This is a genomic window from Methylobacterium brachythecii, assembly GCF_014196345.1.
In the GTDB taxonomy this organism is placed as follows: Bacteria; Pseudomonadota; Alphaproteobacteria; order Rhizobiales; family Beijerinckiaceae; genus Methylobacterium; species Methylobacterium brachythecii.
Window position 1 is genome coordinate 49,848 of record NZ_JACIDN010000007.1, and the last position, 325,556, is coordinate 375,403.

Here is a 325,556-nt window from a genome sequence, read left to right on the forward strand (position 1 = left end):
GGAACCGACAACTCCGGAAGCAAGCAGTTCCAGCCCTTGAGCACTTGGAGCACGTCCTTGCCGAGTGGTCCGATGTACCTGCCCCTTGAGAGCGAAAGCATTGAATGCAGCTTTTGCCCCGACCTATTCGGGGCTCGATTCCAATGAAGTCGCGGCTATGATCGCTGACCCAAGCAACGAGGTCGGTGATGGACGAGCAAACCCACACCTTCGCAGTCGAGACGTCGGCGCAGATCGAAGTCTTGCACAGTGCAATGGTAGCGCTGATGGCAGAGGCGCTGCGCCGATTGGATCCGGAAGATCGCGAGGATGTCCTCGTGCGATTCGTCTCTACGGTCTCGGATGTTCCGCCTGGGGCGCCGTCACCATCGGCAACGCGCTTTCTGGAAAGCGTCGTCGAAGCGATCCCTCGACATGCCAACAGGTTCGCGGACGAGGTCCGAACGGCGCTGGAATAGGCGAAAGCGCTCATGCCGAAGCCCTCGCGGGTTCGGCTGTGACAGCGAGCGCTGCTGATGGATACAGATCGGGGCGAAGATCATGGCGTGAAACGCCGCTTGCGCGCTCCACCTCAAGAACCCGGAGCGGAGGGCAGACCTGCCACTGGCTGATCGCCTGCGAAGATATGCCGATCGCGACTCCTAAGGCCTTCGGGCCTCCGGCCGCTTCGATCGCGCGTTCAAGGGGTGTCTGTCCCATAGGTAAGCAAGGTAAGTTGCTCTTACCCATGCGTCAAGCGACATGGTAAGCAATTCTTCCGTAGCGGCTAGAAAGGCCAGCTTACATGTTGCGCCTATGTCCAAGGCCTTCGGCGCCGTTCTCAGACAGGCGCGCAATCTTAAAGACCTGTCCCAGAAGGAGGTCGCTGATCATTTCGGAATTCAGCGGCCGGCGGTCGGGCAGTGGGAAGCCGGGTCGACCTTTCCGGGCACGGAGAAGCTCGGCCAGTTAGGTGACATGCTCGGGATCGATATGGACGCCGCCCTTAAAGGGCGCCTCGTAATGATCGAGCATCGGGAAGCAGGAAATGGGCCGGCCGAAGGTGAGATCGGTGCGGAAGCCGCGTCAGTTGAAGCGATCGAAGCGCGCGCGCCAATCGACGTTTCGCGATTTATGGGGCCACGCGACATTCCTATTTTTGGAACTAGCGAAGGCGGCGATGGCGAGGGCGACTTCAGCTTGAACCGTAATGCCATCGACTATGCACCAAGACCACCTGGCATTGCCCGGCGGACCGGCGTCTATGCGCTTTATGTGCGTGGAGACAGCGTCTCGCCCGCCTATGAAGACGGCGCGCGAATATACGTTGATTCGAACCGTGCGCCCCGTCCGCGCGACTATGTCGTGATCGAACTGAAAGCCGATGATGATCAACCTGGAAAAGGATACATCAAACGCCTAGTTCGCTCATCGGCGAAGTTATTAGTAGTTGAGCAATTTAACCCGGCAAAAGAAATAGAGTTCGAGCAACGGTCAATAAGACTTATGCATCGCGTCATTCCTTGGGATGAGCTTTTGGGCCTCTAAACTTCACCCCTCCAGATCTTGATGCTGCGAGGCTTGTCTCGTTCTCCATCCATATCATGCACCGTCTGCCATGCATCTGGCGCAAACGCCATCGTGACAGCCGCCTCTTCCTCGTCGTCGTAGACGACAAGAGAGCCGTTAGGCAAAACTAATGCGGCGCTGCCATCGAGGTAGATCTCGCCGTCCACCGACATTGATGTCTTCACGCACCAAAGCTTTTTCACTCGCATGGGGATGTAGCCTCGTATCGGCGCGCCAAGTTCGTTGGGCGATTAAGGGCCGCGCGCGGGCTGGTCGTCTGCGACTCGGGGCTTGTGTCGATTGCAGTGGCGGCGCTCGCGAAATGAGCCGGATCGCGACCGGCGTGCCGAGCCAACTCAAGCAGCCTCAGCTCATCACTCGCGGCGTACTCCAGTATAGCTTGGTTGAAGCCGGGATCGGTCGCCGCTTGACGGATCAATGATGCCGACAGCCCGGTTGCCTCAAAGAACTGGATTAATCGCTCGACGTCTCCAGCCAGAAAACTCAGGACTTCTGCGACTAACACCTCTGCATCTGTAAATGCCTTACTCATGATCGGCTCCTCCGTAGCTGAGGAATGATGCTGACGTTTTTGCCACTCGCGCCGCGTTCCTTACAAAGGCGACAAAAGAGCCGACTTCCTAGGTCTGGAACCGTTCGGATGCCTTTGCCAATGGCAACCGAAATCTGATCACCCGTCCAGCGGCGACCGCACCCGCAGTCGTCACAGACGATTTGCAGCGAGCGAATTCCGGCGAGCTCATTTCTGTCCTGTGCTGCTCCCACCCCAAGGGACATCGGCTGCCTCGTGTTCGTGGTTTGTTCTCAAATAGCTGCCCGAGCGCGCTGCCTGAGTCGAGTCTCATTCTGCCGCGCTGTGGATAAATCAGGAAAGCTGAACTTACCTTTCTGCTTGCTCTGTTAGGAAAGTTGTGCTTACCTGTGACTGTTGCTTTCCTGGCGGAGCTTTCCAGTGTCCCTCTCTCCCGACCAAGCCATCGCCTTCGCCGGCCTCGCCGGCATCATGCTCTGCTGCTCGGTCTACGAGACCCTGCGTCGGATCGGCCGCTCCTACTTCGGGGAGCTCTGATCCATGTTCGAGCGCCCCCTCACCGTCACAGAACTGGTGAACGCCCAGATCTACGAGCAGGACCGCAAGGCCAGCCGCGGCCGCGTCGGCCGTCAGAACGGGGCCGCCAAGCGTCAGCGCCTCACCGGGACGCAAGCCTGCTTTCTGCCGATCGCCGAGCGTGACGTGCTCGCCATGCGCCTTCGGGCACTGGTAGCGCAGTCGCCTCTCGACCTGAACGCGGATCGGGCGCTCCGGCTGATCGTAGGGGCCGAACCTTCCTATCGCTTGCCGGGGTGCGCGGCTCTTCTGCTCACGCACCGTGACGCTGTTCTGCTGGGCAACGTGATGCGTCGGATGGGCGGCGAGCTTCCGAGTCTCGCCCGCATCGACGCCATCGCCTGCCGTGATGAGCGGAAGGCTTCGTGATGCCCTTCGAGATCATCAAATCCCCTGATAGCCGCAACATCTTGTTGGACGGCGCCCAGGCTGCAGAGGCCGTCTACGACCCGCACTACCGGGCTTGGACCATCGAAGCCGACCGTGCGCGCTACCCGGCGCCGGCAGACCTGCCGGGCGTGTTCCGAGGCTGCCACAGCCATGAGGTGAAGGCGTTCGGGGATGTCTTCCGGTTCTTCGGTGTCCCGCTGCCGGGCGTCGCCGAGGCCGAGCAATCCCTCATCGAGATCGGGCGCGACCGCGTGCTTGAGGTCTTCGATCGTCTTGAGAGGGATGCCGCCTGATGCGCACCCACGTCTTCAAGATGTCCCTCTCGGTCACCATTGGCGAAGGCGCATCGAGCTCCCTGACTGTGCTCCTCAGCTACCGGGTTCGCTTCGGCGACGAGGTCGAGATCCTGACCGCTCGGGTATTGGGTGAAGACGCACCGATCTGGCTTCTGCGCCGGATCGAGAATGACCGGACGCTGATCCGCAAGCTCCTGGCCCACGCTGCCGAGGACGTAGCGTTCGATCGCCGTCGCGCCGAGCCCGTCGAGATCCGGAGAGCGGCATGAACGGCACCGCCCTCGCCCTCGCCAGCTTCGTCTTCGCCGGTCTTTCGGTCGGCGCGATGATCGCCGTACCCCTGCTCATTCGTTCAAGCGACCAGCGCGAGCGCCGCCGCGGAGGCTGGCATGGCTAAGGCTGCTGTCTACCTCCCGAAGCCGGTCGAGTTCGGCCGCAGCCAGAACGACAGCGTCTGGATCCAATTCGAGACCGCAGCTGGTCAGCGCTGCTCACTCACATGGCCTGGAGACATCAAGGAGGCTGCGAGCTTTGCTCAGGCGGTCAACGCGATTCCCGGGCTTGTCGAGGCTCTGAAGGCCATCCGGTCCGATGTCCGAGACCCCGACACTGACACGGCGATTTCCGGCGCGTCTGGCGAGAAGCTGGATGAGGCTCTGGCGGCCGTGGGGGTGCGCCCATGAGCCGGACGAACTTCTCCAAAGCCACGAAGCGCGCCGCCCTCGCCCGGTCTGGCGGATGCTGTGAGGGCAACCTCGAGACCGGCATGCGTTGCGATGCCCCGATCGGCAGCGGGCGTCCTGTCGAATTCGACCACGTCCTTCAGGACTGGATGGGCGGCGACGCGACCCTGGGGAACTGCGAGGCGCTCTGCCCGCCCTGCCACAAGGCCAAGACGGCCGCGGATGCCGCCCGCCGCGCGAAGGCCAAGCGCCAGTTCGACCACCACAACGGCATCAAGGATCCACACCGGCGGAAGCTCCAGGGTCGAGGTTTCGACAAGGCGCCCAAGCAGCACCCGACCCGAGCGCCGGCCAAGTGGTTCGGCCCAGGGATGGAGCGCCGCCCGTGAGTGCCGAGCAACCCGTCCGGCACGTCTCAGCAGCCGCGGCAGATCTTCGCCACACGAGATGCCTTGGACGGTTTAACGCCACTGTCGAAGGAGATCGGGAGAGAAGCCGTGATCTCGTCTTCGGCATCGCCTGGAATGCTGCTCGGCAGTTCCGGCACCGGGCTCGCGGCGCGAACGGCCTCCAGCGCGATCGCGTCGAGGTCCGGCTTCCCGGAGCTCCGTTCAACGACCGGGTTCGTCACGCGGCCAATACGGTCGATCGTCATCTTGACGATCGCCGTGTGGTGCCCCTTCGGCATCTCGTCCGGCTTCCTGGCGTCCACGAAGGGTCGGATGTGCTTCGACACCCTCGCCGGCCAAGGGATTTCGTCCGCCGAGACTGGGGAGAGGCTGCCAAAGACCAGCGCGCTCGCGGCAACCAGCCCGGCAATGCGCGTCATGTCGGCTCTCCTGCGATTCCCTTCGGGTCAGCCTATCCGGCAGGTAAGCACCGCGCCATTGGCGGCGCGGTGAGGCTTGCCTGCGCGATCCTGGCCTCGCTCCCGTCGCTCCCATCCCATCCTGAGGCCAAGGGTCCGGCATGGGGCGGCACGATCGACGGCCTCACTGAATCTGGCCGCGCTCGTCTCCAAGAGGCCAACAACGCAGTCCGTGTAGGCGGGCGGGGTGGTGGGGAATGAAGGCGCGGAAATCGGCCCCCGCACGGTTCCCGCCGCACGGCGCATGGCCCGGAATCATGCGCGCCGATCTGGCGGCTGCTTTCTTCGATTGCCGCGACACGACGGAATTGACCCGCCGCATCACGGCTGGAGACGCGCCGGCGCCCACTGCCATGCGCGGCACCGGCAGCACGCGAGAACCAATCTGGGCCCTCGAAGCCTGCCGTCAGTTCATCACTCGACGCCACGACATCGCCGAGCGAGAATCCTCCGTCGAGAGCGTGGCGGATCTGATTTGATGCCGAAGCCGGTCCGCCTTCCCCTGCCGCGATACGTTCGAAGGAAGTGGCTCGCTGGCTCGAAAGCCTGGGGGCACTTCTTCGAGGTTCCGACCTGGGCGAAGAAAGCCGGCTGCAAGATCGGGAACGAAGCGCTGGGCATCGACCCTGATGCCGCCCGCCATCGAGCGGAGACAGTACTGCTCAAGCAGTTCGACTCTTGGCGCACGGCGGGACGCTCAGACCTCGTCCCGGATCGCGTCGCCGTCGGTAGTTTCGACTGGATGGTGAAGACCTTCAAGGCCTCGAAGTACTACACCAAGGTCAGCGTCAGCCAGCGCAAGAACCATGACAATGGGCTCGGGCTCGTTGCAGATCATGCGCTCAAGGATGGCCGCCGATTTGGCGTGCTATCGGTGAAGTCCGTCGAGACCGACGTCGTCGACAAGCTGTTCGACAAGCTGGTCTTCGTGCGGGAGCCGGTTCTAGATGCGAAGAAGAAGCCCGTGCTCGATGCGGCCGGGAAACCCGTGACCGTGGAGCGCGAGCGGCGCACGACCGTCAATCACGCGATGAAGTCGTGCCGGCGTGCATGGAACGTGGTTCAGCGCGCGAATCCGTCGATCGTGCCTCCAATGAACCCGTTCAGCAGGATGGGTCTGAAAGACGCCTCGCGCCCAACGCCTACAGGCGAGTACGGCCACCTTCTGGCGTTCGTAGCGGCTTGCGACAAGGCAGGCGTCGCATCGCTGGGTACAGCCGCGATGATTGCCTGGGAGTGGCTCCAAAGGTCGGAGCACATCTTCGGCGTTCTAAGCGCGGAGCACTACCGTCCTCGCGAGCGGCCGGACGAGGTGCTGATCATGCACCCGAAGACCGGAGAGGAAGTCTGGATTCCGCTTCTCGACCGCGGCGAGCCTCTGTTCCCCGAACTGGTGGCGCGGTTGGATGAAGTGAAGCGCAGTCGGATCGGCGGCCTGCTGATCGTGCGCGACTGGACGGATCGAGGCGCCGGGCTGCCACTGCCGTGGATCACCGAGAATGGCGATCTCACCTACATGCGCCAGACCACCAAGGAGGTGATCGCTTCTGCGGGGCTCCCCTCCGACCTGTCCTTTAGGTCCTGGCGGCATGGCGGAATGACGGAGCTTGGGGACGCCGACCTGACCGACTCGCAAATCCGAGCGATCAGCCGACACAAAGACGTCCGCACCCTGCCTCGCTACGTGAAAAAGACGCAGCGGCAGATCGTGGCCGGGACTCGGAAACGCCGGGCGGAGCGAACGGAACGAGGAGGTTTGTCGGAATGAGCCGACGCATTCTTGTCGGAATGCGTGATCTGGATAGGAGCTAACACCATGAAAAATATGGCGACCCCGGAAGGGCTCGAACCTTCGACCTGCCGCTTAGAAGGCGGCTGCTCTATCCAGCTGAGCTACGGAGTCAGACATGCCCGAGGGGCAGAAGCCATGCCGCAGAGCCTCGGTCAACCCTCTGAGCGGTCGGTCTTGCGGACGATATCGCCTAGCTCATTTGGGTCGGATGCGCGCTCGCAGCGTCTGGGTCCGACAGAGCCAACACGATTTCTTTCACTCGGGACGTGGCTGACGTCCGGGCCATCCGAAGCTCATGCGTGGAACGGGAAAAGCGTTCGCGTCCGCACCGACAGGATTGCGCCGCTTGGTGAAGACCGTGCGACGCGCCGATGACCAGTCACGCGATCTCCGGATCGCGGCCGGCCGCCTCGATCACTTCCAGCGTCCGCAGGATCGCGAGACCGACCACGTCGGCATCCGCTTCGCCCTCCGGCAAGGCCGGCAGGATCGCGACGGCCTCGACTTCGTTGCCCGTCGTCGGGCCGACCACGACCTTGAGCGCGGGGCCGGTCCGGTCGTCCTCATCCTGGATGAGCGCGACCGTGTAGCCCGCAGCTTGCCCGAAGATGCGGAGCGCACGGTGCTCAGGCGCCGCCGGCGGCGGCGGGGCGTCGGGCTTCGGGCGTGCACCGAAGGTCGGTCGGATCACGTTGCTCATGACGCCTTATAACGGCGCCCACCGGTGATGGCAGCCGGTCTCCGGCAGGTTCGGGCTTACTTTCATGTCCCGGGCCGACGCGATGCGTCGGAGGCATGCCGTCGACGTGGCGAAGCACGAGCTCGGCGAGCGTGGGCCCGTCGGGTGGACCGATGGAGCGCCGGACCTGAACAGACACCTGATCAGGAATACGCCCTATGCCACCTGTGGTATGCCGGCATGAACAACCCGCAAGGCCTCAATCGCGCAGTCCCATCACCGTGAAGGCCGTCCTGAGTTCCTCGGACATCGGAATGTCGAGGCGCTCCCCGTTCGGGAGACGCTTGATGAACCATTTCTCGTAGGTCCATCGCAACTCGCGCGAGTCGGCCAGGCGCTCGAAGGTGCCGGTGACGAGCGCCGCCAATGCCGGATCGTCCTTGCGGAACATGATCGCGTAGGGTTCGAAGGAGATCTTTTCGGGCAGGACCGTGTAGCTCGCTCCGTCTGCCCCGGCAGCAGCCTTGAGCCCGTAGAGCAGCACGTCGTCGGTCGCGAAGGCGTCGGCGCGGCTGTCCTTGACCATGGCGAAGGAGTCCGCGTGATCCTTGCCGATCAGGATCTCGGCCTGGATCTTGGACCTCGCGAGGATGTTGCGCAAAGCCGCCTCGTTGGTGGTGCCCGCCGTGACGACGACCTTCTTGCCACCGAGGTCGCGGTAGGACGCGATGCCGGAATCGCGTTTCACCAGCAGCTTGGTCGCGCTGATGAACGTAACCGGCGAAAAGCCCACGCTCTTGCGCCGCTCCGCGTTGGTGGTGGTGGATCCGCATTCGAGGTCCACCTTGCCCGACGTCACCGCCGGGATGCGCGACTCCGAGGTGACCGGCTCGTAGCGGATCTTGAGCCCTTCGCGGCCGCTCGCCTTGCCGATGTCGTCAACGATCTCCTGGCAGATGTCGACGGCGTAGCCGATCGGATGCTCGCTTTGCCCGACTTTCTCCTGGAAGGAGAACGGCACCGAGCTGGCGCGGACGCCGACCACGACCTCGCCGGTCTCGGCAGCCTTCTTGATGGTGCCGGTAAGAACCTCCACGGCCCGGCTCGGCGTCGCGGCCGCGACCATCAGAAGGGCGGCAACCCCGCCCGCGATCCAGGGCGAAGCGCGTCTTTCGGCGACCGTCATGGCGCAGCTCCCGACCTTACCCACTACTCTGCCGGCGACGGCACGGGCGACGCGTCGCGATCGAGGCTTTGATCGGTCGTCGTGAGCTGGCCCTCCCACTTGGCGACGGCCACGGTGGCCACGCTATTGCCGAGGACGTTGGTCGCCGAGCGGCCCATGTCCAGGAACTGGTCGATGCCGATGATCAGTAGCAGGCCGGCCTCTGGGATGTTGAACTGCGACAGCGTCGCCGAGATCACCACGAGCGAGGCGCGCGGCACGCCGGCCATGCCCTTCGAGGTCACCATCAGCAGGAACAGCATCGTGAGCTGCTGCCCCCAGCTCAGGGGAATGTTGTAGGCCTGCGCGATGAACATCACCGCGAAGGTGCAGTACATCATCGAGCCGTCGAGGTTGAACGAGTAGCCCATCGGCAGCACGAACGAGGTGATGCGATTGGGCACGCCGAATTTTTCGAGGTTCGACAAGGTCTTCGGATAGGCGGCCTCGCTCGATGCCGTCGAGAAGGCAAGAACGAACGGCTCCTTGATCAGGTTCAAGAGGCGCATCAGGCTGGGGCCGCCGAGGAGCAGGAAGCCGGCGAGGGCCAGCGCGCACCAGAGCACACCGAGGCTCAGGTAGAACTCCACCAGGAATTTGCCGTAGGTCACGAGCACGCCGATGCCCTGCGTGGTGATCGTCGCGGCGATGGCGGCGAAGACGGCGACCGGCGCGAACATCATCACGTAGCCGGTGACCTTGAGCATCACCTCGGCGAGCTGCTCGACGCCCTCGGCCAGGGCGTGCCCCTTCTCGCCGATGGCAGCGAGGCCGACGCCGAAGAAGATCGAGAAGACCACGATCTGCAGGATCTCGTTATTCGCCATCGCTTCGACGGCGCTCTTCGGCACCAGGTGCGTCACGAATTCCTTCAGGGATAGCGAGGCCGCCTTCAGGCCGGTGCCGGCGCCCACGTCGGGGAGCGGCAGGTTCAGGTTGTGGCCGGGCTGGAGCAGGTTGACGAGGATCAGTCCCAGCATCAGCGAGCAGAACGAGGCGCCGACGAACCAAAGAAGAGCCTTGCCGCCGACACGGCCGACGGAAGCCGTATCGCCCATATGGGCAATGCCGACGACGAGGGTCGAAAACACCAGCGGTGCGATGATCATTTTGATCAGGCGCAGAAAGACGTCACTGATCAGCGCAATATAACCTGAGATCTCCTTGGCGGTCTGTGGATCCGGCCAAGTGATACTGCAAAGGTAGCCGACGGCTATGCCGAGCAGCATGCCGATGAAGATCATCGTCGTCAGCCGGCTGCCGCTCATGATTGCTCCTTAGCGCGTCAGGTTGTTTTTTATTACAGGCCGATTTGAAGCACGAAATAAGCCAAGCGCAAGTGGCAGATCACGAAATCTCCATAAATCGACGTGTGGAGATCGGATCACGGGTTCGTGAGCATTGTCGTGGGACATCGCTCTCTCGTGTCGCAGAGTCCCGGCGGGGCGCCTCCTGCGGCATTGTGCGCAAAAGGACACACACGCCGGGCTCGTGCACTTAATCCTGCCAGTGATGCCGAAATGGACTTGTGCTGCCGCCTCAACAGCGATGGAATTCATTTCGGGTCGCATGAACAGTCGTTGCTCACGAATAGAACATCGGAGCACAAGAACTGAGCATTGACCTTCGAGATGCGTCGAACGCGAGAGCGGTTGCCGCGTCGGGGGCACTGGACGTTTCGATGATGGATCCGAACGGACCCGAGACGTCACATCCTCAGAACAAATAAGATTACGTCGTGTGGCTCATCGTGTTCGATCGATGGGCCACAGGAATGGGGCTGGGGGTTTTTGGGATGTACGGAATTCGATCGGCGCTGCTTTGTGGAGCTGCGACCTTCGCTGCAATTGGAGCGGCCAACGCAGCGGATCTGCCTGTAAAGAAAGCTACTCCGATCGAATACGTCCGCGTCTGCGGCGCGTATGGAGCGGGTTTCTTCTACATCCCGGGCACCGATACGTGCCTTCGTATCTCGGGCCGGGCACGGTTCGAGGCCGGCACCATCCCCAATCCCGACCGCAGCCGGGGCTCGGGTGACGCATCCCAGTTCCGCGGGCTCCTGCGCATCTCGCTCGATGCGCGGACACAGACCGATTACGGCACGCTGCGCGCCTTCGTTCGCGAGGAGATGGCGAGCCGTACGGGGACGCTGCTATCGTCTGCGACGCAGCTCCGCATCGCGAACTCGTTCTTCGCCACCGGCCAGGATGGTTACAGCCGCGTACAGAACTTCGCCGTAACGGAGAAGGCCTTCATTCAGTTCGCCGGCCTCACAGCGGGCCGCGCCTCCTCGTTCTTCGACTTCTATGCCCACGACTACGAGCTGATCGGCACCACCGGCGGCTCCGACATCGCCTCCACCAACCTGCTCGCCTACACCAAGGCCTTCGAAGGCGGCTTCTCGGCCACCATCTCGATGGAAGACCCGGCTTTCCGCCGGCAACCGGTCTACTCGCCCACCTTCTCCACGACGGGGGCCACCGTCGGCGCCTCGACTTTCTTGGGGATCGGATCGAACGCGCCTGCGCCGATCATTCTGACCATGAACGGCTTCGCCGCGACGAGCGTCGCCTATCTGGATGCCGTCCAGCGCAGCCGCCTTCCCGATTTCGTCGGCGTGATGCGCTACGATGCTCCCTGGGGCTCGGCACAGCTCTCGGGCGCTTTGCACGAAACCAATGTCGGCGGCTTCCTGTCCACGGCCGGATCTGGCGCCGTGTTGGCGCCGGGAGCCGCAGCGGCTCAGGCGCTCCTGGCCGCGCGCGGCGTGACCTCCGGCGCGCAGACCGCGGACGGCTGGGCCGTCCAGGGTGGCGTGAAGGTGAACCTGCCGATGATCGCACCGGGCGACGGTTTCTACCTGCAGGGTGCCTACGCCGAAGGCGCCATGAGCTACACCGGCTACACCTACCTGACTGGCAGTTATTCCACGAACCTGACGCCCGTCCAGGGCGCTTCGTTCAACCAGTACGTACCCGACGCAGTCGTCAATCCGATCACTGGTAAGCTCGACTTGACGAAGGCTTTCACCGTCTCAGCTGCGTACCTGCACTATTGGACGCCGCAATGGCGCTCGGCCTTCTTCGGCAGCTACGGCCAAGTCAATTTCAACAAGGGCACGCGCCTGGCCTACAGCCTGCTCGGCACCAACTTCGCGACTGGCGCCCCGCCGAGCGCCTTCACCAACCCAGCGGCCTTCGCCGTCAGCCCGGTCCTCAGGGATAACGGCCAGGTCACTGCCGGCGCGAGCATCATCTGGTCGCCGGTCAAGGATCTCGATATCGGCGTCGAGGGCACGTATATCGGCACCAGCGTTCTCGAAGGCCGGGTTGCCGATGCGACGAGGCCTGGCAACGATGCCAACGGCGTGCCGATCCATACGGTCAAGCGCTACGACGCGACCCAGATCCGCATGCGCGTGCAGCGCGACTTTTAGAGTCGGCACGCCCTTTGCGCAGGTCCGGATGACAAGTCCGGCCTGCGCGCACACAATGCTCGCACATTTCCGGTTGCCGGCCCCTGTAGGGCCGGACGTGGAGCCGGATGTTTTCGCGAGAAGGATGCGGAATGCGCCTCGGACACCTGTTTTTGTTGACGTCTTTCGCTGCGATGACGTTTGCGGCGCCCGCACGCTCCGAGGAGCTCACGGGCACGCTTAAGAAGATCAAGGATTCCGGAGCGATCACGATCGGCTACCGCGATTCGTCCGTGCCCTTCTCCTATCTCGACGGCGACCAGAAGCCGGTGGGCTACGCCTACGAGATCTGCCGGAAGGTGGCGGATGCGGTGAAGACCCATCTCAAGCTCGACAAGCTGGAGGTGAAGCTCAACCCGGTCACCTCGGCGACGCGCATCCCTCTGATCGCCAACGGCACGATCGACCTCGAATGCGGCTCGACCACCAACAATGCCGATCGCCAGAAGCAGGCGAGCTTCACCAACACCCACTTCCTGACTGCGACCCGCTACGTCGCCAAGAAGGACAAGAAGCTCGACAAGATCGAGGATCTGAAGGGCCGCACTGTAGTCTCCACCTCGGGCACCACCAACATCAAGATGATCAACGAGGCCAACACCGCCCGTTCGCTCGGTCTCACCATCCTGCCGGCGAAGGATCACGCCGAGGCCTTCCTGATGGTCGAGACCGGCCGCGCCGATGCCTTCGTGATGGACGACGTGCTGCTCGCCTCGCTGGCCGCGAGCTCCAAGACGCCCGACGCCTACGCGATCTCCAGCGAGGCGCTCTCCAAGCCCGAGCCCTACGGCATCATGCTCCGCAAGGACGATGCGCCGTTCAAGGCCGTGGTCGATGCCGCCACCAGCGCGCTCTACAAGAGCCCCGAGGGCAAGGCGCTCTACGACAAGTGGTTCACGCAGCCGATCCCGCCGCGCGGCATCAATCTCAAGCTCCCGATGAGCGAGGCCATGGTGAAGCAGTTCGCCTCGCCGAGCGACAGCGCCGATCCGGCCGCGTACTGACCGCGCATCGATGAACTACAACTGGAACTGGAGCATCTTCTTCGAGGCATCGCCCGAAGGAGTCGGCACCTACGCGGACATGCTCCTGTCCGGTCTCGTCTGGACGATCGCGACCGCCCTCTCTTCCTGGGCGATCGCCTTCTGCCTCGGCTCGGTGATCGGCGTGATGCGCACGCTGCCGTCGAAGGCGGCGCAGGCCGTCGGCACGGCCTATGTCGAGCTGTTCCGCAACATCCCGCTGCTCGTCCAGATGTTCCTCTGGTACTTCGTCGTGCCGGAGCTTCTTCCCGAGAAGCTCGGCACGGCGATCAAGCAATTGCCGAACGCGCCGTTCTACACGGCGCTCGTCTGCCTCGGCCTGTTCACCGCCGCCCGCGTCGCCGAGCAGGTCCGGGCCGGAATCCTGGCCCTTCCACGGGGACAGAGGATGGCAGCGACGGCGCTCGGGCTGACGGTCGCCCAGAGCTACCGGCACGTGCTGCTGCCGAACGCCTATCGCATCATCCTGCCGCCGCTGACCTCCGAGTTCCTGAACAACCTCAAAAACACCTCCGTCGGCTTGACGATCGGTCTGCTCGAGCTGACGGCGCGGGCCCGCGCCATGCAGGAATTCTCGTTCCAGGTCTTCGAGGCCTTCACCGCGGCGACGGTCCTCTACATTGTGATCAATCTCGTGGTGATCGTGCTGGCGACCTGGCTCGAACGCTCCGTCGCGGTGCCGGGGACGCGCTGATGTTCTCGAATTTCGACATCGGGGTCATCGCATCCTCCCTCCCCTACCTATTCGGGCAGGGCATGGTCTTCACCGTCACGCTGACCGCATTGGCGGCGACGATGGGCGTAGCCTTCGGCACGCTGATCGCCATGATGCGGCTGTCCGGCATCCCGGGCGTGACGCATCTCGCCAAGGGCTATGTCGAGCTGATGCGCTCGCTGCCGCTCGTGCTGGTGATCTTCTGGTTCTACTTCCTGGTGCCGTATATCGGCGCGTGGCTGACCCGCTCGCCGACCCCGATCCAGGTTGGCGCCTTCTCCTCCGCCCTGATCACCTTCACGCTGTTCGAGGCGGCGTTCTTCTCCGAGATCATGCGCGCGGGCATCCAGTCGATCCCGAAGGGGCAGACCGCGGCGGCCCAGGCGCTCGGCATGACCTATTGGCAGAGCATGGCGACGGTGATCCTGCCGCAGGCCTTCCGCAACATGATGCCCCTGCTGCTGACCCAGACCATCGTGCTCTTCCAGGACACCTCGCTGGTCTACGTGCTGTCGCTGACCGATTTCCTCGGCGCGGCCTCCAAGGTGGCGCAGCGCGACGGGAGGCTGGTCGAAATGTATCTGTTCGCGGCCGTCGTCTATTTCGCGGTTTGCTTCACCGCGTCCTTCCTCGTGCGGCGACTTCACAGCCGCGTGGCGATCATTCGATGAGAGCATGGTCGAGCGAAATGTCCGCCGGTTCGCGTGACAACAATGCGGCAAAGGATTTCGGCCGATGACCTCGACACCGATGCCGGCTCCAGGCGGCACAGAGCCCGTCGCGGCGGCTGCCGAGGCGCCCGGAGACGAGGGTCTGCAGAAGGGACCGCTGGTCACCCCGCCGCCTGCCACCGCGACGGGCGTGCCGATGATCGCCATCGACGGGATCAGCAAGTGGTACGGCAGCTTCCAGGTGCTGACGAACTGCACGACGCAGGTCGAGAAGGGCGAGGTCGTCGTGGTCTGCGGTCCGTCCGGCTCGGGCAAGTCTACGCTCATCAAATGCGTGAATGCGCTGGAGCCGTTTCAGACCGGCCAGATCACGGTCGACGGCACGAAGGTCAAGGATAAGGGCACCAACCTGCCGAAGCTGCGCTCGCGCGTCGGCATGGTCTTCCAGCATTTCGAGCTGTTTCCGCATCTGTCGATCATCGCCAACCTCACCCTGGCGCAGCGCAAGGTGCTCGGACGTGGCGCGGACGATGCGGGCAAGCGCGGCCGGGACCTCCTGGCGCGCGTTGGCCTCTCCGCGCATGCGGACAAGTTTCCGGGCCAGCTCTCCGGCGGCCAGCAGCAGCGCGTGGCGATCGCCCGGGCACTCGCCATGAACCCCGTCGTCATGCTGTTCGACGAGCCGACCTCGGCCCTCGATCCGGAAATGGTCGGCGAAGTGCTCGACGTGATGGTCGAGCTCGCCCGCGACGGCATGACCATGATGGTCGTGACCCACGAGATGGGCTTCGCCCGCAAGGTCGCCGACCGGGTGATCTTCATGGACAAGGGCGAGATCGTCGAGGACGCGAAGAAGGACGACTTCTTCGGCAAGCCGCGCAGCGAGCGTGCCCAGCACTTCCTCTCGAAGATCCTACAGCATTAGCCTCGGCACCGCTCGTGCAGACGGGGAGTAATCCCGGACGATCCAAGGCGAGACGGCCGCCGACTTCGGCAGCGCAGCCGCGATCGAACCGGGACGTCGTGAAGGAAATCGCCTGATGTCGGCTCAGACTGCCTCGCCCGCCCTGCATCCGGTGCCCCCCGCGAAGGCGGCCGTGCCGCTCTACAAATCGCTGTTCTTCCAGGTCGTGGTCGCGCTGGTGCTCGGCGTCGTGATCGGCATGACGCTGCCCGATTTCGCGATCGGGCTGAAGGTGCTCAGCGATGCCTTCCTCAAGCTGATCTCGATGATCGTCGCGCCGATCGTGTTCTGCGTCGTCGTGCATGGCATCGCCGGCGCGGGTGATCTCAAGAAGGTCGGGCGCGTCGGGGTGAAGGCGCTGATCTACTTCGAGGCCATGACCACGGTGGCGCTCGCGCTCGGTCTCGTCATCGCCTACCTCGTCGGCCCCGGCCACGGCATGAACATCGACACCGCGACGCTCGATGGCAAAGCCATGGGCAACTTCGCGGACAACGCCCACAAGCTCCAGGGCGGCGGCCTGTCGGCATTCCTGCTCAACATCATCCCGACCACCTCGTTCGACGCCTTGGCGCGCAACGACGTGCTGCAGGTGCTGTTCTTCGCGGTGCTGTTCGGCGTCAGCCTTTCGCTCTACGGCGGCGAGAAGGGGCGCCAAGTCTCCAGCCTGATCGACGCGATCGCAGGCGTCCTGTTCAAGGCGATGGGCCTGATCGTGCGCGTGGCGCCCCTCGGCGTGCTCGGTGCCGTCGCCTATACGGTCGGCAAATACGGTGTCGGCTCGCTGAAGCAGCTGCTCTCGCTCGTCGTGCTCTACTACGTCACGGTGGCGATCTTCGTGCTCGTGATCCTCGGCGCGGTCATGCGGCTCGCCGGGATCAATCTCCTGAAGTTCCTGGCCTATTTCCGCGAGGAACTGACCATCGTTCTCGGCACCGCCTCGTCGGATGCGGTGCTCCCCCAAATCATGGCCAAGCTCAGGTATCTGGGCATCAAGCCGTCGACGGTCGGCCTCGTGGTTCCCACCGGCTATTCCTTCAATCTCGACGCCTTCTCGATCTATCTGACGCTGGCCGTGGTGTTCATCGCCCAGGCGACCGGGACGCCGCTCTCCTTCGGCGATCTCCTGATCGTGCTCGGCGTTTCGCTGGTCACCTCGAAGGGCGCGCATGGCGTGCCGGGTTCGGCAATCGTGATCCTCGCCGCGACGCTGAACGCGGTGCCGACGATCCCCGCCATCGGCCTCGTGCTGGTGCTCTCGGTCGACTGGTTCATCGGTATGGCCCGCGCCGTGGGCAACCTCATCGGCAATTGCGTCGCCACGGTCGTGGTCGCGGCCTGGGAGGGCGATCTCGACAAGGCGCGCGCCAAGACCGTACTCGACAGCCCGCCACCGGACATGGCCACCATCGTCGCGGCCGAACCGCAGGCCTAATCCCGGCGCGTCGAGATCGCGTCAGGACACCCTGACGAACCAGGGCGCCTCGAAGACATGCTCCTCGAGGTTCACGCCCGGCCCATCCCTGTCGACGATCAGGTAGCTCTGCTGCCGCTCGATGGGGGCCAGGACGCCGTGCCAGACGTTGGCCCGATAGTTCACGCCCTGCCCCCATATTGCGATGAAGGCTTCGGGCCTGCCCGGGCGTCCACCCTCGTCGGGGCACACCACCACGAGGAGGCCGCCGTCATCGAGCGGCATGAAGACCTGCGATCCCAGCGGATGGCGCTCGACCATCGCGATTTCGACGAGCCCCGAGACCGGCTTCGACACGGCGATGCTGACGATCACCCGGGCATCGCTGCCCGACACCTGTGCCTCGGCCAGGGCATGGTAGCGCAGCGCCCGGTCGCCGTTCATGGGCTTCGGCGGATCGCCACCGATGTCCAGGACGTCACCGAACGGCGCGAAGGCCTCGCGGGTCAGCGGCCGTGCCGTCAGGGTTTTCGACTCGGCCGGCGCCATCACACGCCGACCCTGCCGAAGCCGACATGGCGGTTGACGTCCTTGTAGAGAAGGTACCGGAACCGCCCCGGGCCGCCCGCGTAGCAGGCCTGGGGGCAGAAGGCGCGCAGCCACATGAAGTCGCCGGCCGCGACCTCGATCCAGTCGCGGTTCAGCCGGTAGACCGCCTTCCCCTCGAGCACGAAGAGCCCGTGCTCCATCACGTGCGTTTCCTCGAACGGGATCACGCCACCCGGCTGAAAGGTGACGATGTTGACGTGCATGTCATGGCGCAGATCGGCCGGTTCGACGAACCGCGTCGTTGCCCAACGGCCTTCCGTGCCCGGCATCGCGATCGGCTCGACGGCCGCGTCCGAGGTGAAGAACGGCTCGGGCCGCTCCAAGCCGTCGACGGCGACGTAGGGCTTCCTGATCCAGTGGTAGCGCGCAGGTGCGGTGCCGCTGTTCCGGAGGGTCCAGTCTGTCCCAGCCGGCAGATAGGCGTAGCCGCCCGTCTCCAGCCGATGCGTGGTACCGGCGAGCGAGAGGGTCAGCTCGCCCTCCACGACGAAGAGCACGCTCTGGATGCCGGCATGTGTGTCGGGCCGGTCGCTGCCGCCGCCGGGCTCGGTCTCCATCAGATATTGGGAGAAGGTCTCCGAGAAGCCGCTCATCGGCCGTGCCAGAATCCAGGCACGGGTTCTGTCCCAGAACGGCAGAAAGCTCGTGACGATGTCCGTCATCACGCCCTTGGGGATGAAGGCATAGGCATCGGTGAAGACGGCCCGGCCGGTATGCAGCGCGGACTGCTCCGGCAGGCCGCCGGCTGCCCCGTGATAGGGACTGCTCGTCATCGAACGACGGCTCCGTTCCAGGGTGAGGTGCCAAGCCTCACTCGTTTAGGGGCGAAAGGTCGACGCATGAGGGACTGATCTCGGCGGATACGATCCGGGTCTGCGTAGCCCGAACGTGCGAAACGCGTAAGCGGGCCGGCCCGCTTTTGGCCGATCCTCGCCCCCAAAGTTCGCGACTTCCGGATCGAATCAGAGCGTAGGCGAGTGTCCGATCTGGTGCGGATCACGCTGTTCTCGTCGGGTTTTGCAGCCGAACGATGATGGAAACCGCCGCGCCGAATGAGCGCTTGCACAGTTTCCGACTGCGGATCGGCCTCCTTCGTACGAATGCTTAGCGGAAACACCCGATCGAGCGCACGGTCGTGCAAGGCCGCGCTCAATCTCCGAAACGGTGCTCGCGAAGGTCGGCACTACTCGCAGCCGCTCCGCGACTCGAAGCCGTCAGAACGATCCAACTATCTGTTCGGAAAGAGAGTTCTGGTGCTGCGAGGGGGGATCGAACCCACGACCTCCTCATTACCAATGAGGTGCTCTACCACTGAGCTACCGCAGCATGCTGGGACGAGCGAAACGGCTCCGTCCGGCAGGTGGCGGCTCTAACGGATCGGATCGGGCTTGGCAACGGCCTCTGCGGCAGGTTTGCATCCATCCGTTGACGCAATCCGAACCCGTGGCTATAGAGCCGGCTCTGCCTCCGGACGCGCTTCGCGGACCGGCTGCGTCGCTTTTGCCTGATCACACCTGACGCGTCGACCGGATGCTCGCCTGTCACCAGGCCGCGGCGGTGTCGCCCATAGAGACGAGGATGCCCCATGGCCAACACCGTGTCGGCCAAGAAAATGACCCGCAAGATCGCCAAGCGCACGGCGATCAACCGCTCGCGCCGCTCGCGTATGCGCACCTTCGTCCGCAAGGTCGAGGAAGCCATCGCCTCCGGTGACCAGACGCAGGCTGCCGCCGCGCTCCGCGCTGCCGAGCCCGAGTTGATGAAGGCTGCCCAGAACGGCATCGTTCATAAGAACAATGCCTCGCGGAAGGTCTCGCGCCTCGCTGCCCGCGTGAAGGCGCTGGCTGCCTGATCCGCCGCACCCGGCATCGCTGACGAAAAGAGCCCGGCCCTCGCGCCGGGCTTTTTCGTGCGTGCGATCCGAGTGAGCATACTCGGATCGTGACGGCGGTCCGGTCGAACGCGGATACCGCCCTGAAAGCCTACCCTGATCTGTGACGCCGGATCGGACGCGTCTGGTGGCCGCTGCGAGGGGGCATGACTTGGACTCGGCAGCCTTTTCGAATGTCCTGAAGCGCAAGTTTCGCCGTTCGCCCGCCGCCCGAGTCGCCAACCGCTTGACCTCTGGTTTTCCCCGAGGGCCCAGGAGTTGTGCACAGATTCGTAGGACTTGTCCCAGCGGACCTCTTGCAACGCCGCTCAAGCACTCCGTTCAGACCGCGTTAACGCTAATCTGAATCGATTCAGTTGCGCTGAATGCACCGGACCCTGTAGCTTAACAAAACCTTGCTACGGCCGATCAGGTCCGAAGTGTCAACGGCTTGCGCCCGAGTCGTCCCCAAGATCCGCACCTCTGCTTCGACTCCAAAAGGCTGCATGAAGTGCCTGCCGGGGGCGCAGAAGCTATCCCCGCACTTCCCGGTGTTAGGAGAACGATAGAGGATTGTTGATAGACCGGTTCTGCCGGTCGCTGGTCCTGTTCGAGGGCTTGACACGGCAAGTGGATCAGGAGGCCTCGCGACTCGCTGAGGTCTCCTTCAAGTAGCGTGAGCGTACGTGTCCCCGGCGGGCTCCGCCGCCCCGGATGCGAGGAGAGTCAGGTTATGCAGCTCGACGGCAGCAGGACGGACGGCAACGGCGACGGGAACGGCAGGGGCGGCAACGGCGCCGGCGACGTTCAGGCTGCCTGGACGCGCGTGAAGCGGCGGCTGCGGGCCGAGCTCGGCGAAGACGTATTCGCGAGCTGGTTCGCCCGTCTGGAACTCGAGGACGTAGTCGGCGGCGTCGCGCGCCTGAGCGTTCCGACGCGCTTCCTCAAGAGCTGGATCGAGTCGCATTACATCGACCGAGTGCTCAACACCTTCAAATCCGAGCTCGACGACGTCGTGCGCCTCGACGTCGGCGTGCGCGGACCGTCTTCGACGCCGCGCCCGGCCGTCACTGCCGCCAAGCCGGCCGTCCCTGCCAGCCCACTCGCACATTACCCCGCCAATAGACCGTCGGCCCCATTTCAGGGTGCTGCCGCCGGAGCGCCGTCCGATGCCGGGGCCGCCCGTGCGGCGACCGGCGACGCCTCCGGGGGCGACCTCAGCAGCGCGCCGCTCGACCCGCGCCTGACCTTCGCGAGCTTCGTGGTTGGCCGCTCCAACGCCCTGGCGCATGCAGCCGGCGAGCGGGTCTCGCGCCATGACGGGGAAGGCGCCCTCTACAATCCGCTCTACGTCCATGCCGGCGTCGGCCTCGGCAAGACCCATCTGTTGCACGGCATCGGCCACGCCGCCCGTGAAGCCGGCCGCCGGGTGATCTACCTCACCGCCGACCGCTTCATGTACGGCTTCGTCAACGCCCTGAAGACGCAGAACGCACTGGCCTTCAAGGAGCGCCTGCGGACCATCGACCTGCTCATCCTCGACGACGTGCAGTTCATCCAGGGCAAGTCGATCCAGGCCGAGTTCGGTCACACGCTCAACGCCCTGATCGATGCGGGCAAGCAGGTCGTGGTCGCCTCCGACCGGCCGCCGACCGAGCTGGAAGCCCTGGACGAGCGCGTCCGCTCGCGCCTCGCCGGCGGCCTCGTCGTTGAGATCGGCTCGCTCGACGAAGGCCTGCGTGCCTCTATCCTGCAGGCTCGCCTCGCCGCGGTTCGCGTCACCCATCCGGGCTTCGACGTCGCCCCCGCCGTCGCCGCCTACGTTGCGAAGGCGATCACCGCCAACGGCCGCGATCTGGAAGGCGCGGTGAACCGCCTGCTCGCACATTCCACCCTCACCGGCGCCCCGGTGACGGTGGAGACGGCAGAAGCCGCGATCCGCGATCTCGTCAAGAACCGCGAGCCCAAGCGGATCAAGATCGAGGACATCCAGAAGCTCGTCGCCAGCCGCTACAACGTCTCGCGCTCCGACATCCTCTCCGAGCGCCGCACCGCCGCCGTGGTGAAGCCGCGCCAGATCGCGATGTACCTCTCGAAGGTACTGACCCTGCGCTCGCTGCCGGAGATCGGCCGGCGCTTCGGCGGTCGCGACCACACCACGGTGCTCCACGCCGTGCGCAAGATCGAGAAGCTGATCGGCGACGATCCGGTGCTCGGCGACGAGGTCGAGCTGCTGAAGCGGATGCTTCAGGACTAGCTGCGGCCGAGCCCTTCATCGTTCGAGATCATGATCAGGCGCAGCGCACCACGCTGCGCCTGATGCGCATCCGCGCCAATACACGCGGGAAGGCGGGCTCGTCTCTCTTGCCTTGAGCGTGCGGCTTCGCCAAGTTCGCAGCCCCGAGACTGCGTCTGCGGTGGCGGCTGGCGTTCTTCCGAAGTTCAGAGTTTGTTGCGATGAGAGTCACTGTCGAGCGCGCGGCCCTCCTTCGGTCGCTCGGCCACGTGCACCGCGTCGTCGAGCGGCGCAACACGATCCCGATCCTGTCCAACGTGCTGCTGCGCGGCTCGGCCGAAGGCCTGCAGCTCAAGGCCACCGACCTCGATATCGAGGTGACCGAGACGATCGCCGCCGACGTCGCCACGGCCGGCGCGACGACGGTGCCGGCGCACGTGATCTACGACATCGTCCGCAAGCTGCCCGACGGCTCCCAGGTCTCGCTTGAGACCAGCGAGGAGACCGGGCAGATGACGATCCGCTCGGGCCGCTCGCGCTTTGCTCTCGGCGCCCTGCCCGAGGCCGACTTCCCCGATCTCGCCGCGGGCGAGCTGCCGCATTCCTTCTCGATCGCCTCGCTCGACCTCAAGCGCCTGATCGACAAGACGCAATTCGCGATCTCCACCGAGGAGACCCGCTACTATCTCAACGGCATCTACCTGCACACGATCGAGGTCGATGGCGCCCTCAAGCTCCGCGCCGTGGCGACCGACGGCCACCGCCTCGCTCGCGTCGAGATGGATGCCCCCGAGGGCAGCCGCGGCATGCCGGGCATCATCGTGCCCCGCAAGGCGGTGGCCGAGATCCAGAAGCTCGTCGACGATGGCGGCGACGGCGTCTCCATCGAGATCTCGCCGGCCAAGATCCGACTCTCCTTCGAGAGCGGAGTCATCCTGATCTCGAAGCTGATCGACGGCACCTTCCCCGACTACCAGCGCGTGATCCCGACCGGGAACGACAAGCGCCTCACTGTCCAGCGCGACGAGTTCGCGCGTGCGGTCGACCGCGTCTCGACGATCTCGTCCGAGCGCGGCCGCGCCGTGAAGCTCGCCATGACGGATGGGCGCCTCGCCCTCTCGGTGAACAACCCGGATTCCGGCTCGGCCACGGAAGAACTCGACGTCGACTACGAGGCGGCCGGGCTCGATATCGGCTTCAACGCTCGCTACCTGCTGGACATCACCGGCCAACTCGAGGGCGACACCGCCCTGTTCCGACTCGCCGATCCGGGCTCTCCCACGGTGATCCAGGACCGCGAGGGCGCGCCCGCCCTCTACGTGCTGATGCCGATGCGCGTCTGAGCCGGGCTATCCAGGGCACGCCCGACATCCTACATCGCGGGGCATGGATACGATGCCGGGCGGGGGCGCTCGCCCCACCCGCCTGATCGCTCGCGATTTCCGCAATCACACCGAACTCGACCTGTCGATCGGCCGCCGTTTCGTGGCGCTCGTCGGCGAGAATGGCGCGGGCAAGACCAACCTGCTCGAAGCCCTCTCGCTGTTCTCGCCCGGCCGCGGATTGCGGCGGGCGGACCTCTCCGGCATGGCGCGGAGCGGCGGCCCGGGCGGCTTCGCGGTGTCCTTGACGCTGGGCGAGCGCGAGGACGGCTATCGCCTCGGCACCGGCTGCGAGCCGCCGGGCTTCGACGGCCGTGCCAGCCGCCTTTGCCGCATCGACGGAGCCGGGGTCGGCTCACCAGTGGCCTTCGCCGAATTCCTGCGCATCGTCTGGCTGACGCCGGATCTCGACGGCCTGTTTCGCGGCCCGGCGGCCGACCGCCGCCGCTTTCTCGACCGACTCGTCCTCGCCGTGGACGCAACCCATGGCGGCCGAGTCAGCGCGATGGAGCGCGCCTTGCGCTCGCGCAACCGGCTGCTGGAGGAGCGCCCGGACGATGGGCGCTGGCTCGACGCGGTCGAGCGCGAGGTGGCCGAACTCGGCGTCGCCGTCGCGCTGGCCCGCCGCGAGACGGTCGAGCGCCTCGATCGGCTGATCGGCGAGAGCCGCGACGATGCCCAGCCCTTCCCATGGGCGGCCGTGCGCCTGGAGGGCGAACTCGATGACCTCGTCGCCGTCTGGTCGGCGCTGGAGGCCGAGGACCGCTTCCGCTCGGCGCTCCGCCAGGGCCGCAATCGTGATCGCGCCGCTGGGCGCACCCTGATCGGGGCGCAGAGTACGGATCTCGTCGTCCGCCACGGCCCCAAGGACGTGCCGGCGGCGACCGCCTCCACCGGCGAGCAGAAGGCGCTTTTGATCGGGCTGGTGCTCGCTCATGCCCGGCTCGTCCAGGCGATGAGCGGCCTCGCCCCGCTTATCCTGCTCGACGAGGTTGCCGCCCATCTCGATCCACGCCGCCGCGCCGGTCTCTACGACGCGCTCGATGCGCTCTCGGGGCAGGTCTGGATGACGGGGGCCGATCCGGCGCTGTTCTCGGAGCTGGGCGAGCGCGCCGACATCGTCAGGGTCGCCGATGGGCGGATCGTGCCGCCGGAAGGAGCCTGAGCGCCGTCAGCTCATCGCCGACTGGATATCAGTCTGCGAGAAATCGTTGCCGACGAAGAGCAGCGGGACATCATGTGCTCGGGCGCAGGCATAGGCAAAACAATCGCCCATGTTGAGCTGAGCGGGATGATCCTGGCCCTTGCCATAACGGCCGTATGCGGCGAACGCCCCGCGGGTTTCCAGATCGGTGATCGCCACGACCACGATGTCAGCCTCATCGAGAAAACGTCGGACGATCGCCTCTGCCCCCGGAACGCCGACATCCCCGATCCGACGCAAGGCCATGACCGCTTCGAGGATCGCGATCCCCGAGGTCGTCCGCGGCGACGTGGCCCCTTCCAAGGCCTTGGCCAGTTCGGCATGACCGGGCTCGTGGGCGATCATCGCAACGATGGCCGAGGCATCGACGAACATTACGGTTCCCCGTTCATCTCGTCGAAAATTGCCTTATCAGCCTGCAGGCCCGTCCGCGGGTAGGCCGCGAACGCTTCTTGCATTGGCTTGAGCCGCTCCTGCAACGAGGGCCGCTTGTCGCGCAGTGTGAGTTCGTTGGTCAGCGCGATGCGGACCGCTTCGGTCTTGCTGACCTTCAGGAGCGATGCCAGCTTGTCGGCGAGTCGGTTCACCTCTTCGCTGCGGATGTTCAGCGGCATCGGAGCCTCCGTGTAGACGCGGTCACGCTAGTGTCTACACACCCTGCGTTCAAGCATACCCGAATCTTCGCGAAAGACCCCGGATGACCCGCCTCGACGAGGCCCGCGCCGCACTTCGAAAAACCTTCGGCTACGACGATTTCCGGCCCGGCCAAGACGAGGTGATCGGCGCCGTCCTCGACGGCTCGGACGTGTTCGCGGTGATGCCGACGGGCTCGGGCAAGTCGATGACCTACCAGTTGCCGGCGCTGGTCGATGACGGGCTCACCGTGGTGATCTCGCCGCTCATCGCGCTGATGCACGACCAGGTGCAGCAGATGGTCGGCTTCGGTGTCGAGGCGGCGACGCTGAACTCGACGATTGCCGAGACCGCGTCGCGCGAGACTTGGCGCAAGATCCGCTCGCGCGATCTGCGCCTGCTCTTCGTCTCGCCCGAGCGACTGTTGATGGATGGCTGCATGGAGGCGCTGCGCAGCGCCGGTGTGCAGCGGCTGGCCGTCGACGAAGCCCACTGCGTCTCCCAATGGGGCCACGACTTCCGGCCGGAATACCGCGAGATCGCCCGTGCTCGCGAGGCGCTCGGCAACGTGCAGACCCTGGCGCTCACGGCAACCGCCGATGCGGCGACGCGCACCGACATCGCCGAGCGGCTGTTCCCGGCCGGACGCGGGGTCAGGACGTTCGTCCATTCCTTCGATCGGCCGAACATCCGGCTGACCTTCGCGGCCAAGGACAATCCGACCCGGCAGTTGGAGCGCTTCCTGCGCAACCGGCGCGCCGAGAGTGGCATCATCTACTGCTCGTCGCGCAAGCGCGTGGAGCAACTCGCCGACACCCTCAAGGCTGACGGCTTCAACGCCCTGCCCTACCATGCCGGGCTCGACCAGGGCACGCGCATGCGGAACCAGGACACCTTCCTGCAGGAGGACGGTGTCGTGATGACCGCGACGGTCGCCTTCGGCATGGGGATCAACAAGCCGGACGTGCGCTTCGTCTGCCACGCGGACATGCCGACCAACGTCGAAGGCTACTATCAGGAGATCGGCCGCGCCGGCCGCGACGGACTGCCGGCCGATACGCTGACGCTCTACGGCCTCGACGACATGTCGCTACGCCGCCGCCAGATCGACGAGAAGGAGGTGCCGGACGAGCGCCGCCGGGTCGAGCGGCGCAAGCTTGAGGCGATGATCTCGCTTTGCGAGGGCGCCGCCTGCCGCCGCCAGTCGCTACTCTCGTATTTCGGCGAGGCCAGCGAGCCCTGCGGTCGTTGCGACCTCTGCCGCGGGGGTGTCTCGCTGATCGATGGCACCGTGGAGGCGCAGAAGCTGCTCTCGGCCATCGTCCGCACCGGGCAGCGCTTTGGCGCCGCCTACGTTTGCGACGTGGTGCACGGCAAGGATTCCGAGCAGGTCCGCCGCAACGGACATGGCCAGCTCAAGACGTTCGGCGTTGGCGCCGACAAGCCCGTGGCCGCATGGCGGGCCATCCTGCGCCAGCTCTTCGCCGCGGGTGCGGTGGCCGAGAATGCTGACGGCTTTGGCGGCCTCACCATGACAGAGAAGGGCGAGGCGATCCTGTTCGGCCGCGAAGCAATCCAGGTCCGGCCCGATCCCGAGCCACGCAAGGCCGAGCCGCGTGGCCGACGCACGGCAGCGCGCGATGACGACGCGCTGCAACTCGGCGAGGCGGACGAAGCGTTGTTCCAGCACCTGCGCGGCCTGCGCGCTTCGATTGCACGCGCCGAGAACGTGGCCGCCTTCATCGTGTTTCCGGACCGCACGCTGATCGAGATGGCCCGCGCCAAGCCAGTCGACCTCTGGGCGCTGCGCAGCGTCCACGGCGTCGGCGAGCGTAAGCGCGAGGCCTATGGCCAGCGCTTCGTCGAGGCCATCGCAGAGTTCCTGGCAGATGACGGTCGGCGCGGCCGGGTCGCAGCGGATTGAGAGCCGCAGCTAGGCCGCCCTCTTGGATCACGCCCAAAACGGCTTAGCTCATTGGTCGCGCAGCCTCACGCGACTTTGCTATTCAAGCGGCCCTTCCGATCCGGCTGATTCCCGCCCTCTCACCGAGTACCGGCATCATTTCCGAAGAGCGCGATACGACGAAGCTGCGCCAGGTTTTCTACCTGCCAGGCTTCGATCCACGCGAGCCCGAGGCCTATTGGGGCCTGCTGCGCCGTGAGGGCCGGCTGACCGCGAGCCGGCGCGGCCTGACGATCGACGTGGGTGAACCGGTCCGGTCCGCCGACGGCTTCAGCCTCGACTGGATGGTCGAAAGCCTCGAGCACGGGGTCGCCACCCGCTCGCGCTACGGCCTGCTGCGCTGGGACGACATCGTGCGTTCGCGCTTTCCGCGCTCGAACCTGAGACGGCTCATCGACATCCCCCGCCTGTGGTGGCGCCTCTGGCGCTGCGGCTACCTCGAAGCCTTCCGCCGAGAGGCCTGGCAATTCTCGGCGGTGATCCTCGTCGTCCACCTGCTCTATGTCGGCCTGGTCATCGCGAGTCTCGGCCTCGCGGCCGCGCTTGTGGCGATGATGCCGCTTGGGGAAGGCTCCGCGTTCCTGCGATGGACGCTGCTGCTGCCGGCCGCCTATGGCATCCTCAGTATCGTCTCGCGGATCACGAAGGGACGGCCCTTCTTCATCACGCATCTCGTCGACGACACCGCCTTCACGCATGAGCACGCGTCGGGCGACGACCACGACATGCGCGCGCGACTCGACGCCTGGGCCGAGCGCATTCATGCCGCTGAATCTGAGGCTGCCGAAATCGTCGTCATCGGGCATTCCTCGTCGAGCTTTCTCGCCCTCGAAGCGCTCGATCGGGTCCTGATGCGCGATCCGAGATTCGGCGAGCGCGGCGTCCCGGTGACGTTGGTGACGCTCGGGAGCGTGATCCCTTGGATCACGCTCGATCCCCTCGCCGAGGGGACACGCGCGTCTCTGCGCCGGCTTGCCGATGCCGAGGCCATCGCGTGGCTCGACCTGCGCGCGCCATGGGACTGGCTCTCGATCCATCTGCGCAGTCCGGTCGCCGCAGTCGATCCGGCCATGGCAAAACCCGACCGGCCGATGATCCGCAGCATCAGCATCGCCGATCTCATCGAGCCGAGCACCGTCGCTACCCTGCGCTGGAATTTCTTCCGCATGCACTTTCAGCTGCTCATGTCGAGCCGCGACCGGACAGCCTTCGACTACATCGCGCTGATCTCGGGAGCCGAGCCGGTCCATCGCGCCGTCGAGGCGATCGAGGATTCGCCGTTCTATGGGGCAACCGCGCCGCCGCCCGCCGCCTGAGTTCCGCGCGGGAAGCAGGGATCGTTGCGGAAAGCCCGACCTGCGGGTTTGCAGTGGAGACGCTGCCGATCTAATCCGTGTCCCAATGCAGGGACGCCCGAGGCCGGCGTCTCCCCATGGCGGCCGAATGCGACGCCAGCCCAGGCGAGAGACCGAATGTTTCGCAACGACGTCCCGATCACGCCGGAGCTCGTGCGTCAGCACGGCCTGACGACCGACGAATACGAGCGCTTTCGCGGCTTGATCGGTCGCGACCCGACGCTGACCGAGCTCGGCATCGTTTCGGCCATGTGGAATGAGCATTGTTCCTACAAGTCGTCCCGCAAGCATCTGCGCGGGCTGCCGACCAAGGCGCCTTGGGTCATCCAGGGTCCGGGTGAGAATGCCGGCGTCATCGACATCGGCGACGGACTGGCCTGCGTCTTCAAGATGGAGAGCCACAACCATCCGAGCTTCATCGAACCCTACCAGGGCGCGGCGACTGGCGTCGGCGGCATTTTGCGGGACGTCTTCACGATGGGCGCGCGGCCGATCGCAGCGCTGAACGCGCTCCGCTTCGGCTCGCCCGATCATCCCCGTACCCGGCACCTTGTTTCGGGCGTCGTCGCGGGCGTCGGTGGTTACGGCAATTCCTTCGGCGTGCCGACGGTGGGCGGCCTCGTCGGCTTCCACAAGCGCTACGACGGCAACATCCTCGTCAACGCCATGGCGGTCGGCCTCGCGAAGACCGATGGCATTTTCTATGCGGCGGCCACCGGCATCGGGAACCCGATCGTCTATCTCGGCTCGAAGACTGGCCGCGACGGCATCCACGGCGCCACCATGGCCTCGGCGGAGTTCGACGAGGAGACCGAGGCCAAGCGCCCGACGGTGCAGGTTGGCGACCCCTTCGCGGAGAAGCTCCTGCTCGAGGCCTGCCTGGAGCTGATGGCCTCCGGCGCCGTCATCGCGATCCAGGACATGGGCGCTGCCGGCCTGACCTGCTCGGCCGTCGAGATGGGCGCTAAGGGCGACCTCGGCGTCGAGCTGAACCTCAACGCCGTGCCGGTGCGCGAAGCCGGCATGACCCCCTACGAGATGATGCTCTCGGAGAGCCAGGAGCGCATGCTCATGGTGCTTAAGCCCGGCATGGAGGCCGAGGCCGAGGCGATCTTCGTGAAGTGGGGTCTCGACTTCGCGGTGATCGGGCACACCACCGACACCCTGCGCTTCGTCATCAAGTGGAACGGCGAGACCGTCGCCGACCTGCCGATCAAGGAGCTCGGCGACGAGGCCCCGCTCTACGACCGGCCGCATATTGCGAACACGCATCAGCCCGTGATCAAGGCCGCGGACGTTGCCGCCCCCATCTCGAACGGCGAGGCCCTGCGCAAGCTCATCGGCTCGCCAGAACTCGCCTCCAAGCGCTGGGTCTACGAGCAATACGACCACTTCATCCTGGGCAACACCGTCCAGAAGCCCGGCGGCGATGCGGCCATCGTGCGCGTCGAGGATGGCCCGAAGGGTCTCGCCATCGCCACCGACGTGACCCCGCGCTATTGCGAGGCGGATCCGGTCGAAGGCGGCCGGCAGGCCGTCGCCGAGGTCTGGCGCAACATCACCGCCGTCGGTGGGAAGCCGCTCGCGATCACCGACAACCTCAATTTCGGCAACCCCGAGAAGCCCGAGGTGATGGGCCAGCTCGTCGGCTGCCTGAAGGGCATCGGCGAGGCCTGCCTCGCCCTCGACTTCCCCGTCGTGTCCGGCAACGTCTCGCTCTACAACGAGACCAACGGCGTCGGCATCCTGCCCACCCCGACCATCGGCGGCGTCGGCGTGCTCGACGACGTGGCCGTGCACGCCAACCTCGCGCTAAAGCGCGACGGCGATGCCTTGATCCTGCTCGGTGAGACGAAGGGCTGGCTCGGTCAGTCCCTCTACCTCTCCGAGATCGCCGGCCGCGAGGAAGGCGCCCCTCCCCCGGTCGATCTGGTGACCGAGCGCAAGATCGGCGACTTCGTGCGCAGCCTGATCCTCGGCCGCATCGCCGACACGGTCCACGACCTCTCCGATGGCGGCCTCGCCGTGGCGCTCACCGAGATGGCGATGGCCGGCGATCGCGGGGCAACGCTCGCCGGAGCCGATGCTGGCCCGGTACCGCATGCCTGGCTCTTCGGCGAGGATCAGGGCCGCTACCTGCTCTCGGTCCGACCGGAAGCGGCCGACGACCTCCTCCACAGCACGCAAGCGCAGGGCATCGCCGCGATCCGCATCGGCACGACGGGCGGAACGAGTTTGACGCTGCCCGACGGCGAGACCATATCCATCGCGGAGCTTCGCGCCGCCAACGAGGGCTGGTTCCCGGCCTACATGGCCAGCCAGCCGGCCGCCCCTGCCGCCTGATCCGATTTCACCGCTGCCCTGGAGAGACCCCGATGCCGATGGATGCGCGCGAGATCGAGACGATGATCCGCGAGGCGCTGCCCGACGCGCATGTGGAGATCAAGGATCTCGCCGGCGACGGCGACCACTACGCCGCTACGGTCATCTCGTCGGCCTTCAAGGGCAAGACGCGGGTCGCGCAGCACCAGATGGTGTACGGCGCACTGCAGGGCCGCATGGGCGGCGTACTTCACGCCCTTGCGCTCACCACGGGCGTACCCCAGGATTAGGTCAGAAACCGAGCTGCACACGAGGATAAGACGATGAGCGACGTCAACACCGCGATCGAGAACGAGATCAAGTCGCAGGACGTGGTCGTGTTCATGAAGGGCACCGCGCAATTCCCGATGTGCGGCTTCTCCGGCCAGGTCGTGCAAATCCTCAACTACCTCGAAGTGCCGTTCAAGAGCGTGAACGTGCTCGACGACATGGCGATCCGCGACGGCATCAAAGCCTATTCCAACTGGCCGACGATCCCGCAGATCTACGTGAAGGGCGAGTTCGTCGGCGGCTGCGACATCGCCCGCGAGATGTTCCAATCCGGCGAGCTGCAGACCTTCCTGTCCGAGAAGGGCATCTCGGTGAAGAACACCGCCGCCGCCTGATCGGAGCGCCGTGGCAAGACCGACAAGGGCGCTTCGGCGCCCTTTTTCGTGCGCGGATTGCGACGGCCACGCAACAAAAACGAATCCTGCTGCGTCCTCCGAGCGAGGGAGGACCGAGCGATGCGCGACGTCATCATAGTGGGCGGAGGCCCGGCCGGACTCAATGCGGCGCTGATCCTCGGGCGCTGCCGGCGCGACGTGCTGCTCTGTGATGCCGGCCGCCCGCGCAACGCGGCGACGCCGCTGACCTGGGGTGTCTTCACCCGTGACGGGACATCGCCCTTTACCCTGCGCGAGCAGGCGCATGCCGATCTCGACCGCTACGGCACGGTCGAGCGCCGCGAGATCGAGGTGGTGGAGGCGCGCTCCGCCGAGGAAGGTTTCGAGATCCGGCTCGCCGATGGCAACCGCGAGACCGCGAGACGGCTGATCCTCGCCACCGGGCTCCGGCAGGATCTGCCGGCGGTCGAGGGCTTCGAGACGTACTGGGGCACCGGCGTCCATTCCTGCCCCTATTGCGACGGCTACGAGACCCGCGATCGGCCCATCATCGCCTATGGAAACGGCCATGGCGGCTGCGGGCTGGCGCTGGAGCTGCTTTGTTGGAGCCGCGACGTCACGCTCTGCACGGACGGCCCCGACGCGTCTCTCGGCAAGAAGGACCGCGACCGGCTCGTCCGCAACGGCATCCGGATCATCGAGACACCGATCGCCCAGCTCTCGGGCAACGGGCGGCAGGCGGAGACGCTGACGTTCCGCGACGGGCGAACGATCCCCTGCACAGGCGTCTTCCTCATGCCGACGGATTGCGAGCCCTCGCATCTCCTCGAGCAGCTCGGCTGCGACATCGGCAAGACCGGCGTGGTGCTGACGAAGAACGATTACGAGAAGACCAACGTGCCCGGCCTGTTCGTGGCCGGGGATGCCTCGCGCCGGGTCCAGTTCGCGATCGTCGCGGCAGCCGAGGGTGCCATGGCGGCATTCGCCATCAACATGGAGCTGATCGCCGAGGATACGGCGTGAGGGCCGGACGGGCGCCTCACACCGCCCGCAGCGGCTTCTCCAGTACGGCGATCACCCTGGCGAGATCGTGGCCTCGCTTCAGCACCAGCCCGCTCGCCGCAATCACGGCATAGGCGCCCTGGCGGCGTGCCAGCTTCGGATCCTTCTCGATCCGATACAGAGGCATCTCGGAGCTTCGCCGGTAGATCGAGAAAACGGCCCTGTCCCTGCGGAAGTCGAGGGCGTAGTCGCGCCACTCGCCTTCGGCCACGCGCCGGCCGTAAAGATTGAAGATGGTTCGAAGCTCCGTGCGGTCGAAGGCGATCTGTGGAGTGGACGCACCGGACGGGAACGGGATGACGCGAGATCTCGGGTCGTCGCCCTGCGTGTCGACGCTGTGCCGCTCGCTCATCGTCTCTCCCGTGCGAGGCCGCCGCGGCGGCCGGACCGGGATGATGGGGCCACCTTTGCCAGCTCGCAAGCCCGTCGGGCGTCGGCAATGAGGCGAAACGTTCGGCCATGGTGTCGCCGTGTTCCCGCCCTCGGAGCGCCTTGCTGAAACGATTGACTGTCACTTGGAACCTCGTCGGCCTCGGGCCCCGAGACGGCCCCACACCCCAGCTCCCCAGCCAGTGGTGGTCGTCGAGGATGATGGCCCGCGTCCGGCACTCCGAGGTTTCGAGACCCAAGGACTTCAGGCGGCCTCTCCGGAGCGCCGCCCCTTTTTTTGTCCGGCGCAGGCCGCGCCGATCCGCTAGACAAGTCCGGTCGGGCATCCCGCCCGTCGGAACAGCAGACCGTGCCGCCCGATTTCGACGCCGCCTTTCGCGATCGTCTCGCCGACCTGTTCGCGTGGCGCCGGGATGTGCGCCGCTTCCGCGACGACCCCGTCGACGAGGGCACGCTCTCGGCTTGCCTCGCCCTGGCAAGCCTCGCACCCTCTGTCGGCAACAGCCAGCCCTGGCGCTTCGTGCGGGTCGCCGATCGGGACCGCCGTTCGGCCGTGATCGAGACCTTCGCCCGCTGCAACGAGGCGGCCTGCGCCTCCTATGCGGATGCGCGCCGCGATCTCTATGCCAGTCTCAAGCTCGAAGGCCTCCGCGAGGCGCCGATCCATCTCGCGGTGTTCTGCGACGAGGCAACGGAGACGGGCCATCGCCTCGGCCGCGAGACCATGCCGGAAATGCTGCGCTACTCGGTGGTGACTGCAGTCCATTCGTTCTGGCTCGCGGCCCGGGCGCATGGCCTCGGTGTCGGCTGGGTCTCCATCCTGGAGCCCGACACGGTGACAAGGCTGCTCGACGTGCCGGCCTCGTGGCGGCTCGTCGCCTATCTCTGCGTCGGCCGTCCGGTGGAAGAACACCGCGACCCCGAACTCGTCCGGCATGGTTGGCAAGAGCGTCTGCCGGCCTCTGCGCGACTGACCGAACGCTGAGTCTTACGAGTCTTCGACTCGTGCTCGACCAGACTCGACTGAGTTCGACTACGGCTCGTTAGCCCTCCAGCTCGAATTACGTAATTCGCCGCCGCGTAACCATGCTGAGTAACAGGAACGACAAGCTTGGCTGCGAATTGTCCCGACGCGTAAGCTCACGCTTGAAGGACGAAATCCGATGTTCGGTACAGGGAGAGTGGCCGTTGGTGTCGCCGCCGCGTTGACGGCCGGTGTGTTCGCAGCGCCCGTCGAGGCGCGCGAGATCGTTCCGTTCAACGAGCCGGGACTTGCCGGCTCGCTCGTCGTGCGCACGTCGGAGCGCCGGCTCTACCTCGTGAACTGGGACGGCACGGCGATCCGCTATCCCGTCGCCGTCGGCAAGCCGGGCAAGCAGTGGGCCGGGCGCACCGAGATCGACGGCAAGTATTTCCAGCCCGATTGGTCGCCGCCCGCCGACGTGAAGCGCGACCATCCGAGCCTGCCGAACCTCATCCGCGGCGGAACGCGCGGCAACCCGATGGGCGTCGCCGCCATGACGCTGCGCGGCGGCGAATACGCGATCCACGGCACGAACCGGCCGAACTCGATCGGCACCTTCGCGTCCTACGGCTGCATCCGCATGTATAACCAGGACATCACCGATTTGTATCAGCGGGTTTCGGTGGGCACGCAGGTCTACGTGACCCGCTGAGCTTCACGACCCCCAGTTTTGCGCCGCGGTTGAGGTCATCACCTCTTCCGTGGCGTTTTCATTTACGAAACGTCGATCGTCGACCATCTGATCATCATTAAACAAATCTTGATTCTATAGACATCGTTTAATCAAAAAAATCTGCGCGACTTTAGCGCTGAGAACAAATTCGTTCGATTTTGCTACCGAGTAAAATAAAAGCAACTAAGTATCAAACTTGATCCAGCACAAACCTCCGATTGCCGTTGTATTCGGAGGGTCGAGTTCGATGTTCGGGAAATTTGTGATGGGCGCGGGCGTGGCTGTCGCGCTTTGGTCAGGGATCGTCGTGGCTGCCCCGGCGCAGGCGCGCGAAGTGGTGCCGTTCACGGGCGGCGGCATGGCCGGCACGCTGGTGGTGCGGACCTCCGAGCGCCGGCTCTACCTTGTCAACGGTGACGGCACGGCGATCCGCTATCCGGTAGCCGTCGGCAAGCCGGGTAAGCAATGGGCCGGGCAGACCATGATCGACGGCAAGTATTACCAGCCCGACTGGTCGCCGCCGGCCGTGGTGAAGCGCGACCATCCGCGTATTCCCAACCTCATCCGCGGCGGAACGGCCGCCAATCCGATGGGCGTCGCCGCCATGACACTGCGCGGTGGCCAATACGCGATCCACGGCACCAACCGGCCGGAATCGATCGGCCACTTCGCCTCCTACGGCTGCATCCGCATGCTGAACCAGGACATCTCGGACCTGTTCGAGCGCGTCTCGGTGGGCACGCAGGTCACCGTGATGCGCTGAAGGAGATTGCCGTCAGAAGTCGACGGCGATGCCTTTGACCTCCCAATCGTCGTAGCGGACCGGTTCGAGTCCGCCGCGACCGCTCGTCTCGCGCTGGGCGGCGATCTCGGCCGCGCGGGCATCGATCGCCGCGCGCCGCTCGGCCGCTTCGGCCAGGGCGCGCTGCGCGGCCGGCGTGAGCGCGCGCGACGCGGTTTGCTCGGCTGGCCTCGCCTGGTCGCCGGTCTCGTCCTGCATCGCGGCCCTCATCGATCCCTTGCATCGCGCGTCTGCGGATGGGAGTGCGTCCGGCAGGACATCGCAGTACAGCCTGAAAGTGGCATTCATGACCCCACGCCGCAACGCGGCTTCGTCGAACGACGCGTCGGACGGCGCGGTTGCCGGGCTCGCGGCCAGGCGGACCGCTCACGAAGCCGTCGCGGCACTTCTCGGCAAAGGACGCGCCTTCGCTCTCGAGGACGCGCTGGCGCAGGCCGGCGGCCGGCTCGACCCGGGTGAGGCGGCGCTGGCGCGCGCCATCGCGACGGCGACCTTCAGGCGCTTCGGATTGCTCCGCACGGTGCTCGCCGAACGCATGAGCCAGGGCTTGCCCGAGGACCAGCCGCGGCTCCTGGCCCTGCTCGCCACCGGCGCCGCACAGATCCTCGACCTCGCTGTAGCCGACCACGCAGCGGTCGACCTCTCCGTGCGGCTTGCCAAGGCCGACCCCGATCTCGGCCATCTGGCCGGTCTCGTGAACGCGGTGCTCCGGCGCGTGACGCGCGAGCGCGACGCAATCCTGGCGGCTGGCGGCGACCCACTCGACGCGAACACGCCGGATTGGCTCGTCGCCCGCTGGCGCGCAGCCTACGGCGAGGACGCCGCCCGCCGGATCGCGGTCGCCCATCTCGAAGGTGCCGCGGTCGACCTCACCATCCGCTCCGATTCTGCCGCTTGGGCCGACCGGCTCGGCGGCATCGCGCTCGGCCTCGGCAGCGTCCGCCTCGCCGACGTGGATGCTCCGATCGCTACGCTCCCTGGATACGAGGAGGGCGCCTGGTGGGTTCAGGATGCCGCCGCCGCCCTCCCCGCTCGTCTGCTCGCCGCCGCACCGGGCGAGCGGGTCGCCGATCTCTGCGCCGCGCCGGGCGGAAAGACCGCTCAGCTCGCAGCGACCGGGGCCACGGTAATCGCAGTCGACCGCTCGGGTGCACGCCTCGAGCGTCTTCGCAAAAACCTCGAACGCCTCGACCTGAGCGCGGAGGTCCGCGTCGCCGATGCCCTCGCGCTCGATGAGGATGCCACGTTCGACGCCGTTTTGCTGGATGCGCCCTGCTCGGCCACCGGCACGATCCGCCGCCATCCCGACGTCGCCTGGACCAAGACCGAGGCCGACATCGCCCGCCTCACCGGCCTTCAGCGCCGCCTCCTGGACAAGGCGGCCGCCCTGGTCAAGCCGGGCGGTCGGCTGGTCTACTGCACCTGCTCGCTGGAACCTGAGGAGGGCGAGGCGCAGGTCGCCGCCTTCCTCGGCCGCCGTCCCGATTTCGAGCGCGTACCGGTGACGGCGGACGAGGTTGCCGGGCAGCTCGAGATCATCGACCTGCAAGGCGACCTGCGGACGCTGCCCTGCCACCTCCCTCTCTCGTCCAGCGGCGAGGCGGTCGGGCGTCGGGGCGGCCTCGACGGGTTCTTCGCGAGCCGCCTCAGGCGAGTCGCCTGATCGCATGGTCGCAGGAGCGCTTCGGCGGGACGACACAGCGTTAGCAGATGGTTAAGAGGCACGCGCTAGTCTGACCGAAGGCCGCGAGGCCGGTCGTCTGCGTCCCGACGGGGCATCCCCGACACACCAACGAGAGGGTACGGCGTGGCGCGCGGCCATGAGCGCTGGGTGTTGTATCGGCTCGCCGTGCGCGAGGCGGTGCGCACGATGCGCAGCGCCGTTGCGCGCATCACGGCACCACCAGACTTGCTCGCGGGCGCCCGCGTCACGGCGCTCGTGATCGCGCCGCACGACCTGCGCACGAGCGACGCGACCTTCGCTGACGACATCTATTCCGGGCTCTTCGTCTTCGCGGGCCGCGCGCTCTCGGTCAGCGGCCGCTCGCCCTTCGACTATGAGCCGCCCTCACCCGAATGGGCCGAGGTGCTCTACGGCTTCGGCTGGCTGCGCCACCTGCGCGCCGCCGACACTGCGCTGGCCCGCGCGAATGCCCGCGCCTTCGTATCCGACTTTCTCGCCAACCGCGGCGATGCGGCATTGGCCCGTCCCGTGCCGATCGCCGCGCGGCGGCTGATCTCGTTCCTGTGCCAGTCGCCGCTGGTACTGGAGGGGGCAGACCACACCTTCTACCAAGCTTTCCTCAAGTCGATCGGGCGCAGCGCGCGCGATCTGGAACGCGCCCTGCGGCGCGGCACCGAACGCCCCTCGCGCCTGTTGGCGGCGGTCGCCCTCTGCTATGCCGGCCTGTGCTGCGAGGGACTCCAACCGATCCTGCGGCGGGCGACGCGGGTGCTGTCGCGGGAGCTCGACCGCCAGATCCTGCCCGATGGCGGACATCGCAGCCGTAACGCCCGCTTCGCCGTCGAACTGCTGCTCGACCTGCTGCCGCTCCGCCAGAGCTTCCTCAGCCGCAGTCTGGAGCCGCCCGAGGCGCTGCTGCGCGCCATCGACCGAATGCTGCCGATGCTGCGCCTGATGCGGCATCCCGATGCTTCGCTCAGCCATTTCAACGGCATGGGCACCACCGAGGCCGACCATCTCACCACGCTGCTCATCTATGACGGCGCCCTGGTCGAGACGATGCGGCATGCGCCCTTCTCTGGCTACGAGCGCTTGGAGGGTGGCCGGGTTGTTCTCGTGGTCGACGTCGGTGCCCCGCCGCGGCAATCCTATTCGAAGTTGGCCTGCGCCGGCTGCCTCTCCTTCGAGCTGTCGAGCGGTCTGCAGCGGCTCGTCGTAAATTGCGGCGCGCCGGCCAGCGGCACCGATCAGCGCAGCATCTCGCGCAGCACGGCGGCCCATTCGACCGCGACCATCGCCGACGCCTCCTCCTGCCGCTTCCTCACCGGCGAGGACGGCTGGTGGGGGCGGCGCCTGATCGGCCGCTGGCTGCTGAGACGGTGGGGGCCGATCATCCTGCGCGGACCGAGCCCCGTGGCGATCGACCGGCGCAACGAGCCTGGCCGCGCCATCCTGGCTGGCCGCCACGACGGATATCAGTACCCGTTCGGCGTGACCCACGAACGGCGCTGGGAGCTCTCCACCGACGGCAACCGGCTCGACGGGGAAGATGCCTTCTTTCGCGAGGGGCGTGGGCGGGGTCGTGCGCGCGACGTCGCCATCCGGTTCCATCTGCATCCGACGGTCAACGTCCAGGGCGGCGATGACGGCCGCCTGGTCCTGATGACGCCGCTCGGTGGAACCTGGACGTTCTCGTCGGAGGGCGCCGAGGTCGCGATCGAGAACAGCGTCTTCTTCGCCGGCGTTGCCGGCCCTCGCCGTTCCAGTCAGATCGTCCTGCACCTGACCGTGACCGAAGGCGCGCATGTGCGCTGGCAGTTCGACCACCAGGAACCGGCTGCGGCTTGATCATCCGCGGCTCCAATCATGCTGCGTCGCACGCGCTGGTTCCGCCGGTGGGTTTCGTGCTACCCGCGCGCATCCCTGATTGACCGACGACCGGACACGCCCGATGCCGCGCGACACAACTCCCGTCACCCGCGCCCTCCTCTCGGTCTCAGACAAGACCGGCCTCGTCGATTTCGCGCGGGCGCTGTCCGAACGCGGCATCGCCCTCGTCTCGACCGGCGGCACGCACAAGGCGTTGACCGAGGCCGGCCTGCCCGTGACCGAAGTCTCCGAGCTGACGCGCTTTCCCGAGATGATGGATGGGCGCGTCAAGACGCTGCATCCGGCCGTGCATGGCGGCCTGCTCGCCATCCGCGACAATCCCGAGCACCAGGCCGCGCTCGCCGCCCACGGCCTGCAGGCGATCGACCTCCTCGTGGTGAACCTCTACCCGTTCGAGGCGACGCTGGAGGCCGGGCGCCCCTTCGGCGACTGCATCGAGAACATCGATGTCGGTGGCCCCGCGATGATCCGCGCCGCCGCCAAGAACCACGCCGACGTCGCCGTGGTGGTCGACGTGGCCGACTACGCCGCCGTTCTGGGTGAATTGCAGGCGCATGACGGCAGCATCGGCTCAGGGATGCGCCGCCGTCTCGCACAGAAGGCGTTCTCGCGCACCGCTTCCTATGACGCCGCGATTTCCAACTGGTTCGCCGGCGAGATCGGCAACGACGAGGCGCCAACCTTCCGCGCGTTTGGCGGCACGCTCGGCCAGAGCCTGCGCTATGGCGAGAACCCACATCAAGCGGCGGCCTTCTACCGCTCTCCCGGCATCGCGCGGCCCGGCATCGCCACGGCGCGGCAGGTCCAGGGCAAGGAGCTGTCCTACAACAACCTCAACGACACCGACGCGGCTTATGAATGCGTCGCCGAGTTCGATCCGGCACGCTCGGCCGCCGTGGCGATCATCAAGCATGCCAATCCGTGCGGTGTCGCCGAAGCCTTGAGCCTGCTGGAGGCCTACGAGCAGGCGCTCGCGTGCGATCCGACCTCGGCCTTCGGCGGCATCGTCGCACTCAACCGTCCCCTCGATGCCGAGGCTGCGCGAAAGATCGTCGAGATCTTCACCGAGGTAATCATCGCGCCCGAAGCCTCGGAAGAGGCGATGGCGATCGTGGCGGCGAAGAAGAACCTGCGCCTGCTGCTGGCCGGCGCCCTCCCCGATCCGCGCGCAGCCGGTGAGACCGTGCGCACGCTCGCGGGCGGCCTCCTCGTCCAGGGCCGCGACAAAGCCGTCGTCGACGACATGCCGCTTCGCGTGGTGACGGCTCGCCAGCCCAGCGAGGCCGAGTTCGCGGACCTTCGCTTTGCCTACCGGGTGGCAAAGCACGTCAAGTCGAACGCCATCGTCTACGCCCGCGCCGGTGCGACGGTCGGTATCGGCGCCGGGCAGATGTCACGCGTCGATTCCTCACGCATCGCCGCCTGGAAGGCGGCTGAGGGCGCCAAGCGCATCGGTGCACCGGACAGCCTCGCCAAGGGCTCCGTCGTGGCGTCCGACGCCTTCTTCCCCTTTGCCGACGGCCTGATCGCGGCAGCCGAGGCCGGCGCAACCGCTGTGATCCAGCCCGGCGGTTCGATGCGCGACGACGAGGTGATCCGTGCCGCCGACGCGGCTGGGCTGGCGATGGTGTTCACGGGCACGCGCCACTTCCGGCACTGAACCGACAGACTTTCCGACCGCTAAGACCGGCGGCTGGATCGCTGGTTGCGGACAACAATTCAGGCAGCAAAAGAAAAGGCGCCCCGAAGGGCGCCTTTCCTGTCTCGCATCCTCGAAGGGCTAGTCTTCGGCGAAGATGTCCCGGTCCTTCGTCTCCGGCACGAAGATCAGGCCGATAACGAAGGTCATCACCGCGATCACGATCGGGTACCAGAGGCCGTAGTAGATGTCGCCGGTCGCGGCCACCATCGCGAAGGCGGTCGCGGGCAGCAGGCCGCCGAACCAGCCGTTGCCGATGTGATAGGGCAATGACATCGCCGTGTAGCGGATCCGGGTCGGGAACAGCTCCACGAGGGCAGCGGCGATCGGGCCGTAGACCATGGTCACGAACAGCACGAGCACGAAGAGCAGCCCGATGACCTTGGCGACCTGGGGCCGGAAGATGTCGAACGGGTTCGACATCTTCACGATCGCCGGGTCACCCGCCTTCGGATAGCCGGCACCCTGCAGGGCGGCCGACGCAGCCTTGGCGAAGTCGGCTGCCGGCATGCCGGCGGTGTACGGCACCTCGGTGTCGTTGACCTTGACCTTGGTCGGCTGTCCGGCAGGGCCAGCCTCAGTGGAGTACTTCACCGAAGACTTGGCGAGGTAGTCGCGGGCGAGGTCACACGGTGTCTCGAACTTGCGCGTGCCGACCGGATTGAACAGGCTGCCGCATTCCTTCGGGTCGGCGATCACGCTGACCTTCACGGTCTCGACGGCCTTCTCCAGGTTTGGGTTGGCCATCGAGGTGATCTGCTGGAACACCGTGAAGTAGGAGACCGCCGCGATCAGGCAGCCGGCCAGGATGATCGGCTTTCGGCCGATCTTGTCCGAGAGCCAGCCGAAGAACACGAAGAACCCGGTGCCGAGGAGCAGCGACCACGCGACCAGTAGGTTCGAGGTGTAGCCGTCGACCTTCAGGATCGATTGCAGGAAGAACAGCGCGTAGAACTGGCCAGTGTACCAGACCACGCCCTGGCCGGCGGTGAGGCCGAGCAGTGCGATCAACGCGAACTTGGCGTTCTTCCACTGGCCGAAGGCTTCCGTGAGCGGAGCCTTCGAGGTGGTGCCCTCCTCCTTCATCTTCTGGAAGGCCGGCGACTCGTTGAGCTTGGTCCGGATCCAGACCGACACGGCGAGCAGTAGGACCGAGACCAGGAACGGAATGCGCCAGCCCCAGGCTTTGAACGCGTCCTCGCCCGTGAAGGTGCGGGTCGCCAGGATCACGATGAGCGACAGGAACAGGCCCATCGTCGCCGTGGTCTGGATCCAGCTGGTGTAGAAGCCGCGGCGGCCATTCGGCGCGTGCTCGGCAACGTAGGTGGCGGCGCCACCGTACTCGCCGCCGAGGGCGAGGCCCTGGAGCAGGCGCAGCGTGATCAGGATGATCGGGGCCGCGATGCCGATGCTGTCGGCGTTGGGCAGGATGCCGACGATGAAGGTCGACAGACCCATGATCAGGATGGTGACGAGGAAGGTGTATTTGCGGCCGACGATGTCACCGACCCGGCCGAAGACCAGCGCGCCAAAGGGGCGGACCAGGAAGCCTGCCGCGAAGGCGAGCAGGGCGAAGATGTTGCGCGTCGATTCCGGGTAGGCGGAGAAGAACTGCGCCCCGATGATCGCGGCGAGCGATCCGTAGAGATAGAAGTCGTACCACTCGAACACCGTGCCGAGTGACGAGGCCAAGATGACCTTCTTCTCGGATGCCGTCATCGGTCGCGCGGCATCTCCCGCATGCGACGCTGCTGCTGCCACAGCCATTACACGTTCCTCCACCCGGCGGTGCGTCTTGCGCGAACCCGCTCGTTTTTTTGGTTTCCAGCGCCCGGATCGTTGAAACGACCTGCGAACGCACAAGCCATTGTTACGTCAGTGCTGTGCCGTGCCAAGGAGGAAAGAGCATCAACAAGCGTGCGAAAGCGCTTAGACACATGTTTGAAATAGAAAAGGCGCGGCTCACGCCGCGCCTTCTTCCTTAATCCCCCCGAAGAGAAATTCTTTTTAGTGAGCGTGGGCGCCGCTCGCGCCGATGCCGGTCTCCGAGCGCACGAACTGTGCGTCGAAGGCCGCGCGTTCCCGCTGAGCCCGCCGCGTGTTGTCGAGCTTCGACACCACGAAGATGGTCAGGAAGGCCAGAGGCATCGAGAACAGCGTCGGATTGTCGAAGGGGAACAGCGCCGCAGGATGCCCGAAGGTCGTCACCCAGACTGCCTTCGAGAGCACCACCATGGTCACCGCCGTGACGAGACCCACGAGGCCGCCGAGCAGCGCGCCCCATGTGGTCGTTCCCCGCCAGAGGATCGACATGGACAGGACCGGGAAGTTGCAGCTCGCCGCCACCGAGAAGGCGAGCCCGACCATGAACGCGACGTTTTGGTTCTCGAAGACGTAGCCGAGATAGATCGCGACGATGCCGATCACCACCGCGGCGATCTTCGAGAGCCGTACCTCTGCATTTTCGGTCGTGCGCCCGCGGGCGATGACCTGGGCGTAGAGATCGTGGCTCACGGCCGAGGCGCCGGCCAGCGTCAGACCCGCCACCACGGCGAGGATGGTCGCGAAGGCCACCGCCGAGATGAAGCCCAGGAAGTACGGGCCGCCCACGGCGTTGGCGAGGTTCACGGCGACCATGTTGGTGCCGCCGACCATGTCCTTGAGCTTGTCGAAGGTGCCGGCCGCGCCGAGCTTGAAGTAGCTCGGATCGGACATCAGCAGGGCGATGCCGCCAAAGCCGATGATGAAGGTCAGGATGTAGAAGTAGCCGATCAGGCCGGTGGCATAGAACACCGACTTGCGAGCCGCCTGGGCGTCCGAGACCGTGAAGAACCGCATCAGGATGTGCGGCAGGCCGGCCGTGCCGAACATCAGGCCGACGCCGAGCGAGATCGCCTCGATCGGGTTCGAGACCAAGCCGCCGGGCGCCATGATGGCATCGCCCTTCGGATGGGTCGCGACGGCCGCGGCGAAGAGCGACTCGGGATGGAAGCCGTATTTGTAGAGTACGGCGACGGCCATGAAGCTCGCGCCGCCGAGCAGCAGGCACGCCTTGATGACCTGAACCCAGGTCGTCGCCTTCATGCCGCCGAAGGCCACGTAGATGATCATCAGCGCGCCGACGATGACCACCGCGTAGAGATACGGCAGACCGAACAGCAGCTGGATCAGCTTACCGGCGCCGACCATCTGCGCGATCAGGTAGAAGGCCACCACCACGAGGGTGCCGACCGCCGAGATGATGCGGATCGACGTCTGGTCGAGGCGGAACGAGGCCACGTCGGCGAAGGTGTACTTGCCGAGGTTACGCAGGCGCTCGGCGATCAGGAAGAGCACGATCGGCCAGCCAACGAGGAAGCCGGTGGAGTAGATCAGCCCGTCGAAGCCCGAGGTGTAGACGAGGCCCGAGATGCCGAGGAACGAGGCGGCGGACATGTAGTCGCCCGCGATGGCCAGCGAGTTGGTGCCCGCGGAGATGCCGCCGCCGGCCGCGTAGAAGTCGGAGGCCGATTTCGTGCCCTGGGCCGCCTTGTAGGTGATGCCGAGCGTGAACAGCACGAAGAACAGGAACATGCCGATGGCCGGCCAGTTCGTCGCCTGTTGCGAGACGGCTCCGAGGTCGGGGCCGGCGGCCCAGGCCGTCGTCACGGCGAGTCCGAGGATACCGGCGGCCCCGAGGCCTCCCAGAATATGAGCGCGGCTCATCGGGCCAGGCTCCGTGCGAGTTCGGCGGAGAGGCGGTCGAAGCGGGTGTTGGCGCGCGCGACGTAGATGCCGGTCAGGATGAAGGCGAAGACGATGACACCGACGCCCATGAACAGGCCGAGCGAGGCCGTGCCGGAGACCTTGGTGGCGAGCAGCTGCTTGTCGAAGGCGATCAGGCCGATGAAGCCGAAATAGACGACCAGCATCAGGATCGTCAGGATCCAGCCGAAGCTCGTGCGCTCGCGGACGAGGGTCTGGAATGTCGGATTGGTGATGACGCGGTCGAGTCGGGGATCGGGTGTGTCGACGCCTGCGGCATGTGGAGATGCCGCGGCGGTGCCTGCCGCCTGTGTTGCGCTCATGATGTCCTCCCGCCGACCCGGATGCTCTTCATGGCATTCGGCGGCTTCAGCCTCTTCGAACGTGGCGGACGATTTCTCGCGTTCCGCCTTGCCACGTCGAAGAGACTTGGGCGCGAGGACCGGGCGCCCGTCAAGCCGATTTGTGCTTAGTTCGCGCGGTTTTGACGGTTCTCGATGAGGTCCTCGACGACGGCGGGCTCAGCCAGCGTCGAGGTGTCGCCGAGCGAGCCGAAATCGTCCTCGGCGATCTTGCGCAGGATGCGGCGCATGATCTTGCCGGAGCGGGTCTTGGGCAGGCCCGGCGCGAACTGGATCAGGTCCGGCGAGGCGATCGGGCCGATATCCTTGCGGACCCAGGCAACGAGTTCCTTGCGCAGAGCGTCGTCGCCCTCCTCGCCCTGGTTCAGGGTGACGTAGGCGTAGATGCCCTGGCCCTTGACGGTGTGCGGGTAGCCGACGACTGCCGCCTCGGCGACCTTCGTATGCGCGACGAGCGAGGATTCCACCTCGGCCGTGCCCATGCGGTGGCCGGAGACATTGATGACGTCGTCGACCCGGCCGGTGATCCAGTAATAGCCGTCCTCGTCGCGGCGCGCGCCGTCGCCGGTGAAGTAGAGGTCCTTGTAGGTCGAGAAGTAGGTCTGCTCGAAGCGCTCGTGGTCGCCGTAGACCGTGCGCATCTGGCCGGGCCAGGAATCGGCAATGCAGAGGTTGCCCTCGCACTTGCCCTCGAGCTGCTTGCCCTCGGCATCGACCATCACCGGCTGCACGCCGAAGAACGGACGGGTGGCCGAGCCCGGCTTGAGCTTCGTGGCGCCGGGCAGCGGCGTGATCAGGATGCCGCCGGTCTCGGTCTGCCACCAGGTGTCGACGATCGAGCAGCGCTCGTCGCCCACGACCCGGTAATACCACTCCCAGGCTTCCGGATTGATCGGCTCGCCGACCGAGCCGAGCACGCGCAGGGACTTGCGCGAGGTCTTCTTCACCGGCTCCTCGCCGCCGCCCATCAGTGAGCGGATCGCGGTCGGCGCGGTGTAGAAGATGTTGACCTTGTGCTTGTCGACCACCTCCCAGAAGCGGCCGTTGGTCGGGTAGGTCGGGATGCCCTCGAACATCAGCGTGGTCGCGCCGTTCGCGAGCGGGCCGTAGACGATGTAGCTGTGGCCGGTGACCCAGCCCACATCGGCCGTGCACCAGTAGACGTCGCCCTCGTGGTAGTCGAAGACGTATTCGTGCGTCATCGAGGCGTAGACGAGATAGCCGCCGGTGGTGTGCACCACGCCCTTGGGCTGGCCGGTCGAACCGGAGGTGTAGAGGATGAAGAGCGGGTGCTCAGCCTCGACGGCCACGGCCGGGCAATCGTCCGTCACCTGCTTGGCGGCTTCGTCGTAATAGACGTCGCGGCCGGCCTCCATGGCGACGTTGCCGCCAGTGCGGCGCACGACGATAACGTGGTCGACGGTCGCGTCGTCGAGACGCTTGATGGCCTCGTCGACATTGGCCTTGAGCGGCACCTTGCGGCCGCCGCGCAGGCCCTCGTCGGCCGTGATCACGACCTTGGCCTCACAGCCCTTGATGCGCTGGGCAAGTGAATCCGGCGAGAATCCGCCGAAGACGATGGCGTGGATGGCGCCGAGACGCGCGCAGGCCAGCATCGCGTAGGCCGCCTCAGGCACCATCGGCAGATAGAGGATGACCCGCGAGCCTTTCTCGACGCCGCGGTTCTTCAGCACGTTCGCCCAGCGGCAGACCTCGCCGTGCAACTCCTTGTAGGTGATGTGCTTCTGCTCGTTCGGGTCGTCGCCTTCCCAGATGATCGCGACTTGGTCGCCGCGCTTCTCGAGGTGACGGTCGATGCAGTTATGGGCGACGTTGGTCTTGCCGTCCTCGAACCATTTGATCGAGATGTTGCCGGGGGCGAAGCTGGTGTCCTTGACCTTCGTGAAGGGGGTCGACCAGTCGATGCGCTTGCCGTGCTCGGCCCAGAACGTGTCGGGGTCGGCAACGGAGGCCTTGTACATCTCCTGGTACTTTGCGTCGTCCACGAGCCCATGCTCACGCCACGCGTCCTGGACGTCGACAACCCGCTCAGTCATGCCGTTTCTTCCCTTCGAGGCGCCCGATCGTATCGCGAAGGTTCGCGCAGCCGGGACTTCCAGTCACTAACTAGTTGCACCGCCTAAACGGCGGGACAAGCACCAAAAAGTCTAGAATGCCGGGTGTCTTTCAGGCGCTCAGAGCGCGCTGCAGCGGAAACAGCATCTCCACGAGCGTGCCCTCGTTCTTGCGGCTGGAGATGCGGAATCGGCCGCGATTGGCCTCGACCAGCGCCTTGGTCACCGTCAGGCCGAGACCGATGCCGGCGCGTGCGCCCGCGACGTCGCCGTCGCCCTTCGCCATCAGCGCCCGCTCGATCTCCTCCTGCGTCAGGCCGATTCCGGTGTCGCGGACCCGGAAGGCGATCTCGCCGCGCTCGTCGGTCGTCGAGACGATCACCTGGCCGCCGGCCTCTGTGAGACGGATGGCGTTGGCGATGACGTTGAGGGTGACCTGACGCATGGAACGCTCGTCGGCGACGAGAGGCCTGAGATCGGGCGAGAGGCTGGTCCGCACGACGATGCGGTCGCGCGCCGCCTGCGGCTGCATCAGCGCGATGCATCCCGACACCACGTCGTTGAGAGCGATGTCGGTGAAGGTCAGCCCGCCCAAACCCGCTTCGATGCGCGCGAGATCGAGAAGGTCGTCGATCACGCCGACGACATGCTGGCTGGATTGGTAAATCTCTTGAAGATAGTCGTTTCCGCGCCCGCTCGCCAGCGGTCCGAGGCGCTCGGAGAGCAGGATTTCCGTGCGGTCGGCGATCTGCACGATCGGCGCGCGAACCTGATGAGACACGATCGCGGCGAAGTCTGCCCGGAAACGCGACTCCGGCTCGACGTGCGGCACGCCGGCCAACGGCGGGAGCGGCTCACTCAGGGTCACGCAGAACTTGGCCCTGCTCTCCGTTGGAAGCTGCGCGACGCGAAGTCGAAGCGCGCCGCTCTGTGGGCTTGTTCGCGCGATGGCTTCGCAAGTCGCGCCAGTGGCCGCCCCGCGCGCCTCGTCGAGGCAAGCGGCAATGGCAGGCTCGCTTTCGCCTATGAACAAATCAGCTAGCCTGCCGCCGACGACCTCGCGCGACTCGCTCGACAGCATGGCCTGCGCACTGGCGTTCAGCCTGAGAATGCGGCCGCCCTCGTCGAGCGAAGCCACGCCCAGCTCGATCTTGTCGAGGAGGTCCTGGGCGTCACGCTCGCGCGCTGCATCCCGCGTCTCCAGCAAGCCGCGCGCGATCTGTTCGCGGGCGCTGTCGACCTGAGTCGCCACGCGGGCCAGAAGCAGTTCGGCCGAGCTGCCATCCCAATCGACCCGCGAGCGCTCGACCAGCAGCGACAGCGACTGCCCTCCCGCCCGCGTCATGGAGACCGGCGTATCGGGAAGCATGCCGTCTTTCAGCGGAGGCAACTCGCCGAGCAGTGTCCCGACGCCCTCGGCTGCCTGCAACGCGGCGCGGTCCGGATGTCCGGTGAGATCGAGGAACCTGCCATTCGCGTAGAGGATCGCGGTGCCGCGATGGACGAGAACGCCCACCGGCAACCGGTCGAGCGCCGCGACGATCGCCTCGTCGATGGACGACACCGCACTCGGCGGCACAGCGACCGGGAAGGCCATGACCGAGCCGCCGCGCTCCGTACCCAGAGGCGGCTCCGGCGGCACGGTGTCGTCGTCGCCCGCAAAGCGTGCGCCGAGAGCGCGCGCGATCTCGCGAAAAGCAGCGTGCTCGTTCGTCGACAAGTCCGAATTCTGCTGCGCTGGCGCGTGCGCGTCGCCCGCGTCTTCGCCCACCATGGCCGGCGCGCCTTCTTCGACGTGCGTATCCAGCGCGCTGACGGCAAGCACCGCGCCGGGCACGGGAGCCTCCCCGGCCAGCGGCGCTGCCGATCCCGCTCGCGCTTCGTCCGCAGCCGGCAGCACCGGAGCGTCGTCGTCGCCTTGGACGGCAGATGACGGCGACGGGTCGGCTGCGGCGGCCTCCGCCGAGATCTCATCCTGCAGCGAAGCCGCGCTGGGCAGCGAGGCTCGTGGCTCGCGCACCACGCCGAACCCCGAGAAACCGGAAAACGGCTGCGAGGCGCGTCCGGATGGCGTTCCGGACAGTTCGAGCTCGATCTCCCGATCCGCCCCGGGCGATCGAAGGACGACGGGAAGTGCACGAAAGGTCCGATGCGCCGTCAGCGCTTCGAGCAGGCTCCCTCCCTGGATGGCCCCGGCCTCGCCGAGCGCCGTCCACGAGTGGCCGAGAAGATGTGCGGCGATCTTGGGAGATGCGCCCGATAGGTTGGCGACGACGTGGTTGTCGTCGCTCCGCCAGACGAAGCGCCGCGAGACCGAGGATGGAACATCCGGCTCCCGAGGGGGCTCCAGAACGGCCGCCGTCTCGATCGGCGGCCGCTCGGCGGAGTTGCGACGTGCTGGTAGTGCCTCTGTGGACGCGAGCAGCCGGAAGGTCTCGCCCGTTGCGCTCATCGCCGACGCGATCAGGCAAGTGACCGGGCGCCCGAGGCCGCGCGTGTCGAGGCGAAGCCGAACGAGGCGTGGGCCGGTGCCCGGCTCGCCGACGGACCGGATCTGATGCGGAAGCCTGAGTCCGGGGTCGACGCGGTCATCGTCGCGCGAGACCGCTGCGCGTAGAGCCACGGCGTCCCCATGGGAGCCCACCAAGCTCTCGGCGGCACGATCGAGAACGAGGACGGCGCGGCCGGGTACTGCGAAGAGCGGTGCGAGACGGGCGTCGGCGGACCAGCGCGCGAAGTCGGCAGCGAGCGTCGCGTCGCCGCCATCGGCCTGCTTTGCGCGGTCGGACATCGAATGCCTAGCTGTGGGCCACGTGGTGGGAAATCGGCAGGCAGTCTGAAACTTCTGCCAGTGCCGTCATAGACATGAAGGCGATCTGACACACGTTAATCAACGCTTAACCCTAATACGCGGCCTGCCGCCGCACCGGGGGCTAGCGTCGCATGAAATATATGTTATTGTGCGCTGCACAATGATGAATTCATGGGCATTTGGAAAGGAAACGAACATGAGCAGCGGCCAGAATCCCAATTACGAAGTTCCTGCCGAGATGCGCGACTTCGCTGAGAAGAGCGTCGACCAGGCCCGCAAGGCGTTCGATTCGTTCCTTGGCGCAGCGCGCCGCACGGCCGATACCGTTCAGGGCTCCGCCGAACTCGCCCGCACCAACACCACCACGCTGTCCTCGCGCTCGTTCGAGTTCGCCGAGCAGAACGTGAACGCCGCGTTCGACCTCGCGCAGAAGCTCGTGCGTGCCAAGGACGTGCAGGAGGCGATGCAGCATCAGGCCGAGTTCGTTCGCTCACAGTTCGCCAACATCCAGGCCCAGGCCAAGGAGTTCGGTGGTCTCGCGCAGAGCGCTCTCCAGCAGGGTGCCGAGAACGCCAAGAGCGCCGTCCAGCAGGGCCAGAACGAGGCCCGCCAGGCCTTCGACCAGGGCACTGCCGCCGCGAAGGCCACCACCAAGAAGCCCACCGCCTGATTTTCCAAATCAGTCGGGACACGGTCGCCGCGAGAACGCTGGACCGTGATTTCTGAGAGATCGGCTCGCCCAACAGGCGGGCCGTTTTCTTTTTTGGCCGGGGCTACCCTAAGCCTTGGAGATCGGGCCGCCTTTTTTCGGCCGATCGGGGCTCTTAGCGAGGCGCGTCACGTGTCGGCGTTCGGCACGACCCAACGCCATCGAGAGAGCGACCTCCATGCGTCTTGCTTATCGTCTCAGCATCGCGGCCGCGATCGTTCTCGGCGCGCTCGGCTCCCAGGGCGCCCGCGCGCAATACGACGACGAAGGCTATTACGATGCGCCGCCGCCCCGCCGCGGCGGCTATGAGTCTCGCTACGAGGGTCGCCGTCCTCCTCCGCCCCGGCGCGACGTGGGTCTGAATTGCGACGCGATCCAACCCGGCATGTTCGGCCCGAAGCCGTTCTCGTGCCCGCTCCCCGGTCCGCGCCCCCTCGGCGCCCGCTGCTTCTGCGAGACGCCGACGGCCCCGCTGAGCGGCGGAGATACCGTCGCCGGCCGCGTCGTTCCCTGATCGACCGGCACGAATCGAAAAGCCCGCGCCGGTTCGACCGGCGCGGGCTTCGATTTCGCTCAGATCGAGTCGATCAGTTCAGCACGACGACCTTGGCGCCGACGCGGACGCGCTCGTACAGGTCGGTGACGTCGTCGTTCGTCATGCGGATGCAACCCGAGGAGACGGCCTGACCGATCGTGTCGGGCTCGTTGGAGCCGTGGATGCGGTACTCGGTGCCGCCGATATACATGGCACGCGCGCCGAGCGGATTCTCGACGCCGCCGGCCATGTAGCGCGGCAGGTCGGGGCGGCGGGCGAGCATCGCCTTCGGCGGAACCCACGACGGCCATTCCTTCTTGGCGACCACCGTCTTCACGCCCGACCACTCGAACCCTGGACGACCGACGCCGACGCCGTAGCGCAAGGCCTCGCCGGGCGAGGTCACGTAGTACAGCCGGCGCTCGGAGGTCGAGACCACGATGGTACCGACCTTGTAGCGCGGGTCGAACTGAACCATCTCGCGCGGGATCGGCGCGACCTGCGCCTGCGGCGCAGCCTGGGCACCCTGGCCGTAGCCTGACGCGCCGTATTGACCGCCGTAGGGATCGTATTGCTGCGCACCCGAGCGGCCGTAGGCCTGGCCCGAGTAGTAATCATCGGCGTCGTTCGTCCCGAACGGGTCGAAGGGGGCAGATATCGCGGGAGCGGTTGCAAGAACACAGACGCCGATGACGCCGGCGAGGGCGGTGGCCAGGGTCTTCATGAGGAGATGCCTACCTGTGCATTTATCTTGACTACACAAGCGTGACCGTGGCCACGCGGTTCCACGCTTGTTCAATGATTTTGTGCATAAGCGTCGTGCGCCTCCACACGAGACTCAACGGGTCGTTTCCTCGATCACTTCATCCGTATGCACGTCGAAGCGAACGAGCTGCTGCGGCCCGAAATTCGTCGAGATGGCGCAGTCGGCCGCGTCTCGGCCGCGGGCCATGAGGATGCGTCCGACCCGCGGTGTGTTGTGGCGGGCATCGAACGTGTACCAGCGGCCGTCGAGATAGACTTCGAACCACGCGGAAAAATCCATCGGGTCCGGCACCGGGGGAATACAGATGTCGCCGAGATATCCGGTGCAGTAGCGCGCCGGGATGTTCATGCAGCGGCAGAGCGCGACGGCGAGATGCGCGAAGTCGCGGCAGACCCCCTCGCCGCCCTCATGTCCTTCGAAAGCGGTGCGGGTCGCGTCCGCGCGCAAATAGTCGAAGCGGATGCGCCGATGGGCGTAGTCGACGATCGCCTGGACGCGTCGCCAGCCCAGCGGGGTGTTCCCGAAGAGCGACCAGGCCGTCGCGGCCAACTTGTCGGTGTCGCAGTAGCGGCTGCCGAGAAGGTAGATGAGGATGTCGTCGGGCAGGTCCTGGACGTCGAGTTGCGGCGCATCCGGCACGACCGGGTCCGGCTCGCCGGAATCCCGGATCAGGAAGTCGGCCGAGATGCTCACCCTGCCAGCCGGAGCGACGATCCGGGTGCAGACATTGTCGAAATCGTCCCGATAGGTCCTGACCGGGATGTCCGGCTCGAAGCGCAGGATCTCGGGCGTGAGAAGATCGGCTTTCCGGGACGGATGCACGTTGAGCATCAGGATCATCGGCGTCGGCTGCGTCGACTCGAACGCGATGTCGAACCCGGTCCGAATCTTCATCGGAGCAACGCTTTCCACATGGGAGCCGGACAGGCGGGAGGCCGCGCCGGACTTTGGGTCGGCTCATCCGGACGACGGCGAGGCTTTGCGCTGAAGGCGTCTGCAGCACTCGACCTGCATCCGAAACGAGTTCGCTTCGGCCTTGCAAAGGATGCGCCGAATCCCGGGCGCGTCAGGCCACCGGCGGAGGCGCCTCTTTCGCGGCTCGCCCGGCCTCGACGAGCACGTCGAGCGCGCGCCAGGGCTTGGGAATGAAGACCGCCCGGTCGGGGATCTCGTCGCGGCGCTCCGGGGCCACGCCCGAGGTGATGACGAGCCGGGCTTTCGGCCACAGAGTGGCGACGGCGTTGGCGAGCTGGATCCCGTCCATCTGGCCGGCCAGGCTGATATCCGCGAAGACCAGCGCGACGTCGCCGCCAGACTTGCGCAGGACCGTGAGGGCCTTCTCCGCGCTGTCGCAGCCGACAACCGACAGTTCGGTCTCGTCGAGGAGCGTCTCCGCGAGGCCTCGCACGTCTGGATCGTCCTCGACGACGAGGGCCAGCCGGCCGCTCTTGGGCGGAACGTCGAGATCGGTGTGCTTCACCTGCCGGACGAGCGCGGCAAGGTGCTCGGGCACGCCTTCGGAGACGAGGGCGTCGTAGGCCGAGGCGAGCGCCTGCCCGATCTGGTCGAGCGGCATGCCGGGCAGCAGCGGGTCGAGCACATGCCTGATGCCGGCCTTCGGGCTCGATCCATCGAGCATCGTTGGGTTCGGCTTCTGCACGCGCTTTCCTCTCATCTCGCAACCGCTGAGTGAGCGGCGACGTAGATGGGAATGCCCCCAACTGCTCGTCAGTTGCGTCCGCGGGAGCTTTTCATTGTATCAAAGCAAATGGAACTATTGGCCCGCGGCGTCGGCATAGGCCATCACGCCGGCCATCGAGGTCACGTCGCGGTAACGGTCGCCGCGGGTGCTCATCATCGCCTCGAACTTCTCGTGGACCTGGGCGACGGACAGGCTCGATGCCTTCTTGGCGTGTCGTCCACGACCGCCGCGGCCGGCATTGGCGGCGAAGAAAATCGAGCGGTTGGCGCGGGCCGGACCGGGCAGGAGCGCGGCGGCGGCGGCACCCGGTTTGTCGACGACCTTCGAGAGGAAGCTCTCGGCGTCGTTCGGGCCGAGGAAGTGCGCGAGATAGACCTCGCCGAGCGAAAGGTCGCGGCCGATGGTCTGGGCGATGCGCCCGGCATCGCGCTTGAGCATCTCGCCAGCCATCAGGGCCGACAGGTAGGGATCGCGGCGCAGTTCGAGCACGCGGTTGCGATCGGCCTGATTGGTGATGACCGGCTTGTCGTTGGCGTCGTTGGTGACGAGGGCGGCTTCCTGGGCGAGCCCGTATTTGGGGCCGAAATCGCGAACCACGCCGAGCCAGGTGCGCTCGATGAACTGGTACAGGCCGGTGGCCGACGAGGTCTTGGCCTGCACGGCCGTGATGAAGCTCGATTCCTTGTCCGCGATCGCCATCAGCAGGACCGGATCGGTCTCGACCGCCTGGGCCGCCTTGACGATCGTCTGCACGATGTGGCGGCGGATCTTCATCGGCCCGAATTCGAGGATGTCGTTCGGGTCGCCGGTGGCGGTCTGCGAGAGCAGGAAGTCGTAGGAGACCCGGTCAACGCTGTTGCCGCCGAGCTCCGTATCGAGGTCGTGGATCGGGGCGAAGCTCGACGCGGCGGTCAGCGTAATCTGCGGCTGGGGCGCTTCGGGGGCCAGAGCCTGCACGCGGGGCTTCGGCATCGCGATTTCGTGGACGGCCTTGGTCGAAGCTTCGGCGCGGCCGAAATCGGTGCCGGCATTGAGCAGGACGGCGCCGAGGCCGCCCGCGACGAGCGTCATGGAGAGGACCGAGCGGACCAGCGCCGTGCGGCTGCCGTGGTCGCGGCCGACCTTGTTCGAAAGAGCGATGACATCCTGCCGGGCGCCAGCACCGAAGCGGCGCGCGGGGGTCGTCGTCTGCGAACGGTTGGTGCGGCCCTGCATGTCGGTCGCTTATCCCCTGGATCGCCGCTGTTCACGGCCTGATTCGATGGCCCAAACTTTTCTTGACCGGTGTGGCGACAACACGGCCGCGCTTGTGGCGGACCGAAGGCAGTGCAGGGCAATTTCGCGGGCGAGGCCAGCCATACGGCCGCGCTTTGCGCGGGATGGTCGGGCCACGGGGCGAGCTTTGCGAGCGAGCGTTGCCCAACGGCCACGCTTTATGGCCATTTCGGGAGCCGGTTCGCTCAAAGTCTGCGCAGCGCGACGCTCTCGATTCGGTGGCTGGCACCCTTGGCGAGAATCAGGCTCGCACGCTGGCGCGTCGGCAGGATGTTGTCTCGCAGGTTTGGCAGGTTGATCGTCGCCCAGAGGCCGTCGGCGATGGCCAGCGCCTCGGCCTCGCTCGCCTCGGCATACTTCCGGAAATACGAGAGCGGGTTTCGGAAGGCCGTCTGGCGCAGGCGCAGGAAGCGGTTGACGTACCAGCGGTGCAGGTCGTCCTCGTGGCCGTCGAGATAGATCGAGAAGTCGAAGAAGTCCGAGACGAAGGGGATCGCCGTGCCGTCGCGCGGCAAGCGCGCCGGCTGCAGCACGTTCAGTCCCTCGACGATCAGGATGTCCGGCTGCTCGATGACCTGCTCCTCGCCCGGAACTACGTCGTAGACGAGGTGGGAATAGACGGGAGCGGCGACGCGCTGCTTTCCGGCCTTGATGTCGGTGAGGAAGCGCAGCAGCGCCGCCGTGTCGTAGCTCTCCGGGAAGCCCTTGCGCTCCATCGCGCCCATGCGCGTCAGCTCGGCATTGGGGTGCAGGAAGCCGTCCGTGGTGATGAGGTCGACCTTCGGCGTGTTCGGCCAGCGCGCCAGCAGGGCCTTCAGAACCCGCGCCGTCGTCGACTTGCCGACCGCCACCGAGCCGGCGAGGCCGATGATGTAGGGCGCCTTCGCCTCGCCCTCGGCCATCAGGAAGCGTTGCGTTGCCTTGAACAGCCCCTGCGTCGCCGCGACGTAGAGGGACAGCAGACGCGACAGCGGCAGGTAGATCTCGACGACCTCTTCGATCGAGATCGGGTCGTTGAGCGATTGCAGCCGGGTGACGTCCTCGACGTCGAGCGTCAGCGGCGTGTCGGCGCGCAGTTGCGCCCACTCCGCACGGGTGAACAGGCGGTAGGGCGAGAGCCGAGCGGGCCCCACGCCCGTCACCGGATTCTGGCGATCGGCATCCTCGATGCCGCTGGAGGGGATCGGCGCCCCTTTCACGTATGCCTCCGTGAGGCCTTCTCGGCGATCCCGCTCTGCGCGGTTCGGCGTTCGAGCTCCGCCATCACCTCATGGAGGGGGACACCCCCGGCCTTCAGCAGGACGACGAGGTGGTACAGCACGTCGGCCGCCTCGCCGACCAGGCCGGCCCGGTCTCCCTGAACGGCGGCGATCGCGGCCTCGACGGCCTCCTCCCCCAGCTTCTTGGCCGGTTTCGCAGGACCGCCGGACAAGAGCTTGGCCGTGTAGGACGTTTCTGCCGACGCAGCGGCGCGCGCGTCGACCAGGTCGGCCAGATCCTGAAGGGAGAAGGAGGTCATCACGTCCGTGGAGCGGCGTTGTCGGAAAAGCGTGCCGGCTTCGGACCCTGATCTAGGGCAAGGTTTTCGGTCAAGGGAGCCGACTTGGACGAAAGTTCAGGGGATGTCTCAGCGATCGAGACGCATGTCGAGGCCGGCCGCCGCCATGTGGGCTTTGGCTTCGCCGACCGTGTGCTGCCCGAAATGGAAGATCGAGGCGGCGAGGACTGCACTCGCGCCGCCGTCGCGGACGCCGGCAACGAGATCGTCGAGGCCGCCGACACCGCCCGAGGCGATGACGGGGACCCTCACGGCATCGGTGATCGCGCGCGTCAGCGCGATGTCGTAGCCGGACCGGGTACCGTCCTTGTCCATCGAGGTCACGAGCAACTCGCCCGCACCGCGCTTGGCCACGGCCTGCGCGAATTCGATGGCGTCGATCCCGGTCGGGGTGCGGCCGCCATGGGTGAAGATCTCCCAGCGCAGCTCTTCGCCGGGGCCGGAGACGCGCTTGGCGTCTATCGCCACGACGATGCATTGGTCGCCGAACTTTTCCGCCGCCGCGGCCACGACATCGGGGTTCTTCACCGCGGCCGTGTTGATCCCGACCTTGTCGGCGCCGGCCAGCAAGAGCGTGCGCACATCCGCCACCGTGCGCACCCCGCCTCCGACGGTCAGCGGCATGAAGCAGGCCTCGGCCGTACGGCTGACCACGTCGAGCAGCGTGCCGCGGTTCTCGTGGCTCGCGGCAATGTCGAGGAAGCAAAGTTCGTCGGCGCCGGCCGCGTCGTAGACCTTGGCGGATTCCACCGGATCGCCGGCATCGCGCAGTTCCAGGAACTGCACGCCCTTGACGACGCGGCCGTCCTTGACGTCGAGGCAGGGGATGATGCGGGTCTTGAGCACGGCGCGCTTTCGGGTCTCGGTCAGGCCTTGCGAGCCTGCCGGATGGCGTCGAGCGCCTCCTGCGGGTCGATGCGCCCGTCATAGAGCGCTCGGCCGGTGATGGCACCGGCCAGCATTGCGCAATCCGGCTGCAGGATCCGGTGGATGTCCTCGATCGAGGCGAGGCCGCCGGAGGCGATGACCGGGATCGTCACGGCCTCGGCGAGGGCGAGGGTCATCTCGATGTTGAGGCCCTTCAGGATGCCGTCGCGGGCGATGTCCGTGTAGATGATCGCGGCGACGCCGGCATCCTCGAAGCGGCGGCCGAGCTCCTCGGCCGTCATGCTCGAGGTCTGCGCCCAGCCCTCGACGGCGACACGGCCGTCCTTCGCGTCGATCCCAACGGCGATCTTGCCCGGATGCCGCCTCGCGGCCTCACGAACGAAGGTCGGATCGCGCACGGCAGCGGTGCCGATGATGACCCGGCTCACGCCCTTGTCGAGCCAGCCTTCCAGCGTGCGCATCTCGCGGATGCCGCCACCGAGCTGAACCGGCACCTTCACCCGCGCCAGGATCGCCTCGACGGCGGAAGCATTCTTGGGAGCGCCGGCGAAGGCCCCGTCCAGATCCACCACGTGGATCCAGGAGAAACCCTGCCGCTCGAACTCGAACGCCTGTGCCGCCGGGTCGTCGTTGAACACCTTGGCCTGCGCCATGTCGCCCTGAACCAGGCGGACGCAGCGTCCCTCCTTGAGGTCGATTGCCGGAAAGAGGATCAAGAAACGGCTCGTCGTTCGATTGCAGGGATGAAGGTCATGATGCCCATCGACCGGGCATCACGGCCGCCACCGTAGGAAATTCGCGATCAGCGCCAGGCCGAGGCTTTGGCTCTTCTCGGGATGGAACTGGGTGCCGGCGACGTTGTCACGCGCCACCATTGCAGTGACCGTGCCGCCGTAATCGCTGTGCGCCACGACATCCGCCGGGTCGAGCGGCTTCAGAGCATAGCTGTGCACGAAATAGGCATGCAGGCCGGTCTCACCCGTCGGGATGCCGTCGAGCAGGGGCGAGGGCCGATCCACGCTCAGCGTGTTCCAGCCCATATGCGGGATCTTGAGAGACGGGTCGCTCGGCGCGATCGGCGCGACATCGCCCGCGATCCAGTCGAGGCCCTGCGTGGTCTCGTATTCGAGCCCGCGGGTCGCCATCAGCTGCATGCCGACGCAGATGCCGAGGAAAGGCCGCCCACGCTCGCGCACGGCCAGGGTCATCGCCTCGACCATCCCGGGCACGGCATCGAGCCCGCGCCGGCAATCGGCATAGGCGCCCACGCCCGGCAGCACGATTCGCTCGGCGACGGCCACGTCGTCCGGCTTGTCGGTGACGAGGATGCGGGCGTCGTCGAGGCCAGCCTCGCGCGCGGCGCGCTCGAAGGCCTTCGCCGCCGAGTGCAGGTTGCCGGATCCGTAATCGATGATGGCGACGGTCACGAGCGCTACCGGTGCCCTTCGCTAAAGGGAAACAGGCCGATCACCGACTCGTCGAAGCGCCGGCCCGTCGTCGGCACCGTCGTCGTGCGGGGCGCGATGGACGGGTCGAGCCACCGGGTGATGGCCTTGGCCTCGGCCTCGTCGGAGGACGCGGCGACGACGGCGTCACGGGCCGGGCGGCCGTTGCGGGCGTAGGTCCAGCGCCGCAGGCTCGATGCTTCGAGCCCGATCAGCAGCGAGGCCAGCAGCGTGATGACGGTAGCGGCGATCGGCGACATGCCGACCAGACGGCCGCCGAGGATCAACCCGCCCAGCAGAGTGAGGACGAGCAGAGCCGCCAGCCAGAGCCGGTGGTACAGGAACCAGACGACGGAGAAGGCAAAGGCCGGCCAGGAAAACCCGTCCGGCACCAGCACGGCGTCGTCGAAGGCGCGGGCATCGCCGCGCAGCGCGCCGTCGGGCAGGTGGAGTGTGTAGGTCCGCAGCCGCATCCTGATCTCCCGCAGCCCCTAGAGCGAGCCCTTGGTCGACGGCACGCGGCCATCCTCGCGCGGGTCGACCGCGACCGCCTCGCGCAAGGCCCGGGCCAGACCCTTGAAGCAGCTCTCGGCGATATGGTGCGCGTTGTCGCCGTACAGCGTCTCGACGTGCAGCGTGATGCCGGCATTCATGGCGAAGGCCTGGAACCACTCGCGCACCAGTTCGGTGTCGAATTGTCCGATCTTCTCGACGCGGAACTCGGTCTTGAAGACCAGGAAGGGCCGGCCGGAAATGTCGACGGCGACGCGGGTCAGCGCCTCGTCCATGGGCAGGTGCAGGTCGGCATAGCGGCGGATGCCGCGCTTGTCGCCGAGCGCCTTCAGGAAGGCCTGACCCAGAGCGATGCCGGCATCCTCGGTGGTGTGGTGCTGGTCGACATGCAGGTCGCCCGTGACCTTCACTTCGAGGTCGAACAGGCCGTGCCGGGCAAACAGCTCCAGCATGTGGTCGAGGAAGCCCACGCCGGTGGCGATGGTCGCCTTTCCGGTCCCGTCGAGGGCGATCGAGACGCTGACGTCGGTCTCCGCCGTCCGGCGGCTGATGCTCTCGGCGCGCATCGCTGGTGTAGGCCTTCCAGGAGGCCGCATCCGCGGCCGGGGCTGCCTTTTAGAGCGGTTCCGGCTGCGGGGGGAAGGGTTTCGAGCGCCGGTGCCCTGCGAAAACGCGGAAGGGCTTAAGGAATTCGGGTCATGCCGGCGTCACACCACGGTCGGCGCGTTCGCCTAAGCTCCACGGATCGTGCAATCTCTGCCCGATCGAGGAGTCAGCCATGCCGTCTCGACGGACCGTACTCGCCGGAGGTGCCGCCGTGCTCGCCGCCCCGCTCGCCTCCCATGCCGAGACCCGCCCCCTGCGCTTCGGCGTCGTCGCCGACCCGCAATATGCCGATGCCGAGCCGCATCTCGGCATGGGACGCTACTTCCGGAACAGCCTGGACAAGCTGCGCACGGCCGTCGCCGCCTTCAACGCGGAGGATCTGGACTTCGTGGTCACGCTCGGGGACGTGATCGACCGGGACGTCGCGAGCTATGCCGCCATCTTGGCCGTCTACGCGACTTTGCGGCACCGCCACATCGTGCTGCTCGGCAACCACGACTATTCGATCGCGCCCGATCGCCTGAGCGCGCAGCCGGGCCTGCTTGGCCTCTCCGCGACGCATTACGAGTACACGCATGGCGGCATCCGCTTCGTGGTGCTCGACGGCAACGACGTCTCGCTGTTTGCGCCGCCGCAGGGCGATCCGCGCTGGCAGATCGCACAGGACAGGCTCGGCCACCTGGCGGCGCAGGGCGCGGAGAACGCCAAGCCGTGGAATGGTTCGCTCGGCGACGCGCAATTCGCCTGGCTCGGCGGCGTGCTCGGCGATGCCAAGGCCAAGGGCCAGCGGGTCATCGTCATGAACCACTACCCGGTCTTCCCGGCCAACCCGCACAACATGTGGGACTCGGATCGGATCACCGCGCTGCTCGACGGGCAGCCGCATGTCGTCGCGTATTTCTGCGGGCACAACCATGCCGGCAATTACGGCGAGGCCGCCGGTCTCCACTACGTCAACTTCCACGGCATGGTCGATACGCCGGCCGAGAACGCCTACGCCATCGTGGAGATCGAGCGCGACCGGCTCGACATCCGCGGCTTCGGCCGCGAGCCGAGCCGATCGCTTCGGCTTCGGACGGCTTAGGCCTTCAGCACGCGGCCGGCGACGGCATCGAGCTTGGCGACCAGCTCCGGGTCACGGTGGCTCGGAGCGGTCATGATCGCTCCCTCGAGCGCCCGGTGCGAGCCGGCCGGGCATTCCTCACGCTCGGCGGGGAAGTCGCGGGCGAGCCGCGCCACGAGGCGAGCCGCCTTGTCGGCATTGGCGCGGGCGACGGCCACGACCGAGGCGACGTCGACGTCGTCGTGGTTCGGGTGCCAGCAATCGAAATCGGTGACCATGGCGATGGTGGCGAAGGTGATCTCGGCCTCGCGGGCGAGCTTGGCCTCCGGCAGGTTCGTCATGCCGATCACGTCGTAGCCGGCGGCCTTGTAGCCCTTCGACTCGGCGAGGGAGGAGAATTGAGGCCCCTCCATGCAGACGTAGGTGCCACCCTTGTGGACCGCGATCTCCTCGGCCGCGGCGGCGTCGACGATGCGCCGCTGCAGGATCGGGCCGACCGGATGGGCGAAGGCCACGTGCGCGACGCAGCCATTGCCGAAGAAGGACGAGGCGCGGCCGTGCGTGCGATCGACGAACTGATCGACCAGGACGAACAGGCCCGGATGCAGCTCGTTGCGGAACGAGCCGCAGGCCGAGATCGCCACGAGGTCGGTCACGCCGGCCCGCTTCAGCACGTCGATGTTGGCGCGGTAGTTGATGCCCGACGGCGAGAGCCGGTGGCCGCGCCCGTGCCGGGCCAGGAAGACGACCTGGGTTTTGCCGATCCTGCCGAATCTCAACGCATCGGAGGGCTCGCCCCAGGGCGAGGCGATTGCCTCCTCGCGGATGTCTTCGAGTCCGGGCAAGTCGTAGACGCCCGAGCCGCCGATCACACCGAGAACCGCTGCGGTCATGGCAGAATTCCATTCGCTAGGGGAGTGAGCGGCAGCCGTTCTGCCGCCGCGGCAGGCTTCGCGCAAGCAAACGGGCCCACGAAGGGCCCGTTCTGTCACGCAGATCGATAGATGAGACGCCGTCTCACGAAGTCCTGTGAAGCTCGGGCTGCAGGCCGTGCACCTCGCCACCGAGCGGCTTCCAGACGCGCTTCTTCACGTAGTAGAGCAGGCCCGACAGGATGATCAGGAACAGGATCACGCGGAAGCCGAGGGCCTTGCGGGCCATCATGTGCGGCTCGGCCGCCCAGGCCATGAAGGCCGCGACGTCCTTGGCATACTGGTCCACCGTCTCCGGCACGACCGGCTCGCCCTTGGCGTTCTTCGCGTAGGTCACGGCGCCATCGCTCAGGGGCGGCGGCATCGCGATGACCTGACCCTGCGGATAGTACTTGTTGTAGAAGGTCCCGTCCGGGACTTCCGTACCCTTCGGCGCATCCTCGTAGCCGGTCATCAGCGCGTGGATGTAGTCCACGCCCTGCTCCGAGTAGCCCGTCAGCGGCAGCGCATCGAACACGAAGGCCGGGAAGCCGCGCTCGTAGGTGCGGGCCTTAGCAAGCACCGAGAAGTCCGGCGGCGCCTTGCCGCCATGGGCCGCGGCGGCGGCCTTCTCGTTCGGGTGCAGGAGCGGGAAGGCGTCGGCCGGGCGGCCGGGCCGCTCGATGCTTTCGCCCTTATCGTTCTCGTCCTTGATCTGGTAGGTCTCGGCCAGCGCCTTGACCTGCGCATCGCTGAAGCCGGGCCCGCCCTCCTCCGAGAGATTGCGGAACTTGACGAGCTTCATCGAGTGACAGTTCGAGCAGACTTCCTTGTAGACCTGGAAGCCGCGCTGGAGCTGCGCCTCGTCGAACTTGCCGAACACGCCGGCGAAGCTCCAGCTCTGGCGCGGCGGGTTGTGGCCGTGCTCCTCGGCAACAGCCGGGGCGAGACCGAGGGTGGCGGCGAACAGACCTGCCGCGAGAAGGCTCGGGTAACGCATCATCTCGTGTCCCCGCCGCTCAGTGACTCTTGACCGCATCGGGCTTGGCCCAGTCCGGGATGTTCTTGTTGGCGTTCTCGACGGGCGCGCCCGGCGTCGGGCCTTCGCTCGACCCGTAGCGCGGGCCGGTGACCGTCTCGAGGATCGAACCCGGCAGCGGCTTCGGCGTCTCGAACAGGCCGACGAGTGGCATCACCAGCAGGAAGTGAGCGAAGTAGTAGATTGTGCAGATGCGGCTCACGAGGACGTAGCCGCCCTCCGGAGGCTTTGCGCCGAGCCAGCCGAGCAGGATGGCGTTGAAGACGAAGACCCAGAAGAAGACCTTGTAGACCGGGCGGTAGTTCGTCGACCGGACGCGCGAGGTGTCGAGCCAGGGCGCGAAGGCCAGGATCGCCACGGCGCCGAACATCATGATCACGCCGCCGAGCTTGTCCGGCACTGCACGCAGGATCGCGTAGAACGGCAGGAAGTACCATTCCGGCACGATGTGCGCGGGCGTCACCGAGGCGTTGGCCGGCACGTAGTTGTCGGCATGGCCGAGATAGTTCGGCTGATAGAAGATGAACCAGGCGAAGATGATCATGAACGCCACGGTGGCGAACACGTCCTTGATCGTCGCGTAAGGCGTGAACGGAACCGCGTCCTTGCTCGACTTGATCGGGATGCCGGCCGGGTTGTTCTGGCCGACGACGTGCAGCGCCCAGACGTGCAGCACGACGACGCCGGCGATCATCCACGGCAGCAGGTAGTGCAGCGAGAAGAAGCGGTTGATGGTCGGGTTGCCGACGGAATAGCCGCCCCAGAGCAGGCTCTGGATCGAGTCGCCGACGATCGGGATCGCCGCCAGGATGTTGGTGATGACGGTGGCGCCCCAGAAGCTCATCTGGCCCCACGGAAGGGTGTAGCCGAGGAAGGCGGTGGCCATCATCAGCAGGTAGATGATGACGCCGAGCAGGTAGAGCACCTCGCGCGGGGCTTTGTATGACCCGTAATAGAGCGCGCGGAAGATGTGCACGTAGACCGCCAGGAAGAACATCGAGGCGCCGTTGGCGTGCGCGTAGCGCAGCAGCCAGCCGTAGTTCACGTCGCGCATGATGTGCTCGACGCTCTCGAAGGCGTTGCCGGCGCTCGGGTCGTAGTGCATCGCCAGCCAGACGCCGGTGATGATCTGGATGCCGAGGAAGGCCGACAGGATCGCGCCGAAGGTCCAGAAGTAGTTCAGGTTCCGCGGCACCGGGTAGGCGATGAACGAGCCGTGGACCAGGCCGACGAGCGGCAGGCGCGACTCGAACCACTTCGCGATGCGGCTCTTGGGAACGTAGGTCGATGTGGCGTGCGCGCTCATGAGGTGACCCGCTCGGCTCCGCTTATCGTTGGTTCAGGCTGCGGCCTTGCCGCCCTCTTCGCCGATCCGGACCTTGGTGTCCGAGGCGAAGGTGTAGGGCGGGATCGGCAGGTTGATCGGCGCGGGTCCGCGGCGGACGCGACCGACTGCGTCGAACTGCGAGCCGTGGCAGGGGCAGGCCCAGCCCTCGAAGTTGCCGGAATGACCGATCGGCACGCAGCCGAGATGGGTGCAGTTGCCGTAGACCACGAGCCAGTTGTCGTGGCCCGGCTTCACGCGCGAGTCGAAGGTCGCCTTGTCGGAGAGGTCGGTCTGGGGAATCGCCTTCATGTCCTTGACCTCCTTCTCCGTGAGCTTCCGGATGAAGATCAGCTTGCCGCGCCAGAACACGTTGACGATCTGGCCGTCGGTGATCGGCGAGAGGTCGACATCGAGCGGCGCACCGGCCGCCACGGTCGCCGCATCGGGCTTCATCGAGGAGACGAAGGGCCAGGCCGTGAGCCCGGCGCCGACGGCGAGACCGGCTCCGGTGGCGAGGAACAGAAAGTCGCGGCGGCTGCCGTGTTGATCCTGTGCGCCAGCGGTGGGGGCCGGGATGTTCGCCAAGACTCGAGCTCCGAACGGAGAAGGCGCAACCGTCTCGGCGAGATCCTCCTCCGGCCTCTTGCCGGGGCGGCGCCTAGCGAAACCCTGCGCATGATGATCAGCGCGACGCGATGGCAACCGCCATCCCGTCATGGCCGGTGGACGTTTGGCCATGGCCGCACCGCACACCTGTCGCGGCGCTCTGTGACATGACAGATGCGAACGTGTCTAGACTGGCAAAGCGCCGCTTCCCGCAGTTTGGTGGGAGTGTCGCCTCGCTGCGCGCTCACGCCTCCGCGAGAACGACGCTGCGCAGCGGCGGCAGGTTCGCGCGCAGCTCCCGGCTGACCGCCGACGAAGCAGCGACCGTGCCGAGATTGGCGTAGGTCTCGTGGTTCTTCTCGATAGCCGAGAGGTCGTAGAGGTAGTTCACCATCAGGCCGTAGGATTGCCCGACGCCCTTGCGCGAGACGTCGCCGAGAAAGTTCATGCGCTCCAGCCTCGCGCCGTTGCCGAGGTGGAACCGCGCCACCGGATCGAGCGGCCTCCCCTTGGGGTTCTTGGCGCGCAGGAAATAGGCGGCCGCCGCCGGCAGCATCGCCCGGCGCACCGCCTCGCACTTGGCCTTGTCGGATTGCCAATCCTCCGCGTCGAGCATTCGCAGCGTCTCGACATCGTCCCGGGTCAGACCCTGCGGCGCGTCAGAGCCGCGCTCGCGGTCGAGCCATGAGCGGAATCCGGGCACCGGCGAGAGCGTCACGAAGGTCTTCAGGGTCGGGATCTCGCGGGCGAGGTCCTCGACCACCTGCTTGATCAGGAAGTTGCCGAACGTGACCCCGGCGAGCCCGGCCTGGCAATTCGAGATCGAGTAGAAGATCGCGCTGGTGGCCGCACGAGCCGGCAGCGGCTCGCGCTCGTCGGCAAGGATCGGCTGGATCGAGGACGCAATCTCCGAGGTCAGCGCTACCTCGACGAAGATCAGGGGCTCGTCGAGCAGGGCCGGATGGAAGAAGGCGAAGCAGCGGCGGTCCTTCGGCTCGATCCGCCGGCGCAGGTCGTCCCAGTCACGGATCTCGTGGACGGCCTCGTAGCGGATGATCTTTTCCAGGATGTCGGCCGGCGAACTCCAGTCGATGTGGCGCAACACCAGGAAGCCTCGGTTGAACCACGAGGCGAACAGGTGCTGGAAATCGGCGTCGAGGCTGCCGGCGGCATCGATCAGATCGGGATCGGCCCCCTCCTTCTTGAGCCGCTTGCGCAACTCGAACAGATCCTCGCGCATGCGTACTAGCGCCAGGGTACCGCCGCGTGCGAGGTTCAGTCGCCGGATGAGTTCCTGGGAGCGCGGCTCGGCGGATTCGTGCAGGAGGCCGAGCTGCGCGCGGGTCGGGTTGGCGCGGTAGGCCGCGATCGCCTCGTCGACGGCCTCGTGGTCCGCATCGAACTCGGCAGCGACCAGCCTGAGAAAGGCGAGGCGCTCCTCGCGCGGCAGAGCCGCATAGCGCTCGAGGATCAGCCGCGCCAAGGCGACGCCCGAGGCCTCGCCGCGCCGGGAGATCAAGTCCTCGCAGAGCTTCAGCAGATCGTTGGCGGTCGCGGTCCGGGTGAGATCGCCCCGGCCAAAGCTGATCAGTTCGCGCCCGCGATCCCCGATCGATTGCAGGAGATCGCCTAGAAATGAGATCGTCGCCATGAAACGCCCGACTCTCCGGCACTGACCGCCACGACACCGAGCAGGGCGCCGGCGAGAGCGCGCTGCCCAGCTTGAGACCTAGCGCCGAGCAAGGCCCGAGGCCAGCACCCCGGTCGCCTGGGGATCGTCAGCCCTGCCCCCCAGCCCCCGAGGCGGCGATGTCGGCCGTATCCGCGCGCTCACGCCAATCGAGCAATCCATGCTGACGCGCGAAGCGGATCTCCGCGGCGCGTAACGCCCGGCCCGGATCGCGCGCCCTGGCGATCTCGACGGAACCGACCGTGAAGGGAACTCCCAAGATCTCCTTGGCGAAGTGTATGCGGTAATTGGCCACGCACGACTCCATTCCTCGAAACAGACCGTTTGCTGCGGTGATGGCGACTTCGCATTCTGGACATGAACGATGCCAGTATGGGTAGTCTCCTCTTCCCACAGACCCCACGATATGGGGATGAAAGCCTGATTCGACAGTGCTTTTGCGGAGATGTCCCTCCCCATAGGAGGGGGCGATGCTCCCGCCGGAGCTAGATCGAAAGGCGACGGCGTCTTGCGGAGGCTCTTCCGCACGACTAGCCGGGACGCATGCCCAAGCTCGTCTTCGCCGGCTATGCCGGATCGCAGCCCCGGCCACCCAAGGCTGCACGCTCGTGACGGGCTCAAATGATGCGGCCTCGCACGGCTTCACGGCGAAGACCCGACTCGGCCTCACCCTGATCGCCGGCGGTGCGGTCGCGAACATCTACTACAACCAGCCGCTGCTCGGGCTGATGGTGGCCGAGTTCGGTGATCGTGCCGCCCTGGTCGTGCCCACCGCGAGCCTCGTCGGATACGGCCTCGGCATCCTCGGCCTCGTCCCGCTCGGCGATGCGCTGTCGCGACGGAGCCTGATCGTCGGCCAGTTGCTCGGTCTCTGCATCGCGCTCCTCGCGGCGGCCGCGAGCCCGAACCTCGCCGTGCTCGGCCTCGCCAGCCTCGCGATCGGCGTGCTCGCCTCCGCAGCCCAGCAGGCGGTGCCCTTCGCCGCCGAGCTCGCTCCCGACGCCACGCGCGGACGCATGGTCGGCCAAGTGATGACCGGGCTGCTCACCGGCATCCTGCTGGCCAGAACCGCGAGCGGGTTCGTCGGCGCGCAGTTCGGCTGGCGCGCCATGTTCCTCGCGGCGGCGGCCCTCGCCGTCGTCATGGCCGGGATCGCGGCGGCCACCCTGCCCAGAGGCAAGGCCGTGAAGCGGATCCGCTATCGCGCCTTGATGCTGTCGCTGCTGCATCTCCTGCGTTCGCAGCCGATCCTGCGGAATGCCGGCCTCTCGCAGGGGCTGCTCTTCGCAAGCTTCAACGCGTTCTGGGCGACGCTGGCCCTGCTCGTCGAAGCACCGCCCTTTGGGCTGTCTCCGGCCGGTGCAGGATTGTTCGGGATCATCGGCGTGGCGGGCGCGTTCGCCGCGCCGCTGTCGGGCCGCTACAGCGACCAGCGTGGAGCGCGCCCGGTGGTGATTGCCGGCAGCATCTGCATGCTCGCGGCCTTCGTCGTCCTCGCGGCCGGCGGGACCTGGTCGCTCACCGCCATCGTCGCCGGCGTGCTGCTGATCGATCTCGGCATCAATACCGCGCTCATCGCCAACCAGACGCGGGCCTATGCGCTGGTTCCCGGCGCCAGGGGGCGCATCAACACGGTGCTGTTCACCTCTGTTTTCATCGGCGGGGCGTTCGGGGCGCTCGCCGGATCGCGCGCCTTCCTGATGGCCGGGTGGCTTGGCGTCTGCGCCGTCGGCGGCACCTGTGCGCTCGGCGCGCTTGCCGTCTCGTGGCTCGGTGGCCGCGTCAAACCGGCTTGAGCACACGCGAGAGCCGGCACCAGGCGCCCTTGTCTGGCGGCAGCCCGAAGCGGAGCTGATTCGGCCTCTCCGGGAACCGGCGCACGTAGAGGCCGGCCTCGCCGAGGCGCCGAAACAGGGTCGGCCCGTCGGCGAAGACCGCGGTTCGGAACAGCGACGTGCCGCCGACGATCCGGCCCCCGCCCCGCTCGATCATCCGGTCGAGCCGCGCCGCATCCTGCGCCCGCGCCAGAGCAGCCTCTTGGCGCCATGCCCGATCGGGAAAAGCCGCGAGCCCAGCCGCGATCGCCGGCCCCGACACCGCCCAGGGACCGAGCGCGGCCTCGATCCGCCTCGCGAGCCCAGGCTCGGCCAGAGCGAAGCCGAGGCGCAGGCCAGCCAGGCCGTAACTCTTGCCAAAGGAGCGCAGCCGCACCACCGCCGGGCCGAGATCGCCCGGCTCGTCAAAGCCCGGCTCGAAATCGGCGAAGGCCTCGTCGACGACGAGCAGGCCGCCGCGGGCGCCAAGATCCCGCGCCACCTCCGCGAGCCTTCCGGCATCGTGGACGCGTCCGTCGGGATTATTCGGGTTGACGACGACGACGGCCTCGAAGCGGCCGGCGGCCGGCAGGTCGGGCACCATCTCGATCGCGTGTCCGCCCCTGGCCCAAGCCGCGGCATGCTCGGCATAGGTCGGCCCGACCACGGCGACGTTGGACCGCGCCCGCAGGCGCGGCAGGGTCTCGATCAGGATCTGCGAACCGGGAGCGGCGGCGACGCCCTCCGACCCCGGCGCGCCGTAGGCCTCGGCCGCCAGGCGCTTCAGGGCGAGCAGGTCGACGGCGGACGGCAGGCGCTGAAGCGCGCTGGCCTCGAAGGGCGGTAGCGGATAGGGGACCGGATTGATCCCGGTGGACAGGTCGATCCAGGGTTCCGGCGCATCCGGAAACGCCCTCCGGGCCGCGTCGAGATCGCCACCGTGAAACACCGGGGGCGGATGTCCCTCATCCGTCTCGTTTGCGGGAATCGCAGACACGTCTATGCCTTGGACCAGCCTCACGCACCCGCCCGACGCCCTCGCGATCCTGTGCCTCGCGCTGGCGATCGAGGCGGCGGCCGGCTATCCGGACCGGCTCTACAGGGCGCTCGGCCACCCTGTCACCTGGATCGGCCGGCTGATCGCGGCCCTCGACCGCGCCCTCAACCGCGGCAGCGAGGCTCGGCGGCGGGTCGCCGGGATCATCGCCCTGATCGTCCTCCTGGCGGTTTGCGCCATCTTCGCGACCATGTTCACCGTGCTCGCCGCGCTGGCGGGTCGGGCGGGCTCGATCCTGTCGCTCGCCATCATCGCCGCGAGCCTGCCGGCCCAGCGCAGCCTCCACGATCATGTGGCCCGCGTCGCCCGCGACCTGCGATCCGGCGGCTTGGCCGCTGGCCGGACGGCGGTCTCGATGATCGTGGGCCGCAATCCGGAGACCTTGGATGAGGCCGCGATCTGCCGGGCGGCCATCGAGAGCCTGTCCGAGAATTTTTCGGACGGCGTCGTCGCACCCGCCTTCTGGCTCGGAGCCGGCGGTCTAACGGGCGGTGTGCTCTACAAGGCGATCAACACGGCCGACAGCATGATCGGCCACCGCACACCGCGCCACGAAGCCTTCGGCTGGGCGGCTGCGCGCCTCGACGACCTCGTCAACCTGCCCGCCTCGCGGCTGACGGCCCTCCTGCTGATCGCGGCGGCGGCGCTGCATCGCGATGGCTCGGCAGCCGGCGCATGGCACGCCGTGCGTCGCGACGCCGGCCACCATCGCTCACCCAATGCCGGCTGGCCCGAGGCCGCCATGGCCGGAGCGCTCGGACTCCGGCTCGCCGGACCGCGGGTCTATGGCCACACGCGGGTCGAGGATGCCTGGATGGGCGATGGACGGGCCGAGGCCGGCCCGGAGGACATCGAGAGGGCGCTCAGGCTCTACCGGACCGCCTGCCTGCTGCTGTTCGGGCTCGCCTGCCTCGGCCTCGCCGTCACGCGGCTTTGAAGCTCTCCGCCAGCGTCAGCAGCGCATTGCAGTCGAGATGCGCTTCGAGGTGGTCCGCGAAAGCATCGAGCACCGTCTCGATCCCGGCCTCATAGGAAGCGTCGCCGGGCGGCGCGCCGAGCCGTGTCAGCCAGGCCGCGCGCTGGGCATCATCCGCGAAGAGCCCGTGGACATAGGTGCCGCAGACGAGGCCGTCGGCGGAGACCGCTCCGTCCGGCTGGCCGTCGACGAAGCGCAGCAGCGGACGCGCCGCGTCCGGGCCGGTCGTGTCGCCGACATGCATCTCGTACCCCACGAAGCTCACGTCGTCGGCGACGCTCACGCCGCTCACCGCGACGAGACGCTTGGCCGCCGTCATCACCGTCTCGACATCGAGCAAGCCGAGGCCCTCGACCGCACGCGGATCGCCCTCGATCCCGTCTGGGTCGGCGATGCTCCGGCCCAGCATCTGGAAGCCGCCGCAGAGGCCGAGCACCTGGCCGCCCCGGCGGACATGCGCCCGGATGTCGATGTCCCAGCCCTGCGCCCGGACGAACAGGAAATCGTCGATCGTAGTCTTCGAGCCGGGCAGCAGGATGAGGTCGGCGTTGCCCGGAAAGGCTTCGCCGGGCCGCACCCAGACCAGCTCGATCCCCGGCTCCTGCCGGAGCGGGTCGAGATCGTCGAAATTCGCGATATGCGGCAGCATCGGCACCGCAATGACGGCGCCCTGTCCCGTCCGCGCGACCAGCGGCGCCAGCGCCATCGCATCTTCGGCCGGGAGCCGCGCCGCCGCGTGGAAATGGGGGACGAGCCCGAACGGCGTCCAGCCGGTGGCCTCTGCGATCATCGCCATGCCGTCGGCGAACAGCGTCGGATCGCCGCGAAACCGGTTGACGACGAAGCCGCCGATCATCGCCGCGTCCTCCGGATCGATCACCGCCTTCGTGCCCACAAGGCTGGCGATGACGCCGCCGCGATCGATGTCGCCGACGAGCACCACCGGCGTCCCCGTGGCACGGGCGAAGCCCATATTGGCGATGTCGCCCTTGCGCAGGTTGATCTCGGCCGGCGAGCCCGCGCCCTCGACCAGTACGATGTCGGCCTCGCCCTTGAGATGCTCGAAGCTCTCGATCACGGAGGCGAGGAGCCGCGGCTTCCAGGACTGGTACTCCCGCGCCTTCGCAGTGCCGACCATGCGCCCCTGCACGATGACCTGCGCGCCGACATCGCTCTGCGGCTTCAGCAGCACCGGGTTCATGTGCACCGAAGGCGCGACCCGCGCCGCCCGCGCCTGCAGCGCCTGGGCCCGGCCGATCTCGCCGCCATCGGCCGTGACGGCGGCGTTGTTCGACATGTTCTGCGGCTTGAAGGGCCGCACCCGCAGGCCCCGCCGCGTGAAGACGCGCGCCAACCCGGCTACGATCAGCGACTTGCCGACGTCGGACCCGGTGCCCTGGATCATGAGGGAGCGGGTCATGGGCGACGGACACCACCGGGGCCAACAAACTCCGCCGTCATCCCGGGGCCGCGGAGCGGAACCCGTGATCCATGACTGGTCGCGACGACACGAGCGAGCGTCTGCATCACGAGTGGATTCCAGGTTCCGCTGCGCGGCACCGGAATGACAGCTTGCCGGCTGGAGCCGTCAAAACTCGATCCCCTCCTGTGCCTTCACCCCGGCCGAGAAATGATGCTTCACGTTGCCCATTTCGGTGACGAGGTCCGCCGCCTCGATCAGCACCGGCTTCGCGTTGCGACCAGTCACGACGACGTGGAGATCGGGCCGGCGCGCCTGCAACGCCGCGACGACCGCATCGACGTTCAGATAATCGTAGCGCAACGCGATGTTGAGCTCGTCGAGGATGACGAGCCGGATGCTCTCGTCGGCGAGCAGACGCTCCGCCTCCGCCCAAGCCGCCTGTGCCGCCGCGATGTCGCGGGCCTTGTCCTGGGTTTCCCAAGTGAAGCCCTCGCCGAGCGTATGCCAATCGATCTGGTCGCCGAAGGCCTTGAGGGCGTGCTTCTCGCCAGTATCCCAGGCGCCTTTGATGAATTGCACCACGCCGACCCGCCAGCCGCGGCCGAGCGCGCGCAGCATCAGACCCCAGGCCGCCGTCGATTTGCCCTTTCCGGGACCCGTGTGAACGATGAGGAGGCCCTTCTCGATGGTCTTTTGCGCGACCTCGGCATCCTGCACGGCCTTGCGCTTGGCCATTTTTTCGCGGTGGCGGTCGTCGTCACTCATGACGGATTTCCCGGATTTTCAGACGATGGCTTCACGATCATCGGCAACCCGGCGACCATGAAGACGACGCGATCGGCCTGGGCGGCCAGCCGCTGGTGAAGGCGCCCCGCCTCGTCGCGAAAACGGCGGCCGAGCGCATTGTCGGGCACGATGCCGAGACCGACCTCGTTGCCGACGAGTACCAGCGGGCCGCGCGCAGCGGTGCAGGCCTCGATCAGCGCGGCCGATGCAGCGGACAGATCTGCCTCGGCCAGCATCACGTTGGTCAGCCATAGCGTCAGGCAATCGACGAGAACGGGCTCGCGCGCCTCCGTGATCGCTCGCGGCAGATCCATCGGCACGTCTCGCGCGATCCAGTCGCCAGAGCGGCGCGAGCGATGCAGGGTAATCCGCTCGCGCATCTCGTCGTCCCAGGCCTGCGCGGTGGCGAGATAGGTCCAGGGCGCGGGACAGGCTTCGATCAGCCGCTCGGCATAGCTGCTCTTGCCCGAGCGGGCGCCTCCGAGGACCAACGTCATGCGAGCGGGCTGCATGCGCCGATCCTGTGCCAGAACCCGTCGCCATGGCGCAATGCCACTTTGCAACCCTCCCGTGAGCAGGCTAGAAGCGATCTCGACGGTGCCCTGGCAACGGGGTGAAAAGGGAATGCGGTGAGAGATCCGAGAGGATGTCGATCCCGCTGCTGCCCCCGCAACTGTAAGCGGCGAGTTTCTGCCATTGGCCACCGGAGCCATCCGGGAAGGCGGCAGGCGCATCGACCCGCGAGCCAGGAGACCTGCCGTCCCCCGTGTTCTCGATGCCGCCGGCGGGGCGGCCGGAGTGAATTGTGATGTCGACCAGCGCTACCCTCCAGACCACCACGACCGCCGGCTCCAGCGAGCGCACCCGTGCGATCGTCGTGGCGGCCCTGCTCGGCCTTGGTCTGGTATTCATGACGGGCTTCGCCCCGGCCATGGCCCTGCACAACGCCGCGCACGACTTCCGGCACACGCAGAATTTCCCCTGCCACTAACGGCGCTAGGGCCGGCTGCGAAAAAGTGGATACGGTTTTTCGCGGGACGCCTGCCCTTACTCTCTGATTCGCCGGGCACAGCATCATGATCATTCGATTGGTGTCGGCGGCTCTCGTCGCCGGCTTCCTCGCGGCCGTCGTCGCGACGGGCCTGCAATTCGCGCTGACTTCACCGCTGATCCTGAAAGCAGAGGTCTACGAGGAGCAGGACGCCAAGCACACGGCTCTCGAAGCCTTGCCATTCGCCGGGCTGATCGTTCACGCCCATGGCGGCGAGAATCACGAGCATGGCGCAGCGGCGGAGTGGCAACCGGCCCCCGGCTTCGAGCGCATGGCCTATACCGGCCTCGCGACACTGGTCGGCGGTGTCGGCTATGCGCTGCTGCTCGGCGCGGTGATGCTCGCCCTGCGGCGAGAGCCGACACCCGAAGCGGGACTCGCAGTCGGTATCGCCGGCTTCCTCACCGTGGCGCTCGCGCCGGCCATGGGACTGCCCCCGGAACTGCCGGGCATGGGCTCGGCCGCGCTGGGCGTGCGTCAGGCCTGGTGGGTGATGACGGCGCTCGCCACCGGCATCGGCATCTACCTCATCGCCGTGCGACGCGTCGCGCTGAGCATCGCCGGCGGTCTCGTGCTGATCGTCGCACCGCAGCTCGTCGGCGCGCCCATCGTCATCGAGGAATCGCGGCTGCCAGCCGCGCTGGCAGCCCAGTTCGCCGCGCGCTCGCTCGGGATCAGCCTGGTGTTCTGGGCGGTGATCGGGCTCGCCTACGGCTGGGCTTGGCACCTGTTTGGCGAGCGCGCCGAAGCGAGGCGCTCCCATGCATGACGAGACTGTCCTCTACGTCTGCATGACCTGCCGGGCCGAAGGCGATAGCTCAGAGATCCGCGCCGGCGCTCGTTTGCTCGCAGCGTTGAAGGAACAGGCCGCCGGAACGCAGGCGCTGCGCATTGAGGGGGTCGAATGCCTCTCGGTCTGCAAGCGACCCTGCACCGTCGCCGTCGCCTCGCCGGGCCGCTGGACCTACGTCTACGGCGATCTCGATGCCGAGGCCTCCGCCGCGACGATCCTCGCCGGCATTGGCCTCTATGCCGGCACGACGGACGGTATCGTGCCCTGGCGCGAGCGCCCGGAAGCGTTTCGCAAGGGCGTCGTCGCCCGCATCCCGCCCTTCACGACATCCACGGACACACCATGAGCATCGTCGAGAAGATTCCCTGCACCATTGTCACGGGCTTCCTCGGCGCGGGAAAGACCACGCTGGTGCGCCACGTCATGGAGCGCACCGCTGGCAAGCGGCTCGCGATCATCGTCAACGAGTTCGGTGACCTCGGCTTCGACGGCTCCTTCCTCGCCTCCTGCGGCGTCGAGGGCTGCAACGAGGATTCGGTGGTCGAGCTGCCGAACGGCTGCATCTGCTGCACCGTCGCTGACGACTTCGTGCCGGCGCTGAACACGCTGCTCGACCGGGCCGATCCGCCCGATCACATCCTGATTGAGACCTCCGGCCTCGCCCTTCCGAAGCCTCTCGTCCAGGCCTTCCAATGGCCCGCCATCCGCTCGCGTGTCACCGTCGATGGGGTGATCGCGGTGGTCGACGCGCCGGCCGTGGCGAGCGGCTTCTTCGCCGACGATCCGAACGCGCTCGCCAACCAGCGCGCCGCCGACCAGGCCGTCGACCACGACAATCCGCTGGAAGAGGTGTTCGAGGACCAGATTCTCTGCGCCGACCTCGTTGTGCTCAACAAGGCCGACCTCATCGACGGCAACGCCCGCGACAAGGTCCGCGCCCAGATCGAGGAGCACTTGCCCCGCGCCGTCGAGATCGTCGAGACCGAGCACGGCCGCATCGATCCGCGCGTGCTGCTCGGTATCCAGGCTGCCGCGGAGGACGACCTCGACGCCCGCCCCTCGCACCATGGCGAGGGCGAGGATCACGATCACGACGATTTCGACTCGGTCGCCATACCGGTCGGCACGTCAACGACGGCCGAAGACCTCGCCGCCCGCGTCGCCAAAGCCGCCGAGATCCCCGGCGTGCTTCGCATCAAGGGCTTTGCCGAAGTGACCGGCAAGCCGATGCGCCTCGTCGTCCAGGGCGTCGGCCGCCGCATCGCCCATCACTACGACCGCCCGTGGAAGTCGGACGAGCACCGCGACGGCCGCCTGGTCGTGATCGGCCTCAAGGACTTCGACCAGGGAGCCGTCGCCGCCGCCCTGGCGGGATGATATAGAGGCCCATGCACCTCCTGCGTGTCGACACGGTCTCGCTCGACGAGGGCGAAGCGGCGGTCGATCTCGGGCAGAGCCCGGGCGACATCGTCGTGCTGTCCTTCACCGACAGCGACCTGTCCTCGATCGCGGATGCCTATGCGGCCGAGCCCGAGCTGCCCTCGCTGCGGCTCGCGAAACTCGCCCAGCTGCGCCACCCAATGTCGGTGGATCTCTACGTCGATGCGGTGATCGCGCGGGCGAAGGTCTGCCTGATCCGCTGCCTCGGCGGCCTCGATTACTGGCGCTATGGCATCGAGCGCGCCGCGGCAGCCGCGCGCGCGCATGGCGTGCTGCTCGCGGTGTTGCCCGGCGACGATCGGCCGGATTCGCGGCTCGATGCCTTCTCGACGGTGTCCGCCGGCCTCTCTCAGACCCTCGACGCGTATTTCCGCGCCGGCGGCATCGACAACCTGCGCAACCTCCTGCGCCGCCTCGCGGCGGAGGCCGGGACGGCGCTGTCATACGCGCCACCACAGGCGCTGCCCCGCGGCTTCGCCTGGTGCCCAGGCTGCGGACCGTGTTCCGTGGAGGACGCACGAGGCGCCGCCGGGCCCGGGCCGCTGGCACTGCTCCTCGTCTACCGCTCGGCCGTGCTGTCCGGCGAGACCGGCCCAGCGCTGGCGATCGTCGCCGCCCTGCGGGAACGCGGCATCGGCTCCATCACGCTCGCCGTGTCGAGCCTGAAGGACCCGGACGCTGTCGCGCCGGTCCGAGCGGCGATCGCGGCGCGGCGGCCGGACATCGTCATCGCGGCCACCGCCTTCTCGGCGCGCGAGGATGCCGGTTTCGTCCTCGACGAGGCGGATTGCCCCGTGCTCCAGGCCTACACGATCGGTGCCTCTCACGAGGCCTGGGCCGCTTCCGCACGCGGCATGAATGCAGCCGACCTCGCCATGCAGGTGGCGCTTCCGGAATTCGACGGCCGCCTCTCCGGCTTCCCGATCTCGTTCAAGGAGGAGATCGACGTCGTGGACGGCTTCATCGGCCGCCGCGCCGTGGCCGACGCGCAGGGCATCGCCGCCCTCGCCGACCGCGCGGCCGCCTGGGTCCGGCTCGCCGCGACGCCACGCGAGGGTCGCCGGATCGCGCTGGTGATGTCCGACTATCCGGCCCGGGGCGGACGCGCCGGCTATGCGGTCGGCCTCGATACGCCCGAGAGCGCCCGCGCCATCGCCGAGGATCTGGCAAAGGCGGGCTATGCGGCCGGCGATCTGCCCGACGAGAGCGGTCTCATGCGCGCGCTGATCGAGGGCGAGACGCGCTTTTCGGTGCCGCTCGATGCCTATCGCGCGTGGTTCGACGGGCTCCCCGATGACTTACGGGACGAACTGTCCGAGCGCTGGGGAGAGCCCGAGGCCGACCCGGTCTGCACGGATGGCGCATTCCGTTTTCGCGCCGTCTCACCCGCACCGTCATTGCGAGCGCAGCGAAGCAATCCAGGCGACGTTTCCGCGTCTGAAGCGTCTGGATTGCTTCGCTGCGCTCGCAATGACGGTGAAGGCCATCTCACCGTCTTCCTCCAGCCCGATCGCGGCCGCGCCGCCGACCGGAAGGCCGGCTATCACGACCCGGACGAGCCGCCGACGCACGCCTATCTCGCCTTCTATCTCGGCCTTCGCAGCCGCTGCGATGCCCTGATCCATCTCGGCACCCACGGCACTACGGAGTGGCTGCCGGGCAAGGCCGTGGCGCTCTCGCCCGATTGCTGGCCGGCCCGCGCCATCGGCGCGCTGCCCGTGATCTACCCGTTCATCGTCGACGATCCCGGCGAGGCGGCGCCTGCCAAAAGACGCCTCGGCGGTGTGGCGCTGGGGCATCTCACGCCGAGCGTCGAGGCCTCCGGTCTCACGCCCGAGGCGGCGGCGCTGCGCGAACTCGTGGAGGAATATTCCTCGGCCAGCGTGCTCGATCCGCGCCGCGCCGGCCTGATCGCCACCGCCATCCTCGACGAGGCGGGGCGTGCCGGCCTGCTCGCGGGGGCCGGCATCGCCGCCGATACGCCGATGGCCGATGCGCTGACCACGCTCGACGCGCATCTCTGCGACCTCGGTGAGACCCCGATCCGCGACGGCCTGCACGTCTTCGGCCGCGCCGGGCCGGGTGCGTCCGAGGCGATTCGCGCCTGCGCCGAGGCCGAGCGCATCGGCCTGCTCGCCGCGCTCGATGGCCGCTTCGTGCCGCCCGGCCCGGCCGGCTCGCCCTCTCGCGGGCGCAGCGACGTGATGCCCACGGGGCGCAACCTCACCACCCTCGATCCGCGCAGCCTGCCGACCCGCGCCGCGACCATGCTCGGCGCCAAGGCGGCCGATGCCGTCGTGCGGCGATACCTTCAGGACGAGGGCGAGTATCCGGCCCGCATCGTCATGGACCTCTGGGCGTCGCCGACTTTGCGCACCGGCGGCGAGGACGTGGCGCATGCCCTCTCGCTGATGGGCGTGCGGCCGACCTGGGACAACGCTACCACCCGCGTCACCGGATTCGAGGTGCTGCCGCTGGCCGTGCTCGACCGCCCGCGCATCGACGTCACCTGCCGCGTCTCCGGCGCCTTTCGCGACACGTTTCCCGATACGCTGGCATTGCTCGACCGCGCCGCCCGCGCCGTCGCAGCGCGTGACGAGGAAGACGTCGAAAACCCCCTCGCCGCCTCCCGCCGCCGCGGTGAATCCGTCGCGCGTGTCTATGGCGCGGCACCGGGGCGCTACGGCGCGGGCGCGGCCGAACTGGCCCTCGACGGAGCCTGGAAGGACCGCGCCGATCTCGGCAGCGCCTATATCGCGGCCACCTCGCACGCCTTCGGCGATGCCGAGGCCGGCGATAGCGGCTTCGCCGCACGCGTGGCCGCCGCCGACGCCTATGTGCACGCCTTCGACGTCGCCGAGCGCGACCTGCTCGATGGCGATGCGGCCGCCGACGCCATGGGCGGTTTCTTCGCGGCAGCCGGTCGCGAGGACGCGCCACCCGCGCTCTACAGCCTCGACGTTTCCGACCCCGAAAAGCCGCGTGCTCGCACGGCGCGCGAGGACGTCACCCGGCTGATCCATGGCCGCCTCTCGCATCGCCGCTGGATCGACGGGCAACTGCGCCATAATTGGCGCGGCGCCCAGGAGCTGGCGCAGGGGATCGACGCGATCTTCGTACTGGCCGCGACGACGGATGCCGTGTCGAGCGCCGACCTCGACGTGCTTCATGCCGCCTGGATCGGCGATCTCGACGTCTTCGAACGCCTACGTGCGGCCAACCCCGACGCGACCCGCGCCATTCTCGATCGCTTTGACGAGTTGCGCGAGCGCGGCCTCTGGCAGAGCCGCCGCAACGCCGCCCCGGCGGACGCGCTGATGCGGGACGCCGCCGAGTGAGCACCGCGCGACGGCTCCCGCCGAACGACGCGAGCCGCCGCGGCTGGTGCCCGAGCCTCGCCCGGCCGATGCCCACCGGCGACGGCCTGCTCGCGCGTGTACATCCACCGCTGGGAATTCTGACTGCCGCCCAGTTGCGCGCCGTTGCCGAGGCCGCCCGGCTCTACGGCAACGGCCACATCGACATCACCGCGCGGGGCAACCTGCAGATCCGTGGCGTGAGCGAAGGGACGGCCTGCGCGCTCGCCGCCCATCTCACCGAGGCTGGTCTCGGCGACGTTCGATCCGATGGCGGCCCGCAGCGGCTGACTCTGACGAGCCCGCTCGCCGGCCATGATCCCGACGCCCTGATCGACGCGATCGCCCTGGCACGCGCCGTCGAGGCGATGGGACTGACGATCGCGGGGCTGTCGGCGAAAATGCTGGTGGCAGTCGAGAGCGGTGGGCGTTGGGGGCTCGGTGAGGCGGAGGCCGATCTGCTGATCCGGCCTATCGCGCCAAGCTGCGTTGCAATTGGGTTGGCTTCGGAAACGGCGCACCATTGGTGCCCCGAGGTCGATGTCGCCAACGCACCGCAAGCCATAGGCCGCGTGCTGGTGGCTTTCGTCGCGAGCGAGCATCGCCGCATGCGCGATCTCGACGACACTCGACGCTCCAGCATTGCAGCCATTGCCTCGGGTCACGTGGATGGTCGGGCGGATCGGCAGGCGCCATTCCCTCCCCCTTGCGGGGAGGGACAAAGGGTGGGGGTGGTTCCGCTTGCCGCTATCGGAACAAGCGGAACCACCCCCAGCTCCAACTCCTCCCCGCAAGGGGGAGGAGAGCCGCGCAGCGCCATGCCTCCCGGCTTCGTCCGTCTCGGCGCCGATCTGGCAGCCATCGTCGCCGAAGCGCCGTTCGGCCGCTGCACCGCCGACGGCTTAGATGCAGCCGCCGCCATCGCTGGCGACAAGGGTGTCCGGTGTACGCCCGAGCGTGGTTTGGTCCTTTTGGCTTCGCCGCCGCGTGCCGAAGCGATCCTGCGCAGCCTCAACGCGGCCGGCTTCATCACAGATCCCGCCGATCCCCGCCGCGCCATCGCCGCCTGCCCCGGCGCGCCCGCCTGTGCCTCCGGCAGCACACCGGTTCCCGAGCACGCCGCCCATCTCGCCGAAGCTTTCGCGCCTTTCGCCGCGCGCGGTCTCACCGCTCATGTCTCCGGCTGCGCCAAGGGCTGCGCCCATCCGCGTCCAGCCGATCTCACGCTGGTAGCTGAGGATGGCCTCTATCGCGTCGTCATCGATGGTGCGCCGGGGGAGACGGGACAGCCGCCTTCCCTGACTTTCGAGGCGGCGCTCGACCGCGTAAGGAGGGCCGATCCGGCCCGATCCTTAGCCGGTGCCTTCTCTTCATGACCGCCAGGATTTCCAGGACGATGCGGCCCCGGCACGACTACATCCGCGACGGCAGCGCGATCTACGCGCGCTCCTTCGCCATGATCCGCGCAGAGGCCGATCTCGCCCGATTCACGGGCGCGGCCGAGCGCGTCGTCGTGCGGATGATTCATGCATGCGGCATGACCGACCTGCCGAAGGACGTGGAGGCCTCCGCCGATTTCGCCGAGGCCGGCGAGCGCGCGCTGAAGGTTGGCGCGCCGATCCTGTGCGACGTCCGCATGGTCGCCGACGGCGTCACCCGCAGCCGCCTGCCGGCCCGCAACGAGGTGATCTGCACCCTCGGCGATTCCCGAGTGCCGGACCTCGCCACGCAGATGCAGACGACACGCTCGGCCGCCGCGATGGAATTGTGGCGCGAGCACCTGCCGGGCAGCATCGTCGCCGTCGGCAATGCGCCGACCTCGCTGTTCCGCCTGCTCGAACTGCTCGACGAAGGCATCGCGCCGCCCGCCGCCGTGATCGGCATCCCCGTCGGCTTCGTCGGCGCGGCCGAGTCGAAGGAGGCGCTCGCCCGCGATGGCCGCGTGCCCTTCATCGTCGTCCACGGCCGCCGCGGCGGCAGCGCCATGACGGCCGCCGCCGTCAATGCGCTCGCCTGCGAGGTCGAGTGATGGAGGCGAGCGAGCGGATCGAGGCCGACCGGCTCGACATGCCGGAGACGCCGCGCGTGGCCAAGACCGGCACGCTCTACGGCGTCGGCATGGGCCCGGGCGATCCCGAACTGCTGACGCTCAAGGCCCTGCGCGTGCTCGAGAGCGCGCCTATACTCGTCCATTTCTGCAAGAAGGGCCGGCGCGGCAATTCGCGGACGATCGCGGACGCCGTCGTGAACGACCCGAGCCGCGAGTTTCCACTGGTCTATCCCTACACGACGGAGCTGGCGCCCGACGATGCGGAGTACGTCTCGGCGCTCGCCGCCTTCTACGACGATGCGGCTTCGCGGCTCTCCGACCATCTCGGCGCCGGCCGCGACGTGGCGATCCTCTCGGAGGGCGACCCCTTCTTCTACGGCTCGTTCATGCATCTCTGGCGGCGCCTGAAGGGGCGCTTTCCGATCGAGGTCATTCCCGGCGTCACCGGTATGTCCGGCTGCTGGACGCGGGCCGGCACGCCGATCACCTGGGGCGACGACGTGCTCACCGTGCTCCCGGCGACGCTGCCCGAGGACAAGCTGCTCGCGCGCCTGCGCGATGCCGACGCCGCCGTGATCATGAAGCTCGGCCGGCACCTGCCGAAGGTGCGCACGGCGCTCGCGGCGACCGGCCTGCTGGCGCGAGCGGTCTATGTCGAGCGCGGCACCATGGCGGGCGAGAGCATCGTGCCGCTTGCCGAGAAGGCCGACGACAAGGCGCCGTACTTCTCCATGGTCTTGGTGCCCGGCGAGGGCCGCCGGCCGTGAACCGCGGATCGGTGACGGTCATCGGCCTCGGCCCCGGCGATCCGCGCCTGCTGACGCAAGCCGCGAGCGAGGCCCTGGCCCAGGCCGAGGATCTGATCGGCTACTTTCCCTACGTCGCCCGCGTGCCGGAGCGAGAGGGACTCGTGCGCCACGCCAGCGACAACCGCGTCGAGGTCGACCGAGCGCGCCATGCACTTCAGCTCGCGGCCTCCGGGCGGCGTGTGGCCGTAGTGTCCGGGGGCGACCCTGGCGTGTTTGCCATGGCGGCCGCGGTCTTCGAGGCAGTGGAGCATGGCGAGCCGGGCTGGCGCGAGCTCGACATCACGGTCGAGCCCGGCATCACCGCGATGCTCGCCGCGGCGGCGCGGCTCGGGGCTCCGCTGGGCGGGGATTTCTGCTCGCTCTCGCTCTCGGACAACCTGAAGCCCTGGGAGATCATCACCGCCCGGCTGAAGGCGGTCTTCCAGGCCGATTTCGTGGTGGCGCTCTACAACCCGATTTCCTCGGCGCGGCCCTGGCAGCTCGGGCATGCGCTCGGACTCGCGGCCGAATTTCGCACCGGCAGCACGCCCGTCATCTTCGCCCGTTCCGTGTCACGCCCGGACGAGGCGATCCGCGTCCTGACCCTCGACGAGGCGCGGGAAGCCACGGCCGATATGGCGACGGTGGTGATCATCGGCGCCTCCGGCACGCGGCTGATCGCGCGAGAGGCAGGGGCGCCCTTCGTCTACACGCCGCGCAGCGTGCCGGGCTGAAGCCCGCACCGTCATTGCGAGGTGAAGCGGAAGCAATCCAGGGCCACACCCAGAAACGTCAGTGCGTTGGCTCTGGATTGCTTCGCTGCGCCTGCAATGACGACGGCGGGTCGATCGCTTCCTCAAGCCACCGTAACGCCTGCTCGACATCAGGCACCGAGGGCACGTCCGGGACATCCGGTCGCCGTACGACGATGACCGGAAGGCCGAGTTCGCGGGCGGCCGCGATCTTGGCGTAGGTCGCCGAGCCTCCCGAATTCTTGGTGACGAGCACGTCGGTGCGCGCCTCCTGCAGAAACACGATCTCGTCGGCCACGGCGAATGGGCCGCGGGCCGAGATCTCCGTCAGCCGCGGTAGGGAAACGGCGTCTCCGACCGGCTCGATCGTCCGCGCGAGATAATCGTGCTGCGGGGCGGCGGCGAAGGCGGCGAGCTCCTGGCGGCCGATGGTGAGACAGACCCGGCGCGGCGCGGAGCCGATCGCGGCGGCCGCCTGATCCATGGTCTCGATCTCGATCCAGTTATCGCCCTCGACGCGCTCCCAAGCCGGGCGGCGGATGGCCAGCAGCGAAACACCGGCTCGGGCGCAAGCCGCTGCGGCGTTCCGCGAGATCCGGGCAGCGAACGGATGTGTTGCGTCGATCACGCGCGCGATGCAGTGCTCGGCCATCCAGGCCGCAAGCCCTTCCACCCCGCCGAAGCCACCGATCCGCGTCGGGACACCAGCAGGCGCCGGCCGTGCCGTACGCCCTGCGAGCGACAGGGTGACCGCGAAACGGGCGGACGAGGCCAAGGCTCGCACCAGCGCGGAGGCCTCCGTCGTCCCACCTAAGATGAGGACAGGCAGGCCGCCTGCCTTGTCCGCCCTCGCATCCATTCGTACACCTTGCCTCTGCCGAGACCGGCGAGCCCCGAGCGGCCCCCGTGACCCCGTTCTGCCGCGACTGCCTGACCGACCAGCCGTCCGGCGCCGCGCGATGCCGGTCCTGCGGCTCGCCGCGGCTGCTGATGCATCCGGCGCGCGATCGGCTCGCCATTGCCCATGTCGATTGCGACGCTTTCTACGCCACCATCGAGAAGCGCGATAATCCCGAGCTGCGCGATCGACCAGTAATCATCGGCGGGGGCAAGCGCGGCGTGGTCTCGACGGCCTGCTACCTCGCCCGGATCTCTGGCGTGCATTCGGCCATGCCAATGTTCAAGGCGCTCAAGCTCTGCCCGGACGCCACGGTGATCAAGCCGAACATGGAGAAATACGTCGGCGTCGGCCGGCAGGTCAGGGCGATGATGTTCGACCTGACCCCGATGGTCGAGCCGGTCTCGATCGACGAGGCTTTTCTGGATCTCTCCGGCACCGAGCGTCTGCACGGCGCGAGCCCGGCTCTTTCATTGGCCCGCTTTGCCAAGCGCGTGGAGGACGAGGTCGGCATCACCATCTCGGTCGGGCTCTCGGCCAACAAGTTCCTGGCGAAGATCGCGAGCGATCTCGACAAGCCGCGCGGCTTCTCGATCATCTCCGCCGAGGAGGCCGTCGAGTTTCTCGGCCCGCGCTCGGTCGGCATCCTTCCCGGTATCGGCGCCTCTGCGCGGGAGCGGCTGGCAGGGGCCGGTGTGCGCGTCGTCTCCGACTTGCTCCGCGCCGATCCGAAGCGCCTGCATGCGGCGCTCGGCCGTGACGCCGACCGGCTGGTGGCACTCGCCCGTGGTGAGGATCGCCGCGTCGTGAAGACGACCCGCGAGGCCAAGAGCGTGTCGTCCGAGACCACCTTTTCGGCAGACCTCTCCCGGTTCGAGGAGTTGCGGCCGATCCTATGGCGGCTCTGCGAGCGCGTATCATCGCGCCTGAAGAAGGCCGAACTTGCAGCCGGCAGCGTCACCCTCAAGCTGAAGGATCGCAGCTTTCGCCTGCGCACGCGCACCCGCGGCTGCCTCGGCCCGACGCAGCTCGCGGACCAGCTCTTCCGACAGGGAGAGGCGATGCTGCGCGAGGCCTGCGACGGCACCGCCTTCCGCCTCATCGGCATCGGCGGCGGTGATCTCTGCGCCGCGATCCATGCCGATCGTGGAGACCTCGCCGACGGTAGCGTGGCGGCGACCGCCAAGCGTGAGGCCGCGCTCGACCGGGTGCGCGAAAAATTCGGGGCGGCGGCGATCCAGCGCGGCCTGACGTTCCAGCCGACCGAGGCCGCGCCGAAGCCCGAGGCCGCGCGCTTCAGGCGGCCGTGAAGCGTCGGCCGCGTTCCGAGAGGCGACGATGACCGCCGCCTTCAGCAGCTCGATCAAGTTGACTGATCTCGCAGCTCACAACCGCAGATTATATATCGCGACAACTGCGTTAACCGCAGTCAATCACAATCATTAACCCAGCGATGCGATGATGATGATTGCAACGCTGGGGAGCGATAGCTGTGATCGAAGAACGCCGAGAGTTTCCGAGACAAGATCTGTTCAAGTTCGGATTTGCAGTCGTTCAGGAATCCTCGACGACATATACCTGCATGACGCTCAACATCACGGAGCGCGGCGCGAAGATAGAGGTCGAGGACTCTACGAAACTACCAGACCACTTTTTGTTGGCTGCGAGAGAAGATGAGACGCCGAGACCATGCCGTGTTCTTTGGCGGATCGGGCCGAAGATGGGTGTCGTCTTCACGGATTGAGTTGACGTCCACGAAGTCTCGGAGACGGAGACGAACCGGGAGCGCATCGAAGCCCCATCCAGATCGGGAGGGCCGCCGAGGCTGCTGCCGGAAGACACATGGCGAGCGCTCAGGCGTAGGCGGCTACGGCCTCCGCTTCCCCGACCGCGAAACACCAGAGCCGCCTAGCTCTCCTAACCCGCGACGGACATCCCGGATTCAATGGCGCGGCGTCCCAGTTCTTCGACGAAGCCCGTCACGCGCGAGGCTGGCAGCGGCTTGCTGAAGAGGTAGCCCTGGACCTGGGTGCAGCCTTCCCGGCAGACGCTCTCGAACTGCTCTTCGGTCTCGACACCCTCCGCCGTGATCGTCGCTCCGGTGCGCTCGCCGAGGCCGACGATCGCCCGCACGATCGCCGCCGTCTCCTCGTTGCCGATGTCGCGGATGAAGCTGCGATCGATCTTGATCTTGTCGAAGGGGAACCGGCGCAGGTAGCTCAGGCTGGAATATCCGGTTCCGAAGTCGTCGAGGGCGATGCGCACGCCCAGGTCGCGCAGCCGGTGCAGGCTGGCGACGACGCTCTCGGCATCGCTCATCAGCACGCTCTCGGTGATTTCGAGTTCGAGCCGGTCCGCTGGCAGTCCCGACGCGGAGAGAGCGTCCCGAACGACCTGCTCGAGGCCGGGCTGAGTGAACTGGACCGCCGAAACGTTGACGGCAACCCGCAGATCGCCTGGCCAAGAGGCGGCCTCACGGCAGGCCTCGTGCAGGGCCCAGGTACCGAGCGCCACGATCAGCCCGGTCTCCTCGGCCAACGGAATGAATTCGGCCGGCGGAATGGCGCCGCGCAGGGGGTGTGTCCAGCGCATCAGCGCCTCGAACGCACTCACCGTCCGGCTCGCCGCATCGACGATCGGCTGGTAATGCAGCAGGAACCCGCTGCGCAGGACCGCCTCGCGCAGGTCGAGTTCGAGCAACGTTCGCTCCGAGGCCTCGGAGCCCATGCCGTCGTCGTAGAAGAAGAACGTGTTCCGCCCGGCTTTCTTGGCCCGGTAGAGCGCGATGTCGGCATGCCGGAAGAGCTGATCGCCACTGGCCGAGGCTCCCGGTCCGAGCGCGACGCCCAAGCTGACGCCGATACTCGCGGAATGCCCGCACAGGTCGACCGGCTCACCCACGACCTCGATGATGCGATGGGCAGCGGCCCTGACGGATCGCGGATCGTCCGTCTGACTGAGGATGATCGCAAACTCGTCGCCGCCGAGCCTGGCGACCGTGTCGACGTCGCGCAGCACGGAGGTCAGCCGTCGCGCGATGACGCGGAGCAGCTCGTCGCCGGCCGGATGGCCGAGGCTGTCGTTGACCGTCTTGAAGCGATCGAGGTCGCAGGCGAGGATGGCGAAGCCGCCGCCCTGCTGGCGCACGGTGGCCAACTCCTCGTCGAGACGCTCCCGGAACAGGGCGCGGTTCGGCAAGCCGGTCAGCGCGTCGTGCGTCGCCATGTGGGCGATCTTCAGCTCGGCTTCCTTGCGGCGCGTGATGTCGATGTGGGTGCCGACGACGCGCAGCGCCTGGCCGTTCTGGTCGCGGGAGACGACCTTGCCGCGCGCCAGCGTCCAGGCGTAGTCGCCGTTCTTTCGCCTCAGGCGATACTCGCACTCGTAAGCCGGTGTGGATCCGTTTAGGTGATCGAGGAAGAGCCGGCGTGAGCGCTCGGCATCGTCGCGATGAACGAGGTCGTGCCAAGTGTTGATGTGCGGGACGATCTCGCTCGCCCGGTAGCCGAGCATGTCGAACCAGTGGCTCGACAGTTCGATCTCTCCCGTCGTGAGATCGAGATCCCAGAGGCCGTCGCTGCCGCTGTCGAGCGCCAGCGACAGGCGTTCCTCGCTCAGGCGGAGCGCGTCCTCGGTCGCCTTTCGCGCGGACACGTCCCGGAGCGCCGCGACGTAGCCGGTCGGTTGCCCGCGGGGATCACGGGTGAGTTTGAACGAGGCTTCGACCCAGACCCAGTGGCCCTTCTTATGCCGATAGCGCTGCACCGCCAGCGCATCCTCGATCCTGCCTTGCGCGAGGTCGTCGAGAATGAGCTGGAACGCCTTCGTCTCGCTCGGATGCACGGTCGCGAGTGGATGCGTGCCGATGAGTTCGTCGACCTCGTAGCCGAGGACCGTCTTGATGGCGGGCGAGATGTAGCGGCGCCGGACGGACAGGTCCAACCAGATGACGACATCCGTCGTGTTGTCGGCCAACAGTTTGTAGAGCTGTTCGGTCGCCCGACCGGCGGGAGCCCGCCCCGGGTCGGTTGAATGTCTTTTGGCAAGAGCCGCACGCATCATGATGGCGTCGTCGATGTCCCCTTCGACGCGCCTGGAGACACGTCTCGCCGCTCAACCTGGAAGCAACGAGGCGAACAACTGGTTCCTCACCGAGGGCCAGACACAGTGAATCTTGGAAATTAGATTTTCGCGATCACTTTCAGCGCTCCGATCAATGCTTGGCATCGCAGTCGAGACATTGGCGTACGACCAAGGTTGCGCACGATCATCCTTGGACCGAGGCGGAACGCTCCAGCGATCTGCCTTCGCCGTCGTCAGCCGGCCGCCGCCCTCTCCAGGGCGGCCACGTCGAGCTTGACCATCGTCGTCATCGCCGTGAAGGCGCGGTTGGCGACGGCGGGGTCAGGATCGGCCAGCAGACGCACCATAATCTCGGGAACGATCTGCCACGGCACACCCCAGCGGTCGCGCAGCCAGCCGCAAGCGATCTCCGATCCGCCATTCGCGGTGAGCGCGCCCCAGAGCCGGTCGACCTCCGCCTGATCCTTGCAGGTGACGGAGATCGAGGCGGCCGTGCCGTAATCGGCACGGTTGCCGCCGTTCAGCCCCTGGTAGCTCTGCCCGGCGAGATTGAAGAGGACGAGGATGACGTCGCCGGCCTCGCCGGCAGGCCACTGCGCCGGCGAGCGCTGCACGTGGTCGACGGCCGAGCCCGGGATCAGCGAGGTGTAGAAGCGGGCGGCCTCCTCTGCGTCGCGCTCGAACCAGAGGCAGGTACTGACCTTCGACATTGCGGGCGTCTCCCTCGAATCGTTTCTTGGCGTGCCGAAACGATGCCTGCTTCTGCCAGGGGACGACAGCCGAAGGCCGCACACTTGTTCAGCGCGCGGCCTTCAAAGGGTCAGACGTTACAGGGAGGAGGCAGGGCCGCTCAGGCGGCCTGCATCATCGGGTTGAGCACGGCGATCAGCTCGTTCTTTACGCGCTCGGCCTGGTCGTTGGCGATCTGGCAGGTACCGGCCGCCTTGTGACCACCGCCGCCATAACCGAGGCAGACCGAGCCGACATCGACGGCCGAGCCGCGGTCGAGGATCGACTTGCCGATGGCGAAGACGGTGTTCTGCTGCTTCATGCCCCACATGACGTGGGCCGAGATATCGCACTCGGGGAACAGCGCGTAGATCATGAAGCGGTTGCCGGCATAGATCACGTCCTCGTCGCGCAGATCGAGAACGACGAGCTTGCCGTGCGTCCGGGCGCAGCGCTGAAGCTGGGCGCGGAACAGGTCGCGGTGCGCCATGTACATCTCGACGCGCTCCTGGACGTCGGGGAGCGCGAGAACCTGCTCGACGGTGAGGTCGCGGCAATTCTCGATGAGTTGCATCATCAGCTCGTAGTTCGAGATGCGGAAGCTACGGAAGCGGCCGAGCCCGGTGCGCGAATCCATCAGGAAGTTCATGAGGACCCAGCCCTTGGGGTCGAGGATCTCCTCGCGGCTGAACTGCGCGGAATCCGCCTTGTCGACGGCGGCCATCAGGTCCGCGCCGATCTTCGGGAAGGCGGCCGCGCCGCCGTAATAGTCATAGACCACGCGGGCAGCCGAGGGGGCGTTCGGGTCGATGACGTGGTTGGCGCGCATTTCGCCGCCGGCGCGCTTGGCCTCGCTCGAATGGTGATCGAAGGCCATGTGGCAACCTGCGACGTAGGGCAGGTTCGTGATGATGTCGCGATCGGTGATCGGGACGATGCCGTCCTGCATGTCCTTGGGATGGACGAACTTGATGTCGTCGATCAGGCCGGCCTCGCGCAGCAGCATGCCGCACACGAGCCCGTCGAAATCACTGCGCGTCACCAGTCGGTAGGTCTGCTCGGACATAGAAGATCGGTCCTTTCCTGCTCTCGGAAAAGACTTTCTCGGCTCCACCTTAAAACGAAGTAAGAAGATCGGCCTGGTTCGAAAATTGGAAAACAAAACCACACCGGCGTTCCCGGCATCCGCGCGATCCGGGCGCCGCTTCTTCGATATCGCGCCGGGCGGGGCAGTCTCGGCTCTTCGCCGCCGCCCGTCAGTGACCCATGCACTTGTCGAAGAAGAGACGTTCCTGGCCGGGATCGGCGTGCTTGTCGTAGGCATAGTCGCGTGCCCGCGAGCGGCAGACCGCTTCGCCAGCATTGGCCGGCGTCGCGTTCGCCGCACTGGTCTGCGTCCCGTGGGAGCGGCGCGCGAGAGACGGCGAGGCCGTCGCCAGCGCGACGGCGGATGCCAGCGCGACCATCACCAGCAGCCGGAGGCAGCACAGGCGACCGCTCGTCATCCCGCGCGGTGTCGACTTCGCCCAACCGAGCATCGCGATGGTAAAAGCCACGGCGAGGGCCAGCGTCCCGGAACCAAGCAGCGTCATGTCGGTGAACGTCCAGAGAAGATCGAGCGGCTCTGTCTCTGGCGGGCTTTCGTTTCTGGCCGATGTCCGAGACCGGCGTGCGACGATAGCCTGCGCTGGGACCTCTGCATCGAGCGCCTCGCGGCGGCCCGGCCGATGGGAAGAGGCCGCCGCAGCGCAGAACGAGCGCGCGCTATTTCCCGCACTCGCCTTCCGCCTTCGGATCGGCCTTGGCCATGTCGAAGCGGCTGACGGTGCCGTCGATGGCGAAGTCGCCGTAATCGAGATGGATCGCGCCGCTGACGCCATTCTCGTAGAGATCGAAGCTCAGGGTATAGACAGGCGTGCGCTCGCCCTCCCCTTGCGTGAAATAGCTGAGCGTCACCGGCCAGCGACGCATCGTGGCCATCTCGCCCTCGCGCAGAGGCTTGTCGCGGTCGGTGTTGGCGGATGCTGGCGTGGCGGCGGAGGGTCGGCCGATCACGGCCAGCGTGTCGTAGACCTTGCGTCCGTCGTCTGAGCCATCGAACACCTTCACCGCGACCGTGGTCTCGCCCTTCCGGGCCGCCTCGATCAACCTCAGCATGTGATGGCTCGGAAACAGCACCGTGCCGTCCACCTTGAACTGGTCGCGCTTGGGCTCCTTCAGCTTGACCTTCACGCCCTCGGCGGAGGTCTCCGCTGTGCCGTCGACGTCAGGGGACGGCTGGTTGTTGAGGACAGCTCCGGTCTTGAAGCGCAGGCTCTTGCCGTCCCCGGTCTCGTAGGTGGTGTTGCGTAGATCCGAGGTGCGCTCGCCGGACTCGCCGGAGGAAAGGATCGTCACCTGCCGGGTCTGGATCGTGTAGCCCTTGCAGGCATCGCCCGCGAAATCGATGACGATCCGCCCCTGCACCGCCTCGACCGCGCGGGTTCCCTCGCTCTTGGCCAGCGACAGGTCGTAGACGGCGCGATGGTTGGCGAGCCGGATCGGCGCCTCGGCGGGCGTGGCTGGTGCGCCTTGCGCCGGCGCGGCACCGGCGGGTATCGCGGACGCGAGAAAGGCGAAGGCGGTCGCGTAGCGAAGGCGCATGACATCTCCCGAAGGACCAGATTTCGTGGCACCAGAGAAACCCCGATCATGGGATTTCTGGGGCCGGATCGCGGACCAGTCCGGCCCTCACATAGGTGCTTGATCGCTAACGACAAACCTGCGTTGCGCCCTGTCGAGAATACTATCCGATCGCGATTGCAAGCCCAAATTTGCGTTCACGAGCAACAAAACCCGAAAATTTCACCTTGACGCGACGCTCATTCAAACTGTCCGCAATTTCTGGAACGTCTCGAAATCTTCATTGCATCCGATGTGGATCGTCGTATCGGCTGCCTTGACGGGCGAAAGCGTATCGAAGGCTTCGTCTGCGGGCGGTTTTCGGTTGCGCATCAAGCTTTGCTGGTGGAAACCATCATCGTCCCAAACGGGGCGCTTGCGCCGGGAAGGAGCCCTCCTGTAGGGTCCATCCGTCCACCGGGAGAGGGCTCGGCGGACATCATCGACAGGTCGCCGGAACGCGCGTGGCGGGCTTGTTGCGTATCGCCAACCAACACGACTGCGCGGAGCACCGGGCCATCGATGAGCGCGACTGAATCGGAGGGGGCCATGGTGGAAGCGATCCCGAGCTGGACGGACGAGCGCGTCGAGCTGCTCCGCCGTCTATGGGAGGACGGCCTGAGCGCGAGCCAGATTGCGGCGCAGCTCGGCGGCGTGACCCGCAACGCGGTCATCGGCAAGGTGCACCGCCTCGGCCTCGCCGGCCGTGTGAAGCCGAACGGCGCCGGCCAAGTCACCGGCCGCAAGAAGGTGGAAACGGAGTCCGAGGCTGCCGACGCGCTCGCGAGCGAGCAGACCATTTCGGAGCCCCCTGCGGTGATCTCGCATCGTCCCGCTCCTTCATTCCCGATCACGCCGCCGGCCGCGGCCAAGGAGCCGAACGGACTCGCCGTCTCGGAGCGGGTCACCATCATGGATCTGCGGGAGTCGATGTGCCGTTGGCCGCTCGGCGACCCGACGTCGCCGGACTTTCGCTTCTGCGGCGGCCGGGCCATCACCGGCCTGCCCTATTGCACCCAGCACGCCCAGATCGCCTACCAGCCTGCCGCCGAGCGCAAGCGCGATCGCCGCGTCGCCGGCATCCGCTGATTTTTTGAACTGCCCGGCGCTGCGGCGCCGGCTCGAAGCCGTGGGGTCACGATCCGACGGCTTTTTCTTAGGCTCCGCCGTCATTGCGAGCATAGCGAAGCGATGACGGCGAAGAGAAGCCTCAGACTTCCGTGAACATCTCGTCGAAAGAGTAGCCGGAGCCGCGAACGGTGCGGATCGGATCGCTCTGCTTCGGCCGGTTGATCGCCTTGCGCAGACGGCCGACATGCACGTCGACGGTGCGCTCGTCGATGTAGACGTCGTGCCCCCAGACGCCGTCGAGGAGCTGCTCGCGGGAGAAGACGCGGCCGGGGCTTCGCATCAAGAATTCGAGCAGCTTGAACTCGGTCGGGCCGAGATGGATCTCGCGGCCGGAGCGGCGGATGCGGTGGCTGACGCGATCGAGCTCGATGTCACCGGCCAGGAGCGTGCCGGATACGTGGGCCGGCTTGGTCCGGCGCAGCAACGCCCTCACCCGAGCGAGCAGCTCGGGCACCGAGAAGGGCTTGACGATGTAGTCGTCGGCACCGGTGGCGAGACCGCGGACACGGTCACCCTCCTCGCCGCGCGCCGTCAGCATGATGACGGGCAGTTGCTCGGTCTCGCGGCGGGCACGGATGCGCCGGCACAGCTCGATCCCCGACAGGCCCGGCACCATCCAGTCGAGCAGGATGAGGTCGGGAAGCTGCTCGCGCAGCAGCAGGTCGGCCTCGTCACCGCGCGCCGCGCAGGTCACCTCGAAGCCTTCAGCTTCGAGGTTGTAGCGCAGCAGCGTCGTGAGAGATTCCTCGTCCTCGACGATCAGGATACGGGCTTGCATCGGCCGGCCGGCAAACTAGGGGTTGTGCCCGATCCTACGCGCCCGGCTGCACGGTCGCATAGTTCGAAGCATCGTTCTTGGGGCGCTCTCCCGCCAGAGTTTCGCCGGTGACGAGGTAGTGGATCGTCTCGGCGACATTGGTGGTGTGGTCGCCGATGCGCTCGACGTTTTTGGCGCAGAACAGGAGATGCGTGCAGAACGAAATGTTGCGCGGATCTTCCATCATGTAGGTCAGCAGCTCGCGGAACAGCGAGTTGTAGAGCGCGTCGATGGCGCCATCGCGCTCCCAGACGTCGTGGGCGGCGTCGAGGTTACGGCTCGCATAGGCGTCGAGCACGTCCTTGAGCTGCTCCTGCACCAGGTCGCTCATATGCTCCACGCCGAGCACGATCTTCTGCGGCTGGGTCTGATCGGCAATCGCCAGGACGCGCTTGGCGATATTCTTTGCGAGATCGCCGATCCGCTCCAGGTCGCCCGAGACGCGGATACCGGAGATGGTCTCGCGCAGGTCGATGGCGAGCGGCTGGCGGCGCGCGATGAGCAGCACCGAGCGCTCCTCGATCTCACGCTGGAGCACGTCGAGGCGCTTGTCGGAGACGATGACCGCCTGGGCCAGGGCCGTGTCGCGACGAACCAGCGCCACGGTGGCGTCGGCCATCATCTTCTCGGCCACGCCGCCCATCTCGGCGATCTGGCGGCGGAGGTCTTCGAGATCCTGGTCGTAGGAAGAGACGATGTGTTCGGACATGTACGGGCTCCGGCGCGGGCCAGTTCAGGATAGGGGCGACAGGCTCAGCCGAAGCGGCCGGTGATGTAGTCCTGGGTCTGGCGCTTGTCGGGGTTCATGAAGATCTTCGTCGTCGGCGCGAACTCGATGAGCTCGCCGAGATACATGAAGGCCGTGAACTGCGAGATACGCGCAGCCTGCTGCATGTTGTGCGTGACGATGACGATCGTGAACTCGGTGCGCAGCTGCTCGATCAGTTCCTCGATGCGACCCGTCGAGATCGGGTCGAGGGCCGAGGTCGGCTCGTCGAACAGGATGACTTCGGGGCGCTGGGCCACGGAGCGGGCGATGCAGAGGCGCTGCTGCTGACCGCCGGACAGGCCGGTGCCGGCCTGCTTCATCTTGTCCTTAACCTCGTCCCAGAGCGCGGCCTTGCGCAGCGCGTCCTCGACGCGACCGTCGAGTTCGGACTTCGGCAGGCGCTCGTAGAGGCGCAGGCCGAAGGCGACGTTGTCGTAGATCGACATCGGGAAGGGCGTGGGCTTCTGGAAGACCATGCCGACGCGGGCGCGCAGCTCGTTGAGGTCGACCTTGGCGTCGAGCACGTTTTGGCCGTCGAGCAGGATCTGGCCGGTGGCGCGCTGCTCCGGATAGAGCGAGTAGATCCGGTTGAAGGTGCGCAGCAGGGTGGACTTGCCGCAACCCGACGGGCCGATCAGCGCCGTGACCTGACGGTCGTGGAAGTTCAGGTTGACGTTCTTCAGGCCGTGGAACTGGCCGTAATAGAAATTCAGATCCTTGACGGCGATGCGGACCGGCGCGGATTCGTCGGCCGGGTTTCGGCCTGAGAGCGCGCTGCTCATCGAGTTGGTCGGGCTCATGATCGGAGAGTCCTCAGCGGGTTGCGGGGCGGGGCGCGATCAGCGCGCCCGCTGGTCCTTGATGACGAGGCGCGCGATGACCGACAGCGCCAGGATGGTGATCGTGATGAGCAGCGCGCCGGCCCAGGCGAGCCCCTGCCAGTTCGGGTAGGGCGAGAGGGCGAACTGGTAGATCATCACCGGCAGGTTCGGGATGCCGCCGAGCAGGTTGGCGTTGAACCAGTTGTTGTTGTTCAGCGCCGTAAAGAGCAGCGGCGCGGTCTCACCGGCGATGCGGGCGAGTGCCAGGATGATGCCGGTGACGATACCCGCCGACGCGGCGCGCCAGGTGATCGTCTTGATGACGTGGGACGGCGGAGCGCCGAGCGCCGCGCCGGCTTCGCGCATCTGGCTCGGGACGAGACGCAGCATGTCCTCTGTGGTGCGCACGATCACGGGGGTCGCGATGATGGCGAGCGCCACGCCGCCGGCCCAGCCGGAATAGGTCCCCATCGGCCGCACCATCAGGGTGTAGACGAACAGGCCGATCAGGATCGACGGCGCCGAGAGGAGGATGTCGTTGAGGAAGCGGATCAGGTCCGCCAGCTTCGAGCCGCGGCCATATTCGGCAAGAAAGGTGCCGGCCATCAGGCCGACCGGCGTGGCGATCACGATGCCGAGGAAGGTCAGCACCAGGCTGCCGACGATGGCGTTGGCGATGCCGCCGCCTTCCGAGCCGGGACCGGGTGTCGGCTGCGTGAACAGCAAGGGCGAGAAGCCCTTCAGTCCCTCGACGATGAGCATGAGCAGGATCGAGCCGAGAACCAAGATGCCAAGCATCGTGAAGGCAGTGCTCGCCGTGATCAGGATCTTGTCCGCGACGCGCCGGCTGGGGCGGACGCGGTTGGCGCGGAGCGAGGGTGCGCCGGCCGGGGCCGGAGCGAGGATGGGGTTCTGGGCGTCCATCGGTCGAGACTCCTGTCTGTCGCTCAGGCGACCTTCGCGCGGCGCGTCAGCAGCCGGGCGATGATCAGGACGATGAAAGTGATGACGAAGAGCAGGCAGCCGAGCGCCATCAGCGCGTTGAGCTGCATGCCGTCCGCCTCGTTGAACTCGTTGGCGATGCGCGAGGCGATGGTCGAGCTCGGATCGAAGATCGAGGCCGAGAGGCGGTTGGCGTTACCGACCACGAAGGTCACCGCCATGGTCTCGCCAAGCGCGCGGCCGAGGCCGAGCATGATCGCTCCGATGATCGAGACGGAGGCCTGCGGCACGAGGACGTGACGCACGACCTCCCAGGTAGTGCAGCCGATACCGTAGGCGCTCTCGCGTAGGACGGTCGGGATCTGGTCGAGCATGTCGCGGGTGATCGAGGCCACGAAGGGCACGATCATGATGGCGAGGATGATGCCGGCGGTGAGCACGCCGACGCCCGAGGGGACGCGAGCGTAGAGGATGGTGCCGACGATCGGCAGGCCCTCGACCACGTTGGAAACGGGGATCTGGATGTAGCGGGCGAAGAGGGGCGCGAAGATGAAGAGGCCCCACATGCCGTAGATGATGCTCGGCACCGAGGCGAGCAGCTCAATGGTCATCGCGACGGGCTTGCGCGCCCAGCCGGGGCAGAGCTGCGTCAGGTAGATCGCGATGCCGATCGAGATCGGCACGCCGATCAGCAGGGCGAGGAAGGCCGAGGCGAGCGTCCCGAGCACGGCGACGAGCGCACCGTATTGTTCGGATCCAACGTTCCAGGCGCTGGAGGTAATGAAGCCGAAGCCGAATTCGCGGAAGGCGGGCCAGCCGCCGTAGATGATCGACCCGAGAATGCCTGCGAGCACCAGCAGCACCAGCAGCGCGGAGCCGAGGGCAGCCAATTGAAAGACGCGGTCGAGCCCCTTGCTCGGAGCGGTTCGGCTCGAGCGGGTGTCGCTGGCCAGGGCGATCTGTTCGGTCAAAGCGGTCATCCGCTGATGCTCTTGGGTGCGGGGCGTTTAACGCGGGCGGAAATACAAGGCGATCGTAGGGTCTGCGTTCATCGCCCCTTCCCTCTTGGGAGCGGGGCGAGATGGCTCCTCCCCGAGCGGGGAGGAGCCGGGTCGGGTCGAGTTAGAGAACGGGCTTGCCGTCCTTGCTCTTGATGGTCTTCCACTCTTCGTGGATCAGGCCGACGACGTTGGCCGGGAGCGGCACGTAGTCGAGATCGGCGGCGAGCTTGCCGCCGTTCTTGTAGGACCAGTCGAAGAATTTGAGCACGTCGGCGGTCTTGGCGGCGTCGGCAGCTTCCTTGTGGACCAGGATGAAGGTCGCGGCGGTGATCGGCCAAGCGTCGTCACCGGCCTGGTTGGTCAGCGAGATGCCGAAGCCGGGAGCGGCCTTCCAATCGGCGCTGGCGGCAGCGGCCTGGAAGGCCTTGTCGTCAGGCGTCGGGTACTTGCCGGCCTTGTTCTGGATCAGGGCGTAGGCGAGCTTGTTCTGCTTGGCATAGGCGGACTCGACGTAGCCGATCGAGTTCGGGACCTGCTTGACGTTGGCGGTGACGCCCTCGTTGCCCTTGCCGCCCTGACCGGCCGGCCAGGAGATCGTCGTCGCGGCGCCGAACTCCTTCTTCCAGCCCTCGGAGACCGACGACAGGTAGGTGGTGAAGATGTTCGTCGTGCCCGAGGCGTCCGAACGGTAGACCGGGGTGATGTTCGCCTCGGGGAGCTTCAGCCCCTCGTTGAGCTTGGCGATCTTCGGGTCAGACCACTTGGAGATCTTGCCGGCGTAGATGTCGGCGATGATGTCGCCGGTCAGCTTCAGCTTGCCCGGCTCGAGACCGGCGATGTTCACGACGGTGACGACACCGCCCATGACGGTCGGGAACTGGACGAGGCCGTCCTTGGTCAGCTGCTCACCCTTGAGCGGGGCGTCGGTCGCACCGAAATCGACGGTCTTGGCCTGGATCTGCTTGATGCCGCCGCCGGAACCGATCGACTGGTAGTTCAGGCCGTTGCCGCTCTCCTTGCGGTAGGCTTCCGCCCACTTCGAGTAGACCGGGAAGGGGAAGGTGGCGCCAGCGCCGGTGATGTCGGCGGCCAGAGCGGAGGAGGCGAGCTGGACGGTCGCGAGACCGAGGGCCAGCGCGAAAGCGAAGGGTTTCAATTGCATCTCCGTGTCGTGTCGGCGAACGGCCGCGGCGCTTTCGCCAAGCTCTCGCTGACGGACGCCCGTGTCCTGTTTCGCAGGCCGGCCTTAGGCTCCCGACGCTGCCGGCCATATGACGGTGACATGACAGGTGGATGACATCAGGGGACGAGGCTCACGATCCCGTGAAGAACGCGCTAGAAAACTGCGGACGTGCGCAGCGTTACCGAAGATCCGAACCCGTCTGCATACCCATGCGTTGAGAACGGTCAGGCTCGTATGGCGAGAATGATCGACTCGTCCCGGCGAGCAGGTAACGGTGCATCGGATGCTGGAAGTGGAGAAGGCAGACGTGGCGGACACCCCGCCCCCAGAAGGCGAGCCCACCGTACCGCTCGACCCACAGGATGCGGCGTTTTTCGCGCTGCACGGGGAGCGGGAGCTGATTGAGCGCGACCTGACCCTGGCGCAGCAGCGCCAGCGCTACGGCACCGACGATGCCGATATTCAACAAGCGCGCCTGCTCGAAAAATCGCTGCTCAAGGATCTCGACAGGGTGATGACCCTGATCCGTGCCGCCGAGTACAAGCGGCAGCCCGGCGCTCGGCGCTGGTAGACGGACCGATCAGGCGGCGGAGCGCTGCCGATCCCGTTCTTTGTGACGCAGCCGAAGCAGCAGGTCGACTTGGGCATCCGGGATTGGCTGGGTCTCGATGGCGCCCTCATAGACGGCCCGCAGGGCGACGCCGAGGCGCTCCCGCGCCTCTCCGCAAAGCGCGGGATGCTTGTGCTCGCTAAAGCCGGCGTCAGTCTTCAGGGCAACTTGTGCCATCAACGCGTGACCTTGTTTCCACCCGACGGCGCGGCAACGGCCCGCGCGACTGATTTCGTGCCGGACCAACCTCGCGCAACGTGGTTAACAAAGTTTTATGGTTAAGGTTAAGTTTCCGTTTCTGATCGGGTCAGGCCTCGGATGTCTGCAGTAACCGGGCGGCGGCCGCGCGCGCTTCGTCGGTGACCGTCGCGCCCGCCAGCATGCGGGCAATCTCCTCGCGCCGCGCCTCGCTTGCCAGCGCGGCCACGCTGGTGGCGACGCGGTTCGCCCCTCGCACCGCGTCCTTGGCGATCAGGAAATGAGTGCCGGCACGCGCGGCGACTTGCGGCGCATGGGTAACTGACACGACCTGGACCCGGTCCGAGAGGCGTGCAAGGCGCTGTCCGATGGCATCGGCCACGGCGCCGCCGACGCCCGTGTCGATCTCGTCGAAGATCAGGGTCGGAGCCGAGCCCTTGTCGGCGAGCACGACCTTCAGCGCCAGCATGAAGCGCGAGAGCTCGCCGCCCGACGCCACCTTCATCATCGGCCCGGGCTTGGTGCCGGGATTTGTCTGCGCGTGGAATTCGACCCGGTCGATGCCCGCGCTATCCCGCGCGTCCGGATCAGTGACGATCTGAGTGATGAAGCGAGCCCGCTCCAGCTTCAGCGGGGGCAATTCGGCTTTCACGGCACCGTCGAGGGATTTCGCCGCACGGATGCGGCCGTCGCTCAGGGTCTTGGCGGCCTTGACGTAGGCCGCCTCAGCCTCATCGAGGTCACGCTCCAGACCTCCGAGCGCCTCCTCGCCGGCATCGATCGTGGCAACGTCGGCAACGTAGCGCTCGCGCAGATGCGCCAGCTGGTCGGCCGGGACGTCGTATTTTCGGGATGAGGCACGGAGCGCGAACAGCCGCTCCTCGACCTGCTCCAGCTCGCGCGGATCGAATTCCGCCTCCAGGATCGCCGCATCGAGGGCGCTGCGGGCATCATCGAGGGCGAGCAACGCGGCGTCGAGGGCAGCGACGCAAGGCTCGACGAGCGCGGGGGCTTGCGCAGCCCGGCGTTCGAGCTTGCGCACGGCCGCGGAGAGATGAGGGACGGCGGAATTCGGGCCCCCGACCGCATCGAGGGCTTCGTTCAGCTCGCGGGCGACCTTCTCGCCCTGCTGCATCACGGTGCGGCGCTCGGCGAGCGAGGCTTCCTCACCGTCCTGCGGATCGAGGGCCGCCAGTTCCTCGACGGCGTGCCGCAGGAAATCGGCCTCCTTCCGCGCGGCATCGATGCGGGCGCGGTGCTCGGCGAGCTGTTCCCGCGCGGTGCGGACGCGCTTGGCGGCCTGCGCCGTGGCAGCGAGAGGCTTCTGCAGGCCGCCGAAGGCATCGAGGATGGCGCGGTGGCTCGCCGGATCGGCGAGCGCGCGGTCGTCGTGCTGGCCGTGGATCTCGACGAGGGCGGAGCCGATGGCGCGCAAGACCTGAACGCCGACGGGCTGGTCGTTGACGAAGGCGCGGGTGCGACCGTCCGCGAATTGCGTGCGGCGCAGGATCAAGTCGCCCTCGGTATCGATCTCGGCCTCCTGCGCGATCCTTCGCGCGGGATGATCCATGGGGGCGTCGAAGACCGCGGTGACCGCGCCCTGGGTCTCGCCATGGCGCACGAGGCCGCCATCGCCGCGGCCGCCCAGAGCAAGGGCGAAGGCGTCGAGCAGGATCGACTTGCCCGCGCCCGTCTCGCCCGTGAGGACACTCAGCCCCTCGGCGAAATTCAGCGCGAGCTTGTCGATGAGAACGATGTCGCGGATCGCGAGCTGGACCAGCATGCCGCGCGGCGCGCCTTGGCTGTTAGGGACGGTTCCTGCTGTTTAGGCGGAACCAACACAGAACTCACGCCCAAAAATGCGAAAGGGTCGAAGCGTCTCCGCCTCCACCCTTCCCGATCTCGCGAGGCAGCCCGCTTATTCGGCGGCGGCCGTGCGGCCGATGACGCCGCGATAGATCTTGGACAGCCACGAGGACTTCTCCTCGCGCGGCTCCAGGCCGCCATTCTGCAGGAGCGCGAAGGCGTCCTTGTACCATTGGCTGTCGGGATAGTTGTGGCCGAGCACGGCGGCGGCGGTCTGTGCCTCGCCGGTGATGCCGAGCGCCATGTAGGCCTCGGTCAGGCGCTCCAGGGCCTCCTCGGCGTGGCGGGTCGTCTGGTAGCGCGAGACCACGTCGCGGAAGCGGTTGATCGCGGCCGGGAAGTTGCGACGTTCCAGGTAGAAACGGCCGACTTCCATCTCCTTGCCGGCGAGCTGATCGCGGGTGATCTGGATCTTGGCCTTGGCGTCCGCAGCGTATTCCGACGTCGGATACTTCTGGACCAGCTCGGTCAGGGCGACGAGCGCCTTCTCGGAGCGATCCTGATCGCGGGTGACGTCCGGGATCTGCTTGTACTGCGACATCGCCATCAGATACTGCGCGTAGGCCGCATCCTTGGTCGCCGGGTGGCGCTGCAGGTAGCGCTTCGAGGCGTTGATCGCGTCGTCGTACTTCTGGCCCTCGTAATTCGAGTAGGCGGTCATTAGGAGCGCCTTGCGGGACCAATCCGACGAAGAATAGCGCTTGTCGAGATCCTCGAACTTCTGCGTCGCGATCTCGAAGTTGCGGTCCTCGAGGTTGGCGAGGCCGTCGCTGTAGAGCTTGTCGGCCGGGATGTCCGGCTGGACCTCCGGCTTGTACTTCTCGGCGAACCACTGGGTCGGGTCCAGCGAGTCGTACCAGGCACAGAAGCCCGGAGACGCGCTGAGCGACACGAGCACGGCCGCGAGGGCGGCGGTGCCGGCGGCTTTCCTGGCGAAGGTCAGAGGCATCCCTGTCACGTCCTTATGCGGGCGCAGCCTCTGCGGCGGGCAGCGTCCCTCGAACCGTCTCGTTGCGAAGAGCGGCGAAAACCGCATCTCCTAACGTTCGGTGAACCGTGGCTTCAGATTCGGGCGCGAAAACGGCGGTGATGCGGCGCCGGGGGACAACTTCCCCGGACGCAAGACGGTGTGTCGCCGAGGTTACAGATCGGCCGCGAAGGCGGCGATGCCGAGGCCAGCGCCGAGTTCCACCAGGGAGGACTCGCGGCGCGTGTTCTGGGCCTCGATGATGCGGTAGTTGGCGCGGTCCGCGAACAGCGCCGAGAGGACACCGACATTCATGCGGTGACCACCGCAATAGGAGCGATAGGCGCCCTGGATCGGCAGGCCGGCGAGGGCGAGGTCGCCGACGGCGTCGAGGATCTTGTGGCGGACGAACTCGTCGGCGAAGCGCAGGCCCTCGGGGTTCACCACGTCGGTCTCGCCGACGGCAACGGTGTTCTCAAGGGAGGCGCCGAGCGCGAAGCCGGCCTTCCAGTAGCGCTCGACGTCCTTCATCATGCCGAAGGTGCGGGCGCCGGCGATCTCGTGGCGGTAGCTCGCCGGGCTGAGATCCATCGCCTTGCGGCTGCGGCCGATGACCGGGCTCTCGAAATCGATCTCGACGTCGAGGCGGAAGCCGCGGTCGATCGGGCGAAGCTCGGCGAAGGCGCGATCGACCTCGATGCGAACGGGGCGGAGAACCTTGATCCAGCGCTTCGGGGCGGCGCAGGTAGCGATGCCGGCAGTGTCGATGGCGCGTACGAAGGGAAGTGCGCTTCCGTCGAGGATCGGCATCTCGGGGCCGTCGATCTCGACGAGGCAATTGTCGATGCCGAGGCCGAAGAGCGCCGACATCAGGTGCTCGATGGTGGCGACCGCGCCACTCTCGACGTCGCCGATCACGGTGCAGAGCTCGGTGGCCGACACGCAGGCGTGGTGGGCCTTGATGAGCCGGTCGTTGCCGCTGGGCATGCCGGTCCGAAGGAAGCAGATCCCGTCATTGGCGGGAGCTGGATGGAGCGTGATCTCGACCGGATTGCCCGAATGGACGCCGATACCGCTCAAGGTGATGGACGCTTTGAGCGTCGTTTGTTGGTTCGTCCGCATTCCCTTAGCCCTCGGCCAGGACCCGACACGCATGCCCTCGAAAGAGAGCACGGCGTCTACTCAGTCCGTCCGCTGCTTGAAGCCCCTGCGAGCGCTGACCGTCCGAAAACCGTCGCGCCTTTTCGTTCCGGGGAAATTTATAGCTGCGCTGCACAGGCCGGCCAAATCACGGTTTCTTACGTTCTGTTACAGCCACGGTTCTGCCACAAAGTGCCGAAAACCGAGCCAGTTCAAGCCTTTAATAAATAGTTAAGCCCAGGACCTTTCGGTCCCGGGCCTGTGGCAGAAAGGCTTCAGACGATCGACCGAGTACGGCTCAGTTCGCTTGGCGGCGAAGGAAAGCCGGGATTTCGAGGTGGTCGTCATCCATCAGCCGCGACTGCGGGGCGACTCGTCCCTGCGCGTCGAGATTGCCCTGGGCAGGGCGATATTGCGGCGCCTGCACGGCAGGTGCACGGGCCGGTGCCGGCGGAGCGACGGGAGCGGCCGGAGCGCGCATCTGCGGAAGCGGGGCGGCCTCGGCCTCTTCGCGACGACCCCCGAAGCCGACCGTGGCGAGGCGGCGCAGCAGCGACATACGCTTGGAATCCTGCTCGGGCTCGGCCGGAGCCTCACCGCGGGTTTGGCGGATCTGAGCCTGCGTGTGGAGCGGCAGGTCGGAGATCTGCGGCATCCGCGGAGCGCGGGCGACCTGCGGACGCGGCGGCACGAACGGGCCGGCCTGGGCGGGAGCCGGTTCGGCGACCGCCATCTGGGCCTGCGGCGGCTCGTAGGCGACCGGAGCGCGCGGCGGCGCCTGGGTCAGGACGACGTCGTCGCGCATCACGGGGGCGGCGACCGGAGCCGGCTCGGCGGAGGCGAATTGCGGGGCGGCCGGCATCGTGGCCGGTGCCTGGAACTCGGCGACCGGGCGCGGAGCGGGAGCGGCCAGCGGAGCGGGCTGCGCAGCACGGGCGCGGGCCTCGGCGCGCAGCTTCTCGGCGACTTCGGCGATGCGCTGCTCGGTTTCCGCGACGACGGTGCTGTTCGGAGAGGTCGCCGAGATCAGGGCCGGCTCGATGCCGGTGGCGACCACCGACACGCGGATGATGCCTTCGAGGCTCTCGTCGAAGGTGGCGCCAAGGATGATGTTGGCCTCGGCATCGACCTCCTCGCGGATGCGGGTGGCGGCTTCGTCGAGCTCGTAGAGGGTCAGGTCGGCGCCGCCGGTGATCGAGATCAGCAGGCCGCGGGCGCCCTTCATCGAGACTTCGTCGAGGAGCGGGTTGGCAATGGCGGCCTCGGCGGCGCGGTGGGCGCGGTTCTCGCCGGAGGCTTCGCCGGTGCCCATCATCGCCTTGCCCATGCCGCGCATGATCGCGCGCACGTCGGCGAAGTCGAGGTTGATCAGGCCTTCCTTGACCATCAGGTCGGTGATGCAGGCGACGCCCGAATAGAGCACCTGGTCGGCCATCGCGAAGGCGTCGGCGAAGGTGGTCTTCTCGTTGGCGACCCGGAAGAGGTTCTGGTTCGGGATCACGATCAGCGTGTCGACGGCGGCCTGAAGCTCGGCGATGCCGGCATCGGCGGTGCGCATGCGGCGCGTGCCTTCGAACTGGAACGGCTTCGTGACGACGCCGACGGTGAGGATGCCCATGTCGCGCGCGGCGCGGGCGATGACGGGAGCCGCACCGGTGCCGGTGCCGCCGCCCATGCCGGCGGTGATGAAGCACATGTGAGCGCCCGAGAGCTGGTCACGGATCTCGTCCATGACCTCTTCGGCGGCGGCCGAACCGACTTCCGGGTGCGAGCCGGCGCCGAGGCCCTGGGTCACGCCGAGGCCCATCTGGATCACGCGCTCGGCCTTCGAGGAGGTCAGCGCCTGGGCGTCGGTGTTGGCGACGACGAACTCACAGCCGAGCAGGCCGGATTCGATCATGTTGTTGACGGCATTGCCGCCGGCTCCGCCGACACCGAACACGGTGATGCGGGGCTTGAGTTCGCGGATATCCGGCGCCTGCAGGGAGATGGCCATGGTGTGAAGCCCCTTCAAACTCTTGAGCGTTGTGTGCGACGCCGGAGCGCCTGTTTCTCGTCGATAGGGCTCCCGTTTCCGGGCGCCCGTTAAGTCCGTCTCAGAAGCTTTCGCCGATCCACTGCGTGAGGCGGCCGAAATATCCGTTGGTTCCCGTCGCCGCTAAAGCACGCTGCCGGCGCGGCTCGAAATGTTCCGCATGGGCGACCTGCGGGTAGACCAGCAGCCCGACCGCGGCCGAGAAGCTCGGCCCCTTGGCCGCCTCGGGCAGGCCTCGGATGCCGAGCGGGCGCCCGATCCGAACCTGTCCCTGCATCAGCCGCCGCGCCGTCTCCGGCAGGCCGACGAGCTGGCTGGCGCCGCCCGTGAGCACGAGCCGGTTGCCGGCCTGCGCCGCGTAGCCGGCCTTGCGCAGCCGGTCGCGGACGAGTTCGAGGATCTCCTCGACCCGCGGCTTGATGATGCGCACGAGGTGGGAGCGCGGCACGTGGCTCGGCGTCTCGGCCTCGTCCTCGCCGACACCGTGGACCGCGATCATGTCGCGCTCGTCCGAGGTCGTGGAGATGGCGGAGCCATAGAGGGTCTTCAGTCGCTCGGCCGCCGCGACGCGTGTCGAGAGGCCTCGGGCAATGTCCATAGTGACGTGATGGCCGCCGACCGCGATGGCATCGGTGTGGACGAGATGGCCGCCCGAAAAGACGCCGACGCTGGTGGTGCCGCCGCCCATGTCGACCACGGCGCAGCCGATCTCGGCCTCGTCGTCGACCAGCACCGAAAGGCCGGAGGCGTAAGGCGTGGCGACCACGCCCTCGACGCCGAGATGGCAGTGCTCGACGGCGAGCATCAGGTTGCGCGCGGCAGCGGCCTCGCTGGTGACGACGTGGAGGTCGACGCCGAGCATCTCGCCGATCATGCCCGAGGGATCGATCACGGCACCCTGGCCGTCGAGGGCGTAGCCGGTCGGCAGGGCGTGGAGCACGGTACGGCCTGGGCCGACGCCGTGGGCGCTGGCGGTTTCGAGCACGCGCTCGACATCCGAGCCCGTGACGGTGCCGGAGCGGACGTTCACCCGCGCCTCGAAACGCTGCGAGGCGATGCGGCCGCCGGACATATTCACGATGACCGACTGCACCTCGACCTTCGCCATACGCTCGGCGGCGTGCACCGCCTGGCGGATCGCGTTCTCGGCGGCTTCGAGGTCGACGATGGCGCCCCCCTTGAGGCCGACCGAACGCTGGTGGCCGATGCCGATGATGCGAGCGATGTGGGTGCGGCCGCGCAGCGTCGAGAGCTGCTCGATCGGCTGTAGCTCGGCGATGAGGCAGACGACCTTGCTCGTGCCGATGTCGAGGATCGACAGCGTCGCGCTCCGCCGGGCGGAGAGGGGTTTCATACGCGGCGTGAGGCCGTGGTGGGATGACATGTGACGCTTACCGGAGAGAGGGTGCTGCAGCAGGGTCGGCGAAGGCGAGCGCGGGGATCATGTCGCGGCTCCCTTCTTCGTCTTCTTCCGCGCCTCCGCGCGGGCGGCAGCAGCCTCCTCCGTCAAACGCACCACCACGCGGTCGTCCATGCGAAGGTCGACCGCGATGATATCCTTCTCCAGGAGCCGGTTCTTGCGCTCCAGGTCGACGAGGCGGGCGAGCGCCTCGTTCGCGCCGGTCTCGGGCAGCCTGATGTCGACGCCGTCGAGCTTCAGCGTCCAACGACGGCCGGAGACGTAGCTGCCGGCCTTGACGCGCTCGCCGAGCGGACCGGCCGCGTCGATCAGCTTGAGATATTCCTGCAGGTGGACGTTGGCGTTCTCGCCGACCACCAGCGGCAGGTTGGCGTAGCGCTCGTCGCGCATCTCGTCGATCACGGTGCCGTCGGCGGCGATCACCCGGATCTCGCCGTTCTTCTGCCAGAGGGCGGCCGGCTCGCGCTCGACCTGCGTGATCACGATCTCGTTCGGATAGAGCTTGCGCACCGAAGCCGAGGCGATCAGCGGCACGGCCATGAGCTTCTCACGGACCTGCGCGACGTCGAGGAAGGGCACGGAGGTTCGCCAGTCGATCCCGGCGGCCTGCATGACCTCGCGCTCGTACATCCGAGAGATGCCGGAAATCGTCACGCGCTCGACGCCGAAGCCGGCGATGCGCGCCATGATGTCGAGGGGGCGACCGTTCTCGGTCACGAAGGCGTCGTAGCGACCGCTCGCGATGAAGCCGAAGAGGGAAACGGTAGCAAGCGTGCCGGCGACGAGGGCAGCACCCAGCCCGCGGGGGATGCGCGCTTCGATCGGCAGCGAAACACGGTAGCGGCGCGTCCGCAGCACCGGCTTCAGGAAACCCTGGAGCCGACCTGCCATCGCCGCGGAGAAGCCGGCGCCCTCCGGATTCCCGGCGGGGTTCAGCGTCCCAGAGAGGCGTCCTCCACCATCCATCGAACGAGCTCACCGAAACTCAAGCCCGCATGGGCCGCCATCTCCGGCACAAGGCTCGTCGGGGTCATTCCGGGTTGCGTGTTGACCTCCAGGACGACGAGCGCCCCGGTTCCCCCTGGCGTATCGTCGTAGCGAAGGTCGGCACGGCTTACGCCCCGGCACCCGAGTGCTTGATGCGCCGTTAACGACAACTCTTGGACACGCTGGTAAACATTCGGTTTAATTTCTGCCGGGAGCACGTGGATCGACCCCCCCTCGGCGTACTTCGCATCGAAGTCGTACCACTCCCCCGAGGCCGGCTTGATCTCGATGACTCCGAGGGCCTTATCGCCCATCACCGCGCAGGTCAGCTCGCGGCCCGCAATGTAAGTCTCAGCAAGGACTTCCTCGCCGTAGGTCCACTCGTCCGAGGCCAGGATCTGGGGCGGATGCGAGCGCTCCTCACGCACGATGATTACCCCCATCGAGGAGCCCTCGGCGATGGGCTTAACCACATATGGCGGGGGCAGCGGATGTGACTTCGCTGCAACAAAACGGTTAACGACGCAGCCCTGGGGTACGGCGACGCCGGCGGCATGCATTACCGTCTTGGCGCGCTCCTTGTGCATCGCCAGCGCCGAGGCGAGGACGCCGGAATGGGTGTAGGGGATCTTCAGGATTTCCAGCAGGCCCTGGATGGTGCCGTCCTCGCCGGCCGGCCCGTGCAGGGCGTTCAGCGCCACGTCGGGCTTGAGCTGCGTCATCGCGGTGGCGACGTCCGGTCCTACATCCACCGGGGTCACCCTGTAGCCCTCGCCTTCGAGCGCCTTCACGCAGGCATTGCCCGAGCTGAGGGAGATCGGCCGCTCGGAAGACCAGCCACCCATCAGGACGGCGACGTGCTTGGGCATGTGTGGGCTCCGGGTCAGGCCCCGCAGGGCGCGGAGAAATCGTTCGGGGTCAGGCTGGCTCGGCGGCGACGCCGATCCGCTTGATCTCCCAATGTAGCTCGTAACCGGAGGTCTCGCGGACCCGCCGCCGCACCTCCTCGCCGAGCCCCTCGATATCGGCCGCGGTGGCGCCGTCGCGGTTGATCAGGAAGTTGCAGTGCATCTCCGAGACCTGCGCGCCACCGCGTATCAGGCCGCGGCAGCCGGCCGCATCGATGAGCTGCCAGGCCTTGCCGCCATCCGGGTTCTTGAAGGTCGAGCCGCCGGTGCGCTCGCGGATCGGCTGGGCCGCCTCGCGTGCCGCCGTGACGCGGTCCATCTCGGCTTCGATCGCTTCGCGGTTTCCCGGACGCCCCCGATAGAGCGCGCTCGTGAAGATGATGTCGTCCGGCGCCGAGCAGTGCCGGTAGGAAAAGCCCATCTCGGCATGCTTGAGCGTGCGAAGATTTCCGGCCCGATCGACGCCGCGCGCCTCGATCAACACGTCGGTGGTCTCGCCGCCATGGGCGCCAGCATTCATGCGAAGCGCGCCGCCAACTGAGCCGGGGATGCCGCGATAGAAGGCGAGCCCATCGAGCGAGGCTTCCGCCGCGCTCTTGGCGAGCCGCATGTCGGGAACGGCGGTGCCAGCACGGATGCTGTCGCCGTCGATCTCCACCGAGCCAAAGGGCTTGCCACCCAGCCGGATGGTGACGCCGGGAATGCCGCCGTCACGCACGATCAGGTTCGAGCCGAGGCCGATCACCGTCACCGGCACGGCCGGATCGAGCGCGCCGAGCAGCAACGCAAGGTCTTCCTCGTCGGCCGGGCTGAACAGCACTTCGGCTGGGCCGCCGACGCGGAACCAGGTGAGGTCGGCCAGGGATTGGTTCGCGATGAGCCGGCCGCGTAGAGCGGGCGCGGAACCGCGGATGTCGTCGATGAGCGTCGTGGAGGCCATGGAGGCTCGCCTAGCCCTTCAACGCCGCCAACTCACCCGGCAGCGCGTAGGCCCACTGCGTGATCGTCCCAGCCCCGAGACAGACGACGTAGTCGCCCTGCCCAGCATGGCACGCGACGATGCCGGCGAGATCCTCTGGCTTCTGCATAGCGAGTGCGTCGCGGTGGCCGCGCGAGCGCAGGCCGTCGACGAGAGAGTCGCGGTCGAAGCCCGGGATCGGCGCCTCGCCGGCCGCGTAGACCGGGGCGACGATGACCGTGTCGGCATCGTTGAAGCAGGTGCAGAAATCGTCGAAAAGCGATTGCAGCCGAGTGTAGCGGTGCGGCTGGACGATCGCGATGACCCGGCCGTCGGTAGAGGCACGCGCCGCCTTCAGCACGGCGGCGATCTCCACCGGGTGGTGGCCGTAATCGTCGAAAATGGCAGCGCCGTTCCACTCGCCGGTGCGGGTGAAGCGCCGCTTGACGCCTCCGAAGCCGGAGAGCGCCTTGCGGATTGCGTCGGCCGGCACGCCAAGTTCGTGAGCCACCGCGAGCGCCGCAGTGGCGTTCAACGCGTTGTGCTTGCCCGGCATCGGCAGAACGAGGTCTTCCATCTCGAGGCGCAAGCCTGGGCGGCGATCGCGGATCATGACCCGGAAGCGGCTCTGGCCCCCCTTCAGGTCGACGTCGATCAGACGCACGTCCGCCTGCGGGTTCTCGCCGTAGGTGATGATGCGACGGTCCTCGATATGGCCGACGAGGTCCTGCACGATCGGGTGATCGATGCACATCACCGCGAAGCCGTAAAACGGGATGTTGTCGATGAAGCGCCGGAAGGCGTCCTTGATCGCGTCGAACGAGCCGAAATGGTCGAGATGCTCGGGATCGATGTTGGTGACGATCGCCACATCGGCCGGCAGCTTGAGAAAGGTGCCGTCGGATTCGTCGGCCTCGACCACCATCCAGTCGCCGGCGCCCATGCGGGCATTGGTGCCGTAGGCGTTGATAATGCCACCGTTGATCACGGTCGGATCCATATTGCCGGCATCGAGCAGGGTCGCGACGAGCGAGGTGGTGGTGGTCTTTCCATGCGTACCGGCGACGGCGACGCAGGACTTGAAGCGCATCAGCTCGGCGAGCATCTCCGCGCGGCGCACGACAGGGAGCCGGCGCTCGCGAGCGGCGAGCAATTCGGGATTGTCGCGCCGGATCGCGGTGGAGACCACGATGATCGCGGCGTTCTCGACGTTCTCCGCCTTGTGGCCGACGAAGGTGGTGATGCCCTTCTCGGCGAGGCGCCGCACATTCGCGTTGTCGTTCGCGTCAGAGCCCTGCACCGTGTAGCCGAGATTGGCCATGACTTCGGCGATGCCGGACATGCCGATGCCGCCGATGCCGATGAAGTGAACGGGGCCGAGCTTTTCCGGCAGCTTCATGGGATGTGGTCCGTTTCGGGCGCCGAAGCGAAAAATACGAAATGAATCAGGTACGGGCGGCCGTCTCGACGACGAGTGCCGCCAGACGCTCCGCCGCGTCGAGGATGCCCGCGGTTTTGGCGGCCTTGGCCGCTGCGGTCAATTTTTGGGGTGCCTCGAAGTAATCTACGAGCTCGGCAGTGAGCCGATCGGGCGTGAAGGCGGTCTGCGGAAGGTTCAGCGCAGCACCGATCGCGGCGAGCGTCGCGGCATTGGCAGCTTGATCTTGATCGAGTGCACCCGGTAACGGCACCAGGATCGACGGCCGGCCTATCGCGGCCAACTCCGAGACCGTCGAAGCGCCAGAGCGTGCGACGACGAGGTGGCTCTTGGCCATGCGGCTCGGAAGGTCGCGGAAGAACGGCGCGGCCTCGACTCCCGCGAGGCCCATGGCGAGGTAGCGGTTCTGGACGGAGGTGAGGTCCTCCGGCCGCGCCTGCTGGACGATGTGCAGGCGCGCGCGGAAATCGGCGGGCAGCGATTCGATCGCGCTCGGCACGACGTCGCTCATCACCCGCGCGCCCTGGCTGCCGCCGAAGACGAGGATGTGCAGCGGCGCGCCGGGCTCGGTGGACGGATACGGCGTGTCGGCCACCGCCAGCACGGCGGGGCGGATCGGGTTGCCGGTATGGACGCGCCGGGCGGTCGCCTTGGCCGGCACTCCGCGCACTTCAGCGAATCCGGTAGCGATGACCCGAGCGCCGCGGGCCAGGAAGCCGTTGGCCCGGCCCATCACCGCGTTCTGCTCGTGCAGGATCGTCGGCACGCGCAGCATCTGCGCGGCGAGAACCGGCGGCACGGTCGGATAGCCGCCGAAGCCGATCACCAGGGCCGGGTTGAGCCGGCGAATTTCCTTGGCGGCGCGGCCGAAGCCGCGTCCGAGCTTTCCGATCGCCCCGGCCCGTTTGAGGATCGAGCGGCCTGACGGGGTGCCGGAGGGGATCGTGACGATCTCCTCGGCCGGAAACTCGCCCGAGATCGAGTCCACGCGGGCATCGGTGGCCAGCGCCACGCGGATGCCGCGGGCCTTCAGGGCATGCGCGAGGCTCTCGGCAGGAAACAGGTGCCCACCGGTTCCACCCGCGCAAACCAGGACGAGAGGCTGGAAGACCGTCACTGCATCAGACCGGGCACAGCCGAGGGGGTCGTGCCGGGCGGGCGCTGGCCGAGGCTCGTCGTGCGCGGACGCTTGCGGGTGAGCGCCACCAGGAAGCCCATGCCAAGCGCCAGCGAGATCAGCGACGAGCCGCCATAGGAAACGAAGGGCAAGGTCATGCCCTTGGCCGGCATCAGCTGCGTGTTCACCGCCATGTTGATGCAGGCCTGGAGCCCGAAAAGCGTGGTCAGTCCGGTGATGGCGAGCCTCGAGAAGGTGTCGTCGGTACGCCGGGCGAGCTTTAAGCCGCGCATCACGATGAAGGCAAACAGCGCGACGAGGCACAGGCAGACGATCACGCCGAACTCCTCGCCGGTCACGGAGAAGATGAAGTCGGTATGCGCGTCGGGCAGGTGGCGCTTGGCGATGCCCTCGCCCGGGCCGGTGCCGAACCAGCCGCCGGAGGTGAACGATTCGCGCGACCAGAACACCTGGAAGCTGTCGCCGGAATCCTTGTCGAGGAAGCGGTCGATACGCTCCTTGACGTGGTGCAGCACCGTGTAGGCCGCGGCCACGCCGAGCAGGCCTGCGCCGCCGAGGCCGGCGACCCAGAACCAGTGCAGGCCGGCGACGAAGAACAGTGTGCACCACACGATGGTGATCAGCATGGTCTGGCCGAAATCGGGCTGCAGCAGCAGCGGCACGATGGTGATCGGTAGGAGCGCCATGGCAAGCAGGCCGCCGGGCATGTCGCGACGCTGCGCGCCCTCGGAGAAGGCCCATGCGGCCACCACCACGAAGGCCGGCTTCACGAATTCGGAAGGCTGCAGGCCGAAGGAGCCGAACTGGATCCAGCGATGTGCACCCTTGATCTCGGGGCCGAACTTGGAGGCGAGCACGCAGAGCCCGACGCCGATCAGCCAGGTCAGCAGCGCGAAGCGGCGGATATGGCGCACGGACAGAAACGACACGGCGATGATCAGCCCGATCGTCGGGACGAGATAGGCCGCCTGCCGATTGAGGAAGTAGAAGGTCGGCAGGCCGATGCGTTCGGCCACCGGCGGGCCGCCGCCCATCAGGAAAACGAGACCGGCGACCATCAGGCAGCCGAGACCGGCCAGCAGGCTACGGTCCACCGTCCACCACCAGTCGTTCAGGGGCGTACGTTCGGCGCGAGACATCATGGCGTTGGGCAACCTCCGGAGGCTCGCATCGGGCGAGACCGCAGCCGGCGGGAATGGTGAAGCGGATTGGTAAACGCTTTCTTAGGTTCGCAGCTCTGGATTTTGAATAATGCTTTCCGGCACAGAGCTTGATCGCTGCCGACGTCATCGATTTTATTTAATGGACGTTAGGTATTTCTGTCTGATCCTGCACTCTAACTTGGTCTTGCTGCTCGATTGCTCAAGGCGAATTCAGTTTCCAGGACCACAACTTGTGGTTAAATCTGGCGACATGGCTCTTCGGGAGCGTCGACTCAATTCGTCGGCGAGGTTGGGAAACGTGATGTTCGGATCGAAGAGCGCGCTGGAGAAGAACGCGAAGCTGGCGGCGCTCGATCGTGCTCAAGCGGTGATAGAATTCGACCTGGCCGGAAAGATCCTCGTGGCGAACGAGAACTTCCTCTCCGCCGTCGGCTATACGCTGCCCGAGATCGCCGGCCGCCACCACAGCATCTTCGTCGAGCCGGGCTACAAGGACTCTGTCGAGTACCAGGGCTTCTGGGACAAGTTGCGCCTGGGGCAACACCAGGTCGGCCAATTCAAGCGGGTCTCGAAAAGTGGCGCGGAGATCTGGATCGAGGCTTCCTACAACCCGCTGTTCGATTCCGCGGGCAAGCCCTATCGGATCGTGAAATTCGCCACCGACATCACGCGCCAGAAGGCCGAGGATGCCGACCGCGCGGGCCAGGTCGCAGCCATCGGCAAGTCGCAGGGCGTGATTGCGTTCGACCTCGACGGCACGATCACCGATGCCAACCCGAATTTCCTCTCGGTGGTCGGCTACCGGCTCGACGAGATCGCCGGCCGGCACCACTCGATGTTCGTGGACACCGCCTACCGCGCCGATCCGGCCTACGCCGCCTTCTGGAGCGCCCTGAAGCAGGGCACCTACCAGGCCGGGCAGTACAAGCGCCTCGCCAAGGGGGGTAAGGAAGTCTGGATCCAGGCGTCTTACAATCCGATCCTCGACGCCTCGGGACGCCCCTACAAGGTGGTGAAGTTCGCCACCGACATCACCGAGCAGGTCGGCCTGCTCGCCAAGCTTCGGGTGATGATCGACCAGAATTTCGGCGAGATCGACCAGGCCGTGGGCCGTTCGACGATGGAGTCGCGCGCGGCGCTCGAGGCCGCGCGCAACACCTCCGGCAGCGTCGGCACCATGGCTGCGGCCACCGAGGAACTCGCGGCCTCCGTGGCGGAGGTCTCCGAGAGCATGCAGAAGTCGCAGGCCGCCACCGACAGCGCCTTCGAGCGGGTGCGCGAGGCCAGCGACTTCACGCGGCGCCTCTCGGATGCCGCCAGCTCGATGAGCGGCATCGTCGGGCTGATCAACACTATCGCAGCGCAAATCAACCTGCTGGCGCTCAACGCCACCATCGAGGCGGCCCGCGCCGGAGATGCGGGGCGCGGCTTCGCGGTGGTTGCGCAGGAGGTGAAGAGCTTGGCGAGCCAGGCGGCGCGCGCCACCGATCAGATCAACGGCGAGATCGAGGGCATCCAGACGGTCTCGACCGAGGTGGTCGGTGCGCTCGACTCGATCCGCCACTCGGTCGACGTCATGCGCAACCACGTCGTCGCTACGGCCGCCGCGGTGGAAGAGCAGTCGGCGGTGACACGCGACATGTCGGTGAACATGCAGGATGCCGCCCGCGCGGTCGCCACCATTGCCGACAACATCACAACGATCACCTCGGCGGTGACGCAGGTCTCCGACGCCGTCGCGACGACGCGCAACGCGGCGCAGGTGCTGGCACGCTGAAGAGCATTCGGCAGCCGAAGCGACCGAGGCCGATCGTCAAAAATCTGGTATGATTTTGGACTACCGTGTGATCGGAATCAGCCGAGACTCATCGGTGCGCTCGTCATGGCTTTCGACCACACCATCGCCCTTCAAGCATGCGTGTTCACGCTCGGCGCGCTGATCATCCATGCGTTGCGAAAACATGCCCAGATCATCACAGCCTGCCTCGTGGCGATCGCCATCGGCATCGCCATGCTCGCGCTCCTGGCCTTGACGGGCCTGCAGGCGGAGCACGATCCGCCGCCCATCGACGACCCGGCGTCGATCAGCGGCGAGTGAGCGCCCTCCCCTCTACCCGGGGCTATTTCAAGAGTTCGGCGACGAGGCTGCGGAAACGGTCGCCCCGGATCTCAAAGTTCCGGAACTGATCATAGGAAGCGCAGGCCGGCGAGAGCAGCACGACCGGCTCGACCGCGTCCGAGGCAGCGGCCGCCTCGGCGGCCTTCTGCGTGGCGACGTCTAGGGTGCCGCAGAGCGTGTAGGGCACGTGGCCCTCCAGCGTCTGCGCAAAGGCCTCGCTCGAGGCGCCGATCAGGTAGGCGTGCGCGACCCGGTCGAAGAGCGGCAAGAGCGGGGTGATGCCGCCCTCCTTCGCCTTGCCGCCGACGATCCAGTGCACGTCGCGGAAGGCGGTGAGCGCCTTCTCGGTGGAATCGGCGTTGGTGGCCTTCGAATCGTTGACGAAGAGCACGCGGCCACGCCGGCCGACCTGCTCCATGCGATGCGCGAGCCCCGGAAAGCTCGTCAGCCCGGCGGCCAGCCGCTCGCCCTCGACGCCGAAGGCGCGCACGGTGGCAGCCGCCACCGCCGCGTTCTGCCAGTTATGGGCACCGCGCAGCGAGCCGATGCCATCGAGATCGGCGAGCACCGTGTCGCCCTCGAACACCTTGGCATCGCGCGCGATCAGCTCGGCCTCCGCATGGCCGTGGCCCTCGACATGGACACGGATCATCGGGCCCGTGCGGCGGCCGGCAATGGCCTCGCAATAGGTGTCGTCGACGCCGACGATGGCGAGGTCGGCCGACTGCACCACCCGCTCCTTGATCGCCGCGTAGTTCTCCATGGTGCCGTGGCGGTCGAGATGGTCGGGCGTCAGGTTGAGCAGGATGCCGGCGCTCGGCTTCAGCCCGGGCGTGAGGTCGATCTGGAAGGTCGAGAGCTCGACGACATGGATGCGCTCGCGCGAGGGCGGCTGCAGCGAGAGGATCGCGGTGCCGATATTGCCGCCCATCTGCACGTCGTAGCCGGCACTGGCCAGGACATGCGCGATCAGCGCCGTGGTGGTCGACTTGCCGTTGGTGCCGGTGATGGCGACGAAGGGGGCGTCGGGGGCGATGGCCGCGCGTTCGCGGCAATAGATCTCGATGTCGCCGATGATCTCCACGCCGGCCGCCTTGGCGAGGCCAACGGTCCAGTGCGGCTCGGGGTGGGTCAGCGGCACGCCGGGGGCGAGGACGAGCGACGAGAAGCTGCTCCAATCCGCTCCGCGCAGATCCGCGACGGTGATGCCCTGCTGCCGGGCGCGTTCAGCGCTCTCCGGGCTGTCGTCCCAGGCGATGACCTCGGCGCCGCCAGCCTTCAGCGCATGGACGGTGGCGAGGCCGGAACCGCCGAGGCCGAACAGGGCGACCGTCTTGCCGGCGAAGGTGGTGGCAGGGGTCATCAGCGCAGCTTCAGCGTGGCGAGGCCGGCCAGCGCCAGGATGACAGCGATGATCCAAAAGCGGATCACGACCTGCGCCTCCTTCCAGCCCTTCTGCTCGAAATGGTGGTGGATCGGCGCCATCCGGAAGACGCGCTTGCCCGTCAGCTTGAACGAGGCGACCTGGATGATCACCGACATCATCTCCAGCACGAACAGGCCGCCGACGATGGCGAGCACGATCTCGTGCTTCGTGGCCACCGCAATGGTGCCGAGCAGGCCACCGAGGGCCAGCGAGCCGGTATCGCCCATGAAGATCTGCGCGGGCGGCGCGTTGAACCAGAGGAAGCCGAGGCCCGCCCCGATCACCGCGCCGCAGACCACGGCGAGTTCGCCGGTGTCGCGCACGTAGTTCACCTGGAGGTAGCCCGCGGTGAAGGAGTTGCCGACGAGGTAGGCAATGAAGCCGAAGGTGCCGCAGGCGATCATCACCGGCACGATGGCGAGACCGTCGAGGCCGTCGGTGATGTTCACGGCGTTGCCGGCGCCCACGATGACGAAGCCGGCGAAGATCACCCAGAACCAGCCGAGATTCAGCAGCGCATCCTTGAAGACCGGGAAGGCCAGCTCGTTCTGCAGGCTGGCCGGCGAATAGTATGAGATCAGTATGCAGGCCGCGCCGGCGATGGAGGCTTCGAGCAGCAGGCGGAACTTGCCCGAGAAGCCGAGATGCGACTGCTTCGTCACCTTGAGGTAGTCGTCGTAGAAGCCGATCGCGCCGAAGCCGATAGTCACCGCGAGGGTGATCCAGACGTAGTGGTTGCGCGGATTGGCCCAGAGCAGCACGGCGACGAGGAAGCCGGCCAGGATCATCAGGCCGCCCATGGTGGGCGTGCCGCGCTTGACGAGGTGGGTCTGCGGGCCGTCCTCGCGGATCGGCTGGCCCTTGCCCTGGCGCAGGCGCAGCAGGGAGATGATCCAGGGCCCGAACCAGAACACGAACAGCCCCGCCGTAAACAGCGCGCCGCCCGTGCGGAAGGTGATGTAGCGGAAAACGTTGAGCGCGTTGAAGCTGCTGCTCAAGTCCGAGAGGAGAAAGAACATTCGTCTGACAGTCGCCGCAGGCTCTGGTCGCGTCCGGCGGCAGGGTCTGCACCGGTCAGCGAGATCTGGAGGGCACGGCCGCGCCGGGAGGGAGCCGCCGTCGAGGGGTCAGGGAGCAGCCTTGAATTGCGCATCGCGCGGATCGGTGGCGCCCGCATAGCGAGCCTTCACCGCTTCCACAATCCTGCCCATGCGGATCGAGTTCGAGCCCTTCACCATCACCGCGTCACCGGGGCGAAGGCCGCCGAGCACCGCATCGACGAGTTCAGCCGAGGTGGCGGCGGCCGCGCCGCGATGCGCCATGGGTAGCGCCTCGAACAGGTGGCGCATCATGGTGCCGGCGGTGAAGACGAGGTCGATTCCGCTGGCACGCACCGCGTCGGCCAGTTCGCGATGCCGCTGTTCGGAGGAGGCGCCGAGTTCGAGCATGTCGCCGAGCACGGCGATGCGGCGACCCCGTCCCGTCACCTCGATGCCCGCCAGCGTCGCGAGGGCGGCGCGGATCGAGGCCGGGTTGGCGTTGTAGCTCTCGTCGACGAGGAAGGCCTCGCCGTCCTCGATGGTGAGCGCGGTGCGCTCGCCGCGGCCGACCGGCGGCTTCAGCCCGGCGAGCGAGATCGCCGCGCGGGCGAGATCAGCCCCGAGGGAATGGACGACTGCGAGGACGCCGAGCGAGTTCATGGCGACGTGCCGCCCGGCCGTGCCGAGCTGGTAGGTCACGGGCACGCCCATAACCGTGGCATCGACCACCGAGAGGTCTGGCCGCGTGACGATGCGGTTCGCGCGGACATCCGCCTCCTCGTGCTCGCCGAAGGTGACGACGCGGCCGGCCCGCGAGGCCTGCGCATGGGCGAGCAACCGCGAAAAGTTCGGGTTGTCGCGGTTGATGATCGCGACGCCGCCGGGTTCGAGCCCGGAAAAGATCTCGCCCTTCGCGTCGGCGATGGCCGAGAGCGAGCGGAAGTGTTCGATATGGACCGGCTCGACGGTGACCACGAGCGCCGCCTGCGGGCGGACCTGCGCGGCGAGCGGCACGATCTCGGCGGCGTGGTTCATGCCGATCTCGAAGACGCCGTAGCGCGCGGTCTCGGGCATCCGCGTCAGGGTCAGCGGCACGCCCCAGTGGTTGTTGTAGGAGGCGACCGAGGCGTGGGTCTCACCTTGCGCGGAGAGGACGTGGCGCAGGGCTTCCTTCGTGCCGGTCTTGCCGACCGACCCCGTCACCGCGACGATGCCGGCATGAGAGCGGGCGCGCGATGCAATGCCGAGGGCGCGCATGGCGTCGAGCACCGCATCCTCTCCGCCCTCCGGCACCGCGAGCACGGGTCCGATTCCTGCGAACTCCCCGGCGCGGCTCTGGGCAACAACGGCTGCGCCCGCGCCCTTTTCCAGGGCCGACTGAACGAAGTCGTGGCCATCGCGGGCCTCGCCGCGGATGGCGAAGAACAGGTCGCCCGGCTGGAGCGTGCGGGTGTCGATCGAGGCGCCCGTGACGGCGCGGGGCTCGCCCTGCAGGCTGCCGCCGGTGGCCGCCTGAAGCGCCTCGCGCGTCCAGAGCGGCGTGTCGCCGATGTCCATCGTCACCCCTTCAGCTCAGCGATAGCGGTGCGAACCGCGTCGTGGTCCGAGAATGGGAGCACGCGGTCGCCCACGATCTGGCCGGTTTCATGACCCTTGCCGGCCACGACCAGCACGTCGCCGGGCTGCAGCCCACGCACCGCCGTGCGGATCGCCTCGGCGCGATCGCCGATCTCTTCCGCCCCCGGAGCCTGTGCGAGGATCGCGGCGCGGATCGCGGCCGGCTCCTCGGTGCGGGGATTGTCGTCGGTGACGATGACCCGGTCGGCGAGGCGCTGGGCGATCTCGCCCATGATCGGCCGCTTGCCGGTATCGCGGTCGCCGCCGCAGCCGAACACCAGGACGAGGCGGTTCGTCGCGAAGGGCCGCAATGCCATCAGCACGTGCTCGAGGGCCTCCGGCTTGTGGGCGTAGTCGACGAGGCAAAGGCCGCCATTGGCCTCGCCGATGCGCTCCATGCGGCCAGGCACGCCGGTCAGCGTTTCGAGCGCGGCGAAGACACCGGCCGGATCGGCCGCGCCACCCGGCGTCGCCAGCGCGAGACCGGCGGCGACGAGGGCGTTTTCGATCTGGAATTCGCCGACGAGCGGCAGCCGGACGGTATAGGCGGTCTCGCCATCCTTGCCGGGGCCCTGCAGGCTCAGCGCCTGAGAGAAGCCCTCGGGTCGAACGTCCTCGACACGAATGTAGTGACCGGCGCGGCCCGTAGTGCGGACCTCGTGCCCGGCCGCATCGGCCGTGCCGATAACCCGCTCGGCATAGGCGCCGTCGGCATTCACGATCACTGGCCGGCCCTTCGGCAGCAGTGTCGTGAACAGTCGGAGCTTGGCTTCGAGGTAATCCTCGACGGTCGGGTGATAATCGAGATGATCGCGCCCGAGATTGGTAAAGCCGGCCGCTGCCAGCACGACGCCGTCGAGGCGGCGCTGCTCGATGCCGTGCGAGGAGGCCTCCATGGCGAGATCGGTGATCCCGTCATCGGCGAGCTGGGCCAGGGTCTCGTGCAGGGTGACCGGGTCGGGCGTCGTCAGCGAGCCATAGGCCGCGCCCTTGTTCGTGACGATACCGACCGTGCCGAGGCTCGCCGATTCCCGGCCAATCCGCGACAGGATCTGGCGGACGAAGTCGGCGACCGAACTTTTTCCGGCAGTGCCGGTGACGGCGACGACCGTCTCCGGCTGCCGCCCGGAGAAGCGCGCCGCGGCGAGCGAGAGGGCGCGGCGCGCGTCGGGCACCGCGATCCAGGCCGTCCCGGACGGGAGGTCCGAAGGGCGCTCGCCTTCACCGACGACGGCGACCGCGCCGGCAGCCGCAGCCTTTGCTGCGAAGAGCCGGCCATCGGCCTTGATGCCCGGGATCGCGACGAAGACTCCGCCGGGCGCGACCTTGCGGCTGTCTGCGGTAATGGCGGTGACGGGGCGGTCGCCGGCCTCCGCGTCGGGAAACAGGCCGTGCAGTGTCGATGCCGTCATCGCGCCGCGCCCGTGACTAGAGCCAGGATCAAACCACCCTCACCGGCCGTCGACCATGTTCACGTGGTAGGCGCCGGCCTTGACCATTTGCGGGAACGGCCTCGCAGGCGGATCGAATTGCGGCGGCAGGCCAAGGATCGGCGCGACGCGCTCGATGATCTTACCCGTCACCGAACCCGAATTGTAGGCCGCCGTGGCGTAGCCGCCGGTCTCAGGCAGCCCCTGCGGCTCGTCCATCAGCGTCACGAACAGATACTTCGGATCGTTCATGGGCGAGGCCGCCATGAAGGTCGTGAACAGGCGGTTCTTGTTGTAGCGGCCGCCGATGACCTTCTCCGCCGTGCCGGTCTTGCCGCCGACATAGTAGAGCGGGATCGAGGCCTTCTTCGCCGAGCCCTCGGTGGCGTTGAGGCGCATGATGAAGCGCATGGCCTCGCTATTCTGCGCCGAGAGCACGTGGGTCGCCTTGGCGCGCGCCGTGGCCTCGTCCCGCTTGAGGAAGGTCGGGACCATGAAGTCGCCGCCGTTGATGATCGCGGCGACGGCAGCGGTGGCCTGGATCGGCGCGACCGCGATACCGTGGCCGAAGGCAATGGTGATCGTGTTGATCTCGCTCCAGCGCGGCGGCAGGATCGGCGAGGCGCTCTCCGGCAGTTCGGTGCGCATGCGATCGAGCAGACCCATCTTGCGCAGGAATGCCTGGTGACCGGGGATGCCGACGCCGAGCGCCATCTTGGCCGAACCGATGTTGGAGGAGTGCGTGAACACCTCCGGCATGGTGAGGACGCGGCCAGTCGCGTGGTAGTCGTGGATGGTCTGGCGACCCCAATGCATCGCGCCGCCGCGCGTGTCGAAGGTCGAGTTGACGTTGTACTTGCCGGAATCGAGCGCCATGGCGAGGGTCATCGCCTTGAAGGTCGAGCCCATCTCGTAGACGCCGACATTCATGCGGTTGATGCGGTCGGGCGCGAGCGCGTCCTTCGGCTCGTTCGGATCGAAATCCGGATAGGAGGCGAGCGCGATCACCTCGCCGGTGGTCACGTCGAGGATCATCGAGGCGCCGGCCTTGGCCTTGAAGTGCTCGACACCCTTCACGAGCTCGTCGCGCACCGCGAATTGGGCACGCAGGTCGAGGGAGAGCTGGACCGGCGCGAGATCTGCCTGCTTGGCGACGAAGCCGAGGCTGTTCAGGGCGCCGTTGCCCTGGTTGTCGATGTACTTCTCCATACCGGCGATGCCGATATTGTCGAGGTTGGTCGCACCGATGATGTGCGCCGCGGCGACGCCGTTCGGGTAGACGCGCTTGTGATCGGGCAGGAAGCCGATGCCGGGGAGACCCAACCGGTGGACCTCCTGCTGCTGCTTCGGCGTGATCTCGCGCTTGACCCAGACGAAGCCCTTCTTGGTCGAGAGCTTGGCGCGCAGGTCCGTGGCGTTGAGCTCGGGCAGGACGGCAGTGAGCAGCTCGACCGCCTCGTCCTTGTCGTAGATCTTCCGGGGTTCGGCGAAGACCGAGACCGTACGGATGTCCGTGGCCAGGATCTCGCCGTTGCGGTCGATGATGTCGGGGCGGATCGCGGTGGTCGCCGAGGCCGCTATGCGATGGTCGTCGTTGCCGGAGCTCGGCGTCGAGGCCATGATCACGAGACGGATGGAGATCGCGCAGAAGACAGCACCGAAGCCGAGCCCGACGATGCCGACGCGCGTGTAGGACCGCTCGATCGCGAGGCGAAACATCGTGCGGTAGAGACGCAGCAGGAATGGCTCGCGCGGCTCCGTAGCGACGATGCGCTCGGGCACGCCTCCCTCGTCATAGGCCTGCGCGGCGTGCTCGGCCGGGAGCTCCGGCTGAACCGTTTCGTGAGCCTCGTGCTCGCCAGCGGCCGGCGCGCCCTGATCCTGCGGATGGTGTTCGGACACGATGACTACCTCGAAGCCGTGGCAGGCGTGCGGGTGCTGACGGTGCGGGTCGTCGTCGAGCGGGTGATCGAGCCGGTGGTGCGCGGCTCGTCGGCCCGGGTCGCAGTCTTTTCCTTGGGCGTCGAGGTCGCGGCGAGCAGCCGGCCGATCTCATCGCCGCGATCGGGACGCGCCGGCAGGTCGGACATCCGGGCGAGATGCTCGATGCCGATCGGCTCGAGCGCGAGGTGGCGCTCGACGGCGGCCTGGAGCCGGTCGGGACGGGTGAGGAGCTGCCATTCGGCGCGCAGCACGGCGATGGCCTGGCGCTCGTTGTGCAGCTGGCTCTTCAGCTTCGAGACCTGCGCCGCCTGATAGAGCGTGTCGTACTTGGTCGAGTACGCGTGGACGGCCGACGCCATCAGCCCGAGCACGGCCAAGATATTGAGAATACGGATCACCGGCGCGATCCTCCCCGGAGGCCGGCGGTCGCCGGAAGGATGGCGAGTTCCCGGACCGCGTCGAGCGGCTCGGGTACGGGGGCGTCGGTGCGCTCGGCGGCGCGCAGCTTGGCGGAGCGGGCGCGCGGATTGACGCGGCACTCCTCGTCGCTCGGCAGCACCGGGCCTTTGGTGACGGGCGCAAAGCTCCGCGGCACGGGGCGCTCGACACTCGGCACATGCCGTGAGGCCTGGACCGCGCGGCCGCTGCGAGCCGAGAGAAACTGCTTCACGATGCGGTCTTCCAGCGAGTGGAAGGTCACGACGGCGAGACGTCCGCCGGGGCGCAGGATGCGCTCGGCCGCGTGGAGCGCCGCGACCAGCTCGCCGAGTTCGTCGTTCACGGCGATGCGCAGGCCCTGGAAGCTGCGGGTCGCCGGATGGATGTGGCTGCCGGGATCGACCCGCACCACACCCGCGATGAGCTCCGCGAGTTGGCCGGTGGTCTGGATCGGCGCGCGGCGGCGGGCTTCGATGATGGCACGGGCCACGGCGCGGGCGCGGCGCTCCTCGCCGTAATGGAAGAAGATGTCGGCGAGCCATTCCTCGTCCGCCTCGTTGACGAGGTCGGCGGCGCTCTGGCCCTGGCTCGACATGCGCATGTCGAGAGGACCGTCGTTGCGGAAGGAGAAGCCGCGCTCGGGTTGGTCGAGCTGCATCGACGACACGCCGATATCGAGCACGACCCAGTCGGCATGCGGCTCGCCCTCGGCCTCGACGAGGGAATCCAGCTCGCCGAAGCGGCCCTCGACGAGACGGAGGCGCTTGCCAGCCTTCTTCTGGAGGGCAGCCCCGCCGGTGATCGCCGCGGTGTCGCGATCGATCCCGATGACGCGCACAGAGGTATCCGCATCGAGCAATGCGCGGGTGTAGCCGCCTGCGCCGAAGGTGCCGTCGACCGCGAGGCCAGGACCCTGCAGGGCGAGCGACTCGATCACTTCGTTGAGGAGGACGGGAACGTGGGGGCCTTCGGCGGCGGCGCTCTTGATGCGAGGGGAGCGGCTCACGAAACGACCTCCCGTGCCAATGCTGGAACCGAATCCAACTGCGGAATCTGGGATGCGATCCAGCTCATGATTTCCTGCAGGGCGCTTGGGGCGCGCAATGGCAATTCGGGCGGAGGCGTTGCGGCTGGCGGGACGCCGGCCAAAAGCTCGCGCAAAATCACTCCTCTCACAACCAGGGCGAGAGGCGGCCGATCCGAAAATCACCTTTAGCGGGTTCGAGCCGGGTACCATGGGGTTTCGAGCGCCGTCAACGAGCGTGGCCGAACGGAAATGGACCCCTCGATAAAGACCCGAGCAAGGTTAACCGAGCGTCAATCGAGGCCGGGAATCCGCTGGGAAACGGCGTTGGAAAGCGGGGAGATCAGCCGGCCTTTAAGCCGGGTTCTGTAGGGCCCGGGCGCCTTGCGACACCCGGACGTGGCGGCCATTCCTCTGGGACGATCGTCACCGACCGCCTCGAGCAACCAACCCGGGCGACGGGCCTGGAGAGCCGGCCTGCCCTCCCCTCTCGGGGAGTGCGTGTCACCCCTATTCGGTCTTGCACCCGGTGGGGTTTGCCATGCCGTCCGCGTTGCCGCGTCCGCGGTGCGCTCTTACCGCACCCTTTCACCCTTACCCCGCAAGCGGGGCGGTCTGCTCTCTGTGGCACTGTCCCTGGGGTCGCCCCCGCCGGACGTTATCCGGCACCGTCTCTCCATGGAGCCCGGACTTTCCTCCCCACCCGAAGGCGGAGCGGCCGCCCGGCCGACTGATCCGCGGCGGATGTGCGCCGCGCGGAGCGATACGGTCAAGGACATTCGCCAATCGGGCCGTTTGCCCAAAGTTCAGGCCTGCACGGATTTTCGGCGATCCATTGCCGGCGCAGGGGCACGGCGCCAAACTCATTTCCAAGGAGGCCCTGCGCCTTCACGCGCCGGGCCTGCCGTCACCCCGTGAAGGAGGTCTCGCCATGACGGAGACGAACTGGACCCTGGAAACCGTCCAACAGTTGCGCACCCTGGCCCGCGAAGGCGTGCCGGTGCCGGTGATCAGCATGCGGTTGAAGCGGCCCATCGAGGCGGTCGCCGCCAAGCTCGCCGAACTCGGCATCACGCCGGCGGTGAGCGTTTAGACCGATGTTACTCGCCCGTCATTCCGGGGCTCGCCACAGGCGAGAACCCGGAATCCACGACGGGGCACTGCATCTCGGGTGGATGCCGGGTTGCGCTTCGCGCCCCCGGCATGACGATGGAAGGATGGCCTACCAACTGCCGGTGTTCTCCATCGACTTCCACGGCTCCTGCGGCTCCTTGGCGCCGCCCTTCTGCAGGAGTTCGATCGAGATGCCGTCCGGCGACTTCACGAAGGCCATGTAGCCGTCGCGCGGCGGCCGGTTGATGGTCACGCCCTTGTCCTGCAGCTGCTGGCAGAAGGCGTAGATGTCGTTCACCTGATACGCGAGATGCCCGAAGTTGCGGCCGCCCGAATAGGTCTCGGGATCCCAGTTATGGGTCAACTCGATCAGCGGCGCCTTCTCGGCCTCCGCCTGGGCCACGTCGTCGGTCGCGGCGAGGAAGACCAGGGTGAAACGGCCCTTCTCGTTGTCGACCCGGCGGACTTCCTTGAGGCCGAAGGTGTTCACGTAGAAGTCGAGCGCCTTGTCGAGGTCCGCGACGCGGACCATCGTGTGCAGGTATTTCATCGTCGCATCCAGGCTCCGTGCTGTGAGCGGCTAGATGGCCTCGCGCCGGCGCCCGTCAACGGTTGCGCTCGCGCGCAGCGGACTCGATAGAGGGCGCACACCGTCCGAGCCGAAGGTCGAGTCCGCATGCGCACCGAGACGCCCCCGACGATCCGCCTCGCCGATTACCAGCGGAGCGACCACCTCATCGACCGCGTCGATCTCGACATCCGCCTGGATCCGCATGCGAGCCGGGTGACGGCCGTGCTGGCTTTGCGGCCGAACCCGGAGGGTGTGCCCGGGGCGCCGCTCGTGCTCGATGGAGACGAGTTGAAGCTGGTGGCCGTGGCCCTCGACGGCGAGGTCATGCTCGAGAACGCCTACACGGCGACGCCGTCGGGGCTGACGATCCACCGGCCGCCGCAGCGCCCGTTCACGCTGTCGATCGAGACCGAGATCGACCCGACGGCGAACACCAAGCTCATGGGGCTTTACCGCTCCAGCGGCGTCTACTGCACGCAGTGCGAGGCCGATGGCTTTCGCCGGATCACCTATTTCCTCGACCGTCCGGACATTCTCTCGATCTACACCACGCGCATCGAGGCCTCGCGCGAGGAGGCGCCGGTGCTGCTCGGCAACGGCAACCCGGTCGAGAGCGGCGACGTCCCCGACACTGACCGGCATTACGCGATCTGGCAGGACCCGCATCCGAAGCCGGCCTATCTCTTCGCCGTCGTCGGCGGACGGCTCGGCAGCGTGAGCGGGCGCTTCACCACGTCGGAGGGCCGACAGGTCGGCCTCGGCGTCTATGTCGAGCCGGGCAAGGAGGCGCGGGCCGACTACGCGCTCGATGCCGTCGCCCGCTCCATGAAGTGGGACGAGGACGTCTTCGGCCGCGCCTACGATCTCGACGTGTTCAACGTCGTCGCCGTGTCCGACTTCAACATGGGCGCGATGGAGAACAAGGGCCTCAACATCTTCAACGACAAATACGTGCTCGCCAGCCCCGAGACCGCGACGGATGCCGACTACGCCAATATCGAGGCGATCATCGCGCACGAATACTTCCACAACTGGTCGGGTAACCGCGTCACCTGCAGGGACTGGTTCCAGCTCTGCCTGAAGGAGGGCCTCACGGTCTTCCGCGATCAGGAATTCTCGTCCGACATGCGCTCTCGCGCCGTGCACCGCATCAGCGAGGTGCGCACCCTGCGTGCCCGGCAGTTCCCGGAGGATGCTGGCCCGCTCGCTCACCCGGTGCGGCCGAAGCAATACGCCGAGATCAACAACTTCTACACGGCGACCGTCTACGAAAAGGGCGCCGAGATCGTGCGGATGCTCAAGACGCTGATCGGCGAGGAGTCCTTCCGCAAGGGCATGGACCGCTACTTCGCGGACAACGACGGCACCGCGGCCACCGTCGAGGACTTTCTGTCGGCCTTCGCCACCGAGACCGGCCGCGACCTCTCGCATTTCGCGCAGTGGTACGAGCGGCCGGGCACGCCTCGCATCGCCGTCTCCGGTCACTACGATGCGGCTGCAAAGACCTATCGGCTCGATTTCCGCCAGACCCGTCCCGGCGCGGGCGCCGACGCGCCTCCGCTGGTGATCCCGGTGGCGCTCGGGCTCGTCGGCGAGCACGGCCCGCTCGATGCCAAGAGCGAGCGCGTGCGAGGCGGCGTGTTCGTGCTCGACAAGCCCAAGGACAGCCTCGTCTTCGAGAACGTCGCTTCTCAACCGGTGCCCTCGCTGTTTCGCGACTTCTCGGCGCCGGTGCGTGTCGAGATCGGCCTCAGCGATGCCGAGCGGCTGACGCTGCTGCGCCACGACCCCGATGCCTTCAACCGTTGGGAATCCGCGCAGCGCGTGGCGCTCCGGATCGTCATCGAGGCGGCCCGCAGCGGTGCGCAGCAGCTCGACGGCGCCGAGGGCTTCGCCGACGCGCTGGCGGCCTTTCTCGATCAAGAGGCGCTCAACGATCCGGCCTTCGCGGCGCTGATGCTGGCGTTGCCGACCGAGGGCGAGGTGGCGAGCGAGATTGGCGCGAACATCGATCCGGACGCGATCCTTTCCGCGCGCCGCCGCCTGCGCCAGGCGATCGCCGCGCGGCTATGCGAGCCGCTCTTCGCCTTGCGCGAAACACTCGCCGAGCCTGCGGGTGCGCCCTTCAGCCCGGATGCCGCCTCGGCCGGCCGGCGCGCCTTCCGCAATGCCGCCCTCGACCTGATCGCGGTGGCCGACCCGGAGCGCGGCACGGCGCTCGCCCGCGCGCAGATCGCAGACGCCACCACCATGACCGACCGGCTCGCCGGCCTCGCCACGCTTTCGCAGATCCCCGGCGAGCCGCGTGAGATCGAGCTCGCGGCCTTCGCCGAGCGCTATGCCGACGAGCCGCTGATCCTCGACAAATGGCTCGCGATCCAGGCTGCCATCGCTGAGGACGGCACTCTCGCCCGCATCGGCAGGTTGCAGCAGCATCCCGCCTTTTCGATCACCAACCCGAACCGCGTGCGCTCGCTGGTGGGTGTGTTCAGCCTGTCGAACGCGACGCAATTCAACCGGGCGGACGGCGCCGGTTATGCGCTGGTCGCCGAAACGGTGATGGCGCTCGACAGGCGCAACCCGCAGATCGCCGCACGCCTGCTGACCGCTTTCGGCTCGTGGCGGCAATTGGAGCCGGCACGGCGGGCTGCGGCGGAGGCGGCTTTGCGGGGGATCGCAGCGGCGGAAGGCCTGTCGCGCGACGTCGCCGACATCGCCGGCCGCAGCCTTCAAAACTGAAGACGAACAGTCAGCAACGTCTGCATTGAGACGCAGCATCAGCCTATACTGAATATCACAATCTGGCATACCAGATGCCAGACAGTGCTTTGTTCAACCTGACTCCACATTGTAGAACTGAGGCCGATATCTAATTCAACGACTGTATTTCCATGATGTCGCTCGCGGTTCACCATGCGCCCCCAGAATTGGCTGCACCGATGAAAAAACCGGGGTGGAAAACATAAATTAACTCGCGGTGGTCAAAAGTAGGGCACTGCTTCGCCGGCCATCGTTTCCCCTGGCCGGCGGATGAGCTGTTTGCTCCGGACGGGCCATGCGCGATCCAGTTGCCCTTCTTTTGACGGACCGCCCCGACCGGAGTGCGCAGATCGCCGCTGCGCTGGAGCCGGCCGTGGATTGCCGCGTCCTCGGCATGGACGAGCCCTGGACCGAGCCCGCTCCCCTCGCCGGCATCATCGCGGATGTCGACATCGTCCGCTCCCAGGCCAAGGAAACCGTGCGCAAGCTACGCGAACTGGCCGTGCCGGGCGACGCGCCTCTCGTGCTGCTGATGCGCAACCGCAGCGCGCGCAGCTTCGCCGACGCGAAGTCCGTCGGTGCCGATGTCTGCCTCGCGGCGAGGACGGCTCCGCACGTCGTTGCCGAAACCTTCCTCGCAAAGACCCATCCGCGACGCGAGCTGATCGATCTCACCATCACCCGGGCCATCGGACGGGCGGGACGCGCCCTGACCACGCTGCTCGACGCCGCGCGGGCAGACCAGTCGCTCGACGTCGACGCCTTCGAGACGGGCGTCGACCCGATCCTCACCGCCGTGGCGGATGGCGGACTGGTGCGCTGGCTCGACATCGTCTGGAGTTTCGACGACGCCACCTACCAGCACTGCATGCTGGTCGCCGGGCTCGCCGCCGCACTGGCACTGCATGTCGGTTTCTCGGCCAGCGATCGGCTACACCTCGTGCGCTCTGCCCTGATCCACGACATCGGCAAGGCCAAGATCCCGCTCAAGATCCTCAACAAGCCGGGCCGCCTCGACGATGACGAGATGCGCATCATGCGCACGCATGCCGCACTCGGCCACGCGTTGCTGATCAAGGCGACCGGCTTCGATGCGCAGACCCTCGACGTGGTGCTCCATCACCACGAGATGCTCGATGGATCGGGCTATCCGGATGGGCTCAAGGGCGACGCCATCAGCGACCGCGTCCGCCTCATCACGATCTGCGACATCTATGCGGCGCTGATCGAACGCCGGCCCTACCGAGCACCGATGGGCCATGGGGAAGCGCTTCGGGTTCTGCACAGCATGGGCGGCAAGCTCGACCGCGACCTCCTGGCAGCTTTCGAGCAGGCCATCGTCAAGCGCTGACTGGTAGCCCGGCCGGGCTCCCGACTGAGGCCCGCGACAGTCGCGCCGACGCCTCCGAGAGGGCCGCCGAATGGAGGCTGGCCGTCCTGGCGACGTTTTCGCAACACCCCTGGGAAAACCAGCGCCGAAAATCCGCGTTTGCCGGCCACCGAACGTGCCGTTGCGCCAGATTCCGGCACCCCGTTTCCGTAATCGAAAAAGACGCTTGTTTGCAGAAGCCGGACGTCGACTGAGTCTCTCCACCTAAGACTCTGCAAACGATACGCTTTTCGAGTCTGTCGCGAGAACCTCTCCGAGTCGCATCATCGTTAAAGAGTCAACAAAACGATCCATAAAAATCGTGGACAAATCGCCCCTCTGAGTGCTCAATGTGAATACGATTCGTGGCGGGGCGTGAGTGACCGCTGCGGGGCGTTTCAGCCGAATTGAGTGGGGGTTAGTCATGCCGGAGGCGGTTTCCGCTTCCCTGGCCGCGCGCGTGCGCGCCGATACGATCCTCGGGATCCGGCGACCGCGAAATCCGGCCCATGAACGGGTGATGCGGGCCGAGACCTGGCTGCGTATCGCGGTGCCGGGCATGCTGGCCGGCTTCCTGCTCTGCCTGCTCGCCGTCATCACCCTTCACCTGCGCATGCAGCACGCCGAGGCGGTGCGCATCGCCCACCTCGAGGTCGAAGGCCTGGCCCGGCTCACCGCCGCGGCGATCGGCGAAAACGGCATCTCCAACGAGACCGCCCGCAGTTCCGCCCAGGAACGCCTCCACGCCTTGATGTCGTCCGGCGCCCATGCCGGCCGCCAGATCTTCGTTGCCGGGCGCGACGACCGGATCGTCGCCGCCTTCCCCGCACCGGGCCGCCTGCCCTCGACCCTGACCGCCGTGCTCGGAGCCGATCAGGCCCTCGGTACCCTCGCCGAGACCGCCGGCGCGATGGTCCTGCGCCTTGCCGACGGGGCCGAGGCGATCGCCGCCGTCCACAGCCTGCCCAACGGGGCTGGGCAAGTGGCCGTGATCCGGCCGGTTGCCCACGTGACGGCAGCCTGGTGGGAGCGGCTCTGCACGCTCGCCGTGCTGTTCGGATCCACCGCGCTCGTCGTCGTCGGCATCGGCGCCGCCTACACGCTCCAGAGCCGCCGGGCACACGCCGCCGATCGGGTGTGCGACGAAGTTCGCCGCCGGCTCGACACGGCGCTCGGCCGCGGCCGCTGCGGCCTGTGGGACTGGGATATTCCGCGCGGCGAGATCTTCTGGTCGGATTCGATGTACGCCATGCTCGGCTACCCGGCCGAGAAGGGCCTACTCTCGTTCGGCGACGTCAACGATCTGGTGCATCCCGACGACGGCGACCTCTACAGCCTCGCCCGTCAGCTCGCGGCCATCGACTCCACCATCGATCACGAATTCCGCATGCGCGGCGCCTCAGGCGAATGGATCTGGCTGCGCACCCGCGCCGAGATCGTGCACGACGAGGCCGATGGCAGCCGCCACCTCGTCGGCATCGCCGTCGACGTCACCGAACAGCGCCGGCTCGCCGAATCCACCGCCACCGCCGACATGCGCCTGCGCGACGCGGTCGAGGCCATCTCCGAGGCCTTCGTGCTCTGGGACGACCAGAACCGCCTCGTGCTGTGCAACTCGAAATTCCGCGACCTGCACGCCCTTTCCGCCGACGACGCCCAGCCCGGCCGCCGATACGCCGACATCATGGGCCGCGGCGTGCTGCCGCCGGTCCGGCGCGAATTGCCCGACGTTGGCCGCGCCAGCCCCTCCGCCCGCACCTTCGAGGTCGAGCTGACCGACGGGCGCTGGCTGCAGGTCTCCGAGCGACGCACCAAGGATGGCGGCTACGTCTCGGTGGGCACCGACATTACCGGCCTCAAGCGCCAGCACGACAAGCTCGTTGTATCCGAGCGCGAGCTGCTCGCCACGGTGAAGGACCTCAAACGCTCCCGCCGGACCCTCGAGCTCCAGACCCACCAGCTCGCCGACCTCGCCGAGCAGCATCTCGACCAGAAGGCCAAGGCCGAGATCGCCAATCAGGCGAAATCCGAGTTCCTCGCCAATATGAGCCACGAGCTGCGCACGCCGCTCAACGCCATCATGGGCTTCGCGGACCTGATGGAGAGCGAGGTCTACGGACGGCTCGGCGATCCGCGCTACGTCAGCTATTGCCGCGACATACAGGAGAGCGGCACCTACCTGCTCTCCGTCATCGACGACATCCTCCATATGGCCCGCATCGAGGCCAAGCGCGTCAGCCTCGACCGCCGCGAGATCGCCGCCTCGGACGCCGTGCGCGATGCCGTGAAGCTCGTCGAGATCGCCGCCAAGGCGAAGGGCGTCGGCCTGCGGGTCGAGATGCAGCCGAGCCTGCGCCTGCTCGCCGACGAGCGCGCCCTGATCCAGATCCTCGGAAACGTTCTGCAGAACGCGGTGAAGTTCACGCCGTCCGGCGGGCGCGTGCTGGTGCGAGGCCGCAGCTGCGGCACCAACGTGCATCTCTTCGTCGAGGATAGCGGCATCGGCATCCCGAAGACCGCGCTGGCCAAGCTCGGCAAGCCGTTCGAGCAGGTCGAGAACAACCTGACGCGCTGTCATCGCGGCTCGGGGCTCGGCCTCGCCATCGCCCGCTCGACGGCGGAGCTGCATGGAGGCGCCCTGCGGATCCGCTCGGATGTCGGCGTCGGCACCATCGTGATGGTGCGGCTGCCTGCCCCGACGCCCGAGCGTCTCGCCGCCCTCTCCCGGCCGAGCGCAGAGGTCACCGTGGACTCGCTGCGCCTCGTCTCGGGCGCCACGCCGAGGCCCGACGGACGCGCCGCCGCAGCCGGCTAAAAATTCTTAGAATCGCTCTAAGCTATCCGTTTCCCGCAGCGCGGCCATGCAGCTGGGAACCTTCGGTTTCGCCGCTCATTCACCGGGCGTGAGGAGCGGCTCCCGGGTGGCGAGCCTCCCCTCGAAGCCATTCACGGCAAGCGAACGGAGAACTCCCATGGCCAAGGCCAAGCAGCCGAACCTGCGCGTCGCCAGCGACCGCCTCAACACCCCGACCGATCTCGATCCGGCCGACACCAAGAAGATCGCCCAGGGCCTCACGGTCCTGGTGTCGGATCTCTTCGCCCTCTACATCAAGACGAAGAACTTCCACTGGCACATGAGCGGGCCGCACTTCCGCGATTACCACCTGCTCCTCGATGAGCAGGGCGACCAGATCTTCGGCATCATCGACGACGTCGCCGAGCGCGCCCGCAAGATCGGCGGCGTGACCCTCCGCTCGCTCGGCCAGGCCGAGAAGCTGAAGCGCGTGCCGGACAATGATGCCGACTACGTCTCGCCGCTCGACATGCTCGCGGAACTCCGCGACGACAACCGCAACCTCACCGCCAACATGCGCGAGTTGCACGAGGTCACCGACGAGGCCAACGACGTGTCGACCACCAGCCTGCTCGAGGAGTGGATCGACCAGTCCGAGCGCCGCACCTGGTTCCTCTACGAGATCACCCGCGACGCCACGCAGGGCGGCCACTGAGCCATCCTGCCCTCACGGCAACGGGAAAAACCCCGCATCGCAGGATGCGGGGTTTTTTCGTGCCGCGAGGCGAAGCCGCCGGTTAGGCCGCTTCTTCGATCTCGATCTCGTCCTCGCGCACGGCGCGCTCGGCGATGCCGGAGCGGATGCGGTAGGAGACCTCGCCGGACGCGTCGGCCGGCATCAGGCGGACGATCTCGGCGACGTCGCCGAAGCCGGTCTTGTCGTTGGTGGGGGTCGGTCCGAGGCGCTTCACGCGCTGGCCGAGCTTGTACTTGTGGGACATGACGTCCTCCTTCCGAAAGGGGGCGGCGCTCAGCGCCGCAGCTTGATCTTGGCCTTACGGGCCGCGTAGCGCGCGTCGCGCTCGGCCTTCTGGGCGGCCTGCTGGGCGCGGGCGCGCTCGGCGGCGGCTTCGAGTTCGGCGGCCTTGCGGGCGATCTCGGCTTGGCGGGCGGCCTCCTTCTCGGCGGCCTTGCGCTCCTCGTCTGCGATCCGGGCGAGCTCGCGCTCCTCGGCGCGGGCGGCGCGGGCCTCGGCGACGGCCTTGCGCTCGGCGTTGCGCGCGATCACGGCCGGATCGTCGGCGCTCGGGCGCTGGCGGAAGCGCTCCACCATGGCCTGGCGGGCCTTCTGCTGGGCGGAGAGACGGTCATCGAGGGCGTTCTGGTTGATGAAGCTCACGTAGCGTCCTTGTTGCGGCCGCGGCCCCGATGGCCCGGCCTGGAGGGGGCAGGTTACGACAAACGAAGAAGCCGCCCCATCGGGAGCGGCTTCGAGTGCGGTTGCGGAGCAGGGCTCACGCGTTCTGGAGGCTGCCGGCCGACTGCTTGCCCGAGCGGCGATCGGTTTCCATCTCGTAGGAGATCTTCTGGCCTTCGACGAGGTTGCGCATTCCGGCGCGCTCGACGGCGGAGATGTGCACGAAGACGTCCTTCGAGCCGTCATCCGGCTGGATGAAGCCGAAGCCCTTCGTTTCGTTGAACCACTTGACGGTGCCGGTGCTCATAGTCGTCCTTGTCGCTTCGCAGGAAATCATGCGCAGTCGTCCGACCGTCGTGAGACGGCGAACGGTTCGATAACCGATAGAAGACGAGAAATTCCGAACCGCCCTGCGAAGGCGTATACGGCCCAAATTCCGGGCTTAGATCGATAACGGGTAAGTAGACCTTCACGCCCCTTCCGGCAAGAGCAGCGCAGAAATTGCGCGAAAGCCGCATCGGAATTTGTCGGCACATCGTCGTGTCGGACGTGTTATTGATGGGCACCCTCTGCGCAATCCGGTGCCTTGGGCAATGCCGGAGCCGTCCGCACCCGTCCGCACCCGGACCACGGCTCCCCGTTACGATCCGCCGCCCGCTCCTCGGGCCGGCGCACGACGCTCAGAGGACAGACAATGGCGCATAACAGCACGAGCGGACGCACGCCCGGCCTCTCGATGGCCGAGTTCAACGCCCGCGCCAAGAAGATCGCCGCGTCCACCGGCGACATCGAGAAGGGCGATGCGCGCCGCTCGCCGCCCTCCCGCTTCCGCCGCGACAAGGCCGCCCCCCGACCCGAGACGGCCGAGCCTGCAGAGAACGCCGAGACGGCCGAGGCCGCGGAATCCACCGAGGGCTGACGCCCGCCCCCTCCCCCCTCGCGGGGAGGGCTTTTTTGTTGGGACGGGGGTCATACGGGACCAGGCGAACCGGCGCCTCCGGCCCGACACACCCCGTCCCTCAGGGCCGCGCCCTGCGCAGATGTGACGTGCAGCCACCCGGCCCGTCACCTGCCCCCTCCCAGCCTTCATCCTCCCAGCCAGGCCCTCACCCTAAGGCACCCAGCCGCGAGGCCGCGGGAACGCCCGAGCCCCTCGCCCCCGCGGCGAAGCCATCCCGAGCCACCTCACCGATGTTGCGAGCTGGCCTCCGCATCCCATCGCCCTCCATGCCCGACACGAAAAAAGCCGCCCCCGAAGGAGCGGCTTTCTCTCTGTTTGGCCTGAGCCCCGAGGGGCGCGGCGAAAGCGGTGTCGAGGCTCAGGCGGCCTGGAGTTGGCTCGCGGCCTTCTTGCCGGAGCGCTTGTCGGTCTCGAGCTCGAAGGAGATCTTCTGGCCCTCGATGAGGTTGCGCATGCCGGCGCGCTCGACGGCGGAGATGTGCACGAACACGTCCTGGCCGCCATCATCCGGCTGGATGAAGCCAAAGCCCTTGGTCTCGTTGAACCACTTTACAGTGCCGGTCGCCATGTCAGTCCTTAGGTCTTCGCAGGCTTATCGAGTGGGTTAGCACTTCGCGCGAACGCGAAGGGCCGGAGATACCGATAGGGGTGGAAACGACGGGGTCGCCCTGCGAAGGAGTCACGACCCGGAAAGTCCGGCCACAGATCGATCGGTGGGACATGGGGTGCTCGGGCGGGAAGGCAAGGCGGGTGACCGCTCCAACCCACGATCCACGTCTTGGCGCACCGAAGCAGAGCTGCGGCCTCGGAGCGTTCTCAATGCCGCGCGATGTCCGAGCCCTCTCTTCGAGGACCTCCGACGCTGTCCCTCGGGATGAGGCTCGTGAGGTGAAAGCAGCCTTCTTTGGTGCCCATTTCTCCAAGTCATAGACTGCTTACGACCCAAGCCGGCCGTTCACGCGTGGCCGCGCAGTTCCCGACAGCGGACATATCCTCTGCGGCTGCTCCGGCAGGAGTTGACCCTTCTCAGACGCCAGCATCCCACGCGGCCTGCGCAACGGTGCTTATCCAAAATCGCGCAGCCCGAATTGCAGCCAAAAAGCTTGGCCCACGCGACATCAGTTTTATCGGTTAGATGTTTTTTGCTTGGGTAGCGTCACGTCACCTTTCCACTCACCCGTAAAGTCCGTCTTGGACGTATATGTGACTGTGAAGCTTCCCTTACCTCTGATGCCTTCGAATTCGCCAGTCGAGGCTGTGTCCTTGTAGGTTCCCTTTGCCGTTACACGTCCTTGAGCATCGGTGGCGACCATACCTTTATAAGCGCTGGAGGTAGAGCCGACAGGTGTGCTGAAGGTGATGGTCCCCTGTACCGGTCCTTGGCCATTCTTGAGCGTTACTGTTTCTACCCATTGAACTTTAGCGCCGTCGAGGGGTGTTCCGGGCCCATTATTCAAGCCGGAAGCGGTCTGCTGAACCTTGACCTCATTGGGTCCGAGGACCTGTGGAGTCTGGGTATCAACACGGCCAGTATAGGATCCGCCCATCGGCATGGCGTGAGCGACAGGGGCTAAAGTAAGCGCGGCAGCAATAACCGTGGCCGTTACTGAAGTGTTCGACATTGGGCAAACCTCCTCAGAATTGTATTCAAATCAGCCAACGCTCCAGCGTCAACCATATTACCGATATATTTTGGTGATATAATTCGTCAATACTTCTGGGGCGCATCAAAAACTGAGCGGTTTTTTAACCCCAGGCCGCCAGCGCCTTCGCTAGCGGAGGCGGTTTCACGCTGATCGAGATGCAGGTCATCGGTGATCAACGTCTTTGATCCGTTGGTAGGTCGCCCCGGGCGCATTTGACCTGCTGCGTCGCTATCGTCTTGCTCCGGTAAGACCCGGCAAAACTCGCGTCGGGCGACTGGGGTCAGCCGACGCTGAACGGAGATCTGACGATCTAAAATGTGCGAGCTATTCAATTAAAGGAAATTCCGCAAATTCGCGAAAACAATCAAAACTGACGTTACGATCAAAATAAGCGCGATCATGTTCAGTCTTCACATGCACGATTGCGATCAGGAACCGAAACGGAAGCGGGATCAATCAAATAAATTGAGTAGCATGTCGCTTGGATTTGCTGCGGGACTGACCGTGGTTATCGCCCCTGACGTGCTCTTGCTCAACCACGCTCTTTTCCGCGAGATGCCGCGTCTGAACTGGCACATGCCGCAGGTCGTACGCAGCGTAGTTGCCCTTCCGTGGCGCTGACTGCACAAGGAAATGCCCACCACGGCGAGCAAGCGAACGATATTAACTTGGGAAGGTTGGCGCTTCGGGACGATGCCCGCATGCCACTGCCAATCGTCCCTCAAGCTGAACGGGACAGGTCGAGACAGCCGGCATGTTATGCGATGCCGATCCCCTACAGTCGCAACATCACCTTCGTCACGCTCGGATCGTCGCGATCCGGCTTCGCCTCGAACCCCAACCGCCGGCACACCGCCAGCATCGCCTTGTTCTCCGCCAGCACCATCCCCTCCACCAATCCGATCCCCTCGGCTCGCGCCCAATCCAGCATCAGCCGCATCAGCGCGTAGCCCAGCCCTACGCCCTTGATGTCGGAGCGCACGAGGATCGCGAACTCGCCGCTCTTGTGGTTGGCGTCGGCGTGGAGCCGCACCGCGCCGAGCATGGTCTGGTCGGCCGCGTCGATGGCGACGAAGGCGATGGCGCGGGCGTAGTCGAGCTGAGTCAGCCGGGCGAGAAAGGCGTGGCTGAAGTGCTTCATCGGCGTGAAGAAGCGCAGGCGCACGTCCTCCGGGTCGATCTCGGCGAAGAAGGCCGCGAACAGCCCCTCGTCCTCGGGGCGCACCGGGCGCACGTGGATGGCGCGGCCCTTCAGCGTCATCTCCCGCTCCCACTCCACCGGATAGGGGCGGATGGCGAGGTGGGCGTGGGGAGAGACGGGGCGTTTGCTCTCTGTGATTCCGGGGCGCGCCGGAGGCGGGAACCCGGCCCCGGAATGACGGGTCTGAGTGTCGCCAGCCTCTCGCGATAGGATTTGTTTCACGTGAAACACGTTTCGTCCTAGAGCCGTCGCCCGCGCAACGCGCACCCTTCCGTCGAGACCCAGCACCCCCGCGGCATCGGCCAGCAGCGGGTTGATGTCGAGCTCGCGCACCTCGGGCAGGTCGGCGGCGAGCTGGGAGAGCTTCACCAGGACCAGGGCGATCGCCTCGCTGTCGGCCGCCGGTACGTCGCGATAGGCGGCGAGGCGCCGGGCGACGCGGGTGCGGGCGATCTGGTCGGCGGCGAGGCGCAGGTCGAGCGGCGGCAGGCCGAGCGCGCGGTCGTCGATCACCTCCACCGCGGTGCCGCCGCGGCCGAAGACCACGACGGGGCCGAAGGTCCGGTCCTCCGCGAGGCCGACGATCAGCTCGCGGCTGGCGCCGCGCGGCACCATCGCCTGAACGGCAAAGCCGGTGATGCGAGCCTCGGGCTGCAGGGCGCGCACGCGGGCGACCATGCGGGTCGCCGCCTCGCGCACGTCGGCCTCCGAGGTCAGGCCGAGGCGCACGCCGCCCACATCCGACTTGTGCACGATGTCCGGCGAGACGAGCTTCAGCGCCACGGGCTGGCCCTGCGCGATCATCGGCCAGGCAGCCTCGGCGGCGAGCTCGCCATCCGGCGCCAGCAGGCAGGGCTGCATCGGGATGCCGTAGGCGGCGAGCAGCGCCTTGACCGAGAGCGGATCGAGCCAGCTCTGGCCGCCGGCCAGCGCCGCCTCGACGATGGCGCGGGCGGCCTCGACGTCGGGGCGGAAATCCTGCGGCAGCGAGGCCGGGGTGCGCATCAGGTCGTCCTGCGCCTCGCGGTAGCGCACCACGTGCAGGAAGCCGTCGACCGCATCCGCATCGGTCGGAAACAGCGGGATGCCGGCCTTGGCATAAACCGCCGCCGCGGCCGGGCTCTCGCCCACGGAGACGGCAAAGACCGGCTTCTTGCGATCGCCGCCCCGGCGCGCCTCGGCCACCGCGGCGGCGATGGTCTCGGCCGTCTGCCGGGCGCCGGCCCGGGCGGTGGGGACGTGGATCACCAGGAGCGCGTCGTTCTCGCGGGCGGCGAGCAGGGGCTTCAGTCCGGCGGCGTAATCCTTCGCCTCGGCATCGACGCCGAGATCGATCGGGTTCTTCGAGGCGCCGTGACGGATGCCGTCGAGCGCCGCGAGCGTCTCGGGCGCGCAATCGGCCGCCGTGCCGCCCTGCTCGGCCAGCCGGTCGGCCGCGAGCGCGCCGATGCCGCGGCCGTTGGCGACGATCATCAGCCGGCGGCCCGGAAACGGCCGCTGCCGGCGCAGGGTCTCGGCGGCGGAGAACATCTCGTCGAGCGTGTCCACCGAGAGCAGGCCGGCCCGGCGCAGGGCCGCCGCATAGACGGCATCGGGCCGGGCGAGCGCGCCGGTATGGGTCTGCGGCGTCTCCTCCTGCGGCTCGTGGCGCCCGGTGCGCAGCACCACCACCGGCTTGACCCGGGCCGCCGCCCTGGCCGCCGACAGGAACTTTCGCGCATCCTCGATGCGGTGGAGAGAGAGCAGGATCGCCCGGGTGTGGAGATCGGCCGCGAAATGATCCAGCGCATCGGCCACGTCGACATCGGCCGAGCGGCCGACCGTGAGAATCGCGGAAAATCCGACCTCGCGGCGATGCGCCCAGGCCGCGATGGCCGAGGCCACGGTGCCGGATTGCGTGACGAGCGCCAGATCCCCCGCGAGCGGCGGATGCGCCAGCAGCGTCGCGTTGAGCTTTCGCCCCGGCACGGCCAGGCCGATGCTGTCCGGCCCGAGCAGCCTCAGGCTGTGCTCCCGCGCCGCCCGCCGCGCCGCGCCGATCGGCGCCTCCTCCCCCCGCCCGAGATGCGCCGACAGCACCGCCGCCGCCGCCGCCCCGCAGGCCCCCGCCTCCGCGACGATTCCCGGCACCGTTTCCGGCGGCGTCGCGATCAGCACCAGATCCGGCGTCTCGGGCAGGCCCGCGAGATTCGGACAGCAGGGCAGGCCGTCGATGGTGTCGTAGTTCCGGTTCACCGGCCGGATCGCGCCGTCGAACCCGCCGGCACGCAGCGAGTCGATCACCGCCCGGCCGACCGACCCCTCGCGCTCGCCGGCTCCGACGATGGCGACGCTGCGCGGGGCCAACATGGTCGCGAACCCGTAAGTGCTCATAAGCTGGCTCGGATGCTCGCGCGCCATGTTCCGGGTGATCGCAAACGCGCCGCCTGGATCACCGAAACGGAATGCCGGAGCAGTACCAGCCTTTCGAGGTTTTTGAACCCCCGCGCCGGGCTTCGTGATGATGAGGAAGGTAGGTTCACAAGTATCGAACGGTAAGGCGCCCACTTCAGCGCAACTCGACAGTAGACTTTCAATCATTCTAAATATTGATTGCTCGCGCGACACCTTGCCGGACGCCTTCCGGCAGGGTCGGGATGAGCGGCATCGGCGATGACGTTCGGGGACTGGGGATGGACTACGTCCAGCAGGCTTCGGCTCTCGAAAGGTCTCCATCCACAGGCCTTTCCCAGATGCGCCTCTTCCGCCGGCTCGCATTAGGGGTCGAACAATCCCCTTCCGGCATCCTGCAGCGGCTCTCGTTCGGAGAGCGACCGGCAACCCTCGTCAACGTCGATGTCCGCCCGCTCCAAGACGGTCACGCACCTGTTCTGGACCTTCGTCGTCGGAGGTGCGGCGGCGCTCGCCTATGGGCGGCCAGCCCTGATCGCAACAGGCGCCGGGCTAGCCGTCATCCTGCTCTATCGCCTTGACCGGCCACGCAGATTCCGCGCGCTCGTACGCCGAACCACCCGCCGTCACGCCCGCATCCTGGCGCTCCGCCGCCGCCAGGAATGCTTCGTGGACGCCTATGGCAACACCGTCGAGGACGGCTGGCTGCGCGAACGCGAATACTTCGTGGAACGCACGATCGTGCCGCTCCTGGAGCAACGCGGCTTCTCCGACTATGTCGACCCGCACTGGGACCAGATGATCGCCATCGTCGAGGCGACGGCAGGCTCCGTCCGCCTGCCCGACGAGACGGAAATGCCAGACGATGGAATAGCCTACGAACGCTTCTGCGCCGGCCTCCTCACCCAGTCCGGCTGGCAGGCCCGGTCGACCCAGGCCAGCGGCGACCAGGGTGCAGACGTCATCGCCGAGGCCGCCGGCACACGCCTCGTCGTCCAGTGCAAGCGCTACGGAAAGCCCGTCGGCAACGCAGCCGTGCAGGAAGCAGCCGCTGCCGCCCGGCACTGGTCGGCCGACATGGCGGCTGTCGTCTCCAATGCCGGCTTCACGCCCGCCGCACGTAAGCTCGCCGCGACCACTGGCGTCTTGCTGCTGCACCACGACGATCTCAGCGCGTTGCGCCCGATGCGGGCCGCCAACCGGCGTCTACCCGCCTGATTTGTCTTCGGTTTCTCCCGGCAGCGGCAGCCACGAGCGCCTATCGCGCGCCAGCAGGTCTTCGGCCGCTCTCGGCCCGTCGCTGCCGGCAGTGTAGAGTTCCACCGGGGCGTCCTTCCAGGCCTTCAGCAGCGGATCGACCGCCGCCCAGCCGGCTTCGATGTTGTCGGCGCGCTGGAACAGGGTCGCGTCGCCGATCATGCAGTCGTAGATCAGGGTCTCGTAGCCGACATTCGGCGTCTCGTCGAAGAAGTCCTTGTAGCGGAAGGCGTTTTCCACCCTGCCGAGCCGCATCTGCGGACCCGGCGCCTTGACGTTGATCTCGGTGGTCTCGCCGGGCTCCGGGGCGATCCGGATGCGCATGACGTTCTGCGCAACGTCCTCCACCGCGGTGTCGCGAAACAACCGGTACGGGGCCGGCTTGAAGTGGATCGCGATCTCGGTGAGGCGGCCAGCCAAGCGCTTGCCGGTGCGCACGTAGAATGGGACGCCGGCCCAGCGCCAGTTCTCGATCTCAAGCTTCAGCGCGGCATAAGTCTCGGTGTTCGAGTTCGGGTCGACGTTCGGCTCGTCGCGATAGGCGGGCACATCCTTGCCAAGCTCGACGCCGGCCGCGTACTGGCCGCGCACCGCGTGGTCCGGCATGATCGGCTTAACCGCCTCGGCGAGCTTCGCTTTCTCCGTGCGGACGGCCTCGGCATCGAACGAGTTCGGCGGCTCCATCGCCACCATGCAGAGCAGCTGGAACATGTGGTTCGGCACCATGTCCCGAAGGGCGCCAGTCGGCTCATAGAACGAGCCGCGTTTCTCCACGCCGACCGTCTCGGCCGCGGTGATCTGAACGTGGTCCACGTATTCGCGCCGCCAGAGCGGTTCGAAGATGCCGTTGGCGAAGCGGATCGCCATCATCGACTGCACCGTCTCCTTTCCGAGGAAGTGGTCGATCCGGTAGAACTGGCTCTCGTCAGCCTGCTTCAGGATGCGTGTGTTGAGTGCCTGCGCCGAGGCGAGGTCGTGGCCGAAGGGCTTTTCGATGACGACGCGCCGGAACTGATCGTCGCTCTGCTTCAGCAGGCCGGCTTTACCGAGCCCGTCGACGATCGAGCCGAAGAATCGGGCCGCGACGGCGAGGTAGAAGACCGCGTTGCCCTTCAGGTGCTCGCCGAGCGACGTATAGGTCTCGTCCTTCTCGAAATCGCCCTGCACGAAATGCAGCCGGTCGCGGATGAAGCCCCATTGGGCCTCGTCGATGTGGTCGGTGTGGAACTCGCCGGATGCGTCCTTGGCGTAGCTCTCCATCGTCTCGGTGAGGTTCTGTCGCCAGCCCTCGTCGGTGTTCTCGTTGTGATCGACGCCGATGATCGTGAGATCGTTCGAGAGCAAGCGGCTGCCGGAAAGGTTGTAGAGCGCCGGCATCAGCAGCCGCTTGGTCAGGTCGCCGCCCGCTCCGAAGATGACGAGGGCGCAAGGCGGAGCGACGGCATCGCCCGGCGTGGCTTTCCGTGTCGGCGCGGCTTGGTCCGCCATCCTGCAATCTCCGCGATATCCGCCTCGGCACGGCGGTCGCGGATCAACCCCTCGTAGGTAGCCGCGTTCCGCGGTCGCTCACCCGCGGCGAGCAGAGCCGCATTGCAAACGACGTCGATGACGAAATCGCGCTGCAATGGGCAGAGTCGCTCCGACCGCCCGCTATTCCTCGGTGCGCAGGGCCTGCCCGTGATCGACCGGCAGGTCGAGCGCCTTGTCCTTCAACTCCTCGCCGGTCGGGATGGAGCGAGCGTCCCAGCCACCGCCGATGGCGCGGATCAGATCGACGGCCGTGGTGAAGCGGCTGAGCTTCACCTGCAGGGCGGCGACCTCGTTGTTCACCTGCAGCGCCTGCGCAGTGATCACGGTGGTGTAGTTCTGGGTGCCGGCACGGTACTCGTTCAGGGTGATTTCGACGGCCTTGCGGGCGGAGACCACGGCCTCGTCCTGCTTGACCTGCTGGCGCGCGAGGATGCGGATACCCGAAAGGTCGTTCTCGACCTCTCCGAAAGCCGTCAGGACGGTCTGGCGGTAGGTCGCGACCGCAGCGTCGTAGCCGGCGCGCGCGGATTGGACCGCCGCGCTGCGCGCCCCGCCGTCGAAGAGCGTCTCGCTGCCCGCGGCCGCCACCGACCAGGCCGCATTCGTCGCCGAGAAGATGCCGTCCCGCGTGAGGCCCGCGAATCCGCTGGAGGCCGAGAGCGTCACCGTCGGGAAGAATGCCGCGACCGCGACGCCGATCTGTTCGCTCTGGGCCTGAACCAGCCGCTCGGATTGCGCGATGTCGGGGCGGCGCTCCAGCAAGTCGGAGGGCACGCCGACCGGAACCGCGGGGGGACGTTGCGCCAGACGCCCGACCGGGATGTTCAGCTCGGAGGGCGGCCGGCCGATCAGCGTCGCGAGGGCATGCTCGTAGACCGCGCGCTGGACGTCAGTAGCGATCACCGCCGCCTCGGTCGTCTGAAGCTGGGTCTGCGCCGTGATGACGTCGGAGCGCGCGGCGACGCCGGCATTGTACTGGTTCTCGGCGATGCCGAGGCTGCGCTTGTAGCCCTCGACGTTCTCCTGGAGGACCTTTTTGAGCGTGTCCTGGTAACGGAGCTGCAGATAGGTCGTGGCGAGTTCGGCCTGAATGCCGAGTCGGACCAGGCCGATATCCGCGGCCGAGGCCTGCGCGCTGGCGACGTCGCTCTCCAACTGCCGCCGGATGCGACCGAACAGATCGGGCTCCCAGGTCGCCTGGCCCTGCAGCGAATAGGTGGTGCGCTCGGAGCCGGACGAGCGGGCGCGGGTGATCGTCGGCGCGCCGATCACGGTCGGGAACAGGGCGGAGCGAGACTGCGCGACGAGGGCGCGGGCCTGCGAGTAGTTGGCGACCGTCGCCCGGAGGTTCTGGTTGTCGACGTCGACGGAGCGCATCAGGCGGTCGAGCGTCGGATCGCGAAACACCCGCCACCAGTCGCCGCGCACGGCGCCGTCGTTGGGTTGGGCGGCTCGCCAGCCCTTCTTCTTCTGAACCCAGGCGAGGCTGTCCTCGCGCATGCCGCCTTCCTTGAATCCCAACGGAGTCTCGACGGACGGCCGCGTGTAATCGGGACCCACGAGGCAGCCGGAGGTCGTGGCGGCGACAGCGAGGGCCGCCACCATGCGGATGAGTTTCACGGACATCACTCGGCTGGCATCGGAGCCGCGCCGCTGCCGGTCCGCCTGCTGCGCCGGTTCAGCGCCCAGTGGCGGAGCCGGTCGAGGTACAGGTAGACGACGGGGGTCGTGTACAGGGTCAGGATCTGGCTCACGATGAGGCCGCCGATGATCGCGATGCCGAGAGGCCGGCGGAGTTCCGCGCCCTCGCCCATCGCCAGCACTAGGGGCGCGGCGCCGAGAAGCGCGGCCGCCGTTGTCATCATGATGGGGCGGAAGCGCAAGAGGCAGGCTTCGTAGATCGCATCGGCCGGGGAGGCGCCGCGCGTGCGCTCGGCGTCGAGGGCGAAATCGATCATCAGGATGGCGTTCTTCTTCACGATACCGATCAGCAGGAAGACCGCGATCAGCGCGATCAGCGTGAACTCGGTGCCCGTCACGAGCAGCGCCAGCACCGCACCGATTCCGGCCGAAGGCAGCGTGGAGAGAATCGTGATCGGGTGGACGTAGCTCTCGTAGAGGATGCCGAGCACGGCATAGACCGCAAGCAGCGCGCCGAGGATCAGCAGCGGCTGGCGCGAGGCCGAGTCCTGGTAATTCTTGGCCGCGCCGGAGAATTCACCGTGGATGGTGGCCGGCATGCGCAGCTCGGTCATCGCCTTGTCGATCGCCGCCGTGGCGTCCGAGAGGCTCTTGCCGGGTGCCAGGTTGAAGGAGACCGTGGTCGCCACGAACAGCCCCTGGTGGCTGACCTGGACCGGCGCCGTGCCCGTCTCGAAGCGCACGAAGGCCGAGAGCGGCACCATCGTCTCCTTGGCACTCGAGACCGGCGCGCTCGACGAGGCGCCACCTTTGCTCGCGGCGATGGCGTTGGAGGCGGCGTTGCGTGCGGAATCCGATGCGACCGAAGAGGCACTCGTGCTGCTAGAAGCGCTCGCTCCGGCTCCGGCCTGGGACGCCACGGTTGAGCCGGCGCTCCCCGCCGGAGCGCTGCCCTGTGCGCCAAAACTTCCCGGCATCGTGCTGCCGGCGGTACTCGACGTCGACGGCGAGGACGAACCGCCGGCAGCCGACGTTGTCGCCGCGCTGGACGGACCGGTCACGGTCCCAGCCACGGCGTTGGTCGTCGCCGAGCCGCGCGCGTTGCCGCCCGAGGTCGAGACGTAGATCATCTTCAGTGTCTCGGGGCTCTGGAGGTAGCGCGGCGCGATCTCCATCACGACGTGGTACTGGTTCAGAGGGTTGTAGATCGTCGAGACCTGACGCTGACCGAAGGCATCGTAGAGCGTCTGGTCGATCTTGTCGGGCGTGATGCCGTAACGGTAGGCCGTCGGCCGGTCGATCACGATCCGGCTCTCCAGGCCGCCCTCCTGCTGGTCGGAGGTCACGTCGGCGAAGAGATCGGTCTGCTTCTGCAGTTCCGTCACCAGTTTCGGCGCCCAGGTGTAGAGCTCGTCCGCCGAATCGGCCTGAAGCGCATACTGATACTGGGCGAAGCTCTGCCGCCCGCCCATCTTCAGGTCCTGCCGGGCGAACAGGAACAGCCTCGCGCCCGCGACCTGCGAAAGCTTCGGCCTCAGCCGCGCCATCACCGTCTCGATCGGCGGCCGCTCCCCGAGCGGCTTCAGACCCACGAAGACATTGGCTGAGTTGGTCCCGCGGCCGCCCGTGAAGCCGACCATGCTCTCCACCGCGGGGTCGGCCTGTACGATGGCGCTCGCGCGGGTCAGCTTTTCCTTCATGGACTGGAACGAGATGCGCTGGTCGGCCTGGATGCCGCCCATGAGCTGCCCGGTATCCTGCTCGGGGAAAAAGCCCTTCGGCACGATGACGTAGAGATAGACGTTCAGCCCGATCGTCACGAACACGCTGAGCAGCACGAGACGGCGGTGACGCAGGGCGAAGCCCAGCGAGCGCTCGTAACCCCGCAGCAGCCCGTCGAAGCCGCCCTCCAGGACCCTGACGAAGAGGTTGGGACGCTTGGCCTTTGCCGAAGGATCATGCGCCCTGAGGAAGCGCGCGCACATCATCGGCGTGGTTGTCAGCGAGACCACGAGCGAGATCAGGATCGCCAGCGAGAGCGTGACCGCGAATTCCCGGAACAGCCGGCCGACGATGCCCCCCATCATGAGGATCGGCAGGAAGACCGCGACGAGCGACAGGCTCATCGAGATCACCGTGAAGCCGACCTCGCGCGCGCCGAGCAGCGCAGCCTCCATTCGCGGTTTGCCCGCCTCGATGTGCCGTTGGATGTTCTCAAGGACGACGATGGCGTCGTCGACCACGAAGCCGGTGGCGATGATCAGCGCCATCAACGACAGGATGTTGAGCGAGAAACCGCAGAGATACATCGCGGCGAAGGTGCCGACGATCGAGATCGGCACGGCGACCGCCGGGATCAGCGTCGCGCGTCCCGAGCGCAGGAACACGAACACCACCAGGATCACGAGCCCGACCGCGATGATCAGCGTCTCCTCGGTCTCCTTCAGGGAGGCGCGGATCGTCACCGAGCGATCGCCGGAAATGTTGAGGTCGATATCGCCGGGCAGCGCCGCCTGGATCTGCGGGATCGCCTCCTTCACCCGCTTCACCGTCTCGACGACGTTCGAGTTGGGCTGCTTGTAGATGAACAGGATGACGCCCGGCTTGCCGTTGACGAGGCCGAGGTTGCGCTTGTCCTCGACGGAATCCTCGACCTTGCCGACGTCGGTCAGCCGCACGCCCGCGCCATTGCGATAGGCCACGACGATGTCGCGGTAATCGGCGGCCTGGTGGCCCTGGTCGTTGGCGTAGAGCTGGTAGCGCCGGCTGCCCGCGACGACGTCGCCCTTTGGCGAGTTGGCGTTGGCCGAGGCCAGGGCCGCGCGGATGCCCTCCAGGCCGATGCCGTAGTTGAACAGGGCCGTCGGATCGAGTTCGACCCGCACAGCAGGCAGCGACGAGCCGCCGATATCGACGTTTCCGATGCCCTCGACCTGGGACATCTTCTGCTGAACGACGGTGGCGGCGGAATCGTAGAGCTGGCCCGGCGAGAGCGTGTTCGAGGTCAGCCCGAGGATCAGGATCGGTGCGTCGGCCGGGTTGAACTTCCGGTAAGTCGGGTTCTGGCGGAGTGCCGTCGGTAGGTCCGCGCGGGCCGCGTTGATCGCGGCCTGCACGTCGCGGGCGGCGCCGTCGATGTCGCGGTTCAGGCCGAACAACAGGACGATGCGGACGCTGCCGGTGGAACTCGTCGACGTCATCTCGTTGACGTCGGCGATGATGCCGAGACGGCGCTCCAGCGGCGCAGCCACCGTCGTCGCCATGGTCTCGGGCGAGGCGCCGGCCATCTGCGCCTGGACGAGGATGACCGGGAAATCGACCTGCGGCAGCGGCGCTACCGGCAACTTCAGGAAGGCGAAGATGCCCGCCAGCAGAACGCCGACTGTCAGTAGCGTCGTGGCGATCGGGCGCCGGATGAACGGCTCCGAGATGTTCACGGAAGCGCCTCGCCCGCGCGGAAGCCGCCTTCCCGGCGACCCGTCAGCCGGCGCTCGAGCCGGTCGAAGGCGAGGTAAATCACAGGGGTCGTGAACAGCGTCAGCACCTGGCTGACGATGAGGCCGCCGGCGATGACGATGCCGAGCGGCTGGCGCAGCTCGGAGCCGACGCCGGTGCCGAGGATCAGCGGTACCGCTGCGAACAGGGCGGCGAAGGTCGTCATCAGAATCGGACGGAAGCGCAGCAGGCAGGCTTCGTAGATCGCATCACGCGGGCTCATGCCCTCCTCGCGCTCGGCCTGGAGCGCGAAGTCGATCATCATGATCGCGTTCTTCTTCACGATACCGATCAGCAGCACGATGCCGATGATCGCAATGATGTCGAGCGAGAGCCCGAACAGCATCAGCCCGAGGAGGGCGCCGATGCCGGCGGAAGGCAGCGTCGAGAGGATCGTGATCGGGTGGATGAAGCTCTCGTAGAGTACGCCGAGCACGATGTAGACGGTGACGATCGCGGCCAGGATCAGGAACAGCTCGTTCGAGAGCGCCGACTGGAAGGCGAAGACCGAGCCCTGAGGCACCACGTTGAAGCTGGCAGGGAGCCCGATCTGCTTGCGCGTCGCTTCGATGGCGTCGACCGCCTGGCCGAGGGCTGCGCCCGGAGCGAGGTTGAACGACACCGTGGTTGCCGGGAATTGGCCGAGATGGCCGACGAGCAGCGGCGCGCGGCGTTCCTCGATTCTGGCGATGGCCGAGAGCGGCACCTGGCCCGAAGCCGCGGTGGCGGACGGCAGGTAGAGCTTCTTCAGCGAATCCAGCGTCGTGTGCAGCGCCGGATCGGCTTCGAGGATCACTCGGTACTGGTTCGACTGCGAGAAGATCGTCGAGATGATGCGCTGGCCGAAGGCGTCGTAGAGTGCGTTGTCCACCGAGGCCGGCGTGATGCCGTAGCGGCCTGCGGTGGGCCGGTCGATCGTGACGAAGGCCGCGAGTCCGTTGCCCTGATAGTCGCTGGTGACGTCGGCGAGCAGCGGCGAGGCTTGCAGAGCCTCGACGAAGCGCGGCACCCAGGTCTCGAACTCGGACAGGTTCGGGTTCTCCATGATGACCTGGTACTGCGTCGCCGAGACCGCCGTATCGATGGTCAGATCCTGGACCGGCTGCATGTACAGTCGCACGCCCGGCACCTGGCGCGTTGACAGGTTGAGACGCCGGATGATGTCGCTGGCACTCGCTGAGCGCTCGGCCTGAGGCTTCAGGTTGATGAGCATGCGGCCGGAATTCAGCGTGACGTTCTGGCCGTCGACCCCGATGAACGAGGACAGGTTGGCCACGTCCGGGTCCTTCAACACCACGTCGGCGAGCTGCTGCTGGCGCTCTGCCATCGCCGCGTAGGACACGCTCTGGTCGGCCTGGGAGATGCCCTGGATGACGCCGGTATCCTGGACGGGGAAGAAGCCCTTCGGGATCACCACGAACAGGTAGGCGGTCAGTGCGACCGTCCCGAGGGTGACGATGAGCGTGAGTCCCTGGTTGGCGAGCACGACGCGCAGAGCCCGGCCATAGCCGGCGATCGTCCCCTCCGTCATGCGGCGGCCGAAGCGGCCGATGGCGCCCTCGCGCCGCTCGCCATGCACCTCCGGCTTGAGGAGGCGCGCGCACATCATCGGTACCAGCGTCAGCGAGACGACGGCCGAGATGACGATGGTGGCCGCGAGCGTAATCGCGAATTCATGGAACAGCCGGCCGACCACGTCGCCCATGAACAGCAGCGGGATCAGCACCGCGATGAGCGACACGGTCAGCGACACGATGGTGAAGCCGATCTCGCGGCTGCCCTTCATCGCGGCTTCGAGGGGCGAGAGCCCCTCTTCGACGTGGCGGGCGATGTTCTCGATCACCACGATGGCGTCGTCGACGACAAAGCCGGTGGCGATGGTCAGAGCCATCAGAGAGAGGTTGTCGAGGGAGAAGCCCCACAGGTTCATCGCCGCGAGCGCCCCGACGAGGGAGAGCGGCACCGACAGGCTCGGGATGATCGTCGCAGACACGCTGCGCAGGAACAGGAAGATCACCATCACGACGAGCGCGATGGCGAGCAGCAGCTCGAACTGAACGTCCTCGACGGAGGCCCGGATGGTCACCGTGCGGTCGGTCAGCAGTGCGACGCCCACGGCGGCCGGCATGCTGGCCTGCAGCTGAGGCAGCAACTGCTTGATCTTGTCGACCGTCTCGATGACGTTCGCGCCGGGCTGGCGCTGGATGTTGAGGATGACCGCGGGCGTCCGGTCCATCCAGGCTCCGAGCCGGGTATTCTCGGCGCCGTCGACAACCTCGGCCACGTCCGACAGATGCACCGGCGAGCCGTTCTTGTAGGCGATGATCGCGCTGGAATAGACGGCCGGGTCGCGGACCTGATCGTTGGCGTTGATCGTGTAGGACTGGGTCGGCCCGTCGATGGTGCCCTTCGGCGTGTTGACGTTGAGGTTTCCGATCGTCGTCCTCAGGTCGTCGATGTTCAGGCCGTAGGCGGCAAGCGCCAGGGAGTTGAACCGTACCCGCACCGCTGGCCGCTGGCCGCCGCCCATGCTGACGAGGCCGACGCCCGCAACCTGTGAGATCTTCTGCGCGAGCCGCGTTTCGGCGAGGTCGCGCACCTGCGTCAGAGGCATGGTCGCGGAGGTCAGCGCCAGCGTCAGGATCGGCGCGTCGGCCGGGTTGACCTTGGCGTAGACCGGCGGCGCCGGCAGGTCGGAGGGCAGCAGGTTGCCGGCCGCGTTGATCGCCGCCTGGACCGACTGCTCGGCGATGTCGAGGGAGATGTCGAGGCTGAACTGCAGGGTGATGACCGATGCGCCGGCGGAACTCTGCGACGACATCTGGCTGAGATTGGCCATCTGGCCGAATTGCCGCTCCAGCGGCGCGGTGACGGCCGAGGTCATCACCTCAGGGCTCGCTCCCGGATAGAAGGTTTGCACCTGGATCGTCGGGTAATCGACGGCGGGCAGCGCCGAGACCGGCAGGTTCACGTAGGAAACCATGCCGACGATCAGGATCGCCAGCATCAGCAGCGTCGTGGCAACCGGACGCAGGATGAAGATGCGCGACGGGTTCATGGCGTGTGCCTAAGGCGCCGCGACGCGCATCTCCTCTCCCCGCACATGGGGAGAGGAGAGCGCGAGACCGTCGCGCTCCTCATCACTGAGCCTTCTGTCTGCCGCGCCGGCGCGGATGCTCGCCGCCTTGCGTCTGCGCGGCGTCGCTCTGGCCGTCCGGGGCCTTGCCGCCATCCGTCTTCCCGGCGCTGCCCGTCTCGCCCTGCTGGGAGGCGGCCGCGCCCGGAGCAGCGTTGTCGCCCGGCGCACCGGCCGCTTTCTTCTGACCGCCGGCCGTGATCCGCACGGGAGCGCCCTCGCGCAGGCGGTCGGTGCCGTCCGTGACGATTCGATCTCCCGGCTGGAGGCCTGCCGAAACGACGGTTCGGACGCCGTCCGTTTCGCCAACCGTGATCGGGCGTACGGTGACCTTGTCGTCTCCCTGCATCAGGTAGACGTAGGCGCCGGGCGTGCCGCGCAGGATCGCCGCGGTCGGCACCACGGTGGCGTTCTTGATCGTGTCGACGGTCAGCTTCGCGTTGACGAACTGGTTCGGAAACAGTGTTTCCTCTTCGTTCTGGAACAGCGCGCGCAGCTTCACCGTGCCGGTGGTGACGTCGATCTGGTTGTCGATGGTGTCCAGAGAGCCGGTGGCGATCTCGTGCTGGTCGCCGCGGTCATAGGCGCGCACGGTGAGCTTAGCGCCCTCGCGGATGCGCTTCATCACCCGCGCGACGTCGTCCTCCGGCAGCGTGAACAGCACAGAGATCGGATGCAGCTGCGTCACCACGACGATGTTGGTGGAGCCGGCCGAAATGTAGTTGCCCTGGTCCACCTGCCTCAGGCCCACCCGGCCCTCCACCGGCGAGGTGATGCGGGCATAGGCGATGTTCAGCTTTTGCTGATCGACCATGGCCTGATCGGCCGCGACCGTGCCCTCGTTCTGCTTCACCAGGGCGGCCTGGGTATCGACGTTCTGCTTCGAGATCGAATCCTGGCGGTTCAGGGTCTGGTAGCGCACGAGGTCGAGCTTGGCGTTCTGCAGCAGCGCCTGATCCCGCGCGAGCTGGCCCTGGTTTTGCGCGAGCAGGGCCTCGTAGGGACGCTGGTCGACCTGGGCGAGGTAGTCGCCCTTCTTGACCGTCTGGCCCTCGCGGAAGCCGATTTCCATGAGATAGCCGCTGATCTGCGACTTCACCGTCACTGTAGCGAGCGGCGTCACGGTGCCGAGGCCCTGCAGGATGATCGGCATGTCGCCCGTCGTTGCCGTTGCGATGCCGACGGCCTGGGCGATATCGCCTCCGCCGTGCCTTCCACCCCCGCGGCCGTGCTTCGTCGCCGCGGCGCCCTCGGGCTGTTGCTTGGCCTCGTACATCCGATGCGCGAAGGCCCCGGCCAAGCCCAGCAGCAGGATGAGCAGCATCCAACGCCCGGTACGGCTGCGCCGGCGGGTCTTCGGAGCAGGAGCCTGCTCGGGATATTCCCGGGCGGTCTCCCTGCGGATCGGCGAACTCTCGTTCATCCTCGACTCAATCAGATCGTCGCGTCGAAACCCGTCTTCGCGCCGATTTCCAACTCACCGTGAACCGGACTGTGCCGTCATCCAACGGACGAAGGCAAACCGATCACAACTTGAATGCGGACGCGTTCGGATCCTCAGAGGATCAGCAAACAAACCCAGGCCTCGAGACGGGAAGCGTGCATCGCAGAAGCACGCGAAACTTCTCTCGGCAATGCGTCGTCAGTACGGCGTGCAGGTTTCCCGGATGTTGCTGCGCGCGGAGGGCTTTCCGGCTGCCAACGCCGCAGCGCACGCAGTGCGTATCGACACGCGCGGCGAGTACGGGCGAAGTATCATGCAATGAAGGAGCAGGGGCGGAATGTGCTGATCGTGTCAGTCGCGACCGCCGAAAACGCAAAGAGGCCGCCGTACAAGACGGCAGCCTCTTCGCTACAACCGAGCCGGCGACCACTTGCAGGGAACGAGGGGGCGGAGTTCCATACAGGCGGTCGCCGGTCGGCCGTGGACTGAGAGTTAAATCACGACTGATGATTGTCAACATTCGTCAGTCGTTCGGGGCCATCCGGGGCGGAGACGTGTGCGCTCCCGCACGCTTCGCCTTGATATCCCCGCGTGGTATCCGCTTCTCGTCTTGACGTCGCGGATGCTGCGACCGGTGTCGTCCCTGCTCTGATTTGCCGGATATGAATCCCGTCTTCGCCGATCTTCCCGTCACGGTCTTCGAGACGATGTCGCGGCTCGGCCGAGAGCATGGCGCAATCAATCTCGGCCAGGGCTTTCCCGACGATCCGGGGCCGGACGACGTGCGCGAGGTGGCAGCCAAGGCCCTGCGCGACGGCTACAACCAGTACCCGCCTATGATGGGACTGCCGTCGCTGCGTGCGGCCGTCGCCGAGCATTACGGTCGCCATCAAGGTCTCGAACTCGACCCCGACACCGAGGTGATGGTCACCTCCGGCGCGACAGAGGCCCTGGCCGGCGCGATCTTCGCGCTGATCGAGCCCGGCGACGAGGTCGTGCTGTTCGAGCCGATGTACGACGCCTATCTGCCGCTGGTGCGCCGGGCCGGAGGCATCCCGCGCTTCGTCACGCTGAAGCCTCCGTACTTTCGGCTGGAGGACGAGGCCCTGGCGGCAGCGTTTTCCGACCGGACGCGGCTCGTCATCTTGAACAACCCGCTCAACCCCTCGGCGACGGTTTTCGGCGAGGCCGCCCTGTCGCTGCTCGCGGGCTACTGCGAAAGGTTCGACGCCGTAGCGCTCTGCGACGAGGTCTGGGAGCACGTGATCTTCGACGGCGCCCGCCACGTGCCGCTGATGGCGCTGCCCGGCATGCGCGAGCGGACCATCAAGGTCGGCTCGGCCGGCAAGATTTTTTCGCTGACCGGCTGGAAGGTCGGCTTCGTGATGGCGGCTCCGGAGCTAATGCGCGTGCTCGCCCGCGCCCACCAGTTCCTCACCTTCACGACGCCGCCGAACCTGCAGGAGGCGGCGGCCTACGGTCTCGGGAAGAACGACGCCTATTTTACCGGTATGCGCGCTGGGCTCGCTCGTTCCCGCGATCGGCTGGCAACGGGATTGTCCGGCCTCGGCTTCACGGTTCTGCCGAGTGCCGCGACATACTTCGTCAGTATCGATATCGGCGCGGCCGACGACGTGGCCTTCTGCGAGCGGCTGGTGCGCGAGAACGGCGTCGCCGCGATTCCGGTGAGCGCCTTCTATGAGACCGGGCGCGTCAAGAACCTCGTGCGCTTCTGCTTCGCCAAGACCGATGCGACCCTCGACGCCGCCCTCGAACGGCTGTCGCGCCAGGCGAGCGCCGCTTGATGAAATTTTCCGCGGGCAAAGGCCGCTTCCTTGCCGCCGGGGGTCACGCGGACCACATGCTTCGGCATGAGTGCCGCCGACACGCCCCGCAACCCGCACGTCTTCGCCGAGCCCTTCGGGTCGGCCGACCTGCGCCGTTTCACCGATACCGGACCGGAGGCCAGCCTCCGGCGCCTGGAGCACATCGCGCATCTGATGGACACGGCCTTCGTGCTGCCGGGCATCAATCGGCGCGTTGGTCTCGATGCGATCATCGGCCTGGTGCCGGTGATCGGCGACATCGCGGGCGTCGCGATCGCCTCCTACATCGTCTACGAGGCCCGACGCCTCGGGGCCCCGCGCTGGCTGGTTGGGCGCATGGCGGCGAACGTGGCGTTCGACGGTCTCGTCGGCGCCGTGCCGGTGGCCGGCGACCTGTTCGACGCGGCCTTCAAGGCCAATCGTCGCAACGTCCGCCTGCTGCGCCGGCATCTCGAGAAGAAGGGCAGCTTGCGGCCGAGCGAGATCGAGGGCACGGCAACGCGCCTCGATTGAGTTTTTTCACCATCAGGGCCGTGACGTCATGAACGAGGTGCCGCGCCCGCAGGTCGACGCGGTCCCCGTGACCGCGCCTGGCAATGCGCCGCAGATGCAGGGCCTACCGCCGGAGACCCGGCGCGGGCTCTCGCCACTCAATCGCCGCCGCGTCGCGAATTTCTGGAAGAACAAGCGCGGTTCGTGGTCCGCGGTCGTCTTCGCCGTACTGTTCGTGGTAAGCCTGTTCGCGGAGTTCATCGCCAACGACCGGCCGATCTTCGTCTCCTACAAGGGCGAATGGCTCTGGCCGGTCTTCATCGACTACCCGGACGAGAAGTTCGGTGGCTTCCTCGCGCAGACGGATTTTCGCGCACCTGAGACCCGCAAGGAGATTGCGGAGAACGGCTGGTCGGTCTGGCCGCCGATCCCCTACTCCTACAACACCTTCATGAGCGACCTGCCGACGCCGTCCCCCTCTCCGCCGACTTGGAATCTGACGGACGACCAGTGCCGCCCAGTCGCCGAGCGCGCCGGCGCCAAGGCGCAAGGACGCCCCCTCGGCTGCCGGGATATCGAGCAGCACTGGCTCGGCACCGACAACGCCTCGCGCGACGTGCTCGCCCGCATCCTCTACGGCTTCCGGATCTCGGTGCTGTTCGGGCTGATGCTCGCGGCCGTCTCGTCGGTCATCGGCGTGATCGCAGGGGCGGTGCAGGGCTATTTCGGCGGCTGGACCGATCTGATCTTCCAGCGCGCCATCGAGATCTGGAGCGCGGTGCCGACGCTTTACCTGATCATCATCATGTCGGCCTTCCTGGCGCCGAGCTTCTTCACGCTGCTCGCGATCCTAACGCTCTTCGCCTGGACGGCCCTCGTCGGGGTGGTGCGCGCCGAGTTTCTGCGCGCCCGCAACTTCGAATACGTCCGCGCCGCCCGGGCACTCGGCCTCTCCAACGTGGCGATCATGACCCGCCACCTGCTGCCGAACGCCATGGTCGCGACTCTAACCTTCCTGCCGTTCATCCTGAACGGCTCGATCACGACGCTGACCTCGCTGGACTTTTTGGGCTTCGGACTGCCGCCCGGCTCTGCCTCCCTCGGCGAGCTGCTGGCGCAGGGCAAGGACAACATCAACGCGCCCTGGCTTGGGCTGACCGGGTTTTTTGTCGTTTCGGCGATGCTGAGCTTGTTGGTGTTCGCGGGCGAGGCGGTGCGCGACGCGTTCGACCCGCGGAAGACCTTCGCCTGAGCGTCATTGCGAGCGAAGCGAAGCAATCCAGGGCCACACACGCGACCTCAGCCCGTTAGCCCTGGATTGCTTCGCTGACGCTCGCAATGACGGTGAGTGCTACTCCGCCGCCACGGCCGGCGAGATCTGCTTCCTTGCCCGCTTGTCCACTGTCCCCACGAACGAATGCGCGTCCTCCTTCCGCTCGAAGACGTGCGGGGCGACGCCGCGTTTCTTCAGCGCCTCCTCCATCTTCAGGCGGAGGAAGGCGCTCGTCGCGTAGCGGGTAGTGGTCGCGTAGTAGTTCGCCTGCAGATATTGGATCATGCCGGCATAGTCGTCGTAGAGGTTCTCGTTGAGCTTGAACCCGTCGTGGTTCACCACCGAGTTCACGCGCTGTCCGGCCTTCTTGCAGGCCTCGACGATGGTGAGGCGCAGCTCATCCATGTCGCTCTTCACGCGGCAGTACCAGCCCTCCAGGTTGATAAAGAGCAGGTTGCGGTCCGGGTCGTAGCTGACGCGGTCCTTGAGATCGAGGTTGAGCAGGTCGGAGGCCAGCTCCATCGGCTCCTCGCGGAAGATGCGCGAGTCCATCGGCACCGGGTTCCGGATCACCGGCTTGAAGTCCATGTGGGGGAGAATGTCGCGCTCGATGTCGATGCCGGGTGCGACCTCGATCAGTTCTAGCCCGTCCTTTGTGAGCTGGAAGACGCAGCGCTCGGTCACGTAGATCACCGGCTGCGATTTCTGCACCGCGTACGGTCCGCTGAAGGTGTTCTGGGCGACTTGCGTGACGAACTTCCGCGCCCTTCCCTCCTTGACGATCCGCACCTGCCCGTCGTCGACCGCGATCTCGAGGCCGCCGGCCGTGAAGGTGCCGGCGAAGACCACGCTGCGCGCGTTCTGGCTGATGTTGATGAAGCCGCCGCAGCCGTTGAGCTTGCCCGCGAATTTCGAGGTGTTGACGTTGCCGGCCTCGTCGCACTCGGCCATGCCGAGGCAGGTCATGTCGAGGCCGCCGCCGTCGTAGAAGTCGAACATCTGGTTCTGGTCGATGATGCAGTCGGCATTCGTCGCCGCGCCGAAGCTCGACCCCGAGGCGAGCACGCCGCCCACCGCACCGGCCTCGGTGGTCAGCGTGATGTAGGGGGTGATCTTTTCCTCGTTCGCGACGGAGGAAATCCCCTCTGGGGCTCCGACTCCGAGATTGACCACGCCGTTCGGGGGCAGCTCGAAGGCCGCGCGGCGGGCGATGATCTTGCGCTCGTTCAGCGCCATCCGTTTAATGCCGGTGACCGGCACGCGGATCTCACCCGCCAGCGCCGCGTCGTGCATCACGCCGTAGTTCATGCGGTGCATCTCAGGCTCGGCGACCACGACGCAGTCGACGAGGATGCCGGGCACGCGCACGTCCTTCGGCAGCAGGTAGCCGTCATCGACGATGCGCTCGACCTGGGCGATGACGATGCCGCCGTTGTTGCGGGCGGCCATGGCCTGGGCGAGGCAATCGAGGGTCAGAGCCTCTTTCTCGTAGGAGAGGTTGCCGGACGGGTCGGCCGAGGTGGCGCGGATGAAGGCCACGTCGATCTTGGTGGCCGTGTAGAACAGCCATTCCTCGCCATCGACCTCGACGAGCTTGACGATGTCGTCCTGGGTCAACTCGTTGACCTTGGCCCCGCCATGGCGCGGATCGACATAGGTGTGCAGGCCGACCTTCGAGAACAGGCCGGGCTGTCCGGCGGCGCAGGCCCGGTAGAGCTGCGAGATCACGCCCTGAGGCAGGTTGTAGCCGCGGATACGGTTCTCGGTGGCGGCCTGAGCCACCTTCGGCATCCGGCCGAAATTCGCGGCGATGACGCGAGTGAGCAGCCCATCATGGTGCAGACGGCCGGTGCCGAGGCCTTTGCTGTCGCCGGCGCCGGCGGTCATGATCAAGGTGAGGCCGCGGGGCGAGCCCGTATCGACGAAGCGCTTCTCCAGCGCCGCATGCAGGGCCTCGGGGATGCAGCTCTGGACGAAGCCGGTCGTGGTCACGACGTCGTTCTCGCGGATGAGCGCGATCGCCTCCTGGGCCGTGATGACCTTGTTCTTCTTCATCGGCTGCGTCGTCCTCCCAGCTTCTCCGCTCTTCGCAGTTCCGTGCAAGATCTTGCACGGTAGCCCTCGCGGCGGAGATTGCGTCGCCTCGATCGAAACAAGCGATCAGCCGGTCTCGATCCCCAGCATGATTGCCCAGATTTATGCTGCATCGCGCAACATCTCTGCTGCGACGCATTCACAAGCCTAGGAAGCATCAGCTTAGCGCAATCGAGCGCTGGTTGGACCTGAAAAAGACTGTCCGAAGGCTCAAGAAAAACTCGCGGCGAACCGGCGGGAGCGCAGTATTGGATACTGGATACGATGGCGGCCAGCCCGTCTCCGGCCGCCCTGATTCAGCACGCCGGCTCACGAGCAGATGCCACGCCGTCAGTCGCCGGCGTGATGTGCCAAGCGGAGCCATGCAACTGGTGCGTCGCAGTGAAGACTTCGTGCAGATTTTCGCCGAGCCAACGGACGAACTCGGACTCTCAACCGTTAGAAATTCATATGATCCATACGCAGATGGCGAATTTCGACATGAGAAAAATCATTCTGACCTCCGTGATGGTCGCCGGAAGCTTGACCTTGACGATCGCGGCCGCCGAAGCACAAACTATTACGGGCGGCAGGTTTCCCGCCGCGTCCGGTGGGCCTGTCGGTGGAGGGGGTCTCGGCGGAGGGGCTGAACTCGGCGGAGGCGCAGGTGTCCGCGGAAGTTTCGGTGGCGGGGCCGTGGGCGGGCGTCCGGGAGGCTTCGGCGGGGGCGGCATGGCCGCTCGGCCGCCGGGGATCGGCGGATTGCCGACGGCGGTCGGGCCGACGCTCGGTCCCGGCGTGAATCCTGGCCGACCGGGCTTTCCGGGAAACGTAAGCCCCGGCGGACCGGGCCGTCCCGGCGGCATCGCCGATGGCGGCTTCGGCGGTCGCCCTGGCTGGAACCGCCCCGGGCGGCCCGGCGGCATCGCCGATGGCGGTTTCGGCGGCCGCCCTGGCTGGAATCGCCCTGGGCGGCCGGGCGGTCACCATCATCATCACGGATGGCACGGCCGCCCCTACCCGGCATACGGTTTCGGCGTCGGAACGGGGTTCGGCTACGGATACGGGTACCCGTACGGCAACGGCTACTACGACGACTACTATGCGCCCGCTGCCTACGACGACGAGTCGTCGGCGCCGGCCGGCGACGCGCAAGCCGCCTACTGCGCTCAGCGGTTCAAGACCTACGATCCGCAAACGCGCACCTATGTCGGCAAGGGGGGCAAGCGGCGTTCCTGCCCATAAGCCTTCGCTCTTCCAAGCGCGTGCACAGCCTCGCGAGCCCCGGTTCGCGGGGCTTTGCTTTGTGAGTTCTGTTGTTTTCGATCGAAGACCCCGTTCCGTTCAGGCTTTTCTTCGAGCGTGACCGGGCGCACAGACTGTCGAGTTTGAACGGCGTATCTCGCGACACGGTCAATCGGGCAGTTGGGCGATGGACGAGACGTTCTTCTTCGTAGGCCTCGCCTTGGCGGGATTGGCGATGGCCGTATCCGGCCCGATCGCCTTCGTCCTGGTCATGTCCCAGCGCAAGCGAATCGCTCAACTGGAGCAGAGACTTGCGCGGTTCGATCGGCTTCCGCCTGCCGCACAGGCTCCCGCACCGTTCGCAGCTCGGCAGCCCGCCACTCGGCCCGAGCCGGCGCCTGAACCCGCGCGCGAGACGGCGCGTCCCGCACCCACTGTGCTGCCGATCTCCGCCTCCCCTCCGGCCATCGAGCCAAAGCTGCCCCGTCCGTCCTTCGAAGAGCGGTTCGGCACGCGGTGGGTGGTCTGGGTCGGCGGGATCGCCCTGGCCTTCGGCGCGGCGCTGCTGGTGCGTTACTCGGTCGAGGCCGGCTATTTCGGGCCAGGCATGCGCGTCGTGTCCGGCTTTGCGCTGGCCGCAGGCCTTCTGGCCGTCGGCGAACTGCTGAGGCGGCGTCTGCGAGGGAGCCTGCCGGTCCCGACCACCTGGCCCGACATCCCCGCCATGGTGACCGCGGCCGGCACCGTGGCTTTGTTCGGCACGATCTACGCCGCCCACGCGCTCTATGGCTTCATCGGGCCCGAGATCACGTTCGTCGCACTCGCCGCCACTGGCTTCGGCGTCATGTCGGCCGCGCTGCTACACGGGCCCGCCCTTGCCGGTCTCGGCCTCATCGCCGCGCTGGGGACGCCGCTTCTCGTAGGGGGGGGCGGAAGCCCGTGGCCCCTGACCGTTTATCTCCCCGCCGTCGCGGCGAGCGCCTACGGCTTCGCCTGGTACAAGGGCTGGCGCGCGCTCGCCGTCGCGGCGGCGATCGGCGCCGGCCTATGGGCGCTTCTGCTCGGCCTCGTCAGCATGAAGGCTTCGGACGCCGCGGCGGCGCAGATCCACGGCGTGCTACAGGCGGCGCTCGCGAGCTTCGTCTTCACTCTGTCCCACCGGGCGACGCCGGCCGAGGAGGGACGGCTCGATCGTTCGGCCACGGCAGCATTGATGGCCCCTTCCCTCGTGCTCGTCGCGCTTCTCGGGACGACGATGGCCCAGGGCTACGGCGCGGCTTGGATCCTCGCGGCGGTCGCCGCGGTGGCGATCCCCGCCGCTGCCGGCTTCCTCGTCGTCCCGGCAGCAGCCGGACTCGTCATCGCAGGCGTTGCGCTCTCCGGTGCGATTGTCCTGTGGCCACCCGCTCCCGATGAGCACTGGGTCTCGTTCCTGATTCGCCTCGACACGACCGATCCAGGTTTGCTCCTGGCCTTTGCCGCGCTCGCCGGTGTGGGTATCGCCGCGGCCGGCGCGCTCAGGCTGATCGGCGGCGGCCGGCTGCCGCTTGCTACTGCGCTCGCCTACGCGGCGGGAGCGACCCTGACGCCGCTCGCCGCCCTCTCGCTGACCTATCTCCGGCTCGCACAGGCCGAGGTCTCACCCTCCTTCGTTGTGGCGGCCGGCGTGGTGGCGCTGGCCATGACCTGGCTCGCCTCGGTATTCCGCGCGCAGCGGGAACGGACGCCGGCTGACGCGCTCACCATCGGACTGGGCGCTTTCGCTTCGGCCGCGGTCGCCGCGCTGGCGCTGGGCATGGTCTTCGCCGTTTCGGGCGGTTCGCTCACCGTGGCAATGGCGCTCGCCGCACTCGGCACCGGCGTCATCGCGCGGCGGCTCGACATCCCCGCCCTGCGCTGGTGCGTCGCCGGTCTCGGCATCGTCGTGGCCGGACGGCTCGCCTGGGATCCGATGGTCGTTGGCGGCGAGCTGGGGCGCACACCGATCCTCAACTGGCTGCTCGTGGGCTACGGCGTGCCTGCATTCGCCTTCGGCCTCGTCTCGCGGATCATCCGCCTGCCGGACACCAAGCCGGACGCCCCTCCCCTGATCGCGCAGGCCCTGAGCCTGCTGCTCGCGGCCTTCCTGGTCTTCTTCGAGATCCGGCACGCCCTGCATGGCGGCGATATCTACGCGCTCGATAGCGGCCTATTGGAACACGGCCTGCTGTCGCTCTCGGCGCTCGGCTTCGCGACCGTCCTCGTGCGCCTCGACGGGGTGCACGGCTCGCCGGTGCTGCGCTTCGCGAGCCTCGCTTTCGGTGTGATCGCGTTCGTACAGAGCCTCGCCGCGCTCGGGCTCGCCGTGAACCCTTACTTCACCGACGAGGCCGTTGCCGGCGGCCCGGTCTTCAATGAGATCCTGATCGCCTACGGCCTGCCCGCCCTCGTCGCCCTCGCGCTCGCCCGCACGGCCCGCGAGAAGCGGCCGCAATGGTACGTGTTGGGAGCGGGCGGCGTCGGCGTGGTGCTCTGCTTCCTTGCGGTGACGCTCCTGATCCGACACGGCTTCCAGGGCGCGCAGCTCGGCATCGACCGGGAGACGAGCCAGCCCGAATGGTACGCCTACTCCGCCGGCTGGCTGCTCTCCGGATTGGCGCTGCTCGCCTACGGCCTGCTGCGGCAATCCCTGACCGCGCGCCTCGCCTCGGCGGCACTCGTCGGGCTCTCGACGCTCAAAGTGTTCCTGTTCGATCTCTCCGGGCTCGACGGCCCGCTGCGGGCCCTGTCCTTCCTCGGGCTCGGCGCCGTGCTGATCGGGATCGGGCTGGTCTACCAGCGCTTCGTGTTCGCGCCAGCGCGTGCGGGGTAAGTTCGCCCGTCATTGCGAGCGCAGCAAAGCAATCCAGGGCCAACGGGCTGACGTCGTGTATGCGGCCCTGGATTGCTTCGCTGTGCTCGCAATGACGGCGGTGCAGGCTTCAGAAAAAGATCGGCCGCGCGCTGGCATTGTGCTCGACCAGCACAGCACCGGTGGCCGGATCGACCTCCTTCAGAACCGCGTCGTAGCCCCAAAGATCGGCGAGGTGCTGCAGCACGCGGCGGGCATCGTCCTTCTGCAGGGTGATGCGGTTGAGCGCCTTGTGGTGGACGATGAGGCGGCGGTCCCCTTCGAGATCGACGTCGACCACCTCGATGTCGGGGTCGAGCCACGCGACGTCGTATTGCCGGGCGAAGGAGCGGCGCATCTTGCGGTAGCCGCGCTCGTCGTGGATCGCCTCGACGCGCAGGTCCGGCTCGTCGGGATCGTCGACGACGTGGAACAGGCGCATGTCGCGCATGAGCTTCGGCGAGAGGAACTGCGCGATGAAGCTCTCGTCGCGATAATTTTCCCAGCAATCGCGCAGCACCGCCATGGCGTCGCCCGTTCCGGCGATGTCCGGGAACCAGGCGCGGTCCTCCTCGGTCGGATTCTCCACGATGCGTTGGATGTCCTGCATCATCGCGAAGCCCAGCGCGTAGGGATTGTGGCCCCCGAAGCTGCGGTCGTCGAAATTCGGCTGGCGGATGACGTTGGTGTGGGAGGTCAGGAACTCGAGATAGGCCGCGTCGCCGATCAGGCCCTTTTCGGAGAGGGCGTTCATGATCCGGTAGTGCACGTAGGTGGCGCAGCCCTCGTTCATGACCTTGGTCTGGCGCTGCGGGTAGAAGTACTGCGCGACCAGCCGGACGATGCGCAGGATCTCGCGCTGCCAAGGCCGCAGGCGCGGCGCGACCTTCTCCAGGAAATAGAGGATGTTCTCCTGGGGTAGCTCCAACAGGGCGCGGCGGCGGTCGAGGGCCGCATCGCCCTTTGCGGCATCGGCCTTGGCCGGAAGCGTGCGCCAGAGGTCGTTGAAGATCTGCTCGCCGTGCTCCTGGCGCTCCCGCTCGCGGCGCTGCTCCGAGGCGAGGTCCGGCCGCTTCTTGCGCGGATAGCGGTGGACGCCTTGGCTCATCAGGGCATGGGCGGCATCGAGCACCTGCTCCACGGCGGTGTGGCCGTAACGCTCCTCGCAGCGGGTAATATAGGCCTTGGCGAAGTCGAGATAGTCGAGAATGCCTTCGGCATCTGTCCACTGCCGGAACAGATAGTTGTTCTTGAAGAAGTGGTTATGCCCGAAGGCGGCATGCGCGATGACGAGCGTCTGCATCGTCGCCGAGTTCTCCTCCATCACGTAGGAGATGCACGGGTCGGAATTGATGACGATCTCGTAGGCCAGCCCCATATGGCCGCGCCGGTAGCTCGCCTCCTGCTGGGCGAAGTGCTTGCCGAAGGACCAGTGCTTGTAGAACAGCGGCATGCCGATCGAGGAATACGCGTCGAGCATCTGCTCGGCGGTGATGATCTCGATCTGGTTCGGATACCAGGACAGCCCGAGCGCCGTGGCCTCGACCTCGCAGGCCTCGTGGATGCGGCGGATGGTGTCGAAATCCCAGTCGTTGCCCGTGAAGAGCGGCTCGGCCGCCTTGGCGGTGGCCTTGGTGCGAGATTTCAGAGCGGTCGTCATGCCATCTCCTCCGTCGTGGCGAGCGGAGCGGAGCCATCCAGAGCCTCACGCGCGACGGTTGGAGCGTTGGCCGTGGATTTCTTCGCTGACGCTCGCAATGACGAGCTTGAGCGATGGGCGCCGAGACTCATACCCCCGCCTCCGCGCGCGCATCCTTCGGGCCGAACAGCTCGCGGAACACGGGGTAGATGTCGCGGCGGTGGTTGACCTTGCGCATGGCGAGCGGCTCCCCGGCCTTGGCCAGCGCCTCGTAGGTGCGCCACAGCGTGGTGCGATGTTCGACGAAGCCGGCGCGCGGGCCGTTCTCGTCACCGACCTCCAGATAGGCGAAATGCTGGCAGGCCGGCAGGATGTGGGCGCGCAGCAGCTCCGTTGAGGTCGGGCCGTCCGAAGAGACGTTGTCGCCGTCCGAGGCCTGGGCCGCGTAGATGTTCCAGTCGTTCGGATCGTAGCGCTCGGTGACGACGCGCTTCATCTCGACGAGCGCCGAGGAGACCAGCGTGCCGCCGGTCTCGCGGGAGCCGAAGAAGGTCTCTTCATCCACCTCCGTCGCCTTGTCGGTGTGGCGGATGAAGACGATCTCGACGTGCTTGTAGCGACGCGTCAGGAAGATGTGCAGCAGGATGTAGAACCGCTTGGCGAGGTCCTTCATGTGCTCGGTCATCGAGCCGGACACGTCCATCAGGCAGAACATCACCGCCTGCGCGATCGGGCGCGGATAGGGCTCGAAGCGGCGGAAGCGCAGGTCGAGCGGGTCGACGTAAGGAATGCGCTTGGAGCGCTCACGGAGCGCTTCGAGCTTGAGGCGAAGCTCCGGCAGGATCGGATCGAATTCGCTGACCTCAGCAATCTGCGCTTCGAGCGCCGCGAATTCCTCGAGCTTCGGCCGCTTGAGGGCGATCCGGCGCGACATCGAATTGCGCAGCGTCCGGGTCAGCGCGAGGTTTGCCGGCGAGCCGCTCACCGTGTACCCGGCCCGGCGCAGCCCTTCCGTCTCGACAATGGAGAGGCGGCGCTTGGCCAGGTCGGGCAGTTCGAGATCGTCGAGGAAGAGTTCGAGGAACTCGTCGCGGGTCAGCGCGAAGTGGAAGGCATCTTCCGAGTTCTCGCCGCCGTCACCGCCCTCGCCCGAGCCACCGGCCCCGCCGCCGCCCGGCGGCCGCTCGATGCGGTCGCCTTCGACATAGGTCTTGTTGCCGGGGATGATGTAATCCTGGAGCCCGGTGCCGGATTGACGGCTGAAGCGCGGCTCGCGCACGCCGTCGGCGGGCACCGAGATCCGGCCGTCTTTGCCAAGGTCCTTGATGTCCTTCTCGCGAGCGGATTCCCGCACCGCTCGCTGGGCCATGTCCTTGACGCGACGCAGGAAGCGCTGACGGTTCGGGAGGCTCTTGCCCCCGGGATTGAGCCGACGGTCGACGATGTGCATCGTGTCTCGCTAAGCGCCTCGTCCTCAAGCCTTTCCGGTGTTCAACCCGGACAACCGACCAAAAGTGCGGCGGCAGTGAAGCAGGGGCGTGGTGGAGACGCCCGCTTCACCCCGCCTGCTTGACCCGCATGTACCATTCCACGAGCCGCCGGACCTGTCGCTCCGTATAGCCCCGCGCCGTCATCCGCTCGACGAACTCGCCGTGCTTCTTCTCGGTCTCGCCGTCCTTCTTGGAGCCGAAGGAGATCACCGGCAGCAGCTCTTCCACCTGGCTGAACATGCGCCGCTCGATGACCTCGCGCAGCTTCTCGTAGCTCGTCCAGGACGGGTTGTGCCCGCCATGCTGCGCTCTGGAGCGCAGAGCGAACTTCACCACCTCGTTGCGGAAATCCTTCGGGTTGGCGATGCCCGCCGGCTTCTCGACCTTGGTGAGCTCCTGGTTGAGGAGCTCGCGGTTCAGGAGCTGGCCGGTCTCGGTATCCTTGAAGTCCTGATCCTCGATCCAGGCATCGGCATAGTCGATGTAGCGATCGAACAGGTTCTGGCCGTAATCGTGATAGCTCTCGAGATAGGCCTTTTGGATCTCGTGACCGATGAACTCGGCATAGCGCGGCGCGAGTTCGGTCTTGATGAACTCCATGTAGCGCTTCTCGGTCTCCGGAGGCATCTGCTCGCGCCGGATCGCCTGTTCCAGCACATACATCAGATGGACCGGGTCGGCCGAGACCTCGGTGGTGTCGTGGTTGAAGGTCGCCGCGAGCACCTTGAAGGCGAAGCGGGTCGAGATCCCGTCCATGCCCTCGTCGACGCCGGCCGTGTCCTTGTATTCCTGCATCGAGCGGGCGCGCGGATCGACCTCACGCAGGCTCTCGCCGTCATAGACGCGCATCTTCGAAAAGAGGTTCGAGTTGGCGTGCTCGCGAAGGCGCGAGAGCACCGAGAACCGAGACAGCATCTCGAAGGTACCTGGCGCGCAGGCGGCCTCCGACAGTTCCGAGCGCGAGATCAGCTTCTCGTAGATCTTCTGCTCTTCCTGGACGCGCAGGCAATACGGAACCTTGATGACGTAGATACGGTCGATGAAGGCTTCGTTGTTCTTGTTGGTCTTGAAGGACTGCCACTCGGATTCGTTCGAGTGCGCCAAGATCACGCCAGTAAAGGGGATCGCGCCGATATTCTCGGTGCCGACGTAGTTGCCCTCCTGCGTCGCCGTGAGCAGCGGGTGCAGCATCTTGATCGGCGCCTTGAACATCTCGACGAATTCGAGAACGCCCTGGTTCGCCCGGTTGAGGCCGCCCGAGTAGCTGTAGGCATCCGGGTCGGCCTGGGAGAGCGTCTCCAGCCGGCGGATGTCGACCTTGCCGACGAGAGAGGAGATGTCTTGGTTGTTCTCGTCGCCCGGCTCGGTCTTGGCGATGGCGATCTGGCGCAGGCGCGACGGGCGCACCTTGATCACCTTGAAGCGCGAGATATCGCCGTCGAACTCGTCGAGGCGCTTGAGCGCCCAGGGGCTCATCAGGCCGGTGAGGCGGCGGCGCGGGATACCGAAGCGATCCTCCAACTCCTTGCCCATCGTGTCGGGATCGAACAGCCCGAGCGGGCTCTCGAAGACCGGGGAGACCTCGTCGCCGGCCTTGAGCACGTAGACGGGGTGGACCTCCATTAGCGCCTTGAGCCGCTCGGCGAGGGACGACTTGCCGCCGCCGACCGGGCCGAGGAGGTAGAGGATCTGCTTGCGCTCTTCGAGGCCCTGCGCCGCGTGGCGGAAGAACGAGACGATGCGCTCGATCGTCTCTTCCATGCCGTAGAATTCGGAGAAGGCAGGGTAGACCCGGATGGTTCGGTTCATGAAGACCCGGCCGAGGCGCGAGTCCCGAGCCGTATCCACCATTTCGGGCTTGCCGATTGCGTCGAGGATACGCTCCGCGGCGCTGGCATACATCAGCGGCTCGTCGCGGCACGCCTCAAGGAATTCGGAGAGGGACATCTCCGTGTCCCGTCGCGCCTCGTATCCACGGGCAAAGCTCTGGAACAGGTCGCTCGTCGAGTGCGTCGGCATTCGGACACCCCCATCAAACTCAAGACAGCTTCATCCTGTCCCGGCTTGGATGCAACGGACATTATCGGTTTTGTCGCAGCGCCCACATCACACCGTTCAAGCGTGTGAAACGGGTAACACTATTGCAGGATTGCAGCAGTTCTCGTGCTCGGCCAAGCCCTTTACAGGGTTGGCCGAGTCGAGCGCGCCTCGCATGGCGCCAGAAGTCTTAGTGCGACGCAATAAGGATGCCGACGAAAGGAAGACGGCTCTCCAGGTCAGAGATCGGAGAGGTCCTTGTCGTCCTTCTTCTCGTCTTTCTTGGCATCCGATTTCTTGTCGTCCGCCTTCTTGTCGTCCGTCTTGGCGGCCTCGACCGTGATGCGGATGTCCTGACGTTCGACGACGCCGTCTGCGGTCTTCACGTCGAGCAAGACCTGATCGGTCCCGGTGAAATCGGCCTTGCTCTTGTAGAACACCGCGGATGCCTGCGCGTCCTTGCTGGGGCAGCGATAGCTCGCGGGCGTCTTCAGCTTGCCGCTCTTGGTCTGGAGCTGGCCGTTTTTCGGCGCGGTCACGATCTTAATTTCCGGCAGGGGGCCGGTGGAGCAATCCTTCTTGAGATTCGGGCTGACGATCAGCCGCTTGACCTTGCCGGGGGCGGCGGTCTCGCTGCGGGTCGTCACGGTCTGGGCGTAAGCCGGAGCCGCGCAGGCGAGGCCGGCAGCCAGAGCTGCAGCAAGAAGACGGGCAGCGATCATGCGGTTTCCTCCGTGCCCCGCGGCTTGCCGGACCATCCGGAAGACGAGGGGGCCTGTGAGACACGGCCGATGTGGGGACGAGAGGGCGCGGCGTCGAGGATTCGTAGCCGGACTTCAATGCTGCAGGGCAGCAGCGACCGCTCCGGTGACTCGGGCGATCTGCGCGGCGTCGAAATCCTTGCCGAGCGCCGCGACGAGATGGCGTTCGATCCGCTCGCGCTCGCCGAGATCGGCGATAGGTGTGACGGGAATATCTTTTTCCGTGAGGTTGCAGGCTTTGCGGATGGTTTCGGCGGCCTTGAGGAGATGCTCGCGGTCCGCTGGCCCCATGTCCCAGAGCGGGTTGCGCAGGCGGCTGATCACACGCCGTGCATCGCGGTACTCACGGTCGACCGTCGTCAGGGCTTCGATCTGGCTGACGAGGAACATCAGCTCCAGCATCTCGGTGGCGGCGTCGGGGGACGCACGCACGATCCGCAGCACGCGGGAGATCAACTCCTGGGTCGGCGATCTCGGTTGACGCTGCTCGGCCATGGCGCCTCAACGCCGATCACGCTTCAAAGTTCGCGCTTCGGGGCGGCCAGCGTTCTGTCGCAGCGGAGAAAGACAGCCGGGGTCAGAGGCCGGGACGCAGAGAGGCAAGCGCCTCGCGGCAGGCCCGCAACTCACAAAGGACGTCATGCAGGATGGCATCGACGTCGGTCGCCGCCGCGATCACCTCGGGCTCGCCGTCCGTCTCCCGATCCTGGAGCGAGGGCTTGCCCACCTCGGCTTCTCCGCGGCCGATCGCCTGCACGAAGCGAACGCCGTGGTCCTTTAGGACACGCTGGGCGCCCTTGATGGTGTAGCCGTGCCCATGCAGCAGGCGCTGGATACCCTTGATGAGGTCAATGTCGTCCGGACGGTAGAAGCGTCGTCCTCCGGCGCGTTTGAGTGGCCGGATCTGCGTGAACCGGCCCTCCCAGAACCGCAGGACGTGTTGATGTACCCCGATGTCCTCGGCGACCTCGCTGATCGTGCGAAAGGCGCCGGGCCGCTTCTCGGGCTTCCTGGCCTCGTCATCGGAATCGGACGCGGCGAGCACGGCGAGCGCCATGGCGAGACCCTAACGATTGCGGATGGACGGCTTAACGCGCGGCGGAGGATCTCACTCGTCGTCTTCGACGACGCCGTTCAGCCCATTGATGCGGGCCTTCAGCACGTTCGAAGGCTTGAAAACCATGACCTGACGCGGCTCGATCTCGACCTCGACGCCGGTTTTCGGATTACGGCCGACGCGCTTGCCTTTCGAGCGCACGAGGAACGAACCGAACGAGGATAGCTTGACGGTCTTACCCTCCGAAAGGGTGTTGCAGATCTCGGCCAAAACCGTCTCGACCAGGGCCGCGGATTCCGCACGCGACAGGCCGACCTGCTGGTAGACGGCCTCGCTCAAATCGGCGCGTGTGACCGTCTTTCCCGTCATGCTTCCCCCTCCGAGCGATTCGTCGTTCGTGGCGTATGTTTATGATCGCTAAGGCTAATCTGCCGGCAGAGCCCGGTCAACCAAGCCGATCGGCTGGCCTGACTCTGGACTGTGGCCGCCGGGTCACCACCGGATCAGCGCGGCACCCCAGGCGAAGCCACCGCCGATCGCCTCGATCATCACGAGATCCCCGTCGCGGATGCGACCGTCCTTGCGGGCGGCGTCCAGAGCGAGCGGGATCGAGGCAGCCGAGGTGTTGCCATGCATGTCGACGGTCAACACCACCTTCTCACGTGCGATCCCGAGCTTGTCGGCAGAAGCCTCGATGATCCGACGATTGGCCTGGTGGGGCACGAACCAGTCAAGGTCTTCAGCCGTCGTTCCCGATAATGTGAACGCGTCGGCGATCACGTCGGTGACGGAACCGACCGCGAAGCGGAAGACCTCCTTGCCCTCCATGCGCAGCTTGCCGACGGTGCCGGTCGAGCCGGGGCCTCCGTCGACATAGAGCTTGGAACGGTGGCGGCCGTCGGAGCGCAGCCGGCTGGAGAGCACGCCGCGATCGGCCGTGGTGCCCTCGCCCTCGCGGGCTTCCAATACGATCGCGCCGGCGCCGTCGCCGAACAGCACGCAGGTGGTGCGGTCCTCCCAATCGACGATCCGCGAGAAGGTCTCGGCGCCGATGATCAGCGCGCGCTTGGCCGCACCGGTCCGGATCAAGCTGTCGGCGGTGGCGACGGCATAGACAAAGCCGGCGCAGACCGCCTGCTGATCGAAGGCGAAACCCGTTTCGATGCCCAGCGCCGCCTGGATCTGCGTCGCGGTGGAGGGAAAGGTGTGGTCCGGCGTCGAGGTCGCGCAGATCACGAGATCAATGTCGGCGCCGGACAGCCCGGCATCCGCGAGTGCCGCTTGAGCGGCGCGGGTTCCAAGCACCGCGGTCGTCTCCTCGGGCGCCGCGATGTGGCGTTGGCGGATGCCGGTGCGCTGGACGATCCACTCGTCGGACGTCTCCATCCGCTCCGAGAGGTCGGCATTGGTGACGATAGTGGCGGGCAAGTGGGAGCCGCAGCCGACCACCACGGAACGCAGGGTCGTCATCGCGTCGGTCCTTCTTGCCGTGAGCACGTCATACCGGCGCCACTGCCGGCGTGTGTTCCAGCATCTCTCGCGTGGTTCGCATCAGGTCGTAACGGGCCATGTCGTGCGCGAGGTCCACGGCGGCTGCGAAACCCTGCGCGTTCTCGGAGCCGTGGCTCTTGATGACGATGCCCTCGAGCCCGAGGAAGACGCCGCCGTTGGCCCGGCTCGGATTCATTTTTTCGCGCAATGCTGAAAACGCCGAACGGGCGAAGAAATAGCCGATCTTAGCCGAGAGCGTCCGGCTCATGGCCGATCGCAGATAGGTGCCGATCTGCTTGGCCGTGCCCTCGGCGGTCTTCAAGGCGATGTTGCCGGTGAAGCCCTCGGTGACCACCACGTCGGTGGTGCCCTTGCCGAGATCACTGCCCTCGACGAACCCGAAATAGGAGAAGTTCGACAGCTCGGTCTCGCGCAGGAGGCGGGCTGCCTCCTTCACCGCCTCGTTGCCCTTCATCTCCTCGGTGCCGACGTTGAGCAGCCCTACGGTGGGCTTCTCGATGTCGAGGACGATGCGGGCCATGGCCGAGCCCATCACCGCCATCTCGACGAGGTGCTCGGCATCCGTTCCGATGGTCGCGCCGACGTCGAGCACCACGCTCTCGCCGCGCACGGTCGGCCACAGACAGGCGATGGCAGGGCGTTCGATGCCGGCCATGGTCTTCAGGCAGATCTTCGACATCGCCATCAGCGCGCCGGTATTGCCAGCGGAGACGGCAGCCTGGGCCTCCCCGTCCTTCACAGCCTGGATGGCGCGCCACATCGAGGACTTGCCGCGGCCGGTGCGGACCGCCTGGCTCGGCTTCTCGTCCATGGCGATGGACATCGTGGTGTGGCGGATCTCGACAGCCCCGTTGAGCCGCGGCTCGGCCTCGACGAGCGGACGCACCACCGCCTCGTCGCCGAACATCAGGAAGGTCGTCTCGGGATGCCGCTCACGGGCGATGGCCGCACCGGGGACGACGGTCGAGGGTCCGTGGTCGCCACCCATGGCGTCGAGCGAGATGCAAACGCGGTTCGACATCTGTCCTTGAGATCAACGCCTGTCGCGGAGGACTCCCTCGCGAGACGGCGATGGAGAGGAACGTGAGGGCGGCAAAGCGTGCGCCGGATGCGCGGAAAATAGCGATCGACGGCCGAGGGGCAAACGAATTCTGCCCCTCCGACGTCCGCTTCGCGCTCAGACGTCGTTCGCGGGGATCTTCTTCAGGACGGCGAAGGCGCTCTCGTCGTCGCCCACCGTGACCGTCTCGAACCGCGCTCCAGGCATCCTCGGAAAGGGATCGAGGCCGAGCGCGAGGGACTCGGCGGTCAAAGCGCCGAAATCGATCTGTCCGTTCACGATCGGATCGGGCACGTCGATGGAGTCGGGACCGACTCCGAAGGACTCGGCTCCGTCCGAGAAGTCAACGTCGATCTCCGAGGTCAATGGGGCCTCGAAGGGCTCGAGCGTCACCGTGCAGACCTGGGTGACCACGGCCTCGACGCTGCCGACGACGTTGAGCCGCGCGAGCGTCCCGGTGACTCGGAACGTCCCCTTGAGATCGCGGATCGCAGGGATCTTGAAGTCCTTCGCCAGGGCGACGCATTCCTCCGGCGTCGCCTCGACTGTGACGGTTGCCGCGCGACCGACCAGACGGTCGACGCGGGTCGGGCGCCTCAACGGTCCGACGGGGTCGTGCGTCATGTCTCTGCTCCCAAAGCCGTCCCGACATCGTCGGGCCGGGGAAAACGCGGCCCATCGCCCAAAAGGTCATCGAGGCTCGCCCCCGCCAGCGTGGCATCGGCGGCGATGACGTAGTCGGCCAGCGGCCCGGCCCGCTCACCATCCGCATCGCCGAGCACGTTGCGGCCGAGGGCGAGGGCGAGCGCGGTGCGGTCGCCGGCATCGAGCGCCACGTCGTAACCGCCAGCGCGTCCATAGAAGGCCTGCGCCAGCTTCTTCATGCGCTTCGGGACGCCGACGTCGCCGACGCCGAGTTCGCGCAAGGAGGCGTCGAACTGCGCGAAGACGGCGTTGATCAGGTCCTGCGCCACATCCTCAGCCGGCGGCGGCAATTGCTTGAGCCGGCGCATCGCGAGATGGACGTGCAGGCAGACCGCCTCGAACCGTCCTTCGACGGTGTCGGGAACCTGCAGGCGTCGGTACAGACCGGGAACCCGCGCCGCCTGATCGATGCGCGCTTGCAGGCCATCGATGAGGCGTTTGCGCGACTCTGCGCGGCGAAAGAAACCAAGGATCATCCGATCCACCGGAAGGAAATTGCTTGCGGCCAAGCTTGCCTTGTCAAAGCCATAACCCCGCGGTACGGCAACCCCCATTCCAGGTGCAAGTCCGAAGAGTGCGAACGAAATCGCGCCGCGGGCTCTCCAATCAGGGATAAAGGGGCTTCGATGTCGCGCCGTCTCGTCTCGTCGCTTGCGCGCGCAAGCGTGCTCGCCTTTCTGGGCGCTGGCCTGTCCGGCTGCATCGGCGAGGAGATCCGCCACGGCTACGTCATCGACCAAGCCGCGCTCGCCACGGTCAGGCCGGGCATGAGTGCCGAGCAGGTTCTGCAGATCCTCGGCTCGCCCTCCACCGTGTCCACGGTGGGCAACAAGAGCTGGTACTACATCTCGCAGACCTCGAGCCGCACCGTCCTGTTCATGGGCGAGAGCGTCGACGACCAGAAGGTGACCGCGGTCTATTTTAACGGCGGCATGAAGGTGGAGCGCGTGGCGCTCTACGGCCTGCAGGACGGCCGCGTGTTCGACTTCATCGAGCGCAAGACCGCATCGAGCGGCGCCGACCGCGCCTTCCTCGGCCAGCTCTTCCGCGGCCTGACCCGCTACGAGCCCTTCGGCTCCGGCTCTGGCGCGTCGGTCGTTCCCGGCGCCAGCCGCGGGCAGTAAGAGACCACCGTCGTCGTCCCGGGGCCGCGAAGCGGAACCCGGGATCACCCGTGATGCTCTGCCAAACACCCTGAAGCGACCAGTCGTGGATCCTGGATTCGCCTTCGGCGCCCCGGAATGACGACCATCGGTGTCAGGTTGCCCCGAGAAACACCCCGATCTCCTTCGGCGTCTGGAACACGGCGACCGGCCGGCGCGCGGCCAGCGCCTCGGCGCGGTTGTAGCCCCAGGACACCGCTGCATGGGCGCAACCCGCCTGCCGCGCAGCATCGCCGTCGCGGATCTCGTCACCGATAGCGAGCGTCTCGGATGGGGCGACTCCCGCAGCCTTCATCACGGCGCGCAGGCGCTTGGCCTTGCCGAACACTGAAGCTCCGCAGGCGAAGTGCTGGAAGCGGGTGGCGAGCGCCGGCCCGAGCACGTAGCGGATATTCGCCTCCGTGTTGGAGCTGACCACCGCGAGGACGAAACCCGCGGCCTCGAGCTCGATCAGAAGGTCGTCGATCCCCGGAAACAACCGGATCGTCGCCACGTCGCGCGCAGCGAGCCGGTGCATGTGGCGGGCGATGAAAGGCAGCTTCCAGGACGAAATGCCGAGATGGCGCATCACGCCGCGGGCATCCATACCGCGCAGCAGTTCCGCCTCATGCTCCTCGGCGCGGCGGAAGTGATAGCGGTCGGCCACGTCGTTGATGACGCTCGCGAACCAGTCGTAGGTGTCCGCGAGCGTTCCATCGAAGTCGAAGACGACGAGCCGGTAGCGGTGAGCGGACTCGTCGTCGTCCTTCGTCATTCCGTCGATCAGGCCGCCTTGGCCGCGTCGAGGGCCGGGTAGTCGACATAGCCCTCCGGGCCCTGGCTGTACCAGGTTGCCATCACGTCCTTGTTGAGCGAGGCATGCTTGGCGAGCCGCTCGGGCAGGTCGGGATTGGCGATGAAGGGCCGGCCGAAGGCGATGGCGTCGGCCTCGCCGGACTCAATCGCGGCCTCGGCCTTCGCGCCATCGTAGTCGCAGTTGAGGATGACCGGGCCACCGAAGGCCTTCTTGATGGTCGGGGCGACGGGCGGCACGGTGGCCTTGCCGAAGGTGCCGTCCGGGCCGGGCTCGCGCAGCTCGATATAGGCGAGGCCAACGCGGGCCATCATCTCGGCGGCGAGGCCGAACACGGCGTGCGGATCGGAATCGTCGACGCCCTGGATCGGGCCGTTGGGCGAGAACCGGATGCCGGTGCGATCAGCGCCGACAACGCCCGCCACCGTCTGCGCCACCTTGGTGACGAGGCGCACGCGGTTCTCGATCGAGCCGCCGTAGCGGTCGGTGCGCGTGTTGGCGCCGTCGCGAAGGAATTCGTCGAGCAGGTAGCCGTTGGCCGAGTGGATCTGCACGCCGTCAAATCCGGCCGCGACCGCATTCTTGGCCGCATTCTCGTAATCCGAGAGCAGACGCGGAATCTCGTCCTCGCGCAGGGCTCGCGCCTCGCCGTAGGGCTTCTTGCCGTCGTAGGTGTGAGCCTCGGCCGGCGCGGTCCGCACGGAGGAGGAGACTGGCTTCTCGCCGCCGAGGAAGCTCGGATGGACGAGGTAGCCCATGTGCCAGAGCTGGAGCGCGATGCGGCCTCCCTTGTCGTGGACCGCCTTCACGATCGGCTTCCAGGCCTCGACCTGCGCCTGGTTCCAGATACCCGGGGCGTAGGGCCAGCCGAGCCCTTCCTGGCTGATCCCGGTCGCCTCGGTGATGATCAGGCCGGCACCCGCGCGCTGGGCGTAATACTCCGCCATGATCGGCGTCGGGACATGCTCGCGCGTGCCGCGGCCGCGAGTCAGCGGCGCCATGAGAATGCGGTTCGGCAGCTCGAGCGCGCCGAGACGGATCGGATCGAACAGAGTGGGCATGCAATTCCTTGAGCGATCGGTCGGGCCGCGCACGGCATGAGCCGGCCGGCGAGTTCGCCACCTCGTCGAGTGAAATGGGCACCGGGCGGGACGACGCCAGCCCGAAACGGCAACGCTCCCCCCTGCAGGGAGCGCTGCCTTGTGCGGCAACGCACCTGCGATAGGAACCACACCGTCATTCCGGGTCGAGGCCGAACCAATGACGGCGGAGGACTATGACGCCGTCAGCGCCTTCTCGTAGCAGAGCGCCGAGGTGCCATCCTGATAGTAGTCTTCCTTGGTCGTGTAGTGGCTGTAGCCGTGGCGCTCGTAGAGGCGGATGGCACTCCAATTGTCGAAGCGCACCTCGAGGCGCACGAGCGAGCAGCCTTGGACCAAGGCCTCCACTTCGGCCGCATCGAGCAGCAGACCGCCGACGCCGTAGCCCGAGCGGGTGGACAGCACCGCGAGCGAGGCGATCCGGGCGATTCTTCCCTTGCGCCGGCGCTCCAGGGTCGCGGCCCCGACCAGCATCTCGCCGGCGAGGTCTTCGATGACCGCGGCGAGCACGCTCATGGTCGGCGAGCCGAGCGAGTAGCGGATCGCACGACGAGTCTGGCGCTCGTCCACGAACGACGCGTTTTCGAGCGCTACGAGCGCATCGAGATCGGCGAGCCCGGCGAGACGCACCGAGGCCGAGAAGGCCGTCACCGGCTTGGCTGTCGCGACGCTCATGCCGCGGTCCACGGATAGGACCAGGTCTCCGACAGGGCACGGCCGCCGGAGCGCAGATAGGCCCGCAGCTCCGTGGCGCCCGGCGCGTCCAGGGCCACATCGACCGCTGCACGGAAGCCGCGGATATGCGGGTTCGGCGTGATCGAGGTCGCCACGATCGTGCCGACCGTCGTGCTCGCCACGACCTCGATGGCAGCCGGATCGGGCAGGTAGTGACCGAGATCACCGCCGGTGAAGTCGATCAAGAAGCGCTGCTTGAGGCGCACGGCGGGATCGGGCTGCGCCTCGCGGCTCGCGCCGCTCGCGGCGGTCTTGGCAACGAAGGTGTTCAGCACGCGGGCATTGGGATGCAGGCCGCCGTCGAGCGTCGAGCGCACGTGATAGGACAGGCGCACCGGCTCGCCCGGCGCATAGGGCTTCGCCGGCCGCCAGAAGGCAACGATGTTGTCGGCGGTCTCGTTGTCCGTCGGCAGTTCGACCAGCACCACACTGCCCTGGCCCCAGGCCCCATCCGTCTCGACGAAATAGCTAGGCCGGCGTTCGTAGCCCGCCTCCAAGTCCTGATAGTCCTCGAAGGCGCGGTCGCGCTGCATCAGCCCGAACCCCTTCGGATTGCGATCGCCGAAGGAGGAGATCCGACGGGATTTCGGATTATCGAGCGGCCGCCACAGCCACTCACCCGAGCCGGCGGCGATCTGCAACCCGTCGGAATCGTGCAGCTCCGGCCGGTAATCGTCGACATGGCCGCGCTCGGCCTCGCCGATGAAGAACATCGAGGTCAGCGGCGCGATGCCGAGCCGATCGAGAACGCGGCGCGGGTAGAGCGTCGCGGTCACCGCGACGGTGGTCTGCTCACCGGGATGCACGACGAAGCGGTAGGCCCCGGTGAGCGAAGGCCCGTCGAGCAGGGCGTGGAAGGTGAGCGCGTCGGCATCCTTCGGCGGCAGCTCGATCCAGAAGGCGCGAAAGCTCGGGAATTCCTCCGCGTCGCCATCCGTGCCCAGGGCGATGCCGCGCGCCGACAACCCGTAGAGCTGGTCGCGGCCGAGGAAGCGGAAATAGCTCGCGCCGACGAAGACGATCAGTTCGTCGAGGAGGTTCGGCTTGTTCAGCGGGTAATGCACCCGGATGCCAGCGAAGCCGAGATCGGCCGGCAGCGGCGCGGCGAGCGTGTTGCGGCCGAAATCGAACAGATCGGGGCTGTAGGCGATCGGGCTCGCAACGCCGTCGTGCACGAGGTTCACGGCGACGGGGCGCGGATACAGGAAGCCGCGATGAAAGAGCTGCAGCCGGAACGGCCCGCCCCTCTCGCCGAGATACGCCTTACCCGGCTTGAAGCGGATGTCGCGCCAGGCATCGTAGTCGAGCGCCGCCAGGGCGGGCGGCAGGGGCGGGATGCTGGCGTCGTAGGGCGCCTGGGCGAGCGCCTTCGCCTGCTGCTCGACGGTCTCGAAGCCGAAGGCGGCCCCCTCGGCGGCCTGGGCGGTCGGGCCAAAACCGGCAGCGGCGAGCCCCGCGAGAACGGAGCGGCGGGAAGGCGCGGTCATCGATCCTGCGTCACATGATGCCCCAAGCGCCGTGAACTCCTGCGCCCCTATAAAGGGGGGTTCAATGGCCTGTCGCACCGCGCTTGAAAAGGGTCACACTTCGCACCTGCGGCCTTTTCGCCACGAAAGCCGATTCATCCAATGAATCCGCGCTATTGCCGGCTATATTTGGTTGTCGTCGAGACCCACCGACCGTATATGCCGCCTTGCCCAATTTCGCACGTGCCTGTGGCCGCGTGTCGGTTGGTGGGCATCCGGTCAACTGCCGGACAGCCGCCAGGGGTCTTAGGATCGATGGTCGCAAGGGTGGATCCCTACGGCCGGCAATCCAGGTGGCAACACCGGACCCCGACAACAACCGGCAGCCGGAGGCGAAACCGGCGAACCCCGCTCTCCACGGGGGACGCAGCTTAAAGCAACGACGAACGGGCTTTTTTGGTCTCGTCGGCCCTCCAAAGGCCGACACCGAAGAGGCTTGTTTCTCCTTGCCCGGCGTGCGGTTGGGGTTCCCCCTACCAATCCACGGCAGCTTCCGGGTGCTCTGCGCCCGCTTGCAAGATCGTGTCTCCACAGCACGCTCTCGCGCGCGACGCATCGCCCCCTGACGCCGGCGGCCCGCGAGGGTCGTCAGATTTCGACAGCGCGCCCCGCGAAGGGCGCTTGCGAACCTGTGTGGTGGGGACGACCATGACCGATCGCATCCGCGACTACCTGCGCGCACGCCGCGACCTCGGCCTCGACGAGGGCCCCGTGATGGTGCTCGACCTCGACGTCGTACGCGACAATTTTTCGAAATTCGCCCGGGCACTCCCCGATACGCGCGTGTTCTACGCGGTGAAGGCCAACCCGGCGCCGGAAGTCCTGAGCCTTCTCGCCGAAATGGGCTCCTGCTTCGATACGGCCTCGGTCGCCGAGATGCAGATGGCGCTCGCCGCCGGCGCGACCGCCGACCGGATCTCCTACGGCAACACGATCAAGAAGGAGCGCGACATCGTCCGCGCGCTCAAGCTCGGCGTGCGCCTGTTCGCGGTCGACTGCCAAGTCGAGGCCGACAAGATTCTTTCCGCGACGGCCGAAGCCGACGTTGACCCGAGCGACGTGCAGGTCTTCTGCCGCATCCTCTGCGACGGCGCAGGCGCCGATTGGCCCTTGTCGCGAAAATTCGGGTGCGAGCCCGAGATGGCCGTGAACGTGCTCGAGCACGCGCACCGTCTCGGTCTTCAGGCCTATGGCGTATCGTTCCATGTCGGCTCGCAGCAGGCCAATACGGAAGCCTGGGACGGGGCGCTCGCCTCGGCCTCCGAGATTTTCCGCGAATGCGCGCTGCGCGGCATCGGGCTCTCGATGGTCAATCTCGGCGGCGGTTTCCCGACCAAGTACCTGAAGCAGGTGCCGGGCGTGGAGACCTATGGCGACTCGATCTTCCGGGCGCTCACCAAGCATTTCGGCAACCGGATCCCCGAGACGATCATCGAGCCGGGCCGCGGCATGGTCGGCAATGCCGGCGTGATCGAAGCAGAAGTCGTGCTGGTCTCCAAGAAGTCCGAGGCCGAGGACGAGGTCCGCTGGGTCTATCTCGACATAGGCAAGTTCGGTGGGCTGGCCGAGACGATGGACGAGTCGATCCGCTACGCGATCAAGACCGACCACGACGAGGACCGCATGGCCCCCTGCGTCGTCGCCGGCCCGACCTGCGACTCCGTCGACGTGCTCTACGAGAAGAACCACTACCCGCTGCCGGTCTCGCTCTCGATCGGCGACAAGGTTCTGATCGAGGGTACGGGGGCCTACACCACGACCTATTCGGCGGTGGCCTTCAACGGCTTTCCGCCACTCGCGCAGATCGTGATCTGACTTTTTGGCTGAAGCCCGTGCCGGACAGGCGCCTGCTTCAGCCTCCCTTCATCCGCATTCGCGCAAACACACCCCCAGTTCCCGGACGGCCGGCCGCACGCGGCCGGTGCGAGGGCTGATTGGCCCGGCTGAACGACCCAAGAGGAGGGGTTGGCCGTGATCCTGATCCGCCACGAGACCGCATCCGACATCGGCGCCCGCGAGCGCCTGCTCGACACGTGTTTCGGCGAGGGCCGATACGCCAAGACCTCGCAGCGCCTGCGCGAAGGCCGTCTGCCGGCCGGGGGCCTCAGCCTCAGCGCCGAGGATGCGGACGGCCGCCTCGTCGGTACCGTGCGCCTATGGCATGTCGAAGCCGGCCGCGGCCGCCCTGCCCTGCTGCTCGGCCCGCTCGCGGTCGATCCGTCGATTCAGGGCTGCGGCCTCGGCGGCGGCCTGATGCAGGCCGCGGTCGCGCGCGCCAAGAAACTCGGACATGCCGCCGTGCTGCTCGTCGGCGACGCGCCCTACTACGAGAGGTTCGGATTCTCTGCGGACAAGGCCGCGGGTCTCTACATGCCCGGCCCATTCGAGCGCGAGCGTCTGCTCGGCCTCGAACTGGAGACCGGCGCGCTCAGCGGCGCTCGCGGCGTTCTGCACGCCACCGGCGCCTTCGAGCCGCTTCCGGGCTTCGCGGCCGAGACCGCTGCAGCGGACGCACGACGACAGGCCGCCTGATTGAGATGGCCGGGCGGCGGATGCCGCCCGCAGTCGCGTTCAGCGCGAGCGGTCGTAGTACGGCCAAGCGGTCGAGGAGCTGAATGCTTCCGCGGCCTTCACGCGCTGATTGAAGGTTTGCACCGAACGCACCGTCGACGCGGTCTGGCGCGCCGTGAAGCGAGCGAAAGCAGCAATAAGGCTGAGGATGCCGGGATCCTTGTCGAGGCTCTCGACCTCGGGCCTGACTTCCTTGGCGGCAACAAGACTGAGCATGTGAATTCCCCTTGGGATCGCTTTGCGGGGACATCCCGCTGCACGTCCGTGTTGCACTGCAATATAAGGGGTTCGCAGACGCTCGTCAGAGAGGCTGACTCGCGTCCGCATTGCATTGGAAGCATACCGAGGCCAGAGGAGCTTCACACTTCTGCAAGAATCTCATGGTGCAGGCAGTTGACCCAGAGCGGATCAAGCGTCATCCGCACGTCATTTCCCGTCAGCAAGGACATCGCCTTCATCGAGAGGCGATCCATCGAGGAGTGACCGCGCCGTGACAAATGGCACGCAGACCGAGTGGCCTGTCTACGGCCGCATCACCGGCCCCATTGTGATGATCGGGTTCGGCTCCATCGGCCGGGGCACGCTGCCGATGATCGAGCGGCATTTCGAGTACGATAAAGACCGCTTCGTGGTCATCGCGCCGGATGACGAGAACCGTCACCTCCTCGACGAGCGCGGCATTCCCTTCATCCATGAAGCCCTGACGCCCGCCAACTACAAGCAGATCCTCGAGCCGCTCCTCACCAAGGGTGGCGGCCAGGGTTTCTGCGTGAACCTGTCTTGCGACACCGGCTCGCGCGACATCATGGAATTCTGCTCGAGCCTCAACGCCCTCTATATCGACACCGTCAACGAGCCCTGGCTCGGCTTCTATTTCGACGAGAGCAAGGGTCCGGGCGAGCGCTCGAACTACGCGCTGCGCGAGATGACGCTCGACGCCAAGCGCGCCCGTGCGCCAGGCTCGCCGACCGCCGTATCCTGCTGCGGCGCCAATCCCGGCATGGCGTCCTGGCTCGCCAAGCGCGCGCTGACGAACCTCGCCGCCGACCTGCGCCTCAATGCGACGCAGCCGACGACACGGGAGGAGTGGGCGGCGCTGGCACAGCGCGTCGGCGTCAAGGGCATCCACATCGCCGAGCGCGACACGCAGCGCTCGAAGAACCCCAAGCCGCCGAACGTCTTCGTCAACACCTGGTCGGTCGAGGGCTTCATCTCCGAGGGCCTGCAGCCGTCGGAGCTCGGTTGGGGCACGCACGAAAAGTGGATGCCGGAGAATGCCCGCACCCACGAGACCGGCTCACAGGCCGCCATCTACCTGATGCAGCCCGGCGCCGAGACCAAGGTCCGAAGCTGGTGCCCGACGCCCGGCCCGCAATACGGCTTCCTGGTCACGCATAACGAGTCGATCTCGATCGCCGATTACTTCACCGTGCGTGATGAGACCGGCAAGGCCGTCTACCGGCCGACCTGCCACTACGCCTACCATCCGCCGAACGACGCCGTGCTCTCGCTGCACGAGATGTTCGGCAATGCCGGCCGGCCGCAGAAAGAGCACCACATCCTCGAGGAGAGCGAGATCGTGGACGGCGTCGATGAGCTCGGCGTGCTGCTCTACGGCCACGAGAAGGGGGCCTACTGGTTCGGCTCGCAGCTCGACATCGAGGAGACCCGCGCGCTCGCGCCCTACCAAAGCGCGACCGGCCTGCAGGTCACCTCCGCCGTCCTCGCCGGCATGGTCTGGGCGCTGGAGAACCCGCGCGCCGGCATCGTCGAGGTCGAGGAGATGGACGTCGACCGCTGCCTCGAAATCCAGCTGCCCTATCTCGGGCCGGTGAATGGCTACTACACCGACTGGACGCCCCTCGATGGACGCCCGGGCCTCTTCCCGGACGACATCGACACGAGCGATCCCTGGCAGTTCCGCAACATACTGGTTCGCGGCTGATAACGCATCGGCCGCCCGTCAATCGCGGGCGGCCCTGACGGCCGGGCGGATCAGCTCTCGCCCGGCGTTCTCTTGGCTCGCTTCTCGATGAAGGCGCGGGTCTCCTTGAGCACCTCCTGTGCGAGCGCGGGATCGTCGCTCATGCGGGCGAGGATCATCGCACCGACCATCGCCGCCCAGCTCCCGATCGCATTCTGCCGCGCGGCTCTGCGATCGTCGCGGGCAGCGCCCTCGCCGAGCCGGTCGATCTGGCGCCTCAGCCCCTCTGTCATCGCCGCCCGCGCTGCAGGCGATTGCCGCCCGATATCCGTTCCGAGCGCGGCGACGGGGCATCCGCCGGCGCAATCGGCCATGTGCTCGGACGTGAGATAGCGATTGGCATAGGCTTCGAGCGTCACGCGCTCGGGATCGGGTGCTGCCATGAGCTCGGTAAGCGTCGTGGCGATCAGCTCATCCTTGGAGGCGAAATAGCCATAGAAGCCGCCATGGGTGAGGCCGGCCGCCTTCATCACCTCGGCCACCGTCACGGCCTCGAAGCCGCGCTGGCGAAACAGGCGCCCAGCGGCCTCGAGAATCTGGCGCCGATTCTCCGCCACTTGCTCGCGGCTCACTCTCATGTGCGCTGTCTCACCTGAATCGGGACCCGACCCGCTTGCCTCTATTCATGATGGTTGTCATGTTTAATATACATGATGTTGATCATGTTTATGAGCTAGGAACCCGATCATGGCCAGCAAGACCACCGTCCTCATCACCGGCGCCTCGTCAGGCATCGGCGCCATCTACGCCGATCGCTTCGCGAAGCGCGGCCACGACCTCGTTCTGGTCGCTCGCAACGCCGAACGCCTCGAGAGCCTCGCTTCCCGCCTGCGTGCCGAAGCCGGCGTCGCTGTCGATGTCATCCAGGCCGACGTCACCGCGTTAGCGGACATTGCCCGCGTCGAGGAGCGCCTCCGCGAAGACGAGCGGATCGGGATCCTTCTGAACAATGCCGGTGCAGCCCTGCCAGGCAGCTTCGTCGAGCAAAGCCCGGAGCAAGCCGCCAGCTTGATCGCGCTCAACATCACCGCTCCGACGCGGTTCGCCGCAGCGGTCGCCCCGCGTTTCGCTCGATCCGGCTCGGGCGCGATCGTCAATATCGGCTCGGTGGTCGGCCTCGCGCCGGAATTCGGGATGACGGTGTACGGCGCCACCAAGTCCTACATGCTGTTCTTGAGCCAGGGGCTGGCCCAGGAACTCGGACCGAAGGGCGTCTACGTCCAGGCCGTCCTGCCGGCGGCGACCCGCACGGAGATCTGGGAGCGCTCGGGACGTGACGTAAACAGCCTGCAAGGCGTGATGGAGACGTCGGAGCTGGTCGATGCGGCGCTCGTCGGGTTCGACCGGCGCGAGCCGGTAACGATCCCTCCGCTGCCGAGCGCAGGCCAGTGGGATGCGTTGGAAGCGGCGCGGACGGCGATGATCCCGAATTTCGCGCAGTCGCACGCTGCGGAACGGTATCGCGCAACGGCCTGAGGAGCATGCAGGCAAGGCCGGTGATCGCGTCGCGAGGACTGGACGCCCCGCCGGCAGTGCGGGAAGCTGGGGATTGCGCGCCGCCGCCGAGATTTGCGGCGGTCGCGCGTCCTGACGCCACCGTCGCGGATCCCCGGCCTTGCCCCATCTCGAAGACTTCTACGCAAACAAGCTGCGCGGCGCGCTCGGGCTGACCGACGCGGAATCGGTGCTCGACCTGCGTGGCGCGCCCTGGGCAAAGGCCGAGGCCTCCCTCAACGACATGTTGGAGCGCAGCCGCTTCGCGAAGGGCAAAACCGTGGCCGTGCGCCTCGAACCGCCGCCGGAAGGCGGCGGAGAGACGCTCTTCCAGCCCGTCGGCCGGCTGCTGCTCGATGCCAAGCGCCGCGGCTGGGTCGACCGCCTGCAGACGCTGCCCGCGGAGGACGGGCTCGGGTTCTACATCGCGCTGGCGGGCAAGCCCGAGAAGGGCGCCTGATCGCGGCCAATCAACCGGCCGCGTTGCGGGCGAGCTCCGCCAGCCCGTCCCGCGACGTCTGCACCGGCTGCCAGCCGAGCGCGGCCAGTTCGTCGGAGCGCGCGACGAGCGAGCCGGACAACCGGTCGAACATCTCCTCGCGCCCCGTGATCCGGCAGGCGAGCCCGAGCAGCGGCGATGGCACCGGCAGCAGGCTCGGGCGCCGCCCGAGACCCGAGCGCAGGGCGGCCAACATCTCCGGCAGAGTCAGCGGATCCGGATCGGCGACGATCAGCGCCCGTTCCAGCGGCCCTGCGGTATGGAGCACCGCGGCGACCGCGGCCGACAGGCTCTCCACAGAGACAAGGGAGCGCCGGCCGGACAAGGCCGCCAGCGGCAACGGATAAGGCGAGCGGGCAAGTCTCAGCAGCGCCGCCATGTTTCCCTTCACGCCGACGCCGTAGACCAGCGCCGGTCGCAGCGCGACCCAGTCGAGGCCGGTCTCCGCGAGGGCCTGCTCGGCCGCGAGTTTCGAGCGGCCATAGGCATCGGTCGGGGTGGGAAAGTCGGCTTCGGTGAGCGGGCTCGGCGCGCTCGGCCCCGTCTGCGCGCGAATCGAGGACAGGAATACGAAGCGCCGCACCTTGGCGCGCTGCGCCGCCTCGGCGAGGCGCCGGGTGGCCTCGGTATTGGAATTGCGAAAATCGTCTTCCGGGGCGCCGGACATCGCATTGGCGAGACCGGCCGAATGCACCACGGCATCCACGCCGGACAAAGCCGCGGCCATGTTGATCGGCCGGGCGAGGTCGCCGACGACCGCACTGCTGGCGCCCTCTGGCACCTCGACGGGCCGGCGCAGCAGGACGCGGACACGGTAGCCCCGCGCCGTGAGCGCCGTGAGCAGATGCCGGCCGATGAAGCCAGTCGCGCCGGTGAGCGCAATCAAGGGTCCGCTCATGGTGGTGCTCCCTCGTCCGCGCAACGGGATGGCGGGACCGCCGCCCGTCATCGAGATCGAGACGGTGCAGGGACCGACCCCCCAAAGCAAGCAGATGCAGGCATACCCGCGAGCCGACCGGGCGCAATCCAACGGCCAAGCTACTGCCAAGGGCCGTCCTGGCTTGTTTTGGCCGCAAATCCACGCGACGCGGTGGGTCGGTCGCGCGCCATTTCAGCGGTGAGCACTGCGTCATCCCGGAGCCCGCCGCCTTGCCCCTGGAATGCCACGCCGATACCACTTGTCCCGCCTGCCGGATCGCATGCCGTGGTTGAAGAGCGGTCCCGAAGAAAAGCCCCGTTGCGCCAGATTCCCCTCGTCCTCGCTTTCCTGACGGCGCTTCTCGGCGCTCTCGGCTCGACGCTTCCCGCTCACGCGGTCGAGGCGGTGCGCGTGACACTGGACGCGCCGGCCATCGACCTGACCTCCACGATCGAGCGCTATCGCTCGGACGGCGACCTCATCCAGATCTCCACCGCGCCCGGCAAGGACGGCATCGTGCGCCGCATCGCCGTGAAGGCGCGCGAGGCCGGCGCCCGGCCCGACTGGATGGTCTTCGCGCTCACCAACGACACCGACGAGCAGATCGACCGGCTGCTGGTCGCCCCGCATTTCCGCCTCGTCGGCTCCGGCGTGGTCTGGCCGGATCTCGGCGGCTCGCGCATCGCCGCGATTACCGCGAGCGAGGGCATCCGCCCTGACCGGGACGAGAGCACCGACGCCGACCAGTTCCTGATCACGCTCGATCCCGGCACGACCGTCACCTACGTCGCCGAGCTGAAAGGCCCTAACGTTCCGCAGGTCTACCTCTGGGACCAGGACGCCTATCGCAAGAAGACCTCGGGCCTGACGCTCTACGAGGGCATCATCATCGGGATCGCCGGCCTGCTGGCGCTGTTCCTCACGATCATCTTCGTAGTGAAGGGCGCGATCATCTTCCCGGCCGCTGCGGCTCTGGCCTGGTCGGTACTCGCCTATGCCTGCATCGATTTCGGCTTCTTCCAGCGGGTCTTTCCCACCACCGAAGTGGTCGAACGCGTCTACCGCGCCTCGGCCGAGGCGGTGCTCGGCGCGACGCTGCTCGTCTTCCTTTTCGCCTATCTGAACCTGTCGCGTTGGCACGTGCGCTACAGCCACGTCGCCTTCTTCTGGCTGGCCTTTCTCGCCGGCCTCGTGGGCCTCGCCGCCTTCGACCCGCCGGTGGCGGCGGGCGTGGCACGCATCTCGATCGCCGCGGTGGCCGGTGTTGGGCTGCTGCTGATCCTCTACCTCGCCGTCCATAACGGCTACGACCGGGCGATCCTGCTGATCCCGACCTGGCTGCTGCTGCTGGTCTGGGTGGTGGCCGCGGCCTTCACGGTGACCGGCCAGATCGGGTCCGATTTGGTGCAGCCGGCGCTGATCGGCGGCCTCGTGCTGATCGTGATGCTGATCGGCTTCACGGTGATGCAGCACGCCTTCACCGGCAGCGGCATGGGCCACGCCCTCGTATCCGACACCGAACGGCGCGCGCTGGCGCTAACGGGCGCAGGCGACATCGTCTTCGACTGGGACGTGCCCGGCGACCGTGTCTTCGCGGGCCAGGAAATCGAGAGCCAACTCGGACTGAAACGCGGAGCGCTCGAAGGCCCTGCCTCGAACTGGCTCGGCCTGCTGCATCCCTTCGATGTCGAGCGCTACTCCGCGGCGCTCGACACCGTGATCGAGGAACGCCGCGGGCGCATCCTGCACGATTTCCGCCTGCGCTCGGCCTCCGGTCCCTATTACTGGTACCGTCTCAAGGCGCGCCCGGTGATCGGCACCGACGGCGAGGTGGTACGCATCGTCGGCACCATCGCCGACGTTACCGAAAACAAGACCGCCGAGGAGCGGCTGCTGCACGATGCGGTGCATGACAGCCTGACCGGCCTGCCGAACCGCGAGCTGTTCTACGACAGGCTCGATGCAGCGCTCGCCATGGCCGGCCAGGACCAGCGCTTGAAGCCGGCGGTGATCGTGCTCGACATCGATCGCTTCAAGGCGATCAACGATGCCATTGGTCTCTCGGCCGGCGATTCGATCCTGCTCACGCTCTCGCGCCGCCTCGGCCGCCTGCTGCGGCCGCAGGACACGCTCGCACGCGTGGCCGGCGACGAGTTCGCCGTCATCTTGCAATCCGAGAGAGAGCCGGACCGCATCCTGTCCTTCGCCGAGATGATCCGCAGGGCGATCGCGACCCCCGTCACCTACGCCGACCGCGAGGTTTTCCTCACCGTCTCCGTCGGCATTGCGCTCTACGAGGGCGGCCAGGGCACCGCGGCACCGAAGCGCGAGGACGTGTTCAAGAACGCCGAAATGGCGATGATCCAGGCCAAACGCGGCGGCGGCGACCGCACCGACGTGTTTCGCGCCACCATGCGCACCGAGCGCTCGGACCGGCTCATGCTGGAGAGCGACCTGCGCAAGTCGCTGGAGCGCAACGAGATCAAGGTGCTGTTCCATCCGATCGTCCGGCTGGAGGACCGCACCGTCGCCGGCTTCGAGACGATCCTGCGCTGGGATCACCCCAAGCTCGGTCGCATCCCGCCCTCGACCTTCATGCCCGTGGCGGAAGAGACCGGCTTCATCGTCAATCTCGGCAACTACGCCATCGAGCGCACGGCCCTGGAGCTGGCGGCCTGGCAGCGTTCGCTCGAGGTCGAGCCGCCGATCTTCGCCACCGTGAACATCTCTTCGCGGCAGCTCCTGCGACACGACCTGCTGCACGACGTGAAGACGGTGCTCGCCCGTTCCGGAGTCATCCCGGGCTCGCTCAAGCTGGAGCTGGCTGAGAGCTTGGTGATGGAGAACCCGGAATACGCGGCACAGATGCTGGCGCGGATCCACGATCTCGGCGCCGGCCTCTCGCTCGACGATTTCGGCACAGGCTATTCGGCCTTGTCCTACCTGCAGCGCTTCCCCTTCGACAGCATCAAGATCGACCATTCGTTCGTCCGGCAGATGGGTTCCGGCCGCACGGCGATCCTGCGCTCGATCGTCAAGATGGCGCAGGAACTCGGCCTCGCCATCATCGCCGAGGGGGCGGAATCCGAGGCGGACGCGCAGGGGCTGCAGGATGTCGGCTGCGATTACGCGCAGGGCGCGGCCTTCGGCGAGCCGATGACCGTGCTGCAGGCGCGCCAACTCGTGGGAGCGGCGCCGGAGGCGGCCTGATCAGGTCCGGGCGCAGAGGTCGCGCAGGGTATCGACCAGCCGGTCCGCTTTCACGGGCTTGCGATGGATCGGGATGTCCGGCCATTGCAGCTTCATCGCCCGCGGCAGCGTGCCGGCCGTGCATACAAGGATGGGCACGCCGGCCGCCGCGAGACGCTCGGCCGTCGGCGTCGCCTCACCGTCGGCGAGATTGAGATCGAGGATCGCGGCGTCGACGGTCTCGGTGTCCAGTAGGCGTAGGGCGTCCCGGTTGGTTCGGAACGGCCCGACGACGTGCCCGTCGCTCCCCTCAACGATGTCAGACAACTCGATCGCGAGTAGCGCCTCGTCCTCGACGATGAGGACCCGCCTTCCCTGCAGCATGGCACGCTCCCAGGCGCTGGTGAAAGCGCCAAGCCAAGATGACCGTGTACTCGGGAACATTGCGAACCGATGTCGAGCTAAGACCCGCGGCACTGGCGTGGTCTCAGGTCTCGCGAAGCGGCCTGCACCCTCGAAATTGCAGCTTGGCCGCACGTTCGTCAACGTCGCATTTTCGAGGATATTCAGCTTGGCGAAAGACGTGGCAAATCGACCTCATCGCAATCGTGACGGGCAGGGTAGGGCCGGATCTCGACGATCGAATTAAAGCTCCCTTAACCATGTCGTCCCAAAGTCTTGTGGAGACATGAGGATCGTTTTCGGGCGGTCCGCGAATGGTTTGCGGAGACGATGCGATGGCCGAGGCGGCGCGGCGGACGAGATACGGACACGGCTCCGACGTCGTTCGGCGCCTGATCGCGCGGCCGATTCACATGCATGGGACGCCAGCGGCACGGACGCCCGTGGCCATCGCTCCGGAGCCGATCGCCGACGAGCCCGCCACCGACGTCGAGGAGAGGGTCGAGACGGCCTCTTCGGACATCAAGCGCATGCGGATCGAGATGATGGTGCTGAAGGCCGTGCTCGACGCCGAGCGCAGCGAGAATGCGAACCTGCGCGCCTGCATCGGCCTCGACGAGGCCGACGAGACCCTCGGGGCCGAGGCGCGCGCGGTGCGCGACCGCTGGGCCACCCTGCTCGATCGGCTTCTGCACGCTCCCGTCTGACGCGCGAACGCCGCGTCATCGTCCTTCATCGAAACGGGAGACGGCCATGAGCGCCCGTTGCTCACTCGTCGTCAACGGCAAGTCGGTGCGCGTCTCCACGGGGGACACCCACCTCGACGACGCCGTGTCCGACGGCATGATGACCCAGATGCAAGGCGTGCACGGCGCTGCCGCCTTCGGCCAGGGCGGAGCGCCGGCCGGACGCCGCGCCGAGCCCCGCGCGCCGCGTGCCGAGCCGATGCGCCTCGCGATGCCCGCCGCCAACCCTCTGCAGGCACGGGGCGAGCCGGAGCCGGCTCAGGAGTCGCTGAAGCGCAGCGGCAGCGTCACCGAGATCACCCGGCTCTGCCCCGGCGTCGTCCAGGCCGTCGTCACGCTGACCAATCCACTGCCCTATCAGCCCGGACATCAGGTGGTGCTGTCGTTGTCCGGCTGGCATCCCGTCACCCTCACGCCGTCGCTCCGCGTCGACGGCGCGGCCGAGCTGAACGAACTGGTCTTCCATATCGGCGTGGAAGCCGGCGTGGTCGCCGGCTCCTTCGCGGGCGAGCTCGAACTCGGAAAGCCGGTGAAGGTGCAGGGGCCGGTCGGGCGCGGCCAGTACCGGCCCGGTGGCGGCCGCATGGTGCTGGTGGCGGACGAGGCCGGCTTCGCGGGTATCTGGGCCATCGCCCGCGCCGCACGTTACATCGAACCGGCGCGCGAACAGACGCTCGTCGTCGGCGCGCGCGACCCGCTCGACCTCTATATGCGCCCCGCCCTCGACTGGCTGACGGCCACGGGCGTCGGCCGGATCGTCACGGTCGCCGACCGCAACCGCCAGCGTCCCCCGGACGTGCGGCCTGGCCCACTCACGGCGCATATCCCGATGCTGCGGGCCAACGACGCGGTCCACGTCTCAGGCCGCGCCGCGACCGTAGGCGCCGTGGAAGTCCTTGCCGCGAGCGTCGGCGCGCGCTGCTACACGATCCCGTTGGACGCCACGATCTGAGCCGAAAAAAAGGCCCGCCTCGACAACGAGACGGGCCTGTTTTCGAGCGTGGGACCGTCAGGCCACCTTCACCCGCCAGATCTCGGCGGCGTATTCGCGCATCGAGCGATCCGACGAGAACCACGCCATCCGCGCCGTATTGAGGATCGCCGCTCGCCACCAGGTGGCCGGGCGCTTCCAGGCCGCGTCGATCTCGCGCTGCACCCGCCAGTAATCGTCGAAATCGACGGTCAGCAGGTAGGGATCGTGATAGCGCAGCCCGTCGACCAGCGAGCCGTAGCGGCCGCGCTCATCCGGCGAGAACACGCCCGAGCCGATCGCATCGAGCGCGGCCGCCAACCGCGGCGACGCGGCGATGGCGCGCTGGGCGTAAGCCGGCTCCGCCACACGCTCCTGCACACCCGCCGCGTCGAGGCCGAAGATGAAGATGTTGTCGGCCCCGACATGGTCGCGGATCTCGATATTGGCGCCGTCGAGGGTGCCGACGGTGAGCGCACCGTTCAGCGCCAGCTTCATGTTGCCGGTGCCCGAGGCTTCCATGCCCGCCGTCGAAATCTGCTCGGAGAGGTCGGCAGCCGGGATGATCGCCTCGGCGAGGCTCACCGAGTAGTTCGGCAGGAAAACCAGCTTGAGGCGGCCGGCGATATCGGGATCGTCGTTGATCGTGCGGGCGATGTCGTTGGCGAGCTTAATGATCAGCTTGGCCTGGACGTAGCTCGGTGCGGCCTTGCCGCCGAAGATCTTGACGCGCGGCGTCCAGTCCTTGTGCGGCGCCTCCTTGATCGCCTGGTAGAGCGCGACGGTCTCTACGAGGTTCAGGAGCTGGCGCTTGTACTCGTGGATGCGCTTGATCTGCACGTCGAACAGGGCCGCGGGATCGACCGCAATCCCGGTGCGCTCGACGATCACTTGAGCGAGCCTGCGCTTGCGGGCCCGCCGCACCGCCGCGTAGCGCTTCCGGAAATCCGGATCGTCGGCGTGGTCGGCCAGTCCGATCAGCAGCCCGGGATCGTCGAGGACGCCCTCACCGACGGTCTCCACGGCGAGCTGAGTCAGCTCGGGATTGGCGTTGTGCAACCAACGGCGGAAGGTGATGCCGTTGGTCTTGTTGACGATTTTTTCCGGCTCAAGCTCGTGCAGCGGCTTGAAGAGCGTGGTCTTCAGGAGATCGCTGTGCAGGGCCGAGACGCCGTTCACGCGGCGCGAGCCGTGGAAGGCGAGGTGCCCCATCCGCACGCGCTTGCCGTGGGATTCGTCGATGAGCGAGACCGCGGCGACATGGGCGGCGTCGGTCTTGCCCTGCTTGGCCTGCTCCTCGAGGTGCATCCAGTTGATCAGGTAGATGATCTGCATGTGGCGCGGCAGCAGCCGCTCCATCAGCTCGACGGGCCAGGTTTCCAGGGCCTCGGGAAGCAGGGTGTGGTTGGTGTAGCCGAGCGTGTTCGTGGTGATGTGCCAGGCATCCTCGTAGGTGAAGTCGTGCTCTTCCATGAGGATGCGCATCAGCTCGGGCACCGCGATCGCCGGGTGCGTGTCGTTGAGCTGGATCGCGGCGTGGTCGGGCAACGAGCGCAGGTCGCCCCGCTCGTTGAGGTGCCGGCGCACTAGGTCCTGCAGCGACGCGGAGGTGAAGAAGTATTCTTGGCGCAGGCGCAGCTCCTGGCCTTCGGCCGAGGAATCGCTCGGATAGAGCACGCGGGAGATCGACTCGGCGCGGGCGCGGCCCGCCACTGCGCCGACATGGTCGCCGTGATTAAAGCGGGCGAGCTCCACCGGCGCGTCGGCCTCCGCCTTCCAGAGGCGAAGCTGGTTCACATGGCGCCCGCGCCAGCCGACGACGGGGATGTCGTAGGCGACCGCGTTCACGGTCTCGGCCGGTTGCCAGTGGCGGCGGATCTGATCGCCGTTGGCCGACATGGTGACGTGACCGCCGAAGCCAATTCGGTAGGTCGATTCCGGGCGCGGGAATTCCCAGGGGTTGCCTTCGGCGAGCCAGGTCTCGGGCGCTTCGCGCTGCCAGCCATCCTCCATGGATTGCCGGAAGATGCCGTGATCGTAGCGGATGCCGTAGCCGATAGCGGGGATCGACAGGCTTGCCATGCTCTCCATGAAGCAAGCAGCGAGACGGCCGAGGCCGCCATTGCCTAGCGCCGCGTCGGGCTCGGCCTCCTCGACCTCGGACAGCTCGACGCCGAGATCCTTGAGCGCGGCCCTGGTCACCTCGACGAGGCGCAGGTTGTTCATCGCGTCCGACATCAGCCGGCCGATCAGGAATTCCAGCGAGAGGTAATAGACGCGCTTCTCCGGCACCCGGCCGCTGCTGCCCTCGTGACAGGCATCGACGATACGGTCGCGCAGAGCCAGCGCCGTTGCCGCAAACCAATCCCGGTCGCGGGCACTCTCCGGCGTCTTGCCGAGCGCGTAGACGAGCTTGGCCCGGATGGCCTCGCGCAGCTCTATGACGGCATCGCCATTGAAGAGTTTTTCCTTGGCGAGGGCGCGCGTTGCCGCGGATTCCTTCGCGAATTTCGCAGACGACGCAGCGGACGCATCCGCGTCCGCCGTCGATTCGTGACGAGCCTCAGCTTCGTTGAGCATCTTCAGGTCCCCCTTCGTCGCCACCGGAATACGGCCGGACCCCGCGGGCTTCGCGCGCTTCTTTCGGCGCTGGTCAGCTCCGGGTGCTTCGTCCGGCATGGTGTCTCCGGTCGTGTCGGTCTGTCGAGACTTCGGCATGGTACACGCCCAGGCGGCAAATGCTTTGCCTGCTCATCTGTGTCCGAGTCGACACAAACCGCGCCGCAGCAACGACGCATCGACCGTGCCGATGTGCTCTTGAAGCCTTCCTGAACGAGCGAACCGTCCAGGTGTTCCGTCCGGATACGGCTAAAGGTCAGTTACGACGGCCATGATTCGGTGTCTCGCTTTGATGAGCGACTGCGGCTAAGCTTGACCTGTGCAGCACGACGTTTGGCCGGGGAGATCCTGATGTCCGACACGGTCTGGTGGAAGAGCGGCACCGTCTACCAGATCTATCCACGCTCGTTTCAGGACAGCGACGGCAACGGTGTCGGCGACCTGCGCGGAATCGCGTCTCGCCTCGATTATCTCGCCTGGCTCGGCGTCGACGCGATTTGGATATCACCTTTCTATACTTCGCCGATGGCCGATTTCGGCTACGACGTGTCGGATTACTGCGGCGTCGATCCGCTTTTCGGCACGCTCGAGGATTTTGACGCCCTCGTCGCGGAGGCGCATCGGCGCAAGCTCCGCGTGATCCTCGATTTCGTGCCGAACCATACCTCGATCGAGCATGCTTGGTTCACCGAGAGCCGTGCCTCGCGCCAGAACCCAAAGCGCGACTGGTACATCTGGCGAGACGCCGCGCCCGATGGCGGACCGCCCAACAACTGGCTCTCGAATTTCGGCGGTGCCGCCTGGACCCGTGACGAGGCGACCGGGCAGTATTACTACCACGCCTTCCTGCGTGAGCAGCCGGACCTCAATTGGCGCAACCCTGAGGTTCGCGCCGCGATGCACGACGTGCTGCGCTTCTGGCTGGCGCGCGGCGTCGACGGATTCCGGGTCGACGTGATCTGGCACCTGATCAAGGACGAGGGCTTTCGCGACAATCCGCTCAACCCGGCCTTCGTGCCGGACCTGCCCGAGATCAACCGCTTCGAGCAGGTCTATTCCTGCGACCGGCCGGAGGTGTTCGACGTCGTCGCCGGGATGCGAGGCGTGCTGCGCGAATTCGGCGAGCGCGTGCTGATCGGCGAGATCTACCTGCCGATCGAGCGGCTCGTCGCGTATTACGGCGAGGACTTGGCCGGCGCGGATCTGCCCTTCAACTTCCAGCTCCTCTCGACGCCGTGGCAGGCGGATTCCGTGGCCGCCCTGATCGAAGAATACGAGGCGGCTCTGCCCGAGGGAGGCTGGCCGAACTGGGTCCTCGGCAACCACGACCGTCCGCGCATCGTCGACCGCGTCGGCGAGGCGCAGGCCCGGGTCGCGGCGATGCTGCTGCTGACGCTGCGAGGGACGCCGACCCTCTATTACGGCGACGAGATCGGGCTCGGGAACGTGCAGATCCCCGTGGATCGCATGCAGGACCCGTGGGAGCACAATGAACCCGGCCACGGCCGCGACCCGGAGCGAACGCCGATGCAGTGGGAGGACGCCCCGCATGCCGGCTTCTCCACGACCGAGCCCTGGCTCCCGCTGAGCGCCGATTGCGCGCGACGCAACGTCGACGAGATGCGCGACAGCTCCGGCTCGATCCTCACGCTGCACCGACGCCTGCTGCACCTGCGCCGAAACCATGCCGCGCTCTCGATCGGCAGCTACAGCACGGTGTCCTCTCCGGAGGAACTTGCCCAAGACCTGCTCATCTATGAGCGCATCGAGGGCAGCGAGATTGTGCGAGTCGTTCTCAACTTCGGCGAGGGAGAGCGCCGGCATGCGTTGCCGGATGGCCCGGACTGGAAGGTGCTCCTGTCGAGCCGCCCGGGCCGCTCCGGCGCGGTCGAGACCGGCGAGTTCCCGATCGCCGCCAACGAGGGGCTGATCCTGGCGCCACTCCCGGCCGATTGATCACGCATTTTTGTTGCGATGCGAGAGATAAAAACCTTTCATTAACCAGCGTAATGGCCTGGATTGTGCAATGCAGCGCTGCACTTGCACGACGGGAATGCTCGCATGTCGACGCCTGGGCTGGGTCATCCGACGACTCGCCTGATCCCTCCGGACCCGTACGCGACAGGCCGACCTCTCGGTGGCGGTCATCGGACGAGCGCTTCTCCGCCCTTCGATCGCACCGCCCTCGCCCCGCGCGTCCTCTTCGCGACCGCGGAGATGGCGGATTTCGTGAAGACTGGCGGCCTCGGCGAGGTGGCCGGCGCGCTGCCCCGGGCACTGCGGCGGCACCATGACGTGCGAATCCTGATCCCCGGCTATCGTCAGGTCGTCGAGCGCTGCGGCGAGATCGCGGTGATCGGCCATCTCTCCGGCTTCGCCGACATCCCACCCTGCAACCTCGGCTTCACCGAGACGGCGGATGGCCTCGGCATCTACGTGCTGCTCTCGGCAGAACTCTACGATCGCGACGGCACGCCCTACGGCCAAGCCGGCATCGATTTCGGCGACAACGACCTGCGCTTCGCGCGCCTGAGCCTCGCCGCAGCGGAACTGGCGCGCGGCGCCGATCCGGCCTGGTCGGCGGACCTCCTCCATCTCAACGACTGGCAGACAGCCCTGGCACCGGCCTATCTCGCCTGGCGCGGCGCGCGTACGCCCAGCGTGCTGACGATCCACAACCTCGCCTACCAAGGGGTCTTCCCGAAGGAGACGCTTCATCGCATCGGCCTGCCGGACGATGCCTTCCGCATGGACGGCGTGGAATTCTACGGGCAGCTCTCCTTCCTGAAGGCCGGGCTCTACTACGCTTCCCAGGTCACGACCGTCAGCGAGACCTATGCCCGCGAGATCACCCGGCCGGAATCGGGCTGCGGACTCGATGGCCTGCTGCGCACCCGGGCCGCGTGCGGGCAGCTCGCCGGAATCCTCAACGGCATCGACGAGAGTTGGGACCCGCGGATCGACCCGCATCTCGCAGTGCGATTCGAAGCCGGCGATTGGAAGGGGAAGGCAGCGAATGCCGAAGCCGTGCGTCAGGGTTTCGGCCTCGCCGTCTCCCGCGGGCCGCTCTTCGCCATCGTCTCGCGGCTCGTGCATCAGAAGGGCATCGATCTCAGCCTCGACGCGGCACAGGCCATCCTCGATGGCGGCGGCCAACTCGTGGTAATGGGTCAGGGCGAAGGGCGCTTCGAGCACGCCCTGACGGCTCTGGCCACACGCCATCCGGGCCAGGTCGGCGTCAGGGTCGGCTTCGACGAAATGGCCGCCCGGCGCATGTTCGCGGGCAGCGACTTCCTGCTGATGCCGTCCCGCTTCGAGCCCTGCGGTCTGGCGCAGATGTATGCCCAGCGCTTCGGCTCCCTGCCGATCGTCCACGCGACCGGCGGTCTCGCCGACACCGTCGAGGACGAGGTGACCGGGTTCAGCTTCCGCGATGCCAGCGTGCACGGTTTGAGAGAGGCCATCGCGCGAGCCCTCGACACCTTCGGCCGCAAGAAGCGGCTCAACGGCATGCGCGAGACGGCGATGATGAGCGACCGCACCTGGAACGGCGCGGCGCTCGATTACAGCGCCCTCTACTCGCGGGCCTTCGGCAACCGCGCGATGCGGGCCGCTTAGCCCTCGCGCACCAGGATCAGAGTCCCGAGAGGCGGCAGCTTCAGGCTCAGCGAATGCGGCTGGCCGTGGCTCTCCTGCTGGTCGGTGTGCAGGCCGCCGTGGTTGCCGACGTTCGAGCCGCCGTAGCGCTCGGAATCGGAGTTGATCGCCTCCCGATAGTACCCGCCAGCCGGGACACCGATGCGGTAGTTTTCGCGGGGCACCGGCGTGAAGTTCGAGACCACGATGGCGATCTCGCCCTCGTTCTTGCCCTTGCGGGCCCAGGCGATGACGCTGTTGTCCTGGTCGTCCGCCACCAGCCACTGGAAACCGGCCGCCTCGAAATCGCGCTCGTAGAGCGCGGGCGTCGCCCGGTAGACGTGGTTGAGGTCGTGGATCAGGTCCTTCACGCCGCGATGGTGCGGATCGTCGAGCAGGTGCCAGTCCAGGGAGTGGTTGTGGTTCCACTCACGCTCCTGACCGAACTCGCAGCCCATGAAGAGCAGCTTCTTGCCGGGATGCCCCCACATGAAACCGTAATAGGCCCGCAGGTTCGCGAATTTCTGCCAGCGGTCGCCGGGCATCTTGCCGAGCAGTGAGCCTTTTCCGTGCACAACCTCGTCGTGCGACAGGGGCAGGATGAAGTTTTCGCTGAACGCGTAGAGCAACCCGAAGGTCAGGTTGTGATGGTGGTAGCGCCGGTGGATCGGATCTTCGGAGATGTATTTTAGGGTGTCGTGCATCCACCCCATGTTCCACTTGAAGCCGAAGCCGAGGCCGCCCGTATAGGTCGGGTGCGAAACGCCGGGCCAGGAGGTCGATTCCTCCGCCACCGTGATCGTGCCGGGCGCGTGACTGTAAGTGCCCTCGTTGGTCTTCCGCAGGAAGTTGATGGCGTCGAGATTCTCGTTGCCGCCGTACTGGTTGGGGATCCACTCGCCGGCGCGGCGCGAATAATCGAGGTAGAGCATCGAGGCGACGGCATCCACGCGCAGGCCGTCGAGGTGGTAGTGCTCGAGCCAGAAGCGCGCGTTGGCCGCGAGGAAAGTCGAAACCTCGCTGCGCCCGAAATTGTAGATGTAGGTGCCCCAGTCCTGGTGGAAGCCCTGGCGGGGGTCGGCATGCTCGTAGAGATGCGTGCCGTCGAACAGGCCATGGGCGTGGGCATCGAGCGGGAAGTGCCCCGGCACCCAATCGAGCATCACCCCGATGCCTGCCTCGTGGGCCGTGTTGATGAAGGCCACGAACTCGTCGGGCGTGCCGAAGCGGCTCGTTGGCGCGAACAGCGAGACCGCTTGGTATCCCCATGAGCCGTCGAACGGGAATTCGGTGACCGGCAGCATCTCGATATGGGTGAAGCCGAGTTCCTTGACGTAGGGAATCAGCCGCTCGCCGAGTTCCTTGTACGTCAGGTAGCGATTGCCCTCCTCCGGCACCCGCATCCACGAGCCCATATGGACCTCGTAGATCGACATGGCGACGTGGCGGGGGTCGCGCTCGCCGCGCGAGGCCATCCAGCCCTTGTCGTGCCAGACCGGCTCGTCGCCGCCCTGGAGGACGGAGGCGGTCTCGGGCGGATGCTGGGCGCGGAAGGCGACCGGGTCGGCCTTGAGCGGTAGCAGCGAGCCGTCGGGGCCGCGGATCTCGTATTTGTAGGTTTGGCCGGACTTGAGGCCGGGAATGAACAGCTCCCAGATGCCGCCGCTCTGCCAGAGCCGCATCGGATGGCGGCGGCCGTCCCACTCGTTGAAGTCGCCGACGACGCTGACCTTGCGCGCGTTCGGCGCCCAGACCGCAAAGCGGAACCCTTCGATCCCGTCCTGCTTGCGCTCGTGCGCGCCGAGCACGCGGTAAGTCACGTTGCTGCCGATCTCGCGCAGCGCGTCGACATCGTGCTGTTCGAGGCTGGAGCCGAAGCCGTAGGGGTCGTAGCGGGGACGCTCGGCACCGTCCCAGAGCCCGACGGCAATCTCGTAGAGCGGCCGGCCCTGGCTCTCGATCGATGCCACGAAGAAGCCGTCCGGATGCACCTTCTCGAAGAGGATGCGCCGATCGCCGATCAGCAGGGTCGCGCCCTTGGCCTCCGGCAGGATCGCGCGCACCTCCCAGCGGCCCTCGGCGACCTGATGCGGCCCGAGGATCGCGAAGGGGTCGCCGTGGTTGGCGCCCATCGCGGCGGCGATGGCATCGGGATGGAGCGTCGAGCCACGCGCCTTGCCGAGAGCCGGGCTTCCGGCCGGCGCCTTCACCGTCTCGGAGCCGGCTTGCGTCGCACCGGTCCTGGAGCCGACGTCACGAGACGCTCCCTCCGCGGGCCGGCCGGTGCTCACCGGGGTGGCAACCTTGGTCGCGAGCTTCTCGTCGGCATCCGTCATCCAGTGACCTCTCCTTCACGAACGCTTGGCTTCGTCCAGAATGTTGAGAACCCCCCGGGCCGGGATTTCGATCCAATCCGGGCGGTTGTTGATCTCGTAATCGACCTCGTACAGCGCCTTCGTGACGAGGCTCAGCTTGAGCAGCCGCTCGAAGGTCGGGCCGTCGGAGACGGCAGCGCGGCTGCCGGCGACGCCGTCGGCATAGCCTTCGAGGAACGAGGCATCGATCATGCCGCGCCAGGCGATGGCCGCATTGCGGGCGCGCTCCTCGCTGTCGCCGAAGCGGCCCGAGATCTCGCGCACGACCGTCTCCGCACCGTAGGCGAAAGAGCGCAACATGCCCGCGACATCGCGCAGCGGCGTCGACTTAGCTCGGCGCACATCGACCGGACGCGACGGCTCGCCTTCGAAGTCGATGATGACGAGGTCGCCCTCGGAGGCCAGCACCTGCCCGAGGTGGTAGTCGCCGTGGATGCGGGTCTTGTAGGCGCCGATCGGGGGCCGGTCGGACAATTCGTCGATCAGGGCCTCGACCTCGGCCCGGCGGCTGGCCAGAGCCTGGCTCGCAGGCCCCTGAGCCCAGGCCGCGACCGAGGCGAGGCCGCTAAAGGCGCGCTTCGCCTGGGCCTGCGCATCCGCGACGAGGGTGGCGAGGTCGTCCTCGCCGAACGGCTCGGCCGCGAAAGCCGGGTCGTCGGTCTTGATGGCGAAGGCCTTGTGCATCTCCGCGGTGCGACGCCCCAGAAGCTCGGCCCAGCGCAGGTGGTCCTTGAAGGCTTCCTGCGGGTTCGGCGCCTCGCTCTCGGGAGCGAGCACTACGGTGTCGAAGTCGCGGCGCAGGCCTTCCAGCATCAGCGTCCAGGCATCGCCCTGGTTGCGGACGAAACTCTGCAGCACGGCGAGTGCCGTATGCACCCCGTTCTCGTCGATATGCTCCAGCGTGCCGAGCAGCTGCGGCGTGTTCGGGAAATGCGCCTGCTCGGTGAGGAAGCGGCCGACCTCGACCTCCGGATGCGTGCCGGCCTGCAACCGGCGCAGGATCTTGAGCATCGCCTTGGAGCCGAGGGCGATGGAGGTGTTGCTCTGCTCAGCGGAGAGGCGGCGAACCTCCTCGGCCTCGATGACGACGTCGCGATCGAAAGCCGCCGTCGCCGAGAAGACGAGCTTGCCGCGCTCCGTCTTGATTTCGCGGCCGTCGCGCATGCCGTCGACCAGGCAGATCGCGAATTCGGACGAGGCGATGGCGCCGTAGAGCAGACCGGTGCGCGGACCGCGCCGGACGCGCGCCACCGCGTGGTCCATCAGATTCTCGTCCTCACGGCCCTCATCGACGCCGACCGGCACGAAGTACGAATGCCGCTCGCCGTTCGAGAGCTGGACGTCGAGTTGTGGCAGCAGGAAGCGCGCCTCGCCCTTGGCGTCCAGCGTCGCGCAATCGGCGACCTGGACACCCTTGATGCGCGAGCCCTTGGCGCCGAACCAGCGGCGGGTCGCCAGGAAGGGCGGGATCACGGTGCGCTCGAAGGCTATGCGCTCCCGGCCCGCCATCAGCGTCTCGATGCCGCCGGTGAGGACAAGCGTGAACAGCTCGGGCGTCAGCGGCTGGGGGCCGACTTGGCCGGTATCGGCATAGCTCAGCGAGAACCAGTAGAAGCCGTAGGCCGGCAGGGTTAGCAGGTAGGGCAGATCACCGATGGCCGGAAATTCCGAGCCGCCGGTCAGCTCCACAGGGATGGCGCCGCGCAGGTCCGACAGATCGAGCTGCACGGCCTGGGGCGCGCGCGAGAGGTTGGCGACGCAGAGGATGCGCTCGTCCTCGAACTCGCGCAGCCAGGCCAGCACTTTGCGGTTCGACGGATACAGGAACTGGATCCCACCGCGGCCGAGCGCGACGGAGTTGTTGCGGATCGCGATCATGCGCCGCGTCCAGTTCAGAAGGGACGTCTGCGCCTGGGTCTGCGCCTCGACGTTGATCGCATCGAAGCCGTAGATCGGGTCCTGGATCGAGGGCAGGAACAGCCGCTGCGGGTTGGCACGCGAGAAGCCGCCATTGCGGTCCGGCGACCATTGCATCGGCGTGCGCACGCCGTCGCGGTCGCCGAGATAGATGTTGTCGCCCATGCCGATCTCGTCACCGTAATAGAGCACCGGCGTGCCAGGCATCGACAGCACGAGCGACTTCATCAGCTCGATCTTGCGGCGATCGTTCTCCAAGAGCGGCGCGAGGCGGCGGCGGATGCCGAGATTGATGCGGGCGCGGCGCTCGGCAGCGTAGAACGACCAGAGGTAGTCACGCTCCTCCGCCGTCACCATTTCGAGCGTCAGCTCGTCGTGGTTGCGCAGGAAGATCGCCCATTGGCAGCCATCCGGGATTTCCGGCGTCTGGCGCATGATATCGGTGATCGGGTGCCGGTCCTCGCGGGCGATCGCCATGTACATGCGCGGCATCAGCGGGAAGTGGAATGCCATGTGGCATTCGTCGCCATCGCCGAAATACTGCGCGGTTTCTTCGGGCCACTGGTTGGCCTCGGCGAGCAGCATGCGGTCGGGATAGCTGACATCGAGCGCCGCGCGGATCTTCTTGATGACCGTGTGGGTCTCGTGAAGGTTCTCGCAGTTCGTGCCCTCGCGCTCGACTAGGTAGGGGATCGCGTCGAGCCGCAGGCCATCGACGCCCATGTCGAGCCAATAGCGCATCGTCTCGATGACGGCGTCGAGCACCTTCGGATTGTCGAAGTTCAGGTCCGGCTGGTGCGAGTAGAAGCGGTGCCAGAAATACTGCTTGGCGACCGGATCCCAGGTCCAGTTCGAGGTCTCGGTGTCGAGGAAGATGATGCGCGTGTCGCCGTAGGGCTCGTCGGTGTCCGACCAGACGTAGAAGTCGCGCTCGGGGCTGCCGGGAGGCGCCTCACGGGCGGCCTGGAACCAGGGATGCTGATCCGAGGTGTGGTTGATGACGAGCTCGGTGATGACGCGCAGGTCGCGCGCATGCGCTTCCTCGACGAACCGCTTGAAGTCCTCCATCGTGCCGTAGGAGGGGTTTATACCCTCGTAATCGGCGATGTCGTAGCCGTCGTCGCGCAGGGGCGACGGGTAGAACGGCATCACCCAGATCGCGGTGACGCCGAGGTCCCGCACGTAGTCGAGCCGCTGGGTCAGCCCCTCGAAATCGCCGATCCCGTCATTGTTCGAGTCGAAAAACGACTTGACGTGGATCTGGTAGATGATGGCGTCGCGGTACCATTGGGGATCACTGCGATCGATCATCCGTCGCTGCCTCAGTCTCGGTTCGAGGGCATCTGTGTCGACCTTCCAGCCCGGATCTGAGACCGGGCACGAAGGCGGTGCGGCTTCGGCCGCATCTCTTGCCGGCGACGCGTTACCCGAAGGGCCCTGCGTCGCCACGGGGCAACCGGGTTACACGCCCGGTCTCATTGCGCAACCCGCTGCGGCACCTTGAGCCGCCAGATCACGCAGGAGCGCTCGGCCGGATCGAGGGCGATGCGGTGGCCGCGCCCGCGCAGCTCGAAGGTGTAGCCTTCGAGCAGATCCTCGACCTCCAGCGCGCCATCGTCAGGCAGGCCGAACAGCCAGAGCGGGATCTCGTAAGAGCATTCCTGGCGGCTCTTCGGATCGAGGTTCACCATCGTGAAGACGCAGTTGTCGCCATCGGGCGTCATCTTGGCGTAGGCGATGACGTTGCCGTTGTCCGCGCCGGTGAAGGTCACGTTGCGGAAGTCGTGCAATGCCGGATTGTCCTGGCGAATCCGATTGAGCTTGATGATGTGCTCGCGGATGTTGCCGGGACGATCCTCGTCCCAGGCCTTCAGCTCGTATTTTTCCGAGTTCAGGTACTCTTCCTTGCCCGGATACGGCGCGGCCTCGCACAGCTCGAAGCCGGCATAGATGCCGTAAACCGAGGAGAGCGTCGCCGCGAGCGTGGCGCGCACGACGAAGCCTGGGCGCCCGCTGGTCTGCAGGTAATACGGGTTGATGTCCGGCGTATTGGCAAAGAAGTTCGGGCGGTAATACTCGCCCATCTCGCCGGCCAACTCGACCGCATAGTCGATGAGCTCCTGCTTCGTATTGCGCCAGGTGAAGTAGGTGTAGCTCTGCTGGTAGCCGGCCTTGGCGAGCTTCTTCATCATCTTTGGCCGGGTGAAGGCCTCGGCCAGGAAGATCGCGTCGGGATAGCGGCCGTTCACTTCCGCCAGCATCCACTCCCAGAACGGGATCGGCTTGGTGTGCGGGTTGTCGACGCGGAAGATGCGCACGCCGAGCGCGCACCAGCCCATCACGATGTCGCGCAGCTCGGTCCAGAGCGAGGGCAGCGCGCCGCCGTAGAAATGGACGTTCGAGATGTCCTCGTATTTCTTGGGCGGATTCTCGGCGAATTTCAGGGTGCCGTCCGGCCGCCACTCGAACCACTCGGGATGGCTCTTAATCCAGGGATGATCGGGCGAGCACTGGATCGCGAAATCAAGGGCAATCTCCATGCCGTTGGCATGGCTCGCCGCGACGAGCTGCCGGAAGTCGGCCAGCGTGCCGAGGTCTGGGTGAACCGCCTCGTGGCCGCCCTCCTCCGTCCCGACGGCGTAGACCGAACCGACATCGCCGGGCTCGGCCTTCAGCGTGTTGTTCTTGCCCTTGCGGTTGGTGCGCCCGATCGGGTGGATCGGCGTGAAGTAAAGCACGTCGAAGCCGAGCTGGCGGATCCAGGGCAGGCGCCGGATCACGTCCTGGAAGGTGCCGTGCCGGTTCGGTTCGCCCGATTGCGAGCGAGGGAAGATCTCGTACCAGGCCGAGAACCGCGCCGCGAGGCGGTCGGCGATCACCGGGATCGACACCGGATAGCGAGAGAGGTTCACGCGCTCGGCATTGCGCCGGATCAGCGTGCTCGCCTCCGGTGCCAGCAGCTTGTCGAGCACCGCAGCCGAGCCTTCCTGCTCGGCCGACAGCGCCGAGACGAGCGCCGCGAGCCGCTCGCGATCACGCCCGACCGCGAGGCCGGTCGCGGTCTGGGCCAGCTTCACGCCCTCGATCGTCTCTAGGCGGACGTCGACGCCGGCATCGCGCTTCTTGAGCGTGTCGCGCACCCACGAGGAGAAGCCGTCGCGCCAGCCCTCAATGGTGAACTCGTAGCGGGCATTCCGCTCCAGCGGGAATTGGCCGGCCCAGCGATCGTTGTCGACGAAGACCATCGGATCACGACGCCATTCGGTCTCGCCGACGATGCGCGAGATGATCGCCGCGTCGATGATCTCGTGGCCATCCGAGAAGATGTCGGCCTCGACCCGCACCGACTCGCCGACGACCCGCTTCGCCGCCGAGCGGCCGCCATCGATCTCGGGCGTGACGGCCTCGATCACGACGCGGCCCTCGCCGGTCGGCTTCGTGGGCTTCGGCGCGGATTTCTCCTTCGGCGCATCGGCGGCGAGGATGCGCAGCTCGCCGGGCAGCAGGTCGATGCCCGCGCCCGGATGGAAGGCGATCGGGTCGGCCTCGGGCGTGCGGTCGACGAAGGCACCGAGCCGGCCGCCGGTCCGCGCGATCAGCCGCCCGGCATCCACCGGCACGGGGCGGTTGGACGGGTTGTAGAGCACGAGCGTGCCGTGGGTCGCCGAGGCCGGGTGGCCGGTATCGCTCCGGAACAGCGCGACGTAGGGCGCATCCGGCGAGGAGATCCGCGCCTGGAACCCCTCGACATTGGCCGAGAGCAGCTCGGCCTTGAGCGCGTTGATCGCCTTGATCGAGGCGGAGATGTCGATGCCGGTATCGTGCTCGCGGGAGCCCGGGGTAGTGTCGACGACGTGCAGGGCGCGGCGATAGCCCCATTCATACCCGATCGGCATCAATACGCCGGCCGAGAAGAAGGCCGAGAGCGCATAGCGCGTCTTCAACTTCGCGGCGATCGCGCCCGCATCGCCGGGGATGCCGGCGGCAAGGCGCTGCATGTCGTGGTTTTCGGGGAAGGCGATCGAGGGCGCGATGACCCGCAGCCGATCGTACTGTTCCAGCGCCCAGGGTGCCTTCAGGTCCCACCAGGCGAAGGAGTTGAACAGGTAGTCGAAGCCGGCGCCGGCGGTCGATTGCGCCTCCTCGAAGGTGCAGCCGAGGGTCTCGGCGGCGAACAGCGTGTCCGGTTCACGCTTCTTGGCCGCGGCAATCAGCGCGCGCCAGACATCGGCCGGCACCTTGTAGGCGGCATCGCACCGGAAGCCGCGCACGCCGAGGCTCTGGAGCCGGCCGATATAGGCGTCGAAGATGCGCGTCAGCTCATGCCGGGCGTGATCGGAATGGTAGTCCAACTCGATCAGATCGCCCCAGACGGTCTTCTTCGACGGGTCGTCGGGATCGACCGCGCCCGGGCTGACCGGGTGGCCCTCGCCGTCGCGCAGGAACAGGTCCGGTCGCTCCTGCAGCAGGCGGGCATTGTCGGCGGTGTGGTTGACGACGAGGTCGGTCATCACCCCGACGCCCTGCGCCTCCGCAGCGCGGCAGAAGCGGGCGATCTGCTCGTCATCCGACGTGCCGTCGTGATCGCGAAACCGCTCGTCGAGCTTTTCGGGGTCCTGCACCGCGTAGAGGCTGCGCGAGCCGCCGGTCTGGTGGAACGGGTTCAGGTAGATCCAGTCGAAGCCGAGGCCGGCGATGCGCGGTAACTCCGCCGTCCAGGCCGAAACCGTCCCGACGAGCAGCGGAAACAGATTGTAGATCCGTGGCCCCTGGGCGCGCGGCGCCAGGTTGGCCGGCAGGGCGACGGAACCCGCGTCGGTCCGCGTCGCGGCGCCCGTCTGGGCGCCCTTGGGCGTCGTCGGTGCGTTCATGATCGGCCTCCCTCGCGCGGTGTCGCGCGTCGTCCCATGAAGTAAGTCGGTGAGGCTCAGGCGGTTCGCCTGAGCACGGCAAAGGGCAGCGCCGCGAACAGCGCGCCGAGATCCAGGTAGCCGTCCTCGTCCGAATGGCCGGCCCCCGAGAGGATGTCGGTCCAGCGGCTGCCTTCGGGCACCCCTAGGCGGGTGCCGCGGAAGGCATCGCCCGACCATGTCCGGTCGCCGAGGAGCCGCCCGACGAGGCGCGGAACGGCCACCAGCAGGTCGCCCTCCCCGTCTTCATCCGCAGAGCGCAGGAACGCGACGACGTGGTTCGCACGCTCGCCCGACGCGTCGAGGGCCTGGTAGCCGGCATCGGCATAGAAGGACGGGTGCGCGGCCCGGTCCGCCAGCAGCCGCGCCAGCGTCGCCTGCTTGATGCGGCCATCCTGCCAGTTCGCGAGCAAGTCGGCCGGCGCAGCTTCCCCGGAGACGGCCTCGGCCCGCGCGCCGTAATCGACCGGGCGCCGGTTGTCGGGGTCGACGAAGGAGAAGTCCCAGAACTCGGTGCCCTGGTACACGTCCGGGATGCCCGGAAGCGTCGCCTTCAACACCGTGCGTCCGAGCCCGGCGATCATGCCGAGATGCGCGAGCCGCCGCGCGAAGGGGCGCACCCGGGCCAGGAAGTCCGAGCCCGGCGCGACGAGCTTTTCGAAAAGCGCGTGCACCGCCCCCTCGTAGGCCTCGTCGACGTTCACCCAGCTCGAATAGCGCTTGGCTTCGCGCAGGGCCTTCTCGGCATAGGCGTCGAGGCGCTCGCGGAAGCTCTCGATGGCCGCGGCATCGTCGCCGTCGAGCAGTTCGAGCGGCCAGGCGCCGAGGATGGCCTGCAGGAACATCCACTGGTCGTTGCGGTCCGGTGCCGGCTCGTCTTCGATGGTGGCGAGATGCGGCTCGGCGGCGCGGCGCCAGGCGTCCCAGGCGCGAGCCCAGTCCTCAGGCAGCTCCGAGAGCACGAGCAGCCGCGAACGCGCATCCTCACCGCGCTTGGTGTCGTGCGTCGCCGTGGTGATCATGGCGTTCGGCCAGTCCCGGGCGCGGGCAGCCTGCAGCGCGTGGAAGTGGGGGATCTCGATGCCGTACTCGCCGGGATCGCCGCCGACCTCGTTGAGGGCCAACAGCTCGCTGAACCGGTAGAACAAGGTGTCTTCGAGGCTCTTGGCCATGACCGGGCCGGTGAGCTGTTGGAAGCGGCGACGGAAGCGCAGGATCACCCGCGGCTCCGGGCCGCGTCCGGTCGTATCGATGCGGCCGAGCAGGGCGTCCGCGGCGAAGTCGTGCACCGACCGATCGGGCAGCACGCTCCAGCGCTTCGCCTTGCGCACGGTCTGCTCGACGAGCTGGATGTCCTCTTGATCGACGTCGCTCTCGTCGAGATCGGGCGGCAGGTAGGATCGATAGGTCGGGAAGCGCGCGACGATCTCGATCAGAGCGCGGCGGATCGCGTTCAGCGAGAAGTCGCGGGTGCGCCGGTCGGCATCGGCGATGGCCTTGAGGTCGCCGGTGAGCACTTCGAGCTCGCTGGCGAAGCTCGTCTCAAGGATCTCGGCCTTGGCCCCGCGCAGCTGGAACTTGTAGGGCTCGTCGACGCCCGTCGCCCACTGATAAAATTTCTGGATGCGCGGCTTGAGTGCCTGATCGACGAACAGGCCGTCGAGCTGGTTGAGCGCGTCGTAGCCGGTGGTGCCAGCGACGGGCCACGGCCGCAGCCGTTCGCCGGGCTCCAGGATCTTCTCGACGACCACGAAGAAGCCGGGACCGACGGCCGCCTGCAGGGCGCGGGCATAGCCGAGCGGGTCGGCGAGCCCGTCGATGTGATCGATGCGCAGGCCGTCGATGCGGCCCTCGCCGACCAGCCGGAACAGCAGCGCGTGCGACTTTCGGAAGATGTCCGACTTCTCGACGCGCAATCCGGCGAGCGAGTTCACGTCAAAGAAGCGCCGGTAATTGATGTCGCTCGACGCGATCCGCCAATGAGCCAGCCGGTAGGACTGGCTCTCCAGCAGGCGATGCAGGGGCCCGAACGAGTCGGGATAGTCCTTGTTGCCGTTGAGCAGATGCAGCGCGCGGTAGATCGCAGCGGCGATCTGCGGCGAGGCGCGGACTGCGTCGGCAAGGTCCTGCTTCAAGGCCTCGGCCTCGGCGGGAAGAGCTCGGCGGCGCTCGGGGTTGGTCTCTTCGCCCATGCCCCGCAGGCGTTCGGAGACTTCGAGCACGTCGGCGGAAGGGTCGTCGCCGACCTCGCCGAGGGCCGCAAGCGCCCGGTTGAGGATCGCTGGGTAGTAGAGCGGGCAGATCGGGAACTCGTGCTCGTAGTGCCAGACGCTGAAGGCGCCCTTGGCCTCGTCGAACTTCAATTCCAGCGTGCCCTTCTCCAGGGCGTCGCCGTAGCGCTCGCCGAGGAAGGGGATGACGAGCTTGCCGTTGGCGCCGAGCCGCTCCCAATCGATGTCGAAAGCGTGCGCGAAGGGCGAGAGGCCGCCCCATTCGAGCACCGAGAGCCACCACGGGTTGTCGGCGCCGCCGACGCCCATGTGGTTCGGGACGATGTCGACGAGGAGCTTGAGGCCGTTGGCTTTGAGCGCATCGGAGAAGGCGATGAAGCCCGCCGCGCCGCCGATCTCGGGATTGATTTGCGAGTGGTCGACGATGTCGTAGCCATGGGTCGAGCCGGGCCGCGCCGTCTGCAGCGGTGAGGCGTAGACGTGGCTGATGCCGAGCTGGGCGAGATAGGGAACGATCGCCTCGGCATCCGCGAAGGTGAAGCCTTCGTAGAATTGCAGCCGATAGGTCGCCCGCGGCGGGGGCGAGTTGAGCCGGGCGGCACCCGAGCGCGGACCGCGATCCTCGCCCGCCAGCGACGCGGCGAGCTTGGCCAGTGGGCCTCCGGGAGCGGCGATCGCCTCCAGGGTGCGATCGAGCTTGCGCCGCCAGTTGGGATGACCCTCGGTCGAGCCCGGCACGTTGGCTTGCGCGAGTTCGGAGACGACGTCCTCGTACTGAACGGCCGTCAGGATCGAGGGTGCGCGGGCGAGGTAGCGCGCGGCGGCCTCGAACGGGGCTGCATCGGGCGGCTCGGCACCCGGCAGAAGCTGCTCGGAATGGAGTGCCTCCGAGAGCCTGCGGCGCTCTGTGACGCGATCGGCACGCTCGGCATCGGCCCGGTCGGAATCGTAGAGTCCGAGCGACTGGCGCGTATCCGTATCGACGCCGCGCCACCAGCCGAGGAAGGTCGGGAGGTCGTGGGTGGTGATGGCGGTGAGTGCATCGTGCGGATAGAGCGACGGCGGCTTGAAGGCGCCGCCGTGCTGTCGCTCGAAGGCGAGGATGCGGTAGCTGAGGATGCCCGCCGCCATCAGGGCATCGGAAAAGCCTTCCGGGGCGGTGCCGAGATCCTCTGCAATCACTAGGCATTTCGAGCGGTGGCTCTCCAGCCTCAGCACGGCCAGCATCGGCTCGAACGGCATGGCGACGTAGGCGCCAGCCCGCGCCGATTGCCCGACGGGAATCAGGAACAAGCGCGCCAGCTGGAAGGCGTGGTCGATCCGGATCGCGCCGGCATGGCGCATGTTGGCCCGGACGAGATCGCGGAACGCCTTGAGCCCGTCGCGCTCCATCTCCAGCGGGTGGAAGGCCGGCAGCCCCCAATCCTGGCCCTTCGGCGCGAGTAGGTCAGGCGGCGCGCCGATGGAAACGCCGTTGGCGAAGCGCTCGGGGTGAGACCAGATTTCCGACCCGCCGCGATCGGCACCGACGGCGAGGTCCCGGTAGAGGCCCAGCCGCATACCGGTATTGAGGGCCGCCTGCGAGGCCTGCTGGAGTTGCCGGTCGGCGAGGTACTGAAGCCAGACATGGTAGCTGACGCGCCCGGCATTCGCCTCGGCGAAGGCGAGAACCTCCGGCGTGCCGGCCCGGCGGTAGGGCTCCGGCCACTCGCCAAGCCAGTGCGCGCCCTCGGCCTTGAAGTGCTCGGACAGCGTCTCGAAGATCGCGTGGGATTCGAGGTTTTCGCCACCCTCGGCCCGGAATTCCGCGAAGGCGGCATCAGCGCCGTTGCGCGCCGGCGCATCCAGCCAGAGCGCTTCCAAAACTGGTGAAAGCACTTCCCAGATGCCGGCATGATCGACCAGCGTGGCGTCGCGCAGAGCATCGAGGCGCGGGCGCATGGCGTCGAGCAGCGACTCGGCACGGCTGCCGTTGAAACCGGGAAGCGTGCCGGGCTCGATGTAGAGCGTCTCCAGGAACAGGCGGGACGACGGCGAATACGGAGAGATCTTCTCGCGGTCGGTTGGGAAGAGCGCGTGGACCGGGCTGAGGCCCAGGAACGACGCACCCCGCAGGCCGGCATCTGCGGCAGCGCGGCCGGCATCGGCGAAGGTGCCGATGCCGAGATTGTGCGGCGAGCGCAGGCCGTAGAGCTGGGCGGCGAGGCCCCAATCGCGGGCGCCTTCCTCGGCATAGGCGCGCGGGCGCCAGCAGCGCTGCGGCGCCGCGATGATCCAGGCCTGCGCGCGGCGCTCACCAAGCGTCGCGGTGAGGCGGTGATAGCCTGGCGTGAGCGGCGGCAGCTCGAAGCTCGGGCCAGTGCCCGCAACGTCGAGACTCGCCCGACCCTCGCTGGCATGGCCGCGCTCATCGACGAGGCGCCAGACGATCGAGCCAGCGGTGCCGTCGGCGAGAACCGGGACACGCAGGGAGCGACGGGCCTCCGCCGGCAGCAGCGGCGGGATCAGGCCGAGCCGCAACGCCTCGACGCTCGCGAGACTCCGCGCGACCTCGTCCTCGGTGCCGACGGCGAAGCCGAGGGCCGCGAGCATGCCGGCGCGGGTCTCTTCGGAGGTCTCGACGGGCGTGCCAAAGGCATCCGTATAGCCCTTGGCGATGCCGACGAGGTCGGCGAGGCGGGTCAGATCGCTCATGCCGGCGCTCCGACCAGGAAAACGCCGGTCCAGGGCGGCAGGTGCAGCGATTGCCGCGACGAGGCGCTCGACCAGATCACCTGCTCGCCGTCGCTCGCAGCGTCGTATTCATCGGTCCCGACATTGGCGACGAAGCGCAGGGTGCCGGCCTCGAAGCGCCAGGTGCAGTCGATCACGCCCGGTGCGGGTATCGTCGCCTTCGCGCCGCGGAAGCTGGACTTGGTCAGTGGCACCACGGTCTGATGGCGGATCTGTAGGAGGTTGCGGGTGTCGGCCCAGACCCGGCGATGCGGTTCGCGCTCGGCCTCGCCCCAGTCGATCTTGGAGTCCAGGAAGGTCTTCTCCTCGGTGGGGTCGGGGATGACCGAGGTGTCGTCGGCGAAGGCCGCGAAGCTCTTGAACTCGCGGCGCCGGCCCTCACGGACCGCCTTGTTCAGGTCCTCGTCCGGCGCGAAGTCGACAAAGAACAGAAATGGCGCCGAGGCCGACCATTCCTCCCCCATCCAGAGCATCGGGATCTGCGGCGCGAGGAGCAGGCCGGCGCGGGCCAGGGCCAGCTTCTCCGGATCGGCGAGCTGGCTCAGCCGCTCGCCGAGCGCCCGGTTGCCGACCTGATCGTGGTTCTGCAGGAAGGTGACGAAGGCCGAGGGCGGCAGGTGGGCGGAAGGCTCGCCGCGCGGATGGTTGTCCAGCGTCTTGAAGGGCTCACCCTGGTAGGCAAAGCCTTCGGCGAGGCAGCGGGCGAGGTGCTCGACCGGCTTGTCGGAGAAGCTGGCGTAATAGCCGGCATCCTCGCCCGTCAGTAGGACGTGCCAGCAGTGGTGCAGATCGTCCGCCCATTGTGCGCTGTGCTGGACGGGCTGTCCCTCGCCGTCGCGCTCGAGCCAGCGGGCCTGGTTCGCCTCGTTCTCCAAAATCAGGTGGATGTGCCGCCCGGGCAGTTTTCCGCGCATGGTCTCGGCCAGTTCGCCGATGAAATGCTTTTCGGAATCGTCGAGGATGGCGTGGACCGCGTCGAAGCGGATGCCGTCGAAATGGTACTCTTCGAGCCAGTAGAGCGCGTTCTCGATAAAGTAGTCGCGGACGACGCGGCCGCTTTCCTTGCCGTCGAAGTTGATCCCGGCGCCCCACGGGGTCTGGTGGCGCTCGGTGAAGAAGGTTTTCGCGTAGGCATGGAGGTAGTTTCCGGCCGGCCCGAAGTGATTGTAGACGCAATCGATCAGTACCATCAGGCCCTTGCCGTGGGCGGTGTCGATCAGATTTTTGAGGTCTTCGGGCCGGCCATAGGCGGCATCCGGCGAGTAGGGCAGCACGCCGTCATAGCCCCAGTTACGCGTACCCTTGAAATCAGCGAGCGGCAGCAGCTCGATGGCGGTGATGCCGAGATCGACGAGGTCGTCGAGCCTCGCCTCCAACGCCGCGTAGGTGCCCTCGGGCGTGGCGGTACCGACATGCAGCTCGTAGATCACCGCCTCTTCCCAAGGCCGGCCGGTCCAGGCGCCATCGGACCAGACATAGGCGGCGGGGTCGATCAGCTCGCTGAGGCCGGAGACGTCGTCTGGCTGGAAGCGCGAGGCGGGATCGGGGACGGTCAGGTCGCCGCCGATGCGGAAGCCGTAGCGCGCGCCGGCCTGGACACCCGGTATTTCGGTGCGGCGCCAGCCGTCTCCCACTTCGGGGATCGCGTGGTCCGTGCCGTCGACGGCGAGGACCACGTCGGCCGCGCTCGGCGCCCAGATCGCGAAGCGGGCACCAACGTCGGTCAACTCGCTGCCGTAGACCATCGCATGGCTTCGCCGCATTCAGCCTCTGTCCTCAGCTCTCGCGAGATTTTGCCCGGCACGAGCGGGCACCTCCGGGAGAAGGCCTGCCGTCGCAACTGGTTCCGCGACCGCAACTATGGCGAAGGCGGCCTCCGGCAACCGCAGGGCAGCATGGATTCGCGCCGAATCTCGCACATGCAAAAAAGTCTCCCGCCATTTCTGGCGGGAGACCCTACGCGAGACATTCCTTGAATGCCGGCGCCCGATAGATCAGGCGTCGATCGTCGGGCCACCGCCCTCGGAGCGCTTCTTGGCCATGTAGGCGTCGAACTGCTCGCGGTCCTTGGCCCGCTTCAGCTCGTCCACGAATTGGGCGAAGGCGCGGCTCTCCTCCTGGAGGGCGCGACGACGCGCTTCGAGGCGCTCCAATTCGGCCTTCCGATACTCGTCGAAGGCCGAATTGCCGGTGCCGGACCGGTAGACGCCGCGGTCCTTCGCGGCCTCGAAGGCCTTGGCGAACCGCGAGGTGCCCCCCGCGGAGCCGACGTTCCACGAACCGCTTTGGGCGAACTCACGCATTTGGCCGAGCGCAGGATACCCCGCGATCTTCCACGCAACGTAGGCGAGCGCCGCCGGCCACCAATAGATGAAGCCGATGACGATGGCGCCGATCTCGAGAGAGCGGCGCGGGAATGGCCCGCCGTGACAGGCGCGGGCGCCCGACCAGGGGGAAGAGGCAGAGGTCGTGTTCACGGATGTTCGCTCCGGGTGTGAATGTGAACAACATTCACATGCGCAACCGCACATCGCGTTTCAAGAGGCGGGATCGAAGCCGGCTTTCGGATTCGTATCTCCGGCTCCAGCGCCATGGACCAGCGCGAGCACGCCGGCGCGCAACAGCTCGTATTTGTCCGGCCCGGTCTTCGGCAGCTGGCCCGAGGCGGCGAGGGTCGCGATGCCGTGCGAAAGCGCCCAGACCTCCAGCGCGATGAAGCGCGGGTCGACGCCGCCGAAACCGTCGGGAAAGGTCGCCTTCAGCGCCTCGACGAGCAGATCGAACGGATTGGGCCGGTCGGGGTTCGGCGCCGCGCTGCGCACCTCGAAGATCGCGGCGTAGTAGCCGGGCTCTTCCTCGGCGAAGGCGAGATAGGCCTCGCCCATGCGGGTGAAGCGTTCGAGCGGCGTGCCACGTCCGGTCAGTGCTCGCGCGAGGCGCCCCGCCAAGTCCTTGAAGCCGCGCCCGGCCACCTCTTCGAGCAGCGCCTCGCGGCCGCGGAAATGGCGATAGAGCGCGGCCGGCGTCACGCCGACGAGCCGGGCGGCATCGACCAGGGTGAAGCCCCCGACACCACGTTCGGCAATGAAGCGGCGGGCCGCCTCGATCAGCGCCTCTTTCAGATTGCCGTGGTGGTAGCTGCGCCGGTCTTCCGGCCGCTCGCGCCAGGGTCGCACGAAAACCGTCTCCTCGGTTCGCCGGGCGCATGCCCGATCAGGAAAGCCGCTTGAAAGGGTGAGGTTGCACGTGATCGCAACGAACGGCCAGCGCTTTGCGGCCCCGATGTCGACAAGTGCACGCTTTCCGACGCCAGCTGTTGACAGATCGGCACGTTAGCAATGTTATAGTATTACATTTTTGGTGAGACAGACATGGCATCGCCCGACACCCGCCTCCCGGTCACCGTGCTTTCGGGCTTTCTCGGAGCCGGGAAAACCACTCTGCTGAATCACGTTCTGGGCAACCGCGAGGGCCGGCGGGTCGCGGTGATCGTCAACGACATGAGCGAGGTGAACATCGACGCCGACCTAGTCCGCGGAGGCGACGCCAACCTGTCCCGCACGGACGAGCGGCTCGTGGAGATGACCAACGGTTGCATTTGCTGCACGCTGCGCGACGACCTGCTGGCCGAGGTGCGCCGACTCTCCGAGGAGGGCCGCTTCGACTACCTGCTGATCGAGGGCACGGGCATCGCCGAGCCGCTGCCCGTGGCCAGCACCTTCTCGTTTCGCGACGAGAACGACCGCGCGCTCAGCGACGTCGCCCGGCTCGACACCATGGTCACCGTCGTCGATGCGGTGAACCTGCTGCGCGACTACGGCTCCGCCGCCTTCCTGCGTGACCGCGGCGAGACGGCCGGCGAAGAGGACACCCGCACGCTGGTCGACCTCCTCGTCGAGCAGATAGAGTTCGCCGACGTAGTCGTGATCAACAAGGTCGAGGACGTCTCGGCGGAGCAACTCGCACTGGTGCGTTCGGTGGTGCGCGGGCTCAATGCCGATGCGCGGCTCGTCGAGACCTCGCATGGCCGGGCGCCGCTCGATGCCATTCTCGATACCGGCCTGTTCGACGAAGAGAATGCGCAGCGTCATCCGCTCTGGTTCAAGGAACTCTACGGCGCGCACGAGCACGTGCCGGAGACCGAGGAATACGGCGTGTCGAGCTTCGTCTATCGGGCGCGCCGGCCATTCGACCCCGAAAAGTTCAATGCCTTCGTCAATCAGACCTGGCCCGGACTGATCCGCGCCAAGGGGCATTTCTGGCTCGCGACGCGGCCGGACTGGGTGGGCGAGTTCTCACTGGCCGGCGCCGTTGCCCGCGTCTCCGCCATGGGCTTCTGGTGGGCTGCCGTGCCGCGCGGACGCTGGCCCGACGAGTCCTACTGGAAAAGCCATCTCGAGAAGAACTGGAGCGAGGTCTGGGGCGACCGCCGCCAGGAACTCGTCTTCATCGGCACCGGCATGGACCGGGACGCGATCACCGCCGCACTCGATGCCTGCCTGATCGGCTCGGAGCGGACGACGCGGTTCGACCCGAGCGCCTATCGGCGCCTGCCAGACCCTTTCCCCGAATGGCGCCGCGCGGCCTGAGCCGGTGAGTTTCGTCAGCCTCAAAGCGTGGAGGCAGCGCAGCGCGGCCCAAGCGGAGATGCGGGCCACGCTGAAGGCCCGGGTGATCGGGGCCATCTGCCTCGGCCCCGACGATACCGTGGCGGTCAACGAGATTGCCTGCGCCGATCCGGGCTGCCCGGACATGGAGACGATCGTGCTGGTGATGCGCTCCGGCGAGCCGACACAGGCCTTCCAGATCCGGAAGGCCATCGACGCCATCCAGGCGGACGATGTGTCGGAGTTGGTCGCACAGATGGGATCGGTGCTGCGCGATCCTCGCTCCTGACAGGATCTGTCAGTCCGGCCGCATAGGACGCCTCCGCCACGCGCTCAGGGCGCGATCCCGGAGAAACCCATGAATTTCGTCTCAATCCGTCTCATCACCGACGACATCAAACGGCTCGTCGCCTTCTACGAGCAGGCGACCGGCCTCGCGGCCACCTGGTACACCGACGATTTCGCAGAGATCGCCACACCTTCCTGCACGTTGGCGGTCTCAACCACGCGGCCGCTCGCGTTGTTCGGAAGCGACATCGCGCGGCCCGCCGCGAACCAATCCGTGATCATCGAGTTCCGGGTCGCAGACGTCGACGAGAGCCATCGCGCATTGGCCGGATTGCCGAAGTCCGTCGTCCAGGAGCCGACGACGATGCCGTGGGGCAATCGCTCGCTGCTCTTCCGTGATCCCGACGGCAACCTGGTCAACTTCTTCACACCGATCACGCCGGAGGCGATCGCGAGATTGGACAGGTAGCGGTCGCGCACCGTCGAGTGTAACTGCCGCGGCTCATGCAGTCTCGAAAACGACGGCTTCGGTAGCACTGCGCCACTCCCCGGACAGGTGGAGCGTCAGCGGAGCCTGATCCGGGGGCCAGCCAAAGGACGTCGCGAAGCGTCCGAACCGTGCACAACGAGCCGCTGACGCGGCCATTTTTCCGCTGTGTCCCGGATCACCTTTCGCTTCGCTCCAGGCGTCCGGGAAGAGGGCGGTATTGCCTATCCGAGCAGCCGGAACCCGGGTCTGCTCTCAGCGCCAGCTCTGCCCTGCGCCGGCCTGCGCGATCCCGAGATGCCGCGCCACCGTCGCGCCGATATCTGCGAAGCTCTCCCGTCGCCCGATCGGACCGGTCGCGACCTTCGGCCCGAAGGCCAATATCGGCACCTGCTCGCGGGTGTGCTCCGTGCCGTGCCAGGTCGGGTCGTTGCCGTGGTCGGCAGTGATGACGCAGAGATCGCCCGTGCGCAGGGCCGCCCGGATCTCCGGGAGGCGGGCATCGAAGGCTTCGAGCTCGGCGGCGTAGCCGGGCACGTCGCGCCGGTGGCCGTGCTCGGTGTCGAAATCCACGAGGTTCACGAAGATGAAGCCGCCATCGTCGAGCGTCGCGAGCGAGGCGAGCGCCGCGTCGGTTCCTGCCGCGTTGCCGGCCGTCTTCACCTCGCGGCCAGTACCGCGGTGGGCGAAGATGTCGCCGATCTTGCCGACGGTCACCACTTCACGGCCGGCAGCCGTCAGCCGGTCGAGCAGGGTGTCGCTCGGTGGCGCGACCGAGAAATCCTTGCGGTTCGTCGTGCGGCGAAAGCCATCGGTGTCCGAGCCGACGAAGGGCCGCGCGATCACCCGGCCCACGCGCCAGCGATCGCAGATGACACGCGCGATGCGGCAGACCTCATAGAGCCGCTCGAGCCCGAAGGCCTCTTCGTGCGCGGCGATCTGGAAGACGCTGTCCGCGGACGTGTAGCAGATCGGTTTGCCGGTCCGGACATGCTCGGCGCCGAGCTGTTCGATGATCGTGATGCCCGAGGCATGGCTGTCGCCGAGGATGCCCGGCAGCCCAGCCCGATCGACCAGGGCCGCGGTCAGCGCAGCCGGAAAGGCCGGCTGCGTATCGGGGAAGTGACCCCAATCCTCCAGCATCGGCAATCCGGCGATCTCCCAGTGGCCGGAGGGCGTATCCTTGCCGGCCGCCGTCTCCACGGCATGGCCATAGGCGCCCTCGACGGCGCCGACGGGTTCCAGCCCCGGCGGTACGCGGCCCGTCGCGCCGTCAGAGGCGAGGCCGAGACCGAGGGCGGTCAGGTTGGGAAGACGCAGCGGCCCCGAGCGCAGTCCGTCACGGTCGCCCTGCCCTCTCGCGCAAGCTTCGGCGATGTGGCCGATCGTGTCGGCGCCTTCGTCGCCATAGCGGGCGGCATCCGGGCCGCCGCCGATGCCGACGGAATCGAGAACGATCAGGAGTACGCGGGCCATAGTCGCTCAGGCCGGAACGGCGGTGGCGGTGGCTGGTGCGGGCTCGTCATCCACGGTCTCGGCCTCCATGTCGAAGGCGGCCGCGAAAAGGGTGCGGGTGTATTCGGTCTTCGGCCGGGCGAAGATCTCGGAGGCCGGCCCCTCCTCGACCACGCGGCCGTTCTGCATGACCAGCACGTAGTTCGCGAGCGCGCGCACCACCTTCAGGTCATGGCTGATGAACAGATAGGCGAGGCCGCGCTCGCGCTGCAGGTCGCGCAGCAGCGTCACGATCTGCGCCTGGACCGAGCGGTCGAGCGCCGAGGTCGGCTCGTCGAGCACGACGAAGCGCGGGTTCAGCACGATGGCGCGAGCGATGGCGATGCGCTGGCGCTGGCCGCCGGAGAATTCGTGCGGATAGCGGTCCATCGCCCCCGGATCGAGCCCGACATCGGTCAGCGCCTTCGCGACGATGGTACGCCGCTCGGCACGGGACTTGACCTGCCCCTGCACCACGAGCCCTTCGGCGACGATGTCGGCCACCGACATGCGCGGCGAGAGCGAGCCGTAGGGGTCCTGAAAGACCACCTGCATGTCCCGCCGCAGCGGCCGCATGGCGCCGACGGACAAGGCCTCGATCGGCTTGCCGAGGAAGACGATCGGCCCTTCCGAGGCGGTCAAACGCAACAGCGCGAGGCCGAGAGTGGTCTTGCCCGAGCCGGACTCGCCGACGACGCCGATGGTCTCGCCCTGACGCACGGCGAGGCTGACGCCGTCGACCGCCTTCACGTGGTCCGTGGTGCGACGGAGCAGGCCCTGCCTGATCGGGAACCAGACTTTGATCGGGCCGGCCTCGACCAGCTTCTCCGCCCCCTCGGCGACCGGGTTGGCGCGGCCGGTCGGCTCGGAGGCGAGAAGGCGCTGGGTGTATTCGTGCTGGGGCCGGTCGAACACCTCGGCCACGGGGCCGGCCTCGACGATGCGCCCGCGCAGCATCACGCAGACCGAATTCGCGATGCGCCGCACGATGCCGAGATCGTGCGTGATGAACAGCATCGCCATGCCGAGCCGTTTCTGCAGGTCGGCGAGCAGGGTCAGGATCTGCGCCTGCACGGTGACGTCGAGCGCCGTGGTTGGCTCGTCGGCCACCAGCAGGTCCGGCTCGCAGGCGAGCGCCATGGCGATCATCACGCGCTGGCGCTGGCCGCCGGACAATTCGTGCGGATAGGCGCCAAGCCGGCGCTCGGCATCGCGGATGCCGACGAGGTCGAGCAGCTCCAGAATGCGAGCCCGCGCCTTCTTGCCGGTCAGCCCGCGATGGAGCTGCAACACCTCGCCGATCTGCCGCTGGATCGAGTGCAGCGGGTTCAGCGAGGTCATCGGCTCCTGGAAGACCATGGTGATGTCGGCGCCGCGCACCTTGCGTAGGTCGCGCTCGGGCAGCGTCAGCAGGTCGCGCCCCTTGAAGACGATGCGGCCGCCCGGATGATGCGCCGCGCCATCGAGCAGACGCAGGATCGAGAGAGCGGTGACCGACTTGCCTGAGCCGGATTCCCCGACCAGCGCCAGCGTCTCGCCAGGTGCGATGGAGAAGCTCACGCGGTCGACGGCGAGTGTCTTGCCCTCGGACGAACCGAAGGCGACCGAGAGGTCTTGAACGGAGAGAAGCGGTTCGGCCACGAGCGCTCAGCAGGGTCGACGGAAGGCGATCGGCCTCACCGAGCGGCGGGCCTCGCCGGCGGGTTATAGCGCTCCCGCGTCCCAGAGCGAACCGCATCGCGGGCGTGCAACGCCGTGATTGTCCGGCCCGATCCTGCTAGCAGGGCATTCGAAGCGGGCGTGATCGACCGGGTGAGCGTGCGAAGCATCCTTTGTCTTGCCATTGCCATGGCGATGTCCATGGCGACGGGCGCGGCCCAGGCGCAGGGCGACGGCGAGACCGTCACCCAGGCCCTCTGCCGGCTGATCGAGGGTTCGGCGAAGGCGCGGTCCATCCCGGTGCCCTTCCTGACCCGCCTGATCTTCCGTGAGAGCGCCTTTCGCGTGAATGCGGTCAGCCCCGTCGGCGCACAGGGCGTGGCGCAGTTCATGCCGGGCACGGCCAAGGAGCGGGGCCTGCTCGACCCGTTCGATCCAGAGCAGGCCATCCCGCACGCAGCGCATCTCCTGGCCGATCTCCGCACCCAGTTCGGAAATCTCGGGCTCGCCGCGGCCGCCTATAATAGCGGGGCCGGCCGGGTCTCCTCCTGGCTCGCCGGCAAGGGCGGGCTGCCCTCCGAGACCCGCGCCTACGTCATCGCGCTGACCGGCCACCCGGCCGAAGATTGGCGGCCCTCCGGCGTCGAGATGGCGCCCGCGGAAGGCGATCCGAAGGCAGCGGATGCCGCCAAGCTTGGTGCAAAGCAGCCGGACACGGCCGGCGAGGCCGCGAAAGAGGTTGAGGCGGAATCGGCCCAGACTTGCCTCCAGGTCACGGCTCTCCTGCGCATCCCCTCGCGCGGCGACCGCTTCGCCCTTCCGGTCGAGGGCGGCGTGACGGCGCCCTGGGGCATCCAGCTCGCCGGCAACTTTTCCAAATCCCTCGCGCTCGCGAGCTTCTCGCGCACCCGCTCGCGCTATGCCGGGGTGATCGGCACGGTGCGCCCGATGATCATCGGCACGCGCCTACGGTCCCGCGGAACGCGGGCCTTCTACCGAATCCGCATCCCGGCCGAGACGCGCGCGGCCGGCGAAACCCTGTGCGGTCAAATCCGGAAGGCCGGAGGCGCCTGCATCGTCCTCAGAACATGATGTGCGTGCTCACCGGGAACATCACCGGGATGCGCACGGCGTCGCGCTCATTTCGCGACGGCCTTGAAACCGCCCAGTCTGCCCCATCTTCTGCGCTCTCACGCCAATCCCTTGGAGACGCATGATCCGGGTCCTCGTCGCCGCGCTCTCGTTCGGCTGCCTTTTGCTCTCCGCGCTCGGCCTCTCGGGCTGCTCGCCACTGGCGCTGTTCGACGCGCTCGGCCCACGTGATGCCGGCGCCCGCCTCTCGCTGAAGGATGCCGCCTACGGCGAGGACCCGCGCCAGCGCCTCGACGTGTTCGCGCCGGTCGGCGACGTCACGAACGCTCCGGTGCTGGTTTTCTTCTACGGAGGCTCCTGGAAGAGCGGATCTAAAGAAGATTATGCTTTCGTCGCGCAGGCCCTGGCTGCGCAGGGCTTCGTGACGGTGCTGCCGGATTACCGGCTCTACCCGCAGGTGCGTTTCCCCGATTTCCTCGACGACGGCGCGCGGGCCATCGCCTGGGCCCGCGATCACATCGCGTCCTATGGCGGCGACCCGAAGAAGATCGTCCTCGCGGGCCATTCGGCCGGCGCCTACAATGCCGTGATGCTCGCGCTAGACCCGACCTATCTGCGTCGTGCCGGCGTCGAGCCGCGCACCATCCGTGCCGTCGCCGGCCTTTCCGGCCCCTACGATTTCTTCCCCTTCGACCAGAGCACCTCGATCGACGTGTTCGGGCAGGCGCCTGATCCGAAGGCAACCCAGCCCATCAATTTCGCCGGCCCGAACTCGCCGCCGACCTTCCTCGCCACAGGCGACGCCGACAAGACGGTCCGCCCGGCCAACACCAAGAACCTCGCGGCGCGGTTGCGCGACATGCGCGTCGGAGTGCAGGAGCGGATCTATCCCGGCCTCGACCATGCCGACACGCTGCTCGCGCTCTCGATCACCTTCCGCTCGAAGGCGCCCGAACTCTCCGAGATGGCGGCCTTCCTGCACCAGCATGCCGAGCGCCGGCAGCTGAGCTCCGTGCGAATGCGCTAAGGCACCTCGGGCGGCACTGGCCTCGGGCGACGATCCGGCCCGATCGCGACGAAGGTGAAGAGCGCCTGGGTCACCTTCATCGTCTCCTCGCTCTCGCGTTCGCGCCGCCAGACCTCGACCTGGATCTTGATCGATGTCCGCCCCACCGAGACGATCCATGCGTAGAGACTGACCTCGTCGCCGACGAAGACCGGGTGGAGAAAGCTCATGGCCTCCGCCGAAATGGTGGCGCAGCGGCCCCGCGAGCGCCGTGCCGCGACGTTGCCGGCAGCGAGATCCATCTGCGCCATGAGCCAGCCGCCGAAGATGTCGCCGGCCGGGTTCGTGTCGGCCGGCATGGCGACGGTGCGGATCACAGGCGCCCCCCGATCGACGGGCTGGCCACCGGCCCCATCCGCTCTTGCAACGTCGTGAGACATGGCTGTTCTCCGCAGGGCCCTCGCAGAATGGGGCCGCCCTGAGCGGTCAGCATGCCACGAGCGGTGCCGACTGCGACACGGTGAACGGCTCACTCTCCCGATGCGAATATTCAAATCCGGCGCGTCTGAGGCTGAAAGAGCGCGGCGGACGGGCCGCCGGTGGTCGAGGCGACCGTCGCCGAGCTGGCAGCGCCCCTCGAGGAAGCCGGTCGTTCGCTGACGAACACGAAGATCAGGAACCCGACGCTCAGGAGCACGTGCGGCAGCACGAGCGGAATGCCCCAGCGGACTTTCGGTGAGGTGGTGAGAGACGGGACCATCGCTGCATCTCCATGGCCCGGCGAGGACGATCTCTCGGGGCGATGGTGGTGAGTCGCAGCGGCGGCGGGTGCGGTTCATCACGGATCGAGAAAAATCTGAAAGCCGCCCACTTCCGTCTCGGCATTGCTCTCACCAGTTCGCCTCGTGCCGACAGGCATGTCATCGGCGAAGTGCAGGATAATGTTCGCAGGATCGCGCTCCGCGTGGACGCGGGTTCATCCTTCGGACAAACTGCAGGCCTCTCGCCGAACTGCAGTTGCGGCGAGTCGAGACGGTCACATCGACGAAGTGTCCGGAGGTTTCCGTCATGGCGGGGCGAGCGAGAGACGGCCTATTGGTCGCGTGGGCGGCTTTGTGCACGGCCCTCGTCCTGGCACCGCTTCCCGCCGATGCGCAGTATCGCGGAACGACCGGGGGGTACGGCGGCTACGGGGGGCGCGGCGGCTACGGCGGCGGTGGTCTCGGTGGCGGCGGGATCGGCCTCGGGATCGGCGGCGCAATTCTCGGCGGAGTCGTCGGCTCGATGGGCCGTCAGCCCCCTCAGGACGTCGAAGAGGATGACGAGCCGCCGCCACGCCGTCCGGGGCGCGTGGCGGAGCCGCCCGCTCCGCAGCGACCGCCCGGCGAGCGGCCTCAACCCGTCGCGGAAAAACCGCCACGGCATCGGCCGCCTATCGCGCGCCCCTCGGAACCACCAGTCCGTATCGCCCGGCCGCTGCGTCCGGCACCAACCCGCACGGTCAAAGCACCCTTGCATGCGGTCCCGGCGCGAACCGCAGCGAAGCCGCCGCCGCGCGTGCCGGCTCGCGTGCTGCCGCCCTCGCCGGCTCCCGTGCTTGCCGCCCAGGCCGAGGAGCCCGGCATTGTCCCCGGCGAAGTGCTGATCGAACTGAAGCCAGGCGGTCCGAGCGGCGCCCTGGCGCAGCTCGCTCGCCAGCAGCGCCTCGATGCCATCGAGAGCGAGACCTTCCGGCTGGTGCCGCTCACGCTGCACCGCTATCGTATCCGCGATGGGCGCACCGTGGCCGCCGTCGTGCGGGCCTTGCAGGCCGACCCACAGGTCGCCTCGGCCCAGGGGAACCACGTCTATTCCCTGGTCGGCGACGGCGCGCCGGCTTTGCCCTTTGCAAGCGCACAATACGTCGTGGCCAAGCTTCATCTCGATGAGGCGCACCGGGCTGCGACCGGCCGCGGCGTCGCGATCGCGGTGATCGATTCAGGGGTCGACGCGACCCATCCCGCCCTGGCGGGCGCGCTGACGGAGAATTGGGACGCCATCGCCAAGGCCGCGCTGCCGTCGGCTGGCGGCGACGCCCATGGCACCGCCGTCGCCGGCATTGCCGGGGCACGTGCCCAACTCGCGAGCGCCGCGCCCGAAGCGCGCCTCGTCGCGATACGCGCTTTCACCGGCGGTGGCGCACAGAAGCCCGGCTCACAGGGCACGACAATCCACGTCCTGCGGGCGATCGACCGGGCTGCGGCCGCCGAAGCGCGTGTGGTCAACATGAGCTTCGCCGGACCGGCCGACGCGAAACTCTCGGAGTTCCTGGCAGCCGGCACCGCAAAGGGCATCGTCTACGTGGCTGCCGCCGGCAATGCCGGCCCGAACGCGCTGCCGCTCTACCCGGCCGCGGATCCCAACGTGATCGCCGTCACCGCCACCGATGCGGAGGACAAGCTGTTCCCCGCCGCCAATCGCGGGCCGCACGTGTTCGTCGCAGCGCCCGGCGTCGAGGTGTTCGTGGCGACGCCCGGCGGCGGCTACGGCTTCCTGAGCGGCACCTCGATGGCAGCCCCGCAGGTGGCGGGCATTGCCGCCATGATGCTTCAGATCCGACCCGACCTCACCCTCGCGACCCTGCGCGACGCCCTGAGGAAGAGCGCTCACGATCTCGGCCCGGCCGGGATAGACCCGGATTTCGGCGCGGGCACGGCCGATGCGCGGGACGCGCTGCAGACCATCGGCGCCTCGTTCGCGCCGGCGATGATCAGTGATGCGAGACCGCCCCTCGGCGCGGCCAAGATCGATGCGACCGAACCTGCGAAACGGAACTCCCCGAACGGCGCCAGTCAGGCGCTCCCGGAAACGAGCGTCGTACCGACGCTGTCTGCCACCACTACAGACGATGCTCCCGCGAAATGAGACCGGCCGCAGGCATCGTCCGCGTGATGATTGAACCGAACCCCCGCCTGAAGCGACCCATGAGCAGCCCGTCCGCATGACCGGGGCCTCCGACGAGGCGCTGGTGACGCGGATCGCGGGCGGCGACGCGCTCGCGATGCAGAGCCTCTACGCGCGGCATTCCACACGCGTGTACCGGTTCCTCGTGCGCCTCGTCCGGGATGCCACGCAGGCAGAGGACCTGATGAGCGACGTATTCTTCGATGTCTGGCAGCAGGCCGCCCGGTTCGAGGGCCGCTCCAGCGTGACGACCTGGATGCTGGGCATCGCCCGCTTCAAGGCGCTGTCTTACCTGCGCAAGCGCCCGCACGAGGCGCTCGAGCCAGAGATTGTCGAGGCGATCGAGGACGAGGCCGACACACCCGAGATCCTGCTGCAAAAGGTCGGCAAGGCTGAGGTAATCCGTCGCTGCCTCGCCGTGCTCTCCCTGGAGCATCGCGAGGTGATCGACCTCGTCTATTACCACGAGCGCAGCGTCGAGGAGGTCGCCGAAATCACCGGCGTTCCTGCGGGAACGGTGAAGACGCGGCTCTTCCACGCCCGGAAGCGGCTCTCGGAACAGCTCAACGCCATGGGTATCGATCGGGGCTGGCCATGACCGCGCGCGAGCCAGGCGAGGACCAGACACCCGACGAGGTCGACCTGCTGCTGCCCTGGCATGCAGTAGAGCGGCTCTCGCACGAAGAGGCCGAACAAGTCGAGGCGGCCCTGCGCGCCGACCCCGAACGCGCCCGCCATCTCGAGATCGCCCGGGAGGAGCGCGCCGAGACCGTGGCGCTGAACCAAGGGCTTGGTACGCCCTCGCGGGCAGCGCGCGACGCGCTCTTCGCGCGGATCGCAGCAGAGGGCCGAGCACCCGCCAAGGGTTTTTCGGGTCGCTGGGGCGACTGGCTGGCGAGCCTGTCGCCGCACTCGCTCGCCTGGTCCGGCGCGGCCGCAGCCCTGGTGATCGCCGTGCAGGCCGGTCTGCTGACGAAGGCCTATCTCGGCACCGCGCCGGGTGCCTACGAGACGGCATCGGCACCCTCCCCGGCATCCCAACAGGGTGTCTTCGTGCTGATCGCTTTTGCGCCGGCAGCGCCCGCTGAGCGGATCGAGGCACTTCTGCGCGAGGCCCATGCCGTCATCGTCGACGGTCCGCTGCCCGGCGGAGTGTATCGCTTGCGGATCGGGGAGCGTGGCGAGACGGCCACCAAGACGATCGAGCGGCTGCGCTCCGAAACCACGCTCGTGCGCCTCGTCGCGCCCGTGTCGCCAGCCGTCCGCTGACCGGCCTCAACAGCCCCGTTAACCGACCTTTAACCGAATGATTGCGGCCGCCCCCCGCCTGTGAGACGTTCGTTAACAGAAGATTAACGAGGTTCTCCGAAGCCATGCGTACCGGCGTTTCCATGCGGATCAAGGCTTTGGTTCGTGGTCTCGTTGCGGCGTCCGCCGCGATGGCGTCGCTGGCCTCCGGTCCGCTGGCCCAGGCTCAGACCATTGCCTCGCTGCCCGCCTCCGGGCTGGCCGCCTCGATCACCGGCTCGGCGCGTCCGATCGCGGCCTGGACCGAGTTCTGCGAGCGCTACGCCAGCGAGTGCGCCGTCAACCGCAGCGAGTCCGCCTCGATCACCCTTACCCCGGCGATCTGGCAGACCATCAACACCGTGAACCGCCGCGTGAACAAGGCGATCCACGCCGTCACCGACCAGGATCACTGGAACGTCGCCGACCGCTGGGACCTCGCCGAGGACGGCCAGGGCGATTGCGAGGACTTCCAGCTGCGCAAACGCGCGATGCTCGTCGAGGCCGGCCTGCCCCGCCGCGCCATGCGCATGACCGTCGTGATCGACGAGAAGGGCGAGGGCCACGCGGTGCTCACCCTGATCACCGACCGCGGCGACCTCGTCCTCGACAACAAGACCAGCGCCGTGCTGCCCTGGCGCCAGACCGGCTACACCTTCATTAAGCGCGAGAGCCAGGACGCGGTCGCCTGGGTCGGTCTCGGCGTCGCCATCTCGCCGACGACCACTGCCAACCGCTGAGCGTCCGACGGCCCAGCCCAACGGGCTTTCCCGAAACGGGACTCTTCGGCAAGCCGATCGTTGCAGACGTTTAAGACTTTCGACGCAAGGGTTACCGGAGCGTTTCGCCAACCCGGCGAATTCGCCCCGTTCACGTCCAGCGCGCCTCTCCAGTGGCGCGATGGAGGCCCGGAGGTCCCGATGGTCTCGGTCGGCACGATCGCCCGCCTCGTCATCCTCGCCGGATCGCTCGCGACGGCGGCTCCCGCCCTCGCCGGAGGCAGCGTGGGCGATCGGCACGACGCCTGGCGCGCCTGCCTCTCCGACGCCTTCAAGCTGCGCGCCGCCCTCTCCGGCAAGGCGCTGGCCGCCGAATCCGCGATCCGCGAATGCCGCGACAGCGAGACCGCCTACCTTTCGGCCCTCGCGACCTCGCCGCTCGTCGACGACGAGGACGTCACGCGCGTCCGTCCTGCCCTTCTCGTGCGGGCTCGGACCTGGCTGCTCTCGGGAAAGATCAGCCGAAACCTGTAATCTGTAATCCTGCAAGCAGCCTTCGGCGCGCTCGCTCATGCTGGATTTTGAAGGAAGCGGGCTCACGCTCCGATCGGTCGCGCTCATCGCGGCTCTCTCGACCTCCAACCAGGTCAGGCCGGCGTTTCGCGGATGAGCGTTACGAGGCAGATTGCGAACCGTCTTGCCGCAATGCCACTGACGGCCATGCGACGGTCTCACCGATCGAACGATCGGGCTCCTGGATCAAATGTGGGTGAGAGACGTCGAGAAATTGGCTGGGGGACGAGGATGCGGACGTTCGACGATCGGCAGGAGCTGGCCGACTGGACGGCTTAAGCCACACAACGAGAGAAAGCAGACGTCGCAGCTCTCGCAAATGCGGAGCCAACTCAGTCATACGTGATCTATATTACCTTTATTGCACTTTAATGTTTTCTAATATGTTTTTTGAACCAAACATGTTGGGCATAAACTCAACTCTGCAGCCGTTCGCGTCGACCGGTAGGACGCCTTGGTCGAGCGCCTTGCGGACGCCGAATCTGCGACCACATCCGTCGCGACTTTGGACGTCGAGCCCGTCAGCGATGCGAGCAACTCCAGTTCCCAGTTCTTGAGCTTGATGGTCTGAGCTTTCTTCGGGACGCTTGCACCATGAGCAAAGTGCACCTTGGTCGTGAGAAGGCGCGCTCCCGGGGGGGCCCATTCTTCGGCAGTGCGGCCCGTAATGGCGATGACATAACTGCGGGTTTCGAGAGGCAAAGTACCAATGCCTGCAAGCCAGCTCGAGACGCGTTGGGGGCCCGCATTGTAGGCCGCTGCGGCCAGCCCGATATTGCCGAATTGCTTCCTGAGATCACTGAGGAAGGCTGCCGATTTCGGAAGAGCCTCGACCGGATCGAAGGGATCCTTGAGGCCGCGCAAGGTCGCGGTGCCCGGCATGAATTGCGCAACGCCCTGGGCTCCGGCACGGCTGACGGCGCGATGGTTGAACCCGCTCTCCTGCTTGATCAGCCGCAGGAAGTAATCGACCGGAAGCGCGTGCGCGGTGGCGGCGTCTCTGGCCAGTCGCTGCATCTCAGCCTTGTCGGTCGCGGGCCCATCGGGCGGATTGTTCAGGGACGTGCGATGCAGGGCCTTGAGCACGAGAGGCATCGTGGTGCCTTCGCGGAACTGCTCGGTCAGGACCTCCCTGGCTGTGTCACGATCGGCGCCGTTCGACGGAGAATGAGGTTGCGCGGCCACGGCCGTGCAGAGCACCGCGCCCCAGAGGGCGCCAAACAAGATGCGCCTGGATACGGTCACGCTATGCATATTCGGAATGAGCGAGAACATCAGCCAAAACTCGCGGCATGTGCATCGACTTGAATAAATGGTTTTATTCTGAGGAGTTTTTCGCTAGACGCTTGTATTGATCAGTATCGAAAGGATTTGTCGTGCTTCGTCTCGCCGTAACTCTTCTCGTTCTGTCTTTGCCCTCGATCGCCCTGGCCGCCGAAGCAGGGCATGCCCGTTCGCACCATTCGAAGCGCGCGCCGGCTGCCTTCGACCCTGCATCGGAGGCCCGGATCAGCCAGGTGCCGGACCGTCGCTCGGCACCGGCCCGTCCGATCCCCGAGGGGGAAGCGAAGAATGCGACGGTTCAGGGCCCGACCGCGCCTGTGACCTGCAACGGGCAGAATGCATCCTCCCCTGCCTGTTACACCGCGACGCAGCAATCTCGTCCTGTCACGCGTTGAAATCGAAGGTGGTTCAACCTTTGCTGGAGAGGGTGTCTGGAACCTGGGAGAAAGCGCCGGGCGGCGCCGGGGTCACCACGAAGTCGACAGCTCGCCGCTGCTCGTCGAGCGCACGCAAGAAGGCTTCACCGGCGACGACGTCGCGGAATTTCCAGAGCTTGTTCCGAGCGCCTTCGAAGATCAGCGAGTAGACGGCGAGTTGCACGCCCTCACGCACGGCGAGTGTCGTCGGTGAGTTCTTGGTGAAGCCAGCCTCGGCCTGCAGCAACTGGTCGACCGCCGCGAATTTGAACGCAGTTCCGTTGACCAGGATCGAGTAGATCGTCTTGGTGGTCGTCACCGAAGCGAGGACACGTCCGGTCTGGACGCTGACCGCGCGAAGGGCGACGGTGACGATGTCCTGGCGATACTGGGTATTGCCGCCGATGCCGAGATAGTTGGCGCCGATCCCGCCCGTGGTCTCGTTGGAATCGTAACCGATGATGCCGCCCTGCAGGGCGATGCCCGCGAAGCGCAGCGGCGGCAGGCCGGCGGCTTTCTCGCCCTGGACGGCCGTTCGGGTGTTCTGGATGATCTGCCGCTCCTGCAGGAGCGAGGCGAGTTCGTTGCGCTCGACGACGTTGAACCAGCGGCCTGCGCCGGCCTTGACCAGCACGTCCGTCAGGATCGCCGCGCCGCCCTGGGTGGTGGCACGCGAGAACTCCGCGAAATTGTCGTTCGGCTTGTTCTGCCCGGTCAGGTCCGGAAAGCTGTAGACGGCGACGTCGAGAGCTTGAACGGGCGGCGGAAGCTTGTCGAGGATGACGCCCGACTTGGTTTCGGGCACGAGCGTCGCAGGCTGCGTTGCGGGGTCCAGGACCGTCCCCGTCGCGGCGATGCACCCACTCAGGGCAAAGCAGAAGATTGCTGCCACGGCAGCGCGTGCCATCACCGTCATCATGTCGAGCCCCCCTGAAACCTTCTTGTCTTCTTGACCGAGCGGCGTTGGCTCAGGGATTGGTCGGGATGGTCGTTCCGTTGATGATGATCGTAGGCGTCGCAACGCTCGTGGAGTCGCCGAGCTTGCTCAGGGCCGCGTTGAGGCCGGACAGGTCGGGGGAGTTCTGCCCCGATTTGGCGCCGTACCCTTGAGCCTGCGCTGTCGAGAGGAGGAAGGTGCCATTCAGCGCGTTGCCGCCGAAGGTCGGGCTGACCGGCCGGTAGACCTGCTCGGTGGCCGAAGCGGGGATGACGCCTCCGAGGAGGCCGGCGAGAGCTAATGCCGAAAGTTTCATTCCCCAACTCCTATACTTATTTATGGCATCTTGCGCTCTGCTTATTAACGCTTGATCAATAGGCCTCCATTCGGAAGGCGTGCGATCAACATATTAATCGGAGCAGAACCCTGAGGCTGGATTACACCGACATTTAAGCCTTGGGTTCCCAGTAGCACGACGTTCGAGCGAAGATTGTCACCAGCTTGCAACACGCCGGCTCGATTGCGGCTTCCGATCATTCCGACCGTAGATTCATTGTTGAAACCTGCCTGCACGTGCAGAGCTTGATTGTTGATCCCGACCTGCAACGTCTGCGCGAGGTTGTGCCCGGACCCGCGCATGGCGGCCATTTCGGGCGTCTGTGGAGGGGTATAGGCCGTCGGCGTGCGCGAGACGGCCGGCGCCGGCGGGGCGTTCAGCAGCGTCGCGGCGGCTTGAAGCGGCACCGCGGTCCCGCTCGCCATCTGTGGAATATACGCCGACTCGGCGCGCGCGATGGACGGTGACAGCGCGACCAGGGCGGCCAGCGCGAATGAGGCCCGGAGGGCCTTGGCACGTGAAGTCACGGAGATTGGCATGACGTGCTTCCTTGATCCCATTCCAGAATCAGCTTGGCTTCGTAGTGACCGCGCGCAGAGCCATCCAAGGCTAGGCTCGAGAGGGTCGTCTCGGTGCCGGAGGTCAGCGAGAAGTCACCGCTCTGGACGTTCTGGCTGGTTCCGGTCTCACTTCGTTTGAGGACGAAGAGCCGGTACCGGCCTTGGAGATCCGCATCGGATCGGGCGACGGCCTGGAGGCGAAGGAGGCCTGCGGCCGAGTCGGAGCGGATCTGACACGACACGCCCATGACTGGATCCTTCGGAGGGGCAGCGGGCGTCAGGGCCGCGGCGGTCCCCAGGCTGCCGGCGAAACCGGCGAGGGCCACGATCGACGAGAGAGAGCGGCGCATGGCCGGTCTGCCTTGGCAGGAGCTCGAAAAGGGGAAGCGGCGGACCCGAGGGTCCGCCGCTTCGTTTTGGCTTAGCGCTGCACCGTGATGGCCGCGTTGCGGTAGCCGAACTGCGCGGTGACCGAGCTGTTGGTCACGTTGCCGCCGGTCGACTGCGACGTCAGGGCGTAGTTGTTCGCACCGACCTGCACGGTGGCCTGCGTGTTGGCGCCGATCATAGCCTGCGGGCCGGTCTGCTGGAACGCGTTGGCCGTGTTGTTGTAGCCGACCTGCGTGATCAGCGAGCCGTTGGCACCGATGGCGCCGAGCGGGTTGGCGACCGTGCCGGCGAGGCTGGTCCGCTGGACCGTCAGCGCCGTGTTCTTGACGCCGAGCTGGGCCGTCACCGAGCCGTTGAGGTTGGCCGAGAGCTGGCCGTTGGTCTGGCTGGTGATGGCCGTGTTCCGCGCACCGATCTGCAGGGTGCCCTGCAGGTTCGAGCCGTTCTCCTGACCGACGACCGCGTTGTTCCTCGAGCCGATCTGAGCGACGGTCGAGTTGTTGGAGGTCGGAAGGATGCTGGAGCCCTTTTGCGAGGTCAGGGCGACGTTTTTGCTGCCGATCTGGACCACGGAAGAGTTGTTGTCGACGCCGTTGAGCGGAACAAAGTCCGGAGTAACAACGGTCGTTGTTGCCGTCTGTTGCGCGACGCCGGACCCGAACGATGGGCCATTATAGGCAACGAAGACTGGGAACTTGCTGCCAAGAATTGGCGTCTTGATGGACGGTAGCGTGACTGAGCTGCCGCCAACACGCGTGCCGACGGAGCTCTGGCTCGTCAACGCCGAGTTGCCGTTACCGATCTGCAAGGTGGAAGCCGAGTTGATGCCACCGCTGTAGGCCGGAAGCGTTACTGGTAAACTGGACGTAGAAGTTTGGTCGATTGCAGCGTGAGTTTTCCAGGTGTCAGGCCCAAACAACACAAACTTCAGGCCCTCCCACGTGGAGTAAGAGTTGGATGTTGTATGGGTGGTCGCCGTGATGGAGCCGGTCTGGCGCGGCGCTCCCGACGACACCTGAGCGGTCACGGCGCTATTCCCGCGACCGATCTGCACGGTCGACGCGTCGTTGGTGAGCCCTTGCAGATTGCTCGCCTGGTCGGTCGCCGAGAAGTTGCGAGCGCCGATCTGCAGCGTGCCCTGGCCGTTGTTGCCGCCGTCCTGTGCGACGAGAGACACGTTGCCGACACCGAACTGGGCGGTGGTCGAGTCGTTCGTGCGGTTGCCGGAGGCGCCCTTCTGAGCCGTGACGGCGAAGTTGCCAGCGCCGACCTGCAGGGTGTCCTGAGTGTTGTTGCCGCCCGTCTGGCCGACCAGCGCGAAGTTCTTCACGCCGAACTGCGCGACGTTCGAGTCGTTGTGCCCAGCCGTCGCCTTGTCCTGCGCGGTCACGGCGACATTGCCGGCACCGACCTGAAGCGTGCGCTGGTTGTTGTTGCCGCCGTCCTGGCCGACGAGGGAGCTGTTCCCGACGCCGAATTGGGCGGTGGTCGAGTCGTTCTTGCCATTGGAGCCGCCGGCCTGAGCGGTGACCGCACCGTTCTTCGCGCCGACCTGCAGGGTGTCCTGGGTGTTGGCGCCGCCCTTCTGGCCGACCAGCGCGAAGTTCTTCACGCCGAACTGAGCGATGTTCGAGTCGTTCGACCCGTGCGTTGCCTTATCCTGCGCGGTCACAGCGATGTTGCCGGCACCGACCTGCAGCGTGCGTTGGTCGTTGTTGCCGCCGTCCTGGCCGACGAGGGAGCTGTTCGCGATGCCGAACTGAGCGGTGGTCGAGTCGTTGGGGCCGTGCGAGCCGCCGGACTGACCCGTGACGGCCTGGTTCTTCACGCCAACCTGAAGCGTGCGCTGATCGTTCTCGCCGCCCGTCTGGCCGACCAGCGCGCCGTTCTTGACGCCGAACTGGCTGGTGGTCGAGCTGTTGCTGCCGAGGGCCGCATCCTTCTGGCCGGTCAAGGCGAAGTTGCCGGCGCCGACCTGGAGGGTGCGCTGGCCGTTGCCGCCGCCGTCCTGGCCGACGAGGGAGACGTTGGCGACACCAAACTGCGCGGTGGTCGACTCGTTCGTGCCGCGCGTTCCACCGGTCTGGCCGGTGACGGCGAGGTTCTTCGCGCCGACCTGGAGCGTGGTCTGATTGTTGCCGCCGACGCTCTGGCCGACGACGGCGCTGTTCCTCGCGCCGAGCTGGACGGTGCCCGAATTGTTCTTCTTGGTGCCCGAGGTCTTCTGGGTGGTGAGCGCCTGATTGCGCGCGCCCGCCTGGAACGTGGTCTGCTTGTTGTTGCCGCCGGTCTGATCGGCGACAGCACCGTTGAAAGCGCCAATCTGCGCAATGAACGACTCGTTTTCGGCAGCAGAAAGCGCCGTGGTGCTCGCGAGAACGAGCGCCAGTGCTACTGACGTCTTCATGAGAGGATGCCTACTCTATCCGGGCGGGCCGCTTAATTTGCAGCCACTGTGGGGCTCACGACGATTCGCTGCCCTCGGAACGAGTTAATGCATTTTTAACAATATCGACGCAAGAGATTTGATTAAAATTCAGTCAATCTGACGTCCGTATGAAATACCCATCGGCACAAGACTTATCAACAGATGCGAGCCGGACTCATCAAAATAGTATATTGCTACAGAGTGTGAGCCTCGGATCTGGATCCGCACCGCGATCGGCTGCCGTAAATTCGGTGAAAATGGATGGAATCTTTATATCCACATGCCGCAATGTGGCGATTCAGAATAGGTACGAATAGGACAATCCATTACACCAAAAGGAGTATTTGATGCGATTTTCTCAAATGCTAGCGTCCGGTCCTCAGCACCGAAACGGCTTTCCAAAAGTCGCTGCAGTCGTAAGATGATCCACTATACAATCGCGCAGAGTTAATAAATTTGACCAAGTAAGCGCAGTGCATAGTTCTCTAAAAATGCTTGTCCTCGACTCCAGCAAACGACATCGAAATCAGTCACTCTCAGGCTGATCGTGACATTACCCTTCAAGTAACGGGCGCCGAGTTTCGTGATCTCGCGAACGGGCGCCTCAGGTCTTGTAAGTGCATCCAGGTGGCGTGTGCTCTGAAGAAGCGCGCGAGGGGGAAACGTCAGATGAAGTCCTACCGGTTCAGCATCGGTGCGCGATCGCAAGGCGTCGGCCGCTTCATCGGGCAGGTTCGGAGCGAGTTGACGAATGCCTTGCAGGAAGAGCGCGCCGCATCGAGCGCCTCGGTCCAGGCCATCGCGGACAAGCTCCAGGTTCAGCGTTCTGCGATCAACCGTCAGCTGGCGGGGCTTCAACACCTCACGCTTCGGACCGTCGCAGAGCTGGCTTGGGCGCTGGATCGGGAGATCGTCTTCGAAGTTCGCCGTCCGCAGGCCTTTGCCGGACAGAACAACCTGGCCGACGTCTCGACCCTGGCCTCGCCGGCCCCGCTCACGATGTCGGCAACCTACTCGCCGGCAACGACCCTGCCGCCGGCGCGCCAGATCCATGTGCAGCCGCGGCAGATGCACAGGAAGAGCGCCTCGGCATGAGCAGGTATGGCTACTCGATCTTCTGTGATGACGTCCGCAACGAGGTCGGAGGGAAGCTGAGCTTCGTCGGATGTTACAATTCGGTGATGTTCATTCCGCGCGAAACTTCATTCTTTCTACCCAAATTCTGCATTCACACGCATGTCGTTTCTCCCGCGACGGAACCGTTCAGATCGGTCTACATTCGGTGCTATGCGCCCGGGAGCACGGAACCGATCGTCGAAGAGTTGATCGATACGCCCGCGCTGAGTGACCAGAAGAAGCTCGTATCGGAGCTGGAAGCAGGACAGGAAGCGCCGAAGATCATCGTCGCGGCAGCGAGCATCATCCTGTCTCCTTTCGAAATCCGGGGACCTGGTCTGATCAGCATGCGCGCCGTCGTCGACAACGTCCAAGCCGAGGTGAGCCTCGGATCCCTGCGCGTCGTGGTTGCCGATTAGAGCGCATTCCGTGGACGTCGCGAGTCCGGCGGCCGACCTGGCCGCGCTACTACCGCCTACGGAGACAGGACGTCGTTGGGCACGCTGCCCTCGCCGTAGAGGCTTTCCTCGACACCCATCTCACGACGGATGCGTCTGACTTCGAGGCGGTAGCCGCGATAGAGGTCGTGGTCCTTCACGCGGTCGGCCGAGTCACCATAGACCGCGACGAAGCAATCCTTCATCGGGAACCAACCGAAAATCCGCACATCGGGAGTCTTGAATTCCCAGACAGGGTTTTTCTCGACTTTGACGCAGCGAAATTCCCTGCGGTGTGTCAGCGTTCGTCCAGCAACGTAACGGTAGAACAGGTCGTCGATCTGCTCGAGAGGCGTCGTATCGGAATCGATGCTCGACGGTTCTTGCCCTCGGGCGCGTTCGTCGAGCCATGCGAGGAAGCCTCGGGTTCCGTACAGCTGTCGCATCGGCAGCTCTCTCGGCCCCAGCTCGATCTCGATCCGCGTAATCGCGCCATCGCGTAGCGGTTTGGATAGAGCTTCCACTCGTCTCCCGCCTCAGTCCGTCACACGCTGAGCCGCTGGAGCCCGCATAGAGGTCGCGCCCTCTGCGTCGGCCAATGGTGATGCATGTGCGCAAGCGATAGCGCTTTACGCAACGGGCGACATACCAGATCCAATGCCATGCGCGGCGGTATACATCAACGACGTCTAAAGCCTGTGGCGACCGCGTGCCCAGTCGCCCGCAACGCCCCTCACACGCACAAGCTGGGGCGCCACCGCGTCCAAGCCGAATTGCTCAGTCGGGAAGGCCGCCCCCACGCCAGGAGCCCGACAGCCTGCCTATGACGAGCCTCCGCAGCTCCGTGCTGCTGGCTCATCGATCACCTCGCAGTTCGCACCAGGTTGCCGAAGCGATTGGCGAGAAACAGGATGTCCTCTTCCTCCGGCGCCTTCTGCTCCAGGCTCCCCTTCGCCTCGTCAAAGTACCATGTCGTGTATTTCGGCGGGCTCGCGGCCGCGACGGGCTTGGCGCGCAGCACGATCTCGCTTCCCTGGACGGCCCTGATCACATCGCTGTCGAGCAGCGGCCGGTGAGCAACGGCCTGGATCACCGACGGACGAGTGGCAACAGCGCTCGGCGAGAGCGTGTCGGCCATCGCGGACGACAGCGACGGAAGCGTAACGCCCGCGTCGAAGGACCAGATCGGCCCCTTGTTGTAGCCAAGGAAGCTCAAGCCGCCGCCGCCCGAGATCTGATCGGGTCCCGTCGATTGCGATGCGCCGAACAGTTGCCCCCGGATTCCGTACGGTGAAAGCCCGTACAGGCCAGGGTACCCGAGCTGTGCGTAGGGCAAGCCGTATCCTTGCGCCCACGACTGATACGTCGGCGCGCCATAGGACGAGAGATACGAGAGGAAGTTGGCGGTTGTGTACTTTCCGGCCACCGGCACGCCGTAGTGGAAAGTGAGCGCCCGGCTCGGGATGCCATTCGTCGTCAGGACCCCGGTGCTGTTCGCATAGGCGCCTGGATCGAAGCTTCCCTGCGACAGGCCGATCACCGTCGGGTTGAGAGCGGTGAGTGCATTCGGACCGACCATCTGGCCCGACGCGTCGAGAGCCGGGACCAAGGTCGCAGTCGCGCCGAAGATGCGGTTATCACCCGCGCCGCCAGTGATGATGTCCTCCCCGGCCTTTACCGAGCCTGCATAGATCCCTGAGGTCGACGCTGGAGCTGCCTGCGCGAAGGGGTAGATGCCATACCCCAGGCCGTAGCCGAGAATGCCCAGGCCATAAGGCTGCGCCAGGAGACCCCTGGCCAACACAGCACCGTATCCGAACGGGTAGTTGCCAGTGTTTGCCAAGTAAGACAGCGCGTAATTCGGCTGAACAAGTCCGGAGTAGCCCAAGAAGTGCGAGTACAACGGCGAGTACATGCCACTCAGCACATTTCCATAAGCGGGATACGGCGAGCTCAAGCCGTAATACGGGTAGCCGTATCCGAGCATGGAGTTCCCGGCGCCTGACAGATACCTCAAGAATGGCGCGTAGAAAGGAGAGTAGATGCCGTTCAGCACGCTACCATAGGCAGGAGTGAGTGCGCCCAATCCATAGAATGGAGCGAACAACTCAGTGTTGTAGAGAGGAGGATAGTAGGCGCCGAAGTACGACGACGCCAATGTATTCCGATACCCGTTCGTCCACGGCAGAGCGGGGGAGCCGAGGCCGGTCGAGCCGTAGTTCAACACGCGCGCGCTCACCTGCGCCCGATCTTCGGCGAGGCTCGCTGCCGTCACGCCGATCGCTTCTGCCGCGTTCGCAGCCGGCTTCTGGATCAGGGCCGTATCCCCGATGAGGGTATCGTTGCCCTCGCCGCCCAAGATCGTGTCGTTCCCGATTTCGAGGCGGTCGCCCCGCGATGCGGCGCTGACGAGCCAGCTGAGAGCGATGTTTCCAAAGTCGGGAGTGAAGTTCGCGGAGACGTTCCCAATCAGCTCGTAGGCCCGGTTCACAGCGCGCCCATAGTGGTTCGCGTCGATTGCGGCTGCATCGGGATGATTGGGATCGAAGGCAGCAAGACCATGCGCGACGCCTGGCTGGAGCATGACAAGCGTGTCGCCGACCACGAGGTCGTTGCCCGCACCCGCATCGATCGTATCGTTGCCGATCGATATGATGTGGTTCGACAACGTCTGGACGGGCAACTCCGGTGACCAGAACAGGCCGTTGGAGAAGCCTAAGCCCTGATCCGGCGCACTCTGTAGAACTGCACTGACCTTCGACCCGGCGAACTGTGCGGTCGCGTTGAGACCGCTCAGCACGCCAGTCATGTCCGAGAGGAAGTCGCCCAGCGCCTGGGCGGCGTCACTCGACAGGCTGCGGAGCGGGCCTTGGCCGCGGACGATGGTGCGCGCGGCATCACCGACGATCAGGTCGTCGCCCTCGCCACCAGTGATGGTGTCGTTGCCGTAGGAGATCGTGGATGGCGAGGCCTTCCCCTGGAGGGCATTCTGCAGATCGACGCCACGGCTCAGGGTTGCAAACACGTTCAACAGGTTCTGCATCGATGCCGAAACGGTATCGATCTGCTGGTTCAGCGTCGCATAGGCGGTCACATCGAGCACGTAGGTCTCGCCGCTATCGCCATAGATCGTGTCGTTGCCTGCGCCTCCGTCGATGGTGTCGTTGCCGGCCAGAACACCGTTGGTGTTGTAGAGGCTCGGCACGAGAGACGCGTAGACCGTCCAGCTGCTGCCGTCGTTGCGCCGGAGAGGGCCGGCGCCAGCGATGTCGTTCGCGACCCCGCTCATCGCCGGGTAGACCTCGATGCGAGGCGTTCCGACGCTGAGAGCCTGGGGCACGAGGTTTGCGGCCGGAACCACCACCTCGCCGCCCATCGGCAGCGTGACCCCGGTATCGGCGGCGGCGCCGATCAGGCGGATCGCATTCACGATCCCAGGCTGATCCGAGAGGCTCTCGGACAGGTTCGAAGCACGGTCGCCGAAGATCAGATCGTCACCAGCGCCGCCGCGGAGCGTATCGTTGCCGCGCTGACCGAAGATCACGTCGTTACCGTCGCCACCTTCGATCAGGTCGTCATCGGCGGCAGCCAGCTGCACTGCGAGCGCCGCCGTCGTCCAGGCGCCGTTTGCGCCCTGCAGGATGCGCGCTCCGGAGGCGTCCTTCGCGCCGACGGCGAGGATGAGGTCTGCGTTCCCGAGCTTGGCAGCGAGATCAGAGGTGTTGTCGGCACTGGCCTGAGCGTCCGTGGCGATGGTCGCGGTAACCCAGCCGATTTCCTCGAGCACCACGTCGCGGTGCCAGGTCCCGTCGCTGTTCAGGACGGCCGATCCGTCGGCATTGTAGGCGCGCACGATGCGGCCCTCGTCGCCGAGCAGGATGTCGTTGGCCGCCCCGCCGTCGATGAAATCACGGCCGAGTCCACCCACGATTTCGTCGGATCCGTCTCCGCCGAACAGCCGGTCGTCGCCGAGCTGGCCGAACAGGCGATCGTCGCCGGCACCGCCATAGATCGTGTCGTTGCCGCCGATGAAGTCGATCAGGTCGAAGCGCAGCACGTCGCGCATCACCGTATCGGCGAAAGGCGCCGGGTTGCGCTGCCAGGCAACGCCCTTGACGTCGTCGACCAGCACATTGCGCGTGATGATGCCGTTGTCGCCCAGGATCACGTCGGCACCGTCACCGCCGTAGATCGTGTCGTTGCCGTCGGCGCCGCCGAGGACGTTGTGGCCGCCGGTGATGTCGTCGTCACCGGCATCGCCGTAGAGCGTGTCGTCGCCCTGCTGACCGTAGATGAAGTCGTCGCCGTCACCGCCGTGGATGACGTCGTTGCCGCCGCCGTCATTGGCGCCGGTGAAGATCGAGACCGCACGCTGGTTCGCCGGGAGCGCGAGATCGTAGAGCATGTGGTCGCCGAACAGGACGTCGTGGCCGGCGCCGCCGAAGATCGTGTCCGCGCCGGTGCCGCCGGCCAAGTAATCGTTGCCGTCGCCGGCATCGATGGTGTCGTCACCGCCCGCGAGCGGATCGGTCGAAGCGGCCCGACGGATCACGGCGCGGCCGCCGACCACGCTGAGGTCGGCATGCGCGTTGTCGCCGAAGATCATGTCTGCACCGGCGCCGGTCAGGATGCGATCCGCACCGATCCCGCCGAAGACCAGGTTGTCGCCGTCGCCGGCATTGATGACGTCGTCGCCGCCGATCGTCGGATCGATGGTCTCGAGCATCGTCAGCACGCCGCCGGTGAAGAGCGCGCGGCCGGCATCGCCGAGGATTGCATCGTCGCCACTGCCGGTGGTGATCGTGTCGCCGCCGAAGCCGCCGAAGACGATGTTGCGGCCGTCGCCCGCGACGATCATGTCGTCGCCGCCAATGGCCGTATCGGTCGAGAGCACCTGTGCGAGGAGACCAGCCGCGTCGAAACCGACGCTGCCGTTGTCGCCAAGGATCACATCGGAGCCCGAACCGGTGGTGATCGTGTCGCCGCCCGCACCGCCGAGCACGACATTGTCGCCGTCGCCGGCCTTGATCACGTCCGCGCCGCCCACCGAGGGGCTCGTCGTGCGCACCAGGATCGGCACGTAGGCCGACAGCGTCACCTCGCCGTTGTCGCCAAGGACGATGTCGTTGCCCGAGCCCGTCGTGATCGTGTCGGCACCGGCGCCCCCGATCACCACCGAGCCGCCGTCACCCACGACGATCGTGTCGTTGCCGCCGATCTCGGGCGCCAGCGAGACGATCGCGGTCGGACGCGCGAGCGAGTCCAGCTCGACCCTGCCGTTATCGCCCAGGACCACCGAGCGGCCTGCGCCTAAGGTCAGCCGGTCTGCGCCCGAGCCGCCCAGCACCACGCTGTTGCCGGCGCCGAGCGTCAGCACGTCGTCGCCCGCGACGTCGAAATCCGTGCTCTCGACATGGACCGGGCTGCCGTTGACCAGGGTCACCAGGCCGGCATCGCCGAGCACCACGCTGTCACCGTCCCCGGCCGTCAGCGTGTCGTTGCCGGCACCGCCGATCACCAGGCGGATGCCGTTGCCGAGCTCGATCGTGTCCGCATCGCCGATCTTGGCATCCAGGCTGCGCGCCTGGGTCAGCACGCCGGCCGCGAAGTCCAGCTGGCCGCTGTCGCCCAGAACGACCTTGGCACCGTTACCGGCCTTGATCTTGTCGGCACCGAAGCCGCCCACGATCACGTCGTATCCATCGCCGGTCGAGATGACGTCGTTGCCGCCGATCGCGGTGTCGGTCGAGAGCACCTGCGCCAGCAGGCCAGCCTCGTCGAAGCTGACGCTGCCGTGGTCGCCGAGCATTACGTCCGAACCCGAGCCCGTCGTGATCGTATCGCCACCCGCACCGCCGAGCACGACATTGTTGCCGTCGCCGAGGTTCAGCGTGTCGGCACTGCCGATCGTCGAATCGGTGGTCTGGACGATGATGCGTTTGCCGTCCTTCCGGAAGGTGGCGAAGCCGTTGTCGCCGATGACGAGATCGGCGCCCTTGCCAGCCGTGATCGTGTCGCTGCCGAAGCCGCCGATGATGACGTTGTCGCCATCGGCCGCATTGATGAGGTCGTCACCGCCGCGGTCCGGGTAAAGCGTGGCGATCCGGGTCAGGTGGCCGTCGGTGAAGGTTGCCTCGCCGAAGTCGCCGACGATCACATTTGAGCCGGAGCCCGTGGTGATGTCGTCCGAGCCGGCGCCGCCGAAGACAATGTTGTCGCCATCGCCGGCCTTGATCACGTCGCGCGCGCCAAGGCGTTCGTCGGTCGTGTAGATGCTGCTGAGCAGGCCGTTCTCGTACCGAACGAGGCCGAAATCGCCGAGGATCACGTCGGCACCGTTCCCGGTGGCGATGTCGTCCGAACCCACACCGCCGATGACGATGTTGTCGCCATCGCCGGCCTTGATCACGTCGCGGGCACCATCGCTGGTATCCGTCGACGCGAACTCGGCGCGGATGCCTTGCTCGAACAAGGCGTAGCCATCGTCGCCCAGGATCACCGACGAGCCCTCGCCGGTGGTGATCGTATCGGAGCCGGTGCCGCCAATGACGATGTTGTCGCCGCCGCCCGCATCGATCTCGTCGCCGCCGCCCATGCCCGGATCGAGGCTCTCGGCGCGCTTCACGCGGCCGAGGGCATCGAAGCTCACGCGGCCGTTGTCACCGAACACGATGTCGGCGTCGCTGTCGTTCTTGCCGGCATCGATCGAGTCCGAACCGACGCCGCCGATCACGATGTCGGCGCCCGCGCCGGTCTTGATGATGTCGCGCGCACCGCCGTTACGGTCGCTCTGGACAAGGGAGATGACGCCGAGCTCGTAGGCGATGAGACCGTTATCGCCGAGGACGATGTCGGCACCCTTGCCGGTGGTGATCGTGTCGCTGCCAGAGCCGCCGATGACGATGTTGTCGCCGTCACCCGCATCGATCACGTCGTTGCCGGCATTGGTGGTGTCGGTCGACTCGAACTGGACGCGCACGCCCTTGTCGAACAACGCGTAGCCGTTGTCGCCGATGATGACGTCGTTGCCGCCGCGCGCCGTGATCGTTTCGGAGCCGGTACCGCCGACGACGATGTTGTCACCGCCGCCGACCTCGATGATGTCGTCGCCGCCGAAGCCCGGGTCGAGGCTCTCGGCGCGCTTCACGCGGCCGAGGGCATCGAAGGTGATGTGACCGTTATCGCCGAAGACGATGTCGGCATCGGTGTCGTCCTTGCCCGCGTCGATGGTGTCTGCGCCGAGGCCGCCGATCACGATGTCGGCGCCCGCGCCGGTCTTGATCGTATCCCCTGCACCACCGGTCCGGTCGCTGATCACCTCCAGACGGATTCCGCCTGAGAAAGTGATCGAACCGTTGTCGCCGAGCACGATGTCGTTGCCGGCACCCGTGGTGATGTCGTCGGAACCCGCGCCGCCGAAGACGATGTTGTCGCCGCCACCCGCGAGGATGATGTCGTCGCCGCCCAGCGTCGGGTCGACGGTCTCCGCATACTGAACGCGGCCGAGCACGTCGAACAGGACGTGGCCGTCGTCACCGAACACGATGTCGGCGTCGGCGTCGTCCTTGCCCGCGTCGATGAAGTCCGCGCCGAGACCGCCGAAGACGAGGTCCGCACCGACACCCGTGACGATGGTGTCACGACCGCCGCCGCCGGCGCGCTCGCTGAGCGCCTCGGAGCGGATGCCGTTGACGAAGTCAACCGCACCGTTGTCGCCGAACACGATGTCGGCGCCGGAGCCCGTGGTGATGGTGTCGTTGCCCGAGCCGCCGAGCACGACGTTGTCGCCGTCACCCGCGCGGATCGTGTCGTCGCCGGCAACGCTGTCGTTCTTCGTCGAGACCCGAACGAGCTTGCCGTTCTCGAACGTGGCGTAGCCGTCGTCGCCGACGATCACGTCCTTGCCGGAACCGGTGGTAATGTCGTCGCCACCGACACCGCCGAACACGACGTTGTCGCCCTCGCCTGCATCGATCAGGTCGGCCGCGCCGAAGGTCGATTCCAGCGTCTCGATGGAGACGAGCACGCCGTTCTCGAAGACGGCGCTGCCGTTGTCGCCGATGATGACGTCGGCGCCGCTGCCGGTGGTGATCGTGTCGCTGCCGACACCGCCGATGACGACGCTGCCGCCGTTACCGAGGATGATCACGTCGCCGGCACCGGAGGTCGCGGCAGTGGTCGCTGCCTGCAGCACGCGGCCGAGGCTGTCGAAGGTGGCCTTGCCGTTGTCGCCGAGCACGACGCTGCGGCCGTTCCCAGCGGTGATCGTGTCGCTGCCGGAGCCACCGAGGATGACGCTGTTGCCGTCTCCCACGGTGATCTCGTCGGCGCCGCCGACGTTGTCGTAGAGCGTCTCGACCAGGATCGGCAGGCCAGCCGCCGTGAAGGTGGCATGACCGGCATCGCCGATGATCACGTCGGCACCGTCGCCGGCCTTGATCACGTCGCCACCGGCGCCGCCGATGACGGTGTTGCGACCTGCGCCGAGCGTGATCGTATCCTTGTCACCGATCTCCGGGCTGGTGCTCGTGATCTCGACGAGCGCACCGGCCACGAAATCGGCCTGGCCGCTGTCGCCGAGCACGACGTTGTTGCCGTTGCCGGCGCTGATGGTGTCGCGGCCGAAGCCACCGATGATGATGTTGTCGCCGTCGCCGACGGAGACGGTGTCGTTGCCGCCGATCTTCTCGTCGATCGAGACCGCCTGCAGGATCAGGCCGTTCTCGTCGAAGGTGACGATGCCGTTGTCGCCGAGGATCACCGCGCCACGGTCGCCGCCGATGATCGTGTCGCCGCCTGCGCCGCCGAGCACGACGTTCGTGCCGCTGCCGAAGGTGATCTTGTCCGCTCCGCCGATCGCGGTTGCCGTGGTGGCGATGCGCGCGAGCAGACTGGTCGTTGTGTTGCCGCTCACGGTGACGGTGAAGTCGGCTTCGCCGTTGTCACCGAGGATGACGTGGTTGCCCGCGCCGGTTTCGATCGTATCGGAGCCTGCGCCACCGATGATCGTGTCGTTGCCGTCGGCGGCGATGATGATGTCGTCGCCGCCTATGTCCGGCGTGACCGACTCGACGCGCTGGGCGCGACCGTTCCGGAATGTGGCTTTGCCGCTATCACCCAGGATGACGTGGTTGCCGGCACCGACCGTGATCCGGTCCGCACCTCCGCCGCCGATGATGGTGACGTCGCCGTCTTTGGCCTTGATGGTGTCGTTGCCGCCGATATCCGTGGCGATCGAGATGATCGTCGCGATCACGCCGTCGACGAAGGTCGCGGAACCGCTGTCGCCGAGCACGACCTGCGTGCCCGCGCCGAGGGTGATCGTGTCGTCACCCGCACCGCCGATCGCCGTCACGTTGCCGTCGGCGGCAGTGATGGTGTCGTTGCCGCCGACACCCGGATCGATGCTGTCGATCGAGACGAGCTCGCCCGCGCTGAAGACGGCCTTGCCGCTGTCGCCCAAAATGACGTGATTACCCTTCCCAACCGTGATCGTGTCCGCTCCGGCGCCGCCGATGATGGTGGTGTTGCCGTCAGCCGCGACGATGGTGTCGTTGCCGCCGATGTCGGTCGCGGTCGACGTGATGGTCGCGAGCTTACCGTCGACGTAGGTCGCAGAGCCGCTATCGCCGAGCACGACCTGCGTTCCGGCGCCGAGCGTGATCTTGTCGTCGCCTGCACCACCGATCACCGTCACGTCGCCATCGGCCGCAGTGATGATGTCGTTGCCGCCGACGCCCGCGTCGATGCTCTCGATTGAAACGAGCTTACCGTTGCGGAAGGTGGCCTTGCCGCTATCGCCCAGGATGACGTGATTGCCGGCACCGACCGTGATCTGGTCCGCGCCTGCGCCGCCGATGATGGTGGTGTCGCCGTCCTTGGCCTCGATGATGTCGTTACCGCCGATGCTGGTGGCGACCGAGGTGACGGTCTCAATCAGGCCGTCGACGAACGTGGCCGAGCCGCTGTCGCCGAGAATGGTCTGACGACCCTTGCCGACCTTGATCGTGTCGGAACCGGCGCCACCGAGGATGGTGACGTTGCCGTCGGCTGCAGTGATCGTGTCGTCGCCACCGATGGCGGCTTCGCCATCAGCCGTCTTGATCGCGATCAGCACCGGAACCGGAACCGTCACGTTGTTGAGCGTGACCGAACCGACGACGAAGGCTGCCTCACCGGTATCGCCGAGGATGACGTGGTTGCCCACGCCGACCTTGATCTCGTCGGCGCCGGCGCCACCGATGATCGTGGTATTGCCGTCCGCTGCGGTGATCGTGTCGTTGCCGCCGATGGCTCCGTCGATGCTGCGCAGGCTTGTCAGAATGCCGCCGACGAAGAGGGCTTCGCCGCTGTCGCCGAGGATGACGTGGTTGCCCTTGCCGACCGTGATCTGGTCCGCGCCGTAGCCGCCGATGATGATGTTGTTGCCGTCCGTCGCGGTGATGATGTCGTCGCCGCCGACGCCCGTGTTGGTGGACACCACCCGGCTGATCACCTGCGTGCCTTCGAGCGCGATCTGCGCGACCGACGAGCCATCCTGATAGATCTGACCGTGATCGCCGACGATGACGTTGTCGCCGCCGAGCGCGTTGATCGTATCCTTCCCGTTCGCACGCGCCTCGCCGATGCCGGGATCGGCGATCGTCAGGATGCGGCGCACGTCGTCGAGGTTGAAGCGCGAGTCTCCGAGAATGATGTCCGCGCCGGGGCCGCCCCAGATCGTGTCGTTGCCGCTGCCGCCCGCGATGATGTTGCGGCCCTGGCCACCCCAGATGGTGTCGTTGCCAGCACCGCCGTCGATGATCACGAGGCCGGTCGCACCTCTGGCGTCGATGGTGTCGTCGAGACTGATAACCTTGCCGTCGGGTCCGATCGTGCCTTCGTCGCCGAAGGCGTAGCCACGGCCGGTCGGCTTCGTCGGTGTCGAGTCGTAGCGGCTGTTGTCTGCCGTGGTGTCGCCGAACAGGGCGAGAATGCCCTCGGATCCGGTGACTGTGATGCGGTCGGCGCCGCCGCCGCCATGGATCGCCGTGATCGTCTTCGTATCCGTGCCCGTGACGAACACGGTGTCGTTTCCGGAGCCGAGCAACAGCTCGACAGAGCTCATGCCGCGATAAGTGGCGCCGCCCAGGAATGTGCCCTTGGTGCTCACGACGTCGTTCATCGACATGCCGAAATCGTCGACATGGCTGAAGCCGGTTGCCGCGTCGTAGCTGAACGTACCGGAAACCCCGGCGGTCGTGGTGTCGTTGTAGAACGTCACCTTGTCGAAGTCCGGCTTACCGCTGTTGGCGATCGTTCGATCGACGGTCGGGTTTTTCTCGCCCGGCAGCACGACGGCCGGGGTCAGCGAGCGGTTCGCGGTACCGACGCCGCCCTCGAGCACCAGCGGCCCTTGGATCCGGCTGAGATCGTGCGGCTGACGCGAGAAGGTCTTGATGTCGGAGGTGGCGTTCGACGCGTTCGGATTGCGCTTGACGATCACGTGAACCGCCTGGTCCCAGTTCGTCGCGTCGAACGTCACGGTGGCGGGGTTGTTGCCCGAGGCCGCCGTGAAGCGGGGGTCGCTGCTCGATTGGATGGTCAGGCCGTCATTGGCGAGCGCGATCGTCACCGGCGCGGTCGGCGCGGTGCTCAGGACGAGGTCGTATGAGGAATTCTGGGTCGGGGTCACTGCGACGCCGCCGGCAGCCGGCGTCACCACCACGCCGGCCGTGTTGCCGTCCGTGACCTGCACGCGCACGATCTGCTTGGCGACGAGCGACGACTTGAAGAAGCCTTCGGCGCCAGTGCCGTCGACGCTGCTCGTCACGACATGCGTGATCTCGGCGACGTAACGGTTCTCGGCGACGCCGTCGGCCGGAGAGGACACCACCACGGTCTGAGCCACATTCCAATTCGCGGCGGTGAAGACGAGGTAAGGCAGGCCCGAGACCGCATCCCGCGGCAGCGCGTTGCCCGAGGCATTGGCGAAGGCGAGCTGTGCGAGCTGCGCGGCGGGCACGTCGAGGGTGACGCGGACCGTCTCGTTCGCCAGCGGGGCGTTGTTGAGGACGACCGTATAGCTGTCCTTGTTCTGGTCCTTCAGCGGCACGCCGCTGGCGGCCTCGATCACGGCGGTGCCGCCGCCACTCTCGGTGATGATCAGGCCCGGCTTGTCGTTGTCGATCACCTTGACGAGCGCGGTACGGACGTAGGTGCCGTTCACATCGGAATTGGTGCTGAGCACCGAGTGGCCGATCGCCACGTTCTGGTCGCCCTCCAGCACCGTGTCCGACTTGGCACGGACGTAGACGGTCTGCGCAGGGCTCCACTTGTAGCCGCCGTTGCCGTCGGAGACGGCAGTGAAGGTCAGTGTGATGATGTCCGCGTAGGTGCCGTTGTCTTTCGAGAGCTCGATCGTGCCTGCGGTGCCGAGCTTGCCGTCGGCGTCCGGAAGGCCACGCATCTGCGACGAGGCTTGGGCGGCCGAGACCGTGATCACCGCCTTGTCGATCGCCGTCAGCGGCTTTGCACTCGACGGCAGCGGGGGCTCGATCGTGTAGCTGCCAACGCGGCTGCCTTCCGCGTTGACTGTCGTGATGACGGAATCCTCGCGCAGCGTGATCCCGCCGCCGTCGCTGACGGCGCCCGCATCGGCAGCCGAGACCGAGGCATTGACGCCCTGGACGAACAGGCCGTCGAAGCGCTTGTCCAGGCTGGTGACGGAGTGGTTGATGACCGCCGAGTTACCCTTGGCATCGCGCGCCACGACCTCGCCGCTCACGTCGCCCGCGATGTTGAAGGTATCGCTGCCGAGGCCGCCGATCAGGGTGGTGACCACGCCGGCCGGCGTGGACAGCACGTAGAACGTGTCGTTGCCTTCCAAGCCGTCGACCTCGACCGCCTGAATGTTGGTGAAGCGGATCGACAGGCCGGCGCCATAGATGCCGTCGCTGGTGATGACGAACACGTCGTCGAACTCGGTGCCGAGGGCGACAATGGTGTTGAATCCGGAGCCGCCGTCGATGTCGAGCGGCGCGTTGATGTTGTACTCGATCCGGTCGTTACCCGTGCCGGCGTTGATCTTGATCTTGTTTTCTTGGGCGGTCGCGAAGGCGCGCACGATGAAGGTGTCGTCGCCGTCCTCGCCTTCGAGGCGCAGATCCGCCTTGTTCGAGTAGATCTGGAACGTGTCATCACCAGTGCCGCCGTAGATCACGGTCGGGATCGAGATACCGCGCGACAGGTATCCGCCGAAGGACAGCTTGGTGGTCTCGAACACATCCTCCGCCAGCAGGCCGTTGGCCACATCGCGGGGCGTCGCGAAGACCTGACCGACCTGGAAGAAGTCCTTGCCGGCGCCGCCGTCGATGGTCATCAGCGCGGCGTTGTCGTCCATGTAGAAGCGATCGTCGCCGTCACCGCCTTCGACGATGACGCGGCCGTTCATGGACATGTCGTAGTTGATGCGTTCGACTTTGCTGTCGGCCGGGTCGGTCCCGTCAGCGTCCGGATGCACGAGTGCGACGAAGTTCTTCCGCATCAGGAACGTGTCGTCGGCGGTCGTGCCGGTGATCGTCAGCGTGTCGACGCCGTTATCTGGCCGGCCGGAATCCGTGACGTTGATCCGGTAGGTCGAGTTTCCGTTGACCTGGAGCCGGATCGTGTCCGTGTCCTCGCCACCGTCGATGTCGAGCGTGTCGGTGCGAGCCGAGCTGTTCTGAGGCGTCGGCTCCGCGCCACTTTTTGTCAGGAGATTCGGCAGGCGGTCGACGTTGATCGTGTCCGCGCCATCCTCACCGTAGATCTTCGTGTTGCCCGCGATCGCGACGGGCACCAGGTCGAGGAGGTCGTCACCCGCCCCGAGGCGGATCGTCGTGGTCGACGCGCGGAGGGTACCGCGCAGGGCGAAGCGGTCGCGCCCGGCACCGCTGGTCAGGGCGATCGTCGAGGTCGCGACGGCCGTGCCGAGAAGCGTCAGGGCGTTGTTGCCATCGCCGAGATCGAACCCGATCGTATTCGCCGTGATCGTCGCGGTCTTGATGGCCGTGTCGCCGACCAGGGCCGCGTCGACGATCGTGTCGTCTCCGGTACCGGTGGTCAGAGTGAAGCCGTTCGTCGCGCTCAGATTGCCGGCGAGCGCGACGCGATTCTTGCCGTTCCCGAGCGCGAGCGTGATCGTCGCAGCCTGCAGATCGACGGAATCCGTCACGATCCCACCGAAGAAGCGATGATCGGTCAGCATGTCGTCGCCGGAGCCGGCCGTCAGCGAGAAGGTGTTTCCGATCCGGTACTTGCCCACGAGCGTCGCCGTGTTGGCGCCGTCGCCGAGGTTGATCGTCATCGTCGTCGCTTCGACGTCGGCTTTCGACACGACGCCGCCCGTCACGCGCAGGTCGGTCAGCGTATCGCTGCCGCTGGCACCGGTGATCGAGAAGGTATCGGTGATCCGGTATACCCCGGTCAGCGTGACGTCGTTCTGGCCGCCGCCCGCATACACCGCCATCGAAGCCGCATCGTAGCTGCCCTGCAGGTCGATGACGTCGCGGTCCGCGCCCGTGGTGATCGTGAGCGCGCCCCGGACCTTGTAGTCGCCGGTCAGGGTGAGCGTGTTTGCCCCGTCGCCCAGGTTCAACGAGAGCGAACCCGCCGTCACGTCGGCTCGGCTGGTCGTACCGCTGGACGTCCGTGTGTCGGTGACGGTGTCGAGGCCCGAGCCGCCGGTGATCGAGAACGCGTCGGCGATCTTGTAGAGGCCGGTATAGGTGACGTCGTTGCGGCCGTCGCCCGCGTTCACAGTCATGGAGCCAGCTGTGTAGCTGCCCTGGAGATCGACGATGTCGCGGCCGGTGCCCGTGCGGATCGACAGCGCGCCGTTCGGATCGCTGCCCTTCGTGGTGTCGTAGCTGCCCGAGAGCGTGATGGTGTTGTCGCCATCGCCCAGATCGATCGTCAGCGAGTCCGCCGTCACATTGGCGGGGCTATCGTTGTTGCGGGAGTCGGTCAGGGTGTCGACGCCGGAGCCGCCGGTAATCTTGAAGGCGTTTGCGACCGCGTAGGTGCCGGTCAGCGTCAGGTCATTCAAGCCTCCGCCCGCGCCCAGATCCATCGAGCGGGCGGTGTAGCTGCCGCGGAGGTCGAAGTGGTCGGCATCCTTGCCGCCCTTGAGCGTCACCGCGTTGTCGACGCCGTAGGTGCCGGCGAGCTTCAGCGTGTTCTCGCCGTCCGCCAGATCGATGCCGAGCGAGGAGAGCGTGTAGCTGCCGCCGAGGTTGGCGGCGTTCTTGCCTGCGCCGCCCGTGATGGTCAGCGCGCCAGTGGCGTAGCTGCCCGCGAGCATAAAGGTGGTGTCTCCCGCGCCACCCGTGATGGTGGTCGCTCCGCTTCGCGTGAGCGTGCCTTCGCTGATCCCGGCAACGGTGAGGTTGCCCCCCGCGTCGCGCGTGGCCGTGATCGTCCGGTCGCCGGTCTTGAAGGTACCGTCGAGCGCGATGTTGCCGCCCTTGGTGCTGCCCAGGATCGTGATCGAGGCACCGACGAAGTTGCCCTGGAGGGTGATGTCGGCCGCAGCATCGTTCGAGGAGAGCTGCTTGTCCTTGTCCCAATCGGCCCGCAGCGTGATTGCGCCGTTGGCCTTCACCGTCGCGCCCGCCTCGACCGTGAGGTAGTCGCCGGCGTTCAGGGTAACCGTGCTGCCCGTCGAGAAGATCGTCGTGCCGCTTTTTACGACGACATCGTCCTGGGTGCTCTTGATGTTGGGATCGCGCGGGATCGGCTGACCGTTGGCGTCCTTGCCTTCGCCAGACTCGATCAGGATCGCGCCTTCCGCGATCATGTCGTTGGCGATCTCGACCGGGCTCGATGTGCGGATGTTGATCGCCTTGCCGGCCTGGACGCCGAACTTCGCGGCAGCGACGACGCCGCCGACGCGTAGTCCGCCGACGTTCCAGAGGTAGAAGTCCTGATCGGCCTTGCCCTCGATGCCGCCGAAGCCGTCGGCATCCGAGCTCTGCATCTTGGCGACGATGCGCTTGTCGGCCGTGCCGACGCTGCCGCCGGCCGCGATGAGGTAGGCCTTGCCGGAGGTGAGGTTGGTATCGGTGTTGAAGGGGTCGAGCGTGTCGTACTTCGCGGCCCCGTTGAGGATGCTGCCCGCAACGGTGCTGATGAAGGCGATGTGGCTCACATCCGTGCCAACCGTGGCCAGGCGCAGGTCGCCCGACTGCTCGATCACATAGATGTTGCCCGCGCCACCCTTCAGGGTGACGGTGCCGTCCATGGTGTTGCCGACGTTGCTGTCGATCTCGAGCTCGTTGCCCGAGGCGCCGATCCCGGCGCTGGCTTCGAGTTGGACGGAGTGGCCGCTGATGTTGGTGTTGCCGCGGCCGGAAGCGGGCGTGGAATCGATGTCGCGCGGGTTGGTCAGATCACCCGCGTCGAGGATCGAGGCCATGGCGTCGACGGCGCGCAGAACGACGTTGCCCTGCGTGGTGATCGCGATCACCCGCATGTCGCCGGTGGTCGCGGTCAGGACGATGTCGCCCACGGCGCTTGCGCGGATGCCGCCATTCGTCTGATCGGTGAGCTTCACTTCGAGGGCGTCGGCCTTGGTGCCGATCGAGCCGCCCGCCTTGAGATAGATGTTGTGGGCGCTGATCTTCGTCGTGTCCGTATGGACGCCGTCGAGGATGCTGCCCTTGGCCACGAAGAACGCGTCGCCGTTCTGCGAGTAGGCAGATTCCAGGTTCAGGTCGCCATTCGGCGCGGTGACGTAGAGGCTCCCGGCCGAGCGCACTGCGAGCGCGCCGGTCAGGTCCACGGTAACGGACTTGGTCGCGGTGCCGACGGTGCCGGTTCCGCCCTCGAGCACGGTGTCGCCGCCGACAACGGAAGCGGCGCCATCGCTGCGGCCGTTGAAGATGCCGCTATCAGTCTTGAGGCGGATCTCCTTGCCGTCCGTAGACTTGATGAGACCGATCGTCGCCGGGCCGGGCGTGGTGACGTAGATCTGCCCGGCGGCCGTCACATCGAGTGTGCCGCTGCTCTGCAGAACCATCGCCTTGCGCTTCTGGATCAGCAGCTGGGTGACGGAGTTGAGCGGATTGTTGGGATCCTGCCGGGACTGCGACACGACGATGTTAGTCGCGTTCTGCAGACTGGGCTTCGCGGCGGTCGAGTTGCCGAGGTCGAGCACCAGGGTCGCGGCGCTCGCCTTGGCGATCTGGTAGTAGGCCGACCCGCCGGTGGAGTTGGCGTAGGACGCGCCGAAGGCGCCGCCGACACCGATCCGCATTCCATCGCGGAAACCGTCGGTGAGGAAGCTGTCCGATGCGTAGGCCAGGTCGCGCTCGATGACGTAGACGCCGCCGACGGTGCTGCTCGACAGCCGCACGCCGACATCCATCGTCGCGTCGAGACGGCCGTTGCTGCCCGCGCTGAGATCGAAGATCTGGCCGACCTCGAGCTTGATCGTGCCGCCGGAGATCGCGGCGATCCGGTAGACCTTCGTTGCGTCGGCGCTGGAGTTTCCGACGACGCCGGCGAGGTAGAGCGTATCGCCAACCTTGAAGTTCGCCGTGTTCCACGCCCCTGACTTGAGTGTCAGTACGCCCTGGTTGGCCGCGGTGTCGTTGGTCAGAGTCACGTCTGCGGTGACCGGCGGCGCCTTCAGGTAGTCGACGGCCATGCTGCCGGTCGAGAGCGGCGTGTCGCCGTTGACCGCGATGCTGACGCCGAAGCTGATGTTGCGGGCGATCCCCTCCTGCGCGAACGCCCGGCCATTGGTGAAGGCAACGGTGAGCACGCCGCCCGAGACGCTGAGCACCTTCATGGACGCACCGGTCTCGCCCGTCGCGTTCGAGGTCAGTCCGCCGATGTAGAGGGTGCCGTCGAAGAGCTTGCCTGTCTTGTCGAAGAAGGTGTCGTGGTCCCAGCTGCCGCTCGTCAGCGTCACGGTGCCGGTGCTGCTCGACACGTTCGTGAAGACGACGTTGGCGGTGACTGGCGCCTTGGTCAGGAAGACCAAGTCGCTGCGCTCGGCCGCGGCCAGGTCGACGAGTTCGTCCTTCGTGAATTGATGAGCATTGCCGACGGGGATCAGCGTCGTGCCGCTGGTCGAGCCGACGTCGCCCGTCGTGGTGGTGATCGAGACCGAACGGCCCTTGATGACCGGAGACTGGACGTCGACGATCGTGCTCGGGGTCTCCTTGAGGAGGCCTTGGCTGACCGCGCTCATCAGCTCGGCGGACGTCCAGCGCTTGATGCTCTTGTTGATGGTGTCGGCGGTCTTCCCGTCGACGAAGAAGGTGGCGTTGGCCTGCCTCGTCGCCGTGAGCTGACCGGTCTCGCCGTTCAGGCCGGTCGACCCCGGCAGCGCGTTGAAGAACGTGTTCAGCGCCGCGTATTGCTGCGTGAGCTTCGTCTGCCGCGCCGTCTGAGCCGACTGCAGGGCAGCGGTGATGGCGTCGGAGCCGGCATTTGCGGCAACCGCATCCGCACGGGCCGTCGCGACGGCATCGGCTAGCGCCTGCCCGGTGAGGCGCGGCGCGAAGGCGGCGTCGTAGCGGCTCGGGTCGACCTGCTGGTTCCGGTAGCTCCAATAGGTGTCGTAGGCCGCCCTGTCGGCAGTCGCGACCAGATCGGGGGTGTAGACGTCGCCGAGCGCCTTGAAGCGATCGTTGAGGGCGGCGTACTTGGCATTCAGCCCAGCCTCGGCGGCAGCGACGGCCGTGGAGGTCGCCGTGCGAAGGGCGGCCTCGCCCAGCGTCAGCGACATCGCGTCCACCGCGAGCTGCGCCCGGAGGTTGACGAGTTCGGATCCGGTAATCGTCGCGCTGTAACTGCTGTATGTCGCGTACGCGGTCGCGAGGTTCGGAAGGTAGCGGTTACCGAAGCCGGCGAAGGCTGCGTCCAGACGCTGGTACTCGGTGGACGTCGCGGGATCGACACCGAGATCGCGCAGCTCCCAATACCGGTTGTACTGCGTTCCGAAATCGCCGCCCTGAAGCTTTGTCCTGTCGAAATTCGCGAAGGTCGCCTTGACGTTGTTGTAGTCGATCGTGCGCGACGCCTGGACCTGCGCAACCTGCGCGTCGATGTACTTGCCGAACTCGCCCGTGATGGTCTGGCTCTGGTTCGTCTGGAAGGCGGCGGTATAGAGCGCCGAGGTCTCAGCTTTACTCAGGCGAACCTTGCCGGCCGTCGCGTCGAACGCGTTCCGGTAGCTCCAATAGGTGTCGTAATCCGCCTTGTCCGCGGTCGAGACCTTTGTCGCGTCATAGCTGTTGCCGAGGCTGTCGAACCGCACCCGAAGCCCGGTATAGGCCGTCGTGCGGGCGGATTCCGCCTGTGAGACCTGCTGGGCGACCGTCGCGTTGATCGCGGCAAGGCGATCGCTGCCGATCAGCAGCGTGTTGCGCGCCTCCGCCTGAAACGCCGCGGTGTAGAGGTCCGTGATCTCGGCCTGGGTCAGACGACGATTGCGGTCGCTTTCCATCTGCGCGATCTGCGCCGTGACGTTGGCGATCACGGCGTCGCCCGACACGGGCGCGGCATGCGTCGCAGACTGGATCGCTGCGAGCGCCGCGGCCGTCGCCTGCACCGTGTAGGTCGCGCTATACGCGCCCGCGCCCTGCTGGCTGCGGAACGCCCAGTAGGTCGCGTAGTCGCCGGCGAGATCGGCGTGATAGACGTCACCGTACTGGCCGTACTGGGCGTTCAGTGCCCGGTACTGCAGCGTGCGGCTCTGCTCGAGCGCGCCGATCGCGTCGCTGACATATGCGTCGACACGGTTGGCAGCGACGTTCTCCGCAGCAGCTTGGTTCCTGTAGAGCTGCTGGTAGTAGGCCAGCTCGCCGTTGGCGGCATTGAGCTTGACCACAAAGTTCGCGTCGAAGCGGCTCGGGTCGGCCTGCTGGTTCCGGAACGACCAATAGGTGTTGTAGTCGCGCTCGAGCTTGCTCTCATAGGCGTTGAGCGTGTCCAGGTATTTCTGGTTGGCCGCAGCGTCCGTGAGGGCAAGGTCCTTCCAGACACCGCCCGCCAGTTCATCCGCCCTGCGTTCGTCGCGCACGACCACGTTGTTGACGTTGAGCAGGTTGCCGCTGTCGACGACGATGGCGACGTCGCCACCCGCCGTCAGGCTGTTGAGACGCAGATCGCCCGACGCCTGCCGGATCCCGACATTGCCGCCAGCGAGGATGTCGACCCGGTCGCGCTGTGTCTGGCCCGCATTAAGGGCGAGCTTGGTTGTCGCGCCGACGGCGCCAATGTCGCCAGACTTCGCAACGAGCGTGATGATGCCGCCGCCCACGGAGCCCGCCTTGTTGGCAGCCTTCGCGATACCGGGGTTCGAGACGACCGTGACGTCGCCGCCGGCCGAGATGGCGTCCACGCCGAGCGCGTTCGCGCCGGCGTTCTGGACATAGATCGAGCCCGCAGCTGTCGCCTTCAGCACCGTCGGCAGGTAGCCGGTAACGACGCCCTGGCTGTCCTTGACTGCGACGCCATCGACCTTGATGGCCTGCATGTTCGCGTTCTCGACCAGGGTGCCCTTCACAGCGTCGAGGGTAGCCGTGCCCGTGCCGATGCTGCCGCGCGTCGAGGTCAGTACGATCGACTGGCTCTGGATCCCGGTGGCGTTGGCCTCCTGGACGATCGAGCCGACAGCATTGATCGTCGTCGTTCCCGACGTGTTGATGATGCCATCCTTGATGATGACCTTGCCGGCACCGGTCGCGTTGACGGTGATGTTGCCGGTGTCCGAGCCGAAGAACGAGACGTGGATACGGTTGTCGGCCTGGATGCTGGCAGTCGCGGTCTTCTCCTGAGGCTGCTCGCGGATCCACTCCTGGTAGTAGGTCTTCTTTCCGTACCAGGTGCTATCGACCCAGCTTTCGCCCTTCCGAACCGGGCTGAACCCACCGCTGGCGACGGTCTTCGGGTTGTCGTTGGTCGGGAAGAAGTAGACGTCGTTCGCAGACGTCACGCTGAGGCTGTTGGTGTAGTAGGTGCCTTCCGGCAGGTTGCGGACGTCGCCGGTCGTGACGGGCTTGAAGCCCGTGATCGTGTCCGGATCCTTGGCGAATGCGTCGATGCCCAGCCAGGAGGCGCTGCCCGTCGTCGTCGTCTCGATCAGGGTCTGGCTCTGGCCGACCGCGTAGACGTAGCGCCAGCCGCTGACCGGATCGTACTCAGCCGTGCGGCCGGCGACCGTCTTATCCGTGCCGACCACCGTCGGAGCTCGGTTGGTGTCGTTGTAGAAGTTGCGCACGATCGTCGAGACCGCGTCCGCACCGCCGGACGTCTTCGTCGCGGTCATGATCGTGGTGCGGTACTTCACGTCGTTCGTCGCGTAGGCGAGGTCGTTCAGCACCACGCTGCCGGACCCACGACTGCTGTTGTCGAGCTTCTCCAGGACGAGGTCGTATTTCGACGTGTTCGTGATCGTGATGTTGGAATAGCCTGCCAGTGCCTGGAGGCGTCCGGTGTCGTAGCCGGTGTTCAGGATCGTGCCAGTGATGGCGATCGAACCGCCGTAGGTGGTGAGTTCATGCACGATCAGCCGCTCGTTGATCGTGTCGAGCTCGGTCGTGACGAGGCTGTTCGAGAGAGCCGCGATCGTCATGTACGGCCCGGTCTTGTTCCGGAGCGCAGCTTCGATCTGAGAGATCGCGGTCGCGTCGACGTTGAGCGTATAGTCCGAGTAGCCGCTCTGCACGAGACCGTTAATGTTCACGTATTGAGCGTTGATCGACACCTCTTTGGCGACGAGGTTCGGCGTGCTCGAAGCTCTCGACAGGGCTGCCTGGATGTCGGCTGGGCTCGAGGCTGAGAATCCATCGTTCCTCAGCGCGATCTTGATCTGCGCGTAAGGCGAGCCCGCGATTTCATAGACGGTCTTGTCGCTGATCCCGCCGGCCACGGAAGCGGAACCCGCGACCGTCGTGTGGTTCTCGTAGACCGCGACTTGGCCGTCGACGAAGTAGTCGCCCTTGGTGTTCGCGGTGAAGATCGCGTTGAGGGCGCGGATGCTGCCATCGATGATCAGGTTGGGAGCCGGGATCCTGAAATCCCCGCTGCCGGTCGCGACGGTAGTCACGCCGCGTGTGTTGTTGATGGACAGCGTGCTGCGCGCCGCGTTGGTGAAGCTGCCGCCGCCGGAGATGGCGCTGAAGGCCGGATTGGTCGGGGTGAACTTGTCTTCTGCCGCGTTCGCGACGTTGATGTTGGTGATTGCTCTCAAGCTATCGGCAAAGTTGCCGGCTTCCGAGACCTTGATACCGTTGTAGGTCAGACCGCCGGACGCCTCCGGCATGTTGATGCCGTTGATCCGCAACGATGCGGTCGAGTTGTTCTGAATGTCGACCGTGCCCTTCGGGGCAGCAGTGAACGCGCCCGAGCCGGACAACTCGTCGGCGAACACGGCGATGCGTCCGGCGCCTGCCGTGAAGGCGCCGAGGGTAACGACCTGGACCTGCTGACGGGTCGCGCCGACGCCGGCGATGCTCCCGTCGCTGTTATAGAAGATTTCCGCGAGGCCCTGAGAGGTCAGGATGCCGGCGATGCGCAGGATCTCGCTCTGGTAGAACGCGACGAGACCGGCATCGCGCGCATAAAGCTGCTTCTTGGCCATCGCATCGTTCATCGCGTCGATGAGGCCGCTGCGCTGGTACTCGGTGCCCATCGCAATCACGATCGGCAGTTTCGGGGCAACGACCGAGGCGGTCGCTCCGCCTGTCGCCTGAGTCACCGTGAAGGAGGCCGGTGTCGCGCCGGGCGCCGCGAAGGTGCCGTCGGAGTTGATCGCCTGGCCGCCGAGATAGATCGTGCCGGTGAGCACGGTCGATCCGGCGGCGCCTCCTGCGCCTTCCGAGTAGCCGAGATCGTTCAGGACGATCTTGATGTCACTGATGATTCCGGTGCGGATCGTGCCGTCCATGACGACACGGCCGATCGAGGACTGCTTGGCATCGCCCGTCTGGACGGATTCTGGGTTGCCGCCGAGCAGGCTGTCGACTGCGCCGGCCGCCTGCGTCGCCCAGTTCGTGCCCTTCGCCTTGGCGTCGGTGCCCGCGAACCCGATGAAGTTGGTGTTGAGCACGGCGTCTCCGCCGGTCTCGAGAAGCGCCGACCCACTCACAGTGATGGTGTTGGCCTGCTTCAGGTCGATGTTCGCGCTGATCGACTGGATCGGGATCGCGGCACCGGCGAAGGTGTCGGTCTTCGCCGACAGGTCGTAGTGATCGTCGCGCTGGTCAGCCTGCTTGCCGGCGATCAGCGTGAGATCGCCGTACGCGGTGATGTGCGCGCCCGTTCCCACGGTCACGGAGTTGTCCGGCCGCAGGGTGATGTCGGTCTTGCCGAAGGCCACCGTAGCGAGGCCGAAGGTCTCCGTGTTCGAGACGAGCTGGGCGGTGACCTGCGTGTTGGCGCTCGCCGTCAGCTTGCCGAGGGTCAGCAACTGGGCGTTGTTGCCGATCGTGACCTGCGCCTTGAGGCCGGCGCCGTTCCGGCCAGCCAGTGAGGTCGAGGCACCGGCGCCCGCGAGCCCGCCATAGGTGTGCAGCACGACCTTGTCCGAGACGTCGACGACGTTCAGGGCCGAGAAGCTGATGTTGCCGTAGGCCCCGACATAGCCCGTGGTCTCGAGATTGGCGTTCTGGCCGACCGTAACCTTCGTCGAGAGGTCGAGCACGGTCTGGCTCAGCGCGGCGGCGCCCGTCACGACGGCCGCGGTGCTGCCCTGGATATGGCCGCCATCGAGCATCGGCTTCTGCACGGCGTTCCGCGCGTTGCTGGTGATGTCGTAGGCGAGGATCCCGGCATTGTTGCCGATGGCGGCTTCCGCCGCATGCGTCACGGTATTCAGGACCAGCGCGCCGCTGCCCGAGAGGGCTCCGTAGGCGTTGGTGATGACCTGCCCGTTCGTGGTCGTGGTGTGGTCGGCCGACAGGTAGAACAGGCCGGTGCCGGCCTTGCCCGTGATGAGGTCAACCTTCGCGCCGGTGCCGAACGTTGCCGTCGTGCTGCCGCCGGTCGTCGTCTCGACGAGCGCGGCCGCACCCGCGGCGACGCCGCCCGAGCCGGCAGTCGCGACGCCGGCATTGTCGTCCGAGCCGGTGGCCGTGACCGACAGCGAACCGGCGCTGATCTTGTCCGTGGTGGCCACACGGGCCGACGTCACCGTCGCCGACGTCGCCCGCGCGATCGTCGCACCCGCGGCCACGAGGCCGACGGAGGCGCTGCTGGCGTTGGAGCGCTGCTGCGTCGCGCTCGAGGCCGCCAGAGACACTGCACCGGCGATGTTCAGGACGGTTCCCGTGTCGAACAGGGCCGAGACAGAACTGACGTTTTCGGCGTTGGTCACCGTCGCGTTGAGGCCGATCAGGCCGCCGACCGCGCCGAGCGCCTCTGCGGTGTTCGAGCCGTTGGCGAGAGAAGCCAGCACAGTCAGGGTATTGGCTGTGACATTGCTCGTGCTGGTGCTCGCGCCGACATTCGCCTTGACGCTCGTCAGGGCCGTCGAGGTGCCGACAGCGGCCGTGCCGGCATTGATGCCGGTCGCCCTGGCATAGGCCGTCGGGGTTGCGGTGGCCGTCACGAGGACGTCGTCGGCCTTGATCGTGCTGCCCGACAGCGAAACCGTGACCGTCGGCTGGACGTTCACACTGGCGACCGAACCGCCGGCGGCAAGGGCGAGCAGGCCTCCCGCCACGGAGATGCCGAGCACCTGCGAGTCGACGTTGGTCGTGTCGGAGGCGCGCACCGCGACGTCACCCGCCGCGGTAACGGTGCTCGCAGTGATCGCGGCGGTCGTCCGGCTGCTGACGGTGTCGCCCGTACCGGCGCCGCCGCCCGCGACGGACAGGCCGGCCGGCGAGAAGTTCGCTGCGAAGGCGCCGGTACGCGCCCGGCTCGTCAGGCTCGCATTCTCGGTCGCGGTCACATTGACCGCAGCTTTGGTCGTGAGGCCACCGCTGAGATTGGCGATCGAGGCTTTCAGGCTGTTGGCGATGACGTTGTCGGCCGCCGCAACGGCGAGGGAGAACGCGTCCCCGCTGCCGCCGAAGCCGACGGCGGCAGCGAGCGATGCCGCACCGGTCTCGACGTACAGCGAGGAGGTGTCGCTCGCCGCGACGGTGACGTTGTTGGCCGAGACCTTGGCGTTCGTGCCGTTGCCGTCGATCTGGGCGTTGATTGTCGCGCCGATGCGGTTATGGGCGCCAGCGCCTGCGCCGGCCGCGCTGAAGGCAATCGCACCTGCCGAAATCGCAACGGAGCCGGCCGCGACATTCGCACGGATCGTCTGGCCCGACGTGGCGGTGACCGACAGGTCGCTGTCCGTCTTGACCGCGGCACCCGTCGCGAGCGCCTCAACGACCATGGCGCCCGAGCGCGTCGTCTTGTCCTTGCCGTCGACGAGTTGGGTGATCTCGCTGCCGATCAGGTTCGTCGCGACACCTGCGCCGATGCTGGCGCTAACGGCAACGCCGCCGATGCTGACGCCGGCCGCGATCGCCGCGACTTCAGCTTCGATCTTGCTGTTGTTGGCCGCATTGACCGCGACGTTGCCGGTGGCGGAGAGGTTGGCGTTGTTGAGCTTCGCCCGCGTCGTGCCACCGATCAGGTTCGTGGCGATCGCTCCGCCGCCGCTCACCGCAACGCCGACGAGACCGCCCGCCACCGCCGCCGAAGCAGCCGCGACTTTGGCGTGGATGCTCGCACCATCGAAGCCGGCAGTGGCCGGATCGTCTGCCGGAACGAGCGCTTCGACGGTGATGCCGCCGGACCTTGCGGTCACGGATGCACCATCGACCGTCGCGGTCACGGCGTTCTGGATCACGTTCAGCGCGGTCGCCACGCCGATCGAAGGCGCCACACCGACGAGGCCGCCGGCGGCGGCGATGGCAGAGGTGCCAACATCGGTGTCGATCGAAGACTGATCTTTGGCACGCACGGTGACGTTGGCGGCCTTCACGTCGGTGGTGCCGCCGGTGATCGCCGCGTTCGTCGCGAAGCCGATCGCGTTTCCGGAATAGCTTCCCGACGACGCGACGCCGACGCCGACGAGCGCGCCGGTGATGACGACGGAGGCTGCCGCGACCTGCGAGGTGATGGCGCTGTTCGAAGTCGCCGTCACCGCGACGCTGCTCGTCGCATCGACGGTCGTATCGCTGATCACGGCCTCGACCTTGGCGCCGCCGTTCTGGGCGAGCGTCGGCTGATCCGAATTACGATCCGTCGACCAGGTGCCGATGATGTTCTGGGCGCCCGAGAGGCCGATCGCGACTGGAACGCTGGCGATGCCGGCGCCGCCACCGGCCACGGAGGCCGACACGACCTTGGCGTCGATGGTCTGCGTGCTCGAAGCCGCGACGCGCACACCGCCCTTGCTGGTAATCTTATTGTTGCCCGACTGGCCGGTTGCCCGTTCGATCGCGGCGCGGGTGCTGGTCGTGATGATGTTGACGGCCGTGGCGCCGCCGCCCGCGACCTGCACGTTGGCGATGCCGGCACCGCCGACGCTCACCGTCGCCGCAGCCGCGATCGCCTTGATTGAACCGCCGCTGATCGCCTCGACAGACACGTCGCCGGAGATCGAATTCACGCCGGTTCCCGCGTTACGGATCGCGGCTTCGATCGTGTTGCCGATCTTGTTCGTGGCAACCGTAGCGGCGACCGTGACGCCGACGCTGGCGACGCCCGCACCGCTACCGGCGATGCCGGCCGCAGCGACGGTCGCCGAGATCGCCGAAGAGTCTTCGGCTGACACGCCGATCTGCTTCGCCGTGACACCACCGGTTCCCGTGCCGTCGATCGTCGCGACCGTCTTGACAGCGATCACGTTTGAAGCGCCGACACCTGCGCCCGCGACGCTGACGGCAGCCGTGCCGCCACCCTGGAACGAGGCGGAGATCGCCCCGACATCGGCAGTGATCGTCTGTTTGGACTGTGCCGCGACCGTCAGCGCGTCGTCGGAATCAACGCTCGTCCGCGCCAGGGTCGCCTGAACCTCGGCTCCGTCGCCGATCTTGTTCACGGCAATGCCGGCACCGATCGAGACGCCGACACCGGCGGAGCCCCCGCCGCCAGCCGCGATGGATGCGGCGACGATCAGAGCTTGGATGTCCGACGTGCCACTGGCCGATATGGTCGAGGCACCGCCGCGCACCGTCAGCTTGCTGTCGGTGACGCGGGCATTCGTCTTGGTGGTGATGATGTTGGCCGCAGCCGCACCGCCGCCGCTGACTGCGACGCCGGCCGAGCCGCCGGCACCGAGCGATACGGCCGCAGCCGACGAGAGCGCCCGAATGCGGGCATTGCTCGTTGCACCGACGGAAACGCCGCCGCTGCGCGTGGTCAGGCTGGCCGAGACGCCGGTGATCCCTGCATCGACCGAGCCGCCGATCGTGTTGATCGCCAGGGCGAAACCGACCGCCACCGCGACACCCGCCGAGCCGCCGACCGCGCCCGCGAGGGTGGCCGCGCCGGCCACCGCATCGATCTTCGAGGTATCGGCCGCGCTGACCGTGACGCTTCCCGCAGTCACGGTCTTGTTCGTGCCGCCGGAGATCGTGGCGCTTGTTGCCACCGCAATGGCGTTCGAAACCACTGAGCCGGCCGCCGCCACACCCACGCCGGCAGAGCCGCCGCCGCCGACCGCAGCCGAGGCTGCTATCACGATGGCAGAAATCGTCTGGTTGGACGTCGCCACGACGCCGAGGGCGCCCGCGGCCGAAACGCTGCTGTCGCTCACGAGAGCCGAGACCGCAGTGCCGCCGCCGGTCTTGAGCGTGTAGGTCGTCGTTTCGGTCTTGTCAGACTGATAGGTCTTGCCGTCCGAGCCGGTCTTAGTCTCCTTCTCGACGGACTTGTCCCAGGAACCGATGTAGTTTTCGGCAACCGCCGCGCCGATGCCGACGCCGACGCCGTTGCTGCCGCCCACGCCGACCGCGAGCGAAGCCGCCAGGATCTTGGCCGTGATGGCCGAGGAGGCGTCCGCCTTTACGTCGATCGAGCCGGCGGTGCTGTCGGTGGTCGTGAGGACGCTGCCGGTCACAGCGGCCTGCGTGCTCGTGGTGATTACGTTGCGCGCGTAAGTCACAGCAGCGCTGACGGCGACAGCGTTCGAGCCTGCGCCCGCGAGGCTGAGAGCAGCCGAGGCCGCATTCGCCGTGATACTGCCGGCCGATTTCGCGCTGACTAGGATCGCGCCCGTCGTCTGGAGGCCCTGGTCGACGTTCTGGACGATCGCCGAGATGTCATTGGCGATGGTGTTGAGACCGATGCTTCCGCCGACCGCAATCGACACGGCGTTGGATGAGCCGAAGGTCGCTGCCAGGCTCGCAGACAGGGCCTGCGCGGTAATGACGGAGGTATCCTGCGCGGCGATGGCCGCACTCGCTGCCGAGATGCCCGGAGTCGAGCCGGTCCCGTCGCCGTCGATCAGAGCCTTGGTCGCCAGACCGATGCTGTTGAGCGCGAAAGTCCCACCGACGCTTGCGGTGCCGCCGCTGCTTCCAGCAGCCGTGATGCCAGCCGCGATCGCCGCGATATTCGCAGAGATCGTGTTGGTGCTGGTCGCTCCGACCGAGAGAGCACCCGTTGCCGCGACCCGGGCATTCGATAGAGTGGCCGAGACGTTGGCGCGGCTGCCGAATGTCGGCGTCGCGCTGATGGTGTTCGTGCCCTCGTCGTAAGCCGTCCAGTTGCCGATTTCGTTGTACGCGATGGCGATGCCGAGGGCGCCTGCGCCAGCGTTGCTCGAACTCGCCCCGACCGAGGCAGCCGCCGAAAGAATGTCTGCCGTGATAGTGGCCGTGCTGCTCGCGGAGACCGAGACATCGCCCGCCGCGTTGAGAGAACCGCCCCGGCCCAGAGCGGTGGTGCTGCTGTTGATCTTGTTGACGGCCGCGGCCCCGGCGCCGGCGACGCCGACCCCACCGTCGCCCCCCACCCCGACCGCAACGCTCGCCGCCGCGGACTTCGTGCTGATGGTGCCGGTGCGGGTCGCGGCGATGGTGACACCGCCGCTACGGGTCGTCACCTGCGCGTCCTTTAACGTCGCGCTGACGTTGCCGGAGATGCTGTTGAGGGCGAGGCTGGCCGCGAGTGAGACAGCGACGCCCTTCTCCGAACCGAAGGCAGCCGCGATGGAGGCGGCGCCGACGGCGGAGGCGATGTTCGACTGATTGTCGGCCTTGACGCTGACGCTGCCGGCATCGACCGCGACGGCCCCGACGAGTTCGGCCGTGGTGGCGACGTCAATGGTGTTGCGGGCGGCCGAACCGCCGAGGCTCACCGAGACCGAGTTTCCGCTGGAGGCCGAGACGCCGACCGAGACGGCAACCGTCGTGGCGTCCACTGTTTCCTTGGACAGCGCGCGCACGCTGACGGCATTGGTCGCGCGCATCGGAGTGCCCGACACGGTCGCGCGCACTTGAGCGCCGGAGCCGATGACATTGTTGGCGACCGAGGCACCGATGGCGACGCCGACGGCCTTGCCCTCGGCGGAGCCACTCACCGCGATCGAGGCTGCGCCGGTCAGTGCCTTGATCGTGGCCTGATCGGTCGCGGAAACGTCGACGCTGGAGACCTTGGTCGCGTCGCCGATGCCGTCACCGATCTTCGAGCCGGTGATCTCGGCAATCGTGCTCCCGCCGATCGTGTTGAGCGCGAGGGCGCCCCCGCCGCTGACGGTCGCGCCGCTGCCCTGCGACGAGACCCCGGCCCCGACGGCTGCGGCGAAGGTCTGCGCGAAGATGTCGGCCGTGCGCGTCGCGGCGACCGTGACGGGACCTCGGCCGGAGACGTTGGCGACCTGGACGATCCGCGCCGTGACCTCGCTGGTGATTTCGTTGTCGGAGACCGAGGCGCCGATCGCGACGGTGGGCTTCGTGCCGGTGTCGTTGGAGTTGGCGCTCAGGTTGGCCGAGACGGCGAGGGCAATGGCCGTGGCCTTGATGATCGCCTTGTCCTGGGCCGCGACGTTGACGCCGCCCGCCCCGGATTCGACCGTATAGGTCTTTCCGGAACTATCGGTACCGTCGATCAGGGCCTTGGTCGACGTCGTGACATTGTTGAAGATGACGAGGCCGGCGCCCGCGACCGCGAGATTCGAACCGCCATTGCCGCCGCCACTCCCACCGCCAGTCGAACCTGCGACGGCGACGGCCGCTGCGAGTGACTGTGCGGTGATCGTCTCGGACGAATTGGCATCGACCGAAACGCGCCGCCCGGCCTTGAGCGACGACTTCGACACGCTAGCGCGCACGTCCAGCACGCCGGACGCACCCTTGGCGAACTCGGCACCGATCGGCAGCCCACTCTTGTAGGAGCCGATCATGTTGAAGGCGATGCTTGCACCGATGGCGATGGCTTGGGAGGTGCCCTTGCCCACGACGACCGCGACTGCCGCTGCATCGACGCCGGCCGTGATCGCCGCCGTGTTGCCGGCGGAGACCGTGATGTTGCCGTTTCCGCCGGTGCCGTTTTGCGCCGGGGCAACGTTGCCCTGCGCCGTGACCTTGCTGTCGGCGATATGCGCGTCGACGCCGCCGAGGATGGTGTTGAAGCCGAGGGCGCCACCGCCTCCGAATCCGACATTCTTGCTGTCTTCCGTGCTCAGCAGCACGGCGATGGCGGCCGCGGTCGCCTTGGCGTTGATCGTCGCCTGGCTGGCGGCGGAAACGCGCACGTCACCGGCGCTCGCGGTCAGGTCTGTGACTCGATCGATGCCGGCGGTGAGAGTTTCGTCGACGATCGTGTTGCGCGCGATGCTCAGCGCCACGGAGACGGTGTGCGCGGTCTGTGAGCCGCTGCCGGACTGGCCGCTGCCGGACTGATTTCCACCGGAGGACTGGCTCGTCGCCGGCGACGGCGGATAAGCCACCGAGATCACCGGCGCGGTGACCACCGCTTCGATAGTGCCGTTGCTAAGGGCGTTAACGAGGACTCCGCTGGTCGCCTTCAGGCTCGGCACGTCGGCGACTGCCGCCGAGGTCGAGAGGCGGGCGAAGTTTAGGCCGACGACGGCCCCGACGCTGGTGACCGACCCACCGACGGTGGTCACGGCGTTCTCGATATTGGCCTTGATGGTCGCGTTCGAGCGCGCGTTGACCGTGACGAGACCGGTGGCGTTGATAGACTTGCCGGTGATCGAGGCGGTCGCGGCGAAGGGGCTGGCAGTCTGAGTGGCCGTCGCGAGGTCGGTACCGAGAATGGTATCGGCCAAGTCGAACAAGACGTTCTGGCTCGGCACGCCGATCTTGTTGAAGGTAGCCGTGACGCCGACGGCGGTCTGGCTCGACTCGACCGTGCTGTCGACGGTCGCCTTGATGGTGCCGGTATTGGCCGCGTCGACCGTGACGTTGCCGACGGTCGTGCCCGTAGCACTGTCGCCGAGCTGGCTGTTAGCGATCCTCGCGGTGCTGGTTCCGTTGACGACGTTCGCGGCGATGACGCCGCCGACGGCGATCGCGCTCTTGTCGTTCGGGTCGGTCCCGGCCTTGAGCTTCGCCTCGACCTTGCTGGTGATCGTCGTGGTGATGGCGCCCGTCTGGGCGGCCTTCACGCTGACGTCGCCCGCACGGGTGACGCTGGTGTTCTCGAGGCTCGCCGCCGCCGTGCTGCGCACGTCGTTGCTAACGAGAATGCCGCTCACGGCGACCGCGGAGGGCTTAGTGGCCTTGCTCTCGGACGTGGAGGAAGAACCACTTGCCGGAGCCGTGGAAGAGCCGCTCGTGTCCTTGCTGTCGGCGAGGTTCAGGACACCCGGCGGCAAGAACTTCATGAACTCGCGCAAGTTATTCTCGCGCCAGGAATTGGCCTCGGTGAAAATCGACTTGTTGCTGAGGTCAACGTTCGATTGCGGAGCGCCGTAATAGACGTAGCGCTTCTCGGAGGCTCCGTCCTTCACGTAGACGATGTCGCCGAACTTGATGCTCCGCGTGCCAGACTTGGTGGTGTAGGTGTAGTCGTCGAGGATCTTGTTCGCGAAATCTTCGAGGACGCTCGGCTTGGTCAGGCTTGCGACCGCAGACAGTGTGTTCTTGGACGTGATCGAACCGTTGCTCGTCGCGGAGATCGCCACTGCACCGCCCGCATCGATCGTGCTGGTGCCGGTCACAGACGTGTCGAGTGTGTCGCTGATCGTAGCGCGCGCCCGCGCGTTCACCATGTTGCCGCTCAGAGCGACGCCGACCGCATAGGCGCTCGCGTCCTTGAGGACGGCGTTCGATGCACTGGCCTTGTTGCTGATCGTCGCGTCGATGGTCGCGTCAGACTTTGCCGTGACGGCGAGAGCGCTGCCCGCTCCCGTAGTGACGGTGCTGGCGAGGATGCGGGCGCTGGCGCCCGACGGGTTTGCGTCGCTCTTCAGAGCTTCCTGGATGAGCGGCTGGCCGGTGATCAGGTCGGCGGCGCGGAACAGAACGTTCTGGTCCTTCCAGCCAATGGTATTGAAGGCGAGCGTGATCGCGACGGCGCCCTGGTCGCTCGAGGTTGCGGTCTTGTTAATGGCCACGATCGAGGCGGTATTGGCCGCATTCACCGTGACGCCACCGCCGCCATTCGCTGTGCTGCTGACGATCTCAGCCGTCGCCGTGCCGAGCACGGCATTCGTCGCGATGATGCCGCCCAGCGCGAGGCTGCGGTTCTGCGATGTCGCGCCCGCAGTTGCGGACTTGTCCGTGCTGGCCGGTGCGGCCGAGCCCGTGCTCCCCTTGCCATCCGTCGATTTGTAGGAGCTGGCCGACTTGACGTTCGCCGCGCTGTCGGCGGTTGCGGTGATCGTGGCCTTCTCGGTGGCCGAGACGGTGATCGCGCCGGTGCTGGTCGTCGCCGTGACGCCGGTGATCTGGGCGACGGCGTCGCCGTGCACGCTGTTCAGAACCACGAGGCCGCCGATGGCGAGCGAGATCGTGGATTGCGGCTTCACGGTGCCGGTCGCGGCGGTGTTGCCGGACGATGCATCGCCCGACTTCACACTCGTCTCGGTCGCGGGCGTCGCGGGTGCCACGGTGGGAGCCGTGCTGCTACCGGAGCCCGAGCCGAGCGTCGGAAGCGTCAGCGCATCCGGGATGAAGTTCGAGTCGAGCGCCCGCTTCCAGAGCGTTTTGTCGGTGTAGTCCGTGGCTGCGAGATCGAGCGTCTTCGTCTCACCGCCCATATAGATATAGATGTCGCCGGCCTTGTAGCCGTCGAGCTTGCCGAGCGCGGCCCAGTTCGTCTGGTCGGTCGACAGATTGGTGATGGTGCTCGGCTGCTTGTTCGTCAGCGGCGAGCTGCCGAGATACTTGTAGACGACACCCGAAACAGTGTCCTGGATCGTATCGCCGGTCTTGATCGTCACCGCGCCCGCGTCGGTCGACTTGTATGTCGGCTTGGCGTAGCCGTCGGCGATCCGCACGCGCGTGCCGAAGCTGACCTCTTGCGCGTTCTTGACCTTCGGCACCTGACCGTAGGCAGAGAGATCAAGCGTGCCGATGCTGTCGGTGCTGATGCCGAGGGGCTTCAGGAAGTCGTTGAGGCCGTCCTTGAGCTTGACGATTTGGGCAGCCGCATCGTTGATCGCGCTGTCGAGTCTGACTTGCAGACCGATCGCCTCGCCGAGCACCTGCTTGTAGCTGCCGGTCGTGAGGTCTCCGCTCGCCCGCAAGGCGGCGTCGTTGAGGAATCCGCGGCGGGCCGCCTCGGAGGCGAGCTTCATGGCGGCCGCGCGGGCGTCGGTCGCGCCTTGGTTCAGGGCGCCGAGCTTCGTCTGGTCGTCGAGAGTCTTCGCCGCGTCCGTCAGCCGCTTGGCGAGACCGGTTTGATCGTTCGCCGGAACCTGGATGGCCTTGAGCTGCGCGATGAGCTCGTTGTTCAAGCCGGTGAGATACGTCGACGCATCGGCGCGAGTGGCGAACTTGAGGAAATAGTCTTCGACGGTCTTCGTCAGCTTAGCGGGGAGAGCCTGTGCGTCAGCGACGAGCTGCTTGACGCGTGCAACCTCGGCCCAGGCCTTGGCCTCAAGCTTGTTGATCTCTTCGGGCAGCAGATCCTTTCGGTTCTTGATCAGGTTCGACTGGATGGTGGCCGACTGAACCTCGTTCGGATTCGTCGAGAAATCGGACGGCAGGAACTTGTTGAGCTTCGACTGGTTCGTGATCGCGCCGCCGGAGCTCTTCACGACGGTCGAGCTGGTGACGATCTGGACGTTCGAGGCGATGCCAGCAGCGTCCGTGGCGAGGACGGACAAGGCTCCGCCGACGGTGATCGGCTTGCTGGTCCCGGTATTGTCGATCCGCGCGGTCGCGCTGCCGCTGACCTTGTTCGAGGCCAGCACAAGGCCGAAGCCGGTCCCGCCCGCGCCCTTCAGGGCATCCGTCGAGGACTGGGCTGCGTTGCTCACCGTCGCGTTGATCTGGGCGGACGAGTTCGCCGTCACCGACAGGTCGCCGCCGGCCTTGGCGGACGAGCTCACGATCGTGGCGGTCGCACCCGCGCCCACCTCGCCGCCGAAGGCATCGGAGAGCGTCGGCGAACCGATCAGGGCATCGATCGAATTGAACAGCAGATTCTGGGTCTGGTAGCCCACCGAGTTGAAGGCAAGCGTAACCGCGGCCGCGACGCCGAGTTCGCCGCCTGACGTCGTGCTCGCGGCGCGCAGCGTGGCATCGACGCCGGCCTTGTTATCGGCGGTGACATTGAGGTCGCCGGTCGTCGCCTCGACCGTACCGCGCAGGACGCTCGCCGTCGCACCGCCGCGCACGACGTTGGTCGTCGCGATGCCGTTGACCGCGATCACGGAGCTGTTGCTGTTCGCTCCGCCGCTGGTGCCGGCCGAACCGCTCTTGGAGGCGAACGAGGCGCCGCCCGAGGCGGTGACGTTCGAGATGACGTTCGCCGAGATGTCGGAGGCGTCGCTCGCCGAAACGGTGAGATCGACATATCCGGTCACCGTCGCATCGGTGATCCGGGCGCTGGCGCCGCCATTGACCTCGTTGAAGACGATGAGGCCGCCGAAGGCTTTCGAAGACGAGGCGGGCGTGCGCGTGTTCGACGGGACCGTGACTGTGCCGTCGGACGCCGTCGTCGGCTTGGGAGCCGGATCCGCGACCTTGTCGAGCTCAGGCATCACGGTCTTGGCCGCGGCCGGGATCCAGTTGTCGCTGGTGTAGTCCTCCTTGTTGAGGACGACCTCTGTCTTGTCGGGGCCGCGATAGATGTAGATCGTACCGACTTCGCCCTTGGCACCGGTGGTCTCGGTGCCAGCCTTGAACAGCACCGTTTCGCCGACATTGAGGATGGGGTTCAGATCCTTGGAGCTGTAGCGCGCCTTGTCGCGGGTGACCGTGGTGGTCGTGCCGTCCGTCCCGGCGACGGACACGGATTCCTTGGTGGTGTCGCTCGACGCGGTCGACGACGAGGCCGTCGGCGCGGTCGAGACCGTGGCCCCCTCGGAAATGGCGAACCACTTCGTCGTGTCGGCGTAGTTCTGCTCGCCGAGCTTCAGCTTCGTGGCCGAGCCGATATAGACGTAGACTTGGCCAGCAATGGCCGGATCGGTGTTGTTCGGTCCGGGCGCCACGGCGTAGTTCGCCGCGAGCCTTATGCGGTCGCCGGCCTTGAGATCTTTCTCGCCCGATGCCGTGGAGTAATCGTAGATGTTCTGCGCTGTCTTCGCGGCCTGTTTGGCCAGTGCAGCGACGGTCCCCGAGACGGCAGACGATCCGATCAGGGTGCTGCTGGAATCGACGCCGGCCTCGTTCTTGGCCGAAACCGTGACGCTTCCGTAGGTCGACGTCACCGTGGCCGCGAGTTGCGCGGGTGCGGTGGTGGCCTCGGTCGGCGCGCCGATATAGGCCTCGGCCTTCGCGTTGACCTTGTTCGAGGCGAGTAGGGCTGCCGCTGAGATGCCCTTCGCTCCGGTCTCGGCCTTGTAGACGGTGCTGGCGGTATCCGCCTGCTTCACCTCGTTGCCGGTGACGGCCTTGATCTGCGCGCGGCTGTCGGCGGTCACGGCGACGTCGCGCTGGGCGCTCAGCGTCGTGCCGGTGATGTAGGCCTTCGCTGCGGCCGGGCTGTCGCCCGCCTTGGTCGCCGTCGCGATCAGCGGGTCGCCGACGATCGTGTCGACGGCCATGAAGAGCGGGTTCTGCTGCTCGTAGCCGACAGTGTTGAAGGCGAGCGTGAAGCCGAGTGCGGTCGTCTCGCCGGCGACGGAGCCCTTCGCGCTGGCATCGACGTCGGATGCGTTCACGCCCTTGACGCTGACGCCGCCCTTGGTCGTGAGCATGCTGTCTTGGATGAAGGCGGTCGCCGCGTTCAGCACGCTGTTTGAGACGAGAATGCCGTTCAGAGCCGTCCCGCCCGAGATCACGCTGGCGTCGAGCGCCTTGATCGAGCCGGTTGACTGCGCGGTGACGGCGACATCGCCGGACAGGTTGAGGGTCGTGTTGACGATCTTGGCTTCGGCCTGCCCGAGGACGGAATTGCGGGAGAACAGGCCGCCGAGCCCCGTCGATGAGATCTTGCCGGTTTTCGGCTGGGAGCCCGACGTCCCGTTAGGGACGACGTTCGTGGAATCGAGCTTCTTCCAGAGCGAGAAGTCGCTGAAGTCGCGCGTCGTGTCGCCGAGATCCTGCGCCGCCGCGAACTTGGTGCCGACATACTGATAAACGGCGCCCGGCTCGCCCTTGCCGGTCCAGTTGTCGCTGAGGCGGATCTTCTGACCGAAATCGACCAGCCGCGAGCCTGAAGCCGTCGTGTACTCGTACTGGCCGAGGAGGGTGTCGGCACTCTTGTCGGCGCCGGTGACGGAGCCCGCTTTCACGGCCTTGGCCGACGCGCCGACCGTGGTGGTCGAATCGATGGAGACCGAATCCGTGGCGGCCACGGTCACATCCGTGCCGGCGACCGTCTTCCCCTTCGCGTCGATCGCAGCCTGTGCCGCGCCGCTGACGCGGTTCATCGCGACGATGCCGGAGACCGCGAGCGCGTCGACGCTCGCCGCCTTGGCCGAGGCGCTGACCTTGTTGCCGAGCGTCGCGTCGATCGCAGCGGAGGATTCGGCGCTGACTGTGATCGCACCCGTCGCCGACACCGCGCTGTTCGTGATGTTGGCACGCGCCTGCGCGGTCGACGGCGTCGTCAGGTTGGTGCCGACCAGCGCGTCGAGGGTGTCGAAGGCGAGGTTGGAACTCTGGTAGCCGATCGCGTTGAAGGCGAGCTGGATGCCGGCCGCCCGAGCGGTGGTCGTCGGAGGCGTCGTCTGTCCGGTGCTGGTTCCGGTGCCCGAAGCGCCACTCGTCAGGGCCGTCGTCTGGGCATTGACGGTGGCATCGATCACACCGGCCGCGTTGGCGGTCACCGAGACCGAACCGTCTCCGCTGGCCGTGGTCGTCACGGTCGTATCGACGATCGAAGCGTCGGCCGCCGACAGGATCGTGTTGGTGGCGATGACGGCATTCACCGCCAGCGCCGTCGACTTCGAACTCTGCGCGCCGGCGCTCGTCGCCGGCTTGTCGAATGCGGATGTCTGGCCGGGGACGGTGCTCGGCGTGCCGGTGCCAGCCGTTCCGCTGGACGTGGTGCCCTGCTGTTCCTTGATCGTGGCGATCGCCTCGACCGTCGCGTCCGTCTTCGCCGAGATCGTGGCGCTACGATCGGCGGCGACGGCGACGCTTCCCGACGTCACGGTCGAACTGTTGACGGTGGCCGTCACACCGCCGAGAATTTCGTTGCGGACGATGATGCCGCCGGCGGCAGTGCCGCTCGAGCCGGTGACACTCGTCCCCTTGGCCTCGCCGTCGACGACGCGACGCCACAGGTCGAGATTCGTGTAGTCCGCGGTCTTGAGGTTGACCTTGGTCGTGTCGGTCGCGTCCGGGCCCATATAGGCATAGACCGCGCCCTTGACGCCGATCGGCTTCCAGTCCGCTACGTCAGTGAAATCGGCTTTGCTGAGATCGATCTCCTGCGCCGCGCCGTTCAGCGCAGCGTTGTTGGTGGGGGCGTACCGATAGTACGTTCCGACGTCGCCCTTGCCCTGGAAACCCGGGCCAACCAGCACGACGTCACCCGCCTTGAGCGACTTGATCTGGGAGGCCGGTTCCGGCGTCTTGCCAGTCTGCGCATCCGCGGTGCTCGTCGGCAGCTTGTTCTTGAGTCGGTCGAGGGGGGTGCCGGTCACGATCGGATCGAAGCCGGCAAGGTTCGCGAAGGTGATCGCAACCCTTTGGGCGAGCTTGATCGCGACGGGGTCCGACGCGCTGGCCTTGTAGTCCGACTTGATCTGCGGCTGCTTGCTTGGAAGGCCGCCGTCGCTCGCAGCCTGGCTGGACGCGACGAGCTTGACGTTGGAGCTGATCGTCGAGGTGTCGGCGGCACGAACGCCGAGCTCGCCCCCGCTGGTGATCGTCGCCCCACTGATCACGTCGGCGGTCGCAGACCGTGCGATCCGGTTCGTCGCGATGATGCCGCCGATGCTGCGCGAGCTCGCGTTCGTCACGGTGCCCGTTGGGCTCGACACGGTCGGCCGGTTCAAGGCCGTACGCGCGGTGTTCAACGACGTCTGCTTTGCGGCAGCCTTGGTCTGCTGCTTGACCGTCTGTTCCGGCGTCTTCACCGTAACCGTGTTGCTGACAGTGGCGTTGACGGTGCCGGCGCTCACGGCATTGACGCCAACCTGGCCGCTAGTAGCCCTCACGTCGGCGGCCTCGATGCGAGCCCGGATCGACTGGGTCGCGGCCGTTGTGAAGAAGCCGGTACCCAACACGACGTCGAGCGCCGTTCCAACGATCTTGTCGGCAAGCTTGTCGGTGACGATGCCGTCGAGCGTGTAGCCGATCATGTTGAAGGCGGCCGCGCCGCCGATGGCCGTGCCGCCGCCCTTCGAGGCGTTCTCGGCCGTCGTTTGAACGCGCGAGTCGACATTCGAGACATCGCCCGCGGTGACGGTGACGTCTCCGCCCGTCGACGTCACGGTGCCGCGCGTAATGGTCGCCGTCGTGTTGCCGAGGACGACGTTGACGGCGAGCGAGCCGGCAACGCCAACCGTGCTGGAAACCGCGGCAGCCTGGGCGTTCGCGGTCAGATCGAGGGCGTTCTGCGCAGTCAGCGTCACGTCGCCCGTGGCACTCATCGTCGAGTCGGTGATGGCCGCGGTAATGTCACGCTGGGTGGTGTTGATCGCCGAGCCACGCGCTATGGCGATGAACTCGCTGGGGGCCTTCACGGGCTCGTAAGAGCCGGTGTCGATCGGTTCGGCGATGGCCGTTGCGGCCGTTGCGTCCATTGCGACGATCGAGATCGCGCCGCCCGTGGCCGTCAGGCGCGAAATTTCCGCCTTGGCACTTGTCGATCCGGTCAGAAGATTGCGCGCCTGGACGGCGCGCGCCTCGATCGCGGTATCGTTCGTCGCGGCCGCCGTGAGCGATGCGCCGGCGATCGCGACGCCGCGAACCGCGACGCGCACGGTGTCGTTGACCGTATTAAGGATCGCACCCGCCTTGATGGGTGCCGGCAGCGAACCGTCGCCGGGAACCGAGTCGTCGTCGTCGCCATCTCCGGCCACGAGTGTCGTCGTCGTGGTACCGTTCGTCGTCGTCGACTTCGGGGCCTCGGTGGCCGCGCGGATGCGCGTCTGAACTGTGCCGCTATTCGCAGCTTGGAGCGCAACGTTGCCGTCGGCGGATATGACCGTCGCACCAGGTGTGGTCACACCCGTAAGCGGCTTGTCCGCTGCAACACCGACATCAACGCTCGTCGTACGGTTGAGCGTCTGATTGCCGGTCAGCGCGAAGATGTTGAGGATCGAGCCGAGGACGGGAATGTCGCCGCCGTCCTTCGCCACCAGCGTCGTGGTGGAATTGGTGCGGTCCGTCGCAGAGAGCTGCACCGAGAGCTTCGGGTCGCTTCCCGCGATCGTCTTATTGCCCGTCTGGGCGATCCGAGCGTCCGAATCGACTGAGACCTGCGTCACGTTGGTGATCGTCGTCTCGGCCTTCTTGACCACACCTTCGACGGCAAGTTCGGTCGGCGTAAAGATCGTCGAGAGATCCGCTTCACCGCGAGCGACGGCCTTGATCTGGTCGGCCGTGCCCTTCGCGGTGTCCTTGAAGGTTCCAACGCCCGGCAGCACGAGCCCGATCGCCTTGACGTTGACCGTCGCGGTAGTAGTGGCAGCGATTTTGACGGTCCCGCCGTTCACGACACCATGCGCGCCCACGACGATCGCCGACGTGTTGGTTTGGGTCGGAGTGATGCCCTTGACCTGAGACGAAGCCGACGACGTCAGCGTGATGCTGTTCACCACATCCGTCGTGAGCGATGCGTCACCGGCGGTCAGGACCTTGCCGTCCAGGGTCAGCGTCGCCAGGCCGGTCGTGTTCACCGACAGCGTCTGCGTCAAATCCGGCGCATCGTCCGTCACCGTCGTGCTGCTGCGGACAGCGATCGCCACCGAGGCACCGCCGATGACGGCGTCCTGATTGACGGTGACAGCCATCTTGGCAGTCGAGGCTGGCGTCGAGCGGTCGTTGCCGTTCGTCGTGAGCACCGGGGTAACGGTAGCGTCCGCGACGATCGAGACACCGTTGGTCGCGTTGATCGTCTTGCCCTTGGCGACGGTCAGCGCGTTGTTGCCGGCACCCCCATGGAACGTGATGCCGACATTGGCGAGATCTAGCGAGCTCGCCATCTCGATGGTGTCGTCACCTGCGCCACCGTCGAAGATGAGGTTTAGGCTGCCACCGGCAAAGGTCAGGTCGCTGTCGAAGGCGATCTTGTCTGCGCCGGTGCCACCCGAGACCGTGAAAGAAGGTCCAGGCGGCAGAGTCGCGAGATGCAGCGTGTCGTCGCCGCTGCCCAGGATGATGCCGAGGCTCGTGGTCGGTGCGGCGAAACTCAGGCTTCCGAAGATCGTCTGAGAGGACGCCGTCGATGCGAGGATGTAGTTGCCGGTGAGGCTGTCCTTCGAGAGCGAGGCGTCGATGCCCTTGCCCTGCACGACGCTACCGGACAGGTCGAACGAGAGATCGCTCGTCCCACGCACCGCGACACCATTGAACGTGCCCGACAGGCTCCCGCTCGCGCCGATTGCCAGCGTGTCCTGCGCAGACGAACCAGCGAGGTTCGCGACAGCGGAAAAGGTGCCGGAGAATTTTCCAGCGGTGATCCCGCCGGCATTGGCGCCCGACAGGTCGAATTTGGCGATGCCCTCGTTTGACAGGACGGCGGTGTTGTTGAGGTCGCCGGCGGAATCTATGAAAGACAGGATCGGCTTCTGGTCGCCGGTCAGAAGATCGAAGGATTTAACATCGACCGTAATGTTCTCTTTCTGAGCAGAGCCGATGAGCGTGTAAGTCGCGGTAGAATCCGCGCTGATCGGGCCGAAGGAATAAAGCGCGGTCTGACCCTGCGTGCCGCCCTTGTAATCAAAGATTTGTATGCGCTGAACTTTAACTTCCGGATGCGAACTATCTTGGCTTTCGCTGATCAGCTTGACGAGAAGTTGATGATCCGCGACCTGAGCGTCGCCCGTGCCGATCTGATAAGTGATGTCACTGTTCAGGAGGACGCGCGGCTCCAGCGGATCGAAGATCAGCCGATCGCGGGCAAACAGCTTGTCGGCCTTCGCCTTGAGCTGAAGGACCAGCTGGCGCTTCGACGGCCGCAAGGCGCGCGGCGCCTCGACGGTGCGCGCACGATCGCGGCGGCGGAACAGGGGCCCCCAGAAGCCTTCCGACTTGAACGGAAAAGCCATTGCCGTCTCTCCAACCGGTCAATGCGCGCCCAACGGGCACGCAAGAACAACATCGCCCGGAGCGCGTCGCGCGGCCGGTACGATCACAGCGATGTCCTGGAATTCGAACCGGCGCGCACGTCTTGCGCGCCGGCCGCTCGTCGAGATGCTGCGGCGGCGCCCGAACGGACCCGGCCGCCAGCAGCGATCAGGCGTTGCCGGTGGTCTCGAAGTCGGACGGCGAGGCGGGCGCCGTCTCGGGCTCCTGCGCCGTATCGATCGGGCTGCCGATGCGCTCGGCGATCGGCGTTAGATTCCGCATCGAAGCAAGGTGGAGATAGATCAATTCCATCTCGTCGGCCTGCATCAGCTCGGCGAGCTTGTCCGCCGGCAGCGCCTTGAGGCGCTCGCGATTGACCACGCTGAAGCCCGACAGGGTCGAACGCTGGCCGGTACGCAGGGTGAACTGAGCCTGCATGGACTCCAGCAGGTCGAGCTCCTGGAGCCGCTTCACGAAGAGCTTCGTCCGCTGGAATTGGACCTGGTAGGCCTGCAGGAAGCCGAGGACGTTCTGCAGATACTGAGTGCGCTCGCCTTCGGTGTCGAACAGCCGCTCGCCGCGGCCCTCGTCGTTGCAGCCGGCAAACTCTTCGTCGACGCAGAGCGTGAAGGTCGCGTCTGCTTCGTTCACGTTGTCGCTCGAGAACACGAATGGATAGCGGCGCAGGAAGGCCGGCACGTAATTGCCGGTCCAGGCGCCCGAATCCTTGACGTAGAGGTTCTCGTTGTCGCGAATCCCGAGGAGCGCAACCGGGATGATCTCGTCGGCTGCGCCGCCGAACACGACTGCGTACTCGGCCGCAGCATTCGCAAACTCGGCAACCATCAAGGGAACGGAATTCACGCTGCGAGCGAACTCGAAGGTCGATCCGGCCTTGACGGACCACGACCCATGACGCTGCCGGGTCACCGGCACGGCACGCTCATAGATGAGAAGCTGCTTACTCATTCCCGACCCCCTCTTTGCGGCAGACACGCGTTTATCCGCATCGTTGCTGCATAGCCGCGTTGGTGCATATCAACGACAGAGCGCCTTGCGGAGGCATGACTGAGTTTTTGGGTTGATCCGGCGTCTCACAACTGCGGCCACGTTTACGGTATGTGCGAGCGGGTGCCCCATCGGCAACATCGGCCGCCAGCATATGATAGTCTTGCGGCTAAAGCATTGCCGGTTCTGGTGGATACCGCTCATCGAGAACCTCGATCCGATCTCGAAAAAGCCCGGCACCTCAGACTATGTTCCTATTATGTGAAACCTTAGGCACGACGATTGGCCAGCTCGCAAAAACACTTTGCCATGAGCTAGAAGAAGCCCACCATGGCGTAGCAGCCTGTAAATTCTAAAGAAAAAGTCACTAATATCGCTTGAATTTGCCTATTAATCCGATAGTTACGGTAAAGCTTCAGCAGCAGACTGTAAGTTTGTCTACACTAATCGGGTAAGCCTCACGCTAATTAGCAACGCTTCATTCGCTCAAGGGTTGTGTGCTGACGAACTCGGTTTCGAAGGCACGGGCAACGCGTAACGTTATGGAGGGGAGCTGACGAGGCTTGGTTCGTGGGCAAGCAGGTATCTGCAGGGCTGTGCTTGTCAGAGTAAACGATAACAAGAAGCGACCTTCGCATGGCCGCCCTCAATCGCCTGGACTACATTACAACCGGCCTCCCGAATGAGGAGGCGTTCGAGATGTGGAAGGGCGTCGTCGGCGCGCTGTTCCAGCCGCGCGCCTTTCATCCGACGCAGCGCTATCCGACCGGTTCGGCCAGTGGCGTCGTCCTGGGCGACATCATTGTCGCCAGGGTTGTCTTCGGAGCGCAAAGCTTTCGGCGCGACAAAGAGCTCGTCGCGCAGACTCCCGACCATTTTCTGTTCCACCTCTACAATGTCGGTGGCTTCAACGGCCTCATCACCGGCCATCATGCCACGATCTGGTCTGCGCAGGTCGCCATCATCGACCTCGGCTACGAGGTCGATACCCTTGCCGCGTCCTCGGATACGATTTCGCTCATCGTGCCGCGCACCCTGCTGCCCGGCATCGCCGGCACACATCTCCCGCCCAGGCTCGAACCGGAGCGAAACCGACTTCTTGCGGCACATCTCATGAGCCTGCGCGAGCGCAGCACGACGCTCGAGGAACCAGAGGTCGCCGATGTTGTGGAGCGAACGGTCGAGTTCCTGCGAACGCTGTTCAGTTCGTCGCGCGCGGCCAGCCTGTTGGACGCGCCTTCGCTCGATACGAGCTACATCGCGCTTGCCGAACAGGCCATCCGCAACAACCTCGCTTCGCCGGATCTCACACCCGAGATGATCGCGAACGAGATCGGCGTATCGCGTGCCACGCTCTACCGGATGTTCGCGCCCTATGGCGGCATCATGCGCTCGGTGCAGGAAAGGCGCCTTCTCGCCATCCGCGCGGCACTCAGCGATCCGCTGGAAACGCGCCGGCTGTCGCGACTGGCCGCTGATCACGGGTTCAGCGGGAACGTCCATTTCAGCCGCAGCTTCCGTGCTCAGTTCGGCATTACCGCGAGCGAGTTCCGGGCCGAGCAGGTCGCCATCGCCGAGAAGGCGGGCCAGACCGGGCTGGACGTCCTCGACTGGTGGTGGAAGCGGCTCGGCACCGACCGCTGAATTCGTGACGGCTCAGGCGGGAACGCGCTGCCGGGACCTTTGCAAGGGCTTCAGGAGGTCGGCTTCGAGGCCGAATTTCTTGATATAGGCCGTGTTCAGGCCGAGGCACTCGCGCGACGCACAGGCGTCGCGATGGACGCATTGATAGAATCCGTTGCGCTCGAACTCTCGCCAGAAGTCGGGATCGATGTGCAGCTCAGGCTGCCCGTTGGCGAGGGCGTCGCCGAGATCTCCCAGCATGCATTCGGGAAAGTTCTTCACCTCGACGGCTCGGCCTAGGTCGCGCGCCCGGATGATGGCCTCGCGCAGGTAGGGCAGCACGGCACCGTGCCGTGCGACGAGGTTCTTCTCGTCACGTTCCGACATCGGAAAATAGACCCAGAGCTCCATCTGGGTCAGGCGCTTGAGATGGCCGAGGCGGGTGACGAGATCCGGGAGCAATCTGTAGCTGCGCTCAGTCACCACGGTATTGGTAAGAGTCGCGACGCCCTCCATGTCATCCAGGATCTCAAGCCCGCGCAGCGCCCGCTCGAACGAGCCCGGGACCAGTGTCAGGGCATCATGGCTCGCGGCATCGCTCCCGGCGATGGAGACGAAGAATTCGTCGATGCCGGCCTCGACGAGGCGGTGGCAGTAACTGGCCTGGCCCAGATGCATTCCGTGGGTCTGGATGCGGACATGGTCGAACCCGCTCGCACGCGCCCTGCGTGCCAGATCCGGCAGGTCCCGCCTCAGCGTAATTTCCGAGCCCGTCAGGATGAGCCCCGTCCAGCGCCGCTCGCGCAGGTTGAAGGCGAGCACCTCCTCGAAATGCGCGAGCGATTCCGGCGCGAGCCGGTCCATCGTCCCCTCGATCATGCAGTGGACGCACTTGAGGTTGCAGCGGAACTCCATCGTCAACGAGACGTAGGCGGCGTGGTCGTAGCGTCCCATGACGTCTCTCTCGGCATGCCTCGGCAGGGCCCGTGGCGCGATGATGGTTTCCCGGTGGCATCCTCGGTAGATACTTCAGAGAAGCCCGTAATAGGCACTCTTGGTGATCGTGAGGCGGCCCTCGATCACGGCATAATCAATGCCCACGTCGAAAAGCAGGTGCGAGAGGCGGCGACGCTCCTCCCGCACGAAGTCCCGGATCTCGGTCGGATAGTCGAGCCGGTCGAGGAAGAACAGCAGCCGGTCGACGCCGATCCGAGAGAAATACACGCCGTCGCACAGGCGCTTGTTGGCGATGACGACGACGCCACAGCTCATCAGCTCGGGCCAGAGGATCGCGTCGAGATCCAGATTGGGAAGGTCGAGATGGGCCGAGCAGGCGGCCTTGGCCGCGATCGCTTCGCGCTCGTTCGTCGCATCGAAGAAGCTGTAGAGGTTGTCGAGGACCAGCGTCGCGGCCGTCAGCCCGTAGCAGAGGCCCGAGGAGACCGAGCTGCCGGGATTGCCGATATAGACGTTGATCCGCTCCAGGCCGCGCTCGCCACGCACCAAGGCGTCGTCGAGGTCGAGGGAGAACATGAAATAGGGGCGCGTGCCGGAATAACGCAGGGCGCACAGCGCGAACGGGGCAAGGATCGCGAGCACCCGCTCGATCGAGACGCTGCGCTCCAGCCGGGCGTAGTCGTAGAAGTAAAACTCCCACGTCGTCACGCCATCGCGCATCTTCGCGCCCCAGACACTCTGGCCGGGTCCTAGTCCGGCGCGCAGGGCATCGCAGAGAGCGTAGAGCCGCGCGTCTGCACCGGCGACCGAGAACGAGTGCCAAAGCAGGCTGGCCTGCCGCAGGCGGCCAGCGGTGGGCCCCACCGGCTGGTAGTCCCACAGGCAGTAATCCGCGTAGCGATCACCCGGCACCGTGAGTTCGAGGCGGTTCATGCACCCGCCATCCCGGAATAGACGGTGAGGAACGGTTGCCCGTCGCGCCCGACCCCGCCGGCGAGATGGCCCAACGATTCCGTGCGGCGCTCGGCCAGCGTCGCGGTCACTGCCGTCGCGGGAATGCCCATTCCCTTCAGCGCCGGTCCGAGGATCGGCTCAGCGGTCGCGACGGTGAGTCCGCAGGCGTAGAGGTTCAGGTCGTAGGACAGGCGTGGGCCGCGCTCCTCGCAGGCTTCGAGAAAGTGGATGGCGCCGGTCCCCTGCTCCTGCGCGAGCCGGAGCATCGCGTACCCAGCAGCCAACACACCTGCACCCACGTCACCCCAGCCCGCTGCCATCGACGTCATGCGCGCAGCGATCTGGTCGGGCTCGCGCACCCGCGGCCAGTGATAGAGCGTCACGACCGGCGGCGCAGAGCCATGCGGATTCCATTTGTAGGCGCGGTGGACGAGCAGCGGTTCGCCGCCTTCGCCGGCGCGCCAGGCCGCATCCGTCCGCGCCGACCACTCGACGTAGAGCTTGTAGAGCGCACCCGACGGTCCGTCCTCGTGGCCGAGATGCAAGAGGTCGGCCCCGTCGATCAGGGTAGCCGCCTCACGGCGTTCCGGCTCCGGCATGGCGAGCTTGGCCGCGAGTCTGTCCAAGACCCGGCCCGGCTCGAGCCCCAAGCTCGTCCGGTGCAGGCTGACCAGGAAGCGATCGATTTGGAGACCAGCCGGGCTTGCCTTCACCGAACGCTCGTAGCCGAAGGGTTGATTGAGGCCGGCAACGAGGTCGGCGAGCCGCGCTCCATCCGGTGTCCGGCGCAAATTTGCCGGTCCCGTGGCCGGCACCTCGGCGGAGGCGACTCGAACATTCTGGGAGCCCGTTGGCTGGACACGGCGTCCGTGGATCGCTTCGAGCAGGCGGTCGTGGCGCGCCATCGTTCCGGCAACCTGCGCGCTGCGTGCTCGGATGTCACCGAGGAAGCGGGGCAGTTCGCGCACATCCGCCATATCGACCGGTGCGAAGGGCCGGCGGGGAAGGAACCCGGCACCTGCGAGAAGGAGATAGTGCTCGCTCTCCCCGAAGAGCCCTTCATCGCGGCCCTCGATATGGCCGGAGAGTTCGTAGAGATCGAGCCGCTCGGCGAGCCGCTGCGGTAGCGGGGTAGCGCGGGCCGCCGCCCAGAACGGCTCGGTCCGCCGTCCAAGCCCATAATGCGCCGCCAACGCTTCGCTAGCCTCGTCGTGGAGGCGGTTCATCCGCGTGCAATAGGCCCGGGCGAGTGCCTCGCTGTCCACGCTGCGAGGTAGGTAATCCACGAAGGCACCAAGCGCAGCGAGGACGAGGTCGAGACCAAAACCGTGGAGCGGATCGACGGCGCCGGCTGCGGCGCCAAGGGCAACGACATTGTGCTGCCAGGGTTGCCGGCGTTGGCCAGACCGGATCTGCCCATGCACGATGCCGTCTGAGCTGCCTGTGGCCGCCCGCAAGCCGGCTTCGGCCGCGTCCGGCGTCGCCGAGGCGCTGTCATAGGCCAGGAACCATTCCGTGCGCCCTGCCAAAGGAAGCGAGGCGATCCAGCCTTCGGGCAAACCCGTATAGGTCGTGTAGGCTGGCATCGCGGGATCCAGCTCTGCCGAGAGCGAGGCGAACCGGTCCGGGACAGGCGCCCCGGGGAACCAAGGCTCGGCGAGAACCTGCTCGATGAGCTGGCCCGTCGTGCCGGTCGCGTCGATGAAGAGATCACCCTCGACGGCGGCCCCGCTGTCGAGCCGCAGAACGCGGAGGTTCCCAGCCTGATCGCGCGCCGCGTCCCGGACTCTTCCCGGCACCGCGCGCACCCCCTCGGAGAGCGCGATGTCGCGCAAGAACCGGATCAAGCTGCTGCGGTCGAGATGGTAGCCGTAGCCCGAGGACTCGACGATCGACGACGTTCCGGCCTCCGGCCGCGGACCGCATCCGGCCGCCGCTGCGAGCGTCTGCGGCGCATATTCCGCATACGCCTCGGCCGAGCCGCCCTCGGCCCGGCTGCGCAGCCAATAGTGGAACAGGTCGCGCCCGTTTACTCGCGGACCACAAGCGCCGAACGGATGCCAATGGCGTTGGCCGGCCTCGAACCAGTGCTCGAAGCGGCTCGCAAGGCGGTAACCCGCCGAGCAGCGCCGCATGAAGATGGTCTCGTCAATATCGAAGCCGCGCAGGAAGCGCGTAAAGCCGGGTCGCGTCGCCAAGGCGCCGGTAGGAGCCGCGGGCGGCGGAGGCCCGATGACCGTCACAGGCCAGTCGGCCCGGCGCAGGATGCGCCGCAGGTAGACGGCAGCGATCCAGGCTGCGGGGCCGCCGCCGGCGATCACGAGACGCGGTGATGCGGCGCGCGACGATCCGATCATCGGCGTGCCTGGGCCGGCGGGGCGACAGGGATCTCGGCCGGCTTCCGCGCATCGATGAGATGGAAAGGGGTCCCGAGGTCGAGAACGCGGTGCCTGGCGCCGCAGAGGCCAAAAGCCGTCAAGCTTTCCATGTAGAGGCCCGCATCGCGGAAGAATGGCTGGAACACGAGATCGGCCATTTGCGAGAAGCCGAGCGCCCGCTCCCGCAGCGGCATCGGCGCGCGCTCGTAGATGACGAGGCGTCCCCCCGGTGCCAGAGCGCCAATGGCGCGTTCCAGCAGGAGCCGGGCATCGGCCGCCGGCCAGTCGTGCAGGACGGATTTGAAAGTCACGAGATCGTGCCCCGCGGGCAGAGGATCGCGCCGCATGTCCGCGGCATGGAATGTTACCCGCTCGGCCTCGGCGCGCCCTGCGAGGTGATCGCGGCCGAGCCGGCACACGACGGGCAGGTCCACGACCGTCGCCTGCAGGTGGGGCGCTCGACGGCAGGCTTGCGAGGCGAACTCTCCGCTATTGCCGCCGAGGTCGAGCATGCGGCTGTGACCGCCGAGGTCGATCCGATCGAGGCAGGGGCCGGCCTCGTAGCGGGTCAGGCAGGTCGTGTAGGAGACCCAGCGTCGCGTTGCAGCGATGTTGTCCGGTCTCGCCTCGAAGCAGCGGTCGTAGCGAAACAACTCAAACGTCCGGGATTCAGCCATGAATGCCGGCAGATCCGTGAGGAACGCGTTGAACTGTCCGCGCAGATCTTCTGCGGCGATCATCGCGAAGCCGATCTTCGCATCGATGAGGTCACGAAACGGCAGCACGGCGGAAAAGTCGTCGGTCAGAGCGAGCCGCGCGTCGCCCACCTCGGCGAGGACACCGGCACCGATCAGCAGATCCGCAAGGCAGCCGAACCTCTCGGACACGATTCCATATTCCGCTGCGAGCCCATCCTTGGCGAGCGTCGGGGAGCCGGCGAGGCGATCGATCAACCCGAGCTCGAGCGCGCAGGCGAGCGCTCGTGTCGCGATCTCGGAGTCGAGAAAGCGGTCCACGCGCGGAAACTCGGTCTGCAGGTCCGCGCCGGCCTGCAGAACCGACATGCCGGCCACGGCCATGATGCGTCTCAGCCCCTTCTGCCCCTGGCGCGTTGCTGCCCCTGTCACGCGCTCGTCGTCAGCGTGACAGCTCCGCGCACGATCCGTTCGAAATTGGCAGCCAAGTGTTTCGGCCTGAGACGCTTGATCAACTCAAAATCGAAGCGATTGCCGGAGCTGCCTCAATCCCCTCGCGATCGACTCGCAGAGGTCAAGTATCAGCTCGTACTGCTTTGCCGCACGGCGTCGTGTAGCAAAAATGCAAAGAAGCTTCGTTTCGTTAACGGTATCAGGAAAGCCGCCATTCAACGGCGGCTTTCTTCATGCGAGACCTCGGCTGAGTCAGTTGGCCGAGTGCAACGCCAATGCTCTCAACGAGAATAACGCAGGCTCCAAGGCCGCGTGCCGAAGGGGGAAGTCGTGAGTGAAACCGGTCAGGCCAACACGGGTGCTCCGGATCAGGTCCGCGCAATCGCGTGGCGCGAGGAGTCCATGGCGACGCAGTTCGCCAATGTCGTGAACGTGCAGGGCACGCGCGAGCAGGTCGACCTGTTCTTCGGCACCAACCGGACGTGGAACGTCGCCGAGACCGAGAACGTCGTCGTCGACCTGTCGAATCGCATCATCCTGACGCCCCTCGCGGCCAAGCGGCTTCATGCCGTGCTCGGCGGCGTCCTGGCAGAATACGAGAACCGCCACGGGCGCCTCGACCTCGAAGCATAAGTCGCGACACAGCTCCGGGGCGGGAGGGATCAGGGCGTCATGAGCGAGCCTTTGGCGGTCGAAATTCCGTCGGGAGCCGGTTCGGCTGCGCGCCTGTCGCTGCTCGAGCCGGCGCTCTGGCAAGCCCTCCAATACTCCCAGACGCTGCAGGCGGCGGTGGAGGCGTGGCTCGCGCTCCAGGCGCCGATGCTGCCGGCAACCAGCGGTTGCGTTCTGGTGCCTGGCACCTCGGTCGGCCTCGCGCCACTCGCGGTGTTCCCGGCCCAGACCGAAGCCGAGATCGGCCTGCGCGAGACGGCCGAGGCCGCCTTGCGCGAGAACCGCCCGGTGGTTCAGGCCATGGAGCAAGGCGGGTTCGGAGCCTGGATCGCCATGCCCCTCGTCATCGACGGAGCGCCCTTCGCCGTCGCCTCCTTCGCGATCGCCAGCCAGGACAAGGACGAACTGAGAGCGGCGATCCGCCAGATCCAGTGGGGCAGCGCCTGGATCGTCGCCAAGCAGGCCGAGCTCGTGGGCCGCGTCGAGCGCAAGATCCTCGCGCGCTCGCGCTCTGTCCTCGATCTTCTAGCGGGCGTTCTCGAACAGTCGCGCTTCGCGGCTGCCTGCACCGCAGCGGTGACGGATCTGGCGCTCGTCTTCGCATGCCAGAGGACGGCGATCGGTTTCATGCGCGGCGGCTCCGCCCGCATCGCAGCCATCTCGCATTCGGCTCAGTTCAGCCGCGAGATGAACCTCGTGCGCAGGCTCGGCGCCTGCATGAACGAGTCCGTTGACCAGCGGAGCCTCGTCCTGTTCCCGGCGCCGGAGGGCGAAGTCTATGTGACAACGGCGCATGCCGACCTGGCGCGCCTACAACACAGCGCACGGGTTCTGACCGTGCCGATGCTCGTCGATGACCAGTTTATCGGCGCGATCACGCTGGAACGTCCCGCCGATCAACCCTTCCTGCCGGAGACGATCGAGCAGATCGTCGCCGCTGCGGCTGCCATCGGGCCGGTTCTCAACGACAAACGTTTGAACGATCGCTGGCTACCCGCGAAGGCCTGGGAAGCCATCTACAATGCCGCACGCCTTGTCGTCGGGCCTGACAGGACCGGTCTGAAGCTCGGCATCGCCGGGAGCCTGTTGGCCCTGCTCGCCTTCTCGGTGATCCCGGCCGATTACCGCGTCACGGCAGATGCGCGCGTGGAGGGCCTGGTGCGGCGCTCGGTCGTCGCGTCCTACGACGGCTATCTCAAGATGGCCGAGCATCGCGCCGGTGACACCGTGCACAAGGGCGACCTGCTCGCCGCGCTCGAAGACCGAGACCTCGCCCTCGAGCGTCTGCGCTGGGTCACCGAACGCCAGCAGCGGACCTACGAATACGACAAGGCACTCGCCACCCGGCAGCCCGCGACGATCAACGTCGTGAAGAGCCAGATCGACCAGGCGGACGCCCAGATTCGCCTCCTGGACGAGCAGTTGTCGCGCTCGAAATTCTACGCTCCCTTCGATGGCCTCATCGTCTCGGGGGACCTATCCCAATCGATCGGCGGCGCCGTCAGCCGAGGGCAGGTGCTGTTCGAGATCGCTCCGCTCGACAGCTACCGCGTCGTGCTGAACGTCGACGAGCGTTTCATCGCCGATCTCAAGGAGGGTCAGACTGGTCACATGGTGGCTTCGTCGCTGCCCGATCAGCCGCAGGCGCTTACGATCCAGACCATCACCCCGGTGGCCGAGGCGAAGAACGGCCGGAACCTGTTCCGCGTGGAAGGCCGCATCGTCGCCGATGGAACCCGTCTGCGGCCAGGCATGGAGGGCATCGCGAAGGTCGATGTCGACCGTCGCCTGCTCGCTGGAATCTGGTCGCGGCCGATCATCGACTGGGCGCGTCTGGCGTTCTGGCACTGGTGGCCGTGAGGGCCTGAGCCATGGCGCAGTCCCTGTTCAGCCAGTCGTGGTACCGCGTGGCGAGCCTTCGCCCACGCCTGCGCAGGCATGCCGAGATTCACCGTCAGAGCTTCCGCGGCGAGATCTGGTACGTCCTGCAGGACCATCAGACCGGACGCTTCCACCGTCTCTCGCCATCCGCGAACCGGATCGTCTGCCTGATGGACGGCCGCCGCACGCTGCAGGAGATCTGGGAACTCGCCTCTCGCCGGAACGAGGACGACCCGCCGACGCAGGACGACACGATCCGTCTGATTTCTCAGCTTCACGGCTCGGATCTGCTGCAGGGCGACCTGCCGCCGGATCTCGCCGAACTCGCCGAGCGATCGGAAACCACGGCCCGGCGCACGCTGATGGCCCGGGTCAAGAATCCGCTTGCGCTGCGCTTCCCCCTCTTCGATCCCGACGCCGCCCTCGACCGGCTGGCACCGCTGTATCGCCCCCTCTTCACGGTCTGGGGGCTGGCGGTCTGGCTGGCTTTCGTCGTGACCGGCCTCGTCGTGGCGGGCCTGCACTGGAACGAGCTGACCGGCGACGTCGCGAACCAGATGCTCTCGGCGCAGAACGTCGCGCTGCTGATGTGCCTCTATCCGATCATCAAGGCCCTGCACGAGGCGGGTCACGCCTGCGCCGCCAAGGCCTGGGGTGGCGAGGTGCACGAGGTCGGCGTGATGATCCTCGTCCTGTTCCCGGCACCCTACGTGGATGCCTCGTCTTCGGCGGCGTTCCCGAGCAAATGGCAGCGCATGATGGTGGCCGCCGCCGGCATCTGCGTCGAGCTGTTCCTCGCGGCCGGCGCAGCCATCGTCTGGGCGATGGCCGAACCGGGTCTGGTGCGAGCGGCGGCCTTCAACGTCATGGTGATCGGCAGCGTCTCGACGCTCCTGTTCAACGGCAATCCGCTGCTGCGATTCGACGGCTACTACATCTTCTCCGATCTCATCGAGATCCCGAACCTCGCCTCGCGCGCCAACCGCTACGTCTTCCATCTGATCGAGCGGTATGCCCTGAAGATCGAGCAGTCGGAGAACCCCGTCACGGCCCCCGGCGAGGGCCGATGGATGCTGTTTTATGCGGTGAGCGCGTTCTTCTATCGAACGGTCGTTTCAATCGCGATCGCGAGCTTCATCGCCACGCAATTCTTCATCTTCGGCATTGCCCTGGCCGTGCTCGCCATGACTGGCATCGTCATCACGCCGCTGGTGAAGGGGCTCAAGTTCATCGCAGCCAGTCCGAAGCTGAACGGGCGGCGGCGGCGCGCCGTCCTGGTCACCGGGGGCGCCGCTCTCGCGGTCCTCGTGGCCCTGTTCATCATCCCGCTGCCTTACGCGACCATGGCGCAAGGCGTGGTCTGGGCTCCCGACGACACCCAGTTAAGGGCGCAGACCGACGGCATCGTCACAGCACTGCTGGTCCCGCCCGGACAGGACACGACGGCGAAGGAACCGCTCGCGACCCTCGAAGATCCGAGCCTCGACGGCCGCGTCGCCGTTCTCGAGGCACAGCTCACGGAGCTGCGTCTGCGCTACGATGCGGCCCGTCTCGGGGACCGCGTCCAGGCTCAGATCCTCCACGAACAGGTGGTGAGCACGCAGGAGATCCTGCGCGTCTACCGCGAGCGCCAGGCGGCCCTCGTCGTCCGCGCCGATCACCCGGGGCGCCTGATCGTCCCCAACGCCACCGACCTGCCGGGGCGCTATCTGCGCCGCGGCGAGCGCATCGGCTACGTCCTAGCGCCCGATGATCCGGTCGTTCGCGTGGTGGTGAACCAGACTGACGTCGATCTGATCCGCAGCCGGACCCTGACGGTCGCCGCACGGCTCGCCGAGCGCCCGGAAAACGTGCGCGTCGCGACGATCAAGCGCGAGGTGCCGGCCGCGCAGCAGGACATTCCGAGCATGGCGCTGTCGACGCAGGGCGGCGGTACCATCGCCGTCGACTCGAGCAACACCCAGAAGCCCGTCGCCCTGCAAAGCATCTTCATCTTCGATGTGCAGCTCGCTGGCGGCATTCCGTTCAACGTGCTCGGCGAGCGCGTGTACGTGCGCTTCGATCACGGGTCGGAGGCGATTGCCTGGCGGCTCCTGCGCGGCCTGCGGCAGGTATTCCTGAGCCAATTCCGTGTCTGAGCCGCTCGCCCTCGCCGCAGCCACCGATCGGCTCCCCTCGCCGCGCGCCTATACCGAGCGCAAACCCCCGAAACATGATCGGATCGACCAGGCCGTCGCCGGGCTCGTCGGCCGGGGCAGAGCCCTCCTGACGAGCTGGAGCGCTCGCCGCTACGCTCGCCTTGCGGATACGGCCCTCGCTCAGGACAGTGCCATCGCGGCGCTGTCCGACCTCGAGCTTCGCGCTCGGGTGCGAGAGATCTCGGCGCGCCTGCGCGCTCGAACCACGTTCCGCAATGCCGACATCGCCGACGCCTTCGCACTGATCCGCGAGACGTCCGGCCGCATCAGCGGTCAGCGCCATTACGGCGTCCAGATGATGGGCGCCGCGGCGCTCCTCGATGGGCGCATTGCCCAGATGGCGACTGGCGAAGGCAAGACCCTGACGGCAACGCTCGCCGCCGGCGTCGCGGCGCTGGCCGGTCTCCCGGTCCACGTCGTGACCGTCAACGGCTATCTCGCCGAGCGCGACGCCGAGCTGATGCGCCCGCTCTATACGGCGCTCGGCCTGACGGTCGGCGTGATCAAGGAAAAGCAGGAGCAGCCGGAGCGGGCGCAGGCCTATGCCTGCACCATCACCTACTGCACGAACAAGGATCTCGCCTTCGACTATCTTCGCGACCGCGTGGCCCTCGGTCAGCGTGCCTCCGACATTCGCCTGAAGCTCGAAAGCCTGCATGCGCCGGCGAGCCGCCTGGCGCAGCTGCGCCTGAGAGGCCTGCACTTCGCCATCGTCGACGAGGCGGACAGCGTCCTCATCGACGAAGCACGGACCCCGCTGATCATCTCGGCGCAAATCGGCTCTCAGTTCGAGCCGGAGACCCTCGCGCGCGCCATGGAGGTCGCCAGATCACTGGCGAATGCCGAGGACTACATTCTCGATACGTCGGAGCATCGGGTCCTGATCACCGAAGCGGGCCGTAAGCGGATCGCCGGCCTCGTCTTGGAGGACGGCCCGGCCTGGCGCGGCCGCGTCACCCGGGAGGGCCTCGTCAGCCAGGCGCTCTCGGCGCTGCACCTGTTCCACCGCGACGAGCACTACATCCTGCGCGAAGGAAAGGTGGTGATCGTCGACGCCAATACGGGCCGCGTCATGCCAGACCGGAGCTGGAGCGACGGTCTCCATCAGATGGTGGAGCACAAGGAAGGCGTAGCCCTGTCGAGCGGGCGCTCGACGATTGCTCGCATGACCTACCAGCGCTTCTTCCGGCGCTATCCACGGCTGTCGGGGATGACCGGGACGACGCGAGGCGTGGTTGCGGAATTCTGGACCGTCTACCGGCTGCCGGTCGTGCGCATTCCGACCCATCGGCCGGTGAAGAGGCGTCATCTCGTCGACCAGGTTCTTCTCGACGAGACCGAGAAATGGCAGCAGGTCACCCAGCGCATCGCCGAGCTTCACCACCGGGGTTGTCCGATCCTGGTAGGAACTCGATCGGTCGCCGCTTCCGCGCGCGCCAGCGACTTTTTGACGAGAGCCGGGCTGCCACACACCGTGCTCAGCGCAGCCCAGGATGGCGACGAGGCGGCAACCGTCGCCGGGGCCGGCCAGCGTGGTCGCATCACCGTCGTGACGAACATGGCCGGCCGTGGCACCGACATCAAACTCGGCCCCGGCGTGGAGGAGATCGGTGGTCTCCACGTCATCATGGTGGAACGCCAGGACGCTTGCCGGATCGACGATCAGCTGGCCGGCCGTAGCGGGCGCCAGGGCGAGCCCGGCTGCTTCCAGGCCATCCTGTCCCTCGACGATCCACTGCTCGACAAGAGCTTGGTGCCGCGCGGCGTGGCGCGCAGGCTGATGCCGCTCCTCGGAGAGGCGAGAGCCCAATTCTTCGGCCGCCACCTCTTACGCTTCGCCCAGGCCCGAACTGAGCGTCTGCATGCGCGCATGCGCGCCGACCTGCTTCGGTCAGACCAGATGCAGGAACGGATCCTGGCATTCGCTGGCCATTCCGAGTGAGGATTTCGCGATGACGACCCGTTCAGCAGGCTGCGGCGTGGCTCTTGCCGCCCTTCTCCTTGCGGCCTGCGCAAGCCAGGCGGTCGGCGCCGAGAGTCAGCGCGTCGACTGCGTCGTCGAGCCCGCTCAGAAGCTCAAGATCGGCAGCGCGACGCTCGGCATTCTGAAGAGTGTCCCGGTCAATCGCGGCGCGATGGTCCAGGCCGGGGACATCATCGCGCAACTCGATTCCAGCGTGGAGGAAGCGAATGTTGCGCTCTCGCGAGCGCAGGCCGAGACCACCGCAGGCATTGAGGCCCAGCGCTCACGCGTCGAGCTCTACCGGCGGCGGCTCGAACGTCAGAGCCAGCTCTCTAAGGGCATCGTCACGCAGGAAAAGATCGATCAGGTCGAGGCCGATTACGAAATCGGCAAGCGCGACCTGCAAACCGAGGTTCTCAAGCACGACCTTGCAGCGATCGAACTGCGGCGCACCGAGGCACAACTCGAACTGCGCATGATCCGCAGCCCAATTAGGGGCATCGTGACGGAGCGCCTGATGTCGGCGGGCGAGTTCGTACGCCAGGACAGCGCCATCTTCACACTGGTCCAACTCGATCCGCTGTATGTGGAGGCCTACCTCCCCGTCTCGCGTTGGAAGGACGTGGCGCCCGGACAGACAGCGAGTGTCGAACTCGATCGACCAATCGGCGGCACGTACGAAGCCAAGCTGACCGTCGTCGACCAGGTCTTTGATGCCGCAAGCGGCACATTCGGCGTTCGCCTCGAACTGCCCAACACCGACTTTAAGTTGCCTGGAGGCCAGCGCTGCAAGCTCTCTTTCCCGGCCGATCGAAGCGCACCAGTCGCCACCGCGATGCCTTGAAGTTCCAGCCGATCGTTAACTCGGCTGCATTCCTCGCAAAGGCACCCCAGCACCTCCATCTCCCGCCGATTCTTGCTCTTTGGACAGGCCAACGGCAGGGCGGTTTATTGCACCTCCCATGATCCGCATATGACGACGAGGAGATCCGGCTCCAGCAGAGCAAGACCAAGGTTCGGGTCGTCGTCCCGGTCAGCTGCGTCCTGAAGCTCGCCCTGGATCAAGCGGCTCGCAAGAGCCCGATCATTCTGATCTCGTCCGAGGGGCTCCCTTTGACAGCAGACAGGTTTCGGTCGTCCTGGCGGAAAGCCTGCGCGACAGCGGGTGTCACGGGCGTCACCTTCTATGACCTACGGGGCACCGTGAGCCGCCTTGCGCTAGCCGGCCTGTTCCGAGGCTGAGATCGCGACGCTAACGGGGTACACACTCAAGGAGGTCAGATCGATCCTCGATGCCGACTACCTAAGCCGCGACCAAAGCGGGCTCTCGCGGCGATTGAGAAGCTCGAAGGGTGAACGAATTCTTCCGACGGGATAACCGACCGGGCCTGAATGTTCACGTCACCGAAGGAAAAAAGCTGAGGGTGTCGGCCGCACCTAACACCGACTCACACAAATCGTTAAAATTCAGGGACTTACGGCCGCAAGACCGACTCAACGACATCTTGAAATTACTTGAGAACAGCTAAGACCGACTCATACGTTCGAATTGCGCTGCAAACGTCTAAAATGCTCGACGAACTGCCGCAACACCGAAGGGCGCTAGCGGAAGCATCGCCGACGATCAGGTTAACGCAAACCGTCAAGATTCTGCGCGTCGGCGAGCAGCTTTTCAATCGCATCTCGCGACCAGACCGTCCTGCCGTTGTCCGTGAGAACGGCGGCGGGGAAAATGCCTTTGGCCTTGAGGCGCAACGACAAGGCGCGTTTGTGAAGACCGGTCGCTCGGCAGACTTCGCCTCCAAGCATGAATGATCGATGAAAATCGTACACCGACTTGCGGATGGGACGACGGCGGTTAGGTCCGATCCTTTTTCCCTCGATCAGCTCCGCGGACAACAACCACGTGATTGCCACTTCGGTGCAGCCGATGAGTTCCGCAGCAGCTCTGGTCGATAGCAGGCTGTCAGAATCGGTTTCAACGAGCAGATCAGACGCCGGCTCGTTCATGTCCAGGAGCCGCATAGGTCGGATTAGCAGACGGCCCATGAGGTTCGACGAGCCCGCCAGTACGGCCTGCACCATGATGCGTTTGTCCAGTATGGCATCGATAGCCGTCGACCACGGCGCGAGCCCAGCGGCTCCGCACAGCAGCGGGCGAAACGTCATGGGATGGTGGTCCTCGTCGGTATGGAGAAATCTGAAGGGCAAGTGGGATGATGGACCGGGCCGCAGGTGCGCGGTCCGGATCGGTCAGGCCGGAAGGCGTCCGTCCGGCGAGTAGCGGTCGATGGCGGACGGCAGCTCGCGCGAGAGCCGAGACAGCAGCGCCGCACGACTGAGCCCGGTCTGCTGCGTGAGGTGGTCGAGCGTCTCGGAGCCTATAGCCCGCTCTAGGTCGGACTCGGCGATGTCACGGTTCGGCCCCTGGGCAACCCAGGAGTTCGCCGCCGCACCGTGGCCACCCTTGGTGAAGTGGTCGACGAGCTCGCTCAACCCGGATGCGATCAAGCCGCCCACACCAGCGGTCCCGGCACCGCCGAGTAGGTCGGAGAGGTTGCCGAGCGCGCCGGAGCCGCCCGTTTCGGAGTTTCGGTCCAGTACCGATGGCACCGGGGAATGGGTGGTCGTCGCGCCGTCATGGCCCTTCAAGAACTCGGCGATCTTGTCCCGGTTCTGGTAGCCGGCCACCGCCAGCAGGCCCAACAGGGCCGTCATCGAGGGGTAACCCTTGCTCATGAGGTCGTCTCCTTCAAGGGTCGGCGGATCGCCGGTGATGCTCAGCGTCCGTGGCGCGCCGGAGAGGCGGTCCGGCCGGTGAGCCGGCGACTGACGAAGGCAACCACCCTCGGCAGGACGAAGGCGATGAGGAGCTTGCGGATCATGGTCGTCTCCTGATGCGAAAGGTTCAGCGCGAGCTTCGCGCAAGGAAGCCAAGCGCGAAAGCGGCTGCCGCTATGCCGAGCAACGTCGAGGTGCGGTTGGTATCGGCGTAGCGCACGGCACGGCGACCGTAGTCCCGGCCGTGCCGGCGGGCTTCGCCTGCGTAGCGACGCCCGTTCTCGATCAGGTCGTCGGCCCGTTCGCGGGCGGCATCGGCGAGGTGGCGCCCGTCGCGGGTGATATCCTCGGCGCGGTCTCGGGCGCTGCCGTACGCATACTGCGCCCCGCCAGCCACCTGGTTCACGGCGCCGCGTACCTGGCGGGCCGGATCACCCGTGACGCCGCCTAGGGCCGTCTGGGCTCGACCCTTGAGGTGACGGGACGCGCCACGGAACTGGTCGCGATTCATGGTTGTCTCCTGACGTCGAAAACGGGAGGGACGGGACCGGCCGGGCCGGCCCCGCGCATGGGTCAGCGCTTGCCGGTGACCTTGTCGGCGAGATCCTTGGCGCCGTCCTTGACGTCGCCAACATTCTTCTGGGCCTCGCCCTTGAGTTCTTGCGCCTTGCCCTCGGCCACGAGCTTGTCGTTGCCGGTGGCGTTGCCGATGCCCTGCTTGACGTTGCCCACGGCGTCGTTGGCCAGGCCCTTGATCTTGTCGGTCGTGCTGCTCATCGGAAGGTTTCCTTTCGGGTGGTTGGTGTCGCCGGCACTTCGCCGGTGGGTGAGGCTCCCGCAGGACGGCGGCAGCCAATGGGAAAGATCAGGCGCGGCGGGCGTCGTAGGCGCCGACCAGCGTCACCGGCTTGGGCGCGCCGAGGCGGCCGCCGAAGAAGGCGGCCAACGCACCGAGGATCAGCGCCAGCGCGGCATAGAAGGCGCCCTGCGTGGCCGCCGACTTGGCGGCGACGGCGGCGGCCTCGGCCTTCTGCTTGGCCGTGGCGACGGCCTGCTCGTACTGCTTCTGATAGTCGTCGATCTGCGCCTTGGCCTGGTCGGCCGGAATGCCCTGCGCCTTGGCGAGTGCATCCGCGGCGCGGGACTTGGCCTGCTCCTTCTGGGACGGATCTCCGGTCAGCACGGCGCGCACCGCCGCGACCGCGGCGTCCCGGGCGGCCTGCGGGTCCTGGCCGGCCGCCTGCTCGCGCACCTTCTGCTCGATGCCGTCGAGCGGGTTCGAGATCTTGGACAGCGAGGGCGCCGCGGCCTGGGCCGCCGTCTGCACGGTGCCGCCGACGAGGTTGCCCGCGCCACCGAGCGCACCCGAGACGGTGCTCAGCGTGCCGCCGACGAGACCGCTCGCCGCCGAGGTGATGAGGTACAGCACCACAAGCGTGGTGACCGCCCAAGAGACGAGGCCGTGGAGCGACGCCGCTCCCGGAAGCGGCTTGCCGGAAAGGCGGCCAGCGATGAGGCCGCCTACGAGCGAGGCGACGATCCCGGAGCCGACGAACCACAACCCTACGCCGAGCGAGAAGGTCGAGGCGGCCGGGTTGTCGGCGGCAGTGGTGCCGACGGACGACAGGCCGACGCCCACCCCGACGAGGTTCAGAACGACCTGGGCGACGAGGGCAGTGACGGCGCCGGCGAAGATGGCGCCCCAGGACACCTCGTTGAGCAGGACGGCCCGCGTGTCGCCGATGGCAACGGGGGATAGGCTTGTGGTCGTGGTCACGCGTTTACTCCGGTCGTGGGTGAAGTCGGAAAAGGAAAGGGTCAGAGGCGGCTAACGAGCAGGCCTAGGCCGAAGCCGATGGCGCCTGCGACGAGAAGCGAGGCATGAGGCCACTCGGCGGACCGGTCGTGGCCTTCGCGCAGGCTGCGGCGGCCCTGGTCGTAGGCGTCCTCGGTGTAGTCCGAGACCTCGTCGGCGACGTGCCGGACGGCGTCCTTGGCCTGGCCGTAGAGGTTCTCGGCGGTACCCTTGGCCTCGCGGAAGCGGCCCTCGACGGAATTGCTCTTCGAGCCGGCGAGGTCGCCGACCGCGCCCTGCACCTTCCCGCCCAGCTCTTTCGCGGCGCCCGTGATCCTGTCCGTATCCACCATGTCGTTCTCCTCGTCGTCTCTTGATCGCTGCGTTCAGTCGCGGGGCGTGCCCGACTTGAGCGGCCGCGCCCTCGACCCGGGCATCCCCGATCAGCTTGCCGATAGCCTCCTTCACGGAGCCCTTGGCCTGCTCAGTTGCCGTCGGCTTCGCTCTTTCGGTCACGGTTATCTTACCGGCGGGTGCGGAATGCCGGCCCCGGCCTGAGATGTTCGCTGCCGAAGCCGGATCAATAGTGCAAAAATACTAGTAGACCCTGTTTTATGTACTGGCCGACTGGAACGGGAAGCCATTTTCGCGACCCCAGATGACGGCCTCCGCCCGTCGATGAACGCCGAGCTTGCGGTAGAGAGCGGCGCCGTGGTTGCGCACGGTGTTGCGCGACAGGCCGAGACGCTTGGCGATGGCGTCGTCGTCGAGCCCGGAGCAAATCAGGTTCAGGATCTGGCGCTCCCGCACCGTGAGGGTCGGGCTCGTCCCGTCGCCGTCCCCGTCGCTCGGGTGACGAAGGTTGGCGAGCTTCTCGATCAGCCCCCGGCTGAACCAGGACGTGTCGGCCATGACGGCCTCGATGGCCTCGTACAGCTCGCGTTCGCCCCGCTTGCGGTCGGTGATGTCCTGCAGGACGAGCAGCGCGAAGGTCTCCTCGCCGATCTCGACGCGCTCCGCCGAAGCCAGGCAGTCGAGCTCCGATCCGTCTTGATGGCGCAGGCAGACCTCCTGTCCCGGCACGAAACCGGTGCGCCTGACCGCCTCCTCGAAGCGGTCCCGCGCAAGGGCCGTTACCCACAAGCCGGTCTCTGCGGGCGAGCGCCCGACCACCGCATCCTCGCCGTGGCCGAAGACGCGAGTGAAGGCCTCGTTGATGCCGGTGACGGTGAAGGAGTCGAGGCGCGCCAGCACCGTCGGAACGGGGGTCAGCCGGAATGCCTTGGCGAAGCGTTCCTCGCTCTGGCGCAACGCCGTCTCTGCCTTCCGCCGAAGTTCGAGGTCGGCGAACGTGAACAGCATGCAGGGTTCGTCGCCCATTTCGATGGGCTGGCCTGCCACGATGACGAAGCGCGAGCCTCCGTCCGGCAGGTCGAGGCAGGCCTCCATCTGCGGGATGGTGCCCCCCTCATTCAGGCGCGAGATGGCCAAGTCCCGATTGCGGGCGCCGGCCAGTATGTCGACGTCGTAGACGCTGCGCCCGATCACGGCGTCGCGAACGTGACCGGTCATCTCCAGGAAGCCCACATTGACCTTGACGTGGCGCAAGTCGGAGAGCCGCGTGATGACGGCCGGCGCAGGGTTGGCGTTGAAGGTCTTCTCGAAGCGCTCCTCGGCATCAAATTGGTCCGAGACGTCCTTGATGATGAGCGCGAGGCAACTCGGTTTGCCGGCCCGGTCGGTGGCAACGAGGCTGCGCAGCGAGTGGACGAATTCGATATCCGGCCTGTCGGCACGTCGCACCTCGACGACGACGTCGTGGAAGCTCTCGCCGGCGACTACGCGTTCTATGGGGTAGTGCTCGGGAGCCCTGTTGTTGCGGTAGCGCAGGGCGAACCACCCGCGGTATGCGTCGACGTCGCTGCCGAGTTCGTCGAGGCTCGCGGCGCCATGCATTTGGAGCGCGGCCTCGTTGGCGTAGGAGATTGTCTGGTCGGGCTCGACCAGGATCACGCCCTCACTCAGGCCGGCGATGATCTGTCGGAGTTCATGCCTGTCGACGTCCGCCGTCACGGCCGCACCGCCCCTGAAAACCCTTGACCGCCAAGCCGACGGCGGTGCTCAAACGAATTGCGCGCTAGCGAGTTCCGTCTCGGTGCTGGTATTCCGGGATCACGAAGTTGGTAGGCGCGGATCGCGTGCCGCGCTCGAGGTGTTGGCTCATGGGGCGTTTCCCATCCGGCCGCGGCTAAGCGGCTTGCACCGGCCTGGAGCAGAGTTTCACCGGTGGAGGTTCGCGTCGTCGGAGGCACGCGTTATCCCGCCCGAACGCGAACGGTCGCAAAACCACCTTTCTCCGCCATCGACTAGCAGGCGCCTATGTCCGCTTCGGAGCAGGTACTTGGCAGGCTTGAACGACCGGGATGGGCGCGAAGCCGCCGGATCACCGGGAGGACGGACGTCCGCTTTCGAGGATCGCATGATCGCCCGTGTACGGCGTAGTTGGGTCGGAAGCAGTCGGTGCTGCAACGTCCGGTTTTCCTCATTATGAACCCGAAAGCAGCCGGTCCGCTGTCGGCCAGCTCCCGCCGAACCTCGAACGTCCGCTTGTTTATTATAGCGTCCGAAAGCAGACCGGCAGAAAACCACCCAACTCGGTCAGCGACTTGCCTGCGCCTATGTCCGCTTCGGAGCGGGAACTCAGACAGCCAGAACGACCGGGATGGGCGCACCACTGCCGCTGAAGCGGCAGAAGGGACGTCCGCTTTCGGGAACAGGCGGTCGTTCGTGTACGGCGAGGTTGGGCGCGAAGCAGCCGTCGGGTTCTGGCCGAAAGCAGCATATCCGGTTTTGGGAGGTGGGCTCCGCAAAGCGGACCAGATACTGCTTAGCCAAGTCGGGCGAGGCACTGTCTCCAACCGAACACCTGTCGAAACGTATTCCACTTGTCCGATGTCGCCGCCATCGGGCCCAATCGTCTACGGTGGATGGTCTCGTCCACCAGTGCGGCATCATCTTAGCAATAGAGGGGTTGATGACATCGAGCAGGCGGCGACGTGCGCGATCGCGCGTTGAAGGCGCTGATCAACTGTAAGTCCGATCGCCGCTGGAGTGCGGGTTTTCTGATCCGCAATTGGCGCGCCGTCGAGCACAAGAAGCGGGGTTGCGCGAAGGTTCCCCACTCCTCTCAATTCTCAAAACGCAGATCGACGAGCTCAGAACAAGAAGATGGGCGGCTCTGAGGGGCGCCATCGCCTACCAGAAGGACGGCCTGCGGCGGCGATAGCCGGGGTGGGATGCCCAGGCACCGCGCGGGCGGGAAGGCGAGTAGCCTCCCAAATGCTCGCCGGCATAGCCGCGCTCGATGCTGTAGGCGTTGTGGCCCGGCTCGATCATGGAGGGATTCTGAAGTTCGGCCCGAAGGCCGGAATCTCCTGACCCGTTCGCCAAGGCCGCCGCACTCCCCAGTGCAGCGAACAGCAAGGCTGCGGGAATGACGATGCGTTTCATGATCGGCTCCTGGCTTACGCAAGAGCTGATAAAATGCCCTTGCCTCGATGGAGCTCAATATTTTCCCGGAAGTTTTGGGATCCAAGTGGAATTTTGTGAATAAAAATTCCAATCTTAAATGTATTGTTATCCAGAATCGAAGCTGAGCGCAATTTTTGAAATAAAATCGGAATTTAATTGTGGATTGCGCCCCTGGAAGCTAACAGGAAGAACAATCCGATCCCGCCGGATTGCTGAGACGCCAATGGAGTTGCTACGAATTCCATTGGACGAGCGGTACCCACCGCTTTTTCGAGACCCAATACCACTCGGGCCAGTCGGCATGCCGACTGGCCCTTTTTGGTGGATCCATCGGAAACAAGCTGTGCTGATCCGAGAAATGTGCCGTCGCGGAGTGACAGGCTGGTTAGCCAGATTTGCGAAGCCGAAGCGCGACTTGGGAGATCGGCAAAATCGAGCGCGCGACGTGGCGGTCGAGAAGCAGCCACGGACCTGAGATAGTAAGGTCTGCGACGGTTCGAGAAACCCTGGAGATATCCGAGGATTTCGGAGCGCGTGCACACGCTCCCTCATCACGCCAGGGCTGTCTGCGCCAGAACGCTACCATGCGAGATTCAATGCGGACATCCCTCTCTTCGAGCACCCGGTCGAAGAAAGGGTATGGACCTGATCGAACGATCTGAAAGAAAGTTGGCGCACCTTAGAATGGATAGTAGCGAAGGGAGGCGAGGCCGACGACCATGTGTGTCGAAGGATCGACGCCGGCCAACCCACGGAAGGCGTCGCGGGTGGTGTAGGACACCTGGCCGCCTGCGGCGACGCGCCCGTAGCTGCCCTTGTAGACGTCGTGCCAGAAGCCACCGGTGATCTGCTTCACGTCGCGGCTCTCGGCCTGACAGGTCGATGCGGTCGCCCCTTCGATGTCGCAGCCGGAATCGTTGAGCGTCGGCGATCCATAACCCGAGAGGCTGAGCGCGCCGGTCCGTTCAGCATGCTCCCAGCCGGCATAGGCATAGACGTCGAAGCCCGGATAGACGTGACCGATGACGCCGGCGAGGGTCTGGAACATCGGGATCGCCACCACCGATCCGTCGGCGCGAAGGGCGACATCCGGCAATTGCGACGACCCGTATCGGCCGATGCCGCGTCCGAACAGGCCGCTGAGTTGCAGATCGAGCGTATCGCGGATGAGCGGTACGGTCGCCGATGCGCCGACCCCGAAGCCCATGTCGTCGTAGGATCGGCCGATGGTGCGATCGTTGAACCAGCGGGCGATACCCTTGATCTCGTAGTGGCCCCAGCCGGGCTCGAAGGCGAGCTTGGCCGAAACGTCGGGCGCTTGATTGACGGAATAGGTGGTGGTGGAGTTGTTCAGACCGGCCGGGTCGCCGGCATTGGTCAGGTTGACGTTGGCCGGGATTACGAATGCGCCGCCGGGCACGAGCGTCTGGGACGCTTCGAGCGCTGCGGCGGCCCAGATACCGGGCGCGACGTTGTCGACGACACGCACCTGGGGCATGCGGGCCCAGTTGAAGCCTGGCACGAACTGGGCGTCGATCGTCAGAGGGGTCTGCTCTTTCGTCGCCGTGATGCCCGAGAGGTTGGTGGTCATGAGCGTGTAAGCCTGACCCGCCAGGACCTGGATGCCGAGATCCTTGTCGTCGAAGGCGGCCCAGAGTTGACGAATGCGCGGGACATAGCTGTTGGTTTCGCGGTTGTTCGAGGTCACCGCGGCGCCGAGGAAGTCCGCCTCGCCATAGGCGGAGACCTTCAGGCTCGGATCGATCATCGCCGTGACGAGGCCGGAGATGCGGCTCTGGCGGGCGCTGAAGCGGAATTCGCCCTCATGAGCCATCGGCGAGTTCCGGAAGGGGATGCCGCCGAAATTGCTGCCGATATCCGCCGATTCGTTCGGGTTGCGATAGAAGCCGGTCAATTCGAGGAAGCCACCCGGCGTGAAGCAGACATGACCGAGGGGGATCGCTGGCCCCTCGCAGAGGGCTTGCGCCTGCAGGAAGGCCGGTGAGCGACCTTCCGAGCCGGGAATACCCTGCACCGCCTCCTCCCGCCGCGCCATGCGCGACTGATGGCCGGGGCCGATCGACGTGTTCACGACGGGTCCGGTCGGGCGCCGCTTGAGCGCCGAGATCTCGTGCTGCATGGCGGCGATCTGCTTCTGCAGCGCCTCCAGTCTCGCATCTGTCGCGTCGCTCGCCGCAGAGGCGGACCCTGTCAGCAGGCCGCAGAAGATCGTTGCCCCGACGCATGATCGGAGCATCCAGCAAAGACGGTTCATAGCGAAATCAGCCCCAGCCCAAGTTATTGTAATGTCGTTTCAGCGGGTCGATCGACATTTACAGTTAAGCTTTAAGAGATGGCATTGCTAATCATCAATTAAAACAAATTTTATTTTCGAAATCCTGCTTTTATTTGTGGACTATGTATTGCAATCAGTGCTTGTGCAGGCCGATCTCTGTCTACGCATAGGGGCGCTCAACGGTGCCCCATGCGCAAAAGCAGCTTGTGGCGGCGCGCGGCGCAGGCGGCATCGAAGATGTCGCAAGCTCGCGGATAGCCGGGCGGCTCCGCCAGCATCACCTGCCCGCCGATGTCGCCCCTCGAATGTTCTTGTGACCACACCGATTTCGGATCGAAATAGGGATCCGAGGTGTAGCTATTCATGAAGGCGCCGCCCGCCGGGATGCGGCTTTCGGCGAGGGCGGGGCTGGCGCAGCCGAGAAGAGCGGCCGCCAGAACGGCCGAGAGCGCGATGCGCATGGTCTAACATCCAGATCAGGAGGGGGCGGCCAGCTCGGCGAGCGAGGTCGCGGCAGCGCGGAACCGTTCTGAATCGGAAGACCCCGCCCGAGCAAAACGCGGACAGGGTCTGCTGAAGGGGTAAGGGGATTATTCGCCGCCGATCAGCATCCGGGCCGGTCCGCCGGTCTCGCTGCCGCGACCGCGCTCGTACCAAGGCAGCGCCGGGTTCTTGGCGTTGGCGCTGTCGTCGTCACGCTCCCCGCCGATCCATGCGCGGCGCGAGGTGCCTTCGTATTCACGCGGCGATTCCGCGAAGCCGGTATTCACGTAGGGGCCCGGCTGCGCCTCGCGGACGGCCTGCGATTGCTCGCTGGTGTGATGGATGGCGTGGTGCAGCAGGGGCTGGGCATTGGCGCCGATCGAAAGCGCGCAGAGGGATCCGAAGGCGAAGGCCGCCGTCAGCACGGAGCGAGAAGAGAAGGACATTCGATATTCTCCGGAAATCTATACTCTGTTCGTCTGGGCGGCCGGCGCGGAAATACTCGTTGCCGATCGCTTGAGACAACAATGCTGGTGATTTTCAAAAACGATCAAATGAATAGCGATTTATTTAATTTATAAATATTCGATCTTTGAAATCGGTTTTATTTTTGAAAGCATATTCAAAATACCAGATCTGGTTTTCTCTTGTTTCCGATGGAGATGGGGCACTGATCTCGTCTCCGAGAAGGGGCTGCGTTCTTAAAACCAAAATCCATTTTCAACATTGAAGCCGAATTCATTGGTGACGGCCGAGCCTTCGACTTACTCGAATGGTGTCACTGCGATCGATCGGGTGCCGGCGCTGAGCCTTCGGCCCCGGATCGTGGTTGTGCGGACGCCCTCGGGCGGCCGCAGCCCCCCCCACAGTCAGAGTCGGCGTATCGCGATGGGTGTCGTTCGGTTTGCCCTGAAGTTTCGCAACAGCTTCTTCGTGCTGGCCGTGCTGATGCTGCTCGCCGGTGCGGGGTCGGTCATCGTTGCACCCAAGGACGTGCTGCCGGCCGTCGACATCCCGGTCGTGGTGGTGGTCTGGACCTATAACGGTCTCGACACGACCGACATCGTCCAGCGCATCACCAATTACAGCGAGTTCTCGCTCTCCTCGAACGTCAACAACATCAAGCGGATCGACTCGACGTCGATCCAGGGCACGGTGACCGAGCGGATCTACTTCGATCCGAGCGTCAGCATCGATCTCGCGATCACGCAGGTGGATTCCGCGATGAACGCGGTGCGCTCGCGCATGCCGCCGGGCGTGCAGCCCCCGGTGATCATGCGCTTCTCGGCCTCCTCCGTGCCGGTGATCCAGCTCGCCCTGTCCTCGACCAAGGATACGCTGACCAAAGTCTTCGACTACGCCCAGTACCGCACCCGCCAGCGCCTCGCCGAGGTGCCGGGATCGACGCTGCCCTCGCCGTATGGCGGTGCGCCCCGCCAGGTCATGGTCGACCTCGACCTCGCGGCCCTGCGCGCCGTCGGCATGACGCCGCTGGACGTCACCAATGCGGTGCTGCAGCAGAACCTCGCGGTGCCCTCGGGCCTCGCCAAGATCGGCGAGCAGCAATACGCGATCCGCCTCAACGCCTCGCCCGAGCTCGTCGACCAGCTCAACCGCATCCCGGTGAAGGTCGTCGACGGCCAGCCAGTGCTGCTGCGCGATGTCGCCCATGTTCGCGACGGCGCCCCGCCGCAGCTCAACATCGTGCGCGCCGACGGCCATCACTCGGTGCTCCTGCAGATCCTCAAGAACGGCTCGGCCTCGACGCTCGAGGTCGTCAACAACGTCAAGAAGTCGCTGGCCGACATCCGCGCGGCCGCGCCGGCCGGCATGAGCATCACGCCGCTCTTCGATCAGTCGGTCTTCGTGTCCGACGCGATCCAGGACGTGGTGCGCGAGGCAGTGATCGCCGCGGGCCTTACAGGCCTGACAATCCTGCTGTTTCTCGGATCTTGGCGCTCGACGCTGGTGGTGCTGATCACCATCCCGCTGGCAATCCTGACCTCGCTCAGCGTGATGACGGCGATGGGCGAGACCATCAACATCATGACGCTGGGTGGCCTGGCACTCTCCGTCGGCATCCTCGTCGACCACGCGACGGTCGCCATCGAGAACACCTACCGGATGTTCGAGGAGGGCCAGCCCTTCCGGAAATCGGTGGTGATGGGCGTGTCCGGCATCGCCAAGCCGGCACTGATCTCGACGCTGGCGATCTGCGCGGCCTTCGTCGCGGTGTTCTTCCTGACCGACGCGCCGAAGTACCTTTTCACGCCGCAGGCCGAGGCGGTCGTGTTCGCGATGCTCGCCTCCTACGTGCTGTCCCTGACGCTGGTGCCGATCCTGATCGACGTGTTCGTGGCGCGCGAGTACGAGCTGCACCATGCCGGCGCTCACGGCGCCGAGCCGGCGGATGCGGACAAGCCGCGCTCGATCCTGAGCCGGGTCGTCGGCCCTGTCCTGGCGGTGATCGCCCTTCCGTTCCGGCCGATCGGCCGCGCGGCGAGCCGCTTCCGCGCCGCCTTCGAGCGTGGGTTCGCGCGCTTCCATACCGGCTATGTCGGGCTGCTGCGGGCGGTGATCGCCCATCGCATCGCGACGCTCGCCTGCGTCGCCAGCGTGTTCGTCGTCGCCGGTGTGCTGCTGCCCTTTGTCGGCGAGGATTACTTCCCGCAGATCGAGTCCAGCCAGATGACGCTCCACGTCCGCACCCGGCCGGGCATGCGGATCGAGACCACGGAGCAGGTCTTCTCACGTGTCGAGGACGTGGTGCGGAAGACCGTGCCGAAGGGCGAGCTCGGGCTGATCCTCGACAATATTGGTTTGCCGGCCTCGAACTATAACTTCGCGTTCATGGACGCATCCTTCGTCGCCTATAACGACGGCCAGATGCTCATCAACCTGAAGGGCGAGCACAAGCCGATCTCGTTCTACGAGAAGGTGCTGCGCAAAGAGCTGCGCAAGGATTTCCCCGACGTCGTCTTCTACTTCCAGCCCTCGGACATCATCACGCAGATCCTGAACTTCGGCACGATCGCGCAGATCGACGTCCAGGTCACCGGCCGCCACGACATCAAGGATCTCGCCACTGCGCAGGATCTCGTCCGGCGGATTTCGAAGGTGCGCGGGGCGGTCGACGTCCACCTGCACCAGATCGTCGACGCGCCTCAGTTCTACGTGAACGTCGACCGCAAGCTCGCCTCCGAGATGGGGCTCAGCGAGCAGGAGATCGCGCAGAACCTCAACGTCTCGCTCTCCGGCTCCTTCCAGGTCAGCCCGAATTTCTGGGCCGATCCGAAATCCGGCACGCCCTACCAGCTCTGAGTTCAGACGCCGGAATACCGCAATGCCAGCATGACGAGCCTGATGAACACGCCGCTCGCCGTGCGCGATGCCGACCATGGCGATGCGGGCATCCCGATCCTGCTGTCCAGCGTCGCCTCGATGGAGCGCAAGCCCGAGCAGACGGTGGTCAGCCACGTCAACACGCAGCCGACCTACGACGTGCTTGCCAGCGTCCAGAACTCCGATCTCGGCTCCGTGCGCAACGCGATCGAGCAGATCGTCGAACAGGAGCAGGCCGGCCTGCAGGCGCCCGACAAGATCCGCATCCGCGGCCAGATCGAGAGCATGGAGAGCGCGTTCTTCCACCTCGAGATCGGCCTCGGGATCGCGCTCGTCGCCGTCTACCTGCTGCTGGTCCTGAACTACCAGACCTGGGGCGACCCCTTCGTGGTGCTCGCCGCCCTGCCGCTCGCTTTCTGCGGCATCGTGATGAGCCTTTTCATCACCGGCACGACGTTTTCGATACCCGCCCTGTTCGGCGCGATCATGTCGGTGGGCGTGGCCTCGGCCAACTCCATCCTGCTCGTGACCTTCGCCAAGGAACACCGCGAGGCCACGGGCTGCACGGCGATCGAGGCTGCTTTGATGGCTGGCCAGACCCGCCTGCGGCCCGTGCTGATGACCGCCGCGGCGATGTTCCTCGGCCTGATCCCGATGGCGATCGGCTCGGGCGAGGGCTCCGAGCAGAACGCCGCCCTTGCCCGCGCGGTGCTCGGCGGCATCGCCATGGGCACCTGCTCGACCCTGATCTTCGTCCCCTTCCTCTACACCCTTCTGCGCCGCGGCGCGGTCAAGCCCCTCGAGGACTACGCATGAGCGACATGATGGACTGCAACGTCCACGGCCCGACCGAGGCCGCACGACAGGCAATGGAGACTGACCCTTTGGGGACGGATCATGCCGATGCGGCCCTGGCCCATCAGGACGTTCCGCCGCCGCGCAAGCTCCCCTTCGCGATCGCCGTTCTGACGCTGGGCGGATTGCTCGGCCTTGGCGGCTGGCATCACTGGGGAGAGGTCAAGGCCGCCGAGGAGACACAGACCGAGGCCGTCGACTTCTTCCCGCAGGTCCGCACCATCGCTGCCATCCGCGACGACACGCCGATGCAGCTGACTCTGCCGGGGCAGACCGAGGCTTTCGACAAGGCCGACGTCTTCGCCCGCGCCACTGGCTACATCGCCGAACGCAAGGTCGATATCGGCTCGCGCGTGAAGAAGGGTGACCTGCTCGTGCGTATCGCCGCCCCCGATCTCGACGAGCAGCTCCACCAGGCCCAGGCCCAGCTCGGCCAGATGAAGGCCCAGGTCGTCGAGGCGAAGGCCAATGTCGACCAGGCCAAGGCTGACGTGACGCTCGCCAGCGTCACGGATACCCGCACCTCGACACTGGCCGGCCAGGGTTGGGCCTCGAGGCAGACGGCCGATACGAGCCGCGCCAAGGTGCTTACCGCAAACGCGACCCTCAACGCAGCGGAGGCGCGCGTGAAGGTGGCGGAAGCCAACCTCGCCGCCCAGCAGGCCACCGTGGACAGGCTCGCTGCCCTGACCGGCTTCGAGAACGTCACCGCGCCCTTCGACGGGATCATCACCGATCGCAAGGTCGATGTCGGCGACCTCATCCATGCCGACACCGGCTCGACCACGCCGCTCTTCTCGATCGAGAGCGAAGCGGTGCTGCGCGTCGCGGTTCAGATCCCGCAATACGCGGCGATCGACATTCATGACGGCGTGGCCGCCAGCGTCGCAGTGCCGCAGATACCCGGAAAGACGTTTTCCGGGACGGTCTCGCGCAGTTCGGTCGCCCTCAAGTCGTCGGCCCGCACGCTGACGACGGAGGTAGATGTACCAAATCCTAATGGCGTCTTGCGGCCGGGCCTGTATGTGGCCGTGAAATTCGACGTCCCGCGGAAGCAGCCGAGCGTCGTCATTCCCTCGGAGGCGCTGGTGTTCGACGCAAAAGGCACACGGGTTGCGGTCGTCGAGCCCGACGACACGGTGAAGCTCGAACCGGTTGAGATTGCGAGCGACCTCGGCACGACGCTCGAACTGCGCGAAGGACTCAAAGGTGGCGAGACGCTGGTCCTCAGCCCTCCCGCCGATCTGCAGGACGGAAGCAAGGTCGCCCTGGCTCACCCTGCCGCGATCCGGCCCGTGGCCGCGGTGGAGGCCAAGGCGGAATGACTGGCCGACATTGGACGCTGAACTTGTCTGCGCCGTGGACACGGCAACCGCGTACTTCGCCGCATGGCTTCGTTAGACGACTGCCTATCTAAGCCCATGCGCAACAAGCCTGACGGCAACAGGAGACGTGCGATGGCACGCGTACTGATCATCGAGGACGACAAGCGCGTCGCAGCCGAAATCGGCTCGGCCCTCTCGGACCACGGTTTCCGCGTCGACGACGCGCCAACCGGCTCGACCGGCCTGAAGAAGGCGATGGAGGGCAAATTCGATGTGATCGTCCTCGATCGCATGCTGCCCGAGATCGACGGCCTGTCCGTCCTCGGCCGACTGCGTGAGGCGAAGATCTCGACGCCCGTGCTGATCCTAAGCGCGTTGTCGGCGGTCAACGAGCGCGTCGACGGCCTGCGCGCCGGCGGCGATGACTATCTCGCCAAGCCCTTCGAGTTTATCGAACTGACGGCACGGGTCGATGCGTTGGCGCGCCGTCGGGTCGTCGCGGATGCGATCAACGAGCTGGAAGTCGGCGACCTGCGCCTCGACCTGATCGACCGCGTGCTGTTCCGAGGCGATCGCGAGATCGACTTGCTGCCGAAAGAGTTCGCGATCGTCGAGTTCCTGATGCGCAACGCTAACACGCTGATCAGCCGAACGATGATCTTCGAATCCGTCTGGGGCTACAGCTTCAACCACCAGTCGAGCGTGATCGACGTCCATATCGGCAAGATCCGCAAGAAGCTCGACCCGGATGGCCTGAACCCCTGCATCCACACGGTGCGCAACACGGGCTTCATCCTCCGTGCGGCTGCGTGACCTTCACCGCACTAGCGGATTTCACGTCGCGCTGTTGTTCTTCGCCACGTTCGGGGCAGCCTCGCTCGCCCTGTTCGGCTTCCTCTACCTCGAAACCCGGAGCTACGGGCGCACCTCTGCCTATGAATGGGTGCAATGGGAATCCGCTCGCCTGAGCCGCCTGCAAACCGCGCAGCTGCGCGAGCGGACGGATACCTGGCAAGCTTTCGAGCAAGGCGGCCGACCGCTCACGGTGTTCACGCCGGAGGGGCAACGGATCGCGGGCGCCGACCTCTCGTTTCCCCGGCCGGCCCCGATCGGCAGGCCCTTCGAGCTGACGCAGACGGTGAATGGCACGACGCAGCCATATTACAGCATGCTCACCTTGTTGCCGGACGGTAACCTGCTACTGGTCAGCCGATCCGCCAAAGTGCTCGAAGCCTTGGAGACGGCGCTCGTCGACACCTTCGCCTGGGGTGCCGGCGGCACAGTCGCCATCGGGATCGTCGGTGCCATCGTCTTCGGCATCGGGTCCCTGCGCCAGATTGAGGCCATCACCTTCTCCGCCGCGCAGATAATGCGCGGCGACCTCTCCGAGCGGCTGCCGCAACGTGGATTGTCGGCCGATCTCGGGCACCTCACGAATGTCGTAAACGAGATGCTCGACCAGCTCGAACGGCTGATGCGAGAGGTTAAGGGCGTCAACGAGAACATCGCTCACGACCTTCGCACACCGCTCACACGGGTGATGGCGAGCCTCGAGCGGTCGCTGCGCAACGCTAGAACCGCGGACGACTTTCGGACCGTGAACGAGGACGTCCTTGGAGAGCTTCGGCAGATCGTGGTTCGGTTCTCGGCACTCCTTCGAATCTCGGAGCTAGAAGACCGGGTCAGGCGATCGGCCTTCGCGCATGTAGACCTTACGCGCATCCTCGACGACGCCTTCGAGTATTATGCGCCAATCGCCTCAGACAAAGGCGTGTCGCTGATCTGGACCAAGCCGAAGGAGGCGGTGATCGTCGAGGGGGATGCAAGCTTGCTGTTCGAAGCCGTCAGCAACCTCGTCGACAACGGTATCAAGTTTACCCCACGGGGCGGATGGGTGCAGCTCGTGGCGCAGACCGATCCATCTGGACTCAGCGTCGCGGACAATGGCTGCGGGATCGCGCCCGAGGAAATCGAACGGGTCAAGCAGCGCCATCACCGGGGAAACAGGGTGCGCTCGTATTCCGGTTTCGGGATCGGTCTCAGCCTCGTCGACTCGATCGCCCGGCTTCATAACCTCGCATTCACACTTGAGGACAATGCTCCAGGCTGCCGAGCCGGTATTCAAATACAATCAGATAAAACTGCAGGTTTTGAGCGTATCACTGCGAGAAATTTTGATGCGTTAGGACAACCCTCAGAAACCAGTGTCCGCTTCTAGCGGTTCCGTACATTCACTCAACCGTCGGATTTGGATGCGAAACAGCCGGCTCGATCTGGCTGTAGCGGAACGGCTGCTTTCGAGCTGGCGATCAGATCGTCTGAACGACCGAGATGGGCGCGAAGCCGCCGACCCATTCTGGCCGAAAGCCGTCGGTCCGCTCTGGCTTACGGACAGTGTGTAAGCGGACAGTTGACCAATGGGGAGACCGTCTCCGGTTCGCCTGGTGCCCAAGTAGGTGGCCGGTCGATCCTTTCGTCATAGGAGATCGCGGGGCTTTGGTAGCCGCTACTGAATTCGTAACGTGCATCGCAAAGAAGCCGGGCCGAGATGAATAAACTCGCTGCCACGCGTGCCCTATTCAGGACGTTATATCAAAAGTGGCGCCGTGATAAAACAAATGCGCATAAATTAGTTTTCAAGATTGACGCAAGTTTTTCGGGTTAAGTAACGCGTAATTTCTTCTTGCCCTGTGCCTGTAACAAGTTTTCAATCCAATTATTTAAGCATCCAAGTTCGTGAAAGTAAAAAAAGACGCTCGATTGCGTCTTGGAATTCCATTGGCGAGAGATCGGCTGCGATGTGGATCCCGGTTTCGCTCTGCGACACGACGATGGCTTCGATTCTGCCGAACACGGGCGACTCGATGTTAATGGATTCGCGTGCCGAGATCGTTAGTGCGTCGATCGGCGCGAGAAGCATCCCCCCAGTGCTCACATCGAGGATTTCCGTGCGATAGGGCATAGCCGCGTAGACGACGCGGGCCGACACCGTCACGGGGAACCGCTCGTGCCGGCGTCTCTCTTCTGACGGTGCTTGCCGCATGGATTTCTCCGCTGAGTTCACGAACGAAACAGCACCGCCCATCAAGCCTCTGAAAATGGAAACGGCCTCTCCCGCGAAGCCTGCTCCAAACAACAGATCCGACCAGTTTTCCGCGGTTCGATCGAATTTGCGGCGTGGCCGCGAGTGTCGCAGAACTCATCACGGACTTCCCATTTCACGGTTAACATAAGATTAATGAATTGATGATTCATAATCGGCGATGTGCTCATTAGTATTTTTAAGAAGTTTTGCAGGAATTCTAAAAGATACGAATACGCAATATAGTGCGCTAGAATTCTGCGGCTGTGCATCGAATGTCCCAGAAAGACCGATCTAATTCTCTTTCAATAAGCGAGCAAAAGGCATATATTGCATATGTCCGAGCCTAGTGGTGCCAATCAAAAAAATCACGTCGCGAACCGACGCGATGACAAGACGTACAAGCCTCACGATCTCTACAAAATGGTTGCAGACGCCCTTCCAGAGCTCGTCTGGGTAGAGCGTGGCGATACTGGCGAGACGATTTACGCCAATGAGGCGTTCCAAATCTATTTTGGAAAGATCGACTTTTCTCGTACGAACGCCATCGACCGTTGCCATAGAGATGATCGGGAGCGCGTCCGTCATCTGCTCACCATCACACGCTCGGCAAGCGGCCGGTGCGAGGCACGCCTCCGGCGCGGCGACGGTCGAGACATCTGGCATCAGCTGACCTTGAAACCGCTCGTCGTGGCCGGCGAACTAGTCGGCTGGCTCGGCTCCGCGATCGACATCGAGCCGATGGTGAGGAACCGTCGCGCTCTGGAAGAAACCAGCCATCTTTTGCGGCTCTCCCAGGAGGCCGCCGGGGCGGGTCTGTTCGACGTGCGCTTCGGGGCGCGCGAAATCATCCTGTCTCCCGTCAGCGCGCGTTTGCACGGCCTAGCCGGCGACCGGCCGGCGGTGATCTCCATCGCCGACTGGCTGCGCCGGGTTCATCCAGCGGACCGGATGACGACGCTTCAGACGGTGCGCGATGCGGTGCAGCGCTCCACGACCTTCGATCTGGAGTTCCGGGTCCGCCTCGCCGATGGCGCGATCCGGTGGATCCAGGCGATCGGTCGGCCCTGCGACGAGGAGGCAGGCGCGCCCCAGCGCGTCACCGGGCTCAACCTCGACATCTCCGCGCGCAAGGAGACCGAGACGACCCTGATCGAAGCCAAGCGAGACGCCGAGGCCGCGCGGCTCGCTGCCGAACGGGCCAACGCCGCGAAGACCGAGTTCCTGTCGGCGATGAGCCACGAACTTCGCACGCCTCTCAATGCCGTGATCGGGTTCTCCACGCTTCTAGCGGGCTCCGAGCGGCTCGATGGCGACCTGCAGCGCTATGCCGAACTCGTGCGCACTTCGGGCGCCAACCTGTTGGGGATCGTCAATGACGTTCTCGACTTTTCGGCCGTAGAGGCCGGCGCCGTGACGTTGAACCGGGAGGCCTTCGGCATTCAACCGCTCATCGAAGGCTGTCTGGCGATCGTCGGGGCGGCGGTCTCTGCGAAGACGCTCGATATCGCTTCTCTGATCGATAATAACGTGCCTGAGCGTCTTCTCGGAGACGAAGCACGGCTGCAGCAGGTCCTGCTGAACCTCCTCAACAACGCGGTGAAGTTCACGCAAAGCGGCAGCGTGACGGTAAGCGTGCGCCACAAGGGACGAACTCCCTGGGGAGAGCGCGTCTCGTTCCGCGTAATCGACACTGGCATCGGCATTGCGGCCGACAAGCAGCAGCGCCTGTTCGAGCGGTTCTACCAGGTCGACAGCTCAATCCAGCGCGATTACGGCGGCACCGGGCTCGGGCTCGCGATCAGCAAGAAGCTCGTCGAACGCATGGGCGGCGAGATCGGCGTGACCTCGACTCCCGGCCGAGGCTCGACGTTCTGGTTCACGCTCACCCTGCCGCGAGCTCATTCAGTTGCGGAGGCTCCAGCACTCCCGGCGAGCGATCCGGCGATCCGCCCCGGACGAATCCTCCTTGTCGAGGACATCGACATCAACCGTGAGCTGGCGAGCGTCATGCTGCGGGCGGCGGGTCATACCGTCGAGGTCGCCGAGAACGGATTCGAGGCCGTGCGGGCGGTCCAGATCGGGCAGCATGATCTCGTGCTGATGGACATTCAGATGCCCGGCATGGACGGGTTGATGGCGACCCGTCTCATCCGCTGCCTTCCCGGCGATCGCGCCCGGGTGCCGATCGTCGCCATGACGGCGAACGTGCTGCCGAACCAGGTTCAAGCCTTCCGCGAGGCGGGGCTGGACGATCATCTGGGCAAGCCATTCTCACCCGCGGACCTCGATGCCACGCTTCGGCGCTGGCTCGGCGGCGGCAAACCCGGCCTCGCACCGGAAACGGCCGTCGTCGATCAGCCCACCCTGACGATCGATCGCGCTCATTACGAGCACAATCTCAGCATGTTGCCCTCGCACAGCGTCTCCCGCCTGCTGGGGCATCTCGGCAAGCTCGCCACGGAGAGTTTTTCGGGTGAGTCCAGCACACGAGCGGGGCGAACCACGCTGCGGCGGGAGGCCCATGCGCTGGCCTCGGGCTCTGGCCTCATCGGCTTCTCGGCGCTGAGCCAGGCCTGCGCCACTCTGGACGGTTACGACGAGCCGCTTATCGCCGAGGAGGGGCTGGCCGGCTTCGACGCGGCTCTGGCGCATGTGCGAAGGCTCGCCGCGGCTGCGGCCTCCGAGACGCAGCGCCTGATCGCGGATATGGAAGAGCCGTCGAGCTCGGCCGTTCGAGCGACGCAGTGACTGTCTGTTCGATGCCGCAATGACGAGCCCATCTCACGATCCTGCCGCCTGTGGAACGCGATCGATCGCGATCGTCGCCGACGACGACGAGTTCTTCCGGATGGCCGCCTCGGCCCTGCTCGTGGGTCAGCTCGGCTTCGCGCGCGTCGTCGAGACGGCCTCTCTGGACGAGGCCCTGGCCGCCCTGGCGGATCTGCCCGACACCACGCTTGCGCTGTTCGACCTGCGCATGCCCGGGATGGCCGGTGCGGCTTCCCTGAGCGCGGTGCGCGAATGCTTTCCCGGCGTGAAGACCGCAATCGTCTCGGCCTCCACCGATCGCCGCGACATCCTGATCGCGCTCGCGGCCGGCAGCCATGGCTACGTGCCGAAGACCTTCGGTGCCGCCGAGCTGGTGAAGGCACTCGGCAGCATTCTTGCCGGCAACATCTTCGTGCCAGCCTTCCTCGCGGATCTGCCGGGGGGGGCGAGCACGGCATCGCCTCTCGCGGAGTCGAGCGAATCCAGCGGTGCCACGCTGACGCGACGTCAGCGCGAGGTCCTGGAGTTCATCGTCGAAGGGCGCTCCAACAAGGAGATCGCCCGTTCGCTCGATCTCGGCGAAGGCACCGTGAAGGTCCACGTCGCGGCTTTGCTGCGCACACTCGGCGTGGCCAATCGCGCCATGGCTGCCGCGGCGGGAGCGCAGGTTCTGCGAGGGGCCTAGGCCGAGCGGCCTAGGCCATCCCGGCTTCGCGGTTGTTTCGATGGCAGCGGAGCAGTCCCGGGCAAACGCATCGATGTCGTTTGCGCCCCTGCAAGGCCTCGATTCGACTTACGATGACGGCTTTATCAGTCTTCTCCAATGCGAAGTCGTTGCCTGTTGGCGGAATGACTGACGATGACGGCGCGGCCGTCCCTGGCCTGATGGCCTAAGCCTTCGATCCTTTGGATACGATCGATCGCGGCAAGGTCCCCTTAACGCTGCGAGCCCGATCTTGCGCCCATCGCAAGTCTCGTGGCGTACCGACATGCACCGTGTTTCCACCTGCTTCGCAGCGGCCATGGCCGTCTGCGTCAGCCCTCCCGTTCGGGCTGCCGACTGGTACACCGGTGCGGTCGCGCCGGCCGACCGCGACGCCTGGATCGTCTCGGTCGACGCCTCCACGACCCTGAGCTCGCAGGGCTCGCAATTCGCCGGCGCGACCGTCACCGCCGCCCCACAGGACGACCTCCTGGTCAGTGGCCCGCGCGTGCGCCTCGACGGCCTGATCGGCTCCTACCGCACCGAGACTGGCAACGGCCGTAACGCGATCGGCGAGCAGGCCGAGGTCGCGGCCATGGCTGGCTATGCCTGGGTCATGCCCGACGCGGCGCTCTCGGCCTTCGTAGGCCTGAACGTTCGGCACAACGAGACCTCGCAGTTCGACAACTCGCTGCCCTCCGATAGCACGCGGGTCGGGTTAAAGACGGCGCTCGACTATTATGCGCGGCCGACCGCGTCCACGATGATCCACGCGACGGGCAGCTACTCTACCACCTTCAACGCCTATTACGGTCGCGTCCGCGCCGGCTTCGCGAGCGTGGCCGGCGGCTATATCGGGCCGGAATTCGCGCTGCTCGGCGACGATTACTATCGGCAGTGGCGTGCGGGCATTCATCTCTCCGGGATGCAATTCGGCGCGGTCCAGCTGGGCGTCTCGGCCGGCTACCTGCACGATCAAGCCAGCAAGGGCGGCCTCTACACCACCATTGATCTGCGGACGGGTTTTTGACCATGCGCGCGCTGGCACAAGGCGGCACCGGGGCGCCCTCGCTCACCACCCACCTGCGCAAGGCCTTCGGCCGCGCGGCGATGGGGCTCGTCTGGAGCGTCTGGTGCCTCTCGGCCGCCCTCGCGCTCGGCTACCTCACGCAGCCAGTCGGCGCGACGGCGCAGCTCGCTCTCTGCGCGGCGGCCGGCACCGGGATGATCGCCCTGTGGCTCTGCTGTCCGCAGCGGGGATTGCCGCGCATGGCCTTCCTGGCGCTCGGCAGCCTCGTCGTCGTCCGCTACGTCTATTGGCGTCTGAGCGGCACGCTGCCCGGCCTCGACGATCCGGTCAGCTTCGGCCTTGGCGTCATCCTCGCCTCGGCAGAACTCTACTGCGTGCTGATCCTCTCGGTCAGCCTGATCATCAACGCGGAACCCCTGGAGCGCGCCGCCGCGCCGTCTCTCTCGGACGAGGCGTTGCCCACCGTCGACGTTTTCATCCCGAGCTACAACGAATCGACGCAGATCCTCGCGGTGACCCTCGCCGCAGCCCTCAACCTCGACTATCCGGCGAGCAAGATCGCGGTCTGGCTGCTCGATGACGGCGGCACCGACCAGAAATGCGCCGATGCCGATCCGGCGAAATCCGCCGCTGCCCGAGGGCGCCGCGCCGAGCTGCAGGCGCTCTGTCGGGATCTCGGGGCGCGCTACCTGACGCGCGCCCGGAACGAGCACGCCAAGGCCGGCAACCTCAATAACGGGCTGAAGGCCTCGACCGCCGAGATCGTGCTCGTGCTCGATGCCGACCACGCGCCCTTCCGCTCGTTCCTGCGCGAGACCGTCGGCCTGTTCTCCACCGACCCGCGCCTGTTCCTGGTGCAGACGCCGCACGTCTTCCTGAACCCCGACCCGATCGAGCGGAACCTGCGCACCTTCGCGAGCATGCCGTCCGAGAACGAAATGTTCTACGCGGTCACGCAGCGCGGCCTCGACAAGTGGAACGGCTCGTTCTTCTGCGGCTCGGCGGCGCTCCTGCGGCGCGAGGCCCTCGACGAGGTCGGCGGCTTCTCCGGCATCACCATCACCGAGGATTGCGAGACTGCCTTCGAGCTGCATTCGCGCGGCTGGACCAGCGCCTTCATCGACAAGCCGCTGATCGCCGGCCTCCAGCCCGAGACATTCGCCGATTTCATCGGCCAGCGGGCGCGTTGGTGCCAGGGCATGTTCCAGATCATGATCCTGAAGAACCCGCTTGCGAAGCGTGGCCTGAAGCCGATCCAGCGGCTCGGTTACCTCTCCAGCATGGCCTATTGGTTCTTTCCGCTGCCGCGCCTGATCTTCATGCTGGCACCCCTGCTGCACATCTTCTTCGACGTGAAGATCTTCGTCTCCTCGATCGACGAAGCCCTGGCCTTCACCGCGACCTACGTCGTCGCGAACATGATGATCCAGAACTACCTCTACGGCCGAGTGCGCTGGCCCTGGGTTTCGGAGCTCTACGAATACGTCCAGGGCGTCTACCTCGCCCGCTCGATCGCCTCGGTGCTGGTCTCGCCGCGTAAGCCCAGCTTCAAGGTCACCAACAAGGGCGTCAGCCTCGAGGCCGACCATCTCTCGCCGCTGGCCTGGCCGTTCTTTGCGATCTTCGGCGCCCTGGCCGCGGGCTGCGCGACGGCGGCCTGGCGCTACCTCTACGAGCCCGGCGTCACCAGCCTGATGCTGGTGGTGGGCCTGTGGTGCCTGTTCAACCTCGTCATCGCCGGCGTGGCGCTGGGCGTCGTGGCCGAGCGCCGCCAGGCCGAGCGCAGCCCGAGCCTGCCGGTCGCTCGCCGCGGCCGGGTGACGATCGGGAGCCTTGCCTTCGACGTCGCCGTCCAGCGCGCTTCCTCCGATGGCTGCACCCTGCGCCGTTTCGACGGCACGCCCTGGCCGGAAACCACGGGTGCCCTCGGCAGCCTGACGCTGCAGCCGCGCGCCGATGGTGCGGCATTTGAGGCGCTCGTCTTCCGGGTCAGTGGCGGAGTCGAGGGCGATTTCGGTTCGGTCGCCTTCGAGCCGATGGCATCCGGTGAATTCCGGGCCCTCGCCGAGCTAATGTATGGCGATGCCGACCCGCTGCGCGGCTTCCTCGCCTCCCGCCGTCGCTACAGGGACCTGCTGACCGGGTCGCTGCGCTTCCTCGCCTGGGGTGTCACCGAGCCGGTTCGCGCGTTCGCCTATGCTGCCCGCGCCCTGCGCACCGAGACCAAAGCCGTCATCGAGACGGCGGCTATCGCGCCGGTCATCGAGAGCGTCACGGCGCCCGTCGCCGAGATCGTGCCTCTCGCCGTGCCGCGCACGGAAACAGCCGTGTCCGTCGATGTCGTCGTCGCGCAAGTCGCCCCGGTTGCCGCCTCGCCAGAGCCCGAGACTCCGTCGGCCGTGCCGCTGACCGCCGAGGCCTGGGAGGTGGCGATGCGGGCTCTGCTCGGCGTGGAGATGCCGGCGCCCGGCATGCGTGTCGACGGCCTCGATGCGAAGGAATGGCGCGCCTGCATCCATGCGCTCGCCGATGCCGAGCGTCGGATGGCCGCTCGCGACAAGGGGACGGTGGCCCCGCACGCCCCGGCGGTCGCGGAACAGGCCGCTCCGATCGTCGAAACCCACTCCGAACGCCGCGATCCGCAATCGCGCGGCGCCCGCTTCCGCAGCGCTGCCTGAGGTCGTCCGATGCGTTTCGTCTCACTACTGGCGCTCGCCGCCGGCCTGCTCTGCGCGGCCGGCGCCACCGCGCAGACCTTCTCGGGCCTCGGCCCGGCCCGCGCTCTGGTGCTTCCGCAAGACGCGGATGCCGCCCGCGCCACCGAAGCGGTCGTTCCTCAGCCGACGCCCCGCGAGCCCAGCTTGCGGCGTCTGCCGTCCGTCGCGCAGCCCTTGCGGATCTGGGGCGAGAACGGCGAGATCACCTGGACGTTCTACGCCACCGAGGCCGAGGCCAGGGCCGGAGGGCGTTTCCAGATCGGCTATCTGTCCGCCGTCTCGGTGCTGCCCGAGGCGTCCGCCCTGACGCTGCTGCTCAACGGCAAGGCGATCGGAAGCAGCGCTATCGACGGCGCCAAGGGCCTGCGCAGCGTGAGCGTCGAGGTGCCTCCGGGCGCGCTGTCGCACGGTTTTAATGCGCTGCGCATCGCCGTGGGCCAACGCCACCGCGTCGATTGCTCGGTGGCCGCCACCTACGAACTCTGGACACAGATCGATCCCGACAGCACTGGCTTCGTCTCCAGCGCCTCGGGTCTCGCCGAGCCGGCGGATCTCGCCGCCCTGTCCGTGGCGGCCGATGGCGCCATGCCGATCCGGCTTCTTCAGGCCGGCGATCGCCTCTCGGAGCGCGGTGTCGAGCAGTTGCTCGGCGCGGTTCAAGGCGTCGTGCTAGCCGGCCGTTTCACGCAGCCCGCTGTGGATTTCGGCCGCGCGGCGGAGACCGGCGACGGCCTCGCCGTCGCCGTCGGCACGGCCAACGACCTCGGCAAGACCCTCGACCTCGGCACCATTGCCGGCCCTCGCCTCATGCTGCTGCCGCGCACGGCCGAGCGCCGCCCGGTCCTCGTCGCCACCGGCGCCGACGAGGCGGAGGTGGCGCAGAGCCTCGCTGAGCTCGCGCGCCTGCACGCCGCCGCGCCGCGCGGAACGCCGACCGGCCTGCAGGCCGTCGCCGATGCGGGCGGCCGGCACGTCGAGGGTGGCGAGAGCCTCAGCCTCGGTGATCTCGGCTTCGCCGATGCCCATGTCGCGGCGCGCAGCCACCGCATCAGCTTCGATCTCGCCTTGCCCCACGACGTCATGGCGGCCGATTACGATCGCCTGACGTTGGAACTCGACGGGAGCTATCCGGCCGGCCTCTCCGCCGGCGCGCAGATCTCCGTCGAGATCAACGGCGCCAGCGCCGGCAGCACGCCGCTGGCACGGCCGACGGGCGAGAGCTTCCGCCGTCGCGCGCTCTTCCTGCCGCTGCGGCTGCTGAGACCAGGCCTGAATCGGATCGTCATCACCGCCGAGCTGCCGCGCGAGGAGGACAAGGCCTGCCCGGCCGAGACGGCGGCTCTGCCCGACCGGCTGACGCTACTCGCCTCGACCCGCCTCACCATCCCGTCGCTCGCCCGCATCTCGCGCCAGCCCGACCTCGCCGAGACGCTGTCCGCCGGGTTCCCCTATGCGGGGGCCGAGCGCCGGACCACGCTCGGCGTCCCGACGCCTGATCGCGACAGCATGGCCGCGGCGGCGACGCTCGCCGCCCGGCTCGGCCTCGCCGCCGGCCACCCCATCCCGTTCGGCTTCCATGCCGGGCGTATCACGGGCACGGGCCCCACCCTCCTGGTCTCGCCCGCGCCGTCCCTCGACGCGCCGACGGTGACGGCGGCGGGCCTCGACCCGCAGAACGTCCGCCAGGCCTGGACCGGACGCGAAGGCCTCGCCGCGGCGCAGGCCTCGTCGCCGGCCGCGCGGCGCAGGGCGCTCCGCCAGGACGGCGTCGCGGCCTGCCGCGCACGCCCGGCCGCCGCCACTCTCGCGGCCACGACCGAGGCCGGCCCCGATCTCGGCGGTGCCTCGGCGGTGCTGACGCAGGCGATCACCGGCCCCGCCTCGGACGACATCCTCACCCTCGTCACGGCGCCGAGCGCCGCGTCCCTCCGCGAGGCGGTGGATTGCCTGGTGCATCCGCGGGTCTGGAACCTGCCGCAGGGCCGTCAGGCCGTGCTCTCGGCCTCCGACGGCGCGGTGACGAGCCTCCCGGACGAAGCGCCCCGCTATGTCGCGACCATCGCCGCGTCCCTGGCCAATCTGCGCCGGATCGCGGCCGGCTGGCTCTCGCTCCATGCCGGCTTCTACGGCGCCTTCGCCCTTCTCCTCGCGGGCGGGCTCGCTGGCTCGACCCAGCTCCTCGTGCGCAATCTCGGCCGGAGGTCGAAGTGAACCCGTCGTCCTGTCCGGCCGATCGCCGCGCGCTGCCGCGACCGATGCTGATCGCCGCGATCCGCCTCGCCGCCGTCATCGCGCTGGCTCTCCTCGCCCTCGGCGGCACTGTGCGTGCGCAGACCGGTTCGATCCCGCTCGCGGGCAGCCTCGCCGATCCGCAGGCCTGGGCGGCCTACAAGGCCCGCTTCGTCACCGAGCAGGGCCGCGTCGTCGATACCGGCAATGGCGGCATCAGCCATTCGGAAGGCCAGGGCTACGGCATGCTGCTCGCCGTGGCCGCCGGCGACCGGGCTGCCTTCGAACGGATCTGGACCTGGACCCGGGCGAACCTGATGGTACGCGACGACCAGCTCATTGCGTGGCGCTGGGAGCCGGAGAAACGCCCGGCCGTCGCCGACATGAACGACGCCTCCGACGGCGACCTCCTCGTCGCCTGGGCACTCGCCGAGGCCTCCGAGGCCTGGCACGACCCCTCGCACAAGGCCGCGGGCCGGCGCATCGCGGTGGAGCTCGGGCGCAAGCTGATCCTGCCGCGCGCCGCCCACGGACCGCTGCTGCTGCCCGCCGTTTCCGGCTTCTCGGCGGAGGATCGCGGCGACGGTCCGGTGGTGAACCTGTCCTACTGGATCTTCCCGGCCTTCGATCGCGTCACCCTGCTCGCGCCAGAATTCGACTGGGCCGGCCTCGGCCGCAGCGGCCGCCGCCTGATCGCCGCCGCGCGCTTCGGACAGGCGCGCTTGCCGGTGGAGTGGGTCTCGCTGTCCGGCGAGGCGCCGCGCCCCGCCGAAGGCTTCCCACCGCATTTCGCCTACAATGCGCTGCGCATCCCGCTCTACCTCGCCATGGCGGGCGTGAGCGATCCCGAGCTCTACGCGCCCTTTCTCTCGCTCTGGGGCACGCCGGCCGCCGGCAGTCTCGGCCTCGTGGACACGGCGAGCGGGCGCATCACCGAACGCCTCGCCGAGACCGGCTACACCGCGATCCCCGCGCTCGCCGCCTGCGTCAGCCAAGGCACGCCATTCCCGGCGGCGCTGCGCACCGTGCGGGCCTCGTCCGAGCACTACTACCCCGTCACCCTGCATCTCCTGGCGCTCGCCGCCCTCAAGTCGAGGTTCCCCGCATGCGCGCCGCGCTGATCCTCGCCCTCCTCGCCGGAGGCCTGACACAGGCCGCCGCCGCGCCGGCGCCCCTCGACCGGCCCGACGAGGTCGCGCTCCGGTACTATGCCTCGCAGAAGCAGACGGCCCGCGTCGAGGCTGAGATCGAGCGCCTGCGCCGCCGCCATTCCGGCTGGCAGCCGCCGGCCGATCTCTGGACCGCCGAGCCGGGCGGTGAGGACGAAGGCCCGTTCTGGGACCTTCTCGCCGCCGGCCGTGTCTCGGAGCTGCGAACCGGCATCGCCGAGCGCGGCCGCACCGAACCGGGTTGGGCCCCGTCCTCCGCACTGAAGAAGGCGATTGCGCGCCGCGAGATGCGCATCGAGGCCCTCGCCCTTGCCAAGGCCGGCCGCTGGATCGATCTCGCGGGGCTCGCCGATGCCCGCCGCGCGGAGATCGATCCGGGCGAACCCGAACTGTCCTGGGCCGTCGCGGAGGCCTTCGGCCGGACTGAGCGCGGGTCGGACGCCTTCGCCCTCCTCAAACGCGTCATGGCCGCACCCGGAATCGGGCCGGACGAGCGCCGCGTCACGGTGCTCCGCGCCATGGCCATCCTGTCCATGGGCGATGTCGACCGCCTCGGGGAGGCTCTACGCCCGGGCGAGGCCGATTCGATCCGCATCGACCTGATCCGCGGACGGATCAGCGCCGTGCTGCACGACGAGGCGGGCCAGTTCGTCCCAGCCGACGACCTCACTGCCTTCGAGGCCTATGCCGAGGGCGCGCGCGACGCGAACCAGCCGGCGCTCGTCGCGTGGTACGCCTACAAAAGCCGCGATTTCCCCGTCGCCCTGGCCTGGTTCAAACGTGCCATCGCGCGGGGCGGGGATGCCATGGTGGCGCATGGCCTCGCCCATACCCTGCGCGAACTCGGCCTGCGCCGCGAGGCGGAGGACGTCGCCTATGCCTGGCGCGAGCCGCTCGTGAACAACATGCTGCTCTTCATCGACCTGCTGGAGACCGACCTCACCCGCGAGATCCCGCCTGCGATCGAGCCCGAGCGCCTGAAGCGCTACGCCCAGGTCACCGCCGCCACGGCCTCCGGCGAGGGCGCGCAGGCATTGGCCTGGTACGCCTACAACAACTGCCAGTTCGACGTCGCGCTGGGCTGGTTCAAGCGCGCCGTGGCCTGGTTCCCGAAGGAGGCGACCGTCTACGGCTACGCCCTGTCGCTGCGCCGCATGCGCCAGCAGCGCGCCTTCATCGAGACCGTGAACCGCTACGACGGCCTTTTTCCAAAGGTGGTCGACCTGCTGTTCCAGCCGCCGAGCGACCATCCGATGCCCTGCGAGCAGGCCCCGGCTCGACCGGTCGCCCAGGCCGTCTCGACGGCGCCAGTGACGGGTTACCTCGATCTCTCGGCGCGGGCCGACGGGACGGTCACGAGCCGGCGCGGACGGGTACCCGGCCCGGACGATCTCGCGGCCTCCGCCGGAACCGCCCCGCTCGTGCGCCGCAGCGACTTCCCCATCGCCGTCCTCATGGAGAACGACCTGCGTGTCGCCCCGACGGCCGCCGCCGATAGCCCGGCGGTCGAGCTGCGCTGGCCGGCCCACGCGATGGGGCGCCCCGCGACGATCGCACGGCGCGTGCCCGGCGTCGGCGCGATGCCCTACGAGCGCTTCGGCTTCTCGCTGATGCCGGCCTGGACCGGCGAGGAAGCCGCGAGCATGCCGACCGCCGCGCAGAAGCCCGCTCCGACAGGATCGCTCTGGTCCGACCAGCACCCCGCTTCCCAGACCCGTGCCGACGTCACGAGCACCGGATCGATCGAGCCTCTCACCTCCCGCCAGCGGAACCGCGCCCCGTGATCACCCGCCTGCTCCCCCTCCTCACCGCCTCACTCGCCCTCGGTGCCTGCAACGCGCGGACGCCAACGGCCTCGACCCCGGCGGCACGCTATGCGAGCCTCGATGCCACCCTCGACGGGCGTGCGGACACGACCTCCAGCCTGTCGGGCAGTCTCGAACCCGAGCGTCGGGCCAGTCCGGTCGCGATGATGCCGGCCTGGATCGGCAAGCCGATCCGTCTGCGCGAACACGACGATTCCGACACGTTCGAGCAGGCGGTCTCGCTCAGCCTGACGCCGCGCGGCGACACCCGCGAGAACCTGATCATGGTCACGGTTCCGCGCTCGCGCGCCGCCCTGGAGCGCTTCGGGAACGACTCGGCGAGTGTCATGGGCAAGCCCACCGAGCAGGGCATCCGCGCCGAACTCGAGGCCGTCTTCCCCGGCACGCCGATGCAGGTCGTCCAGCGTCCCGCCTCGAACGGCTACGGCCCCTATGGTCTCGCCATCGGCCGGAGCGCGGCAGGCGCGCGCTGTCTCTATGCGTGGCAGTGGATCGAGGAGCCGCCCGCGCTTCAGGCCGGGGAGAGCGGCCATGCGCCGTTGTCGCTGCGCGTGCGCCTGTGCCGGTCCGACATCACGTTGGAGGCGATGGCCGCGGCCGTGAACCAGCTCCGCCTTGTCCCGCGCTTCGAGGGGCAGCCGGTCGACGCGCCGCGCGTGGCGATGGTGCGGCCAGCCGCGCCGTCCCATGGCAAAGCGCGCCTCACGCGGGTCGCCGAGCGACGGGTCGTGCCTGAGGCCGCCCCGCGCGCCGAAGCGCCCCTCCTTCGCGCCGGCCCGCCGATCCAAGCCGTGCCCAGTTCCAACGGGCGGCGCTATCTCGGCGCAGATACATCCGCCAGCGCGAGCCCGATGCCGTCCTATGCGGCTCCGGCGGCTGCCGTCGGCATCAGCGCGGCGCGGGCGCCCCTCGTCGGCCTAGGCGGTCGGGCTGCGCCGGCCGCTGGAACGATGACCGCCGACCTTCCGCCCGAGGCCTATCGCGGGCCTGCCTCCAACCCGACCCGGTAACGAGCCTCAGCGGGATTGCATCCATGTCGATCGAGCAGACCGAAACCGGGATCAACGACGCTACCCAGGGCACGCGCATCCTCCTGATCGAGGACGATCCGGATACCCAGGAGCTGATCCGCGCGCTCTGCGAGGGTCGCGGTGACAGCGTCGACACCGCAGCCGACGGCTTTCTCGGGCTGCGCCTCCTGAGCGAGCGCCGCCACGAGATCGTGCTGATCGACTATCACCTCCCCGAAATGGACGGCTACGCGCTCGCCCGCTTGATGCGCGAACTCGGCCGGCCGGAGGGCCGCCTGCGCCTCGTCGGCGTCACCGCGGACCGCCACGGGCTCGCCTCGCGCCGGGGCGCCGACACGCTGTTCGACGCGATCCTGGTCAAGCCGCTGGATCCGCAGACCCTGTTCGTCACCCTCGACCGGCTGACGCAGCCGGAGGCGATGGCCGAACCCGCCCACCCGGCCGACGAACTCTGGCGTCGGCGAGGCCTCTCGGCCCGGCCGCGCGCCATCCTTTGCCCGCCGCCCTCGGCGAGCGAGGCAGAGGCCGTCGCGCAGGCCTTTTCCCTGGCCGGACCCTCGACCGAAGCGAGCGTCGTGCTCGTCAGCGACGAATCCGGGCTGGAAGGCCTGCGCGGCCTGCGGGCGGAGGGCGCGAACGGTCTCTTGCCCGCCTTCGATCTGACGGGCCGTCTCGGCGCGTCCTGCGATGGCGTCTTCCAGGTCGGCAATCCGGAGTCGTGGACCGCTTTGGCGCAGACGGTCGCTGCCTTCGGCCAGCGCGGCGCCGCCCTGGCGCCCGGCACCCGGAGCGCGAGCGACGCGAGAACGCGCCTCGCCGCCCTGATGTTCGTCGCCGATCGCGAGTTACGGCTCTCGGCAGGGGATGAGGCCACGGCCCTCGCTTACGAGACAGGCCATTCCAAGACGTCGCTGATGGCCGCCGTGCTCCAACTGATGGAAGCCGGGACGGTCACCTGCCAGCCCGTCGCGGGCGGCGTGTCGGCGAGGCTGACTCAGGCTGGCCGTGACACCCTCACCATGGGTGATCGGGAGCCTGAACCCAGTCGGAGGGCTTCGCGTCCGAACGAAGCCGTGCCGCACCCGCTCGATCGCCCCATCGAGACTCTTTCAAGCGCCGCGGCGGCGATGTCGCTGAACGTCAGGAGGCTCGAGGAACTGAACGGCCTCGTCGGCTCCCAACGGATCGACGTGCTGCTCGCCCGCCTGAGCAAAACCCTGGACACCGCCTTCGAGGGCGCGAGCGACAGGCAGGCCATCGCAGGGCAGGCCCACACTCTCATCTCTTCGGCCGGCAATCTCGGCTTCGATGATCTCGCCCACACCTGCCGCGCGCTTCAGGAAGCGATAATGGCAGGACGCGATGAAACTCCGTATCTGCGCGCCGCGAGGCGCGCGGCCAGCGACGCGAAGACGCATTGCACTCAAGGTCTGGCATTGTTGATGCCGGTGCAATGAATTGTGACATCCGCATCTTTGTCGAGGCCGCGCGATCTCGCTCGCGGTCGCTCTGGCGCCCCGCGTCAGGCCCCGACATTGAGATCGATTTCGCG

247 protein-coding genes, 2 tRNA genes, 1 other RNA gene, 1 pseudogene and 1 riboswitch (1 of these 252 only partly in view) are annotated in these 325,556 nt (G+C 66.7%); of the genes and pseudogenes, 108 read left to right on the forward strand and 143 right to left on the reverse strand.

Annotated elements, in window-relative coordinates; genetic code table 11:
• Together GGR33_RS25745 and GGR33_RS18370 are read left to right on the forward strand one after the other, a co-directional pair.
• Positions 1-89: the 3' portion of a hypothetical protein gene (locus GGR33_RS25745; RefSeq protein WP_210302086.1), read on the forward strand. Its footprint begins 130 nt before the window's first position; only the last 89 of its 219 coding nucleotides appear in the window; its start codon lies beyond the left edge, outside the window; it ends in the stop codon at positions 87-89.
• Between the two features lie 99 nt (positions 90-188).
• Positions 189-458: a hypothetical protein gene (locus tag GGR33_RS18370; RefSeq protein ID WP_183507897.1), complete on the forward strand. Its 270-nt coding sequence runs from the start codon at positions 189-191 to the stop codon at positions 456-458.
• A gap of 10 nt (positions 459-468) precedes the next feature.
• Here the strand turns inward: GGR33_RS18370 and GGR33_RS18375 are convergent, their stop codons facing one another.
• Positions 469-729 carry a transcriptional regulator gene (locus tag GGR33_RS18375; RefSeq protein WP_343068570.1) on the reverse strand — a complete coding sequence of 87 codons (261 nt, stop codon included), beginning with the start codon at positions 727-729 and terminating at the stop codon, positions 469-471.
• 66 nt (positions 730-795) lie between these two features.
• Here GGR33_RS18375 and GGR33_RS18380 point away from each other — a divergent pair, with 66 nt between their 5' ends.
• Entirely contained in the window at positions 796-1,527 is a 732-nt protein-coding gene (locus GGR33_RS18380; protein WP_183507902.1) for an XRE family transcriptional regulator, read from the forward strand.
• On the opposite strand, the gene GGR33_RS18385 is transcribed toward GGR33_RS18380, so the two are convergent.
• Both GGR33_RS18385 and GGR33_RS18390 read right to left on the reverse strand, forming a co-directional pair.
• The gene (locus GGR33_RS18385; RefSeq protein ID WP_183507904.1) at positions 1,524-1,757 is read right to left on the reverse strand and encodes a hypothetical protein; all 234 of its coding nucleotides are present in this window, start codon (positions 1,755-1,757) and stop codon (positions 1,524-1,526) included. The genes GGR33_RS18380 and GGR33_RS18385 overlap by 4 nt on opposite strands.
• Positions 1,748-2,101: a DUF3572 family protein gene (locus GGR33_RS18390; RefSeq protein WP_183507906.1), complete on the reverse strand. Its 354-nt coding sequence runs from the start codon at positions 2,099-2,101 to the stop codon at positions 1,748-1,750. The genes GGR33_RS18385 and GGR33_RS18390 overlap by 10 nt, the downstream gene beginning before the upstream one ends.
• 540 nt (positions 2,102-2,641) lie before the next feature.
• Between GGR33_RS18390 and GGR33_RS18395 the strand changes: the two genes are divergently transcribed.
• From GGR33_RS18395 to GGR33_RS18415, 6 genes are read left to right on the forward strand one after another with little or no spacing between them, the layout of a single operon-like run.
• Positions 2,642-3,046 carry a hypothetical protein gene (locus GGR33_RS18395; RefSeq protein ID WP_183507908.1) on the forward strand — a complete coding sequence of 135 codons (405 nt, stop codon included), beginning with the start codon at positions 2,642-2,644 and terminating at the stop codon, positions 3,044-3,046.
• Complete coding sequence (locus tag GGR33_RS18400; RefSeq protein WP_183507910.1) at positions 3,046-3,360, forward strand: hypothetical protein; 315 nt, start codon at positions 3,046-3,048, stop codon at positions 3,358-3,360. The genes GGR33_RS18395 and GGR33_RS18400 overlap by 1 nt, the downstream gene beginning before the upstream one ends.
• Positions 3,360-3,632, forward strand: coding sequence for a hypothetical protein (locus GGR33_RS18405; protein WP_183507912.1), 273 nt, complete (start codon positions 3,360-3,362; stop codon positions 3,630-3,632). Before GGR33_RS18400 ends, GGR33_RS18405 begins: the two co-directional genes overlap by 1 nt.
• On the forward strand, positions 3,629-3,760 hold the full coding sequence (locus tag GGR33_RS26290) for a hypothetical protein (protein WP_281381186.1): 132 nt from the start codon (positions 3,629-3,631) through the stop codon (positions 3,758-3,760). Before GGR33_RS18405 ends, GGR33_RS26290 begins: the two co-directional genes overlap by 4 nt.
• The gene (locus GGR33_RS18410) at positions 3,753-4,046 is read left to right on the forward strand and encodes a hypothetical protein (RefSeq protein WP_183507914.1); all 294 of its coding nucleotides are present in this window, start codon (positions 3,753-3,755) and stop codon (positions 4,044-4,046) included. Before GGR33_RS26290 ends, GGR33_RS18410 begins: the two co-directional genes overlap by 8 nt.
• On the forward strand, positions 4,043-4,435 hold the full coding sequence (locus GGR33_RS18415; protein WP_183507916.1) for an HNH endonuclease: 393 nt from the start codon (positions 4,043-4,045) through the stop codon (positions 4,433-4,435). The genes GGR33_RS18410 and GGR33_RS18415 overlap by 4 nt, the downstream gene beginning before the upstream one ends.
• A 26-nt stretch (positions 4,436-4,461) precedes the next feature.
• On the opposite strand, the gene GGR33_RS18420 is transcribed toward GGR33_RS18415, so the two are convergent.
• Entirely contained in the window at positions 4,462-4,875 is a 414-nt protein-coding gene (locus GGR33_RS18420) for an energy transducer TonB family protein (RefSeq protein WP_183507917.1), read from the reverse strand.
• A 296-nt stretch (positions 4,876-5,171) separates the two neighbouring features.
• On the opposite strand from GGR33_RS18420, the gene GGR33_RS18425 reads away from it, so the two are divergent.
• Positions 5,172-5,393, forward strand: coding sequence for a hypothetical protein (locus tag GGR33_RS18425; RefSeq protein WP_183507919.1), 222 nt, complete (start codon positions 5,172-5,174; stop codon positions 5,391-5,393).
• Between the two features lie 263 nt (positions 5,394-5,656).
• Positions 5,657-6,682 carry a site-specific integrase gene (locus tag GGR33_RS18430; RefSeq protein WP_183507921.1) on the forward strand — a complete coding sequence of 342 codons (1,026 nt, stop codon included), beginning with the start codon at positions 5,657-5,659 and terminating at the stop codon, positions 6,680-6,682.
• Between the two features lie 58 nt (positions 6,683-6,740).
• Here the strand turns inward: GGR33_RS18430 and GGR33_RS18435 are convergent.
• From GGR33_RS18435 to GGR33_RS18450, 4 genes are all read right to left on the reverse strand, one after another.
• A tRNA-Arg gene (locus GGR33_RS18435) sits at positions 6,741-6,817 on the reverse strand.
• A gap of 268 nt (positions 6,818-7,085) precedes the next feature.
• The gene (locus tag GGR33_RS18440) at positions 7,086-7,406 is read right to left on the reverse strand and encodes a hypothetical protein (protein WP_183507923.1); all 321 of its coding nucleotides are present in this window, start codon (positions 7,404-7,406) and stop codon (positions 7,086-7,088) included.
• 238 nt (positions 7,407-7,644) lie between these two features.
• Entirely contained in the window at positions 7,645-8,571 is a 927-nt protein-coding gene (locus GGR33_RS18445; protein WP_183507925.1) for an amino acid ABC transporter substrate-binding protein, read from the reverse strand.
• 23 nt (positions 8,572-8,594) lie between these two features.
• Positions 8,595-9,878: a dicarboxylate/amino acid:cation symporter gene (locus GGR33_RS18450; protein WP_183507926.1), complete on the reverse strand. Its 1,284-nt coding sequence runs from the start codon at positions 9,876-9,878 to the stop codon at positions 8,595-8,597.
• Positions 9,879-10,405: 527 nt separating this feature from the next.
• On the opposite strand from GGR33_RS18450, the gene GGR33_RS18455 reads away from it, so the two are divergent.
• The 6 genes from GGR33_RS18455 to GGR33_RS18480 all read left to right on the forward strand — a co-directional run bounded on the left by GGR33_RS18455 (position 10,406) and on the right by GGR33_RS18480 (position 16,913).
• Positions 10,406-12,046, forward strand: a complete 1,641-nt coding sequence (locus tag GGR33_RS18455) for a porin (RefSeq protein WP_183507928.1) — start codon at positions 10,406-10,408, stop codon at positions 12,044-12,046.
• Positions 12,047-12,219: 173 nt separating this feature from the next.
• A complete protein-coding gene (locus GGR33_RS18460; protein ID WP_246413279.1) occupies positions 12,220-13,089 on the forward strand; it encodes an amino acid ABC transporter substrate-binding protein in 870 nt (289 codons plus the stop codon).
• Between the two features lie 10 nt (positions 13,090-13,099).
• Entirely contained in the window at positions 13,100-13,822 is a 723-nt protein-coding gene (locus GGR33_RS18465) for an amino acid ABC transporter permease (RefSeq protein WP_183507932.1), read from the forward strand.
• Positions 13,822-14,514, forward strand: a complete 693-nt coding sequence (locus GGR33_RS18470) for an amino acid ABC transporter permease (RefSeq protein ID WP_183507933.1) — start codon at positions 13,822-13,824, stop codon at positions 14,512-14,514. The genes GGR33_RS18465 and GGR33_RS18470 overlap by 1 nt, the downstream gene beginning before the upstream one ends.
• 196 nt (positions 14,515-14,710) lie before the next feature.
• On the forward strand, positions 14,711-15,439 hold the full coding sequence (locus GGR33_RS18475; protein WP_183508355.1) for an amino acid ABC transporter ATP-binding protein: 729 nt from the start codon (positions 14,711-14,713) through the stop codon (positions 15,437-15,439).
• Between the two features lie 115 nt (positions 15,440-15,554).
• Complete coding sequence (locus GGR33_RS18480; RefSeq protein WP_183507935.1) at positions 15,555-16,913, forward strand: dicarboxylate/amino acid:cation symporter; 1,359 nt, start codon at positions 15,555-15,557, stop codon at positions 16,911-16,913.
• A 21-nt stretch (positions 16,914-16,934) separates the two neighbouring features.
• Here the strand turns inward: GGR33_RS18480 and GGR33_RS18485 are convergent, their stop codons facing one another.
• The 3 genes from GGR33_RS18485 to GGR33_RS18495 form a co-directional block, all read right to left on the reverse strand.
• Positions 16,935-17,441, reverse strand: a complete 507-nt coding sequence (locus tag GGR33_RS18485; RefSeq protein WP_183507937.1) for an ureidoglycolate lyase — start codon at positions 17,439-17,441, stop codon at positions 16,935-16,937.
• Positions 17,441-18,274 (reverse strand): bifunctional allantoicase/(S)-ureidoglycine aminohydrolase, encoded by an 834-nt coding sequence (locus GGR33_RS18490; RefSeq protein ID WP_183507939.1) that lies wholly within the window; start codon positions 18,272-18,274, stop codon positions 17,441-17,443. The genes GGR33_RS18485 and GGR33_RS18490 overlap by 1 nt, the downstream gene beginning before the upstream one ends.
• Before the next feature lie 478 nt (positions 18,275-18,752).
• Positions 18,753-18,827: transfer RNA gene (locus tag GGR33_RS18495), tRNA-Thr, on the reverse strand.
• Between the two features lie 259 nt (positions 18,828-19,086).
• Between GGR33_RS18495 and rpsT the strand changes: the two genes are divergently transcribed.
• From rpsT to recF, 4 genes are all read left to right on the forward strand, one after another.
• Positions 19,087-19,353: a 30S ribosomal protein S20 gene (gene rpsT / locus GGR33_RS18500; RefSeq protein ID WP_147046803.1), complete on the forward strand. Its 267-nt coding sequence runs from the start codon at positions 19,087-19,089 to the stop codon at positions 19,351-19,353.
• 751 nt (positions 19,354-20,104) lie between these two features.
• Positions 20,105-21,628, forward strand: a complete 1,524-nt coding sequence (dnaA, locus tag GGR33_RS18505) for a chromosomal replication initiator protein DnaA (protein ID WP_183507941.1) — start codon at positions 20,105-20,107, stop codon at positions 21,626-21,628.
• Positions 21,629-21,828: 200 nt separating this feature from the next.
• The gene (dnaN, locus tag GGR33_RS18510) at positions 21,829-22,950 is read left to right on the forward strand and encodes a DNA polymerase III subunit beta (protein WP_183507943.1); all 1,122 of its coding nucleotides are present in this window, start codon (positions 21,829-21,831) and stop codon (positions 22,948-22,950) included.
• A 43-nt stretch (positions 22,951-22,993) separates the two neighbouring features.
• On the forward strand, positions 22,994-24,154 hold the full coding sequence (recF, locus tag GGR33_RS18515) for a DNA replication/repair protein RecF (RefSeq protein WP_183507944.1): 1,161 nt from the start codon (positions 22,994-22,996) through the stop codon (positions 24,152-24,154).
• A gap of 6 nt (positions 24,155-24,160) precedes the next feature.
• Here recF and GGR33_RS18520 read toward each other — a convergent pair whose 3' ends face one another.
• Complete coding sequence (locus GGR33_RS18520; RefSeq protein ID WP_183507946.1) at positions 24,161-24,568, reverse strand: type II toxin-antitoxin system VapC family toxin; 408 nt, start codon at positions 24,566-24,568, stop codon at positions 24,161-24,163.
• Positions 24,568-24,807, reverse strand: a complete 240-nt coding sequence (locus GGR33_RS18525; RefSeq protein ID WP_183507950.1) for a type II toxin-antitoxin system VapB family antitoxin — start codon at positions 24,805-24,807, stop codon at positions 24,568-24,570. The genes GGR33_RS18520 and GGR33_RS18525 overlap by 1 nt, the downstream gene beginning before the upstream one ends.
• An 83-nt stretch (positions 24,808-24,890) precedes the next feature.
• On the opposite strand from GGR33_RS18525, the gene recQ reads away from it, so the two are divergent.
• The 6 genes from recQ (at position 24,891) to GGR33_RS18555 (ending at position 32,154) form a co-directional block, all read left to right on the forward strand.
• Positions 24,891-26,750 (forward strand): DNA helicase RecQ, encoded by a 1,860-nt coding sequence (gene recQ / locus GGR33_RS18530; protein ID WP_183507952.1) that lies wholly within the window; start codon positions 24,891-24,893, stop codon positions 26,748-26,750.
• Between the two features lie 164 nt (positions 26,751-26,914).
• Positions 26,915-28,105 carry a hydrolase gene (locus tag GGR33_RS18535; protein ID WP_183508356.1) on the forward strand — a complete coding sequence of 397 codons (1,191 nt, stop codon included), beginning with the start codon at positions 26,915-26,917 and terminating at the stop codon, positions 28,103-28,105.
• Positions 28,106-28,261: 156 nt separating this feature from the next.
• Complete coding sequence (purL, locus tag GGR33_RS18540) at positions 28,262-30,487, forward strand: phosphoribosylformylglycinamidine synthase subunit PurL (RefSeq protein ID WP_183507954.1); 2,226 nt, start codon at positions 28,262-28,264, stop codon at positions 30,485-30,487.
• 32 nt (positions 30,488-30,519) lie between these two features.
• Entirely contained in the window at positions 30,520-30,756 is a 237-nt protein-coding gene (locus GGR33_RS18545) for a BolA family protein (protein WP_183507956.1), read from the forward strand.
• Positions 30,757-30,789: 33 nt separating this feature from the next.
• Positions 30,790-31,131 carry a Grx4 family monothiol glutaredoxin gene (gene grxD / locus GGR33_RS18550; RefSeq protein WP_183507958.1) on the forward strand — a complete coding sequence of 114 codons (342 nt, stop codon included), beginning with the start codon at positions 30,790-30,792 and terminating at the stop codon, positions 31,129-31,131.
• A gap of 120 nt (positions 31,132-31,251) precedes the next feature.
• Positions 31,252-32,154, forward strand: a complete 903-nt coding sequence (locus GGR33_RS18555; RefSeq protein ID WP_183507959.1) for an NAD(P)/FAD-dependent oxidoreductase — start codon at positions 31,252-31,254, stop codon at positions 32,152-32,154.
• Between the two features lie 16 nt (positions 32,155-32,170).
• Here the strand turns inward: GGR33_RS18555 and GGR33_RS18560 are convergent, their stop codons facing one another.
• Positions 32,171-32,545, reverse strand: coding sequence for a DUF2794 domain-containing protein (locus GGR33_RS18560; protein ID WP_183507961.1), 375 nt, complete (start codon positions 32,543-32,545; stop codon positions 32,171-32,173).
• Positions 32,546-32,932: 387 nt separating this feature from the next.
• Here GGR33_RS18560 and bluB point away from each other — a divergent pair, with 387 nt between their 5' ends.
• From bluB to GGR33_RS18575, 3 genes are all read left to right on the forward strand, one after another.
• Positions 32,933-33,568 (forward strand): 5,6-dimethylbenzimidazole synthase, encoded by a 636-nt coding sequence (gene bluB / locus GGR33_RS18565; RefSeq protein ID WP_183507963.1) that lies wholly within the window; start codon positions 32,933-32,935, stop codon positions 33,566-33,568.
• Positions 33,569-33,746: 178 nt separating this feature from the next.
• Entirely contained in the window at positions 33,747-34,259 is a 513-nt protein-coding gene (locus GGR33_RS18570; RefSeq protein ID WP_183507965.1) for a L,D-transpeptidase, read from the forward strand.
• Between the two features lie 268 nt (positions 34,260-34,527).
• Complete coding sequence (locus GGR33_RS18575) at positions 34,528-35,043, forward strand: L,D-transpeptidase (protein ID WP_183507967.1); 516 nt, start codon at positions 34,528-34,530, stop codon at positions 35,041-35,043.
• Between the two features lie 12 nt (positions 35,044-35,055).
• On the opposite strand, the gene GGR33_RS18580 is transcribed toward GGR33_RS18575, so the two are convergent.
• The gene (locus tag GGR33_RS18580; RefSeq protein WP_183507969.1) at positions 35,056-35,280 is read right to left on the reverse strand and encodes a DUF1674 domain-containing protein; all 225 of its coding nucleotides are present in this window, start codon (positions 35,278-35,280) and stop codon (positions 35,056-35,058) included.
• 88 nt (positions 35,281-35,368) lie between these two features.
• Between GGR33_RS18580 and GGR33_RS18585 the strand changes: the two genes are divergently transcribed.
• The 3 genes from GGR33_RS18585 to purH all read left to right on the forward strand — a co-directional run bounded on the left by GGR33_RS18585 (position 35,369) and on the right by purH (position 40,316).
• Positions 35,369-36,745 carry an RsmB/NOP family class I SAM-dependent RNA methyltransferase gene (locus GGR33_RS18585; protein WP_183507971.1) on the forward strand — a complete coding sequence of 459 codons (1,377 nt, stop codon included), beginning with the start codon at positions 35,369-35,371 and terminating at the stop codon, positions 36,743-36,745.
• Positions 36,746-36,889: 144 nt separating this feature from the next.
• The gene (locus GGR33_RS18590; protein WP_183507973.1) at positions 36,890-38,614 is read left to right on the forward strand and encodes a heparinase II/III family protein; all 1,725 of its coding nucleotides are present in this window, start codon (positions 36,890-36,892) and stop codon (positions 38,612-38,614) included.
• Between the two features lie 103 nt (positions 38,615-38,717).
• On the forward strand, positions 38,718-40,316 hold the full coding sequence (gene purH / locus GGR33_RS18595) for a bifunctional phosphoribosylaminoimidazolecarboxamide formyltransferase/IMP cyclohydrolase (RefSeq protein WP_183507974.1): 1,599 nt from the start codon (positions 38,718-38,720) through the stop codon (positions 40,314-40,316).
• A 120-nt stretch (positions 40,317-40,436) separates the two neighbouring features.
• Here the strand turns inward: purH and GGR33_RS18600 are convergent, their stop codons facing one another.
• The 5 genes from GGR33_RS18600 to GGR33_RS18620 form a co-directional block, all read right to left on the reverse strand.
• Entirely contained in the window at positions 40,437-42,122 is a 1,686-nt protein-coding gene (locus GGR33_RS18600; RefSeq protein ID WP_183507976.1) for an MFS transporter, read from the reverse strand.
• A gap of 240 nt (positions 42,123-42,362) precedes the next feature.
• The gene (locus tag GGR33_RS18605) at positions 42,363-44,060 is read right to left on the reverse strand and encodes a cation acetate symporter (protein WP_183507978.1); all 1,698 of its coding nucleotides are present in this window, start codon (positions 44,058-44,060) and stop codon (positions 42,363-42,365) included.
• Positions 44,057-44,422: a DUF485 domain-containing protein gene (locus tag GGR33_RS18610; protein WP_183507980.1), complete on the reverse strand. Its 366-nt coding sequence runs from the start codon at positions 44,420-44,422 to the stop codon at positions 44,057-44,059. Before GGR33_RS18610 ends, GGR33_RS18605 begins: the two co-directional genes overlap by 4 nt.
• A gap of 146 nt (positions 44,423-44,568) precedes the next feature.
• Positions 44,569-46,518, reverse strand: coding sequence for an acetate--CoA ligase (gene acs / locus GGR33_RS18615; RefSeq protein ID WP_183507982.1), 1,950 nt, complete (start codon positions 46,516-46,518; stop codon positions 44,569-44,571).
• A gap of 130 nt (positions 46,519-46,648) precedes the next feature.
• Entirely contained in the window at positions 46,649-49,327 is a 2,679-nt protein-coding gene (locus GGR33_RS18620; protein WP_183507983.1) for a PAS domain-containing sensor histidine kinase, read from the reverse strand.
• 217 nt (positions 49,328-49,544) lie between these two features.
• Between GGR33_RS18620 and GGR33_RS18625 the strand changes: the two genes are divergently transcribed.
• The gene (locus tag GGR33_RS18625) at positions 49,545-50,018 is read left to right on the forward strand and encodes a phasin (RefSeq protein WP_246413261.1); all 474 of its coding nucleotides are present in this window, start codon (positions 49,545-49,547) and stop codon (positions 50,016-50,018) included.
• A gap of 217 nt (positions 50,019-50,235) precedes the next feature.
• Positions 50,236-50,571: a hypothetical protein gene (locus tag GGR33_RS18630; protein WP_183507986.1), complete on the forward strand. Its 336-nt coding sequence runs from the start codon at positions 50,236-50,238 to the stop codon at positions 50,569-50,571.
• Positions 50,572-50,644: 73 nt separating this feature from the next.
• On the opposite strand, the gene GGR33_RS18635 is transcribed toward GGR33_RS18630, so the two are convergent.
• From GGR33_RS18635 to hisB, 11 genes are all read right to left on the reverse strand, one after another.
• The gene (locus tag GGR33_RS18635; protein WP_183507988.1) at positions 50,645-51,316 is read right to left on the reverse strand and encodes a L,D-transpeptidase; all 672 of its coding nucleotides are present in this window, start codon (positions 51,314-51,316) and stop codon (positions 50,645-50,647) included.
• A gap of 114 nt (positions 51,317-51,430) precedes the next feature.
• Positions 51,431-52,252, reverse strand: a complete 822-nt coding sequence (locus GGR33_RS18640) for a transglutaminase-like domain-containing protein (RefSeq protein WP_183507990.1) — start codon at positions 52,250-52,252, stop codon at positions 51,431-51,433.
• 172 nt (positions 52,253-52,424) lie between these two features.
• Positions 52,425-52,934 carry a response regulator gene (locus tag GGR33_RS18645; protein WP_183508360.1) on the reverse strand — a complete coding sequence of 170 codons (510 nt, stop codon included), beginning with the start codon at positions 52,932-52,934 and terminating at the stop codon, positions 52,425-52,427.
• A gap of 198 nt (positions 52,935-53,132) precedes the next feature.
• The gene (locus tag GGR33_RS18650) at positions 53,133-54,275 is read right to left on the reverse strand and encodes a transglycosylase SLT domain-containing protein (protein ID WP_183507992.1); all 1,143 of its coding nucleotides are present in this window, start codon (positions 54,273-54,275) and stop codon (positions 53,133-53,135) included.
• A gap of 245 nt (positions 54,276-54,520) precedes the next feature.
• Positions 54,521-55,534: a type I pantothenate kinase gene (gene coaA / locus GGR33_RS18655; protein ID WP_183507994.1), complete on the reverse strand. Its 1,014-nt coding sequence runs from the start codon at positions 55,532-55,534 to the stop codon at positions 54,521-54,523.
• Complete coding sequence (locus GGR33_RS18660) at positions 55,531-55,854, reverse strand: phosphoribosyl-ATP diphosphatase (RefSeq protein WP_183507996.1); 324 nt, start codon at positions 55,852-55,854, stop codon at positions 55,531-55,533. The genes coaA and GGR33_RS18660 overlap by 4 nt, the downstream gene beginning before the upstream one ends.
• Before the next feature lie 108 nt (positions 55,855-55,962).
• On the reverse strand, positions 55,963-56,739 hold the full coding sequence (hisF, locus tag GGR33_RS18665) for an imidazole glycerol phosphate synthase subunit HisF (protein WP_183507998.1): 777 nt from the start codon (positions 56,737-56,739) through the stop codon (positions 55,963-55,965).
• Between the two features lie 20 nt (positions 56,740-56,759).
• Entirely contained in the window at positions 56,760-57,497 is a 738-nt protein-coding gene (hisA, locus tag GGR33_RS18670) for a 1-(5-phosphoribosyl)-5-[(5-phosphoribosylamino)methylideneamino]imidazole-4-carboxamide isomerase (RefSeq protein WP_183508000.1), read from the reverse strand.
• Between the two features lie 57 nt (positions 57,498-57,554).
• Positions 57,555-58,208, reverse strand: a complete 654-nt coding sequence (hisH, locus tag GGR33_RS18675) for an imidazole glycerol phosphate synthase subunit HisH (RefSeq protein ID WP_183508002.1) — start codon at positions 58,206-58,208, stop codon at positions 57,555-57,557.
• A 5-nt stretch (positions 58,209-58,213) separates the two neighbouring features.
• Positions 58,214-58,693: a DUF2628 domain-containing protein gene (locus GGR33_RS18680; RefSeq protein WP_183508362.1), complete on the reverse strand. Its 480-nt coding sequence runs from the start codon at positions 58,691-58,693 to the stop codon at positions 58,214-58,216.
• 24 nt (positions 58,694-58,717) lie between these two features.
• Positions 58,718-59,305: an imidazoleglycerol-phosphate dehydratase HisB gene (gene hisB, locus GGR33_RS18685; protein ID WP_183508005.1), complete on the reverse strand. Its 588-nt coding sequence runs from the start codon at positions 59,303-59,305 to the stop codon at positions 58,718-58,720.
• A 212-nt stretch (positions 59,306-59,517) separates the two neighbouring features.
• Between hisB and GGR33_RS18690 the strand changes: the two genes are divergently transcribed.
• The gene (locus GGR33_RS18690) at positions 59,518-60,429 is read left to right on the forward strand and encodes a metallophosphoesterase (RefSeq protein WP_183508007.1); all 912 of its coding nucleotides are present in this window, start codon (positions 59,518-59,520) and stop codon (positions 60,427-60,429) included.
• On the opposite strand, the gene GGR33_RS18695 is transcribed toward GGR33_RS18690, so the two are convergent.
• From GGR33_RS18695 to GGR33_RS18720, 6 genes are all read right to left on the reverse strand, one after another.
• Positions 60,426-61,301, reverse strand: coding sequence for an S-methyl-5'-thioadenosine phosphorylase (locus tag GGR33_RS18695; RefSeq protein WP_183508009.1), 876 nt, complete (start codon positions 61,299-61,301; stop codon positions 60,426-60,428). The two genes, GGR33_RS18690 and GGR33_RS18695, sit on opposite strands and share 4 nt — an antisense overlap.
• A gap of 124 nt (positions 61,302-61,425) precedes the next feature.
• Positions 61,426-62,319, reverse strand: a complete 894-nt coding sequence (locus GGR33_RS18700; RefSeq protein WP_183508364.1) for a cytochrome c1 — start codon at positions 62,317-62,319, stop codon at positions 61,426-61,428.
• 19 nt (positions 62,320-62,338) lie between these two features.
• Complete coding sequence (locus tag GGR33_RS18705) at positions 62,339-63,664, reverse strand: cytochrome b (protein WP_246413263.1); 1,326 nt, start codon at positions 63,662-63,664, stop codon at positions 62,339-62,341.
• Positions 63,665-63,697: 33 nt separating this feature from the next.
• On the reverse strand, positions 63,698-64,270 hold the full coding sequence (gene petA, locus GGR33_RS18710) for a ubiquinol-cytochrome c reductase iron-sulfur subunit (protein ID WP_246413265.1): 573 nt from the start codon (positions 64,268-64,270) through the stop codon (positions 63,698-63,700).
• A gap of 265 nt (positions 64,271-64,535) precedes the next feature.
• A complete protein-coding gene (locus GGR33_RS18715) occupies positions 64,536-65,942 on the reverse strand; it encodes a malonyl-CoA decarboxylase (protein WP_183508011.1) in 1,407 nt (468 codons plus the stop codon).
• A gap of 127 nt (positions 65,943-66,069) precedes the next feature.
• Complete coding sequence (locus GGR33_RS18720) at positions 66,070-66,276, reverse strand: hypothetical protein (RefSeq protein WP_183508013.1); 207 nt, start codon at positions 66,274-66,276, stop codon at positions 66,070-66,072.
• Positions 66,277-66,589: 313 nt separating this feature from the next.
• Between GGR33_RS18720 and GGR33_RS18725 the strand changes: the two genes are divergently transcribed.
• The gene (locus GGR33_RS18725; protein WP_183508015.1) at positions 66,590-67,777 is read left to right on the forward strand and encodes an MFS transporter; all 1,188 of its coding nucleotides are present in this window, start codon (positions 66,590-66,592) and stop codon (positions 67,775-67,777) included.
• On the opposite strand, the gene cobD is transcribed toward GGR33_RS18725, so the two are convergent.
• Positions 67,764-68,792: a threonine-phosphate decarboxylase CobD gene (cobD, locus tag GGR33_RS18730; RefSeq protein ID WP_425488800.1), complete on the reverse strand. Its 1,029-nt coding sequence runs from the start codon at positions 68,790-68,792 to the stop codon at positions 67,764-67,766. The two genes, GGR33_RS18725 and cobD, sit on opposite strands and share 14 nt — an antisense overlap.
• A gap of 4 nt (positions 68,793-68,796) precedes the next feature.
• On the opposite strand from cobD, the gene cbiB reads away from it, so the two are divergent.
• Positions 68,797-69,789 carry an adenosylcobinamide-phosphate synthase CbiB gene (cbiB, locus tag GGR33_RS18735; RefSeq protein ID WP_183508017.1) on the forward strand — a complete coding sequence of 331 codons (993 nt, stop codon included), beginning with the start codon at positions 68,797-68,799 and terminating at the stop codon, positions 69,787-69,789.
• Here cbiB and GGR33_RS18740 read toward each other — a convergent pair.
• The 3 genes from GGR33_RS18740 to cobU all read right to left on the reverse strand — a co-directional run bounded on the left by GGR33_RS18740 (position 69,776) and on the right by cobU (position 72,534).
• Complete coding sequence (locus GGR33_RS18740; RefSeq protein ID WP_183508019.1) at positions 69,776-71,248, reverse strand: cobyric acid synthase; 1,473 nt, start codon at positions 71,246-71,248, stop codon at positions 69,776-69,778. The two genes, cbiB and GGR33_RS18740, sit on opposite strands and share 14 nt — an antisense overlap.
• Positions 71,249-71,416: 168 nt before the next feature.
• Positions 71,417-72,016 carry a cob(I)yrinic acid a,c-diamide adenosyltransferase gene (gene cobO / locus GGR33_RS18745; protein WP_183508021.1) on the reverse strand — a complete coding sequence of 200 codons (600 nt, stop codon included), beginning with the start codon at positions 72,014-72,016 and terminating at the stop codon, positions 71,417-71,419.
• The gene (gene cobU, locus GGR33_RS18750) at positions 72,013-72,534 is read right to left on the reverse strand and encodes a bifunctional adenosylcobinamide kinase/adenosylcobinamide-phosphate guanylyltransferase (protein ID WP_183508370.1); all 522 of its coding nucleotides are present in this window, start codon (positions 72,532-72,534) and stop codon (positions 72,013-72,015) included. Before cobU ends, cobO begins: the two co-directional genes overlap by 4 nt.
• A gap of 81 nt (positions 72,535-72,615) precedes the next feature.
• Positions 72,616-72,813, forward strand: a riboswitch (cobalamin riboswitch).
• A gap of 32 nt (positions 72,814-72,845) precedes the next feature.
• Here cobU and GGR33_RS18755 point away from each other — a divergent pair.
• The 9 genes from GGR33_RS18755 to cobJ all read left to right on the forward strand — a co-directional run bounded on the left by GGR33_RS18755 (position 72,846) and on the right by cobJ (position 82,249).
• Complete coding sequence (locus tag GGR33_RS18755) at positions 72,846-73,028, forward strand: CbtB domain-containing protein (RefSeq protein ID WP_183508023.1); 183 nt, start codon at positions 72,846-72,848, stop codon at positions 73,026-73,028.
• Positions 73,029-73,113: 85 nt separating this feature from the next.
• Positions 73,114-73,857, forward strand: a complete 744-nt coding sequence (locus tag GGR33_RS18760; RefSeq protein ID WP_183508025.1) for a CbtA family protein — start codon at positions 73,114-73,116, stop codon at positions 73,855-73,857.
• Positions 73,850-74,227, forward strand: coding sequence for a DUF1636 family protein (locus tag GGR33_RS18765; protein WP_183508027.1), 378 nt, complete (start codon positions 73,850-73,852; stop codon positions 74,225-74,227). The genes GGR33_RS18760 and GGR33_RS18765 overlap by 8 nt, the downstream gene beginning before the upstream one ends.
• A complete protein-coding gene (cobW, locus tag GGR33_RS18770) occupies positions 74,224-75,258 on the forward strand; it encodes a cobalamin biosynthesis protein CobW (RefSeq protein ID WP_183508029.1) in 1,035 nt (344 codons plus the stop codon). Before GGR33_RS18765 ends, cobW begins: the two co-directional genes overlap by 4 nt.
• A gap of 11 nt (positions 75,259-75,269) precedes the next feature.
• A complete protein-coding gene (cobN, locus tag GGR33_RS18775; RefSeq protein WP_183508031.1) occupies positions 75,270-78,659 on the forward strand; it encodes a cobaltochelatase subunit CobN in 3,390 nt (1,129 codons plus the stop codon).
• Entirely contained in the window at positions 78,656-80,053 is a 1,398-nt protein-coding gene (gene cobG / locus GGR33_RS18780; RefSeq protein WP_183508033.1) for a precorrin-3B synthase, read from the forward strand. Before cobN ends, cobG begins: the two co-directional genes overlap by 4 nt.
• Before the next feature lie 20 nt (positions 80,054-80,073).
• Positions 80,074-80,706, forward strand: coding sequence for a precorrin-8X methylmutase (locus GGR33_RS18785; RefSeq protein ID WP_183508035.1), 633 nt, complete (start codon positions 80,074-80,076; stop codon positions 80,704-80,706).
• Positions 80,706-81,494, forward strand: a complete 789-nt coding sequence (locus tag GGR33_RS18790) for a precorrin-2 C(20)-methyltransferase (RefSeq protein WP_183508037.1) — start codon at positions 80,706-80,708, stop codon at positions 81,492-81,494. Before GGR33_RS18785 ends, GGR33_RS18790 begins: the two co-directional genes overlap by 1 nt.
• On the forward strand, positions 81,491-82,249 hold the full coding sequence (gene cobJ / locus GGR33_RS18795) for a precorrin-3B C(17)-methyltransferase (protein ID WP_183508039.1): 759 nt from the start codon (positions 81,491-81,493) through the stop codon (positions 82,247-82,249). Before GGR33_RS18790 ends, cobJ begins: the two co-directional genes overlap by 4 nt.
• Before the next feature lie 58 nt (positions 82,250-82,307).
• Here the strand turns inward: cobJ and GGR33_RS18800 are convergent, their stop codons facing one another.
• Positions 82,308-83,126 carry a cobalt-precorrin-6A reductase gene (locus GGR33_RS18800; protein WP_183508041.1) on the reverse strand — a complete coding sequence of 273 codons (819 nt, stop codon included), beginning with the start codon at positions 83,124-83,126 and terminating at the stop codon, positions 82,308-82,310.
• A 47-nt stretch (positions 83,127-83,173) separates the two neighbouring features.
• Here GGR33_RS18800 and GGR33_RS18805 point away from each other — a divergent pair, with 47 nt between their 5' ends.
• On the forward strand, positions 83,174-84,475 hold the full coding sequence (locus GGR33_RS18805) for a DNA polymerase IV (RefSeq protein ID WP_183508042.1): 1,302 nt from the start codon (positions 83,174-83,176) through the stop codon (positions 84,473-84,475).
• 182 nt (positions 84,476-84,657) lie between these two features.
• A complete protein-coding gene (locus GGR33_RS26600) occupies positions 84,658-84,909 on the forward strand; it encodes a PilZ domain-containing protein (RefSeq protein WP_183508043.1) in 252 nt (83 codons plus the stop codon).
• 173 nt (positions 84,910-85,082) lie between these two features.
• Here the strand turns inward: GGR33_RS26600 and GGR33_RS18815 are convergent, their stop codons facing one another.
• The 5 genes from GGR33_RS18815 to GGR33_RS18835 all read right to left on the reverse strand — a co-directional run bounded on the left by GGR33_RS18815 (position 85,083) and on the right by GGR33_RS18835 (position 90,620).
• Positions 85,083-87,227, reverse strand: a complete 2,145-nt coding sequence (locus GGR33_RS18815; protein WP_183508044.1) for a putative bifunctional diguanylate cyclase/phosphodiesterase — start codon at positions 87,225-87,227, stop codon at positions 85,083-85,085.
• A gap of 254 nt (positions 87,228-87,481) precedes the next feature.
• A complete protein-coding gene (locus GGR33_RS18820) occupies positions 87,482-87,958 on the reverse strand; it encodes a VOC family protein (protein WP_183508045.1) in 477 nt (158 codons plus the stop codon).
• 140 nt (positions 87,959-88,098) lie between these two features.
• Positions 88,099-89,043, reverse strand: a complete 945-nt coding sequence (locus tag GGR33_RS18825) for a DHH family phosphoesterase (RefSeq protein ID WP_183508046.1) — start codon at positions 89,041-89,043, stop codon at positions 88,099-88,101.
• Positions 89,044-89,233: 190 nt separating this feature from the next.
• The gene (locus GGR33_RS18830; RefSeq protein ID WP_183508048.1) at positions 89,234-89,569 is read right to left on the reverse strand and encodes a hypothetical protein; all 336 of its coding nucleotides are present in this window, start codon (positions 89,567-89,569) and stop codon (positions 89,234-89,236) included.
• A gap of 172 nt (positions 89,570-89,741) precedes the next feature.
• Positions 89,742-90,620, reverse strand: a complete 879-nt coding sequence (locus tag GGR33_RS18835) for a cell envelope integrity EipB family protein (RefSeq protein WP_183508050.1) — start codon at positions 90,618-90,620, stop codon at positions 89,742-89,744.
• 567 nt (positions 90,621-91,187) lie between these two features.
• Between GGR33_RS18835 and GGR33_RS18840 the strand changes: the two genes are divergently transcribed.
• Entirely contained in the window at positions 91,188-91,727 is a 540-nt protein-coding gene (locus GGR33_RS18840; protein WP_183508372.1) for a GcrA family cell cycle regulator, read from the forward strand.
• Between the two features lie 121 nt (positions 91,728-91,848).
• On the opposite strand, the gene phoB is transcribed toward GGR33_RS18840, so the two are convergent.
• From phoB to pstS, 6 genes are all read right to left on the reverse strand, one after another.
• On the reverse strand, positions 91,849-92,547 hold the full coding sequence (phoB, locus tag GGR33_RS18845; RefSeq protein ID WP_183508052.1) for a phosphate regulon transcriptional regulator PhoB: 699 nt from the start codon (positions 92,545-92,547) through the stop codon (positions 91,849-91,851).
• A gap of 34 nt (positions 92,548-92,581) precedes the next feature.
• On the reverse strand, positions 92,582-93,295 hold the full coding sequence (phoU, locus tag GGR33_RS18850) for a phosphate signaling complex protein PhoU (protein WP_183508054.1): 714 nt from the start codon (positions 93,293-93,295) through the stop codon (positions 92,582-92,584).
• 44 nt (positions 93,296-93,339) lie between these two features.
• Positions 93,340-94,137, reverse strand: coding sequence for a phosphate ABC transporter ATP-binding protein PstB (gene pstB / locus GGR33_RS18855; protein WP_425488802.1), 798 nt, complete (start codon positions 94,135-94,137; stop codon positions 93,340-93,342).
• Between the two features lie 57 nt (positions 94,138-94,194).
• Complete coding sequence (gene pstA / locus GGR33_RS18860) at positions 94,195-95,100, reverse strand: phosphate ABC transporter permease PstA (RefSeq protein WP_183508058.1); 906 nt, start codon at positions 95,098-95,100, stop codon at positions 94,195-94,197.
• 23 nt (positions 95,101-95,123) lie between these two features.
• Positions 95,124-96,098, reverse strand: a complete 975-nt coding sequence (gene pstC / locus GGR33_RS18865; RefSeq protein ID WP_183508060.1) for a phosphate ABC transporter permease subunit PstC — start codon at positions 96,096-96,098, stop codon at positions 95,124-95,126.
• 142 nt (positions 96,099-96,240) lie between these two features.
• Complete coding sequence (gene pstS / locus GGR33_RS18870; protein ID WP_183508061.1) at positions 96,241-97,275, reverse strand: phosphate ABC transporter substrate-binding protein PstS; 1,035 nt, start codon at positions 97,273-97,275, stop codon at positions 96,241-96,243.
• Positions 97,276-97,585: 310 nt separating this feature from the next.
• Here pstS and GGR33_RS18875 point away from each other — a divergent pair, with 310 nt between their 5' ends.
• Positions 97,586-97,873 carry a hypothetical protein gene (locus GGR33_RS18875; RefSeq protein WP_183508063.1) on the forward strand — a complete coding sequence of 96 codons (288 nt, stop codon included), beginning with the start codon at positions 97,586-97,588 and terminating at the stop codon, positions 97,871-97,873.
• A gap of 9 nt (positions 97,874-97,882) precedes the next feature.
• Here the strand turns inward: GGR33_RS18875 and GGR33_RS18880 are convergent, their stop codons facing one another.
• From GGR33_RS18880 to GGR33_RS18935, 12 genes are all read right to left on the reverse strand, one after another.
• Positions 97,883-98,089, reverse strand: coding sequence for a hypothetical protein (locus GGR33_RS18880; RefSeq protein ID WP_183508065.1), 207 nt, complete (start codon positions 98,087-98,089; stop codon positions 97,883-97,885).
• Positions 98,090-98,219: 130 nt separating this feature from the next.
• Positions 98,220-99,893, reverse strand: coding sequence for a DNA repair protein RecN (recN, locus tag GGR33_RS18885; RefSeq protein WP_183508067.1), 1,674 nt, complete (start codon positions 99,891-99,893; stop codon positions 98,220-98,222).
• Between the two features lie 135 nt (positions 99,894-100,028).
• Positions 100,029-100,925: an outer membrane protein assembly factor BamD gene (locus tag GGR33_RS18890; RefSeq protein ID WP_183508069.1), complete on the reverse strand. Its 897-nt coding sequence runs from the start codon at positions 100,923-100,925 to the stop codon at positions 100,029-100,031.
• 192 nt (positions 100,926-101,117) lie between these two features.
• Entirely contained in the window at positions 101,118-102,065 is a 948-nt protein-coding gene (lpxC, locus tag GGR33_RS18895; protein WP_183508071.1) for a UDP-3-O-acyl-N-acetylglucosamine deacetylase, read from the reverse strand.
• 316 nt (positions 102,066-102,381) lie between these two features.
• Positions 102,382-104,079 (reverse strand): cell division protein FtsZ, encoded by a 1,698-nt coding sequence (ftsZ, locus tag GGR33_RS18900; RefSeq protein WP_183508073.1) that lies wholly within the window; start codon positions 104,077-104,079, stop codon positions 102,382-102,384.
• Positions 104,080-104,179: 100 nt separating this feature from the next.
• Positions 104,180-105,502, reverse strand: a complete 1,323-nt coding sequence (gene ftsA, locus GGR33_RS18905) for a cell division protein FtsA (RefSeq protein WP_183508075.1) — start codon at positions 105,500-105,502, stop codon at positions 104,180-104,182.
• A 57-nt stretch (positions 105,503-105,559) separates the two neighbouring features.
• The gene (locus tag GGR33_RS18910) at positions 105,560-106,504 is read right to left on the reverse strand and encodes a cell division protein FtsQ/DivIB (protein WP_183508078.1); all 945 of its coding nucleotides are present in this window, start codon (positions 106,502-106,504) and stop codon (positions 105,560-105,562) included.
• Positions 106,471-107,394, reverse strand: coding sequence for a D-alanine--D-alanine ligase (locus GGR33_RS18915; RefSeq protein WP_183508080.1), 924 nt, complete (start codon positions 107,392-107,394; stop codon positions 106,471-106,473). The genes GGR33_RS18910 and GGR33_RS18915 overlap by 34 nt, the downstream gene beginning before the upstream one ends.
• 49 nt (positions 107,395-107,443) lie before the next feature.
• The gene (murB, locus tag GGR33_RS18920; protein ID WP_183508082.1) at positions 107,444-108,373 is read right to left on the reverse strand and encodes a UDP-N-acetylmuramate dehydrogenase; all 930 of its coding nucleotides are present in this window, start codon (positions 108,371-108,373) and stop codon (positions 107,444-107,446) included.
• A gap of 10 nt (positions 108,374-108,383) precedes the next feature.
• Positions 108,384-109,790: a UDP-N-acetylmuramate--L-alanine ligase gene (murC, locus tag GGR33_RS18925; protein WP_183508085.1), complete on the reverse strand. Its 1,407-nt coding sequence runs from the start codon at positions 109,788-109,790 to the stop codon at positions 108,384-108,386.
• A 46-nt stretch (positions 109,791-109,836) separates the two neighbouring features.
• A complete protein-coding gene (murG, locus tag GGR33_RS18930) occupies positions 109,837-110,946 on the reverse strand; it encodes an undecaprenyldiphospho-muramoylpentapeptide beta-N-acetylglucosaminyltransferase (protein ID WP_183508087.1) in 1,110 nt (369 codons plus the stop codon).
• Positions 110,943-112,109, reverse strand: a complete 1,167-nt coding sequence (locus GGR33_RS18935) for an FtsW/RodA/SpoVE family cell cycle protein (protein WP_183508089.1) — start codon at positions 112,107-112,109, stop codon at positions 110,943-110,945. Before GGR33_RS18935 ends, murG begins: the two co-directional genes overlap by 4 nt.
• 322 nt (positions 112,110-112,431) lie before the next feature.
• On the opposite strand from GGR33_RS18935, the gene GGR33_RS18940 reads away from it, so the two are divergent.
• Together GGR33_RS18940 and GGR33_RS18945 are read left to right on the forward strand one after the other, a co-directional pair.
• On the forward strand, positions 112,432-113,907 hold the full coding sequence (locus GGR33_RS18940) for a methyl-accepting chemotaxis protein (RefSeq protein WP_183508091.1): 1,476 nt from the start codon (positions 112,432-112,434) through the stop codon (positions 113,905-113,907).
• 141 nt (positions 113,908-114,048) lie between these two features.
• Positions 114,049-114,228 carry a hypothetical protein gene (locus GGR33_RS18945; protein ID WP_183508093.1) on the forward strand — a complete coding sequence of 60 codons (180 nt, stop codon included), beginning with the start codon at positions 114,049-114,051 and terminating at the stop codon, positions 114,226-114,228.
• Between the two features lie 22 nt (positions 114,229-114,250).
• Here GGR33_RS18945 and murD read toward each other — a convergent pair whose 3' ends face one another.
• The 8 genes from murD to rnpB form a co-directional block, all read right to left on the reverse strand.
• A complete protein-coding gene (gene murD / locus GGR33_RS18950; protein WP_183508095.1) occupies positions 114,251-115,612 on the reverse strand; it encodes a UDP-N-acetylmuramoyl-L-alanine--D-glutamate ligase in 1,362 nt (453 codons plus the stop codon).
• Complete coding sequence (gene mraY, locus GGR33_RS18955) at positions 115,612-116,694, reverse strand: phospho-N-acetylmuramoyl-pentapeptide-transferase (protein ID WP_183508097.1); 1,083 nt, start codon at positions 116,692-116,694, stop codon at positions 115,612-115,614. The genes murD and mraY overlap by 1 nt, the downstream gene beginning before the upstream one ends.
• 108 nt (positions 116,695-116,802) lie before the next feature.
• Positions 116,803-118,272, reverse strand: coding sequence for a UDP-N-acetylmuramoylalanyl-D-glutamyl-2,6-diaminopimelate--D-alanyl-D-alanine ligase (locus GGR33_RS18960; protein WP_210302090.1), 1,470 nt, complete (start codon positions 118,270-118,272; stop codon positions 116,803-116,805).
• Between the two features lie 2 nt (positions 118,273-118,274).
• The gene (locus GGR33_RS18965) at positions 118,275-119,744 is read right to left on the reverse strand and encodes a UDP-N-acetylmuramoyl-L-alanyl-D-glutamate--2,6-diaminopimelate ligase (RefSeq protein WP_183508099.1); all 1,470 of its coding nucleotides are present in this window, start codon (positions 119,742-119,744) and stop codon (positions 118,275-118,277) included.
• Positions 119,745-119,783: 39 nt separating this feature from the next.
• Positions 119,784-121,544: a peptidoglycan D,D-transpeptidase FtsI family protein gene (locus tag GGR33_RS18970; RefSeq protein ID WP_284212042.1), complete on the reverse strand. Its 1,761-nt coding sequence runs from the start codon at positions 121,542-121,544 to the stop codon at positions 119,784-119,786.
• A gap of 125 nt (positions 121,545-121,669) precedes the next feature.
• Positions 121,670-122,104, reverse strand: a complete 435-nt coding sequence (gene ftsL / locus GGR33_RS18975; protein ID WP_183508101.1) for a cell division protein FtsL — start codon at positions 122,102-122,104, stop codon at positions 121,670-121,672.
• The gene (rsmH, locus tag GGR33_RS18980; RefSeq protein WP_284212039.1) at positions 122,101-123,150 is read right to left on the reverse strand and encodes a 16S rRNA (cytosine(1402)-N(4))-methyltransferase RsmH; all 1,050 of its coding nucleotides are present in this window, start codon (positions 123,148-123,150) and stop codon (positions 122,101-122,103) included. The genes ftsL and rsmH overlap by 4 nt, the downstream gene beginning before the upstream one ends.
• 357 nt (positions 123,151-123,507) lie before the next feature.
• Positions 123,508-123,902: RNase P RNA component class A (gene rnpB / locus GGR33_RS18985), an RNA gene on the reverse strand.
• 197 nt (positions 123,903-124,099) lie between these two features.
• Here rnpB and GGR33_RS18990 point away from each other — a divergent pair.
• Entirely contained in the window at positions 124,100-124,261 is a 162-nt protein-coding gene (locus GGR33_RS18990; RefSeq protein ID WP_183508105.1) for a hypothetical protein, read from the forward strand.
• 129 nt (positions 124,262-124,390) lie between these two features.
• Here the strand turns inward: GGR33_RS18990 and gloA are convergent, their stop codons facing one another.
• Positions 124,391-124,831 carry a lactoylglutathione lyase gene (gene gloA, locus GGR33_RS18995; protein ID WP_183508107.1) on the reverse strand — a complete coding sequence of 147 codons (441 nt, stop codon included), beginning with the start codon at positions 124,829-124,831 and terminating at the stop codon, positions 124,391-124,393.
• A gap of 126 nt (positions 124,832-124,957) precedes the next feature.
• Here gloA and pepN point away from each other — a divergent pair, with 126 nt between their 5' ends.
• The 4 genes from pepN (at position 124,958) to GGR33_RS19015 (ending at position 132,490) form a co-directional block, all read left to right on the forward strand.
• On the forward strand, positions 124,958-127,591 hold the full coding sequence (gene pepN, locus GGR33_RS19000) for an aminopeptidase N (RefSeq protein WP_183508109.1): 2,634 nt from the start codon (positions 124,958-124,960) through the stop codon (positions 127,589-127,591).
• A gap of 316 nt (positions 127,592-127,907) precedes the next feature.
• Positions 127,908-128,963, forward strand: a complete 1,056-nt coding sequence (locus GGR33_RS19005; protein WP_183508111.1) for an HD-GYP domain-containing protein — start codon at positions 127,908-127,910, stop codon at positions 128,961-128,963.
• Between the two features lie 442 nt (positions 128,964-129,405).
• Positions 129,406-131,796 carry a PAS domain-containing sensor histidine kinase gene (locus tag GGR33_RS19010; RefSeq protein ID WP_183508112.1) on the forward strand — a complete coding sequence of 797 codons (2,391 nt, stop codon included), beginning with the start codon at positions 129,406-129,408 and terminating at the stop codon, positions 131,794-131,796.
• A 157-nt stretch (positions 131,797-131,953) separates the two neighbouring features.
• Positions 131,954-132,490: a Dps family protein gene (locus GGR33_RS19015; protein WP_183508114.1), complete on the forward strand. Its 537-nt coding sequence runs from the start codon at positions 131,954-131,956 to the stop codon at positions 132,488-132,490.
• An 82-nt stretch (positions 132,491-132,572) separates the two neighbouring features.
• Here GGR33_RS19015 and GGR33_RS19020 read toward each other — a convergent pair whose 3' ends face one another.
• The 3 genes from GGR33_RS19020 to GGR33_RS19030 all read right to left on the reverse strand — a co-directional run bounded on the left by GGR33_RS19020 (position 132,573) and on the right by GGR33_RS19030 (position 133,499).
• Entirely contained in the window at positions 132,573-132,776 is a 204-nt protein-coding gene (locus tag GGR33_RS19020; RefSeq protein ID WP_183508117.1) for a hypothetical protein, read from the reverse strand.
• A 29-nt stretch (positions 132,777-132,805) separates the two neighbouring features.
• On the reverse strand, positions 132,806-133,174 hold the full coding sequence (locus GGR33_RS19025) for a DUF6481 family protein (RefSeq protein ID WP_183508119.1): 369 nt from the start codon (positions 133,172-133,174) through the stop codon (positions 132,806-132,808).
• Between the two features lie 115 nt (positions 133,175-133,289).
• A complete protein-coding gene (locus GGR33_RS19030) occupies positions 133,290-133,499 on the reverse strand; it encodes a cold-shock protein (RefSeq protein WP_183508121.1) in 210 nt (69 codons plus the stop codon).
• A gap of 387 nt (positions 133,500-133,886) precedes the next feature.
• Here GGR33_RS19030 and GGR33_RS19035 point away from each other — a divergent pair, with 387 nt between their 5' ends.
• Complete coding sequence (locus GGR33_RS19035; RefSeq protein WP_183508123.1) at positions 133,887-134,111, forward strand: hypothetical protein; 225 nt, start codon at positions 133,887-133,889, stop codon at positions 134,109-134,111.
• Between the two features lie 400 nt (positions 134,112-134,511).
• On the opposite strand, the gene GGR33_RS19040 is transcribed toward GGR33_RS19035, so the two are convergent.
• Positions 134,512-134,721 carry a cold-shock protein gene (locus GGR33_RS19040; RefSeq protein WP_183508124.1) on the reverse strand — a complete coding sequence of 70 codons (210 nt, stop codon included), beginning with the start codon at positions 134,719-134,721 and terminating at the stop codon, positions 134,512-134,514.
• A gap of 556 nt (positions 134,722-135,277) precedes the next feature.
• Complete coding sequence (locus GGR33_RS19045) at positions 135,278-135,775, reverse strand: hypothetical protein (protein WP_183508126.1); 498 nt, start codon at positions 135,773-135,775, stop codon at positions 135,278-135,280.
• A 423-nt stretch (positions 135,776-136,198) separates the two neighbouring features.
• On the opposite strand from GGR33_RS19045, the gene GGR33_RS19050 reads away from it, so the two are divergent.
• On the forward strand, positions 136,199-136,420 hold the full coding sequence (locus GGR33_RS19050; protein ID WP_183508128.1) for a hypothetical protein: 222 nt from the start codon (positions 136,199-136,201) through the stop codon (positions 136,418-136,420).
• A gap of 154 nt (positions 136,421-136,574) precedes the next feature.
• Here the strand turns inward: GGR33_RS19050 and GGR33_RS19055 are convergent, their stop codons facing one another.
• Positions 136,575-139,373 (reverse strand): bifunctional acetate--CoA ligase family protein/GNAT family N-acetyltransferase, encoded by a 2,799-nt coding sequence (locus GGR33_RS19055; protein WP_183508130.1) that lies wholly within the window; start codon positions 139,371-139,373, stop codon positions 136,575-136,577.
• A 462-nt stretch (positions 139,374-139,835) separates the two neighbouring features.
• Between GGR33_RS19055 and GGR33_RS19060 the strand changes: the two genes are divergently transcribed.
• Positions 139,836-140,609 (forward strand): restriction endonuclease, encoded by a 774-nt coding sequence (locus GGR33_RS19060; protein ID WP_183508132.1) that lies wholly within the window; start codon positions 139,836-139,838, stop codon positions 140,607-140,609.
• Here the strand turns inward: GGR33_RS19060 and zwf are convergent.
• From zwf to GGR33_RS19085, 5 genes are all read right to left on the reverse strand, one after another.
• Positions 140,598-142,136, reverse strand: a complete 1,539-nt coding sequence (zwf, locus tag GGR33_RS19065; protein WP_183508134.1) for a glucose-6-phosphate dehydrogenase — start codon at positions 142,134-142,136, stop codon at positions 140,598-140,600. The genes GGR33_RS19060 and zwf overlap by 12 nt on opposite strands.
• Positions 142,137-142,298: 162 nt before the next feature.
• The gene (locus GGR33_RS19070) at positions 142,299-143,804 is read right to left on the reverse strand and encodes an efflux transporter outer membrane subunit (RefSeq protein WP_183508136.1); all 1,506 of its coding nucleotides are present in this window, start codon (positions 143,802-143,804) and stop codon (positions 142,299-142,301) included.
• Positions 143,804-147,256, reverse strand: a complete 3,453-nt coding sequence (locus GGR33_RS19075) for an efflux RND transporter permease subunit (RefSeq protein ID WP_183508138.1) — start codon at positions 147,254-147,256, stop codon at positions 143,804-143,806. The genes GGR33_RS19070 and GGR33_RS19075 overlap by 1 nt, the downstream gene beginning before the upstream one ends.
• Positions 147,253-150,372, reverse strand: coding sequence for an MdtB/MuxB family multidrug efflux RND transporter permease subunit (locus GGR33_RS19080; RefSeq protein ID WP_183508140.1), 3,120 nt, complete (start codon positions 150,370-150,372; stop codon positions 147,253-147,255). The genes GGR33_RS19075 and GGR33_RS19080 overlap by 4 nt, the downstream gene beginning before the upstream one ends.
• 82 nt (positions 150,373-150,454) lie before the next feature.
• Positions 150,455-151,873, reverse strand: a complete 1,419-nt coding sequence (locus GGR33_RS19085) for an MdtA/MuxA family multidrug efflux RND transporter periplasmic adaptor subunit (RefSeq protein ID WP_183508141.1) — start codon at positions 151,871-151,873, stop codon at positions 150,455-150,457.
• Between the two features lie 683 nt (positions 151,874-152,556).
• On the opposite strand from GGR33_RS19085, the gene GGR33_RS19090 reads away from it, so the two are divergent.
• The 3 genes from GGR33_RS19090 to GGR33_RS19100 all read left to right on the forward strand — a co-directional run bounded on the left by GGR33_RS19090 (position 152,557) and on the right by GGR33_RS19100 (position 155,464).
• On the forward strand, positions 152,557-153,699 hold the full coding sequence (locus GGR33_RS19090; protein ID WP_183508143.1) for an aminotransferase: 1,143 nt from the start codon (positions 152,557-152,559) through the stop codon (positions 153,697-153,699).
• Positions 153,700-153,765: 66 nt separating this feature from the next.
• On the forward strand, positions 153,766-154,233 hold the full coding sequence (locus GGR33_RS19095; RefSeq protein WP_183508145.1) for a DUF4112 domain-containing protein: 468 nt from the start codon (positions 153,766-153,768) through the stop codon (positions 154,231-154,233).
• A gap of 28 nt (positions 154,234-154,261) precedes the next feature.
• Positions 154,262-155,464 carry an ABC transporter permease gene (locus GGR33_RS19100; RefSeq protein ID WP_183508147.1) on the forward strand — a complete coding sequence of 401 codons (1,203 nt, stop codon included), beginning with the start codon at positions 154,262-154,264 and terminating at the stop codon, positions 155,462-155,464.
• A gap of 99 nt (positions 155,465-155,563) precedes the next feature.
• On the opposite strand, the gene GGR33_RS19105 is transcribed toward GGR33_RS19100, so the two are convergent.
• A complete protein-coding gene (locus GGR33_RS19105) occupies positions 155,564-157,540 on the reverse strand; it encodes an acyl CoA:acetate/3-ketoacid CoA transferase (RefSeq protein ID WP_183508150.1) in 1,977 nt (658 codons plus the stop codon).
• Positions 157,541-158,290: 750 nt separating this feature from the next.
• Here GGR33_RS19105 and GGR33_RS19110 point away from each other — a divergent pair.
• Together GGR33_RS19110 and GGR33_RS19115 are read left to right on the forward strand one after the other, a co-directional pair.
• The gene (locus tag GGR33_RS19110; protein WP_246413269.1) at positions 158,291-158,803 is read left to right on the forward strand and encodes a BA14K family protein; all 513 of its coding nucleotides are present in this window, start codon (positions 158,291-158,293) and stop codon (positions 158,801-158,803) included.
• Between the two features lie 187 nt (positions 158,804-158,990).
• Positions 158,991-161,654 carry a DUF2339 domain-containing protein gene (locus GGR33_RS19115; protein WP_183508154.1) on the forward strand — a complete coding sequence of 888 codons (2,664 nt, stop codon included), beginning with the start codon at positions 158,991-158,993 and terminating at the stop codon, positions 161,652-161,654.
• 109 nt (positions 161,655-161,763) lie between these two features.
• Here GGR33_RS19115 and GGR33_RS19120 read toward each other — a convergent pair whose 3' ends face one another.
• From GGR33_RS19120 to GGR33_RS19170, 11 genes are all read right to left on the reverse strand, one after another.
• Positions 161,764-163,332 (reverse strand): SpoVR family protein, encoded by a 1,569-nt coding sequence (locus GGR33_RS19120; RefSeq protein ID WP_183508156.1) that lies wholly within the window; start codon positions 163,330-163,332, stop codon positions 161,764-161,766.
• 127 nt (positions 163,333-163,459) lie between these two features.
• A complete protein-coding gene (locus GGR33_RS19125; protein WP_183508158.1) occupies positions 163,460-164,761 on the reverse strand; it encodes a YeaH/YhbH family protein in 1,302 nt (433 codons plus the stop codon).
• A 106-nt stretch (positions 164,762-164,867) separates the two neighbouring features.
• Positions 164,868-166,820, reverse strand: coding sequence for a PrkA family serine protein kinase (locus GGR33_RS19130; protein WP_183508160.1), 1,953 nt, complete (start codon positions 166,818-166,820; stop codon positions 164,868-164,870).
• A gap of 257 nt (positions 166,821-167,077) precedes the next feature.
• Positions 167,078-167,560 (reverse strand): 4-aminobutyrate aminotransferase, encoded by a 483-nt coding sequence (locus tag GGR33_RS19135; RefSeq protein WP_183508161.1) that lies wholly within the window; start codon positions 167,558-167,560, stop codon positions 167,078-167,080.
• A gap of 114 nt (positions 167,561-167,674) precedes the next feature.
• On the reverse strand, positions 167,675-168,094 hold the full coding sequence (locus GGR33_RS19140) for a hypothetical protein (RefSeq protein ID WP_183508163.1): 420 nt from the start codon (positions 168,092-168,094) through the stop codon (positions 167,675-167,677).
• A gap of 82 nt (positions 168,095-168,176) precedes the next feature.
• A complete protein-coding gene (locus GGR33_RS19145; protein WP_183508165.1) occupies positions 168,177-168,656 on the reverse strand; it encodes a MerR family transcriptional regulator in 480 nt (159 codons plus the stop codon).
• Between the two features lie 51 nt (positions 168,657-168,707).
• Positions 168,708-169,025 (reverse strand): integration host factor subunit alpha, encoded by a 318-nt coding sequence (locus GGR33_RS19150; RefSeq protein ID WP_183508168.1) that lies wholly within the window; start codon positions 169,023-169,025, stop codon positions 168,708-168,710.
• Positions 169,026-169,148: 123 nt separating this feature from the next.
• Positions 169,149-170,126, reverse strand: coding sequence for a beta-ketoacyl-ACP synthase III (locus GGR33_RS19155; protein WP_183508170.1), 978 nt, complete (start codon positions 170,124-170,126; stop codon positions 169,149-169,151).
• A 28-nt stretch (positions 170,127-170,154) separates the two neighbouring features.
• Positions 170,155-171,189, reverse strand: a complete 1,035-nt coding sequence (gene plsX / locus GGR33_RS19160) for a phosphate acyltransferase PlsX (protein WP_183508172.1) — start codon at positions 171,187-171,189, stop codon at positions 170,155-170,157.
• Between the two features lie 156 nt (positions 171,190-171,345).
• Positions 171,346-171,852, reverse strand: a complete 507-nt coding sequence (locus GGR33_RS19165; RefSeq protein WP_183508174.1) for a YceD family protein — start codon at positions 171,850-171,852, stop codon at positions 171,346-171,348.
• Positions 171,849-172,409: a ubiquinol-cytochrome C chaperone family protein gene (locus GGR33_RS19170; RefSeq protein WP_183508176.1), complete on the reverse strand. Its 561-nt coding sequence runs from the start codon at positions 172,407-172,409 to the stop codon at positions 171,849-171,851. The genes GGR33_RS19165 and GGR33_RS19170 overlap by 4 nt, the downstream gene beginning before the upstream one ends.
• 150 nt (positions 172,410-172,559) lie before the next feature.
• Between GGR33_RS19170 and GGR33_RS19175 the strand changes: the two genes are divergently transcribed.
• Entirely contained in the window at positions 172,560-173,057 is a 498-nt protein-coding gene (locus tag GGR33_RS19175; RefSeq protein WP_183508178.1) for an outer membrane protein assembly factor BamE, read from the forward strand.
• 133 nt (positions 173,058-173,190) lie between these two features.
• On the opposite strand, the gene GGR33_RS19180 is transcribed toward GGR33_RS19175, so the two are convergent.
• From GGR33_RS19180 to GGR33_RS19195, 4 genes are all read right to left on the reverse strand, one after another.
• Positions 173,191-173,850, reverse strand: coding sequence for an HAD hydrolase-like protein (locus tag GGR33_RS19180; protein ID WP_183508180.1), 660 nt, complete (start codon positions 173,848-173,850; stop codon positions 173,191-173,193).
• Between the two features lie 8 nt (positions 173,851-173,858).
• Positions 173,859-174,950, reverse strand: a complete 1,092-nt coding sequence (locus GGR33_RS19185; RefSeq protein WP_183508182.1) for an alkene reductase — start codon at positions 174,948-174,950, stop codon at positions 173,859-173,861.
• 213 nt (positions 174,951-175,163) lie between these two features.
• Positions 175,164-175,664: a GNAT family N-acetyltransferase gene (locus tag GGR33_RS19190; RefSeq protein ID WP_183508184.1), complete on the reverse strand. Its 501-nt coding sequence runs from the start codon at positions 175,662-175,664 to the stop codon at positions 175,164-175,166.
• Positions 175,661-177,211: a glucan biosynthesis protein G gene (locus tag GGR33_RS19195; RefSeq protein ID WP_183508185.1), complete on the reverse strand. Its 1,551-nt coding sequence runs from the start codon at positions 177,209-177,211 to the stop codon at positions 175,661-175,663. Before GGR33_RS19195 ends, GGR33_RS19190 begins: the two co-directional genes overlap by 4 nt.
• A 687-nt stretch (positions 177,212-177,898) precedes the next feature.
• On the opposite strand from GGR33_RS19195, the gene GGR33_RS19200 reads away from it, so the two are divergent.
• Together GGR33_RS19200 and GGR33_RS19205 are read left to right on the forward strand one after the other, a co-directional pair.
• Entirely contained in the window at positions 177,899-179,065 is a 1,167-nt protein-coding gene (locus GGR33_RS19200; RefSeq protein WP_183508187.1) for a type III PLP-dependent enzyme, read from the forward strand.
• A 156-nt stretch (positions 179,066-179,221) separates the two neighbouring features.
• A complete protein-coding gene (locus GGR33_RS19205; protein WP_183508189.1) occupies positions 179,222-179,782 on the forward strand; it encodes a GNAT family N-acetyltransferase in 561 nt (186 codons plus the stop codon).
• Positions 179,783-179,821: 39 nt separating this feature from the next.
• On the opposite strand, the gene GGR33_RS19210 is transcribed toward GGR33_RS19205, so the two are convergent.
• Complete coding sequence (locus tag GGR33_RS19210; RefSeq protein WP_183508191.1) at positions 179,822-180,037, reverse strand: hypothetical protein; 216 nt, start codon at positions 180,035-180,037, stop codon at positions 179,822-179,824.
• A gap of 334 nt (positions 180,038-180,371) precedes the next feature.
• Between GGR33_RS19210 and GGR33_RS19215 the strand changes: the two genes are divergently transcribed.
• The gene (locus tag GGR33_RS19215) at positions 180,372-181,766 is read left to right on the forward strand and encodes a homospermidine synthase (RefSeq protein WP_183508379.1); all 1,395 of its coding nucleotides are present in this window, start codon (positions 180,372-180,374) and stop codon (positions 181,764-181,766) included.
• A gap of 50 nt (positions 181,767-181,816) precedes the next feature.
• Here GGR33_RS19215 and GGR33_RS19220 read toward each other — a convergent pair whose 3' ends face one another.
• Positions 181,817-182,383, reverse strand: coding sequence for a TetR/AcrR family transcriptional regulator (locus GGR33_RS19220; RefSeq protein WP_183508193.1), 567 nt, complete (start codon positions 182,381-182,383; stop codon positions 181,817-181,819).
• Between the two features lie 109 nt (positions 182,384-182,492).
• Here GGR33_RS19220 and GGR33_RS19225 point away from each other — a divergent pair, with 109 nt between their 5' ends.
• Together GGR33_RS19225 and GGR33_RS19230 are read left to right on the forward strand one after the other, a co-directional pair.
• A complete protein-coding gene (locus tag GGR33_RS19225) occupies positions 182,493-183,281 on the forward strand; it encodes an SDR family NAD(P)-dependent oxidoreductase (protein ID WP_183508195.1) in 789 nt (262 codons plus the stop codon).
• A gap of 139 nt (positions 183,282-183,420) precedes the next feature.
• Positions 183,421-183,759, forward strand: coding sequence for a hypothetical protein (locus tag GGR33_RS19230; RefSeq protein ID WP_183508197.1), 339 nt, complete (start codon positions 183,421-183,423; stop codon positions 183,757-183,759).
• A 10-nt stretch (positions 183,760-183,769) separates the two neighbouring features.
• Here GGR33_RS19230 and GGR33_RS19235 read toward each other — a convergent pair whose 3' ends face one another.
• Positions 183,770-184,696 (reverse strand): NAD-dependent epimerase/dehydratase family protein, encoded by a 927-nt coding sequence (locus GGR33_RS19235; protein ID WP_183508199.1) that lies wholly within the window; start codon positions 184,694-184,696, stop codon positions 183,770-183,772.
• Between the two features lie 339 nt (positions 184,697-185,035).
• Between GGR33_RS19235 and GGR33_RS19240 the strand changes: the two genes are divergently transcribed.
• A complete protein-coding gene (locus tag GGR33_RS19240) occupies positions 185,036-187,927 on the forward strand; it encodes an EAL domain-containing protein (protein WP_183508201.1) in 2,892 nt (963 codons plus the stop codon).
• Here the strand turns inward: GGR33_RS19240 and GGR33_RS19245 are convergent, their stop codons facing one another.
• A complete protein-coding gene (locus GGR33_RS19245; RefSeq protein WP_183508203.1) occupies positions 187,928-188,290 on the reverse strand; it encodes a response regulator in 363 nt (120 codons plus the stop codon). It abuts the gene before it with no gap.
• A gap of 461 nt (positions 188,291-188,751) precedes the next feature.
• Between GGR33_RS19245 and GGR33_RS19250 the strand changes: the two genes are divergently transcribed.
• Positions 188,752-189,015: a hypothetical protein gene (locus tag GGR33_RS19250; RefSeq protein WP_343068580.1), complete on the forward strand. Its 264-nt coding sequence runs from the start codon at positions 188,752-188,754 to the stop codon at positions 189,013-189,015.
• Between the two features lie 46 nt (positions 189,016-189,061).
• Positions 189,062-190,006: a ferredoxin reductase domain-containing protein gene (locus tag GGR33_RS19255; protein WP_183508207.1), complete on the forward strand. Its 945-nt coding sequence runs from the start codon at positions 189,062-189,064 to the stop codon at positions 190,004-190,006.
• Between the two features lie 57 nt (positions 190,007-190,063).
• Here the strand turns inward: GGR33_RS19255 and GGR33_RS19260 are convergent, their stop codons facing one another.
• Entirely contained in the window at positions 190,064-192,604 is a 2,541-nt protein-coding gene (locus tag GGR33_RS19260; protein WP_183508209.1) for a glycogen/starch/alpha-glucan phosphorylase, read from the reverse strand.
• Between the two features lie 390 nt (positions 192,605-192,994).
• Here GGR33_RS19260 and GGR33_RS19265 point away from each other — a divergent pair, with 390 nt between their 5' ends.
• Together GGR33_RS19265 and glgA are read left to right on the forward strand one after the other, a co-directional pair.
• Complete coding sequence (locus tag GGR33_RS19265) at positions 192,995-194,599, forward strand: alpha-amylase family glycosyl hydrolase (RefSeq protein ID WP_183508211.1); 1,605 nt, start codon at positions 192,995-192,997, stop codon at positions 194,597-194,599.
• Positions 194,600-194,704: 105 nt separating this feature from the next.
• Positions 194,705-196,261, forward strand: a complete 1,557-nt coding sequence (gene glgA, locus GGR33_RS19270) for a glycogen synthase GlgA (RefSeq protein WP_183508213.1) — start codon at positions 194,705-194,707, stop codon at positions 196,259-196,261.
• Here the strand turns inward: glgA and glgB are convergent.
• The 7 genes from glgB to GGR33_RS19305 form a co-directional block, all read right to left on the reverse strand.
• Positions 196,258-198,615 carry a 1,4-alpha-glucan branching protein GlgB gene (gene glgB, locus GGR33_RS19275; protein WP_183508215.1) on the reverse strand — a complete coding sequence of 786 codons (2,358 nt, stop codon included), beginning with the start codon at positions 198,613-198,615 and terminating at the stop codon, positions 196,258-196,260. The genes glgA and glgB overlap by 4 nt on opposite strands.
• A 15-nt stretch (positions 198,616-198,630) precedes the next feature.
• On the reverse strand, positions 198,631-201,882 hold the full coding sequence (treS, locus tag GGR33_RS19280; protein WP_183508217.1) for a maltose alpha-D-glucosyltransferase: 3,252 nt from the start codon (positions 201,880-201,882) through the stop codon (positions 198,631-198,633).
• Positions 201,883-202,046: 164 nt separating this feature from the next.
• Positions 202,047-205,442 (reverse strand): maltotransferase domain-containing protein, encoded by a 3,396-nt coding sequence (locus GGR33_RS19285; protein WP_183508219.1) that lies wholly within the window; start codon positions 205,440-205,442, stop codon positions 202,047-202,049.
• 56 nt (positions 205,443-205,498) lie between these two features.
• Positions 205,499-210,406: a malto-oligosyltrehalose synthase gene (locus GGR33_RS19290; protein ID WP_183508221.1), complete on the reverse strand. Its 4,908-nt coding sequence runs from the start codon at positions 210,404-210,406 to the stop codon at positions 205,499-205,501.
• Positions 210,403-212,208, reverse strand: coding sequence for a malto-oligosyltrehalose trehalohydrolase (gene treZ, locus GGR33_RS19295; RefSeq protein ID WP_183508223.1), 1,806 nt, complete (start codon positions 212,206-212,208; stop codon positions 210,403-210,405). The genes GGR33_RS19290 and treZ overlap by 4 nt, the downstream gene beginning before the upstream one ends.
• Positions 212,209-212,439: 231 nt before the next feature.
• Positions 212,440-212,922: a DUF2852 domain-containing protein gene (locus GGR33_RS19300; protein ID WP_284211191.1), complete on the reverse strand. Its 483-nt coding sequence runs from the start codon at positions 212,920-212,922 to the stop codon at positions 212,440-212,442.
• 60 nt (positions 212,923-212,982) lie between these two features.
• On the reverse strand, positions 212,983-213,621 hold the full coding sequence (locus tag GGR33_RS19305) for a TetR/AcrR family transcriptional regulator (RefSeq protein ID WP_183508227.1): 639 nt from the start codon (positions 213,619-213,621) through the stop codon (positions 212,983-212,985).
• Between the two features lie 195 nt (positions 213,622-213,816).
• Here GGR33_RS19305 and zigA point away from each other — a divergent pair, with 195 nt between their 5' ends.
• The 3 genes from zigA to GGR33_RS19320 all read left to right on the forward strand — a co-directional run bounded on the left by zigA (position 213,817) and on the right by GGR33_RS19320 (position 215,809).
• The gene (zigA, locus tag GGR33_RS19310; protein WP_183508229.1) at positions 213,817-215,034 is read left to right on the forward strand and encodes a zinc metallochaperone GTPase ZigA; all 1,218 of its coding nucleotides are present in this window, start codon (positions 213,817-213,819) and stop codon (positions 215,032-215,034) included.
• Between the two features lie 4 nt (positions 215,035-215,038).
• Positions 215,039-215,341: a hypothetical protein gene (locus GGR33_RS19315; protein WP_183508231.1), complete on the forward strand. Its 303-nt coding sequence runs from the start codon at positions 215,039-215,041 to the stop codon at positions 215,339-215,341.
• Between the two features lie 69 nt (positions 215,342-215,410).
• Positions 215,411-215,809, forward strand: coding sequence for a VOC family protein (locus GGR33_RS19320; RefSeq protein ID WP_183508233.1), 399 nt, complete (start codon positions 215,411-215,413; stop codon positions 215,807-215,809).
• A gap of 273 nt (positions 215,810-216,082) precedes the next feature.
• On the opposite strand, the gene GGR33_RS19325 is transcribed toward GGR33_RS19320, so the two are convergent.
• On the reverse strand, positions 216,083-217,303 hold the full coding sequence (locus tag GGR33_RS19325; protein ID WP_183508235.1) for a phosphopentomutase: 1,221 nt from the start codon (positions 217,301-217,303) through the stop codon (positions 216,083-216,085).
• A gap of 6 nt (positions 217,304-217,309) precedes the next feature.
• Positions 217,310-218,962: an ABC transporter ATP-binding protein gene (locus GGR33_RS19330; protein ID WP_183508237.1), complete on the reverse strand. Its 1,653-nt coding sequence runs from the start codon at positions 218,960-218,962 to the stop codon at positions 217,310-217,312.
• Between the two features lie 207 nt (positions 218,963-219,169).
• Here GGR33_RS19330 and GGR33_RS19335 point away from each other — a divergent pair, with 207 nt between their 5' ends.
• Both GGR33_RS19335 and GGR33_RS19340 read left to right on the forward strand, forming a co-directional pair.
• On the forward strand, positions 219,170-220,072 hold the full coding sequence (locus GGR33_RS19335) for a lytic transglycosylase domain-containing protein (protein ID WP_183508239.1): 903 nt from the start codon (positions 219,170-219,172) through the stop codon (positions 220,070-220,072).
• A 121-nt stretch (positions 220,073-220,193) separates the two neighbouring features.
• Positions 220,194-221,099: an alpha/beta hydrolase gene (locus GGR33_RS19340; protein ID WP_183508241.1), complete on the forward strand. Its 906-nt coding sequence runs from the start codon at positions 220,194-220,196 to the stop codon at positions 221,097-221,099.
• On the opposite strand, the gene GGR33_RS19345 is transcribed toward GGR33_RS19340, so the two are convergent.
• Together GGR33_RS19345 and GGR33_RS19350 are read right to left on the reverse strand one after the other, a co-directional pair.
• Positions 221,096-221,518 (reverse strand): acyl-CoA thioesterase, encoded by a 423-nt coding sequence (locus GGR33_RS19345; RefSeq protein ID WP_183508243.1) that lies wholly within the window; start codon positions 221,516-221,518, stop codon positions 221,096-221,098. The genes GGR33_RS19340 and GGR33_RS19345 overlap by 4 nt on opposite strands.
• A gap of 110 nt (positions 221,519-221,628) precedes the next feature.
• Positions 221,629-221,838 (reverse strand): hypothetical protein, encoded by a 210-nt coding sequence (locus tag GGR33_RS19350; protein ID WP_183508244.1) that lies wholly within the window; start codon positions 221,836-221,838, stop codon positions 221,629-221,631.
• A 308-nt stretch (positions 221,839-222,146) separates the two neighbouring features.
• Here GGR33_RS19350 and GGR33_RS19355 point away from each other — a divergent pair, with 308 nt between their 5' ends.
• From GGR33_RS19355 to GGR33_RS19375, 5 genes are all read left to right on the forward strand, one after another.
• Positions 222,147-223,982, forward strand: a complete 1,836-nt coding sequence (locus GGR33_RS19355; protein WP_183508246.1) for a S8 family serine peptidase — start codon at positions 222,147-222,149, stop codon at positions 223,980-223,982.
• A gap of 76 nt (positions 223,983-224,058) precedes the next feature.
• Complete coding sequence (locus tag GGR33_RS19360) at positions 224,059-224,619, forward strand: sigma-70 family RNA polymerase sigma factor (RefSeq protein WP_183508248.1); 561 nt, start codon at positions 224,059-224,061, stop codon at positions 224,617-224,619.
• Positions 224,616-225,290: a hypothetical protein gene (locus GGR33_RS19365; RefSeq protein WP_183508250.1), complete on the forward strand. Its 675-nt coding sequence runs from the start codon at positions 224,616-224,618 to the stop codon at positions 225,288-225,290. The genes GGR33_RS19360 and GGR33_RS19365 overlap by 4 nt, the downstream gene beginning before the upstream one ends.
• 104 nt (positions 225,291-225,394) lie before the next feature.
• Complete coding sequence (locus GGR33_RS19370) at positions 225,395-226,048, forward strand: transglutaminase-like cysteine peptidase (protein WP_183508252.1); 654 nt, start codon at positions 225,395-225,397, stop codon at positions 226,046-226,048.
• Positions 226,049-226,228: 180 nt separating this feature from the next.
• Complete coding sequence (locus tag GGR33_RS19375; protein ID WP_183508254.1) at positions 226,229-226,561, forward strand: hypothetical protein; 333 nt, start codon at positions 226,229-226,231, stop codon at positions 226,559-226,561.
• A 417-nt stretch (positions 226,562-226,978) separates the two neighbouring features.
• On the opposite strand, the gene GGR33_RS19380 is transcribed toward GGR33_RS19375, so the two are convergent.
• From GGR33_RS19380 to GGR33_RS19405, 6 genes are all read right to left on the reverse strand, one after another.
• Positions 226,979-227,875: a lytic transglycosylase domain-containing protein gene (locus GGR33_RS19380; protein ID WP_246413273.1), complete on the reverse strand. Its 897-nt coding sequence runs from the start codon at positions 227,873-227,875 to the stop codon at positions 226,979-226,981.
• 417 nt (positions 227,876-228,292) lie between these two features.
• Positions 228,293-229,207, reverse strand: coding sequence for a CsgG/HfaB family protein (locus tag GGR33_RS19385; protein ID WP_246413275.1), 915 nt, complete (start codon positions 229,205-229,207; stop codon positions 228,293-228,295).
• 61 nt (positions 229,208-229,268) lie between these two features.
• The gene (locus tag GGR33_RS19390) at positions 229,269-229,553 is read right to left on the reverse strand and encodes a curli assembly protein CsgF (protein WP_183508256.1); all 285 of its coding nucleotides are present in this window, start codon (positions 229,551-229,553) and stop codon (positions 229,269-229,271) included.
• A 44-nt stretch (positions 229,554-229,597) separates the two neighbouring features.
• The gene (locus GGR33_RS19395) at positions 229,598-230,113 is read right to left on the reverse strand and encodes a hypothetical protein (RefSeq protein ID WP_183508257.1); all 516 of its coding nucleotides are present in this window, start codon (positions 230,111-230,113) and stop codon (positions 229,598-229,600) included.
• Positions 230,098-230,484, reverse strand: a complete 387-nt coding sequence (csgH, locus tag GGR33_RS19400) for a curli-like amyloid fiber formation chaperone CsgH (protein WP_183508260.1) — start codon at positions 230,482-230,484, stop codon at positions 230,098-230,100. Before csgH ends, GGR33_RS19395 begins: the two co-directional genes overlap by 16 nt.
• 71 nt (positions 230,485-230,555) lie before the next feature.
• A complete protein-coding gene (locus tag GGR33_RS19405; RefSeq protein ID WP_183508262.1) occupies positions 230,556-232,931 on the reverse strand; it encodes a beta strand repeat-containing protein in 2,376 nt (791 codons plus the stop codon).
• A gap of 690 nt (positions 232,932-233,621) precedes the next feature.
• Here GGR33_RS19405 and GGR33_RS19410 point away from each other — a divergent pair.
• Both GGR33_RS19410 and GGR33_RS19415 read left to right on the forward strand, forming a co-directional pair.
• Entirely contained in the window at positions 233,622-234,047 is a 426-nt protein-coding gene (locus tag GGR33_RS19410; protein ID WP_183508264.1) for an XRE family transcriptional regulator, read from the forward strand.
• Positions 234,044-234,487 (forward strand): hypothetical protein, encoded by a 444-nt coding sequence (locus tag GGR33_RS19415; RefSeq protein WP_183508266.1) that lies wholly within the window; start codon positions 234,044-234,046, stop codon positions 234,485-234,487. Before GGR33_RS19410 ends, GGR33_RS19415 begins: the two co-directional genes overlap by 4 nt.
• A gap of 56 nt (positions 234,488-234,543) precedes the next feature.
• Here the strand turns inward: GGR33_RS19415 and GGR33_RS19420 are convergent, their stop codons facing one another.
• From GGR33_RS19420 to GGR33_RS19430, 3 genes are all read right to left on the reverse strand, one after another.
• A complete protein-coding gene (locus GGR33_RS19420) occupies positions 234,544-234,951 on the reverse strand; it encodes a hypothetical protein (protein WP_246413276.1) in 408 nt (135 codons plus the stop codon).
• A 416-nt stretch (positions 234,952-235,367) separates the two neighbouring features.
• On the reverse strand, positions 235,368-276,236 hold the full coding sequence (locus tag GGR33_RS19425) for an LEPR-XLL domain-containing protein (protein ID WP_183508278.1): 40,869 nt from the start codon (positions 276,234-276,236) through the stop codon (positions 235,368-235,370).
• 187 nt (positions 276,237-276,423) lie between these two features.
• Complete coding sequence (locus GGR33_RS19430; RefSeq protein ID WP_183508280.1) at positions 276,424-277,224, reverse strand: SapC family protein; 801 nt, start codon at positions 277,222-277,224, stop codon at positions 276,424-276,426.
• A 675-nt stretch (positions 277,225-277,899) separates the two neighbouring features.
• On the opposite strand from GGR33_RS19430, the gene GGR33_RS19435 reads away from it, so the two are divergent.
• Positions 277,900-278,907, forward strand: a complete 1,008-nt coding sequence (locus GGR33_RS19435) for a helix-turn-helix domain-containing protein (RefSeq protein WP_183508282.1) — start codon at positions 277,900-277,902, stop codon at positions 278,905-278,907.
• Positions 278,908-278,919: 12 nt separating this feature from the next.
• Here the strand turns inward: GGR33_RS19435 and GGR33_RS19440 are convergent, their stop codons facing one another.
• The 4 genes from GGR33_RS19440 to GGR33_RS19455 form a co-directional block, all read right to left on the reverse strand.
• Entirely contained in the window at positions 278,920-279,840 is a 921-nt protein-coding gene (locus GGR33_RS19440; protein ID WP_183508284.1) for a radical SAM protein, read from the reverse strand.
• Between the two features lie 75 nt (positions 279,841-279,915).
• Positions 279,916-280,776: a hypothetical protein gene (locus tag GGR33_RS19445; RefSeq protein ID WP_183508286.1), complete on the reverse strand. Its 861-nt coding sequence runs from the start codon at positions 280,774-280,776 to the stop codon at positions 279,916-279,918.
• Positions 280,773-283,154: a tryptophan 7-halogenase gene (locus GGR33_RS19450; RefSeq protein ID WP_183508288.1), complete on the reverse strand. Its 2,382-nt coding sequence runs from the start codon at positions 283,152-283,154 to the stop codon at positions 280,773-280,775. Before GGR33_RS19450 ends, GGR33_RS19445 begins: the two co-directional genes overlap by 4 nt.
• A complete protein-coding gene (locus GGR33_RS19455; RefSeq protein ID WP_284211175.1) occupies positions 283,151-284,302 on the reverse strand; it encodes a methyltransferase in 1,152 nt (383 codons plus the stop codon). Before GGR33_RS19455 ends, GGR33_RS19450 begins: the two co-directional genes overlap by 4 nt.
• A 351-nt stretch (positions 284,303-284,653) precedes the next feature.
• Here GGR33_RS19455 and GGR33_RS19460 point away from each other — a divergent pair, with 351 nt between their 5' ends.
• Genes GGR33_RS19460 through GGR33_RS19480 form a run of 5 tightly spaced genes read left to right on the forward strand, consistent with a single transcriptional unit; the run spans position 284,654 to position 291,881 of the window.
• The gene (locus GGR33_RS19460; protein WP_183508290.1) at positions 284,654-284,956 is read left to right on the forward strand and encodes a DUF3467 domain-containing protein; all 303 of its coding nucleotides are present in this window, start codon (positions 284,654-284,656) and stop codon (positions 284,954-284,956) included.
• Between the two features lie 39 nt (positions 284,957-284,995).
• A complete protein-coding gene (locus tag GGR33_RS19465) occupies positions 284,996-286,855 on the forward strand; it encodes a GAF domain-containing protein (RefSeq protein WP_183508292.1) in 1,860 nt (619 codons plus the stop codon).
• Positions 286,856-286,866: 11 nt separating this feature from the next.
• Positions 286,867-289,014 carry a PqqD family peptide modification chaperone gene (locus tag GGR33_RS19470; protein ID WP_183508294.1) on the forward strand — a complete coding sequence of 716 codons (2,148 nt, stop codon included), beginning with the start codon at positions 286,867-286,869 and terminating at the stop codon, positions 289,012-289,014.
• The gene (locus tag GGR33_RS19475; RefSeq protein WP_183508296.1) at positions 289,007-291,016 is read left to right on the forward strand and encodes a preprotein translocase subunit SecA; all 2,010 of its coding nucleotides are present in this window, start codon (positions 289,007-289,009) and stop codon (positions 291,014-291,016) included. The genes GGR33_RS19470 and GGR33_RS19475 overlap by 8 nt, the downstream gene beginning before the upstream one ends.
• A 10-nt stretch (positions 291,017-291,026) precedes the next feature.
• The gene (locus GGR33_RS19480; protein ID WP_183508387.1) at positions 291,027-291,881 is read left to right on the forward strand and encodes an efflux RND transporter periplasmic adaptor subunit; all 855 of its coding nucleotides are present in this window, start codon (positions 291,027-291,029) and stop codon (positions 291,879-291,881) included.
• A 785-nt stretch (positions 291,882-292,666) separates the two neighbouring features.
• On the opposite strand, the gene GGR33_RS19485 is transcribed toward GGR33_RS19480, so the two are convergent.
• The 11 genes from GGR33_RS19485 to GGR33_RS19535 form a co-directional block, all read right to left on the reverse strand.
• Positions 292,667-293,206, reverse strand: a complete 540-nt coding sequence (locus tag GGR33_RS19485; RefSeq protein WP_183508298.1) for a hypothetical protein — start codon at positions 293,204-293,206, stop codon at positions 292,667-292,669.
• Between the two features lie 84 nt (positions 293,207-293,290).
• A complete protein-coding gene (locus GGR33_RS19490) occupies positions 293,291-293,776 on the reverse strand; it encodes a YidB family protein (protein WP_183508300.1) in 486 nt (161 codons plus the stop codon).
• Between the two features lie 169 nt (positions 293,777-293,945).
• A complete protein-coding gene (locus tag GGR33_RS19495) occupies positions 293,946-294,329 on the reverse strand; it encodes a CsbD family protein (RefSeq protein WP_183508302.1) in 384 nt (127 codons plus the stop codon).
• A gap of 62 nt (positions 294,330-294,391) precedes the next feature.
• Positions 294,392-294,595 carry a CsbD family protein gene (locus GGR33_RS19500; protein ID WP_183508304.1) on the reverse strand — a complete coding sequence of 68 codons (204 nt, stop codon included), beginning with the start codon at positions 294,593-294,595 and terminating at the stop codon, positions 294,392-294,394.
• A gap of 88 nt (positions 294,596-294,683) precedes the next feature.
• Positions 294,684-295,595, reverse strand: a complete 912-nt coding sequence (locus tag GGR33_RS19505; RefSeq protein ID WP_183508306.1) for a PhnA-like protein — start codon at positions 295,593-295,595, stop codon at positions 294,684-294,686.
• Positions 295,596-295,636: 41 nt separating this feature from the next.
• Positions 295,637-295,966, reverse strand: coding sequence for a CsbD family protein (locus GGR33_RS19510; protein WP_183508308.1), 330 nt, complete (start codon positions 295,964-295,966; stop codon positions 295,637-295,639).
• Between the two features lie 259 nt (positions 295,967-296,225).
• The gene (locus GGR33_RS19515) at positions 296,226-297,686 is read right to left on the reverse strand and encodes a helix-turn-helix transcriptional regulator (RefSeq protein ID WP_183508310.1); all 1,461 of its coding nucleotides are present in this window, start codon (positions 297,684-297,686) and stop codon (positions 296,226-296,228) included.
• 1,182 nt (positions 297,687-298,868) lie between these two features.
• A complete protein-coding gene (locus GGR33_RS19520; protein WP_183508312.1) occupies positions 298,869-299,123 on the reverse strand; it encodes a hypothetical protein in 255 nt (84 codons plus the stop codon).
• A 700-nt stretch (positions 299,124-299,823) separates the two neighbouring features.
• On the reverse strand, positions 299,824-301,284 hold the full coding sequence (locus GGR33_RS19525) for a hypothetical protein (RefSeq protein ID WP_183508314.1): 1,461 nt from the start codon (positions 301,282-301,284) through the stop codon (positions 299,824-299,826).
• A gap of 332 nt (positions 301,285-301,616) precedes the next feature.
• The gene (locus GGR33_RS19530; RefSeq protein ID WP_183508316.1) at positions 301,617-301,901 is read right to left on the reverse strand and encodes a hypothetical protein; all 285 of its coding nucleotides are present in this window, start codon (positions 301,899-301,901) and stop codon (positions 301,617-301,619) included.
• A 129-nt stretch (positions 301,902-302,030) separates the two neighbouring features.
• Complete coding sequence (locus GGR33_RS19535; protein ID WP_183508395.1) at positions 302,031-302,369, reverse strand: hypothetical protein; 339 nt, start codon at positions 302,367-302,369, stop codon at positions 302,031-302,033.
• Positions 302,370-302,811: 442 nt separating this feature from the next.
• Here GGR33_RS19535 and GGR33_RS19540 point away from each other — a divergent pair.
• From GGR33_RS19540 to GGR33_RS19555, 4 genes and pseudogenes are all read left to right on the forward strand, one after another.
• Positions 302,812-306,081 (forward strand): annotated as a pseudogene (locus GGR33_RS19540) (efflux RND transporter permease subunit).
• Positions 306,078-307,445 carry an efflux RND transporter periplasmic adaptor subunit gene (locus GGR33_RS19545; protein WP_183508318.1) on the forward strand — a complete coding sequence of 456 codons (1,368 nt, stop codon included), beginning with the start codon at positions 306,078-306,080 and terminating at the stop codon, positions 307,443-307,445. The pseudogene GGR33_RS19540 and the gene GGR33_RS19545 overlap by 4 nt, the downstream one beginning before the upstream one ends.
• 132 nt (positions 307,446-307,577) lie before the next feature.
• The gene (locus tag GGR33_RS19550) at positions 307,578-308,258 is read left to right on the forward strand and encodes a response regulator transcription factor (protein ID WP_183508320.1); all 681 of its coding nucleotides are present in this window, start codon (positions 307,578-307,580) and stop codon (positions 308,256-308,258) included.
• Entirely contained in the window at positions 308,245-309,663 is a 1,419-nt protein-coding gene (locus GGR33_RS19555; RefSeq protein ID WP_183508323.1) for a sensor histidine kinase, read from the forward strand. The genes GGR33_RS19550 and GGR33_RS19555 overlap by 14 nt, the downstream gene beginning before the upstream one ends.
• Positions 309,664-310,161: 498 nt before the next feature.
• Here the strand turns inward: GGR33_RS19555 and GGR33_RS19560 are convergent, their stop codons facing one another.
• Positions 310,162-310,530 (reverse strand): PilZ domain-containing protein, encoded by a 369-nt coding sequence (locus GGR33_RS19560; protein ID WP_210302092.1) that lies wholly within the window; start codon positions 310,528-310,530, stop codon positions 310,162-310,164.
• A gap of 291 nt (positions 310,531-310,821) precedes the next feature.
• Positions 310,822-311,193 (reverse strand): hypothetical protein, encoded by a 372-nt coding sequence (locus tag GGR33_RS19565; protein ID WP_183508326.1) that lies wholly within the window; start codon positions 311,191-311,193, stop codon positions 310,822-310,824.
• Between the two features lie 9 nt (positions 311,194-311,202).
• On the opposite strand from GGR33_RS19565, the gene GGR33_RS19570 reads away from it, so the two are divergent.
• The 9 genes from GGR33_RS19570 (at position 311,203) to GGR33_RS19610 (ending at position 325,461) form a co-directional block, all read left to right on the forward strand.
• Positions 311,203-313,278, forward strand: coding sequence for an ATP-binding protein (locus tag GGR33_RS19570; RefSeq protein WP_183508328.1), 2,076 nt, complete (start codon positions 311,203-311,205; stop codon positions 313,276-313,278).
• A 19-nt stretch (positions 313,279-313,297) separates the two neighbouring features.
• Positions 313,298-313,984, forward strand: coding sequence for a LuxR C-terminal-related transcriptional regulator (locus GGR33_RS19575; RefSeq protein WP_183508330.1), 687 nt, complete (start codon positions 313,298-313,300; stop codon positions 313,982-313,984).
• Positions 313,985-314,288: 304 nt separating this feature from the next.
• A complete protein-coding gene (bcsS, locus tag GGR33_RS19580; protein WP_183508332.1) occupies positions 314,289-315,032 on the forward strand; it encodes a cellulose biosynthesis protein BcsS in 744 nt (247 codons plus the stop codon).
• A gap of 80 nt (positions 315,033-315,112) precedes the next feature.
• Positions 315,113-317,710 carry a UDP-forming cellulose synthase catalytic subunit gene (gene bcsA, locus GGR33_RS19585; RefSeq protein WP_183508389.1) on the forward strand — a complete coding sequence of 866 codons (2,598 nt, stop codon included), beginning with the start codon at positions 315,113-315,115 and terminating at the stop codon, positions 317,708-317,710.
• 9 nt (positions 317,711-317,719) lie between these two features.
• Positions 317,720-319,960 carry a cellulose biosynthesis cyclic di-GMP-binding regulatory protein BcsB gene (locus GGR33_RS19590; protein ID WP_183508334.1) on the forward strand — a complete coding sequence of 747 codons (2,241 nt, stop codon included), beginning with the start codon at positions 317,720-317,722 and terminating at the stop codon, positions 319,958-319,960.
• A 44-nt stretch (positions 319,961-320,004) separates the two neighbouring features.
• Positions 320,005-321,099, forward strand: a complete 1,095-nt coding sequence (locus GGR33_RS19595) for a family 8 glycosyl hydrolase (RefSeq protein WP_183508391.1) — start codon at positions 320,005-320,007, stop codon at positions 321,097-321,099.
• A complete protein-coding gene (locus tag GGR33_RS19600; RefSeq protein WP_183508336.1) occupies positions 321,084-322,931 on the forward strand; it encodes a hypothetical protein in 1,848 nt (615 codons plus the stop codon). Before GGR33_RS19595 ends, GGR33_RS19600 begins: the two co-directional genes overlap by 16 nt.
• Positions 322,928-323,983 carry a cellulose biosynthesis protein BcsN gene (gene bcsN, locus GGR33_RS19605; RefSeq protein WP_183508338.1) on the forward strand — a complete coding sequence of 352 codons (1,056 nt, stop codon included), beginning with the start codon at positions 322,928-322,930 and terminating at the stop codon, positions 323,981-323,983. The genes GGR33_RS19600 and bcsN overlap by 4 nt, the downstream gene beginning before the upstream one ends.
• A 23-nt stretch (positions 323,984-324,006) precedes the next feature.
• Positions 324,007-325,461 (forward strand): response regulator, encoded by a 1,455-nt coding sequence (locus GGR33_RS19610; RefSeq protein ID WP_183508341.1) that lies wholly within the window; start codon positions 324,007-324,009, stop codon positions 325,459-325,461.
• Positions 325,462-325,556: the final 95 nt, after the last annotated feature.

What these genes read in the sequence shown, in the direction of transcription:
- GGR33_RS18370 (WP_183507897.1), top strand. Translation starts at nt 189, where the DNA reads ATGGACGAGCAAACCCACACCTTCGCAGTCGAGACGTCGGCGCAGATC.
- GGR33_RS18375 (WP_343068570.1), bottom strand. Translation starts at nt 729, where the DNA reads ATGGGTAAGAGCAACTTACCTTGCTTACCTATGGGACAGACACCCCTT.
- GGR33_RS18380 (WP_183507902.1), top strand. Translation starts at nt 796, where the DNA reads ATGTCCAAGGCCTTCGGCGCCGTTCTCAGACAGGCGCGCAATCTTAAA.
- GGR33_RS18385 (WP_183507904.1), bottom strand. Translation starts at nt 1,757, where the DNA reads ATGCGAGTGAAAAAGCTTTGGTGCGTGAAGACATCAATGTCGGTGGAC.
- GGR33_RS18390 (WP_183507906.1), bottom strand. Translation starts at nt 2,101, where the DNA reads ATGAGTAAGGCATTTACAGATGCAGAGGTGTTAGTCGCAGAAGTCCTG.
- GGR33_RS18395 (WP_183507908.1), top strand. Translation starts at nt 2,642, where the DNA reads ATGTTCGAGCGCCCCCTCACCGTCACAGAACTGGTGAACGCCCAGATC.
- GGR33_RS18400 (WP_183507910.1), top strand. Translation starts at nt 3,046, where the DNA reads ATGCCCTTCGAGATCATCAAATCCCCTGATAGCCGCAACATCTTGTTG.
- GGR33_RS18405 (WP_183507912.1), top strand. Translation starts at nt 3,360, where the DNA reads ATGCGCACCCACGTCTTCAAGATGTCCCTCTCGGTCACCATTGGCGAA.
- GGR33_RS26290 (WP_281381186.1), top strand. Translation starts at nt 3,629, where the DNA reads ATGAACGGCACCGCCCTCGCCCTCGCCAGCTTCGTCTTCGCCGGTCTT.
- GGR33_RS18410 (WP_183507914.1), top strand. Translation starts at nt 3,753, where the DNA reads ATGGCTAAGGCTGCTGTCTACCTCCCGAAGCCGGTCGAGTTCGGCCGC.
- GGR33_RS18415 (WP_183507916.1), top strand. Translation starts at nt 4,043, where the DNA reads ATGAGCCGGACGAACTTCTCCAAAGCCACGAAGCGCGCCGCCCTCGCC.
- GGR33_RS18420 (WP_183507917.1), bottom strand. Translation starts at nt 4,875, where the DNA reads ATGACGCGCATTGCCGGGCTGGTTGCCGCGAGCGCGCTGGTCTTTGGC.
- GGR33_RS18425 (WP_183507919.1), top strand. Translation starts at nt 5,172, where the DNA reads ATGCGCGCCGATCTGGCGGCTGCTTTCTTCGATTGCCGCGACACGACG.
- GGR33_RS18430 (WP_183507921.1), top strand. Translation starts at nt 5,657, where the DNA reads ATGGTGAAGACCTTCAAGGCCTCGAAGTACTACACCAAGGTCAGCGTC.
- GGR33_RS18440 (WP_183507923.1), bottom strand. Translation starts at nt 7,406, where the DNA reads ATGAGCAACGTGATCCGACCGACCTTCGGTGCACGCCCGAAGCCCGAC.
- GGR33_RS18445 (WP_183507925.1), bottom strand. Translation starts at nt 8,571, where the DNA reads ATGACGGTCGCCGAAAGACGCGCTTCGCCCTGGATCGCGGGCGGGGTT.
- GGR33_RS18450 (WP_183507926.1), bottom strand. Translation starts at nt 9,878, where the DNA reads ATGAGCGGCAGCCGGCTGACGACGATGATCTTCATCGGCATGCTGCTC.
- GGR33_RS18455 (WP_183507928.1), top strand. Translation starts at nt 10,406, where the DNA reads ATGTACGGAATTCGATCGGCGCTGCTTTGTGGAGCTGCGACCTTCGCT.
- GGR33_RS18460 (WP_246413279.1), top strand. Translation starts at nt 12,220, where the DNA reads ATGACGTTTGCGGCGCCCGCACGCTCCGAGGAGCTCACGGGCACGCTT.
- GGR33_RS18465 (WP_183507932.1), top strand. Translation starts at nt 13,100, where the DNA reads ATGAACTACAACTGGAACTGGAGCATCTTCTTCGAGGCATCGCCCGAA.
- GGR33_RS18470 (WP_183507933.1), top strand. Translation starts at nt 13,822, where the DNA reads ATGTTCTCGAATTTCGACATCGGGGTCATCGCATCCTCCCTCCCCTAC.
- GGR33_RS18475 (WP_183508355.1), top strand. Translation starts at nt 14,711, where the DNA reads ATGATCGCCATCGACGGGATCAGCAAGTGGTACGGCAGCTTCCAGGTG.
- GGR33_RS18480 (WP_183507935.1), top strand. Translation starts at nt 15,555, where the DNA reads ATGTCGGCTCAGACTGCCTCGCCCGCCCTGCATCCGGTGCCCCCCGCG.
- GGR33_RS18485 (WP_183507937.1), bottom strand. Translation starts at nt 17,441, where the DNA reads ATGGCGCCGGCCGAGTCGAAAACCCTGACGGCACGGCCGCTGACCCGC.
- GGR33_RS18490 (WP_183507939.1), bottom strand. Translation starts at nt 18,274, where the DNA reads ATGACGAGCAGTCCCTATCACGGGGCAGCCGGCGGCCTGCCGGAGCAG.
- rpsT (WP_147046803.1), top strand. Translation starts at nt 19,087, where the DNA reads ATGGCCAACACCGTGTCGGCCAAGAAAATGACCCGCAAGATCGCCAAG.
- dnaA (WP_183507941.1), top strand. Translation starts at nt 20,105, where the DNA reads ATGCAGCTCGACGGCAGCAGGACGGACGGCAACGGCGACGGGAACGGC.
- dnaN (WP_183507943.1), top strand. Translation starts at nt 21,829, where the DNA reads ATGAGAGTCACTGTCGAGCGCGCGGCCCTCCTTCGGTCGCTCGGCCAC.
- recF (WP_183507944.1), top strand. Translation starts at nt 22,994, where the DNA reads ATGGATACGATGCCGGGCGGGGGCGCTCGCCCCACCCGCCTGATCGCT.
- GGR33_RS18520 (WP_183507946.1), bottom strand. Translation starts at nt 24,568, where the DNA reads ATGTTCGTCGATGCCTCGGCCATCGTTGCGATGATCGCCCACGAGCCC.
- GGR33_RS18525 (WP_183507950.1), bottom strand. Translation starts at nt 24,807, where the DNA reads ATGCCGCTGAACATCCGCAGCGAAGAGGTGAACCGACTCGCCGACAAG.
- recQ (WP_183507952.1), top strand. Translation starts at nt 24,891, where the DNA reads ATGACCCGCCTCGACGAGGCCCGCGCCGCACTTCGAAAAACCTTCGGC.
- purL (WP_183507954.1), top strand. Translation starts at nt 28,262, where the DNA reads ATGTTTCGCAACGACGTCCCGATCACGCCGGAGCTCGTGCGTCAGCAC.
- GGR33_RS18545 (WP_183507956.1), top strand. Translation starts at nt 30,520, where the DNA reads ATGCCGATGGATGCGCGCGAGATCGAGACGATGATCCGCGAGGCGCTG.
- grxD (WP_183507958.1), top strand. Translation starts at nt 30,790, where the DNA reads ATGAGCGACGTCAACACCGCGATCGAGAACGAGATCAAGTCGCAGGAC.
- GGR33_RS18555 (WP_183507959.1), top strand. Translation starts at nt 31,252, where the DNA reads ATGCGCGACGTCATCATAGTGGGCGGAGGCCCGGCCGGACTCAATGCG.
- GGR33_RS18560 (WP_183507961.1), bottom strand. Translation starts at nt 32,545, where the DNA reads ATGAGCGAGCGGCACAGCGTCGACACGCAGGGCGACGACCCGAGATCT.
- GGR33_RS18570 (WP_183507965.1), top strand. Translation starts at nt 33,747, where the DNA reads ATGTTCGGTACAGGGAGAGTGGCCGTTGGTGTCGCCGCCGCGTTGACG.
- GGR33_RS18575 (WP_183507967.1), top strand. Translation starts at nt 34,528, where the DNA reads ATGTTCGGGAAATTTGTGATGGGCGCGGGCGTGGCTGTCGCGCTTTGG.
- GGR33_RS18580 (WP_183507969.1), bottom strand. Translation starts at nt 35,280, where the DNA reads ATGCAGGACGAGACCGGCGACCAGGCGAGGCCAGCCGAGCAAACCGCG.
- GGR33_RS18585 (WP_183507971.1), top strand. Translation starts at nt 35,369, where the DNA reads ATGACCCCACGCCGCAACGCGGCTTCGTCGAACGACGCGTCGGACGGC.
- purH (WP_183507974.1), top strand. Translation starts at nt 38,718, where the DNA reads ATGCCGCGCGACACAACTCCCGTCACCCGCGCCCTCCTCTCGGTCTCA.
- GGR33_RS18600 (WP_183507976.1), bottom strand. Translation starts at nt 42,122, where the DNA reads ATGGCTGTGGCAGCAGCAGCGTCGCATGCGGGAGATGCCGCGCGACCG.
- GGR33_RS18605 (WP_183507978.1), bottom strand. Translation starts at nt 44,060, where the DNA reads ATGAGCCGCGCTCATATTCTGGGAGGCCTCGGGGCCGCCGGTATCCTC.
- GGR33_RS18610 (WP_183507980.1), bottom strand. Translation starts at nt 44,422, where the DNA reads ATGAGCGCAACACAGGCGGCAGGCACCGCCGCGGCATCTCCACATGCC.
- acs (WP_183507982.1), bottom strand. Translation starts at nt 46,518, where the DNA reads ATGACTGAGCGGGTTGTCGACGTCCAGGACGCGTGGCGTGAGCATGGG.
- GGR33_RS18620 (WP_183507983.1), bottom strand. Translation starts at nt 49,327, where the DNA reads ATGTCCGACCGCGCAAAGCAGGCCGATGGCGGCGACGCGACGCTCGCT.
- GGR33_RS18625 (WP_246413261.1), top strand. Translation starts at nt 49,545, where the DNA reads ATGAGCAGCGGCCAGAATCCCAATTACGAAGTTCCTGCCGAGATGCGC.
- GGR33_RS18630 (WP_183507986.1), top strand. Translation starts at nt 50,236, where the DNA reads ATGCGTCTTGCTTATCGTCTCAGCATCGCGGCCGCGATCGTTCTCGGC.
- GGR33_RS18635 (WP_183507988.1), bottom strand. Translation starts at nt 51,316, where the DNA reads ATGAAGACCCTGGCCACCGCCCTCGCCGGCGTCATCGGCGTCTGTGTT.
- GGR33_RS18640 (WP_183507990.1), bottom strand. Translation starts at nt 52,252, where the DNA reads ATGAAGATTCGGACCGGGTTCGACATCGCGTTCGAGTCGACGCAGCCG.
- GGR33_RS18645 (WP_183508360.1), bottom strand. Translation starts at nt 52,934, where the DNA reads ATGCCGCTCGACCAGATCGGGCAGGCGCTCGCCTCGGCCTACGACGCC.
- GGR33_RS18650 (WP_183507992.1), bottom strand. Translation starts at nt 54,275, where the DNA reads ATGCAGGGCCGCACCAACCGTTCGCAGACGACGACCCCCGCGCGCCGC.
- GGR33_RS18660 (WP_183507996.1), bottom strand. Translation starts at nt 55,854, where the DNA reads ATGACCTCCTTCTCCCTTCAGGATCTGGCCGACCTGGTCGACGCGCGC.
- hisB (WP_183508005.1), bottom strand. Translation starts at nt 59,305, where the DNA reads ATGCGCGCCGAGAGCATCAGCCGCCGGACGGCGGAGACCGACGTCAGC.
- GGR33_RS18690 (WP_183508007.1), top strand. Translation starts at nt 59,518, where the DNA reads ATGCCGTCTCGACGGACCGTACTCGCCGGAGGTGCCGCCGTGCTCGCC.
- GGR33_RS18695 (WP_183508009.1), bottom strand. Translation starts at nt 61,301, where the DNA reads ATGACCGCAGCGGTTCTCGGTGTGATCGGCGGCTCGGGCGTCTACGAC.
- GGR33_RS18700 (WP_183508364.1), bottom strand. Translation starts at nt 62,319, where the DNA reads ATGCGTTACCCGAGCCTTCTCGCGGCAGGTCTGTTCGCCGCCACCCTC.
- GGR33_RS18705 (WP_246413263.1), bottom strand. Translation starts at nt 63,664, where the DNA reads ATGAGCGCGCACGCCACATCGACCTACGTTCCCAAGAGCCGCATCGCG.
- GGR33_RS18715 (WP_183508011.1), bottom strand. Translation starts at nt 65,942, where the DNA reads ATGGCGACGATCTCATTTCTAGGCGATCTCCTGCAATCGATCGGGGAT.
- cbiB (WP_183508017.1), top strand. Translation starts at nt 68,797, where the DNA reads ATGCCTTGGACCAGCCTCACGCACCCGCCCGACGCCCTCGCGATCCTG.
- GGR33_RS18740 (WP_183508019.1), bottom strand. Translation starts at nt 71,248, where the DNA reads ATGACCCGCTCCCTCATGATCCAGGGCACCGGGTCCGACGTCGGCAAG.
- cobO (WP_183508021.1), bottom strand. Translation starts at nt 72,016, where the DNA reads ATGAGTGACGACGACCGCCACCGCGAAAAAATGGCCAAGCGCAAGGCC.
- cobU (WP_183508370.1), bottom strand. Translation starts at nt 72,534, where the DNA reads ATGACGTTGGTCCTCGGAGGCGCCCGCTCGGGCAAGAGCAGCTATGCC.
- GGR33_RS18755 (WP_183508023.1), top strand. Translation starts at nt 72,846, where the DNA reads ATGTCGACCAGCGCTACCCTCCAGACCACCACGACCGCCGGCTCCAGC.
- GGR33_RS18760 (WP_183508025.1), top strand. Translation starts at nt 73,114, where the DNA reads ATGATCATTCGATTGGTGTCGGCGGCTCTCGTCGCCGGCTTCCTCGCG.
- GGR33_RS18765 (WP_183508027.1), top strand. Translation starts at nt 73,850, where the DNA reads ATGCATGACGAGACTGTCCTCTACGTCTGCATGACCTGCCGGGCCGAA.
- cobW (WP_183508029.1), top strand. Translation starts at nt 74,224, where the DNA reads ATGAGCATCGTCGAGAAGATTCCCTGCACCATTGTCACGGGCTTCCTC.
- cobN (WP_183508031.1), top strand. Translation starts at nt 75,270, where the DNA reads ATGCACCTCCTGCGTGTCGACACGGTCTCGCTCGACGAGGGCGAAGCG.
- GGR33_RS18785 (WP_183508035.1), top strand. Translation starts at nt 80,074, where the DNA reads ATGCGGCCCCGGCACGACTACATCCGCGACGGCAGCGCGATCTACGCG.
- GGR33_RS18790 (WP_183508037.1), top strand. Translation starts at nt 80,706, where the DNA reads ATGGAGGCGAGCGAGCGGATCGAGGCCGACCGGCTCGACATGCCGGAG.
- GGR33_RS18800 (WP_183508041.1), bottom strand. Translation starts at nt 83,126, where the DNA reads ATGGATGCGAGGGCGGACAAGGCAGGCGGCCTGCCTGTCCTCATCTTA.
- GGR33_RS18815 (WP_183508044.1), bottom strand. Translation starts at nt 87,227, where the DNA reads ATGATGCGTGCGGCTCTTGCCAAAAGACATTCAACCGACCCGGGGCGG.
- GGR33_RS18820 (WP_183508045.1), bottom strand. Translation starts at nt 87,958, where the DNA reads ATGTCGAAGGTCAGTACCTGCCTCTGGTTCGAGCGCGACGCAGAGGAG.
- GGR33_RS18825 (WP_183508046.1), bottom strand. Translation starts at nt 89,043, where the DNA reads ATGTCCGAGCAGACCTACCGACTGGTGACGCGCAGTGATTTCGACGGG.
- GGR33_RS18830 (WP_183508048.1), bottom strand. Translation starts at nt 89,569, where the DNA reads ATGACGCTGCTTGGTTCCGGGACGCTGGCCCTCGCCGTGGCTTTTACC.
- GGR33_RS18835 (WP_183508050.1), bottom strand. Translation starts at nt 90,620, where the DNA reads ATGCGCCTTCGCTACGCGACCGCCTTCGCCTTTCTCGCGTCCGCGATA.
- GGR33_RS18840 (WP_183508372.1), top strand. Translation starts at nt 91,188, where the DNA reads ATGGTGGAAGCGATCCCGAGCTGGACGGACGAGCGCGTCGAGCTGCTC.
- phoB (WP_183508052.1), bottom strand. Translation starts at nt 92,547, where the DNA reads ATGCAAGCCCGTATCCTGATCGTCGAGGACGAGGAATCTCTCACGACG.
- phoU (WP_183508054.1), bottom strand. Translation starts at nt 93,295, where the DNA reads ATGTCCGAACACATCGTCTCTTCCTACGACCAGGATCTCGAAGACCTC.
- pstB (WP_425488802.1), bottom strand. Translation starts at nt 94,137, where the DNA reads ATGAGCAGCGCGCTCTCAGGCCGAAACCCGGCCGACGAATCCGCGCCG.
- pstA (WP_183508058.1), bottom strand. Translation starts at nt 95,100, where the DNA reads ATGGACGCCCAGAACCCCATCCTCGCTCCGGCCCCGGCCGGCGCACCC.
- pstC (WP_183508060.1), bottom strand. Translation starts at nt 96,098, where the DNA reads ATGACCGCTTTGACCGAACAGATCGCCCTGGCCAGCGACACCCGCTCG.
- GGR33_RS18875 (WP_183508063.1), top strand. Translation starts at nt 97,586, where the DNA reads ATGCTGGAAGTGGAGAAGGCAGACGTGGCGGACACCCCGCCCCCAGAA.
- GGR33_RS18880 (WP_183508065.1), bottom strand. Translation starts at nt 98,089, where the DNA reads ATGGCACAAGTTGCCCTGAAGACTGACGCCGGCTTTAGCGAGCACAAG.
- recN (WP_183508067.1), bottom strand. Translation starts at nt 99,893, where the DNA reads ATGCTGGTCCAGCTCGCGATCCGCGACATCGTTCTCATCGACAAGCTC.
- GGR33_RS18890 (WP_183508069.1), bottom strand. Translation starts at nt 100,925, where the DNA reads ATGCCTCTGACCTTCGCCAGGAAAGCCGCCGGCACCGCCGCCCTCGCG.
- lpxC (WP_183508071.1), bottom strand. Translation starts at nt 102,065, where the DNA reads ATGCGGACGAACCAACAAACGACGCTCAAAGCGTCCATCACCTTGAGC.
- ftsZ (WP_183508073.1), bottom strand. Translation starts at nt 104,079, where the DNA reads ATGGCCATCTCCCTGCAGGCGCCGGATATCCGCGAACTCAAGCCCCGC.
- ftsA (WP_183508075.1), bottom strand. Translation starts at nt 105,502, where the DNA reads ATGTCATCCCACCACGGCCTCACGCCGCGTATGAAACCCCTCTCCGCC.
- GGR33_RS18910 (WP_183508078.1), bottom strand. Translation starts at nt 106,504, where the DNA reads ATGGATGGTGGAGGACGCCTCTCTGGGACGCTGAACCCCGCCGGGAAT.
- GGR33_RS18915 (WP_183508080.1), bottom strand. Translation starts at nt 107,394, where the DNA reads ATGCCCAAGCACGTCGCCGTCCTGATGGGTGGCTGGTCTTCCGAGCGG.
- murB (WP_183508082.1), bottom strand. Translation starts at nt 108,373, where the DNA reads ATGGCCTCCACGACGCTCATCGACGACATCCGCGGTTCCGCGCCCGCT.
- murC (WP_183508085.1), bottom strand. Translation starts at nt 109,790, where the DNA reads ATGAAGCTGCCGGAAAAGCTCGGCCCCGTTCACTTCATCGGCATCGGC.
- GGR33_RS18935 (WP_183508089.1), bottom strand. Translation starts at nt 112,109, where the DNA reads ATGATGTCTCGCGCCGAACGTACGCCCCTGAACGACTGGTGGTGGACG.
- GGR33_RS18940 (WP_183508091.1), top strand. Translation starts at nt 112,432, where the DNA reads ATGTTCGGATCGAAGAGCGCGCTGGAGAAGAACGCGAAGCTGGCGGCG.
- murD (WP_183508095.1), bottom strand. Translation starts at nt 115,612, where the DNA reads ATGACCCCTGCCACCACCTTCGCCGGCAAGACGGTCGCCCTGTTCGGC.
- mraY (WP_183508097.1), bottom strand. Translation starts at nt 116,694, where the DNA reads ATGTTCTTTCTCCTCTCGGACTTGAGCAGCAGCTTCAACGCGCTCAAC.
- GGR33_RS18960 (WP_210302090.1), bottom strand. Translation starts at nt 118,272, where the DNA reads ATGGACATCGGCGACACGCCGCTCTGGACGCGCGAGGCGCTTCAGGCG.
- GGR33_RS18965 (WP_183508099.1), bottom strand. Translation starts at nt 119,744, where the DNA reads ATGACGGCATCGACACTGCACGGCCTGTTTCCCGACGCGGAGGCCGGC.
- GGR33_RS18990 (WP_183508105.1), top strand. Translation starts at nt 124,100, where the DNA reads ATGACGGAGACGAACTGGACCCTGGAAACCGTCCAACAGTTGCGCACC.
- gloA (WP_183508107.1), bottom strand. Translation starts at nt 124,831, where the DNA reads ATGAAATACCTGCACACGATGGTCCGCGTCGCGGACCTCGACAAGGCG.
- pepN (WP_183508109.1), top strand. Translation starts at nt 124,958, where the DNA reads ATGCGCACCGAGACGCCCCCGACGATCCGCCTCGCCGATTACCAGCGG.
- GGR33_RS19005 (WP_183508111.1), top strand. Translation starts at nt 127,908, where the DNA reads ATGCGCGATCCAGTTGCCCTTCTTTTGACGGACCGCCCCGACCGGAGT.
- GGR33_RS19010 (WP_183508112.1), top strand. Translation starts at nt 129,406, where the DNA reads ATGCCGGAGGCGGTTTCCGCTTCCCTGGCCGCGCGCGTGCGCGCCGAT.
- GGR33_RS19015 (WP_183508114.1), top strand. Translation starts at nt 131,954, where the DNA reads ATGGCCAAGGCCAAGCAGCCGAACCTGCGCGTCGCCAGCGACCGCCTC.
- GGR33_RS19020 (WP_183508117.1), bottom strand. Translation starts at nt 132,776, where the DNA reads ATGTCCCACAAGTACAAGCTCGGCCAGCGCGTGAAGCGCCTCGGACCG.
- GGR33_RS19030 (WP_183508121.1), bottom strand. Translation starts at nt 133,499, where the DNA reads ATGAGCACCGGCACCGTCAAGTGGTTCAACGAAACGAAGGGCTTCGGC.
- GGR33_RS19035 (WP_183508123.1), top strand. Translation starts at nt 133,887, where the DNA reads ATGGCGCATAACAGCACGAGCGGACGCACGCCCGGCCTCTCGATGGCC.
- GGR33_RS19040 (WP_183508124.1), bottom strand. Translation starts at nt 134,721, where the DNA reads ATGGCGACCGGCACTGTAAAGTGGTTCAACGAGACCAAGGGCTTTGGC.
- GGR33_RS19045 (WP_183508126.1), bottom strand. Translation starts at nt 135,775, where the DNA reads ATGTCGAACACTTCAGTAACGGCCACGGTTATTGCTGCCGCGCTTACT.
- GGR33_RS19050 (WP_183508128.1), top strand. Translation starts at nt 136,199, where the DNA reads ATGTTCAGTCTTCACATGCACGATTGCGATCAGGAACCGAAACGGAAG.
- GGR33_RS19055 (WP_183508130.1), bottom strand. Translation starts at nt 139,373, where the DNA reads ATGAGCACTTACGGGTTCGCGACCATGTTGGCCCCGCGCAGCGTCGCC.
- GGR33_RS19060 (WP_183508132.1), top strand. Translation starts at nt 139,836, where the DNA reads ATGTCCGCCCGCTCCAAGACGGTCACGCACCTGTTCTGGACCTTCGTC.
- zwf (WP_183508134.1), bottom strand. Translation starts at nt 142,136, where the DNA reads ATGGCGGACCAAGCCGCGCCGACACGGAAAGCCACGCCGGGCGATGCC.
- GGR33_RS19070 (WP_183508136.1), bottom strand. Translation starts at nt 143,804, where the DNA reads ATGTCCGTGAAACTCATCCGCATGGTGGCGGCCCTCGCTGTCGCCGCC.
- GGR33_RS19080 (WP_183508140.1), bottom strand. Translation starts at nt 150,372, where the DNA reads ATGAACCCGTCGCGCATCTTCATCCTGCGTCCGGTTGCCACGACGCTG.
- GGR33_RS19085 (WP_183508141.1), bottom strand. Translation starts at nt 151,873, where the DNA reads ATGAACGAGAGTTCGCCGATCCGCAGGGAGACCGCCCGGGAATATCCC.
- GGR33_RS19090 (WP_183508143.1), top strand. Translation starts at nt 152,557, where the DNA reads ATGAATCCCGTCTTCGCCGATCTTCCCGTCACGGTCTTCGAGACGATG.
- GGR33_RS19095 (WP_183508145.1), top strand. Translation starts at nt 153,766, where the DNA reads ATGAGTGCCGCCGACACGCCCCGCAACCCGCACGTCTTCGCCGAGCCC.
- GGR33_RS19100 (WP_183508147.1), top strand. Translation starts at nt 154,262, where the DNA reads ATGAACGAGGTGCCGCGCCCGCAGGTCGACGCGGTCCCCGTGACCGCG.
- GGR33_RS19105 (WP_183508150.1), bottom strand. Translation starts at nt 157,540, where the DNA reads ATGAAGAAGAACAAGGTCATCACGGCCCAGGAGGCGATCGCGCTCATC.
- GGR33_RS19110 (WP_246413269.1), top strand. Translation starts at nt 158,291, where the DNA reads ATGGCCGCTCGGCCGCCGGGGATCGGCGGATTGCCGACGGCGGTCGGG.
- GGR33_RS19115 (WP_183508154.1), top strand. Translation starts at nt 158,991, where the DNA reads ATGGACGAGACGTTCTTCTTCGTAGGCCTCGCCTTGGCGGGATTGGCG.
- GGR33_RS19120 (WP_183508156.1), bottom strand. Translation starts at nt 163,332, where the DNA reads ATGACGACCGCTCTGAAATCTCGCACCAAGGCCACCGCCAAGGCGGCC.
- GGR33_RS19125 (WP_183508158.1), bottom strand. Translation starts at nt 164,761, where the DNA reads ATGCACATCGTCGACCGTCGGCTCAATCCCGGGGGCAAGAGCCTCCCG.
- GGR33_RS19130 (WP_183508160.1), bottom strand. Translation starts at nt 166,820, where the DNA reads ATGCCGACGCACTCGACGAGCGACCTGTTCCAGAGCTTTGCCCGTGGA.
- GGR33_RS19135 (WP_183508161.1), bottom strand. Translation starts at nt 167,560, where the DNA reads ATGATCGCTGCCCGTCTTCTTGCTGCAGCTCTGGCTGCCGGCCTCGCC.
- GGR33_RS19140 (WP_183508163.1), bottom strand. Translation starts at nt 168,094, where the DNA reads ATGGCCGAGCAGCGTCAACCGAGATCGCCGACCCAGGAGTTGATCTCC.
- GGR33_RS19145 (WP_183508165.1), bottom strand. Translation starts at nt 168,656, where the DNA reads ATGGCGCTCGCCGTGCTCGCCGCGTCCGATTCCGATGACGAGGCCAGG.
- GGR33_RS19150 (WP_183508168.1), bottom strand. Translation starts at nt 169,025, where the DNA reads ATGACGGGAAAGACGGTCACACGCGCCGATTTGAGCGAGGCCGTCTAC.
- GGR33_RS19155 (WP_183508170.1), bottom strand. Translation starts at nt 170,126, where the DNA reads ATGACGACCCTGCGTTCCGTGGTGGTCGGCTGCGGCTCCCACTTGCCC.
- plsX (WP_183508172.1), bottom strand. Translation starts at nt 171,189, where the DNA reads ATGTCGAACCGCGTTTGCATCTCGCTCGACGCCATGGGTGGCGACCAC.
- GGR33_RS19165 (WP_183508174.1), bottom strand. Translation starts at nt 171,852, where the DNA reads ATGACGCACGACCCCGTCGGACCGTTGAGGCGCCCGACCCGCGTCGAC.
- GGR33_RS19170 (WP_183508176.1), bottom strand. Translation starts at nt 172,409, where the DNA reads ATGATCCTTGGTTTCTTTCGCCGCGCAGAGTCGCGCAAACGCCTCATC.
- GGR33_RS19175 (WP_183508178.1), top strand. Translation starts at nt 172,560, where the DNA reads ATGTCGCGCCGTCTCGTCTCGTCGCTTGCGCGCGCAAGCGTGCTCGCC.
- GGR33_RS19180 (WP_183508180.1), bottom strand. Translation starts at nt 173,850, where the DNA reads ATGACGAAGGACGACGACGAGTCCGCTCACCGCTACCGGCTCGTCGTC.
- GGR33_RS19185 (WP_183508182.1), bottom strand. Translation starts at nt 174,950, where the DNA reads ATGCCCACTCTGTTCGATCCGATCCGTCTCGGCGCGCTCGAGCTGCCG.
- GGR33_RS19190 (WP_183508184.1), bottom strand. Translation starts at nt 175,664, where the DNA reads ATGAGCGTCGCGACAGCCAAGCCGGTGACGGCCTTCTCGGCCTCGGTG.
- GGR33_RS19195 (WP_183508185.1), bottom strand. Translation starts at nt 177,211, where the DNA reads ATGACCGCGCCTTCCCGCCGCTCCGTTCTCGCGGGGCTCGCCGCTGCC.
- GGR33_RS19200 (WP_183508187.1), top strand. Translation starts at nt 177,899, where the DNA reads ATGACCGATCGCATCCGCGACTACCTGCGCGCACGCCGCGACCTCGGC.
- GGR33_RS19210 (WP_183508191.1), bottom strand. Translation starts at nt 180,037, where the DNA reads ATGCTCAGTCTTGTTGCCGCCAAGGAAGTCAGGCCCGAGGTCGAGAGC.
- GGR33_RS19215 (WP_183508379.1), top strand. Translation starts at nt 180,372, where the DNA reads ATGATCGGGTTCGGCTCCATCGGCCGGGGCACGCTGCCGATGATCGAG.
- GGR33_RS19220 (WP_183508193.1), bottom strand. Translation starts at nt 182,383, where the DNA reads ATGAGAGTGAGCCGCGAGCAAGTGGCGGAGAATCGGCGCCAGATTCTC.
- GGR33_RS19225 (WP_183508195.1), top strand. Translation starts at nt 182,493, where the DNA reads ATGGCCAGCAAGACCACCGTCCTCATCACCGGCGCCTCGTCAGGCATC.
- GGR33_RS19235 (WP_183508199.1), bottom strand. Translation starts at nt 184,696, where the DNA reads ATGAGCGGACCCTTGATTGCGCTCACCGGCGCGACTGGCTTCATCGGC.
- GGR33_RS19245 (WP_183508203.1), bottom strand. Translation starts at nt 188,290, where the DNA reads ATGCTGCAGGGAAGGCGGGTCCTCATCGTCGAGGACGAGGCGCTACTC.
- GGR33_RS19255 (WP_183508207.1), top strand. Translation starts at nt 189,062, where the DNA reads ATGAGCGCCCGTTGCTCACTCGTCGTCAACGGCAAGTCGGTGCGCGTC.
- GGR33_RS19260 (WP_183508209.1), bottom strand. Translation starts at nt 192,604, where the DNA reads ATGCTCAACGAAGCTGAGGCTCGTCACGAATCGACGGCGGACGCGGAT.
- GGR33_RS19265 (WP_183508211.1), top strand. Translation starts at nt 192,995, where the DNA reads ATGTCCGACACGGTCTGGTGGAAGAGCGGCACCGTCTACCAGATCTAT.
- glgA (WP_183508213.1), top strand. Translation starts at nt 194,705, where the DNA reads ATGTCGACGCCTGGGCTGGGTCATCCGACGACTCGCCTGATCCCTCCG.
- glgB (WP_183508215.1), bottom strand. Translation starts at nt 198,615, where the DNA reads ATGACGGATGCCGACGAGAAGCTCGCGACCAAGGTTGCCACCCCGGTG.
- treS (WP_183508217.1), bottom strand. Translation starts at nt 201,882, where the DNA reads ATGATCGATCGCAGTGATCCCCAATGGTACCGCGACGCCATCATCTAC.
- GGR33_RS19285 (WP_183508219.1), bottom strand. Translation starts at nt 205,442, where the DNA reads ATGAACGCACCGACGACGCCCAAGGGCGCCCAGACGGGCGCCGCGACG.
- GGR33_RS19290 (WP_183508221.1), bottom strand. Translation starts at nt 210,406, where the DNA reads ATGAGCGATCTGACCCGCCTCGCCGACCTCGTCGGCATCGCCAAGGGC.
- treZ (WP_183508223.1), bottom strand. Translation starts at nt 212,208, where the DNA reads ATGCGGCGAAGCCATGCGATGGTCTACGGCAGCGAGTTGACCGACGTT.
- zigA (WP_183508229.1), top strand. Translation starts at nt 213,817, where the DNA reads ATGGCATCGCCCGACACCCGCCTCCCGGTCACCGTGCTTTCGGGCTTT.
- GGR33_RS19320 (WP_183508233.1), top strand. Translation starts at nt 215,411, where the DNA reads ATGAATTTCGTCTCAATCCGTCTCATCACCGACGACATCAAACGGCTC.
- GGR33_RS19325 (WP_183508235.1), bottom strand. Translation starts at nt 217,303, where the DNA reads ATGGCCCGCGTACTCCTGATCGTTCTCGATTCCGTCGGCATCGGCGGC.
- GGR33_RS19335 (WP_183508239.1), top strand. Translation starts at nt 219,170, where the DNA reads ATGGCGATGTCCATGGCGACGGGCGCGGCCCAGGCGCAGGGCGACGGC.
- GGR33_RS19340 (WP_183508241.1), top strand. Translation starts at nt 220,194, where the DNA reads ATGATCCGGGTCCTCGTCGCCGCGCTCTCGTTCGGCTGCCTTTTGCTC.
- GGR33_RS19345 (WP_183508243.1), bottom strand. Translation starts at nt 221,518, where the DNA reads ATGTCTCACGACGTTGCAAGAGCGGATGGGGCCGGTGGCCAGCCCGTC.
- GGR33_RS19350 (WP_183508244.1), bottom strand. Translation starts at nt 221,838, where the DNA reads ATGGTCCCGTCTCTCACCACCTCACCGAAAGTCCGCTGGGGCATTCCG.
- GGR33_RS19355 (WP_183508246.1), top strand. Translation starts at nt 222,147, where the DNA reads ATGGCGGGGCGAGCGAGAGACGGCCTATTGGTCGCGTGGGCGGCTTTG.
- GGR33_RS19360 (WP_183508248.1), top strand. Translation starts at nt 224,059, where the DNA reads ATGACCGGGGCCTCCGACGAGGCGCTGGTGACGCGGATCGCGGGCGGC.
- GGR33_RS19365 (WP_183508250.1), top strand. Translation starts at nt 224,616, where the DNA reads ATGACCGCGCGCGAGCCAGGCGAGGACCAGACACCCGACGAGGTCGAC.
- GGR33_RS19370 (WP_183508252.1), top strand. Translation starts at nt 225,395, where the DNA reads ATGCGTACCGGCGTTTCCATGCGGATCAAGGCTTTGGTTCGTGGTCTC.
- GGR33_RS19375 (WP_183508254.1), top strand. Translation starts at nt 226,229, where the DNA reads ATGGTCTCGGTCGGCACGATCGCCCGCCTCGTCATCCTCGCCGGATCG.
- GGR33_RS19380 (WP_246413273.1), bottom strand. Translation starts at nt 227,875, where the DNA reads ATGTTCTCGCTCATTCCGAATATGCATAGCGTGACCGTATCCAGGCGC.
- GGR33_RS19385 (WP_246413275.1), bottom strand. Translation starts at nt 229,207, where the DNA reads ATGGCACGCGCTGCCGTGGCAGCAATCTTCTGCTTTGCCCTGAGTGGG.
- GGR33_RS19390 (WP_183508256.1), bottom strand. Translation starts at nt 229,553, where the DNA reads ATGAAACTTTCGGCATTAGCTCTCGCCGGCCTCCTCGGAGGCGTCATC.
- GGR33_RS19395 (WP_183508257.1), bottom strand. Translation starts at nt 230,113, where the DNA reads ATGCCAATCTCCGTGACTTCACGTGCCAAGGCCCTCCGGGCCTCATTC.
- csgH (WP_183508260.1), bottom strand. Translation starts at nt 230,484, where the DNA reads ATGCGCCGCTCTCTCTCGTCGATCGTGGCCCTCGCCGGTTTCGCCGGC.
- GGR33_RS19405 (WP_183508262.1), bottom strand. Translation starts at nt 232,931, where the DNA reads ATGAAGACGTCAGTAGCACTGGCGCTCGTTCTCGCGAGCACCACGGCG.
- GGR33_RS19410 (WP_183508264.1), top strand. Translation starts at nt 233,622, where the DNA reads ATGAAGTCCTACCGGTTCAGCATCGGTGCGCGATCGCAAGGCGTCGGC.
- GGR33_RS19415 (WP_183508266.1), top strand. Translation starts at nt 234,044, where the DNA reads ATGAGCAGGTATGGCTACTCGATCTTCTGTGATGACGTCCGCAACGAG.
- GGR33_RS19420 (WP_246413276.1), bottom strand. Translation starts at nt 234,951, where the DNA reads ATGCGACAGCTGTACGGAACCCGAGGCTTCCTCGCATGGCTCGACGAA.
- GGR33_RS19425 (WP_183508278.1), bottom strand. Translation starts at nt 276,236, where the DNA reads ATGGCTTTTCCGTTCAAGTCGGAAGGCTTCTGGGGGCCCCTGTTCCGC.
- GGR33_RS19430 (WP_183508280.1), bottom strand. Translation starts at nt 277,224, where the DNA reads ATGAGTAAGCAGCTTCTCATCTATGAGCGTGCCGTGCCGGTGACCCGG.
- GGR33_RS19435 (WP_183508282.1), top strand. Translation starts at nt 277,900, where the DNA reads ATGGCCGCCCTCAATCGCCTGGACTACATTACAACCGGCCTCCCGAAT.
- GGR33_RS19440 (WP_183508284.1), bottom strand. Translation starts at nt 279,840, where the DNA reads ATGGGACGCTACGACCACGCCGCCTACGTCTCGTTGACGATGGAGTTC.
- GGR33_RS19445 (WP_183508286.1), bottom strand. Translation starts at nt 280,776, where the DNA reads ATGAACCGCCTCGAACTCACGGTGCCGGGTGATCGCTACGCGGATTAC.
- GGR33_RS19450 (WP_183508288.1), bottom strand. Translation starts at nt 283,154, where the DNA reads ATGATCGGATCGTCGCGCGCCGCATCACCGCGTCTCGTGATCGCCGGC.
- GGR33_RS19465 (WP_183508292.1), top strand. Translation starts at nt 284,996, where the DNA reads ATGAGCGAGCCTTTGGCGGTCGAAATTCCGTCGGGAGCCGGTTCGGCT.
- GGR33_RS19470 (WP_183508294.1), top strand. Translation starts at nt 286,867, where the DNA reads ATGGCGCAGTCCCTGTTCAGCCAGTCGTGGTACCGCGTGGCGAGCCTT.
- GGR33_RS19480 (WP_183508387.1), top strand. Translation starts at nt 291,027, where the DNA reads ATGACGACCCGTTCAGCAGGCTGCGGCGTGGCTCTTGCCGCCCTTCTC.
- GGR33_RS19485 (WP_183508298.1), bottom strand. Translation starts at nt 293,206, where the DNA reads ATGACGTTTCGCCCGCTGCTGTGCGGAGCCGCTGGGCTCGCGCCGTGG.
- GGR33_RS19490 (WP_183508300.1), bottom strand. Translation starts at nt 293,776, where the DNA reads ATGAGCAAGGGTTACCCCTCGATGACGGCCCTGTTGGGCCTGCTGGCG.
- GGR33_RS19495 (WP_183508302.1), bottom strand. Translation starts at nt 294,329, where the DNA reads ATGAATCGCGACCAGTTCCGTGGCGCGTCCCGTCACCTCAAGGGTCGA.
- GGR33_RS19500 (WP_183508304.1), bottom strand. Translation starts at nt 294,595, where the DNA reads ATGAGCAGCACGACCGACAAGATCAAGGGCCTGGCCAACGACGCCGTG.
- GGR33_RS19510 (WP_183508308.1), bottom strand. Translation starts at nt 295,966, where the DNA reads ATGGTGGATACGGACAGGATCACGGGCGCCGCGAAAGAGCTGGGCGGG.
- GGR33_RS19520 (WP_183508312.1), bottom strand. Translation starts at nt 299,123, where the DNA reads ATGAAACGCATCGTCATTCCCGCAGCCTTGCTGTTCGCTGCACTGGGG.
- GGR33_RS19525 (WP_183508314.1), bottom strand. Translation starts at nt 301,284, where the DNA reads ATGCAGCACGAGATCTCGGCGCTCAAGCGGCGCCCGACCGGACCCGTC.
- GGR33_RS19530 (WP_183508316.1), bottom strand. Translation starts at nt 301,901, where the DNA reads ATGCGCATCGCGCTCTCGGCCGTTCTGGCGGCCGCTCTTCTCGGCTGC.
- GGR33_RS19535 (WP_183508395.1), bottom strand. Translation starts at nt 302,369, where the DNA reads ATGTCCTTCTCTTCTCGCTCCGTGCTGACGGCGGCCTTCGCCTTCGGA.
- GGR33_RS19545 (WP_183508318.1), top strand. Translation starts at nt 306,078, where the DNA reads ATGAGCGACATGATGGACTGCAACGTCCACGGCCCGACCGAGGCCGCA.
- GGR33_RS19550 (WP_183508320.1), top strand. Translation starts at nt 307,578, where the DNA reads ATGGCACGCGTACTGATCATCGAGGACGACAAGCGCGTCGCAGCCGAA.
- GGR33_RS19560 (WP_210302092.1), bottom strand. Translation starts at nt 310,530, where the DNA reads ATGGGCGGTGCTGTTTCGTTCGTGAACTCAGCGGAGAAATCCATGCGG.
- GGR33_RS19565 (WP_183508326.1), bottom strand. Translation starts at nt 311,193, where the DNA reads ATGCCAGATGTCTCGACCGTCGCCGCGCCGGAGGCGTGCCTCGCACCG.
- GGR33_RS19575 (WP_183508330.1), top strand. Translation starts at nt 313,298, where the DNA reads ATGACGAGCCCATCTCACGATCCTGCCGCCTGTGGAACGCGATCGATC.
- bcsS (WP_183508332.1), top strand. Translation starts at nt 314,289, where the DNA reads ATGCACCGTGTTTCCACCTGCTTCGCAGCGGCCATGGCCGTCTGCGTC.
- bcsA (WP_183508389.1), top strand. Translation starts at nt 315,113, where the DNA reads ATGGGGCTCGTCTGGAGCGTCTGGTGCCTCTCGGCCGCCCTCGCGCTC.
- GGR33_RS19590 (WP_183508334.1), top strand. Translation starts at nt 317,720, where the DNA reads ATGCGTTTCGTCTCACTACTGGCGCTCGCCGCCGGCCTGCTCTGCGCG.
- GGR33_RS19595 (WP_183508391.1), top strand. Translation starts at nt 320,005, where the DNA reads ATGCTGATCGCCGCGATCCGCCTCGCCGCCGTCATCGCGCTGGCTCTC.
- GGR33_RS19600 (WP_183508336.1), top strand. Translation starts at nt 321,084, where the DNA reads ATGCGCGCCGCGCTGATCCTCGCCCTCCTCGCCGGAGGCCTGACACAG.
- GGR33_RS19610 (WP_183508341.1), top strand. Translation starts at nt 324,007, where the DNA reads ATGTCGATCGAGCAGACCGAAACCGGGATCAACGACGCTACCCAGGGC.